Origin of the sequence: Celeribacter baekdonensis (assembly GCF_003047105.1) — a bacterium.
In the GTDB taxonomy this organism is placed as follows: domain Bacteria; phylum Pseudomonadota; class Alphaproteobacteria; order Rhodobacterales; family Rhodobacteraceae; genus Celeribacter; species Celeribacter baekdonensis_B.
Genome location: NZ_CP028475.1, coordinates 3074972 through 3536344 on the forward strand (window position 1 = coordinate 3074972; position 461373 = coordinate 3536344).

Below are 461373 nucleotides of genomic sequence, written 5' to 3' on the forward strand. Positions count from 1 at the left end.
GCACGAATTTTGAGCGCCGGGGCGTTGATTTCGACATCCAAAATCAGCGCGTCAAACACGGATTTACAGAGCAAATCCATGTCAAAGCTGGCTTCTAAACCAGCGGAAAAATCAATCACGACATGGGGCATGGGTTACAGTCCTGTTGCTTTGAGGGTCTCGGTTAAAATCGGGGCCAAAAGCCCCGCCCATAGGCGCTGATCCGCCTCAGTTTCGATCAGATCAGAACGCAGTTCAATCAACAGATTGAGCCGCCCGTGTTTGAGCGCATGGGTGTCAATTGCATCGCCGGGCAGGTGGCCATCATAAGGGTCGTTGTCGCCAATCACCAATCGTTCGCCACGCCGCTCAACTTCGGCTTTTAAGGCCGGTGCGGCCTCCAGCGCCTTGATGAACGGATCGGTGATGCGGCGATCATAGGCCGACAGAATGCCGACCTGCCACGGGCGGGGAGGGCGGTTTTTGAGTTGCGGCGTAAAGGAATGCACCGCACAGATCACCACGTCGTCACGCTGTGCGGCCAGCGCTTCGTAGGCGGCGTGATAGGGGTGATGATAGGCCGTGATCCGGCGTGTAACCTCTTTGGCGTTGGCATGGCGATTACCGGCAATGATCGTGCCATCATAGAGTTTCATCACCAAAGTCGGGTCGGTTTCGCCCCGATTTGGGTCGATCACAAGCCGCGAAAAATCGGTTTCGATGCTGGGGCTGTCCAACAGGCGCGCCAATTCCCGCGTGACCCCGCGCGCGCCAATGTCATAGGCAATATGACGCGCCATATCGGCCTCAGAGAGGCCAAGGTCGCCGCCCAATTCCTCAGGCACGCGGTTCGTCGCGTGGTCGCAGGTCACCAAAAAGCGACCCGGACGATCCACGCCAAAGATGTGAAATGGGGCTTTTGCGGTCATTTTAACGTCACCTTGCCATGTCATTGCCATGTCATTTCCCCAATACGCGCTTTGATGGGAAAGGGCCAGTTGTGCCGCAAGGCCATTTGCGGCATAGAGGGGGTGGCCCGCCGCGAACCTACAAAAACCGAGAGGATTTAAGGCAAAATGAGACGCCTTCGGAATGTGAAAATCGTGGCCACTTTGGGCCCCGCTTCCAATGACTATACAACCATCCGCGCGCTGTCAGAGGCCGGTGCGGATGTGTTCCGTTTGAATATGAGCCATGGCGACCACGAAGAAATCCGTGCCCGTCACGCGATCATTCGCAAGATCGAAACCGATCTTGGCCGCCCGATTGCCATTTTGGCCGACCTTCAGGGGCCGAAATTGCGGGTGGGTAAATTTGCCTCCGGCGCGCATGATTTGGAGGAGGGCGACAAGTTCCGCCTCGATCTGGACGCGGCGGATGGCGATGGCAAGCGCGTGCAACTGCCGCACCCCGAAATTTTCGCAGCGCTCAAACCCGGCGCTTCGTTGTTGGTCAATGACGGTAAAATTCGCCTCACCGTCGAAGACTGCGGTGAAGATTACGCCAATTGCGTTGTGATGGTTGGCGGGACGATTTCGAACCGCAAAGGCGTGAACGTCCCCGATGTGGTGCTGCCGCTGGCCGCGCTGTCGCCGAAAGACCTTAAAGATCTCGAATTCGTCTGCGAACTCGGCGTCGATTGGGTGGCGCTGTCGTTTGTGCAGCGTCCCGAAGATGTGCTTCAGGCTAAAGAACTGGTCAAAGGCCGCGCGTCGGTTTTGGCCAAGATCGAAAAGCCTTCTGCGGTCGAGAGTTTTGATGACATCCTGGCCGTTTCTGACGGGATTATGGTCGCGCGCGGTGATTTGGGCGTGGAATTGCCAGTTCAGGCCGTTCCGCCAATCCAAAAACGCCTGACGCGCAAATGTCGCGCCGCCGCCAAGCCGGTGATCGTTGCGACCCAGATGCTTGAGAGCATGATCGAAAGCCCGATGCCCACCCGCGCCGAAGTGTCTGACGTGGCGACCGCCATCTATGAGGGCGCCGACGCCATCATGTTGTCGGCGGAATCTGCGGCGGGCAATTACCCGGTCGAAGCCGTGACCACGATGAGCAATGTGGCCAAAGAGGTCGAAAACGATCCGGTTTACCGCGATGTTTTGGATGCGTCCCGGTCTGGCACCAAAAAGAAAACCGTGGCGGATGCGATTGTGTCTGCGGCGCGTGAAATCGCTGAGACCACTGAAATCAAAGCCATCGTGTGTTATTCCGAATCCGGCACCACGGCGGCGCTGACCGCGCGCGAACGGCCACATGTGCCGATTATTGCCATGACGTCGCGCCGGGGCACCGCGCGCAAGCTGTGCCTCTATTGGGGTATGCATTGCGTCATGACCGGCGAAGTCGAACGGTTCAAAATGGCCGTGGTCAATGCGGCGCGCGCGGCGCGGACATCGGGCTTTGCCACAGAGGCCGATAAAATCGTCGTCATTGCGGGCATTCCGTTCAATCAACCGGGTTCGACCAACATCTTACGCGTCGCGCCTTGCGAGGAACGCTTGATTTTCAACACCGATCCCGAATAATGGCCACAACTTAAGGTCTTTAAGGAACGGCATCATGGATACGGATCTTTTTCTTGTTCTGGGCACCGCGATTTGTGTGCTTGCCGTTCCGGCCTTTGTCAGTGCCTTTTCCGACAGTCGTCCCCCACGGGGGGCGGCGATTATGGTGATGATTGGTGGGGGGCTTTTGGTCGCCGCCGTCACCAAGCACCCCGGCGGATATGCCATCAATGACATCCCGGATGCTGTGATGCGGGTGATAGGGCATTATTTCTAGGCCCTGAGGACACTCAAGGCTTGCAAACTCCCAAAATGGTCTGTAGTTGCACGCGCTCATGGTGCGCGTCCGGCGAAATGGCATGCCGAGTCGCGCGTATAACCATCCGATCACTCGAATAAGGAGATGGAAATGCCAAAGATGAAGACAAAGTCGAGCGCTAAAAAGCGCTTTAAAATGACCGCCACTGGCAAGGTCAAAGCGGGTCAAGCCGGCAAACGCCACGGCATGATCAAGCGTACAACGAAATTTATCCGTGACGCACGTGGGACAACCACGCTCTCCGCACCTGATGCGAAGATCGTGAAATCCTATATGCCGTACAACCGTTAATAGGGAGACTAAGATATGTCCCGCACCAAAGGTGGTACCGTCACCCACGCCCGTCACCGCAAAGTCATCAAAGCCGCAAAAGGCTATTATGGCGCGCGTTCGCGTAACTTCCGCACAGCCACACAGGCTGTCGACAAGGCCAACCAATACGCCACACGCGACCGTAAGGTCCGTAAGCGTAACTTCCGCGCCTTGTGGATTCAGCGGATCAACGCCGCTGTGCGTAGCCACGACGAATCCCTGACATATTCCAAATTCATCAACGGCCTGTCCTTGGCTGGCATCGAAGTGGACCGCAAAGTCCTCGCCGATCTCGCCATCCACGAGCCGGATGCATTTGGCGCCATCGTCAATCAGGCGAAGGCTGCTTTGGCGTAAGCCTTCGCATCTTTGATACGATTTGAGGCCGCCTTTCGGGGCGGCCTTTTCTTTTGGGGGTGGGCCAAGGGTCGTGCGCGCGGTCAAAGACGGGTCGCGCCCTCGGCCTCAGCGATTTTGTAGATGCTGTCATCCGCAAAGCGGTCGCTTTCGGCATTTTGCAGCACCACATGAATGTTCGCGTCGGACAGTTGATCGGGTGTGACCCCAAGCAGTACGGCGTGACCGACACTGGCCCCCTCAAGAGACGCGGCCTCTTCTTCGCTCAATGCAGCGGGTTGCACCAAGGTGCCAGGTCCCAATTCCGTGTCAATCTCTGTCAATGTGTAGGCCATATCGACCGAACTGGCTCCATCAGGCAGGACCGCATCGGCATCATAGACCCCCAGCAAAAGCATGTCTTCGGCGGGGTCAAAGTCGGTGATCACCGCATTCGGATTGTCACCAGATTCGGTATAGACCATCACATGATCTGCTCCCTGCCCAAGAGAGATCAGGTTCACACCATCTTCGATGACAATCCCATCATCGCCATCACCCGCGACGATCACATCGGCGCGGTTGTCATCGGCATAGCTGCGGTCATAACGGCTATCATAGATATTATCATTGCCAGCACCGCCATAGATCACGTCCGATCCATCGCCGCCGACGATAAGATCGTCCCCATCGCCGCCAGACAAAATATCATTGCCCTCTTCGCCGAAAATTTGGTCGTACCCGCCGCGACCAAAGATGGTGTCATCGCCTTCATCGCCAAAGAAGACGTCCCAATTGTCGCCATCAGAGCCCAAAAGCACGTCATCGCCCGCGCCCGCAAAAATCGGATCGCTGCCGCCTGTGATATCATCTGGAATGGCGATAAAGTCGTTATCAGGCGTGCCTTGGTTGTTCGACCAATCGGTGTCCGTGTAGATTTGTAAGAGATCGTCTTCGTTCTCGACCTCACCCTGCGCCAAAATCGGGTCTTCCAAAAACGCGGTTTCCAGATCGTTGATTGCGCTCTCATCCAAAAGCGCCAGATCTTGATCTAAATCGGCCTCTTCAATGTCTTCAGACGGGGATGAATCGAACCAATCAATCAGCCCCGTCATGGAAGCAAGCGCGACCGTTCCCAACGCCGACAAAAGAAATAACTCGAGCATGTCTGAAACCCCCTAACACATGACTCATTCACCTGACTGCCATAGGTTATCTGGCTTTGCGTGGAAATCATCCTTTTTCTCAGGGGTGGCATTGGGCGCAATGCTTGTGTCGCGCGCCCTGTCGCGGTAAGTGCCAGACAAGCAAGTTTCGCACGGGGCCGGACCATGGACGATCTGAAAAACAAATACCTCACCGCCATTCTGACGGCGGGGGACGAGTCGACGCTTGAGGACATTCGTCTTCAGGCCGTCGGCAAAAAAGGCGAAGTCGCTCTCAAGATGCGTGAACTGGGTAAAATGACCCCGGAAGAGCGCCAAGAGATGGGACCGAAACTCAACGCTTTGAAAGACGAGATCAACTCTGCGCTGGCCGCCAAAAAGGTCGCGTTGGAAGATGCCGCTTTGGATGCGCGTTTGGCCGAGGAGTGGTTGGACGTGACTTTGCCGTCGCGCGCCCGTCCGCAGGGCACCATTCACCCGATTTCGCGCGTCTCCGAGGAAATCTACGCCATCTTTGCCGATCTTGGCTTTGCCGTCGCAGAAGGCCCGCAGATCGAAGACGATTGGCACAATTTCGACGCGCTCAACATCGCGCCACATCACCCCGCGCGCCAGGAGCACGACACATTTTACATGCACCGTGCCGAGGGGGATGACCGCCCGAACCACGTTTTGCGCACCCACACCTCGCCGGTGCAAATCCGTTCGATGATCGACCAGGGCGCGCCGATCCGCATCATCGCGCCGGGTCGGGTGTATCGTTCGGATTATGACCAAACCCACACGCCGATGTTCCACCAAGTCGAAGGCATGGCCATCGACAAGGACATCTCCATGGCGAACCTGAAATGGGTGTTGGAGGAATTCTACACCGCGTTTTTCGGCACCAAGGTCAAAACCCGCTTCCGCGCCTCGCATTTCCCTTTCACGGAACCCTCCGCCGAAGTCGATGTGCAATGCCGTTGGGAAAACGGGTCTGTGACCGTGGGCGAAGGCGACGATTGGCTCGAAGTCCTTGGCTCCGGCATGATGCATCCGAACGTGTTGAAATCCGGTGGGATCGACCCCGCACAGTGGCAAGGCTTTGCCTTTGGCATGGGCATCGACCGCTTGGCGATGCTGAAATACGGCATCCCCGATCTGCGGGCGTTCTTTGACAGTGACCTGCGCTGGTTGCGCCACTATGGGTTCAGCCCGCTGGGGGTTCCGACCTTGGCTGGGGGATTCACGGGTAATGGCAAGACCTTCTCTGACTTTTCGGGTCCACCAGAAGCAAGACCCTGAATTTTGGCATGAGTTTTGGTCGCAGTTGTTCAGAGAAGGTGTTTCAAACGCTTTTAAATGGGTTGGCTGGGCACTGCTGCTTGGTGGGCTTGGATATGTTCAAAGTGTAACCGAGAGCAGTTTGCTTGTATTCGTATGGCTGATGTTAAGTCTGGGATTATGGATGAATATCGCTTCAGCGTTTAACTCGTGCATTACTATCATTGTTGGGCGAGGGGAGGCGCAGCGGAAATGGCGCTCTTCTGAAATAGTCATTAATTTGCTATTTCCCCTAGGGTTAACGCTGTGCTTTGGAGAGATCGCAATGCAAACTAGTTTTGCAATCACTGAGTTTCAGAAAGAGCTCTCGGGGCAAGCAGTGAGTGAACTTGGGAAAGAACAATGAAATTCACACACATACCTGACCCAAAGAGCATCTGGAAACTGAGACCAACCTCGACGACATACTGTCCGCGGCAACCGATTTGACTTTCTGAAACGAAAGAATCTACAAAATGACCAACCCAAACGACAACATGGAAGACCTCCAAGTCACCTATCCGGGGGCGGGGACGTTTAAATTGGCCGACACCAAAGCCCGGGTGGAACATCTCAACAGGTTGGTCGCGGCCAAACAAAAAACCGCCACCTGCCTGCCGTGGTCCGAGTTTGAAAACGATCAAGATGCCCTGCCGCAAAAGGGCCGGTGCGACATCATCGCCAACTGGGACGGCACCCCCGCCATGGTCGTGCGCACGGTGAGCGTCGACAAGATCAAGTTCCGCCATGTGACGCCGCAACTGGCGATGGCCGAGGGCGAGGACAAAGACATAGAAGCATGGCGCAAACGCACCGCCAAGGCGTTTGGCACGAAAGGCGTGTTGGATCGCGACACGGTATTGGTGTTTGAAACATTTGAACTGGTTGAGGATTTGAGCGTCCGCTGACGCCCCTCCCATCGCATGATCTAGGCCCGCGCGGGCAAAGGAGAACACGACATGAAATTCACTCTCTCTTGGCTCAAAGAGCATCTGGAAACGGACGCCTCCCTTGATGACATTCTCTATGCGCTCACCGATCTTGGGCTTGAGGTCGAAGGCGTTGAAAACCCCCGCGATGCGCTTAAGGGGTTTAAATTGGTCAAGGTCCAAGAGGCCGAGCCACATCCGGACGCTGACAAATTGCGTGTATGCAAAGTTGAAACCGACGAGGGCATGACCCAGATCGTGTGCGGCGCACCGAACGCGCGGGCGGGCATCACCGCCGTTTTGGCCAAGCCCGGCATGTATATCCCAGGTTTGGATATCACCATTTCGGTCGGCAAAATCCGCGGCGTCGAAAGCCACGGTATGATGGCGTCGATGCGCGAACTGAACCTTGGCGAAGATCACGATGGGATCATCGAGCTTGAGGGCGGCGAGATCGGCATGGAATTCGCCGATTATCTGGCCCAGACTGACCCGTCGAAAGTCGATCCGGTGATCGAGATTGCGATCACGCCGAACCGCCCCGACGCGCTTGGTGTGCATGGCATTGCCCGTGATCTGGCGGCGCGGGGTCTTGGCACGTTGAAGCCGCTCAAGGTTGAGACCGTCGCGGGCACATTCGCCAATCCGATCTCGGTTGAAATCACAGAGGCGGCCAAGGATGGCTGTTACCTCTTTGGCGGGCGCTATATCCGCGGCGTGAAAAACGGCCCCTCGCCGATGTGGTTGCAGGACCGTTTGACCGCCATCGGCCTGCGTCCGATTTCCATTTTGGTCGATGTCACCAACTTCTTCACCTATGATCGCAACCGCCCGCTGCACGTGTTTGACGCGGCAACGGTCAAAGGCGGTTTGGTGATTGATCGCGCGACAGGCGGCGAGGAATTGTTGGCCTTGGATGAGAAGACCTACACAATGCCCGAGGGCGCGCTGTGTATTTTCTCAGGCGGCAAGGTCGAGAGCATCGGCGGCATCATGGGCGGCGAAGAGACCGGATGTTCCGATGATACCGTCGATGTGTTCGTCGAGGCCGCCGTGTGGAACACGCTCGACATCGCCAAGGCCGGGCGCGCGTTGAAAGTCAATTCGGACGCGCGCTATCGCAACGAGCGCGGCATTGATCCGGCCTATAATATGCAGGCCTTGGATGATGCCACCGCGATGATCCTTGCGCTTTGTGGTGGTGAGGCCTCTGAGGTGGTGATGGCGGGGGCCGTGCCTGATGTGTCGCGCGCCTATCGCCTTGATACCGACCGGGTGCAAAGCCTTGTTGGCATGGACATCGCGCCTGCGCGTCAGGTCGCCATTTTGGAAAGCCTCGGCTTTGTCATGGACGGCGATATGGCCGAGGTGCCAAGCTGGCGTCCCGACGTGTTGGGCGAGGCCGATTTGGTTGAAGAGGTCGCCCGCGTTGAAAGCCTCACGCACCTCGCGCCAAAGGCCATGACCCGCCCCGCAGGCGTGGCCAAAGCAATCCTGACGCCGATGCAGGTGCGTGAAAGTTCCGCGCGCCATCAAGCGGCGGCCTTGGGCTATAACGAATGCGTCACCTATTCTTTCGTGGACGAAAAATCCGCCAAACTCTTTGGTGGCGGCACCGACGCGGTGCGCCTTGAGAACCCGATTTCGTCCGAGATGAGCCATATGCGCCCCGATCTTTTGATCGGTCTGTTGCAAGCCGCCGCACGCAATCAGGCGCGCGGGTTTGCCGATCTGTCGCTGTTTGAATGCGGCCCGGCGTTTCATGGTGGAGAGCCGGGTGAGCAACACCTGCAAGTGGCGGGTGTTTTGGTCGGGGCCTCTGGTCCAAAAGACGTCCATGGCGCGCGCCGGGTGATGGATCTGTATGACGCAAAAGCCGATGCAGAGGCGGTTTTGGCCGCCATCGGTGCCCCCGCCAAGGCGCAAATCCTGCGCAACACCTCGCCGTGGTTCCACCCCGGTCGGTCGGGCAAAATCTGTCTCGGTCCGAAAAAGGTCTTGGCGCAGTTCGGTGAATTGCACCCGAAAGTGCTCAAGGAAATGGGCGTCAAAGGCACGGCAATGGCCTTTACCGTTTATCTCGAAGAGACGCCTTTGCCGCGTGGCACCAAAGTGGCGCGCTCGGCGTTTTTCACCAATGATTTGCAAGCGGTCGAACGCGATTTCGCCTTTGTCGTCGACAAATCCGTCAACGCGTTGGATTTGGTCAATGCGGCGGCAGGTGTCGACAAGGTGCTGATTGAAGAAGTCCGTGTGTTTGACGAATTCATCGGCGGCTCGTTGGGCGAAGATAAAAAATCACTCGCGATCACTGTGCGTCTTCAACCCGCGGATGCGACCTTGAAAGACAAAGATCTCGAAGAGATTTCGGCCAAGATTGTCGCCAAAGTCGAAAAGGCCACCGGCGGCACGTTGCGCGGCTGATCGGTCTTAAAATGTGAGGAAAGCGGCGTCTATTCGGCGCCGTTTTTCAATTCGACAATCGCGTAGGGCACGTCGATTGTTTTCACGTCTTCGAACCGATAGGGCAGGGTGGCGCTGTGGTGCGTGAGCTTGGCGACAGTTTCCGGTTTGATGCCGTGCTCGGCCAAAATCGCCTCAGACCGCGCGATCATATCGCCCCCAACCAGCACCACCGAAACCGTGTCCGGCGCGGGAGAACGGTTGGGCAGCGGGGCGAGGGCTTGCCAGTCTGGGCGATGATATTTCAGGTTGCCGACGAAGTAATAATTGCCGCTGATCACTGCGACCGGACCCTCGGGCAGGTCTGCGGCAATGGCATCCGCCAAGACATCCACCCGCATCGAATCTGATCCCGCGCCGCGCAGCCTTGTGTCGGCCATGGCAACCAAGATCAAGGCGGCCAAGGCGGCGCAAACGGCCAAAAGTGCGCGTCCCGTGCGCGGGCCGAGGCTTTGCGTAGCCCAGATCATCAGGCCGCTGGAAAGCGGCACCAACATCGGCAACAGCCAACGCGGTTGAACATCCGTCACGCCAAATCCAACAACAGCCAGTGCACCCAATCCCAATCCGATCATCCCGGCGCGCATCAGCCAAAGCGCCAGCGGCATCGCGGCGCCAAAGCGCAAAGCGGCGCGGCCTTGTGCCAAGCGCGCCACGATGAGGACCAAGAGCAACAGCGCCAGCGCCGCAAGCGTTTGAACACCGTATTCGGCCAAACCCGCCAGCCATGTGGGCAGGGCTTCGTATTTCGGCGGATAGTAGAATTTATAGGCCGAGGCCATGGTTTGGTCCGAGTGCAGGACCATCCACGCCATCGGTGCGATGAGGATCAGGGCGGCGGCAATCCCCGATTGCCACAGGGTGCGCCACATCAATCGAGCCCTGATCTCTGGCACGGTGAGGGCGGAGAGGAACAGCGTCAGCGGGAAGAGCCAAAAGTTAAACTTGGCGAGCCCGCCCAGCCCAAGGGCCAGACCAAGTGCGATAGGGTGCCACCGCTTCGGCGCTTCTATCTGACGCGCCATCACCCAAAAGGTTGCGGCCATCGTGGCCAGCATGGCGATGCTGTGTGATCCGGCGCGTTGTCCTTCCCACGACACATTGGGCAAAAGCAGCAGCGCAAGCGTGCCAAGCATCGCCGCTTGACGCGGAACACTCCGCCGCAAGCCGTCAAAAAGCAGCGCATAGGTGACAAAGAGCAAGAGGTTTTTGGTCGCTGCGACTGCGAATGTATTGGCCCCAAACAGAGCAAACGCCCCGGCTTGGACCCAATTATAAAGTGGCGCTTGTGGCCCATAGCCCAAGTGGACCTCTTGCGCCATGACGAACATTTCGGCCTCATCGACCTCGAACGACCCGCCCAGGGCCGTTCGAAGCACAGCGTGGGCCGCGAAATAGGCGGCGATGATCCAGATGAATAGCCGGTCCTGCTTCATGATCCCTCTGTCTCAGCGCCTGACACTGCGCCGTTTATTCCGGCCGCGCCGGGATGTTTTTGGCGCGCGCCACCGCAGGTCGGGCATAAAAGCGGGCGACATAGGCGGGCACATTTTTCAAATCGTTATAGCCTGTCACCTCCTTTGCGCCATAGAAATCAAGCGCATTGAGCCAAGGAGCAATGGCCATATCGGCAATCGAATATTCCCCCACAATCCAATCACGTCCCTCAAGCTGCGCGTCCACAACGGCCAAAAGGCGCTTGGCCTCACCGATGTAACGATCGCGTGCGGTTGGGTCCTCCATTTTGGCGCCAGCGAATTTGTAAAAGAACCCAAGTTGACCGAACATCGGGCCAAGACCGCCCATTTGGAACATCAGCCACTGGATCGTCTGATAGCGCGTCTTTGGGTCTTTAGAGAGGAATTTTCCAGACTTTTCCGCGAGATAAATCAGGATTGCGCCGGATTCAAACATCTCGATTTGCGCCCCATCCGGGCCGTTCGGGTCAATGATGGCGGGGATTTTGTTGTTTGGGTTGAGTGCCAAAAAATCAGGGCTTTTGACATCCGCATCGGCCAAGGTGACCAGATGCGGCTCATAGGCCAGCCCCATTTCCTCAAGCGCGATGGAGACTTTGACCCCATTTGGCGTGGGATAAGAGTAGAGCTGAATTTTTTCAGGCTCGGTTGCGGGCCAACGGGCGGAAATCGGGTGTTTGACGGTCTGGGTCATCGGAGCTCCTAGCGTGGGAGGATTGCGGTGAAGGTCTTGTTCAATTTCCCCTAAGGTATTGCTGGAATGCCGAAAGAAAACCATTAAAGGATGTGCGTCAATGTGTTACGCAATGTGCGTCACTGCGTCGTTTGGATGCGGCGGGATATGGAAGAACGGGGACAGAGAATGTTCAAAGAATTTAAAGATTTCATCGCCAAAGGCAATGTCATGGACATGGCGGTTGGTATCATCGTTGGTGCCGCCTTTACTGCGATCGTCAGCTCGATGGTTGCTGATATGATCAACCCGCTCATCGGTCTGTTCACCGGCGGTTTGGATTTCACCAACAACTATTTGGTTCTCTCTGGCGATGTGCCTGCGGGGGCGTCTTTGGACGCGGCACGCGAAGCCGGCGCGGCGGTGTTTGCCTATGGCTCCTTTATCATGGCGGTCATCAATTTCCTGATCATCGCATTTGTGGTGTTCATGTTGGTGCGCTACGTCAACAAACTCAAAGCCGCAGCCATGCCTCCGAAAGAGGTAACCCCTGCCGCACCAGCAGGTCCGTCCGAACTCGATATCCTGATCGAAATTCGCGACGCGTTGAAAAAGTAACAAGCCCAGCGCTCGAAAATCATCAAAACACATCAAAAAGGCCCGTTGGATTGTTCCAACGGGCCTTTTCTCGTGATGCTGTGGGCATCACGTCTCGGGGACACATCTTTCATACGCAACAAGCGGGCAGATCCGTCGCCGCTTGCTGAAAAAAATATATTGTGGGAGATTGGGGCGAATTATCGGGAAAAACCGGGAGAGGCTGCCAAGATGATCAAAATTGACGAAACGGATCGGCGGATTTTGCGAATTTTACAGCGGAAGGGCCGCATATCGAACGCCGATCTCGCACAAGAGGCCAATGTGTCGAGCTCGGCCTGTCATCGCCGGGTGCAGCGGCTTGAGGCCGAAGGGTTGATCCGTGATTACGTCGCGCTTTTGGACCCGCGCCATTTGGACCGCCGCTCCACCGTCTTTGTCGAGGTCACGCTCACCAGTCAAGCGGATGATATTTTGCACGCCTTTGAAAAAGCGGTGCGCAATGTGCCCGACGTGTTGGAATGTCACCTGATGGCGGGCAAGGCGGATTATATCCTCAAAGTTGTCGCCGCCGACACCGATCACTTTGCCCAAATCCACCGTCGCCTTGTCGCCTTGCCCGGGGTGCAAACCATGCAATCGTCCTTTGCCATGCGCACCGTGTTCAAAACCACGGCATTACCTGTCTAAAGGTCTGGGTTTGGCGAATTGCCTTGCCTATGATAAGTCTACGACCTGTCGCATTTGGGAGGAGGCGGCATCATGGCACGCATAAACCACGCAGAACACGTCATTTCTACTGTCGAATCGGGGTCCGTTGGCACACGTTTGACGGCCAGTTGGCGACGGTCTTTGAAAAAGCACGGGCTTGATCCCGAACGTCCGGTGACACCGCGGCGGTTTTCTGAGGCGGAAATTTCTGAGCGTCGTGAACGGCTTGGAGGCTTTATGGATCTCGCTTCGCCGAAACTCGATCAATTGTTTCAAATGGTTGGCAACACCGGTTGTTCGGTGATGATGACGGATCGGGACGGGGTGGTGTTGGATCAACGCTCCAAAGATGCCGATTCTGACACGTTTCAATCCTGGGGGCTGTGGACCGGCGCCGATTGGTCGGAGGAATCCGAGGGCACCAATGGCATCGGCACCTGTATCGCCGAGGCGCGTCAGATCACGATCCACCGCGACGAACATTTCCTGAGCCGCAACACATTGATGTCCTGTATGGATGCGCCGATTTTTGGCCCTGATGGCGAATTGATCGCAGCCCTTGATGTGTCGTCCTGTCGTGCCGATCAAACCGAAGCCTATGCGCGGTTGATTTCCAATGTTGTGGCCCAAACAGCGAAGCAAATAGAAACAGATGCCTTCCGCGCCGCTTTCCCAAAGGCCCGGATCATCACCGCCCCGGAAGATCGCCCGGATGGGGCGGTTCTTTTGGCGGTGGATCATGACGATTTGATCATCGGTGCCACCCGTGCGGCGCGCCGTGCGTTTGGACTGGGGCAGGGGGCGCATATCGTGCCCACACCGGCCTCGGATATTCTGGGCCGGGATAGCACGGTTTCCGCCTTGGAGCGGGCCGAGCGGGCGGCGTTGAAACGGGCGATTGCGCGGGCTGGTGGCAATGTGTCTGCGGCGGCGCGTGAACTTGGAATCGGCCGTGCGACGCTCTATCGCCGGATGAAACGGCTCGGGATTGGGGAGAATGGTGAAAACTGATCCGCACCTGTCTCACCCCTGAGACATTGCCGCGCTGCGGCGTTTGAAAGAGGGGGTGACCGCAGCTTAAGCTAGCGTTCACACTCTCTTCATATGTTGGCGTGGGAGACGTCAACACCTTGAGGAGGAAAACAATGAACGTTCAAGCTGACGCGAGCGCACAGTACGCATCGCCTTTCAAAGCCCGTTATGACAACTTTATCGGTGGTAAATTTACCCCGCCTGTCCACGGCAAATATTTCGACAACACCACGCCGATCACCGGCCAGAAAGTGTGTGAAGTGGCCCGTTCTGACGCGGCCGATGTCGAGCTGGCCTTGGATGCCGCTCATGCTGCCAAAGCTGCATGGGGCACAACCAGCGCCACAGAGCGTGCCAACATCCTGTTGAAAGTTGCAGACCGGATCGAAGAGCACCTCGAAACCATCGCAACGGCAGAAACCTGGGACAACGGCAAGCCGATCCGTGAAACCATGGCTGCTGATATTCCGCTTTCCGCCGACCACTTCCGCTATTTCGCGGGTGTTCTGCGTGGCCAAGAAGGCTCCATGTCGGAAATCGACGCGGACACTATCGCCTATCACTTCCATGAGCCTCTGGGCGTTGTCGGTCAGATCATCCCGTGGAACTTCTCCATCCTGATGGCTGCTTGGAAAATCGCGCCTGCTCTGGCCGCAGGTAACTGTATCGTGCTGAAACCGGCAGAACAGACTCCGGCTGCGATCATGGTGTTCATGGAAATCATCGCCGACCTGCTGCCGGCTGGTACGCTCAACATCGTCAACGGCTATGGCGCCGAAGTCGGTGCACCGCTTGCTCGCTCGCCGCGCATTGCGAAAATCGCCTTCACCGGCTCGACCGCAACTGGTCGGATGATCATGCAATACGCCACCGAGAACCTGATCCCGGTGACGTTGGAGTTGGGTGGCAAATCGCCGAACATCTTCTTCTCCGACGTGATGCGCGAAGATGACGCTTTCCTCGACAAAGCTGTCGAAGGCTTCGTTCTCTTTGCTTTCAACCAAGGCGAAGTGTGTACCTGCCCGTCGCGTGCTTTGATCCAGGAAGACATCTACGAAGAGTTCATGGAGCGTTGCATTGCGCGTGTGAAAGCCATCAAACAAGGCGATCCGCGCGACATCAACACCATGGTTGGCGCTCAGGCCTCTGCCGAGCAGCAGGAAAAAATCCTGTCCTACCTGACCATCGGTCGCGAAGAAGGCGCCGAAGTTCTTGTGGGTGGCGATGCTGCGCGCTTTGGTGGCGATCTCAAAGACGGCTATTACATCCAGCCGACCATCCTCAAAGGCCACAACAAAATGCGTGTGTTCCAAGAGGAAATCTTTGGCCCAGTTGTCTCCGTGACCACCTTTAAAACCGAAGAAGAAGCGCTCGAAATCGCCAACGACACGATGTATGGCCTCGGGGCTGGCGTTTGGTCGCGTGACATGAACACTTGCTACCGCTTCGGCCGCCACATTCAGGCCGGTCGTGTTTGGGTGAACAACTACCACGCTTACCCGGCTCACGCTGCATTTGGTGGCTACAAACAGTCCGGCGTTGGACGTGAAAACCACAAAATGATGCTCGATCATTACCAGCAAACCAAAAACATGCTGGTGTCTTACAACCCGAACAAACTCGGGTTCTTCTAAGCTCCTCCCCGTGGGGACGCGCGGTTTGCGTGTCCCCTCACTCTACAGGGCGTGGCTTCGGCTGCGCCCTGTCCCCTTTTTGGTGTCTTGCTGTGGAGGCTTCTATGATTCCTGACCGCGTGGTCGCGACCCCTGCCGCACGGGCGTTGCTGGCCGATATTATCACGGACCATGGTCCAGTGATGTTTGTGCAATCGGGCGGATGTTGCGATGGCTCATCACCGATGTGCTACAAAAAGGGCGACTATTTGATCGGCGCACGTGATGTGAAGCTGGGCGAGATTGAGGGGGTTGAGGTTTGGATCTCAGGATCACTCTTTGAGATTTGGCGCTACAGTCAGATGGTTTTGGATGCCGGCCCCGGCCATGGTGCGGGATTTTCGCTCGACACGGGGCGCGGCCAATGTTTCCTGTCGCGATCGCGGCTTTTCTCTGACGACGAAGCGGCGGCTTTGTCGCTCTGATCTTCGGCTGTCTTGGGTGCCAAGTCACAAAAACAAACCCCCGGAGCTTGCGCCACGGGGGTCGTATTTTTATGTCCCATCATCCTTGCGGACAAGGGCCGCTCGAAACGTCGAGCCTCTCGGGGCCTGACGGCTTAAAGAGACATACCTTCGCGCTGAGCTTTTTTACGAGCCAGCTTACGGGCACGGCGAATGGCCTCGGCCTTCTCGCGCGCTTTCTTCACGGACGGCTTTTCGAAATGTTGCTTCAGCTTCATTTCACGAAAAACGCCTTCACGTTGAAGTTTTTTCTTCAGAGCCCGGAGGGCCTGATCGACGTTGTTATCACGAACGCTAACCTGCATGTGGTGTCACCACCTTCCTAGTTAGATTTGCATGAATTGCAGGAAGTGGCCATATAGCAAAGTCACCCTAGCTTGTCTACTATGCTCGTAAGCCGCAAAAGGACGTATCAGATGACAACCACCGCTTATCCCGATCCGACTCGTGAAAAACTGCTCGATGCCGCGCTTGTTCATGTGGTGTTTGATGGCTGGGGGCCTGAGACCTTTAAAGCGGCTATTGCTGATTCGGGGGTCTCCGAAGGCTTGGCGCGTGTTGCCGCCCCGCGTGGCTCCGTCGATCTGGCCAGTGCCTATCACAAACGCGGCGACCGAGAGATGGTCAAGGCGCTCGCAGACGCCGATCTCTCAACCATGCGCTTTACCGACCGCGTCACCCATGCCGTATGGCTGCGGTTGCAAACGGTGGATCGCGAATTGGTCCGCCGTGGCATGTCGCTTTTCTCTTTGCCGCTTCATGCCCCTGAGGGCACGAAATTGGTCTGGGAAACAGCGGATGCCATTTGGACTGCGCTGGGGGACACGTCGAGTGATGTGAATTGGTACACCAAACGCGCGACGCTGTCGGGTGTGTATGCCTCGACCGTGCTGTTTTGGCTCGGCGATGACAGCGAAGGCTTCACCGACACCCGCGCCTTTCTTGACCGGCGCATTGAGGATGTGATGAAGATTGAAAAAGCCAAAGCCACGGTGCGCGACAACAAAGCGCTGTCGGCGCTGTTCGCCGTGCCAAATGCGCTGTTCGGGAGGATCAAAGCCCCTGCGGGGGCAGGTCGGACAGATGTCCCCGGAACCCAGCAGAGCACGCAAGGAGCGACGGAATGACCATGGCAAACACCTTGCCGACAACCATGCGCGCGATTGAGATTTCCACGCCGGGTGGCCCCGAAGGTCTGACGCTGTGCGAACGCCCGGTGCCCACGCCCAAAGCCGATGAGATCGTGATCAAACTGGCCTATGCCGGGGTCAACCGTCCCGACGCCTTGCAGCGCGCGGGGCTTTACAATCCGCCGCCCGGTGCGTCTGATTTACCCGGTCTCGAGGGCGCGGGCGAGGTTGTGGCTGTGGGCGCGGCGGTGTCTGAGTGGCGGATTGGCGATCTGGTCTGTGCGCTTTTACCCGGCGGTGGCTATGCCGATTATGTGGCTACCCCTGCCGCCCATGTGCTTCCAGTGCCCAAGGGTCTGTCATTGAAAGAAGCCGCCTGTTTGCCGGAGACGTTTTTCACCGTCTGGAGCAATGTGTTCATGCGCGGCGGATTGCAGGCGGGGGAGCGGTTTTTGGTCCATGGCGGCTCATCCGGGATTGGCACAACCGCAATCCAACTCGCGCGCGCGTTCGGGGCGCGAGTCTTTGCCACGGCAGGCTCTGCTGAGAAATGCAAAGCCTGTGAGGGATTGGGGGCCGAACGTGCGATCAACTACCACGATGAGGATTTCGTCGAGGTTATGAAAGCCGAGGGTGGGGCCAATTTGATCCTCGACATGGTTGGCGGCGATTACATCCCGCGCAATGTGCGTGCGCTCGCGATGGAGGGCCGCTTGGTCAACATCGCCTTCCTGCAAGGTTCAAAGGCCGAGTTGAATTTTGCTCAGGTGATGATGCGGCGGCTGACGCTGACCGGATCAACGCTGCGACCACAATCGGACGCGGCCAAGGCCAAAATCGCTGAGGCTCTGATGGCGAAAGTCTGGCCGTTGGTTGAGGCGGGGCAGGTCGGTCCTGTGATGTATTCGGAGTTCGCGCTTGCGCAGGCAAGCCAAGCCCACGCGTTGATGGAAACCAACGCCCATATTGGCAAGATCGTTTTGAAACTCTGAGTATTTTGACCTGCAATGAAGGGATGTGCGCCTTCATTGCAGGTCAAATACTCATTCTATCGCCTCAAATAACGCATCATCCAAGGTGCAATCGAGGATCACATCCGCGCCGCATTTACGGGGTTCCAAATCTTTGGTCAGGCAAATGCGCACCTCCTGGATACGGCTGGCTTTGCACGTCACAGTGATCTCGTTTTTGTCCAATCCCGCGTTCTCTTTCATGAATGCCTCTTCGATCAAAGCGGCAGGAAGTTTCACGTCTTTGGTCAGTTTGCGAAACACCTCTGGGCGGGTGATTTTCGCGTAGGCTGCGCGCGCGGTGGCCAGATAATCAGACGCCGAAAGCCCTGCGCAGCGCCCGTGTTTCTTCCACTGATACCACGCCGCACCATCTGTCCCCATGATGTCTTCCATCGCGGCAGTTTCGCGTTTTGACGGGTCGCGCGCGGTGGTGTTGCAATAGGACGGATAGCCCCGTTCATACTGCGGCCAAAGCCCGTGCATCACCCAGCCCAGTGCGCGATCACATTGCGGCGAATTGCGCGCCTCGCCCTCAAGCGCACACCATGTTGGGGACCAAGACAGAGACAACACATAATAGTCGAAATTTCCGGCCCGCTCGCCCTCGGCCATTGCAGGTGGTGCGATGAGCAAAACCAAGCCCAGCAGGGCACTCACGATCCGTTTACGCATTTTCTCTTCCCTCTTTTCTCGATCCGCAGTATACAGCGGCCAAGTTCCCCGACAACGTGAACCGTCCCGACCCCGGGAAAGCCCTTTCAGGCGACGGAGAAGTTGTATTCGGGCAAGACCTATTTATGGAGTGTGTCCTATGGCAAAACCGATCATGGCGAAAGCCACCGCTGTCTGGCTGGTCGATAACACCACGCTGAGCTTTAAACAAATCGCCGATTTTTGCGGCCTGCATGAGCTTGAAGTTCAGGGCATCGCCGATGGTGATGTGGCGGCCGGCGTGCGCGGCTTTGACCCGGTGGCCAACAATCAGTTGACCGCAGAGGAAATCAAAGCGGCGGAAGAAAATCCGATGGCGCGCCTGTCGTTGAAATACAATGCTGCCGCTCAGGGCGAAGAAAAACGCCGTGGCCCGCGCTACACGCCGCTGTCCAAGCGTCAGGACCGTCCGAATTCGATTCTGTGGCTGGTGAAATTCCACCCGGAATTGGCCGATATTCAGATCGCCAAACTGGTCGGCACCACCAAACCGACGATCCAATCTATCCGCGAGCGCACCCATTGGAACATCGCCAATATGCAGCCAATCGACCCGGTTGCTTTGGGTCTGTGTAAACAATCCGAGCTGGACACAGCCGTGCAAAAAGCCGCCCAGAAACGCGCCGCAAATGGCGAGGCGATGACCGATGACGAGCGTCGCAAACTGCTGTCCACGGAGCAATCCTTGGGCATGGATGCAGAGCCGAAAATGCCATCTTCGATCTCCGGGCTTGAGACCTTTTCCTTTGGTCGCGACCATGAAGAGGAAAAAGAAGAGGCCGTGCCAGATGCGGACAGCTTCTTTAACCTGCCCGATCACGGCGATGATGACGAAGACGACGACAAATAAGCGTCTGACATCCTGTCAAAAAGAAAACCCAGGCCGATCGGTCTGGGTTTTTTCTTGCGCGCATTGAAGGCAGAGATCAGACGGATTTACGCGCCTTGAGAGCCGCGCTGATCGTCCCATCATCAAGATAATCCAACTCACCGCCAATCGGCACACCCTGCGCCAAAGACGTTACAGCGCATCGTCCCGCCAGCTCATCACTGATGTAATGCACCGTGGTTTGGCCATCAACCGTGGCATTGAGCGCGAGGATCACCTCATGCACCTGTTCGTCGATCACTCGTTGGATCAGTGCTGGAATGCGCAGGTCTTCTGGACCGACGGCGTCGAGCGCCGACAATGTCCCGCCCAGCACATGATAGCGGCCTTTAAATCCGCCCGCGCGCTCCATCGCCCATAGGTCCGACACGTCTTCGACCACGCAAATCTCGCCGATCGCGCGTTTTTCCGAAGCACAAATGCCACAAAGGTCACCCGTGCCGATATTGCCGCATTTCACGCATTCGCGCGCCGTGTCGGCCACCAATTGCATCTGCGTCGCGAGTGGGGCCATCAGGCGCCCGCGTTTTTTGATCAGGTGCAACACCGCACGCCGGGCCGAACGCGGTCCAAGCCCCGGCAAGCGCGCCATGAGGTCAATCAGCGCCTCAATATCTTGACGGTCCTCGTTCACAAGGGGCTCAGAACGGCAGTTTAAAATCAGCCGGAAGCCCAAGGCCCTCGGTCAGTTTCTGCATCTCTGTTTCGGCGCGCAGCGAGGCCTTTGCTTGCGCATCTTTGATGGCCGCAAGGATCAAATCCTCGACCACTTCCTTCTCATCGGGGTGGAAAATCGACGGATCAATGTCGAGCCCGATCAACTGACCTTTGGCGGTTGCGGTGGCTTTCACAAGCCCCGCACCGCTCTCGCCCATGACGGTCATCTCCGACAATTTCTCCTGAAGCTCCGCCATGTCGCTTTGCATTTTTTGGGCTTTTTTCATCATCCCGGCCATATCGCCGAGCCCACCTAGGCCTTTGAGCATGTTGTTCTCCTGATCTCTGACTTGGTCTGATTTGGGGGTGTTGGGCGCGATATTCAATCGCTTTCAAACGGGTCCCATTCATCCTCAACCTCAGGCAGGGCCTCAAGCTGGGCGGCCTGCGCTTTGGTTTCGGGCGTGCGCACCTCGGCGATTTTCGCGTCGGGGAAAAGTTCAAACACTTTGGCGACAATTGGGTGGGCTTTGGCCTCATTTTCCAAAGCGATGCGTGTGGCATCTTTGATTTCGCGGATCGTGCGCACGTCGTGTGACGCCTCCGCAATGGTCACGACCCAGCGGTGGCCGGTAAAGGCAAACAAGCGGCTTTGCAGGCGCGGGGCCAGATCGGCGGGGGCGTCATCATGGGGCTGAAATTCGATCCGACCGGGTGCGTATTTCGCCAAACGCACATGGTTTTCCACGTCGATCAAAAGTTTCGCGTCGCGGTGCAGGCGGATCAAGTCGACCACATCGTCAAACCGCGGATATTTCGCCAAAGCGGTGTCCGGGGCCTGCGCCAATGCGGTGGCTGCGCCTGACATGCCAGAGCTTGCCCCGGCCATCATCGTCGGCCCGTGAGTGGCGTGACCGCCGCCGATGGAGCCGCCTTGCGCCGACACAGAGCCGCCGCCAGAGGGCGCGGCTCCACCGCCACTTGGGCCAGAAGGCGGGCGTGGCGGCGGGTTTTGTTCGTTCAGTTTACGCACCAAATCTTCGGGCATCGGGAGGTCAGCGACATGGGTCAGCCGGATGATCGCCATCTCAGAGGCCATCATCGCATTCGGCGCGGCGGAGACTTCTTCAAGCGCTTTCAACAACATCTGCCACATCCTCGACAGAACCCGCATCGGCAATTTCTCCGCCATCGCCAGCCCGCGCATCCGTTCGTCTGGGCCGATGGTGGGATCATCTGCGGCATTTGGTGTGATCTTGATCACCGAAATCCAATGGGTGATCTCAGCCAGATCGCGCAGCACCGCCAAAGGGTCGGCCCCGTCAGCATATTGCCCGCCGATCTCGCCCAAAGCGCCTGCCGCGTCGCCAGCCATGATCATGTCGAACAGATCCAACACTCGACCGCGATCGGCCAGGCCCAACATGGCGCGGACCTGTTCGACCGTGGTTTCGCCCGCGCCGTGAGACAGGGCTTGGTCCAAAAGCGAGGTCGCATCCCGCGCCGAGCCTTCGGCAGCTCGGGTGATCAACGCCAGTGCTTCGTCGGTGATCTGACCGTTTTCGCCGCCAGCAATTTTGCGCAACAGCGCGATCATCACTTCGGGTTCGATCCGGCGCAAATCAAAGCGCTGACAGCGCGACAGCACCGTCACTGGCACCTTGCGAATTTCGGTGGTGGCAAAAATGAATTTGACGTGGGCGGGCGGTTCTTCGAGCGTCTTGAGCAGCGCGTTGAACGCACTGGTCGAGAGCATGTGAACCTCATCAATGATATAGATTTTATAGCGCGCGGAGGCGGCCCGGTAATGCACTGAGTCGATGATTTCGCGGATGTCGCCCACGCCTGTGCGCGAGGCGGCGTCCATTTCCATCACATCGACATGACGGCCCTCGGTGATGGCGACGCAATGTTCGCATTGGCCACAGGGTTCGGTCGTCGGCCCACCGTTTCCGTCCAACCCGATACAGTTCATGCCTTTGGCGATGATCCGTGCGGTGGTGGTTTTGCCGGTGCCACGAATGCCGGTCATGATAAAGGCTTGGGCGATGCGATCCGCCGCAAAGGCGTTTTTGAGCGTGCGCACCATGGCGTCCTGACCGACGAGGTCGGCGAAGGTTTCCGGGCGGTATTTGCGTGCCAGAACCTTATAGCCTGCGTCGGTGTCAGACATGCGTTTTCTCCCAAGTGATCCGTTGCGGCTAAGGTAAGGCTGCGGGGCAGACCCCGCAACCTTGTTTCATGCGATCTTTGCGATCGGGCTCACTCGCCGCGTTTGACGCTTTTGACTTTTTTGGCTTGTTTCACCATTTTTGAGAACTTTCGCCCGCGCCCGCGCGCCTCGGAAATGCTTTCCGAATTGCGGCTGTCCTCTTCCATCAGCTTGCGCCAACGCTCGACCCGAGGCTCATCCAATTCACCCGTTTCAATCGCCGCACGGATGGCACAGCCCGGTTCGGTGCGGTGTTGGCAATCCGAAAATTTGCAGGTCATCGCCAGATCGGTGATGTCCTCAAACAGGGTGCCAATCCCCTCCATCGCATCATGCAACGCCAATTCGCGCATTCCGGGCGTGTCGATCAACCAGCCCCCGGCGTGCATCCGGTGCATGGAACGTGCGGTGGTGGTGTGGCGGCCTTTGGCGTCGTCTTCGCGAATGTCGCCGACGTCCAAATCCTCGCCGGTCAGCCCGCGTGCGATGGTGGATTTGCCAACGCCAGAAGACCCAACGAGCGCAAGGGTTTGCCCTGTGCCGCAGTAATGCTCAAGGCGGGCGATGTCGGCCGGATCTTTGGCATTGATCGCCAAAATCTCCGCCCGATCATAAATTGCCTTGGCGCGGTCCACATAGGCCTCAATCGGGATATCTTCGGGCTTGTCTGCCTTGGTGATGACGATCACGGGTGTGGCCTCGGCTTCGATGGCGATCGCGAGATAGCGTTCGAGGCGCGCCTCATTAAAATCGGTGTTGCAGGACGTGGTGATGAACAGCGTGTCGATATTGGCCGCGATCAGTTGCGCGGCGGCGGCGACACCCGCGGCGCGGCGTGAGATCAACGTGCGTCGGTCCAGCCGCCGGATGATGCGTTCGCCGTCCGAGAGGACGAAATCGCCCACCGCCATATCGGTGGCGACATGATCCCCGGTCAGAGAAATGTTGAGCCGCTCAAGCCCTGCAGAAAGCGCCACAACGGAGCGACGACGCACTTCGCAGAGGCGCATGGGGGTGAGGGTTTCGAGGTCTTCGATACTGAGTTGGCTGGTGAAAAACTGGCTCCAGCCGAGGGTTTTCAGGTCGTTAGATGTGGTGTCTTTGGTCATTGGTCTGCCTTGCGTGACGCAAAAAAGGGCCTCGCGCCGGATGGGCGGCGAGGGCATTCGGTCTCGGGCAGTCCGAAAATGGGAAGCGCCTTAAGCGGCAACAGCCCGAGGGGTGCAAGACAAGACAATCATCAAATTCCTCCTCGGTTGGCGGTTGCGGGCCACGCTTTGAAAGCTGCGACCCGGTGGGCGTAGGGTGAGAGGCTGGACAACGACCCAAGCTGGACTCGTTACGGCTGCTTCCTTCCGGATCTGACCGGGTTGGCGAGGCGCTCGCCCGCGCCAACCTCTCAAGGGGTTACATAAGCGTCACAGGGCGGATTCGCAAGAGGGCGGATGCACCCCGTCCTCTTGATGATGTTTTTACCCCTGTGGGCGTTCCGCCCAACCCGCAAAGATTTTTTCCAGCGCGACGACGATGTAATAAAGAACGATCCCCAAAAACGCCAAAGCGATCAAAACTGCGAACATCAGGGGGTAATCGGCGTTGATTTTGCCGCTATCAAACAGGTGGCCAAGGCCGCGCCCATGCGGTTCGACGATCTCCATCAGGTTGGTGCCGATAAAGGCCAGTGTGACCGACACTTTCAATGCGCCAAAAAATTCCGGTAGGGTTTTTGGGAGCGCAATCTTCCAGAAAATCGTCCATTTCGAGGCCCCGAGCGAGCGCAAGATGTCGCGGTATTCTGGCTCCAAGGTCGAAAGGCCAATGGAGACCGCGACAGAAATCGGAAAGAACGAAATCATGAAAGCGATCAGAATGGTGTTGAAATCATGCTGTCCGATGAAAATCAGTGCGATCACGGGGACAACAGTGGCTTTGGGGATGGCATTGAAGCCGACCAAAAGCGGGTAAAGCGCATCACGCATGGTGCGTGAAAAGCCCATGATCATGCCGATCAAGGTGCCAAAAATCACCGCAACGATCAGCCCCACAACAGTGCGCCAGAGCGTTTGCCAGCCGTAAATGAGGAACAGGTTCCAATATTTCGCATAGGCCGGGATCAGGTCCGAGGGCGAGGCCATTTTGTAATTTGGCCACTGGTTGAACCAAACGATGAATTCCCAAAACGCCAGAAAAGCGATGATGGCCAAAAGCGGCGTGGCGACTTTTTTCCAATGTTTCATTGTGCCGCCCCCTCTGCGCGACCTTGCGCAACTTCGATCTGATGGCGCAGGCGATGTAGAATGTCGGTGGCCTCTTGTGTGTAAATCACTTCCAAATCGGTGCGCCCCGAAAGTTTCACATTTTCAATATGTTGGGTCGTTGCTGGTCGGCCAGAGAGCACAATCACCTCATCGGCCAGATAGACGCTTTCGCGCAAATCATGGGTGATCAACACGCCGGTAAACGGTTCTTCGGCGCGCAGACGGTGCATGGTTTGCCACAGGTCTTCGCGGGTAAAGGCATCGAGCGCACCAAAGGGTTCGTCCATGATCAACACGTCGGGTTTGTGCACAATCGAGCGACAAAGCGAGGCGCGTTGACGCATCCCGCCGGAGAGTTCAGAGGGGCGTTTGTCCTCAAACCCCTCAAGACCAACGAGCGCCAAAAGATCGCGGGCGCGGTCCTGTTTTTGGCGTTTGCTCATGCTGTTGGGGACGATTTCGAGCGGCAGCAACACGTTGTCCAAAATCGTGCGCCATTCCAAAAGCACCGGGTTTTGAAACGCCATGCCCACGGTCGAGCGCGGCGATGTGACCCGTTCGCCATGCAGCCAAACTTCGCCCTCATCGGGCTTCATCAGCCCGGCGATCAATCGCGTCAGTGTGGATTTGCCACAGCCAGACGGACCAACCACGGCGCAAAAATCGCCTTCGGGCACCGAAATGTTGAGGTTTTCGAGAACCGGCAGGGGGCCGTTTTCGGTTTTGTAGGCGTGGGTGACGCCTTTGATGTCTATGAGGTTTGTCATCTAACTCTCTGCCGTCTCTGAGCCGCGCCATAAAAAGCGGGCGCGGCCTTTGGAAAGGTCCCGCGCCCGCATCAATTTTCGGGGTGCTTATTTCAGCATCCGGTCCGCAGCGGCGGGCAGGTAGGCGTCGGTAAAATAGAGACTCGCATCCGGTGCGGCTTTGAACTCATAGACCATGCCGAGTTGTTCCAAAGAGCCTTCAAACCGGGCCGCATCAATGCCGCCAAAGCCGTTTGCCACAACGTAATCGGTCAACACGTTGCCTTCGAGCGCAAGCTCCAGGCGGCGGGTTTCGAGGTCAACATCAGAGGCCGGGTTGTATTTCACCATGTTTTCGACGGCGGCTTTCGGATCGACAACCGCATCTTTCCAACCGGCGACAACGGCGGTCAAAAAGCCTTTGATCGCATCAGGGTGCTCGGCGGCAAAGTCGGTGTTGACCAAAAGCACGTTGCCATAAAGGCTCACGCCAAAATCGCTCATCATAATGGTCGAAATGTCATCCTCGGGCACGCCAAGACGCACGAGGTTGAGATAGGACGAGAAGTTAAAGCCCGTGACAGCATCGACTTTACCCTCGGCCAGCATCGGCTCGCGGGTCGGAAAACCGACCGGCTCGACGGTGATCTTTGACATGTCGAGATCGTTTTCGGCGGCAAAGATCGGGAACTGTGCCCATGCGCCATCGGGCGGCGGCGCGCCCAAAACGTGACCTTCAAGGTCTTTCGGCGCTTCAATCCCCAAGGATTTGCGGCCCACTACGGAAAACGCCGGAGCATCATAGATCATCATGATCGCAGTGACCGGCGCGCCGGGGTTTTGGTCGAGAAATTTCACCAGACTGTTGATGTCGGCCATGCCAACAGGGTAGGCGCCGGTGGCCACTTTCGGGATCGCATCAAGCGAGCCTTGGCCGGCGGAGATTTCCACGGATAGGTCCTGATCGGCAAAATATCCGGCTTCGATCGCGGTGAAAAACGGGGCGGCGGGGCCTTCGAATTTCCAGTCGAGCGCAAATGGCAATGCGGTTTCGGCATAGGCGGTGGTTGCGGTCAGCGCGAAGGCTGCCAAAGTTGTAAAGGATTTATAGAACATGGATTTCCCTCGTGTCGTTCCGGCCCAGTGTGGCGCAGGGGCGTTTTCGCCGCGAGGGCAAGGTTCACAATCATGTATACAACCTTTGTATTCGCACACAAATACATCACATAAACTCATGTGTGATTAAATATAGTGCAGGTATGGCGAATCTCGATTTCTACATGACGCAGGGGCAACCTGAGGCATGCGACTCAAGGGGCGGGTTTAGGTGACCAAGCCCACCCCTATGAATGTTAAAGCGTGATGCGGAATTGCGCGAAACCATCATGGCCTTCGCCCGCGTCTTCGATGGTGAGACCGTCGAGATCGGCCAGATGTTGGTGCGCGGCAGGGCCGGTTTCAAACAACACTGTGGTGTCGCCCAAGGGAGCAAGCGACCAATTGTTGTCGGCGGTTGGATTGATTGTGCCTTGGTCCACGATATAGCGCACGATGATGTCGCGGTTGGTGTCCGGTCCTTCGAAAATCACGGTCGTGCCATCAGCGCCGGGGAAGGTGCCGCCGCCGCCCGCACGGTAGTTATTGGTGGCGACGATGAATTCCATCTCGTCGGTCACCGGCGCGCCATTGTAGGTCAGATTGACGATGCGCGAGGCGTTCGGGTTCAAAACCTCGCCACTGGTGTCAAACCGCGACGGTTGCGAAATGTCGATTTGGTAGCTCACGCCATCAATGACATCGAAATTGTAGGAGGCAAAATCGGGGTTGAGCAAAAGCGCATCTTTCGCGCCTTTATCGACCTGATTGAACATGCCAGCGGAGCGTTCCAGCCAGCCTTTGAGTTGCGCGCCATTGATCCGTACCGCGCGGATTGTATTCGGATAAAGGTAGAGATCGGCGACGTTTTTGATCGCCACATCGCCCACGGCCACGTCAGTGTAATATTCCGGTCCGCCACGTCCACCGGCCTTAAACGGTGCTGCGGCAGATAAGATCGGCAGGCCGTCGTGTTCGGTGCCTTTCATCATCTCGCCAATGTACCAAAGTTGGGCGTTGGACACGATTTGCACCGACGGATCGTCGGCCACGAGGGCAAAATAGGAATGCAACGGCGCGTTGGTTTTGCCCACGGCGCGGCGCACATAGGCCAGCGTTTGCTCGTGAACATCCATGATCGAGTCCAGCACAGGATCGACACTTTCGACCAAGGGGGAGATCGAACGATCTTCGTTGCGCTGTGCGATCGGGCGGGTTTCAACGGCGTTTGTGACCACGCGCCACGCGTTGCCGTCTTTTTCCAACAGCAAATCCATCACACCAAGATGCGAGCCCCAATAGCCGCCCATGACCGCCGGTTTGCCGTGGATCAACCCCTTTTGCGCATCGACCGCCGCATAGCCATCATAGGTTGCAGACGGGAACACAAGGTGGGAATGCCCGGTCATCAGCGCGTCAATGCCGTCAATCTCGGCCAAGGGCACGGACGCGTTTTCCATTCTGTCGCTGTGCGCGGCTGCGCCAATGCCGGAGTGGTTGAGTGCGATGATAATATCGGCACCTTTTTCTTTCATTTCAGGAACATAGGCGCGGGCCGTCTCGACGATGTCGCGGGCCTCAACGGCACCTTCAAGGTTCTTGCGGTCCCACATCATGATCTGGGGCGGAACAAAGCCGATCAGGCCGATTTTGATGGTGTGGGTCTCGCCGGACCCATCGGTCAGCTCGCGGTCCAAAATCACATAGGGCGGTAAAAGTGTTTTATCGGCGCGCGGGTTGGCCCCCATTTCAGTGACGACATTGGCAGAAATCACCGGGTAATTGGCTCCGGCCAATGCCTTCATCAAAAAGGGAATGCCGTAGTTGAATTCGTGGTTGCCCAAGGTGGAGGCATCAAAGCCCACGGTGTTCATGGCGGTGATGACGGGGTGCATGTCGCCCTCTTTCATCCCGCGCTCATAGGCAATGAAATCGCCCATCGGATTGCCTTGAAGAAAGTCCCCATTATCAACCAACATCGTGTTGGTTGCCTCGGCGCGCACGGCGTTGATATGCGCCGCAGTACGCGCAAGCCCGACAGTGTCGATCAGTTTGTCCGAATAATAGTCATATGGAAAGACATGCACATGCAGGTCAGTTGTTTCCATAACCCGCAAATGCGCTTGGTTTACGGCCGCGCGCGCAGAAAAAGGGTGAAGAGCAATCAAGGCAGATCCTGCGATTGTGCCGGACATGAAGCCGCGGCGATTCATATTTGTTTTCAAACGGCTCATGATGCGCCTCCTTTTGACATACGTTGGCGCAAACATTTACACGTCACAAGACACTGGTGTGACGGCGGTAAAATTATCAGTCCTTTGACCTGAAACAAACCCTTTCGAGTTGCCTTTTTAGTCGCATGAACAACTTTAGGTTGTTTTTTTGATTATTGTCGCACAGAGACAACACAATCATGTGGTTTTTGCGCGAAATGCGTAGCTGGAACCGCTGGCCGTACACCCGAAATCGACATATGGCTGACCGTATGAGAAAAGAATCTGTGGTTTTTGCAGCCGGGGTGCTGCGTCGTGAGGCCCATTTGCGGCCAGATGCCAAGTCGCTTTGGGCCCAAAAAAATGCTTTGATCGTACCGTTTTGGCACAAAATGCCATTGATGCGGCAGGCGGGCGGACTTGCGTTTTGCACAACCGAAGATCCCGCGTTTGATCCCGACAAGCACCCCTGTCTGTTCTTAGGCCTCTCAGACGAGAATGCGCCGATTTTTGCGGTCGATGTTGACGATTGGAAGGGTGCCATACCGACAGATGAGGCCGTGATGCCATGGTCGGGGGTGCCGTTCCCTGTGCAGAAATCGAAGGGACGGAGTTTCATGATTTGAGGTCGCTGATGACCCAGTTGACCCCTTGGGAGGCTGAGGTCGCGGCAACGGCACGCGGTATTTTGGAATGGCACGGGCGGCATAGGTTTTGTGCCAATTGCGGTGCGCCCACAAAGATGTCCGATGGTGGTTGGCGGCGCGACTGTGCGGCCTGCTCGGCGCACCATTTTCCGCGTACGGATCCTGTGGTGATCATGTTGGTGACCCATGGAAATTCCGTACTTTTGGGCCGCAATGCAGCCTGGCCCGAAGGGATGTATTCGCTTTTGGCCGGGTTCATGGAACCGGGCGAGCCGATTGAGGCCGCCGTACGGCGCGAGGTTTTGGAAGAATCGGGGGTGGTCATTGGCGCGGTCGACTATGTCGCCAGTCAGCCATGGCCCTTTCCCGCCTCGTTGATGATTGGCTGTCGGGCTGAGGCGTTGACGCGCGAGATCACGCTGGATCCCAATGAGCTTGAGGATGCGCTTTGGGTGACCCGCGAGGAGCTATCTGTTGCGATGGCCGGGCTGTCCGATAAAATTCGCCCGGCCCGAAAAGGCGCATTGGCGCAATTTCTTCTGACCAAGTGGCTTGCAGACTGTTGGGAATAACGGGATAACATGGGCCGGGGCAGTGATCACAAGTGAGTTGGCATGAAATTTTCGACCCGTCAGGACATTGAAGCACCGGCAGAATTTGTCTTTGAACGCCTTGTTGATTTTGAGGGCTTGGAGCGTCAGGCGATGCGGCGTGGCATCAACGTCAACCGTAAATCGCCCAGCCAGCCGCGTGGGGTTGGTGCCGGTTGGACGTTGAAAGTTCCGTTTCGAGGGAAATTGCGCGATTTGGTCGCTGAAATCCGCGAATATGATGCGCCCAACGGTTTGATGGTCGACGCGAAATCAGGTGGGTTGGACATGATTTTGACCGCTGATCTTTTGGCACTTTCGCCGCAGCGCACGCGTATGACGCTTGGCTATGACGTGCGTCCGAACACATTGTCGGCGCGGATTCTGGTTCAGTCGGTGAAATTCGCAAAGGGCACATTGCAAAAGCGGTTTGAAACCCGCGTTTCAAAATTTTGCGACCATTTGGCGGATGAGTACCTAGGCGCGTCCAAAAGATAATTCGGAACGCGCCTAAGAGTTGTCCATGTTTAGGTCCGACGCGGGTCAGCCGGATAGACGCCTAAAATCTCAACCATTTCAGTGAAATACCCCAATTCATCTAGCGCGCGGCGCACGTTTTCGTCGTCGGGATGGCCTTCGATATCGGCATAAAACTGTGTTGCGGTGAAAACCCCGTCGACCATGTAGCTTTCCAGCTTGGTCATGTTGACGCCATTGGTGGCAAAGCCCCCCATCGCCTTATACAGCGCAGCCGGGAGGTTGCGGACGCGGAACATAAAGGCGGTGACCATTTTGTCGGCGCGGCGGGTATAATCGGCTTCGCGTGCCATGATGAGAAAACGAGTGGTGTTGAGTTTGTGGTCTTCAATATGGCGGGCCAGCACATCAAGTCCGAAAATTTCACCAGCCAATTCTGAGGCGAACGCCCCGATCTCCGGGTTGCCCTCTTCTTGAACGGATCGTGCGGCGGCGGCGTTGTCAGACCAATTGATCGTTGTCAGGCTATGGTCGCGCACAAAGCCACGGGCCTGCCCCAAAAGCACGGACATGGCACGCACCTGTTTGATGTCGGATGTTTTCGTGCCGGGAAGTCCCAAAAGGTTCACATGCACGCGCACGAAGGTCTCATCAATGATGTGCAGGCCTGATTCTGGCAAAAGGTGATAGACGTCTTGCACCCGTCCATAGGTCGAATTTTCGACCGCAATCATGCCAAGATCAGCCGCCCCGAGCGCACAGCCTCCATCGCATCCTCAAAGGTCGGGCAGGGCAGGGGCTCAAACGCGGGGCGCGCTTCACAGCATGCTTGATGGGAATATGACCCCAGTTCTCCCTGAAATGCGATGCGTCCGGTCATTTTCGACCCCTTTTGTCTCATAGTTTTGCGCTAACTTGCGTGGGTGACGGTCTTATACCTTGAAATGCACTAGGGGAAGCGGGTAGATAGCGCGCGACGAATGCATATAAACGGAACGCGACATGTTCAACACTATGACCATCACCAAGGTCGTCGGCGGCCTTTGCGGCACCTTCTTGATCTTCCTCTTTGCCAATTGGGCTGGGACCTCCATCTACTCGATGGGCGGCGCTGGTCATGATGGCGAACACGCCCAAGCCTATGTCATCGCGACAGGCGAAGAAGATGCCGCCCCGGCAGAAGAGGTGGTCCAAGTGAGCTTTGACGAGCTTTTGGCCTCTGCTGACGTTGCGAAAGGCGAAAAAGTCTTTTCCAAATGCAAGGCCTGCCACAAAGTGGACGGCACCAACGGCACCGGTCCGCACCTTGATGGCGTGTTCGAGCGTGTCGTCGCAAGCGTCGATGGGTTCACCTACTCCGACGGCATGATGGCCCACGGTGGCGCCTGGACACCCGATGCGCTCAACGAATTTCTGCTCAACCCGAAAGGCGTTGTTTCGGGCACCAAAATGTCTTTCGCAGGTCTGCCGAAGATCGAAGATCGCGCCAATCTCGTGGCCTATCTTCAGTCGATCTCTGGCTGATCTCAACAGATCGCGCCTGATTGCATCACAAACCCCCATTGGCCGTGTGCCAGTGGGGGTTTTCTTATGCAAACTCTTACGCGCTTGGGTGCGATCACGGTTTTTCGATGTGTTGTAACTTGCATGTGGGCGTGTCGACACATTACCGTCGCACAGAGCAAGACGCGCCGCCCAATGGCGCATCCACAACACTTTCGGAGGTTCCATATGTTCGCACGCCCCGCTTTTCGCACAGGTTTCCCGATCTTGGCCCTGTTGGCGCTTTTGGGGGGGCTGCGAAAGCTGAGGACACGATCACACGCACATGGTTCACCGATTGGGATACGGTGAAATATTCCGAACCCTTTGACCACCTCGATTACGTCAACCCAGATGCGCCCAAAGGTGGCGACATCGTTTTGGGCACGGTTGGCACCTTTGACAGTATGAACCCCTTCTCTACCCTGTCAGGGACGCCCGCAGCTTTGTCGTCGACCCCGTATGAGCGGTTGATGGACGGGACGGCGGATGAGTTCACCGGGGCTCAGTACTGTCTTTTGTGTGAAACCTTGGAGTATCCTGAGAGCCAGGAGTGGGTGATTTTCCACCTGCGCAAGGATGTGACCTTTTCTGACGGCACGCCGATGACCGCCGAGGATGTGGTGTTCACTCATAACAAATTCATCAACGAAGCCACGCCATCATGGCGCGCGGGCGTCAGTGCGATGATTGCGAAAGTCGAGGCGCTTGATCCCTATACCGTCAAATTCACCTTTCAACCGGACATCCCACGCAAAGGGTTGATCGGACAGGCCGGGTCGACTTTGGTGATGCAAAAAGCGTGGTTTGACGCCCATGACGCCAAGTTGGATGAGAAACGTTTCGATGTCTCTCCCGGCACAGGGGCCTATATGTTGGACAGCTACGACGCCGGCCAATGGGTGAAATACAAACGCAACCCGGATTATTGGGGCATCAAACATCCGCTCAAAGTCGGGCGCGAGAATTTCGACACCATCAAGGTGATCTATTTCGGCGATACGATTGCGGCGTTTGAGGCGTTTAAATCGGGTGAGATCACGTTCCGCCAAGAAACCTCGTCTTTGAATTGGGCCACCGGTTATGATTTTCCGGCTCTGGAAAAGGGCTGGGTGATCAAAGCCACACTTCATGATGGCTCACTGCCCGGCGCGGCCGGATTTTTGTTCAACCTGCGCCGGGACAAGTTTCAGGATCGCAATGTGCGTTTGGCGCTTGGGTTGATGTATAATTTCACATGGACCAATGACACGTTGCAATACGGGCTGTTCAAACAGCGCGAAAGCTTTTGGGAAACACCGCAGCTCAAGGCCACAGGCCTGCCTGAGGGCAAAGAATTGGCCTATCTTGATGAGGTCCGCGACATGGTCCCGCCTGAGATTTTCACCGAAGAGGCGTTTTTGCCTCATACGTCGGGCGAACGCTCTTTGGACCGTCGCAATTTGCGTAAAGCTTTGGCTTTGTTAGAGAAGGCCGGATATGTCCCCGGCGATGATGGCAAGTTGCGCAATGCCAAGGGCGAGACGCTGGATGTTGAATTCCTGCATTACAACCCGGCGTGGGATCGCATCATCAATCCCTATATCGAAAATCTTGTCGCGTTGGGCGTGAACGCCAGCTACAACCGCGTCGATGCGAACCAGTACCAAGCCCGAACCCAAAGCTTTGATTACGACATGATCTACAGCGGCTATGCGAACGGGTTTGAGGAAGGGTCAAGCTTTGATCAGAAATACGGATCTGACAATGTGAACGACGTGTTCAACCCGGCGGGTCTGTCTGATCCGGCGATTGATTATCTGGGCAAACGCTTGTTAGAGGTCGAAAGCTATGACGATATGGCCGCCGTTGTGCGTGCTGCCGACCGGATCATGCGCTACGACTATTTCATTGTTCCCGCGCATATGAACGACGCATTTTGGGTGGCCTATTACAACATGTATGAGCACCCGTCCGAGGATAAAATGCCACCGCTTGATCTGGGCTATCTGGATTTTTGGTGGGTCAATGCCGACAAAGAGCAGGCGCTCAAAGCCGCCGGCGCGTTGAAATAAGCAGTCAGGACAATCCCGATGGGAGCCTATATTTTAAGGCGCATTTTGTTGATCATTCCGACCCTTCTGGGCATCATGATCCTCAATTTCGCGCTCACCCAATTCGTGCCCGGTGGCCCTGTCGAACAGGTCCTGGCCAATATGCGTGGCGAAGGCGATGCCTTTGCCTCCTTTACCGGCGGTCAGGGCGATGCGGGCCAAAACATGGATGTGCTCGACGGCAATGGCTATGAAAGCGAATATGCCGGGGCACGCGGTCTTCCGCCCGAGTTCATTCAGGATCTGGAACGTCAATTCGGTCTTGATAAGCCGCCTTTGGAACGCTTCCTCTCGATGATGTGGAGCTACATGCGGTTTGATTTTGGTGAGAGCTATTTCAAATCCGAGAAGGTGCTTGATCTGGTCTGGGACAAGCTGCCTGTGTCGATCACCCTTGGGCTTTGGGCGACGTTGATTTCCTATTTGATCTCGATCCCTTTGGGCATTCGCAAGGCCGTGCGTGATGGATCAAGCTTTGACACATGGACCTCGGGCATCATCATCGCCGCCTATGCGATCCCCGGATTTCTCTTTGCGATCATGCTCTTGGTGCTGTTTGCGGGCGGGTCTTATTGGCAAATCTTCCCCCTGCGCGGTCTGACCTCGCCGAATTGGAGTGAGATGACGCTGGTTGGCAAGGCGTTGGACTACCTGTGGCACATTGCTCTGCCGGTGCTGGCCTCGGTGGTTTCGTCCTTTGCCACGCTTACGCTGTTGACCAAAAACTCCTTTCTCGATGAAATCCGTAAACAATATGTGGTCACCGCCAAGGCCAAGGGTCTGTCTGAGTCCCGCGTCCTCTACGGCCATGTGTTCCGCAATGCGATGTTGATCGTGATCGCGGGCTTTCCGGGGTTGTTTTTGGGCGTGTTCTTTGGCGGGTCGGTTATCATCGAAACGCTGTTCTCGCTCGATGGTTTGGGGCGTTTGGGCTACCAAGCTGCGCTTGAACGTGACTATCCGGTGATCTTTGGCACGTTGTTTTTCTTTGGCCTCATCGGCCTGTTGATCGGCATCCTCTCCGACCTGATGTATGTCTTTGTCGATCCGCGTATCGACTTTGAAAAGAGGGACACATGACACTTTCCCCCCTCAACCAACGCCGCTGGCGCAACTTCCGTGCCAACCGCCGCGCGTTTTGGTCGCTGATCCTGTTCTCGATCCTGTTCGGCCTGTCGCTCTTTGCCGAGTTTCTGGCCAATGACAAACCGATCCTCGTGCAATACCGCGGCAACTATTACATGCCGATTTTCAATTTCTACCCGGAAACCGAATTTGGCGGCGATTTCAGAACCGAGGCCGTCTATCGCTATGCCGAGGTGCAATGTTTGGTCAAAACTGGCGGTATGGTGGACTGTTTCGACGATCCTGACGCCCTGATCGAAGATGCCAAGGACGGCGTCATCAACGGGGACAAGATCGAGAAAGGCTGGATGCTCTGGCCGCCGATCCGCTATTCGTTCAACACCCAAGTTGAGGGGCCGGGGGCCGCGCCCTCGCCGCCGACCTCACAAAACTGGCTGGGCACGGATGACACCAAGCGCGATGTTGTCGCACGGGTGATTTACGGCTTCCGCCTGTCGGTGTTCTTCACCTTGATCGTCTCGGTGCTTTCGTCTTTCGTGGGTATCATCGCAGGCGCGCTTCAGGGGTTTTTTGGCGGCCGTACCGACCTGATTTTTCAACGGATTTTGGAGATTTGGGGTGCGATGCCGTCGCTCTATGTGATCATCATCCTGTTTGCTATTTTGGGGCGAAGTTTCTGGCTTTTGGTCATGGTCACCATCCTGTTTGGCTGGACCGCCTTGGTCGGCGTGGTGCGGGCCGAATTCCTGCGGGCGCGCAATTTCGAATATATCCGTGCCGCCCGCGCGCTCGGCGTCTCCAACGGCACCATCATGTTCCGCCACATGTTGCCCAACGCCATGGTTGCCACTTTGACAATGCTGCCCTTTATTGTGACGGGCAACATTGGCACGCTGGCGTCGCTCGATTTTCTCGGCTTCGGCTTGCCCTCGTCCTATCCCTCATTGGGCGAAATGACGCTTCAGGCCAAACAGAACCTTCAGGCGCCTTGGCTGGGCTTCACCGCCTTTTTCACCTACGCCATCATGCTTTCGCTGCTTGTCTTTATCTTTGAAGGCGTGCGCGATGCTTTTGACCCGAGAAAGACCTTTCGATGAGCCTTTTGCGCTACACAGATCTCCGCGTTGGCTTCCGTCAGGATGGCGGCACGGTCGAGGCCGTCAAGGGCGTGTCTTTTACCGTTGAAAAGGGCGAAACTGTCGCGCTTGTGGGGGAATCCGGTTCCGGCAAATCGGTCACAGCGCTCTCAAGCGTGAACCTTTTGCCCGACACGGCCGAGATCACGGGGTCGATTACCTATCAGGGTCAAGAGCTTGTCGGCACGCCCGAAAAGGAATTGCGCAAACTGCGTGGCAATGACATCAGCTTTATCTTCCAAGAGCCGATGACCTCGCTCAACCCGTTGCATACGCTGGAAAAACAGCTTTCTGAGGTGCTTTTGATCCATCACGGCATGACCGGCACTGCGGCACGCACTCGGGTGATTGAGCTGTTGGAACAGGTTGGCATCCACGACCCGGAAAGCCGTCTCAAAGATTATCCGCACCAACTGTCGGGCGGCCAACGTCAGCGCGTGATGATCGCAATGGCTCTGGCCAATGATCCTGAACTTTTGATCGCGGACGAGCCGACCACGGCGCTTGATGTGACCATTCAGGCGCAGATTTTGGAGCTGTTGCGCGAGCTCAAAGATCGACTTGGTATGTCGATGCTGTTCATCACCCATGATCTCAACATCGTGCGCAAAATCGCTGATCGGGTCTGTGTGATGAAAGACGGAGAGATTGTCGAAACCGGCCCGACGGCGGTGATTTTCGACAACCCGCAACACCCCTATACCCAAATGCTTTTGGCCGCTGCCGCCACGGGCCGCCCGGACCCGGTGCCCGAAGACTCCGACGTCGTGGCAGAGGCCGAAAACCTGCGCATCTGGTTCCCGGTACAGCGCGGTTTCCTGCGCAAAACGGCGGGCTATGTCAAAGCGGTCAATGCCGCGACATTCTCGGTGCGCGAAGGCGAAACCTTGGGCATCGTGGGCGAATCGGGTTCCGGCAAAACCACGCTGGCGCTGGCGCTGATGCGGCTGATTTCCTCACAGGGGACCGTGGTGATTTTGGGGCAGAACATTCAAGGTTGGTCCAACCGCCAGTTGCGGCCACTGCGCGCCGATATGCAGATCGTGTTCCAAGACCCGTTCGGGTCGCTCTCTCCGCGCATGACTGTGGCACAAATCATCGCCGAGGGGCTGAGCGTGCATAAGGTCGAGGGCTATGCCTCCAATGAGGCGGCGGTGATCGACATCATGCGTGAAGTTGGGCTCGATCCCGAGACCCGCCATCGCTATCCGCACGAGTTTTCCGGCGGTCAACGCCAACGTATTGCCATTGCCCGCGCGATGATTCTACGGCCACGGCTTTTGGTCTTGGACGAACCGACTTCGGCACTGGATATGACGGTTCAGGTGCAGATCGTTGAGCTTTTGCGCAAGCTGCAAGTCACGCATAAACTGGCCTATCTGTTCATCTCTCACGACCTGCGCGTTGTGCGGGCGCTGAGCCATAAAGTGATGGTGATGAAGCGCGGTGATGTGGTTGAGGCGGGCGATGCCGATGCGATTTTCGACGCGCCGAAAGAGGCCTACACCCGTGCCTTGGTGGCCGCGGCGTTTGACCTAAAAGTAGAAGAGGGCGCAGGGCTCTAACGCCCCACGCCCTCTCAATTTCAGTCTCTCTCACTGTTGATCAGGACGGGCCGATGGGGGCACAATCGGTGCCGCGCGCTTCCAACCGGCGACATGTCATCGCGGCCAAATCTTCGGTCAGTCCGAGGAAATTCGCGTCATAGCCACGTTTGGTTTTGACCACTTTGCGCAGCGCCCCATCAAGCATTTCGATCTCTGTCAGCGCGGTGCGCAAGAGCTCTTTGCGGGCTTCATATTCCGAGCCATACGTGCCGATATTGATGCCCCAATGGCGGCTGCCAGAGGTCGAGATCCGCGTCACCACTTCGGGCCCGGTCGGGATCGGATCGGCGGACACAGCGGATGTGGGTTCGATTGAGGCGAGTTGTAATTTTTCAGGTGTCTCGTAGCGTGCCGGGCGCAGGATCGGCGCGATAGCGGGTATCGTGGGCGCGGTTTGCGCGCGTGTGGCTTCTGCCGCTAAAATTGTGCTCGCTTCCACCGTGGCCTCGGTCGCTGCGGCCAAAAGCGCGGCCTCCTGATTGGCTTTTTCCAAGGCCGAGAACACATCAGCAGAGGCAGCCAGCAACATTTGCTCATCCTCGGGGCTAATTCGCGCATTGGTCGGGCTTTCGGGATCGGGCTTTTGGCCATATTGATGCTCACCCGCACGATTTTCGACGCCACTTTCGGGGCAGTTTCGCCCTTGGCCACCATGATAGCTGCGCCACCAACCTTACCCAAATAGGGTGGTTTTTTCGGTTTGATGACAGAGACATTTGTTGGCGCGCGTTTGAACCCAAGGTCCATCAATTCGGTCACTTTGGCGTTGCGCGCGGCTGTCGAGCGGCCGCCAAAGACGGTCGTGATGATCCGCTCATTGCCATGCTGTGCCGAGGCCACAAGGTTAAACCCTGCCGCCGCAGTGTAGCCGGTTTTGATGCCATCTGCGCCGGGATAGGCGCTTAGAAACCGCGAGTTGGTATGGGTGACGGTGGTCACACCCGCGTCGGCGGTTTTGCGCGAAAAGATGTTGTAATATTCCGGGTAATCATAAAACACATGGCGCCCCAAAACGGACATGTCGCGGGCGGTAGACAGGTGACCTTCTTCGGTCAGGCCATTGGCGTTTTTAAACGTGGTGCGCGACATGCCAAGCTCTTTGGCCGTGCGATTCATCCGGCGGGCAAATGCGGCCTCGGAGCCTTCGATGGCCTCGCCGATGGCGGTGGCAGCATCGTTGGCAGATTTCACGGCGGCGGCGCGGATGAGGTAGCGCAGTTTGATTTTTTGACCGGCCTTGAGGCCCAATTTCGAGGGCGGCTCTGAGGCGGCATTGCGCGACACGGTGACGAGGGTATCGAGGGTGATTTCACCATGTTCGACTGCCTCAAAAGCGATGTAGAGCGTCATCATCTTGGTCAGCGAGGCCGGGTGCAGTCGGGTGTCGGCATTGGTCGCGTGCAACACTTTGCCGTTGCGCGCATCCATCACCAGCGCGGCATATTCCGCCGCCATCATCTTTGCCGACATTGCGATTGTCATCGCAAAGGCGATCAAAATAAGAGGGAAAATACGTCTTGATACGGCACGCAGGACTCCCCGCGCTTGCACGTTGCTCATCATGATAAATCTGCCTCGTCCTGCCGGATCATTTCGCCCAGCTTATTTTGAAAACGTAGCACAGGCTTTCGTTTGAGAAAACCGCGAATTTTCAAAGACTTTGGGAGGATGCAGAGTTGCAACGCCACATGTGGTGGCTATGGCTACATCGCCCACCACATGGTGAAGTTCGCGGCATAAAAAAGAGAACTGCGGCGAGGGTGATCAGAGGCCGAGCGTTTCGATGAGTGTCGGCAGGGCCCCCAAATCACCCAGTTCACGGTAGCGTGGGTGATTATTGGGCGCCTCCGCATGTTCGATTTCCCAGGTCCAGTTGTGTGGAATGAACACGCCCCACGCCCCGGCTTCAAGCGGCGGCAGCACATCGGACTTCATCGAATTGCCCACCATCATCGCAGCTTCGGGGCGACATTGTGCCGTGCGAAAATGCTCGCATAGACCTCGGGCGTCTTGGCGGAGACGATTTCGACCCCATCAAACAGATCGCCCAAACCGGACTGTGCCAATTTGCGCTCCTGATCCAACAGATCGCCTTTGGTCACCAACAGGATTTCATGCTGTTCAGCGAGGGCGCGCACGGTCTCTTCGACGCCATCGAGCAGGTGGATCGGGTGCCGCAACATCTCCTGTCCGGCGGCGATCAAGTCGGCGATGACGGAGGCGGGGACCTTTTGATCCGTCACCTCTATCGCGGTTTCGATCATCGACAAGACAAAACCTTTGATGCCGAATCCATAGTGGCCAAGGTTGCGTCGCTCTGCGGCCAAAAGCCGGCGTGCCAAGTGATCCCGTTCGGTGTAATTGGCCAAAAGATCGGCGAATCGCTCTTGGGTCAGGCGAAAAAACGCCTCATTTTCCCAAAGCGTGTCATCCGCATCGAACGCGATTGTCGCGAGTTTGACAGACATATGCTAAGCTCCCTTTACCCGTTTTGGCATAACCCTCTTTATTCATGCGAAAAAGGGTCTATATAACGCCAATCAAGACCGTAAGTTTGTGCAAAATCCAAAATCGGAGACGCCAGAGTGACCCTCTCGCCTCACATGATGTCCGACAAAGACGACCGTTTCGACGACGGCGATGTCGATCTTGCGCTTAAAACCAAGCCAAAAACCAAACGCCCGCCTTTGTATAAGGTGATGCTTTTGAACGATGATTACACGCCGATGGAATTTGTCGTTCTGGTGCTGGAGCGCTTTTTTGGCATCGGTCATGGTCATGCGACCGAGATCATGCTGACCGTGCATAAAAAGGGCTTGGCCGTCGTCGGGGTCTTTCCGTTCGAGATTGCCGAAACCAAAGTGCAGCAGGTGATGGATTTCGCCCGCCGCCATCAACATCCGCTGCAATGCACGATGGAAAAGGAATAGGCGTTTCGCCGCTTCATGATATCTTCCCGCCTCCCTCTTCTGCTCGAAGGCCACGATCTGTCTGGTCACGATCTATCTGACACGGCGCCTGCACGCGTTGTGGTCTATCGCCCTACGCATGATGCCGACCTGTCCGATCTCGCGGGCACATCTCTTCAGATCGTTCAGGGGTTTAAGCCCGATTTCGATGCGTTCACAGCGCGCGGGTTTGAGGCCCGTGTTGAGGCTGAGGGTACATTTGATTTGGCTGTTGTGGCTGTGCCGCGGTCCAAAGCGGAGGCGCGGGCGTTGATTGCTGATGCCGCTGCGCGGTCGACGCGTGTGATCGTGGATGGGCAAAAGACCGATGGCATCGACAGCCTGTTGAAAGATGTGCGCAAACGGGTTGAGGTGGCGCAGATCGTCTCCAAAGCCCATGGCAAGGCTTTCGCCTTTTCCGGCGGCGATTTCAGCGATTGGGTTGACCCCGGTGCGCTGCGGCTGATCGACGGGTTCACCACGCGACTTGGCGTCTTTTCGGTGGATCGCATGGACAAAGCCTCGCAGGCCTTGCTGGCCGCGTTGCCTGACAAGTTGCCATCGAAAATCGCCGATCTCGGGGCTGGATGGGGCTATCTCTCCCGTCACATTTTAGACCATCCCGGAGTGAAACGTCTGCATGTGGTCGAGGCAGAGGCCGCCGCGCTGGCCTGTGCGCGCGAAAATGTCACCGATCCGCGTGCGGAGTTTCATTGGCAGGATGCGACCAAATTCACCCCGCCCACCAAACTCGATGCGGTGATCATGAACCCGCCGTTTCACACCTCACGTGCGGCAGATCCTGGGCTGGGTCAGGCCTTTATTCGGGCTGCCGCCGGGATGCTGTCGCCTCAGGGCCAGCTTTGGCTGGTGGCCAATCGGCAATTGCCCTATGAGGCGACGCTTGCCGAGATGTTTGGCACATGCCAACAGATTGCCGATACGGGCGGGTTTAAGGTGCTTCACGCCGCAAAACCGCTTCGCAGGGGCGGCAAAACCGCTTAAGATGGCGCTAACATATTGCGGAGACCACTGATGAGCTTTTCGATTGAAGGCAAGACCGCCATCGTGACCGGTGCGGCCAATGGCGTCGGTTTGGCGATTGTACGACATTTCGTATCCCAAGGTGCGCGGGTCATGTGCGCGGATATCGACGAATCCAGTCTGATTGAACAATACGGGGAGGCCGCCCATCAGGACGAGCCTCATATCGCCTATTTCGCCGGTGATCTGCGCGAAAAATTGACCATCGCCAACCTCTTGTCCGCCACGATTGATGCCTTTGAAGGTGTCGACATCCTGATCAACGCCTCGCGTCAGGTGGCGATGAGTGATCCTTTGTGTGTTGAAGAAGACAATGTCGCCCATTTGATTGAACAAAACCTGATGACCTCGCTGAGATTGACGCAGCAAGTGGCGAAATGGATGATCAAACGCTCCGAAAAAAGCAGCGAAGACGAGGGCATCGTCGGCTCGATCGTGAACCTCTCTTCAATTGCCGCGCGTCGTTCGCAACCGGAATTGTTGGCCTTTTCAGTCTCTTCCGCCGCCGTTGATCAACTCACGCGCTCTATGGCGGTGGCTTTGGCGCCGAACCGCATTCGGGTCAATGCCGTGGCGTTTGGCTCGGTGATGAGCGCAAGCCTCCAGGGGATGTTGGCGGAAAACCCCGATTACCGAAATGAGATCATCGCGAAGACGCCGCTGGGCCGGGTCGCACAGGCCGCAGAGATTGCCGAGACTGTGCAATATTTGGTGTCTGAGGCCTCCGGGTTTATGACCGGGCAAATCCTGACTTTGGATGGCGGGCGCACTCTGGTTGATCCGGTGCACGCGCCCACTCATTAAGTTTGAAAGGCTCTCATCGGTCTCAGCTCGGATATTGCTGCACACAGGCTTGGGTTGCGGCCTCTGCCTGTCTTGCCAATTGCGCTTCTTTCTTTTTCAGCGCTGCCAATTTTGCCGCTTCGGCATCAAGGTCGATGGCTTTCGGAACACGCCGGGTTTCGACGTCGGGCACGCGACAGTAAATGGCTTTGCCATCCGCATCTTCACCACAGCGCTGAATGTCATAGTCGATGTATTCTTTTTCGACCAAGGCATAGCCACGGGCGAGATTGCCTTCGGCCTCGGAAATAAAGCTTTGCACCTGACGCAAATCTTTTGTGGCACGGGAAATGCACATCTGTTGTTCGGAACAGGCGGCGACAAGCGGCAACAGCATAAGGGGAGCAAGCCAACGCATTTGAAAATCTCCTTTTCAACTCTGTCCATACAATAGGCTTTTTCTGGCGTGGGGGAAGGGATCTTGCCGCTCTTGGCGCATTGCTGCTACTTCTTGGCGCAACATGATGCGCCGGAAAGGACTGCCTGAATGAGCCAAGACGCCCGCCAAGAGATGAGCCCAGAGATGATTGACGAAAAATCCCGCGCCTCCCTTTGGTTTCGAGATTTGCGCAATCAGATTGTCACCGCGTTCGAGGCGCTCGAAGACAGCCAAACCACAGGCCCTTTTGCCGATTTGTCCGCCGGGCGCTTTGAGGTCACGGAGACCAAGCGCAGCTCGGATGACGGTTCTGACGCGGGCGGCGGGGTGATGTCCGTGATGCGCGGCGGTCGGGTGTTTGAAAAGGTCGGCGTCAATATTTCCACTGTTTACGGTGAGTTGGGCGAGCGGGCGCAAATGGCCATGGCCGCGCGTAAAGGCATTCCGGGGATGAAAGACGATCCGCGGTTTTGGGCGGCGGGGATTTCGCTTGTCGCGCATATGCAGAACCCGCACACGCCCGCCGTTCACATGAACACGCGGATGTTTTGGACGCCGCATGCGTGGTGGTTTGGCGGCGGATCGGATTTGAACCCCTGTATCGAATATGCCGAGGACACGGAGGCGTTTCACGCGGTGCAAAAGCATCACTGTGATCGCCATGACCCGAACTATTATCCGCGCTTCAAAGACTGGGCGGATGAGTATTTTTATGTCCCGCATCGCGGTCGGGCGCGTGGCGTAGGCGGTATCTTTTTTGACGATCACAACACGGGCGATTGGGAGGCAGATTTTGCCTTTACCCAAGATGTGGGTCGCGCGTTTTTGCCCGCCTTCTTAGGCGCGACAGAAAAGCGCCGCGATACGCCGTGGACCGAGGCCGACAAAGACACGCAACTGGTTCATCGCGGCCTCTATGCCGAATATAACCTCGTCTATGATCGTGGCACCAAGTTTGGTTTGGAAACCGGCCATGACGCCAATGCCGTGTTGATGTCCCTACCGCCGATGGCGAAATGGGTCTGACCTACAACGAAAAGCCCCGCATATTGCGGGGCTTTCTTTGACGGGGCTTTTGGTTTCAGACGTTTTCCCGAAGCGTCTCGATCATCAGGGACACGTTGTCAGGATCTGCATCCGGTGTGATGCCGTGACCGAGGTTGAAGATATGCGGGCCTTTGGAAAACGCATCGCGGACATGACGCACCTCGTCGATCAAGCCTTGGCCACCTGTGACCATATGGCTTGAGGCCAGATTGCCCTGAACGCAGCCGTCTTTTTGCACATGTTCTGCGCCCCATTCGGGTGTGACAGAATTGTCCAAGGCGACGCAATCGACCCCGGTTTTGGCATGAAAGCCGATGTAACCGTCGCCCGCTTCGCGCGGAAAACCGATGACCGGAATGCCCGGATGGCGCTTTTTCAACTCGGAGGTGATCCGGCGTGCGGGCTCGACGGCATATTTTTCAAACGCCTCGCCTTTGAGGCTCCCGGCCCAGCTGTCGAAAATCTTGACGACTTCGGCACCGGCTTGGATTTGCATGTCGAGATATTCGATCGTGCTGACGGTCAACAGGTCGATGATCTTTTCAAAGAGGTCGTTATTGCCCTCACGCAGGGCATGGGCCGGGCCTTGGTCCGGGGTGCCGCGCCCGGCAATCATATAGGTCGCAACCGTCCACGGCGCGCCAGCAAAGCCGATCAACGTGGTCTCTTTCGGCAGCTCACGCGAGAGGATTTTGACCGTCTCGTAGACCGGAGCAAGCACTTCGTGAATGTCATCCTTGCCCTTCATCGGCGTAAAATCCGCCTCTGAGGTGATGGTCGACAGGCGCGGGCCTTCGCCGGTGACAAACCAAAGATCGGCGCCCAAAGCCTGAGGCAAAAGCAAAATATCGGCAAACAGGATCGCTGCGTCAAAGCCAAACCGACGGATTGGTTGCAGCGTCACTTCGGCGGCCAGTTCCGGGTTGTAACACAGGCTGAGGAAATCTCCGGCCTGAGCGCGCGTGGCGCGGTATTCCGGCAGGTAGCGACCAGCTTGCCGCATCATCCAAATCGGCGGAACCTTTTGCGTCTCGCCTTTGAGCGCTTTGAGGATCGTTTTTTCGGACATCTGCGGCCTCCCGGTTGTGTGTCCCCGCGTTGGTCCCTTTCCTGCGTGCTTTTGTCAAGCGGCCATGACGTCGCCCTGACGTCGCCATGACTTGTCAGGATGATCCGCCGCAGGTATGGCTTGGCCATGACACGCACACTCCCGACCCCCGCTCAACCGCTGAAAATTGGCACCCGTGGTTCCCCGCTTGCGCTGGCGCAGGCCCATGAGACGCGCGCGCGTCTTATGGCCGCGTTTGATCTGCCGCTTGAGGCGTTTCAGATCGTGTCCATTTCGACCCGCGGTGATCGGGTCCAAGACCGCGCCCTGCGCGAGTTGGGTGGTAAAGGGTTATTTTCAAAAGAGATCGAAGATCGGCTTTTGAATGGCGAAGTCGATATTGCCGTACATTCGACCAAAGATATGTCGGTGGAACAGCCCGAAGGCCTGGTGCTTGATACCTATCTGCCGCGCGAAAACCCCTTTGACGCCTTCATCACGCTGGATGGGCGCGCGCTTGCGGATTTGCCTCAGGGCGCGACTGTCGGCTCGTCGTCGCTGCGTCGCAAAGCACAATTGTTGAACAAACGCCCTGATCTTCAGGTCATCGAATTTCGCGGCTCGGTGCAAACCCGGTTGCAAAAACTCAAAGACGGCGTGGCGGATGCGACGTTTTTGGCGCTCGCGGGGCTCAATCGTCTGGGCTTTGAGGATGTACCGCGCGTGCCCGTGACCGCCGAAGAGATGCTGCCCGCCGTTGCCCAAGGCGCGATTTCGATTGAGCGCCGTGCCGCGGATCATCATATCGCCGACATGCTTGCCGCCATTCATCACGCGCCCACAGGACAGGCTTTGGCCTGTGAACGGGCGTTTTTGGCCAAGCTTGACGGTTCCTGCCAAACGCCGATTGCCGGGCTGGCGCAGATTGACGGCGGTATCTTACGCCTACGCGGGGAAATCCTGCGTAGCGATGGTTCCGAATCTCTCAGCGATGATGTCTCTGGTGCGATTACGGACGGTCCAGAGATGGCCATTGAGATGGCCACCAAACTGCTTGAGCAAGCGGGTGAGGGGTTTTTCGACTGGAAATAAAGGACTTGGGCTAGGGCAGGGTCTTGCCGGGGTTCAAAATCCCTTTCGGATCAAACGCCGCTTTCACCGCTCGCATCATCTCCAAGGCCACCGGGTCTTTGCGCCGTTGCATTGAGCTCAGCTTGCCCAAACCGATGCCATGTTCGGCGGAAAAACTGCCGCGCATGTCTTGGACGATGTCCTCCACCGCCTCCATCAACGGGTCGCACAGCGCCTGAGCGGACGGGTAGATCGTATAATGGACATTGCCATCGCCCAGATGGCTGACCGTGCACGATGTCACACCGGGATCAATTGGTTTCAGGCGCGCCTCAGCACGGCTGAGGAAGGTTTCGATCTGATCGACCGGAAGGCAGAGATCATTGATCACCAAAGGCTTGGTGTTGACCGAGATCTCCGCCGCGGCTTCGCGAATCTCCCACATCAAACGGCGCTGTGCCACGGACCCGGCCAAAGCTGCGTCTAACACCAAGCCCGCCTCGAACATCTCGCCCAATATCTCTTCCAGCGCGCTTACAAGCGGCACTTGGCCGGTGTCATCCACGGTACAATCGCGCGGCACGGTGGAGGCGATTTCCAAGAAAATCGTGTGATCCACATCATGCCCCAAAGGCGGCATCAGATCGGCGCGAAACTGCGCCAGACGGGCCATATAATCGCGCGGCATATATTCAAACGCCTCGACCATGCCGCCGGTGTGTTCTTGCAACCGGTTCAAAAGCTGCAACGCATCCGGCAGTGAAGGGACGGTGACCATGGCGGTGGCATAGGCCTGCGGCAGGGGGGTGAGTTTCAACACGGCGGCAGTGATCACGCCCAATGTGCCCTCTGCGCCAATCATCAGATCGCGCAGGTCATAGCCGGAATTGTCCTTGTGCAGCTCGCTCATCAGATCAAGCACACGCCCATCGGCCAAGACCACCTCAAGCCCAAGGCAAAGATCGCGAGTGTTGCCATAGCGCAAAACATTGGAACCACCTGCGTTGGTTGCCAATGTGCCGCCGATCCGCGCCGATCCTTTGGCGCCAAATGTCATCGGGTAGCTCAGCCCCTGTGCCTCGGCGGCGATGTGCAACTCTTGCAGGATCACCCCGGCCTCAACCACGGCGATCCGGGCCTCTGGGCGAATATCGCGAATACGGTTCATCCGCTCCAGCGAGAGGACCAATGCGCCCTCGGCGGCGGTTGCGCCGGTCAACCCGGTGTTGCCGCCCATCGGCACAACGGGCGTGGCTGTGTCATGCGCCAGCGCCATGATGGCGGAAACCTCGGCGGTCGTGTTCGGACGCACCACGGCCAAAGGCGTGGTCACATATTTGCCAACCCAGTCGCGGCCATAGGGCAGGGCGTCAGGCCCGGTCAAAACATGCGGTGTGATCGCGCGCAGGCGCTCTATGAGGTCCATCGGTCGCTCCGGTATTTGGTCCTCGGGGTGTCGTGGAAAATGCGTGGTTTGGCAAGGGTGGGGCATCGACAAAGAGGGTGCCAAAAATCCGTCCCCGCCGAAGACGAGGGGACGGATTTGAAATCCATTCAGGGCCTGTTGCGATCAGACGGCGGAGGAATGTTTGGCCTGTGTCATGTCATAGGCGTCAAAATGGCGGGCGATCATCCGGGTGAGCGGGCGGGCCACGTCAAGGATGACAATGCGCTCCGACGAGGTCGCGAGCATGCCGGGAAACGCGTCACTGACGCCTTTGGCAAAGGCTTCAAATTCGGCCTGCGACAGGCCATGGTTTTGGATCAATTCCGCGACTTCGACCCGGAAATCGCACATCAAAGCCTCGATGATCCGCCCGCGCAAATGGTCTTCGGGGCTGAAGGTATGGCCCTTGGCGATCGGCAAACGCCCGGCGCGCACATCGGCCTGATATTTTGATGTGGCGGGATGGTTTTGGGCAAAGCCTTGTGGGTATTTCGCAATCGAAGAGGCTCCCACGCCGACCATGGTCGGGCATTTGTCGTCGGTGTAGCCTTGGAAGTTGCGGCGCAATGTTCCAGTGCGCAACGCGACCTCAAGACCGTCGCCTTTCTTGGCGAAATGGTCGATGCCAATCTCGACGTAATCATCCCAAACGAACAAGTCCCGCGCCACGTTGAACAGGTCCAGACGTTCTTCGGGCCGGGGCAATTCATCGGTTGGGATCATGTTTTGCCGCCGCGCCATCCAAGGCACATGGGCGTAGCCAAACAAGGCAACCCGGTCCGGCGAGAGGGTCAGGAGCTTTTGCACGCTTTCGGCGATTTTTTCCGGGGTCTGTCCGGGCAGGCCGTACAAAATATCGGCATTGAGCGAAGTGATCCCGCGGGCCCGAAGGCCATCAACGGCGGCTTTCGTGGTCTCATAGGACTGAATGCGGCCAATGGTTTCCTGAATGGCGGGATCGAAATCCTGTACTCCGATTGAGGCGCGATTCATCCCCGCCGCTGCCAGCGCGTCCAAACGCGCGTCATCGACCTCGTTGGGATCAACCTCGACAGAAAATTCGTACCGTTCGGCAAAAGGCGCCACATCACGGATCGCGGCTGACAAATCAGCGATCATACCGGCCTCAAGCAGCGTTGGCGTTCCACCGCCCCAATGCAAATGGCCGATTTTAATCCCATCTGGAAGGCGCGCTTTCAACAGGGCCAATTCGGCTTTCAGTGTCTCGACATAGGCGGCCACAGGGCCCGCCGTGGTTGTGCCTTGCGTGCGACAGGCGCAAAACCAACACAGGCGCCGACAAAACGGCACATGGACATAAAGCGAAATCGGCTGAGACGGGTCCAGAGCCTTAAGCCAGCCTTCCACATCCCCGGCGCTTGTGGCGTCAGAAAAATGAGGCGCGGTTGGGTAGCTTGTGTACCGGGGGACACGAGCGTCAAAAAGGCCGAGCTTGCGGAGTTGCGTGTGCGTGTTCATGGGGATACGATCTAGAGGAACCAAAATTGGGCGCATTGACCCAGATCAAAAACGCGAGCGCACCTATGAGTGACATTGTATTCGACAACAAAGAGTGCGGGTCCTGTCCGATCCGTCACCGGGCTGTCTGTGCTCGGTGCGAGACGGACGAGCTCGAAGAACTCGATTCCATCAAATATTATCGTTCCTATGAGGCGGGCCAACCGATTGTCTGGTCTGGGGATCGCATGGATTTTGTGGCCTCTGTGGTCACGGGCGTGGCCTCGTTGAGCCAAGCCATGGAAGACGGACGCACCCAGATGGTGGGGCTGTTGTTGCCCTCCGATTTTCTTGGGCGTCCGGGCCGAGATGTCGCCCCATATGATGTGGTTGCCGTCTCCAACCTCACGCTGTGTTGTTTCCGGCGCAAACCTTTTGAAGCGCTGATGACGCGCACGCCGCATATCGCGCAGCGGCTTTTGGAGATGACGCTGGACGAACTTGATGCGGCGCGCGAGTGGATGCTGATTCTTGGTCGCAAGACGGCGCGGGAGAAAATTGCCTCGCTGATGGCGATCATCGCTCGGCGCGAATCCTCGCTGGCGCTTAAAAGTACGGGCGACGGTATGATGTTTGAATTGCCGCTGACCCGCGAAGCGATGGCGGATTACCTTGGACTGACGCTTGAAACCGTGTCTCGGCAGATTTCGGCGCTTAAACGTGAGGGAATCATCACGCTGGAAGGCAAACGCAAAGTGATCATCCCGGATTTCGATCGGTTACAGATCGAAACGGGGGACGACACCGATGGCGGGATGATGGCCTAAGGCCAAATCACTGAACCTGCGCCACGCAACTCATATCCCTAAATGTTTTCCGGCCCACAGACTGTTCTGTCTGCGGGTCGGATTGCATTCTGGTCGTGGTGTTGGGCGTCAGTGCGACATCAACACCGGGATATCCGCCAATTCCAACATGTGGCGGGTTGCACCCCCCAAGATCGATTCGCGGAAGCGGGAATGGCCATAAGCCCCCATCACCAAGAGATCGGCGTCCTTGTCTCGCAGTTGACGGCAGAGCACGTCAGAGACACGCGGCATGGTTTTGGCCAAAACCGACACTTCGGCGCGCACGCCGTGACGCACCAACATTTGACACAGCGAGCCACCCGGATCAGAACGATCAGGACCGTGTTGTGGTGGGTCGATGATGGTGATGTCCACGATATCGGCTTTTTGCAGAATCGGCAGAGCGGAACGCACAGCGCCCAAGGCTTCGGCGCTCTCATTCCACGCGACGACGACGCGTTCGATGTTTTGCGGCACATCGGCGGTGTCGGGGACAACGAGAACCGGAACATGGCCTGAGAACAGCGCGGCTTCCAAGATTTCTTCGTGTTCGTGGCTGCGGCCCGGACCGTAAGGGCGGGGCAGAACGACAACATCAGAGAAACGCAGGAAATGTGCGAGCTGTGGAGTCAGACCGGCCATTTGCGCAGTCAGCGGGTTGGTCATCCAAGAAATCTCTTGGGTTTTCATGAAGTCCGTGACCTGAGCCTCAATCTCGCGGCTTTCCGTTTGGGCCTGTTGTAGATTGTCCTGCAAAGCCATCGCATTGGTGCCAGCATAGTAAAAGCCGGGTTGCGTGCGATCGAGGCCCAGACAAATCACGTCAAGATGCCCGTCTTCGCGGCGAGCCAGAGCGGTTGCAGCCTCAAGGGCATGACGATCCGCATCCATGTTGCAAATGATGGTTGTAATAGTTTTAAAAGGCATGGCGACCTCCGTTCGGGAATTGCGTCATTTCGACCTAAACAATGCGCCTGTGTGCGCAACGGGGCTTTGATTGAGATCAACAAATTTGAGAGCCGCGGCGATTTGCGCGGGGGTTCATTTAAATTTAACTATGTAAAAGGACTAAGGGAGCGCAAACTAAGGCGCGAACCGGGCTGTTTTTATAATATTCAGCCCTTTGAGGAACGAATGCGGACAACATACGAAATTTGGGCGAGAAATCCCTTTCTCACGATGCTTTGACTCAGATCAAGGAGGCTCGCCCCGATGTCGTTCAAACCGCAAACTGTCGAGACCTGTGCCAAACACGGGGCGACATGCCTAACGTAAATGGGCATCAGAACGAAGGGACGCAACATGTGGAACTACATTAAGTTGGCAGTGCTGGGGATCGCCGTGGTCCTATTCGGCCTTGCTGCAAACTACGGGCGCGATTTTGGCTATCAAGTCCACGCGCTTATTTTCATGGCCGCGGCGGCCATTACATTCATCTACACCCTGCGGACAACAGGCGACGTCAAAGCACAGCCCGAAGGCTACTTTGATGGCGTCGTGCGCTACGGTGTTATCGCAACTGCCGGCTGGGGCGTTGTGGGCTTCCTGGTGGGGACGTTTATTGCCTTCCAGCTCGCTTTTCCGAGCCTCAACTTCGAGTTCCTGCAAGGTCACGGCAACTTTGGACGCTTGCGTCCGCTGCACACCTCTGCGGTGATTTTCGCGTTTGGCGGCAACGCCTTGATCGCGTCGTCTTTCTACGTGGTACAACGCACCTCCGCGGCACGCCTGTTCGGTGGCGGTCTTGGGTGGTTTGTGTTCTGGGGCTACAACTTGTTCATCGTGCTGGCGGCGACGGGGTATGTCTTGGGTGTGACCCAATCCAAAGAATACGCTGAGCCGGAATGGTACATCGACCTGTGGCTGACCATCGTTTGGGTCGCTTATCTCGTCACCTTCATGGGCACGATCTTTAAGCGTAAAGAAAAGCACATCTACGTGGCGAACTGGTTCTACCTGTCGTTCATCGTGACCATCGCGATGCTGCACATCGTCAACAACCTGGTGATCCCTGTCTCCTTCCTGGGCTCGCGCTCTGTGATGGTGATGTCTGGCGTTCAGGATGCGATGACGCAGTGGTGGTACGGTCACAACGCTGTGGGCTTCTTCCTCACCGCAGGTTTCTTGGGCATGATGTACTACTTTGTGCCGAAACAAGCCGAGCGTCCGGTGTTCTCCTACAAACTGTCGATCATTCACTTCTGGGCTTTGATCTTTCTGTACATCTGGGCTGGTCCGCACCACTTGCACTACACCGCTCTGCCGGATTGGGCTTCGACCCTCGGTATGGTGTTCTCCATCGTGCTATGGATGCCGTCCTGGGGTGGTATGATCAACGGTCTGATGACGCTGTCTGGCGCATGGGACAAGCTGCGCACCGACCCGGTTATCCGGATGATGGTGATCTCCGTGGGCTTCTACGGCATGTCGACCTTTGAAGGTCCGATGATGTCAATCCGCGCCGTGAACTCTTTGTCTCACTATACCGACTGGACCATCGGCCACGTGCACTCCGGTGCTTTGGGCTGGAACGGTATGATCACCTTCGGTGCTCTCTACTTCCTCACCCCGCGCCTGTGGAACCGGGATCGTCTCTATTCGCTTGGCCTCGTGTCCTGGCACTTCTGGCTCGCCACCATTGGCATCGTGTTGTACGCGGCATCCATGTGGGTGACGGGTATCATGGAAGGCCTGATGTGGCGCGAAGTCGACAGCCAAGGTTTCCTCGTGAACGCCTTTGCCGACACCGTGTCCGCCAAACATCCGATGTATGTGGTTCGTGCGATGGGTGGGGTTCTCTATCTCACTGGTGCACTCATCATGTGCTACAACCTGATCATGACTGTGCGTCGTAGCCCTGCAAAAGCAGACGTTCCGGCCATGGCTCCGGCCGAATAAGGGAGGGTTTAAACAATGGCTCTCATTGACAAGCATAAGATCATTGAAACCAACGGCACCCTCCTTATGGTCGGCGCACTTTTGGTGGTCACCATTGGCGGGATCGTAGAGATCGCCCCCCTTTTCTACCTCGAAAACACCATCGAGGATGTCGAAGGCGTGCGTCCCTATTCCCCGCTTGAACTGACCGGTCGTGAAATCTACGTCCGCGAAGGCTGCTACGTCTGTCACTCTCAGATGATCCGCCCGATGCGCGACGAAGTAGAACGGTACGGCCACTACTCTCTGGCAGCGGAGTCGAAATACGACCACCCGTTCCAGTGGGGCTCCAAACGCACCGGCCCGGATTTGGCCCGTGTGGGCGGTCGCTATTCCGATGCGTGGCATGTCGATCACATGACCGATCCACAGTCGGTGGTGCCTGAGTCGGTTATGCCGAAATATGGCTTCCTCGCGGATCGTTATATCGACGCGGAATACATTCAGGACCTGATGTCGACTCATCGGATCGTGGGTGTGCCCTACACCGACGAAATGATCGAAGTGGCGCAAGCGGACTTTGCCGCGCAGGCCGATCCCGACAGTGACTATGACGGGTTGATGGCCCGTTATCCCAAAGCCGTTGTGTCCAACTTCGACGGTCAACCCGGTATCACTGAGATGGATGCTCTGATCGCCTACTTGCAGATGCTTGGCACATTGGTCGACTTCTCGACCTTTACGCCTGATGCATCGCGCTAAGGGGCATGTGATGGACTATCATATCCTTCGTGAATTTGCCGACAGCTGGGTGCTGCTTGCGATGTTCGTGTTCTTTGTCGCGGTGATTGTCTGGGCGTTCCGCCCGGGCTCGCGCAAAGAATATCAAGACGTCTCGACCAGCATCTTCCGCAACGAAGACACACCCGCCGAAAAGGAGGCGAGGACATGAGCAAAAAAGATGTGGAAACAACAGGCCACTCCTGGGATGGGATTGAAGAACTCAACAACCCCCTCCCACGCTGGTGGTTGATGGTCTTTTATGCCTGTATCATTTGGGCCATCGCTTACTCGATCGCGATGCCTGCATGGCCGGGGATCAAAAGTGCAACTGCTGGGATGCTTGGCTGGTCCACTCGGGCAGAAGTGGCCAAAGACATCGCCTCGTTTGAGGAGATGAACGCGGGCGTGAACGCCGAGTTGGCCTCTGCCGATGTCACGACAATCGATGTGAACTCGGATCTGCACAACTACGGCGTCAACATGGGTGCCGCTGTGTTCCGGGCCAATTGTTCTCAGTGCCACGGTTCCGGTGCTGCCGGCAACGTCGGCTATCCGAACCTTTTGGACAACGATTGGCTTTGGGGGGGGACGATTGATGAGGTCGCCTACACCATCCAACACGGTGTGCGAAACGAAACCGATGAGGCGCGCTACTCCGAGATGCCGCGTTTTGGCGCTGACGAGTTGCTTGAACCGGCTCAGATTGATCAAGTGGTTGAATATGTCCTGTCGCTGTCCGGTCAGGACAACGATGCGGCCATGGCCACCGAAGGCGCCGTTGTGTTCGCTGACAACTGTGCGGCGTGCCACCTTGAGGACGGCACGGGCGACATCTTCCAAGGTGCGCCGAATCTGACCGACGCGATTTGGCTCTATGGTGGCGATCGTGCCACCATCAAAGAAACCGTCACCAACGCCCGTTTTGGCGTGATGCCGGCTTGGGGTCAGCGTCTGTCTCAGGCTGAGGTCAACGCGGCCGCGCTTTACGTCCACCAACTGGGCGGCGGCCAATAAGCTATAGGAATCCGGGCGGCAACGCCCGGGTTGCGGCACTGACCCTTGATCCTGTTCGCGCGTTTCTTCAGGGTTGGTGCCAACAAACGACAACAAAGCCGCGCTCTTGAAGGGTCGCGGCTTTGTTTCCATTTGATGTCGCTTCGCTCCTCTATGAGGGGCGGCAGGATGTCACAGGAAAAAGAAACTTTTTTGATGCATCTTTAGGAGCGAGTCTAAAAATCTTGATCCACATCAAGGCTCCATAAAGGTCTCCCCCCCATTAAGGGGAAAACGCGAACTCTGCGAAAAGGCAATGCTCCATGAGCTCTACCGATACCCCCCCGAAGACAAACTTTACGCTGCCCGTGAGCCGATCTTTCCGCGTCGCGTGAAAGGCTATTTCCGGACCCTCAAATGGGTCATTATGGCGGTCACTTTGGGGATTTATTATCTCTCGCCTTGGATTCGTTGGGATCGTGGTCCGCAATTGCCGGATCAGGCGATTCTCATCGACCTCGCCGGTCGTCGCTTTTACTTCTTCTGGATCGAAATCTGGCCGCATGAATTTTACTTCATTGCAGGCCTGTTGATCATGGCCGGGCTTGGCCTGTTCCTGTTTACCTCGGCTGCGGGGCGCGTGTGGTGTGGCTATGCCTGCCCGCAAACCGTATGGACCGACCTGTTTATCCTCGTTGAGCGCTGGATCGAAGGGGATCGCAACGCGCGCCTGCGGTTGCACCGTCAGAAAAAATGGGACCTGCGTAAAGTTCGCCTGCGGATCGTCAAATATATTTCGTGGATTGTGATTGGTCTCGCGACCGGCGGGGCTTGGGTGTTTTATTTCACCGATGCCCCAACGTTGTTGGTTGACCTTGTGACGGGCCATGCCCATCCGGCGGCCTATTTGACCATGGGTGTTTTGACCGCCACCACAGTCTTTTTCGGCGCTATCGCCCGTGAACAAATCTGTATCTACGCTTGCCCATGGCCGCGGATTCAGGCCGCGATGATGGACGAAGACACGCTGACTGTGGCTTACCGCCATTGGCGCGGCGAACCGCGTGGCAAACACCGCAAGGGCGCAGGCGCGGACCAATTGGGGGATTGCATCGACTGTATGGCCTGTGTGAACGTCTGTCCAATGGGCATCGACATCCGCGATGGTCAGCAACTCGAATGCATCACCTGCGCGCTCTGCATTGATGCCTGCGATGACATGATGGACAAAATCGGCAAGCCGCGGGGCCTGATCGACTATATGGCGCTGACTGATGAGCCGCGCGAAATCTCCGGCGAGCCGACAAAACCGGTGTGGAAACACATCCTGCGCCCGCGTACGATCCTGTACACCGTGCTTTGGGCCGCTGTTGGATTTGGTCTGGTCTTTGCTCTCTTTATTCGCTCGGACATCGACATGACCGTCGCCCCCGTACGCAATCCGACCTATGTCATGCAATCCGATGGGGCGATCCGCAATATTTACGACCTGCGTTTGCGCAACAAACATGGCGAAACGCGTGAGTTCCGCGTGAGCGTCTCTGGCGACGCCAACTTGACGGTGACGTTGCAGGGCGGCGACACTACGGCGGGCGATACTATTGCAGTGAACGCCGATGAAATGCGCATCGTGCGGGCCTATGTTGAGGCACCCGCAGGGTCCGACGCCGCAAATTCCGAACGCGAAGAGTTTTCGTTCTGGGTCGAAGATGTGGCAAGCTCCGAACGGGTCTCCGTCGACTCGGTCTTCAACGGCAAAGGAAACTAAACCATGCGCGAAATCACTGGCAAACATGTTCTCATTGGGACCGTGTCCGCCTTTACCGTGATCATCGGGGTCAATATTTTCATGGCGGTTCAGGCCGTGCGGACCTTCCCCGGTCTCGAGGTCAAAAACTCCTATGTTGCCTCGCAGACCTTTGATCACGACAAGGCGTTGCAAGAGGCGCTGGGGTGGACCATCGAGGCCGATGATGAAGATGGCAAACTGTACATCTTTATCCGCGATGCGAATGGCAACCCGGTGGAAGCCGCCGAAATGGGCGGCACACTGGGCCGGGCCACCAATGTTGTCGAGGATCAAACGCCTGAATTTACGTTTAACGGGGAGGCGTATGTGGCCGAAACCGGGGTGCTGGCTGAGGGCAATTGGAACTACCGGATGGTCGCCACCGCACAGGATGGGACGCCGTTCAAACAGCGTGTTATCATTCACGTCAAACGCTAACCGAAAAGAGGCCCCGGATGTCTGAGGTTCAGATTTCGGCCTGTCCCGCCTGTGTGGCGGGACCAGCCGCAAAGGATGTTGCTCATGCACGTGATGTGCGCGACACCCGGTTTGTGCTCTCTTTGCCCGCGATTTATTGTGCGGCCTGTATTTCCGGCGTCGAACGCGAGTTGACCAAACAGCCCGGTGTGCGCGCAGCAAGGGTCAACTTGACGCTCAAACGCGCACATATTGAGGCGGACGAAGACGTCTCTGTCGACGATCTCGTGGGGGCGCTGACCCGCGCCGGATATGAGGCCTATGAACTCGACGCGGGCGCGATTTCGGCGACTGAAACCGACCGCCGAGGCCGCGCCATTCTGACCCGCATTGCCGTGTCCGGCTTTGCCATGATGAACGTCATGCTTCTGTCGGTCGCGGTCTGGTCCGGGGCCTCAGATGTCACGCGCGACATGTTCCATTGGATCTCTGCCGCCATCGCGCTCCCGACCATCGCCTATGCCGCTCAGCCGTTCTTTTTCTCAGCCCTCACCGCTCTTAAAGCCAAGCGCCTCAACATGGATGTGCCGATTTCCTTGGCCATCCTTTTGGCGGGCGGCATGTCTTTGTATGAGACCTTTGAATCCGGCGCGCATGCCTATTTCGACGCCGCTTTGTCACTGACCTTCTTTTTGCTTGCGGGCCGGTATCTGGACTACCGCACTCGCTCCGTCGCCCGCTCTGCCGCCGAAGAACTCGCCGCCCTCGAAGTCCCGCGCGTGACCTTGGCCGATGGTCGGGTGATCTCGATCACCGAGGTTGAAAAGGGCGCGTTGATCCGTGTTGTCCCCGGCGCTCGCGTGCCCGTGGACGGGATCGTCATGGACGGCGCCTCTGAGGTGGATCGCTCTTGGTTGACAGGGGAAAGTCTTCCCGCGCTGGCCGAGGTGGACACGATCGTGTCCGCCGGAGAAGTCAATCTGACCGGGCCTTTGGTGGTTAAAGTCACAGCGGCGGGCGAAGACAGCTCACTGCACCGCATGGCCGATTTGGTGGCGATGGCTGAAACCTCGCGCAATCGCTACACCTCTTTGGCGGACCGCGCCGCGCGGATTTATGCGCCTGCGGTTCACCTTTTGGCGCTTGGCGCGTTCATTGGCTGGATGATTGCCACGGGGGGGGACGTTCGTCATGCCCTGAACATCGCTGTGGCCGTGTTGATCATCACCTGTCCCTGTGCATTGGGCCTTGCCGTGCCTGCGGTCACCACCGCCGCCTCTGGCCGATTGTTCCGCGCCGGGATGTTGATCAAATCCTCCACGGCACTTGAACGTCTGGCCGAGGTTGATACCGTGGTTTTCGACAAAACGGGCACCTTGACCGAAGGTCGCCCCGAACTGTCAAATCTGTCCGACATCCCGCCGCGTGCCCGTGGCATCGCCATGGCTTTGGCATCTGGTTCGGCGCATCCTTTGTCCTTTGCGCTGTTTGCCGCGACGCGCGCCGCCGATGTCATTCCCGCCAAACTGACCGACATTCGCGAAGTGCCGGGGCAGGGGATTGAGGCGCGTTATGATGGTTCGTCGGTGCGACTGGGCCGTGCGGCATGGCTCAATGCCGTGGCCAAGCCCCAAACTGCCACCTATCTTAAAATCGGCGATGAGACCCCTTTGGCCTTTACCTTTGTTGACCATTTGCGTGATGGCGCGGCTGAGGCAGTGGCAGCGCTCAAACGCCAAGGCAAAGATGTTGTGTTGTTGTCGGGTGATACCGCTGCGGCTGTGGCCGACATTGCACATCGCGTCGGAATCGCCGCATGGGATGCCGATTGCTTGCCCGAAGGCAAAGCCCTGCGCGTTGCCGAACTCACCCGGTCTGGCCGCAAAGTGTTGATGGTCGGGGATGGTCTCAATGACACCGCCGCCTTGGCTGCCGCTCATGTGTCGATCTCTCCAGCCTCCGCCCTTGAGGCCACGCGGGTCGTCTCCGACATGGTGCTTTTGGGCAAATCGCTCGCACCGTTGGGCGAGGCGACGCGCGTTTCGATTTCTGCCACCCGCCGCATCAAAGAAAACTTTGCCATTGCGGCAGGCTACAACATGATCGCCATTCCGATTGCTTTGGCGGGCTTTGCCACCCCATTGGCCGCAGCCCTTGCGATGTCGGTCAGTTCCATCACGGTCTCGCTCAACGCGCTGCGCCTCAGAGGTAAATCATGAACGTCCTCGTCTATCTGATCCCAATCTCGCTTTTGCTCGGGGGATCGGACTTGTCGCGTTTTTCTGGTCGCTTCGGTCGCGTCAGTATGATGACCCTGAAGGGGACGCACGGCGCATCCTGACGGGCGATTACGACGATCATCCAAAAGAGTGATTAGTCGGGGGTGGCACCGCGCGCACGATGGACCAAGGCTTCGACCGTCGGTCCCATGGCTTCGACAATCACCGACACGCCCGTGGCATTGGGATGCACCCCATCTGCCTGCATATGGGTTTTAAGTATCTGTTCCCAAAGGCCTAAGTCGGTGAGGGGTTTGAGGAATCCGTCAAAATACAGCGTGCCATAAGTGTCAGCCAAATCCGGGTATATCGCATCGAAATGCGCTTTATACTCGGCACCATAATTGCCGGGCGCTTGCATCCCGACCAACAGGACAGGGACGCTTTTCGCCTGTGCCACTTCCAAAATGCCTTTCAGGTTGGCGCGGCTCAACTCTGGCGACAATCCACGCAATAAATCATTGCCGCCCAAGGCCACGATCATCGCGTCGATGTCCGGGGTCAGGGTCCAGTCCACACGCGACAGCCCGCCCGCCGTGGTGTCCCCCGACACGCCTGCATTGATGATCGTCGCGTCGACGTGATGCGCCGCCAGCCAATCTTGCAATTGCGCGGTGAACCCGTCTTGCTGCATCAAGCCGTAGCCTTGGGTCAAACTGTCACCGAGGGCTGCGATCCGCACAGGCTCGGCAGTGGCCGCCGCCGCCGCACAGATCATCCAAATCTGAAGCAAAACAAGGGTAAATCTCTGGGAAAACCGCTTGCCGATCCGTCGCAACACCCCATATCCAAAGGGTAAAGACACAAGGATGCCCCCGATGCCTGATCCGATCATTTCGCTGAACGATGCCCGCCTGACGCTTGATGGCAATGCCGGGCAGGTCGAGATTTTGCGCGGGATTTCCCTCGATGTCGCGCGTGGCGAAACGCTGGGGCTGGTCGGGCCTTCGGGGTCTGGCAAATCGTCTCTCCTGATGTTGCTCGGCGGGCTGGAACAGGCCACATCCGGGCGCATTTCGGTGCTCGGGCGCGATTTGACCGCGATGGACGAAGACCAACTCGCGCGCTTCCGTAGGGATCATATGGGGGTTGTGTTCCAATCCTTCCACCTTTTGCCGACTATGACCGCTTTGGAGAATGTCGCAATCCCACTTGAACTCGCGGGGGTGAGTGATGCGTTTGATCGGGCGCGCCAGGAGCTTGAGGCGGTGGGGCTTGGCGCGCGGATCGGGCATTATCCGGCACAACTCTCAGGTGGTGAACAACAACGTGTCGCACTGGCCCGCGCTGCCGCCCCACGTCCTGAAATCCTTTTGGCCGATGAACCCACGGGCAACCTCGATGGCACCACAGGCACGGCGATTATGGATCTTCTGATGGGGCTGCGGGATCGGCATGGCTCGACATTGGTGTTGGTCACGCACGCGCCGGAATTGGCGGCGCGGTGTGACCGGATCATTCGGCTGCGTGATGGTGTATTGGATCTCTCCGAGGTCCCCGCATGAAACTGCGTTTGGCATGGCGCATTGCCCGACGTGAATTGCGTGTAGGCCTTCGCGGGTTTCGCGTCCTCTTGATCTGTCTCATCCTTGGCGTGGCTGCGATTGCCGCCGTGACTTCAGTGCGCGAAAGCATCTCTGTGGGCCTCGCCCGCGAAGGGGCAGCTCTTCTGGGCGGGGATGCGGAGATGACATTCACCTATCGCTTTGCCACGCCAGAGGAACGCGATTGGATGTCAGCGCAATCTGTTACAGTGTCAGAGATTGCTGATTTCCGCTCCATGCTCAGTCGCGAGGATGAACGAGCGCTCACCCAAGTTAAAGCCGTTGATGCCGCCTATCCTCTTGTTGGCTCGGTCGGTTTGCGCCCCGACATGCCGCTGACGCAGGCCCTTGCGGGGCGGGATGGAACGCCTGGGATCGTCCTTGACCCAATGTTGCGCGAACGGCTCGGCCTTGCCCTTGGCGATCCTGTGCGTCTCGGCGATGTCGCCTTTGTTGTCATGGCCGAACTGACGCGCGAACCAGATGGGGCTTCTGCCGGGTTCACTCTCGGCCCGCGCAGCATCGTGGCGCGCGAGGCGCTTCGCAACACCGCGCTTTTATCGCCGGGCTCCCTGTTTGATGCGTCGTATCGGCTTAAACTTTCGCCGCAAACCGATCTTGACCCGCTCAAAGCCCGCGCCGAGGCGGAGGTTGCAGAGGGCGGATTTCGCTGGCGGGATTCCCGCAATGGCGCGCCGGGGGTGAATCGGTTCGTGGAGCGGCTCAGCTCCTTTTTGGTGCTTGTGGGGCTTGCTGGCCTTGCGGTTGGCGGCGTTGGCGTGTCCTCTGCAGTGCGCGCCTATCTCGATCGTAAAATCGCCAGCATCGCCACGCTCAAAACGCTTGGTGCGGACCGCGCCACAATCCTGATGATCTATCTGTTGCAGGTGGGTGTTTTGACCCTGTTGGCCATTGTTGGCGGGGTGATCCTTGGCGGTCTCATCCCGCTGATCGCGGCGCCGTTTTTGCAAAATGCCCTTCCCGTTCCGATGGACGCGAGCATTCATCCAGCTCCGCTATTTGAAGCGGCTCTCTATGGCGTCCTCTCCAGTGCCGTTTTCGTGCTTTGGCCCTTGGCCCTCACCGAAAAAATTCGCCCTGCGGCCCTGTACCGGGACGCGCAATTCGGCCTCAAAGGCCTGCCGCGCTGGCCCTATCTTTTGACCATTTTTGTCCTGATCGCAGCTCTTGTGAGTGCTGCAACTCTGTTTTCGGACAGTGCACGTCTTGTGCTTTGGGCGGGTGCCGGATTGGCGCTCTCCTTTGGCGCGTTGGTGCTGGCCGGGCGGGGTATGGCCGTGATCGCGCGCCGCTTGGCCCGGTTCAAAGCGCTGCGTGACTTCTTGCCCCTACGATTGGCATTGGGTTCGGTCGGCGGACCCGGCGGTGAAACCATTTCCGTTGTGCTCTCGCTTGGTTTAGGGCTCACCGTTTTGTCCGCCATCGGGCAAATCGACACCAATCTGCGCGGTGCCATTGGCCGTGATTTGCCCGATGCCGCGCCTTCTTATTATGTGGTCGACATTCAAAAAGATCAGATCGAAGGCGTGCTGAACCGCTTGGCCGAGGATACGGGTGTCACCCGATTTGAGACCGCGCCAATGTTGCGCGGCATCATCACCCGGATCAATGGCCAAGATGCTCAAACCGTGGCTGGGCCACATTGGGTCTTGCGCGGCGATCGGGGCATCACCTACGCCGCGCAAAAGCCCGACAATGCCGAGGTGACCGAAGGCGCATGGTGGTCAGAGGACTACGAGGGGCCGCCGCAAATCAGCTTTGCCGCCGAAGAAGCCGCCGAGATGGGGCTGAAGCTCGGCGATGAGATGACGGTGAACATCCTCGGACGCGACATCACCGGCACGATCACCTCCTTGCGCAATGTTGATTTTTCCAGCGCGGGAATGGGATTTGTCCTGACAATGAATCCGGCGGCTTTGTCCGGGGCACCGCACACCCATATTGCCACGATCTATGTCACGCCTGAGGCGGAGGCCCCGTTGATCCGCGATCTGGCGCGCACCTATCCCAACATCACGACGATCCGCGTGCGGGATGCGATTGATCGGGTCAGTTCCATCCTCAAAAGCATCGCTGCGGCTACAACTTTGGGGGCTATGGCCACTTTGGTGACGGGCGCTGTTGTGTTGGTCGGGGCTGCGGCAGCAGGCGAGGATCGTCGCAGGTTTGAGGCGGCCATTTTAAAAACACTTGGGGCGAGCCGGGGGCGGATTCTGGCCAGTTTTGCCCTGCGATCGCTGCTGTTGGGGGCGGCTGCGGGATGTGTTGCCTTTGGGGCCGGGGCCATTGCCGCTTGGGCCGTGATCCATTTTGTCATGGAGGCAGAGTTCACCCTGTCCACCCTCTCGGCGCTCTGGATCGTGGTCGGAGGGATCAGCGTTACGCTGATCACCTCCTTATTCTTTTCATGGCGTGCCATGTTGGTTCGGCCTGCACGGGTGTTGCGCAGCGCAGACGGATAAAACCTAGTGGCGCGGTATCAAGGCCCGCGCGACCGCATCCGCGATGACTTGCTCTTCGTCCGTTGGAATGACCATCACGGGCGTTGAACCTTTGCCAATATCACGGGCATTTCGAGCATTGGCATCTTCATCAAGCTCGATGCCAAGGTAGCCGAGACGGTCGATGATTTGTGCGCGAATGCTGACTGAATTCTCCCCGATCCCACCGCAAAAAATAAGCGCGTCGATGCCGGATAGTGTCGCCGCCATTGCCCCAATTTCGCGCCGCACGCGATAGACAAAATACTCTATTGCATCCTTGGCCTCGGGGGCATCTGAAGCCTCCAAAACTTGCATATCCGCGCTGATCCCCGAGAGGCCCAACAGCCCGGAGTCGTGATAGAGCATATGCGTCAGCTCTTTCGCGCTCATGCCATCGGTTTCCATCAGGTACAGCAGAATGCCGGGGTCAAGCTGGCCGGAGCGTGTCGACATCGGCAGGCCATCAAGCGGTGAAAATCCCATGGTAGAGGAGATCGAGTGCCCGTTGTTCACCGCACAAATTGATGCACCACTGCCCAAATGGGCGATGATCAAGCGTTTGTCGCGCAACTCAGGATGTTCTTTGGCGATCTGATGGGAGACGTAGTCATAGCTCAGCCCGTGAAAGCCGTAGCGTTTGATCCCCTGTTTGTAAAACCGTCTTGGGATCGCATAAATATCGTTTTCCCAAGGATGGTTGCGGTGAAACGCCGTGTCGAAACAACCGATTTGCAAGGCATAGGGAAAGGCTTGTTTGGCGGCCTCAACCGCAGACAGATTGTGCGGTTGGTGCAAGGGCGCAAGGGGATTGAAGGTCGCAAGATCGGCCATCACTTCATCGGTGAGTTCGGTTGGCGTGGCGCGCAAAGGGCCGCCGTGAACAATCCGGTGCCCGACCCCCGTCACCTCTTTGCCAGCCAAAAGCGGGGTGACTTTTTCAAGGATCACGGCGAGGGCTTCGGTCTGGTTTGACGCTGTGATGGGGAATGTGCCGTTCGGCCCACCCTGTTTGAACTTGAAACTTGGATTTGATCCAATGCCCTGTACGAGGCCGCGCGCAATCATATTTGGGGTTTGTCCAGACCGATACAGAGCAAACTTGACCGAAGATGATCCGGCATTGATCGTCAAAATGCGCTGTCCCATTACCGAATGCCTTGCATCCGATGGGCATGCAGCGCGGCGACCGCACAAGAGGCGAGGCGGGATTTGTCACTGTCCGAACGCGAATTTAAAATGATCGGACAGCGCGCGCCCATGACGACGCCTGCGGCTTCTGCATGGGCGATAAAGGATAGCTCCTTGGCCAACATATTGCCGCTTTCCAAATTTGGCGCGACGAGGATTTCGGCACATCCGGCGACAAGGCTTTTTAGGCCTTTTGTCCGTGCCGCGGCCAGGCTCACTGCGTTGTCCATGGCCAGAGGGCCATCTACAATTCCGCCGGTGATTTGACCGCGTTCCGCCATTTTCGACAGTGCGGCTGCATCAAGCGTTGATGGAATTTTCGGATTCACGGTCTCTACGGCGGACAGAATGCCAACCTTCGGGATCTCGATCCCAAGGCTTTGCGCGAGGTCGATGGCATTTTGGACGATGTCCACTTTCGTGGGGAGATCTGGAGCAATATTGATTGCCGCGTCCGTTACCATCAATACATGGGGAAGGCCAGGAACATCCATCACAAAAATGTGGCTGATGCGCCGCCCCGTTTTCAACCCGCCGTTTGACCGCAAAATCGGCCGCAATAGGTCGTCTGTGTGCATGTGACCTTTCATCATCGCGGCGGCACGGTTTTCATGAATCATGTCGACCGCAATTTGGGAGGCATCAACGTGATTTGTGCTGTGGATGATTTCAAGGCCATCCAGAGAAAGATCATTTTCCTGAGCGGTTCTGAGTATTTTGTCTTGATCGCCGATCAAGATCGGAGTGATCAATGTGTGAGCGGCGGCCAATAAAGCGCCTCGTAGGGAATTGGCGTCTTCGGGTGCGACGACGGCAGTTCGTATCGCTGGCAGGGGTTCAGCCATATCAAGCAGCTTGTCAAAATGGCGATGGCTTTCGACGGTGAGACCTGGCACGTCATGTGCATCAAAACTGTCTTTTTGATCCGGCGCGATGACTTCAGCCTCGCCTTGGACCAAGAGCGTGCCATCTGCAAGGGACACCGTTGTGTGAAAAATCGCGACGCGATCGTTTTCTTTTCGGATCAGTTTGACGCGGGCAACCAGTTCGTCGCCAGCATGCGCGCGCCCGAGAAACCGAAGACTCTGAGATTTATAGAGTGTACCCGGACCCGGCAAACGGTTTCCAAGGACAGAGGAAATAAGAGAACCAACCCAAAAGGAAGGCGCAACGGCTTCAGGTTTTCCATCTTTATCGCCGTCCTCTCGCGGAAGATGCATTGGATTTAAATTGCCCGAAGCATGCGCAAAAACATAAAGATCATCTGCGACGCACAAACGTCGGGTCTCGGCTTCCATTCCGATTTCAAGCTGATCGAATGGAACATTTTGGAATACAGTCACGTGCAATCCTTGCTGTGCTGGAATTTCAGTTATGCCCTACTTGCGGTCTAAACTGGATACGGCTCTATGAGCCATATCAACCCAAGCCTGAAGTTTTATGAAACTTTCGTATTTACATCAGTGTTATGTCTTTAAGCGTAGTGCCTTATGTATCCTACTTTCGCAACTGTGTGCAGTGCCCGGCCTTCTTTTCATAGGGAAGAACGGCGAGGAGCATGCTTGATGGGCAAAGTTTCCATTAAGCATGCTGGACAGGTTTAAGACGCGAGGCTGAAATCATCGTCCCCTTTAGGGGATGATGCCGCTGTCGTAGAGGGGCGGGAATCGTCTTCCTTTAAAACAAACTGTGACACAATCTCGCTCAGAGTTGCGGCTTCGTTGGCCAATGAGAAGCTTGCGGCTGTTGTCTCTTCAAACATCGCTGCGTTTTGTTGAGTGGTTTGATCAAGATTGGCGACAGCTGTATTGATTTCGGAAATCCCCGCCGATTGTTCTTCAGCGGACGTTGCAATTTCGGACATGTGCGTCGCAATTTCCGAAACATCATGGACGATGGAGCGGAGAGCTTCTCCAGTTTGGTCGACAAGAGAAACGCCGCGTCCCACTTCTTGTCCAGATTCCGAAATCAAGTTGTTGATTTCGCGCGCAGCTTCTGAGGATCTTTGCGCCAGTGCACGCACCTCGGATGCGACCACGGCAAAGCCGCGTCCGGCCTCGCCTGCGCGTGCAGCCTCCACGCCAGCATTCAGTGCCAGCAAATTGGTCTGGAATGCAATATCATCAATAACACTGATAATTTTTGAAATTTTACCAGAGGAGTCTGAAATCGCGTCCATGGCAGAAATGGCTTCCTTCACCACAGAGCTTGCTGATTGGGCATTCATTTTTGCGCCACCAACTGTTTTGTTTGCCAGCGCTGCCCCATCTGCAGCTGATTTGACCGCAGCCGTCAGTTGCGTCAATGCTGATGCCGTTTCGCCGAGTGTCGATGCGGCCCGCTCTGTACGGCGAGACAAGTCATCGGCAGCATTTGAGATTTCACCCGAGTTTGAATGAATGGTTTGAGCTGTCTCGGAGAGGCGTTCGACCACTGAGCGCAAAGAACTGACTGCTGCGTTATAATCCATGCGAAGTTGTTCGTAGCTCGCTGGAAATTGTTGATCAATTGTTTGGCGGACGTCTCCTTGGGACAGGCGGCGAAGCCCCTCGGCAAGGGCTTCCACCACAGCGCTCTGTTCAGCGTGACGTGCTTTGCGTTCAGCTTCAGCGGCTTCTTCTAGAGCACGGCGTTCTTGTTCGGTCGCAAGTTCGCGTTCTCGGTCGCGAGTTTCCTGTTGTTTCTGCCGTTCAAGCTCTGCCGCTTCGCGTTCTGTTTTCTCGCGGGCCGCCTCTTCTTGCGCTTGGGTTGCGCGACGTGCATTTTCGGCGGCTTCGTTTTCCATACGGTCTTTTTCGACAAGGTTATTGCGGAACACTGTGAGTGCTGAGAACAGCCGTGCTATTTCACCGTATTGGCCGCCGACGCGTTTGATTTCTGTCATGTCGCCAATCGCAAGGCGTTCGGTGCTTGCTGTCACGGCGGACAACGGGCGCATAATCAGCAGAAAAGTCAAAACGGGTGCCCCAAGAACAATTGCCGCAGCAATCAGGGCAATTCCGTTCATTGTCATAGATGCTTGTTTTGCGGTTCCCATCAGAGTTTGGCTCGCATCCGAGATGCCAATGATGGAGTCTTTAGAAATGCTCATGACCATGTCGCTGATCCGTAACAGATCAGATGACACAGAGTCGGTTGCGACTTGACCCAAACCGCGTGCCTGCAGAGCTTCGATCCGCGTGGCTAAGAGGCCGCTTTCGGGATTGGTGGCTTCAAGGAGCAAGGCCACCTTTTCTGCAAGGTCTGGAGGGAGATCTTGTAAAGTGTCGCGGATGTGTGGTGCTTCGCTATCGATTTCGAATTGTAGGGCGTGGATATAGCCCGCGTTGATGGAGGCCGCGCCTTGCAGCGCTTTGATCAAGATGGATTTGAGCGAGGTGTCGAGGCGCGCGAGATCAGTGATGTTCTTTACGTCAGTGTTGAGAAGATCTGTCACGACTTTGGCATTTTGCGCGAGTGTATTTGTGCTTTCGGCATCTAGATCAGCAAGGACGCTTTCCACAGCTTGGGATGTGACTTCGTTGAGGGTCTCCTGAGAGGTACGCAAAAGATGGGCGCGTACTTTCATGTCGAAAGGCGACAAAGTTATGAACTCGGCCTGAAAAGCGGAGGCTTCGCGAATGGAGGGCACAAATTCAGCAGAAGAGGTGTTGTTTTCCATGTCCACGAGCAGGGCATCAATCTGTGCCTGTGCCTCGCTGGCCATCGCCTGAAGGTCTGAACGTGTCCCTAAATCGTTGGTTTCAAGAAGTGCCTGAGTTGCCCCAACAGTGAGATTTAATTCTGACTTGAGCAGCAATGTGAGTCTCAGAGCATCAACTTCGCGCTTGAGGAGGTGTTTGAGGCTCTGGTTAGATTTCGAACTGGCATTGTTCCCGGCCAGCAGCAGCGCGAAGGAGGCGCGGTCGATCCGGCCCTGTAGGGTTTCGCTCAATTCACGCGATTGTTGATTGAGTGTTGAGAGCGCTTTCATGTTGCGACTTTGGGCCGACAACTCCGCACTGCGGGCGGCCATCAACGCGTCAATATCGGCAGTGAGTGACGCCATTTCAGTTTCAATATTTGCGTATTGATCAAGATCCAAATCTTGGATTTGAGCCAGAAGACGTGACCGTGTTTCGCGCACGGTGTCTGAGTTGGAATCGATGGCGAGGTGCGAATTCGTTGTCAGCAATGTGTTGATCGCATCTTTGAGGCTAGATACGGAATTGGCGATACCAGAGGCAGTTTCAAGCGGTGGAATAGACTCTGCAACGAGTGTATCAACCTCGTCGTTGATGGTTGAAATGAGCGACCCAGACACGAGGATCGCAGCGGCCGTTGTGCCCGCCAATGCGAGCATGATCACCAAAATCTTGGCTGCCACTGATCCAAGGAGAGTCCTGATTTTCGTCTTCATACTGCGCTCCGTTCCGTCATTTCGGGCCCGAACTGATGCCTTTTCAGAAAAGGGTCCCGTGTCAATCGACCGTAAGGTTGCAGCAAGGTGCTAATATTCAGTTGATCTGAGCAGCATCCATAAATTTGTATATATTTGATGCTGTGCGATGAGCGAGATCGTGCCCCGCCCAATGACGGAATCACACGGCCAATGTGAGATCTGGGCAATGAAAGCGAGCGGGCAAACCTTTATCTTTCGCGCATCATTGTGACAGTTCTTTGAACAAACGCCCAAAAATTAGTCAAACATGCCGGATTTGATCCGAGAGCAATTGTGCATTTGTATACAGGCTTGTGTGCGCGATTTCCCAGAACACAGACTATTCCTGCGCGCCACTGCCGAGGGATATCCCGTCATCTGAGGCGCGCGAGGGGACATGCGGTGGCGACGAACTTGCCGGTAGCCACCACCGCATTCACAGCAACAGAATAACGCTGCAAAGGGGAATGTAGGCGTTTTGTCCAAAAATTCAATCAATTGAATGGACGCCTTTTAAAGGCAGACGTCGCAGTCCTTGCGGCTTCCAACAAGGGAACATGGAAGTGAAAACCAAACTTAAAGCCACTCTGGCGACCGCTCTTTTCGCAAGCACCGCGATGGCCACTGCGGCCTTTGCAGAGTGCCCGGTCAAAGTCGGCGTGTTGCACTCGCTTTCGGGGACGATGGCGATTTCTGAAACCACGCTCAAAGACACAATGTTGATGCTGATCGACGAACAAAACGCCAAAGGTGGTGTTCTGGGCTGTCAAATCGAAGCCGTCGTCGTCGATCCGGCCTCGGATTGGCCGCTCTTTGCCGAAAAAGCGCGCGAGCTTTTGACCGTGCACAATGTTGATGTGATGTTCGGCAACTGGACCTCGGTGTCGCGCAAATCGGTTCTGCCGGTGATCGAAGAGCTCAACGGCCTTCTGTTCTACCCGGTGCAATATGAGGGCGAAGAGAGCTCCAAAAACGTGTTCTACACAGGCGCTGCGCCGAACCAACAGGCGATCCCGGCGACAGACTATTTCCTAGACGAACTGGGTGTCGAGAAATTCGCGCTCTTGGGCACCGACTATGTCTACCCGCGCACCACGAACAACATCCTTGAGTCCTATCTCAAATCCAAAGGCATTGCAGCCGAAGACATCTTTGTGAACTACACGCCGTTTGGTCACTCCGATTGGTCGAAAATCGTCTCTGACGTTGTGGCGCTGGGCGCAGATGGCAAAAAAGTCGGCGTGATTTCGACCATCAACGGCGATGCCAACATCGGCTTCTACAAAGAACTCGCCGCGGCTGGCATTTCCGCAGATGACATCCCGGTTGTGGCCTTCTCGGTTGGTGAAGAAGAGCTCTCCGGTCTCGACACCTCCAACCTCGTCGGTCACTTGGCTGCCTGGAACTATTTCATGTCCGCCGACACCCCAGAAAATGCCGCCTTTATTGAGGCTTGGCATAAATTTATCGGCGATGACAAACGTGTCACCAATGACCCGATGGAAGCGCACTATATTGGGTTCAACATGTGGGTGAATGCCGTTGAAGCCGCTGGCACCACCGATGTCGACGCGGTGACTATGGCGATGTACGGCCAAGAGTTCCCGAATCTCACCGGCGGTACTGCTGTGATGAACGTCAATCACCACCTCTCGAAACCAGTCTTGATCGGTGAAATTCAGGCCGATGGTCAGTTCGACATCATCTCTCAAACCGCTGAGGTGCCGGGTGATGCATGGACCGATTTCTTGCCGGAATCTGCGGTGTTGATGTCGGATTGGAAAGACCTCGGCTGTGGCATGTACAACACCGAAACCAAGACCTGCGTTCAGTTGAAATCCAACTACTAAACATTTTGGGTTTGAGTTGAGACATGACTTAAATCCGAAACCTGTGAAACCCAACTGAGGCCGTGGGCGTTTCGGGACATCTCGATGACTTACTAGATCCCGAAACGCTTTCAGCCGCGATTTGACACATGAAGGGCGGTGCTCCTGCCGCCCTTCGTTTCCAGCCAAAAGAGATAGCTCATGATCCGCCGAATTCTCGCGGCTTGTCTGGTGTTTCTGACCCTTGCGCTCACCGCGCAGGCTCAGGACCGGACGATCCAAGACGTGCTGCAAGAGCACGCTGAGGCCATCGTAAAATCCTCGCGCACAACCATTGGACCGGCGATTGAGGCCGTGGCCAATTCCGGCCTGCCTTCGGCGCAAACCGTTTTGCAAAAATGGCAGAACAAGGACATGTGGCAGTGGTCAGAAAATGGTTTTTTCTACGCGGCAACTGTCGCAGGCGCTGAGGTCACGTTGACGGATTTCGACACCGGCGAGACCGTTGCAACCGTGGCAAAAGGTGACGTGAGCCAGCTCAAACCAAACTCAGGTATTCGGGCGATGATCGGTGCGGCTTTGGTGCAATTCCAACTCAACGATCCCAATCCTGACCGCCGCCGCGAGGCCCTTTTGGCGATTCAGCGCGATGGCGAAGCCTCACACCTCGCCCCTCTGCGCGCCTCAATTGAAAATGAGAACATCCCAGAGATCAAAGCGCTCAAAGAGGTCACAGAGCGGCTTTTGACCATTTCTTTCGACAAAGACGATGCCAAACGGATCACGGCGATCGAGGGCCTTGGCTCCTCCCTCTCGCTCGATGCCCGCGCCGCGCTCAACCCGGTTCTCAGCGCCAAATTGGTTTATGCCGAGGACTTGCCAGAGACGGCAAACATCAAACGTGAGATCAAGCCGGGCTCAGAGGCGCTGTCTGTATCGGATGCCTTTGCTCTGATGGTCTCTGCCGGGGTCGCAATCGCGCAACCCACGATTTCTGAACGTAAATCAGCCCTCGTAGAGCACATGGACAATGGCAAAGTCGGCGGCGTTCCTGTCTCCGATTTGACCAGTCAAGATGCCCGTGACCACGCCTATCAAGCCCTTGCGTCCGAGGGCCTCGTCCCGGCTTTTGACCCCGCATTTTCCATGGAGGCCGCCGTTAAAGGTGTGCGCTTTGCCGAGGTCTATGACGAACCTTCCGCTGCCGTTACCGAGGCCGCGCAAAAGACCCTTCACAGCATCAACCGCGCCGTTGGGATCAACCAATTCCTCGATCTGTCGCTTGACGGTCTGTCGCTTGCCTCGATCTACTTTCTCGCCGCCATTGGTCTTGCCATCACCTTTGGTGTCATGGGCGTGATCAACATGGCGCATGGCGAATTCATCATGATGGGCGCCTACACCGGCTATGTGGTGCAACAGATCATCCCGGATTACACCGTCTCGATCCTCGTTGCGATCCCAATGGCCTTTGCCGTCACATTCGCCGCCGGGGTGGCGATGGAGCGGCTAATCATCCGTTGGCTTTACAACCGTCCGCTTGAAACGCTGCTTGCGACCTTCGGCGTCTCCATCGCCCTGCAACAAATCGCCAAGAACATTTTTGGCACCCAAGCCCGCCCGCTCACCTCACCCGGTTGGCTCGATGGCGCGTTGGTGATCAACGATGTGTTGGCGATCTCTTACATTCGCATCGCGATTTTTGTCCTCGCGCTGATTTTCCTCGGCATTTTCCTCTTTATCATGAAGAAAACCCGCCTTGGCCTTGAGACCCGCGCGGTCACTCAAAATCCGCGTATGGCGGCCTCGATGGGCATCAACCCGGATCGGGTGAATATGCTCACCTTTGGGCTTGGCTCCGGCATCGCCGGTGTCGCAGGCGTGGCCATCGGGCTTTATGCCAAAGTGACCTCGGAGATGGGCACGGATTATATTGTGCAAAGCTTCATGACCGTAGTTGTTGGCGGTGTCGGCAATATCTGGGGCACGCTTTTGGGCGCTTTGGGCATCGGCTTCCTGCAAAAGGGCATCGAATGGTTCAACCCGTCCAACACGTTGGCGGCCCAGACCTACATGATCATCTTCATCATCATTTTCATTCAGTTCCGACCCAAGGGCATCATCGCCCTCAAGGGCCGCGCGGCGGGGGATTAACCCATGGATTTCTTGAAAAAATACCCTTCGCTTCCGGCCTTTATCGCCACTTTGCTGATCTTCACTCTTGCGGTCACGTTCCTGTCCGAGGCCTATGGCACGGGGGCGATGTCGACCTCTTTCGTCAAAACGCTGGGCAAGACACTCTGCCTTGCCTTGGTTGCGATTTCGATGGATTTGGTCTGGGGCTACACGGGTATTCTGTCGCTCGGCCATTTCGCGTTTTTCGGCCTTGGCGGCTATATGATCGGCATGTGGCTGATGTTCGCGCGCACGAAACTCATCGTGGTCGAAAGCATGGCCGCCGCAGACATTCCCGCCACGGCGATGGAGATCAAAGACGCCGTTGGCACGCAAATCTTTGGCGTTGTTGGTTCGTCCGATTTCCCGCTGGTCTGGATGTTCGCCCATAGTTTCTGGGCCCAGATCGCATTGGTTGTTTTGGTTCCGGGCGTTTTGGCGCTGGTCTTTGGCTGGCTTGCGTTCCGCTCGCGCGTCACGGGCGTCTACCTGTCGATCCTGACCCAGGCGATGACCCTCGCCCTCTCGCTCTATCTGTTCCAAAACGACAGCGGCTTGCGCGGGAACAACGGGCTTTCGGGCCTGCAAAACCTGCCCGGACTGGATGCGGTCTCCCAAGATGCGGTGTCGATCTGGTTCTTTTGGGCCTCCGCCTTTGCGCTTTTGGTCACCTACCTCATCGCCAATTTCGTCGTCTCCGGCAAATTCGGCTCGGTCATTCGCGGCATTCGCGATGATGAGGCGCGCGTGCGGTTTTTGGGCTATTCCGTAGAGGGGTTTAAACTCTTCGTCTTTGTCCTCACCGCGGTCATCGCGGGCATCGGTGGGGCGCTCTATTATCCGCAAGCCGGGATCATCAACCCGGCTGAAATCGCTCCCATCGCTTCGATCTATCTCGCGGTTTGGGTCGCCATCGGTGGTCGGGGGCGGATCTACGGCGCAGTGATCGGTGCGGGCGTGGTCTCGCTGGTCTCGACCTATTTCACCGGTGGCCAAGCCCCCAACATCAACCTCGGATTTTACACGATCAAATGGGTCGATTGGTGGCAGGTGCTCTTGGGCCTCTCCTTTGTTCTCGTCACATTGTTCGCGCCCAAAGGCATCGGTGGTTTGTTTGATCTGATCTCCGGGCGCTTGTCCCCCAACCGCAAAGGCGCGCCGCTTGGCCCTGACCAAGGCAGCTTGCGCGAAGAGGAGGCCGAGAAATGAGCCAGCTTTTAGAAGTGTCGGGCGTCTCCGTGTCTTTTGACGGGTTCAAAGCCATCAACAACCTGTCCTTCTCCATTGGTCCGGCCGAAATGCGCGCCATCATTGGGCCGAACGGGGCGGGCAAGACCACATTTATGGACATCGTGACAGGCAAAACCAAACCCGACGAAGGCTCTGTGCTTTGGGGCGATATGTCGAAAAACCTGATCGGCATGAATGAGGCCAAAATTGCCCGCATCGGCATAGGCCGTAAATTCCAACGCCCCACCGTGTTCGAAGATCAAACTGTGTTTGAAAACCTCCTCATGGCGGTCAAAAATGACCGCTCTCCGTGGTCCGTGTTGTTCTTCAAGCCTAAATTCAAGGATCTTGCCAAGGTTGAAGAGCTCGCCTCCGAAATCGGTCTGTCTGATCAGCTTGAGCGCAAATCCGGCGAGCTGTCTCACGGTCAAAAGCAATGGTTGGAGATTGGTATGCTCTTGGCCCAAGACCCGCAGCTTTTGCTGGTCGATGAACCCGCCGCAGGGATGACTTTGGGCGAGCGTGAACACACGACCGACATCCTCAAAGAGGCGGCGAAAACGCGTGCTGTCGTGGTGGTCGAACATGACATGGATTTCGTGCGTCGGCTTGAATGCAAAGTCACGGTTTTGCACGAAGGATCGGTTTTGGCCGAAGGCTCGCTGGATCATGTGACGCAAAATAAAGACGTCATAGACGTCTATCTTGGCCGCTAAAGGAGAGACGACCATGCTCGATGTGAAAAACCTCTCACTGCACTATGGCGGTTCTCAGATCCTCTATGATGTGGATATTTCTGCGCGTGCGGGCGAAGTCACCTGTGTCATGGGCACCAACGGCGTTGGCAAAACCTCTCTGTTGAAGGGCATCTGTGGCACTCATCCGCGTTCGGGCGGCACGATGACGCTTGATGGTGAAGATGTGGGCCGGGCACCGGCGCATGAACTGGCCAAAAAAGGCCTTGCCGTGGTGCCGCAAGGCCGGATGATCTTTCCGCTTTTGACGGTGAAGGAAAATTTGGAATCTGGCTTCACCTGCCTGCCAAAATCAGAACATTTTATTCCTGATGAGGTGTTCGAACTTTTCCCCATTCTCAAAGACTTCATGCACCGTCGCGGCGGCGATCTTTCAGGCGGGCAACAACAACAATTGGCCATTGCCCGCGCCCTGATCATCAAGCCGAAACTGTTGCTTTTGGATGAGCCGACCGAGGGCATTCAGCCCAATATCATCCAACAAATCGGCCGGGTCATTGCGCTTTTGCGTGACCGAGGCGACATGGCAATTGTCTTGGTCGAACAGTATTTTGAATTTGCCTACGACCTTGCGGATCAACTTGTGTTCATGGAACGCGGTCGCGTGACCTCTCGCCACTCAAAATCCGAAATTTCCAAAGAAGAGGCCGCAAAAACCTTCCGTATCGCCTGAGTTTTCCCACGCCTATCAAGGACTTCTGACTCTGCGGTGCAGCATTCATGCGGCACTGCAAAATCCGACTATTTGATAAAAAGCCGTTGCCGAAACCGGTTTCGGAGGCCCAGTGTGGGGCCGAGGAGGCGAATCAGGTGAGCTCAGACGTCAAATTAGATCGACGCTCCCGCGACAATGGGCGGGTGACGATCAGTGATCTTTCACAGGCACTGAGTCTGACGAAAGGCACCGTCTCCCGTGCCCTCAACGGCTATCCTGACATCGCCGAAACCACGCGTGTGCGCGTCATTCGCGCCGCAAATGCGATGGGATACCGCCCGCTCAGTCATGCCCAAGCCATCAAAACCGGACGCAGTTGTTCTTTGGGCCTGGTGATCCAATTGTCCGAACATGATGCGCACCGGCCCTTTTTGGCGGAGTTTTTGGCCGGATTGACCCAAGCCGCGTCAAAAGCGGGCTGGACCCTGACGGTTGCGACGGCGGAAAATGACGCCGACACGCTGCGGATTATGCGCGATCTGGTTGTGCATCAAAAAGCCGATGGGTTTATCTTGCCGCGCGTGCTTTGGGATGACCCGCGTATCGCAAGCCTCACACGCGAAAATACGCCCTTTATTTGTTATGGGCGGCCAAAAGATTCACGCGAAATGTCCTATTTTGATGTCGAGGGTGAGGTCGCGATGGCCGAAGCGGTCAGCTATCTTGCTGGCCTCGGCCATCGGCGCATCGCCTATATCGGCAGTGCCGAATACTATGCCTTTTCGCATATGCGCCGTGACGGATACAAAGCGGGCATTGATGCGATGGGGTTGGGGTTTGATCCCGATCTGATGCAAGAGGGCGCGCTGTCCCCGGAGCAGGCAAGCGTTGCCACACGCCGCCTTTTGGCGCTCGGCACCCCGCCCACCGCCATCATTTGTGCCACGGATAGTTTGGCGCGCGGGGTCTATGATGTTGCCAATGAACTGGGCTTGGCCATTGGCGCGGATCTGTCGGTCGTCGGTTACGATGGCTCGCCCGAAGCCTCCGCCATGTGGCCCAGATTGGCCAGTTTCGCCGTTGATACCCGCAAAGCTGGGGCGACTTTGGGCGAAATGTTCATCGCGCGTATCCGCGATCCCAATGCGCCTGTTGCCCAACACTTGATCCGGGCCGAATTTCGCCCCGGCGGCTCCACAGGACATCCAAAACTGACGCCAGAGCAACTGGTGCACGCATTGGCCCAACGACGGGCCACACAAAACATCTGACGCAACTCATCTAGGGAGAGAGACATGCGACTTACCAAACTGACACTTATGACAACGGCGGCCACCGCCTTGGCATTGTCCAGCCTCGGCGCATCCGCCGATACGCTGCGGTTTTGGACCACCGAAGAACAGCCCGAGCGTTTGGCCCGGCAAGAGGCGATGGCCGCAGATTTTGAGGCCAAAACCGGCCACACGGTCGAGGTGATCCCGGTCACCGAATCCGATCTCGGCACCCGTGCGACCGCGGCGTTTGCTGCGGGCGATTTGCCGGATGTGATTTACCACCCGTTGCAATACGCGCTGCCTTGGGCCGAGGCCGGCATTCTTGATACAGACGCGGCCGCCGACGTGATCGAAGAGTTGGGTGTCGATACATTTGCCCCCGGTGCGCTCGCAATGGCGGCGATTGACGATGGCTATGCCTCCGTTCCGGTCGATGGTTGGACCCAGATGATCATCTACCGCAAAGACCTGTTTGACGCGGCGGGACTTGCCGCGCCGACGTCTTATGCCGCAGTTGAGGCCGCTTTGGCCAAATTGCACAATCCGCCCGAAATGTATGGCTTTGTTGCCGCGACCAAGGTCGACGAAAACTTTATGTCTCAGGTGCTCGAACATGTGTTTTTGGCCAATGGCGTGAGCCCCGTTGGTCCCGATGGGTTCAAGCCGCTTGATGTCGCGAAAACCACAGAAGTGCTTGATTTTTATAAAGCCATTGCGGATGCATCGCCTCCGGGCGATCTCTATTGGGATCAATCGCGCACGCTGTATTTCTCGGGCAATGCCGCGATGATCATCTGGTCGCCGTTTATCCTTGATGAACTCGCAGGCCTGCGCGACAGCGCCCCGCCCACGATCAACGATGACCCAACATCGCCGGAATTGGCCTCTAAAACCGGTATCGTCACCACCTTTTCCGGCCCGTCCAATCCCGATGGCGCGGCATGGGGTGACATTCGGTATTTCGGCATCACCTCAGATGCGTCCACCGACGCGGCGGAAGAGTTCGTAAAATATTCGATGGACGAGGGCTACACCCAGACCCTGTCGATCGCGCCCGAAGGAAAATTCCCGGTGCGGCGCGGCAATGCCGAAGATCCGGAAGCGTTTTCCAAGGCCTGGGCGGAACTCCCGGTTGGCGTCGATCGCAAAGCCCCCTTGGGTGAGCTTTATGCGCAAGACATGATCGACGAAATCGTCGGCGGTTTGGATGTGGCGCAGCGGTGGGGCGTCAAAGACGGCCAGCTCGCATTGGCGTCCAAAATGATCAACTCTCAGGTCATCAACCGCGTTGTGCGCGAATATATCGACGGCAAAGTTGATGCAGCCACCGCCGTGGCGGAGATGAATAAAGAGCTTGGCGCAATCGAATAAGCGCCCTCTTTGCTCTCCTGCGGGGCGGTAGGATCGCCCCGCTTTTTCTTACACCGGACACGGGGTGACACCATGTCGGACATCGGACCTCCGCGCGGGGCCGGGCCATTGGCTCGGACCGAGGCGCGCCTTGCTTGGGGGCTTTTGGCTCCAACCATCACCGCCGTTTCTCTTGTGGTGATCCTGCCGCTTTTGGCGATTTTCTGGATTTCGGTCAAACCCGTCTCGCTCTCTGATTTGCGCGCGCCGGACCCCATTGTGCGCGAGGATTTGCGCGGCAAACCCAGTGTGGCGGGCGATGAGGCGACGCTGCGCTACCGTTTGCGCAACTCCTCTCCGAAATCTGAAATCACCGGGGTCACGCTGACCGATAGCTGGCCTGTGGGTCTGAGCCTTGCGGGTGATCTTGATCCGCGCTGCACGATTTCGGATGCGATGCTGCGCTGTGACTTGGGTGATTGGGAGGGCGGGTTTCGTGACACATTGACGATCCCCGTGGTGACCGATCAGGCATTTTTTGACCAAGCCACCGACGTCGAGGCCAGCGTCGTCAACGTCGATGGCAAGGCATCTTTTGTGCTCACCAATGGCAACTTCACGTTGAAGAACTTTGTATCCGTATTTGATGGTGGCGAGTTCTGGTCTGTGTTGGGTGTGACCCTATTTTACACCATCTTTGGCACATTGGGCGCGATGATTATGGGGCTGTTCGCCTCTCTCTTGCTCAATCATTCGTTTCGCGGACAAGGCATTTTGCGTGGCCTGTACCTGTTCCCCTATGTCGCGCCCGTCATCGCCGTGGCCTTTGCGTGGATCCTCTTGTTTGATCCGTTCTCTGGGTCCGCCAATGCGCTTTTGATCCAAATGGGAGTCACGGAGGGCGCGATCAACTTCTTTGGCGAGCGGCCTTTGGCGCTGATCATGGTCACTTTGTTTGAGATTTGGCGCTATTTCCCGCTGTCGTTCCTGTTCATTTTGGCGCGGATGCAATCCATTCCGACCGATATGTATGAGGCCGCTGACATGGACGGGGCCTCGCCGTTTCAACAATTTTGGTATCTGTCGATGCCGCAACTTTTGGGCATTCTATCGGTGCTGTTCCTGTTGCGCTTCATCTGGACCTTCAACAAATTCGACGACATTTTCCTTTTGACTGGCGGCAACGCCGGCACACGGGTTTTGACCGTCAATGTCTATGAACAGGCCTTTGCCGTGTCCAACATCGGTGCGGGGGCGGCGGTTGCCGTGGTGATTTTCGCCTGTCTTCTGTTGTTTTCCGTGTTCTTTTTTAAAGTCATGTCTCGGGAGGAAGGGCTATGAAGATGCTCCGGTTTGGCTATCTCACCGGCCCGATTTTGGGGGCACTATGGACCTTTATATTGGCCGTCACCGTCGCTGTGGCGATGAGTTTTGCCACGGGTGAGGCGTTTCGCCCATCATTGATGTGGTCGTTGCTCTTTGGTGGGCTGACCGGCTTTGCGTTGGTTGGGCGGGGTCACATGCGTGTTATCGTCCCGGTCCTCTGCATTATTTATTTTGCCGCACTGAGCCTTGGAATCGGCCCGGTTTTGACCGGAAATGTCTCTTTGATTGCGCGGTTGGCTGCGGCGCTATTCTTGGGCGTCGGGATCGGTTGGCCGATGGTGCGTTTTGTCGAAGACCTGCCCATGGGGACGCTCACGCGGCATGAATTCGAGGGTGCCGTCATCATGGCGCTCAAAGGGTTTGGCTATATTTTCTTCACCGCTATCGTCGTTATTCCCTTCTATGTGATGGTGATGACCAGCCTCAAAAACCAATCGCAGCTGATGCAAAACCCGCTCGATTTCTCGATTGACCTGTCACAAGGCTGGGGCCTGTTTCGCTCCTATTACGAGCTGATGACAGAGTTCAATTTCGGCTCCTATATGTGGACCTCGTTTTACATTTCTGTGCTCACGGTCCTGATCACCTTGGCCTTTGCCATCCCCGGTGCCTATGCCGTGGCGCGGCTCAGGTTTCGTGGTCAAGTGGCATTTTCGCGATCTATCTTATTGATTTATATGGTGCCAATGATCGTTTTGGCGCTGCCGATCTACATCGCCTTTTCGATGATGGGCCTGCGCAATTCGATCACGGGCATCGTGATGATCTATCCGGTCACGACCATCCCCGTGGCGCTTTATATGTTGCAAGGCTACTTTCGCGGCCTGCCCGCAGAAATCGAAGAGGCGGGGTTGATGGACGGTCTGTCACGGCTTCAAGTGATTTGGAAAATCACCCTACCGCTCTCGCTGCCCGCGCTCGCTTCGGTCTCGCTTTACGTCTTTATGATCGCGTGGAACGAATTTCTTTTGGCCTTCATGCTCTTGGATGATCCGTCAAAATTCACCCTGACACGCGGCATCGCCTCGCTCAACTCGTCTGAAATTCCGCGCCAACACTTGATGGCCGGGTCGGTCATCGCCACGGTGCCGATTATGGCGCTGTTTTTGGGCTTAGAGAAATTCATGACCAAAGGCCTGACGGCAGGGAGTGTCAAAGGATGACATCGGCAATCGAAAACCCCCTTGATCAAGCGGCGCGCGATGTCCTTTTGGGCAATGATCGCGGCGGCTACACCATCCCAACGGCGCGGCTTTACCCTTATCAATGGAATTGGGACAGCATGTTTTCCGCTTGGGGCTACGGCACGTTTGATATGGTGCGCGCGTGGCAAGAGGTCGATCTTTTGTTTGCCTCTCAATGGGATACCGGCATGGTCCCGCATATCATTTTCCACAACCCCGACCCGGATTACTTTCCGGGCCCTGGCGTGTGGGGCGCAACACATACGCCGCCCACCTCGGGCATTTCCCAGCCGCCGGTCGCCGCCACATTGATTTTGAAACTCTATGAAATGGACCCCGAGGCGGGCCTGCCGCATCTCAAAACCCTCTACCCAAAGCTGGTCGCGTGGCATGATTGGTGGATACGCGAGCGGTGCAAAGATGGCCCTGTGGCGATCATCCATCCGTGGGAATCCGGGCGCGACAATTGTCCGGATTGGGACATTGGCATGGAAGGGGTGCAGATCAATGAGGACGATCCTTACACTCGGCGCGACACGGGGCATGTGAACGCCGACGAGCGCCCGTTGAAATGGGATTATGACCGCTATCTCGCGATCTTGGCCTTTGGCCGTTCGGTCAACTGGGATGATCGCGCGATGTATGAAAATGGGCCGTTTTTGATGGCGGATCCCGGCATCAGTTTCGTGCTGTTGCGTGCCTTCATGGATTTGATCGAGATTGGCCGCATCTTGGGCGAAGACACCGCCGAATTGAGCGCTCAACAAGGCCAGCTTCGAGATGGGATCTCGAAACTTTGGAACGTGGAAAAAGGCTGGTTTGACGCCTATGATTTGCGTACGGGCGACTATGCCAATGTGCTCGGGTCGGGGGCGTTCTTGGCCTATTTTGCGGGGGTGTCTCGACCGGCCTTGGATGCGCATTTTGCGCGGATTTGGGACAAGGTGAGCTTTGGTGTGCCCTCCGCCGACCCGGAGTCCGAACGCTTTGATCCACGGCGCTATTGGCGGGGTCCGACATGGCCGGTGGTCAATTCCTTGATCGCCATGGGGCTAACAGACATGGGGCGCAATGAGGCCGAAACACGCCTGCGCAATGAGACCGCTGCTTTGATCGAGGCGGGCGGATTTTGGGAATATTATGACCCGCTCGACGGCACACCCTGTGGCGGCGCGTCCTTTGGCTGGACCGCCGCGATTTGGCTGACGTGGTGCGGTAAAGGCCGTACGGCGGCGCAAACGGCAGGCAAGGAGACAGAGTAATGGCAAGCATCGAACTTCAGGCCGTCGAAAAATGGTTCGGCAATGTTCAGGTGATCAAAGGCGTTGATCTAAAGATCGAGGAGGGTGAATTCATCATCTTCGTCGGCCCGTCGGGATGCGGAAAATCCACCCTGTTGCGGATGATCGCGGGATTGGAGGAAACGTCTCGCGGCAAGATCTTTGTTGGTGATCGCGATGCCACATCGGAGCCCCCCTCTAAACGCGGCCTGGCCATGGTGTTTCAATCTTACGCGCTGTATCCGCATATGTCGGTGCGTGACAACGTCGGCTTTGCACTCAAAGCGGCGGGTGAATCGAAAGAGGTGATTGCCCAAAAGGTCGATGAAGCGGCACATGTGCTCAAGCTCACCGATTATATGGATCGACGGCCCAAAGACCTCTCCGGCGGTCAACGTCAACGTGTTGCCATCGGGCGGTCCATCGTGCGCGACCCAACCGCATTTTTGTTTGATGAACCATTGTCAAATCTGGATGCCGCCCTTCGGGTTGAGATGCGCTACGAGCTTGCGAAATTGCACCGCTCACTGGCCTCAACGATGATTTATGTGACCCATGATCAGGTTGAAGCCATGACTTTGGCCGACCGCATCGTTGTCTTGGAGGCGGGTAAAATTGCGCAGGTTGGTTCACCCAAGGAACTTTATGAACGTCCCGGCAATCTGTTTGTGGCGCAATTCATCGGATCACCCAAAATGAACGTGATCCCGGCCACCGCCGTTGGTCGTGGCGATGCGGCCAAAGATTTCGGCGTGCGCCCTGAGCACATCACCGTTGTACCCGAAGGGCAGGGCGACCTCGACGGTGTGGTCGATGTGGTCGAATATCTGGGGGCCGATACCTATGTCATCATCGACGCAGAAAACGGCGCGGGCCAAATGACCATCCGCGATCTGGGCGATGCGGCGCATCAACCGGGCGAAAAGGTTGGCCTGAAATTCGCCGAAGGCCGCACCCATCTGTTTGACGCAGACGGGCTTGCCATTCGCTAAGGGGCCCGCGCCGGTGACGCCGCCCCTACTCGTCTCTGGCGAGAGGGGCGATCTCGGTGCGCGCTGCCGCCCAGCGATTGAGCCAGGCCAGACCCGCCAAGGCAAGTCCCAAGAACAGCAATGAGAAGATGCGGATAAGGCCCCCGAGGCCGCTGATGTCCAAGAAGAAAACCTTTGCCACGGCGAGACCGATGAACACCAATCCGATTTTGCGGAGCATGGCGTTGGGGCGGGCGAGGGATTGATAAAATACGCCCGCGCCGATCACCAGCAACGCAACAGTGTAGCTGTAGAGTTCTGGTTGATCCATTCCAGGCCATTCCATGCCCGTGGCACCGCGCCAGAAATGGCGGATCGTCAGAACCAACCACAGCCCGGTAAGGGCCAAAGCGGCACCAAGAAATGCCATCTTTTGTGGCTTTGAAATCGCGCGCAACCGCCATGCTCCGGCGCCGAGGGCGAGAGCTGGCAATAGGTAGGCCGGGATCAGCGTGTTGAAAATTTTCGGTCCCAAAATGAGGTTGGAATAGGAGCCGAACAGCGGGTTTGAAACGGTGATTGCCAGCAGGACAAGGAAGCCGCCGAGCAACACAAAGAGGCTCCCAAGGCCGAGACGAACCATGGCAAAAGCCCCGCCGATTTGCACCCGGTGCAGTTGCGCCATACCCAACACGATCCAAATCGTCGCGCCGATGCCAAAGGCCCAATGGCTGTCCACATCATTCACGCCGCTCAGGCTGACAATGGCGCGATAGAGCAGGATCGAGACAAGGATGCCGAGAGAGGAAAACACGGCGCTTTCCAACAGGATCATGGCGTTTTGACGCTGTGCGGCTTTCACCAAAACATAGGACACAGCAAAGGCCACAACCGCACCGCCATGGGACAACAGCATATCCGCAAGCGGGGCCTCAATTGCCCAGTCTTTGCCCGGATCAACCACCAGCCGATAGCCAACAAAGACAACGCCCGCGAGCATATAAAGGCTCATCAGCGGCAGGTTGAATTTCCGGTCCAGCCAGGCCGCCGCCACAATCGTCAGGGCGATGGCGGTGGTCAAGGCGCTGGAGCTGAACATAATGATCATCGCAAAGGCGATACAGGCCAAGGCGGAGAGGATGGCAAAGGACATGCGCTCGCGGTGCGCGGGGACGTCAGCGTGGGCAAACCGTTCCGCCATGCCGACCATAACCGCGCCAATGATCATCGCGTGAAGGGCCCAAGCATAGCTGCCCAGGTTGTCCGCGGGGTGCCAGAACACCTCCATTGCGATGGCCAAAGCGGGGGCCAAAGTTGCGGCCCCCAAAGCGACAAACATTTGCGCCGGACCGTTTTGCAGCGATCGCCACGCGCCAGCGATGGACAGCAAAAGCCCGATGGCCACGATGATACTGGCCATCAGGGACATTTGCGGCGCTTGGAAATCAGAGCCTAAGTCTTGCGACACTTGCCACAGCGGCGCGCCCGAGGCGACAATCGCAACCAACGCCCCTGCGGGCAGAATGGCCAAATCTACAAGTGCTGTGGCTTTGCGGGCCCACACCAGGATCGCGAGCGTGAGCAGGGACAGCATCGCCACAGCCGTCCAAAACAGATCGGCATGGGTTGTTTCAAATGTGGTAAAGAGAATGAGGCCGCTTGCCGCGAGGACCGAACCGCCCGCAAGCCGCACCGGAAATTCGGGCCATGCGATGTCGGCGTCTTTGGAGAACACGGTCAAGCTGAGCAGGGTTCCGGCGTGGTCTGGCATCCATTTGCGTACTGGGATCGCAATCGCGATCAACGCCAAGACTGTGCTGTACATCGTGAAGTAGAGCGGCGCTGGCCAACCGGCTGCGAGCATCAACATCGTGCCCGCGCCAAAGCCCGCAACCAGGGAGATGACCGAGACCCATGCCCAACGGCGCAGAGTGTCAATGGACAGTCCAACGGCGGTAATGATGAAGAAATACAGCAACAAGAAGGATGGCGTATCAGAGGCCCCGCCGATGATGAAGGGCGCGATCATCGCCCCAATCACACCGACAGCGGCCAAAAACGGCCCGTAGAACCACCCCAAAATCAGCGCCAAAGCCCCAACGATTGCCATGCCAATCAGCGCCATTTCTGGCCCGATAAAATTGTACAGCAGGCGGGCGGCAAGCACGCAGGCAAAGAGCGTAACAATCCCCGCGCCCGAGAATGTCGATGGCAAATAGGCGGTGCTACTGCTTTCATCATCGCCGTGACGTCGGCGAATATATTCACCGGCTGCGACCAAAGCGCCACCAAACACAAAGGCGGCGGTGATCCGCACGGCGGGCGGCAAAAGGCCCTGTTCCACACTGTAGATCACAAGGAAAATACCGGCCAAAGCCAAGGATAAGGCCGAGGCCACGTAGAACCAGTTCTTCGTCACCCATGTGACCAAAGCCTGAACGTTGTCCGCGTTAAAGACGACAGCTTGAGAGGGGGCTTCGGGTGTCGGTTCAGCCGGACCTTGGGCTGTGGTGGCCGCTGCGTGTGAAGGCATGTCGAGCGCTGCGGATTCCGGTTTGTGCTCGCCGGGTTTTTGGGCAACCTGTGGGATATTTGAGGCCGTGTACGCAAGGTCACGGGGAGCGGCTGTGGCCTGCACAGGGGTGGTTTGCTCGCCTGTGAGGACCCGTTTTTCGAGCGTTGCGAGGCGCTCTTTCAAATTGGCGTTCGAAATCAACAGATAAATAACGGCGATCGGCGTTGCGGCAACCAAAACAGCGAGAATAACAAACAGCGCTTCCAAAGACCCATTCCACATAATGAAAAATATCAGAGTGTTTGAGCAGAGCTTTTGATGAAAGTCTAGGCCAGAGGGTGGTCAAACTGACGGGGCGGGCTTTGCCCTGTGTCGCAATATGAGCACCAGCCCATATGCTCTTGGGCAGTTGATGTTGGTTTTGGCATGGGAGGGATGGTGGCGGTGCAGGGACTCGAACCCCGGACACGCGGATTATGATTCCGCTGCTCTAACCAACTGAGCTACACCGCCGAAGTGCCGCGTAGTTAGTCGGTCGGGCGCAGGGGGTCAAGAGGGAAATTGCGCCTGATCCCGAACAAATTGTGCATTCCAATCCCGATCTGATTTTTGCGGCCTGTGGGGGGCTGTTGCGCTGTCGGCTTGTTGCTTGGGAGATGATCCAATAGGTTCGCCCATAGGACGACAATCAGGGTGGGGTTTCTACGAATGGGCGCGGCACAGTGGGAATTTTGGATTGATCGCGGCGGCACGTTTACCGATGTGGTCGGACGCGCGCCAGATGGAACATTGCACACCCATAAGCTGCTGTCCAACAATCCCGAACGCTATGTCGATGCGGCGGAACAGGGCATTCGCGATCTGCTTGGGCTGAGTGCGCATGATGCGATCCCTCAGGGCTGCATTCGCGCCGTCAAAATGGGCACAACCGTTGCCACCAACGCGCTTTTGGAGCGCAAAGGCGAGCGGGTTTTGCTCCTTATGACCGAAGGGTTCCGTGACCTTCTGCGGATCGGCTATCAAACCCGGCCCGATCTCTTTGCCCTTCATATCAAGCGGCCCGATCTTTTGTATGAACAGGTGGCCGAGGTTCGCGAACGTCTGAATGCCGATGGCGGCGTGGTCATGCCGCTGGACGAAGAGGGGACGCGCGCCACGCTGCAAGCGGGCTATGACGCAGGTCTGCGTGCGGTCGCCATCGCCTTTTTGCACGCATATTTGAACCCTGATCACGAGGCCCGCGTGGCCGAAATCGCGCACGCCATCGGCTACACCCAAATCTCCACTTCTCACGATGTGTCCCGCCTCGCCAAACTGGTTTCGCGCGGCGACACCACTGTGGTTGATGCCTATCTCTCCCCCATCCTGCGCCGCTACGTCGATCAGGTCGCATCGGCACTTTCCTTGGGCCACGCCTGTGAACGGCTGTTGTTCATGCAATCCAACGGCGGCCTGACGGATGCTGCGCTGTTCCAAGGCCGTGATGCCATTTTGTCCGGTCCGGCAGGGGGGATTGTTGGCATGGTGCGCACGGGTGAGGCGGCGGGGTTTGACCGTCTTATCGGCTTTGATATGGGCGGCACCTCCACCGATGTGTCCCATTACGCGGGGCTGTATGAACGCTCGTTTGAGACCGAAGTTGCAGGCGTGCGGATGCGCGCGCCGATGATGGACATTCACACGGTTGCGGCGGGCGGTGGCTCGATCTGTACCTTCCGCGATGGGCGGTTTCAGGTCGGACCAGAGTCGGCGGGGGCCGATCCCGGTCCCGCCTCCTATCGTCGTGGCGGACCGCTTACGGTGACCGATTGCAATGTGTTTTTGGGCAAGCTGTCGCCCGATCATTTTCCGTCTGTCTTTGGCCCTGACGGCAACGAGCCGCTGGATCTGGCGGCCACTCAACGGGGCTTTGCGGCCCTGACCCAAGAAATCAACGCCGCCACCGGACAGTCGCTTGGCCCAGAACAGGTTGCCGAAGGGTTTCTCAAAATTGCGGTCGATAATATGGCCAACGCGATCAAGAAAATCTCGGTCGAGCGCGGCCATGATCTTAGCGATTATACCTTGCAATGTTTCGGCGGCGCAGGGGGGCAACACGCCTGTTTGGTCGCCGATGCTTTGGGCATGACGCGGGTGCTGATCCACCCGCTTGCGGGCGTGTTGTCCGCCTATGGCATGGGCTTGGCCGACATCCGCGCCCTGCGCGAGGCACAGGCCGATTGCCCGCTCTCGAACCTTGCTCCGGCAGAGGTTATAGCCGCGCGGTTGCAGGCCGAGGCAGAGGCCGAAGTTGCTGCCCAAGGTCTCGCGAATATCCGCATCCTCACCCGGGCGCATCTGCGCTACACGGGCTCGCATCAAACCCTTGATGTGCCGTTTGGCGCTGCATCGGATATGTCGCAAGCCTTTGAAGACGCGCATACATCCCGCTTTGGCTTTGCGCCTCCGGGGCGTGATCTGATCCTCGATATGATCGCGGTCGAAGCCATCGGTGGCACCGGGGAAGCGCCCACAGCCTGTCCCATGCCGACAGGCGAGGTCAGAGCCAAGGCCCGTGTGATGGTCCGCGCCGAAGGCTGGGGCGCGGTGCCGTTATATGATCGCCAGGCTTTGCCGCAAGACAGCGTCATCTTTGGCCCGGCCATCGTCGCGGAACCGACCGGCACCAATCTCGTCGAACCCGGTTGGTCGGCGCGTTTGGATCAGTTCGGCAACCTCATTTTGACCCGCGACACGGCCGCCGAACGCGTCGCGGCCATGGGCACGGATGCCGATCCGATCCTGCTTGAAGTCATGTCGAATTTGTTCATGTCTGTGGCCGATCAAATGGGCGCGACCTTGGCCAACACGGCGTGGTCGGTGAACATCAAAGAGCGCTTTGATTTCTCCTGCGCCATCTTTGACGCGCAGGGCCATTTGGTCGCCAATGCGCCACATGTTCCGGTGCATTTGGGGTCGATGTCCGACAGCATCCAAACCGTCATGCGGCTGAATCCGGATGTGGCAGAGGGCGATGCTTTCGTGCTCAACTCCCCCTATCGGGGCGGCACCCATTTGCCTGATATCACTGTGGTCACGCCGGTGTTCTTGGAGGGTAAACCCGCGTTTTGGCTCGGCTCGCGCGGGCACCATGCCGATGTCGGCGGGCGTACCCCCGGCTCAATGCCGCCCGACAGTCGCAGTCTCGAAGACGAGGGCGTCGTGATTGAAAACATGCGCCTGCTCAAAGACGGTGTGTTCCAGGAGGCGCATCTGCGCGAAATCTTGGCCTCTGGCCGCTATCCCGCGCGCAATATGGATCAAAACATCGCCGACCTTCAGGCCCAAGTCGCCGCCAATGAAACCGGGAAGCGTGCCTTGATCGGGGTGATCGCGCGCTACGGCGGGGCCACCGTCACCGCCTATATGCAGCATGTCCAAGACAATGCCGAAGCCTCGGTCCGCGCCGTGATTGACCGGCTTTCGGACTGCACATTCACCTACCCGATGGACAACGGCGCGCAGATCCAAGTGGCCATCACGGTCGATCGTGACACCCGCTCAGCCACCGTCGACTTCACCGGAACCTCGCCGCAACAAGACGGCAACTTCAACGCCCCCCTGTCGATTTCACGCGCCGTGGTGCTCTATGTCTTCCGCACGCTGGTGGGCAAAAATATCCCGCTCAATGAGGGCTGCTTGACGCCGCTGACGATCAAGGTGCCCGAAGGCTCCATGCTCAACCCGCGCCCCCCCGCCGCCGTGATTGCCGGCAATACCGAAGTGTCACAAGCCGCCTGCAACGCGCTGTTTGGGGCGCTTGGCGTGATCGCCGGATCACAAGGCACGATGAACAATTTCGTCTGGGGCAATGCGCGGTTTCAGAACTACGAAACCATCGCGGGCGGCACCGGCGCGGGCCCGAATTTTGATGGCTGCGACGCGGTGCAAAGCCATATGACCAACACGCGGATGACCGACCCCGAAGTGTTGGAATCGCGCTTTCCGGTCCGGCTTTTGGAATTTTCCATTCGTCAGGGATCAGGCGGCGCAGGTGCGCATCATGGCGGCAATGGCGCTGTGCGGCGGATGCAATTTTTAGAGCCGGTGACCGTGACAACGCTGTCCTCGCATCGGGTTATTCCGCCTTTTGGCGTGGCGGGTGGCGCACCGGGGCAGGTCGGCTGCAATTGGGCCGAACGGCCCGATGGCACGCGTGTCGCTTTGCAAGGCAATGATGAAATTGATCTGCCCACAGGCGGGATATTCGGAATGGAAACGCCGGGCGGCGGGGGCTTCGGAGAATAACCCTGCCCCTGTTTTCATTGCAGTGCAAATACTCTCGGTCGAGGCCCCCTGGGGGCATGGCTATTCGCCATGTGTCACCACCCAAGGCGTCTCAAACACATGTTCTTCCAAATTGGCTGTTTCACCGATGCGATCGACCACGGCGAACATTCCGCTGCCAGAAAGCGGCGTCAAAACCCCGTGCCATGTGCCTCGGTGAAAATTGATCGCCTGATGGCCATCCGTCAGAAACGCTTTGGGGGCGGCGCCCGGCCCGTCCGAGACGATCACCAAAAACGGATCATCGGACATCGGAATGAACGCTTGTGATCCTTCGGGATGCCTTTCAATCAAATCAAGCGTATAGGGCAGGGCGCGCAATTCGGCTTTGAAGATCGAAATGCCGACACGAGCTTCCATCACGTCGACCTTCGCGCGGTCATGGAATCGTCCACATTTGCCCGCATTGATCAGTTTGTCGGGCGTGCCGCGTGCCTCCAAGACATCGCCGTAGGGGGCAAAGGCTTTGGCCGTCAAAGGCGCGGTTGTGAGGGTGTAGCCCATCAGCGGCGGCCTGCGATTTCAAGAGAAACGTGGCGGTTCACATCCTTATAGAGCAGATAGCGAAACGGCTCATCGCCAGTGGCAATACAGGCCTGCGGGCAAAAAGCGCGCAGCCACATGAAATCACCTGGGCCGACCTCGACCCAATCTTTGTTCAGCAAATATTTAGCCGTGCCCGAGAGCACATAAAGCCCGTGTTCCATCACATGGGTTTCAGCAAACGGAATGCGGCCACCGGGCAGAATATTGACGATATTGACGTGGAAGTCATAGCGCAGATCGAACGGATCAAAAAACCGCTGTGTCGCCCAAACGCCATCGCAATCGGGCATCTCGCTTTTGGGGACATCGGTCTCATGTATGGTGAAGGCTTCGAGCGGATTGAGGCTTGCGATATGTTCAAACCGCTTGCGGAGCCAGTGAAAGCCAGCGGGGGCATCGGACGTGTTCCAAATCTCCCAAACAGCACCTGCCGGGATATAGGCGAAATGCCCGGACGTGAGGGTCGAACGCGCGCCGCCGATGGACAGGCGCAGCTCGCCAAAAGCCACAAAAATCACCGCTTGGGCAGAGCGATCCGGCTCGGGTTCAGAGGTGCCGCCACCGGGGGCCAATTCGACCGCATATTGCGCGAAAGTTTCGGCAAAACCCGTCATTGGCCGGGCCAGAACCCACATGCGCATGCCGTGCCAGCCGGGCAGAAAGCTGGTGACGATATCGCGTTGCACAGAGGCGGGGATGACCGCGTAGGCCGGTGTAAAAATCGCCGTGCTTTCGGGGTTTTCATTTTGAGAGGGCAGACCGCCGGGGGGAAGGCGTAGGTCATTCAGGGTGTTCCATGGTGTTAAACAGATCGGCCAGACGGTGCCAAGCGATGCGTTCGACTTGGGCGCAGGCCGTAGAGAATTCGGTGTCGCGTGAGTGCTCCAGACGGGTTTTGAACGCCGCAAGGATGCTGTCTTTGGTATTGTCTTTCACCGCGATGATAAAGGGGAAGCCGAATTTTTTGGTATAGTCCGCATTCAGGCGCTCAAAACCCGTGCGCTCATCATCTGTCAAAGCATCCAGCCCGGCGGAGGCTTGCTCTGCCGTGCTTTCCGCCGTGAGCCGTTTGGCGGTGGCGAGTTTGCCGGCGAGGTCTGGGTGTGCCGTCAAAACGCCGAGTTTCTCCGCCTCAGAGGCCGAGCGGAACATACGAAACAGCGCGGAATGGATGCCCACGGCGCTGTCGTGAGCAGGCCCGAGTTCCAGATCAAAAGCGCGTTCGGCAATCCATGGCGAATGCTCGTAGATGCTGCCAAATGTGTCGACGAACTTTTCGCGCGTCATCTGACTTGGGCGGGCTATGCGGGAGGGGGGATGAGTCTTGGCCCAGTGCCGCGCAATGTCGATGCGCTTCGGCGTCCAGACCCCGTCAAATCCTTGGATATATTCAATAAACTTCTTTAGTCCTGCGAGCTTTCCGGGGCGACCGATGAGGCGGCAATGCAACCCGATGTTCATCATTTTCGGCGTGCTCTCAGCGCCTTCGGCATAGAGCACGTCAAAGGCGTCTTTGAGATAGGTAAAGAATTGTTCGCCGGTGATATAGCCGGGGGCCGTGGCAAAGCGCATATCATTGGCCTCAAGCGTATAAGGGATGATCAACTGATCGCGCTCACCCGCTTCGATCCAATAAGGCAGATCGTCATCATAAGTGTCAGAGATATAGTCGAACCCACCTTCTTCGGCCACCAAACGCACGGTGTTTTCCGAACACCGCCCGGTGTACCAACCATAGGGCCGTTCGCCCGTGACCTCAGTGTGTAGCCGGATCGCCTCGGCAATCGCGGCGCGCTCTTCGGCTTCGGGCATGTCCTTGTGTTCGACCCATTTGAGGCCGTGCGAGGCAATTTCCCAACCGGCGTCTTGCATCGCTGCGACCTGTTCCGGGCTGCGGGCTAAAGCGGTGGCGACGCCGTAAATTGTCACCGGTATATTGGCGCCAGTGAACAGACGATGCAGCCGCCAAAACCCGGCGCGCGCCCCGTATTCATAGATGCTTTCCATGTTCCAATGGCGCTGACCCTGCCACATGGAGGCCCCGGCAATATCAGACAGAAAGGCCTCAGACGCAGCATCGCCATGTAAGACGCAATTCTCGCCGCCCTCTTCATAGTTCAGCACAAATTGCACAGCCACTTTCGCGCCGTCGGGCCACTGCGGATCGGGCGCGTTGGCCCCATAGCCCTGCATGTTTCGGACATAACGTGGCGGATTTTTTTGCATTTTGAGAGGCCTTCGTGGATTTTGACTAATTGGTAGGCTTTCGCTCGTTTTTTCTACGTTTGCCCTTAGGGAAGTGCAAAAGATTGATTGCCCTTTCCCACATCATAGGCCAGCCTTTGAGAGAAACGCATCGAAAATGAGCACAAAACACATGACTTCCGGGTTTTTGACCACCCATGTTCTGGACACGGCGCGCGGTGTTCCGGCCACGGGCCTGACGATCAGATTGTATGACTTGGGCGGTGGTGATCGCAAGCTTTTGGCGGAGATGGTCACCAATGCAGATGGTCGAACAGACAGTCCGATCCTGCCCAAAGAGTCGTTTTCAATCGGAACCTATGAGCTGATCTTTTATGCGGGGGATTATCTGCGGGCCTCAGGGCAGGGTGGGCAAGAACCATTGTTTCTGGACATCATCCCGATCGTTTTCGGCGTGAGTGACCCGACATCGCATTACCACGTGCCCTTGTTGCTATCACCTTTTGGCTATTCGACCTATCGGGGGAGTTGAGCACATGTTCATGGCGATTTTTTGGGAATGGGCCGAGTTCACTCTGCGTTGGGTTCATGTGATCACGGCGATCTCTTGGATCGGCTCGTCGTTTTATTTCATCGCACTGGATTTGGGGTTGCGCCCCTCTACTGACCGCCGTCAGGGCGTATCTGGCGAAGAATGGCAGGTCCACGGCGGTGGTTTTTACTTCATCCAAAAATACATGGTTGCGCCTGCGCGCATGCCCGCCGATCTGATTTGGTTCAAATGGGAAAGCTATGCGACATGGCTATCGGGCGTCGCCTTGATGTTCGTGGTCTATTATCTGGGCGCGGAACTGTATCTGGTGGACCCCAATGTGCTCGACATCGCGCTTTGGGCCGGGATCGGGTTGTCACTGGCCTCTTTGACGATTGGTTGGATCGCCTATGATTTTGTCTGCAAAAGCAAATTTGGCGACGACAACACGCGGTTGATGCTCTTTCTCTATGTCGTCTTGGTGATCATGGCGTGGGGCTATACCCAAGTGTTCTCAGGCCGTGCCGCTTTCCTGCACCTCGGGGCGTTTACCGCCACGGTGATGACCGCCAATGTGTTCTTTATTATCATCCCGAACCAGAAAATCGTGGTCAAAGATCTGGTCGAAGGCCGCACGCCGGACCCGAAATACGGTAAAATTGCCAAGCAACGGTCGACCCATAACAATTACCTGACCCTGCCAGTGTTGTTCATGATGCTGTCGAACCACTATCCACTGGCCTTCGCGTCGAAATACAATTGGATCATCGCGGCGCTGGTATTTTTGATGGGGGTCACGATCCGCCATTTCTTTAACACGATGCATAAACGCGGTGGCATGTTGTGGTGGACATGGGGGCTGACGGCGGGGTTGTTCGTGGCGATCATGTGGTTGTCGACGGCGGGGATTTTCCTTCAGGACAAAGAAGATGGCGACGAAGCTGCCGTGTTGGGGCCCGCGGCGCAACGGTTCGCCAGTGCCGAAGGTTTTGAGGATGTGCATGACATCGTGTTGGGCAACTGCTCCATGTGTCATGCCCGCGAACCTGCGTGGCAGGGCATGGCCTCGCCGCCCAAAGGGGTGCGGTTGGAGACGTCACAAGAGATCGCGACGATGGCGAAAGAGATTTGGCTTCAGGCTGGCGTCACCCACGCCATGCCGCCGAACAACCTGACCTATATGGATGACGAGAGCCGCGAGATGATCCGCAAATGGTATGAGGCGGGGCTTGAGGGCTAATCCCGCCTAGCCTTTCGAAAACCGCCAAAGAGTCTCTTGGGCATAGGTCTCACCGGGGCGTAAAACCACCGACGGAAACCCCGGCTGGTTCGGCGCATCGGGCCAGCGTTGCGCTTCCAAAGCCAGGCCACAAAACCCGACCTCAGGCACGCCGCGATGACCGGGGAAATTGCCGCTGCCAATCGGGGCCGCATCAAACACCTGTAGTCCCGGCTCGGTCGTTTCCATCACAAGGGTCACGCCGGTTTCACCTTTGAGAACAGCGGCTTGTTTTAGCTCGCCCGCCCGGTCCGAGAGGCAAAAATTGTGGTCATAGCGTTGGGCGTCCGAGGGCCGCAAAACCCGTCCCTCACTGAGGTCAAACCCAGTGCCCGCCACATCACACACCCCGGTTGGAATCATCCGGGCATCGACGGGCGTGTAGCGATCCGCGTTGAGTTTCAGCCAATGCCCCTCGGTGGTGGCGCGACCATCCAGCGACCAATAGGAGTGGTTGGCGATGTTCATAAAGGTCGGCGCATCGGTTGTGGCCGAAAGGCGCAGGCGCAGGGTCGCGGGGGCTTCAACCTCGTAACGAGCGGTGATCAGACGCGTGCCGGGAAAGCCACCTTTGCCGTCGGGCAGGGTGAGCGTCAGCGTGACTGAACGGTCCGTGTGATCGGCAATCTGCCAAATCTCGGTCTGTATCCCCTCGGCACCACCATGCAGCGTGGTTGCGCCCTCATTGGCGTCAAAGGTAAACACCTGCCCATCGAGCGTCGCAGAGGCCCCCGCAATCCGATTGGCCACAGGTCCGACCAAAGCGCCAAAATACCCCATTGGCCCGCCATCATAAGCGGCCAGATCATTGGACCCGAGCGTCAGCCCATAGGGCACGCCTTTGAGACGAACATCATTGAGGATCGCCCCAAAGGTCAGGATTTTGGCGGTTAAATCGCCGGCGTGGAGCGTGATGACATCCACCGGATGCCCCGCTTTCGTGGTGCCAAAGGGCGCAATCATTCAAATGCCGTCCGAAAAGCCGCGTATAGCCCCGCCTGCACCATGTCTGTGCGGTCATAGACGGTGTGCATGGCATATTGTGCATTCAAGGCCATCCCATAAGTTGCGCACAGGTCGGCATCGCCAATCAAAGCAATCGGTTGGCCCAGCCAATAGGGCCGCGTCGCCGCCAATTCCGCTCCGATCAACAGGCCAAGGGCCGTTGCGCGGGCACGGGCAGGGAGCAGAGTGCCCAAATACGCTTCGGCTTCAAGCGAGGCGATGCGGTAGCTGAACTGTTCTGGCCGCGACATTGCGTCCGATACGGCATCTGTAAAGACCGTGTCGTCCAAAGCCTCGCCGGACAAGAATGCCTCATAGCCCGATTGCTGTGCCAGCCCGGTCATCATCACCCCGGTTGCGACCGACCGAAACGACACCACCTCTTCGGCTGAGATATGCGCCCAGACCGTCATGCGCGCGCCGGGCAGGCACAGGACGCCATCGAATTTTGGGGTCAGGGCCACAAATCCCGCAATCGCCGCCTCCATGCCAAGGGTCACATGGCGTGGCTCCTCTTGCGACAAGGCCGGGAAATACAGCGGTGAGGTGGCGGAAAAATGCTCTGGCATCGCCAGACACGGCACTGCACGGGGCGCGTGGGCGAAGCGCCCAGCGGCCACAATCGGCGTGTTTGTTGGGGTGGCCCAGCCCTGCAAAACCGCCCCAAGGGCGGCGTCAAACCCGGCGGTGTCGGTCGGGGCCTCCGCTTTGGCCTCGGCCAAAACCGATCCCTTTGCGTCCATGCCCCAAACGGTCAAATCGCGCGCGGTCCAATCGACGGCAATCCAGTCTGGCGTGGTCATTGTCATCCCCATGGTCATCCCGATGCTTTTGCCCATTCCCTCAGCGTTAGCGCGCAGAGCGGCATGGTGCAATGGTGTGAGCGGCTGGGGGGATTAGCTTTTCAGTTCTGCCGGATAGCCTGCCGCTTTCAACGCGGTGAGAATGGCCTCGTCGCCCGCCTCGGAAAACACGTCAATTTCACGCGCATCCATGTCGGCGGAAATTTCAACCGTGTCATCCACAGCCTCAAGCGCTTCGGTGATCGCGGCTTTGCAATGGCCGCAGCTCATATCAGGAACGGAAAAGACAGACATTCATTTGACCTCATGCAAAAGGGAAAGGGGGATAGGGCGCTATGTCACGGCGTGGTGGCTTGCCCTAACGGTATCAGACTCCTACTTAACCTCTATGGACCAAAAAGCCAGAGCGACAAAAATGCACAGCACCCGTTTATCCGTCGAAGGCATGACTTGCGCCTCTTGTGTGGGCCGTGTGGAGCGCGCCTTAAATGGCACTGCGGGCGTGACCAGCGCCAATGTGAATTTGGCCACGGAGACGGCAGAGGTGACCTTTGACGCCCCGGCGGATGTTGCGGGCTTGGTCGCGGCCTTGGACAAGGCGGGTTATCCGGCACGGACCGAAGAGGTGACCTTTGACGTTCAAGGCATGACCTGCGCGTCCTGTGTCGGTCGGGTCGAACGCGCGCTTGCTGCGCTTGAGGGCGTGCGCGAGGCCTCTGTCAATCTGGCGGCTGAGACGGCGCAGGTGCACTATCTGGCGGGCGTTCAGAATGTCGAGAACCTGACCAAAGCCATTGCCAAATCCGGTTATGAGGCGCGGGCGCGGATGGATCGCGAAGCCGCTCCGGTCAATCGCAAAGCCGATGAAGCGCGCCTGTTGCGCAAACGGTTGATCTTGGCCGCCACGCTCACCCTGCCGATTTTTGTCATCGAGATGGGCGGGCATTTGATCCCGGCGCTGCATCATTGGTGGATGATGGCGGTGCCGGAATGGCTTTGGCGGATGGTGCAATTCGCGCTCACATTTGTGGTGCTCGCGGGGCCCGGTCGGGTGTTTTTTGCCAAAGGTATTCCGTCGCTGTTGCGCGGTGGCCCGGATATGAACGCGCTTGTGGCGCTGGGCTCGGGCGCTGCCTTTGTCTATTCCACCGTCGTGACCTTTTGGCCGCAAGCCGTGCCGATGGGCGCACAGAATGTGTATTTCGAAGCCGCCGCCGTCATCGTCACGCTGATCCTGCTGGGGCGCTGGTTGGAGGCGGGGGCCAAGGGGCGCACCGGAGAAGCGATCCGCAAACTGGCCGGGATGCGTGCCAAAGTGGCGCGGGTTGAGCGCGCGGAGACTGTGGTCGAACTTCCGATTGAAGAGATCAAGGTCGGTGACGTCTTACACCTGCGTCCGGGTGAAAAGATTGCCGTTGATGGCCGGGTGCTCACGGGGGAAAGCCATGTTGATGAGGCGATGATTTCCGGCGAACCGATTCCTGTGGCCAAGGCTGAGGGCGCGGCGGTGATTGCGGGCACGGTCAACGGCGAGGGTAGCATGACCTATGTCGCCGAAAAAGTCGGTGCCGATACGATGCTGGCCCAGATCATCCGTATGGTCGAAGAGGCGCAGGGCGCGAAACTGCCGATCCAGTCGCTGGTCGACAAGGTGACGATGTATTTTGTGCCCGCGGTGATGGCGCTGGCGCTGCTGACGGTTTTGATTTGGCTGATCTTTGGGCCGGAGCCCGCCTTGGCCCACGCGCTTGTCGCCGGGGTTGCGGTGCTGATCATCGCCTGTCCTTGCGCCATGGGGCTGGCGACGCCGACCTCGATCATGGTGGGCACCGGGCGGGCCGCCGAGCTGGGGGTTTTGTTCCGCAAAGGCGATGCGTTGCAGGCGCTTCAGGGCGTTAAAGTGATCGCCTTTGACAAAACCGGCACGCTCACGCAAGGCCGCCCGGATGTGACCGATGTGATTGTTGTGAACGGAGAAGAAGACGCCCTGCTTGCCATGGTCGCCGCCGCTGAGGCGCAGTCCGAACACCCGATTGCTCGCGCCATTGAACGCGCGGCTGAGGCGCGTGGGTTGCGTTTGCCAGAGGTGGCCAAAGCACGTGCCGTGGCTGGGCATGGCATGAAGGCCGAGGTCGGAGGCAAAGACGTCCTGATCGGCAATATGCGTCTGATGAGCCGGGAAAAGATTGCCGCAGAGGCGTTCGAAACGCCGTTGTCCAATTTGGCTGAGCAGGGCCGCACCCCGGTTTTGGTGGCGGTGGATGGCGTTCCCGCTTTGGTGATCGGGATTTCCGATCCGGTCCGCCCAACCTCGCGCCGCGCCATCGAGGCGCTGCATGCGCGCGGGATCAAGGTTGCGATGGTGTCCGGCGACACGCGCAAAGCCGCCGAAGCCATCGCGCGTGACCTTGGTATTGATCATGTCGAGGCCGAGGTTTTGCCCAAAGGCAAAGCCAAAATCGTTGCCGCGCTGCAAGAGAGTTTCGGGTCCGTCGCTTTTGTTGGGGATGGGATCAATGACGCCCCCGCTCTGGCCTCTGCCGATGTCGGCGTGGCGATTGGCACCGGGACCGACGTGGCGATTGAGGCGGCAGATGTGGTGTTGATGGGGGGCGATCCGGGGGCCGTGGTCACCGCTTTGGATGTCAGTCGCAAAACCATGGCCAATATCCGGCAAAACCTGTTTTGGGCGTTCGCCTATAACGCCGCCCTTATTCCGGTCGCGGCCGGTGCGCTCTACCCCGCTTTTGGGATTCAATTGTCGCCAATGTTGGGCGCGGGTGCGATGGCGATGTCTTCGGTTTTTGTGCTTTCAAACGCCTTGCGCCTGCGTGGACTGCGTGCCGCGTTTTAGGCTCATCGGTGCCTCCGGCCGCCTTCAATATATTGCAAAGGGCGCTACATTTACACGTATAGGGTGAGTTTGAGCGCCTATCTGGTGGAAAAGTGGGGCAAAATTGTGGCAGTGTGACATTTATCCTCTAGCGGGAGAATCCTCGATCATATAGTTTGCAGGGGAACTTAATGACAAGTTGCGACCGTTTTTTGGTACGTGATGGTAAATCGAGCAGAAGTGAATTGGTAAAATGTTGGGCATTCAGTATTCCGTCCGCGATATCGCGGGCAATGTAGACACGGGCACTCTCTCCCTCTCCGAAAATGTCGAAGCGATCTCGGTTCGTGGGGTCGAAGATATCTCTTTAAACATGTCGACTGCCGCAGTTTCGGGGTATTCTCGGGAAGGCGGAAACCTTGTGGTCGAGTTGATCGGTGGCAAGTCGATCGTGCTTGAGGGCTACTTTGAGGGCGGGGATCATGACCTCTTCTTGTCCGAGCGCGGCCTTATGACCAAGGTCGATTTCGTCGATGAAAACCAAGGCGATCTTGTGGCTTCCTATCAAGACATCGACTTGACCGGAAAATGGAGCGAATACGACCAGCTCGCATTCCTCGACCTCGAGCGGATCGAACCCGTTGTGGCTCCGTTGGCGCTTGCTGGTATGGGGCTTGGCGGCGCTGGGGCTGCTGCCGCAGCTGCGGCTGGGGTTATTTTGTTGGATGGTGGCAGCGGTGGTGACGGCGGCGGCAATGGCGGTGGCAATGGCGGTGGCGAAAGCGACACCACCGCACCTGACGTGGCGATCCTGACAGGTGTCGAAAGCGTTGGCGACTATGTCAACGGCGAGATTTACGACGGCGGAAGCTTTGAGATCACCGGCGATGGCGAACCCGGCGCGGTTGTGGATGTGACCATCAATGGCTCCACCGAAACCGTGACGATTGGCGAGGATGGCACGTGGACGGCGGTCTTTGACAGCGATGCGATTGAAACAGGCGAATACACCACCGATGTGACCGTCGTGGCCACCGATGAGGCGGGCAATTCGACAACGGTCACCGACACGCTTTTGGTCGACACTGCCCCCGAAGATCTCAGCTTTGATACGGTCGAAGGCGACGATATCGTCAATATTTCTGAGGCAAGCGATGGTATTCCGGTTTCGGGTCAATCCGAAGCCGGGGCCACGGTTGTGGTCGAGCTTGAAGGTCAGATGATCGAAACCGTGGTTGGGACCGATGGCACATGGTCGGTCACTTTTGATGGCGCTCAACTGCCTGCTGGCACCTATGACAGCACCGTCACCGCAACCGTGACAGACATTTACGGCAATGCCGCGACCTACACCCATGAGATCGCGATTGACCTTGAGGCGTCGCTGTCGGTGAATGCCGGGGCCGCGGGTGGCGATGGTATGGTCAACCTGTCCGAAATGAACGGCGGTGTCGTCTTGACGGGTCTGGGTGAAGCGGGTGCTTCGGTCACTGTCACCGTGGCAGGCGTCTCGCGCAGCGCGACTGTGAGCGAGGATGGCACATGGTCCGTGACCTATGAAAGCGGCTCCCTGCCGCAGGGTAGCTACAATGCAGAGGTCACAGCCGTCTCCACCGATGCGGCGGGCAATACGGCCTCCGCGACGGGCACCTTCTCGATCGACACCGAAACGGGTGTGGCGATCAATGCGGGTCATTCGGGCGGCGACGAAACCATCAACTTGGCTGAGAGCCAGCAATCCATGAGCTTTGCCGGGACAGCGGAGCCGGGCGCGACCGTTGTCGTCACGCTTTCGGGCGTTTCCGTGACCACCGTGGCGGATGGCTCGGGCCAATGGACCGCATCCTATGCTGCGGGCACTTTGGCGGGCGGTGAATATGACACCACGCTGACCGCCGTTGCCACAGATGCTGCGGGCAACACCGCGACCACCACAAGCACGGTTCATGTCGATACAGTTGCGGGCGACATTGCGCTCTCCACCAACCCGATCGAAGGTGATAACGTGATCAACGCGGTCGAGGCCTCAGATGGGGTCTGGGTCAGCGGCACAGCAACCCCGAACCACACGATCACCGTCACTTTGAGCGGCGTGACCCATACGGTCACATCGACCAATGCCGGGACCTTCGCGGCCTTTTTCCCCGCATCCGAAGTCACTCCGGGCGAATATGACACTGGCGCGTCGGCGACGATTTCCGACGCTGCAGGCAACACCAGAACGGTACAAACGGCTGTGGAAGTTGACACGTTTGTCAGCAACTTTGCCGAGACCGCCCAACAAGGTGGGGCCGACGGTGTGGTCAACGGTCTTGAGTCTCAATCTGGCGTTCAACTTGCCGGGACCGTCGAGGTGGGCTCCACGGTTGTGTTGTCCTTCCAAGGTCAAAACTACCTGGCCGCCGTTGATGGCTCTGGCAATTGGTCTGCGACCATTCCGGCCTCTGCGCTGCCCTCGGGCGAAGGCTCCGCCAATGTGATCATCAACGCGACAGACCCGGCAGGCAACACCGCGTCACTGTCTGAAACCATCACTTATGACACTTTGGTCACCTCTCTGGGCCTGAATGGTGATGCCAGCGGCGACATGTTCATCAACCTTGCTGAGGCGCACTCCGGGGCAACTTTGACGGGGTTTGTGGAGCCGGGCTCAACGGTTTACGTGACCCTCAACGGCATTCGCCATCTCGCCTCTGTCGATGTGGCTGGCAATTGGAGCGTCAGCTACACGGCCGGTGAGATTCCCGAAGGGACCTATGCCGCAAATGTGCAAATCGACGCCACAGATGCCGCGGGCAATACGCGCACCGAGATGGCGCAGGTCACCATCGACACTGAGATTTCGTCGCCTTCCGTCGAAACCGTAACGCGCGGCACGGATGGGGTGCATTCGATCTCCGTCAGTGAGATGGGGGACGATGTGTCGGTTTATTCTCTCGATGAGAACGGCTCCTCGACTGAGATTTCGCACACCGATTATGACCTTGGGTCGCAGACCTTGCTCAACTTTGGCAGCCATGTGTCCAATGGCGACCAGATTGTCATCAGCTCCGAAGATGTCGCGGGCAACCAGTCCGATACATTGCTTGTGCTTGACACCACCAACGAACGTCCCGATGGGGCCTATTTCGAGGTCGATATCGACAATTCCGGGCTTGACCAATTCGACCTCGGTGCGATTGATCTTCAATTCGTCAACGGCGGTGAAGTCACGCTGTCGACTGCGGATTTGGACCGGATCGTGGGCGAAGATGGCGTCTTGACCATCCATGGTGGCGAAGACGACCGTGTGGTGCTTGAGGGCGGTGCGTTGACGGGGGACAGCACCATGATTGATGGCGCGACGTATGACATCTACACGCTTGGCGATGATCAAGTGATGATTGATCACCATATCGAAGTGGTCCTGCCGTAACGGTGGAAAAACAATGGGATGCGGGTGCGTTTCGGTGCCCGCATCCCCAAAAGAAAGCGCGGAGGCGGGGAGCGCGACGGGTGTTATGAAGTGTTTGGTTAAATTGAGTGCGCTCTTGGGTGTGGCGGTGTTTTTGACCGGCTGCACCACTGGTTCGACGGGTCTTTCGGGCTTGTCTGACATCAAGCCTGTGGCCTTTTTCAAGGGCAACGCTGGTGCGAAATCCGGAGCGGTTGCCGAAGCCAAAGATCCTGCAACCCCAAGCCTCTCTGCCGCCAATTCCGGCGAAGCCTCTCTCCTGATTTCTGATTTGATTGCGCGCCGATCGGTGTTAACGCCCGGCTCCGCCTATGACACGGTGGCCAATGCGGTGCTTGCCACCTCTTCGGGTGTGGCCGAGGCCGAATTGCGCGCCTCCAAAATGCGCGCGATTGCCCGCTCGACGAATTGGATGCCCACCATCGGTCCGTCGATCACGCTCAATTCTTTGGGCGAAGTGGTTGCAGGCCTGTTGGTTGACGTCACCCTCTATGACAACGGCAAACATAAGGCCGAGCGCGAATTTGCCGCCGCCGATGTCGAAGTCTCTGCCGTGGCTCTGTCGCAAGACGTCAATGATCGGCTGTATGAAGGCCTCACCCTCTATATCACCGCAGCTGAAGCTCATGAAAAATCTGGCATGGCCGAACGTGGCTTGGGCCGGATGCAGGAATTCAATCGGGTCGTGACCGAGCGTGTCAAAGGCGGGGCATCGAGCCTGTCGGATCAACGTGTCGTGCGCTCGACCCTGTCGGAAATGCAACATGAAACCAGCACCCACCGCGAGGCTGAAGCCAGCGCATGGGCGGAGCTGGAGACGCTGACTGGCGGCGTCCCCCTTCCGGTTCTTGATCAGGCCATGGGGATTTCCTTGCCGTCTGGCTCTGTGACGATGCTTGAGGTTCTGCGCGCCGAAGCCGAGGCCAAACGCACCATCGCAGAGGCCAAAGCACAGCGCGCCGCCATGTTACCAACACTGTCCGCCTCCACTCTTTTAGGCCAGAAGAACAGCACAGGTGCGGCCTATGATGGCGCCGGTTTGGGACTTGGCACAGGCGCGGAAATGGAGGCCAGCCGTGCCCGCGAAGTGGCCGCCAGCGCGCAGATTGCTAAGGCGCGCGAAACCTCCGCGCGCAAACGTGCGCGGCTAGACAGTCAACTCTCGGCCCTGCGCCGCCAAGAACGCGATGCCGCTGATTTGGTCGAACAAACCCGCGCCAATTATCGCATTTTCCAAGATCAATTCGAAGCCGGGCAAAAAAGCGTCATGGACGTGCTGAACGTTTATGAACAAATGATCCGAGACGAGTTGAAACATATTGATTTGAAATACGAAATTGCCTTGACCGAGCTTGAAATTGCGCGTGTGTCAGGGACGCTGGCGGATGGGGTGAACATATGAGAAAAGCACCAAAACTTGCTTTTACGGTCACCTCGGCCAAGCCTGAGACCCCCGACGAGGTTTCCAATCGCCCGAAAGCACCCAAGGCTCCTTTGACCGTCCATTTGGGCTCCCAAGGTCGGGGTGCTCTGAAAACGAAAGTGGCACCTACTGCCAAGAAATCTACGCCGGTCCTTGACCCGATGGTGGAAAAGAAACGCGCCGCGACCGAAGCGGTGCGGCGCAAGGTGGCCGACACGGCGCGCGAGGCACGGCTGCGCGAAGAGGCAGCCGAAAAGCTGCGTGTCGAGGAGAACGATGCGCGGGAACGGGCCAAGGCGCAGCGCCTTGAAAAGGCCCGCCAAGCCGCAGAAGCCGCGTGCAAACCCAAACGCGATGCCGCGGAGGTGAAAGCCGAAGCCAAGGCGCGCCAAGCGGCCCGTGATCTACCGCCAGCGCAGCCCACGCAAGCGCCACCCGCGCCCCAAGCGACGCAGCCGGAACCGATTGCGCAGTCTGTAATGCCCAAGATCGCTGCGCCGGTCACACAGGCTGAGATTTTCCCGCAGTCGCCACAGCAACAGATCCAGATCACTCAGCCGGAACCGGCACCGCAACCACAGCAGGCGGTGTTTTCGCGCAAATTCCTTCAGCGTGCTGAATTGGTTGCGACTTTTGCCGCGCGTTTTGGTCAACGTGCGATGATCTCCGATCTGATCGAAAGCTTTGCGGATCAAACTGGCGAAGATGTCGCCCCCACAGCTATGGCGCGTGCGATTGGCCTGACGGGTCTGTCCGCCGAAGTCACTCATCTGGCCGCGATCACGCCCAAGGCTTGGCCCGCATTGGCCTATATGTCGTCCGGTCATATCGTCCTTGTGTGGTCGCAAAAAGGTGAGGTTCTGACCGTTTTTGATCACACCGGGGCCGATCAGGTGGCCGAAGTGCCGCTTTATGAATTCGCACCGTTCTTCACCGGAACCATTGTGCGCGCCGGGAAAAATTTGGACACATTGGCGGCCACTCATGTGCCGCTTTTGTCAAAACAGCATTGGTTTTGGGGGCAGTTCGGAGCGTTTAAACGGCAGATCGGCGAGATCGCATTGGGTTCGCTTGTGGCCAATATGTTGGCCGTCGCCGTCGCTCTGTTTTCGCTGCAAGTCTATGATCGGGTGATCCCGCACCAATCGCAAGCCACGCTTTGGGTACTGGCACTTGGCGCGGTTTTAGCCATCGCTTTGGAGGCGGTTTTGAAACTTGCCCGCTCGCGTCTGATGGATGGGGCGGGGCGTCAAATTGAAATGCGGGTTCAGTCGATCTTGATGGAGCGGCTCTTGGGAATGCGGTCCGATGCGCGGCCGACAACGCCGACGGGCCTGTTTTCCGCCATGCGTGAATTCGGGTCGGTGCGTGAGTTTTTCACCGCCTCGACCATCGGATCAGTTGCCGACATTCCGTTTATCTTTTTGTTCTTTGCGCTTGTGGCCTCGATCTCCGGCCCGATCGTTTGGATTTTGGTTGTGGGCGCGATCATCATGGTGGTGCCCGGCTATTTGTTCCAAAAACGGATGATGCGCCTGACCCAAGAGACCCAAGGGGCATCGGCCAAATCGACGCGGCTTTTGCATGAGGCGGTGTTTGAACTCGACACGATCAAAACCCAACGCGGCGAAGAGCGGGTACGCAGGATTTGGGATGAATTGAACCTGCTGTCTGCGGCGAAATCGTCGGAACAGCGCAAACTCTCCGGCATGTTGACCTTCTGGTCCCAAGGTGTGCAGCAATTGACCTATGTTTTGGCTGTGGTGGCCGGAACCTATTTGGTTTTCGCCGGTGAATTTACCGTTGGGACGATCATTGCAACCGGCATCTTGACCTCGCGCACGCTCGCGCCGTTGACTCAGCTTTCCGCAACGATGGCGCGGTGGGCCAATGTCAAAACCGCGCTGGACGGATTGGACGCGATCGCCGCCGCACCGCAGGACAACGGCGAGGATCGCAACTTCCTTCGTCGTCCGCAGATCAACGGCGCATTCGTGTTGCGGGAGGCACAGTTTCGCTACGACACCGAGGGCGCGCCGACGCTTGATCTGCCGGGACTTGATATCAAAGCGGGGCAAAAAATTGCGGTTCTGGGGGCCAATGGATCAGGTAAAAGCACATTCCTGAAACTCCTCGCCGGGCTTTATGCGCCGACCCAAGGGCGCATTTTGCTGGACGGTGCCGAGATGTCGCAAATTGATCCGCGCGATATTCGCCGCTCTGTTGGCTACCTTGGCCAAGATGTGCGGCTGTTTGCCGGGACATTGCGTGACAACCTGAATCTTGGCGGTATGGAACGCGATGATGATCGCCTGCTCGCCGCTTTGGATTTTGCCGGTTTGGGCGCGTTTGTGCGTGGGCATCACCGCGGGCTGGACCTTGAAATTCGTGATGGTGGCGAAGGCCTTTCTGTCGGTCAGCGTCAGTCGATTGGCTGGGCGCGGATGTGGTTGCAAAACCCGTCTGTTTGCCTGTTGGACGAACCGACTGCGGCGCTGGATCAGGCGCTTGAAACTGGGCTTGTGGCGCGGCTCACGGAGTGGCTTTCGGGGCGCACCGTTGTGGTCGCCACACATCGTTTGCCCATCGTCGCCCTCGCGGATCGGGCGATGGTGTTTAAGGACGGGCGATTGGTTGTAGACGGGCCACGTGCACAGGTCATGGCGCATCTCGAAAACGCGAGCACACGTTGATGGCCACGTTCGACGACATGCTCGACAAGGACATGGATCGTCCGGGGTGGATCATTCGAATTTCGGCCGTTGTGGTTGTGATCTTTTTGCTTTGGGCGGCCATTGCGCGGGTCGATGAGATTGTGCGTTCTGATGGTGAAATGATTTCCTCATCGCGACCGCAGATTGTGCAAAACCTTGAGGGCGGGATCTTGTCCGAACTGTTGGTGCATGAGGGGCAAGAGGTCGAACAGGGTCAGGTTCTGGCCAAATTGCAGGGCACGGAATTTCGCACCTCTGTGGATGATCTTCAGGAAAAAATCGACGCCTTAGAGGTGCGGCGTTTGCGGCTTGAGGCGGAGCTTGAGGGCGAGGACGAGTTCGTCGTTCCCGACGATCTCGCGGCACGGGCAACAACGGTTCTGGCCTCTGAAAAGGCACTGTTGAAGGCGCGGGTTGGTGACTATTTGGCGCGAAAAGATGGCGCGATGGCGGTTTTGAAACAAGCGGAAACGGAGCGGTCCTTGATGGAGGACATGCTGACGAAAAACGTGGTGTCGCTGATCGAAGTGACCCGTGCCCGCAAATCGCATTCTGACGCCCAACTCAAATACAATGAGATTGTCACGCAGGCAGAATTGCAGCGTGCCGAAGATTATTCCGATACGCTCAAAGAGCTGGCCTCGGTCAAACAGGCGCTGACCTTGGCCAATGATCAGCTCGGGCGTACAGTGATCGTCGCGCCGATGCGGGGTATCGTGAACAGCCTGATGGTGACGACGATTGGCGGCGTGATTCGGCCCGGAGAGGAGTTGGTTCAGATCATTCCTGTGGACGAAGAGTTGTTTGTCGAAGCGCGCGTGCGCCCCGAAGACATCGCCCATGTGCAACCCGGCCAAGACGCGACGATCAAACTATCTGCCTATGATTACACGATTTTCGGCTCCTTGAAGGGCAAGGTTCAGGTGGTGTCCGCCGACACGTTCAAAGATGAGCGCGATCCAAAAGCCGAGCCCTATTATCGGGTGACGGCAACGGTTGACCTGAGCAGTTTGACCGAGCGGCAGCAACAAATCGAGATCCGTCCCGGCATGCGCGCGCAGGTTGAGTTGCACACCGGGTCAAAGACGTTTTTGCAATATCTGCTGAAACCGCTCTACAAATCACGCGAGGCCTTTCGCGAACCATAGGGTTGCGCGTAGGGTGAACGCATGAGCCAAGATATCCCCATACGCGACGCCGCAACGGTGGTCCTGCTGCGCCAAGACGCCGGGGTGCCGCGTGTTTTGATGGGGCAGCGTGGCCATGGTGCGGTGTTCATGCCGGGCAAATTTGTCTTTCCCGGTGGTGCTGTTGATGCGGAGGATTATGATCGCGAGCCGCCCGGGCAATTGACGCCAATCTGTGCGCGCAGACTCGCCGCTGAGGCACCTGCTGAGATGACGCGCGCGCTCCCCAATGCGGCGTTGCGCGAGCTGCGCGAAGAGACCGGGTTGATTTTGCCGGACGTCACGGACCTGCATTTCGTGTTCCGAGCCATCACTCCGCCGGGACGTCCGCGTCGGTTTGATGCGCGGTTTTTTCTGGTCGATGCGGCGCGTCTGGCCAATGACCCGGATGATTTCTCAAGGGCCGAAGACGAGCTGTCGCATTTGCAATGGGTGACGCTTGCGGGCGCGCGCAGTTTTGATCTGCCCTTTGTCACGCGGGTGGTTTTGGCCGAGGTCGAAGCGGCGATGCACAAGGCGTTGCCGCCACAACAGGTGCCGTTTTATGACCACCGTGCAGCCGTGGGTCAGATCCGGTCTCTGCTGTAACCCATCACGCGGTTTGGGGCTGATTGGCATCCTGCAACAGGCGTTTGTGTTTGCGCATTTCCGTAAGAGCATCACCAAAGGTTACAATCCCGCGCTCCTCGGCCATACGTAGCATTTTGATAAACACTTGCGCGGTCGCAACCGTATCTCCCATGGCAGTATGGCGCGCTTCGGGCGGAATTTTAACGCCGAGGCGGGCGGAGATTGCATCCAGCGTATGCTCTTGTGACTGGCCAAACACGATGGCGGAGAGCAGCACCGTATCAAGCACTGGATTGTTGAATTTCGCGCCAATTCCGGCTTCGTGACGGCGCAGGAATTCCAAATCAAACGGTGCGTTATGGGCGACCAAAACCGCCCCACGCGCAAAGCTATGTAGCTGTCGCCCAACCACATCAATCGGGGGCGCATCTTTCACCATGGCGTTGGTGATGTGATGCACTTCTGTGGATGAGGCGGGGATGGGGCGGCCGGGGTTGACCAGCGCGTCGAGTGCCTCCGTGTCGCGGACCTTGCCATTGACCACGCGCAGCGCCGCGATTTGACAAATCTCATCACCTTGCGAGGGCAAAAGCCCAGTGGTTTCGGTATCAAACACCACATAGGTCAAGTGCGAGAGAGGGGTCTCCATCACCTCTTTTGACGGCCTGTGTGCCAAAAGATCAAAGTCATAGCTCACTGTCCGCGGCCCATCATTGGGGATGCGCCGTACTGGGCGGGCACTCCGGATCGGCAGTTTCAGGACGGCACGCGAGGCGCGACCAAATTCGGGCCAGATGTCGGTGCCATGGGCCGCAAGAATGTCGCGCCCGGTCATATCGGCCAAACCGACATCAAGCGGTTGGGTCAGCCATGTTTCAAGTCGATCGACGGACAAAGGCGCGCCCGACCACCCGAGCGCCAACATCGCGCCGCCGTCCTCTTCGCGGGAAATCAAAAACGAAAGGGCTCGTCCGCCGTCTTGGATCACCAATCGAGCGATATACGTGATGAGCGTGATGATCTGAACCGCGTCCAAAGTGAGCACGAGCGGTTCGACCACGTCGGCTGCCAGGGCGGTGTCGTCTTGGGCCAACTGTGCGCTCAAGGCGTCGCAAAGCTCAGAGCCACGCACTGAGGCCATCGGCCACCAATCGGCCTTTGTCGCCTCATATTCGGCGTCAAACGTGGCAATTTCGTCGGTCAACTGTTGCATCTCGCTGACCAAAGCGGTGTTCAGCCGGGGATCATTGCGCAATGTGTCATCCGTTTCACGTGCCGCCAAAGTGGTCTGCAAAGAAGCCATAGATGGGCGCAGGCGGTCAAACATCCGCGACAGAAGCTTTTCGCGTTTGGCATGGATCGCCAGATCGTCGGTCACATCCTCTAAACTCAACACATAGGGCGGCATCGCGTCGCCCTCATTGGGGGCATGCATCAACCGCATCCGCGCTGATAGGATTTGGCCTCCATGCCGCGTGGCCACGGTCAAAGGCAGGACATGGCCCTCGCCACCTTCGCCTGCACACAGCCGGGCATAGGCCGACCGGATTGGCGCAGGACGCAGGAAATCAAAGATTTCATGATCCAAACCGGGCGTATGATCGGCGGATAAAAGATCGGCGGCGGCACCGTTGTAAAAGGCAATTTTATGCAGGCCGGACAGTAAGACCACGCCATGTGGCATCTCGGCGGCGAGGGTGGAGAGCCGCTCTTTTTCATCGACCAAACGGGTGGTCTCCATCGCCACGGTCTCTGCCAACTTGTTACGCGTGCTCAGCAAGTTTTCGGTCAAAGCATGTGCGGCGGGGGCAAGATCGCCCAAGTAACGTGCGGTTTTCTCATTCAGCGCCTCATCGACATCGGCGTGGGCCCGCGCCAACATACCGCCGGCCAGTCGTTGGATTGGCTTGGCGACGTTTTCGTCAAACATCAGCCAAATCCAAACCACCATGGCAAGGATGGCAAAGCTGGCAATCGCACCGGCAAAGACAAACCCATCGCGGGCCTCAGGCACATGCAGGCGGGCAAATCCCAGATAAAGCCCCGCCAGAACCGCCAAAATTGCCCCTCCCGCGAGGCCGGCGAAAAATAGAAAAACCCGAAGCCGCAGCGACCAATGTTCAATTTTCATGTCGATCTCCCGTGATCAGCTCGGCCACACAGGACCGCAGATCATCCATCGCAAAGGGTTTGGTCAAAAACGCGTTGGCCCCCATGGCAAGCCCTTTGCGTTGTTCGGCCTGTGAAGCACGCGCGGACATCATCAACACTGGAACCGTGGTTAAATCTTGGGTCAGGCGCATGGATTGGCAGACTTCATAGCCGGATTTCCCTGGCAACGTGACATCCAATATTACCAAATCGGGGTGCTGTGCACGGATGTTGGGGATGGCTTGAGACCCATCCGCAACACGCAGAATGTCATAGCCCTCGCGCGACAGCAAAAGCTCAATGGCAATGGCGATATTATCTTCGTCTTCCACCAAAAGAATGCGCGGTTTGCCTTGCATCTTTTACGGCCTCCCCTCCGTGGTGTTATCTCAACGCATCGCAGGCCGTGCGCAGGATCGGATTGTCGCTTTGCATGGCGTACCAATCGGCCTGTGCCAACATCTCATCAATCGGGCCTTTTTCCAGACCCACCAAATCGGCGCGACGGCCCAGAATGCAATCAAAAGCGGTGGGGACAATGGCCGCATCACCACGCCGCGCCATCAGGTACATATCGGTCAAAACCGTGCCGTCCTCGATGGTGGCCCCGTCTTTGTCGAGGGCGATAAAGCGGGTGGTGACCGGAACGAGATAGGTCCAAGGCCGCCAGATCTGGCTTTTTTCAATCGTAGTGGCGACAACTTTACCTTCGCCGATGCCATCCAGCGCGCGGCTGTACCACGAATAATCGCTCCAGATCGCAAAGGCCAACATGGCCACACCTGCGGCGGCGGGCATGGCCCATTTCGGAAATTTGATCCGGGTGAGTTTTTGCAGGCCAAGGATGAAACCGGCGGCACCGACACCGGCGGTGATTGTGGCGATGAATTCGAGAAGCATGGGGATTGGTCCCTTCTTTAAGGTTTGGTTAGCTGCGCGCGGCGGACGAGCCGAGCGAGGATTGCATGGTGCGCACGATGACGAAAGCATCGCGCAAATGCGAGCGCTCAAAGGCCGGAAGGGCTGAGGGGCTCATGAAATTGTCGGGCGGGATGCCGTCACGTACCTGTGCGGCCTGATGTTCCAGTCGGGCGGTGGCGATTGTGTCATAGGCGGCGAGTAAATCCTTGCCACCGCTTTCGGAAATCACGTTGGCCTCAATCGCCGCCTCAATCCGGGCGCGGGTGTTGGCGGCGGTGAACTTGCCCTGAAGCGCATAGACCCGGCCAAGATCGACAATTGGCACAACGCCGTTGTGTTTCATGTCCAAAGCATTGCGATGTTCGCCGGATTTGATCGTGGCAAAGCCGCGCAGCAAGCCCAAGGGCGGGGTGTGTTTGAGCGAATTGGCAATCATATGGGCGACAAAGATCGAATTCTTCGCCGCGGCTTTCAGAGCGGTGTTTTGCAGCGGTGTGAACAGGCGGTGATTGCCAGAAATCGGCCGCAGATCATACATGACAGAGGCCAACATTTGCGCCTCAGTGTCGGGGGCGCTGATCCATTTGTTGAAATAGCCTTCCCAGACGGACAGTTTTTGACACCACCGATCCGCCATCGCCATCATATCACCGGGGCAATAGACATAGCCGCAGGCGTTCAATCCGTCGCAGGTAAATTTCGCCAGCTTGCGGAAATAGGCCATATCGGCCTCTGTCGCGGCATTGTCAATGATGAGGCAGTTGTCCTGATCCGACACGCCGGTTTGTTCGCGCCGCCCTTGCGAGCCACAGGCGGCCCACAGATATGGCACGGGGGCGGGGCCAAATTCATCTTCGGCCATTTTCAACAGGCGCCGTGTGACGATATCGGCGACATCGGTGACTTTGCGTGTCACCACGTCATGGGCCAAATGTGCGCCAACAAGCTGCATGAGAAATTCTGGCAAGCGGGCCGTGACCGCAGCCATGTCGGCGATGGTTTTGGCGTTTGAGAGATCAAACACCATTTGGGTTTGCGACGAGCCGAAAAAGCGCGTGATGTCGGTCTGCGTGACCATCCCGACCAATGTGCCACCTTCGACGATCGGCAGATGGCCGATGTGATTTTCCAACATGATATGAATGACATCAGTGCCAAGCGCGCTGGGTTCCAAAGAGATCGGATCGCGGGCCATGATGGTCGAGACGGGCAGGGTGGTCTCAAGGCCTTCGGCCAGAACCTTGTTGGTCATATCGCGCACGGTCACCAGTCCGCTCAGGCGCGTGCCGTCTATCACGGCCACGGAGGAGACTTTGTGATCGCGCATCATCCGCGCGCAGTCTGCGATCAATGTTGTCTCAGAACAGGTCACGGGCGCATGGGCCATCAGATCAGAGACATGTTGGGTCATCAGACCCGTGGCGACTTTGGGGCGGGCTTGGCCCCGGTTGAAATAGCGGGCAAAGGCCGGGTTTGCGGCCACTTCGGTCTTGAACGCCTCCGGCGTGAGCACCAAAAGCGTGCACTCAGACGCCGCCGTGGCCGTCGTCGCCGCATGCCCGTCGCGCAACAAGCCGCGTTCACCGAAATGGTTCGATTTTTGCAACAGCGAAACCTGTGCGCCATTGATGTCGGTGATCTCAACCGCACCTTCCTTGATCAGATACAGCCCCTCAAGCAACTCGCCATGGGCATAAATCACATCGCCTTCGTCGAATTTTTTGCGAGAAAAGGAGGTGGACAGATCCGCCAACTCGCCGTCTGGCAAAACGTCATAAGGGTGGGTGGTGTGGAGAAAGCTGATGATCTTTGCGGTGGTTTCCATCGCGACTGTCCAAAATAAAATTGAAAGAGGCGCGAAAGCCATTCGACCCCGCGCCCCTGTACTATGGCGACGGGCCAGCCCTGAGGCCAGCCCGAAACCCAAAGTTTAGTGATCGACCGCTTGGCCAGCACCGCGCGGGATGCGGATGCTTTCGACCAGGTCTTGAATCTCAACCGGCGGCTCGTCTGTTGCGTTCGAGACAACATAAGCAACCACAAAGTTGAGGATCGCGCCAACCGCCCCGAAGGAGGTCGATTTGATCGACAAGATCATCGGATCTGCATCAGAGAAGGATGCCGTGGAGGCCACGAAGAACCAGCCTTTGTGCAAGAAGATGTAGACGATGGTCACAACCAAACCGGTGATCATGCCCGCAACCGCACCCTTATTGTTGATGCGCTTGGAGAAGATGCCCATCATCAGCGCCGGGAAGATCGACGCCGCTGCCAAACCAAAGGCCAAAGCCACTGTTTGCGCGGCAAAGCCCGGAGGGTTCATGCCGAGGTAGGTTGCCACTGCGATTGCGACAGCCATTGCGACCCGAGCGGCCAAAAGTTCGCCCTTTTCGGAAATGCCGGGGTTGATCTGCGACTTGATGAGATCGTGCGACACAGCCGATGCGATGGCCATCAAAAGACCTGCGGCGGTGGACAGAGCGGCGGCAAGACCACCAGCGGCCACCAGAGCAATCACCCAACCCGGCAAGTTGGCGATTTCCGGGTTTGCAAGCGTGATGATGTCGCGGTTCACAGTGAACTCGTTGTCATCTGCGGAGGCCACATAGTTGACAAGACCGTCACCATTTTTGTCTTCAAAGCTCAAAAGACCCGTCAGTTCCCAGTTTTTGACCCAATCCGGACGCGCTTCATAGGCAATCGGCGCTTCGGTTGTGCCATTCGGATAGACTGTGTCGATCAAGTTGACGCGTGCCATCGCACCAACAGCCGGAGCGGTGAGATACAAAAGCGCGATGAACACCAATGCCCAACCGGCAGAGGAACGTGCATCAGACACTTTCGGTACGGTGAAGAAACGTACGATGACGTGCGGCAGACCCGCGGTCCCGATCATCAAAGACATGGTGAAGAGGAACATGTTGAGGGTCGTGTCGGTCTGTTTGGTGTATTCGGTAAAGCCCAAATCACCCAACATGCCGTTCAGTGTTTCGAGCAAAGGCAGACCGGAAGATTTTGCATCCGAGAACAGGCCCAGCGGCGGGATCGGGTTGCCGGTCAGTTGCAGCGAGATGAAGATCGCAGGGATGGTGTAGGCGATGATCAAAACGACATACTGTGCCACCTGAGTGTAGGTGATGCCCTTCATGCCGCCGATAACCGCGTAGAAGAACACGATGGCCGCACCAATCAACAGACCGGTGGTGTTGTCCACTTCGAGGAAGCGGGAGAAGGCCACGCCCACGCCGGTCATCTGACCGATCACATAGGTCAGCGATGCGGTGATCAAACAAATCACAGCCACGGTGCGGGCTGTTTGGCTATAGAAACGGTCGCCGATAAATTCCGGAACCGTGAATTTGCCGAACTTACGCAGGTAAGGGGCAAGCAACATGGCAAGCAACACATAGCCGCCGGTCCACCCCATCAGGTAAGCCGAGGTGTTGTAGCCGCCAAAAGAGATGATCCCGGCCATCGAAATGAACGATGCAGCAGACATCCAGTCCGCGCCGGTGGCCATGCCGTTGAGCACAGGGTGAACACCCCGGCCAGCCGCATAAAATTCAGATGTGGAACCCGCACGGGCCCAAATCGCGATGCCGATGTAGAGCGCAAAGGTCGCGCCCACAACGATCAGGTTGAGGGTAAACTGGTCCATTCCATGCGCTCCTTATTCGTCGACGCCGTGTTCTTTGTCGAGTTTGTTCATTTTTATCGCGTAGGTAAAAATGAGCACCAGGAACACGAGAATCGAGCCCTGTTGTGCAAACCAAAAGCCAAGATCCGTACCGCCGATTTTGATGCCCGCAAGCATCGGGCGCAGCAGGATGCCAAAGCCAAAGGAGCAGATGAACCAAATCACCAGCGAGATGCCAATGATCCGCTTATTTGCGGCCCAGTAGGCATTGTTTTCTGAGTTGTCCGCCATGTGCGGTCCTCCCTTTTGTCCCCGACCCACGCGCGCCCTGTTTCTGGCGGCGTCATGGGTCCTTTACGTTACGGGTCCCACCTCCTCGTGGGGCCCGTTTCCCTTCCCTGATGGATCGGCACGGTTGTGCGTGCGATCCGGGACCTGTGGCACCGCCCCTCATTTGGTGGGGGCGATGCGTTACTCTACCATATCTGCGTAAAGTTCACGCAGTTTTTTGATACAACGAATTTCTGATCAATTCCTCGACGACTTGAGGTTCAGCGAGTGTTGAGATGTCGCCCAAGCTTCCGGTGTCATTTTCTGCGATTTTGCGCAGGATGCGGCGCATGATTTTACCGGAGCGGGTTTTGGGCAGGCCGGGGCCCATTGAATGAAGTCCGGTTTGGCGATCGGGCCGATCTCTGTGCGGACCCATTTTTCCAACTCTTTGCGCAGCGCGTCGGTCGGTTCGACATCGTTCATGAGCGTGACATAGGCGTAGATGCCTTGGCCCTTGAGTTCGTGCGGATAGCCAACGACGGCGGCTTCGGCGACCTGGGCGTGGGCGACCAGCGCACTTTCGACCTCGGCGGTGCCCATGCGGTGACCTGACACGTTGATCACGTCATCGACGCGGCCGGTGATCCAGTAATAGCCATCTTCGTCGCGCCGACAGCCGTCGCCGGAGAAGTAATAGCCTTTGTATTGCTGGAAATAGGTCTCTTGGAACCGCTCGTGATCGCCCCAAACGGTGCGCATTTGGCCGGGCCAGCTGTCTTTGATGCAGAGCACGCCCTCGGTTGCGGTTTCGTGCAATTCTTCGCCTGTGGTCGGGTCCAAAATCACCGGTTGCACGCCAAAGAACGGCACGGTCGCGGAGCCCGGTTTGGTCGGGGTCGCACCCGGCAGCGGCGTCAAAAGATGGCCGCCAGTTTCGGTTTGCCACCAGGTGTCGACGATCGGGCAATTGCCGCCGCCGACCACGTCATTGTACCAATTCCACGCCTCCGGGTTGATCGGTTCGCCGACCGTGCCCAGCAGTTTGAGCGAGGAAAGGTCATATTTTTCAACCCATTCGTTGCCTTGCCCCATGAGCGAGCGCAGCGCGGTGGGGGCGGTGTAGAATTGGTTGACCTTGTGCTTTTCGCACACCGCCCAGAACCGGCCCGCGTCGGGGTAGGAGGGCACGCCCTCGAACATCACCGTGGTCGCGCCATTGGCGAGCGGTCCGTAGACGATGTAGCTGTGACCCGTGACCCAACCGACATCGGCGGTGCACCAGAACACGTCGCCGTCGTGGTAATCGAACACATATTTATGGGTCATCGCGGCATAGGCCAGATAGCCGCCGGAGCTGTGCACGACGCCTTTGGGTTTGCCGGTGGAGCCAGAGGTGTAGAGGATGAACAGCGGATCTTCGGCGTTCATCGGACGCGGCGGGCAATCGGGGGAGGCGTGTTCCATCAGATATTTGACGTCGACATCGCGGCCCTGAATCCATGTGATCTGATCACCGGTGTGTTTGACGACGAGGCAACGGACCTTGTCGGAACAGTGCAGCAGCGCGGCGTCGGTGTTGGCCTTGAGCGGCGTGCGCTTGCCACCACGCGGCGCAGTGTCGGAGGTGATGACGAGCTTGGCACCGCAATCGTTGATGCGGTTGGCCAGAGCATCCGGGGAAAACCCTGCGAAAACAATGGAATGGATCGCGCCGATGCGGGCACAAGCGAGCATGGCATAAGCCGCCTCGGGGATCATTGGCAAATAAATCACCACGCGGTCGCCGCGCATCACACCCTGAGAAAGCAACACATTGGCGAAGCGGTTCACCTTGTCTGACAGCTCTTTGTAGGTGATGTGCTGGGCCGCGGCTTCGGGATCGTCGGGCTCAAAAATAATCGCAGTTTGTAGGGATTTTTTCGGCAAATGGCGATCAATACAGTTGGCCGACACGTTCAAAACGCCGTCCGAGTACCATTTGATGTCAACGCGCCCGAAGTCAAAACAGGTCTTTTTCACCTGCGTGTAGGGCTCCATCCAATCCAGGATCTTCCCCTGCTCCGCCCAAAACGAAACCGGATCGCTCACCGAGCGCGCGTACATTTCGGTGTAGGTGTCTGCGGAAATATGCGCCTTCGAAGCAAATGCCTCAGAAGGAGCGGTCATCATGCTGGTGTCTTCGGACATGTCGCCTCCCAATTCTTGTATTCTTGACGTGACCCGGCGCACGGCTGGGTCCCTCCTCAGCTTCAGGTTTACAGAGTTTGAGGTGAAATTGCCCGTAACTTACTGCGCTGTATGAATTTATTTGTAAATCAATTCACGAAATTATCGGTAATGTTGTAAATTTACTTTACAATCCTGAAATATCATTACTTTACAATTCGTTAGTTTTTGGTGTCCCTATGTGTTGAAACTATAACTTCAAGTCGCGTGTGTCTGCGCGCGCTAACATTGGCTGCGGTTGCTGGGCGCGCGCGTGAATGTCTGCGTCGAGGGGATGTCAAGTGAGTGGTGGGGATCGACTCGCGACAATGAAAAGCCTCATCCAAGGAAGGCATGTTTGATCCTTAGGGTCTGACGTAGATGAGTCGAATGGCAGTTTGTCAGTCTCTCATACAGAAGGTGGCGCTGCAGGGGAGGCCGTCTCATACTGGGCGCGTCTATCAGAGTATGGGAAGTCAACTCGGTTCTTGACGGCATTGGTCTAAGGTTTCTGACGTCTCGCGCTTATATGGGAGCCGTTGGAAAGGATAGGCATCTTGAGTCAGATCTTTCCATACTTATTCGAAGTTGGGGTGCGGATGCCTCCGGCAGTTTGTTCGCAAAGTTGGAGCATGAGAGAGTGTGGGTTCGGGGCGACGCCTGCGTGTGGTTTAATAATCTGTATATGCAGAGCGGGGCTCAATAAAAGTCCAAGGCCAAACCCCGCGGTCTCATGTTGAAATCGCAGGGTTTGAGCATTCTTGTATGCGTCCCGTCTGACTGGCGTTGATTTATTCAGCCTTCTAGTTTCAGGGCAAAAGGCCATCAATGCGGTTCATTTTATGATCTGCGGCACGAGCGAGAACCCTAGCGGAGCCAAGCTTCAGGATCGACACTGTTCATGCGGCAGGTCTCAACAAGCGTGTAGGCGATTGCAGCGGCATTACCGCCGCCCTCTGATCCCATGAATGGATAATTTTTGCGCCCGAGAGTCATCGGTCTGATTGATCGCTCGCAGATATTGTTGTCCAGCTCCAGCTTGCCGGTTATCAAGATAGGCCCGCGTCTTTGGTATGCGGCTGCGCGCATAACGGGTTGCTGCTGCCAACGTCGATTTGCCGGAGCTCTTGGGTGATTGAAGTGGGAGTCATGCTTCCCAATCATCAAAGGCCGGCTTTGCCTTATCCTTTCGCAAGGCGACGCGCGTGTCAGCGGGTTTGTAGTGCAACTCTTTTTCCACAGCATAAAGGGCCGCGATCGGCTTGATCGTCTCCTCGGCGATGGCAGGGTCACGGGTATAGATTTCAGACTGGCGAGAGAGCGGAAGGTGATTACAATACTTCCCGACCAGCATATGGGCAAGAAGACCCGGCACCAGGCGTCTGAGTGTGCTCGGTCGCGAGGGCAGTTCGGCCTGAGCAAAAATCTCGCAACAAGTGCAGGTCATGCGCGACCGCACAAGCTGTTTCACCGCAAATGGCCGGGTACGTATTCGAGTTCTTCGGTCACGCCTTCCGCGAGCTGCTTGAGCGCGCCACCGCAATCGTTGCAGGCATCATCAGGCGACAGGATTTCTTCCTGTCGCTCAAGATGATCGGGCAACGGTGCGCGATTATGGGTGCGCTTGGCGGGAAGGTTTTGATCGGCGTCGGCTGTTGATGCTGCCTTTCCTGCCTCGGAGGCGGCAGCAATCTCGATGTCTTCCTGAAGATCAAATGCCAGCTGATCCATGGCCTCGAATTTTCTGCAAAACGCGCCTTGCGATGGTCGCCATGTTCGTTGGGGCATTCGTCAGTTAATTCCTTCAAGAAGCATCGACAGATAGGCTGCCGTGACACAGACTTTGCCGTCGTTGGCCGCAGGCTAGGCAAGCCGCCCTTTATCGAGGCGTTTCATGAATAGGCATGCGCCTTGCGTATCCCACAGATAATTTTCACCAAGGCACCCCGACGGCCACGGAGCACAAACTGATGCCCGGAATACGGATTTTCGGCCAGCATCTTCTCCGTCTACGCTGCCAGTGTGTTGAAGCCCCGCCGCATATCCGTCACGCCCGCCGCAAGCCACGCCCGCGTGTTGCTCGGCGCAGGGACTATGCCGTCAGGCCTTGCACCAACCCTACGACCGAGGCCAGCGAAGTCGGGCCTTCCATCAGAATACGGCGCCCGTCCGACAGCGTGATGCCCATACGCTGCGAAGACAGTAGGCCCACGGTCAGCCGCCACATCGTTCATTCGCGCTGGAGCGGAGGGGCTTTCCATCGCAGATGGCTCAATCTCGACGAAAGAAAATACCTTCAAAAGCAATACGTTCCTCTGGTGAATATCCGCCCTGTACCGGCGCAAACCGGGGATGCTTGAGCCATCTGAAAATCAGGTTCGCGTTCATCGAATGGCGCCGCGCAACCTGTGCAACCGAAACACCCGGCGTCAAAGTCTGCGCGCAAGTCATCCGCTTCTTTTGGCCCTTCTTCCCCGCCATAACCAACCTCAAGATGTACACTATCCATGGTGGACACTATCACCCTCTCTGTCAGGCAGGGCAGTCAGGCCGGACGGATTCGTATTTTTGGCTGCGGGTGTGATTTAAGATGCCAGTCTCACGCCTGTGTCTTCGTTTCTCGTTTTTAGGACAGAGCTGTCACGCTCTAGGGCTGTTGCTTGAGCTTTTAGCGACTGCAAGGCTGCTGTTGTTTCTTCGAACATGGCGGCATTATGCTGTGTGACTTGGTCCAATTGGCCAACTGCCGTAGAGATTTCAGAGAGACCAACAGCCTGCTCGGAGGCCGAGGTCGAGATGGTTTGGACGAGCTCGTCCAGGTTTGAAACAAGGGTTTCAATTTCTGCGAGGGCCTCGCCAGATGCATTCACCAACTGAACGCCTTCGTCGACTTGCCGTCCTGATGTTTCGATCAGTTTTGCAATTTCATTGGCCGCTTCAGAGCTGCGTTGTGCCAAAGCTCTGACTTCAGAGGCGACCACGGCAAACCCCCTGCCTGAATCACCCGCTCGTGCCGCTTCAACGCCGGCGTTCAGTGCCAAAAGGTTGGTTTGGAATGCGATATCATCAATGACGCTGGTGATTTTGGAAATCTGTGTCGAGCTTTCGGCGATGTCATTCATGGCTTTGACGGTCCGTTGGACAACATTGCGCCCTGCTGTAGAGCGGTCTTTGGTTTGGCCGACGGTGCCAGCCGCATCTTTCGCGCTGCGGGCGGAGCTGTCCACGGATGCGGCAAGCTCAGTGATCGCGGCGGCGGTTTCTTCCAATGAGGCGGCCTGAGTTTCTGTGCGACGGCTTAGATCAATCGCAGCGCTGTTGAGGTTATCTGTTTCACCAATGATGGTGGCGGCCCCTTCAACGATGGCGCTGGCCAGGCGGCTGATTTTTTCAACAGCGTTGTTGAAATCCGTACGCAGCTTGACATATTCGGGCGGGAACTCTTCGTTGATGCGAACTGTCAGGTCGCCCCGTGACATAGCGCCGAGGCCAGCCGCGAGGGTAGATACAACGCGCTGTTGGTCTCTGAGGTTGTGTTCGCGTTCCACTTCGGCGGCTGCACGTTCCGCCTCTTTTTCTTGGCGGGCCTTTTCTTGTTCTTTGCGACGATTTTCTTCGACGGCGACTTCGCGGAGTTTGGCCTGATGCTCTCGCTCGGCGGCTTCTTCTCGTTCGCGCGCCATGGTTGCGTCTTGGTCGATTTGAGCGCGTTCAAGCTCCGAACGCTCCACAAGGGCAACCCTAAAGATTTCAAGGACGCGGGCCATTTCGCCAATTTCGCTTTTGTTGTTGGTCATCGGCACTTCATTGTGGGTGTCGCCTTGAGACATGGCAGACATACGGGCCTTTAGGGCATCAAGAGGTCGTGTGACGCTGCGAACAAGGAGGGTGGATATGATCCCGAGTGCAATAAGTGCCGCTGCCAAGACGCCGTGACCGACAGTGCGCATGCTCGCAAGATCAGCATTGATATCAGAGAGGTATGATCCTGTGCCGACGATCCATCCCCATGGCTGGAATTCTCTGACGTAGCTGATTTTTTCATCATCGCCGCTCCCGTCAGGTTTGTCGAAGAAATACGTCAAGGCCCCGCCGCCTTTGTTGGCAACGATTTCGATCATTTCACGGAAAATATAGGTGCCATGAGTGTCCATGATGTCTGACTGATTGGTGCCAATCATTTCAGGTTTGGTCGGGTGAGCGATCATGACGTTTTCTGTGTTGAGGACGAAGAAATACCCGTTTTCGCCGTAACGCATTTTCATCATGGCCTCTTGGCCAAGGATTTGAGCTTGGTTTTGGGTGAGGTCACCCGCTTTCACCTGTCTTTCGATGTCAGCGAGGGTTGAAATGGCCGTATCAACAACGTCACTGAGATGTTGTTCGCGCATTGTGAGTGCAGAGTTGTAAGAAAGGTGCAGTAGGATTTGTGTTAAGACGGCGATCAAAACCACTGCGATCGCGACGATGGCGTAGATTCGGACGGATAGTTTTGACATCTGAGCGCGAATCATATCGATCCCCTTGAATTGCATAGCGTTTGGCCACACCATGGTGGAAGCACCTTAACAATCAGTGCATTCTTGCGCTTTTTGCGAACCGATCCCCGGCCTGTTGTCTTTGCGAGGGGTGTCGGGCGTGCAGAGGGTCTTCTAATATTATTATTTCATGCTGGCTGATTGGGCCCAGAAATCGGTGCCGAGTGTCAGAGGTGACTGGGGGCTCCCCTAAAATTTTATAGCTGCACGATTTTCAGAGTCGGGTTTTGTGTCGGAAACTTTACCCTTTCGTCTTCGGGTAACCCCTCATCTGTGATGATCGTGTCGATATTATCGAGGGTTGTTGTGCGATGGAGGGCGCGAGACATAAAGCGGCTGCTGTCCGCTAAGAGCACCACATCTTGGGCGGCCTCAATCATGCAGCGCTTGAGGTGAACAAGCTCTAGGTGGGTCTCGGACGCGCCGTTCATGTCGACGGCAGCGGCAGACATAAAGAAAATGTCGCAATGGATGTCGCGTAGAAAACTTTCACCCGGTTCGCCAAGGAGGCTGAAAGAGCCAAAACGACTGGCCCCGCCCGGAACGATCAGCGTGATATTCTCTTTATAGGTCAGGGCGTTTGCGACGTAGAGATCGTTTGAAATTACGGTCAAAGGCATGTCGAGCTGTGCGATTTCATCGGCGAGCAAATGGCAAATCACGGCGCCGGTATCAATCAAGAGCGACTGGTGGGGGTGAATCAGCCTGAGAGCTTCCTGAACAATGGCGCTTTTTTCCTCAATCGCAGTGCGGCGCGCAAGGTCGGTCGAGGGTTCATAAGTTGCACGGGACCGTATCGCGACCGCGCCGCCATGGGTTCGTCGCAACAGCCCTTCAGAGGCCAAAAGATCAAGGTCGCGCCGGATGGTCGACAGGGAGATGCCGAACATTCGAGCCAAGTCTTGGCTCGAGCCAGCTTTGTTGTTTTCAAACCATTCGATCAAATGCTGGCGCCGTTCTGCGGGCAGCATTTCATCGCTCAGCCCTTCCTCAAAGTCACCCACATGGCTCTCCTTAAATTGGCACCGCTTTTGATGCGGCCAAACACAAATCCCACTTTGTGCAAACTATACTGCGCCCCTCACCGACAAGACAATCAAGGGAGCCTGATTGGTTGGCTTAAGTGATGGGGGTAATCACTTCGGTTTGCGCAAAATAACTCATAAAGGGTCGTTAGTCCTTTGAGGAACGCCAAATTATACCATTTAAGTGCAAAAAATGGGCGATTACTCATATAAAATCGGCAAATCAGGAATTAATCATTCACAAAAGATCATAAATGATCACCTATGGGATAGGCCAAAGATTCGCGCTCATCTTGTTGCGTTGGAATAAAATGAGCATGTTGGTGGCAAAGGGTGTGAATTGCCGGCTCAAAACTATGATGTGAGACTGTCATGATCCTTGAAAATATTGAAAAAATCGTCGCAAACTCAGTGCTGCCTGAGGCCGCAGATGTGGTCATCGTTGGCGGTGGCATTGCCGGTGTCGCCACCGCGCTTTACCTCGCAGAAGCCGGGGTAAAAGTTGTGCTTTGCGAAAAAGGCCAAGTGGGTGCGGAGCAAAGCGCGCGCAATTGGGGTTGGGTGCGTCAAATGGGGCGCGATCCGATTGAGTTGCCACTGACGATGCGCTCGCTTGAGCTTTGGCGCGAAATTGATGCCCGGTTCGGGATCGACACCGGCTACCGTGAAACAGGCATCACATATGTCTGTCGCACCAAGGCGGAAATCAGAGAATTTGGCGCATGGGCGCAACACGCCGCGGCCGCAAAGATGACCTCGCGCCTGTTGGACCGTAAAGGCTTGCAAGAGGTGCTTCCGGGGCTTTCGGATCGGTATTCCATGGGGCTTTATACCCCGGATGATGGTCGGGCGGAGCCGTGGAAGGCGGTGCCCCAAATGGCCAAGGCGGCGCAACGCTTGGGCGCAGTGATCCTTGAAAACTGCGCCGTGCGCGGGATTGAAACCACGGCAGGTGCGCTCAGTTCGGTGGTCACGGAGAAGGGCGTCATCCGCACGGACCGTGCATTGGTCGCGGGTGGGGCATGGTCGCGATTGTTTTTGGGCAACCTCGGGATCAATTTTCCACAGCTTAAATTGCTCGGCACTGTTGCCCGAATTGAAAGCGCAGGACAGGTGCCTGAGATGCCTGTTGGTGGTGGGGATTTTGCCTTTCGCAAGCGATTGGATGGTGGCTATACCGTGGCGATGCGCAACGCCAATGTCGCGCCGATCACACCCGATAGCTTTCGATTGTTTGCCGAATTTCTGCCCACCTTATTGACCAGTTGGCGCGAGTTGAAACTTCGGGTTGGATCGCAGTTTTTGACCGAACTGAATATGCCGCGACGGTGGGCTCTGGACGCGAAAACGCCGTTTGAACTCATCCGCACACTTGATCCTCAGCCCTACGAACCGTTCAATCGAAAAGCCATCAAAACGCTTGCAAAAGTGTACTCTGGGTTTGCCGATGCGCGTCAAACGCACAGCTGGGCCGGGATGATCGACGCCACTCCAGATGCCATCCCCGTGATTGGAGAAATTCCAGCAATTTCGGGGCTTTATCTATCCTCCGGCTATTCCGGCCATGGCTTTGGCACGGGGCCGGGGGCGGGTGAAATGATGGCCGAAATTTTACAGGGTAAGCTGCCGCAGGTTTCAGCCGATCCGTTTCGGTTGGGCCGGTTTTGCACCACCAAATCCAAAGCCCCGTAACTGTGTCACCGCGCGGCGCAGGTGTTCAGGCCGATGATCTATCGAGACAGCTCTTCTGTGATCTTTTCGGCCAGTTGACGCATGGCCAGACCAGAGGCGGTGGCAATGCCCGTGGGGGAGGTGTCGCTCAGGGGAACGGCGATGTCAAACCGCACGATCCGTTCGCGCAGGATATGATCATAGGACGAAATCGCGAACTGGCCTTTGAGATCAAACTGACCCGAAGCCCGCGCCACCATTTCTGATACGCGCACCTCCACGGCCGCCTGCGCCGGGGTGGCCAAAGGCCAGGGTTCCGTCGCCACGGTGGCCGACCCAGCGCGACCAATGGTATCGGCCAGCAACAGCGTCACAGCGCGCACAGGTTCATCCGCCCATGCCGCGCCTTTGACCGGGGTCAGCGCGCCATCGCCACCTTCCAAGAGGATCTGCGACTCCTCGGCATAGGCCGGAAGCGACACTTCGCGGACCTCAAGCGTCGCAACCTGCAAGCGCACCGTCGCTGCGGTCTCTGCCGGGGCCGTGTCAATCAAATAGCGCGGGTCAGTGCCGCCACAGGCGGTCAACAGCACAAGGGCAAGCGGGAGAAAGCGAAACATATCGGTCACCGTCCAAACAAGAGGGAATTGGGGTTGCGTTCAATGGCGCGGGCGAGCTTGCTCAACGCTTGTGCCGCGGTGCGCACTTCGCGCAGAGACGAGAGCGTTTCGCGATTGAAGCTCGATTGGCTGCCATAGCCCGCGAGGGTCTTTTCGGCCTCGGCCACAAGGGTTTCAATCCGGGCGGACAGTTCTGGTAGGCTTTGCGCCGCCTGTTCAATCGCCGCGGCGGCGTCGCGGGCCGACGATAGCGTGGCGTTGGTGTTCTCGACCACACCACCGGCGCGCAATTCGGCCAAGGCACCGCGCGCTTCATCCAGCGCGGCGGTCAGGCTTGCGGGCAGGGCGCGGGCGTCCGGCGTGTCGATCAACCGATCCGCCCCGTCCAAAAATGCCCCCGCTGAGGCCAAGAATTGTTCGACCTCAAGCGAGTTGGCCTTGTCGGTCAGTTTTTGCAAATCGGCGACCAATTGCGGAAGCTCCGCCGTGGCGCCTTCGATGTCGGCGGCCACGTCGGTCACCGAGGTTGCGGCCTCTTCGGCGGCATCCAAAGCGGCGACGAGTTTGTCCACCGCATCGGCTTGGCGCAGCTCCTCGGAGACGGCACGCAGCTCGGATACAGCGGCTTTCAACTCGGCGGGGAGGGCTTGCGTGTCCGGGCTACCGATCAATCCGCGCGCATCATCCAGTAGCGCCACAAGCGCATCGGGCGCGGCGCGCAGGTTGTCGTCGCCAGCAAGGCTTTCAACGGCGGCAAGCGTGGCGATGGTTTGATCCAGCAGCTCCTCGACGGGCAGGTCGTTGACCCGTTTCAACAGCCCCTCTGCGGTCGCACCCACATCCGGCAAATCGGAGGGCACAGAGGGCAACTGTGGCGCAGATTCAGAGAAAATCCCAAGGATCGCAGGGCTTGCCTCCGGGATGTCCGCGAGTTCGATCACCAGCGAGGTGCTGAACAGGCTTTGCGACGCCAGCCGCGCGCGCAACCCGCCTTTGACAGCATTGGCGAAAAAGGCAATGACTTCGGAGGTCGGGGCATCGGCGGCCAAGCCTAAGCGTTGTGGGTCAATCGAGATCATCGCGCGCAATTTCACACTTGGGCCATCCGGCATATCTTCGATAAACGCCCCCAGATCGGAGACCGCACCAATGCGCACGCCGCGGTAGAGCACGGGCGAGCCTGCGGACAGGCCACTGACGGATTCATCGAACTCCACCGTCAGATCGACAGCATTGTCGATGGTTTCGCTAAACACACTGTCGCGCGCCTCTTCTTCGCCCTCGAACAAATCAAAAACCTGGCCGGGTCGGACCGGGCCACCACCAGAAAACACCGTGTCAAATGCCAGCCCGCCACGCACAAGGCTGGCGACCGATCCGACCGACAGATTAAGCCCTCCGGGACCAAAATTGACTGAAAAACCAGAGGTTTGCCAAAACCGTGTGGCGGAGGTCAGGCGTTTGTCGTAGGGCGCATTGATAAAGGCGTCGACCATCACGCCCGAGCCATTGTCGAGTAGACGGGGGCTTTCGATTTTGCCAACTTCGATGCCTTTGTGAAAAATTGGCGCGCCCGGGGTGAGTTGTGATCCAGATGCCGTGCGCAGGGTGATTTTGGTGCCCTTCATGCCGGGCAGAACCAAAGGCGTGTCGTCGAGGCCGACAAATTTGGTGACACCCGCGCCGGGTGCGGGATCGAAGGCGGCCTGAATATAGGCCCCGGAGAGCACGGTGGAGAGGCCGGAAATGCCGCTTGCGGAGACTTCCGGGCGCACGACCCAGAATTCGGCATCGGCGGGCAAGGACTCCGCCACGGTCCGGTCAATGCGCGCGCCGATCACAACAGAGGTCAGATCGGCGGAAAAGGCCACATCTTCGACCATGCCGATATTGACATCGCGGTAGCGCAGAGCGGTTTCATTTGCGGTGATCCCAGCCGCGTTTTCAAATCGAATTTCAATGCGTTGGCCGCGTTCCGCCCAGCTTTGCCAGGCGATGAAAAGCGTCACGGCCAAGGCCGCCAAAGGCACCAACCAGACATAAGACAGGTTGCGCCATGCCGAGCGCTTCGGACCTTCGACCACCATCTCTGTTGGCTGCACATCACTCACGGTGTTGTCCTCATTCTGCGTCATCGTTACGCGCGTCCCAGATCAGGCGCTCATCAAAACTCAAGGCGGCCATCATAGTGAAGGCGACAGAAAGTGCAAAGCTGACCGCCGCAATCCCCGGTGTGATCGTGGCGGCAAAATCCAACCGTACCAGCGACGACAGGATCGCAACCACAAACACATCAATCATCGACCAGCGTCCAATGAATTCGACGATTTCAAACAGGGTGTGACGACGATGCATCGGCATTTGCACTTTACGTGTCACCGACAGGCCAAGGTAAATGATCGCAATGAATTTTGCGATGGGGATCACGATGGAGGCGAAAAAGACGATGCCTGCCACGCCGTAGGAGCCGTGGTGCATCAGTTCGATCACCCCACCAAGGATGGTGTTCTCTGTGGTTTTTCCAAGGCTTGCGGTGGAGAGCATGGGGTAGAGATTGGCCGGAATATACATGACGATCCCGGCGATGAGCCAGGCCCAGACCTTTTGCAACCCCTCGGCATCGCGGGCACGCAGCGACGCACCACAGCGGGTGCATTGCGCCACGCCGGACATGTAAACTTTGCCGCAATGGGTGCAACCGATCAGCCCCGCATCGTGGGCCGTTAGGATCGGCGACGCGCTTCCAGGGTTTTCCAAACTGTCACTCTGCTCATAAAATTATCTTTCAGCACGGTCACGATGACCAGCGCCACAAAGGCCCAAAATGCCGGGCCCAGCGACACATGCGCCAGTCCCGCGACTTTCACCAAAGCCACTGCGACACCAACGATAAAGACCTCCGCCATCGCCCAAGGCCGCAGCGCTTCGGCCACACGGAACGCATGAATCGCATGACGTGCCGGGTGCCAGCCAAAGGCCATCGGTCCCAACACGTAAAGCAATGTCAAAAACCGGGTCACTGGCAACACCACGATCAAAGCCGCCATCGCCAGCGTCAGCGGCGCAGTCAGCCCGGTGGCATAGGCCATCACCGTGTCCAGCAATGAACTGCGTCGGACCATGCCCGCCGCACCCAATTCGAGAAAGGGGAAAAACACCGCCGCAATCATCAAGATCAGGGCCGCCAAGGCCAACATGATGATGCGCGTCATTGCCAAAGGGCGCGGTGCTTCGATCACCGTATGACAGCGCGGGCAAGAGGCCGTGTCCCCGACCGCAACAGGGCGATCCACCAGCAAGGCGTCACAGGCGGGACAAGCCATCATCCCGTCAAGGTCTGTGATATGAGGAAAGGCGGGTGCGGTCATTGGAGCACTCTACCCTGTCGTGCAGATGTTGAAAAGCGGCGCAGCGCAGGTCTGGGGCATCAGTCCCCTTGGTGTGTTATGCGGGGGTTCAGCGTCCGCCGCGTAGGGACAGAACGGCGGAAAAGGCGGCTTTTCAAGGCCACAAGATCGGTTTGCTGGAAAACCGGCGAAAAACCCCGATTTCTCACCTTGTAAACTCGCGAAAAATCGCCAGTTCTCAAACGGTTCTACAGATTTATGTGGCGGTGCAGCGAAACTAAACATATTTGACGGATGTCACGGAACTGTCATGCGAGTGAGTCGCATGCAGGGACGACGTGAGTCTGGGAAACCAAGGTCTAAAAACCAAGTCGGGAAGTCAGTTCGATTCCATGTCTGTAAAGTCACTCTCTTCTGATGCGGGCCTGACCCGTCGCTCCGTTCTTGTCACGTTGTCGGGGTCTGTGGCCTCTGTCGCTTTGGCGCGCACCGCTTGGGCACAAGATGTGATCCCAACGGTGAAAACGCCTGCTGTCATCGAACCTTCGTCAGATGTTTTGCCCGAACCTGTGGCCGAACCGATCGGGCCACAACCGTTTTCGTTTGACTGGCTCGATGCGCGTATGGCAGAGGCGGCACAGTCTGACTATCAGGCCCCTGTTGCCGCGCCCGAAGTGATCACGGATCTGGATTACGACGACTATCGCAAGATTCAGTTCAATCCCCTGCGTGCGCGTTGGCGTGACGAGGGCGTGTTGTTCCAAGTTCACGCGTTCCATCCCGGTTGGCTTTATAAAGACACGGTGGCGATCCATGAGGTCGTGGATGGAATGCAGATGCCGATGGCATTTTCCACCGACGATTTCCTGTATTATGAAGATTTGGCAGCGCGCGTGTCGCCCCATGTCGAGTTGCCAGGTGTGGCAGGCTTTCGGTTGAATACGCCGCTCAACCGCGCCGATAAGTTTGACGAATTGGTGGCCTTTGTCGGGGCCTCCTATTTCCGCGCTTTGGCCCGCGATAGCAGCTATGGCCTGTCGGCGCGGGGCCTTGCCATCAACACCGGATTGGGCGGCGAAGAAGAATTCCCGCGCTTCACCGAATTTTGGTTGGAACGCCCGGCCGCAGGGCAAGAGACGGTGGTGTTTTATGCGGCGCTCGAAAGCCCGTCTTGCACCGGCGCGTATCGCTTTGTCATTCGTCCGGGCGAGGAAACGGTGATTGATGTCACGGCCAAGCTGCATTTCCGCCGCGATGTGGAACAGTTGGGTGTGGCCGCACTGACCTCGATGTTCCTGTTTGATGAGAAAAACAGCGACAGCTTTGACGATTACCGGCCGCAAGTTCATGACAGCAACGCCTTGATGGTGGTGCGCCGCGATGGCGATGTGCTCTGGCGTCCGCTCAACAACCCACCGCGTCTGGCCAGCTCGTATTTGAGCGAACCGAACCTCAAATCGTTTGGCCTGATCCAACGTGACCGTGCGTTCGAGGATTACCAAGACGCCGGAGCGCATTATCAGGATCGTCCTTCGGTGTTGATTGAGCCGCAAGGCGATTGGGGGCCGGGCGCGATCCGTTTGGTCGAAATCCCGTCCGATCTGGAAGGCAACGACAATATCGTTAGTTTCTGGGTGCCGTCTGAAAAGCCGAAAGCCGGTGAGACGCGCGAATATGCATATCGTTTGCGTTGGGGTGCTTTGGGCACCGACCGGAACGGGGATCGCGCCTGGATCGTCAACACATTGGCGGGCCAAGGCGGCACGTCTGGCGTTTCTGGTGCGAAGGCCTCATTGCGCAAATTTGTGATTGATTTTGACGGCGGGCTGATGGCAGGCTTGCCTGCGGATGCTGAAATGGAACCGGTCGTGACCCTGTCGCGCGGCAAAATCCAACATGTCGCCCTCTCCAAGATCGAAAACACCACACGTTGGCGTTTGGTGATTGATGTCGATGGCGGCAATGAGCGGCTGGTTGAACTTGTCGCCCATGTCGCGGGCTTTGGACGGAAACTGACGGAAACATGGATTTATCAATGGGTACGCACATGATGATGCAAGAGTCTCTTTCTGATACAGTGGAACAAGCGCAGGCGCAGACCGTCAGCATGCGTCAGGCCGCAATTTTGCGTGCGGCGCGTTTGCCGGATGCACCTTTGGCGATGCCCCGGCAGTTGATCGAACGGCCCCTTGCCGAGGCCGTGGCACACACACCGCTTTTGTCGCGCCTTATCGGGAGCTTTGCCTCCGGTGTCGGTCGCGCGGCGCGTGGCAGATAACTGATGATCCAATCGACGTCCCCCAGCGGCGCGCGGTCTGCGCGGGCTCTGGCGTTGCTGATCAGTATTGGCCTTGGGATCGGCGCAGCGGCGTTGTTTTTGCAATTTGGCGCGGCGGACGGCTATCAAATGGTCGATGGCGTGCGGGCTGCGCTTGTGTTTATCACCACGTTTTGGTTGGCTTGGGGCGCGATGCAATCGGTGGAGGGGCTCATCTCGGCCCGAACCCCACCTGCGTATTTGAACACACCGCTCACGACCCGCACTGCGATTTTGATGCCTGTCTACAATGAAGACCCCGCAGTGGTTTTTGCCCGCGTGGCGGCAATGGACGTCTCGCTCTCCCGTCTTGGTGTGGCCGAACACTTTGATTTTGCCATCCTGTCCGATACGCAAAAGGACGAAGTCGGTACGGAGGAAGAGCGGTGGTTTGTGCATCTTTGGGCGGACCGTGGCCAAGACGCGCGGGTCGCATCGGGGAAAGCCCCCCGGTTTTTCTACCGCAGGCGCGCACGCAACATTGGCCGCAAAGCGGGTAACATTCAGGACTTTTTTGAGACCTCAGGCGCGCAGTATGATTTTGCGTTGATCTTGGATGCCGACAGTTTGATGGAAGGCGAAACCATTGTTGAAATGGTGCGCCGGATGCAGGCGGCCCCCGAACTTGGTCTGTTGCAAACCTTGCCGCGCATCACCGGCGCGCACTCCCGCTTTGGGCGCGCGATGCAATTTGCCGCTGGGTTCTATTCGCCGGTCTTTGCCCAAGGTCAGGCCGCGATGCAGGGTGTCACTGGCCCGTTTTGGGGGCACAACGCCATGGTCCGGGTCCGGGCCTTTGCCGAGAGCTGTGCGCTGCCCGAACTGTCCGGCCCACCGCCCTTTGGCGGTCATATCCTCAGCCATGATTATGTCGAAGCCGCGCTCTTGGCGCGTGCCGGATGGGCCGTGCGTCTTGATCCCGATCTGGCGGGTTCTTATGAGGAAGGCCCTGAAAACATGATTGATTTCGCCAAACGCGATCGGCGTTGGTGTCAGGGCAATCTGCAACATATCCGGGTGATTTCCGCACCGGGCCTCAAAGGCTGGTCGCGTTTTGTGTTTTTCCAAGGCATCCTCAGCTACATCGCACCGCTGTTTTGGGTGATGTTTCTGGCCTCAAACCTCTACGCCACCGCGACCGCGCCCGAACCGGATTTCTTTCCCGAACCGTTCCAACTCTTCCCGGTCTTCCCGTCGGATCAAACCTCGAAAGCGGTGGGTGTCGCGGTCGGGGTGTTTGGCCTTTTGGTCTTTCCCAAAGTTTTGATCTTGCTCGACGCCATCGCACGCGGACGGGTGACGCAATTTGGCGGCACGTTCATCGCGTTGCGCGGCATGATGACCGAACTCATCCAATCCTCGATCAACGCGCCGATCATGTTGATGTGGCAAACGCGCGCGGTGATGCAGGTGGTGATGGGGCGTGATGGCGGTTGGCCCGCGCAGACACGCGGTGACGGGCGACTGACATTTCCCGAGGCCTTGGCCGCAGCGTGGTGGATCCAATTGTGGGGCATCGTGGTGATTGCCCTCACCCATAGTTTCGCCCCCAATCTGATGCTTTGGGTTTTGCCGATTGGCGTGCCCTTGGTGGTGGCGCCGTTGGTGGTTTGGCTGACGTCAAAGCCCTCTCACCCACCGGTGTTTCTGACGCCGGAAGAAACGGCCTTGCCGCAGGTCATCACCGATCATCGCCGAATTGTCGCGCTTTGGGATGGCTCATTCCAAAATGCTCCCGTGCCCCATGCCCAAGTGGCTGAAATTCCTGCCTGATATGTCCCAACACACAATGTCCTCCCCCGCACCGATTGGCGTGCCTGCGCCCCCGCGCGACTCCAATTCCCGCGATCCTAGGCTCGACTTTTTCCGGGGCCTCGCCTTGGTGATGATTTTCATCAACCATGTGCCCGGCAACCCGCTTGAGGTGCTCACCAACCGCAATTTCGGCTTCTCGGATGCGGCCGAAGGTTTCGTGTTCATGTCCGGTATGGCGGCGGGGTTGGCCTATCCTTTGGCCTTTGTGAGGCTGCCACTGTGGCGGGCTGTGGCGAAATGTTGGGGCCGAGCGTGGACGCTCTATTCTGTGCATTTGGTGATTTCCGCGATCTCTTTGGCGATCATGCTGGGCGCGGCCTATTGGTTTGGTGCCGAAAAGATGTGGAAGGTCAACAACGTCGGCCCGTGGATGAAAGCCCCCGTCCAGGCGACGATTGGGATTGCTACATTGGGTCATCAGTTTGGCTATCTCAATATCTTGCCGATGTATGCGGCCTTGTTGGTGATGACGCCGGTGATGATTTTGGTCGCTCAGCGCAACATCTGGATCATGCTAGGCGGGTCTTTCGCGCTCTGGGTGTTCACCGGCGAAACCCGTTTGAATATACCCGCTTATCCCAATCCCGGCGGTTGGTTTTTCAATCCGTTCGCGTGGCAATTTCTCTTTGCCATCGGTTTGGCGTGCGGCATGCGATTGAAAGCGGGGCAGCGGTTGGTGCCAACTGTGGTCTGGGCCAAATGGTTGTCCTTGGCGATCTTGGTGCTCATTCTGGGCTGGATGAAAATCGACGCGATCCGTGAGATTGGCAGTGCGGGTTTGGGCGTTTTGCGCAGCCTTGGGGCACCGTTTTACATCACCAATTTTGACAAAACCTTCCTTGCCGCCCCGCGTCTGCTGCATGTGTTGGCGCTGGTTTATTTCCTGTCCACGCAAAGCTGGGTGACGCGCTTCTCCGCCAGCCGTTGGGTTTGGCCCGTTCAATTGATGGGTCGGTTTGGCTTAGCGTGTTTTGCGTTTGGTACGGTTTTGTCGATTCTCGGGCAGTCGATCAAAGCGGCGCTGATCTATGATCCATGGGTGTTTGATATGGCCTATGTGTTCGTTGGTTTGGCGCTGCAGATGGGCTTTGCCCGGATCAAATGGCAATTGGCAAAGCCGCCTGCGGCGCGCGCGCCTTAAGGCGACTGGCCAGATAACGGACGATCATTGCGCGATCCCATGCCGGATAACGGCGAGTCTGCGCCCGCGCAGGGTGTTGTTTTGCACTGTATTTACGTAGCGGCATTTTCAAAAAAATAAGATTGACTTTTTTGTTTTTGATTCGGGTAAGGTTTTCCGTAGTTTTAAAGAATTTCCGTTCGCGCTGTGCTTGAAAAATACGCGGAGCTTATTGTGCAAGTGCAGAAAAGGCTCACTTTTAAAGGATAAATTTCATATGCGAACAATTCGAGGAAAGTTTCACGGAAACGTCGTCCTTAATAAGGTATGAAGAAAAGGTCAGCCATTCGGGAGGGATTCGAGGCGGTAAGTTTCGCCATTCTTCGCCATTCAAGGGTCCGTAAATATTATGCTAGATACGTCACATAGTTCATTGAACACGCCCGCGATCGCAGCCACCGCTACGAGATCGGATCGCTTCATCTCTCTTGAAACCACAAAAACCAAAAGCGTATTTTACCGTAAATATGGGAAACGCGTGTTCGATTTGGTGCTGCTTTTGATCGCCGCTCCGATTGTCGTTCCGGCGGTGATGATTTTGGCCTTGTTGGTCAAACGCGATGGCGGTCCGGCGTTTTTTGCGCAAAAGCGCGTGGGTATGAATGGTAAAGTGTTTAAATGCTACAAACTGCGCAGCATGCGTGTGGACGCCGAAGAAGTGCTTGAGCGGTTGTGTCGCGAAGATCCAGCGGTGGCCGAAGAATGGACCACCTTTCAAAAGCTTACAAATGACCCGCGGATCACCCGGATCGGCCATATCATTCGTGCCACAAGCCTGGATGAGTTGCCCCAGCTTTTGAATGTGTTCCGGGGAGATATGAGCCTGATTGGTCCGCGCCCGTTCATGCCGTCGCAAATGTCGATCTATACCTCGGCAAAAGGCAAAGCCTATTTCAACATGCGTCCGGGTCTGTCTGGTCCGTGGCAAGTGTCGGGCCGTGGCGAAACCACCTTTGCCGACCGCGTTGCTTTTGACGAAGGCTATGAGCGCGATTTGAGCTTTGCGACCGACGTCAAGTTGACGATCAAAACTGTCACGGTGGTTCTCAAACGCACAGGCCACTAAGAGCGGTCCATCTGGCTGCGGTGAGAATGTAAAAAGCCGGGCGCTGATGCGTCCGGCCTTTGTGTTGGTCACGTTGCCTTGCGTCCTCACTTAAGGTTGGAAATCCAACGGCTTTGATAGGGCGCAAAACGGATATTTGGCACGGAGAGGTCAATCTTTTCGCCAGATAGCAAATCATACCAATCCTCGCCCTCGATCAGGTTGATCGAAATATGCGGAATTTCCGCATCTTGGCTTGTCAGGTTGTTGATTGCGAAAATGGATTGGTCGCGGGCCGGAGATTGCCGCCAGATGCCAAAGAACGCATCGCCTAGCTGCATGGTGAACTGCGTGGCATTTGGGTGAAACGCCTTTTGCGCAGTTCGAATGGCGATCCGATCCTTGAGCGCCGCCAGAACTTGGGCGTTGAGACTTTCGGGATCATCAAGCAGGGCACGCAGTTCCGGGTAATCCCAACGATGACGATTGATCGCCCGGTTCACGCCGGTTTTCTCGACGCCCGCATGATCATTGTGGGTCGCCAAAAGCGAATGAATGTAAAAGGCGGGCACGCCTTCAAGCGCCATCACGATGCTCTGCGAACAGATAAACCGTGCCACCTGAAGCCCGTCCTCGCCGCCCTCAATCGTACCTTTGAGCGCATCAAAATAGGTGATGTTCAACTCATATGGCTTTTGCGATCCGTCGGCCAATGCCCGCATCGACACCAAGCCACCCGCATCGCGCACGCATTGAATCATCTGATCCAACTCGTCGTTGGACAAAAGCCCCTCTGCCCCGCGCACACCGATCCCATCATGCGACGCCGAGAAGTTGAGATAGGCACAGCCCAATTGCGCCGGAGGCATCCGCATCAGCCATTGGTTGAGGTGTAAGGAGTTGCCCGACAACAGCGCGTGCAACAACAGAGGCGGCAACGAGAAGTTATAGATCATATGCGCTTCGTTGCGGTTGCCGAAATAGCTCAGGTTTTCCGCATTGGGCACATTGGTTTCGGTCATCAAAACCACGCGCTCTTCGGCGTAATCGCACAGCAGTCGCATCAATCGCACGATGGCGTGAGTTTGGGGCAGGTGGATACAATTGGTGCCCAGCTCTTTCCAAACAAAGGCCACCGCATCCAGTCGAACGATCCGCACCCCATTGTCGATGTGCAGCCGCATGATCCGCAAGAATTCCAACAGGACCTCGGGGTTATGGAAATCTACGTCGATTTGATCGTGGCTGAAGGTACACCAGACATGTTTGGGGCCATTGGCCGTCATCACTTCGCGCAACAATGGCGAGGTGCGCGGGCGCACCACTTCAGAGAGATCATCTTCTGGCGAGGCCTCAACAAAGAATTTGTCATAGGGGGCGTGGCCTTGGCGATATTCCGAGAACCAAGTTGAGAGCGACGACACATGGTTGAGCACCAGATCGGACATCAAACGAAACTCTTCGCCGATCCGTTGAATGTCGCTCCAATCGCCCAGTTGGCTGTTGACCAAACGGTAATCTGTGACGGCAAAACCATCGTCAGAGGTAAAGGGAAAGAACGGCAGGATATGCACGCCATTGATCACGCCGCGTAGATAGCGGTTTAGAAAATCACGCAACAAATCCAATGGCTTGTGCTGTCCATCGACAAGCGTATTGCCGTAGGTGATGACCAATGTGTCGGCCTCATTCCACAGATTGTGCCCCGGCGCACGGGCACGCGAGCGATAACCCGCCCCTTCGGGCCAAAAGGCGGACGTGATCTCTTTGCTCAACGCTTTCGCATCGAGATCGGGATAGATTTGTTCGATGAGACCGCACAGGCGGGTGCTGAATTGCGAAGACGGTTTGGCCATGGGCGTCCCCTTCTCTATTTGCTTTCTTCGGGGTAGATCAAACCACTTGCATAGGTTCAATGCAGCAGAGGGCAAAGCGACAGTTTCCTGTTCAAAAACGGAGGGCTTTGTGGGGAAATGTTGAAATTTCGCCTAAAAATGCAGCGAACGAAACGGTTTCGGTAAATTTCGACCCGTTTTGGGGATATTTTGCCTTAAACGCGGTCGCCGATGAGCGTGTCGATCAACCAGCCGCCCGGCCCCGCAATGCGGTCAGGCAATGCCACAATCATCACTTCTCGGATCGCGATGGTGGTCATAATGGCCAAAGCCAATTGGTCAAATGTGATGGCAGTGAGGTCCATGACACGGCTCCTTTATACGACAAGACACTTGCTGACAGGTGAATCGGGCCGAATTGGGGCAAGCTTGGGGCGGCTTTTCGACGCCGTTTAGGCCGGCGCTGTCGACGGGGCAAACGGATCATCCGCATATCCCACGCCCATCAGATACAGTCCCTGCGGCGGACAGACTGGCCCGCAGGCCGCGCGATCACAGGCCTCAAGCGCAGTTGTGACATCGTCTGGCGACCACGAGCCCGCGCCAACGCGTTCCAAGGTTCCGACAAAAGACCGCACCTGATTGTGCAAAAACGAGCGCGCCCGCAGGTAAAACCGATATTCGGTCCCATAGGGGATGGTGTGTTCTTCCACACGAAACTCATCCAACGTTTTCACCGGGCTGTCGGCTTGGCACATGGTCGAGCGAAAGGTGGTGAAATCATGCAGGCCAATCAGGCGATCCGCCCCCGCCTGCATCATATCGCGGTCGAGCGGGTGGTTGATATGCCACGCCTTGCCCGCCTCATGCACCAAGGGCGCGCGCCGTGACATCAGCCGAAACATATAGCGCCGCTCATGGGCCGAAAACCTTGCGTGCCAATCATCCGCCACCCGTGCCGCCTGTAAAATCGCCACAGGCGCGGGTTTGAGGTGATGATTGAGCGCCTCACTTAACCGAAACGGGTCCCACTCTTTGGTCATATCGCAATGCGCCACTTGACCCGAAGCATGAACCCCCGCATCCGTGCGCCCGGCCGCGCCGATCCCCGGACAGTCGGCTTCCAATTTGCGCAACGCCTCTTCCACCGCCTGCTGAACGGAGGGGTGTTCCTTTTGACGCTGCCAACCGGAAAAGGGCGCGCCGTTGTATTCGATCAAGAGGGCATATCTGGGCATAAGGCGCGTTTACCCCGGCACGGGGAAGGCGTCCAGTCTTTCTCCCTTTTAACCCCGCCCTCGCGTGCTTATCTTAAAGCCATAAACATATGAGAAGGGGCGGGATTTGATCCTGAATGACATTGCAGACCGGATTTTCCGCGGGGTTGAAACGGTCCAAGACGGCATGCATGAGGCGCTGTTTGAACCTGTGGTGCGACTGGGCGTCACGGGCCTGTCGCGGGCGGGTAAAACCGTGTTCATCACCTCGCTTGTCGCCAATTTATTGGACCGGGGCCGGATGCCGCAATTTGGTCCGGGCACTGCGATCACCGCCGCCTATCTGCAACCGCAACCCGATGATACCGTGCCACGGTTTGATTATGAAACCCACCTTGCCGCGTTGACAGCACCTGCGCCGCATTGGCCGGACAGCACCCGCGCCATTTCTGAGTTGCGCCTGTCATTCAAAGTACGTCCTGCCGGGCTTTTGGGGTCCCTGTCTGGCCCGCGCACCGTGCATCTCGACATTGTCGATTACCCCGGCGAGTGGCTTTTGGATTTGGGCCTGATGGAAAAATCCTATGCCGAATGGTCCGTCGAGGCGCTGACAGCGGCCTCCGCCCGGTCCGAGGGCGCGGGATTTGTCGAGGCTTTGGCGGCGTTTGATCCGACCGCCAAACACGCGGAACCGGAGGCCAAAAAACTGGCCCAAAGTTTCACCGCCTATCTGCAAGCGGCGCGAGCGGCGGGGTATTCCGATTGTACGCCGGGGCGGTTTTTATTGCCCGGCGAATTGGACGGTTCGCCGGTATTGACCTTTGCCCCACTGCCTGCGGGTGAGGCCCCGCGCGGGTCCATGGCGCGCGAATTTGAACGCCGCTATGAGGCCTATAAACGCGAGGTTGTGAAACCGTTTTTCCGTGACCATTTCGCCAAAATTGACCGCCAGATCGTTTTGGTCGATGCGTTGGGCGCGATCCATTCCGGCCCAAAAGCGGTCGAAGACCTGCGTCGCACGCTTGCGGATATTTTAGCCGCATTTCGCCCCGGAAGAGTTGGGCGTATCCTGTCGCTCTTGGGGCAAAAACGGGTCGGAAAAATCCTGTTTGCCGCGACCAAGGCCGATCACATCCACCATGCGCAACACCCGCGTCTGACCGCGATCATGGAAGCGCTTGTGCGCGATGCTCGTGACCGGGCGGATTATGCCGGGGCGGGCACGATGGCCATGTCCATCGCCGCTTTGCGCGCTACCGTTGAGGAAACCGTGACCCATGAGGGCAAGCCTTTGGATTGTGTGCGCGGCCTTACGGAAAGCGGCAAACAGGCGGCGTTTTATCCCGGCGAATTGCCCGAAGACCCAAGTCATATCCTCTCCCCCGCGCGCCAAGGGGCGCAAAATTGGTTGGATGGCGCGTATGAAATTATGCGGTTTCAGCCCGCGCGCCTGACGCTGCGCCCGGGCGAAGGCCCGCCGCATATCCGGCTTGATCGTGCCGCTGATTTCTTGATTGGAGACAAGCTATGACAGAGGCCCCCGCCCCGAAACCGCGTAAAGGCCCGGTCATGATCGAGATTGACGAGGCCCCCGCGTTCACGCCCTCCACTGCCGATCCCGTGCCGGACCTTGCGCCGCTTGCGCGCCCGGCCGCGATGGAGCGGATGGCCGTTTTGGCCACGCGCCGCCCCTCGGCGTTGGCACGATGGTTTTGGCGCTTGTTCGCGGCTTTGTTCACCTTTGTGATCTCATTCGCCGCCTATGATTTCATCCTGCGCCTGACCGAACGCAACGCGATTTTGGGCTATGTTGCCTTGGCGTTGACCGGGGCGTTTGTGGTCGTGCTGGCCGCGATTGCGGTGAAAGAACTCGCCGCCTTTGCCCGGCTCAAACGGATCGACACGCTGCACCGCGCTGCCGCAGAGGCCGCCACCCGTCATGATTTACAGGGGGCCAAGGCGGTCACGGATCGGCTTTTGACCCTCTATGCCCATCGGCCTGAGATCAATTGGGGCAAGGATCGGTTCAATGAACGCAAAGGCGAAGTCTTTGATGCGGATGGGCTTTTGGGATTAGCGGAGGTTGAACTGCTCGCGCCTTTGGACGCCGCCGCGCGTCGCGAGGTTGAAGCCGCCGCACGCCAAGTGGCGACCGTCACAGCGCTTGTGCCGCTCGCGCTGGCCGATGTCTTTGCCGCGCTGACCTCGAACCTGCGGATGATCCGGCGGATTGCGGAGATTTACGGCGGTCGCTCGGGCACATTGGGGTCGTGGCGGGTGACGAAGTCCGTTTTGACCCATTTGGTCGCGACCGGGGCGGTGGCCGTGGGCGATGATTTGATCGGAACAATGGCGGGCGGCGGTGTGTTGTCGAAAGTCTCGCGCCGCTTTGGTGAGGGCGTGGTCAACGGTGCACTGACAGCGCGAGTGGGTGTTGCTGCGATCGAGGTCTGTCGCCCGCTGCCGTTCACCAAGGGCACCAAACCCTCGGTCTCCGGCACAGTGAAACGGGCTTTGACCGGCTTGTTTGATAAGGGTCAGACGTCGGATTGAACTCAGTATGGGCCCAGACGGGCAATCTCCCCAAACGGGATGTTTGAGGCTGCTGGTGCAAATCCGACGGCGTATCCGGAAAAGTACTCGTCGCGGTCCAGCCGAACAACCAGCTCTCCGATGACCGGCATCTCATCGACGATATGAGAGCAGCGGTAAATGGCAGAGATCCAGGTGCCTTGGGGCAGGAGTTGCACAAGTTTGGCCTGCGGTAGGCAGTCGCCGCGTGCCTCATAGAGCGCGATGTCGCCGTTCAAAACGCCATCGCGTCCGACGCCATTCATCGCTTTGAGGTGGTCTCCCCAGGCAAAAAGTTGCTTTTGCGCTTTGATTTGCCATGGCGTTGCCACGTCATGTGCGACCCAGCCAAAAGCGGTGGCCGCAATCAAACAAAGTAAGAAACTCTTTGTGGTTTTAAACATGTGCGCTCTCTCGCCGTAAGGGCAAAATCCGAACGGAGGGCCGTCTCATTGTCCCGCCTGCTCGGGCGGTGTGAGATAGCCCAAGGGCGGTAGGATCGAGCCTTTGACCAGTGCGGTCAAAAGCTGTTTGGCGGGCGGGAGGATCGAAAGTGGGAACAAAATTCGGTCACGGACAAAGGGCAAGATCCGGCTGTCGGATTGATATTGTGGCGTGAAGGCCGCCGACATGGCTTGGTAGGCGAACACATGGGCGCGCCGCGCGCGGGCGTAGGCGGGCAGGGCGGTGTCCAGAGGGAAATACCGGATCGCTTGCGCCAAAGCCCATGCATCCAAAAGTGCCATATTGGCGCCTTGTCCCAGTTGCGGCGAGGCGCGGTGGGCGGCGTCGCCGATATGAACAATGCCGTCGCCAAAAGGTTTGCGCAGGGTGCCGTGGGTGTAGCGCGCCATGACCATTTGCTCGGGGGCGGTGATTTGGTCCATGAAGGGGGCGAGATCGGGCCAAAGCGACAAGGCCTCTGATCTCCACTGTGCAAGGCCGCCATTTTGCCAGTCTGCATAGCCCCCGCGTGGCAGTGACCAAAACAGCGCCGCTTTTGGGGTGGTTTGGCCGGGGAGCGTGCCGATTGGCATGACGCCGATCATTCGGTTGGCTCGACGGTAGCGTTGGGACAACTCTGAGGTCGGCAGACTCGTGTCGGGCCAATCCACGGTGGTCCAAATCGCGCCATAGGGCAGGGCGCGGGTTTTGATCGGGCTGAGCGTGGAATTTGCGCCGCTGGCATCAATAATGAGATCAAAGGGGCCGCTGCGCGCGCCGGACGCGAACGTGAGATGGGGCCCGTCGCGGCCGGTGGCCTTATGCGCGGGCATAAGCGTTACAGTGCGGGTCTGAACCGCTTCCATCAGGCTATGAAACAAAGCGGCGCGGTGGATCGCCAAACCGTAGCTTGAGCCATAGCTGACGTCCAAAACGCGTCTGCCACTTCGGGTTTCGCGTTCCAGCATGCGTTGAATTTTGTGGCCGAGAGTGCGTGCGGTGACACCCGCGCCCACCGCATCCAAAACGCGCCGTCCGACAGGTTGGATCACAAGGCCAGAGCCGACAGAGCAGGGCGTGTCGAATTGATCAAACAAAGTCACTTGATGGCCCTGATCGGCCAGCAAGGACGCGGCGGCCAGCCCGCCAATGCCGGCCCCCGCAATGGCGATGGTGAGGGGAATGGTTTGGGTCATGGTCACCATTGGGTCCGTCGCTTGGGTCCGTCGTTTTGCCTTGGTTCAGCGCGGTATGGCGGATATGGGCCCGTTTTCAAACGGTTTTATTAAAAAAGCTTGGGGGGCGCGTCTTTTGGTTGGTCGCGTTGCGCAATCCCCATGCGAAACGCCCGGCCGATGCGGTGAGCAATTTCGGACCATTTTGCCGCTGTTTCTGCGTCCAGTTCAGCGCTGAGTGCCTCGTCAAACAGGCCGAGCCAGAGGGCAAAATGATGCTCTTTCACCTCAGGAGCCATCAAATGCACCCGTTGGGGAAACCCGTCATATTGCCGTTCATGCAGGATCGCATTGCGCCAAAAGCGTCCGATTTTTTCTTCATGCGCGGGCCAGTCTTTGACATGCGCACCAAACACTGCGCCCAGCTCGGGGTGGCGACGCACATTGGCGTAAAATCGCGCCAAAACGCGATCCATATCGTCATGCGAGATGTCGAATTTCGGGGGCAAGGCGGAGCGTGTTTCGGACGTTGGAGCGGACATAGGGACCTCTGTATAAAAGCCCGCCAACCCTGCGCGACTTTGGCGCGAGCTGCAATGCGGCAAAGGCGCAGGCAAGTGTACTTGCCCAAGCGCCGCCCCCCGCCTATAAGGCGGATATGACATTCATGGCTGCTCTGATTATTCGAATTAGTAGCCCGGCGCTCTGATCCACTGAGCCGCCGGGACAAGGCGTATGGTGACCCGCGCCGCCCTTCGATCGCCCCTATGATCCATGCCATTCCCCCAAGGACTTTCAATATGTGTTCCGAGACGACCACGCCTGAGTATAAAGACACGCTCAACCTGCCCAAAACCGACTTTCCGATGCGCGCAGGATTGCCCAAACGCGAACCCGATTGGTTGGCGCGCTGGGAGGAGATGGGCCTCTATCAACGCCTGCGTGGAAAGGGCAAAGCCGAGGGTCGCCCCGCTTTTGTGCTCCACGATGGCCCTCCCTATGCCAACGGGCATTTGCACATTGGCCATGCGTTGAACAAAACCATCAAAGACATCATCACGCGCTCGCATCAAATGATGGGCTTTGACGCACGCTATGTGCCGGGTTGGGATTGTCACGGTCTGCCGATTGAGTGGAAGATCGAGGAAAAATACCGCCAAAAGGGCAAGAACAAGGATGACGTGCCTGTGGTGGATTTCCGCCAGGAATGCCGCGCCTTTGCCGACGAGTGGGTGAACATCCAGCGCGAAGAATTCAAACGTTTGGGCGTCTATGGCAACTGGGACGATCCCTATTTGACGATGAATTTTCATGCCGAGGCGGTGATTGCCGACGAATTCATGAAGTTCTTGATGAATGGCACGCTGTACCAAGGCTCGAAGCCCGTGATGTGGTCGCCGGTTGAAAAAACCGCGCTGGCCGAGGCCGAGATCGAGTATCACGATCATAAGTCGCATACGGTTTGGGTGCCGTTTAAGGTTGTAGCTATAGATGAGAATGCCGCGAACCATGGTAAGGTGATAGTCGGGCAAGAAAATTTGGAAAAGGGTTTGAAGCAATGGCAACAAACCCAAGATGATTGGCAATCGTTTAAAGGGGCCAAGGTTGTAATCTGGACTACGACGCCTTGGACTATCCCGTCGAACAAAGCTGTCGCGTACAGTAATAAAATTTCTTATGGTGAATACATAGCTACAGATACACCTGAAGAATGTTGGGTAAAGAAAGGTGATCGTTACATTGTAGCAGACAACCTTGCTCGCGACATGTTCGAGAAATCTCGTCTTCAAGAAGGTATGTACGAGCGGGTTCGCGATGTTCCACACAGAGTGCTGTTTAACGCGACCCTTGTCCACCCGTTTGCCGGTCTCGACGGTGCGGGTGGCTTCTGGGACTACGATGTGCCGATGATCGACGGCGATCACGTCACTGACGATGCCGGGACGGGCTTTGTCCACACCGCGCCGAGCCATGGGGCCGACGACTACGAGTGTTTCGTCAAACGCAACTGGATTGACCGGATGACCCATAACGTGGGTGAAGAATCCGAATTCCTACCGCATGTGCCGTTCTTTGCCGGGCTGACCGTGTTCGATCAAAAGGGCAAAGAGGGCAAAGCCAACGGGGCCGTGATTGCGAAACTCGTTGAGGCGGGCGGCATCATTGCGCGCGGGCGTGTGACCCACTCTTACCCACATTCGTGGCGCTCAAAGGCTCCGATCATCTTCCGCAACACGCCGCAATGGTTCGCCTCTGTCGATCGTAAGCTTGACGATGGCATGGGCGAATACGGCGATAGCATCCGCGAACGCGCGCTGCGCTCCATCGACGAGCTGGTCAAATGGACACCGCAAACGGGCCGCAATCGCCTCTATTCGATGATCGAAAGCCGCCCGGACTGGGTGCTCTCGCGTCAACGGGCTTGGGGTGTGCCGCTGACCTGTTTCACCAAAAAAGGGGCGCTGCCGACCGACGGTGATTTCCTGTTGAAAAACGCTGATCTGAACGCCCGGATCAAAGCCGCGTTTGATGCAAGCGGCGCGGATGTTTGGTATGAGGACGGGTTCAAGGACAAGATGTTTGAGGGCATCGTTGATCCTTCGACGCAAGACCCAATCGACCCCGATGCCTATGAGCAAGTGTTCGACGTCTTGGATGTGTGGTTCGACTCTGGCTCCACCCATGCGTTCGTGCTGCGCGACCGCGAAGATGGCACGCCCGATGGCATCGCTGATGTCTATATGGAAGGCACCGATCAACACCGCGGCTGGTTCCATTCGTCCTTGTTGCAGGCCTGTGGTACCAAAGGTCGCGCGCCCTATAAAAACGTTGTGACGCATGGGTTTACGCTTGATGAGAAGGGCATGAAAATGTCCAAATCCTTGGGCAACACCATTGTGCCTGAGACCATCGTCAAACAATACGGCGCCGATATTTTGCGCCTTTGGGTGGCGCAGGCGGATTACACCGCTGACCAACGGATCGGGCCGGAAATCCTCAAAGGGGTGGCCGACAGCTACCGCCGTTTGCGCAACACCATGCGCTATATGTTGGGCTCATTGGCTGATTTCACCGAGGCGGATCGCGTCGATGTGGCGGATATGCCGGAGCTTGAGCGTTGGGTGCTGCACCGTTTGGCGGAACTCGATCAAACCGTGCGCGAAGGCTACCGGACCTTTGATTTCTCCGGGGTTTGGACGGCCGTGTTCAACTTTGCCACCGTCGATCTCTCGGCCTTCTATTTCGACATCCGCAAAGATGCGCTGTATTGCGATGGCGATTCTGCGCGCCGTCGTGCCGCGCGCACCGTGTTGGACATCCTCTATCATCGCCTGACCACATGGCTTGCCCCAATCCTGACTTTCACCATGGAAGAGGTCTGGTTGGAGCGTTTCCCGGGTGCGGACAGTTCTGTGCATATGGTCGATTTTCCGGAAACCACCTCAGGCTGGTTGGATGGCGATTTGGCGGCGAAATGGGCCGACATCCGCAAAGCGCGCCGTGTCGTCACCGCCGCCTTGGAAATCCAACGCCAAGACAAGGTGATTGGCGCATCTCTGGAGGCGGCACCCACCGTGCATGTCGAGGATGCGAGCGTGCTTGCCGCACTCAAATCCATTGATTTTGCCGATCTGTGCATCACATCCGCGCTGACGCTGACCCAAGATGCTGCCCCGTCTGAGGCGTTCCGCCTTGGCGAGGTTGAAGGGGTTGGGGTTGTGTTTGAAAAGGCCGAGGGCGAGAAATGCCAGCGCTGTTGGAAAATTCTGCCCGACGTTGGCAGGCACAACCATGCTGGCGTTTGTGGCCGCTGTGATGAGGCGCTGGGCTAAAGCGTTTCTCTAAATCTTTTAAAAGGGCACTCGATTGGGTGCCCTTTTTGATTTGTATCGCTCGTGGCCTTGTTGGCAAAATGGCGCTCGCCCAAGACCTTTGCAGGGAAGTCTTTAAGGCCAGTTAGGCCTCAAGGGAAGAAAGTAGGTTTTTCATTGCGGCATACGCTTCATTGGAGACGTTGACGAAGGTGTTTACCCCGCGTCTTTCAAGCCGTCCTCAACCCATCGCCATTCTTCCTCGGTCAAAAGTCCATCTCCATCACCGTCATAATCGGCCAAAGCGCGGGACAGTTGGGCCAAGAAATCTTCTTGGGTGATACGACTGACCACGGCCACTTCGCGCAAATCTGGCCCGCTTTTTGTCAAAGGCGGCGTGCCTGATCCGGTGGGGCCCTTGGAGAAAAACGTCGGCACTTTGTCTGTCATGTACCCTCTCCTTTTGCTGTGACAGTCTGTGGTCTGAACTGTCATTCAGTCTAAGACGAAGGAGATGAACAAAAGGTGGAAGCGGGTCAAGACGATCCGATTTTTGCCCGCGGATGGGCGGCCTCGTACACTTGCAACAGACGCGCTGTGTCCACCGCCGTATACGCCTGAGTTGTGGATAGTGAGGCATGGCCCAATAGCTCTTGAATCGCCCGCAAATCCCCGCCTGCGGTCAGCAAATGGGTCGCAAAAGAGTGGCGCATCGCGTGGGGCGTGACACTTGAGGGCAGGCCAAGCTGCATCCGCGCGGCCTCAGTGACTTTTGAAATCAAACGCGGATTGAGCGCCCCGCCACGTTTACCGCGAAACAGAGGTGCTTTTGGCTCCAATTCATGGGGGCAAAGCCGGACATATTCCGCAACCGCACGCCGCGCGACAGGCAACACCGGCACAATGCGCTCTTTGTTGCCCTTGCCGATGATGCGGATCACCTCACCCACGGGCACATCTCCGCCGGTGAGCGACAGCGCCTCGGAAATCCGCAAGCCACAGCCGTACAGCAAGGTCACCACTGCCACATCACGCGCGGCGATCCATGGCTCATCGGATTGCACCTCGACCGTCGAGAGCAACGACTGCGCCGCCTCAACGGTCAAGGGGCGGGGCAGTTTGCGTTGGAATTTCGGGGAGCGGGTGGACAGGATCGCGGTGGCATCAAAGCCGTCGCGTTCGGCCAAAAAGCGGGTGAAGGTTTTCACCGCAGACAGCGCGCGCGCCAGTGAGCGAGGGGCCACGCCACGCCCGCGCTCATGCGCCATCCACGCGCGCATATCGGTTAATGTCAGTGTGCTGAGGCGGGCGGGACCAAAGCCCTCGCCCAGATGATTGGCCAAAAATGCCAGCCAGCCGGTGACATCATGGGCATAGGCCGTGATCGTGTGCTCAGAGGCGTTTTTGAGCGCGCGTTCACGGTCAAGCCAGTCGGAAAGCGTGGCCCGCATCCCCTCTGTGAGCGCGAGGCTCATCCCAGCCAGCGGCGCATCATGCGTTCAAACACGCCGGAGAAAAAATTCAGCAAATCCGTGCCCTGCGCCGGGCGGAACATATGCGGGTCTTCAGACCCGAAAATCAACAGGCCGGGCAGGCGGCCTGCGCCGAGGTCGAGTTTCATCAAGGCTTCGGAATGGATGTAACCCGCCGAGGCACCGTAAATTATGTCCGCCTCGGGCGACACTTGCCGTAGGGTGACGGGGCGCACCGGGATGTTGCGGCCAAAGGTGATGTAGGTGTCAATGAAGCCCGGTTCGGCGGTGATCAACACATTGCCCAGTTTCTTGACCGTGGGATCGGCGTCCTCGACCTTGGTCTCCAACAAAAGCCGCACGGCATCAAGCCGCAGTGTGTTGGACACATCCCCAGATAGAACGGAGAGAAATTCTTTGAAATCAGAAGGTTCCATCAGGCGAAGCACGGCGCGATGGATTTGATTGGTGCCGGCAAGGTTTTCATAGGCGGCGGCAATCACGCCGCGATGGGTGTCTTCCAAACGGTCCAGCCGATCTTCGAGCCGCTCCATGGCAATGCCACGCAAATCCACAATATTGTCACCTGAGGTGCGTTCGTTGGCGGCGATGAGCGCACGCATCACGTCCAGATCGTCCAAAATCATATCCGGGTCGGAAATGATTTTTTCGCGCAGGTCTTCTGCCATCGACGACATCGCCCGGGGGAGTTGGGTGCTCATACTGCCTCTTTCGTTACCGCCGGTTTTCCGGTCGTTGACGCCATTATGCCCAGCAAACCGTTTTGGTTCAAGTCGCATGCCGTGCGGATCTCTTTTGAGCGGCGGCTATTCTGCGGCCTCTTTCGAGGGATCACGATAGGCGTCGGGGATCTCTCCGCCCCAGGCTTCGCTGAAAATCCATTTCTTGCGCTCTTCAAATTCTTCGACGCCAGCCAGTGATGCGATCCGCGCCTCATGCGCAGCGCAGCAGGCTTCGTGAAGGTCTGCCAGTATCGGATCGGACAAAAGGCGGTCGTATTCCTTGCGGGCCAGCGCGCCGAACCGGGTGAGGTCAGAGGTGGTTTCGCCTTGGTTGTTGCGGGTGCGCCAATAGCGATTGGACACGCTCTTGTCGGCCACGACCACGTCTCCGCGATGCATTTTCACCAAGAAACATTCGAGCGAGCGCAGCGGGAAATGGTCCAGAGACACAAGATCATAGGCACCGCGACAATCCCACCCATTCATCTCCGGATCTTTGAGGAAGCCGGGGCGTGTGCGTCCCGATCCATCGCGCCAAATCGTCTGCCCAAAGTCTTGCGAAATATCCGGGCGATGGTTGCGGATCGCGTTGATGCGGGGGCTGAGGCGGGTGATACTTTTGACGCCCCGGTGCGCTTTCTGTTTGCCCGGTGTGGTGGACTGGTGACCCGGATAGGCTTCGGTCACCCATGTCCGTTCATAGGCCAGCTTGTTGTTGGACCCGTGATTGATTTCGGACATCGACAGAACGTCGAACTCCCCAGTGGCGGCAAACAGATCCTCGAGCCGACCCTCGCCGACGCGGATGTTGATAAACTCGTCCACATCCATGGAAATGACGTAATCGACCTCCCGCATTTCGCGAGTGTAGTGCAAATAGCGCAGAGCCACGGGTTGGAAATTCGTCGCATCCGATCCCAGCGCCGGATTGGCCATATGCCGCACAATCCCCATGTCATCAAGCCGATCGAGCAGCTTGTCGGTGCCGTCGGTGCAATCATTGGTGAACACTAAAAAGTCGGTGACCCCAATGGCACGATGCCACGCGATCCATTCGAGGATAAAGGGGCCTTCGTTTTTCATACAGGTTGGGATCAGGACGCGCGGGGCCTCAGCCCCCCAAGGCCGATATGGCCGCCGCGGCAGAATCGCGCCTTCGATCATTTGCCCCGCGACCAAGACACGATCAAAACGTTTGACCGACGAGTCCGGTTTGGTGTCAGGGGAGGGTAAAAACCCTTTTTCCCCAAGCATGTCGACGATCTTGCGCAGCCCCTCTTGGCCATAGACCTTTGGATGCACTTCCATCACGATATGGCGCAGGCCCGACAGATCCACCTCGTCCAAAAGCCCAAGCTCCCCGCCTTCGATGTCACAGGACAACACGGTGGGGCGGAACTCTTGGAACAGCGTGTCCATGCCCGCCGAGGGCACCTCTTCGATGCGTGCATAAGGACGCGAGTCCGGTTCCATTGAACTGGCCCAGTAATTGTCGCGGATGTAAAATTTCACCGGATCGCCGGTTTTTGCCATCGCCACGCCGTTGCGCAACTCCGTGGTTTCAATGCCATTGAGCCGCCATGTTTCTTTGATCATCGGGACAAGGTTTGGGTCGGCCTCGATCGACAAAACCGCCTCGACGCCCTCGACAGTGGCCGCGACGCTCGACACCACGCCGACACCGGCCCCAAGCTCCAAAAGTCGATCTCCGGGCTGCAAAATGGCCCGCATGATCTCGACCTCCCCCTTCTCGTATTTGCCCTTTCGCATGGGCTTTTCGATCGTTGGGGTGATGATATTGGGAACAAAGGCTACTTTTATGCCGTGAATCGTGAGTGTCTCGTCATACGCGTACATGTGGTGCCTGCCGGTGACTGTTTGGGGGAATTTCTTCTCAGACTCGTCTATTTGAAGCAGTGTTTCAATGGGGTTAACGCTGATCCAGCCGTGAAACATGTCTTTTTGCACGAAGTGGCAAGAAGACGCGCAGCGCGGCAGAGTGAGAGAGTTTCCGAATGTCACCCATACACTGTTCGTTTTATCTCTTTTGGAGATGTAAATGGTGCAGCACTGTCCTTTCCAAGCAAAGACCGCAGATACGCTCATGCATTTGACCCAGCAGGATTGCATTTGTCTTCAAATTTTAAATCGATAGTATATGGCGGCCGCGCGGGGAAAAATACGAACATTGTAACACATCGGCTTCTTGGCGATCCTTTGGGGGCTTTGAATGGCGCTTCGATCGTGTCGCCAAAATGGCCAGTTATGGTTTCCCCAGGCCGTCGTCTTTATTATGAAAGTGTGTCCGGCTGGAATCCACTTGCAAATCACAGCCTTGGGGCTTTTAGAGGGCAGATTGATGGGGTTGACTAGGATTTCTGGGGCGCTCTTTCTCTTCCTTTTAACTGGGTGCTTAGCGAGGTCTGATCTTCACTCACGGATCATGTTCGATAGTTCTGGGGAAGCAGATAAAATATATAGTTACGGGCGAACGTCTCTTCTTGAAGAAATGCCTGAAATTGGCGGCACTTGCATTGAACGGGAGAGCCATGTGGTTTGCCGTTTTCCTGAACAGAGAGGGAAAGCTTGCGCCACGGATGTTGGCATCTATGTCAGACCAAGCGGGCTAAGCAGTTTAACTGTCCATACAGCATGTACTCATGGCCTAGGGCCTACAGAAAACGGTCTAAGAGAAGGACAATATATCACCGATTTCCACAAAGAGATGGAGCAATGGGCGGTTAAGACGTTTGCACAATTCCAACCTCAAACGAGGGTGCGGAGCTGCTCGAACGATCAGCTTGGGGAAATCGGTGGTTTTTAATGCGGCTGGGGCGAAGGCGAAGCCATTCTCACCTACCAACACCCCAACGCGCGCCGGGTGAACGGGGCGGTGGAATACCTGCACAAAGACCAGCTCGGCTCGGTCAAACTGATCACCGCAGCAAATGGCAGCCTCGTCAAAACCTCCACCTACGCGCCGTTTGGTGAGGCTTTTGACGAGATGCTCAGCCTCACTGCGGCCGATGAGACCAAGGGCTTCATCGGCGAGCGTTTTGATGCCGACGCAGGGCTGCAATACCTCAACGCGCGGTACTACGACCCAAGGTTGGGGCTGTTCATTCAGCCAGATTGGCTCGATCCGACGCAGCTAGGCGTCGGGCTGAACAGGTACAGCTACTCCGCAAATGATCCGGTGAATTTGCGCGATCCGAAGGGGAACGAGGCGACAACATCCGGGGATTGCAGAGAACAGTGCAATGTATCTCGTGATAAAGCGCCTGATGGGAAGCTTGTGGTTGATATCAACGCAACGGCCCCGCCAGAAGGCGCATATTATGCGGGGAATGTTGCACTTGGACTGCTTCACTACATGAGTGGATCTGGCGAGCCCGGTTATGAATCTATTGCGGACAATGCAAACCTAGATCAAGGGCTGGCAAATACCATGTCATTGTCGACCATGCTAAACAGACCTAAGAAGGCTGACGGCTCTGTAGAGATAGGCACACTGGCAGCTCTTGCGATGAATGGCGGTGGGATGAAAGATATTACAGTGGGTCTGGCTTCCAGTTGGCGTGAGCTGACGGCAGGTGCTGTCTTACTTAAGGGCACCGTTTCCGTTACAGTGGACCCAAAGGGAAATGCTCTTGCCATAGGCAACCTTGCGGGAGTTTCAGAGCCCTTTGATTTTAATTCAAACCCGAATCGCGGGAAGAAGTTGAACGCAGCGGTTGCCGTTGCAAGAGCCGTTGTTGAGGCGACAGATACTGTTGCGGATATTGTCTCTCCGAATGGTCAAACGCCGATGGCGGCCTTTGAACAAAACTACACAGGTGAAGTCCTGTTTTCTTACAGCTGGAAGGTACCTCATTGATGAAGGCTTTATACGCAATCGGCGGCTTTCTTTTGGGATCGTTTTTGTCTGCTCTGGTCGTTTTCTCACTAAATGGAGATGTGATCAAAGGATATACTTTGGTGTGTTCTGGCTCTGAGCCAATGAGAGATGAAGCGGTTGAAGCGCTAACCACCTACAATATTTGGCAATTGTACGGCCCAGATGGGAAATATTCATCTCTAGTTGAAGTGCGTTCTGATGTTTTGAACAGAATAGAAATTTCTATACTGGCGGAGCCAAATGTCGAGAACTGGCAAGATCTGGGAACTCAAGTAACTGGCATTAGTCTGCTGCTCGATGGGGATGACGTGGGGAAATTTGATTTCGCAGTAACTAAGGATTGTGGTTACTATCTTGCAGGGGAGTATGAGGTGGTGAAATTATTGTCAGATATTTAGTGCGCCGCGCGAAGGAGTATTTGACCGCAACCGTCGCCCCTCCGCCGCACACCCGTCACAAGTCACAATCTTCAACTCCTAAGACAGCACCCCACGCAGCACGTCTTTCACAACGAAAAGCTCCACCCCGAGATCAATCAAACGCGGACGCGCGCCGGGTGAACGGGGCGGTGGAATACGCGCCGTTTGGTGAGGCTTTTGACGAGATGCTCAGCCTCACTGCGGCAGGTGAGACTAAGGGCTTCATCGGCGAGCGTTTTGACGCCGACGCAGGCCTGTTCAGCTGGGGAAACGCTCCCCCGGAGCCTTTCCTGATCCCGCTTCAACCTCAACGCGCGGTATTACGATCCGAGGTTGGGGCTGTTCATCCAACCCGACTGGCTCGATCCAACGCAGCCGGGTGTGGGGCTGAACAGGTTCGCCTATTCCGCTAATGATCCTGTGAATCTAAAGGATCCGGGCGGGAATGCGTCAGTATTCGGTGGGTTTGACTTAGATGCATCGTTAGCTGGCTATGGAGCAGGCATTTCTGTTGATGTTGCAGTTTCTCTCCACTTCAACGAAAACGGAAATCTGGAACTTCAAACTGGGTTTGTTGTCAGCCCCAAAGTGACTGCCCGTACAGCACTTCAAGCAGCAGATGAATCGCTAACGCCGTTAGAAGAAGTAATTGTGAGCGCTGATACAGGTGTAACTGCTTCCGTTACAATGGGAGTATCTGCGGGACTTGGCGATACTCCTTCTACCGTTGAAGCAATGGCTGGAACCTCTGCTGAAATAGGGCTTACTGTTCTGGGAATGACCGGGAATATATCGGCTTCAGATAACGATATCTATGGTGTTTCGTTAGGGGTTGCTGGAGGACATGGCCTGAACGCTGACGTCAAGGTTGATTCCACTGTATTGGGTCTTGAAAAACACGAGATACAGATGTCGGACACATCTCCAACAAGTTCAAAAGCGAAGCGACAAGAGCAGAAGCAAGATGATGAGAGAGAACGATAAATGAGAAGTCGTTTCTTGCGGGTTAAGTGCAAAGTAAATTGTATCTTGGGAAGGTATTCAATACCACTGAGGGATATTGATCCACGGTTGTTGGGGGTAGGTAACGTACAGCTCAATCATATGTTGCGCCAGCACATCCACTCAGTTTCATTTGAAATGTTCCTTCTCCGTTTGAGCCGTCACACTGCCTATATTACGGATGAGAAGACCCCTAAACTACGCGTACAGCCCGCTGCCTATTTTGCAGAGGCGATGCTATACTTTATCGTTGGTTGGACCTGTGCTGCAATTATGGTGAAGGTTGAAGGAGGTTTGTGGTCGGATAGCTTCCTTATGCTTGCTTGCTCCTGCCTTATGGCGATAACTTATGTCTGCATATTTATTTTTGCCTCTAAAAAACTGCTCAAAAATTGTGAAACTTTTCTCAAATTCAAGGCATCGGAACTGTGACGTTTCAATCGCGGACGTGCGCCGGGTGAACGGGGCGGTGGAATACCTGCACAAGGATCAACTCGGCTCGGTCAAACTGATCACCGCCGCAGACGGCAGCCTCGTCAAAACCTCCACCTACGCGCCCTTTGGTGAGGCTTTTGACGAGATGCTCAGCCTCACCCGTGCCGACGAGACCAAGGGCAACACCTGCGAACGCTATGACGCCGACGCGGGCCTGTTCAGCTGGGGAAACGCTCCCCCGGAGCCTTTCCTGATCCCGCTTCAACCTCAACGCGCGGTATTACGATCCGAGGTTGGGGCTGTTCATCCAACCCGATTGGCTCGATCCAACGCAGCCGGGGGTTGGGTTGAACAGGTATGCGTATTCCGCGAATGATCCGGTGAATTTGCGCGATCCGAAGGGGAATGCGTTCTGGTTCGCCGCGATTGCCGTCTACAAAGTGGCCAGTGTCGCAATCGCTGCCTATGACACTTACCAAACCGTGAAAGCGCTTGCGAACGGAGAAATGACCGCAGGCCAGTTGGCAAAGACTGTGGCAATTGATGCGGTTGTTGGTGCCACGGTTGGAAAAGGAGCCGCGAAGCTTCTCAAGCAATGCTCTTTCGACGGCGCGACGCTTGTGGCGACACAGGAGGGCTTGTTTCAAATCCAGAATATTCGTCCAGGCATGTCGGTTCTGTCTGGCGACCCCGTCTCGGGTGAGACCAGCTATCAGACCGTGTTGGACCAATATTCCAACAGCTATGACAAGACCGTGTACATCACCTACGCGGGTGAGGCCGGGAACGAGCAGATCACCTCCAACACGATCCACCCGTTCTTCGTGGTTTTTGCTGATGGCGAACTCCGTTTGACTCCGCAAGCGTCCGAGGGGCATGTATATGAAGGGCCGATCAAAGGGGGTGCTTGGGTTGATGCAGCCCACCTACGCCCCGGAAATCATCTGCGTGGACCGGATGGAACATTGCGAGAGGTTCTTGCCGTCGAGATCGTGGATAAACCGCTCACGGCTTACAACCTCTCCGTCACTCAAACTGAGACTTTCTTTGTCGGGCGAGATGGGGTCTGGGTCCACAATTGCCGCATACCCAAGAAGCCCGTAGAGACTTACGATGTTGGTGAATATAATGACCTCAAATCAAGCGCCCAAGTTGGAGACAATCTAGAACATCACCACGTAGGGCAACAGGCTAAGATGGGGGAGCTGGTTGAGGGGTACGATTATGGCTCTGCTCCGGCGATAGAATTGCCGAAGAGTGAGCATGCTGCGGTAACGGCGGCTCAACGTGCTCGAGGGAACGCGCCAGCAGCAACTGCTCGAGATCAATTGGCACAAGACGCGCGTGATCTTCGGAATGAAACGAACGCACCGAATTCATCTATTCAGGAGGTGATTGACAAAAGTAAAGATAAATATCCAGAGACGCGGCGAGACCAAAGGGATAGAGGGAGATGAAAATGCAATATACTAGAGAGCGCTTCGCTATGGACTTACGCCACGAAAGCGTTGATCGCTTAGTGGACACCTATGAGGAAACTCTTCGCAATCCGCCGGGTAGAAAGCCTGCGTCACAGCTTGTCAGGCTATCCAAATGGTACTCTTCACTAGATGAGGAACAACAACAGACTTGCCAGCTACTGATGGAGTATATTGCAGAGGCCTCTCTTTTCTCTACATTAGCTGCTCTCGATGGCGCATCTCTTCTTAGTGAAGACCTGCGCGGTGCAGATGTCCGCTTGACCATAGTTAAAGGTGATGATGAGCTCTTGATCTCAAGCAGTGAACATGGCGCAGATTTTGAATACGATCTACATGAATTGATGTTTCCTACACCAGATTAGCGGAACTCCGGAGATGCGCATATCACAAAGAGAGAGCTGCGTTGCTCATTAGATTAGCCCGCAACCGCCGCCCCTTCGCCCCACTCCCCTCACAGGCCACAATCTCCAACTCCTGTGCCAACACCCCGCGCAGCACGTCTTTCACAACAAACGGCTCCACCCCGAGGTCGATCAGCGCATAGGCCATATCCGCAGAGTCGGTGCACTACCTGCACAAGGACCAGTTCGGCTCGGTCAAACTGATCACCGCCGCAAATGGCAGCCTCGTCAAAACCTCCACCTACGCGCCCTTTGGTGAGGCTTTTGACGAGATGCTCAGCCTCACCCGTGCCGACGAGACCAAGGGCAACACCTGCGAACGCTATGACGCCGACGCGGGCCTGTTCAGCTGGGGAAACGCTCCCCCGGAGCCTTTCCTGATCCCGCTTCAACCTCAACGCGCGGTATTACGATCCGAGGTTGGGGCTGTTCATCCAGCCCGACTGGCTCGATCCAACTGAAGCGGTCCTGCATTTTAGGACAGTTTTGCGGCTTGGCTAAGATGCATCTGGTGTGTGTTCATGCCGCTTTTCGTGTTTCACTTTGGCCGAAGTATGCCGCGTCTGGCGAGCGTTTGTCGAGAGCGGTGTGAGGCCGTTCGCTGCTGTAGAACCCTATCCAGTTATCAATGATCCGTTTTGCTTGGAAACCGTCGGTAATTTCATGCAGGTAAACGGCCTCCTGCTTCAGTGACCGCCACAGCCGTTCGATGAATATGTTGTCCATGCATCGACCGCGCCCATCCATCGAGATGCACACCCCGGCCTCGGTCAGGGTTGTGATCCAGGCCGATCCGGTGAACTGGGAACCTTGATCTGTGTTCATGATCTCAGGCGGTCCGAACTTTCCGATGGCATCCTTCAGCGCTTCTACGCAGAAGTCGGCATGCATCGTATTCGATAGCCGCCAGGTCAAAACCTTACTGGTCGCCCAATCCATGATCGCCACCAGATACAGGAAGCCTGTTTTTGACGGGAATATAGGTTCTTTAATTGATTATCTGCGCTCGTTGGACGTGTCACGGTTTGATGCCGCTCCTTTGATAGCCTTTACTGGAACAAAGGAGACTGACTATGGGACTGAAACGGACGGACGAATTTCGCCAAGATGCGGTGCGTATTGCGCTGACCAGTGGGTTGACGCGCAAGCAGGTGGCTGATGATCTGGGCGTTGGCATGTCGACGCTGAACAAATGGATCACAGCACATCGAGACACGAAGGTGTTCGCACGACCGATATGCCGTTCTGACGCATCAAGCGGCCTACGCGGCGGTGCCCAACATCCAAGCCAATTTCCTTCAGCTCCTCCGTCATCCGTGGTCGACCGTAACTGCCCAGGCTGAGACGAGACTGTTCTTTGATATGCGCCAACGTCACCATATCAGATCGCTGCCTGAGGCTGGCTGGCCGACTGCGGAACGCACGCAAACCGCGCATGCTGACATCCATAACCTGACACAGGCGCGCTGCCGGAAACACATCCCGGTGTTCTTCGACGAACCTAAACCTCACGGCTTTTGGCTCGCGAAGAACTGCGTTGCTTTTTTTAGGATGTCCCGCTCCTCCTTGAGGATGCGAACCTCGCGCCGAAGCCGGTCATTCTCTTGTGCGAGGCTTAAATCCTCTTTCGACACCACATCTGTGTCTCTGTGCGCCGTGATCTTTCGCATGTTCGCTCGAACCAATGGCGCACACATGCTCAATGTTCAGCGTCGACATCCCAACGCCAAGGTCATCGGCCACCTGCTTACGCGTCAGCCCGCTGGTCAGCGCGATACGAACCGCATCTTGGCGGAATTCGTCCGTCCGTTTCAGTCCCATAGTCAGTCTCCTTTGTTGCAGTAAATGCTATCAAAGGGGCGGCATCAAACTGCGACAGGTCCAAGGGATAAGCTGCGTCAGCCCTGGCCTGATCACCCGTTTGCTACCCTTAGAAGGATCCGAGCCCAAATGTCTCGAGCCACCAAGAACTCAAGACGTACTGGTTGAAATGCTACCCCAATGATACCCATCCCCTTGCGTCGAAAGTCTTTGCTGTACGATCCTGCGTGCTCCCCCAAGCGGACGATATGCGTCCTGTTGCTCTCGTCTTAAATTCATTAGAAAACTGTTCGCAAGCAAGCACCGACCAAAAATTATGCAACGCCCTACTTATCGTTTAACCTACGTCAGCAGACTACATCTTGTGGCAACTGCGCGTGCGTGATACAATGAATAAGCACAAGCCTTTCATAGAAATGTAAGGGACAATAGTGAATTATCAGATACGGCAGAATGCTGGCCCCAAAGAAACGGTTTATCAATTTGGCAGGCTCAGCATTGAGGAACGGCAGTGCGTTGATCGCGCCCATCGATTGATTTGGAATTTCGTTACGCAAAATCCTCCACCGTTTAACTTAACTGGCCTCGTGGCTGACACTGGAATGATATTCGAAGACCCGATCCCGCCAACGGACTACCACGGATCCATTGATGGAGCGTGGATTTGGTCCAATAAGAAAGCCTATTTTCGATTCAGAATTATCATCTCAAAAGGCAAACTTGACACATGGGAATATGGTCGGGGACCTCATCCAAAAGATCTAAGTCTTTCTAGAATCGACCCTATTGGAAAGCTAGAGGCGGCTCGGGGCTAGACATGGCGAAGCGGACAAAAATTAGACTTGTACATAGCTCCGCTGGATCAAAGCCTTCACTCACTCCAAGCATCTTGCTCGATGCGCCCCCGAAAGTAAGATCAGGCGGCCTTTTCAGCGAGGCAACCATGCCAGATATCGAAGATGATGCCATTAGTGATCCTGACACTTTTTTTACACTTCCAGACGTTATTTCGCTGGCAAACGAACAAGTTCAAATTGGAAACTTACAGATATTGGCCAACAAAACCGGCCTTGAACCGAACGAAATACTAGGAATACTGAAAGTAATACGAAAAGCTGACATCAAACGCCTTCAGATACTTAGGCTAGCGTTTGGCGTTCATCGAGCGACCGCAGGCCCTGATTCTTAGCTACCTAACCAAACCAGCTAAAGTGCTTTTTATTCCTTGTAGCTCAGCGTCTGTAAGTTCGGCTTGTTTCACAAAGGGATTTGCGCGGATCTCGCCGCCTTTTTCCTGAGCTCTCTTTTTAGGAGCACCCTTTTGCGGGTTAAATCGCTGCTTTTTCTTAATCAAGCCTGCATCAGCCAAAATGCGGGCAACTCGGTCGGTTGGTTGCGCCCCGCACTCCAACCAAAATGATACACGGTCCAGATCCAACTCAACCCTATTCGAAGGTTTCAACATTGGATCATAGGTACCCAACTTTTCAATGAACTTTCCGTCGCGGGGACTTCTGCTATCAGCTGATACAATCCAATAGAACGGCCTTTTTTTCGCCCCTCTTCTTGCAAGTCGAAGTTTCACTGCCAATGTAACGCTCCCATAAATCCAAGCCTAATCATTTCTGACCACCCCGACGGCTGCTGTGGGCGGACCGGCATCGAGGCAACCTAGCGCCTTTAGTTGTGCCGCTCGTAGTTTAGAGCTGTTTGCTATGCTCTGCAAAGCTTCATCGACCACTTGCAGTATGACGGGATGATCACGGCCCATCTCTCGCAACACGCCAACAGCGGGCCTAAGCAGTCCGGACGGCAAGCATTCAAATATGCGCATGACCTCCTGAAGGCCAAGTTCACCAAAAAGCTCTGCATCTTCAGACTTCCATGTTCCCCCCTTAGCAGCGTCGACTACCGCCGACATGGGGTTTCTATTCTTCTGATACTCCCTAAATTGTTTATCGAGTGCATCTTTAAGCCCACTATCGAGGTCCTCTGGCAAGAAATGGTGGTTAGATAAGTTGAAAAACTCGGGGCCCTGATCATCGTTTTTCGAGATATAAAGCTCGATAAGTTCGTCGGATCCCTGCTCCACACCACAACCCCTCAGAAGCTTGACCGTATTGTTAATATCTTCCGAATTAATTGTATTGACCTCCGCCTTTGCTGCGGAAAGTAACTCATTCAAAAAAATCCCTTCATCTTCCACCAAAGGGCCGCTGTAAAATTTTTCCCATACCTGATCGAAACTGCTTGCATCCTGTTCAGTAGCTTCCTCAAATTTCTGAGCGGCGTGAAGGATATCTTCGCCTCGCCAGATCCCAGTCTCCACCGCATCGATAAGCTGTACATCCAAAGGGTTTGACCCGTAGAACGGGTAGCCGTCGAGCCGGTCGCGGAGTCTCAACTGCGGCGATTGGCGCATCCTACTAGACTCTGCCATTGCCGCTGTAATATGGCTGTAACCTTTAAGTGAGCTCAAACTCGGCGAGCTTTTCGGTTCGTGTACAGCCCATCCGGCGAGTGTTACAGTCGCGATTGCTCGATCCATTGTGTTGTCACGGCATCCACTAAGCACTTGAATTGTTTTGTCTGCAAGCTTCTCTATCTTCTTAATAACCCGGATGTTTGTAATCTTCAGCTGAACGACTCTGTTACGCAAGAATCTGAATGAAGCCGTTTCGGCTGACAGGGCAATGTCGGCAGCTTCAGCGGGCGTGAGTTCAAAGTCAATGCGATGATCAGCTACTTTCTCAAGCTGAAGCTCAAAATCGTCCTTATGTAAGTACTGCTCATCGTTCAGGAGCATCACCACCTTGCACTCCCGTTCCTCTTTTAGCAGAGAGACAAGACCCATTACCTCGTTCGCAGTAAGTCCCGAACCCGATCTCTCCAGGTCATCAAGGCAAATTATTTGCCGACGGACCAACATGAATGCAGACCGCGAAAGCATGGCGCCAATATCTGCTCTATTGAAGATTGTCGCAGCAAACTTCCCGAGTTTCTCCAGCACCTTTGCATTGCGAGAGCTCTTAATGAGCTTCTCCAATGATGCTTCATCAGGCTTGGCTTCAATATTTTCTACTGTGTTCTCGAATATGCAATACTTAACATCTTCGATAGAATTGGCTCCAAATAACGAGACATACGAGTATGGCTCCAACCCTACCCCGCCTTCACGGGCTGAAGACGCAAGAAACGTCCTCCACGCATGTGTCTTTCCGACACCCCACTTCCCAGTGATACACAACACCTCCGGAATGTCTGTCGAGAGAAAGCCTTCAATCTCTTGTTTAATAGCGTCAAGCGACAATGCAAATCACCTCAAGCAATCTTCTAGAATTTCGCAATGTTGCAGCTTCAAGACATCCCTCTACCTGTGGCATAAGAAAAAATGCCTTCGCAGATAATTTCAGTGACGAGCTAAACCCCGAAAACTGAAATCCGATTTTGTATCTCGGTCAAGTCAAAAGTCCACTCCCAGGCAGTTCAAGTCAAAAGTTCAGTGCTCTAGCCGACTACATCATTTCACCTGATTCACAGCAAGCGAAGCCCCCACGGTCTGCGCACCAATAGTGAATAGCTGCAAGACACACACACGGGTATGTCGCTGCAAATTGCCTTGACACGACACATGCCACCTAAATTTGTCCCTGACGCGGCTTGTCCGCCCATCTTATCATCGGCTTCCGTTGCGGCGCATGCCTTGTCATCTTACCTACTGAGTTCGGTAGGTAGACCTTTGGCGCTAATTGCTACCCCAATGATACCCAGCAAGGCACGGGCAAGAACGCACAACAGGAACCACTTCTCCAACTCATTGATATTTTTAGAATTAATGGTGCCCAGGGGCGGAATCGAACCACCGACACGAGGATTTTCAATCCACTGCTCTACCCCTGAGCTACCCGGGCACCGGAGAACGACGTGTCGTTCGGGTAGCGGGTTTCTAGTCGGAGGGGGCGGGACTGTCCAGAGGGAAAGTGAAGTTTCTAAAGCGTCTCTTTAAAAAACTATCTTTGGGATTTTGCTCTCTGTGCGCGCAAGGCGGAGCAGCGGCTCAGACCTCGCGATATCCCTGCCTCAGCGCGAAGATGGGAAGCATTATGAGTGATGCTTTTTGGCCTCATTCGCCTCAGAAGTCCGCAGCATCTCGTCCAAGGCTTCGGCAATTTCTTCGGGGTCTTCCTCGCGCCCTGAGGGGACGGTATAGGTGCCATTCATCCAGCGGCCAAGGTCGATGTCGGCGCAGCGTTTGGAGCAAAACGGGCGGTATTTGGTGACCGCCTCGCCTTTGCAGATCGGACAGCTCATGCGAGCACCTGTGTCAGCGGCACGCGGGTGCGTTTCTTTTGGATTTCGAAATGGCCCAGCGGGGTCCATCCGGCCAAAACCGTGTCATTGCCATCGGATTTGAATGCGGCTTTGAGGGCTTGCTCAAATGGCAGACGGTCTTTTTTAGGCATCGGGGCCAAATCAATGGTGATCTGCCCGGCCAATCCGCGCAGGCGAAGTTGCCGCGGCAAGTCGCGGGCAAGAGCGATATTGGCTTTGGTGCCCGCCGCAGGAGAGAAGTCGCCGCCGGTGTTCACGTCAATCGCGACCAGAGCGCGGGTCGGTTCGATATAGGCCGACGCGCCGGATTTGAGCGGGACGCGTGGGTCAAGTGCTGCGTCAATCAATTCATGTACGCCGTGATTGTCGAGCGCCTGTTCGCTGTCGTCCAACACGTCAGCCTCGGGCCAATCCCGCCAAGCGACCTCCCAGGCATCCGGCCCATCGACCAGCAATTCGGGCGCGCCGGGCAGGTCCGCCAGAACGGCCTCGGCCAGCGCGCGCATGGCAGAGATGTCTTCGGCAACGGCCTCGTCCACGGCACCTTCACAGGCAGAGCGCAGGATCAAGCCAAGCGTCTCATCCGCACCATCCATGCCCTCGGAGGCCAGTTCATGCAGCCGGATCAGCGCCTCGTCATCCGAGATTTGGCGCGAGATGTTCAGGCCGGGGGCCTCCGGCGTGATGATCGCATATTTCGATTTGAACAACAGCCGCGTCAGCACCGGCACGGCCTTGCCGGGTTCGGCAATATGGCTGACTTGGACCAACATCGGCGCGCCGGGTTTGAGGCCCTTGTTGCCCCGCAGATAGGCCTGTTCGCCATTCGGCAGGTCCAACAATGCACCGCCCATGCCTTTTAAAGACCGACCGCCTTTGGCGCGAAAAATCGCACCGGGAGCAGGAGGGGCGTCTTCGCCCGCATCGACGATCAGGTCTTCCAACCGACCGTCCACAATCCATGCGGCGGCCTTTTGTCCGTTGATCTCGCCAAGCGCAATCACACTGCCAATCATCGCGGGTCTCCATAAACGGGATAGCCCGCCGTCATCAAAAGGGTTGCGGTTTCTGCCACGGGCAGGCCCATCACGGCCGAATAGCTGCCCTGAATCCAAGGAATAAACGCGCCGGCGGGCCCCTGAATGCCATAGCCACCCGCTTTGCCGCGCCAATCATTGCTGTTGAGGTAGCTGTTCAATTCGACATCAGACAGGCGTTTCATTTTCACGGTGGTGACCACATCGGCCTCCCATACGCGATCGCCATAGGCCACCGCCACAGCGGTAATCACTTTGTGACGCCGCCCAGACATGGCCAAAAGAAATTCGGCACATTCTTTTTCATCCACGGGTTTGCCCATGATCCGCCGCCCAAGGGCCACAGTGGTGTCGGCGCACAGGACGATTTCGTCCTCGGCCCGTGGCACCGCCATCGCTTTTTCTCGGGCCATGCGCGCGCAATAGGGGCGCGGCAATTCGGCAGGATGCGGGTCTTCGTTGATGTCGGGGGAACGCACGTCAAAGGGGACAAGTCCCAGCTGCGCCAGAAGCTCTTTCCGGCGCGGGCTGGCTGAACCGAGGATCAGTTTCATAGGGGACCCGTTGAACCCGCGTTTAACGGAAACGGTAATTGATCCGACCCTTGGTCAGATCGTAGGGGGTCATTTCGACCTGAACTTTGTCGCCTGCGAGAACGCGGATGCGGTTCTTGCGCATTTTGCCTGCCGTGTGAGCGATGATCGTATGGCCGTTTTCCAGCTCGACCAGGAATGTCGCGTTCGGCAGGAGTTCCTTAACGACACCGGGAAATTCGAGCATTTCTTCCTTGGCCATGTTCACTCCATAGTTGTTTCACCCGTCAGTATACGGGCGACGCAGTAAATGCGCCTTTAACAGCCGCTTTTCAAGGTGGATTTCGCGTTATTTCAGCACAAGGGGGGTACAATCCCACGTCAAAGCGATGGATTCGCTCTCCGGCCAGTGGTCTGGGACACTGACATGCGTGTCTTTGCGCCCGGCACCGAGTCGGAGCTCAAGCCCATCCAAAATGGCAAAGCCCGGCACATTGCGCGGACCATGGGCCAAAACGCCATCATCGGGGCACCAAGGTCGGGAGCACAAAACACCCGTGCCTGACCCAGATTGACGTCGATCACCTCGCATCGCGTGACCTCGCCAACGAGGGGCGCCATCGCAACCAAAACCTGCCCCTCAAGCGCCCGCGCGCGACAGCCGATCTCAACCCGTCTCGCCCCCTGTTCGGTGTCGGTACAGGACGGGACCAAAAGGATCTCCGCGCCTGCCTCGACATATCGGCGCGCCAAGAGCGGAAATTCACTGTCATAACAGATCAACACGGCGATTTTGCCAAAGCGCGTGTCGATCACCGGGCCGGGGCGGCCCGCAGCCATCTTGAGGGCGCGCTCATAGGGGGTGGGCATGTGTTTTTCGACGAAGACTTCGCCTTCGGGGGCGCAAAACAGCGCGCGGTTCACGACTGTGTTGCCGGAGTCAGCAAAGCCCGATCCGCCCAAAATTGTCGCTCCGGTCTCTGCGACCAGCGTCCTGATGCCGTCGCAATAGCGTGCAAAATGATCCGCGCCCCGGCGCATCCAATCCTGTGCATCCAATGACACACCGCCATAAAACGCCGCTTCCAATGCGGCATATTCGGGGAAGATCACCAATGTGTCACGATCGGCTTTGACCTCAGCTAAGGCTGCGCGGTAGCGGTCCAGCCAAAGGTCCGGTGCGTCATGCCAGACGGGAGTCCATGTTGCGGCGATCAATCTCATAGGGCTTTCCCCCAAAATTGCAGGCGCTTTTGCGTCGACTGCGCCTGATCCACATCCTTCCAGTTAAATTCCGCCACAACTCCGGGCAAAGGCGCATAGCCGCGTCCGCGCCAAAACGTGTCATGGCTGCGCGTATCTTTGGGGCGCAGCGGGTGATTATCTGGGCGGATCACTGAACAAAAAGCCGAAGTGGCATAGCCCAGATCGCGGGCATGGGATTCGCGGGCGTCAAAGAACCTGTGCCCCGCGCCTTGGCCACGGTAGCCGTCCAAAAGCACAGATTCGGCGCAATAGAACACCTGATCAAAGGACAGTTCACTGGTGGCAAAGGCCTTTGCGAAATCATCGGCGTGATCCAACAAGGGCGATCCGGTGGAGGCCCCGACCAAACGATCACCGTCGAACGCCGCGACTAAAACCGCGCGGGGATTGTCCACATAGCTGGCCAGATAGCTGCGCTCGTAGGCCAGCGATCCGTCATAAAGATAGGGCCAGTCGCGAAACACCGTGATCCGCAGCTGCGCCAAATCATCCAAAGCGGTCGTCACATCCGGCCCGCGCAGGGTGCGGTAGGTCAGGCTCATGACACTTGTGCGACCCAATCGGCGGCATTGTAATAGACGGAAATCCGGGCGATTTTCCCATCTTTCAGGCTGAAAAACGCGCCCGCAGGTAAGTCGTAGGCCTGCCCATGTGCCTCTGGATAGCCCTCCGCGGTCTTGAGATATGTGCCCAAAACCCGGAACTCTGCTGCGGCGCGCGTGCCGTCCTCAGAGGCAAACAGCACCATATCTACAAGGCGTTCGGAATAGGCGGTGTCCATCACGTCAAGAAATGCCGCAAAGGCCGCTTTGCCGGTCTCGGCCTCGCCTTGGTTGATGTGATGCACCACATCGTCGGTCAGGCAATCAAGCATCGCGGCGTGATCCTGCGCGGCAAAGGCGGCGTAATAACGGGTCAAAAGCGCAAGTGTGGCGTCTTGTGCAGCAGACATTTGAAGTCCTTTAAGATGATTGGGACGGACCAAACCGGGCCAGCATTCTGGCCGAGATTTGATCGCGAGCTTGGCGGTAGGCGTCGAGTTTGGCCTCACGGGTTTCACCGATTCCAGTGGGGTCCATGATCGGCCAATATTCGACGTCCAGATGATAAAATCTTGTAAGTTCAAGTGCTTGCCTCTGAGAGGCCGGAGACAGTGCGATCACAAGGTCATAGGAGGAAATGTCATCGCCCCAGTCTTTAAGGTCATCGAAAGACCGGGCCCGGTGGCGGTGCAGTTCGACCCCGATTTCATCACAGACCGCAACGGAAAACCCATCGACCTCAAGATCGGAATGCACGCCTGCCGATTGGACATAGATCAATCCGGGGTAAAACTTCTTCATCAACCCCTCCGCCATAGGCGAGCGGACCGCGTTGTGATCGCAACAGAACAAAACCGAATGCGGGAGGTCTGTCGCCATGCTGCCTATCCCCAATGCAAAACACAAATCAGGGTGAAGAGCCGCCGGGCTGTGTCGATGTCGACCTCGGCCTTGCCCTCAAGCCGCTCTTGCAACACCCGCGCACCTTCGTTGTGAATGCCGCGCCGGGCCATGTCGATGGCCTCGATCTGGCTGGGGGGCATCTTTTTGACCGCGTCGAAATAGCTTTCACAGATTTGGAAATAATCTTTGACCACCTGCCGAAACGGGCCAAGTGAGAGGTGAAATTCCGCAGCTTTATCACCGCTCTCTGAGGTCAGATCAAACACCAGACGGCGTTCGCGAATGGCCAAAAGCAAGTTGAACGGACCTGCGGGCACTGTGCGATCATCGCGTGCGGGGAGGGCAAAGCTGTTGTCTTCCAACAGGTCGAAAATCGCAACTTTACGCTCTTGTTCGATCTCAGGCGTCGGTGGGGCAAGCCCAGCCTCGTCAATCTCAACAGATAAAAGTTTACTCATTGCCACCCTCATTCAACCGATCAAGCCGCGCTTGCACTGACAATCCGTGCGCCTCAAGGCTTTCAGATGTCGCCAATCGTACCGCCGCCGGGCCAATCGCCGCCAAAGCGGCTGGAGACATCTTGGCCAAGGTTGTCCGTTTGAGAAAGTCCAAAACCGACAATCCCGACGAAAACCGCGCCGAACGCGCCGTGGGCAGGACGTGATTTGGCCCGCCAACATAGTCGCCAATGGCTTCTGGAGTGAAAGCGCCTAGGAAAATTGCCCCGGCATGGGTGACTTTGGCGGACAGAGCATCCGGGTCTTCGACGCAAAGTTCGAGGTGTTCGGGGGCAAAGCGATCAGAGAGTTGAGCGGCCTCATCCAAATCGCGGGTGGTGATCACCACGCCGAAATCCTCCCATGACTTGCCCGCAATCTTACGCCGTTCCAAGGTTTCAAGCCGCTTTTCAACGGCTGCTGTGACGGATTGGGCGAATTTGGCGTCATCTGTGATCAGGATCGCCTGCGCGCTTTCGTCATGCTCGGCTTGCGATAGCAAATCGACCGCGATCCAGTCGGGATCGTTGTGCTTGTCTGCGATCACCAAGATTTCAGAGGGACCGGCGATCATGTCGATGCCAACCTTGCCGAACACCCGGCGTTTGGCGGCCGCGACAAAGGCATTGCCCGGCCCGGTGATTTTATCGACGGGGGGAATGGTTTTGGTCCCGTAAGCCAGCGCTGCAATCGCTTGCGCGCCGCCGATCCGGTAAATTTCGTCAACACCCGCAATACGCGCCGCCATCAGGACCAAGGGGTTCACAACGCCATCGGGGGTTGGCACGGTGATGCACAGACGCGGCACACCCGCAACTTTCGCGGGGATCGCATTCATCAAGACCGAAGACGGGTAAGAGGCCACGCCGCCGGGCACATAAAGCCCCGCCGCAGATACGGCCGACCAGCGCCAGCCTAAAGTGGCCCCGTCCGGGTCGGTCCAGAGCGCATTTTCCGGCATTTGACGGACGTGATAGGCGCGGATACGCTCGGCGGCGAGTTCCAAGGCGGCTTTGTCGGCTGGTGAGACCTGCGCGCAATACCCTGCGATCTCGTCATCCGAAAAACGCATCGTCTCGGGCGTGAGGTCCAGCCGATCAAACTTGGACGTCAGTTCCAACACCGCCAGATCGCCTCGCGCCCGCACGTCGGCAATGATCCCGGCCACGATGTCATCCACATCGGGGCTGTCTTCGCGCTTCATCGTCAAAATGGTGGCAAAGCGGGTCTCGAAGTCGGGGTCCGTGGTGGACAGAAACTGGGGCATGTCGGTCTCCTTCGGAACACGGCATACCCCGGCTTGCGCGGCGGCTCAAGCGCCTCCGGCATGCCTGTCCTGTCTGACTTAGTAGCGGAACGTATCCTTCGCGATATAGATATTGAATTTTGGCTTTTCGGTCTTTCCCGGTGTCGGGGTGTCGGTGATGTAACAATTGGCAGGTTCACCAACATGTTCGTTCTTTTGATTCGAGTTTTTGAGGATGGAGAAGAAGCTCAAATCTTTCACGATCACCTTATCATCCATGGAGATACGGCCGGCATGCAATGCCTTTTTTGACAGTCTGAATGGGATGCTGCCGCCAGAGCTTGAATACCCGCCGCAGACCACGAGAAAGCCGTTTGAATTGTAGATTTCCCAGCGGATAAGAGTCATCCCACGGGGCTCCCAATTCAACGTATACATGCCAAAATCTTTGTCGATGGCTTCGACGCCAGTGATGTCTTTGGCGAGGCTCGGCTGAGAGAGTGCGGCAAAGCCAAGAGCGCAGGCGAGCGCGAGTGTGATCCGTTTCATGAAGTGGCCTTTCAAAAGAATGAGCAAATTGTGCGTTGTGATATGCGTGCCGAAAAAGGTGTTTAAAAATCCAAAAGAGGATCATTTGTCGTGGGCCGGAACCTTATGTGAGGGCGCGATATAGGGACGCGTGACATCTTTGAGTGTCACGTCAATCGTTTCGATGTCCAGCGCGATTTGGCCGTCGCCGGCGAGTGTGACCTCAATGCAACCCGTGCCGTCCAGGCCGGGGACAAAGGCAATATGCAAGAGGGACAGCACCATGTCTTTGTCTGCCGCAGAAATACCCGAGGAACGCGCCGCCATGACATCGTCAAACACCAAAACCGCTTGGACACGCTCGACCGGACGCCCACGTTTGGCCGCCGTTTCGACGTCTTCCCAGCGAAAGCGGTTGATCAACATGGCAAAGCGGCGCTGAGTGGCGTCATAGGAAATCTCCCCCATCGGCACGATGGCATCCTGCGCCAGCGCCGAAATCACGGTCAGATCTTCTGCATCTAAGGCCTTGAGATAAATCGGCTCTTCGCCGCCGTCTTCAAACCGTGCGTCTTCGACCATGGGGTGTTCCTTTATGCTTTGATCCGCTCGATATGAGCGCCAATGCCGGATAGTTTTTTCTCGACGAATTCATAACCGCGGTCCAAGTGATAGACCCGGCTGACGACGGTTTCGCCCTCGGCGGCCAGACCCGCCAAGATCAGCGATACAGAGGCGCGCAGGTCGGTGGCCATCACTTGCGCACCTTTGAGGCGCTCAACGCCATGCACCGTGGCATGGCCGCCGTGGACCTCAATCTGTGCGCCCATGCGGATCAATTCGGGAGCATGCATAAAGCGGTTTTCAAAGATGGTTTCTTCCAACACAGACGTGCCCGTTGCGGTGCACAACAGGGCCATCATTTGCGCCTGAAGGTCGGTCGGAAAGCCGGGGAAGGGTTCGGTCGTCACATTGACGGCCTTGACCCGGTCGCCAGTGCGTTTGACGGTCAGGCCGCGCGCGGTTTCCGTTACCTCGATGCCTGCCTCGTTCAATTTGGTGACAAAGCTTTCGACCAAGGACAGTTTGCCGCCCAAACAGGTCACTTCGCCGCCACAGATCGCAGGCGCCAGCATGAATGTGCCCAATTCGATCCGGTCGGTCACCACCGGATGCGTTGCGCCGTGTAGGCGGTCTACGCCCTGAATTTCGATCCGATCCGTGCCTTCGCCCTCAATCTGTGCGCCCATCTTTTTCAAACAGGCGACAAGATCGACGATCTCCGGTTCGCGTGCGGCATTTTCCAACACGGATGTGCCCTTGGCCAAACTCGCGGCCATGACGAAATTCTCGGTCGCGCCCACAGAGGGAAAACGCATTTTATGCACGGCACCTTTAAGCCCGCCCCGTGTCGTGGCGTGAAGATAACCGTCTTTCAACTCAATCTCTGCGCCAAGGGCTTCAAGTGCTGTGGTGTGCAAATCCATCGGGCGCGCACCAATTGCGCAACCGCCGGGCAGCGACACAACCGCATGGCCCAGACGCGCCAAGAGCGGGCCGAGCACCAAATTGGAGGCGCGCATTTTGCGTACGATTTCGTAATCCGCCACCGGGTTGAGGTCTGCATGCGAGGACATGGTCAACACCTTACCCTCTTGCAGGCTGCTGATTTCAGCCCCCAGAGAGGCCAAAAGCGCAGTCATGGTTTTGATGTCCGAGAGGCGCGGCGCATTGGTCAGCGTCAGCGGCTCCTCAGACAAAAGTGTGGCGGGCATGAGCGTCAGACAGGCGTTTTTTGCCCCCGCAATCTCAATATCCCCAGTCACCGGCCCATTGCCGCGCACCAAAATCGAATCCATGCCGCCTCACTCGTCTTTATTGTCCGTGCCCTCGGAAGCACTGCGCGCGCGGCTTTGGGCCTTGCGCCGGGCAAGGTTCGCCTTCAACGCGGCCTTAAGGCGCTCTTCGCGGCCTTTTGGCGCGGGTTTGCCGCTTTTCCGGGTGGGATCGGATTTGTTTTCCATAGGGGTTCATGTAGCCAAAGCGGGCTGTCCCGTCCAGCCTTTGCACGGGCCTTGGCCCTCTAGCGGCGCGTTTCCCCTATACGCTGTTTCGCGTGCGGCGTGAGAAACTTCGCCCTCGGTCAAATTTTTCATGAAATTGCGCTTGCGCCGCCGCCCGATCACGTCTAATTAGCCGCCCACGGTGAGGGGCTTTTGCCCCACCCGATCCGGCGCTGCTGTAGCTCAGAGGTAGAGCACTCCCTTGGTAAGGGAGAGGTCGAGAGTTCAATTCTCTCCAGCAGCACCATTTTTCACAATATTAATATTATAGATCAAAGGCTTGCGTGCAGGTCTGACGATTTGATCCACCCTAATATCCCCCTAAGGTGTTTTGTACCCGTCTTTCAGGAATGAGTTTTCCAACATGTTAGGGCGGTCAGCCGCGCTCAGAAAAGCAAGCTGCTTATTCGATGTGACAGTGTGGTGTGATGTGCCTCTAGTCTGGTAGACTAAGGATGTCCTAGATTTAGGGATGACCACCTTCTTAATTTCACTCTGTACGTCCCAAATATTAGGAAAGCACATCCCAAAAATCAGGACGCGCTTTCTTTGTTCGTCCTATCTATTGGGACTATCAGTCACGATTTTTAGGATAGGGTTTTGTTTCCCGTTTCTGCCCTTTGGGTTGTTTGCGGGCATTTTATATACGGGAAAATCGTTGTGTTTTGACCATTCCAAATACAACTTGCGCCCTGTTGCATCACCAGAGTGTGGCATCGACAGCTCTGTGATTTCAAACGCCGTTGACCGTGCCGCCCCCGAAGTGCCGAGCCTAGCCATTTCTCGCACCACCAAGAACCCTTTGGCTTGCAGTTCATGGATGGCCTTCGCAGCCGTGTCATTGCTGCTTACGCCCAGCGCCTGCGCGGCCTGTCTCACGCTAAACCGAATTGCGCCGTTGTTGTTCATATTTGGGCCATGCCATTCGAGCTTAAACCATGGATAAAGCGCCTGTGCCTTGGGTGAGAGCGCCCGCCAAGCGGGCGTCTGCATCGTATTGCGCAGTAATTTGGTGAAATGCTCACTCGTTTCCTTGCGGCCCCGTGGGTTTTTCATCTTAGCCATGGGTCTGGATCCAATTTTCTATGCAAGGCACTCCATAGGCGCTTGGCTGTGGTTTCGCAGGTGACACTGCCAAGCGGCAGTGTCCCTTTGCTCGTGCTGTCCCATGCTTGGCCTGCGACAAGGTAAAAACGACCACCTTGAGCTATGAGTGCGATTGCGGGGTAATTGTCTTTGTCGTGTCTCATAGGGCGAGGCCTTTCATCGCATCTTTGAGGTGCTGTGCGCTGGGCGGTAGATCCAGCACCATCGGGTCTGCGCTTGGGTCCAGCCAATAGTGCTTGATGTTGTCCTTGCCGCGATAGCTGTCTTGGATCGGCCAATCGTGGTCTTTCTTGAGTTTGTGAATGACTGCCGCAAGTCGCCAACCTTTGACCTCACGGATTTCGGTTTTATGTGTCAGCGTGCGCCCTGCAATTAGGTTGCTGCACACCCAATAGATTTGGGTCGGGCTAGAGTGCCAATGTTGATTATGTCTCATTTTAAAAGTCCTATCGTTTGCCGAAAGGACGGAAGCTGTGTAGGGTGAATGTGTAGCAAACGACCTAACGGCCCCGTCCTCAAAGGCGGGGCTGTTTCTATGTGTCGATGCGTTTGGCTTTGGCAGCCTCAATAAATCCGAGGATTTCAGAGCGCGGCCAGCGTGAATTTGCGCCGAGCTTAACCGGTTTGGGCAAAGTGCCTTTCCCGACATGTCGCCAAAAGGTCGGTTCGGATATGCCGAGATGCGCAGCGGCTTCTCGGGCTTTTAATAGGGGGTCGGTGATAGTCATGTCTTAGCCTTCGTTTATATTGACGATGGCTGAGAGTGTGCATTTACAGGTTCAATCAGGAAAGCTGGGCAAGTGGGCCGAGGGTGGGCGACCTATTCTCGCCCACTTCGGTCTTTCCAATCAAGGCGGCCCAATGCCTCAAGTGCGCGCATGATTTGACGTCTAGAATGGCCCGTTCGCTTATCGACTAGCTCCCAACTATCTGTCTTTCCGTTAGGGTATACCTGCAATACTTCGTCCAAGACCTGCTCAAGGCGAGATTGCTTTGTAGTGTCGTGACTAAAAAACTCATCCCACTTCCAGTCAAATTCCCGAGACGGGAAAAGCCTATTTGCCCACTCGAGCGGGGTGGGTAGTTCATCATCGTTCCAGAAAAGGGACCAACCTTTAAACTCGCTAACAAGAGTTATTAGCTTGTTTCTGTCTCTGGGGCTGTCTCCGAAATCTTGACACAATGTCTCTGAATTATTCTTTATCTCTATCGTTCCGAACATTGGATTAATGAAACAAAACCGATCTGCCAGTGCTGCATGTGTAAGCCTATTTTTGGCAGCTAGCCGAAATAGGTTCTCCAACTCAGATTGCTCGTCCAAAGGAAACTGAAGTGCGACCCAATCCAATCCGTCTCCGTGATAGAAAAAATGTTCACTCACCTTCATTTTATTTCCAGTTGGAGAGTAAAGAGTTGCGGGGTAGGCCGCTAAGAGTTTTGCCAAAACACAAATGTGCATGAAGTCTCTTACGAAGAGGGCGGATTCTTCTCGCGCTACAATTCCGCTTGTTAGGCAGCGTTCCGACCAAGTTCTCGTGCTCGCCGTCAGTTGGCCTTCTATAGTCATTTTGCGAATTATGACATCGCGGCCGAAATTGCCCATAACCTCAGACACCATGTGGAATGGAATTATATTTTCATCATTGGCAGGCCAGAACACTTAGGTGCTCCTCATAATTTGTTCCGTTGCGACGGAAACGTGTTGCGCCCATTGCTCATGCAATTCACGCCGTTGTTCTAAAAAATCGGTGCGCTTGTAAGAGCGCTCAACTGTTCCGCCGCCTACATGACCAATGGCAATTTCCGCAATGTCGTTTGGTGTTTGTGTGGTCTCTGCGATCCAGTCACGAAATGACGATCTAAACCCATGCGGACGATACATCATTTGGCATCGCTCCATGTAGCGGCTCATGGTTGCGTCTGACAAAACACCCTTGCGCACATTTGGAAATAGAAAGCCTTCACGGGCATGGCGCTTGCTTTCCTTGATAACGGAAATGGCCTCGCGGGATAGGGGCACGCGAAAGTCCTGTGTTGCGCCCTTACGGCCCTTTAAAAGCGCAGCAGGCACGGTCCAGACATCACCGACAATTTGATCGACATGGGCAAAGCGGATCGGCTTTGAGCGCAGGCCAGTCAGGATAAGCAAGCGTAGTGCTAGATGCGTGACGGTGCCATCGCTGAGAGATGCGTAAAAATGGGGCACATCTTTCCACGGCATTGCGGGAATGTGTTGCGTTTCGTGGCGCTGATTGCCCAAAAGGGCACGGGCTTTTTCCGTTGCTTGCAAGTCCACATCAAGGCCAAGTGCCGCCGCGTGTCTTAGGCAAATGCTGAGACGGTTGAGCGCCTTTTTCGCGGTGTGTGCCTTTTCATGCCAGATCGGGCTAAGGGTGTCGCGAATGTCGATTTGATCCAATTCCGCCACAGGGACTTTGCCGAGCTTTGGTAGGACGTGTAATTCGAGCGGGCTAAACCACCTGCCTGCATTGCCATCGTCTTTCAGTTCGGCTTTGCGACTCTCATAGGCATCAACGGCAATATCACTGAGAATGTTTAGGTTGCGCTGGGCGGTCCGTTTGGATTTCTCACGCGCCTTGATGGGGTCTGTGCCATCTTTGGACTGTACGCGGGCGCTCTGAGCCAGTTTGCGGGCTTGAGCTAGGGATGTGTCAGGGAAGCCGCCAAGGCCCATCTCGCGGCGTCTACCGTGGACTGTGACGCGCAAAACCCATTGGGCTCCGCCACCATCACGTTTTACAAACCATAGGCCACCGCCATCGGCGTATTTACCTGCCGCAAACGAGTTTAGAGATTTAGCCGAAAGTCGATTTAAAGCCCGCATTTCTAAAATCACCTTGAGGGATGTAAATTCCTATCCACCCTAATATCCACCCTCTATATGTAGTATGAGATGATTTTAATTGATATGGCTTGATTGTAAAAAGCCTCAAAAAACCTTATTTTTATACGTATTGCGGCGAATTTGCATGCGCATGAGTTCTATATATAGGGGTATTCATTGCGCTCCAGCAGCACCATTTTTACTTGACCTACCGCCTACGGCTATTTGAGGCCGGATTGGTTCGAGAATTTCCTCTCACCTGCACCATTTTCAATATGATGCGTGTGGTGGATTAGAGGCTTGTTGAGGCTTGTGTGGCGATTTCTGCCAGATTGGGCAGGCCATTCGGACCAATCACAACGTAATCCCCACCATGCGTGCTCCAGGACACAAGATCAAAGCCGTTGATCGACTGGGTCTCAAACGATCGTGCATCGCCCGTCGCCTCGCCGCCTCGTTTGAAACACAGCGCGACCACGGTTCCGTCCGGCAGGCGGTACATCAATTGGGCAACCGGTTGCGCGCGCGCCACCAATAAGCGTCCACCCACGAATGTCAGATCAAACGCCGACAAATCGGGAATCGAGACAGGCATGCCAAGCGTTTTGCCGAGCCATGCGGTGATGTGCTCTGGTTCGCTGGCGTTGACTTCAACCAAATGCCGCTCTTGTTCTGAATAGATGGCATGATAGTCGGCAATTTCTCCCAGCCACCCTGTGGTCGGCTCAGGGGAGCGCATGCCCAACAAGAACCCACCTGTGCCGCCCAGCACCAACATCACAAGGCTGGCGGCCAAGAGCCCCCAGATCGGCCGCACCATAGGCCGTTTTGCTATAGGTTTTGGGGCGAGCGGGGTGTCTTTGATCTGGCGTATAAGCTCAAGGGGCACGGGCAGGGTGAGCTGTGCGTCAAAATCCGACATGGCCTGTGCTTCAGCGTCCATGAGTGCCTCAAAGGCGCGTTGGACGTCAGGGTCGTTCTCCAACAGTGTTTCGATGTCCGCATGTTCCGTTGGGCCCAGCTCACCGTCCAAATAGGCGCTTAATTTCAATGAAATATCTGTCATTGTACGGTGACCTCCGACGCGGAAAAATGGGCTGCAAGCGTTTTGCGAGCCCGATGAACACGGCTCATCACGGTCCCAATTGGAATGTCTAGTAAATCCGCAACCTCGCGGTAACTGTACCCTTCGGCGCAAACCAACATCAAAGGTTGTGCCAACTCGTCTGGAAGGTCGCTGACCTTTGCTTGGACCTGTATCGCATTGAGACGATCTTCGGACGTCTCATCCGTTCTGAGTTCCGTGCTGTCTTCAGCGGGGACAAGTCCCCGACCGTGCCGCACGTTTCGTTTGCGTATTTCGCTGATCCAGATGTTGCGAACAAGTCGAAAGAGCCAGCGGTCCATGGGCTGCATCGGGTCGTAGGACTGCCATTTTTGCAGCGCTGTGGCACAGGCCTCTTGCAAGAGATCATCCGCATCCGCGTTCGATCGCGTCAAACTTAACGCAAAACGCCGCAAGCGCGGCAGGAGGGGGATCATTTCTGCTTTGAACGCTTCAGGTGTCATACCGTGCTCAGGGCTACCGCGTTTTGCACGCATGTCATCTTTCATCAACACCGGCGCAAGGTCAAAACAAAAGACAGCTAAGGTGCAAGGCGCTCAGGGGGTCAATCCTGCGCCTTGCCGGGGGATGAGAGGGACGGTTAGGAGCCAGCGCGTGACACGGCCAGCCCCCGGCCGATCTCAATGCGCAAGATGCCAAACACCACCAATGCCGTCGCCATTGGTGTCACCCGGCGCGCTGTCGCCAACCCAATAATAGAGCGGAGCCCCGTCTTTGGCCCACTGAAGGCTGCCATCTTTGCGGCTGATGATGGAAAAGCCATCTTTGGCTTTGGCGTCGGCTTTGGCGGCGAACGGGGGCCAATTGTCGGCGCAGTCACCGTTGCAATTGGAGACGCCCTTTGCATCTTTGTCAAAGACGTAAAGTGTCATGCCATTTTTGTCTGTCAACACCTGAGATGACACGGCTGTCATCGCTGCGCCAGAGGTCGAGGTGTAGGATTTGCCGTACGCCCCGGCGAAGGCTTGGCCGCTGGTGGCGGTGAGAAAGGCGAGTGCGATAACGGCAGAAAGTTTCATGGTCATATTGATGTCCCTTGCGTGTTTCGAATGGCCTCTTGCCATTCCATATGAGAGTTACGCGCGGGCAGGGCGATCTATTCTCCCCATATGAAAATAAATTTAAAACGGCACCTGGTCTTGACGCATGGCAACGCGAGCCTGCAGGGCTAACAGGCTGTGCGTGACGGGCGGAGCGGTGAGTTACCTTTTGGTGGGGTGTCGTAGAATACACCCCCGGTTCTGTGATTTCAGTCGGCCAAGGCCATCACTATTGCTGGCTGCGACTCATAGGGGGAAAGGGCCGAGAGGGCGCCCCTGCCAGAAGGGAGACCCGCCCAGACGGGCCGCACACATAGCTGTTCAACTGAGGTCTGAAACATCTGCCGCTTTTAAACGGTGGCAAGGTCTTCGTGTTGGCTTTGATCATCGTGTTGTGCATGGGCTTCGCGGGAGTAAACCATGGCCGCAGAGGACAGCAAGGTGAGCGACCCAATGAACGGATATGCGACCAGCACTGCCCAAATGGGCATCCCAAGCGCAAGACCCAAGCCGGACACCAGAGCGGCGGCTACAGACGAGAAAAGGATAAGTCCAACAACCATGGGTTTTGCCTTTCGTGATGCCCTGTCGTCCAGAGCTTTGATCGCAATGAGACCACGCTAAACAGCGATCTGGGCACAATCATGGCGTATAGAGGGTTGAAATTCGGTTAACTTGATATGATTTAGCTCAAATTTTAAGATTTTTTAGTTCGCCCGCCCAATGTCTCTTTTGGGAAAGTTGAAAAGCCCGGAATCCACCGGGCTTTTCGTTTCAATCGCTCAGGGGTTACTCAGCCCATTCCCATGGGTTGGTGAAGCGCCCCAGGATTTGAGCCACAGCCGCGTCTTCGGATTTGGCTACCGGGTCAACCTGCGCCACAAGGCCCCGCTTTTTGTCGTCGACCACATGAATCACCCGCGCAGAGAGACCTTCTGTCTCAAGCGCGCCGTTGTAAATCCGGGTGATCGCGCGTTTGCGCAGGTCCGGTTTGAACACTTTGCCGACAGCGGTTTTCGGCAACTCGTCCAGAATCTCGATGTGTTTCGGGATCGCAGCGCGTTCGTGAATGTGGACTTTGGCATAGGCCATCAATTCCTCGGGCGTCACACGCGCGCCATCGACCAATTCGACATAGGCGCAGGGGATTTCACCCGCATGTGCGTCGGGTTGCCCAATCGCCCCGACAAAGCCGACCGCCTCATGCCCTGCCAAGGCTTCTTCGATCTCAGCAGGGTCAATGTTATGGCCCCCACGGATGATCAAATCCTTGGCGCGCCCGGTGATCCAAATGTAGCCATCGGCATCAATCCGACCCAAATCCCCGGTGCGCAGATAGACATCATGGTGGAACAGGTCGTGGTTTTTGTCTTTTTCCGTATAGGTCGAGCCGGGGAATACGCCCGGGCTGTCGATACAAATCTCGCCCACCTCATCGACATCGCATTCCACCGGGCCTTCGGGCGTATGGCGCAGGATTTTGACATCGGTGTGCGGGAAAGGAATGCCGACAGAGCCGATTTTCTTCATTCCGCCAATGGGGTTTACGGCCACAAGACAGGTCGCCTCGGTCAGGCCGTAGCCTTCGATGATCTCAACGCCTGCCGCCGCTTCGAACCGTTTGTACAGTTCAACCGGCAAGGGTGCAGACCCGGAAAAAGCGATTTTGACGGTGGAAATATCGGCATCGACTTTGCGCTGCATCATCGCCGAAATCGCGGTCGGCACGGTGATGATAAACGAAATTTTCCAGCGTTCGCAGAGTTTCCAGAAATTGTCGAACACGCCTTCGCCGCGATAGCCCGCAGGGGTTGGATAGACCCCATGCGCGCCCGACGTGATCTGAGACATCACGATCACCTGACAGGCGAAGACGTGAAACAGGGGCAGGGGGCACATGATGTTGTCTTGTTCGGTGAACAACAAGCGGCTGCCAAGCCAACCGTTGTAGATCATGCCCGAGTATTTATGTTGTGCGACTTTCGGCATCCCTGTGGTGCCGCCAGTGTGGAAATAGGCCGCCACGCGGTCGGCTTTGCTGTCCTCAAACATCAACCGATCGGAGGGGTATTTTGCCATCTCTGTCGAGAAATCCAAAAGATCGGCATGATGCGCCACGGCAGTTGGATTTTTGGGCCGAATAAAAGGGACGATCCATTTTTTCGGCGGCGAAAGATAGTGCAAAAGATCGACCTCAAGCACCGTGTTCACATTGGGCGCATGGCGCACCGCCTCGGCCACTTTTTGGGCCACGTCGGTCTTTGGAAAGGCCTTGAGTGTCACCACAATTTTGGCGTTGGTTTCGCGCAAAATCGCGGCGATCTGTTCTGGTTCCAACAGCGGGTTGATCGGGTTCACGATCCCGGCCACCATCCCACCCAAAAAGGTCACGACGGTTTCGTTGGCGTTGGGCAAAATGTAAGCGACAACATCGGTTTCGCCGATGCCAAGGGCGCGAAACATGTTTGCGGCCTGAACCATCTTTTGCTGAGTGTCCCGCCAGCTCATCGTCTCCGCCTTGTCTTTTGGGCCGGAGGTGATTTGATAGGAAAACGCGGGACGGTCGGCGAATTTCTTGGCCGTTTTCGTCACCCGCTCAAAGATGGTCACAGGCTCGCCACGCGCCTCCCAGTCCATCTCGGCCTCAATCGCATTGCGCGCCTCAAGCGAACTAAAGTCCTGCGGCATCGTCTCCTCCCCTTCTCCCCTGGGTCCAAGCCCAAGTCTGTTCCTCGACGACCATGATGCGGGCAAACAGAGGCGCGCGCAAGACGCCGCCCATGGCCCGCAACGCAGCGTCATCGTATATAAATCGGACCTTGGACGGGCTCGACGCAACGTCAGTTTATGGTCGTGCCCGGTGTGAACGCTGGACGGCAGGGATGTGCACGACTAGGTTGCCTGCACTCAAAGCGCCATAGGGGAGGGGTGTGATGCAACAGGTTGTGATCAGTGGGACCGGGGTGTTCACGCCGCCCTACGCCATTTCGAACGATGAACTCGTCGCCTCCTTTAACGCCTATGTCGCGCTTTATAATGCCGAAAACGCCGATGAAATCGCGGCGGGAACGGTGGAGGCCAAGGCGCCGTCTTCGTCGGCGTTCATCACCGCCGCGTCTGGCATTGAATCGCGCTACGTGATGGACAAAGAGGGGGTTTTGGACCCTACCCGGATGTGCCCGCGCTATGCGCCGCGCGCCGATGATACCCCCTCGATGATGGCAGAAATGGCATTGGATGCAGCGACCAAGGCGCTTGAGATGGCGGGTGTGGCCGCCGCTGACATCGACCTGATCATCTGTGCCGCCTCCAATATGGAACGTGCCTATCCGGCGATGGGGGTTGAAATCCAACAGGTTTTGGGCGCGGGTGGCTTTGCCTTTGATATGAATGTCGCATGTTCGTCGGCCACGTTCGGGATTCAGGCCGCGGCTGACATGATCCGCGCGGGCTCAGTCAAACGCGCTTTGGTAATCTGTCCGGAAATCACCTCTGGGCATTTGGAGTGGCGCGACCGCGATTGCCATTTCATCTTTGGCGATGTGGCCACCGCTGTGGTGCTTGAGGCGGAGGAGGTGGCACAAAAGCCGCTGTTCAAGCTACGCTCGACCCGTTGCGCGACGCAGTTCTCCAACAACATTCGCAACAATATGGGCTTTTTGCGCCGGGCGCATGATCAAATGGACGATCGCCGGGACATGCAGTTCATGCAAAACGGCCGCAAAGTGTTCAAAGAGGTGTTGCCCATGGTGTCGCACCATATTGCGCAGCACATGGCGGACGAGGGTCTTGATGCGACGGCGCTTAAGCGCCTTTGGTTGCATCAGGCCAATAAGGCGATGAACGATTACATCGGCAAAAAGGTTCTGGGCCGGGTGCCGGAGCCGGGCGAGCAACCGAATATTTTGCAAGACTACGCCAACACCTCCTCGGCGGGGTCGATCATTGCCTTTGCCAAACATTCGGATGGCATGGCGTCGGGTGATTTGGGCCTGATCTGTTCGTTTGGCGCGGGCTATTCGGTCGGGTCTGTGGTGGTGGAAAAGGTCTAAGCCTCTTCGCGGTTTTCCCCCGGCGTGGCGGTCTGGCTGTCGGCCTCTTTGGGTTTGGTAAGGCGAAACCCCTCGGCCCAAAGCTCGCAAATCATCAACGTGGCTTCTTCGAAACAACGCGATGACAGGTCTTGCAGGTCGGGTTCGTGCCAGCCCGACAGGTCGGCGGCAATGGTGGTCAGAGCAAAGACGGCTTGCAGCGGGTCAGGTGGGTTCGGACCAGACAAGAGCCCACGCACCACAGTGCCTGGGGTTTGGCGTTCAAACATCAGTTGCTGAATGATTGTTTCCTCCAGCTTGTCTTGCTCTTCACTCGCACCCACTACCCGCGCCTGATTCCTCGTAAATACCTGATAATATTAGACGCCGGGCATGAGTCGGACCAAGACATTGTTTCGATATTGGCGACAGTGTACGGTCAAAAAACAAAATTAGGCGGATTTGTCTCATGCGGCAGCGCCTGAGGTTGCGGGATGCCCGTTGACGTGGTGCGATGCGACATGAAAAAGGCGCCCATAGGACGCCTTTCACGATACACAGAATGGATCTCACCCTCGTGCAGCTTAGGCCTGCGGGATGATCAACATTTGGCCCGGGTAGATTTTGTCCGGGTGTGACAACATCGGTTTGTTGGCTTCAAAGATCTCAGTGTAGCGGCTGCCGTTGCCAAGGGTTTTGGCGGCGATGGCCCAAAGCGTGTCGCCCTTTTTCACTTCGTGAAACACCGGATCGGCACCTGCAATCGTGTCTTCAACCGAGGCGATGCCTTCGATGTTGCCGGCAGCCATGATGATTTTCTCTTTGGCTTCCTGAGACAGAGCGGTGCCGCCCAAGACAACCTTGTCGCCATCCACGGCCACGTCGATGCCATCGGCCTGAAGGCCAAGCGCTGCGATTTCGGCCAACAAATCATCCGCGTTCGGTTTGTCTTCTTCTTTCTTAAAGACCTTCTTGCCGGCGCCTTTTACAAAATTCCAGATCCCCATACCCAACTCCTATGTTTCAGGTGATTTCTACCAAGTATCAGCGGTTCGTGACAAAATGAAAACGGGAAATCCACGTGTTATTCCCCGTTGGTGAATTGCAACTTGGCCAAACGGGCATAGAGCCCACCTTCGGCCACAAGCGCCTCATGGGTGCCCATGGCAACGATTTGTCCATCTTCAAACACCAAAATACGGTCGGCCTTTTTCACGGTGGCCAGCCGGTGCGCCACGATCAATGTGGTGCGGGTGCGGGCCATGTCTTCGACCGCTTTTTGCACGGCTTGTTCGCTCTCTGAATCGAGGGCAGAGGTGGCTTCGTCCAACAGCAGGATCGGCGCATCGCGCAAGATCGCGCGTGCGATGGCGACCCGTTGCTTTTGCCCGCCCGACAACATGATGCCGCGCTCGCCCAGATAGCTGTCGTAGCCCTCGGGCAGTTTGGCGATGAAGTCGTCAGCGGCGGCGGCTTTGGCGGCGGCTATGACTTGCTCCATCGTGGCGTCAGGACGGCCAAAGCGGATGTTGTCAGCGGCAGAGGCAGCAAAAATCACCGGGTCTTGTGGCACAAGAGCGAGGTGCTGGCGGAAGTCAGAGCGCAGCATCTCGTGGATCGGCAGACCGTCGATGGAGATCACGCCTTGCTGCGGGTCATAAAACCGTTGAAGCAATTGAATAATCGTCGATTTCCCCGCACCGGACGGCCCCACAAGCGCCACGGTCTCCCCTGGTTTGACGTCAAAAGAGACACCATCCAAAGCGGGGCTGTTGGGCCGTGACGGGTAAAAGAACCGCACATTGTCAAAGGAAATCGCGCCTTTGGCCGGGGTTGGGAAAGGCTTGGGATCGACCGGGTCATGAACAGGATCGTCGGAGGAGAGCAGTTCGATCAACCGTTCGGTCGCACCCGCCGCGCGCTGCAATTCGCCCCAAATCTCGGACAAGGCCCCCGACGCGCCGGCAACCATGATGGCGTAGATCACGAATTGCACCAACTCACCGATGGACATCACATCGTTGCGCACATCGCGCGCGCCGATCCAAAGCACGCCAACCACGCCGGAAAAGATCAGCGCAATGACGATCACGGTCATCGCCGCGCGGGTTTTGATCCGGGTGTGAGCGGCGGCGAAGCTTTTCTCTGTGACCTCATCAAAATGGGCGGCTTGCGGACCTTCGGCGGTGAAGGATTGCACAGTTTGTGCCGACAAAAGCGCCTCGGAGGCGGTGCCCGATGAGGAGGCGATCCAGTCTTGGTTCTCGCGCGACAACACACGCAGGCGGCGGCCCAATACGATGATCGGGATGATCACCACGGGCACGATCAACAGGACGAGCCCGGTAAGTTTGGCCGAGGTGAACAGCATCAATGCCAAGCCGCCGATCATGATCAAGGCGTTGCGCAAGGCGACGGAGATCGACGATCCGATGACGGACAGGATCAACGTGGTGTCGGTGGTGATCCTTGAGAGCACTTCGCCGGTCATGATCTTTTCGTAGAAGGCAGGCGACATGCGGATCATCCGGTCAAACACGGATTTGCGGATGTCGGCGACCACGCGTTCGCCCAAACGGGTGACAAGGTAATAGCGCATCCCGGTGCCAAGGGCCAAAAGCCCGGCGATCATCAAGGCCGCGCCAAAATATTTGTCCAAAAGCAACCCGCCCGCTTCTTGGAAGCCATCGACCACACGGCGCACGGCGACGGGCAGGATCAGGGAAATACAGGCGGTGAGCACGAGGGCGGCAAAGGCCGCACCCATCAGGCGCTTATAGGGTTTGATAAAGGGCCAAAGCTCTGCGAGCGCGCCAACCCGTTTCGATTTTTCACGCTCTGCGGCGTCCGTAAGGGTGCGGTCAGCGGCCATGCTTTGTCCTTTTGTCCCGTGATTATCGTGGGGGTGGTTTGACAGATAGACCTCCGCGTCGGGCCACGCAACCGCTGCAACGCTTGGAAAAGACCGACGATGGTCTGACATGACGTGGGCTTGGCGGAGATATTGAGCAAGTAGACAGATCAGTCTTGCTACCGGGTTGCATCACAGGGTGTGATATGTTGACTTAGGGCCACGCTCCGCCGGCTCGTGCCTCGGGGCCTCTATATATGAGTGTGTCACGAGAGTGTTTTGTACACATTATATATAGGGGCGCGCTCTGGGTGCCTTCATTGGGCTACGAACGGCAAGCGCGGAGAAATCGCCCAATTCGGGGTGGTGGCCGGTCCGAAGGACGTGTGCGTTAACGTCTGGCCGGAGAACACACACGAAGTAAGCGGGGATTCCCCTTATGATGAAATCTAAATTTTTTGCGGCCAGCGTTTTGGCTCTTGGTACCATGGCTGGTGGCGCTTTCGCCGCTGACGAATGTGGTGATCTCAAAGTGGCAGAGTTCAACTGGGCGTCTGGTGAGTTGATGGCCAATGTCGATGCTATCATCCTTGAAGAAGGCTTTGGCTGTGACGTTGAGCTGGTCAACGGCGGCACCAACACTCTGTTTGCCTCGATGAACGAAAAGGGCGAACCACAGATTGCGCCCGAGCTTTGGACCAATGCGGTGCGCGAGCCTTTGGCCAAAGCGGTTGAAGACGGTCACATGATCAAATTGCTTGATGGTCCGATCACGGGTCTGGGCGAGGGCTGGTGGGTGACACCGTCTTTTGCCGCCGAGCACCCGGAACTCGATACGGTTGAAAAGCTGATCGAACACCCGGAACTGTTCCCTTACTCTGAGGACAAAAGCAAAGGCGCCTTTATGGGCTGTCCGGCGGGGTGGGGCTGTCAGCCCGCCAACGCCAATATGTTCCGTGCCTTTGATATGGAAGCAAAAGGCTGGGTTCTGGTCGATCCGGGCTCTGCCGCAGGTCTCGAAGGCTCCATCGCGAAAGCGGCCGAGCGGGAACAGCCGTGGTTTGGCTACTACTGGAACCCGACCGCTGTGATCGGCAAATACAAACTGGTGCCTTTGGCGTTTGAAACCGAATGGGCCGGGTCTGAGAACTGGGACGGGTGTATCGTAAAATCCGAATCCGAGTGTATGGACCCGAAACCGTCGAGCTGGACCAAATCCGAAGTGTCGACAGTTGTCACCACCGACGTGCCGGACATCGCACCCGCAGGCGTTCTTGATTACCTCAAAGCTCGCGTTTTTCCGGGTGAGGTGATGAACGAGATGTTGGTCTACATGACCGACAACCAAGCGATTGGTGAAGATGCTGCCTATGAGTTCCTCGCCAAGCATGAAGAGGTGTGGACCCAGTGGGTGACACCTGAGGTGGCCGAAAAGGTCAAGGACGCGCTCTAAGTCCGCGTTTGAAGAATCTCGAGGGCCTGCAACTTGGTTGCGGGCCCTTCTTCCATATATAAGGAACACACATATGCTGGAGTTTTTAACCGAATTCCCCTCTCTTGGCCGACAGGACTTGTCGTCGTTCAAGCAGGGGATTGATGAAGGGTTTCGCACCTTCTCGCGCGCCAATGGCGAAGCGATCGAGGCCTTCTTCAATCCCCTTCTTAAATTTCTCATCTGGTTTGAGGATGTTTTAACCGGCGCGCCATGGCCGCTGGTCATTTTGGTGATCGCGGCACTGACATGGTTTGGCGCGCGCAGTTGGAAAATCACCGTGGGGGCGGTCATTTCGCTTTTGCTGATCGGCATCTTTGGGATGTGGGAAGACACCATGTCCACTTTGGCGATGATCACGGTGGCCACATTCCTGTGTGTGGCGTTGGGTATCCCGATTGGCGTGTTGATGTCGCGCAGTGACCGGGCGCAATCGCTTGTCACCCCGATCCTCGATGTGATGCAGACGATTCCGTCTTTCGTCTATCTCATTCCGGTCGTCATGTTGTTGGGCATCGGTAAGGTGCCGGGCCTGATTGCCGTATGCATTTATGCCATTCCGCCGATCGTGCGTTTGACCAATCTGGGCATTCGTTTGGTGGACCGCGATGTGATGGAGGCGGCAGAGGCCTTTGGCGCATCGAGCCGCGAGAAACTCTTTGGCGTGCAAATCCCGTTGGCTTTGCCGAACATCTTTGCCGGTGTGAACCAAACAATCATGATGGCACTGTCGATGGTGGTGATCGCGTCGATGATTGGTGTGCGTGGCCTTGGCACACAGGTGCTGCGTGCCATTGGCAACCAATACCTCGCTTTGGGCCTGATGAATGGCCTCGCCATTGTCGCTTTGGCGATTATTTTTGACCGCGTCAGCCAGACCTACGGCAAGCGCTTGCAAGCATATCGGGAGACAGGGCATGGCTGAGGTTCAGGTGACAGAAACAGTGCCGAGCACAGATACGGGCGAAGACGCCCCGAAAGTGCGCATCAAAGGGCTCTATAAAATCTTTGGGGAAATGCCCGAAGCGGTGTTGGAGCATGTTTGCGCGGGGATGAGTAAGCCTGAGCTGATGGACCTTCACAACCATGCGTTGGGGCTTAATGACATCAACCTCGACATCCCGGCGCAGAAAATTCAGGTGATCATGGGGCTGTCAGGGTCGGGGAAATCCACCCTGATCCGCCACCTCAATCGCCTGATCGAACCGACCTCTGGCGAGATTTGGGTCGATGGCGAAAATGTTCTGACGATGGACGACAAACAGCTCCGCGATTTGCGGCGGTTCAAAATGTCGATGGTGTTTCAGAAATTCGGCCTCTTGCCGCACCGCACCGTGTTGGAAAATGCGATGTATGGGTTGGAGATCCAAGGCGTCGACGGCAAAGAAGCGGACGCGCGCGCGCGCAAATGGTTGGATCGGGTCGGTCTGGCCGGGTTTGAGGATCAATACCCTTCACAGCTCTCCGGGGGGCAACAACAGCGCGTGGGTCTGGCCCGCGCTTTGGCGACCGATGCGGACATCCTGCTGATGGACGAAGCCTTTTCAGCGCTCGATCCTTTGATCCGCACCGATATGCAGTCGATCCTGTTGGAGCTGCAAGAGGAGCTGCATAAGACCATCATCTTTATCACCCATGATTTGGACGAGGCGCTCAACATCGGCGACCGGATCGCGATTTTGCGGGATGGCGAGATCATTCAGTCCGGCGACCCACAGGCGATCATCATGAACCCGGCGGATGATTACATCACCGATTTCATCAAGGACGTGAACCGCGCCAAGGTCGTGCGCGTCCGGTCGATCATGAAAGCGCCTGCGAACTCGCAAGGCAAACCCGTGTTGACCACGGATTCGATTGAGGACGCGTTGCCGAAGCTGCACAAATCGCCAAGCAAATGCTGTCCGGTGCAGCGCCCTGATGGCACGGTGTGTGGCAATGTCACCATTGATGCGGCGATTGAGGCGCTCAAAGCCCCTGAGAGCGAAGGCGACGATGTGCGCTACGCCTGAGAGCGCACATATATGTCTATAGGGAAGCGGGCGGGGGAGACCTCGCCCGTTTTCGCGTCAAGATAGACCGTGGTCCTTGGAGTCACATCGTAAAGAGCCCATTAAAATATCCACGCTGCTTTGATGAAAATGCCGGGTGCTATTTTCTGGGGAAATAGGCGAGGCACCCTTAGGCTTTGTTCAATCATGAATTTGAGCGAGGTTTTGCATGAGACATATCACTCCCCCATTTTATCTCGCACCGCTTTGCAGGCGGCTGACCTTTGCTGTCCTGACATGCAGCGTTGCGCCGGCCCTTGCCTGCGCAACAGAGGCAGCCAGTCCGATGTCCGGCACCAGTCAGGAGGACGTGAGCAACAACAGCGGTGACGCCAATAATAGCGAGGTGGTGATCTTTCAAAAGAACGTCGTCGCCACCTGTGACACGAAGGCGGCGGAGGCGGGCCTCTGTTTGGAGACACGGTTAGAGGTATTCCCGACAGCAGTGAATGATCAGATCACTGACTGAACCGCCTGTCATTCTCGTTTTGACGACCTGGCGGCGCATATTTTGGGGCTTTGCGAGTCGGGTGACTCGCGCGATTCAGCCCTGATTCACAAAATCACTCGCCTTACGTCGGGGCATCTGGGGGCAACCTGCATCTATGAGGCGAGTGATTTGGCGATTCATCCGGCGAATGTCTGCAGAGAGCGCCGTGTTTCACCCGCTGATCCCTCCATAATGCTTAAAACGGCCTTCGCAGACGCAAAAAATTATGCTGCATCGCCTATAAAATAAGGGGTTTGTGAGAAAATGTTGATCTATCTGTCATAAAACTGAAAAAAGGGGTTGCGGGTTTGTCGCACTCGCCTTAGAACCCCCTTCACCGGCAGCGACGCAGTCACTGACGGGGCGCTGAACGGGGCGGACGGAACGGGGTCGCGAGAGTGACTTAGGGAAGTTCGGATTGGGACGCGGAAGAAAATTTTGAGGTTTGATCTGGGCGGGCGCGCTGAAGAGGTTTGGCGCACTGGTCTGGTTTTTGTCTCTGGCTCTTTGAAAATTTGGTTGAACGAAGAGATATGTGGGCGGTTTGGTCTTATCGACTGACGAAGCTCAGCATATCGCGCTCTTAGGGAATGGGTTTTACTCGCTACCGATTATAGAGTGTCAGCTTCACTGTTTGTCGGCTTTTTGTTAACTTTGTTAACTGAAGCACAACAAACAGAAGTCCCTACTTATTTGATAGGTAGGGCGATGTGCAGAGGTTCGAACGTCAAGGTTATGCAGTAATGCATTTCAACTTGAGAGTTTGATCCTGGCTCAGAACGAACGCTGGCGGCACGCCTAACACATGCAAGTCGAGCGGGATCTTCGGATCTAGCGGCGGACGGGTTAGTAACGCGTGGGAACGTACCCAGATCTACGGAATAGCCTCGGGAAACTGAGAGTAATACCGTATACGCCCTTCGGGGGAAAGATTTATCGGATTTGGATCGGCCCGCGTAAGATTAGATAGTTGGTGGGGTAATGGCCTACCAAGTCTACGATCTTTAGCTGGTTTGAGAGGATGATCAGCAACACTGGGACTGAGACACGGCCCAGACTCCTACGGGAGGCAGCAGTGGGGAATCTTAGACAATGGGCGCAAGCCTGATCTAGCGATGCCGCGTGAGTGATGAAGGCCTTAGGGTCGTAAAGCTCTTTCGCCTGTGAAGATAATGACGGTAGCAGGTAAAGAAACCCCGGCTAACTCCGTGCCAGCAGCCGCGGTAATACGGAGGGGGTTAGCGTTGTTCGGAATTACTGGGCGTAAAGCGCACGTAGGCGGACTAGTCAGTCAGAGGTGAAATCCCAGGGCTCAACCCTGGAACTGCCTTTGATACTGCTAGTCTTGAGTTCGAGAGAGGTAAGTGGAATTCCGAGTGTAGAGGTGAAATTCGTAGATATTCGGAGGAACACCAGTGGCGAAGGCGGCTTACTGGCTCGATACTGACGCTGAGGTGCGAAAGTGTGGGGAGCAAACAGGATTAGATACCCTGGTAGTCCACACCGTAAACGATGAATGCCAGACGTCGGGTAGCATGCTATTCGGTGTCACACCTAACGGATTAAGCATTCCGCCTGGGGAGTACGGTCGCAAGATTAAAACTCAAAGGAATTGACGGGGGCCCGCACAAGCGGTGGAGCATGTGGTTTAATTCGAAGCAACGCGCAGAACCTTACCAACCCTTGACATCCTGATCGCGGATCGTAGAGATACTTTCCTTCAGTTCGGCTGGATCAGTGACAGGTGCTGCATGGCTGTCGTCAGCTCGTGTCGTGAGATGTTCGGTTAAGTCCGGCAACGAGCGCAACCCACATCCTTAGTTACCAGCGGTTTGGCCGGGGACTCTAGGGAAACTGCCCGTGATAAGCGGGAGGAAGGTGTGGATGACGTCAAGTCCTCATGGCCCTTACGGGTTGGGCTACACACGTGCTACAATGGCAGTGACAATGGGTTAATCCCAAAAAGCTGTCTCAGTTCGGATTGGGGTCTGCAACTCGGCCCCATGAAGTCGGAATCGCTAGTAATCGCGTAACAGCATGACGCGGTGAATACGTTCCCGGGCCTTGTACACACCGCCCGTCACACCATGGGAGTTGGGTCTACCCGACGGCCGTGCGCCAACCTTTCGAGGAGGCAGCGGACCACGGTAGGCTCAGCGACTGGGGTGAAGTCGTAACAAGGTAGCCGTAGGGGAACCTGCGGCTGGATCACCTCCTTTCTAAGGATGTTCCTAGCAGCAAGAACTTGTTCTTACTCGTGGAACACTTAGCAGCTACAGTCCTCACTTAGCCGGATAGGCGGTAGGACATTCAATGTAGCATAAGATCAACGTAATAGTTGATCAAACTCGGACCAGGCCGTCCTCATATCTCTTCGTAACACTAGAATTTACAGGCCACTACCGGTCTGTCTTGGGTCGGTAGCTCAGGTGGTTAGAGCGCACGCCTGATAAGCGTGAGGTCGGAGGTTCAAGTCCTCCTCGACCCACCATCACTTTGTGATAACGGGGCCTTAGCTCAGCTGGGAGAGCACCTGCTTTGCAAGCAGGGGGTCATCGGTTCGATCCCGATAGGCTCCACCATCACTTTGCACTTTCTGCAAGAAAGTGTCAGTCGCGAGAATGGCCATAGTTCGACCTTAGCCGTCTGAATGTATCAGCAAACACTTTAGAGTGTTTTCTCGTCCATTTGGACAGCGGTGCCTCCGCAAGGAGGTGCCAATTGACATCGTATAGAGAGATTAAAATGCAACACTGTTGATCATCACGCGTAAGTGGTTGATCTCAGATGGACTTGCACCCACTGGGTGCGAGAGGCGTTTTAAAGATTGTTTCCTCGATCTTTAATGACGTATCCCTTCTGAAATCGCAGTGTTGTCCAAGTCAAAATACACTAACCGGTTCAAGATCGCACGGTCTTGAACCAAGACGCATCCGCTTCATACGGTGGATGTGATCTTATGTCAGACCTGAGAGGTCTGGCGGGAAAATGTATGCTTTTGGTTTGGAAAGCGCGCCGTCACATCTTACCAGCTTGTGTCGGCCTGCAAGATGGCGAGAACCTTTTGGTTCTCAGTTTTGCTCTTTCTGGATCAAATCAAGCGCGAAAAGGGCGTTTGGTGAATGCCTAGGCAGTAAGAGGCGATGAAGGACGTGATACTCTGCGATAAGTCATGGGGAGCTGAGAATAGGCTTTGATCCATGAATTTCCGAATGGGGGAACCCACCTGACAGTTTGATATAATTGCCTGACCACTTTCGAGTGAGATGGCACTTTATATCCGGCTGAACCAGGTACTTATAGACTGAATACATAGGTTTATAAGAGCAAACCCGGGGAACTGAAACATCTAAGTACCCGGAGGAAAGGACATCAATAGAGACTTCCCTAGTAGCGGCGAGCGAACGGGAACCAGCCGAGCCTGATAAGTGACTAGAACATGTTGGAAACCATGGCCATAGCGGGTGACAGCCCCGTATAGGAAGCTTTGAGGGACGTATTAAGTAGGGCGGAACACGTGAAATTCTGTCTGAAGATCGGGGGACCACCCCCGAAGGCTAAGTACTCCTTACTGACCGATAGTGAACCAGTACCGTGAGGGAAAGGTGAAAAGCACCCCGACGAGGGGAGTGAAACAGTTTCTGAAACCGGACGCCTACAAGCAGTCGGAGGGGCCTTGAGCCCTGACGGCGTACCTTTTGTATAATGGGTCATCGACTTGGTCTCACGAGCAAGCTTAAGCCGTTAGGTGTAGGCGCAGCGAAAGCGAGTCTTAATAGGGCGCATGAGTTCGTGGGATCAGACCCGAAACCGAGTGATCTAGGCATGACCAGGATGAAGGTAAGGTAACACTTACTGGAGGTCCGAACCCACACCTGTTGAAAAAGGTCGGGATGAGTTGTGCCTAGGGGTGAAAGGCCAATCAAACTCGGAGATAGCTGGTTCTCTGCGAAATCTATTTAGGTAGAGCGTCATCCGAATACCCCGGGGGGTAGAGCACTGGATGGGTAATGGGGCCCCACAGGCTTACTGATCCTAACCAAACTCCGAATACCCGGGAGTACTAGATGGCAGACACACAGCGGATGCTAACGTCCGTTGTGAAGAGGGAAACAACCCTGACCTCCAGCTAAGGCCCCTAATTCATGGCTAAGTGGGAAAGCAGGTGGGACGACCAAAACAACCAGGAGGTTGGCTTAGAAGCAGCCATCCTTTAAAGATAGCGTAACAGCTCACTGGTCTAGATAAGTTGTCCTGCGGCGAAGATGTAACGGGGCTCAAGCCATGAGCCGAAGCTGAGGATGCCGTAAGGCATGGTAGCAGAGCGTAGTGTGACATAGGACCTGTCTTTATTACCGCAGTCGAATATTTGGACACGCAAGTGCTCAAGTAGCCGAAGGCGGTAGCACAAGGCATGGTGCTTTCTGTGAAGCCGGCGCGTGAGCGATCCGGTGGAGAGATCACTAGTGAGAATGATGACATGAGTAGCGACAAACAGGGTGAGAGACCCTGTCGCCGAAAGTCCAAGGGTTCCTGCTTAAAGCTAATCTGAGCAGGGTGAGCCGACCCCTAAGGCGAGGCCGAAAGGCGTAGTCGATGGGAACCAGGTTAATATTCCTGGGCCAGTAAGAAGTGACGGATCTCGAGGGTAGTTCATCCTTATCGGATTGAATGGGCTGCTTAGAGGTTCCTGGAAATAGCTCTTACATAAGATCGTACCCTAAACCGACACAGGTGGACTGGTAGAGAATACCAAGGCGCTTGAGAGAACTATGTTGAAGGAACTCGGCAAAATACCTCCGTAAGTTCGCGAGAAGGAGGCCCGGTTCTAAGGCAACTTGGAGCTGGGGGCACAAACCAGGGGGTGGCGACTGTTTACTAAAAACACAGGGCTCTGCGAAGTCGTAAGACGACGTATAGGGTCTGACGCCTGCCCGGTGCCTGAAGGTTAAAAGGAGGAGTGCAAGCTCCGAATTGAAGCCCAGGTAAACGGCGGCCGTAACTATAACGGTCCTAAGGTAGCGAAATTCCTTGTCGGGTAAGTTCCGACCTGCACGAATGGCGTAACGACTTCCCCGCTGTCTCCAACATAGACTCAGCGAAATTGAATTGCCTGTCAAGATGCAGGCTTCCCGCGGTTAGACGGAAAGACCCCGTGCACCTTTACTACAGCTTCACACTGGCATTAGGCCGAACATGTGCAGGATAGGTGGTAGGCTTTGAAGCAGGGACGCTAGTCCCTGTGGAGCCTCCCTTGAGATACCACCCTTGTTCTGCTTGATGTCTAACCGCGGACCGTTATCCGGTTCCGGGACCCTGTGTGGCGGGTAGTTTGACTGGGGCGGTCGCCTCCTAAAGAGTAACGGAGGCGCGCGAAGGTTGGCTCAGAGCGGTCGGAAATCGCTCGTTGAGTGCAATGGCAGAAGCCAGCCTGACTGCAAGACTGACAAGTCGAGCAGAGACGAAAGTCGGCCATAGTGATCCGGTGGTCCCGAGTGGAAGGGCCATCGCTCAACGGATAAAAGGTACGCCGGGGATAACAGGCTGATACTGCCCAAGAGTCCATATCGACGGCAGTGTTTGGCACCTCGATGTCGGCTCATCTCATCCTGGGGCTGGAGCAGGTCCCAAGGGTACGGCTGTTCGCCGTTTAAAGAGGTACGTGAGCTGGGTTTAGAACGTCGTGAGACAGTTCGGTCCCTATCTGCCGTGGGTGTAGGATACTTGAGAGGAGTTGCCCCTAGTACGAGAGGACCGGGGTGAACGATCCACTGGTGGACCAGTTGTTATGCCAATAGCAGTGCTGGGTAGCTATGATCGGAAAGGATAACCGCTGAAGGCATCTAAGCGGGAAGCCCCCCTCAAAACAAGGTATCCCTGAGAGCCGAGGTAGACCACCTCGTCGATAGGCTGGAGATGTAAGTGCAGTAATGCATTCAGTTGACCAGTACTAATTGCTCGATAGGCTTGATTTGATCCAGTAAAAGCAAAACTGAAAAGTTTTACTCACTGTGACAAACAGAAGCATACATACCAACACACAGTATAATGTATCTGACTTGGACAAGGCCGGGCCTCAAACCCGGTCGTGGCTCTTTATTCGGTTTGGTGGTCACAGCGCTAGTGAAACACCCGATCCCATCCCGAACTCGGCCGTTAAGCACGGTTGCGCCGATGGTACTGCGACTTAAGTCGTGGGAGAGTAGGTCACCGCCAAACCTAATAAAGAGCCACATTTAATCTCTCTAACGATATCTAAATATCCCAGATCGATCCACACAGACATCGGGAAATATAAAGAACATATATGTTCTGTTAAAGATCGTGCTTTGACAAAAACACAAAGCACTGTGCAAGCCGAAAAAGGCCAACGCACAACAAAATGTCGCGGGGTGGAGCAGCCCGGTAGCTCGTCAGGCTCATAACCTGAAGGTCGTAGGTTCAAATCCTACTCCCGCAACCAAAATACCTATCAATATATCAAAGGCTTAGGCTGATGCAAGGCGCCCCGCGGGGCGCTTTTTGCGTTGCAACACCGCACAACACATTCCCCAAAGATTCCAAACCCTTACGTCGAGACCCGATTCCTCCGTGCAACACCCGTGCGACACGGAAATGGTCGGATGTTCGCGGGACGTTCCATGTCCGATTGAACTTGACCTCCGGGCAAGCCAGAGCCGTCATGTCCTCGCAACCAACTCGGGGACCATCATGCCCAAGACCAATGACGCCGCGCTGGACGCCTTCATCGCCGTCAAGACCGAGATCGACGCGATGCTCGCGCGCCTGGCAGCCCTCAGCGCCGACCATTTCGACTACTGCCCCGAGGACGTGAACTGGGGCCACGTCGGCACGCTGAACCACTATCACGCCCGCCTCTGCGAAATCACCGATATGGCGTGTTCCGCGAGGGCGATGACAGACAGCACTGAGGGCGTTGTGAAAGCATGACGGTAAGAGCGGAGCGTGATTGAATCCCCATTGACGCGGTAGCGGTGATGGCTGATCTTTCCGCTATGCTTCCTTTCTCAACCGAATTTCCTGTCCGAGCTAGTCCCAACCGTGCAGCCTTCGTTGCTGAGGTAGTGGGGTGGCTTCGGGGCATGAAGCATCAAACGGTTCTTTCAAGCGGGTCCACTGCGGAACTCGACGGGGCCAACGTCCACATTCGATCTGAAAGCGGTGAAGAACTCCGAATGCGAGAGCTTCAATCCGCCGATGGCTGGATGGCCATAGGGGCCCGTCATGACCTGCCGGATGACGTGGGGCGGGTGTGGCGCACTGAGTGCGTTTTGCGACGTGGAGCCGCAGACGGCGGCCAAGATCTTGTTCGTCTTCGGACCCAGTGCATCGCGACCACAGCCGGCGCGAAACTGGAAACCCCGAGAAAGCCTTACCTCATAAAGGCGCTCATCAAGAACGGATGGGGCGGTAAAGACCGTCAGCTTGAAGTGGCAGACCGGCCGATCTGGCTGGCGCACAACGACGAAGGTCTGTCCAGGGCCAGCGCGGTTACGCTGGGTGAAGCATCAAAATGGCTTCCGACAGTCTATGTTTCCGCAACTGGCAAGTCTACTTGGCTGCTTGGCCAGCGCGAAATTGAAAAGCTGGCCTACGACCTCGGTGGCATTGCGCATGTGATTGTAGAACCAGATCGTGCCTTTTCGTTCTCGCTCCGAACGCAGACTGAGGCGAAAAATGCCTACGGAGGCACCATCGCTTTGTCTGCCCCGGGCCAAGGCATTGTCAGGCGGTACTACGTCGGATGGCAGATCCAAGATGATATTGAACTGGCTGCAACGATCAGGGAGGCAGCATCAACCCTACGAAGCCAGATGCCATCATTTGGATGGGACTGGACGGAACTGCAAGAGCAGGCCCTTCGGGCACAGCGCGTAAGCGAAAAGACTCGCCTTACTGCGGCTGAAAGCGAGCAACTTTACCTCGACGAGATCGAGAACCTGCAAGATAGGATCAGGCAACTCGAGCAGCAGCTTGTCGCCTTGCCATCTGACAGTGTTGGAACGGACGAGGGCGAGTTTTCAGCCGACAACCTCGTTCGGCGTATCGGGCCGGAGATATACTCCGGAGAGGTATCAGATCGGCTGCGCCTTGCGGCCAAAACAACATTGTCGGTCGCGGAGCAGATAGGCCTCGACACGAGGTCGAGGGCCATCCTGCAGCGAGTGGTTGATCGGCTTCCTGTATCACCCGCTCTCTCCGAGCTTTTCCAAGACCTCGCAAGAGCAACGAAGGACCCCAAGCGCGTTGCCAGCGAACTGAGGTCCCTCCTTGCTCGACATGGCTATTCGGAAAAATCGGATAACAAGCACATCCGCCTAGAAGCCGACAAGCAGTTCGACGGCCTTGACACGATCACAGTCCCGAAGACGCCGAGCGATCATAGAGGACTGACAAATCTGCGAAAGCAGATCGAGCGGACACTTGGCATTGCCAAGCTCGATGATTGAAGGGCCTCAAGCTGCCACCGTCCCCACGCCATCCAGCCGAACAGCGACGCTGGTGATGCCGTTCCCTGCTGCCTCGGTCGCAATCCCGACAGGGAAGCGCCCGGTGCCCGGCAAGTTGATGTTCTTGGCCGTATTGTCCCATGCCACCCGCGCGCCGACCGTCAGCACGGCGGTGGTGGCCTTGGGCAGCTGATAGACCCCTGTGGTGCCCAGTTCGACCGGATCGCCATCTGCCGACGTGTAGGCAGCGATGCCAAAGATGTTTCCCACGATGATCGCGGTGCCTGAGGTGATCCCGCCCACCGGGGCCGTCACGCGGATGATGTGGCCGTTCTGGATGAAGTTCTTCATGGTCAAAGCCCTTTCGAGGATTGGATACGGACCACGGCGATGCGCGCCGTGGTGCCGGTGATCTGCCGGTTGAGGTCGCCCAGCGCGGCCGCCATTTCCGCGTCGCTGGCATAGGTCACCCGCTTGCCGTCGTATTCGACGGTGCGGATGCCCTGATAGCGGGCGGCCATTAGGGCGTCGCGCCAGGCGGTCAGTTGGGTGAGGTCGGCCATTACGCGCCCGCGTTCTGGAACCAGCCACGGTGGTCGATAAAGCCCGCGCCGAAGTCCAGGATCACCCGGATTTCCACGCCGTCGACATCCCAGCCGGAGCGGCTTTCGACCTGCGGCCCCTCGTTGCCCGAGAGGTATGCGAATTCGAGGCCGTCGATCTCACCCGGGTCTGCCGTGACATACCAGCGCGTGGCGCTGGACAGGCGGGGTTCCACCACCAGCGACATCGCCCCCGAGAACGGGTTCACGTCGGCGGCGGTTGCGGGTGCGATGGATGCCAGCCATTTCTCCGCCACGGTCTCCAGCGCGGGAGGGACCAGCAGGTTCTTCGGCGTTACGCGAATCGTGCGGTCCTCGATGCCCTTCTGGGTGCGCAGCGCCAGCCGCGCGGCAGAGAGAGTCGCATCGGAGATCACTGCGCCGCTGCCAGCCTTGTTGCCGTGGTCAGCGTGGAACAGCGCCTTGGTGTCCGACAAGGTCGGGCCGTTGCCGCTATTGGCCTCCAGCAGGGTGACGAGAATCCGCGCCTCGGTTTCTGCCGCCCCCTGGCCCATGCGGCGCGCAAGGTCCGAGAACGCGCCGATGTCGTCGTTGACCAGCACTTGCCGGGTGATGCCGATCTTCTTCGCCCAGGTCTCGATCTTGTAGGCTTCGCGCGCCTCGGCCATCGTCCCGGCCTTGATCTCTCCGTGCTCGTTCAGCTTTTCCAGCAGCGGGGCTTCGCCCAGCATTATCTTGTTCACCGACCTGAAGTCCCTAGCCGAGGTCTGGCGGCCGAGGCGGCGGATTCCGGAAGGGGCGGCCTGGTAGGCATCTCGCAGCACGCGGCCCACTGTATCCCCGAGGATGATCGGGAAATCCGAGGTGGTGTGCAGCGCCCGGGTCACGAGGCTCGCAGGCGACAGCGCCATCGTGGACTCGCCGCGCAGGGTCAGCAATTCCTTGGCCATGTCCACTGGCGTCGCATAGGCATAGCGCCGCGCCGGTTCGCTGAGGTCGTGGCGCGGGTTGATGCGAGCATACAGCGCCTCGCCCATCTGGCGGGCGCGCAAGCCCGGGTCGTCCTGGCTTTCGCCCATCTCGACGCGCACCTGTTCGGTGCGGATGGTCGGTGCGCTGCGAGTGGCCAGAGCGTCAAAGGCCGCGCGCCGTGCGGTGTCGGCATCTGCGGCAGCGTCGATCTGGCCGTCGATCCAGGACTGGTCCAGCCCGGCGATGCGGGCGATGGAGCGGATTTCGGTGTTGATTGCGGCGCGGGTCTGCATCTCGGGCGGGGCCGGGGTGATGGTGGTGTCGGTCATGTTGGTCTCCATGCGGATATGTGCGCCGGGGTCAGCCGGGGTGGGGACGAGGGAAATCTCGTGTGGGGTCCAGCGCACGGCGGTCAGCACCCGCGCACCGTTGTCTGTGCTCTCGACCCATTCCTCGACCGAATAGCCAACCGATACGTGCCGCAGGATCCCCGACAGGACATCCTGCCAGAGCGGTTCCACCTCGGGGCGCGAGGAAAAACGGATCAGCGCCGTGCCACGCTGACCATCGACATCGGCGGATTGCACGCTGCCCAGAACATCGCGGACGGCGGATTGCCGGTGGGCATCCAGCACGCTGGCCCCTTGCAGCCGCGACAGGTCCACCGCTTCCGGCGCAAGGCTGAGGCGTTCGACATACGGGCCAGCCATGTCGCGGCGGCGCACAGCCGCGCCGGTGGACCAGATCACCTCGACGGTGCGGTCATCGCGGTTGGCGCTGGCTGGGGCCAGGTCGGCGCGGCGCGTCAGCAGGGTGATGGTGTCATTCATCGGGGATGTCCTCCTTCTGGTCGGGCGGCGCACCGAAGCTCAGGCCCAGCGCATCAGTACGCGCCTTGCCGGCGGCAATCTCGGCATCGACCTGTTCGGCGTCGTAGCCCCGTTCGGAAATCGCCTGGCGGCGGCTTTTGAGACCAGCGTTGATGGCGAGGATCTCTGCCTCCACGTCCTTCTTGGGATCGACATAGTCGAACTTGGGCGGGAGCCATTCGCAGCCGAGATAGGCTGCGGGATCGCGGTCGAAATCCCGCGCGGGCAGATCGCCTGACAGCACAGCCAGCCGCACGAAGCGGTCCCAGACCGGGCGGCAGAACAGATGTACGACCACGTTGTGCTGCAGTTGCTCCACCCGCCGACGAAACTCAATCAGCCCGGCCCGGATCGAGGAATAGGTGACGCCCTCCAGATCGCCCGAAACCAGTTCGTAGGGCAGACCCATGCCAGCGGCCACGGCGCGGAGGTGGTTTTTCACGAAGGGGCCGTAGGCATCGCTTTCGGTCGGGTTGGAAAACCGGATGTCGGTGCCGGGCGGCAGAGGGATCAGACTGCCGGGCTCCATCCCCACAGTCAGCGCGCCATTGGTGTTCGTTCCGCTCAGGCCTCCGGCCGTGCCATCCGGATCAGTGATGAAGCCGGTGAACAAAGCCGCCACCTTGGCCTTCACCAGTGCAGCATCCTCGAATTGGTCCAACTCATGCAGCCGCAGCAGCACCGGAGCGAGCCAGGTGATCCCGCGCAACTGGCCAGCGGCGAGCGGCTTGAAAAGGTGCAGGCAATCCGTGGCAGGCAAGCGCAGCGGTTCCAGCCGCAGCGACGTCAGCGGATCGCCGGGCCGGTCGCGCATCACCCAATAGGCGGTGCGCTGCCCAGCGCCATTGAACTCGATCCCCGCCCGGATGCGCGCGCCGCCGCCAATATCGCGGTGCAGGTCCAGCGGCACCTGGTCCCGGTCCAACAGGTCGATGTGCAGGGGAACGGCAGGGGCGTCGGGCACGACGCGCAGCCGGGCGAAACTCTCGCCGCCCTCGACCATCGCGCGCACGGCCATGGCCTGCAGCCCATAGAAGTCGGCAAGCCCACCGGGATCGGCATGATCGGTCCAGCGCAACCAAAGAACCTGCAGCCGTTCGCGCACCGCCCGATCGGGATGGGTCGATTGTGGCTTGATCCCTGCGCCGACGACATTGCCCACCAGGCTGTCCACCGCCGCCGCCACCCACGGGTTGTTGCGGGCATACCATCCGGCCCGCCGCGCCGCCGTCGTCGCGCCCGCCAGGATCGCCGTGTTCAGCCCATCGACGGTGCGCTGGCCCTCCCAACGCCGACCGCCCCCCGCAGCGTCAAAGCCGCGCGTGCGCGTGAACCCGAAAAGGCGATTGAGTAGCGTCCGCATGTCGCGGATTGTCTCATTTCCAGCGCCTCCGGGGTATCAGAGCGGTTGGGAATGGTCGGGAATGTCTGTTGGCGATCTGATACGAGGCGGCTAGTCGATCCCTGAACCAACTGCTAGGCTTCTCAAAAAATTGGGAATGCTGAGGCACGATGGACAGGGATTACGTAAAATCAATCGCAGACAGTGGTCTCACGATTTACGATCATATTGAAATTGGAGACCCAGAATTGTGGGTTCCCACACCTGAACTCGAGGCAATCCTCGACGAGAGGTTGCGCGGGATCAGCCTTGCCGGTCTAGCGCTTCGGACGAGATCGAAAGTGGTAAAGGAAAGCGTCTGCCGCGCTCTGGGCTACCCCGTGCCCTCCAGCTTCAAGAAAACACAGCCGCGATTTGTGGGCCAAATGTTCGACACCTACGCTCAGAAGTCAAACAACCTGCAAGTCTGGAACGAGGAGCTCTCCCCGACGCGCCGCTATGTCATCCTGCGTGTCGACGAGGTCGACCAGATCGCAAGGGTCAAGGTCGTCAACGGCGAGGAACTGGCGCAACTCGATACCACCGGCACACTGACGCAAAAGTATCAGGCGCGGCTGGTCCCTGGGGTGGCACTTGAGGAGCTGGTTTCCCCGACCGACACCGACGCCCTCCTGCCCCATACCCGGGCCGGGGCAAACCTAGCTCAAACAGTCAGCCCGATAGACCACCCAGCGCACGGCATGGTCCTGCCCATTGGCGAGGTTTTCGAGCGGCTTCGCGGCGCAGTTGGCCGGTCCTTCCCTGATGCCGGTTGGGATCAGGAACGCAACAGGGGTGCCGCGCTGCACCGCATCGTCTGCGAGCTTCTGGGCTATGCCGACTACCGCGACGATGGGCGCTTTCCCGATGTTCGCAACCAGTTGCTGGAGGTCAAGTTACAGACGTCGCCAACCATCGACCTCGGATTGGTCAGGCCATCGAGCGAGGAGCCGCTGGACGTGCCACAGATCGCCGGAACGCAGGTCCGCCACTGCGATGTTCGTTATGCCCTGTTCTATGCCCAAACGGACGGAACCGAAGTTACGCTTACCCGCCTTTACCTGACGACAGGAGCGAGCTTCTTCTCCCGCTTCCCGCAGTTTGGCGGGAAGGTGCTAAACAAGAAGCTCCAGATACCGCTGCCGTCAGACTTCTTCTACAGGTAGGCCGAAAGCTGCCCAGACCATCCGGTCAATCCTCTGTTCAAGGACTGGGTCGGAGCCATCGGCCAGCCGGGTGTACAGTTCACGGCAGGCGGCCACAATCTCCCTTGCGCCGCCGCTCTCGGGATCAGGAAGGGGAAACTGCTCGACATACTGAGTGATGAACCGCCGCCGCCCCGCATAGAGTTTGTTGTTGAAGCGGAGGTCATAGAAGCGCTCGATGAAAGTGGAGTTGGCCACGCCCACCGCGAGCCACAACAGGTCCTCATCCCCGGTCAGCCAATAGCAGTCGCCGTTTACAACTGTCCCCTCAAGGTCCAACCAGAAGGTTGGCTGCTCGGAAATGTCCCGGAATACCAGTTTCGGCCCGGGCCAGTCTGTCGGGTTCTGCGGCACCCAGATTTCATACCACTGCCGCCCGGCCTCAATTACATAACTGCGGTCCTCTAGGGTCTGCCGGTGCTGCTCAAGGTAGGCGAGGCTGGCCGGATACTGCGACAGGTCCACAGCTTGCTTCTTGCCGTCAACTGCATGGTGCGGGTACAGGACCAGCCGGTTGTGTGGCTCGGGCCGAAAGCGCCGCGCAGTGTGGTGCGTCGTCAAGGGTCGGTGCAACTCTAGCGCGCAGTCCCAGCTCTTCGGCAGGAATACCTTGTCGGCGCACGTCTTGATCCCGACCCTGATCTTGCCAATGTCGCGGAAAGTGCCCCAGGCGTGCTGGTCCACGGTTGCCAGCCAGCTTTCTATACCTGCTGATGCCAGCCGCCACACCCCGGCAGGGTCTCCGCCCGTGTCCAGCGTCCCATGCTGAACAAGGAAGGTCCGGCCATCGGGAATAGACACCGCGCCATGTTTTCCGAGGGCTTCTATCGGGTCAGCGGCCGTGTGCGCGGGTTGGTCCTTCGTCTGATAGATTGTCAGGAAGGACGGTGTCGCAGGCTCCGCCCCTACGCCCCGTGCGATCAGTACGGCAGGCAGCACGGCAGCATCGAACAGTTTTGTGTCGCCCAAGTCATAGACTTCGCGCAGCCGGAGGCCAGTCATCATCCCAGCGCGGGCGGATGCGCCGCCCTTGGTCGTCATGAATCGGTTTGAGACGATGAAGCCCGCCGCGCCTTCTGGCGCCAAGACTGTTGCCATGCCGAGCAAGAAGGCGTGGTACAGGTCAACGCGCCCTGTCAGCCCGAACTGCTGGGCGAGTTTCTGCGCACGGTCGGCACCAATAATCTGTGTGCGCACATACGGCGGGTTGGCGATGATGACGTCATACGGTTCCGCTGTGCCGAACAGCCCACCCGTGAAGTCGTCAAGGACATGGTCCAGGAAGCTGCCGAGACGGAGGTTCAGGACAGCCTGCGGATGTTCGCGCGAAAGGCGGCCGCGAGCTTCTGCCAAAGCCAAATGGTCTGTTTCAAATCCGAAGACTTCGACAGGCCCATCAATTCGGTCAAGAAGTGCAAGGAGCAACTCGCCGTGCCCTATGGCAGGGTCAAGAACCTTGATGGCCCGTCCAGACGCAAGGTTGGCAGTTGCTAAGATGCGATCAGCCACGAAGTCAGCAAGCGCTCGGGTGTGTAGGTTGCCCCGTCAGATTTAGCCTCGCCAACGTCGCCATAGCGTTTCGTGAATCGCACCGCCTCTGTCACTGGATCACCTTGTTCTGTTATTGTTCTCGATCAAGTTACATCGGAACGCTAGAGAGTTCCACATCGAACAGGGTGCAGGCAAATCCATTTTCCGGCTTCACTCTGAATATGCGTGCTGGCTGCTTTATGAAGTCGTCGAGCAAGTTGTTGGCGTGCCAAAAGCCCTTTGCGCTCTCTGCTAGGCGACAAGAGTCATCCCATCCATGCAGAGCGGATCGCCGTACGCGCAGGCTGCAGCGGTGCGCAGACCCTCCCCTCAGCCTCCTCGTTCAACCGCATCCCCATGCTTATCAGCCCGTGCAAGGCGGCGTGGGCGTAGACGAAGGTGTCCAGCGCCTCGTTGCGTTCGCCGTCGCGCTTGGGTTGCCACGAACGGATGGGTCGGCCTTTCTCGAAGCGGGTGACGACGCGTTCAGCGGTCAACTGGCGGAAGTAGTCGGCGTCGAGGCGGCGGGGGAAGTGGATAGCGCCGGGGCCAGGTTCGGTCAGTTTCAGGCGAGCGAAGACGGCATCCTTCACAGCATCGACGCCGACGATGAAGAGCGGGATCTTTGCCTTGTTGCTGCGGGTGGGACGGCGCGGCCAGACCGGGATGCCGGGGCCGCCACGGCCCTTGATCGCCCAGACGCGGCGAGCGAGGCGGGTGCGGCAGAACTCGTAGGCCATCTTGGTGTGGTGGCCGCCGGTGTCCACCGCCACGGCGCGCACCGGCAGATCGCCATAGGTGCCGTTCAGCACGCCGTCGAGATCGGACCAGAGGCGCGGGCCGGAAGGGTCGCCCCACAGCACGCGATAGTCGATCACCCATGCTTCCTCGTCACGGCCCCAGCCGACAACCTGCACCTCGATCCGGTCGCCCTGCACATCGACGCCCGCCGTCAGCACGGCCACGCCGGGAGCGAGGTCGCTGCCCCACTCCTCGCGCCGCGCCATGAGGGGATCAGCAGGGACGGTGTCGCCCGCCTGGTCCTCCCAAGACTCGCCCAGCTTGGTGTTGACCCAGACCTGTAGACGCGCGGGATCCTTGGCGACGCGGGCGTGCTCCTGCGCGATCTCGGCCCATGTCTCCCACGGCGAATAGAGCGACGACAGGTGGAACCCCGCGGTGCGGCCATCGCCCGGCGCGGTCGGTCGCCATTCACCGGCAGACATCAGCCGCGGCTTTTCGTGCTCATGATGCACACCGCCGCAGGCATCGCAGACCAGATAGGCGGCGTCGCGCTGCCCTTCGGGCCAGCGGATGCGCGCCCAAGTGATCGGGGCCATGTCGCCGCAATGCTGGCAGGGGACATGGAAATACCGCTGATCGCTGTCAAGGTAGGCCGCCTCGATGCGGGAATGGCCTTTCAGCGTGGGGGTCGACACCATGTAGATCTTGCGCCGCCCCCGGAAGGTGGTGGTGCGCTGGATCGCGAGATCGACCGGATCACCCTCGCCATCGGCATCGCCGGGGTAGCCGTCAACCTCGTCCAGGAACAGATACCGCACCGGGGTGGACCGCAGTCCCACCGCGCTGTTCGCACCGGTCATCACCAACTGGCCGCCCGGGAAGGATTTGCGGAACAGGCTGTTCCCGGCGTCGCGTGACCTTGGGGCCGAGACCAGATCACGCAGGGCAGGGGTGGCCTCGATCAGCGGATCAATCCGCACGGTCGTGTTGCGCCGCACCATGTCGAGCGACGGCATGACCAGCATGGCGATGCCGGGTGCGTTCTGGATGATGTAGCCCAGCCAGTTCAGCCCAGCCTCGGACCCTCCCGTCTGCGCACCTTTCATCAGCACGACGCGTTCATAGGGGCTGGAGGTGGACAGCGCGTCCATCACCGCGCGCAGGTAAGGCGTGCGGTCGGTGCGCCAGCGCCCCGGTTCGGCCGAGGTGGGCGGCAGGATGCGATGGCGGTCGGCCCAGTCCGACACCGGGATCGGCGGTTCAGGGCGGATGCCACGCCGCCAGGCGAGGTCAATTTCAGGCACCATCGCCAAAACTCCCCAGCGGCATGTCGGCCAGGTATTCGAGATGTTCGCGCATCATCCGGTCAAGGGCGGCAAAGGTGGCGCGCGGATCGGCCCCGACCTCGGCGGCTAACAACGGCGCGGTGCGCTGCACCCACGCCATGTGCGCGTCGCGTTCGGCACGGGCGCGGGCGAACACCGTGCGGGTGGCCGCGACGGTTTCGATCAGTTGACCCTGTTCGCGTTCGAACGCCAGCTTGGCGCGCTGCACCTTGACGATTTCATGCAGGCGTTTGGCCTCGGCCAGCGTGGTGCTGACACGGGCAGGGGCCGCAGGAGCACCACCCTTGTTGCGGCGCGATGGATCAAGATTGTCCTCGATCCATGCCAACCCCTCGGCCACATCGATCTGACCATCGGGTCGCACGGGCAGACCATCGGCCACCAGTTGCGAGATGCGGCCCTTGGTCAGGCCGACCCGTGTGGCGAAGGCGGTCTTGGTTTCAGAGGCGTTGAGTTTAGTCATTTCCGCCCCCTGACGCTGGCGGGGTTATGCGCTGCGCTCCCCCGCATACAAATCAGCCCAAAAGGAACCGCTCGGTTGCTAACAACGGTTCTGATCTTGTCACGATCCATCCCGAGCCGTGCCGCCCGTTGCCGATCTGTCTGGTTAGGGTGGGTGGGTTGGGTGAGGTGATCCCGGCCCCTTCCCGTATGTGTCACGGCACATGCGATGTGTGTGGTGTCATGTCGGCACGCTGTATGTGCCACGTCACCGACAGTTTCTGTGACAAACATTGTTACCGGTGGGGAGCACCTAACCCAACCCACCCAACCTAACCGGGCAATCCGGGATTGGTCGTCACGCATTGGCAGCCCTGCGGAATAGATCAGAACCGTTGTTGACGGTGGCGGGATCGGCGTTCACGACGTCCAGTTGCCAGCGCGCCCGGTTGCCGGTGGTGCCTGCCGCGATGATGCGGTGGCCCGCGACCACCCGGTTCTGATGCTGCGACAGCCACTTGCCAAGCCGGGTGCCATTGATCGCCCCGCCGTCGCCCGCGACGCGCAGCAGGGCCTCGCGGAACTCGGGGTTCACGAACTCGGCCTTGCCGAACAACTGGGTCTGCTGCGCGGCGGCCCGCTCGATGATCTCGCGCACGGTCACGCGGTCGGTGCCAATCACCGATCGCCATTCCTCAAGTGCCGCTGTCAGCGCCTCCAGCTTCGGGTCCGCGCCACGCATGCCTTCCATCGTCTCACAAGGGTCGGCCTCGCCCAGCCAGATCAACGCGTCGCGCACCCAACCCGACCAGGCGGTGAAAGAGCCAAGCGGCACGGTCTGTGATGGGCGGCCTGCGATGTGGAAGGCACGCAGGATGGTCAGGCCCGCCGTGACATAGTCGCCGCGATGCGCCGCCGCCATGGCCAGCGGATCACGGTCGAAGGCGCGCAGTTCGGGGCGTTCGACCCCGGCATCCAGCGTGGCGCGGATGGCGCGGCGGGTCATGTCGCCGATCAGCGTGAGGTTGTTACCGGTGGCGAACACGATCGCGTTGCTCGGCACCTCGGCGTTTATGGAAGAGCCGAGGATGCGGACCTTCAGACTGGTCTGCGTCATCGTCTGGCAGAGCAACTCGCCGCCGAGCGGTTCCTCGCAGTTGTCGATGGCGATCATCACGTCGCCTGCGATCAGGGCCGAGCCCAGCCGCTTTTCCATTTCCTCCTCGGATTTGCCCTGCGCGATCACCGGGGCGGGGCGGCTGGTGGCGATGATGCTGGCCAGATCGACCAGCATGGATTTGCCTGTGCCCGCCGCGGGGGCGTTGAAGCCGTGCAGCGGGGCCGTGGGCAGCGAGCGGCGGAACAGCGTCGTCAGGATGGCCGACAGTGCCACGGATCGGTCGGCGGGTGTGACGAAGGGGAAACTGCCGATCAGGTCGCGCAGAAAGCCCAGCGCGCGCAGGGCAGTGCCGCGATCAGGCTCGCGCGGCAGCAGGGGGAAGCGTTCGCCTTGCGGGTCAAACAGCAGGCCGGTCTGCGCGTCATAGCCGGGCTGGTCGAGGATCGAGCCATCCTCGCGCAGGGTCGGGGCGTTGATGATCCCGGTCAGCACCGGCAGACGCCACTGGCCCTCGCGCGCCAGATAGGTTTCCGCCAGTCGCTGAGAGCAATCAGTGTTGACCCAATCCCCGGCGCGCATGTCGAAGCGTTCCCATTGGGCGGCCTTGGTGAAGGCCTCGGCCATGTGGTGCGCCTTGACGTGGACGAGGCGCGGGGCGTCGATCTGGCGGCCGCCCGAGATCGCGACCGGGACCATGGCCGGGCGCACGACGATGCTGCCGCGCTGATAAAAGCCAAGCCCAGCGCCGATCAAGGCCTCTTCTGCCTCGTCGATGGTCTCGGGCATCTGGCCTGCACGGACGCGGACCAGTGGGCGGTTGCCTTGGGTCGCGGTTTCGTCACCCGCGTCGCGGCTGGTGTGAACGGTGCGCACCCGACGCGGCCGGGCGGCACGCCAACCGTTCTGCTTGGCCAGCCAGAACAGTGTGCCGACAGTGACGTTGCGCACGGATGAGAAGCTGTCCCATTTCTCGGCGGTATGCGCCGGATCGTTTTTCGCGGCTTCGGCTGACCAGACATCCCACAGGTCGCGCCCCTCTGGGCCAAGAGCGGCGTAAAGGGCCAGCCCGACCTTGATCCACTCATCATAGGGCAGGTCGTTGTTCGAGATATGGGCGACGGCCTCGGCAATCAGCTCGTGCGACGGGGCTTCCTTTGGCTTCAGCCCGGCGAGCTTGCGCCCCTCGCGATCCATGACGCGCCGTTCGCTGGTGGTCTGGCCGCCCACCTTGCGCAGGTAATCCTCAGCGGCGGCGATGAATGCGGCGCAGCCGTCGCGGCTGACGATGGGCAGGTCTTGGAGGCGCACTTCCAGCGGCGAGCGTTCCGGCCAGTGATAGGGAACCTTGGTGTCAGGGTGGATGCCAAAACCCACGAACTGTTGCCCGGTGGCCAGCACCTCGACCCGCGCCACTGTGCCTTCCAGCATCTGGAACTCGCTGGTCTGCACCTTTTCGAAGGGAGTATCGGTGCGGAAGGCCAGCAGGATCTTCGGCGCGCGTCCGATGCGAGACAAGGGTGAAGGCCCTAGCATATCGGTGGCCATGCCGGTCAGTCGACTTGCATGGCCAGCGTCCAGCACATCGATGTCGATGCCGATCAGGGTGCCGCAGAGCAGACCGGTGTTGGTGCAATTGCGCTGGGCGTGGGTCCAGCGGGTGATTTCGGCCTCGTCAGCCGTCGCGCAGATGGCCTCCCAGGATTTCATGGCTGGACGCTTTCCGGCGGCCTTCGTGGCTACATGCGGACCGAGGACGGGGACGGGGTGATAGGCGTTGCGATGGAGGGTCAGGCGCAGGTCGGTGAGATCATCCGCAGGCGCGGCTGTCATGCACGACTCTCCTGTTCGGCAATCCAGTTCAGGATGGTGCTTTTTCGTGCGCAGATTAAAGATCCCATCTTGAAGTGCGGCATGCCCTTCGGTGCCTCACCGGTCAGGTAGTAGACCTTGCGGCGGTGCTTCGCGTCGCCGAACATGAACTTGGCGATTGCATCTGCGCCGTGCAGCAGATCATCGCACAGCGTCGCCTCGGTCGCGGTCTGCTTCAGGGTGTCAAGGGATCGAGGGTGGTGGGTCATTGGGGGTTCCTTTCTGGGGCAGGGCGTCTTGGAGGAAATGGACGTCAAGGCCGTGGAGGCGGCGCCATCCGGCGCGAACCTGCATGCTGATGTTGATGCTGGCCGTGCTCAGCGCGTTGGCGCGGGTTGCCATGGCCAGTTTGTAAGCTCGTTCGGCGTTCGTGGTCTGCGCCGGGGAGGTGATGGCCGCCAGCTTGGCGCGACCCTCGGGATGGCCGAGCAGCCAAGGCAGCATCTGGAACGTGTCCTTCGATGTCGCCTGCCCAAGAAGCAGGTTGGTCTCTCCGGGCGGTGCATCGTGGAAAAGCATGGTGAAAAGAGGTGGCACCCTCAGAAACAGGAGCTTCCGGTCTACCAGGTCGAGATACCAGTCGTCTGGCAATGATCGGATCAGCGGACCAGCTTCGGGTGAAATAGTCCCAGCAATCGAGGCTGTCAGCGCGGCCCATGTGCCCGGTCTTGTCTTGGCCATCGCCTCTGCCACGATCCGGATGTTCCAGGCGAAATGTTCGCTCATCGCGGCACCAATCGAGGCGATCAGCACATCTTCCTCGTGCCACATGCGTTTGAAGCCACCATGCTCCTTGGGCGTTTTCTGAGCCTGAATGGCCCGGGCAGTCTTCAAGACACGCAGGGATGGCACGGGCATGCCTGACGCTGCCACCGCTTCCGTGTCGCCATAAAGGAACGTTTCGGGGGCTTCCGCACCGCTCCGTTCGTTGGCTGTCATTGTTAAGGGCTCCGTTCATGAACAAGGGCTTTACACACGCAACAGTTCATTGCAAGTGTTTGTGAGGCGGTTTCTAACGCCATTCGCGCGCGTTGACAACCGTTCCTGTTGCTCACGCTCATGGAGGAAAATCATGGCCACGATCCGCAAACGCACGCTGCCCTCGGGCTTGGTCCGCTGGCAGGTGGATTTCACCGACCAGGCGGGCAAGCGACGGTCCAAGCTGTTCCCACGCCGCAAGGATGCGGATATCTATCTGGTCAAGGTTCGCTCGCTGGTCGCCAACCACACCTATCTGGCCGACAGCGACAGCACGACGGTGGCCGGGGCTGCGAAAAGCTGGCTCGATCATTGCGAGGTGCGCTGCAAGACCGGGCGACGGATGGAACGCTCCACCCTGCGCGGCTACAGCGACTATGTACGGCTGCACCTGACCGCGCCGGTGGTCGGGATCGGGGACAAGCTGATCGCCCAGCTGACCCGTCGCCATGTAAATGAACTGCGCGACCGGCTGCTGCTGAATGGCCGCTCCGAACATCTGACCCGCCGCGCCATTTCGGTGCTTAAGCTGATTCTCGACCACGCTATTGACAATGGCCAGCTGTTCACCAACGCCGCGCAGGGCGTTCGGGTGATCAAGTCCAGCCGGATCGAGCACAAGGCCCCAGTGCCGTCCAAGGAAGCGATCCGCGCCCTGATCGAGGCGGCGGACGAGGATTTCAAGCCGCACCTGATCGTCTCGGCGCTGGGCGGTCTGCGCGCGTCAGAACTGCGGGGCCTGCGCTGGCAGGACGTGGGTTTCGACAAGGGCTTCATCCACATCCGCCAGCGCGCCGACGCCTACAACCAGATGGGCGAGCCGAAATCGCGGGCAGGGTTCCGCGACATCCCGGCAGGTCCGATGGTGCTGAATGCCCTGCGCCGCTGGAAACTGCGTTGCCCGAAAAGCGAACTGGGGCTGGTATTCCCAGCGCCGCAGGGCGGGATTCTGCAGCACACCCGCACACAGGATCGGTTCCGCAAGCTGCAGGAAAAGGTCGAGGTGACGATGCGCTGGCACGACTTGCGCCACTTCGCCGTGTCGCTGTGGATCGAGCAGGGCTTCTCGATCAAGGAGATCATGACCTTCGCGGGCCATTCCTCCATCCAGATGACGATGGAACGCTACGGGCATCTGTTCCCGTCACCCGACCATCAGAAGGCTATGGCCATGGTCGAGGCGAAGCTGCTGGGCTAGCGATTATTCTCCACCTGACACAACCATACAAATGGTGAACAGATGTGCCCTGCTCATGACATGTCCGGCGAGGCCAAGTACCCGCACCTTGGCGAAGCGGCTATCTGCGCAAAGAGCCCTTTGCCTCTTGGTCCGATTTGTCCTAATTTGTTATGAGGTAATATATTTGGACGTAGCAATGGACACTTTTCCAGCCGGAGTTGGCGAAAAACTTCAATTTTACATCTACCGACTGATCGATCCTCGTAACGGCGAAACGTTCTATGTTGGCAAGGGCAAAGGAAATCGGATTTTCCAGCACATAAACGCCACTCTCGCCAGCGATGTAACCGCTAATGGCAGCGATGACGTTGATGGCGATCTCATGCTGGACGATGAAGAAAGCCTAAAGGTGAAGCGGATAAATGACATTCGACGATCCGGCCTGAATGTCATACATATCATTCATAGACATGGGATTGATAACGCCAAAACGGCGTATGAGGTGGAGGCATCTCTTATCGATGCCTATTCCGGATTGTCGAATAAATCTGCGGGCCATCACAGCAACGATCGCGGGCCCATGCATGCGCAGGAGATTGTTGACAAGTATGCGTTGCCTGAAGTTGATCTCGGGAACAAAAAACTCATACTGATCAACATAAACTCTTCTGATCACAATTCAGAGCAAGAACTACTTGACCGTGTCAGATATGCTTGGCGGATATCGGAGCATCGTGCAAAACAGGCTGACTTTATTCTTGCGGTGATCCACGGCATTGTGCGCGGTATCTTCGTGGCTGAGCGATGGTTGCCTGCCACTCTGGATAATTTTCCTGCAACCCGCTTTGCCGAAACGAGCTCTTCGCGGTTCGGATTTTATGGAAAGAAGGCTCCCGAGGAGGTTTGGAATCACTATGTGGGTGCGCGCGGAAAACGCTTGCCTGAGGGCGTTCGCCACAAAGGACAAAACCCGATACGATATTACAATTGCTGATGAATGAAATGAAAACCGGACGAAAATATGCGGATCGCCACTACGTTTGTTTAGGCGGCAAGTCGGAGGATAATTTGAATGGCCGCTTCGTGCGCATAGCTGATGCTTGCTAGGCATCCGCGCGCCCAGATCAGCGGCAAACTGGCCCGGTCTTGTGTCAGCGAATTGCGGGTCAAGTATTTGGACGAACGCATAGCCGTCAGTTCTCTGGTCATAAGTAAGCCATGGCCATGGTGGCGGCGAAGCTGTTAGGGTAACGCGATTACCGTTTATTCGCAGCGGTTTGCGGCTGCTCCATGCGACACGACACCGACGTTACGACATTGGAAGTTGGCTAAGGTCCGGAAATAACGCAGTTATTTCGGACGCAGGGCTGACCCTCATAACCTGAAGGTCACAGGTTCAAATCCTGTCCCCGCAACCAAAAATATAACATTATATCAATATGTTACGCGCCACCTTCGGGCGGCTTTCGGCGTTTGCAATCCGCCCGTGGAAGCAACGTGGAAGCAAATGGAGCGCATTCAACGGTGTGGCAAAAAAGGCAACGGTGCGCGAGAAGCGGAAAGTCGTGCTTTCGGTCCTGAGCGGACTTCCAGCTCTTGCGATGAATGCTGCGGTCGCAGCCCGCATGGCCCGTGGCGGTTTGGGACAGGACCACGGGGCTGGCAATTTCGATCTTTTCCGCCCCGATTTGGAAACTCTCGGACCATTCGACCTTCTCACCCGGGTGAGCTTTGACAGCCTCGGTGAGCGTGGGGAGTTTGAGGTCGTCGAGCTTGGCCTCGGTCTGGAAGGCGTTTTGACAGGTGGAGAGAAGGTCTGGGCGGAGGGCCTCAAGGTCTGTTTCCACGTGCAGAAGTTTATCGGACCATGGGAGAAGGCGGAGGTTGGCGACATAAATGTGACTGCGGTTCATATCAAGGAACGACATTCGACATGCTACAACGTAGTGATAGCGAACCAAGCGCGAGAGGAAAAACAAGTCGAATGGGAAGCTGGCGCCCCTAAAAGATCCAACCCGAGCAGGATTGGCGCTCAAAGACGGTTCTCTTCGAGGCGCAGAACCGAGGCGAGACAGCGCCGTCCGTGTCAGCCGCCAAAGCCGCTGGATCGGGAGCCAAATCCGCCGCGTGACATGGCTGTCGCGCGCGACATTGGCGGTTTGCCAACCGTTGTCGGCGGGCGATTGAATTGCGATGTGCTCAGTTTGGTCGCACCTGAATTGCCGGAAAAGGTGCTTGATCCCGTCGCATTGGTAAATTTCCCATTCGGGGTTTTATAAAGCGGCTGGCTTGCCTTTGATCCGCCAAGCATGTTGCCAATCAGGTAGCCCATCATCAACGGCATAAAGATGCTGCCCGATCCGCCTTGAGTTGCCGCTGCCTCAGTCCCACAGGCCCCTTGGCCATGTTGTTCTTCACACACGCTGAGGCTGTCATAGCGTGGCGCGGCTTCTACGTGCAACGCTTCTGCATCGGCAAAGGCGGCGTTACAATCTTGTGCCGAGAACATGCCGCCATTTTGGGCCGCATTGGTACAGCTTTTCAGATCGGGAAACGCCGCAGCATCCACCGTGTCTTCTTGGCAGCCTGCAAGAGTAAAGGCGGCGGCGCCGAGAATCGTGAGGGCGACAGTTTTGGAGCGTTTGATCATGACAAACCTATGTTGTGGTCGAGCTGAGGGCGCTTTTAGCGCACTTCATCCTGTAATAAAATGCGGTTTAAAGCGGGACAAATCCTGAGTGATCCGTGATTGATCTTCGCGCAGGCCAAGACCCGCACAGGTGTCGCCAACAATCCATGCGCCAATCACCGGGCGGAAGCCGTCAAACCGCGGCAGCGGGGTGTAGGCCTGAAGGATCTGCGGCTGATCCGCATAGGAGGTGTTTTGCGAGACCTCAATCACCTCCCCCTGTTTGACGATCGAAACCGACGCCCCTTCGCGCGACAAAATCGGTTTGCGCACATGCCCGGCGTGTAGTTGCGCTTCGGCTCGGCCAAAGGCGGCGGCCACCGCCGGTGCGACAGCTCCGTGACCAGTGATCGCGTCCTCGATGTCTTGTGCGAAAAACGCGGGCAAAAGGTTAGGGTGGCCCTCGAACATCTGCCACAGCACCGGCAAAAGCCCTTTGTTTGACAAAAGCGCCTTCCAGGCCGGTTCTAAAAACAAACAGCCGGAGCCCGCAATGTGGGCGGCATAGTCTTCGCGCAAAAGATCTTCCCACGGATAGAGCTTGAACAGCACGCCCATGACACGATCTTGGTCATCCAAAAACTGGCCATCCTCGCTCACCGCGATTTTATCAAGATCACAATAATGCGCGCCCAAATCAGCCTCACGGGCAGCCCATGCCATCGCCTCAACCGTGGCGTAATCTTCAGGGTTGTCCGCAACGGCGGTGAAATGCAGATCGGTCTCGGGCGCAAACACCTCAGCAAAGCGGGCGACAAGCGCCTCATGGATGCCATTGAACTGATCACTGCCCTCGACCAGTACACCCGCCGCAAGTTGATCTTCAAGCCACTGCCATTGAAAGGCGGCCGTCTCATAGAGGGACGTGGGGGTGTCGGCGTTATATTCCAACAGCTTGGCTGGTCCGTTGCCATCATAGGCAAGATCAAAGCGACCATATATTTCGGGATCACCCCGGTGCCAGCTCTCAGCAACCAGGTCGCGGTGCGCCTCGGGAATGGCAAGGCGATCCATAAGCTCTTCGCTGGCGATAATATGATCAACCGCCTGTCGGCACATTGCATGAAGCTCCGTTGCCGGGTCTTCAATATCCGTCTCGATCTGTTCCAGCGAAAAGGCGTAAGCCGAGCTTTCATCCCAATAGGGGGCACCATGCATGTCGGCAAAGGTAAAACCAACCTCACGTGCATGATCGCGCCAGTGCGGTCTTTCAGGCAAGGTTAACTTTTTCACACGGCATCTCCTTAGCGTTTCCAAATGCTTTAAGGGGTTCTTGGCGCAGAGGCCAGACGGGTTGCGCTCTGTTCAAAAGCTTGGTTGGGCTTGGTCTCAGCGTGACCATGCGCTGCTGGGCGTTTTGGTCACCACGTCAATCCGTTCCCAACGCTACCGCTCGGTGGATCACGCATGTTGCCGTAAGAACCGGCCTCACTCTTGCGACTCAATCGGCAGGCGCGTCGAGCCCTTCATCTCGCGCAACGATAGGTTCGATCGGATGCTGGTCACACCAGGCAGGCGGCGCAGTGTCGTGTCGACAAAGGCGCTGTAATCGTCGAGGTCGCGCGCCACCACAATCAACAGGAAATCATCCGCGCCGGTGGTGTTGTGACAGGCCAAGATATTGGGTGTGGTCTGGATGATGCGTTGAAACTCGGCGGTGGCGGAGGGGCTGGACGAGCTTGATCATATGCGCCAGCGTGTGATTGCCGTCAGGTCCGAAATCGTGCGCTGCGAAGAGCAAGAGTTCGGGCGCACTGATTTGAGTTACCTCGGGCGGCAATCGGGGATGTTCTCGCTGCTGCCGCTTTCGTCGGAACAGGAACTGGCCCTGACGCGCGATCATGCCATCCATGTCGTCAAAGGTGGTCGCATCAATGTCGCCAGATTAAGTGCCGCCGACATTCCCACACTGATTACGGCGGTCCACGCGGTGCTGGGCAAGGTCTCATTGCGCTGACCCACTGTCCGCCTTAGGGGGCAAAAAGAGACCCAGAAGGGTCTCTTTGCATATCTTCGCCGCTCTATATCGCAGTCAGGTCAGGGTTTTTTCTTCATCGCGTCCAGCAAAGCGGCTCCAAGGGCGCTGTTGCCACTTGGGTTTGGGGCGCGGTTCTGTGGCGCTGGGGCTTTTTTATGATCTTTTGAACCGCCCGGTTTTCCACCCGTTTTGCCCGATGGTGCGCCCTGCGGTTTGGCGGCGAATTTCCCGCGTGCGGGAGCTGCGTCGGTCCGACGGCCCTCGGTGGCCTCACCGCCGTCCTTGCGCATTGTCAGTCCGATCCGTTTGCGCGGAATGTCAACCTCCGTCACCCGTACACGCACCACATCTCCGGCTTTCACCACCTCATGCGGATCTTTCACAAACCGGTCGGCCAGTTGGCTCACATGGACCAACCCGTCTTGGTGCACGCCGATGTCAACGAAGGCACCAAAGGCGGCCACATTGGTCACCGTGCCCTCAAGGCTCATCCCCGGCTTCAGGTCCTTGATGTCCTCAACCCCATCGGTGAAGCTCGCGGTTTTGAATTCTGGCCGCGGATCACGACCGGGTTTTTCCAGCTCGGTGAAAATGTCTCGCACGGTCGGCAGCCCGAAATCTCCGGTGACAAATGCCTCGGCGCTCAGGCCTTTGAGTGCGGCGGTCTGACCCATAATGTCGCGAATATCACGACCACAGGCAGAGACAATTTTGCGCGCCACATCATAGGCTTCGGGGTGAACAGAGGAGGCGTCCAAAGGCTCCGCCCCGTCACGGATGCGCAGGAACCCGGCGCATTGTTCAAAGGCTTTTGGCCCCAAACCGGCAACCTTCAAAAGCGCTTTGCGCGATGGGAAGGCCCCATGTTGGTCGCGGTGCACGACGATGGCATGGGCCAAAGACGGTCCAAGCCCTGCAACCTGCGCCAACAGCGGTGCGGAGGCCATGTTGAGGTCCACACCGACCGCGTTCACCGCGTCTTCGACCACCGCGTCCAGTGCCTGCGACAACCGTCTTTGGTCGACGTCATGTTGATACTGGCCAACGCCGATGGATTGCGGTGTGATCTTGACCAATTCGGCCAGAGGGTCCTGAAGGCGGCGGGCAATCGAGACCGCGCCGCGCAGGCTGACATCGAGATCGGGGAACTCCTGTGCCGCCAATTCGGAGGCTGAATAGACCGAGGCACCGGCCTCGGATACGATCACTTTGGTCGGCGCTTTGACGCCCTGCGGCAGGCGTTTGAGCGTGTCCGAGACAAGTCGCTCGGTCTCCCGGCTGGCGGTGCCATTGCCGATGGCGATCAGGGCGATGTTGTGCCGTCCGATCAACTCGATGAGCTTGGCCTCTGCGCCGCGCACATCCATTTTGGGCTGAAATGGATAGATTGTTGCCGTGTCCAAAACCTTGCCTGTGGCGTCCACAACGGCGGCTTTCACGCCGGTGCGAATACCAGGGTCCAGGCCCAGCGTGGCTTTCGCGCCTGCCGGGGCGGCCAAGAGCAAGTCTTTGAGATTGCGGGAAAAGACGTTGATTGCCTCCTCGTGAGCGCGCTGGCGCAATTCGCCCAACAGGTCGATATAGAGCGAGATCGAAAATTTTACCCGCCAGGCCCAACGCGCCACACCGCGCAGCCATTCATCGCCGGGCAATTGTCCCTCTGTGCCCAAAGCCGCACCGATCATGGCGATGGCGCGCGGTTCGCCCTCCTCAGAATCGGGACCGATTTCCATCGTCACAACGTCTTCTTTCGCGGCCCGCAGAATCGCCAAGGCGCGGTGGGACGGAATATCCGACCAACGTTCGCGGTGATCAAAATAATCGGAAAACTTCGCGCCTTCCTGCTCTTTGCCCGCAATGAGTTTGGCGGTGATAAAGGCCTCGCGTCGCATGAAATCACGCAGCTTGCCCAAAAGATCGGCGCGCTCTGACAACTCCTCGGTGAGGATGTCGCGCGCGCCGTTGAGCGCATCTTTGACGGTAGGAACGGCCTCGGACACATAGGTTTCGGCCAAGGTTTCGGGCAGAGCCGCCCGGTCGGCATCAATCGCGCGCAGCAATGGCTCCAAACCGTTTTCACGCGCGATCATCGCCTTCGTGCGGCGCTTGGGTTTGTAGGGCAGATAAATGTCCTCAAGCGTTGATTTGCTGTCGGCCCCGGCAATGGATTTGGCCAGATCGGCAGTCAATTTGCCCTGTTCGGAAATGGATTTCAGGATCGTCGCACGGCGCGATTCGAGTTCGCGCAAATAGGTGAGCCGGTCTGAAAGCATCCGCAATTGCGTGTCATCCAAACCGCCGGTGACCTCTTTGCGGTAGCGCGCGACAAAGGGCACGGTCGCGCCGCCGTCCAACAGATCAACCGCCGCGCTGACTTGCGAGGGGGCGGCGGAGATTTCGGTGGCGATGGTGCGCGCGATGCGGGCGGCGATGGCGTCGGGTGAGGCGGCGGCGTGATCCAAAACAGGCTCCATGTCTAACAGAGCCGCAGTCATACCCGCCCTGTCGGACGAGGCCAAGTCAGAAGCCCGTGTGTGCACCAAAGCATGTGTGACAGCGGTCCAGCCGAGGTCTACCCGATTGGACCAGAGGCCGTGTCGCTCAAAGCCCTTAGGCGGGTTGATCAGCGTCCAGCAATTCATTGGCGCGGGCCAAAATTGCCGCGCCATCCAGACCGCGGTCATTGAGCTTGTCGACCCAAGCCTGATGCACCGGCTGTGCGATCTCGCGCCATGCCGAAATTTCCTCGGCCGAAATTTCACCGATGGTGTTGCCCTCTTTGACCACCACCTCTTTGCCCATCTGTTCAAACGTATCAAACTGGCGGCCAATACGTTGCGACAGGGCGATGCCGGAATGATCGTCGATCACTTTGCGCAGATCGTCCGAGAGGCCCTCATAGGCGCGTTGGTTCATCAACATCGAAAAGGTGTTGGCGTACAGGCCACGCGACGCAGGGGCAGGGGCCGAGGAGAATTTGGTCAGCTCTTGCAGCTTGAACGCAGGCACCACCTCATAGGGCAGGCAACAGCCGTCGATCACCCCGTTTGAGAGACCAACAACCATTTCGGTCACCGGGAAAAACACCGTCTCAGCCCCCATCAGTTCAAGCAGCTTGCCCGTCGCCTGATTGGGCGCGCGCAGTTTGAGACCTTTGAGATCATCAGCGGTGTGAATGAGCCCTTCGCGGGTGTGGAATTTGCCGCCGTCATGGGTGTGAAAGCCAAGCGTTTTCGTGCCCGGATATTCATCTTGGCCAAATTCATCCATCAGCTTGTGCATGACCACGGAGGTCTTTTCGGCATTGGTGACCATAAAGGGCAGCGCCAATGTTTCGGCGACCGGAAAGCGGTCCGGCGAATAGACCGGAAGGGTCCAGCTGATGTCACAAATACCTTGGCGGACCTGATCAGGCAACTGGCCGGGCTTGCCGCCAAGCTGCATCGAGGGGAACAGTTGAATGTCAATCGCGCCCTCGGAGGCGGTGCGGATTTCTTCGATCCACGGTTCAAAAAACTGCGTGTTCATCGTCGCCGGTGCGGGCAACATCGAATGCAGTTTCAGTGTCACTTCGGCGGCATTGGCGCGTTTCAAAAACGCTGGAGTGGCCAGCGCCACCCCCATGCTCGCCAAAACCGTGCGGCGGGTGAATGATGTGGTCATGTGGGTCTCCTCCCTGAGATCCGACGGCGTTGCGCCGGTTTGTGTGTTGGTGCGCTTATGTGCGGGAACCTCCGCTTTGCCGACCTCTCCCTCGACAAAATGAAGACACCTGCGTCCGTCACTCCACGGCCACGGGCAAATGCACCACAAGCCCGTCTAAATCCTCCGTCACCTTGATCTGACAGCTCAACCGCGAGCTGGGCCGCACCTCGTCTTCGGCACAGTCCAACAAATCCTCTTCGCCTTGGCTTGCCTCTCCGGTGCGTTCGTCCTCAACGTAACAATGGCAGGTGGCACACATCATTGCGCCGCCGCATTCGGCGAAAATACCGTCGATGCTATGGGCCAATGCCGTCTGCATCACGCTGTCTCCTGTGCGTGCGTTGACGGTCTGGCTGCGGCCATCAGGTTGGACGAATGTGATTTTCGTCATGATTTAGTCCTCATTTAGTGCGTTATTTTGATATTAAGCGAGGGTGATTGGCAAGTTGAGCGGGCCACGAAAGCCAAAGCCGCTCCAAATCACCTCTTTCGGATCGGGCAGCGTCATATTGGGAAAGCGCTCAAACAAAAGCGGCAACATGATCTGCCCCAGCGTGCGTCGCGCGACCTGAGCGCCCGCGCAATGATGCGGGCCGCTGCCAAAGGCCTGATGGGGATGCTTGTCGCGAAAGACGTTGAACGCCTCGCCATCGGCATAGACCGCCTCATCGCGATTGGCGGAGGCTTGGATGGTCATCACCGTCTCGTTTGGGCCGATCACATGATCGCCGATTTGCACCTCTCGTGTGGTGCGTCGGCCTGACACCTGAATGGGGGCGACCCAACGCACGCCTTCCTCAAATGCGTCAAGCCACGCCTCTTGGCGTTTGACCTCTTCGAGCTGTTCAGGGTTGGTTAACAGCCCGTAGAGAATGGTCGCCAAAGCATCGCGCGGTTCGTTGATGCCGCCGCCAATGGCGATTTTGATATTGGCGTACATCTGGCTGACCGGGATCGGCGTTTTCGCAGTCAACATAACGGAAAAGGCCGAATTGTTTGGCGTGGCGATGTGACGGGGCATGACCTGTTCGAACAGCGCGTTCATTTCGGCATTGGCCGCGTCGGAGAGGGCAAAAAGCTGAGGGTCATTGCCAAAATTGCCCGCCCCGTCGATCAGGCGCTGGGACCAGCGTTGCATCTGTGCGTCGGTGGCCTCTTCCAGCCCCAACATATGCGCCAGAATGCGCGCAGCGATCGGGCCACAGAGATCGGCAAACATGTCCACCGTCTCACCTTTGGGCAGGCGCGAGACATAGTCTTTGGCCAGTTTGGTATAAAGATCGGCCCAGTCCGTACGGATCACTTTCGGCGAAAAGGCGGGCTGCATCGCCATGCGTTCGGCCCGGTGTTCGTCACCATCTTTGCGCATCAATGTATGGGCCTGAAACGCCGGTTTCATTGGCGTCATTGGGTCATCCGAGCTAAAAATCTCGGGGTTTTCCTTGATCCACTTTGTGTGCTCAAACCGGGTGACGAAAATCCGATTGGTCTGCGCCACGCGCACCACAGGCGTCTGGGCCCGCATTTGGCGATAAATTGGGTATGGGTCTCGGGTGAGATCGGCCAATGTGACCGTCTCATTCACGGGAATGTCCAACATCAACAGATCTCCTCCCAAAGCTGTGATCCTGACAGGTAAACAGGGCGGAGTTCATCAATCAATGCGATCAATTTGATTTCACATATCTACAAAATAGATTTATAAATCTGCTCGACCATGGCCCCACATGACCCCAAGGAGCGTGACGTGAGCAAGACCATCGACATCCTCGCCACAGATTTTCGCGCCCTGGATGTGTTGATCCGGGTCTACCGCTTTGGCTCATTCACCCGCGCCGCCGAAGATCTTGAGATGAATCAATCGGTTGTGAGCTACACCATCGACAAGCTCAGGGGCGTGTTCGACGATCCACTGTTCGTGCGTGAGGCGCGTCGGTTGATCGCGACCCAGCGCTGCGAAGAGGTGGTGGCGGAGGCGGGTCAATTGTTAGAGCGGTTTTCCCAACTGACCGCCACCCGCGATTTCGACCCGAAAGAAAGCACCCAGACGGTGACCATCGCCTGCAACTACTATGAGCGCGAATTGATCATCCCGCATCTGGCCCATCTGATCCGCGCCGAAGCACCGAACCTCAAAATCGAGATCATCGATTCCTCCTATCTTGGCCATGATAAACTGTTGCGGATGGAGGCGGATTTGTTGATCGGCCCCTTCGTCCAACTTGGGGCCGCGTTTTATACGCGCACGCTCTATGAGGACCATTATGTTTGCATGATGGACCCGACCCATCCCAAAGCCAAAGCGGCGCTGACGATGGAGGACTACCTGCCCCTCGCTCATGTCTACATCACCTACGGCGGCAAATGGAAATCAGGCTATATGCAGACGCTGGAGCAAGAAGGCCACGAGATTTCGATTGCGATGCGCACCCCTAGCCCGGCGGGCATTCAAAGCCTGATCAAAGGCACCGAACTTGTCGCCACTGTGCCCGAGCGCCTGTCGCGCAAACTTGGGACGGGGCTTTTTATCGCGCGCTGTCCGGTGTCAACGCCGGTGCAAATTCAGATGGTTTGGACCGCGCGCACCCACGCCTCGCGGATGCACAAATGGCTGCGCGATCTGGTGGTGCAAAGCGCGCGCGGGATGTAATTACGCATAGTCAGACCGGGTTTTTGAGCCGGTAATCCAATTTCGGACGGCTCAGGCCCAATAGGCGCGCGGCGGCGGAGACATTGCCATCTGCCTCGGCCACCGCCCGCTGTTCGATCCGCGACACCAATGTGTCTACGCCGATCCCGGCCTCAAAGAGTGGCACAAGCTGATCCCAAAGCTCAGAAAAATTATCCCCGCCCTGCAACAGTGCCGGGGGCTGCGGATCAAGCCGCGCCATGTCGAGATCCTCACGGTCAATGACAGGCGGCGCGTCGGCACAGAGCGCGGCGCGTATCAGCGTCGCACGCAATTCAGGCAGGTTTCCGGGCCAGGCGGCGGTGCGGATGAAGGCCTTCGCCTCTTCGGTGAGCGACAGCACCTCAAGCCCCGGTTTGGGGCGCATCTGGGCCAGATAGCACGCAGCCAGATCGGCAAGGTCATCCGGTCGCGCGGACAGTGGCGGCATCGCGACGGGCAAGACAGAGAGCGCGTATATCAACTCAGATCGCAGCCCCGTATCGCGCCGCAACAGCCGCAGCGGCAGGTGCGATAGCCCGACAAGAAGAAGGGCTTCGGGGGGAACGCCATCGGTTTTGATCATGTCGATCAGCGCCACCTGAAGATCGTCCGTCAGCGCCTCGATCCCCTCAATGATCAGCGTCTGCCCGCGTGCGCCGGGGGCGGATATGGTTTGGCGCAGGCTGTCCAAAAGCGCGGGCAGCTGTGGCGATGTGGCGTGACAGCGGTGGGTCTTGCCGTGACCAGACCGCGCGACATGGAGCCAGGCGGCGGCAAGGCGGCAACCCGCCCCTTCTGGTCCTGTGATCAACGCGTTCAACCCAGCGTGCGCGATTTTTTCCAATGTGTGACGTACCGGCGCGACAACCCGATCTTCCAAGCCTGCGCTGTCCATCGGCGCGGTCTTGCCCGCAGTCTTGCGGAGGCGCGAGGGCATTTCGGCCCGGTTGACCAAGACCTCATCCAGGAACATCCGCACAAACGGGTCGTCTTTGCCCCATCCATCTACGGTCTTGCCCACCACGCGGCAGGATTTGTCGCCCATCGCCGCACAGCTCACCTCTTTGTAGAGCACGAGTTTGCGAAAAAAGACGCTGGCGTAACCTGCCGCATAGCCGGTTTGGGCCCAACACACCGGGGCAAGTGCGCGCCCGTGGCGGCGTTGGTATTCGAGGGCTTCGACAGATTGATGCCACAGGAAATCACCGGAAAAGCGATCCGTTTTGAAATCAAAGTCGTTGTGCAGGGTCTCCACCCGCACTGTGCCCGTCACCATATGCAGCCGAGTTCCGGCGGTGAACGCGTCGCCAATGTCCAGATTCGGCCAGCCTTGGCGAATGAATTCCGCATCCTCGCGGCCGTTGCGATAGCCCAGGCGCATCATCAACACCTTGGCCTCGTGTTCGCCAAACCGGCGGACCAATTCGTCCTGAAGGTCGGCGCCAAAGGTCGCGCGCGACAGCACCATCCGCGCACCATGCAGCTCAATCGCGCCTTTCGACGGGCTAAACTCAAGCGTGTCGATCAGGTCCGCTAAGGTCGGGCGGCCCCCGCGGTGGAGGAGTTGTTCTTCGTCATCTGATGTTTTCATGACGAGATATTACGCAAATAATGAAGTCATTTCACCATATAATTAATCTGCGCTACAGAAAGGCTGCGACATTCTGGCGCAAAACTAAGTTTTTATTGCGGGTAACCCTATGAGACAAATCGCAATTTCCACGCAATTTGCCCGTGCTGCAAAGCGGCGTAAATTATTTGCTTTGACGCAAATCCTCCCGACCGATCTGTTGAGTGCTGCCCTGAAAAACGGGCGAAAGGGAGGACCTATGACACAGCAAAACCTTATCACGAAACTGCCGCCAGAGCCGCATGAGGCGATGATCAATCGCTTTGGCAAAGAGGGGGCGTTCATCCCGGGAGATGACAAAAATAACCCTTGGGTGCCGTTTGGCGACAGTGCCGCGATCAAACACCTGGCCTTTGATGTGCGCAGCAATTCGGTGGCCAATATTCTTTGGGTAAAAGGCGGCGGACGGATCGGCACGCACAAACACCGCGGTGTCGTCTCGGCGGTCACGCTTGAGGGGTCTTGGGGCTACTACGAATACGACTGGATCTCTCGTCCGGGCGATTTTGTTTATGAATTGCCGGGCACGGCGCACACGCTTTATTCCGATGATCCCAACGGCATGAAAGCGCTGTTTTGGATCAACGGGGCCATCGAATTTTTTGATGATGAGGCCAAGTATGATTTCACAGCGGATGTGTTTTGGTTCATCGACCATTACGTCAATCACTGTGAGGCCAATGGCCTAGAGATCAACAAAGATATGTTCATCTGATCCTGCGGGACCGAAGGGAGGAGACCGCATGTCTTTGGAGAACATGTTCGATGTGGCGGGCAAATCCGTCCTTGTGACCGGGGCCGCCTTTGGTCTGGGCCGGGCCTATGCCGAAATCATGGTGGCGCAGGGTGCGCATGTGACTTTGCTTGATCTCAACGCAGATCAGCTTGCGCGTACCGTGGCGGAGATCGCTGCCTCGGACCCACGGGGCACAGTCCACGCCGAGAGGGGCGATGTCACGGATCGTGCGGCGATGGATGCGGTGTTTGATGCCGTCTCAGTGCGTCAGGGCGGCATCGACGTGGTGTTTGCCAATGCGGGTGTGGATGCCGGGCCGGGGTTCTTGACCCCCGAAGGCCACCGCAACCCGGACGGTGAGATCGACAATCTTGATGACGCCCATTGGGATAAGGTGATCGGGATCAATCTGACCTCGATCTACTACACGATGAAACTCGCCGCCCGGCATATGAAACGGCAAGGACGCGGCGGGTCGATCATCGCCACCTCGTCGATCGCGGCCTTTTATGTCGATGGCATCGTCGGCACGCCCTACATGCCCGCAAAGGCTGGGGTCAGCCATCTGGTCAAACAGTTGGCGATGGAACTTGGCCGCTATGGCATCCGCGTCAATGCGATCTGTCCGGGGCCATTCATCACCAATATCGCTGGTGGACGCATGGCGAATGTCGAGGATCGTCAGGCTTTCGTGCGCTGGTCCTGTCTGGGCCGCGTGGCCGAGACCGATGAGATCAAACCACTGGCGCTTTATCTGGCTTCGAATGCCTCAGGCTATGTCACCGGATCACAAATGGTGATCGACGGCGGGCTGATCCTGCGTCCCGCGCCAGAACTCGACTGACCAAGGCCCGCGGCCCGCAGGGGCCGCTCGCCACACAGCACGACACAGCACAGGCGTCACGACCACAGGCTTGGAGGAGCCTCGTGATGCATAAAAATTAAGGGAGGACCTAACATGACACTGAACATTCATCCGCACAGCCATCTTGACCGCCGCAGCCTGCTGAAAGGCCTCGGCGCCGTGACAGCCGCCACCATCGCATTGCCGCATGCGGCGCGGGCGAAGGGGGCAAAGACCATCAAGATCGGGGTGATCAGCCCGATGACCGGACCGCTGTCTCTGTTTGGCGACACTGATGATTACACCGTCACCAAGATCATGGATCTGGTCAAAGACGGGATCGAGATCGGCGGTGAGACCTATAATGTCGAAATCCTGTTGCGGGATGCGCAATCGAACCCCAACAAAGCCGCTGAACTTGCCGGTGATTTGATCCTCAATGACGAGGTGCATTTTATGTTGCCTGCCTCGGCCACGGACATCAACAACCCGACCGCAGATCAGTGCGAACTCTACGGCGTGCCCTGTATTTCGTCGAACTCGCCCTGGCAGGCTTTTGTCATGCCGCGTGGCGGGGCTGAACAGCCGTTTGATTGGACCTATCACTTCTTTTGGGGGCTTGAGGATGTGTTGGGCACGTTCACCGGCATGTGGAAATCCATCGACACCAACGGCAAGGTCGGGATGCTGTTCCCGCGCAACGCTGATGGTGAAACATGGGGGAGTGACGAATACGGTCTGCCGCCTGCCGTGCGTGCCGCAGGGTTTGAGGCCTTCGCGCCGTCGATGTTTGAACCGCGCACCAATGATTTTTCCGCCCAGATTGCAGAGTTCAAAAACAACAACTGCGAAATCGTCGGCGGCATCACCTATGTCGCGGATCTCAAAACCTTTATCACCCAGTGCAACCAACAAAACTACCACCCCAAAGTGGTGACTGTGGCCGCAGCCCTCTTGTTCCCCTCCGGGATCGAGGCGATGGGGGATTTGGGCGTGGGGATGTCCTCGGAAGTCTGGTGGACGCCTGCCTTCCCTTACATCTCTTCGCTGACCGGCCAAACCAGCCGCGATATTGCAGATGCTTGGGAGGCGGAGACCGGCAATCAATGGACCCAACCTTTGGGCTATGCGCATGCGCTCTGGGAGGTCGTCCTCGACACCCTCAAACGCTCTGAGGACCCGTTGGACCGGGCGGCCAACCGCGATGCGCTCAAATCCACCGATCTCGACACGCTTGTCGGCACCATCCGCTTTGGCGATGGCCCGCACCCGAACATCTGTAAAACGCCGATCTTTGGTGGCCAATGGGTCAAGGGGGAAACATGGCCGTTTGACCTTAAAATCGTCGACAGCTCCCTCAACCCGGATGTTCTGCACCCCGAGGCGGCGATGCTTCCGCTGGACTGGTCGTAAGGCGCAGCCATGACAGATCAGGCGATTTTGTCAGCGAAAGGGCTGACCAAGCGTTTCGGCGCGCTCACCGTGGTGGAAGACGTCAGTTTTGACGTCGGCCGCGGTGAGGTGCTGGGCATTCTTGGGCCAAATGGCGCAGGGAAAACCACGTTGTTCAACCTGATCAGTGGCGATTTGGCCGCGAATAGCGGGGAGCTGTCTCTGGATGGCTCTCCGCTACGGGCCGAACCACCGTTCAAGCGCTGCAAACGCGGGATCGGGCGCACCTATCAGGTGCCGCAACCCTTTGGTGCGATGACTGCGTTTGAAAACCTGTTGGTTCCGGCGATGATGAGCGCCCGGATGAGCGAAGCGGAGGCCAATGACCATTGCGCGGAGGTGCTGCGCGACTGTGGGCTGTTGCCCTATGCCAACACGGCGGCAGGCAGCCTGACGTTGTTGAACCGCAAACGGCTTGAACTGGCGCGCGCGCTTGCGGGGCGGCCCAAACTTTTGCTGCTTGACGAGATCGCGGGCGGTTTGACCGAAGCGGAAGGGGCCGAGCTGGTCGATTTGGTGCGCCGGGTGCGCGACCAAGGCGTGACCATCATTTGGATTGAACATGTGCTGCATGCGCTCATGGCGGTGGCAAACCGGGTCATGGTGCTCAACTTTGGCGTCAAAATCGCCGAAGGCACCCCGGACGCCGTCATGCAAGACGCCGAGGTGCAGCGCGTTTACATGGGGATCGAAGCATGAGTGACACAGCCATTTTATCGACGCATGGCCTCACAGGAGGCTATGGCGATTTTCAGGCATTGTTCGGCATAGACATGCATCTTGCACCGGGCGAGGTCGTTGCCCTGATCGGTGCGAACGGGGCCGGGAAATCGACGTTTCTGAAATCCATTTTCGGGCTTTTGCCCGTCGCGCGCGACATGGTGCGCTTTGAAGGTCAGCCGGTGGGGGCACACCCGCCCATATGATGGTCCGGCGTGGCATTGCCATGGTGCCCGAAGGTCGACGGCTTTTTGTTGGCATGACGGTCGAGGAAAACCTGCGCATCGCGATTGACAATGCGCGCCTGCCCGAAGGCGAGGGGCCATGGACCCGCGAGCACCTGTTCGATCTGTTCCCGATCCTGCGCGAAAAGCGGCGGCAGCCGATCGAGGATCTGTCCGGTGGACAACAGCAAATGGTAGCGATTTCGCGCGCGCTTTTGTGCCAGCCGAAGGTGCTGTTGTGCGATGAGATCAGTCTAGGCCTTGCGCCCAAAGTGATCCGTGAAATTTATGAAATCCTCCCCGAAATCAGCGCCTCTGGCACCGCCATCGTACTGGTCGAACAAGACGTTGGCCTCGCGCGGGAGGCCTCAAATCGCCTGTATTGTATGCTCGAAGGACGCATCACATTGACCGGCGTCTCACAGGACATCCCCCGCGACGCCATCGCCGCGGCTTATTTTGGAGCGTCTCATGCAGTGGCTTGATGCAGTGATCCAAGGCGTCCTTTTGGGCGGAATGTATGCGCAATATGCGCTGGGCATGGCGTTGATGTTTGGCGTGATGCGGATCGTCAATATCGCCCATGGCGATGTGATGATCCTCTTGTCACTCATCGCCGTCTCACTGGCTGGGGTGCTGCCTTTTGGCAACCTTGGGCTGATCGTTGTGATCGTGCCAATCGCGGTGGTGATCGGGTGGGTTTTACAAAAATTCATCCTCAACAAAGTGGTCGGTGCCGATCCTTTGCCGTCTCTCATCGCCACCTTCGGCCTGTCCATCGCTTTACAGAATTTCATGTTGGAACTCTGGTCGGCGGACACGCGCAGCCTGCCCAATTCCGACATCGCCAGCGCAAGTTTTCAGATCGGTTCGATCTATGTCGGGCTCTTGCCGGTGATCGTTTTGATCACGGCTCTCGTGCTGACCGGTGGTTTGGATGCGGTGCTGCGGTTTTCGCGCTTTGGTCGCGGCCTGCGCGCTGCCGCTGCCGATACTGAAGCCGCTGCGATGACCGGGGTCGACCCCAAACGGATTTATGCCATCGCCACGGCCATTGCCGTTGGCATTCTGGGGCTGGCCGCCGTGTTTGCCGCATTGCGCGCCACGGTGTCGCCGTCTGATGGCTCAGCCCAGTTGATCTACGCGTTTGAAGCGGTGATCATCGGCGGCATGGGCTCGGTCTGGGGCGCCTTCTTGGGCGCAATGGTGCTTGGCGTGGCGCAAGCCATCGGTCTTCGGATTGATCCGGGCTTGGGCATTCTTTTCGGACATCTCGTCTTTCTCGCGGTGCTGGCCACACGGCCCGAAGGCATCATGGCGCGCAAAAAATGAGGCAGGGACACATGACATCTAAACCACATCACACCGAGGTCGTCCGCGCGACCCGATCCAGCCGGATCGCCATGACGCTGTGCCTCGCCCTTCTTGTGGCGCTTGTTGCCATGCCGTGGTGGGCGAGTTCGGGCAACATCCGCTGGGCCATTGAACTGTCGTGCTACATCGCCATTGCGCAGATGTGGAACCTGCTGGCGGGCTATGCCGGGCTGGTCTCCGTCGGCCAACAGGCCTTTATCGGCGTCTCGGGCTATCTGCTTTTCGTTCTGGCGCAGAATTTTGGCGTAAACCCTTTTGTTGCTGTGCTGCTGTCGCTCATCGCGCCTGCGATCTTGGCGGTGCCGACCTATCTGTTGCTGCGGCGTCTGGACGGGCCTTATTTTGCCATCGGCACATGGGTCGTGGCCGAAGCGGTGCGACTGGCGACCTCGAACATTGATTATGTCAATGCGGGGGCGGGTCTGACCTTGCGGGTGATGACCCAATATAGCCAGCATGAGCGCGAGGTTGGTTTTGTCCTGCTCTGTGCGCTCCTGTTGCTCACCACCATTGGCGGCAGCTATTGGTTGTTACGCTCTCGCATTGGGCTTGCATTGACGGCGATGCGTGACAATCCGGTGGCCGCCGCCAGCCAAGGCGTCAATGTCGGTCGGCTGCGGTTCTATATCTTTATCGCGGCTGCGGTTGGCACAGGCTTTGCCGGGGCGATCTATTATATGGCGCAGCTCAGGATCACACCGTCGGCGGGTTTTGATCCGTTTTGGGGCTCGATGTCGATTTTCATCGTCATGGTGGGTGGCATTGGTGCGATTGAGGGCGTGTTGATCGGCGCGTTGATCTACTTTCTCGCCGACCGCCTGTTTGGCGAATTCGGCTCGGCCTATTTGATCGTGCTGGGCCTGCTCACCTTGGTGATTGCGCTCTACGCGCGGGGCGGGGTCTGGGGCCTCATACAAAAATGGGGAGATCACGCCTGGTTCCCGGTTCGGCGTAAATTGATCGTGGAGGAAAAGCCATGAAAGCCGCCGTTTTCAAGGCTCTGGGCCAACCGCTTTGCCTCAATGAAGTGGCAAAGCCTGAGGCAGGGCGTGGGCAAGTGCTGCTCAAAGTCTGCCGATGTGGCATCTGTGGCTCGGATTTGCACATGACCGAAGACGCCACCTTTGGCCTTCAGGGCGGCGAGGTGATTGGTCATGAGTTTTCGGGCGAAGTGATCGACGTGGGCGCGGGTGTGACCCACCTCAAACCCGGCGATCACGTCTCCGCCGCTCCGCTCAAAGGCTGCGGCACCTGTCCCGCGTGCCTGCGCGGCGAACCGGCGTGGTGTGCGCAATTCGCTCTCATCGGCGGCGGCTTTGCCGAATATGCGGCGTTGGATGAACTGCAGTGCCGCAAATTGCCTTGGGGTATTTCTGCTGCGGATGGCGCGTTGGCTGAACCTTTGGGGGTGGCGCTGCATGGGATCATGCGGGCCAAGATGAGGCCGGGTGCGACCGTGGCGATCGTTGGGGCCGGGGCCATTGGCCTTGCCGTGGCGTTTTGGGCGCGGCGCATGGGTGCGAGCCGCGTTGTTGTGGTCGACATGCACGATCACCAACGGGACCGGGCGATGCAGCTTGGCGCGACGGATTTCATTATCTCAGACCCCGATCTTGCGCACAAGTTGACCCAAGCCTGTGGCGGGTCGCCAGAGATGGTGTTTGAATGCGTTGGCAAACCGGGGCTGATTGACCATTGTGTCGACCTTGTCGCGCCTCGGGGCAAGGTCGTTGTGTTGGGGCTGTGCACGGCCCCCGATCACATGAACAGCTTTCGCGCCATCTCCAAAGAGGTCGAGATCGTGATGTCGGTGTTTTTCAACATGTCAGAGTTCGAAATGGCGATCCGCGCGTTGGATGCCGGAACCTATGCACCACAGCATTTGATTTCGGACACGGTGACGCTCGCCGAGATGCCTGCTGCCTTTGAGGCGCTGCGTCAACGTACGACCCAATGCAAGGTGATGGTTGATCCAAGCGCCACGCTTCAGCTGTCTTAGGGGCGGTTGATATGTCGTGTCGAGCGCGTCTAAAGAGAGGGGGCTCCCGCATTTGGGCGCCTCATTTCGCGTTTGAGCCAAGTGACGCAGTCCATGATCTGCGGGTGATGCGCGCGTTCTTCAGGTCGCAAAATCCAATAGCTCTCGGGAGAGGTCACCGCTGGCCCAAATGGCTCCCAAAGTCGCCCTTGGCGAAGGTCTTCTTCGACGTAAAATCGCGGCACCACGGCCAGACCAAGCCCAGCACAGGCCGCAGGGATCAGCAGGCCACTGTGGCCCAGCCGCACACCTCGGATCGCGCCGCTGTGTGCGGTGCCTGAGAGGCGCAGCCATGTCATCCAAAGACTCGGGCGGGTCGCGTTTTGCAGCGTGGGGAGGCGAGCGAAATCGAGGTGATCCAAAGACGCGCTGGGCGCGATCAGTTTGGGGGCGGCGACGACAGTCAGGGTTTCGGCGCAAAGCCAATCACTGCGCACATCTGCGGCCGCCCCAGTGCCACGTACAATGGCCAGATCGGCGGGGGATGTGGTGAAATCACTGGCCCCTTCCGCCTCGATCACCTCCAAAATAACCTCTGGATGGGCGGCGAGAAATCCACCGAGCCTGGGCAAAAGCCAACGCGCGGCAAACCCTGGGCTGGTCCGAAGGATCAAAGCCTCTTCACGCCTTTGCCCGCGCACGGCATCCAGCGCCGCCTTTTCTAACCTAGCCAAAAGCGGGTCAATCTCGCGCCAATACTGCACCCCGACCTCGGTCAGCACCAGCCGTGATCCAATCCGTTGAAACAGGCGCACCCCAAGAAACTGCTCCAGCGCGCTGATCTGTCGGCTCACCCCGCTTTGTGTGAGGCCAAGGTCTTCGGCAGCGCGGGTAAAGCTACGATGTCGCGCGGCCAGATCAAAGCATTCCAGCGCGGAGAGGGAGGGGATGAAACGGCGCAAAGGCGCGATCCTTTTGAAAAAAATGCGTTGAAGATCGTCATGAGTAAAAGTCATGCCAGAATGCATATTTCAACCATTTTCTTTTCTATATCCTGTGTCATTGTCATGTCAGGCTTTGAACCTTGCGACAGGCGAGCGGCCCCAATCACAGCATTTCTCATGTCAAACGGAGCTGTCATGATACAGCCGCAGGGCAAACATATCGCCGTCATCGGTGCCGGAATTGTTGGCATCAGTGTCGCCGCAGCACTTTTGCAAGAGGGGCATCGTGTGACGGTGATAGACCCGGCACCGCCCGGCGCGCCCCATGCCGCCAGCTACGGCAACGGCGCGTTTATCAGCCCGGCGTCGATCCTGCCGATGTCGCAGCCCGGCCTGTGGCGTAAGGTGCCGAGAATGCTGGCCGATCGACGCGGGGCGTTGACCATCCGCTGGCGTGATCTGCCCGCGTTGACGCCGTGGCTTGTGCGCTTTCTCAGGGCCGGGGCGACCGGCGACAAGGTTTCGCGCACGGCGCGCGCTCTTTCTGGCCTGCTCGCGGATGCGCCGCAGCGCCATATCGACCTTGCTGCGCGTGCGGGTCTGTCGGGTTTGATCGTGCAAAACGGGCTCCTTTACGCCTTTCGCGAGCGGGCAGCGTATGAGGCGGAGGCGTTCGGGTGGGAGCTTCGACGCGACAATGGCGTGGTGATGGTTGAGGTTGAGGGCGAGGCTTTGCGCCGCGCCGCCCCCGCGCTTGACCCTGCCTATCGGTTTGGCGTCCTGATCAAAGACGGGGCGCATTGCACCGATCCCGGCGGCTATGTCGCCGGGCTTGCCGACTGGTTGACCGGGCAGGGCGCGGTGCTTCGGCGGGACCGTGTGATTGGGTTTGATCTGCCCGCAGGGCAGTTGCGCGGGCTGCGCTGTGACGATGGCGATATGGCCTGTGATCTGGCGGTGATTGCGGCGGGTCTGGCCTCCGTCCCACTGGCCGCGTCGTTGGGAGACCCGGTGCCTTTGGCCGCCGAGCGCGGCTATCATGTCGAACTTCGTGAGGCTCCGTTCACACTCGACATTCCGATCATGCCACAGGATGGAAAAATGGCCAATGTCACCACGCGTGGTGGCCTGCGCGCCGCCGGGCAGGTGGAACTCGCCGCGCCAGATGCACCGCCAAATTGGGCGCGGGCCGAGATCCTTTTTGAGCATCTGACGCGGAGCTACCCGGCTCTGTCAGGGGTGACAGATTCACAGGTTACGCGTTGGCAGGGCAATCGTCCCTCGACGCCAGACGGCAAGCCCGTGATCGGTCGATCCACCCGGTCCAAAGACGTGGTTTACGCCTTTGGGCACGGCCATATCGGCCTTGCCTCCGCTCCGATGACCGCAGCATTGGTTGCGGATTTGGTCGCTGGACGTCCCCCGGCTTGCGACCTAACGTCTTTTTCACCGACCCGCTTTCCTTGAGACATTTCCATTGAGACAAAGAGAGACCCGATGACATCCTCCAAACCTCTGACCGCTTTTGGTCCTGATTTTACCTTTGCCTACGATGATTGGCTCGCCCATCCGGCGGGGTTGGGGGCCGTACCGCGCGACAGTCATGGTGCGCAGGTGGCCATCATCGGCGCTGGCGCGGCTGGCGTGATTGCGGCCTATGAATTGATGAAATTAGGGCTGCGTCCAGTGATTTATGAGGCCTCTCGATTTGGCGGGCGGCTCCGCTCTGAGGTGTTTGATGGCACCCAGGATGTGATTGCGGAGATGGGTGGGATGCGGTTTCCGATCTCGTCCGCGAGCTTCTATCACTACCTGAACCTCATGGGGTTACAAACAAAACCCTTTCCAAATCCGCTGACCAAGGCCGCAGGGTCCACCGTGATCGACCTTGAAGGAGAAACGCTTTTCGCGCGCGATCTCAATGATTTGCCCGATATGTATCGCGAAATTGCGGTGGCCTATAGCGATGCTTTGGAGCAAGGGGTTGGCTTTGGCGAGCTGCAAGCGGCCATTCGGGACAAGGATGCAGCGCGGGTCAAAGCCCTCTGGGACCCGATCGTCGAGGCCTGGGATGAGCGCACATTTTATGACTTTGTCACAAGCTCGCAGGCCTTTCAAAATCTGAGCTTTCGCCATCGCGAGGTCTTTGGCCAAGTGGGATTTGGGACTGGCGGTTGGGATTCAGATTTCCCCAATTCCATGCTTGAAATCCTGCGGGTTAATCTTTTGGGCTTTGACGACGATCAACGCTATGTGGTCGGCGGGGTTGAGAATGTTTTGCGCCGTCTATGGACCGCCACGCCGCCCTGCGCGCATTGGCCGGAGGGCACCTCTCTGGCCTCTCTGCATGGTGGTGCGACCCGGTCACGGGTGACGCATATTTCGCGTGCAGCGTCTGACACATCCTTCACGGTGCGCGACCAATGGGACAACGAAGTCGCCTATGAGGCGGTGCTCGCAACCTGCCAGAGCCACCTTTTGACCACGGCGATTGACGTCGAAGAAGACCTGTTTGCCCAACCGCTCTGGATGGCGCTCGACCGCACGCGCTACATGCAGGCGGCGAAGACATTCGTGATGGTGGATCGGCCGTTTTGGACCGACATGGACGCCGCGACAGGGCGGCCTGTGTTGTCGATGACGTTGACCGACCGGATCACACGGGGCACCTATTTCTTTGACAATGGGCCGGACGCGCCGGGGGTAATCTGCTTGTCGTATTCGTGGATGACGGATGCGTTGAAACTCTTGCCGTTGTCGGATGAAAAACGGGTTGATTTGGCGTTGAACGCCTTGGAAAAAATCTATCCCGGCGTGGATATTGCTTCTCATATCCGGGGTGTGCCGAAATGCATCAGTTGGGAGGCGGATGAGAATTTCCTTGGAGCGTTCAAAGGCGCATTGCCGGGGCATTATCGGTACAATCGTCGCGTCTATGGTCATTTCATGCAGGCGGGTCACCCCGCTGCGCATCGCGGAATGTTCCTTGCGGGCGACAGTGTGAGCTGGACCCCGGCATGGGTCGAAGGCGCGGTTCAGACCGCTTTGAACGCGGTTTGGGGCATCATGACCCACTTTGGCGGTGCTTCAAATGCGGCCAATCCGGGGCCGGGAGATGTCTATGAGGATCAGGGGCCAGTGGCCCTGTCTCAATAGCGAAGCAGGGCGTTTTGCCAGCCGTTTTGCCCCTAAGTCCGTGGTGGATTTAGGGGTGATAAATGTGATTTAAGGCATTGTTTTTTATTTACAAAAAATCATTTTAATGGTTGTTTTGGTGAGCTTTCCTCCTGACCAAAAGGCCCGCTTTCATGACCGAACATCACAGTGCTCCACAGCGTAAAATTGGCATCATTGGTGCGGGTAAAATCGGCTGTGCCATCTACGAGGCCTTGGCCGAGATGGCGGGGGTTGAGGTGTCCTATGTGCTGGCCGGGCGGCGTCAGCCAGAAGGGGTTCCTGAAGCGCTGATCCTGACGGATATGGCGCAGGCGCTGGCGCGCGATGTGGACTTGGTGATCGAAGCCGCCGTGCCAGAGGTGATCCATGATCACGGCGCGGCGATCTTGGCCAAAAGCGATCTGTGTGGCTTTAGCTGTACCGCGCTGTCCGTGCTGCAAACTGAGCAGGCGCTGCGCGCGGCCTGTGCCACACACGGCACGCGGTTTTTTGTTCCTCATGGTGCCGTTCTGGCGCTGGACGGCTTGGCCGATGGGCGCGATGTGATTGAGCGCGTCAGCATCACGACGGTCAAAAGCGGGCCGAGCCTTGGCCTGTCTGAGACGGCGGAGGGCGCGGTTTTTGAAGGCACGGCGCGTGAGGCCTGTCTCACATTCCCGCGCAATGTGAACGTGCATGCCGCCGTCGCACTGGCCGGGCTTGGCTTTGATCGCACGATCAGCCGGGTGGTGGCTGAGCCGGGTAAAAAGACAATGGAACATCATATTCACGTTGAGGGACAGGGGCTTGAATGGGACATCCGCGTCGCATCGCAGTCCCTGGGCGGGGTGAGCGGGGCCTATACGCCGCGCTCTGCCGTGGGCACGGTACGGCGCATTTTGGGTGGGATGGGCGTGACCATTGCGTGACGCCCGACCGCCATTGGTCACATCGAAAAGGCTTTCATCAACATCCGCCCCGCCGTGATCAACAGGAAGACGGCGAAAATGCGTTTGAGCTTTTTCGCTGGAAGCCGATGCGCCAAAGCCACGCCCATTGGAGCGGAGATCAGCGTCATCGAAATCGTGGCGGCAAAGGCCGGGAGGTTGATGAGGCCCAGCGAAAAGGGCGGCTTGCCCTCAAGCGCCCAGCCATGCAGTGCAAAACTCACCGAAGATGGCAGCGCGATCAACAGGCCAAAGCCCGCCGCCGTGCCGACCGCGCGGTGCATCGTGAGGCCCGAAAGGGTTAGGACTGGCACCCCAAAAGAGCCGCCGCCAATGCCCATGAGCACCGACAAAAATCCGATGGCCGAACTCAAAGCCGAGCGAAACGGTTCGCGCGGCAGGCGTTCGGTTCCGGTCTCTTTGGGGCCACCAAAGGCCATTTGGGCCGAAACGATCATGCCCAAAACACCGAAAATGCCCAACAGGATGTGCGAGGACAGCCGGGTGGCGACAAAAGCCCCGATCACCGCGCCGATCACGATGCCGGGGGCCCATGTTTTCAGGATATCCATATCAACCGTGCCGCGTTTGCGATGCGATTGAACCGAGCGCAAAGAGGTGACGACAATGGTGGCCAACGACGTGGCAACGCAGACCTGCATCAGATGCGCGCTCTCGTATCCCATTGAGGAAAAAAGAAAATAAAAGGCGGGGACAAGGACAATGCCGCCACCGAGACCCAAAAGCCCGGCGATAATGCCCGCAATGAAGCCGGTGGCGATGAGCACGGCGGCCAGTTCGAGGTAGAGGGGGATGTCGGTCATGGTCTGGATCAGCCTAGGGTTAAACCGCCATCGACATGCACGGTCGCGCCGGTGATCTGGCGGGCTTCTGGGGACAGCAAGAAAGCGACGGTTGCAGCGATGTCACTGGGTTCGGTGAGCCGCCCGGTGGGGGTGGCGGCCATGGCGGCAGACAGCGTGTCTGGTGACACCGCGAGATGGCCCCCGCCTTGTTTGCGGGTGAAGCCCGGCACCACCGCATTCACTGTGGTCCCCGTGGGCGCAAGTTGCAGCGCGAGCGCGCCAACCAAGGCTTCAATGGCGGCCTTTGCGGCGGAGGTGGTGGGAAAACTTGTACCCGCTTTGCCATGCACATGGGCGACGAACGAGCTGATAGCGATGACACGACCGCAGGGAGAGCGTTCAAGGTCGCTGAGGGCCTCTGATACCAAAAGAGCAAATGCGCCGGGCATCATTGCTAAGTCGCGCATCAAATCATCATGGGTGAAGCTGCCAAAAGGCGCTTTTGAGGCCTTGCCTGCGTTGCTGACGATCTGATCAATCTGTCCGAACGCGGATTTGGCGGCGGTGATCAGACGGGTGCATGTGGCGGGAATGGCGAGATCGCCGAGTTCCAAAACAACCTCCGAACCTGCCGTTCGACAGTCTTGGGCGACCGCCTCAAGGGCATCGGCGTTTTTACCGGTGTGTAAGAGGAGGGCGGTGTCAGGACCGGCAGACCGCCGGGCGATGGCCGCGCCGATGCCGCTTGCCGCGCCGGTGATAAGGAGGGTGCGTTTCATTGGATCAGTCATATCTTTCGTTGCGCAGGGCCGCTGTGTTTGTCCGGCTTGAAAGAACCGCCCGACGCGTTTGGCGGGGCGCGGTCATGCGGGATCTGTCATTCACTGTGCGGCGCTTTTGTGCGGCGTATCTTGGAGTTTGAGGGATGGGAATGCCTAAACTCGAATTTTTGTATATGGTATACTAAAATGACTGACAAGTGATTTTGTTAATTTTCCCGCTGCGGGCGGGTTTGATCGAAATATGCGCATTTCTCATCGCTGCGCTGCGCGATATTTCGTTATTTTCATAGAAATATGCCCCGATGCGTGTCTGGGGGCGCTCCGTGCGACGCTTGGTGAGACTCTGCCATCCGATTCTGCTGCACTGCAATATTGGATACAGATTTTCGATTTTCTCGCGTTCATGACTCGAGTTTCGTATTCTGTTGCGGGCGTTTGGGGCCTGAAGTGCAATAAATTTGCACAATATTTGTGCGAAAGTTGAAGCCGATGGTCCCAAGGCCTTTTTGTTGTCACGAAGTCGTTGACAGTTTTTTCGACTGCTTCCTAGGCTTGGTGAGGGAATGTCGGCACTCGTCAAAAAACACCTGAGCCAATCAGGCCATGACCTCCTTAGCCAACGGGAAAAAAGATGAACGCACTTACACGCACCGCTTTTCGGGCCACGCTTCCGCGCGCGCTCTTATCCGCGCTTTTTCTAGGCGCCGCCGCCCCGCTTTATGCCGCCGGACTGACCATTGCCATCGGGTCTGAGCCGACCACCCTTGATCCGCAACAACGCGACGACGGGGCGGAACGCGCCATCACTGACAATATTTTTGAAACGCTGCTGGAGCGCACCCCCGATGGCGTGCTGGTTCCCGGCCTTGCTCTCGAGATGCCGACACAGGTTGATCCGCTGACGTGGGAATTCAAACTGAAGCCCGATGTCAGCTTTACCAACGGCGAGCCGTTCAATGCCGACGCAGTTGTCACCTCTGTCCTGCGGATCATCAACCCGGACTATAATTCGGAACAAATGGCCTATCTGGGCACGATTGAAAGCGCCGCTAAGGTGGATGATCTGACCGTGCATATCACCACCAAATCCCCTGACCCGGTGCTGCCGGCGCGGATGTATTGGATGAAAATGGTTCCGGCGCGCTATTCCGCAGATCCCGAATTTGGCATGACGCCCATCGGCACCGGTCCATATGAAATCTCCCATTGGGAACGCGGTGAAAGCATCACGTTGGTGCGCAATGATGCCTATTGGGGCGATGCGCCGGAGATTGATGATGTCACCTACCGTTTTGTCAGCGAGCCGGGCACGCGCCTGTCGGGGTTGATGGCGGGGGAGTTGGATGTGATCCGCAACCTCTACCCGGAATTTGCCGCAGCCGTGCCAAAAGCGATCACCGCGCAGGGGCTTGAGACCTCTACGCTGGTGCTGTCCACCGCCAACCCGGTGATGCAAGACCCGAAAGTGCGCAAGGCGATGAACCTTGCAATCGACCGCGCGGCTTTGGCCGAGGCGCTGTTTGTCGGCAATGCACAGCCGGTCAAAGGCCAGCTTGTGAACCCGAAAAGCTTTGGCTTTAACACCAGCCTGCCCGCCTACACCTATGACCCAGAGCAAGCTAAGGCGCTGATCAAAGAGGCGGGGGCCACAGGCCAAAAGATCACCCTCGTGGGTGAATCTGGTCGGTGGCTGAAAGACCGCGAGTTGATCGAGGCCGTGGGGTCTTACTGGGCGGAAATCGGTTTGGATGTGGACATCCGCATCGAGGAATTCGGTGAATATCTCAATCAGCTCTTTGACAAAAACAGCCGTCCTGACGCGATTTTTGTGACCAATTCCGACGAGTTGCTTGATGCGGATCGTCCGCTGACCGCGGCTTTGGAGTTCGGTGCAAGCTATGCCTCCAATGTCGATGAAGAAATGGCCGCCGCCATTCAGGCCGCCCGCTCGGAAACCGATGTTGAGGCCCGCGCGGCACTTTATGATGAGATCACGCAAAAGGCGTATGATCTTGATTACTTGGCACCGCTGCTCAATCAAGAAGACGTTTATGGCCTTAGCGAGCGGTTGAATTGGACCCCCCGCATCGACGCCAAACTTTTGGTCAAGGAAATGTCTGTGACCGAGTGATCGGTCGGCATTTTTCAACCTCACAGGCAGAGCGGACCATGGGTTGGCTCTGCCCCTCGCAATTTTCAGGAATGGAGCGGACTCATGGGGACGTTCATATTAAGGCGATCTCTTCAGGGATTCCTTGTGGTGCTTGGCGTAACGATTGTGGTGTTTGTCGCGACCCGAATGATTGGCGATCCGGCGCAAGTGATGTTGCCGTTGTCGGCCACGGATGCGCAACGCGCCGCCTTTGAGCAACAATTCGGCTTGGATCGCCCGATGGACGCGCAGTTCATCAGTTTTGTGGGCGATCTGATGCGGTTCGATTTTGGCGAAAGTCTCTGGCAGCGCCGCTCAGCGCTTGAGGTGGTACTTGAAAAATTACCCAAAACTCTTGAGTTGATCGGGGTGGGGCTGTTGCTGGCAACGGTGGTTGGTATTCCACTTGGCGCTTTGGCTGCCGTGCGTCCCGATGGTCTGTTTGATCGCATCGTTGTCGGGTTGAGCCTGACGGGGCTGTCCGTGCCGCAATTCTGGCTTGGGCTTTTGCTCATCATGGTGTTTGCGGTGGGGCTTGGCTGGGTGCCGACCTTTGGCTCCGGCTCACTCGCGCATATGATCCTACCGGCGCTCACGCTGGCCGTGCCGTCTATGGCGCGGATCATGATGCTGGTGCGGTCCTCGGTGATCAACGAGTTGAACCAACAATATGTGCGCACCGCCAAGGCGCGCGGAATGCCGTTTGGCCGGGTGCTGTTTCAACACGCCATGCGCAACGCGCTTGTCCCGGTTTTGACGCTCGTTGGCTGGGAAGTGATCAGCGCATGGGCGGGGTACACAGTGGTGGTCGAGACGGTCTTTGCCTGGCCTGGCCTAGGATTTACCGCGATGAAGGCGATCAATCACAGCGATCTGTTCTTACTGCAAGCCATCGTCTTTGTCGTCGCGGTCGGCATCGTCTTGGTCAACATCGGGCTCGATGTGTTGTTTAAGCTGATCGACCCACGGATCAAGGAGGCTTGACCCATGACACTCACCTCACCCTCGATGTCTGACACCTCCACAACACAAAGGACTCTCATGTCATTCGCACCCGTTGGGCGCTTTCTCAAAGAGCTGTGGCGGGACAAAGCGGGCTTTGCTGGTTTTGCCTTTCTCGTCCTTTTGGTGCTCGCCGCCGTGTTTGCGCCTCTGCTTGCGCCCCATGACCCGGCCGCGCAATCGGTGATGGCGCGGCTCAAGCCGCCCATTTGGATGGAGGGCAGCGTCAGCGGCTATGTGCTTGGCACGGACATGCTGGGCCGCGACATTCTCTCTCGGCTCTTGTTTGGCGCGCGCTCGTCCTTGTTGGTCTCCGTGTCGGTTGTGGCGCTGGCCGGGTCTTTCGGCGTCATGGCCGGGCTTGTGGCAGGCTACAAAGGCGGGCTGACCGATGCGTTGATCATGCGGGTCGTGGATGTTCAGGTTGCCTTTCCGGGCCTGCTTTTGACCCTGCTTTTGGTTGCTGTGATTGGGCCATCGACCGCGACGATCATCATCGTTTTGGCCTTTTCCAACTGGATGATTTACACTCGTGTGGTGCGTGGGATCGTGATGTCGTTGCGCCAAACGCCCTTTGTCGAAGCGGCCGAGGTCGTCGGCTGCAAAAGCGCGCGGATCATCCTCAAACACATCCTGCCAAACTTGATTTCGCCACTGCTGACGCTGGCGATCCTTGAATTCACCAATATTATCTTGGCCGAAGCGGCGCTTTCATTTCTGGGTCTCGGGGTGCAACCCCCCGCGACGAGCTGGGGCCTCGATGTGGCGGGGGGCAAAAACTACATGATGATCGCGTGGTGGCCGATCACCTTCCCGGGGCTTTGCATCGCGATGACGGTGCTTTCAATCAACCTTTTCGCCAACTGGCTGCGGGTCACGACGGAACCTGCCGAACGTGAAAAACGCTACGCCCGTGGCCGTGCCGCCAAAATGCGGCGCGCAAAAAAGACCTGACCTCAGATCAGATCGGAAAGTGAAAAAATGGCATACGCACAACCCACACCCATCCTAGACGTCCGCGATCTTCACGTGGAATTCGATACAATGTCGGGCCTCGTTCAGGGCCTGCGCGGGGTTTCTTTTTCGGTCATGCCGGGGGAAACTTTGGCGCTGGTCGGGGAAAGTGGCTCCGGCAAAAGCGTGACCGCGCAGGCTATTATGGGGCTTATTGGTCTGCCGGGTTCTATTGTCTCGGGGGATATTCTTTGGAAAGGTCAGTCGCTTTTGACGCCGGAGGGGCAAAAGAAGGCAGCCACTTTGCGCGGCAAGTCCCTGTCCATGGTGTTCCAAGATCCGATGACTTCGCTCAACCCGCTGATGACCATCGGTGCGCATCTGATCGAGGTGTTGCGGCGGCATATGAAGCTCTCGAAACCCCAAGCCTTTGCGCGCGGTGTTGAGTTGCTTGAGGCCGTTGGCATCACCGAACCGCGCCGTCGTATGGCGCAATATCCGCATGAGTTTTCCGGCGGGATGCGCCAGCGCGTGATGATCGCTCTGGCCATCGCTTGTGAGCCGGACCTTTTGATTGCAGATGAACCCACCACAGCGCTTGATGTGACCATTCAGGCGCAAGTGCTTGATCTTTTGGCCGATTTGCAAAAGTCCATGGGCCTGTCCATCGTTTTGATCACCCATGATCTTGGCATCGTGGCCGGGCTATGTGAGCGGGTGGCGGTGATGTATGCGGGCTCGATTGTCGAGGCGGGCAGTGCGGCGACCGTGTTTGAACAGGCCGAACATCCTTATACCCAAGGCCTCATTCGCTCGACCCCGCGCTTGGATGATCGTCGTGATCGGCTCGTTTCCATTGAGGGCGCACCGCCAAGTCTATTACACCCGCCAAAGGGCTGCGCGTTTCAATCGCGTTGTCCGGTGGCGTCACGCCAATGCGATACCAAACCCGCACGGCAAGAGACGCCTGCGGGCGGATCGGTGTCCTGCTGGACGCCGTCGCTTCCGGCTTGGGCGGATGTGGCCAAAACCACGGAGGTGCATGCCCGATGACCGATCTGTCCAACCGGTTCAACCCCGCCCACCCTGTGCCATCCGAGTCGCCGATTTTGTCGGTGCGCGGGCTGTGCGTGACTTTCGATGGCCCACGCGAAGGGCTTTGGGGGCCGCCGAAAAAGGTCCAGGCGCTCGACAATATCACCTTTGATTTGGCGCGTGGAAAGACGCTTGGCCTTGTCGGCGAGTCCGGTTCCGGCAAGTCCACGCTGGGCCGCGCGATCATGCGCCGCTTGCCCCTGTCCAACGGGCGGGTGTTTTTCGAGGGTAAGGATATCACGGCTGTGAAAGGCGAGGCGCTGCGGCGTTTGACCCGCAATATTCAGCTCATTTTCCAAGATCCCTACACCAGCCTCAATCCACGGATGAAGGTGCTTGAACTCATTGCCGAGCCTTTACTGGTGCATGGTCTGGTGTCCTCTCTTGATGAGGCGCGTGATCAGGTGGTCGAACTGTTGCGTTTGGTAAACCTGCCCGTGGAGACCATCGACCGGTTTCCGCACAGCTTTTCCGGGGGCCAACGTCAACGCATCGGCATCGCGCGGGCGCTGGCGCTTAAACCGCAGCTCATCATCGCCGACGAACCTGTCTCGGCGCTTGACGTGTCGGTGCGCGCGCAGGTGGTGAACCTGATGCAGGATTTGCAACAGGAGTTGGGGCTGACCTATGTTTTCATCGCCCATGACCTGTCCGTGGTGCGCCATATTTCCCATGACATCGCAATCCTGCATCGCGGACATATGGTGGAAATGGCAGGTCGGGACATGATCTATGACGCTCCAGAACATCCCTACACCAAGGTGCTGTTGTCCGCTGTGCCGGAGCCCGATCCAAGTCATCGCCGCAATGGCGGGGCGAATGCGCCCAAGACCCTGCCGACCCAGACCTTAGCCTTTGATGGGGTCGGGTGTCGGTATCGGAAATGCTGTGACAAGGCCGGAGGGCATTGCCAACGCGAAGCGCCGCCTTTTGCCAAACATGAGGGCGGGCATTGGGCTGCCTGTTGGCATGTTGGGATGACGTAAGATTGGTCTGACGGATCATAACAGGGGCGCCCATCGGAGCGCCCCTGTTGGTTTTCTATGGTTTGGTTTCTTATGGTTTAGCGCCCCAATGCCGTGCCGTCTTTGCGCGGGTCCGACCCGGCGATCAGCCCGCCATCGGGCGCGCGCATCACGCATTGCGCCCCGCCAAAGTCACTGCGCCCGCCCAATTCACCCGCGCCGGTCGCATCCTCAAATCCGGCCATTTTGAGCGCTGCGGCAAAGGCCGGATCACTGCCCGGCTCAAGCGCGATGCGCGTGTCGCTTTCAAGTCGCCAGCGCGGCGCATTGATCGCCACTTGCACATCTTGCCCCCATGCCGCCACGCGCAGCATCATCTGAATATGGCCCTGCGGTTGCATCAACCCACCGACCACGCCAAAGACCGCGTGAAACACACCCTCTTTAAGCGCCGCCGCCGGGATGACGGTATGGTAGGGCCGCTTGCCACCCGCCACACCATTGATATGCCCCGGCGCGGAAAATCCATGGCCGCGGTTTTGCAGGCAGATGCCCAATTCCGGCACGCCAATGCCCGATCCAAACCGTTTGAACACGCTGCTCATCAGAGTGACGGCAAAGCCCTCACGATCGACAATCGCGGTGCACACGGTGTTGCCGGACGGGTCGGCGACGGTGTTGCGGGCATATTTCATGCCGTCGCGGGTGGCTTTGACCACCTCGATCATGCTCGTCGGGTCGTCCATCGGCAGGTCCAGAGCGTCGAGTGTTTCAAGCGCCTTGAGCACGCCGATACCATGGGTGTTGGGCGGGCATTCGAGCACCTCGATGCCTTTGAACATGCGCCGCACCGGAACATCAAAAAAGCCCTCATGCGCCGCAAGGTCTTCGACGGTCAAAAGCGCGCAGCGTGCTTTTGCGGCCCGTTCGATCGCCTCCGCGACCTCACCTTTATAAAACGCATCCGGGCCGTGGGCGGCGATGGCGTCTAAAAGATCCGCCAGTGCAGGATTGGCAAAACGGTCCCCAGCCTTTGGGATGTTCGCGCCACGATATATCAGGTTCGATGCGGGGTCGTTTTGGATGACATTGGCAAAAATCGCCCATTCACGGGCGCAAATCGGTGCGACGTCAAAGCCATCGCGTGCAAGTTCAATCGCGGGCGCGAGCAGGTCGGCAAAGGGCAGGCGGCCAAAACGGGCGTGCAAATCGGCCCAGCCGCGCGCCAGACCGGGCGTGGTGACCGAATAAGGATGGCGTTCTGGAATTTTTTGATCCGGGAAACCGGCGACATGAGCAGGGGTCAGCGCCATAGGTGCGCGCCCGGTGCCATTATACGTCAGCGGTGCCTCATTGGGCGGCAGCAGCATGGCAAGGCTGTCACCGCCAAGCCCGGTTGCCATCGGTTCCACGACACCAAGCACCGCATCCGCCGCAATCGCGGCATCCACGGCGGTGCCGCCGCGTGCGAGCATCTCCATGGCGGCTGCGGCGGCCCGCGGATGCCCGGTGGCGACGGCTTCGGTGGTGCTTTTGAGGGCGGTCGGGGTGGGGGCATTGGTCATGGTGCGGTGACGTCCTTGTGTCGGAGATTCTCTTTCGGTCAGTTTGGCATAGAAATCCAAAAAAGTATGTAATTTGTATTTCTAACTGTGATCGTTATTTTTGCATAAAATTAAAAAATACATTAAAAACATAATGATAATTCAATTTTAACTTTTTGAGCAGCCGAGAAATAAGCTGTAGACCTTAAATTTGGTATACAGTATGGTGACTGTAGGAGCCCAAAGACTCTTGCAGTCCGCTGGTGTCGTTCGGGTCCCGCACAGACAAAAACCAACACGGAGAGACGGAAATGGGCCAAGTCCTGAATCCCGATGAACTACGCACAGCCCTCGAAACAGCCATCAAGGGCAACACCGCCAACGCATCCCCGTTTAGCCTTGCTTGGGCGAGCGGAAAACTGTCGCGCGCGCATCTCGCGCGCTGGTGTGAAAACCATTATCACTATGTCGGCCCCTTCGCCGAATACCTCGCATATGTCTACGCGCGTCTGCCCGCAGAGTTCGAAGAAGCCAAAGATTTCATGCTTCAGAACATGTATGAGGAAGAGTTGGCGGCGGACCGTCACACCGATCTTTTGATCCGTTTTGGCGAAGCCTGCGGCACAGATCGCGCGCGCATTCTCAACCCGGACAACATGACCGCCACCACCCGTGCGCTTCAGGCGTGGTGCTACACTGTGGCGATGCGTGAAGATCCGATTGTTGCCATCGCGGGCCTTGTTGTGGGTCTCGAAAGCCAAGTGCCGTCGATCTACCGCAAGCAAACTCCGACATTGCGTGACAAATACGGGTTCACCGATGAAGAGGTCGAGTTCTTTGACCTGCACATCGTCTCTGACGAAATCCATGGCGAGCGCGGCTATCAGATCGTTCTGGAACATGCCCGCACCTACGAGCTTCAGCAGAAATGTCTGAAGATCTGTGAGATTGGGGCGCAGATGCGTCTGCTCTACACCACAGCACTCTATAACGAGTATGTGGGTTCAGAAATCCCGCTCTCCGACCTGGGCCTTGCTGCCTGATCTGACCCTTGAGAGGTGGGTTTCGGCCCACCTTTCCCAGCCGGAAAATCTCATGCCAAAAGTTATCTTGCACAAAGGCGGCGAGGTGTTTGAGGGCGACGTTGCGCCCAAAACCAACCTCGTGGTCAGCGCCGGGATCCGTAAGTTTCCGTTTCCCAATCTGGCCTATAAATGTGGCATGGGCAAATGCTCGACCTGTACCTGTCGCATTCTGGCAGGGGCGGAGCATTTGGAGCCGCCAAATTGGAAAGAGAAACGCCAACTAGGCGAACGATTGGACGAGGGCTACCGCCTCGCGTGTCAGCTCTGGGTCACCGAAGATATCGAACTCGCACAAGACCTCTAAGTCTTAGCATCGCCCCAAGGGGCGGCGCTCCCATCATCCTTGCCGAGGGCTGTCTCATGTATGTCATTCTGACCACCAAACCCGATGAATTCCACACAATCATGGGCGATGGCGTCGTGTCCATCGAATCCTATGACTACATTTTCTACGGGCGCAAGCGCGCGAATTTCACCATTGCCGAAATCGTCGACGCCGACCGCATCACCATCGTCGAAGACGAACCGCCGCATATCGTCAACAAGGTGCCGTGCAAAATGTTCGAGTCCTTTGACACGATCGAAGACGCGCGGGCGGAACTGAATGTTTTGACCCATTTCGGCAGCATGGACATCGAGCTGCGCGCCGTGTGAGGCCCGCCAAATCGTTGTTCCCCGGTCGCCTGACCAAATCATAAAACGCACAAAGACAGGCCATGGATAAGATCAACATCACCTTTATTCCCAACGATAATAAAACCATCTCGGTCGCTGCGGGCAGCAATCTTTTGCGCGCCTCGTTGCGCGAAAAGGGCGGTATTCCGTTCAAATGTGGTGGCGGATTTTGCGGCACTTGCCGATGCAAAGTGGTCGAAGGGTTGGAGCACACCGACGACGTGAAAGCCAAAGAACGCAAACATCTGACTGACGAGGATGTGGCCAATGGGTTTCGCATGGCCTGCCAGACCTTCGTGCAGGGCGATGTAAAAGTGTCTTGGGGCGAACCTCCTTCAAAAGAAACGCAAGAGCGCGGCTGAATGGGCCGCGCGACAAAAGGGGCAAACATGTCTTATCTCAATTTCATTGGCGGGGACTGGGTTCCGGCCCTTTCCGGCGAGACGTTTGAAAACCGCAATCCCGCCGATCAAACCGACCTCATCGGCCTGTTTCCGAATGGTGGCATGGCGGATGTGGCCGCAGCTGTTGAAACCGTCTCTGCCGCGTGGCCGGCATGGGCCGCCAAGGGCCCGGAGGCGCGAGCGGATGTGCTGTATAAAGCCGCCGATATTATTTCAACGCGCATTGATGCCATCGCCGCGGAACTGACCCGCGAGGAGGGCAAGACCCTCACCGAGGCGCGCAATGAAACCAGCCGGATCGCCGCCAATTTTCGCTTTTATGCGGGGGAGGCGTTGCGTCTGAAGGGCGAAAGTTTCCCGATGCCTGAGGGCCAAATCGCCTTGACGCTGCGCCAACCTGTGGGAGTTGTCGCTGTGATCACGCCTTGGAATTTCCCGCTTTCTATGGCGGCGCGCAAAATTGCGCCCGCGCTTGCGGCGGGCAATGGTGTGATCTTTAAACCGTCCGAAATGACCCCTTTGATGGGGCAGCGCCTTGTTGAGGTGCTGCTCGACGCGGGTCTGCCGAAAGGGCTCATCGCGCTTATCCATGGTCGCGGTGCCACCGTGGGCCAGGCCATCACCTCGACGCCGGGGATCGACGCGCTGACCTTTACTGGCTCCTATGGGGTGGGGATGCAAATCGCCTCAGCTCTAACCACCGACACACGGTGTCAGTTGGAAATGGGCGGCAAAAACGCCACTGTGGTGTTGGAGGATGCCGATCTGGATCGCGCGGTAGACATCATTCGACGCGGTGCTTTTGGTCTGACGGGGCAGGCCTGTACGGGCACGAGCCGGGTGTTGGTGGCGCGCACCCATTATGACGCGCTGGTCGAGAAACTTTCGGCCGCCGCCGCTGGGATCACCATCGGTGCAGGCACGCGCGAGGGCGTAAATATGGGGCCGCTGGCCACCAGTGCGCAGCTTGATAAGGTCAAAGCCTATCTTGGCATCGCCAAGCAGGAAGGCGGGCGGATCACCACCGGCGGTTTGCCTGAGGCCTCGTCCGATCTGGCCAATGGCTTCTTTATCCGGCCAACCGTGGTCGCCGATGTCCCTGCGGACAGCCGCTTGTTGCGTGACGAAATTTTCGCGCCGGTTGTGGCTGTGCGGGCTGTCGATAGTGTCGATGAGGCAATCGAAATCGCCGATGATACCGAATACGGACTGGCCATTTCCCTTGTGTCCAATGACATGGCGTCGATTTTGAAGATTGCGCAGAAAACCCAGCACGGTGTGGTCAAGGTCAACAGCCCGACCACTGGCGTGGCGCTCAACGCGCCTTTCGGTGGGTTCAAACATTCCTCCAACCAAAGCGCGAAAGAGCAAGGCGGAGCCAATGTGATGGACTTCTACAGCCGGATCAAAAGCGTCTATTTGGGGGGCTGAATGGAGTTTATCCACGACCTGATCGGCGGAAATCTATTGACCCCGCATTTCTTCGGCATGGTGGCGATGGTCTTTGTCGCCGCCATTCTTCAAGGGGTGGGGGGCTTGGGGTTTGCCATGTTCTCGGCACCGCTGTCGGCGCTGTTTTTCCCGGAAATGGCCCCCGGACCCCTGCTGGTATTGGGGGGATGCCTCTCGGTCATGGTGGTTCTGCGCGAACGCTCCGCGATTGATTACAAATCTGCGGGCATGATGATCACGGGCCGGGTGATTGGCAACTTCATCGCCGTGGCGGTGATGGCGATGCTGAGTGCGACGAGCTTTTACATTCTCTTCGCGGTGCTGATCTTATTGGGCGTGGCTCTGAGCTATAGCGGTCTGCGGATCGTTGCCAATTGGCGCACACTGGGGCGGCAGGGATCACGTCGGGCATTATGGGGACGATCACCTCTTCGGGCGCGCCGCCCTATGCGATCGTCATGCAAAACGCCGCTCCTGCAACCTTGCGTGCGACGCTCAATTTTACCTTTTTCTTTGGGGCAACGACCTCGTTGGTGTTGCTGGCGTCGGTAGGTCGCTTTGGTCTGCATCAACTGCTGCTGGGCCTGTTGTTGCTGCCTGCGCTGCTTTTGGGTTTCACCGTCTCAACACGCCTTGCACGGCATGTGCCAAAAGGCGCGATCCGTCATGTGCTTTTGGGGCTGTCCGCCCTCAGCGCCATCGGTCTTTTGCTGCGGGCGGCCTTTTGATGTGGGACAGAGGAGGGTCAGGCCTCGTCTGACGCCTCTGGGGCATCGACCGAATTGTACACATGGCGCGCCGCCAAAAGTGCGGCGAGCTCTCCGTCCCCGGCGATCACCGCGCGGAGAATGTCGGCATGTTCTTTCCAGCTCTTTGACACTTTCACCGGGTCATCTTGTTTGAACAACATGCCGGTCTGGTCGCGCAGGGTGCGGATCAGGTCCTGAAGGGTGGCGTTGCCAGAGATCTGCCCGAGTGCTGTGTGAAACGCGTCGTTATGGGCGCTGATCTGGCTGAAATCACCCTCTTCGATGGCGTTTTCGCCCGCCGCAAGAACGCGTTGTAATTCTGCGATCCGTTCGGGGTCTTTGCGTTTGGCTGCAAGTTTGGCGTTCAGCGATTCAAGGGTTGCGCGCACTTCGATCAATTCCATTTTTTGATCGGGCGCAGGCATCGAAACAGTCGCCCCGCGCCGTGGAATGATTTTGACCAAGCCTTCGGCGGCCAACTCGCGCAAGGCTTCGCGCACGGGCATGCGCGACACGCCCATTTCCTCAGAAATACGTCCTTCTACAAGGCGGGCGCCGGTTTCAAATTCGGCGTTTAAAATGCGCTGGCGCAGCGCATCCTTGACCATTTTCGTCAATGGTGTGTGCGCGTCTCCTAAGGCCACTGTCATCTTTTGTCCTGCTGTCTTATGTGGCGCGCGGCCTGTGTTGGCCGCCGCGCATTCCGTAAAATCCGCCCGCAGGCGCTAAATTTGTATACCAGAGAGGGGAGCAACTTGCCAAGTCGCGAGGCATCATTATCGGGGTCGCGGAGATTGCTTGGTTCTGGCGGTGAGAATCGCGCGTTTTATACGGGTTATTGCCGCCGCTAGTGATCGGGGTGCCCCCGGTTTTGAGGCTTTGAGGTGACTTTTTGTATACTAAAAATAAGGCAAACGGCACATTTTAGGGGTTTATTTGAGGTTTTTATGAAAAAATGGGTTGCGTAGTGCCATTTTTATGAGAAACAGTATACAAAATAAAAGTTACAATCGCACAACTCAAGAGATGATCCATTGAAAACTGTTCTCAGACTTCAGTCCGAAGAAGCGCGCGTGATGATCGCGGCCGCTGTTGAAAAATCCAAAGAAATTGGGGTGCTCGAAACAATTTGCATCGCGGATGACGGAGGATTCCCGATCCTGATCGAACGTATGGATGGCGCGCGTGTCACAGGGCCGCAAATCAGTTGGAATAAGGCCTTTACAGCAGCCACGCACAAACGTTCGACCCATCTGTTCAACAAAGCGCCCAACGGTCCGGCGCTGCCGGGCAATGAGGCGTTTGGTATTCAATTGTCCTTTGAGGGCAAGTTCGCGGTTTTCGTCGGCGGCTTTCCGATTGTCGTCGATGGCGAGGTCGTTGGTGGCGTTGGCCTGTCGGGCGGCAATGGCGAACAGGACACAGCCGCAGGCGTTGCGGCGCTGCAAGCCTTGTCAGACCTTTTGAGCCCGCAAGGACACGAGGTGCTTGTCGCCGCCGACATCAAAAAGTGAGGCCAACATGACCATCATTCGCGCAGTTCACAAAATGGAAGAGGGCAGATCAGAGAGCGAGGCTCTGCATGTGACCTTGGCCGAAACCGGCAAAATCTTTCCGGTTCAGCCACATGAATCCGTGCTCGCGGCGGCTTTGAATGCCGGGATTGAGTTGGCGCATGAGTGCAAGACCGGGTTTTGCGGCTCTTGTCGTGTGCGGATTTTGGAGGGCGCTATCGCCTATGCGGAAGATCCCATCGGGTTGAGTGATCAAGAGCGTGGCTGTGGTTTTGCGCTGGCCTGTCAGGCGCGGGCGCAAACCAACCTTGTGATCGAAGCGCCTTTGATGCCAACAGATCGCCCTGAGCCGACCGACATCACGGCTCAGGTTGTGTCTGTCGATCAGGTCTGCGGTAATATCACCCGGCTGCGGCTGTCGCCTGTTGGCGGCATGCCCGCGTTTCTTCCGGGTCAATATGTTGATGTGGTCACGCAGAGTGGCGCGACACGGTCGTTTTCGATTGCCTCAGCACCAGATGAGGCCGTGATTGAATTGCACATCCGCACCATCCCCGGCGGAATGTTCACCGCTGGCATCATTCCGGCGCTTAAATGCGGGGAGACCGTGGCGCTGCATGGGCCGCATGGGCTGTTCCGCCTGCGTCCTGATGATTTTCGCCCCCTCGTTTTGGTTGCGACGGGCACGGGCATCGCGCCTTTGCGTGCCATGCTTGCGGCGCTCAGGGCCGACCCGGACTGTCCGCCTGTCGCGCTCTATTGGGGGATGCGCGAGCAAAGCGAACTTTACCTTGCCGATGAGATCGCCACCTTGGGCGCTGGCTTGGAGGATTTCACCTTTGTCCCGGTCCTGTCGCGTGCCGCAGAGGGCTGGTCGGGCCGGCGAGGCTATGTCCAGGATGCAGTGATCGAAGATCTGCCCGACCTGTCAGAGCATGCGCTCTATCTCTGCGGCTCGCCGGCGATGATCGCCGCGGCGCGTGGGCGGTTTCTTGAAGTCGGGGCGAGCGTCAACCACATCTATGTGGATAGCTTTCACTTCGCTCATAATCTGTAACCAGAGCCGCCTTTGCGCGCTCGTAAGCACAGGGGGGCCGAGGCACCATGTCCTCGTCCATGTTCAAATATTTTCGTTGGAGCTTTGCCGTCACCGTGATCGGGCTTGGGCTCTGTGTCTGGCTCGGTTGGGCCTATACCGGGCGGATTTCCGGCATGATCGCCTTTGCCACGATTGGGGTCATCCTCTCAGTTCTGGAAATTTCGTTGAGCTTCGACAATGCCATCGTGAATGCCAATAAACTCAAAGACATGAGCGATGTCTGGCGGCAACGCTTTCTGACTTGGGGCATCCTGATCGCGGTGTTTGGCATGCGGATCATCTTTCCGCTGGCTGTTGTCTCTATCGCCGCCAAAATTGGTCCGATTGAGGCCATTCGGCTGGCTGCCACCGAGCCTTCCGAATATGCGCGCCTGATTGGGGCGGCGCATCTGTCGATCTCGGCCTTTGGCGGGACGTTTTTGATGATGGTGGCGCTGAGCTATTTTATCGACCCTGACAAAGAGGTCGATTGGTTGCGCCCGCTGGAAAATCTTTTGCGGACATGGGCCTCTGTGCGCGGTTTGGCGATTGGTTTGGTGTTGCTGATCGTGCTGCTGATTTCCGGGCTGCTGGACGAGGCTCTGCGCGGTCAGTTCTTGATCGCTGCCGTGACGGGATTGGTGGCTTTTATTGCCGTCGAAACGCTCGGGCATGTTCTCGATCGCGGCCCGATGAGGGCGGCAGGCGGGCTTGGCGCGTTCATGTATCTCGAAGTGCTGGATGCCTCCTTTAGCTTCGACGGGGTAATTGGGGCCTTTGCCCTGACACAAAACCTGTTTCTCATCGCCATCGGTTTGGGCATCGGCGCGATGTATGTGCGCTCGATGACGATCATGTTGGTGGAAAAGGAGACGCTGACCGAGTTTCGCTATCTCGAACATGGGGCGTTTTATTCGGTGTTGGTGCTGTCATGCGTGATGTTCGTGCAAAGCCTTGTGCATATTCCCGAGGTGATCACCGGGCTGATCGGCGCGGGGTTTATCCTGCTCTCACTGGTGTCCTCGGTGCGCTACAACAAACGCCATTCTCATCCGGCAGCGGCGGAATAGGCCGTATCCCTTGACGGTCTCTTTAAGGCGCTTTTTCGGGGTCCCCTTGCCCGAGGAAGCGCCTTATTTTATTGGAACAGGGCGATACTCTGTTGTCTGCATCGAGAGGGCTTCGGTCGGATAATCCGTGAGTTTCGGCAGATCCACGATCAAAAGCGTCTCATCCATGCCCGCCCGGGCCAGCGCACGCCCATCGGGTCCGGCGATCACCGATCCGCCGCCAAATTGTATCCCGTTTTCGACGCCGCAATAATTGGCATAGGCGACAAAGCCGCGACTTTCATGGGCACGGGCCGGGACCAGCACATCCTGAACATGCTCATAGCCTGCGGGATTGGCGGTGGGGACAAAAATGACCTCGGCCCCCCCGCGCGCCAGTGTCGCGGCGTGGCCCGGGAACTCAATGTCATAACAGATCAATATTCCACAGCGGCGTCCGGCAAGTTGGAAGGTCGGGGACAGGTGGTCGCTCGCGGTAAAACTCGCGCGCTCCATGTCGCCGAAAAGCTGAACTTTGCGGTAATGCGACAAAATCGTGCCATCTGCGCCGATACAGCTTGCCGCGTTATAGACCGTTGACCCGGACCGTTCGGCCCAGCCAAACACCAAGGCACATCCTGCGCCCGCCACCCGCGCACGCAGATCATCCATCCAAACACTCGCGATCGGTTGCGCCTCGGTTTGGTGCAGGTCAGGCCGATTGTATCCGGGAAAAAACAATTCGGGCAGCACAAGCACGTCGGCACCTTGGCTCGCAGCCTCATGTAAAAGCGCCTCTGTCCGCTCAAATGAATGGTCGGCTGGCGCGGATTGAAACAGCGCCAGTTTCATATTGGACCATTTGTGCAAGCTGTTGTGGTCAAAATGCCCCTCTCTTTCGTTCAGCTATAGCGCTCAATGAGCGTCGTCGTATCGGTCACATCACCAAAGAACAGCGCGAAATTGATCAAGGCAAAGGCGTGTTCGTCATCGCGCAAGGATGCACAGGCATCATGCACCATCGTGGTCCGAAAGTTGAGCATCATTGCGTCCCGCGCGGTGGAATCACAACAGGCATTGGTCATGGTTCCCCCCACCAAAATCGCCTCAATACCCGCCGCACGCAGCCTATGTTCCAAATCGCCGGCACCTTGGATCACCCCACTATAGCGGGTCTTTTCGACGATCATATCCTCTTCGCGCACGTCAAGATCGGGCCAAATTTGCGAGCCTTCGGCGTCGCGGTCCAAAGCGGCACAGCGGGTTTCAAACCGCGCAGGCGTCAGCAATGTGTGATGAAAATGTGGGATCTCGGCCCGCGCCTGTTCGGTGTAAAGTGTCCTGATCCAGACCACTGTCCCGCCCGCTTGGCGCAGGCTCTCGGCCAGCCGATTGATGTTGTCGACAATGGCGCGTGCATTGGGCACGCTGGCACCACTTTGGGGATCGAGAAAGTAGTTTTGCATGTCGACCACGACCAGAGCGGTCTGATGGGCGGGGAGGGAATCGTGGACATGCGAACGACCTTGGCGCGCCAGGATGCGCTCAACGGCCCATTCTGGCATCTCAAACGGGTGCACTTTGCTCATATTGTAATCTCCATCTTGGGTTTGTGCGTAAATTATATGCTCTTGTCGGGGTATTTTAGTGACCTCACTTCGGTATATTGTATACTATAATGCAAGCCGATAGGTCCAGATCACAACACTCTCGGTAAAAAATACAACACTCTCGTCAACAGGAGGTACTATGAAACTCGCACGCACACTTTCCTTTATCGCTGGTCTCACGGCGGCAACGCTGACGACTATGCCCGCACCGGCTGCGGCCGAAGATGTGACCAAAATCTCTTTCATGGAGGTCATTCATTCGCTGTTCTATTCGCCGCTCTATGTCGCAATCGGCAATGGCTATTTCGAAGAAGAGGGCCTTGCCTTTGATCTGATCGCCGGTCAGGGCAGCGACAAGGTGACGGCCGCTTTACTGTCAAAATCCGTGGACATCGCGCTCGCCGGGCCGGAAACCACGCTTTATGTTGAGACCGGAAAGTCGCCTGAGAAAATTCGCATCATTGCCGGGCTGACGGCCACGGATGGGTCCTTTCTGGTCGGTCATGACCCCGCGACAGGCGACTTTGATTGGGGCTCTTTGAAGGGCAAAAAAATCCTTGGTTGGCGCGAAGGTTCGTCCCCGGCGATGTTCTTGCGTGCGGCGCTTGAAAAGGCCGGATTGAACCCGGACGAAGATGTTGAAATCATCACCAACATCGCCATTCCGGCGCGGATGGGGGCCTTTATGTCGGGTGTTGCCGATTATGGCACTTTCTTTGAGCCGGATGTGACCACGCTTGAGGCCAACGGTCTTTATGCCCAAACCAATGTCGGCCAAGCGGTTGGCGACATCGACTATACGGTCTTCATCGCCCGCCAAGACTATATCGCCGAGCATCCAGAGGTGGTTGCGGGCTTTGTCAAAGCGATCGCCAAGGCCGAAGCCTGGATTGCCGAGGCCCCGGAGGCCGATGTGGCACAGGTTTTGCAGCCCTATTTCCCCGGCGTTGGTTTGGAGGAGCTGGCCCAAAGCGTGCTGCGTCACCGCACGGCGGGCGTTTGGAAAACCACGCCTGCGGTTGCGCCTGAGGCCATTGATGCGCTTCAAGACATGCTGATGCACAATGGCCTTCTGGCAATTGAGACAAAAGTGTCCTTTGAAAATGTCGTCGATCCCAGCTTCTTTGCGCAGAGTGTACAATAATGACCGGCGAAACCACAGGGCGGCACCTCGCGGTGCCGCCCAAAATTGAATTCCGCAACGTCGAGCTGCATTACTTTTCGACCAAGGGCGAAACCCATGCCGTGAGTGACATGAATTTCACCGTGAATAAGGGCGAATTCATCTCCATCGTTGGGCAATCCGGCTGTGGTAAATCGACGTTGCTGTCACTGCTGTGCGGGTTGATGCAAACGACTTCGGGGCAGGTGCTGATCGACGGAAAACCCGTCAAAGGTCCCTCGCCGCAGGTGGGGTTTATGCTGCAACACGACAGTTTGTTTGAATGGCGCACCATCTTGGAGAACGCGCTGCTCGGGCCGGAAATTCGTGGCATGGATATGCCCGCGGCACGGGCGCGGGCCGAGCGGATTTTGACGAATTACGGCCTTGGGCAGTTCTTACATCACCGTCCGACGCAATTGTCGGGCGGGATGCGTCAACGCGCGGCGTTGGGGCGGACCATGTGTATGGAACCGGATATCCTTTTGCTCGATGAACCGTTCTCGGCGCTGGATTTTCAGACCCGCATGTCAATTTCCGAAGAAATCGACGAGATCATCCGGCGCGAGGGCAAAACCGCGATCCTTGTCACGCATGACATCCCCGAAGCCATTGCCATGGCCGACCGGGTGATTGTTCTGAGCCCGCGCCCCGGGCGGCTCAAAAACATTCACGAGATCACCTTTCCAAGTTTGGGCGAGGTGCGTCCCGGTTGCATGGCGGTGCGCGATGCGGATGAGTTCAAAGACTATTTCCACACAATCTGGACGGAGATGGAATCCGATGGCTGACACGACCCCGAACGCGACACCCAGCGTCGCCTATCAAAACTGGGCCGCACGTCAGGGTCGCGCCCGCCGCAAAGTGATCATCGGGCGTCTCCTTTTGCTCTTGGGCTTTTTGGCGCTGTGGGAATATGCGCCGCGCAACGGCATGGTGAACCCTATGCTCACCAGTTACCCAAGTGCCGTTTGGGATGGGTTTTGGGACCTGATTGCGCAGGGCAAACTGGGGCTTCATGTCGGCGTCACGCTGATGGAGGTGGTGATCAGCTTTGCCATCGCGATGGTCTTGGGCACGGTGATTGCCATCTGCCTGTGGTTGTCGCCAATGTTGGAGCGGGTGCTCGACCCTTTCTTGGTAGTGCTCAACGCCTTGCCCAAAATCGCCTTGGTGCCGATCTTTTACATCTGGTTGGGTCCGACCGGGTCGATCTATGCCGTGGCCATTGCCGTGGCGTTGTTCATCACGATCCTGATGCTCTACACAGGATTTAACCAGAGCGATCCCAACAAGATCAAATTGGCCAAAACTCTTGGGGCCGGGAAGGTGCAAATCCTGACCAAGGTGATTTTGCCCGGCAATGTTCACACCTTCATGGCGACGTTGAAAGCCAATGTCGGTCTGAGTCTTGTGGGGGTGATTGTGGGGGAGTTTCAGGCGTCCAAAGCCGGTCTTGGCTATTTGATCGTCTATGGCAGCCAGATTTTCCGCATGGATATGGTGATGGCCGCCATTGTGATCCTCAGTCTGATTTCGGTTGGCATCTATCTGATCGTGCAAAAAGCCGAAGCCCTGCTGACCCGCTGACATGCATCATGGAAGGGGCGCGGGGGCATGTGTCATCCCCCGCGCTTTTTCACCGATTTAGGCCTTGTGGTCCTGTCCTAAACCCGTTTGCTCAAAATCTCGGCCAGAACAGACACAGCAAGCGAGGATGCATCGCGGGCGGGTCCAAAGAGGCCGATTGGGCCATGAAGCCGGTCGATTGTGCTGTGCTCAAGCCCCGCAGCGGTGAGGGCATACCGCCGCTTCTGTTGTGTCTGTCTGCCGCCGAGACAGCCAACATAAAACGCCTCACTCAACAGTGCTTGCGTCAGCAGCGGCTCCTCGTTTTCGGCACTATGATGCAGAAACGCGATGGCGGTGTGGGCGTCGATCTGGCCCAATCCGCGCCGCAGATCCGCTGTTGCGATGTCCACATCCGCAGCCTGCGCCACCCGGATCAGCACCTCCGCCTCAAGGCTCTCACCAAGGACGACGATCCGCACGGGCGGGGTGAAATGGGTCACAAACTTTGCGTCATGCCATCCGGTTTGGGCCAGACTCGGCTGGGCCATCACCTGTGCGCTGTCTGTGTCATAGATCAGCGTTGCGCAGTGACGGTCCGCCAGGAGCGCTAAGACATCACGGATCGGTGCCCCGTCGCGCAGCACATGCACGACAAGCTCAAGTGCGCCACCACAGGGCAGAGCGATGTCGAAAAACGGCGATCCCTTGCCAAAGCGTATCAGGCGGTCCTTGCCAATCTGAAGCGCGGCCAAGGCCTCCGTCGCAACCGCGGCTTCAACGCACCCGCCCGAGACGTAGCCGCAATACGCGCCGTCTTCGCGCACCGCCATGATCGTGCCTAAGCTGCGTGAGGCACTGCCCTCAATCCCAACCAAAAGCACCAAGGCCGCGGCCTGACCCGCCTCCATCGCCTGTCGAAGAAACTCCAACACATGCCTAGGGCGATCCGTTTTTTGCGGACAAAACGGCACCCGCTCCGCGACCGAGCCCGGTGTTGGCGCCCGCGAGGCGTCCTGTGGTTCGGGTGCGGATGCCGCCATGTATTGGACTCCTTGCGCTCGGTTCACTTTGAAAAGGCAATCGTATTCTCATGCCAATGGCGCGACAGATGCGACAGCTCTAGGCCTGAACTGAGACCGTCGGTCAGCCCCAATACGCGAGGCGCGGTCAAAGGCAGTGCGTTCACCGGGGTTCCGATGGCATTGGCCACAGCGCAGGCAATGGTTGCACCCACGTTCAAAATTGGCACTTCACCCGCGCCTTTCGTGCCCAAAGGCCCACAGGACGGTGCACCCTCATAGAGGTGATAGTCGATCGGCAGGGTGTCGAGCGCGGTCGGGATACGGTAGGAGGAAAAGCAGGTTTGATCAAAGGCACCCTCTGCATTGATCGTGATTTCCTCATGCAAGGCGTAGCCTATGCCCTGTGTGACCCCGCCCTGAATTTGACCATGGATCGCACGCGGGTTTAGTGCCCGACCGACGTCTTGGATGACGCGGTAGGCGAGGACCTCGACCTTGCCGGTGTCCGGGTCGACCGCCACGTCGCAATCATGCACGGCAAACACTGGAATATCTATCGCATCAATGAAATGCCCCGCCGCACAGCCCGGCATCGCCGGAATGCCCGGTGCGGTGAACGCTCCGCTGCCGGAAATAGGCCCGTGATCCAACTCAGCCTGTGCGATCACGGTTTGGATCGTGGTGCCAGAGCCGGGTCTGTCACGGATTTCCACCCGGCCTTGAGTGAGCACCAAATCATCTTGCGGTGTTTGCAACATTTGGCTGGCGACCGCCAAAAGTTTGGACCGGACCTCGGCGCAGGCCTCTTGACTGGCCGCGCCAATCGACACGGTGGTGCGCCCGCCGCCCACGCCCAGATCGCGCCCGGAAGCATCCGTATCTGCGGTTTTGACGATGACCGCATCCGGGTGAAGGCCCAGATTGGCCGCCACGATTTGCGGCAAGGATTGCACCATCGTGCCCGATCCGATTTCGACGCCGGAGGTGACCAAAGTGGCGCTGCCATCGGCGTTGAGATTGACCGTGGCACTTGAAGGTCCAACAAAAATGAACCATGTGCCAACCGTTGTGGCGCGCCCGTAAAGCCGCCCATCGGGGCCTTTTTTCGCGCGCTCATGCGGCCCATAGGTGGCGATGGCCAGATCCAGCATCGGGCCAAGCACATCGCCCTCAAACACCTGTCCCGTGGCACCGATGTCACCATCTCCCACCACGTTGCGCCGCCGAAAGGCGACAGGGTCCATGCCAATGGCTTTGCAGATTTCGTCGGTATGACATTCAAGCGCAAAGGTGTTGTACACGCCGTTGCAGGCACGAAAGGCCCCATTGGGCGGCGTGCTGGTGTAGACCGCTTGACTGGCGATTTTCACCGATCCCAACCGGTAATTGCCGCCCAACGTATGCGCGGTCATCGTGGTGAGGAACACTTGCTCGCCGCCATAAGCGCCGCAATCCATCAACACGGTGGCTTCGCGCCCAACGATGTCGCCCTCCGGGGTCACCGCGGACCGGATCAGGATATCGGCGTTTTCGCGGCTCAAACAGGTCATCTGTTCTTCGCGGCGCGAGTTCACCAACGACACTTTGCGCCCTGTTTTGCGCGCCAAAATCGCAGCAAACGGCTCCAGAGAGCAATCGAATTTCAACCCAAACCCGCCACCAACAGCGGGCACGGTGACATGCACCGCCGCCTCGGGCACACCCAAAACCTTGGCCGTCACATGGCGCACGGTCCATGGCACTTGGGTCGAAGTGTGAATGTGAAACCGCCCATCTTCATAGGAGGCGACCACGGCGCGGGGTTCAAACGGCACATGGCTTTGACGCCCGACCCGGTAGGTGCCTTCCACAAGGATGACATCGTCACGTGCAAAGGCCGCCTCTGTGTCGCCGCGCACCACCGTGGCTTCCCATGCGACGTTGCCGCCACGCGCCGCGCCGTCGCGCAAAATCTCGTAGCTGGCCCAATCCGGGTGGATCAATGGCGCGTCTTTGGCCAACGCCTCCGCCATGGTCAGAACGGGCGCTATCGGGTCGATCTCGACCAAAATGGCGGCGGCTGCGTCGCGTGCTTGAGCCAAGGTTGTCGCGGCCACCACGGCCAGAGGTTCACCATGATAGCGCACCACGTCTTTTGCAAACAGCGGATGGTCGGCGATGCCGATGCCGTGCAAACCGGGCGCGTCCTCACATGTTGCAATCGCTTTGACGCCCGGCATGGACAGCGCGGGGGTGACGTCGATTTTGACGATCCGTCCCGATGCGATCTCTGAACGGCGTGCAGCGGCGTGCAACATGCCGTGGCTGCCCTCGTCCACGGTATAGCGGGTGCGACCCAGAAGTTTGTCCTTTGCGTCCCGCCGAGGCAGGTTCATCACAGCAGTATTGGGAGGGTAGGGCAGTGTCATGGGCGCACCTCTTCCACGGGTCCAAGACCGTCTGATCCAAGCGACAGGAGCGCATCTATAATGCGTTCGTAGCCGGTGCAGCGGCAGATGTTTCCGGTCATGGCCGATTTGAGTTCATCGCGTGTGGGCGACGGATTTTCCGCCATGAAATGCGTCATCGACAGCACCATGCCGGGGAAACACATGCCGCATTGCACGACATCGTATTCCAAGAACGCCTTTTGAACCGCATTCAGGGTTTCACTGTTGGACACCCCTTCGATCGTGGTGATCTCAACCCCGGTAAGACATCCGACGGGCAGCAGGCAGGACACTTTCGGCACACCGTCGATGTAAACGGTACAGGCACCGCAAAAGCCTTCGCCACAGACATCCTTGGTCCCGGTGAGGTGCAAGTCGTCGCGCAGGACCTCAAGCAAAGATCGGCGCGGGTCGCCGTGATAGGGAAACGGGTCGCCATTGATCATCAAAGTCAGCACCATGGCTCGGCTCCTTGTTCTGTGCGTGACACGTCAGAAAAGGCTTGTGCCACCAACGCGGGTAACACCCGCAGGCGATACCAACCTTGGCTGTCCACCGCGTCACGGCCCACAAAGTCCTGTGACGCGCGCAAGGTGGCGTGGGCGCGGATGCTGTCCGATGTCATCTTTTGGCCTTCGCAAAGCGCTTCTAAAGCGTGCCAGCGCCGCGCGCGCTTTTCGACCGATCCCACAGCAATCCGCAGATCACGTAGCGCCCCATTGGGGTCGATCGCCGCTGAGAGGCTGACCACCGCAAGCGGATATTCCCCGGCCTGTCTTTGCATCAACCGCACATGCGCCGAGCGCCCTGCAACGCGCGGCACGGTGACGTGGTGCAGGATATGCGGCGGGATATCCAGGCTGTTGAGGTAGTCCTCAAGCGAGAGATTTTTAGGACCTGAAAGGGTTTCAAGCGTCACCTCTGCATTCAATGCCAGAAGGGCGGGGGCCAAGTCCGCAGAGTGAAACGCCCGCGTGCACAGGTTGCCGCCCAAAGTGGCCATGCGGCGGATCGCTGGGGTCGCGGATTTGCCTGCCGCTGTGGCGAGTGCGGCCAGATCGGGCGCGCCTGTTATGGCATCGCAGAGGTCCTGATGGGTTGCCATCGCCCCGACACTCAATGCCTGATCATCCAGTGAGATGTCTGTGAGCTCTGGGATGTCTGCCAGCGATACAAAGGTCCGCTCACGCGCCTCGCGCATGACCCATGTGCCCCCGGCCATTAAGGTTGCCGTGTCTCCCAAGTGGGTCAGGATGTCGAGGGCTTGCGACACGCGGGTCACTGAGATCAGGCTCTGCTGTGGTATCTCCATCATGTCCGTCACCTTTGTAAGAGGGGCTTATCAAGTGGCACGGGCCTGAGGTGGCCCGTGCAGAGTGCGGGGTCAGCGCCCGCGCATGATCATCCGGTACCGCATTTGGTCAAAGATTACCGCGAGGATCAAAAGCCCGCCCAAAAGCACCATTTGCATGTAGGAGCTGATCTGGGCGAGGTTCATGCCGTTTTGCACCATGACGATGAAGAAGGCGCCCAGGACCACGGTCTGGACCTTGCCGATCCCACCTCTGAGCGAGACGCCCGCGATGACACAGGCGGCGATGGATTCAAGCGCCATGGAGCCGCCCAAATTGGCCTCGCCGCTTTCCACTCGTGCGGTCAACAACAATCCGGTGAGTGACGCAATCAGTGAACAGAGGATGTAGGACACCATCAAGGTGCGCTTGGTGTTGATGGCCGACAGATGCGCGGCCTTGATATTGCCGCCGACGGCGTAAATCTGTGTGCCCAAAGGCGTGCGCGACATCACCAGCCACATCACCACGATACAGATCGCGGCAATAAACACCGGGACTGGCACACCGAACCACTTGCCAAAGCCAAACGTGTCGCCAAAGGCAAAGGGCAGGCCAGACACCGGTACGCCTCCGGTGAGAAACAGCGCAAGCCCGGCCCCAACAGAGGACACACCCAGCGTCATGATGAAGGGCGAAACCTCGAAATACGCCACACCGACGCCATTGACGAGACCCACCAGCAGGGCGGTGAACCCCCCCGCCGCGATCCCGATCAAAATCGCCAACCAAATCGCATCGGGCATCACGCCCGCCGCCCATGTCATCGACACGGCAGAGACCACAGAGGTCAGCGCAATCGCGGTGCCGACGGACAAATCAAACCCGCCAGAGACCAAAACCAACATCTGGCCCAAAGAGACCAAAACCAGATAAACCGATTGCCGCGCCACGTTGACAAGGTTCTGCCCGGTCAGGAATTTCGTGGACATCAGCGAGAAAACCACCAAAGCGATGGCCAAAAAGAATGGCAAGACGCCGACACGCAAAAACAGTTTGCGCAGAAAGCCGGAGGTGTCAGGTGAAGTGGGTGCGGGTGTCATAGGGTCGGTTCACTTTCAACAAAGAAGTGTTTCAAAACAGTGTCCTCGGTGGCATCAGTCCGCGCCAATTCGGCGGTGACATGACCATGTGCAAAGACGAGGAGACGGTGAGAGAGGTTGATCGCTTCGGGCAGATCGGAGGAGATCACGACCACGGCCTTGCCCGCCTCCGCCAGCGATTTGATCTTGAGGTAAAGCGCGGCGCGGGTGCCCATATCGACGCCGACTGTCGGCTCATCAAAGATGTAAACATCGGCGTCTTGGCCAAAGGCCTTGCCAAACAACACCTTCTGTTGGTTGCCGCCCGAAAGCTGCGAGACATATTTGGCGCGGTAATCATGGGGCAATTCGACCCGATCCGCGATCTCGCTGACCCGCTCGCGCACCATGCGCCAATTGATCCAGCCGCGCTTGGACGCGGTGCCCGAGGTCACCACATTGAGCCCAAGGTTGTCATTGGAGGTCTTGGCCAAATCAAGCCCTTCGGCTTTGCGATCTGGCGACAGATAATAGAGCCCACGGCGGATGATCTCGCGGGTCGAAAGATGGGTGATGTCCTGGCCTTTGAGGATGACGGTGCCGGTTTGATGCGGGGTCAACCCCATCATGGCGCGGAAAAACCGCGATTTGCCACAGCCAACCAGCCCCGCCACGCCCAAAACCTCACCGGCCCGCAGGCTCAGGCTGCTGGCGGCGACGCCAGGGGTCGACAGCCCGTTGACCTCAAGAACGACCGCGCCGGGTGTGGTGGCAATCACTGGGTAAATCTCCGCAATCGCGCGCCCGGTCATCATCTCGACCAAATGCGCCTCATCGGTATCCGTCATTGCAACCGTTCCGATTTTCGCGCCATCGCGCAGCACCGTGACCCGATCCGCAATGCGGGCGAATTCTTGCATCCGGTGGGAAATGTAAACGATGCCAACGCCTTTGGCCTTTTGCTGTTGAATAAAGGCAAACAGGTGATCGACCTCGCGATCGGTCAGTGAGGCAGTCGGTTCATCCAAGATCAAGACCTTGAGATCACCGTGAAAGGCCTTGGCGATTTCGACCATCTGTTGCTGTGCCCGCGACAGGGACGCGACCTGTGCCGTGGGCGAGAGGGCAAAGCCCAACGTGTCGAAAATCTCTTGTGCGCGTCGGCGCATTTCGCCGTGATCAATCAAAAATCCGGCGCGCGGCTCTTGGCCCAAAAACATGTTTTCGGCCACGGTCAGTGTCGGGATCAGGGAGAATTCCTGGAACACGGTATAGACGCCATGGGATTTGGCGCGTGCCACCGTGTCGAAATTCATCGCATGACCCTCAAGGTAGATCGTGCCGTCAGAGGGCGATGTGGCGCCCGCGAGCATGGAAATCAGTGTTGATTTCCCAGCGCCATTTTCGCCAAACAACACATGAACCTCGCCTGCATTCAGGTCAAAATCCACCGCATTGAGGGCGCGCACGCCGGGGTAGTCCTTGGTCAATCCGTGGGTGGAGAGTAGGGGACGGGGCATAGGTGGCCTCCAAATGGGACAGTGGACCGGGACACATCTGCCCCGGCCCGAGATCAAAGATCAGCCGTTAGTCGACGGAGAACACCGGGCGGAACCCGTCCGGCGGCAAGATCGCATCGCGCGCCACCGAGCCGATATTGTCGCCATCGACGACAAAGATTTTCGGCCCCACATGTTTGATGTACTCCTTGCCCTCGATGAGGCGCACCGCTTGGTCCACGGCGATCCGGCCCTGAATGACCATCGAGTCTGCCGGAGCGGCGGCGATCATGCCGCGTTGGATGCCGGTGTAGACGCCGGGGGTCATGTAAAACGCCAAAAGTCCGATCTCATCGGTGAGACCACGTTCGCGCAAAAGACCCTGTGCCGCTTCGGCGGTGACCGCCGTGCCCGCGAGATATTTCACGTCGGGGTTGGATTGCAAAACGTCTTCGACCAGCTTGAGCTGTGCCTCTTTGCCGGTGTCACCATAGCGCGGCTCCAACACCTCAACAGCGGAGCCTTCGACAGCGGTCATAAAGCCGGTGTTGGCGGCCTCAACCCAACCCGCACCCGCAGGTCCGGGGAACCAACCGACCTGAACCGGGTCCGTGCCAGCGGGGTGTTTGTCCGCCAGATATTTGCCGGTTTCAAAACCCATCGTGTAGAAAGACACCAAGGATTTGGCGGAAATGTCCGGCGAGGACACGCCGTTGATCACGTCGATCACCGGGATGCCTTTGGCGGCCACTTCGGAAATCACGCTGTTGAGGCCGTCATAGGAAATCGCACCGATGATGACCGCATCTGCGCCGGAGGCAACGCAATCTTCGATCTGGCTGACCTGTTTTGACAGCTCGGTATACCCGCCCGCCTCAACAAGGTTCATTTTGACGCCAAGGCGTTTGGCTTCTTCGGCCACGCCGTAATCCACGCCCAGCCAATAGGCGTCTTTCATATGCGGGAAAGACACGCAGATGTTGTAGGCCGCATCGGCTTTCTCAAGCGCTTCATAGGTCACCGGGGTAGAGGTGCCATCGGTGGAAAAGGCGGGGGTCACCTCTTCGGCCTCATAGGGATACCAGGCGTCGGCAAGCGCCGGGGTGGTGAGCATGGCGGCAAAGGCCACGCCGGTCAAAAGGGCATGTTTCATGGATCTGACTCCTTGTTGGGTCCATCAGTTGAAATGCGGTCATTGCCGCGTTTTTATTATGAAAGGGAGCGGGTGCTCCCGGTCGGCATCAGGCCCCTATGCGAGGGCCTGACGGATATCTGCGAGAATGGCTTTGCGCGCGGCGCGTGCCGCCAGCGCCTCGTCCATCTCGACACGTTTGAAGGTGACGGGGGTGTTGGGCTGCAATTGACCGATCAGGTCCATATCCGCCGAAATCACCGCACCAAGGGTGAAATAGCCACCCCCCGACACCGCATCACGGTGCAACACGATGGGTTCCAAGCCGCCGGGCACCTGAATCGAGCCATATGAATAGCACCCATCCACGATGTTTGACGGATCGGAGCCTGCGCCAAAGGGTTGTGGACGATCGACAAATTCCATCGGAGTGCCACCACGGAACCGATAGCCCATGCGGTCGGCCTCGGGCGCAACCACCCAAGCATCATCGAAAAACGCCTTTTGGCTTTTCTCGGTCAGACGGTGCCAATAGAGCCCGGTCAATACCCGCAACTCGGCGGGGGTGCCGGGGCGGCGGCGGAGCGCCAGGGGAACAGAGCGCCCCTCCGCCACCACCGCGCCAGGTCCAACCGGGATCACATCCCCGGCGGCCACGGCGCGCCCTTCGAAGCCACCCAAGGCCCCGATGGGATAGGTGGAGCGTGACCCAAGCGCAGGCTCAGTCGCGATGCCGCCAGAGACAGCGATGTAAATCCGCGCACCCGCTTTGAGAAAGCCAAAGGACAGAACCTGCCCGGGTTTGACTGTGAACGACGTCCATGTCTCGCGCGGGTCCCCGTCAAGCATCATCGGGATGTCCGCGCCGGTGACGGCGACGCTCATTTCGGCCGCAAATTTGATCTCCGGCCCCATGAACACGGCTTCCAATCCGGCTGCGCCCTCGTCATTGCCAACCAAAAGGTTGGCCGCCCGCAACGCCAAGCGATCCATCGCGCCGCCTTCGGGAATGCCAAGGTGAAAGTAGCCGGGGCGGCCAAGGTCCTGAACACTGGTTGCCAGTCCCGGTTTGATGATCTCAAGCGTCATTGAGGGCCTCCATCAGCTTGGCGTTGACGCCGGTCATGTCGGCGTTGAAAGCGTCGAGATCAAATTTGACCTCGGCAATGCGCGGCGCATAGGTGCCCGCCTCGACCTCTTTGACGATCCGGTCATAGTCCGCGCGATCAATCGGTTTCCATTTGACGATGTCGCCGGGGCGGAAAAACACCATGAACTCTTTGAGGTAGCTGATCTTTTGTTCTGGGTCATAGATCGGCATCGGGGTGATCCCGAACATCTGATAGCCACCGGCACCGCGCACCGAATAGATACAGGAAAAACAGCCGCCATAGCCCACGGTCAGTTTCGGCGTATCGGTTCGAGGCCGTAGGTATTTTGGCACCTCAAGCTGTTTGTCGCGCTCGACCAGTTGGTAGAGAAACGGCAGGCCCGACACGAAACCCACCATAGAGACGAACCAAGGTTGGGAATGATGCGCCTCGATAAAAGCGGCGACACTGTCATAGCCGTTGATCTTGGCGGCATATTCCAAATCCGACCCGCTCGGGTCTTGGTGGCGTTCGCGGAACCGCATCAGGGTTTCATGGGTCCACGGGTCTTCATAAAACACCGGAATTTCGATGATCCGGGTCTCAAGGCGTTTTTCTTGCGCCTTTGCCTCGTGTTCCAATTCCTTGATCTTGGCCATGATGTCGTCAGGGGCGATGACATCGGGGTCAAAGCGCACCTCAAAGGAGGCGTTCGCCGGGCAAATCTCGGTCACGCCGGGGATATTCGCGGCGCGCACCAGTTTGCTCAAGGACAGGCAGATAAAGAAGGCATCCAGAGACATTTCATCGTCGATTTCGACATAGATATGTTCGTCCCCGCCATAGCTGTAACGCGTTTTCATGCGGCGTCTCCTTTGGTTGCGTTCAAATGTCCAGCGGCCAGCCACGGTTCCAGCCATTGGGTGTGAAACGCGCCTTTGCGCACCTCCGGGTCAGCGGCCAGCGCAAGGTGCAGCGGCACCGTGGTTTTCGTTCCGCCGATCTCCAATTCGGTGAGGGCGATGACCAATTTATCAATCGCCTCATCGCGGGTCGGGGCATGGACAATCACCTTGCCCAACAGCGAGTCATAGAACGGCGGGATTTGGTAGCCTTCGGAGAGGAAGTGATCAAACCGCACGCCGTCGCCCTTGGGCTCGACCAGTTTCGACACCACGCCGGGCCATGGCATGAATTGCATGAACGGATCTTCGGCACAGATGCGCACCTCTATGGCATGACCTGAACGGGTGATCTGATCTTGGGTCATCGACAGTTTGGCTCCGCCGCACACATTGATCATTTCCGCCACAAGATCGACGCCGGTGAGCATTTCGGTGACCGGATGTTCGACCTGAATGCGGGTGTTCATTTCGATGAAGTAAAACGCGTTGGTGGCCTCATCATAAAGGTACTCAAGCGTCCCTGCGCCGCGATAGTTCACCGCTTTGGCCAGCGCCACGGCAGAGGCACAAAGCGCTGCACGGGTCGGTTCATCCAAACAGGCGGCCCCGGCTTCTTCCCAGACCTTTTGGCGGCGGCGTTGCAGCGAACATTCGCGTTCAAAACAATGCACAGCGGTGTCGCCATCGCCCAAGATTTGCACCTCGATATGGCGCGGCGACAGGATGGCGCGTTCGATATAGAGACCACCATCGCCAAAGGCGGCTTCGGCTTCGGCCTTGGCTTGTGGGGCGAGGGTTCTGAGTTCTGCCTCGTTCGACGCGATGCGAATGCCGCGCCCACCACCGCCGGCTGCGGCTTTGATCATCACCGGGTAGCCGATCTCATTGGCCACGTTCAGCGCGTCTTCGACGTCAATTCGCCCTTCGGAGCCGGGCACCACCGGCACACCAGCGGCCAAAGCGGCCTGACGTGCGGCGACCTTATCGCCCATGCGTTCAATCGTGTCCGCCGTCGGCCCGACGAAAATCAACCCGGCCTCTTCGACAGCGCGGGCAAAGCGCGGGCTTTCGGACAAAAAGCCGTAGCCCGGATGGATCGCATCCGCGCCCGTGTCCTTGGCGGCTTTCAGCACAGCCTCAATGTTTAGATAGCTGTCCTTTGAGGGCGCAGGGCCGATGCAAACAGCCTCGTCGGCCAGTTTCACCGCCAACATATCGGTGTCAGCTTCGGAATGGGCTTGGATCGCGTGGATGCCAAGGGCCTGTGCCGCGCGCACGATCCGCACGGCAATTTCGCCCCGGTTGGCAATGAAAAGACGTTCAATAGCCATCAGATCACTCAAGCTCCGCAAGCACAGCACCGGCGGTCACCGGGGCGGCGTCCTCGATCATGTATTTGACAAAAGTACCCTCAACTTCGGAGGTTACAGCGATAAAGGTTTTCATCACTTCGACCAGACCGATGGTGTCGCCAATGGCCACCGCATCGCCGGGGGATTTGAACACCGGCTCCTCGGGGGAGGGCTTGTGATAAAATGTGCCGGGGAGGGGGGATTGAATGTTGCTCATGGTCGTTTCCTGTTGGTTTAGCTCTGTTGGCTTAGGCGGTTTCAAGCACGGCGGAGGCCGGTGCAATATGGATGCCGTTTTCGGTCAGAGTGGCGCGGATCGCGCGTCCGATGTCCAGAGCGCCCGGCGTGTCGGAGTGAAAACAAATCGACTCGAACGCGATGTCGATGTCTTTGCCCTCAACCGTGCTCACTTTGCCCTCAAGACAGGCGCGCAGACATTTTTGCGCAATCGCGTCCGGGTCGGGTCGGCCGACGCGGCGGGTGAAAACAATCGCGCCATCAGTGCCATAGTCGCGGTCGGCATAGAATTCACGCACCACCGGATGACCCAACCGTTTGGCGACCTCATAGGTTTTGGACACGCCCATGCAATAGATCAAAAGATCGCCGCTGATCGCGCCAAGGCTTTCGATCATGTGCAGCGACAGCTCTTCGTTGCGGGCGGCCTCCATGTACAGCGCACCATGGGGTTTGACGTGCTGAAGGCGGATGCCGTGACGGCGGCCAAATTCGCGCACCGCGCCGACCTGATAGATGATGTCGTTGACCAATTCTTCGTGGGTGGTCTGGATGAAACGGCGGCCAAAGCCCTGAAGGTCGCGATAGCCGGGATGCGCGCCAAGCCCGACGCCGTAGACCTGGGCCAATTTGATCACCCGATCCATGGAGTTGGGATCACCGGCGTGAAACCCTGCGGCGATGTTGGCCGAAGAGATCAGCGCCATCAGATCTTCGTCAGGCGCTTCGCCCAAGACCCAATGGCCAAAGCCCTCACCCATGTCGCAATTTAAATCGATGATCTTCTGCATGACTGGTCCTTGTTCTCTGTGGAACCAGCATTTTCCAGATTGTGCCTGTTTGTAAAATTCAGAATTCAACTACTGTATTATCGAATTTTCCAAATATGAAATTTCAATCCAGATCAGATTTTACGCAAATTTGGGCAAAAATGGGCAATTTCAAAACGACTCAGACGCCAATCATTCTCTTTTTTAGATAATACTAAATTTGAAAATTGAATTTCCGAATTTACGGCACATCCTCTACACTGACATCAAAGCACCGCGCCAAGGTGTTCGGAAAATCCGAAGAGGTCGGTCCTGATGAATCTGCGCCAATTGAAATATTTCCTCGCCACCGCCGAATTGGGTCAGGTCAGCCGTGCCGCCAGCGAGTTGTCGATTTCACAATCCTCGATCACCACGGCGATTCGCGAGTTGGAACAGGAAATGGACACCATTCTGTTTGTGCGCACGGCACATGGGATGGAGCCGACCGGGTCGGGGCGTGAACTTGTTGGGGCGGCGCGTGACGTGTTGGAAAAGGTCGATATCGCCCGCAACATCGGCCAAGGGCGCTCCGAGATCGAAGGCACCATCAACATTGCCGCGACCTATACGGTGATCGGGTATTTCCTGCCGTTTCATCTGGACCGTCTGACCCACCGGTTTCCGAAACTCGACATTCGCATCAGTGAGCTGAACCGGGAGAGCATCGAAGAGGGGTTGATGACCAATCGCTTTGACATGGCGGTTTTGCTGACCTCGAACACCGCCAATCCTGAACTTGAGACCGAAACCCTGCTGCGCTCGCATCGCCGTCTTTGGGTGCCGCAAAACCATCCGTTGCACCAACAGGGCCGCGCCACATTCGAAGACATCGCGAAAGAGGATTACATCATGTTGACCGTCGATGAGGCGGCCAACACCTCGATGAAATATTGGGGGCCGACCGGGCTGACACCCAACATCAAACTGCGCACCTCATCGACCGAGGCGGTGCGTTCTATGGTGGCCAACGGTCAGGGCATCACCATTCTTTCGGATATGGTCTATCGGCCATGGTCTTTGGAGGGACGTCGGATCGGCACGGTCGCCACCGACCGCGAAATCCCGTCGATGGATGTGGGTTTGGCGTGGCGTCGCACGCAGGACATGAGCGAGCCTGTGCGGGTATTTTACGACTATTTTATGGATGCGTTCCTGTCACCGCAAATGTCGCAACTCGCCGGGCGTAGTTAAGCGCGGCGACCCGTCAGAGCCGCCGCACGTTGCGGTTAGGCGGACAGACGTTGCCGCACCAAAGTGACCCAATAAGAGCTGCCCCAGCCAATCACATCGTCGTTAAAATTATAGGCCGGGTGATGCAGGTTGGCCGAGGGTCCGTTGCCGATATTGATCATACAGCCCGGCACTTTGTTGAGCATAAAGGCGAAATCTTCGCCCCCCAATGTGGGCGTCATATCAAGTGACACATTCTCCGCACCAGCCACCGCGCGGGCGGCTTCGGCGGCAAACTCGGTCTCTTGCGCATGATTCACCAAGACCGGATAGCTGCGTTTATAGTCCAGTGTGCCGACACAGCCATGCCCGGCGGCGATATTGGACACGATCTCGTGCATGCGCTGTTCGACATGATCACGCAGCGTCTCATTCATCGTGCGCACCGTGCCTTTGATGGTGATCTCTTGCGGAATGACGTTATGCGCATGGCCCCCTCAATCGCACAGAGCGACACGACATGGGCGTCAAACGGATCGACCGAGCGCGCGCTCATGCCGTGAACCGCCTGAATGATCCCGGCGAGTGCGGGAAACGGATCAATGCCGGTGTGCGGCTCGGCGGCGTGCCCGCCTTTGCCGGTGATGGTGATGGTCAGGATGTCCACGGCGGCCATATTTGGCCCCGGAGCGGTGGTGAATTTTCCCACATCCAACCCCGGCATATTGTGCATGCCGTAGACCTCATCGCAGGGCCAGCGGTCAAACAACCCGTCCTCGATCATCGCCTGCGCGCCCGCGCCGCCCTCTTCGGCGGGTTGGAAAATCACGATCACCGTGCCATCAAATGCCCGTGTCTCGGCCAAATGTTTCGCCGCGCCCAGCAACATGGTTGAATGGCCATCATGACCGCAGGCGTGCATTTTCCCCGGCACTTTCGAGGCATAGGCCAGCCCGGTGTCCTCCAAAATCGGCAGCGCATCCATATCGGCGCGCAGACCGATCATCCGCCCGGAGATGTTGGTTTTGCCGTGGATCACACCGACCACGCCGGTCTGACCCAGACCCTCGACCACCTCATCCACGCCGGCCGCACGCAGGGCCTCGGCAACCTTTGCGGCGGTGCGATGAACCTCATACAAAAGCTCGGGGTTCTCATGCAGATCATGGCGAAATGCGATCAAATCCTCAATCTCACGCGCCACCCAATTTTCAATCGCCATGTTTTATCCTTTCGTCATTTTATATCGAAAATCACAATGGCTCGCGCCTTTCATGATCGTCTGTGTCCGTGTCAATTCGATCTCTGGATTGTAGCCGACGCAAAAATCGCCATCGCGATTGCAGGACAACAGATGCCCGATGTCGCCCACGCCCATCTCCTGATACATTTCCGCATAGCGACAGCGCGTGACGTTAAAGGCCATCTGGTCCGGCTCGGTCACCAGGACATCCATCTCAAGCGCGTCTTCTTTGGTCCAGTTTGGCAAAATATCGGCAAAATCCGACAGGTTCGGCGCATGGCCCAGATCTTCGGCCAAGGCTTTGCCCTGTTCAATCGCCGAACGCGAACAGGTTTCGCCAATCACGGCTTCCGCTTCGGCGCGGCCCGCGCGTTCGGTGATCACGTCGAGCACATGTTTGAGGATCATCGCCTCAATGCGGCGGCGGTCGAGGATGGGGAGGTCTTTCATAGCGTCACCTTTGCTCATAGTTTTGGCTCCTGACGGTCTTTGCGTTGCAACCATGTCAGATAAAGCGGCGCAACCCGGCGACCAATGGCATGAAACGGCAGAGGATGCGGTTCGGTGACGGGCAGGGCCAGCCCGCGCTCATCCTCGCCATCCACAGCGCGGGCAATTTCGCGCCCCAATGCATTGCCAAGCGCCACACCGCGCCCGTTGCACCCAATCCACGTCCACCCATTCGGACCCAGTTTGTGCACCCGTGGAAAGCGGTCCCAATTCATCGACAGATAACCGGACCAGACATGGGTCATTTTCGGCGGCGAAAGTTGCGGGAAACTGTCGGCCAGATTGGCCGCAACCTTTTGCGCGATCCGGGCCTGAACGTCGCCGCCGCCAAGGATTGCCCCGCCGGTGATCAACCGATTTCGGGCATCATAGCGGAAAAATCGCAAATCGCCACGCGTGTCAGACACCGCCTGACGCCCCGGCAAAAGCGTGGCGCGCAAATTGTCGGAGAGCGGTTCGGTGGACATTTGCCACGAATGCACCGGGACGATGGAGCGGGCCAATCGCCGCGCAAGGCCCGGGGTCAATGCGCCGGTGTAAGCATTGGTGGCAAGGATCAGAGCGCGGGCTTTGACCGTGCTTTTGACTGTGCCTTGGGTGGTTTTGACGACCCACTCCGACCCGGTATGAGCGTAGCTCTCCACGCGGGTTTGTTCAAAAATTTTACCACCATGGCGCTCAACCGCTCCGGCCAATCCGCGCGCCAAAGCCAACGGGTTGATATGCCCGCCCGAAGGCGCCAGCATCCCGCCATACCAATGATCCGTGCCCATCAATGCGCTGGTGGCAGCGTGGTCAAGGTATTCGACCTCAAGCCCAAACCGCGTCCAAGCCTCCACCCGTTTTTGGCTCAGCTTGGTGCGTCCGGGGGAGTGCGCCGGTTGGAACCAGCCGGTTTGCTCGGCCTCGGCGCTGATGCTTTCCGCGCGGATTTTGTCAAACAACATCCCCGCCGATGCGCCGATGAGTTCGGCAAATTTGCGCCCGGTCTCGCCAAAGCGTGCCACCCACATATCGGGTTCGGCGGCGGTCAGCGTCGGGATCACCTGGCCGTTGTTGCGCCCAGATGCGCCCCAGCCCACAGCCTGACCTTCGAGCACCACAACATCGCGCCCGGCCTTGGCCAGGTGCAGCGCGGCAGACAAGCCGGAAAAGCCGCCGCCGATCACGACCGTGTCGGTTTCGATTGGTCCCGTCAGGGGCGCATTGGGCGGACGTTTGGGGGCGGTGTCGGCCCAAAGCGAGGGCGGGAAGGAAACGGGGCTTTGCATTTCGGGTCTTTCGGTGGTGTGATGGGTAAATTCTACAGAATGGACGTTTTGGCGAATAGATTTCTATGGTTTACGGAAACATGGGTCTGTACTCAGAGGCAAAAGCAGCGAGGCGACATGAGCGACACAAGTTTTGATGAGATTGATCAACGCATTCTCGACATTTTGCAGGTGGACAGCGATCTGCCGATTGCTGAGGTGGCAGATCGGGTGGGGCTGAGCCCGACGCCGATTTGGCGGCGCATCAAACGCATGGAAGCGGCGGGGTTGATCCGGGGTCGCGTCGCTTTGGTTGATCAAAAACTGGCCAATGTGCCGATGACGATTTTCATCGGCGTGACCGCTCCGCGTCATGCGATGGAATGGTTCACGCAATTTCGCGCGCTGATCGAAGACATCCCGGAAGTGGTCGAGGCCTATCGTCTGACCGGGGCGACGGATTACATTATGAAGGTCGTGGTGCCCGATATTGCCACCTATGACGTGGTCTATCAGCGGATGATCGAAGAGGTGGAATTTTCGACGGTGAACTCGTCGATCTCGATGGAGGAGTTGAAATTCACCACCGCCGTTCCGACCAAATACCTGTGATCTGGACGGTTGGGGCAGGGGCAAAGGATGCCCCTGCCGATATGTCGGATGTTTAAGCGGTCTCATGGACGTGGCCGCCCAAATAGGCCTCCGCCACACGCGGATCATTGGCCAAAGCCGAGGCGTCGCCTTCGATCACGATCTTGCCGTGTTCGATCACCGAGGCCGTGTCCGAAATCCGCAACGCGGCTTTGACGTTTTGCTCGACCAACAGCACGGCATAGCCCTCAGCGCGGATTTTTGACACCAGCTCGCAGATGAACCCCACCAAACGCGGAGCGAGGCCCAGCGAGGGTTCGTCCAAGAGCAACACTTTGGGTTTGCGCATCAATGCCCGGCCGATGCAGAGCATTTGCTGTTCGCCACCCGACATCGACCCGGCCTGTTGTTTCAGCCGCTCTTCGAGACGCGGGAACAGGGCCAGGACATGGTCCAACTCCTGCCGCCCCAGTGGTCCAGCCCCGATCACGAGGTTTTCCAACACGGTCATGTTGGAAAAAATCTGACGGCCTTCCGGGGCCTGCATGATGCCGCGATCCACAATTTCATGGCTTTTGAGCTTGGAAATGTCTTCACCGTCCAAAAGGATTTCCCCGCCCGTGGCATGATAAATCCCGGAGATACAGCGCATCAGGGAGGTTTTGCCCACCCCGTTTGCGCCCAGCACAGACACGATGCCTTGCTCCGGCACATTGACCGAAATGTCGTGCAAAATGTCCTGAATGCCGATTTTGAGCGACAGGTTTTTGATCTCAAGAATGGTGCTCATTCCTCATCTCCCCCAAGGTAGGCCTCTAACACGCCGGGGTCTTGGCGGACCACGGCAGGCACGTCATCGGCGATTTTCTGACCTGAGGCGAGCACCACAAGCCGTTCGCAAATGCCCATGACCAGCCCCATGTCGTGTTCGACCAACATGATGGTCAGCCCCTCTTTGTTCAGCCCGGTGATGAATTGTGCCAGTTCCGTGGTCTCGGAATCGTTCATGCCTGCGGCCGGTTCGTCCAAGATCAACAGGTCCGGTTTCATCGCCAAGGCGCGCGCGATCTCGAGGTATTTGCGCTTGCCGTAGCTGAGGTTGGCGGCGAGGTCGTCGGCGTGATCGGCCAGGCCCACCCGTTCCAACATCTCATAGCTGCGCTCAGAGATCTCTTTTGCCCGCGCTTTGCCACCAAAGAGCGAAGAGAACGGCCCAACGCCAATCATCCCAAGCGCGCCGACGGAGATGTTGTCGAACACGGTCATGTTGGGAAACACGCGCAGGTTTTGAAAGGTCCGCGACATGCCTTTGTGGGCGATTTTATGCGCCGACAATCCGGTGATGACCTCGCCTTTGAACCGCACCTCGCCTGAGGAGGGCGGCGTAAAGCCGGAGATCAGGTTGAACAGCGTGGTTTTCCCCGCGCCATTCGGTCCGATCAGGCCAAACAATTCGCCTTGGTTGACCTGTGTGGTGACATCATCGACTGCTTTGAGACCGCCAAAGGCGCGGGTCAAATGATCCAGTTCAAGAATGGGGGTCATTTCCAACCGATGCCTTTCTCGCCTTTTTTGGCGGCCCAGCCTTGGCCAAGGACACGGCGGGCAAAGTTGAGGGCGGAGACTTCGCCAAACAGACCTTTGGGCAAAAACAGGATGGCGGAGAACATCAGCACACCGACGATGATGTTGCGAATATCCCCGACCGAGCGTAGCGCTTCAGGCAGAAGGATCAACAATAACGCGCCGATCAAAACCCCCGGAAGACTGCCCAAACCGCCAACGACAACCATGGTCAAGATCAGGATGGATTGCGAAAAGTGGAAGTCATTGGGCGAGATATAACCCGTGGTGTAGGCCCAGAGCGCACCCGCGATGCCAGCAAAAAAGGCAGAGATCACAAAGGCTTGGATTTTCATCACGGTGACATTGATGCCCATGGCCGAGGCGCATTGATCGTCTTCGCGCAAGGAACGCAACGCATTGCCGTAATAGGAATGGCTGAGACGATTGAGCACAAGGATAGAGATCGCAACCACCCCCGCGACGACATAGTAAATGCCCAGATCACTGTCGATCTCGAGACCAAACAGGTTGATGCCAGAGAACAACATCACACCATTCGGCCCGTTGGTCAGACCCACCCAGTTGAGGAACACCAGATAAAGCATCTGACCAATGCCCAGTGTGGCGACGGCGAAATAGATCGACATCAGGCGCATCGTGGGCAGGGCGACCAAAAACGCGATGGCGGCCGCAGAAAGGCCCGCAAGCGGCAGGCCAAGGGTGAAGCCAATGCCATGATTGGCCCCCAAAATCGCTGCCACATAGGCGCCCACACCGTACAGTGCGGCGTGACCCAAGTGCAGCAATCCAGCCACCCCGGTGACGAGGTGAAGCGAGGCCGCGAGCAACATGAAAATCGCGGCGATGGTGGCGATCTGATAGTAGTAGCCTTTGTCAAAACCGACGAGCAGCGCCGGGATCAGGGCAAAGGCCAAAACGAGCAGGCCGAGTTTGATGAGGAGCGATTTAGACACGTTCCCTCCTTGCGCCAAAAAGGCCTTGCGGGAAAAAGATCAGGGTCAGAAGCAGGAAGGCATAGGCCACCATGTCAGACCAAACGGAGGGCATGAAGCTTGTCGAAAGGCTCTCGGACAAGCCCAAAATGATCGCAGAGATCACCGCACCCGGCACGGAGGACAACCCGCCCATGACCATGGCGACAAAGGCCTTGATCCCTGGCGTAAAGCCCATTGAGGGGAAGATTGCGCCGTAATACAGGCCCACCAAAATGCCCGCGAGCGCACCCATGGCGGAGCCGATGACAAAGGTGATGATGATGGTGCGGTCGGTGTTGATGCCGCAATATTTTGCCCCCAGCGCGTTGTTGGATACGGCGCGGATCGACAGGCCGATGGGGCTTTTCTTCAGCAACCATTGCAAGCCGCCGAGCATCAACAAGGTGACGCCCAGGATGATCAGGTCGCCGTTGACGATGGTGATCGGGCCGATGTGGATCGGTTTGTTGATCAGATAGGCCAGATCAACGGTTTGGAATTGCGAGCCAAAGATCATCTCCATCGCTTCGCGGGCGATGATCGACATGGCGAGCGAAGACATCAGCGTGGCCTCCCGCATGGCGCGTGATTTCAACGAGGCCTCATCCGAGAAACGGCGGAACGGGCGAAACGCCAAACGTTCAAGGCCAAACCCGGCCAAAGCACCGGCGGCGAGCGCGATAAAGAGCACCACCAAAAGCGGCGGCCCAAAGGCCGAAATTGCCATAAGCCCGGCGAAAGCGCCAATGGTGTAGACTTCGCCATGGGCGAAGTTGACCACATTCAAAACGCCAAAGATCAGCGTAAATCCAATGGCCATGAGCGCGTAGATCATGCCCAAGGACAGACCGATGGCCAATTGTTGCAGGATATAAGGATCGAGCACGTCGTCCCCCTTTTTGGTATGGTCCCCGCCCGGTCAGCCCGTAGGCCGCGCGGACGGGGAGAAGGGATTATTCGACTTCGACAAACACGCCGTCCACCACAGAAGCCTTGGTCAGCTCCTTCAGCGGTTCGCCGTTTTCATCGAATGAGGTGTTGCCAGTGACGCCCGGGAAATCACTTGTTTCGGCCACAGCGTCACGCAGGCTGTCGCGGGTGAGGTCCGGGTAGGCTTTGACCACGGCGGCCAACATGATGTTCACCGCGTCATAGGCCTGTGCCGGGAACTGACCCGGGGCGTGATCATGGGTTTTGTCCCATTCGGTGACGAAGTCCTGAACATTCGCATCCATTCGCGTCGGCAAGAAGGTCGCAGTCAACAATAGCCCTTCGGCAGCGTCGCCAGCCAATTCGATCAGCTGGTCATTGTAGGCCGCCGAGGTCGAATAGACCGGGATTTCGGCGTCAAGCTGTGCCATTTGTTTGAGGAACTGCGCGCCATCTTCATAGAAGAACCCGGTGTAGACCGCATCAGGCGCTTGATCTTCGAGCTTGGTGATGATGGAGCGGAAATCGGCCAGACCGCGGTTGAAGAATTCGGTGTAAACCACTTCGCCACCGGCGGCTTCAAACGGCTCGACAAAGCCTTTGACCACGGATTGACCCCAATCGGTCTGCTCGGCGATCACCGCGACTTTTTTGATGCCTTTGTCCATCATCCACTGGGCGTTCACGGCGCCTTCTTGGTCTTGGGTGGTGATGTTGCGGAACTGCCATTTGGAGATTTTGGCAAAATCCGGGTGCGACGCGGTTTGCGACAATTGCACCATTCCGGCCTTTTTATAGACCTGAGCGGCGGCCATGGAGACGGTCGAGGTGAAATCGCCCAAAACGCCGACGATCTCGTCATCATCGACAAATTTGCGCGCGATGGTCACGCCTTCTTTGGCATCCGAGCGCGAGTCTTCGTAGATGATTTCGACCGGAACAGGCAATGCGCCCGAGGCGTTGAATTTGGTCAATGCGATCTCTGCCGCATCTTTGAAATCCTGGCCGTATTGGGCGGTGTTGCCGGTGAGTGGCAGTTGGTAGCCAAGTTTAACACTGTCTTGGGCAAAGGCTGCGACCGGGGTCAACGCGGTGGCAGCAGCAAGCAAAAGAGCCGTTCTGCGGGTGAGTTTCATGGTGAGTTCCTCTGTTGGTCGAAGGTGGTGTTTGAGTGTGGTAGAGCCCGGTTGATCCGGGTCTGAGGGGGTAAACTGAGTTGGCTTACTCTGCCGCGACAGGGCCGGGTTCTACGATCAGGCGGCAACAGCCGGTTTTGCCCGGCTTCCAGGTTTCGCCCTTAAATGTGAACCCTGCCGCGCCAAACATGCCTGCGTCAATCGCGCCCGCCGCACGGCAGAGCATTTCAAGCTCTTCGCCCTCGCGCCCGGCGGCTTCCCAGTTGTCCTTGAGGGGGCAGCGGTGAAACTGAATCTCCATGCCTTCCGCATCGCATTTGCGCAGCTCAGGCGCAAACAGGTGGTCGCGGCAGGGGATGCCAGCCAGAAACTGCTCGGTCAGCGCTTCGATATTGGCCGGACCATGCGATTTGAGCTTTTGCCCCATTTCGGCGCCAAGGCGGTAGGTGGCTTCGCCCATCAATTCGATGGTCTTTTCAGCCCCGTACGCGTCGCGCAGCACATCAAACATATGCATGTAGAATTTCGCGCGCATCGCGTAAGCGCCGGACAGTTGTTCCAGGGTGATTTCGGGGGCGTCGGTCATGTCGGTCTCCTGTTGTAAATTTATATCGGCGCGCCACACGGGCGTCTTTGGCGGTCAAACGGGCGGGTGAGGCATCACATCCTGTGGCATCCAAAACCCGCGCAGAGCTTCGCAATTCGGCTCAAAGAGGGGGCTGTGTTTCAATGCGGGACGCGCCCGCACAGCGGCAAGCTCGTCGGCAACCGTGAGAAACATATCCCGATGCGCAAAGGTTTTCTGTTTGGCTTGGCGTTCGATCCTCCAGAACTCTTTGAGTGTGGCAGGGGCGTCGGGTGCGCCGTTTTTGTGCCGCCACAGCCCGTGCGCCACATCCACATCATAGTCCGAAAGGAAGCGCAATCCATTGTTACATATAAACAAAATCGAAGATATGATGTAGTCAACCGTCTTGGCGTCAAAGAAGTAGTTGAACCCCAGTCGCACCCAGCCGGGCCGCATCAGGCTTTTGCCTTGCGAAATCGCGGCCTCATAGGCGGTGGCGGTCTCTTGCGGGATATGCAGCAATTCGTGACCATAAGGGCCAGCACAAGAGCAGCCCCCCGTGCCTGAATGCCAAACAGATCGTTGAGCAGAGCGACAACATAACCGTAGTGCAACATACGCCCTTCGCAGGAGATATTGAAGGACAACACCCCAAGCCGATCCGCATCCAACGGCCCAAGAAGGCTCAGACCGGGAGCGGCGGAGAGGCGGACAAACGCTTCGCTCATCATCGCGCGTTCACGCCGTTCGATCTCTGCCGACCCCACCGCTTCTTTCAACGCCATGACAGCGCCTGCGCGGATGTCGCCGACAATGCCGGGCGTGCCCGCCTCTTCGCGCCGTTCGATGTCGCGCACATAGGTGTGGTGATCCGAGGTGACATAGCTCACCGTGCCACCGCCGGTGACACCGGGTCGATCGGAGGTGAACAGCGCCTTCTCTGCCACCAACACGCCGGACGCGCCGGGGCCGCCGATGAATTTATGTGAGGAATAGAAAATCGCGTCGATCCGCGCATCCGGGTCCGTGGCGTCAAGGGTCAAAGACATCTCGACATAGGGGGCCGCAGCGGCGAAATCACAAACGAAACGCGCGCCATGTTGGTGGAGCAAGGTCGCGATGGCTTTGAGATCGGAGCGCACGCCGGTGACATTGGAGGCGGCGGAAAAGGCGCCGATTTTGAGCGTGTCTTCTGGGTGGGCTTTCAGGCGTTCGGCCAGATGGATGAGGTCAATTTGGCCCAAAGCATCAAGGCGGATCCGCTCCATCACTGCGCCGGTTTCGCGCCACGGCAGATCGTTTGAGTGGTGCTCATAGGGGCCGACAAAGACCACCGGAGCCTCGCCCGCGCGGACCTTGGCCTCAAGATCCATCCCGCGTACCAACCGATCCACCGCCGCAGTCGCGCCATTGCCGGTGAAAATCACCACGTGATCCTGGGTCGCGCCAAGCGCCTCGGCGATGATGCCGCGGGCCTCTTCGCGCAGGGCCGTGGTTTCGCGCCCGGTGTAGGAGGTCTCGGTGTGGGTGTTGCCGTAAACCGGCAGAGCGATGTCTGAGATGGCTGTTTCAATCATCTCAAGCGACCGCCCGGAGGCGATGAAATCGGCATAGACCAAGGGGCGCGGACCATAGGGGCCGGGGATGGATTGACCTTCGCCGATGACACTGTCGCGGATTTGAATGATCAAATCCTCTTTGGCATCGCGGTCAAAGGCGACCTGTGTCGCCGGATGTGTCGGAGTTGCCGCAGGGTGGGCCATCGTCAAAAGTTCCTCGCATGATCTTCACGGTTCACTGGGGCCGACGCTGATGCGGGGCGTAGCAGTGATTTGAGGAAAAAGTGACACCTGTTGCGCCTGTTGAGCAATAGATTTCTAGTAATTGATATAAAATAGCAAAATGAATCTATTAATTTGCGTTTTGTAAGTGTGGCGCAGCGGTGGATTTGCAAAAATAGCGATTTCGGAGAAAAATCTTCGACAGTTTCATCCTGCTGAATGGAACGCGGCAGCTCTGGTGCCTGTTTTTACGGCATAATTAAGACGGAAAGACGCGTGCCGCCCCGCCTTAATTGTTCTTAAATCGCATAAAAACCAGGCTAAATGGCGATACGGCACCAGGCACAGTCATGATCCGCCAGAGGCCGACCCGTGGCGTCGAGAGAACTCAGAATCCCCTTGTCCTGCGCCATCAGGTCTCGACCCGCCAACCAATCGAGCTTCATCACCCGCTCGGGGTGCGGCGTGATCAGGGAGGGGCGGGTGGTCATGCCCTCGGCGGTGAAGTCCCAGTTATAGCCATGATCGCGCCCCAGCGCGAACAGCGTCTCTTTGCGCCAATCAAACTCAGGCGGCATGTGATTGCCGGTGTTGAGATCGCCGCCGATGAGCACAGGTATATTGGGCGCAAAGCCATCCACCGCGTTGAGCAAAATCTCAAATTGTGCGTGCCGGTGCGCAGGGCCCGCGTTGCTTTCCAAATGGGTCGAGACCACGCAAATCGGCCCCCGCTCGGTCGGGACAATCGCGGCCAGTGCCATCCGCCCGCCAAGGCGCGGCTGATCCGGGTCGGCCCCACTGTCGGTGCTGAACCAATGGCCGTGATCATCGAGCCGGATCAACGTCACCGCCTCAAACGGCACAGAGGACAGGATCGCATTGCCATGCCAACCGAGTGCGTTGAAATCATCGGTGCAATAGGCCCGCTCGGTCGCGCCGCCCAAATCCAATTCGTGAAACTCGACACCAAAAGCGTAGGCCATGCCAAGCGCTTCGGCCATTTCCGCCGTGGTGTGGCGCTGCCCGGTGCGGGCCATGCCGTGATCGACCTCGGAGAGCAGGACGACATCGGGGGCGAGCACCCCCAGATGCGCGGCAGTGTCGGCGGGGAACAGGCAACGTTCGACATTCCATGCCGCAACCGTGATCTTGGCGGGCAGGGTGGTACGGTCCGTTTGACCGCCCAATTGCACCGCGTTCATCGCCATGACATCGGCCATCAGCGCGCGGTGCGCCTCGGCCGTGCGCGGCGCGGCCAAAAGCGCATCGCGTTGCTCAGATGTGACGGGCGGGAGGCGATCCAGAAGAGAGATCACGCCTCACTCTCCACCGTTTTATTGGATCGTGCCTGAGATGCCCCTTTGTGAGGAACATCCATCCGCTTGCCTGTGTCCGGGTGAAACAGGCACAGATGCGAGGGATCGCAAGACAGACGCAGCGGGCCGGATTTGGCGGCGATCTCTTTGGCCAGATGCACGGTCAGCTGTTGCCCGTCGACGCGCCCATGTAGCAAGCGATGCGCGCCCAATTCTTCGACCAGATCGACCTCCATCGCAATCGGACCTTTGGCGTCGATGAACAAATCCTCAGGCCGCAGGCCAAGCGTGACCGGGCCGCGATGATCCACCGCCATCGGCACGTCAAGCCCGGCAAAAGACAGGATGCCCTCTGACAATTCGCCCGCCACGAGGTTCATCGGCGGTGCGCCCATGAAAGAGGCGACAAAGGTCGAGGCCGGGTTATGATAAATCTCGGACGGCGTGCCGATCTGTTCGATCATGCCGTTGTTCAACACGATGATGCGGTCGGCCATGGTCATGGCTTCGACTTGATCATGGGTGACATAGACGGAGGTGACGCCAAGGCGACGTTGCAGGGCCTTGATTTCGATCCGCATCTGATTGCGCAGCTTCGCGTCAAGATTGGACAGCGGTTCGTCAAACAGGAACAGCGCCGGATCGCGCACGATGGCGCGGCCCATGGCGACACGTTGACGTTGCCCCCCCGACAGTTGGCTGGGTTTGCGATCAAGGTAGTCATTGAGGTTGAGCATCGCGGCGGCTTCGGCCACTTTTGCGTCAATCACGTCTTTCGGCGTTTTGCGGTTTTTCAGGCCATAGGCGATGTTTTTGCGCACGCTCATATGCGGGTAAAGCGCATAGTTTTGAAACACCATGGCGATGTCGCGGTCGGCCGGATCGACGTCGTTGACGATGCGCTCCCCGATAGAAAGCGTCCCTTCGGTGATGTCCTCAAGCCCGGCGATCATCCGCAACAATGTGGATTTGCCACAGCCCGACGGGCCAACGAGGACAACGAATTCGCCATCTTCAATATGGAAGGAGGAAGGGGTCACGGCCTCTGCGCCGTTTGGGTAGATTTTGCGGACAGAGTCCAAGCTAACCTGAGCCATTGTTGTAGTCCTTATTTATCGGATTCCGTGAGGCCCTTGACGAACCAGCTCTGGAAGAAAATGACGACGAGCACGGGCGGTAAAATGGCGATCAGTGCCAACATATTGGCCCGGCCATATTCGGGGATGTTATTGCCTTCGAGCGTCTGCACGATCTGTTTGATGCCGCGCACGAGGGTGTACATGTTCTCATCCGTGGTGATCATGGTGGGCCACAGATATTGGTTCCAGCCGTAGACAAACATGATGATGAACATCGCCGCGATCATGGTTTGCGACAGCGGCACAAGGATGTCGATGAAGAATTTGATCGGTCCCGCGCCATCAATTCGCGCCGCTTCGATCAACTCTTCGGGCACGGAGCGAAAGAACTGGCGAAAGAAAAACGTGGCCGTGGCGGAGGCAATCAGCGGGATGATCAGGCCTTGGTAGGTGTTCATCATGCCGAGCTGTTGCACGATCTCGTAGGACGGCAGGATGCGGACCTCCAAGGGCAACAAAAGCGTGGTGAAGATCAACCAAAACGCCAGCGTGGCAAAGCGCAGGCGGAAATAGACGATCGCATAGGCGGCCATCATGCCGATCACGATCTTGCCCAAGGCAAAGCCAAGACCGAGGATCATCGAGTTTTTCAGCATGTTCATCCCGGTGTTTTGACCGGAAAAGCCAGAGGCCTCGAACATCGCTTTGCGAAAGTTGTCATCAAGCTCGGTGCCGATGGTGAACGTGGGCCCAAGTTTCATCGTCTCAAGGTCCGGCGTCGTCACCGTTTGCAACATGATCAACAGCGGTGCGAGCATCAAGAGCGAGCCAAAGATCAAGATCGCGTGGTCAACCACGGTCTCAAGTTTGAACCAAGTGCGCTTGCGCGTCTGCGCAATGGCGTGGGCCGGATGAGGGGAAGGGGCGGAAATGTCAGTCATGTCAGGTCCTCAAGTGTAATGAATGCGCCGCTCAATCAGACGGAACTGAAAGACGGTGAGGGCAAGGACGAGGATCATCAGGATCACGGATTGCGCCGAGGAGCCGCCAAGATCATTGCCACGGAAACCATCGACAAAAACTTTGTACACCAGCGTCATCGGGTTGTTGCCCGGCTCCCCTTTGTTGAGCGTGTCGATCACGCCGAACGTGTCGAACAGCGAATAGGTGATGTTGGTGATCAGTAGGAAAAATCCGGTGGGCGCGAGCAGAGGAAAGGTGATGTCCCAAAATCGACGCGTGCCAGAGCGGTTGTCCAAAAGCGCGGCCTCGCGCACGGAGCGTGGGATGGATTGCAGGCCGGAGAGGAAAAAGATGAAATTGACCGGGACTTGTTTCCACACAGAGACCACGACCATGGCAAAGGCGGTGTCGAAATAGGTGACGCCAAGTGTGAAGTCCCAGCCAAAGAATTTGAACAAATCTGAGAGCGGCCCCCAGGTTTGGTTGAACATCAAAAGTCCGATGAACCCGGCCACAGGCGGGGCGACCGCATAGACCCACATCAACAACGTGCGATAGGTCTTGGCGCCGCGCAGAACCTTGTCGGCCTTGACCGCAAACAACAGCGCCAAAGCGAGCGAGAAAAACGTCACCAACACCGTGAAGAGGACAGTGAATTTTGCCACTTTGAGGTATTCGACGGAACTGGCGAGGTGGGTGTAATTCTCAAGCCCCACAAAGGTCTGACCAAAGCCAAACGGGTCTTGCAGGTAGAACGAAGAGGTCACGGCGTGCAACGCCGGCCAATAGAAAAAGATCGCGATGATCAACAATTGCGGCAAAAGCAACAGGATCGGCAACCATTTGGTGGAGAAACCAGCGCGTTTCATGGGGGAGGGCCTCTATGAGAAAGCCTGACGGCCGCAGCGGGTGCGGCCGTCAGTGTGGTGCCAAAGGATCGGCTTAGCCTTGGGTTTTTGCGAAACGGGCCAGAAGTTCGTTGCCTTCTTTTTCGATCGTCGCCAGAGCGTCATCGACCGTGGTCTCACCCGACAAGATGCGGCTGAATTCGCGGTTCTCAACGTCACGGATCTGAACGTAGAAGCCCATGCGGTAGCCTTTGGTGTTTTCACCGGAGGTCAGCATCAATTGTTTGATGCCAGTTTCAGCAGCCGGGAAACGGTCATAATGGCCGTCTTCTTTCGCCATTTCATACGCGGCGTTGGTGATCGGCACATAGCCGGTTTCACGGTGCCACATGTATTGAACTTCAGGCGAGGTCAGATACCGGAAGAACTCAGCCGTGGCTTTGTTTTCCTCTGCCGATTTGCCGGACATGGCAAAAAGCGATGCGCCGCCGATGAAGGTCTGGTAACCCTCTTCGGTGATGGAGGACCAGAACGGCAGGTTGGTGGCGGAGAAGTCAAACGGCAGGTCTTTTTTCATCAGACCACCGAAGGAGCCAGAAGAGCCGATCCAAAGGCCAACTTTGCCCTGTTCGAACTGCGCTTGGTTGTCGTTCCAGCCGGTGCCGTAAAAGCCAAAATAGCCATCGTCGAGCCACTGCTTGACATGAGTCCAATGCATTTTGAATTCGTCGGTGTTGACGAGGATTTTCGTGCCTTCGGCGCCATCGTAACCGTTGTCATTCGTGGCAAACGGCAGGTTGTGACGGCTAAAGAAGTTCTCGGCAAATTCCCAAGGCAGGTGCGATTGCACGAGCGGCACATAACCCGCGGCTTTCAGCGCGGGGGCGGTGACAGTTTCGAACTCTTCATAGGTTACGGGGGCGTCAACGCCAGCCGCTTCGAGCGCTTGTTCGTTGAAATACATGATCGGCGAGGAGGAGTTGAACGGCATGCCGATCATTTTGCCGGCATTATCAGCGTAGAAGTAACGCACACCAGAGATGTAGTCTTCGATGTTGAAGTCCACACCATTGTCAGACAACAGGTCTTGAACCGGAACAGTCGCGCCTTTGGCTCCGATCACGGTGGCGGACCCGGCATCAAACACCTGAAGGATGTTCGGCTGTTCGCCTGCGCGGAACGCGGCGATGCCCGAGGTCAGGGTCTCTTCGTAAGAGCCTTTGAACACGGGGGTGATTTTGTACTCATCTTGCGAGGCGTTAAAGCCAGCCGCAATTTCATTGACGGTTTCGCCAAGATCGCCACCCATCGCGTGCCACCACGTGATGTCGGTTTCGGCAAAAGCGGCAGAGCCCAAAAGGGTGAACGCGGTTGCGGCCCCCAGGAATTTCGACGTTGTCTTGATGTTCATGTCACATCTCCGGTGTCTGTTTGAAACGCACCGCACCCTGTCGGGTGCCCGCGCAGAAAAGGTCCGTCCTCCCTCACGGGAGAAACGCGCAAGACACGTTCAGGCCCCTGATGTTCATCACGAATGCCCATCAGGGCCTGCACGTCCTGTGCACACGTGTTCAGATACCCGGCGGATGTAATGGGAATGTGAAAGATTTTTATCATTCTTGACAAAATATGACCCAAAGCCCGAGACAAAGCGCGTGGAACAGGACAAGCGCATATCACCCAAGCGTCACCGCCGTGTGACAGCCCAAGACGTGGCCGAGGCGGCGGGCGTGTCGCGTTCTGCGGTCTCGCGTGCTTTTACCGAAGGCGCGTATCTGGACGAGGCAAAACGTGAGCGCGTGCGCGACGCCGCTCTCAAACTGGGCTACCGGCCAAATGCCTTGGCGGCGGGGCTTCAGGGCGGGCGCTCGCATCTGGTTGCGATTTTCGTTGGCGACATGCGCAACGCCTATGACACCGAAGTGGTCACCCGCCTTGTCGGCGCGCTGAACGCGATTCAAAAATGGCCGATCCTGATTGATGGCGGTGGGCTTTTGTCGGTCAAAGAGGCGATGGGCGAGGTGCTGCGCTATCCGTTGGATGCGCTGATCCTGCGCTCCGGCTCAATGGACCCCGCCATCGCCAGAGAATGCGCCAAGCTGCACATTCCGGTGATCTCGTCGGGGCGCATTCTCACTCATCCGCAAATCGACAATGTGTGCTGTCGCAATGCCGACGGCAGCCATGCCGCCGCCCAGCTTTTGTTGGACCGTGGTCGTGCGCGGTTTGGCTATATCGCCGGGCCTGCGGGCTATAGCTCTTCAAGCGCGCGCCAAGATGGCATGATGCGCGCTTTGGCCACCGTCGGGTTGGCACCTGTCGCCATTGAGGTCGGGGATTTCACTGTCGAGAGCGGGTTTGCCGCGGCTGAGCACCTGTTTGCGCATGCCCGCCTCGATGCGTTGCTCTGTGCCAATGATGCCATTGCCATCGGTGCGCTGGGCGCGGCACGGGCGCGTGGGATCGACGTTCCGAATGATCTGTCCATCGTCGGATTTGATGATATTTCCATGGCGCGCTGGCCGGGGATCAATCTGACAACGGTGTGCAATCCGATCGACATTTACGCCGATAAAGTGGTCGACTTGCTCACCGCACGTCTGGCCGACCCCGAAAAGCCAAGCGACGTGGCCTATATCGACACGCATCTGGTCTTGCGCGGGACTCATTAGGTCGCAGCCTCTGTTGCGGCCCTCTGGCCCGGATCACATCCGCCCGAATTTTGACCCGCTGACCCCAAAAACGCCCTTGGATTGACCAAAAGCCCTCGACGGCTGATTTCCTCTATAGGTTGTGGTCTTCGCCCGGCTCACCGCAGCCTATCTTGATCTCAACCGAAGCGATCCGCCTGTAGATCGTCCTGGGGAGGAGGATGCAGGCCTTATTTTGAAAGAGAGAGATATGTTTTCAGTCTTGGATTTCCGGGCATTTTCGTCGGGGCAAGATGCGGGCGAGTTTACGGCAAAACTGGGGAGGCCTGCCGCGACAGTGGCCTTTTTTTCCTCACGCATCACGGTATCCCACGCGGGCTTTTGAAGGATGTGGGGGAGGTGGCCGATACGTTTTTTGACCTGCCAACGCGGGACAAAGCGCCCCTCGATATCCGCCATTCCAACACCAATCGCGGCTGGGCGGGATATGGTGTCGAAGTCATGGCGGATCGCCCGGACATGCCGCTGTACAAAGAGAGCTTTAGCATCGGCCTGGACCTTCAACCCAATGATCCGCGCGTGCTGGCACATGAGCCGTTTCGCGCCCCAAACGCGTGGCCCGCAATTGATATGTTTCGCGATGTGGTGCTGGATTATTATAAGGAAATGTTGGCGCTTGGTCGGCTTTTGATGCGCGCGGTCGAACGTGATCTTGATCTGCACGCCGATTTTTTCCAACCACATTTCACCGAGCCGATGGCCACGTTGCGGCTGTCACATTACCCGGCCAATCCGTGGGACATCGCCGCCGAAGACGCCGTAGGTGGTCCGGCGCAGCATGATTACGGCGCGCTGACAATGGTGCTGACCGATGGTTCCGCCGGGATTCAGGTTCAGGATAAGGCGGGCAAATGGGTCGATGTGCCGGACGTGCCGGACAGTTTGTTGGTGTTGGTCGGGGATTGCCTGATGCGGTGGTCCAATGATCAATATCGCTCCGCGCCGCATCGGATTTTACCGCCCGCCGCGCCGCGCCGTCTGGCGGCCTTTTATCTTGATCCAAACCCCGACAGTTTGATCACCCCGCTGCCCGGCACAGGTGCTCCGCATTACGCGCCCATTCGCGCGGCGGAGTATTTGCGGGCGCGGCTGGATGAGATTTACCTTTCGGCGGCCGTGGCGCAGTAGCGATGCATTGAGACGTCTGGACAGGGGCACGAACGATCAGTAAGCCTCTCTTATGACCCATGCCATCAGCCAAGCCTTTGATCAAGACCTCGATGCCATTGACCTGTTGTGCCCGTTGCCCGTGCTCAAAGCCCGCAAGCGGCTTTTGGCGATGGCACCGGGTGACGTGTTGCGGCTGCGCGCCTCTGATCCGGCGGCGGTGATCGACGTACCGCATTTTTGCGCCGAGGCGGGGCATGAATTTGTGTCGATGTCGGATGAGGATGGCGTGCAGAGCTATCTGATCCGTCGCGGCAAAACCCCGCTTTAAGACGCCAGCATCACTTCGGCACGGGCGAGGTCTTCGGGCGTATTGATGTTGAAAAACACGTCCTGCGCCTCAGAGTTTTCAAACACCACCGGCACCACGTCTTTGCTCTCGGCAAACTGCCTCATCCGTCGTTGATTGTGTCGCAACGCCTCCCGAAGATCGTGCCGCAATGCCACCGGCCAAAGCGCGAAGGTGGGATGCCAAAACCGCCGCTCCTCCGCCTCGGTCACGGCCATGCCAAAGCCTTCGGGCGATGAGCCCGCGTGCAGACGCGCCACAAGGTCGGGGGGGAAAAACGGTGTGTCGGTGGCCACGGTGACAATCGCCTCAAAGCCCGTGCGCGCGGCCCAGTCCAACCCGGCCAAAACCCCCGCCAGAGGCCCCTGCGAGTCCTCAGTGCCATCGGAGAACACAGGATAGCCAAAATCGGCAAAGCGGCTCAGATCGCCATTGGCGCTGATCGCGAGCGTGGTGCATTGCGGTTTCAGCCGCGCGATCACCCGATCAATCAAAGGCACCCCTGCGAGTTGCATTATGCCCTTGTCTTGCCCGCCCATTCGGGTCGCTTGCCCCCCGGCAAGGATCACCCCGGCGATCTGCGTCATTGTTGGTGCCACTGTGTGCTTTCCTCTCTGGCGTTCCGTCTGTATGTCCAGATACCATCCAATCAAGGCTCGCGGACTGCAAGGGCCAGACAGATCAAGGACCGGCCGATGTTGGGATATGTGATGATGGCGGGGCGCGGCGAGACCGATGCGGTGTTATGTGCCTTGGCCGAGCGGCTGATCTCCGACGGTCGCCACCTTGCGGGCGCGGTGCAACTCAACCGCGAACGTCCCGGCGCGCGCAAATGCCATATGGAATTGAAACTGCTGCCCTCGGGCGAGTGCCGGTCGATCACGCAGGCCTTGGGCGAGATGTCGCAAGGCTGCCGTTTGGACGCAGAGGGGCTTGAATTGGCCGTGGCTCAGGCTGAACGGGCCTTGGAGGCGGGGGCGGAGCTGGTTGTGATCAACAAATTCGGCAAACAGGAAGTGGCGGGCCGGGGCTTTCGCGCGCTGATCGCTGAGGCGCTGCATCGTGGCGTTCCGGTGATCCTTGGGGTCAATGAGAAAAACCTCCATGGCTTTGACGCCTTTGCCGGGGAGATCGCCGAACCGCTTGCGCCCGATCTTTCGGTGCTGTTGGAGTGGTGCCATGCAAAGCTGCATGTCGATTAAAAAATGGGCGCATAAGCTTAATTTTTGATATATTGTCAGGGGGCGTTGCCTGCGCCGCGCGGGAATCGTTTACTTTATGGGCAGATCGCCGCGATCTGAGGCCATGAGCGCCCCCCTATCCATCATCGTCGTCGAAACCGACCGTACCCGCGCGCAGCTGATCGTGGACAGCCTGCGTCAAGCGGGCGACTTCGACATTTTCGTCATCGCCGAAGTCACCGGGCTGGCGCGCCAAATTCAGGCACGCAACCCGGATATCGTGCTGATCGACATCGAAAACCCGTCTCGTGACACGATGGAAGAGCTGACCTTGGCCTCCGGTCCTCTGGATCGCCCGGTGGCGATGTTTGTGGATCGCTCGGATGAGGGCCTGTCTGGTGCCGCGATTGAAGCGGGGGTCTCGGCTTATATCGTTGACGGGTTGCACGCGAACCGGGTCAAACCGATCATGGACGCCGCCATCGCCCGCTTTCGCATGTTTCAGCGGATGCGCACGGAATTGGCCGAAACCAAAAAGGCCCTCGAAGAACGCAAAGTCATTGACCGCGCCAAGGGCATGTTGATGCGCGCGAAAGGCATCGGCGAAGACGAAGCCTATGCGCTTTTGCGCAAAACCGCGATGGACCAAGGCCGCCGGGTGGCCGATGTGGCGCAGGCTTTGGTGACGGCGGCGGGGCTTTTGGCATGAGGGCGGTGACAGTTTCGGTCGGGTTCATTCCGCTGGTCGATGCAGCGCCCTTGATTGTGGCGCAGGAAATGGGATTTGCCGCCGAAGAGGGCATCAACCTTGCCCTCAAACCCGCGCCCTCATGGGCCTCTCTGCGTGATATGTTGTCTTTTGGCCAAGTCGAGGCGGCGCATATGTTGTCGCCCATTCCAGTGGCCACAGCGCTGGGGCTGGGTGGGGCAGGGGCGAAACTGTCGGCTGTCTCTGTGCTGTCGGTGAATGGCAATGTCATTGGCGTCTCGAATACCTTGGCCGCGCGTCTGCGTGATCAGGGTCATGATTTCGGCTTCACCGACGCCTATAAGGCGGGCAGTGCTTTGATCAAGGCGGCCAAGGGGCGGTTGCGGATTGGTGTGCCGTTCCCGTTTTCGATGCATGCTGAACTCTTATATTACTGGCTTTCGGCGCTGGGCCTGCCTGCGCCGCAATCGGTCGACATCCGCACTGTGCCGCCGCCTTTGATGGCGGATGCGATGGAGGCGGGCGACATTGACGCCTTTTGTGTCGGTGAACCGTGGGGGTCGCAAGCGGTGGAAAATGGCGTCGGGCAGCTTTTGTTGCCGGGGTCGGCGATCTGGTCCTGTGCGCCGGAAAAGGTTTTGGCAGTGCGCTCGGATTGGGCCGAACAGGAAAGCGCTTTGATGGGCCGGTTGATCCGGGCCGTGTGGCGTGCAGGTCGGTGGTTGGGTGAGCCGGACAGCCGGATGTTGACCTCCGAACTTTTGAGCCGTCCCGAATATCTGGATCTGCCCTCTGAGATGTTGGAGCGCGCCTTGAGCGGTCGTTTGGTGATCGGACCTGCGGGCGAAGAGCGTTTTGTCGACGGGTTTGTCGAGTTTTTCAAAGGGGCTGCGACTTTCCCATGGCGGTCGCAGGCCGAATGGATCGGCATGCAGTTGGCCGCCCGGATGGGGTTGGATCAGGTGATGGCGCGCAACGTGGCCGCCGGGGTGTTCCGCTCCGACCTTCACCGTCAGGCGCTTGCGGGGACGACGGCGGATTTGCCGGGGGCCTCCTCAAAGGTCGAGGGTGGATTGGATGCGCCCATGGCCGTGGCCTCCGGCGCGGGTCACTTGATCCTTGGTCAAAATCGGTTCTTTGATGGGCGTGTTTTTGATCCAAAGGCCGATTGATGCGCAAATAATGGGCAAAATCGTGCGGTTGCAGCATTTTTTGGTCCGCACAACCGAACGCCTTTTGCATCTGCAGCGTGATTCCACGCATAGATAAGACATCGAAGGCAACGATGCCACGATACGAAATTTCCATCCCGATGATTGGGATGACTGAGCAAAGCCGCTCGACAAACGCCCCCCTCCTCCCGGGCGATTTGTCGGCGGCTTTTTTCTTTTTTGCCTCCAACAGGGCATGCACTGACTAAGGGACACAAAAATGAAAAACCTACTCCTCGGCCTCGCGGCCACCACGGCGCTCGCCACTCCCGGCTGGGCTGAGATGCTCGATCTCGAAAAAGACCAACTGACCTTTGGCTTTATCAAGCTGACCGATATGGCTCCTTTGGCCGTGGCCTATGAACAGGGCTTTTTCGATGACGAAGGCCTGTTTGTGACGCTGGAAGCCCAAGCCAACTGGAAGGTGCTTTTGGACGGTGTGATCGACGGTACATTGGACGGCGCGCATATGTTGGCGGGGCAACCTTTGGCCGCGACCATCGGCTATGGCACCGAAGCGCATATCATCACACCCTTCTCGATGGACTTGAACGGCAACGGCATCACTGTGTCGAACGATGTGTGGGCCGAGATGAAGCCAAACATTCCGACCGGCGCAGATGGCAAGCCGGTTCACCCGATTTCGGCCACCGCTCTGGCCCCGGTTGTTGAGAAATACAAATCCGAAGGCAAGCCCTTCAACATGGGCATGGTGTTCCCGGTGTCCACCCACAACTACGAGCTGCGCTATTGGTTGGCGGCGGGCGGTTTGAACCCAGGATACTATTCGCCCGAGAACATCACCGGTCAAATCGGGGCCGATGTGTTCCTCTCCGTGACGCCACCGCCGCAGATGCCCTCCACCTTGGAAGCGGGCACCATCAACGGCTATTGCGTTGGTGAACCGTGGAACCAACAGGCCGTGTTCAAAGGCATCGGCGTGCCGGTTGTGACCGATTACGAGCTGTGGAAAAACAACCCGGAAAAGGTCTTTGGCATCACCGCAGAATTCGCCGAAGAGAACCCGAACACCACCAAAGCCGTTGTCAAAGCGCTGATCCGTGCAGCGATGTGGTTGGACGAAAACGACAACGCCAACCGTGAAGAGGCCGTGAAAATCTTGTCACGCCCAGATTATGTCGGCGCGGACGAAGAGGTGATTGCGGCGTCGATGACGGGCACATTTGAATATGAGAAGGGCGACAAGCGTTCGGTTCCTGATTTCAACGTGTTCTTCCGCTATAATGCGACATACCCGTTCTATTCGGACGCCGTGTGGTATCTGACCCAGATGCGTCGCTGGGGTCAAATCGCTGAACCCAAATCCGATAGCTGGTACGATGAGGTTGCCAAATCCGTCTACAAACCGGAAATCTATCTCGAAGCTGCAAAGCTTTTGGTCGAAGAAGGTTTAGCCGATGAAGCGGATTTCCCATGGGACAGCGATGGCTACAAAGCGCCGACCCCAGCCGACGATGTCATCGACGGTATCGGCTATGATGGCCGCGCGCCGAACGCCTATCTCGAAAGCCTGCCGATCGGTCTGAAAGGCGAGCAAATCGTCGTGGGCACCGACGTCAAAGGCTAACCCATACCTCCACTGGGGCGCGCTTACGGGTGCGCCCATTTTTCCGACCCTGATTTTCCCGCGAGGACCCTGCAATGACCGCCATAGATCCGCACGCTCTGGACGCACAGGCCAAAGCGGCCCGCCGTGCGAAACTGTTCACCCGCATCAACAAAGCCGACACGTGGTTTCAGGTCTTGGGCCTGAGTTGGATGACCCCGGTGTTGAAAGCCATTGCGGGCGACAACCCGAAGGCACAGGTCAAAGAGATTTGGAAACTCTTGGGGGTGCCGGTTTTGGCAATCCTGTGTTTCTTGATGCTCTGGGGCACATTGGCCCCGAAAGTGCAGACCTCCTTGGGCGCAATCCCCGGCCCCTCGGCCGTTTGGGAAGAGGCCGTGAACCTGCATAATGACGCGATGGCCAAGGCCGAAAAGAAGGCCGCGTTTGAAGAGCGCGTAGAAAAACGCAATGCGCGGTTGATCGAACAGGGCAAGGCCGACGAGGTCAAAGACATCGCCTACACCGGATCGCCGTCCTATTACACGCAAATCTGGACTTCGATCAAAACCGTATTTTTCGGCTTTCTGATCGGCTCGGCCATTGCCATTCCTTTGGGGATTTTCGCGGGCCTGTCGCCCTATGCCAATGCTGCGATCAACCCTTTGGTGCAGATTTTCAAACCTGTGTCGCCGCTCGCATGGCTGCCGATTGTGACTATGATCGTCTCGGCGCTCTACACCAACAATGACGGGATGTTCGCGAAATCCTTCCTCGTCTCCGCCATCACGGTGACGTTGTGCTCGCTTTGGCCGACGTTGATCAACACATCGTTGGGGGTCGCCTCCATCGACAAAGATCTGATTTCCGTCTCCAAAGTGCTCAAAATGAACACCTATTCAAAAGTCACCAAACTGGTGCTGCCCTCGGCTTTGCCGTTGATCTTCACGGGTCTGCGTCTCTCGCTCGGCGTCGGCTGGATGGTGTTGATCGCCGCTGAAATGCTGGCGCAGAACCCCGGTCTTGGCAAATTCGTCTGGGATGAGTTCCAAAACGGCTCCTCGCAATCTCTCGCCAAAATCATCGTCGCGGTGCTCACCATCGGCATCATCGGCTTTCTGTTGGATCGGGTGATGTTCGCGCTGCAATCCCTTTTCACCTTCTCGAACAACCGGTGACCAATATGAGCATTCTCACATTCGACAATGTCTCCAAGGGCTTCGGCCAGGGCCTGCACCGCGCCGAGGTGTTGAAACATATCAATCTCGAGGTGAAAGAGGGCGAGTTCCTTGTGCTCTTGGGCTTTTCCGGGTCGGGCAAGACCACGTTGATCAACCTGATGGCGGGGCTTGAGACGCCGTCTGAGGGCAGGGTGTCGTTTAAGGGCAAACCGATCACCGGGCCGGGGCCAGAGCGCGGGTTGATCTTTCAAAGCTACTCTTTGATGCCGTGGCTGACGGTTGCTGGCAATGTGCGCTTGGCGGTGGATACGATTTTTCCGGGTCTGTCCAATGCCGAAAAAGAGGCCAAGGTCGATCACTATGTCGGTATGGTGGGCCTGTCGCACGCCGCTGCGCGTCGCCCCGCCGAATTGTCGGGCGGTATGCGCCAACGCGTCAACGTTGCCCGCGCTTTGGCGATGAACCCCGAAGTTCTGTTGCTCGATGAGCCGCTGTCGGCGCTTGACGCCCTGACCCGCGCCAATCTGGCCGATGAGATCGAACACATCTGGGAGGCGGACAAAAAGACCTGTGTGCTGATCACCAATGATGTCGATGAGGCCATTCTTTTGGCCGACCGGATCATTGCGCTCAATCCCGATGGAACGCTGGGCGATGAGTTCCCGGTCACCATCCCGCGCCCGCGCGACCGCATCGCGATGAACAATGACGATGGCTTTAAAAAGCTGCGCGTCGATGTGACCAAATACCTGATGGATGTCGGGATCGAAAGCAAAGCCGAGGGCACCAAGGTTCTGCCCAATGTGACGCCGATCCATTCCGTGCCCGCCGCCGTCGCCAAGGCACAAGAAGGGATGATCGAAGACCGCTTTCTCGATTTCTCGCAAATCCACAAAATCTATCCGACCCCCAAAGGTCCGCTGACCGTGGTCGAAAACTTTGATCTGAAAGTGAACCGGGGCGAGTTTATTTCCATCATCGGCCATTCCGGCTGTGGCAAATCCACGGTTCTGACTATGGCGGCGGGGCTCAATGACATCTCCAAAGGCGTGATCAAACTCGACGGCTATGAGGTCCGCGGCGCAGACCCGGAACGCGCCGTGGTGTTTCAATCTCCGAACCTGTTCCCTTGGCTCACCGCCAAGGAAAACGTCGCCATCGGGGTGGATAAGGTCTATCCGAAAGCCTCGCAAGCCGAGCGTCAGGACGTGATCGAATATTACCTTGAACGGGTCGGTCTGGCCGATGCGATGGACAAAGAAGCGTCTTCGATGTCGAACGGCATGAAGCAACGCGTCGGTATCGCCCGCGCCTTTGCCCTCTCACCGAAACTTCTGTTGTTGGATGAACCCTTTGGCATGCTCGACAGCCTCACGCGCTGGGAATTGCAGGAGGTGTTGATGGAGGTTTGGGAGCGCACGAAAGTCACTGCGATCTGTGTCACTCATGACGTTGATGAGGCGATTTTGCTCTCCGACCGGGTGGTGATGATGACCAACGGCCCACAGGCGACCATCGGCAAAATCACGGACGTTAAACTGCCACGTCTGCGCACCCGCAAGGCGCTGTTGGAGCACCCGGATTACTACCATTACCGCCAAGAGGTGCTCGATTTCTTGGAAGAATATGAACATGGCGCCAAGCCAAAGCCTCAACCGACCTCAAAATCCGTCGCTGCGGAGTGAGCCGATGGATGATCTGAGCCTTTTTCTCGTTGGGGATGCGGACTGATGCCGGAGCGGCTTGTCATCATCGGGGCCGGGATGGCGTCTGGGCGGATGTTGGAGCATCTGTTCGAAGACGCCCCCGAGGCCTTCGAGGTCACCCTGTTCAATGCCGAGCCGCGCGGCACGTATAATCGCTTGATGCTCTCGCCCGTCTTGGCCGGAGAAATGAGCTATGCCGAAATCGTCACCCATGATGGGGCATGGTATGCTCGCCATAACGTGAGCTGTCGCTTTGGCGAACGGGTCACCGCGATTGACCGCGATCGCAAGCGGGTGATCGGTGTGCAGGGGGCTGTGCCCTATGATCGCTTGGTCATCGCCACCGGTTCGGCCCCCTATATCCCACCTTTGCCGGGGCGTGATCTTGCGGGGGTGATCGCTTATCGCGATGTCGAAGACACCGACCGGATGATCGGTTTGGGCGCGGGGTCCAAGGCCGTGGTGATCGGCGGCGGGCTTTTGGGGCTTGAGGCGGCGGCGGGGATGGCGGCGCGTGGGGTTGCGGTCACCGTGGTGCACCGGGCGGGGCACCTGATGAACCGCCAACTCGATGTGCCCGCTGCCGATCTGTTGCAACAGGCGCTTGAGGCGCGTGGCATCACCGTCCTATGCAATGCCCAGTCGCAAGAGATTCTGGCCGATGACAAAGGTCAGGCCTGCGCGTTGCGTTTGGCCGGTGGCACTGAATTGGCCTGTGATCTGGTGGTGATGGCCGTGGGGATTGTGCCCTCTGTGGGTCTTGCCCGCGCCGCCGGGCTGACGGTGGGGCAGGGGATTTGCGTTGACGATCACCTCCTCACCTCCGATCCGTCCATCTATGCGCTGGGCGAATGTGTCGAGCACCGTGGCGCGGTCTTTGGCCTTGTTGCGCCGTTGTTTGATCAGGCCAAAGTCCTGGCCCAAACCCTGCGCGATCTGCCCGGATGTTTCGTCAACAAAGACGTCTCCACCAAGTTGAAAGTCACCGGATGTGATCTGTTCTCTGCCGGGGATTTCAACGAGGGTGAGGGCCGCGACAGTATCACATTCTCTGATCCGAGAACGGGTGTTTACAAGCGTTTGGTGATTGAAAACAACCGCTTGATTGGCGCGGTGATTTACGGCGACACCCAGGATGGCGGCTGGTTTTTCAACCTGATCCGCGACGGTGCCGATGTGTCGGCGCTGCGCGACACATTGATTTTTGGCCCGGCCTATCAGGACGCGCCCGACCCCGACCCCGAACCTGTTGCCACAGCAGACGGTCACGCAGCCGTTTTGATGGAGATATCTGCATGAAACGCCCCAAATCCAGCTGTTCCCTGCGCTCAACCTGCCCCTATTGCGGGGTCGGGTGTGGCGTCCTTTTGGGCGTCGATGATCAAGGCGCGATGGAGGTCCGGGGCGACCCCGATCACCCGGCCAATTTCGGTCGACTTTGTTCCAAAGGCTCGGCATTGGGCGAAACCGTCTCACTCGACGACCGCCTTTTGGTCCCGCGCGTGCATGGTCATGACAGTGATTGGGACAACGCGCTGGATTTGGTCGCGACCACATTCCAAGACACCATTGCCAAACACGGCCCTGACGCCGTGGCGTTCTATGTCTCCGGTCAATTGCTGACCGAGGATTACTACGTCGCCAATAAATTGATGAAAGGATTCATCGGTTCGGCCAATATCGACACCAATTCGCGGCTCTGCATGGCCTCGACCGTGGCTGGGCACAAACGCGCCTTTGGCACCGACACCGTACCCGGAACCTATGAGGATTTGGACGAGGCCGATGTGATCGTGCTCACCGGATCGAACCTCGCGTGGTGTCACCCTGTGCTTTACCAACGCATTCTCGCCACCCGCAAAGCCCGCCCAGACCAAAAACTTGTGGTCATCGACCCGCGTCGCACCGCGTCTTGCGATCTGGCGGATTTGCACCTGCCGCTGGCGCTTGGTTCGGATGTGGCGCTGTTCAACGGGCTGTTGGCCGAGATCGAAAAGCGCGGTCTGATTGATCACGACTTTGCCAAACATGTCTCGGGTCTCGACACGTCTCTTGCGAGTGCGAGCGCCGATGATCTGTCCATCACCGGCCTCTCGGAGGAGGTTTTAACGGAGTTCTTCGATCTGTGGTGCGGCAGTGAAAAGGTCGTCACGATTTTTTCCCAGGGCGTCAATCAATCCTCGTCGGGCACCGATAAAGTCAATGCCATCACCAATTGTCACCTCGCCACCGGGCGGATCGGCAAGCCGGGGATGGGGCCGTTTTCTGTCACTGGCCAACCCAACGCCATGGGCGGGCGCGAGGTCGGCGGACTGGCCAATATGCTGGCCTGTCACCTCGATCTGGAAAATGCCGATCACCGCAATGCGGTCAAAGACTTTTGGTCCGCCCCTGCCATGCCTGAGGCGGCGGGGCTGAAAGCGGTTGATATGTTCAAGGCCGTGGGCAAGGGCAAGATCAAGGCGCTCTGGATCATTCACACCAACCCAGCCGTCTCCATGCCAGACGCGGATAAAGTGCGCGATGCCATTGCCGGCTGCGATTTTGTCGTCGTCTCTGATATCACCGATGCCACTGACACCGCGCGTTTGGCGCATGTGCTTTTGCCCGCCACAGGATGGGGCGAAAAAGACGGCACAGTGACCAATTCGGACCGGATGATGTCGCGCCAACGTGCGGTTTTGCCCGCGCCGGGATTGGCCCGCCCAGATTGGGAGCAACTCGCCGAGGTCGGACGACGCATGGGGTTCAAAGCCGCGTTTGAATACGAGAACCCGGCGGAGATTTTCCGTGAATACGCCGCACTGTCTGGCATTGCGGGCGGATTTGGTCGCGATTTTGACATCTCCGGCCTCTCGGACCTCTCAAATACCGAATATGCCGATCTTGCGCCCACCCGTTGGCCGGTTTCAAACGGCAAACAGGGCGGCCGTTTCTTTGCCGATGGTGCGTTTTTCACCCCGGATGGCAAGGGGCGGATGCTGCCCGTCACATGGAAGCCGCCGGTGGCCAAAACCGAAAAACGCTATCCGTTTCGCCTGAACACCGGGCGCATTCGCGACCAGTGGCACACGATGACCCGCACCGCGCGCTCCCCGCGCCTGTCGGCGCATTTAGCCGAACCTTTCGTGGAAATTCACCCGGAGGATGCGAGCGCCCAGGGCATTGGTCCGACCGCTTTGGTCGCGCTCAAAACCCCGAATGGCACCGCCGTTGTGCGCGCGATGATCACGGATCGCACGCCCAAAGGCGAGGTCTTTGTGCCGATGCACTGGACCGGGGAAAACGCCCCCTCGGCGCGGATTGACGCCTTGGTGCCTTCGGTCACCGACCCGATTTCCGGCCAACCCGAAAGCAAGGGCGCAGTGGTCTCGGTCACGCCCTTTGCCGCCAAATGGTACGGCTTTGCCATCTCTCAGATGCCGATCAAACCGAAATACGACTATTGGGCCTTGGCCAAAACCTATGCCGGATACCGGGTGGAATTGGCCGGGATGACCGCACCCGACGATTGGGTCGAAGAGGCGCGCGCACTCTTTGGTCTGCCGGATGCCGATGTCCAAACCATGTTGGACCCGGCCAAGGGCACGGCGCGGGTGGCGTTTCATGTCAACGGTGCCTTGGTCGCCGCCCTGTTCATCTCACGCACGCCGGTGGCGGTGATGCGGGACTATTTGGCGGCTCTACCGGGCCAAGAGGTGCCAGGTGTGTTGGCGGGCAAGTCGCCTGCCAATCAACCGGACCCCGGCCCTGTGCTCTGCTCTTGTTTTAATGTCGGGATCAACACTATCTTGGCGGCAATTGAAACGCGCGGGTTGATGAGCGTAGAGGCGATTGGCGCGGCATTGGATGCGGGCACGAACTGTGGCTCCTGTCGCCCGGAAATTTCCGCCCTCATCGCCAAGGCCCAAACCAAAGAAGCGGCTGAGTGACCCCCGATGAGCATTGCTGAATTTGTCCGAATTCTGGGCCGTGGCCCCGGCCGATCCCGATCTTTGACCTTTGAGGAGGCGCAAGAGGCGCTGTTGCGGGTGTTGCGTGGCGAGGCAGCGCCCGAAAGTGTCGGCGCGATGCTGATGTTGATGCGGATGAAAGGCGAGGTGCCTAGCGAGATCGCCGGGTTCACCGCCGCCTTGCGCGCCGGGTTGACCGCCGTGCCGACGCCGGATTTGGACTGGCCGTCCTATGCCGCCGGACGCACGCGCGGCCTGCCGTGGTTTTTGCTTTCGGCGCGGCTGGTCGCTTTGGGCGGGTATAAGGTTTTGATGCATGGCTGGAACGGGCTGGGCGAAAACGGCCATTTGATCCGCGAGGGCCTGCCGTTTGCCGGGATTGAGATATGCGACAGTCCGCGTGTTGCGCGCGACACGATGGAGCGCGCGGGTATCGCCTATCTGCCGTTGGAACATTTTTCGCCTGAGTTGTTGCGCCTGTTGCAATTGCGCGCCGATTTTGGCCTGCGGTCTTGTCTCAATACGGTGGCGCGGATGCTCAACCCGGGCGGTGCGCGGGCCTCGGTCCAAGGCGTGTTTCATCCGCCCTACCGCGAACTTCAGGCCGATGCTTCCGCCCTTTTGGGCCTGCCCGCGATGACGGTGATCAAAGGCGGTGGCGGCGAATTTGAACGCAACCCGTCAAAGGACATTCAGGCCTTTGGCTTGCGCAACGGGCAGAGTTGGGAGGCGCTTTTCCCGCCTGCCGGGGAAGAGGCGCGCCGGTTGAATGACGGTGAGACGGATGTGTCACGCCTGTCTGATTTGTGGCACGGGCGTCTCGATGATCCGTTTTCTGAGGCGATTGTTTTGTCCACTGCCGCTTTGGCGCTTGAGACATTGGGCGAGGCCACGCCGGAGGAGACGGCACACAGGCTGTGGGTCAATCGCTTGGGGTAAACCGCCGTAGAGCGATACGCCCTGTCATTACCTTAAATTCCCACTGCTTTCACCATGTCCTCGCCCGATTTTTGCCGTTTTGCGCCAGCACTGTGAGGGCATGACAGGCGATGGAGGCCCAGACCATGGACTATGCAGTCGACTATGCACTCAACTATGCACTGAAAGTAAAAGAGGCACTGACACGCTGGATGGCGGGGATGGATGCCGCTGACCAAGTGACGATGATGGCGATTGGTTTTGGCCTGATGATCTTTGCGGTCGCAGCCCTTATGATCCAACGCCACCGCGAGACCAAAGCCCAGCACCCAACTCGGAGCACGTTGGTTGAGGAGCGCGCGAGCTATGTGATCCCCGGCGAACGCCATATTGCGCCTGCGGGCAAGAAAAAAGGCGATGCGTTCCTGCGTCGTCTCGATCACATGGCCTAACATATTAATTTTATTCAGGTATTTTTCACGGGCGTTTTATGTATAAATTGGTTCTTCAAGCGGTTTTATTTTCGGCGCTGGCGATTGGCTTCATCGTCTTTAAATCAGACGGGTTGCGCCACGCGGCGCAGACCGGGGATATGTCACACCTGTCTTCAACCAGCGTGGCCGCCGCGTCTTATATGTCTTTGACCGATCAGCTTTCGGGTCAGTCGGGCCATGCCGCCGCAAGCGCCGCCGCAAGTAATGGTCGCTATGATGCCTATGGCAGCCGGAGCCAGCCTTGGTACGTCAAATATGATCCGCGTCAGCTATGGCACGCGCGCCCGAAACAGATCAAATTGAACCCCAAAACCATCCGTGTGCCGCAAAGCGATGGGGCGAGCCCCGACAGCCTTGCCGATCAACTGGCCCAAAAGGGCTTGAGTGTTGAGAATGTGAATGTGGTCAAGTTGAACTGAGCGTCGCTCTTCCGGTTCAAACCGGATCAAAAATCGACGTCAACATTGGGCAGCTTCAGTTCTTTCATCAAGTCGCGTAGCTCTTGACGGGCGGCGACATTTGAAATGTTGAGCGCCGATTTCACGCCGATGTCTTTCAAATCCAAAAGCGTCAGACCGCGTGGAAACAGCTCGCGGTAAATCACCCGCTCGGAGAAACCCGGTGCAACACGGAACCCGATCCGTTTGGCCAGTTCCTCCATCGCGTCACCGATCTTTTTCTTGTTGTGCATTTGTTGCGCGCCCAAACGGTTGCGCAAGACCACCCATTCGATCGGTTTCAACCCGGCCTGCGCCCGCAATTGCCGGGCGTTCCACACCATTTCGGAATAGACGGACGGGCCGAGAATTTTGTTGGTGTCGGGATCGACCCGCGCCAAAAGGTCAAAGTCGATGAAACTGTCATTCATCGGCGTGATCAACGTATCGGCCAGTGAATGCGCCACCTGCGACAGGCGGGTGTGCGAGCCGGGACAGTCGATCAGGATGAAATCACAGGTTTCCTCAAGCCCGGTCACGGCCATGGACAGGCGACGATCATAGATGTTCTCGCCCTCGGCCAAATCTGCGGCCTCGATTTGTGGCAGGTCGCGATATTCGGGCGTCGGCAGGTCAATCCCTTCGCGCAGGCAATAGGACAGGCGATTTTCCAAATATCGGGCGAAGGTTTTTTGGCGCAAGTCCAAATCCAGCGCCCCCACCTGTAGGCCCAGACGGGACAAAGCCGTTGCCACATGCATGGACACGGTCGATTTCCCGGCTCCCCCCTTTTCATTCCCGACGATGATAATATGTGCCACGTCCCGAATCCTCATTCCACTCCGGCGCGCTTTTTCGGCTGCGCGCTCACGATAAGTTCCTCTCGGTATGCCGTTCTTTGCCTGCCGCTTGCAAGCGCGATTTCGCCTATGAATTGAGAACACCCTTTATATGTTGCCGCTCTGCTCAAGCACGTTTCTTATGAAGAGGGCATGCTTTTTGAGCGATGCCATAGGTTTGAGCCACATGCGTGAGGGAGGACGTCAATGAGAAGATTTATTCTAGGGACGGCGGCGACAGGGGTGGCCCTGGCTGGATTGGGGATGACGCCGATGTCGGCCCAGGACATGCAAGCGCAGATAGATCTTGCCACACGGTTGGGGATTGAGATGTGCGGGGCCGAGCCGCCGGCTGAGGCGGCCTGTGTGACTGAAAACGGGCAGGTGATCTTGGCCGATGGTTCCGAAGTGAGCCTCGAAGAAGCGCTATCGCTTTTCAAGCCGCCGATGGGCAGCGCCGACCCGTTGACCGACGAGGCAGACCCGGTCGCGGAGGCTGCGCCGGAGGTGGCGGTTGACCCCGAACGCGCACCTGAGACCAGCGTCGGCGATGAGGCGGTGGCCGATGTGGTGCATCAGGACGTTGTCGAAGAAGAGGTGTTGCGCGAGGAATTGGCGAAAGAGATGCCTGCGGGTGACCCTCTGGCCGAAGTGATGCCCACGCAGGAGACCGCGCCTGCTGATATGGGGGAGGTCGCAGCGCCTGAGCCTGAGCAGATGCCTGAGCAGATGCCTGAGGCGATGACGGAAGGGATGACGACATCCGAAACCACACCGGATACGTCCACCGCCGACACACCTGCACCGGAGGCCAGCCCCACTCCGCGCCCCGAGGCCGCAATGGATGAGGGGGCCGCCCCAGAGGCGGTTGCCACAGAGGCGCCAACAGATGTGGCAACGGAAACCGGTGCCAATGAAGATGCGCCGATGGAAGCGGCCTCGGCAGAGACGGAATCCACGGCGGTTGAAATGACCGAAGAGGACCTGAAGGTCGAAGCCGAAGAGGAGGCCACAGCCGCCGCTGCGATGGAAGAGACCACGCCTGTTGCGGCGGGAACGGAGGAGGGCGCACAGCAAGAGGTGGAGGTCCAAACCGAAACACTGACCGAAGCGACCACGCGGGCCTCAAACGAAGAGTTCGCCAAACCTGACGTGAGCGCAAAAGACGGCGGTGGCTTGTCCAACCTCGAAAAGTTCCTTGTCGGTGCCGTGGGCGTCGCGGTCATCAGCCAAGTGTTGAAAGGGGACGACAAAGTGGTCGAATCGACCGGCGATCGCGTGGTGGTTGAACGGGATGGCGCGCTTCGCGTGTTGAAAAATGACGATGCGCTTTTGCGTCAACCCGGCTCAGAAGTGACCACAGAGCGGTTCTCTGACGGTTCAACGCGGAGCACCATGTCGCGCGCCGATGGCACGCAGGTCATCACGATCCGCGCCGCCGATGGTCGTGTGTTGCGACGTGATCGGGTGTTTGCCGATGGCACGCGGGTTGTGTTGTTTGATGACATGCAAGAGATCGACGCGGTGGATGTAACCGCCTTGCCTGATGCGCCAAAAGCCGGGGTGAATTACGCCGATGACGAGGCGGCCCTGCGCGCGGCCTTGGCCGCCAGCCAAGCTCAATCAGAGGCGATGACGCGTCGGTTCTCTCTCAACCAAATTCGCACAATCCGGGCGGTGCGCGAACTGGCACCAGAAATTGCGCTGACCAGCGTGAATTTTGAAACCGGATCTGCGGCGATTTCTGCATCAGAGGCGGAGGAACTGGCGGCTTTGGGACGGGCAATGAAGCGCGCGGTCACGGACAACCCGCAGGAGGTGTTTTTGGTCGAGGGACATACCGATGCCGTTGGCAAAGCGACACGTAATCTGGTGTTGTCAGATCAGCGGGCCGAAAGCCTTGCCTTGGCATTGACCGAGTATTTTGGTGTGCCGCCAGAAAATATGGTCGTTCAGGGCTATGGCGAACGCTACCTCAAAGTGCCGACCGTTTCAGCCGAGCGTGCGAACCGTCGTGCTGCCGTGCGGATCATCACGCCGCTTTTGGGGCAGTGATCCAAACAAGCCCTACATGACAAACAAAAAAGACCCGCCAAACAACTGGCGGGTCTTTCTATGTTCAACGGGCGTGAGTGGCTTAGAAGCCGAGGCCAGCGTATTTGTTTTTGAACTTCGACACGCGGCCGCCAGCATCCATGAGGCGCGAGTTGCCGCCGGTCCATGCCGGGTGCACGGTCGGGTCGATGTCGAGGGCGAGCTGATCGCCTTCGTTGCCCCAGGTGGAGCGCATCTGAAGGATCGTGCCGTCGGTCATTTTGACGTCGATGAAGTGGTATTCGGGGTGTGTATCTTTTTTCATCGGTCAGGTCCTTACGCGTCTGCGCCGGAGAGCGGCTTGTAATTGGTGACTTCGGCGATACGTGCGGATTTACCACGACGCTCACGGAGGTAGTACAGTTTGGCGCGACGCACACGGCCACGACGGACAACTTCGATGGAATCGATGTTGGTCGAGAACAGCGGGAACACACGTTCCACGCCTTCGCCAAAGGAAATTTTGCGAACGGTGAAAGAGCCAGCGATGCCCTTGCCGTTTTTGCGGGAGATGCAGACGCCTTCGTAGTTCTGCACACGGGTACGCGTACCCTCGGTCACTTTGTAACCGACGCGGATGGTGTCACCGGCTTTAAAATCCGGGATGGTCTTGCCGAGGGCAGCAATCTGCTCGGCTTCCAGTTGGGCGATAAGATTCATCGCTTTACTCCAATGATGCTCACGGTTTTGGCCCGTGAAGGTTTGCGCGTCCCCAGAGCTCCATGTCTTCTATCGGGTTCGCAGATGCGCCCGCTGGAGGGTTCAGGTCGTCTTTGCTTGTCACTTTGTACTCTGCCTCTGAGGATGCCGAAGAAGACATCGGGCAAATAGCACAAAGGTCCGCGCACCGATTCCGATGCCAGACGAGCGGTGTGTAGGCCAGTGCCGTATGTTTTGCAAGAGATCTGGTCTTGTCAGTATGAGAAAAGAGAGTTAGTTAGTTAGGCGAACCAAATCCATCATGCTCTGACGGGACTGACGATGAAAGCTCCAAAGGCGACCCTGCACATCCTGCACCGCATTGCCCATCGGGAATGGCAAAAGGCGGCGAAAGCTATGGAACTGACCCACAGTGAATTTGAATACCTGTCTGCGGTTCAGGAACAAGCGGATTTGCAGCGGTATGAGGATCATCATGGCCAGCATCTTCAAGACATTGTTGAAACACTGGGTGTGACCAAAGCCTCCGCCAGCGCTATGATCGGTAAATTAGAAGAGCGCGGGCTTTTGGAGCGGTTTCAATGCAAAATTGATGCGCGCGCCCAACACATCATCCTGACCGCAGAAGGACAGGTGAAGCTGGCCCGCGGCCTCACGCTTTATGACCATATTGCAGATCTCGTGAAAGACGAGCTGGGAGCTTTGGGCTTGGGGTGATCCGCTTCGGGTGCGGTGTGGAGGCTCGCGAACCGTCACGTCATGCTCCTTAAGGTAAGTTAGCCAAACTATCAAATGAAAGGAAATACATGTGACCTATCAAAACCTCATCCTCGGCCTGTCCATCCACCTGCTGATTTATGAGCATCTTCCGCATTGGGGGGCGTGGTTTAATCGCCTGCTGAAAGCTCTGCCTCTGGCTTTACAAACGCTCTATGAGCAATGGCGTTGTCCCTATTGTGCCGGGTTTTGGATTGGATTGGCGCTGCACGCGGTCACGGGGCAGTGGCTGTTTGACAGCTTTGTCCATCTGCCGACATGGCTCGGGGTCACAGCGCAGCCGTTGGGATGGATCATGGACGCGCTCGCCTTTGCTGTTCTGAACAAGGTCGGCATCTTGTTCGTCAATGCCATCGGTTATCCCGCCTTGCTGGGCTACCAGATGAAACAAGAGTTCATCGCCCGCAAAAGCGTTGCGCAAAAATGAGTGGAGCCTGTGAGGATGGGGTCAGCCTTTGGCCTTGTCCTCAGAGGCGTCCTCATAGGCCGCCCACATATCCGGTCTGCGCTCGCGGGTGATTTTTTCGGACATCTTTTGCCGCCATTCCGCGATCTTGCCGTGATGACCGGACATCAACACCTCTGGGATCGGCATGCCGCGCCACTCGGCGGGTTTGGTGAATTGTGGGTGTTCCAAAAGCCCGTTGGAATGGCTCTCTTCCTCGATGCTCTCGGCATTGCCCAAAACGCCGGGCAAAAGTCGCACCGTGGCGTCGATCATCGCTTGGGCGGCAATCTCGCCGCCAGTGAGGACGAAATCGCCAAGGGAGACCTCTTCGATGCCATAGTGGAACAGCACCCGGTCATCGACGCCCTCAAACCGGCCACAGATCATCGTGATCCCGCGTGCCTTGGACCATCGTTTCGCCGTCGCCTGATCAAACCGTTTGCCGCGTGGCGACAGATACACCAACGGCCACTCTTCACGGTTGGGCGGCGTGCCATTCATGGCAAAATCAATCGCCCGTCCCATCACATCGGCTCGGATCACCATCCCGGCACCGCCCCCCGCGGGTGTGTCATCGACATTGCGGTGCTTGCCCTCACCGAACTCGCGCAGGTGCACCTGTTCCAACTGCCACATGCCCTCTTGCAATGCCTTGCCGGTCAGACTCTCGCCTAAAACCCCCGGAAAGGCTTCGGGAAACAGCGTGATGATTTTCGCCTTCCAGACGCCCATCAAGTCCGGCGTGTTGGTCATCAACTCGCGCGGCGCCACGGTGGGACGCACGGCGAGGCGGCCATGGGATTTCATTGGCTTTGGGGCGGTGGGGTTGGATTCGTCAGACATACCGCCATATAGACGCGCCGAAAGCGAAAGGAAAAGTCAAAGCTGATCCGGCGTCTCCGTTGTGGTTGGATTGACGATCGCCTCACGGGCCTTTTGATAGGCTGCCCCCCATGTGTTAGAGCGGTTGAGCGCCAAAAGACGGTCGCGGGCGTCACCGCCGGGAAAGGTGTTGGCATTGCGGGGCAGGGTGAGCAAGGGCTTTAGATCACTCAGTCCCAGCAGCGCCAAAATCGGATCGACCGGATGGTCAATGTCTTCAATCGCGGCGGTAAAGACCGCTTCTGCGCCCAAACGCCCGCGAATGTCCTCAAGGATGCGGTCCAGATCGGCGGCCTCTGGATATTTCGCCTCAAATTCAGTGAGGCTCAACGTACAGCGATTGGCCTTGAGCCTCTGCCAATGGCAAGACGCCAACCAGCCAGTGCGGCGGGTGGAATAATAGACCTCGAACCCCGCCGCCGATCCCGTCACAGTGACCCAAGCGTCGCGGATCAATGCGATCGCGATCGGCGCGGGTCCGTATTTGGACACGCCGGACGAGCCGGGAAAATGCCCGGCAAGGCTTTCACTGCTGATCAAAACGGGGCGTGGATCGGAAAGGTCCAACAGCGAAAAAAAATCAATGGCGCGGGCGGTGATCTCGGCCTTGGTGGCCTTACACCGATTGCCCGAAAACCCAAGCACCGCGCGCCGCAGAGGCGTCAAAAGCACACCCTCTTGCAGGTAAACCTCGGCATGCGGCAGCAAGGTCGCCGCATTGCGAAACAAAGTGTCTTGGAGCGTCGTTGTGCCGGTTTTATGAAACCCGGCATGGATGAGAATCCGTCGACTCACTCAAACAGCCCCTCCGGCGGGTCCGCGATGATCCGGCCCGAAGCCAAATCCACCGTCGGCACAACCGCCATCGTGAACGGCATCAACACCGAGGCTTTCAACGCAGGCCCTGAGACTTCCAACAAATCACCCGCACCGTGGTTGAGCACGTTGGTCACCGTGCCCAATACCGCACCGCCGGTGTCGAGCACCGTCAACCCGATCAAATCGGCGTGGTAATATTCATCATCCGGCAGGGACGGCAAAACACTCCGCTCGGCATAAAGCACCACGCCCTTGAGCGCGTCGGCCTCTTCCTTGGTGCTCACACCTTCCAGCTCGGCGGCAAAGCCGTTTTTGATCGCGCGGGTGAGGGTGAGATTATAGGTGGTTTTGCCGTCCTCTGAGGTCAGGGGCGAGTAATCGCCAATCGCTTCGGGATCAGCGCAGAAACTTTTGATCCGCACTTCGCCAAACACGCCAAACGCGCCTGCAATAGCGCCAACGATGATTTTTGTATCCGTCATATCCAACTCTCGACAGGCCTTTCCGGTATTTAGATTAACGGTTCAGAATGTCCGGGCAAGGGTGACGTTGTTCCCACCCCAGGCGTTCCAATTCCGGTTGTTCCGTGTCTTCTTCGGGGTGCCCGATGCAAAGATAGCCGACCAGAGCCCAGGTGTCTGCCACTTCAAGGTCGCGGCAGAGCGCCTTTGGGTCAAGGATCGACACCCAGCCCAATCCAATGCCTTCGGCGCGCAGCATGAGCCAAAATTGCATGATCGCGGAGACCACCGAGTAGCGCAGCATTTCGGGCATGGTCGCCACGCCCAAGCCTTTGCCCTCCGTCGTCGCCTCGTCGCAAAACACCGCGATTTGCACCGGGGCTTCGCGCATTCCGGTCAGTTTCAGACCCGCGTAATGCTTGGCCGTTTCGCCATGGTACCCGGCCAAAGCCTCGGCATTCGCAGCCTCAAAATTTTCGAGTGCAACTTGGCGCGCGGTCTCTGAGTTCAGCCGCACAATCCGCCAAGGCTGCGACAACCCAACAGACGGTGCCAAGGAAAAGGCATCCAAACATTTGGCCAACACCGCCTCATCCACCGGATCGGTGCGAAACCGACGCACGTCCCGACGCCAGCGCAACAGCGCATGCAGATCGTTTCGAAATGCTTGTGAAAACTGGCCGATGTGAGATGTCGTCATGTGTCCGATCCTGTGTCGCATCCACCCGCCTTATACCGCGTGAGGCAGCAGCAAGGGCAGGTCTTTCGTGTCAGAAAATCCGCCAAAAGGGGAAACGCCGGGCCTACCAAACGGCAGACCCGGCGCAGAACAGCTGGGTTCAGGTCAAAAACCTGTGCCCCAACCCGATACCGATGCGGACAGGCCGCAGCGGTTCAGGGCTTATTCCTCAGCAGCAGCTTCGGCCGGAGCGGCAGCAGCTTCAGCGGCAGCAGCCACTTTTGCAGCTTTCTCTTCAGCGCGCTCAACGGCTTTTTTGCCCGGCTTGGCTTTGTTCGGGTTGGCGCGGACTTTTTTCTCAAGAACGCCAGCAGCTTCGAGCATACGAGCCAAACGGTCGGTCGGCTGTGCGCCTTGGCCGAGCCAATATTTCACGCGATCGAGGTCCATTTTGACGCGATCTTCGGAGTCTTTCGGCAAGAGCGGGTTGTAGGTGCCCAGCTTTTCGATAAAGCGGCCATCACGCGGCATACGCGCGTCGGATGCAACGATGGAATAGTGAGGGCGCTTTTTGGAACCGCCGCGGGCGAGACGAATTTTCATAGCCATGGTGTAATCTCCTGATTGAGCTATTGAGCTGAGACGTGTTTGAAAACGCTCAGCAATCTTGGTGTTTTTCGTGATGGTGAATGACTTCCTGAATGATGAATTTCAGGAATTCCTTTGCGAATTCCGGGTCAAGATCGGCACGTTTGGCCAAATCTTCGAGCCGGGCAATTTGTTTGGCCTCCCGATCGGGATCAGAAGGCGGCAGGTCGTGTGCGGCTTTGAGCCGCCCGACAGCCTGTGTGTGTTTGAACCGCTCGCCCAATGTGTAGACAAGGATCGCATCTAACCGGTCGATGCTTTCGCGATGCTCTTTGAGGAGCTCCTGAGCGCGGGTGACGTCATTGCTCATGCGTAGGCCTCCATTCCGCCGTCTTGCAACGCCTCAGGGGAGGGGTGGCGATAGACAAGGCAGTCCTCTTGATCGGGTGTGTCGGCAGAGGTGTCCAAGGTTGCGCCCAGCCGTTCGGCCAGCGCGATGGACCGCAGATTGCCCGCGTCGATATAGGACACCAACGTGTCGTGGCCCAATTCGACATAGGCATAGGAACGGGCCATTTCGGCGGCTTCAAAGGCGTAACCGTGGCCCTCAAACCCTTCCATCATGAACCAGCCGAGTTCAAGTTCGGGGAAATGCGGGGGTTTATTCAGCGCAACTTGGCCCACGAAAACGCCGTCCTTCAACCGCTCAATGCCCCATGCGCCGTGACCAAACAGATCCCATTGCGCGATGTCGCCACAAAACGCGAACCACGCCTGACGACGGGTCAGCGGCCCGTGCATAAACGTCGAGCGCTCGGAGGCGAACATGTCGGCGAAGTGATCGAAATCACGGGCAACATGGCCGCGCAACCGCAGGCGCTGGGTGTCTATGCTGGGGGCGAGCGTCATGATTATTTCTTTTTGCCCAAGCCTGAGAGATTGGAGGGCAGGCCCATGCCGCCGCCAAGCCCCGGTAGGCCACCCGGAAGACCAGACATGCCCTTTGGCATTGCGCCCGAAAGCGCCTTGGTGGCTTCGGCCATTTTCGCCGGATCCATATCTTCAAGACCCTCGGGGCCGCCCTTGCCAAACATGCCTTTAACCGCCTGTTTGAGCATGCCGCCCTTGCCCATTTTACCCATCTTTTTCATCATGTCCGCCATTTGACGGTGCATTTTCAAAAGTTTGTTCAGCTCAGACACTTCAAGACCCGCACCCTTGGCGATCCGCTTTTTGCGCGAGGCCTGCAAGAGCGCCGGGTTGGCGCGTTCTTTTTTGGTCATGGATTGCACAAGGGCGATCTGACGTTTGATGATACTGTCATCAAATCCGGCTTGTTGGACTTGCTTGGCCATTTTGCCCATGCCCGGCATCATTCCCATGATCCCTTCCATGCCGCCCATTTTTTGCATCTGTTCAAGCTGCATCTTTAGGTCGTTCATGTTGAACTGACCCTTTTGGAAGCGCTTCATCATCCGCTGGGCTTGGTCGGCCTCGATGGTTTCCTGTGCCTTTTCGACCAGAGCAACAATGTCGCCCATGCCAAGGATGCGCCCGGCCACACGGTCCGGGTGGAATTCCTCAATCGCGTCCATCTTTTCGCCAAGACCGACGAATTTGATCGGCTTGCCGGTGACCGCGCGCATGGAGAGCGCCGCACCACCGCGGCCGTCCCCATCCATACGGGTCAACACGACGCCAGAAATGCCGATGCGGCCATCAAAGTTCTCGGCAGTGTGGACCGCATCCTGACCGGTCAGACCGTCCACCACCAAAAGCGTTTCACGCGGGGCGGTGATGGCTTTGACCTCTTCGACCTCGGCCATCAACGCATCGTCGATGGACAAACGGCCAGCGGTGTCAAGCATGTAGACGTCATAGCCGCCCATCTGCGCCTGTTGTTTGGCGCGTTTGGCGATGTCGGCGGGCTTTTGTCCTGGCACGATCGGCAGCGTGTCGACGCCGATCTGATCGCCCAAGACTTTGAGCTGGTCCATAGCGGCGGGACGGTAGACGTCAAGCGAGGCCATCAACACGCGCTTGCCTTGTTTGTCTTTCAAACGCTTGGCAAGTTTCGCGGTTGTTGTGGTTTTACCACCGCCCTGCAAACCGACCATCAAGATCGCGGCAGGCGGGTTGTCGACTTTGAGCTGACCGATTTCGGCACCGTCGCCTGCCAGAACCGCGATCAATTCGTCATGGACGATTTTGACGACCTGTTGGCCGGGCGTGACGGATTTGGTGACCGCTTGGCCAGTGGCCTTGGCTTCCACCGCTTTGACGAAATCACGCGCGACGGGAAGCGAGACGTCAGCCTCAAGCAACGCGACGCGCACTTCGCGCAGGGCGGTTTTCACATCGTCTTCGGACAAAGCACCCTGTTTGGTGAGCTTGTCGAAGACGCCAGAGAGGCGTTCGGACAGATTTTCAAACATGGGCCGTTCTCCTTTGATGTGCCGAACGTGAAGAGCTGTGGCGCTTCACAGGGGCAGGGGCCGTTGGTGTCTGGCAAGAGCCATTGGTGTCTGGCAAGAGCCGTTGACGATATGCTCTATTTGGGAACAGAGCGGCGAATTGCAAAGCCCAAATGCGGTTCCGCCCCCGTGGGCGTATAACGCTGACGGGGGGCGATCCTGGCACTCGGCCTGAGGACCGGAAGACACAACTTCCGGGGAATTTGATCCGGCCAATACGCGCCTGCGTACACAGAGTCAAGACAATGAGGCGCCCGACCCACGCAAAACGCGCTGGTCGATTGGCAAGATCACTCTACTATCTAACTCAGGCTCAGGGGGAGAGACCAGATGAAGGACGCACAGATGACAGTCCGCGCGCAAGACGCCTGTGACACCGGCGTGCTTTATGTGGCGGGTGGGGCCGATTATGTCGATTTGGCGATCCAATCCGCGCGCTCCTTGCGCGCTCAGGACCCCGATGTGGCCATTGATCTGGTCACCGATCTGCCAGAAAATCTACCGCGGGACCTGTTTGATCGTGTCACCGCCTGTCCTGACATGCACCCGCGCGAGAAACTTCGCGCCATGTCCGCCACCCGGTTTCAACGCACGCTTTATGTCGATTGTGATACGCTTTTTCTCGCCCCCTTGGGCGATCTCTTTGCGGTGCTGGACCGGTTTGAATGCGCACTTGCCCATGATGTGCGCCGCGATTGGGCTTTGATCCAAGAGGGGCGCGATCACCACACGCCCTATGCCTTTCCTCAGCACAATTCGGGCGTGTTCCTCTATCGGCGCTCCGAACCGATGTGGGCCTTTCTGGCCGAATGGGCCGAACGGTTTTTCGCCGATGATGCGATTGAGCGCGATCAGATCATTCTCAAGGATCTGTTGTGGGAAAGCGATCTGCGGTTTTATGTGTTGCCGCCCGAATTCAACCTGCGCCGGGTGACGGTTTTGGATGCGTGGGAGCCGCTTGATGCCCGCCCAACCATCCTTCATTCGCATCGGTTTCAGGACCACATGCGCGCGAAAGACGATGAGCGTGTCGAGCGCATTTCGACGCTTGAAGCGCTTTTGTCGGTCGAGCGGCGGGCTCTGGCGCAGGAATGGCAGGCTGATTTGCCCGCTCAGGCGCAGCGTTGGGCGCATTTGCGTAAATAAAGGAATGCCCTTGCAATTTTGAACGGACAGCGTGAGTGTGGCAGGAAACGTTCCTTGCTGCACATGAGGTTGTTGATGTCTGTTGAAAACTGGGATGAATTTCGCACGGCCTTTCAAGTCGCCAAAATGGGCACCGTCTCAGGCGCAGCTCAGGCGCTTGGCGTGCATCATGCCACCGTCATCCGCCATATCGATTCTTTGGAATCGCGGCTTGGGGTCAAGCTGTTTCAACGCCACGCGCGCGGCTACACCTCGACCGAGGCCGGGCTTGATCTGTTGAAAATCGCTCAGACCACTGACGATCAGTTTTCACAACTCGTCTCGCGCATCAAGGGTCGGGGCGAAAAGGTCGAGGGGGAATTGGTGATCACCTCCTTGCCCGGTGTGGCACAACTTATGGCACCGGCCATTGCCGAATTTCAGTATCAACACCAAGATCTCTATGTGCGCTATGTGATGGATGAACGGGTGCTGCGGCTGGAATATGGCGAGGCACATGTCGCCATCCGCGCGGGCTTGCCGCCGCAAGAACCCGACAATGTGGTGCAGAAATTTTACAGCCAAGCCTTCGGCCTCTATGCCCATGAGACATATCTTGAGCGCTATGGCCGACCCGATGACGCCGATCTAACGACCAAGTTGCGCTTTGTTGCGCTTGACAACAAAGCCTCGCGGGCACCGTTCATGGTGTGGATGAATGCGCATGTCTCGGATGATCGGGTGGTGTTTCGCACCTCGGATGGCGAAGCCTTGGCCGAGGCCGTCATCGCGGGGGCGGGTGCCGGGTTTATGCCGACATGGCGGGCTGGGCGCACGCCTGGATTGGTGCAGTTGATGCCGCCTACGCCGGAATTGGAGAGCCAAGGCTGGCTGGTGACCCATGTTGATTTGCACCGTACCGCCAAAGTGCAGGCCTTTCTGACGTTTCTGAAAGCCTATGCGAAGGAGACGGAGGTTGCCTCCGCAAGCGGACTGCAAGGATGACGGCATAGGTCACGTCCCCTGTGCGCGCGCGGGCAATGGACGCGCGCGCGTCATTTCGATAAGGGGCGTGGGTCCGGTCGAGTTGCGACCGGCCTTATACGGAGACACGCGTGCCACACAAAGCCTCTGCCCATGATCGGCGCAACGGGCATCTTGCGATGCTCACCTTTTCGTTTCTGGTTGCCGGGTCCTTTTCGCTTGGCTCTATGTCCGCCAATGAAATCACCCCGCTTGCGATCAATGGGGTGCGTTTCGTTCTGGCCGCACTGATCGTGGGTGTTTTGGCGCTCGTGACCGGAGGCATTCCGCGCGCGTCTTTCAAACAGCCATGGCGCTACGCCATCCTCGGCGGGATTTTCGCGCTGTATTTCGTGATGATGTTTGTCGGGTTGCAAACGGCCACACCGGTCTCCGCCTCCGCCGTTTTTACCCTAACTCCGGTTTTGGCCGCGTTCTTTGGCTATTTGATCATGCGCCAAATCACCACGCGCCGTATTGCCGTGGCATTGGCCACTGGTGCGGCGGGCGCGCTTTGGGTGATTTTTCGGGCGGATATCAATGCGCTTTTGGCGTTTCAAATCGGCAAAGGGGAGGCGCTGTATTTCATCGGTGTTGTCGCTCATGCGATCTACACGCCCTTGGTGCCACGTTTGCATCGGGGGGAGCGCACCTTTGTCTTTACCTTCTTTATTCTTTCCGCCGCCTCCATCGTGATCTTGGCGTTCGGCTGGCGCGATATTTTGGCCACCGATTGGGCCGCCTTGCCCTCAATCGTCTGGATCACCTTGGCCTATCTCGCCGTTGTGGCCACCACCATCACCGCCTCGCTTTTGGCCTTTGCCTCTGTGCGTTTGGCCGCGGCGAAAGTCATGGCCTACACCTATCTCGTGCCCTCATGGGTGATCATTTGGGAGATTCTGTTGGGCCATGGTGTGCCGCCGATGTTGGTGTTCGGGGGCATCGGCTTGACGATTTTGGCGCTCTATTTGTTGCTCAAACACGAGGCGTAAACCTCTGACGTAGCGCCTCACTGTGGCGCTGAACGGCTTTGGCCGAAAGCGGGCCGCCGTGCCCCAGAAAAAACTCACGCCCGCCAAGAGACAAAAGACGTTGCAAGGATGCGACGACGCGCAGGGGCTCCTCTTCGAATGGCGGCGATTTCGGGCGAGCGCGGCAGGCGATGCCGCCCAGCAAAATCCCGGATGCCGCCAGATCCCCGGCGATGACGCGGCCGTCCTGCAAAACGACTGACACGGACCCCGGCGTATGGCCGGGCGTGTGGAGCACTTGCGCCGCAAACCCAAAGCCTGAAAGATCAAACCCGTCCGTGGTCATGATCACATCGGGCGTCACGGCCTCAAACGGCCGTTGGATCGCTCCTGTTCTGTAAAACACCCGGCCAAACGGGCCGGTGGGTTTGAGCAGCGGCGGTTGGCCCTGACAATAGGGCAGCTCTTCGTGATGCGCGAGCAGCGGCACGGCGCTGCGCATCTGTACACGGGCGGCGGAACCGGCATGATCAATATGCGCATGGGTGAGAAGGATGAGGGTGAGATTTGACCAATCCATGCCCCTTGCAGTCAAAGCCTTTTCGATTTTTCGCTCCGAATTGGGCAGACCCGTGTCCACCAAAATGGCGCGGTCCCCCGGCTGATCAGAAAGGCATTGAGCATGCCAAAGGGCAGCATGGGGATGGTGTCGACAAATGTTTGGGTCATGGCGCGTGTCTCGGATAGGATCAGGGTGTGATCGGTGATGACATCGCCGCCAGAGGGCCGCAATTGGGCACTTTTTTGTAACCGGAGGACCAGATGCAGCATATGAGGCCGCCCCAAAACCGTCCGTGGACTGTCCCAGAGACGGGCGCTTGCCCTGTGGGGGAGACGTTGCGGCTATTGGGCGGCAAGCACGGCCCAACTGTGCTACATTGTTTGCTGGGGGAGAGCTGCATTTCCTCGAACTGACCCGCGCCCTCGATGGCATCAGTCGGAAGGTTTTAAAGGCACAGTTGCGGGCGTTTGAAGACAATGGATTGGTGTTGCGGGTCGCCAAGCAAGATGCACGTCGGCGGGTCGGCTATTCTCTGACCGACAAAGGTCGCGCGTTGGCGGAGATTGTGGGACAGCTTTATGACTGGAGCCAAGAATGGGCATAGGGGGCCTAGTCTTGTGCCAGTTCCTGCGCCAAAAACCGTTCCAACCCATCAAGATCCAGTTCCACAAACTGCCCAAACCCCTGCATCCACACCGATGAGGCTCGGATGGCGGCCGGGTCGAGTTTGCACCATTTCACCCGTCCGCGCTTTTCCTGGACGATCAATCCGGCACGGGTGAGGATGCCAAGATGTTTGGAAATCGCCGCCAAAGACATCTCAAACGGTTCGGCCACATCGGTCACCGCCATATCGTCCTCAAGCAACATCTCAAGGATCGCCCGACGGGTCGGGTCAGACAGGGCGGCGAAAATGAGATCAAGATCATGCGACATGTCAAATCCGTTAGGGCCAAGCGGCGCTTTGGTCAACCATTTGGTTGAATAACGAAAACGCGAGCGGCGAGCGCTAACAGGGGCAAAGACATGCGGCGCCGGGTCTTTGGTTTTGATTGAATTATGAATAAAAACAGTAGATTAACCCATTTCAAAATGGGGTATTCCCGTGTTGACTCTGACTGCCCCCCGCATAGCTTGCCGCCAAGCAACCAAAGGGGCTTTTTGCCATGACCGACCCGCATGATCCTGAGCGCCTGCGCGCTTTGGAAGATCGGATCGAAAAGGCAAAAGGGGCGCTGACGCCCAAAGCCTCCCGCGGTGAAGAACACTTTTCTCAGGCCAATATGGCCTGGCGGATGGTGGTGGAATTGGTGGCCGGTCTTTTGATCGGCTTTGGTATGGGGTGGGGCTTGGATAAGCTCTTGGGCACAACGCCCTTGTTCCTCGTACTGTTCATAGGCTTCGGTCTTGCTGCGGGCGTCAAAACGATGATGCGAACCGCCAAGGAAATCGAAGCTGGGCAGGTGGCAGATGCCGCCAAGAATGATAACGCGGCTAACGCCGCACGTGATGAGAGGGATTGAACGTGGCAACTGAAGCGCATGGTTCCGAGAGCAGCTTGGCTTTCCACCCGATGGACCAGTTCGGGGTAACTCCGCTGTTTCCTCACTACGCTCCCGTGGAATCCTTTGACGCGGGTGCCGCAACTGGCATTGTCAACTATGCGAACGAAGCGCATGAAGTTGCTTTGAGCGCAGATCAGATTTCCTACCTTGAAGCCGGTAAAGAGGTGTCCTTGAACCTTTTTGACGCTGGCATCTCTTCTATCCATTGGTACACCATCACCAACGTGACGCTCTGGATGGCGATTACGGTTTTGGCCGTGGTGCTCCTTTTGGTTGTTGGCTCGCGTGGCCGCGCTATGGTGCCCTCCAAAGGTCAGTCTATTGCCGAGCTGATGTACGGTTTCGTCTATAAGATGGTCGAAGACGTGGCTGGCAAAGACGCCATCCGCTACTTCCCATATATCATGACGCTGTTCTCATTCATCGTCTTCGCCAATATCCTTGGTCTTTTGCCGCTCTCCTTCACCACCACGTCACATATCGCTGTGACCGGTGTTCTGGCGCTTCTGGTGTTCTCTTTCGTCACCATCTTGGGTTTCGTGAAGAACGGCTCCAAATTCCTCGCTTTGTTCTGGATCTCCTCTGCGCCGCTCGCCGTGCGCCCGCTTCTTGCAGTGATCGAGCTGATCTCCTACTTCGTGCGTCCCGTCAGCCACTCCATTCGTTTGGCTGGTAACATGATGGCCGGCCACGCCGTGATCAAAGTGTTCGCGGGCTTCGCCGCCATTGCCGCTATCTCGCCGGTTTCGATCCTTGCGATCACCGCGATGTACGGTCTCGAAATTCTCGTGGCCTTTATTCAGGCCTACGTGTTCACCATTCTGACCTGTGTGTATCTCAAAGACGCACTTCACCCGGTTCACTAAGTCCGGTCAGGTTTAGAACTCACTTTTTCAGCCAATTCCAACGTAAGGAGATACCCCCATGGAAGGCAATATCGCAGAACTCGGCAAATACATCGGTGTAGGCCTCACAGCAATCGGCATGGGTGGCGCAGCCATCGGTGTGGGTAACGTGGCTGGCAACTACCTGTCCGGCGCTCTTCGTAACCCGTCCGCAGCTGCATCGCAAACTGCGACCCTCTTCATCGGCATGGCCTTTGCAGAAGCTCTGGGGATCTTCTCGTTCCTCGTCGCTCTTCTGCTTATGTTCGCCGTCTGATCGAACACTCTATCCTTACGGCAGGGTGGGTCGGTTTTCCGATCCACCCTCGCGTAAACTAGGGGTCTCTCCGGCACAGGTTCGGAGATTTAGGTCAGAGCCAGGAGGATAAGATGGCAACAGAGACGCACGGGGCAGAGTTGGCGACCGCTGAGGCAGGCATGCCGCAGCTCGACTTCACGACATTCCCCAACCAAATTTTCTGGCTTCTGGTCACGCTCGTCGTGATCTATTTCGTGCTCTCGAAAATCGCCCTGCCGCGCATCTCTACGGTGCTTGCGGAACGGTCCGGCACGATCATGAATGATATTTCTGCCGCCGAAGAGCTTAAGCTCAAGGCCAAAGAGGCAGAAGCAGCCTATAACGCGGCTCTCGCTGAGGCGAAGTCTGAAGCGCAACGCATCTCCAACGAGACCCGCGCCGCCATTCAGGCCGAACTCGACACAGCGCTGGCCAAAGCCGATGCACAGATCGCGGCCAAAGCGGCCGAATCTGAGAAAGCCATCACCGAAATCCGCGATGGTGCGATGGACAGTGTCAAAGCTGTGGCCAAAGACACCGCCAAAGAAATCGTCGCCGCTCTCGGGTCAACCGCAGACGCGCGCAGCATCACCGCCGCTGTCACCGCGCGTATGAAAGGGTAAGGATATGAAAAAGCTTTCTCTTCTCATCGCATCGGTCACCGCGACCCCTGCCTTGGCTGCATCCCAAAACCCGTTTTCGGGTCATTTTTGGACGCTGACCAACACCAACTTGATCGTTCTTTTGGGCTTTCTGGTGTTTGTCGCCATCTTGGTTTGGAAAAAGGTTCCGGCACTGTTGGGCAAAATGCTTGACGACCGTGCGGCTGGCATCAAATCCGATCTGGATGAAGCCCGCGCCCTGCGTGACGAAGCGCAGTCGATTTTGGCCTCCTACGAGCGCAAACAGCGCGAAGTACAAGACCAAGCTGACGCCATCGTCGCTCAGGCTAAAAAAGACGCGGAATTGGCCGCTGACAAAGCGAAAGAGGACATCAAAGCCTCGATCCAACGTCGTCTTGCCGCCGCCGAAGAACAGATTGCAGCCGCCGAAGCTTCGGCCATCCGTGACGTCCGCAATTCGGCCATCACCGTGGCGATTGGCGCGGCCTCTGACATCATCACCAAACAGATGACGGCTGCGGATGCCAACGCGTTGATCGAAGCGTCGATCAATGATGTCGGCGAAAAACTGCACTGATCTTTTCCTGACCTGACCCGTCAGACCCCGATCAAAAAACCCCCGCTTTGGCGGGGGTTTTGTTTTGAGTATTTGGCTGCAATGAAAGCGGCTCACCCACGCGATTGTTCATGCTCAAAGCGGAGCCGGGCAATGTCTTCGTTGCGCTCGAATTTCTGCTGATCACTCAGGGCCGTTTCGACATAATCCAAATGCCGTGTCACTGCGGCGCGGGCGGCGTCCGGGTCGCGCGCCTGAAGCGCGTCATTGATGGCGCGGTGTTGATCCAATAACAGGGCACGGTTCGTGCGTTGTTTGAAGATCACCGAGCGGTTGTAAAACACGCCCTCGCGCAGAAGATCGAACATCGACCGCATCATATGCAGCATAATGACATTGTGGCTGGCCTCAATGATCGCGAGGTGAAACTCTGCATCAAGGCGTGCTTCATCGGTTGGATTGCGCTTCGGATGTGCCGCTTCCATTTTTTCAAAGATGGCGTTTATGACACTCAGATCGGTGTCCGAGGCAAAGCGCGTGGCGCGTTCGGCGGCCAAACCCTCCATGTCACGGCGAAAGGAGATATAGTCGAACACCGCCTCATCGTGGCTGGCAAAGAGTTTGACCAAGGCGGGGGAGAAGGCCGATCCCAAGACATCCGCAACAAACACGCCCGCGCCCGCTTTTGTGGTCAACAGCCCCTTGTCCGAAAGCTCCGCAAGGGCTTCGCGCACAGAGGGGCGGGACACGCCCAGACGCTCCGCCAAATCGCGCTCGGATGGCAACCGTTCGCCCGGCCGCAAAATGCCGCGTAGGATCAGCAGTTCAATTTGCTTCATCACCGAATGCGCCAGTTTTTCGGCGTTGATTTTTTGAAATGGCATGGGGCCCTCCCATTGGATTGGTCAAATCATATGACCAGACGGGCGGAGGTGCCATGAGAAACACAGACATGCAGGCGAGAAAAAAGGCCGGGATTGACCCCGGCCTCTCACATCTTTCACCTTTTGGTGCGATCAGGTCATCGGCGTGATGACGATTTCCACGCGACGGTTTTGCGCGCGACCTTCTGGTGTCAGGTTGGTGGTCACTGGCGCATCTTCGCCACGGCCATAGGCCTGAACCCGGCCCGGAGCCACACCATTGGCGGTCAGGATCGTCGCCACAGCAGAGGCGCGGCGGGTCGACAAAGCTTGGTTGTAGGTCGCTGAGCCCGTGTTGTCTGTGTGGCCGATCACCTGAACCGTGGTGTTCGGATAGTCCTGAAGGTTATAGGCCAGCTTGCTCAGATCGCTTTGCAGCGACGGCATCACAACCGAGCTGTCCGTGGCAAACAGAATGTCCTGCGGCATGGTCACAATCAACTGCGAGCCGGTGTTGACGATTTTTACGTCGTCATTGCCGAGGTCCTGACGCAAATCAGCGGCCTGTTTGTCCAGCTGCTGACCGATAGCGCCGCCAATGGCCCCACCGATCACCGCGCCGACAGCGGCTTTCACCAGTTTGTCGTCTTTGGATGTTGCGCCCAAAATACCGCCCATCGCGGCGCCGATGGCGGCCCCTTGGTTGGTTTTGGAATTTGTGGTCGGTGCGCCGTAAGTGTCCATACATGCAGTGAGGCCAAAGGTGGCGATCAACGGAATGGCAACGAAAAGAGGGGATTTCATATCGTATCCTCGTGTTAAAGACTGCTCTTGTGCTGGTTTTACCGCTCTATTGCGCCAGAAACACGGTGGATTTTCGCGTATCACGCAATTGTGGCGGGTTTCTGCTTAGGCGGGGGTGTTTCGCTGTCGGCTTGCAGGCTTTCATAGGCCAAAAGGGCGCGTTTGACCGGCAAACCCCAGTGATAGCCGCCCAAAGCCCCGGTTTTACGCAGAACGCGGTGGCAAGGGATCAGCCAGCTCACCGGATTGCGTCCGACGGCAGTGCCGACCGCCCGTACGGCTTTGGGCGCACCAATGGCCGCAGCGATGTCGGAATAGGTGGTGACCTGACCCGAAGGGATCGACAAAAGCGCCTCCCAGACTTTGATCTGAAATGGCGCACCGATGAGGTGCAGTTTTAAATCACCACCGCCGATGGCAGCGGTGATATAGGGGCGGACTGTGTCGGCGTCTTCATTATAGGTTGCGGCGGGCCAGCGCCCGGATAGATCGGCAAAGGCCGCCTCTCGCGTGGTCTCAGAGATAAAGGCGAGGGCGCAAAGGCCGCGTTCGGTGGCCATGGCCAAGGCCTCGCCAAAGGGCGTCGCGAACCATCCATAGGTGAGGGACAGCCCAGCACCTTTGCGGGCAAAATCTCCCGGCGTCATCGCGTCCCAGCGCATAAAGAGGTCATGCAGGCGGCCCGTGCTCGAAAGCCCGGCCCCATCGGCCACCTCAACCATCGTATGATTTTGCGCGATCATTGCCTTGGCATGGCCCAAGGTCAGATATTGCTGAAACCGTTTTGGCGACACACCGGCCCATTGTGAAAAGATTTTTTGCGCATGGTGCGGGCTCATGCCCAAATCCTGCGCCAGCGCGTCCAATGGCAAGGGCAAGGGGGCTTGATCCAACAGGTCAATGGCGCGACGGATCACGTTGTAGTGGTATTGATCCTCAAGGGGCGATGGTGCGTGGGTCACGGGCGGTATCCGGGGTCTGATGCAATCGCTCAGAGCCTAGTCGCTTTGTGGCCCCTTGCCGACCCGAAACTTGTCAAAACTGCACCGCATCCGATCCCTTAGGCGGCCATGCGTCGCGCGGCGATCACGGAGCGAGGTTCTAACACCAAAGCCTCCCCCCGATGTAACATCAGGCGGGCTGAGACGATGCTGTGATAATTTGGCCCAAGCATTGCCCGAACGTGATCGGCTGATTTGGGGGGGAGCATGGACAGGGTGTCCTCATCCGGGAACAGGCTTTCGATCCAAATTCCCTCGGCCAAAAGGACCTCGTGCTCTTTCATGAGAAGATGGCAATAGGCATATTGGGGATTGGGGATGGCAAACGCGATCTCCGCCTCGGTGGCGACGTCCGAAACGGGGACAAACACTTCGGATTCGGCAAAGTACACTTCGATCTGTGGTGCGCTCAATAAAATATGATGATCCGGGGACAGGATCAGATCGCGTTCCGGGGTGCGTTCACCTAGAGCGCCCGCAAAAATGCGCACAGGATTGGTGACATTGGTCTCGTTCAGGGCACTTCTCCCCGCCCAAAGCAGCGGTTGATAGCCGTGATCACGCGTCAACAGCAGGTCGCCGGAGCGCAGCCATTCGACGGGCTGCGGGCCTTCGGCGGTTTCAATCATCACACCGGGGCCAAAACCCGAAAGACATTTGCGGCTGCTCTGTGCTGTGTGATCTGGTATCTGGGCCTCATCGGACAAAAGCTCCGCGTCGGTCATCCCCATTCCCGCAAAAGGGCTCATATCCGCGAAAGCGTCCATATGTGTGATCCTGCAAATAGCCAAGTTAGGGCAAGTTTTTCAGCAAAGCTTGAAGGGGCGATTAATCCTGAGCCATGCCAAAGGCTCTAAATTGCGCAGATTTTTGTCTGATTTTAAGAAAATCGCACGGATGTCAGCTACGGCTTGCTCCGCGCGGCACGACAAGGCATTAGAATGCTCATGAAACAGCTTGATTATCACACGATCAAAGAGATCTTTACCCGCTTTCAGGCGGCCGAAGCCGAGCCGAAAGGCGAACTTGATCACGTCAATGCCTATACATTGGTGGTGGCCGTGGCGCTGTCGGCGCAGGCGACCGATAAGGGTGTCAACAAGGCCACGCATGCCTTGTTCCAAATTGCCGACACGCCGCAAAAGATGCTCGATTTGGGCGAAGAGGGGCTGATCGAGCATATCAAAACCATTGGACTTTATCGCAATAAGGCCAAAAACGTCATCAAATTGAGCCAAATCTTGGTCGATGAGTATGAGGGTGTCGTGCCCTCGTCGCGCGCCGCTCTTGAAAGCCTGCCGGGCGTGGGCCGCAAGACCGCCAATGTGGTGTTGAACATGTGGTGGCATGTGCCGACCCAAGCCGTCGACACCCATATTTTCCGGTTTGGCAATCGTTCAGGCGTGGCCGTTGGCAAAGATGTCGTCGCGGTCGAACGCGCCATCGAAGACCATGTCCCCGCCGAATTCCAACAACATGCGCATCACTGGATGATCCTGCACGGCCGCTACACCTGCAAAGCGCGTAAACCTTTGTGCAGCACTTGCTTGATACGAGATCTCTGTGCCTTCGAGGAGAAGAATTTTGACTAAAACCTATCAGGTTGTCGGCATCGGCAACGCCATCGTCGATGTGATCAGCCAGGCCGACGACAGTTTCCTTGAGCTTATGGGAATCGAAAAAGGCATCATGCAGCTTGTCGAACGTGAGCGCGGCGAGATGCTCTATGGCTCCATGGAAAACCGGGTCCAAACGCCGGGCGGCTCGGTCGCCAACACTCTGGCGGGGCTGGGGATGTTAGGTCTGAAAACCGGATTTATCGGGCGCGTGCATGATGACGCTTTGGGGCGGTTTTATGCCTCCGAAATGGTGGCCGATGGCACCGCCTTTGTGAATGCGCCTGTGCCGGGTGGCGAATTGCCGACCTCGCGGTCGATGATCTTCGTTTCCCCCGATGGCGAACGCTCGATGAACACTTATTTGGGGATTTCTTCTGAAATTTCTGAGGCCGATGTGACCGAAGCCGCCGCAGGCGATACAGATATCATGTTTCTTGAGGGCTACCTCTACGACAAACCCAAGGGCAAATACGCCTTTGACCAAGCCGCCAAACTGACCAAGGCGGCGGGCGGCAAGGTTGGGATTTCATTGTCTGACCCGTTCTGCGTTGACCGCCACCGTGCCGATTTCCGCACCTTTGTCAAAGAGATGGATTTCGTCATCGGCAACGAACACGAATGGGAAAGCCTGTACCAAACCGACCTGTCTGCGGCTTTGGAGCTGGCCGCCGCGGAATGTGGCCTTGTGGTTTGTTCGCGTGGCGGCTCTGACGTGGTGCTGGTGCGGGGCGATGAAGAGGCTGTGGTCCCGGTCAAACGCGTGCAACCCGTGGATACCACCGGGGCGGGTGACCAATTTGCGGCGGGCTTTCTTTATGGCTACGCCACCGGACAAAGCCTTGCAACCTGTGGCCGGATGGGCTGTGTGGCCGCCGCAGAAGTGATTTCGCACATTGGCCCGCGCCCGGAGGCGGACCTCAAGGCCTTGTTTCAAAACGAGGGGCTGATCTAAAGCGTCACTTCGTATCAAAACGGCGCGCGGGGAGCCTCGCGCGCCGTTTTTATGAGGATTTGAGCTGCAATGAAGATCAGTGCGCTTCGGCCCAATTGTTGCCAATACCGGCGTCCACCTCAATTGGGACATCGAGTTTGACGGCCGGTCCGGCGGCATTTTCCATCACGTCTTTGACCACCTCGACCACCTGATCACAGGCCTCTTCGTCGACCTCGAAAATCAATTCATCGTGGACTTGCAATAACATCGTGGCGGGCAGATTGCGGATCGCATCAGGCATCCGCACCATGGCACGGCGAATGATGTCGGCGGCGGCACCTTGGATCGGAGCGTTGATCGCGGCGCGTTTGGCAAACCCGGCTTGCGGTCCTTTGGTGGCAATTTCGGGCGTGTGGATTTTGCGCCCAAACAGGGTTTGGACATAGAGGAGGTCTTTGGCAAAGGCCACGGTATCGTCCATATAGGCGCGAATGCCGGGGAAGCGTTCGAAGTATCGGTCAATAAAGCCCTGTGCTTCACTGCGCGGAATGCGCAGGTTTCGTGCAAGTCCAAAGCCCGAAATGCCATAAATCACGCCGAAATTGATCGCTTTGGCTTGGCGGCGGACCATTGGGTCCATGCCCTCAATCGGCACGCCGAACATCTCGCTTGCGGTCATGGCGTGAATGTCCAACCCGTCGCGAAACGCCTGTTTCAAACTGTCGATCCCGGCAACATGGGCGAGAATGCGCAATTCAATCTGAGAGTAATCGAGCGAGATCAGTTTGCGGCCTTTTGGGGCAATAAAGGCCTCGCGGATACGGCGGCCTTCGTCAGATCGCACCGGGATGTTTTGCAGGTTCGGATCCGTCGAGGACAAGCGCCCGGTGACCGCGCCGGTTTGCACATAAGAGGTGTGAACACGGCCGGTTTCGGGGTTGATGAACCGTTGCAATGCGTCGGTGTAGGTTGATTTCAACTTGGACAATTGCCGCCAATCGAGCACGCGGGCGGGCAGGTCATGGCCTTCGGATGCGAGGTCTTCGAGGATGTCCACACCCGTGGCATAGGCTCCGGTTTTGCCCTTTTTCCCGCCCGGCAGGGACATTTTATCGAATAGGATTTCGCCCAACTGTTTGGGCGAACCGACGTTGAAATTTTCACCTGCCAGCTCGTGAATTTCGGCCTCAAGCCCGGCCATTTTTTGCGCGAACGCGTTGGACATGCGCGAGAGCACATCGCGATCGACCATCACTCCGGCCATTTCCATCTGCGCCAAAACCGGCGACAGCGGGCGCTCTAAGGTCTCGTAGACGGTGGTGACCTGTTCGGCGTGGAGCTTCGATTTGAACACCTGCCACAGGCGCAGGGTGACATCGGCATCTTCGGCGGCATAGGCGACGGCTTTGTTGATCTCGACCTTGTCAAAGGTGATCATGGATTTGCCGCTGCCCAAAAGCTCTTTGGTGGGGATCGGGACGTGGTTGAGATAGCGCTCGGAGAGGGCATCCATGCCGTGATTGTGCAGCCCGGCGTGCAGCGCATAGGACATCAACATGGTGTCATCATAGGGCGTGACGGTCACGCCGTTGCGCGCGAAAATCTTGGCATCATATTTCATGTTTTGGCCGATTTTGAGGATGCTGTCGTCCTCCAGAACCGGCTTTAATGCGTCCAGAACCATAGATTTGGACAATTGCCCATCGACAAGATTCGAGCCGCCAAACAGGTCATCTTCGCCAATCGTATGACCCAGGGGGATGTAACAGGCAGTGCCTGGTTCGACGCACAGTGAGATGCCGACAAGCTCGGCTTGCATTTCATCCAGGCTGGTGGTTTCCGTGTCGACCGCAACATAACCACGGGCATAAATCGCGTCGATCCAACGCTCAAGCGCCCCCATGCTTGAGACTTTTTCATAGGTTTCGGTGTCAAACGGCAGGGCTTTTGGCGTGGCTGGGGCCTCTGAACTGGCGCTGGAATTTGGGGCATCCGGGATCGCCGGGGCATCGACGCCAAAGCGTTCGGTCACGCGTTTGACAATGGTGCGGAACTCCATTTGGACGAGAAAGGCGACCAGATCGTCAAGCTTGGGCTCTTGGACTTCGAGACTGTCGAGGGAGAAATCCAACTCCATGTCGCAATCGAGTTTGACCAAGTCGCGCGAGACACGGATTTGGTCAACATTGTCGATCAAGGCCTGACGTCGTTTGGGTTGTTTGATCTCTTCCGCCCGCGCCAAAAGCGTTTCAAGGTCGCCATATTCATTGATCAAAAGGGCAGCCGTTTTGATCCCGATTCCCGGCGCGCCGGGCACGTTGTCGACCGAATCCCCGGCCAGTGCCTGCACATCGACAACCCGCTCGGGACCGACGCCGAATTTCTCTTCGACGCCTTCACGGTCAATGCGTTTGTTTTTCATCGGGTCGAGCATCTCAACCCCACCACCGACCAATTGCATCAGATCCTTATCTGACGAAATGATCGTGACTCGCGCGCCCGCCTCGCGCGCCTGACAGGACAGGGTGCCGATGATGTCGTCGGCTTCAAAGCCCTCGATTTCGATACAAGACACGTTAAACGCGCGGGTGGCCTCGCGGGTCAGCGGGAATTGCGGCACCAGTTCTTCGGGGGCAGGCGGGCGGTTGGCCTTATAGGCCGGGTACAGATCGTTGCGGAAGGTTTTTCCGGAATAGTCAAAGATAACAGCGGCATGGGTGGGCGCATCACTGCCAGTGTTGGCCTCGATATAGCGGTAAAGCATATTGCAGAACCCGGCGACGGCTCCGACGGGAAGCCCATCGGATTTGCGCGTCAGCGGTGGCAACGCGTGATAGGCTCTGAATATGAAGGCAGAGCCGTCAATGAGGTGAAGATGGCTGCCTTTACCGAATGTCATGACGCGTGTCCTCTGATCGCAAATCCCGCGCCTTGATAGCACGGAAAGCGTGAGGGGCTGCAACCCGGATACGTGTCTTTATGCCTTTGGGAGGCCGTTCTACGGAAGATCGCGCGCGGTTATGCCAAATCAGGCGGCTGCCCCGTTGGAGGTGACCCCTTCTTTCATGCCTTGGGCAATAAAGATCAGCACGCTATGCCATGCCAATTCAAGCTCCGCACCCCAGTCCTCGCCTCCGAATTCAGTGAACAATTCAACGAGCAACTCGACGACCAAGTCCGATTTTTTCTCCCAGATCCCAAAGCCGGAAAAATCCCGGCCCAAGGTGTGCAATGTGGCAAACATCGCCTGAGGATGATCAAGGGAGAGAAAGGCAATTTCGAGAAGACCATTCACACGAATGGCTTCCTCGGTCAGGTCCGCCGAATATCGATCGCGCGTGTCAGGCGCGATTTCGAAAAGCCGATCATAAAAGCGTTTGAACATCTCAGGCCGCACCGACGCGAGGCGCCGGAAGTCGTTACGGACCAAAGAGATTTGTTTCACAGTCAGCACCAGAAACGCCTTTCACATCAAAACTATGAAGAGGCTAGGTGCAAGACTTTAAGATATCGCAAACATTCAGAAGCTAAGACGCCCTTCAAGCGTCTTTGAGTTTGGCGCTCTCATGAATGAATTTTTTGTCGCAATAGCCGCATTCGACATAGCCGGTGTCATGGGGATTACCAGCCAGACGCGCGGATGACCCAAGGCACCTTCGCTGCCATCACAGGCCACTTTCCAGGTGGAGACCACTTCGGTTTCTGGGGCTTGGATCGCCATGTTTGTCTGTCCCTTTATGACTGCTTTGCTGTGTCTCATGCGACCTGTGCGGGGATGTGCGGCGTCAATCATGGGGTCTGCACCGCCTTGCTGTTGCCGAAGCGCGTCCAACCGCCTAAGTCAGGTCTGCATGATAACGATCCGTGCGGCACGGACAAGAGGCATCCGCCAAATCTGACATGCCAAAGAGGGAGAGAGACCATGACCGATGCGATTGAGATCGAGGCTCTGCGTAAGACCTATAAGGGCAGCAAGGGCCAAGCGCCAAAAGAGGCGCTCAAGGGCATTGATTTGACCATCCCGCGCGGCTCTATTTTTGGCCTTTTGGGGCCGAATGGTGCGGGCAAATCGACGATGATCAATATCCTCGCCGGGCTGGTGATCAAATCCTCGGGCAAGGTCAAAATCTGGGGCTTTGATCAGGATGTGAATCCACGGCAATCGCGCGCAGCCATCGGCGTGATGCCGCAGGAGTTGAACCTTGATCCGTTCTTCACTCCGCGCGGTGCATTGGAGGTTCAGGCCGGGTTATATGGCGTGCCGAAAAAAGACCGGCGTTCGGATGAAATCCTTGATTTAATTGGCTTAACAGACAAGGCGGACGCCTATGCGCGCACGCTGTCCGGGGGGATGCGTCGGCGGCTTTTGCTGGGCAAAGCTTTGGTGCACAATCCGCAAATTCTGGTGTTGGACGAACCGACCGCAGGTGTGGATATTGAGCTGCGTCAGATGCTTTGGACCAATGTGCGTCGCCTCAATGAGGAGCGTGGCATGACCATCATTTTAACCACGCATTACCTCGAAGAAGCACAGGAAATGTGTGACGAAATCGCTATCATCAACCACGGGGAATTGATCAAACGCGACACGACCAAAAACCTGTTGGGGCTGATGGATGCCAAGACGCTTTTGATCGAACCGAAAGGCGAGGCGCCAGCGCAGTTTGACCTGCCAGAAGGCGTGCGGATGGAGCGCAAAAAGGACGGCACGTTTGTGTTTGATTATTCACGCGGCAAAACCTCGGCCAATGCCATTTTGGATGCGGTGAAAGCGGCGGGGATTGTGATCGAAGATGTGCGCACGATGGAACCCGATCTTGAGGATGTGTTCGTGGAACTGACGTCTGGCAGATAAGTGAGATCACAATAAAATACAAAAAGCCCCGCAATTGCGAGGCTTTGTCGTTTTGGCACCAAGTGGGATCAGCGGCTGGTCAGTGGGCCGATGGGTTCGCCGCCCAAAAGGTGGATGTGAAAATGCGGCACTTCCTGATGCGAATCTGCGCCGGAGTTGGTGATCAACCGATAGCCATTGCCACCAAAAGCCTCTGACACACCAACCTGTTTGGCGATTTGCGCCACCGATTTGAAAAAATCGAGCTGCTCCGCGTCTGAGGCCGCCTGTACAAAATGATCAAAGCACCGATACGGCCCTTTGGGGATCACCAACACATGCGTCGCTTTTTGCGGTGAAATATCGGGGAACGCCAGCGTATGGTCGCTTTCAAAAATCGGGCTGACCGGGATTTCTTGGCGCAGGATTTTGGCGAAAATATTCTGGTCGTCATAAGCGTAGGGCATGGGGGTCTTCCTCAGTCGGAAAATAGATAATGCATCGAGACGATCTCGCGCGCATCATCTTCGGAGATGTCGAGGAAACGTGCAAGCGGCCGGGCGTTTTCCTCTGGGGGTTTGGATTGGGAAATCCGACCGTAATTCTCGAATTCCGCGTCGCGAATGCGGTCGCCTTCGTGGTTGATGTCGGCGCGGATCGTCGGCAACAGCCGCTCCAAAGCGTCCTCGGGCGTCTGATCGCCCGCAAGCCCGGTGCGTTTGGCATGGCCGGTCAGATATTCGTCACTAAACTCACATTCGATTTCCAACAGCCGCGTGCCAGATCGGTCGTTATAAAAATCGCGAATGAGGTCGAGACCGGCGGGATCAATACAGACGACCATACGGTCGGTTTCGAAATAATCCAAAAGCATCCGCACCCACGCGCGCCTGTGCCGGGTGCGTTTTTCCAAACTCTTCTCAATGCCACCCAAATCCGGCAGCGGCGTATTTTCTTCGCTGAACAGATATTCGAGGCAGGGAATATCCGTCTTTGCCTTGATCTGCGAGACGAGCCGTTTGGCGACGTGCCATTTTTTGCAAACAATCATCAAAAGTTCGCGGTCACGGCCCAGCGAGCTTTCGGTTTCCCAGAAACGTTGTGAAAAACGTCGCCCATCGCGACCGCGTCCAGTCAAAAATTCAAACAGGGACCGCCCTTCGTTTGAGATTTGAAACTGAACCCCTTTGGCTGCAAACAAATCACCCAATCGTTTCTTTAACTCTTTCGCCTCTGGCGAAATTTTGCGCGCGAACAGATAGTCCTGAGAAATCAGCAAATCATAGTGGTCATTATAGAACACCACCGGCATGCCGTAGTCGGTGAACATCAAAAAGGTCAGCGTGCGGGTTTGGATTTCGTTTTCCGGTACAAGATGCGGCACGAGGGTTTGGAAAAAGGTTTCGTCCGGGATCCAGGTCGTGCGGAAAAACCGCATGACATCTTTCCGCTTTTTGGTGAAATCCAAAATCCACTCAACCGTGCGACGACGCAAACACCACCACTGTGACCCGATCATAACCTGGAGATCGTCGGGGATTTTGCGTTCAAGGCCAAGCCGGCGTTGCCACCAGAAACTTTGATAAAACAATTTCTTCTGGGTGCGTTCATTGAAGAAATGGCGATAAATCAGCCGCTCTTCTTTGATGCCGGTCTTGATCCAATCGGAGCTAAAGAAATCGAAGCTTTCGATATAGTCCATATCATTGCGGTCAAGAAAATCATGCATGTATTCGGCGGTTTTGACCGACATGCAGTCTCCCGAAAGCATGTAAAAATGGGTTGCGCGCGGAAAGGACGCCTCCGCCGCTTCAAGGGCGTAAAGCGTGGCTTGCACAAGGCTCCATTCGCCCCAGCCGCATTTGATCCGCTTGGTCGCAAAGGCGACATTCGGATTGTCTTTCAGGCCGTCTTTGATCGCCTCAAAGGTCTCTTTTCCGCCGCGTGCATCGAAGTGAATGGAGATGTAATCTCCGGTGCGCGTCAGGCGACGCGCCTGATCAATGATGGCCTCAGGGTCCTTGTGGCACAGGAGAATGAATGCAATTCGTGCCATTTTGGAAACCGTAACCTCATTTTTGCCGCATTGTTCGCATATAAACGTAACCAATCATTGAATAATCAAGGTAAGTTTGCTTTTAAAGCGAAAAGGGTCACGGACGCGTGGCATATCAGGAGTTGTGGTAAAATATGGGCTTTCCCGGAACTTGGATGACAGAAAGCGAAAGTGTCGTATATCGCGTCGTCCCCAAATGCGCGTGTTCGACCATCGGACAGATTATGTTCTACTCCGATCATGGCGAGTTTTTTGATGGCGACATCCATGACAGCAAAGATCGGATGCACAAATGGGCCCAAGAGGGCAGCCAGCAGTTGATCGAAGCCAATGTGCAGGCTCACAAATCCTACGCCTTCACCTGTGTGCGCAATCCCTACACCCGCGTGCTGTCGTCATTTTTTGACAAGGTCTGCGGCATTCAGCGCAATGGAAAACGCTATCGTGGCAACCTTGTGCCGCAGCTGATCCAAAAATACGGCATCGAAGTTGGCGGCGACGATGGCAAAGACGAGTTCGATCAAATCGCCTCGTTTCGCCGGTTCCTTTTGTTTGTGCGCGATACCATCCGTTGGCGCCGCCCGATGGACCCGGACATTCACTGGTCCGCGATGGCGGGGCATGTGTCGACGTTCATCGTCAATGGCGGCAGCTATGATAAGATTTTCTTTACCGAGAAATTCAACGAAGGCATGCAGGATGTGCTTGATCACATCGAGACCCGGCATACGGTCGATTTGGCCTCGATCCCGCGGTTCAACGAATCTGAGGGCCATGGTCCAAAGCGGCTGCATCCGGTCGAGGATTATTTTGACGATCTCTCGATGCATTTGATGTGGGAAATCTACAAAAAAGATTTCCAGCTGTTCCAATACGACTTTGAAAACCCTGGCAATAAAATGCCGAAAGGTGAGGTCGATTTGGACGAGGTGCACGCCAAGCTCGGCGATTAAGCTCTATTTCATGGAGACATCAAAAAAACCCCCGCTGACTCACATCGGCGGGGGTTTGATTTTATCTAGGCCCTATATTGGGCGCGAGATTATTGAACGTTGTTCACATCGCGAACGTCAAGATCGGTGATGCCGTCGTTGGAAAGAACGGCAATCGCATCAGACGTGGCCGGACGGGACAATTGCACTTTCACGTTGGTGTTTGCACCTGCGTGCACAGCTTCGGACCCCAAAAGCGCACCGCGCTCACCGTTGTGGAAGTCGTAGATGTAAACCGTGCTGTTGGCATCGGCGCGCACCAGGTCGAGGTTGACGGTCGAGGTCAGCGACTGAGCTTGGCCGGGGATGATGTAGTTCGGGCCAGCGAAAGCGGCAGAACCAGCAACGGCAACAACAGCAGCGGCAACGAGAGTTTTGATAGAGTTGGTCATGATTAAAGTCCTTTATCAGCGTTTCATTTAGGGGGACGCGCTGTCTGTGTGTTTTTGCGCGTCTCGATGAAATTGATATAGGCCGTGACTTCGAATGTTTAAATGGGAACATTTATACAGGTTCTATCCATTGTGATGTGCGAAAATGCAGATCACAATTTAGCGACCTTATCGTTATTTCGCGTGAGGATTGGGCTAATTGGGGGAAAACTGCGTAAATTCGCACATATCAAGGAGATTTTGCAAAATTGCACACATCTTATGGCTTTGAATTAAGAATATGTCACATTCGCCCCTAAATACCCCAAAACCGCCGGATCAATCCGCCGTGCCAAGGCGTCAAACTCGGTCTCCCCGCCGTGAAGTGCTGGATGTGCTATGCCGATGATGAGGTGCAGAATATCTCCTGCTGCTTGGTCTGGCGTCGGCACGTCATGCTGAGCCAAAAACAGCGCCAAACGGGTGCGGGTTTGGCGCGCCATGGCCATACTGTCCGGGTCGGGTGGCAATTGCGCCTCTAAATGTTCAAGGGCGTCTGCCCGCAGTGCGCGATGCACATGATGGTGGATCACCGCCCGCACCAGTCGCGCCATGGCAAACTCAAGGCTCTTATCAGCCACAAAATCTATGGCCCGAAAGATGTCGTCGCGCATCTCTGAACGCATTTGCCGGATCAACTCGGCAAAAATCGCCTCTTTTGAGGGAAAGTATTGATAGAGCGACCCAACAGATACGCCCGCGCGATCTGCCACCGCATTTGTGGTCACCGCGTCCACCCCTTGGGTTTCCAAAATGCGAGCCGCCGCCTCAAGGATCGCGTGAACTGTCGCTTTGGAGCGTGCTTGTCGCGGTGTTTTGCGGGGCGAAAGCGGTGGTGTGGCGTCGGTCATCGGATGCGAGTTTCCAAAATGTGAGCAATGGCTCATATTCAGCGCAAAGCTCGCCGTTGACAAGCACGCCCTTGGGGGTGTCCGCTTGGCCCAAACAGACAGGACGCCCAATGCCCCATGATCATCACCGCCACGCCGCCCACGCTCATCACCACCACCACATCGACCCCGATGCAGGGGATGCGCGGATGGCGGCGGCCATCGGGGTCAATTTGTTGTTGACCGTGGCCCAGATCATCGGCGGGGTGATTTCCGGCTCGATGGCGCTGATTGCCGATGCGATTCACAATCTCTCAGACGCGGTGTCTTTGGTCATCGCCTTTGGCGCGCGTAAATTGGCGCGGCGTCCGCGCGACGGCGCTATGACCTTTGGCTATGGCCGCGCCGAAGTGGTTGCGGCGATGATCAATTACATCACGCTCATGGTCATCTCTATCTACCTCTTTTCGGAAGGCGTGGCGCGGTTTTGGAACCCGCCGGAGATCGAAGGCTGGATTGTCATCATCATCGCCGGGATCGCGCTGGTCATTGATCTGATCACTGCTGCGCTGACCTATTCCATGTCGAAAAACAGCCTCAACATTCGCGCCGCGTTTTTACACAATCTCGCCGATGCCGGCACCTCGGTGGCGGTGATTTTTGGCGGGACGGTGATCCTGATTTACGATTGGCGTTTGATTGACCCAATCCTGACCGTGGCCATTTCGCTTTATATTCTCTGGCATGCCTTTTTGGAAATCCGTCCGGTCATTCGCATTCTCATGCTCGGCGCGCCGGATGGCACGCGGGCAGGCGACGTGGCCGCCGCGATGAGCGAGGTCGACGGCGTTGAGGACGTCCATCATCTGCATCTGTGGCAGATCGACGAACATCGCAGCTCAGTTGAGGCGCATGTGGTGCTCAATGGTGAGAGCCATGTGGTGCTGACACAGGTGAAAACCCTGTTGAAGGAGCGGTTTTCCATCACCCATTCCACGCTTGAAGTCGAAGCTCCGGGGCAGGGCTGTGTGCCCGGATCAGAGGTCTCTTAGACCTATTTGGCCTGACGAAACCAATCCAAACCCTCTTCGGTGCGCTTTTTCGGGATATATTCGGCGGAGACCCAGCCCCGATAGCCACTCTCATCCACGGCGCGGAAAAACGCCGGATAATCGACCAGACCCTTGATGGGTTCGTGCCGATCGGGTGGTCCGGCGATTTGGATGTGGCGCACATAGGGGGCGTATTTGTCCCAGGCGAGCATGGCGTCGCCGGTGATGATTTGCGCATGATAGGCGTCAAATTGTAGCCCAAGGTTCAGTTCCGCGACGCTCTCCAAAATCTCAATCGCCAGATCGAAATCATCCAAGAAATACCCCGGCATGTCGCCCGGATTGATCGGTTCGATCGTCAGGCTCATGCTCGGAGCTTCGGCTGCCGCCCAGGCGAGGTTCTTTTTAAAGGTCTCAAGCGCGACCAAGCCTTTGGCCTTTCCGGCCATGATGTGCATGTGCTCGGCCCCTAAGAATTGTGCATATCTGAGCGCGCGTTTGAAATCTTTGCGGAACCGATCCTCAAGCCCCGGCACGGCGGCAAATCCGCGCTCGCCGCCGGTGTAATTCGGCGGCGGCGTGTTGATCAGCACCATCTTGAGGTTCAGATCGGCCATGCGTTTGGCCACCTCGGAGGCGGGTTCATCATAGGGAAACAACACCTCAACCGCCTCAAAGCCACAGGCCTTTGCCTCGGCAAACCGTTCCAAAAACGGATATTCCTTAAACAGAAATGACAGGTTGGCGGCAAATTTTGGCATCAGCTGAGATCATCCACAGGCGCGAGCGGGAAAAACACGCCCTTGGACCAGACCCCAAACATTGGCGTGCCGTCAATCTCCTGCGTGACAGCATGGTCAACGAGGCGAAAGAAGCTTTTGCGATCAATCAGCGCTTCAAGCCCCGCCCGGATTTCGACATAGGGCGCGGGCTCTCCGTCTCGGTCGGCAAAGCGCAAGGGGTGATCCGGGCCAGCCTCCGCCTCATCGCCAACCGAGGTCTGAAAGGTCAAAACCTGATCCGTCCCTTGACCCGAAGCCGTGAAATCCACCGCCAAAAACGGCACATCCTCAACGGTGATTCCCACCTTTTCCACCGGCGTCACCAAAAAATAGGCGTCACCTTCGCGTTTCAACACGGTTGAAAACAGTCGCACCAATCCAATCCGCCCAATCGGCGTTCCCAGATAGAACCATGTCCCATCCCGCGCGATCCGCATATCCAGATCGCCACAAAATGGCGGGTCCCATTTGTCCACGGGTGGCAAACCATGGGTTTTTGCGGCCTTGACGGCGGCGGCAATGCTTTCGGCTGAGACAGTCACGCGAAAATCCCCCTTCTGACCTCTTTGTCATTTGTGCTTTGCAGCATAGATCGCTCTAATGGCGAGCGTAAGAGTGACACAGAACGTCCTAAGAGGTGAAGCCCATGACCCAGACCGCCACCACCACGGGCCTTGCGCCCGAAAATCTTGTCACAGAAGATCTTGTCGCCGAGATCGAAGCGCTGGGGGCAAAGCTGTCGGAGGCGAAAACCTCGATCACCCGCCGTTTCATTGGTCAGGAAACCGTGGTCGATCTGGTGTTATCTGCCATGCTTTGTGGCGGTCACGCGCTGTTGTTGGGCCTGCCGGGGCTGGGCAAAACCCGCCTTGTCGACACGCTTTCGACCGTGATGGGCCTCAAAGGCGCGCGGGTGCAATTCACCCCGGACCTGATGCCCGCCGACATCCTTGGCTCCGAGGTCTTGGAAACCGCCACGGACGGCAGCCGCGCATTTCGGTTCATCGAAGGTCCGGTGTTTTGCCAACTCCTTTTGGCCGACGAAATCAACCGCGCCAGCCCCCGGACCCAATCGGCGCTGTTGCAAGCGATGCAGGAAAAATCCGTGACCATCGCCGGGCAGCCGCATGATTTGGAGGCCCCGTTTCACGTCCTCGCCACGCAAAACCCGCTGGAACAAGAGGGCACCTATCCGCTGCCTGAGGCACAGCTTGACCGGTTTTTGGTGCAAGTCGATGTGGCCTACCCGGACCGCGACACCGAGCGCGACATTTTGATCGCCACCACGGGCGCGACAGAGACGGAGGCCCACGCTGTTTTCACCGCTGAAGAATTGATCAAAGCGCAGGCGTTGTTGCGCAAGATGCCGGTGGGCGAACAGGTGGTCGAGATGATCCTTGATCTGGTCCGTGCCTGTCGTCCGCATGAAGCCGAGGCCACGCCTGCGATCAACGCCTCTGTCGCTTGGGGGCCGGGTCCACGCGCCGCTCAGGCCTTGATGTTGACCATTCGCGCCCGTGCGCTTTTGGACGGCCGTCTCGCGCCCAGCCCCGCCGATGTGATCGCCATGGCCAAGCCCGTGCTCAGTCACCGGATGGCATTGACCTTTGCCGCCCGTGCGCGGGGCGAAGATTTGGCCTCGCTGATTGATACGGTCGCCGCCACCCTTTTGGAAAATCGGTCCGCCGCGTGAGCCTTTCGCCTCCCTCCTCGCCATCGCTGCGTGCTCGCGCCGAAGCTTTGGCCGGTCCCCTGCCTCCGCTTCAGGCGCAGGCCGAACAGCTTGCGCGCACGCTCTTGTTGGGCGGGCATGGGCGGCGTCAGGCCGGGATGGGCGATGAGTTTTGGCAATACCGCCCGGCAGAACCCGGCGATTCGGGGCGCGCGATTGATTGGCGCCGCTCCGGGCGTTCGGACGGTCATTTTGTGCGTGAAAAAGAATGGCAATCGGCGCAGTCGGTGCATCTTTGGGCGGATCTGTCGGCCGCCATGGGCTTTTCCTCCGACAAAAACCACCCGAGCAAACAGGAGCGCGCCGGGCTTTTGACCATGGCGCTGGCGATCTTGTTGATGAAAGGCGGCGAACGTGTGGCTTTGGCCTCTTTGGGCACCCCGCCACGGATCGGTGCGTTGCAATTGCGGCGTATCGCGGAAGGCTTGCGCCCTGATCCAAAGGCTGAGGGCGCAGAGTACGGCGCGCCGGATGCCACATCGTTTTTGCCCAAATCCCGCGCGGTGTTTTTGTCTGACTTTTTAGGTCCGATCGCGCCGGTCGAACGCGCCATCGGGGCGGCGGCGGATCGCGGTATCACCGGGCTTATGTACCAAATCCTTGATCCCGCCGAAGAGGCTTTCCCCTTTCAGGGGCGCACGGTTTTTACCTCGATGGCGGGTGGGTTGCGCCACGAAACCCTGCGCGCCTCCGACCTTCGTGACCGTTATCTTGACCGTCTTGCCGAGCGCAAAGCCCAGCTTGCGCATCTGGCGCATCAGGCCGGGTGGCGTTTTGCCACCCATCACACCAACACCCCGGCACAGCCCGCGCTTTTGTGGCTGTATGAAGGTCTGGAGGGGCCGCGCTGATGTGGATTTTAGGCCCAATTGGCTTCACCGCCCCTTGGATTTTGCTTGGGCTTTTGGTCCTGCCGATCCTGTGGTTCGTGCTGCGCGCCGTGCCGCCTGCGCCAACCCGCCGTCGCTTTCCCGGCGTTGCGCTTTTACTCGGCCTTACCGATAACGAGACTGAGGCGGATCGCACGCCGTGGTGGCTTTTGCTGTTGCGGATGGTGGCGGTGGCAGCGTTGATTTTGGCCTTTGCCGGGCCGGTGTTGAACCCGCGTGTGGAACGTGGCGGCACCGGACCATTGCTGATTGTGATGGACGCAAGCTGGGCCTCAGCTCCCGATTGGAGCCTGCGGATTGGACGAGTGGAGCAAGCGCTCGAAGAGGCTGAGGCGGACAATCGCACTGTTTGCATTTTGCCCGCCACAGCCATATCCGCCCAGCCTTGCGATTTTCTCTCCGCCTCTGATTGGCGTGCGCGGTTGCCGGGCCTTGCGCCTGCGTCCTGCCCCCCGAGATGGCCGATCTTTTGACGGCACTCGGTACGATCCAGGGTGGCTATGAAACGCTTTGGCTCTCCGACGGGTTGGAACGGGCAGGGCGCGCCGAAGTGCTTGATCTCTTGGACGCTAAGGGGTCTGTGTCGGTGTTCGAAACCCCGCGCGCCCTCTATGGGTTGGGGCCGACCACAGTGGATGAAACCGGCGTGGACCTATTGGTTCAGCGGCGCGGGACGGTGGGCGAGGCCGCGGTGACCGTGTTGGTGCATGGGCCGGACCCGGCGGGCGTGCCGCGGGTTTTGGCGCGCCAAGAGGTGACATTTGGCAGCGGCGAGGACGCGGTGTCCGCCCTGTTTGATCTGCCGCCTGAACTGCGCAATCGCATCACCCGGTTTGAGATCGAAGGTCAGCGGTCCGCTGGCGCAATCCGTTTGGCTGACGACAGTCTCAAGCGCCGTGAAGTTGGCCTTGTGACCGTGCGCGACAGCCGCGAGGGGCTTCAGCTCTTGTCGCAACTGCATTACCTGCGCGCGGCGTTGAATGGCAAAGCCGATGTGATCGAAGGCGCCTTGTCCGATCTGATTCAAGCCAACCCGGATGTGATCATTCTGGCCGACATTGCTCATCTGTCCGACGGCGAGGCCGCGCCTTTGTTGGATTGGGTCAATGCGGGCGGGCTTTTGCTGCGCTTTGCCGGGCCAAATCTGGCCGCCTCTGATGTGGCGCGCGACGTGGAAGACCCGCTTTTGCCGGTGCGTTTGCGCGCGGGCGGACGCACGATTGGCGGCGCGATGTCATGGGGTGAACCGAAAACCCTGCGGCCCTTTGCCGAGACCTCGCCATTTTACGGCCTTCCCGTGCCCAAAGATGTCACAGTGTCCGCCCAAGTCATGGCGCAACCCGACCCCGATCTGGCGGCGCGGGTGATTGCGACTTTGGGCGATGGCACGCCTTTGGTGACGCGCAAGCCAGTGGGGCAGGGACAGGTGGTGTTGTTCCATGTCACCGCCAATGCCGAATGGTCCAGTTTGCCTTTGTCGGGTCTGTTTGTGTCGATGCTGGATCGGTTGGCCGTGACGTCGCGGGCGGCCAAGACCGAGGTCGATGATTTGACGGGACAAACGGTGCAGGTTTTGAAGCGGTTGGATGGGTTTGGGCAGTTGAGGGATGCGGCGGCGATGTTGCCGATTGAAGGGGCGGTGTTTGCCACGGCTGAGGCGTCGGCGGGCACCCCTGCGGGGCTGTACCAAGCCCGCGATAGCGTTTTGGCGCTGAATGTTTTGGCGGCTGAGGATCACCTCATTGCGGCGCAATGGCCCGCAAACATTCCCGTCACGGGCAGTCAGAGCCGAAACGAACGGCCGCTGAAGCCCGCGCTCCTTTTGGCGGCTCTGTTGCTTTTGGCTGCGGATATGATTGCCTCGCTTTGGCTCTCTGGCCGCTTGTTCGGGGCACGGGTGGTGCCGATTTTGCTCTTGGCGCTCGCGATGCCGCTCTCCGCACCCCGCGCCCAAGAGGCGTCTGACACCCTGTCCGATCCCTTTGCTTTGGCCGCCAGTTCTGAGGTGGCGCTGGCCTATGTTCGTACCGGAGACGCCCGTCTCGACAGCCTGTCTGAGGCGGGTCTTGCGGGTCTGTCTGCCGTGCTCAATGCCCGCACCTCGGTGGAGCCGTCGCCGCCGATGGGGGTCAACCTCGACACCGATCCGCTTGGGTTCTTTCCGATCCTCTACTGGCCGGTGACCGCCGATCAACCCGTCCCAACGGCCGCCGCCTATACCAAACTCAACGCCTATCTGCGCACGGGCGGCATGATCTTGTTTGACACGCGTGACGCCGATGTCGCGGGGTTTGGCGCGGCGACCCCGACGGGTCTGAAACTTCAGGCTCTGGCACGTCCGCTCGACATCCCCGCGCTGGAACAAATCCCCGAAGACCATGTCCTCACCCGCACCTTTTATCTGTTGCGCGAATTCCCCGGACGCTATGCTGAGGGCACGGTTTGGGTCGAAGCCTCTGCCAATGCCGAACAGGCCGAGGGCATGCCGTTTCGCAATCTCAACGACAATGTCACCCCAGTGGTGATTGGCGGCGGCGATTGGGCGGCGGCTTGGGCGGTGGATGACACAGGTGTGGCTTTGGTCCCCGTTGGGCGCGGGTTTAATGGCGAGCGTCAGCGCGAGTTGGCCTATCGCTTTGGCGTCAATCTGGTGATGTATGTGCTGACCGGCAATTACAAATCCGATCAGGTCCATGTCCCCGCCTTGTTAGACAGGTTGAGCCAATGATCCGCGATCTGATCTTTTCTCCGCATCTGCCGCTCTCCGTGCTGGTGATCCTTGCCGGGATTGCGCTGGTGCTTGTGGGCTTTGCTGCCCTGCGCGGGCTGCGCGGCTGGCCCCTGCGTGCAGGAGCTGCGGTTTTGATCCTGATCTATCTCGCCGGGCCGTCTGTGCAGCAAGAGGAGCGCGATCCGCTGTCGGACATCGTGCTTTTGCTGGTCGATGAAAGCGCCTCGCAAGACCTCGCGGATCGCACATCTCAGACCGCCCAAGCCGTCGAGACCCTCACCGCGCGCATCAGCGCCTTGCCCAACACTGAGCTGCGCATCGTGCCCTTAGGAGATGCCCCCGACAACCGGGGCACGCTGTTGATGACAGCTCTGTCTGAGGCCATGGCCGATGAGCCACGCGGGCGTTTGGCCGGGGCGATTATGGTCTCGGATGGGCAGTTGCATGATGTGGATCTGGCCCCGGACTTTCCCGCGCCATTGCACCTGTTGCTCACCGGCGCGCCAGAGGATTGGGATCGCCGCCTGGTCGTTGAAAACGCGCCGTCTTTTGCCATTTTGGACGAAGAGGTCATCCTGACCCTCAAAGTTGAGGACCAAGGTGCCGTGCCCGCCTCCATCGGTGTCACCACGCCGCTGATCGTGTCGATTGATGGCGGTGAAGCGCAGGAATTTACCATCCCCGTCGGTCGTGCCATTGATGTGCCGCTGACTTTGGCGCATGGCGGGATGAACGTGATCCAATTCACCCTGCCCGAAGCCCCCGGCGAACTGACCACACGCAACAATGCGGCGATGGTGCAAATCAACGGCGTGCGGGATCGTCTGCGCGTGCTTTTGGTTTCGGGCGAGCCGCATAATGGCGAACGCACATGGCGCAACCTGTTGAAATCGGACCCCTCCGTCGATCTTGTCCATTTCACCATTTTGCGCCCGCCATCCAAACAAGACGGGGTTCCGGTCACCGAACTGTCGCTCATTGCCTTTCCAACCCGCGAATTGTTCATGGAAAAGGTCGATGATTTCGATCTGATCATCTTTGATCGTTACAAATTGCGCGGTATCCTTCCGCCCTCCTATCTGGACAACATCGCGCGCTATGTCGAAGACGGCGGTGCGGTTCTATTTGCCGCCGGGCCCGATTTTGCCAGCGCAGACAGCCTTTATCGTTCGCCTCTTGCACGGATCATTCCGCTTGCGCCCTCGGGGCGGATTTATGAGCAGGGCTATCAACCGCGCCTGACCGATATGGGCGCGCGCCATCCGGTGACCGAGGGTCTTGGCGGGTTGCGCTTTGCCACGGACGCGCCCGAATGGGGACGCTGGTTTCGGCAAATCGACCTTGATCCCGGTACAGAAACCGGCCCGAATGCGCCCGAAGTGGTGATGTCTGGTGTCGAGGGTCGTCCGCTTTTGGTGCTGGATCGGGTCGGTGAGGGCCGGGTGGCGGTGCTGGCCTCCGATCATGCGTGGCTTTGGACGCGTGGGATCGAGGGCGGCGGGCCGCAACTCGAATTGCTGCGGCGTTTGGCGCATTGGATGATGAAAGAGCCCGAGCTTGAGGAAGAAGCGCTGACCGCCACCTCGGATGGCGCGAGTTTGACCATCACCCGGCGCAGCCTGACCGATCGCGACCATGAGGTCACAATCGAGGCCCCCGACGGCACCACCGTGACCGTGCCGATGGAAGAGGTCAGCCCGGGGCGGTTTATGGCCCAGCATCAAGGCGCCGAGATGGGGCTCTATCGCCTGTCCGAGGGGGATCAAGAGGCGGTGATGGTCTTGGGCCCTGCCGCGCCGCGTGAGTTTGAGGAAACCATCGCGACGGGGGACACATTGGCCCCGGTCATTGCCGCGACCAAAGGCGGCGTCATGGCGCTGTCTGAGGGTCTCCCGATGATCCGCACCGTGGCCGAGGGCCGGGTGGTGGCGGGACGTGGTTGGATCGGAGTGACCCCGCGCGCAGCCTTTGTCACCCAATCCACCCGCTTGATGCCACTGTTCCCCGGCTGGCTTTGGCTGGTGATCTTGGCTGGGCTGACCGTTTGGGCCTGGCTGCGCGAAGGGCGGCGGTGAGGCGGACATCGAAAGTCCCCTCCTTTTGACGCAACGCGGCGATTTGCGGGCACCAATTTGGGCGGCACCAGAGGCTCCAAAGCCACCACCATCCGCCGCGCAGGGGTGTGAAGGTCTGGTATGCGGACGGAGCGGGCATTCACTCCACAGCTAGCAATGACTGCTCCCAGCCCGAAGCGGACATAGCTATTGGATAAGTTGCGATATAGATTCCAGCAGAGACTAGGGTGTGGACTCAATTCAGCCAACATCTGATTGCAAAGATATGGACCATCGACAGGAAGTTGCGTTTCAACTTTTCGTATCTCGTTGTTAGCCTTCGCATGTCTTTCATGCGGCAGAAGAACCGCTCTACAAGGTTTCGCTGGGCGTAGATGTCGGGGTCATGTGGGATGTGGATGCGGGCGTTTGACTTGGATGGGATCACTGCCAATGCGCCTTCGTCAGCGATGGTTTGGCGGATGGCTTTTGAGCCATAGGCTTTGTCTGCGACGATAGCTGTCGGCTGTTTTTGCCAGCCGACAAATGAACCAAATACCTTGCTATCATGCCTTTGTGCGCCTGTAATCGCGAACCGTAGAGGCAGGCCGCGATGGTCTACGGCGACGTGAACCTTGCTGCCGCGACCGCCGCGTGAGCGTCCAATACCTTGCGCCAACTCCCCCCTTTTGAGCCTGCTGCCGCCCGGTGTGCCTTGACGATTGAACTATCAATGAAGATCAGCGCGTCCTCACATTCCGTCGCCAGCACATCAAATATCCCTTGCCAAATCCCGCGCTCACCCCAGCGGACATAGCGGTTGTAAACAGTCGTGCGCGGGCCATACCGGTCCGGCAGATCGCGCCACGGCGCCCCCGTGCGCAGAACATAGAAAATGCCATTCAAGACTGTTCTGTCATCCTTGCGCTGCGGACCGCGCCCTTGTTTGGGTAAATGAGGCCGGATTGCAGCCCATTCTTCGTCGCTCAGATCAAATCTCGCCATCATGCACCTGTTTTCCGCAGATGAATCATGAAGAGCCCATTTCAGCAAGACAAGGAATTGGGTTCACACCCTAGTCAGATAGTCTGGCGTGACTTTTTTTGATGCATCACTTTTGATCAATGCTGCGTCTTTGTCTTCACTTTGCTTCAAGAGATTTAAAAAGGTTCGGATCAGCCGCTCCTGTTTTTCTGGGTCATAGACAACACGGTCAAAATTTATTTCGCCCTTGAAGAAACCGAAGCCATTTGGGTTCGCTTCAAATCCCAGCGCTACGGGGCCATAGAGACGAAATTGGCTCAGACTGTCAGGATCCGACGAAAAGGAAGTCGTATATATGTTGTAGTGAGAGAAGGGCTCTATGTCAGCCAGATGCGCCTTCAGATCGGTTAACGCGGGCGAGCCAGCGACACGTGTCTCATCTTCCAGTACAAAGCGAACAACATCAAGGCCGTGGGTAATCTCTCGCGTATCGTTCAGATAGGAATAGTCCGTAAAACGCATGCGCCCGGACTGAAGGATAGCAAGAGCGCCATCCGGAGATGTATAGTGGAACATCTGATTAGGTCTTGCGCTCTCGTTGATCTTGTTTGCAAAATAGCTGTAAGCTCGGCCAATACTAAACCAATTTGGTAGCTTTCCGGTCTGCCAGTCATAGTATTCGTCTCTGTCCAGACCAATCCAAATGACCCTATGAAAAGTTTCGGTCGTCTCCCCCCTGGCTATATTGCGAACTTCTACGCTATGCCCATCGACGCCGTGCTTGCACTCCGGCCAAGGGCATCGGTTCAGGTTGCCAAATCCGCCATGAACCGGGCATTGCCATCCTGGTACTTGGAAAACGCTCTCGGACATAAACTAGAATTCCTTCATTCGAATAACCTCCGCAACATAGCGTGCGTTATGGTCTCTTTGCAAAGCCCCTCCCTGCGCATACCTGCCGCTCGACCACTGAGCAGCATTCGAAACATTGGCCGTAAAGCAGCCATGTGCCGCATCATTCACTCTTTATTGCATCGGGATCTGGTGCGCTCCGTGCACCCATTCGGCTTACCTCAGGTGACCACGCCTTTGAAAAGGCATCAACCTTCGTCGCGCAGTAAAATTTCGCGCGAGGTGGAGGCGAATTCGCGGCGCAACAGGATGAACAGGGTGAGCGTTGTGCTGATCAGCAATCCGACGGGGCCAAGCAGCCATCCAAGCGAGCCAAGCGCGAAATAAATGCCGCGCAAGCCACCGTTAAAGGCGCGCGCCGCTGTGATGTTCAAATCTCCGGCCTTTTGTGCGCGGTGCAGCGTCAAAGGGTCGTTTGGATCATTGGGCACTGAGGCCATGACCACGCCGCAATAGCCAAACAGCCGATTGGACCAGATGAATTTTAAAAAGGCGCTGGTGATGAACAGCAGGGCCAACAGAATTTTGACTTCCCAAATAATTTCAGGCGCATCGAGCGCCAGGTTTTGAGCCACGTCACTCAATTTTTTCGCGTTCGAGATCGCCGCCAAGCCGCCGCCGATGGCAATCAGGCAGGCGGAGGCAAAAAACGATGTGCCCTCACGCAGGGTGCCCAAAATCGTCGCATCAAAGATGCGCGGCTGGCGGGTGATCATCTGAATCATCCACTGTCTTCGGTAATTGGCCACCAAAACAGAGGTCGAGATACGCGATCCCAACGGGCGTTCGATGACATGGCCAATCACGAACCACGCCATCAGCAAATAGCCGACGGCGAGGGCATCGAGGGACGTGAAAAATTTGAGATGATCCATCAGTTCCATATCACAGCAATACGCAAAGCTTGTAGACTTGTCAGGTGGATAAATTGGTTATAAAAACTTACCAATGAAAGTGAGGAGACGACCATGGAGATGCCGACCCCGAATCCCGAACTCCTTGCGCAAAAGCCAAAGCTTGTGGCGCGCCTTCGCGCGGTTCTGCCGTCTGACGCGGTGATTGACGCGCCCGAGGAGGTGCGGGCCTATGAATGTGACGCGCTGACCGCCTATCGCTGCGCGCCTTTGGTGGCTGTGTTGCCCAGCACGACCGAAGAGGTCGCCGCCATCCTGCGCATTTGTCATGACATGGGCGTGCCGGTGGTGCCGCGGGGCGCAGGAACGTCGCTTGCGGGGGGGGCTTTGCCAACGGCGGATTGTGTGATCCTTGGGGTGGCGCGGCTGCGCGAGGTGATTGAGATCAACACCAGCGATCGCTATATCCGGGTGCAAACCGGGATGACCAATCTCTCGGTGACGGCGGCGGTCGAAAGCGACGGGTTTTTCTACGCGCCCGATCCCTCAAGCCAATTGGCCTGTGCCATTGCTGGCAATATCGCGATGAATTCCGGTGGCGCGCATTGCCTCAAATATGGCGTCACGACGAACAATCTTTTGGGCGTCACCCTGGTTTTGGCCGATGGTGAGGTGGTCGAGATCGGCGGCGCGCATATGGATGCGGGCGGGCTTGATCTTTTGGGGGTGATTTGCGGCTCTGAAGGACAACTTGGGATTGTCACCGAGGCGACCCTGCGCATTTTGCCCAAACCCGAAGGCGCGCGGCCTGTGTTGATCGGGTTTGACAGCAACGAGGTCGCGGGGGCCTGTGTCGCCGACATCATCAAATCGGGTCTGATCCCGGTGGCGATTGAGTTCATGGACCGGCCGATTATTCGCGCCACAGAAAGTTTTGCCAAGGCGGGATACCCCGATTGCGAGGCGCTTTTGATCATCGAAGTTGAAGGGTCGCCGCAAGAGATTTCAGACCAACTGGCCCGCATCACCACCATCGCCAAACGCCACAATCCGGTTGAGATTCGCGAAAGCCAAGACCCGGAGGAAAGCGCACGGATTTGGCTGGGGCGCAAATCCGCCTTTGGTGCGATGGGACAGATGGGCGATTACATTTGTCTAGATGGCACGATCCCGGTGGGCGCGCTGCCCTTGGTGCTCAAACGCATTGGCGAGCTGTCGGACGCCGCAGGTCACATGGTCGGCAATGTGTTTCATGCGGGCGATGGCAATATGCACCCGCTGATCCTGTTCAACGCCAATGAGCCCGGCCAATTGGAAAGCGCTGAGGCGTTGGGCGCGGAGATTTTGAAGCTCTGCGTCGATGTGGGCGGCTGTTTGACCGGTGAACATGGCGTGGGGGTTGAGAAGCGCGATCTGATGACGCATCAATTTGCGCTCGCCGATTTGGAGGCGCAAATGGCGGTAAAGGATGTGTTTGATCCGGCGTGGATTTTGAACCCGGCGAAGGTTTTTCCACTCGCGGCGAGTGCGGATCGGAGGGGTGGGCAATGAGTATTTTGACTACGGCACAAGACATATCCTGTGACAGTGAGGCGCAGCTTGCCGACGTGATCCGCACGGGAGGGCCGTTTGTGGTCGCGGGCGGCGGCACAAGCCGGATTGGATTGGCCGAGGGAGATCGCTTGCGCTGGACCGGCACACAGTTCGACTATGACCCGGGCGCACTGACGCTTGTGGTCTCCGCCGGGATGTCCGTTGATGCAGTGAGCGTACGGCTTGCAGAAGAGCATCAAAGAGTGGCGTTTGAGCCGTCTGATTTGGGGCCATTGCTCGGTCGCGAAGGCGCGCGCAGCATCGGCGGGATGGTCGCATCCAATGCCTCTGGTCCGCGTCGTGTCGCCGTTGGGGCCTGTCGGGATGCCTGTCTCGGCGTGCGCTTTGTCGATGGGCGGGGCGAGATCGTCAAGAACGGTGGGCGGGTGATGAAAAATGTCACTGGGCTTGATCTGGTAAAGCTGATGGCGGGGAGCCAAGGCACGCTTGGGGTTTTGACCGAAGTGAGCCTCAAGACCCAGCCAATCCCGGAAACCACCGCAACATTGATCTTTGAAGGTCAAACGGAGGCGGAGGCGGTCAACACGATGTCACGCGCTTTGGGCACGCCTTTTGACATTACGGGTGCCGCGCATCTCCGCCAAGCTGCGGATGGCACGCCTGCGCGCACGCTTTTACGGCTTGAAGGGATTGAGGGCGCGGTGCGATACCGGGTGGAGGCGTTGCAAACCCGGCTGTCTGATCTGGGTGAGGCTGCCGTAGAGTGGGAGGCCGCGCAGAGTGAAGCGACATGGGGCGCGATTCGCGATGTGACGCGGTTTGTGGGCGTGCCCGGCGATGTCTGGCGGCTGTCGGTGACGCCCTCGACAGCGCCCGCTTTGGTGGCCGCAATCGCGCCTTTGGATGTGATCTATGATTGGGGCGGCGGACGGCTATGGCTGTTGACGTTTGCGGGCACAGATGTGCGGGCCAAGATGGGCCAAGGTCACGCCAGTTTGGTGCGCGCCAGCGATGAGACCAAGCGCAGGCTTGGGGTGTTCCCGCCGGAGAACACCATCGTGGCGCGGCTGTCCCAAGGGTTGCGTCAAACATTCGATCCAGAGCAAAAATTTAACCCAAGGATGATGGGCTGATGCAGACGACTTTTACGCCCGAACAGCTCTCTGATCCCGGCATTGCGCGCGCCAATGAGATCTTGCGGTCCTGTGTGCATTGCGGATTTTGTACCGCAACCTGTCCGACCTATGCGGTCTTGGGCGATGAGTTGGATAGCCCGCGCGGGCGGATTTATCTGATCAAGGATATGTTGGAAAACGACCGGCCCGCCGATGCGCGCACGGTCAAACATTTGGATCGTTGCCTGTCCTGTCTGGCCTGTATGACGACCTGCCCGTCGGGGGTGCATTATATGCATCTGATTGATCATGCGCGGGTGCATGTGGAAAAAACCTACAAACGTCCGTTGATGGATCGGCTGCTGCGCTGGACTTTGGCGCGGATCATTCCCTATCCGAACCGGTTTCGTGTCGCGCTTTTGGGGGCCAAAATTGCCAAACCGTTGCGGCATCTATTGCCCGACCCGCGCCTGAAAGCGATGTTGGAGATGGCACCAAAGGTTATCCCGCCCGTGTCGCGCAATGATGATGCACAGGTGTTTCCCGCGAACGGTGCGCGCAAAATGCGGGTGGCTTTGATGACGGGCTGTGCGCAAAAGGCGCTCGATACCGATATCAACGATGCCACGATCCGGCTGTTGACCCGGTTCGGCTGTGAGGTCGTCGTGGCCAAAGGCGCGGGCTGTTGTGGGGCGCTGACCCATCACATGGGCAAAGAGGCCGAAAGCCACAGGGCGGCAGCCAAAAACATCCGCGCTTGGATGGCGGAAATCGCGAGCGAGGGGTTGGATGCGATTGTGATCAACACCTCGGGCTGTGGCACCACGGTGAAAGACTACGGCCATATGTTTCGCAGCTCAGACATGGCAGAAGATGCGGCCCAGATCGCCGCTTTGGCCAAAGATGTCTCTGAGGTCTTGATGCAACTCGACCTGCCTGCGGGCAAACAAGACCTGAAAGTCGCCTATCATGCCGCCTGTTCGTTGCAACACGGCCAACAGATCAAAGCCTACCCCAAGGACCTTTTGAAACGGGTGGGATTCGAGGTGGTCGAGCCGCGCGATGGCCATTTGTGTTGCGGATCGGCGGGCACCTACAACCTTTTGCAGCCTGAAATTTCAAAAAATTTGAAAGCCCGGAAAATCAAAACACTGTCGGAGAAGACACCAGATGTCGTGGCTGCGGGCAATATCGGCTGCATGATACAGTTGGGATCGGGCATGGATGTGCCTGTGGTGCACACGGTTGAATTGCTCGATTGGGCAACAGGCGGCCAAAAACCGCCCAAATTGTTCTCGAATCGGCCATAATCCCGCCCTGAAGTCCCATTACCGCTGGGGGCGAACAGGGAATGGGACCTACAATGAAATATTTACTGACAGTCGTCTTTCTGCTCCTCACGGTGGGGCAGGCACAGGCCGATAGCGCACTTAAGGCCTTTCGGACCGGGGATGACAGTCGCGGATGGGAAGCCGTCGGACGTCTCGATTTTGCCGGGCGCAGCTTTTGCACCGGCTCTTTGATCACCGAAACTCTGGTGCTGACGGCGGCGCATTGTATGTTCGACATCTATTCGCACAAACCCCATGCGCCCAGTGACGTGACCTTTAAGGCGGGTTGGCGCAATGGCTCGGCTCAGGCCTACCGCACGGCTCGTGCCATCTATGTTCATCCCAGCTTTTCCATCTCCACCGGAGACCGCCATGATCGGTTGGTCAATGACATTGCTCTGATCGAATTGGACCGCCCTGTGCGCGACGGTTCTGTGATACCTTTTCCGACCGCCGCCCGCCCTGAAAAAGGCCAGGCTGTGGGCGTGGTCTCCTACGCCCATGACCGCGCCGAAACCCCGTCTTTGCAGGCAAGCTGTCATGTGATGGCGCGTCAGGGTGGTGTTTTGGTCACGTCTTGTGACGTTGATTTTGGCTCCTCCGGGGCACCGATTTTCGACATGTCGGGCCCGCGTCCGCGCATCGTGTCGGTGATCTCCGCCAAGGCGCAATATCACGGCCAAAAGGTTTCGGTCGGCACCTCGCTTGATGGTGCTTTGGGCGACCTGTTGAAACTGGCCTCCAGCGGGCACAGCACGTTTAAAAAGGCCGATGCAGGCGATGCAGGCCCGGTGCCCGAGCTGACAGATACTGAATTTGTGGTCGGTGTCGTCGGGTACTGAGTGGGCATTGATCCGCCCCTTGAAACCTCTTTCCTTCATCCCCAAATTTGTTGGGTCGGACGCCTAAATAGGGTCCGGCCCTTCGCCTGTCCCGGCCTTTTGGCCTTAAGGAAGGCTTAACATTTGGATTCGCTCACTGGAGGATACCCATGCGTAACTTTGATCTTGCCCCCCTGTACCGGGCCACTGTTGGCTTTGACCAAATCGCGGATATGATGGACCGCGTTCTGACCCAAGAGGTCGCTCAGCCAAGCTACCCGCCTTATAATATTGAAAAAACCGCCGATGATGGTTGGCGTATTTCGCTGGCTGTTGCCGGGTTTTCAACCGAAGACATCACCATTGAACAGCGCCACAATGCGTTGATCATTGCCGCGCGCAAAGCCGATGGTGAGGACGAAAAGGCCAAAACCTATCTGCATCGCGGCATTGCCACCCGCGCCTTTGAGCGCCGGTTCCAACTTGCCGATCACGTCAAGGTGACGGGCGCGTCGCATGTGAATGGCATGTTGCACATCGAGCTTCAGCGCGAAGTGCCAGAGGCGCTGAAACCGCGCCAAATTGAAATCGCCGGGCCCAATACCGTGGAGACCAAGGTGATCGAAGATGCACAGGAGACCGTCGAGGTCTAATCGGCTTCTTGGTCTACATCCTCAAACAAAAACGCCCGCCATTTGGCGGGCGTTTCCGTATCTTACAGGCGATGATTTACATCTTGCCGATGGACCAGAAGAACGTCTCACCCGAGCTGTCATCCACACCGTCATTGTCGGTGGACACGAACATTTCGCCGTCTGTGGTGATGGCAAGGCCTTCGACCTTATCGACCACATAGCCGCCAAAGGATTTCAGATCCGGGATCAGGTCACGAACCTCTTCTTTCGACACGACAGGCAGTTCAGAGCCAAGCGGCGCGGGCACCATTTCGGCGGCCGGGATGCGGTAGATCTTTTTGATCTTGGCATCCGCGCCGATCTGATTGTCGCGTTCAATGACGTAGAAATAATCGCCATGCGCGACCAGCTCGGACAGGCCAACCCAACCTGTGTCCGGGGTTGCCAGCGGATAGGACACAGCGCCCCATTCCTCGGTCTCAAGATTATAGGCGACCAGTTTGACGCTGTGTTTCGCGTCATCTTTCCACTCGCGCTGAACCGGCATCCAAAGCGTGTCACCGACCTTGGTGATGCCTTCAAAGCCAAAACGGGTCTCATAGGTCAGCAATTCTGCTGGCAGGCCGATCTCTTTTTTGATCTCGCCCTTGGCGTTCACGTTGTAAATCGCATGCGGTGTCACGCGGTCGGTGCGGCCCTCGGACGCAACCCAAAAACCGCCTTTGCCATCCAGAGTGATGCCTTCCATGTCGAGTTTCTGTGCTGCATCGCCATTGCCACGGGTCACCCGGATCGCATCGACGATTTTCGCCGGTTTGGAAGAGGGGTCGATTTTGAAAATGGTCGGCTGATAGCTATAAAAGCTGTCGTTGACGGCGTAGATCATGCCGTCCTCATCCGCAACCATGCCGGAGATTGCGCCCCAGCCGATCAACTCATCGGCCCCCGCAGAGGTCAATGTCGGGTACTGGGCCGGTGCGTCTTGGTACTCATAGACCATGACATGCGACCGCACGCCGCCATCTTCGATCAGATCGGCTTCGTTGGCGGTCACAAACAGATTGCGCGCCGGGATAGCGATCACGCCTTCGGGCGCGATGCCGGAGGGCAGGAGCTGTTTGAACACCGGGTTGGCCGCATCGGTCACATCATAGACAGAGATCGTGGAGGCCCGTTCGGCCAGAATGAAAGCGTAGGTTTTATCACCGAATGTGGCGACTTCCATGCCCTCAGGTTCCGCGCCTTTGGCGTCGGAGCGTTTGTCCGGGTAATGGCCGGACTGAATGATCGGCGTTTCAAATTCGGAATTTGATTCCCACACCAATGTGCCGTCTTTTTTGAACACGGTAACAGAGCGTGATCCGCCGTCCATGTCGCCTTCGTTGGCGATCATAAAGTGATCGTCGTCGAGCCACTGGACCCCATCAGGTTCGCGCAAACGGCCCATTTGTTCGCCGGTGAAATCAAGCGAGGCGCGCTCGTCTTTGGTGTCAATGCGGACCAGATCCACGGCACCTGCCGAGAAGTGAGAGATCACGTCGCCATTGGCGTCGATCACAACCATTTCGTTGTTTTCTTGCATCGTAACGACGGTTTCGTTCAACCCGTTCACGTCTACAAATTCGGGCTCGGGATCGTCAGCGCCGATTTCGGCGAGGCCCGTCACATCAATGGTTTTCAGGGTTGCACACTCGGCCAGATCAGCCGCCACGGAGACTGTGGACACCCAACCTGCGGGCATTTGACCGATGCGGCCGTCGCCTGCGTCTTCGTCACGCTCGTTCTCGATTGCGATGACAACAAAGCTGCCAGCGGCATCATGCGCGGTTGAATCCGGCTGCCCGCCCAGATCACAAGTGCCGGTGATGGTGCCGTCAGCCATGTTCACGGAGACCAGTTTGCCAGACGGTTTGACATAGCTTTCAGAGGTGTTGACGGCGACAAAGGCGGTGTTGCCGATCACGGTCACGGAGGTCGGCTCGCCGCCCATGTCGACATTGCCTTTGGGCATCGGGTTCTTCGGATCGGTGATGTCGATCAATCCGATCACACCGAGCGGGCTATCGGTGTAGACAAGCGTCATGCCATCCTCGGAGGCGCCGATGATTTCGGCGGAAGTGGGGCGGGCGTGATCTTCGCCCTCAGCCATATTGTTCGGCGTCGCAAAAGACGCGATGCGGTTGAAATTCATCTCGGCATTGGCCGCAGTGGCGCAGAGCGCAAGGCCGGAGGCCGCCAGCAACAGGTGCTTTTTCATCATAGATCCCTCGGGGTTTTCAGTCCCACGCGGTGTGGCGCGCCTTGGTATCGTGTTCGTGACGTTTGTGTTTCAGTTTTGTGAAACGCGACTCTGATCGTGCTCTGTGCATGGATGCATCTCTGTCTTGTGCGCGAATGCGGATCACTATTCATGTCAGCGGTGTTGACTTAAATGCGACGGAGAGCGAGATACAGAGCAATGGAGGTCCCTCATGAGTCTGTCATCGCTTTTCGCCAGTCGCACATCCCGGATGAAAGCCTCGGAAATCCGCGAGCTTTTGAAGCTTTTGGATCAACCCGATATCATCTCTTTTGCCGGCGGCATCCCTGATCCGGCCTATTTCCCGCGCGAAGCCTTCGCGGCGGCGATGGCCAAGGCCACGGATGTCCATGCGGCGGGGGTGTCGCTGCAATACGCCACCTCTGAGGGCTACACACCGCTGCGCGATTGGATCGTGGGCTATATGGGGCGGCTTGGTGTGTCGTGCGAACGCGACAACATTCTGATCACCGCTGGATCGCAACAGGCGTTGGATTATCTGGGCAAAGTGTTCATCGACAAAGACGACACGGTGATGGTCGGCTGGCCGACCTATCTCGGCGCGCTTGGGGCGTTTAACGCGTATGAGCCGGTCTATGATCGACTTGACCCGGCGGACAATCGCACGCCGCAAGATGTGATTGCGACAGCTGAGCAAAACGGCGGCAAAGTCAAATTTTCCTATCTGTCGCCGGATTTTGCCAACCCCACCGGGGTGACGCTTTCGGTTGAAGACCGCCGGGCGATATTGGCACAGGCACAGGCGTTGGAATGTGCCATTGTCGAAGATGCCGCCTACCAATCGCTGCGCTATTGCGGCGACGACCTCCCGCCGATCTTGGCGCTTGAGATCCAGGAGACCGGCGACATCAACGCCTGTCGCACGATCTATCTTGGCTCTTTTTCCAAAACGCTAGCGCCCGGTTTGCGGGTCGGCTGGGCCGTGGCGGCCAAACCCGTCATTTCGCAATTGGTGCTGACCAAACAGGCGGCGGATCTGCAAACTGCGACGATCAACCAGATCGCCGTCGCCGAAGTGGCGCGCGCGGTGTTTGACACCCATGTTGACACCCTGCGCGGCGTTTACGGCGCACGGCTTCAGGCGATGTTGACGTCACTCAAGGCACATATGCCCGAGGGTGTGTCCTGGACCGAACCTGCGGGTGGGATGTTTGTGTGGGTCACCTTGCCCACAGGCATGGACGGGGCCGAGCTGTTGAAACAGGCGTTGAACTCCAATGTGGCTTTCGTGCCGGGGGCCGCGTTTTTTGCCGATGGCTCAAACACCAACACGCTGCGGCTGAATTTTTCGATGTCGCCTGCGGGGAAAATCGAAGAGGGCATCGCGCGTCTCGCTCAGGTCATTCGGGCGCAGATGTAAGGCAGAGTGAGGCGGTGTCTCCCGCCTCACCTCAATGTCTCGGGGGCCTCTGTGTTAGTAGCCGAACCGGCCAAGCTCGCGGAAATTGATCTGTTCGAGCATCGGAACGATCACATCTTGCGCGCCGCCTTCGACCTGAACCAAAACGCGACCCTCGATCAGCGCCGATAAGGTGCCATCCTGATCGACGAATTTTTCGCGCCCCACTCGGGTGGTTTTCAGGCCCATCGCCCCAGCGTTTTGCAACATCCCGCCCATCATCCCGATCATCGGGCTATCGACCACAATGGTCATGGTGAACCGCTCGCCCTCCGCATTGGAATACCGTTTCGCCGCGGCCGTTCCGCCGCCCATCATGGCATAGCCAGCGACCGTGTCAGCGTCATCCTCTACGGTCCAGCCGTCGGGCGCGGCGGGGAAAAAGTCGGACAGCGCGCCGGATTGCATTTCTTTGAGCAATTGTTTGGCGTAGTCGAGCTCTTCGAGCGCATAGGTGACATCGCCGTCGCCATAGGCCTTAAGCGCACTTTCAAGCGTGTCTGTGACCTCGTCGGCAAAAGCGCCGGTGGCCATGGTGGTGAGCAAGGCCGTGGTCGTGAGTATTCTCGTGAAACGGTACATGATTGGTCCCTCCTACAAACTATGTATAAAGCTAAGCGTCTCCATTGACTTCTGGCAAGGGGGAAGAATAAGGCGCAGGCGTCAGCTATGAGGTTCAGGCACCGCAGGCGTCCATTCTTTGTTTGGGACTGTCGGGTTAGGCTTATGGATTGGTCCATGGTGCAATGCGCGAGAGGATGCGCGAGAGGAGAAACAGATGGAGCATTTTGGCGAGAGTGGCGGTTTTTTTGTCGCTGTGGTGCTTCCTGTGGTGCTGATCGGTGCGGCGGCACTGGCGATTCCTTTTGTGGTGACGCCGAAAGGGACGCGCTCGCAACGGCGCTTGGTGCTGTCGGTTCTGCTCAGCGCTCTCTTTTTATTTGGGCTAAGTGGCGCGCTGTTTGCGGTGCTCTATCAGGCCGAGGGCAAACCGCTTTGGCAGGTTTTGTCAGAGCATCCGCAACAGGTGGTCGCCTTTTTGGCCCGCCGCGCCGGGCTTGCCATCCTTGTTTGGGGGCCTTTGATGCTTTTGGCTTGGCTCAGTCTCGCGCGCCGGATCGAACGGATTAAGGCCGAGGAGGGGATGCGTTTGCCCGCCCAGGACGACGTACCGTAACGGCACGCGCCTTGCCGGCAGAGGATCAAAGCCCCTCGCGCTTTTGCCCGAAGCCCGTTAAACAGAGCCTTGAATAGGGGCTGCACGGCACTGTGCCGGATTGGCGCGTTCTCGGACAGGAGAGACAAATATGGTTGGTTTCCTGCGTTTCTTGGTGATCGGTCTCGTGCTTTTGAGCCTGCTTTACGGCCTTTTGACCATCTATGTCCGCTCGCTGACCCGCGAAAGATTAGAGGACGAATGGGCGCAGGAGGGTTCCATTGGCGACAGGGACGCTTATGTGGAGGAGGGGATCAAAGAGTATGAACGCTCGTTCCGGCCAAAGCTTTTGTTGCTCGTCTATATCCTACCGCTGATTGCCTTTTGTGTGATCTTCTACGTGACCAATTTTATGTAAGGACGGCCCCGATGCGCTACGTCAAATGGACCCTGATCGCTCTGATCGTTTTGCTGGTGGGGGGCTTTCTACATTACACCCTGCCGCAGCATGACATCGTGCGGATTGTGAACACCTATGAGGAGCGTCAGGATATTTCCGGCTGGACCTCGATGTTCTGGCAAGCGCCGGACAATGGCTCGACCACGACGCAAAACCGCGATGTGCAATTCATTCAGGCGGTGCGCCCGAATGGCAAATCCATTGTGTATCGCAATGAGGACACCGGCTGGGGCTGGCCGCCCTATTTCAAATTCGACACGGCGAACCTTTACACCGAAGCCAATGACGCGATTTCCAATAAGGACAACCCGGAATGGGTCTCTGTGACCCATTATGGCTGGCGGTCCGAGGTCTTGTCGCTGTTCCCCAATGCGATGGGGATCAAGCCGGTGTCTGGCCCTGACGCAACCATCGTGCCATGGGTCAACATCATCATCCTGACGTTCCTTGCCGTGGTGCTGTTGTTGATCTGGCGGATGCTGGCGCAGTTCCGCGAGCGCACGATTGATCCGCTGGTCGAGGATGTCGAAGACGCGTGGGATGCAATGGATGAGAAAAAGGACAATGCCGTCGATAAGGTCAAAGGCTGGTTCAAGAAACGCTAAAGAAAAAGGGGCCATCTGGCCCCTTTTTCATGTCTCGTTTTCATGTTGCGTTATTCGCCGTAAGGCACCCAAATCGTTTTGATGTCAGTCGCCTGTGCCAACCAATCGCGTGCCGCATAGGTCCGTGTTTGACCAAAGTTGACCCACGTGCGTTTGAGGTTCCCGGCACTTTCCAATTCGATCGTTTTGGAAATATCCGCAGAGGAAAACGACCACACCGCCTCAATATCCATGTGACCCGCCATCGGTTTCGCCAACTCGCTATGCGATCCGGTGAGAATGTTGACCACGCCCGCAGGCACATCCGAAGTGTCGAGCACCTGATAAAAATCGGTCGCGGCCAGTGGATAGGCCTCTGACGCGACCGCGACCACACGGTTGCCCATGGCGATGGCCGGGGCGATGACGTCGATCAACCCGCCCAAAGGCCGGTCATCACAAAACGCCCCAATCACACCCACGGCCTCGTTCATCGCCAAGGCCACGCCGCGCATCGGCACGGGTTTGGCCGCCCCGTCGAGCTTATCGGCCCAAGCGGCAAAGGTGAACAATGTGTCGATGGCCTGCGCCACTTCTTCTTTGGCTTTTGTCTCAGGTGTGCTGGTCAACTCGCGAATGCGCTGGGCGAATTCATCCGCCCGTGCGGATAGGTTTTCCCCAATGAAATAGAGCACTTGGGCGCGGCTGTGCGCCGTGGCTTTGGTCCAGCCTTTCGCCCCCTGCGCCGCTTCCACCGCGTTGCGGATGTCTTTGCGCGAGGCCAGCGAGGCATGACCCAAAAGCGTGCCTTTGGGCGCATAGACCGCTTGCGAATAGCCACTGTCAGGCCGCGCCTGTTTGCCACCGATGTAGAGTTTTGCGGTGCGATCAAGGCCCAGAACCTCCACCGTGTCGGGTTTCATATGGGGCATCGCGGGCTTCACGGCACTGAGCTTGCCCTTGGGTTTGGTGTAGGCCATCAGGCCCTCCCAACCGCCCTCGCGGCCAAACCCGCTTTCGCGCACACCGCCAAATCCAGCGGCCGCATCGAACATGTTCGACCCGTTGACCCAGACCACGCCTGCAACCAGTTTAGGCGCAATATCAAGCGCCAGATTGATGTTCTCGGACCACACCGAGGCGGCCAGACCAAAGCGGGTGTTGTTGGCGACCTGCACCGCCTCTTCGGGCGTGCGGAAGGTCGTGGACACCAACACCGGACCAAAGATTTCCTCCTGCATCAGCTTGGCTGAGGGGTGCAATCCCGTGATCAAGGTCGGCGGGTAATAACAGCCCTCGGGCGCGGGGCAGGGTTGATGGACCGTGCCCTCCATGCCGCCCTGAGCGATCAGTGTTTCGATCCGCTCCAACTGTTTCGGATCGACAATGGCACCAACGTCGATGCATTTGTCCAACGGGTTGCCGATGCGCAGTTTTGACATCCGTGCGATCAGGCGGGCGTGGAAATCCTCGGCAATGCCCTCTTGCACCAAAAGCCGCGAACCTGCGCAACAGACCTGCCCTTGGTTAAAGAAAATCGCGTCGACCAGCCCTTCGATGGCGCTGTCGATGTCGGCATCTTCAAAGACGATATAGGGGGATTTTCCGCCCAGCTCCAAGGTCAGCGATTTGCCCGATCCGGCGGTGACTTGACGGATGCGACGTCCGACGGCGGTCGACCCGGTAAAAGCGATTTTGTCGATGCCGGGATGCGTGACGATCATTTCGCCCACGGCCCCGTCGCCGGTCACAATATTGACCACGCCTTTCGGCACACCGGCCTCTTGGCAGATCTGCGCAAACAAAAGCGCGGTGAGCGAGGTGTATTCAGCCGGTTTCAACACCACCGTGTTGCCCATGGCAATCGCGGGTGCGACTTTCCACGCCAGCATCAACAGCGGGAAGTTCCACGGGATGATCTGACCGCACACGCCAAGCGCTTCGCGTCCCGGCATTTCCTCATCCATCACCTGCGCCATGCCCGCATGATAATAGAAATGCCGCGCCACCAAAGCCACGTCGATGTCCCGGCTTTCGCGGATCGGTTTGCCGTTGTCCAGCGTTTCCAATACCGCAAAGAGCCGCGCGTGTTTTTGCACCAAACGCGCGAGGGCATAAAGCACCTTGGCGCGGGCTTTGCCGCCGCGCTTTTCCCATTTGGCTTGGGCTTTGCGCGCCGCCGTCACGGCCATGTCCACCTCGCCCAAAGAGGCTTGGCTCAGATGCGCAAGCACCTCGCCCGTCGCCGGGTTTTTCGCCAAAAACACCTCGCCGGGCGCGGTTGCAGGCGCGGTCATTTTGCCATCAATGAAATGGCCAAACCGATCGCCGCCATCCACCAGCCACGCCAAAGCCTCCGCCGCCGATTCCGGCGCTGCGCCATAGTCCATGGTCTCGAAAATCTCTTTTACGGTCATTTTTTTGATCCTTCTCGCGGGCGCTTAACCAATGGCATGGCGGTAGCCCGCCGAATAGTGACCCGTCACATGATGTTCCAACTGGCGCTCAATGTCGCCCAAAAGCGAGGAGGCGCCAAAGCGGAACAGATGCGGCGAGAGCCAATGATTGCCCAGCTCTTCTTTGATCAAGGACAGGTAGACCAAAGCGTCTTTGGCCTTGGAAATCCCGCCCGCCGGTTTGTAGCCGACGCGGTAGCCGGTGCGGGCGTGGTAATCGCGGATCGCGCGGATCATCACGAGGGAGACGGGCAGGGTGGCGTTGACGCTTTCCTTGCCGGTTGAGGTTTTGATGAAATCGGCCCCGGCCATCATGCAGACCTGAGATGCGCGCGCGACATTGCGCAGCGATCCCAACTCGCCAGTGGCCAAAATCGCTTTGACATGGGCCTCGCCACAGGTGGCGCGAAACTCGCGCATTTCATCATAGAGCGCCTGCCAATTCCCGGTCAAAACATGGCGACGCGAAATCACGATGTCGATCTCTTTTGCCCCGGCCTTGACGCTTTCCTCGATCTCTTTGACCCGCAAATGATAGGGCGATAGGCCCGCCGGAAAGCCGGTGGAGACGGCGGCGACCGGGATGCCGGTGCCGTCCAGGGCCTTGACCGCCGTGTCGACCATTTCGTGATACACGCAAACCGCGCCGGTGGTCACGGGGCCCATGCCAAGCGCGTCCAGAATATCCGCGCGCACCGGGTGGGCGGCCTTGGCGCAAAGCCGTTTGACCCGTCCGGGCGTGTCATCGCCCGCCAAGGTGGTCAGGTCGATCATGGTGATCGCTTTCAAAAGCCACGCCGCTTGGTGATCTTTTTTGACAGAGCGCCGCCCGGGCAGGGTGGCACACCGCCGTTCAATCGCCGACGTGTTGGCCTGAACGCCCCGGATCACATCCAGATCCAGTGCCATGCCCGGATTGCGCGGTTCATGAATTTGCGGCAGATGCGTGCCTGAGGTGGCCACATTGGTGTCAGCTTTGGTCATTTCGGGTGTGCCCATGGAAAGCTCCGTCCTTGCTTCCCCGCAAGCTGGCATGTGCGGAGGGATTTGGCAATCATTGACCAGTTGGTCAAATGGGCTGAGCAATGCCTTTTTGGTGTTTCACCCGATATTGCCGCGGCGTCATACCAAAACGCAGGCGAAACAGCCGATGAAAATGGCTCATGTTTTGGATGCCGATTTCCTCAGAAATCTCAGAGAGCGAATCCGGCGTGCCGCGCAATTGCCGAGCAGCATAATCCATGCGCAGCCCATTGACGAAGTCCGAAGGTGTCATCCCCAAAGAGGCCTGCATCGTGCGCGCGACATGGGCGTGGGCTTTGCCACATTGCGCCACCAGCCCGGAAGCGCCATCACGAAACACCTCTGGTTTCTCCGCCGCGATCATGGCCTCATTGAGCCAAACCGGCAGGGCGACGCTTTGGTCCCGCGCTTCACTGGCCAGTTCTGCGATCAAAGGCAAAAGAAAGGCTTCGAGGTAGAGCGTCGTGCGTGGGGCGGCGTCCAGCGCCTTGGCCGCAGCCGAAAGGCGCGACAAATGCCGCATGTCGCGGTGGATCACAATCGGGGCGGCACCGGGGCCGGGAAACACCTGTGCAACCTCTGGAAAGCGCTGCATGAGATCTTTGATCCGGCGCTTTCGCAAGATGACATTGACGATATGGCTTTCCTCGCCGACCCCTTGCAGCCCGTGCGGATGACCCGGCGCCAAAAATACGATGTCACCTTCGTTCAGCGCAAGACGGGACTCTTGGGTCACCACGCGGGCGCGACCGTTGTGCAACCAAAACAACTCGTAAAAATCTTGATTGTGGAGCGCTTTTGGGCGGGTGCGCGCGAGAACCGAGCGGGAAAAATGAAATTCCTCGCCCTTGGCTAAAATGTCCTTGGCCCAAATGTCTTTGGTCGCGGTTTCGATCGGGATCAGTTTCGCTGTCGTCATGTCCAAGATCTAACACAAGACCGTCTTTGAACCGCATGAAATTCAGCTACGTCATCAAAATTTCGCGATGCGATCGTGGTTTTGCTGCATTCGCGAGCATGGCGCTCTTCGGGTGACAGCGCGGCCTAAACCGGGTAAGGGCACGGTCAAGCATAGACCACCCTGAGGAATCGCCCTGATGACCGACACTGTTTTCGACCGTTCCGTGAAAATTGCCCCCTCCATTCTCGCCGCTGATTTCGCCAATTTTGGCCGTGAAATCGAAGCGGTTGAGGCCGAGGGTGCCGATTGGATTCATGTCGATGTGATGGATGGGCATTTCGTCCCGAACCTGACCTTTGGGCCGGCGATGTGCAAAGCGATCCGTCCGCATATCAAGACCGTGATGGACGTGCATTTGATGATCTCTCCGGTTGACCCCTATATCGACGCGTTCGCCGAGGCGGGCGCTGACATCATCACCGCCCATGTCGAGGCTGGTCCGCACATTCACCGCACGTTGCAAGCCATCCGGGGGGCAGGCGCAAAGGCTGGTCTGGCGCTCAATCCCGGTACGCCGGTTGAGGTGGTTGATTACCTTTTGGACATGGTCGATCTGGTGTGCGTGATGACGGTGAATCCGGGTTTTGGCGGACAGAAATTCATCCACTCTCAAGTTGAAAAAGTGCGCAAACTGCGCGCGATGATTGGCGATCGGCCGATCCACATCGAGATTGATGGCGGCATTGATCCGACCACCGCGCCTCTGATGGTTGCGGCGGGCGCAGATGCGCTTGTGGCCGGGTCTGCGGTGTTCAAAGGCGGCTCGGTGAGCAATCCCGCGCCCTACGGCGACAACATCCGCGCCATCCGCGCTGCTGCCGTCAAAGCGCTCTAAGCCCAGAGGCCGCCGCTACCCTGCCATAGATGCGGGCGCAATGAATGTGATGTCATCGCGGGCGGACAGCGCCGCGATGTCGTCTTCGTAGTGTTGTGTGACCGTGTCGATCACGTTTGCATCCCAGCCCGGCAAATCACAGGGTTCATCAAGCGCGTCTTCTTTGCCGTATTTGTCCAAGAACGCCAAAACCGTGCGCTCATATTGGGCGTCGGTTTCGGGCGGATGTCCGGCCAAAAACACCTGAAGCCGTTTGAGCCCCTCCGGTTGGATCAGATCGCGCAGGGCGGCGAAGCCGCCGCGCAATGTCGCGTCTTTTGGCAATCCTGCGATCTGACGCATCACCCGCGGCCAGATCAGCGGCGTGTCCTCTTCGCACCACAGCGTCAAGGGCACGTTGGGCAGGGCGCTGCGCAGCGCATCCACCGTGTCACACCAGCGCAGGGTTTCCGGCTGGACGTTGCGCAAAAACGCGTTCGTGGCCCCGCGTGCCTTGCCTGAATCCTGCGCGCTTTGCACGAAAGCCGCCGGGTTGCGCAGGGCCATGCTCAGGCGCAGATCGGAGCTTTCAAACAGCTCGGCAATCGGGGCAACCCGTGTGCCGATGTCCGGGTACAGCCGATCCGAATGAAGCGCCTCGGCCAGGGGCGAGGCCCAATTGGCATCGGCCATAATCACGGCCTTGGCCGTGTTGCCCTGAAGAATGTCGTCCAAAAGTTCGATTTCTTCGGTCTCAATCGGTGGCAAGCCGTCCAAGCGCTCCAAAAGCCCGGTCATCGCCTGCCGATAGAGACGCGCGGGCGGCGTGCGAATGCCGCGTTCGGCAAAGCCTTGCGAGTTCTGCCGCAGACTCTCCACGATCCGGGTGGTTCCGGCAAAATGGACGCCAATATGCAAATGAACCCGCCTGCGCGCGGCGGTTTGATCGGTCTCGGTCAATGCACCGTCTCCCCTTTGTCCACGGTGAAAAAGAAATCCTCACTGGGGTCTTTGGCGACGATCTCGTCGGGGACGGTTTGCGGCCCGTTGAGAAAGACATTCGCGCCAAAATGCCGATGCATCCGGGCCAGTTTTTCCATCCGCCAGCCGGTCAGCTCTTGGTAAAACGCCGCGTAGTTTTCGGTGGCGCGCAACGCGTCGATTTTCTCGCGGTGGGCTTTGACACAGGCCTCGTGCTGGGCGCGGATGTCAGGGTCGGCCATCAGGCGGTCAAACTCCGCCTGCACCCGCGGGATCATCCGCTGAATCGAGGTTTCTTGTTCGTAATTGTTGTTCATGCGGAACCAATAGGCCAGCCCTTGGTCGCGATCCACATGGTTCACCCGACCCCGATCGCGTTTGACCAAAAAGCTTTCGGCCGAGCGCACGGCATAGTGGTTGAGCTGCACCACGTCATAGCCATAGGTCGAGGCATTGGAACGCCACGCATTGCGAAACTCGTTTTTCGGCATCGGCTTGGCCGAGCCATTGTACCACCGGATTTTGTCCCAGATTTGCGGTTTAAGCCCCTTGGGCCGGTGCACGCCAAGTTTTTTGAACAGGCCGACGTTTTTAAACAGGGTTTTAAAGCCCCAAGCCTGATGCGGTTTGTTGGCAAATTCGGGTGCGCAGCGGTCAAACTGTGCCAATAAAAAGGCATCCTCATACTCATGCACATCGGCATTGCCAAACAGCCGCCAAGTGCAGGAAATCAGGTTGGCATCGGGCACCACGTCAAACAGCGCGCTCATCGTGCCATCCCCGACTTTGATGTTGATGAACTCATCCACATCCATCGAAATCGCCCAATCCGCGCCCATCACCACCTCTTCGCTTTCGGCACTTTGCAAGGCGTGGTGTTGTGGTTTCAGCCCGGTGTCGTGGAACTTATTGTCACGGTGTTGGACATATCCCTTGTCCTGTAACAGCTCTAAAAACGTGTCGGTGCCATCGGTGCAATCATTGGTGTAGACCAAAAATCCCTCGACCCCGATGGCGCGGTGATAGGCGATCCATTCCAAAATGAACGGGCCTTCGTTTTTCATACAGGTGACAATCGCCACCGAATTGTCGCCGCGCGGCGGTTTGGCGACTTTCTCTTCAGGCATCAAAATCGGCTTGTGCCCCCATTCCGAGGCGGCCATGTCGATGAGCGGTTGCGCATGAATGAGCGAGGCTTTGGGCACGATCCGCGATACGGTGGGCGCGAGGTGGCGCAGCGCCATGTAGCGGTAAAAGCCGTAGCGCGTCGTTGGCTCGACCCCGCCCACCCGGACCAGGCGAAACACCGCCCCCTCGGGCAGTTTGGCTGGGGCCACACACCACCGCCCCCGCCGCTTTTTCTCATCAAACTGGACGCAGACGTGATCGGCAAACTGCACGGTGTCATCGTCGCGCACGCGCCACGGATAACATTGCTGGCCGATCAGTTGCACGACACCATGTTCGGCCTCTTGCGCCAGATCGAACACTGACCCTTCAGGGGCGGGCGGGATCAGGTCATAGACCTCGATATTGGCCACGGCGCGGGCCTGATGCAAATACAGATGGCGCAGGATCTCATAGATCAGAACATCCGCCAACGGCGCGCTCCATGGATCGGCATCAGGCACCTCCATCCGGTCTTTGCCGGGCGCACCGGGGGTGACATAGGGGTGGGTCTCAGAAGGCAGGTCAGGATGACCCAGCGGCACATCACAATGCACCAAAACCACCGCCATATCGGCACTCAGCGTGGTCAGACCCTTGGCCAAGGCCTCGGCAAACCCATCCTCCGTGCCCGGAGCAGCACGGTCCAAAATCACCGCACCATTCATGCCCTGATGCACCGCGTGGTAGCGCAGCCATTCCAGAACCACATCCGCAGGCTCGCCATTGCGCGTGGCCAACGCCACGTTGCGCCCGGCCATATGGTCAGGCTCTGTGGCCATTGGGGTGATCTCGCACAGCGTCCCTTGGAAATAGGCACGAATGCCCTCGGGTGGCACGGTTCCGGTGATCCAAGGCGCATCGCCCACGGATTTCAGCTCGGCATCCAGCAACAGGTTCTGCGCCACCGCCTCGCTCATCTGAGTGCTGCGGCTGAAAAACAATTCCGCCTTGCCGCTCTCAAGCCCAATAGCGGCCAAAAGCGTGGCAGGGCCAAGCGTGCTATGCGTCAGGGTGCGTGTGATGAGGTGGGTCATGGGGGGGAGGGTGCTCATGCCTTGGATCAGGCCTCTGGTGTCAGGGCTTTGAGACGCGCCAAATGCGCGGCCAATTGCGTTGGGCCGGGCGGGTTGGAGCCGCCCATGAGGGTCAGTTGCCACATCAGTTCCACCACCTCGCGCTGCGACAGTAAGGCTTTGAGCCGCGCGCGGTGGGCGTCAACACAGGCCTGATGCAGCGGTTCAAAGTCGGCCATTTCGGCGCGCACAGCATGGGCCGCAGGCCGCATGGCGGCGATGCGTGTGTCTGAGGTGATGTTAAAATTCCGTTCCGCCCAATAGCCCGCGCCAATCGGCTTTTGCATATGGTTGGGCAGGCCGCGCGCGGATTTCAGCACGAATTCTTCGATCGAGCGCACGGAGTAATGATTGAGCCAAGCACGCTCTTTTTCATGCGCCACGCCGAACAGGTTGATCCGGGCTTGGGCGGCGGAAAACGAGGCGGGCAGGGCGGCACCACTGGCGGAGACCCAATTGGGAAGCGCGGCGTCTTTGCGGTTTTTCGGACGATGCACGCCCAAGTCACGAAAGGCTTTGGGGCGGTGCAGCGTCTTGAAAAAATGCGCGAGGGGCAAGGAGATACCATCGGGGGCGGCCATGGTGAAGCGCTCGGGCACCGGCACGTCATCCCATGTGCCAAAGCCGCTGTTGCCAAACAAATGCCAACGCAACGGCATTGCGTCGGCTGTCTCGGGCATCAATTCCGCGACAGCTCCCGCGTCTTGCATCACCAGATATTCATCGACATCAAAAAACAGTGCCAAATCGGCGTTTTGATAGCGTTTGTGTTTGGACAGGAGTTTCATCGCCTGCCATTGCACCGATTTCTCGCCCTTGGGCACAAAAGGCACATGGGTGATGAGACCCGCCGCGTCCAAGGCATCAAGCATCTGATCACTGCCATCGGTACAGTCATGTGAGGCGATGAGGAAATGAGTGAACCCGGCGGCTTTATGATGGGAAAGCCAGTCCAGAAGCCATGGCCCCTCGTCGCGCAGACATGTAATCGCGAGTGTGTTCAACCTTAACCTACCCGTACCTGCGGCGCATAGGCCGCGCGTGACTCATGTGCGCTCAGTCATTCGACACTGCGTCAATGTCACTGTGCCAGATGCCTGTCAAACGTCAGGCGTTTCTGCCCTGTTTTTCTTGCCTTTGTGGTCTCATATGGTCCCGGCCAAGTCAAGCGCGCCCCGCCAAAGGTCTTGGGTCCGTGTCGATCCGACCCCCTGTGTCGCGCTCAGATGAGGCATTTGTGTAGAAATGGGTTGCAGTGGTGCGGCGGTGCCGCAGTTGTTTCTCTATTCGAAACAATTCTGTTTTCAACTGTATTTTAGGATGCTTCTGCGATATGCACCACAGTCGATAGTCTTTTGCTCTGGAAGGGAAAAATGGCACAGTTACCAGTGATCGGTGCGTTGTGGATGGAAGGTCCGCTGAGTTACCTCGAACAGCTTTGTCTGAAATCCTTTGTCGATGCAGGGCATAAGGTCGTTCTGTATCATTATGGCCCGCTTGAAAATGTCCCCGAGGGGATCGAGCTTGGCGATGCCAACGAATTCCTGCCGCAGACGAATTTCCTGCAACATGAGCGCACCGGCTCGCCCGCGCTGCATTCCGATCTCTTCCGCTATAAAATGTTGGAAAAAAGCGACAATGTGATCTGGGCCGACACCGATGCCTATTGCATGCGCCCATTTGAGACCGAGACCGGACATTATTTTGGCTGGGAAAGCGAAAAACACATCAACGGCGGTGTGCTGGGTCTGCCGAAAGACAGCGATGCGTTGAAGGCGCTGTTGGAGTTCACCTCCGACGAGTTTTCGATCCCGAGCTATTATGGCGAGAAATACCAAGCCGAGTTGGAACAGAAAAAGGCCGAAGGCACGCCGGTCCACGCCTCGGAACAGCCGTGGGGCGTCTGGGGGCCACATGCGGTCAGCCATTTCTTGCACCAAACCGGTGAGGAAAAATACGCCTTCCCGCAGGAGGTGCTCTATCCGTTCACCTTCAAAGATCGCCGGATCATGTTGAAACGTGACGTCGATGTGTCGCCCTATGTCACTGACAAAACCACCTCCGTGCACCTTTATGGCCGCCGGATGCGGATGCGCTTGATCGAAAAGGAGGGCGGTGCACCGCACCCGAAATCTTTCCTCGCGTCGCTGTTGCGCAAACATGACATTGACCCGGCCAAAGCGCCGATCATGACCCGTCATAAACCGCAGGTCGATGAAAGTGCCGCCAAAGATGAAAAGGCGAAACCCGCCGAACCCGCACAGGGTTTGGTGATTGGTGATCCGGCCTTCATGGCGCGGATCGGGCTAGAGGCGCTCAAAGGCGACAAATCTTTTGGTCAAGTTGCCAAAGAGTTCAAAGTCGATAACAAACTGGTTCGCGCTTGCCGTGACCGCATTCGCGACCATGCCAGCGACCTGTTCGTTCCGGTCGACGTGGGCGGTGTTTCCGCCTCCGATCTGATGGCGAATTACATCCACCGCCGGCATTTCCTGCAAACTGCGAACCTATCGGCCTTTACCCCGCCGGGGTCGAAGTTTTTGTTCATGAAAACCTCAAAAGCGGCCTGTTCGACGGTGATGGCCACCTTGATCCGACAAATGGCACGGGCGCGGGGGGACGAGGAAAACGGCGTGATGGAAACGCTTAATTCGGTCCATTCCCCGCCCGCCAATCTGGTGATGAGCGGTTTGAAGGCCTTGAATGAACAGATGATTATGGACGCTTTGGCGGACCCGGATGTGTTCAAATTCACCGTGATCCGCGACCCGATCAGTCGCACGGTCTCAGCCTGGGCCGATAAGATCGACGGCAATGAGAAAGAAAAAGGTCGCCTGATGCGCTATCTTGGGCGCGATGAGGACAGCACGATCACCCTCAAACAATTCATCGCGCTTTTGGCCGAGGATGAGGGCGCACGGGATCTGGACCGTCATTGGCGGCTTCAACGCAAAGAAACCAGTTATGATTTGATCGACTATGATTACATCGGGCTGGTGGAAGAGATGGATGCGGCGATGGAGAAAATTGTGGGCACCTGTTTTGGTGCAGAAGCTGCGGGGGAGATCGTCGACACCCGTCGCACCCTTGGTCACAAAACCAAATCCTCTGAGCTGATTGAAACGCTGTCTGCGAAGGATTTGAAAAACCTCGAAAAGGCCTTTGGACCGGATTTTGAAATGTACGAAGAGGTCAAAGCCCGGCTGAGCCAATCCGCCGCCGCCTAAGCCGCACCTCGTGAAACCAACAAAACGGATCGGGGATCAATACCCGATCCGTTTTGCGATTTTGGTCAAGAGTGTTGGGGCCACAGCCACAATGATCACGATCCGCACAAGGTGATGGATCGAGATATAGGCGACCTCTGCGTGCATCGCCAAAGCCACCAAAGACATTTCGGTCAAGCCCCCCGGCGCATAGGCCAAAAGCACCTGTTCCACGGTTTGCCCAAATAGGTTGTGAAACACCATCGCCACGGCCAGCGACAGTGCCATCATCAAAAGCGTGCCACCGAAGGTGAGCAACAGCGTTTCGGCCACAAGCCGCCCGCCCGCGCCTTTGAACCGCGCGCCCATCGACGCGCCAAGGATCACCTGTGCTGCCACGATGATCAACGCTGGCGGCGAGGAATGGGTCAGCCCGGAGATATGCGCGGCCGCTGACAACAGAAGCGGCCCCAAAAGTCCGGGCGCAGGCAGGCGGAGTTTGCCGCCAATCCACGCGCCCAAAACGGCACAGCCGATCAGGATCAGCGCGCTCAGGACCGTCATCGAGGTGGCCGGGTCCGCAGCCAAGGACACGCCGCGCACCTCATAGCCTAAAATCACCCGGAACCACAGCGCGATGATCGAAATCGACACCACGATCCGTCCGGCATGGGCCAGAATAATCCGCTTTTCATCGCCCCCAAGCGCGCCGCCAATCACCGTCATTTCATTGAGGCCACCGGGCATGGCGGAGAAAAACGCGGTGATCGGATCAAGCCGACCGACCTTGATATAAAACGGCACCACAAGCGCCGCAGCCATGGCCAGATAGACCGCAAGCCCGGCCAAAGAGAGGCCCCAGCGCGCCAGATGGTGAAAGGTCTCGGGGGTGAAACTTGATCCCAACATGACGCCGATCACCGGGATCACGATCGGACGCAAGGCGTTTGGTGCCTCAAGTGGCGCGCCCGCCATCACGCAGGCAAAAATCACCAACATCGGTCCAAGCATCCACGGCAAAGGCAAATGCGCCAGATAAAATCCGGTGCCCCCCGCCGCACCAAGGCACAGCGTCAGCACGATCAGGGCAAGACGTTTGGGGGCGACGTGTGGGAGGGACGGACGTTGGGGCACGGGGTGATCTGATCTCTTTATTCGTTGGGTGCACAATACTGTGCTCATCGCATGGAGCAAGGCAGCCTGCGGGTTTTTTGCGCACATGGCGTCTGCGCGGGGTGCGAGGTTTAGCACGATGAGAGCAAAGGCGAAGACAATGCCGCTGTCACAAATCTTTTTCGAGAGCGTCACAAAGCGGTTTCAGACTCTGTGCTTTATCCCCGCAACGAGATGAGGGGATCAGAATGCTCGAAGTTAAAGGTCTGACAAAGCGGTTTGGGGGCAACCTTGCCGTGGACAACGTCAGCTTTCGCGTGGACCGTCCGATGATGATCGGCATCATTGGCCGTTCTGGTGCGGGCAAATCGACCTTTTTGCGGATGATCAATCGTTTGACCTCGGCTTCCGAGGGCGTGCTGTCCTTTGAGGGGCGCAATGTGTTGGAGCTTTCAGGCAAGGCCAAGCGGGACTGGCAATCGACCTGCGCGATGATCTTTCAACAATTCAACCTTGTGCCGCGCATGGATGTGGTTTCGAACGTGTTGCATGGCACGTTGGGTCGCCGCTCGACCTTGGCGACGATGTTCAACCTCTATCCCGCAAGCGACATCCACCAAGCCATCGACATTCTCGACCGCCTTGGCATCGCCCAACATGCCGAGAAACGTGCCGAGGCACTGTCTGGCGGGCAACAACAACGGGTCGCGATTGCACGGGCTTTGATGCAAGATCCGAAAGTGATCTTGGCTGATGAACCGATCGCATCGCTTGACCCGATGAATGCGCAAACCGTCATGGAAGCACTCAGACGCATCCACGACGAAGACGGCCGCATGGTCATCGCCAATCTGCACACGCTCGACACGGCGCGGCGCTATTGCGACCGCATCATCGGCATGCGCGACGGGCGTATGGTGTTTGACGGCACCCCTGCACAGCTCACAACCGGTGTGGCGCGCGACATTTATGGCGCGGGCGCGGATTTTTCCGAGGCCGCCACATCGACCGAAATTCGCGATCACCACGACATTGAAGCGGCTGAAATCCGCAATGCCGAAGTCGCGATCTAACCGCTTTCATCCCGGCGCGCCTTTCACCGAACCTTGGGCGGGCCATACAACCTGGAGAGACAGATGAAACACCTGCTTGCTGCTGTTCTTGCGACCACCGCCCTTGTTGGCGCGGCGCATGCCCAAGAGATCAAAGAATTCAACATTGGCCTTTTGGGTGGCGAAAATGCCCAAGACCGTTTGAATTCCAACGAGTGCCTGCGCGCCTATGCCGAAGAGGCTCTTGGCGTTCCGGTCAAACTTTTTGCTCCGGCTGACTACAACGGCGTGATGCAGGGCCTTTTGGGCGGCACGCTCGACATGGCTTGGCTCGGTGCGTCGTCCTATGCGGGCATTTACATCCAAGACCCTGAGGCTGTTGAGCCGGTGCTGATCAAAATCAACATGGATGGCACCTACGGCTACCACTCCATCGGTTTCGCACGCAAAGAGTCCGGCATCACCTCGTTGGCGGATATGAAGGGCAAAACCTTTGGCTTTGGTGATCCGAACTCCACCTCCGGCTACCTGATCCCGTCGATCGAAATCCCGCAAGCGGGCGACGGCATCACCATGGAGTCCGGCGACTATTTTGGTGAAGTTAAATTCACCGGCGGTCACGAGCAAACCATCGTTGCGGTCAACAATGGCGACATCGACGCTGGCGTGTCCTGGGCTGACGGCCAAGGCGCATGGGAAGACGGGTTCAACTCCGGTGCGTTCCGTAAAGCTGTGGACGCAGGTCTGATTGACATGAACAATCTGGTTGAAATCTGGCGCTCCAAACCGATCCCTGAGGGTCCGGTTGTGCTGCGCAAAACCCTGCCGGATGATGTCAAGGCGACCATGACCGCATTGGTCGAAAACATGATCAACACCGATGCAGATTGTACCTACGGCATGGCCGCAGGCGAAACTCTGGGTTTTCAGCCGATCACCCATGCGGCCTATGAATCCATCGTCGCCGCACGTCTGTCGAAAGCCAACTAAGATCATTTGATCTGACCAAGACCCCGCGCTTTGGTGCGGGGTCTTTTTACAAGGACCTCCCACATGGCCGATCTCTCCGCTGCGCCTTTGGACGCGACGCGCGCTCATTATCTTGCGCTGACCCGTCAACGCCGCCTCTATGGCGGGATCATGCTTTTGGTCTTTGTCCTACTGATGGCCTCCGGCTTTGGCATAGCCAATGACCGCAATGCCGGTGGGTTTTTGCCCGGTCTGCCACATATTTTCGATTTTCCTGCCGAGGTCATCTCTGAGGCCTGGACCAAACGCGCCAACCTGTCGGATCATTTGAAAAACGCCCTTCCGGCGCTGGTCGAGACCATCAACATTGCCGCTGTTGCGACGCTGTTTGGCGCATTCTTTGCCATCCTCTTGTCGATGCTGGCAACGCGGGGCCTTGCGCCTTGGCCGCGTCTGATCCCGGTGTTTCGTCGGATCATGGATCTGATGCGCGCCGTGCCGGAGATTGTCATCGCGCTTGTGCTGATTTTTGTTTTGGGGGGCGGGCCGGTGCCCGCAGCCATCGCGATTGCCTTTCACACCGTCGGGGCGCTGGGCAAGCTGTTCTCCGAGGTCAATGAAAACGCCGATCAAAAGCCGCTTGAAGGCCTTGCCTCCGTTGGAGCGATCTGGCCGCAGCGCATGCTTTTGGGGCTGATCCCGCAGGTTGCGCCGAACTGGTTTTCCTACGCCCTTCTGCGCTTTGAAATCAACATCCGCGCCTCCGCGATCCTTGGCTTTGTCGGCGCGGGCGGCATTGGTTACGAGCTTAAAAACGCGATTTCTTGGGGCAGGGCAAGTTTGACGAGGCCGCTGCCGTGTTTATCCTTTTGTTCCTGACCATCGTGTTTTTTGACCAACTCTCGTCTTATGTGCGCAACCGCCTGACCTACGGATCTGACAAAGGAGCTGGCAAATGAGCTTTGTGTCCCCCTCTGTTGATCCCAAACATATGCACAATCGCGCCGCCGCGATGATCGCTCGCAAACGGCTTTTGACCTTTGTTGCGCCGTTTTTTGTCTTGGGCTATTTCGTTTATATTTTCTTCGCCTTCGACATTATGGGACTGGCGGAACGCGCGCGTCTAGACAATGCCGTGACGCTTGTCTCGGACACCTACAGCTACAAAACCGTGGTCGAGCGCAACAATCGCACAGGCGTGATCGAGGTCGCGGTCGAGGGTGAGCGCAAAGGCACCTATGACGCCAGCAACTATCCCGGTTGGGTCAATGTCGGCGATGATACGGCTGTGATCAGCCTCGATGATGGCGGCACGATCGACATTCTCGGCGATGTTGTGCGCTATAACGTGCCGGGGTTTGGCCTCATTGAGGCGACGCAAAACCGCACAGATGGCGTGATGCTCAATCTCGACACCACGGATTTGCCGGACTGGATTTCCTATTCCAAAACCCGCGTGACCATCACCACCGACGCGGCGCGGCTGTCCTTGACCAAAGCCCGCACCGAGGTCTTTGTCTATGACTTTGGCTGGGAGCTGTTTTGGGTCACATTGGACAGCCCCTATTCGGGTCACTCGTTGATGGAGGTCCTCACCGGGCCGCAACTCGACCCGACCCGCCCGAACATCGCAGGCGCATGGCATGATTTTTGGAACAACGCCATTTGGCGTCATGGCGAGACCGCTTGGGCGCTGTTCGAAACCATCCTGATGGCCTTTCTCGGGACCTTTGGCGCGGCGATCATCGCACTGCCTCTGGCCTTCATGGCGGCCAATAACTTTGCGCCCTTCATCGCTGTTCGGCTATTGGCGCGACGGTTGTTTGACTTTCTGCGCGGGGTTGATGGGTTGATCTGGACCATCTTACTGTCGCGTGCTTTTGGCCCCGGACCGATGACCGGCGCTTTGGCGATGTTGTTCACCGACACCGGGTCTTTCGGCAAACTGTTTTCCGAAGCCTTGGAGAACGTCGACAGCAAACAGATCGAAGGCATCGCCTCCACAGGTGCCAAACCGATGCAGCGCTACCGTTTCGGCGTGATCCCGCAAATCGTCCCCGTGCTCTTGTCACAAGTGCTCTATTTCCTCGAATCGAACACCCGCTCGGCCACCATCATCGGTGCGATCACCGGCGGCGGCATCGGGCTTTTGCTGACACAGGCCATGATCACCCAAAAGGATTGGGAAGAGGTCACTTATTACATCATTCTCATTGTCTTGATGGTGATGGGGATGGACACGGTCTCAAGTTGGCTGCGCCGCAAATTGATCAAAGGTGACTGAGTATTTGATCTGCAATGAAGACAGGTCTTGCGCTGTATACTTTGATCTCAATACTTCCGCCGGAGGCATCCGCAGTTTCAAAGAGGGACATCATGCCAAAACTCAGCGCGACGGCCCCCTTTCTCCATGACGGAGCCGAGGTGACACGCTCGACCTTTGGTGCCTATTGCGAGGTCGGTAAAGGGGCGCGGGTGTTGAATTCCGAATTCATGGATTACGCCTATTGCGACCAATATGCCGACATTGCCAACACCACTTTGGGCAAATTTGCCAACATTGCCGCCTTCACCCGGATCGGGCCGACCGATCATCCGTATCAAAACGCATCGCTTCATCATTTCCTCTACCGCTCCTCCTATTATTGGGAGGATGCCGAGGATGATCCCGCGTTTTTCGCCGCGCGTTCTGCCCGCCGCTCCAGCATCGGCCACGACACGTGGATCGGTCACGGCGCGATCATCAAACCGGAGGTGACCATCGGCAATGGGGCCATCGTGGCCTCGGGCGCTGTGGTGACCAAAGATGTCGCGCCCTATATGATCGTCGCGGGCGTGCCCGCCGTGCCGTTGCGTGCACGCTACCCGGACGGGATTGCCGAGCGGATGGAGGCCTTGGCGTGGTGGGATTGGAGCCATTTGGTGTTGAAGCATGCCCTTGCCGATTTTCGGGCACTGCCTGCCGAGGCCTTTCTGGAGAAATACGAATAGGCAGTCGGGGGGAGGCGGACAGGCGTGCGGATCTATTCCGCCGCCATCCGCACATCCCGACCAGAGCGCGCCAAGCGTTCTCCGATCCGCCCTGACATATAGGCGATGCGACCGTTTGAGATCGTCGCCTCGATCTCGCGGGTGTCTTCATCGACAACCACCAAATCGGCGCGTTTTCCAAAGTCGAGAGCGCCGCGATCAGACAGCCCCATGATCTCGGCAGGTTTGGTTGAAATCATCGCCCAGGCGTCAGGCAATGTCTTCACATCCTTGTCCACCAAGGTCCAAGCCGCCGCCGCCAATGCGGGGTAGTGATAATCCGACACCAGCGCGTCACACAGGCCGCGTTCGATCAGGCGTTGCGCCGAAATATTGCCGGATTGCGACCCGCCACGTGCCACGTTAGGCGCCCCCATCAGCACCGGATCATTCATCGCCTTGGCCGCCGCCGCCGCCTTTTCCGAGGTTGGGAATTCGGCAACATGCGCCCCCAAAAGTCGAAACTCTTCGCGGGTTTCGGCGTCGGGGTCGTCGTGGCTACCATAGGTGACGCCGAGCACATCAAAGGCCTCGGCCAGCGCGCAGAGGTGACGCGGCACTTCGGATTTGCGATCCTTGGCCTCGCGCAGAACCTTGATAAACTCTTCCGAACTGCGGCCGCTGCGTTTGGCCCATGTCGCAAATTCCATTGGGTCTTTCTTGGCGACGTCAATCGCTTCGGGTAAGTGATTGTTGAAAATGACGTAATCGACGCCAAAACGGCGGATCGCGGCCAAAAGCCGATCACGGCTGTCGACCATATGGGTTTCACAGCGGATTTGCAGACGAATATCTATCAGTGCGCTGGGAGCAAAGGCTTGCAAGGCCCCCAACAAATCTTCGGCATAGTCTGGCCCGCGCAATCCGCCCTCCCAGCTCCAACATTGAGCAAACCACGCCGTCGTCACCCCATGCGCCGCCGCATCTCGCGCGGCAGAGGACAGACCAGAGCGGATTGGAAACGGCGCGCGCGGACGCGGTGCGATGTGGCGCTCAAACGCATCGCCATGCAAATCAATGATCCCCGGAAGAATCAGATAGCCCGACAAATCGACCTCGGGAAAAGCCCCGCGCGAAATTCGGCCCTGTTCGACACAGAGCGAGCGGCGTTGCAATGCGCCGTCACGAAGAAGGGTTGCGCCCGTAAAGCGCAGCGGGGGAAGGATCGCCATAATTCACACCTGCCACTTGAGACGTTTCTCATAATTTGGGAACGAATACAGGGGCAATGTATCGCCTGCGTGACGTTTAGATCAGTCCGGTGTGACAGTCAGTGTGACCCGGTCGCCGGCAAACCACGTCAAACCGCGCTCCACCGGCGTGCCGTCGAGCGTGGTGTTCAAACTGACCGTGTGCAACAGCGGATCACCCTCACGCAGGCCCAAATGCAGCGCTTGCGTGGTGGTGGTGCGTTCGGCGGTGACACGGGTTTCGGCCCGCAAATAATCTTCGATCCCAACGGCTCTGAGCCCCTCGGTCACCGAGGTGGTTTGGGTCAAGTGGGCGTCGAGGCCCGCAAGCCGGGTGATCGGGAAAATCGAAATGAAATGGGCGACGGGCGCGTCGCTTGATAGAGATAAGCCTTCGTAAATCAAAACGTTTTCACCGGGGGAGAGCGCCAAAATCCCGGCCTCTGTGACATCACAGGGGCGGGTTTCCAGACGCAGCACGCGGCGGTTGGGCAGTCGCCCCGTGGCGCGGATGTTTTGGTGGAATCGCACCCGTTTACCCAGCGGATAGTCGACCGGCGCGCTTTGCACAAACACCCCGGCACCACGTCTTGAGCGCACGATGCCGCGCTCGCCCAGATCGGATAGGGCGTGACGCACCGTATGGCGATTGACGCCAAACCGGGCGGACAATTCCGCCTCGGTCGGCAATTTGTCCCCCGGCTTATAGTGGCCCCGCGCGATCTCTACGCTCAGGGTTTCGGCGATGGATTTCCACACGGGCGTCCGAGGCATAGGGGGTCTCCGTCACAATAATTTCACGAATTAGGGCTTGCCGAATGGAGGCGGATCAGGGATGATTTGTCTAGTTGTATAGAAAAGCAGACAAATCCGCAAGGTGTCTAGATGAACAAAATGACCCCCAGCCCCAGCTTTGACGAGACGCCCGACCAGGCGGCGCGCAAGGCTTGGATGAGTGTATTGGCAAAGTCCAAATCCGAAGATCTGAATGCGGCTATCACGTCATACGGCGCGCTTCCGGGGTTTGACTGGTTGCGTCGTCCCGAAATCGGCGGCGTGATGGTGCGTGGTCGTATGGGCGGCACAGGCACGGCCTTTAATCTGGGCGAAATGACCGCCACGCGTTGCTCGCTGCGCCTTGAAAGTGGTGAGGTCGGCCATGCCTATGTGCAAGGTCGCGACACACGACATGCCGAACAGGCGGCCATTGTGGATGCGCTGATGCAGGGGCCGAATGCGGCTTTGGTGCAGGCGACGGTGTTGGGGCCACTCACCGAAATGCTTGCCGCGCGACAGATCACGCGGGCCGAAAAAGCAGCCGCCACAAAGGTGGATTTCTTTACGATGGTGCGGGGAGAAGATTGATGGATATGCAAAGCCTCTCTGGCGGATTTACCAACCCGCCACAGGACTCGTCACGCGCTTTTCGCGCTGCCCTTGAAACGCTGGCCCGGCCCGGAACTATCCATGACATTTCGGGTGCCAAAGCGCCCGCCCCGGTGTCCGAGGCGGCAGCGACGCTGATCCTCACGCTCTGTGACCCGGAAACGCCGCTCTATCTGGCCGGGGCGCATGACACGCCGGAGATGCGCGACTGGGTGGCCTTTCACATTGGCGCGCCGATTGTCGGCCCCGAGCGCGCGATGTTTGCGCTTGGCACGTGGGAGGCGCTTTCGCCGATCACAGTCTATCCCATTGGTACGCCGGAATATCCAGATCGTTCCACCACGGTGATCGTGGAGATGGAGGCGGTGACCCAAGACGGGATGCGTTTGAGCGGGCCGGGGATCAAAGACAGTGCGCTGTTGGGCCTGCCGGATCTTGCGCCGTTCCAAATGAATGCCGGATTATTTCCGCTGGGGCTTGATTTCTATTTCACCGCCGGAACCCGGCTTGCGGGTCTGCCGCGCACGACCAGAGTGTCCGACCTGATGGAGGCGAACTGATGTATGTGGCTGTCAAAGGCGGCGAGCGGGCGATTGACAATGCCCATGCTTGGCTGGCCGAGGAGCGCCGGGGTGACACCTCGGTTTCGGAGCTGTCGGTGGCGCAAATTCGCGAACAATTGGCGCTGGCGGTCAACCGGGTGATGACCGAAGGCTCGCTCTATGATCCCGATCTGGCCGCGCTTGCGATCAAACAATCTCGGGGTGATTTGATCGAGGCGATTTTCCTCATTCGCGCCTACCGCACCACCTTGCCGCGCATTGGTCATTCGCGTCCGGTCGAAACCGAAACCATGCTGTGTGATCGCCGGGTTTCCGCGACGTTCAAAGATGTGCCCGGCGGGCAGGTGCTTGGGCCGACCTTCGATTACACCCACCGTTTGTTGGATTTCAAACTGGCGGCGGATGGTGAAACGATGGCGGCACAGATGGCCGCGCCGCGACTGGAACCCACGCCACATGTGACCGAGTTTCTCAACAAAGAGGGGTTGATCCAGACCGAGACACGCACGGAGGATACGCCGCCGGATTTGACCCGCGAGCCGATGGAACTGCCCGCCAACCGCGCGCTGCGGCTTCAGGCCCTGGCGCGGGGCGACGAAGGGTTCGTGCTCTCCATGGCCTATTCGACCCAGCGCGGTTACGGCAACAGCCACGCTTTTGTTGGCGAATTGCGGATTGGCAAGGTTGCGGTCGAACTGGACATTCCCGAGCTTGGCTTTGCCATTGAGATCGGTGAGATCGAGTTGACAGAATGCGAAACGGTGAACAAATTCGCGGGCTCAAAGGTCGAGCCGCCGCAATTCACCCGCGGTTATGGCCTGACCTTTGGTCAAACCGAACGCAAAGCAATTTCCATGGCTCTGGTTGATCGCGCCCTGCGTTCGAAAGAGCTTGGCGTCGAGATGTCGAACTCCCCCGCGCATGACGAAGAATTCGTGCTGTATCATTGTGATAACATTCAGGCGACCGGATTCCTGGAGCATATCAAATTACCACACTATGTGGACTTCCAGTCCGAGATGGAACTGGTCCGAAAAATGCGCGCAGAAATCTTTGCGGCCCAGCATAAGGAGGCGGCAGAATGAGCGACTATAATTTCGCCTATTTGGATGAACAAACCAAACGGATGATCCGCCGCGCGATCCTCAAAGGCATTGCGATCCCTGGCTATCAGGTGCCGTTTGCCTCTCGCGAAATGCCGATGCCTTATGGCTGGGGCACCGGTGGGGTACAGGTCACGGCGGCCTGTTTGATCCCGGAGGATACGTTGAAAGTCATCGACCAAGGTGCCGACGACACCACCAACGCTGTGTCGATCCGCAAGTTCTTTGAAAAGACCGCCGAGATTGCTGTGACCGAGAAAACAGGCGAGGCCTCGGTGATCCAAACCCGTCACCGCATCCCCGAGGAGCCTTTGGGCGAGGGGCAGATTTTGGTTTACCAAGTGCCGATCCCGGAACCTTTGCGGTTCTTGGAGCCGCGCGAGACCGAAACGCGCAAAATGCACGCGCTTGAGGAATACGGCCTGATGCATGTGAAATTGTATGAAGATATTGCGCGCCACGGCCATATCGCCACCTCCTATGCCTATCCGGTCAAGGTTGAAGGGCGCTATGTGATGGACCCGTCGCCGATCCCGAAATTCGACAATCCGAAAATGGATATGGCGGCGATCCAACTGTTTGGGGCCGGACGCGAACAACGCATCTATGCCGTGCCGCCCTACACCAAAGTCGTCTCGCTGGATTTTGAAGATCACCCGTTTGACCCCTCCAAAGCCGATCACGCCTGTGATCTGTGCGGTGCGGAGCACACGTATTTGGATGAGGTGATCATTGATGATGACGGCGGGCGGATGTTTGTGTGTTCTGACACTGATTATTGCGCCGGACGGCAGGCGACAGGCCACCGTGGGCGTCTCAGCCCGACCGAGGAGGCCGCCCAATGAGCGCGCAAATCACCCCGCTATTGTCCGTCAAAGACATCCACAAAACCTATGGCGGGCGCATCGGCTGTACCGATGTGTCATTTGATCTTTATCCCGGCGAAGTCATGGGAATTGTCGGAGAATCCGGGTCCGGCAAATCGACACTGTTGAATTGTCTCGCCGGTCACATCCCGACCGACAGCGGTCAGGTTTTGTTTGACACCCGAGATCGCGGGCTGATCGACACGCTGACCATGTCCGAACCGGAACGCCGGATGCTGGCGCGCACCGATTGGGCTTTCGTGCATCAACATGCCCGTGATGGCTTACGCATGTCTGTGTCCGCAGGCGGCAATGTTGGCGAGCGGTTGATGGCCGTCGGTGCGCGTCACTACGGTGATATTCGGGCGCAGGCCGTCGATTGGTTGGGCCGGGTCGAAATTGATGAGGACCGGATGGATGACCGCCCCTCGGCCTTTTCCGGCGGGATGCAACAGCGGTTGCAAATCGCCCGCAATCTGGTCACGGGCCCGCGCCTTGTGTTTATGGACGAACCGACGGGGGGTTGGATGTCTCCGTCCAGGCGCGTCTGTTGGATTTGTTGCGCGGATTGGTGCGCGAAATGGGCCTGTCTGCGATTATCGTCACCCATGATCTTGCGGTGGTGCGGCTTTTGGCCGACCGTCTGATGGTGATGAAATCAGGACATGTGGTGGAAACCGGTTTGACGGATCAGGTTTTAGACGATCCGCAACACGCCTACACGCAACTGCTCGTGTCCTCCGTGCTTCAGGTTTGACACCATGCTTTATGCCTATCGCCTTGTGACCTCTGAATTGGAATTGATGCCGATTGAAAGCGACCTCAAAGAGGCGCTTTGGATCGACCTTCTGAACCCGTTGGAGACGCAGGTGGCGGCGCTCAAAGCTCTCGGTGTGACGGTGCCGACGCTGGCCGATATGGAGGAAATCGAAGTCTCCAATCGGCTCTACCGCGAAGGCGATACCGAAGTGTTGACCGTGGTTTTGCCGGGTCTCAATAAAATGAAGGAGCCGAGCTTTGGCCCGGTTGCCTTTTTGATCACGCCGGAACGTTTGGTCACCGTGCGCTATCACACGCCGCGTCCGTTCGAAACCTTTGCCGCCCACGCGGGCCAATCCAGCGCGGGCTGTTCCGGGCGCAGACGGGTGTTTTTAGGGCTGGTCGAAGAGATTGTGGCGCGTCTTGCAGATTTGCTCGAAGGCGTTGGCAAAGCCTTGGATGCACAATCGCATATCGCCTTTCGCGACCCGCCGCCGCGTGGTGATGAATTGGCCTCGGCGCTGCGTCTTTTGGGGCGACAAAGCGAACAGGTGGCAAAAGTCCGACATGCGCTTTTGACGGTTGAGCGGGCGCTGTCGAGTTTTGGTCTGGGTCTGGATGAGCGCGGCGACAAGGCACAGCGTGAGATTTTGAAAGCGCTGGTGCGCGATTGTCAGGCGCTTGCGGTGCATGGCGATTTCTTGTCGGCACGGGTGTCACAACTGACCGATGTGAACTTTGGCCTGATCAATCTGGAGCAAAGCAACACCAGCCGCATTTTCTCGGTGGTGGCGGTGTTGTTCATGCCGCCGACCTTGGTCGCCTCCGTTTATGGCATGAACTTTGCGAACCTGCCAGGGCTCGCCAACCCCTACGGGTATCACATCGCCACGGTGCTGATGATCGGCTCAGGGCTTGGCACTTATCTTTTATGTAAATGGAAAAAATGGCTGTAACCCTATGATCCATCTAGAAAACGTCTCAAAATCTTTCACGCTGCACAATCAGGGCGCGGCGGTGATCCCGGTCATGGCGGGGGCAACATTTGATGTCGCGCCCGGCGAATGCGTGGCGCTGATCGGCAATTCGGGCGCGGGCAAATCCACGCTGATGCGGATGATTTACGGCAATTATCTTAGCCAATCCGGGCGCATCATGGTGGGCGATGTCGATGTCGCAACCGCTGAGCCGCGCGAAATCATCGCGCTCAGGCGCGCCACTTTGGGCTATGTGTCGCAATTCCTGCGCGTCGTGCCGCGTGTGCCGACGGTTGAGGTCGTGGCCGAACCGCTGCTTTCGATCGGCACGCCGAAAGAGCTGGCATTTGCCCGCGCACGCGATCTTTTGGCCCGACTTAACATTCCCGAAACGCTGTGGTCGCTGTCGCCCACAACGTTTTCGGGCGGCGAGCAACAGCGCGTCAACATCGCGCGCGGCTTTGCCCACACCTATCCGGCGATGCTTTTGGACGAACCGACCGCCTCATTGGATGCGACCAACCGGGAAACCGTTTTGACCCTGATCGAAGAGGCCAAAGCGCGCGGTGCCGCGATCATCGGGATTTTCCACGACGCGCCCGCCCGCGACCGAGTGGCGGACCGTGAAATTGATGTCTCGGGCTTCACACCCGCGAAGGAGGTCTGAGATGGTCGGTCGCCTTCATGCCGTGGTCGGGCCCTCCGGGGCAGGCAAAGACACGTTGATCGACGCGGCGCGCGAGGTGCGACGTGATTTGGCGGTGGCCCGTCGTGTGATCACCCGCCCCACATCTGCGGGAGGCGAGGATTTCGAAGGCGTCAGCGTCGAGGAATTTGACCGCCGTCAGAAGGAGGGGGGCTTTGCGCTGCATTGGGAGGCGCATGGGTTGAAGTACGGCGTGCCGATCGAAATTGAGGCCGCGTTGAATGAGGGCAGGGACGTGCTGTTCAACGGCTCGCGTGCGATCCTGCCCGAGGCCTATGCACTTTATCCCAATATGGGCGTGTTGTTGATCACCGCCTCACCTGAGGTTTTGGCCGAACGCTTGGCCTCACGCGGGCGCGAAACCCGCGCCGAAATTGAAAAACGACTGGCGCGGGCCGAATATGACATCGCGCCGGGCCTGCCCGTGCGCCGGGTCAACAATGATGGTGCACTCGACGAGGCCGTCGCCGCCTTTCTCGCAGCGCTTCAGCCGGAAAGAGTGTAACGGTGGACCAGATGAAACCGGCCATCGTCTGCCTCGCCAAACAGGCACAGATCGCGGATCACAAAAGGCGTGGGCAAAAGCGGGGCGAGGATCGGGGCAAGGGCTGTTTTGGTGGCGGCGGCTTCATCTTCGGTCAATTTGCCCGACAGGGTGAGGTGGAATTTGAACTCCTCCATCACATAGGGATACCCCCACTCGGCCAACAACACCTCTTGCCGGGACGTCAGACCCGCAGCGCGGCGGCGCGCCAATTCGGCCTCGCCAGCGGGCGCGCGGTGGGCATCCAAGGCGCTCACGACATTCCCCGCCAGACGTTCCAAAGACGTGAGATCGCCCGTGGGCGTCAGCGCCAGAAATCGACCGATTTGGTTGAGGCGCAGCCCGTCCAAAACGACCGGCGGATGGGTGCGACCAAAGGCTTCAAGATCGGTGATCAACGCCCCCAAGGGGCCGGAGAGGCGAAACGGCGGCTTCAACGTGCCGTGAAACCCATATTTGCGCGGGGTCTCGGTGATCTGCGCCACAGGGAAGGGCAGGTCGGGGACATCGGGATGCCCGACCTCCACACCCAAAACCGGATCCCAACCCAGCCAAGCGGCGGCGAAATTGGCCAAGGCGCCCGGTTCGGGCGCGTAATAGACCGCGTATCTTTTGAAATTCTCCATGGCGCAGTCCTTAGATCCTTTGTGTCACACCTCTGTGACATTGATCGGGCAAACCCTGCGTCTCTCAATAGGACGACACGATGACTGATTTTACGCTGACCAATGCCCGACTTGTGCTTGAGACCGAGGTTATCCAAGGCACCCTGCGCGTGGAAGGGGGCAAAATCGCGGATCTGAGCGCTGGCGGCACCTCCGTGCCCGGTGCCATTGATGTGGCGGGGGATTTGATCATTCCGGGGTTGATCGAGTTGCACACCGACAATCTTGAACGCCATATCGAACCGCGCCCGAAAGTGGACTGGCCGCATAAGGCGGCGATCATCGCCCATGATGCCGAACTGGCCTCGGTCGGCATCACCACGGTGTTTGATGCGATGCGCGTGGGGTCCATCATGCGGGCCGGAGATGCGGGGGGCTATGCCAAATACGCACGCTCCCTGTCGCGGGAATTGATGACGTTGCGCGATCAAGGCGCGTTGAAAATCAGCCACTTTCTGCATCTGCGTGCCGAGGTGTGTTCGGAGACGCTTGAGGCGGAAATGGCCGAGTTTGGCCCCGAAGATCGCATCGGTCTTGTGTCTTTGATGGATCACACGCCGGGGCAACGGCAGTTTCGCGACATTTCCAAACTCAAAGACTATGTACAGAAAAAACGCGGCATGACTGACGCGCAATTCGAAGATCATGTCAGCCATCTTTTGGACTTGCGCGACAGGTTTGGCGCACGTCACGAAGAGGTCGCTGTCGCCGAGGCCAAGCGCTATGGCGCGGTTTTGGCCTCACATGACGACACCACCGCGGATCACGTCGACGTCTCGCGTCAGCATGGCGTGCGCGTGGCGGAATTTCCGACCACTGTGGAGGCGGCACAAGCCTGTAAATTGCACGGTATCGCGGTGATGATGGGTGCGCCGAACCTTATTCGCGGCGGCTCGCACTCCGGCAATGTCGCAGCCCATGATCTGGCCGAACGTGGTCTGTTGGATGTGGTGTCCTCGGACTATGTGCCCTCGGCGCTGATGTCTTCAGCAATCCTTTTGGCCGACCTGTGGGACGACATTCCGCGTGCGATTGCGACGGTGACGACCAATCCGGCGACTGCCGTGGGCCTGACTGATCGGGGCCGCATCGCGCCCGGCCTACACGCCGATCTGGTCCGCATCGCCCGCATCGAAGGCACGCCAGTCATTCGCGGTGTCTGGTCGCATGGGCGTCAGGTGGGATAATGTCGCCCCAATCTGGGGCGTGACCAATTTATGTGGTGTAAAGGGACGTGGCGGGGGATTTGGCATGTCTTGCCACATTCAATTTGTGTCGATGAGGGCGATCTTTTTGGCCCAAGAAAGCGTCGAAGAGATCGGGCGCAAGCCTTGCAAGGAAAGGCTTTGCGCACCGTCTCACATCCGCGCATGATCGGCATTCAGCCAGCATAGGCCATGTCAAAGTGGTGGGTCAGTGTGGCGTCATGTCCGGTGATCGCTGCCTATGACGTGGTAAGCGCCATGGATCAAGCAGGACATGAAAATGAGTCCGGCGCTTGGAATGACGACGTTGGCTTTTATGTTATCGACAATGAAGTCAGATGAAAACGCGCGCCCAGTCTCGGGGTCGAGGCGGGACAGGATGGCGAATATGACGGTTGAAAATACCACATGTCCGCTGGCGGCAACGACGCTTTTAAGCGGCTGAAACCAAAATCCGCCTAAAGCGTTTCGGGATAAACTTGAATAACGAGTTTGTTCTGAGGCGCCCACATCCTAAGTTAGGTTCCGCGCGTTTCGGGTTTAAGTCGTGTCTCAACTTAAATCCGAAACGCTTTAAACAAACCAGGCAGAGGCCTGACATAAAAACACCCGGTGAGACAGAGTGACTGAGGCCGTTATTGAGCAGCAGTCCGGCGACAACAGCGCAAAGCAAAACGACACTGTCGGTTTTAAGGGACAGCAGGAGAGGACGCCGGAACCGATCTGTGTGTTGGGACTGTCGCGGTCATGATTTTGGCCTTCTCATTCAGGCGCAGAACCTTTCGGTGTGAGGTCATGAGCACCCATACGCTTTTTGACACCAAGGCTGGGTCGCATTCGACAAGGCTTATCGGCCGCATGGCGCAGAAAGAGGGGCTGTCTGCGCATCAGATGCGAAAGCAGACAATCCATGTTCGCTACGTCCCCGTTGACGGCGGGTGAGATGGCGCAGGACATGATTGCCGTTATCTCGGCGCTGGGGCACAAGACCGTCGACCTTCTTGGCTTTTCGCTTGGCGGTTTCGTGGCGCAGGGTCTGGTGCTGAAGCAACCGGATCTGGTGCGTAAGTTGATTTTGACCGGCACCGGGCCTGCGGGCGGTGAGGGGATCGACCGGGGCGGCGCGGTGTCGTGGCCACTGATCATCCGGGGGATGCTGACCTTCCGCGAGCCCAAATTCTACCTGTTCTTCACTCGGACCGCGAACGGCAAGCGCGCGGCGAAAGCCTTTCTTGCTCGGCTAAAAGAGCGGGCGAAGGACCGCGACAAGGGGCTGAACCCGCGCGCTTTCCTGCGCCAGCTCAAGGCAATTCAGGCCTGGGGGCGTCAGATGCCGCAGGACCTGGGCCGCATCCGTATCCCGACGCTGGTCGCCAACGGCGACAACGACACCATGATGCCGACGCAGGGCAGCCACGACATGGCCCGCCGCATCCCGCTGGTCGATCTGGTGATCTATCCCGACGTCGGCCACGGTGGTATCTTTCAATACCACGAGACATTCGTTCCGAAGGCGCTGGATTTCCTCGCCGCCTGAGCTGACTATTGCAAATCGGAGAGTCACCATGAAAGCCTTTGTTGTCGACAAATACCAGCAGAAGGGTCCGCTGCGCCTGGCGGACATGCCCGAGCCGCAGGTCGGACTGGAGGAGGTGCTGGTTCGCATCCACGCCACCGCCATCAACCAGCTCGATTCCAAGATCCGTGATGGCGAGTTCAAGCTGTTCTTGCCCTACAAGCCGCCCTTCATCTTGGGCCACGATCTTGCCGGCACGGTGGAGCGGGTCGGCGCGAACGTCCGCGCCTTCACGCCGGGGGATGAGGTTTATGCCCGCCCCCGCGATCACCGCATCGGCGCCTTCGCCGAACGCATCGCGGTTCATCAGGCGGATCTTGCGCTGAAGCCCGCAAGCCTGAGCATGGCGGAGGCCGCGTCGATCCCGCTTGTCGGGCTGACGGCCTGGCAGGCGCTGGTCGAGGTGGGCAAGCTGAAGCCCGGTCAAAAGGTCTTTATCCAGGCAGGTTCCGGCGGCGTAGGGACCATCGCGATCCAGTTGGCCAAACATCTGGGCGCGACGATCGCCACGACCACCAGTGCTGCGAACGCAGGCTGGGTGCGCGATCTGGGGGCCGATGTCGTGATTGATTACCGGACCGAGGATGTCGAGAAGGTGCTGTCGGACTATGATCTCGTGCTGCACAGCCAGAACGCCGGCGCGCTGATGAAGTCGCTCAACGTGCTGCGCCGGGGTGGCAAGCTCATCTCCATCTCCGGCCCGCCGGACGTGGCCTTTGCGCGTGATCTGGGGCTGAACGTCCTCTTCCGCTTCGTGATGCGGATGCTCAGCCGCAAGGTGCGCAAGACGGCAAGGGCGCGGGGTGTCGATTACACGTTCCTCTTCATGCAGGCGAATGGCGCGCAACTGGCGGAGCTCGCGCGGCTGATCGACGAGGGGGTGATCCGGCCCGTGGTGGACGAGGTTTTCTCCTTTGCACAAACGCCAGATGCGCTGGCCTATGTCGAGACCGGGCGTGCGAAGGGCAAGGTCGTGGTCAGCCTTACCGACTGACCGCAGCGGGACAAAAAGACGGGGCCGAAGCGATGCGGTTCCGCCTTTTATGCGCCCGACAGCGCCGCATGGGCCTGCGCCCGGCTGGTGTAGAGGAGCCCTGATTGTTATGCCGGACTGAATTCAGTTTGCGCCACAGGTTTTAACCACCGTTCTGAAAAAATTTTGGCAGGCAAAGGCCGGTCAAAGAAAAAACCTTGCCCCGCGCCGCATCCCAAGCGCTGCAGGATGTCCGCCTGCGTCTGGGTTTCGATCCCTTCGGCGACGACAATACAGCCCAAACCCTTGGCCAAGGCGATCGTAGCCTCCACGATCTTAAACGATGGGCTGTCGGCAAAGAGATCAGTGATGAAGGAATTGTCGATCTTCAGCTTGTCAGCGGAGAACTGCATTAGCAGGGCGAGCGAAGAGTAGCCCGTTCCGAAGTCGTCGATAGCCACTTTTACGCCCAATTTCTGCAAGCCTAAGACAACCTGCCGCGCGTCCTCTGGTGCCTTCAGCATGATGCTTTCCGTCAGTTCGATCTCGATCTGTTCCGGGCGGACGCCATAGACTTCGCACATGTCGGTGATGTCGCGGAGGATCGAGCCGTCCTCAAGTTGCTCAGCTGCCACATTGATAGAAGTCGGAAAAGGAACGGCGAGACCCTTATCCTCCCATCCCATGATCGCCTTACAGGCCGCGGCCACTACCCACCGACCCAGCCTGCGCAGCAAGCGGTATTCCTGCGCGATGGAGATGATCTCCGCCGGTGGCACATTGCCGAGTTCGGCATCCACCCACCGAAGAAGTGCTTCAACGCCAATCAAACTGTCCGAGCTCAGGTCGATGAAGGGCTGGAATGCGAGCGAAAGGGCATCCTCATCCAGCGCCAGAGCGAGACGCTCAGATATCCTTTGCCGCGCCTCGATGCGGCTTTTCATGTCAGCATTATAGATAGAGAGCCCGGTTTCGCGGATCTTGGCGTCGTACATTGCGATATCGGCGGCCTGCAACAACTCCTCCGACGAAGTGCAATCTTCCGGGTAGCGGGCGAACCCGATGCTGCCGCCGATCAGATGGCGTCGGCCGTCAATCACGATCGGACAGCTAAGCACAGTCAGCAGTCGTTCGGCGTCGAGTACCACCCTGTCTGGGTTGATAGCGTCATGAAGAACGACGAATTCATCTCCTCCAAGCCGCGCAATAAGCCGGGCATCAGTCATTGACGCCGCGAGACGGTTGGAAACGACCCTGAGCACCTCGTCACCGGTGGCATGCCCAAATGTGTCATTGATCTGTTTGAATCGGTTGAGGTCGAGATAGAACAGGTGCAGCCGCCTGTCGGGATACTGAAAGGCCTTTGCCAGATGTTGCTGCAAGTGCGCGCGGTTGGCCAGCCCCGTCAGCGGATCGAATAGGGCCAGGCGGCGCATCTTTTCTTCGTTGGCTGATATCCTGCACAAACGCGAGGAAAATTGGCGGTTTTTCGGTGCCCGCATAGTGGAGGTCGATGTCGCACGGGTATTGGCTGCCATCTTTGCGTTGGTGAATGGTCTGAAACGATAGCATGTCCACCTCGCCGCAAATCAGCGGAGCGATCATGTTCCGGAAGGTGGCTTCATCAAGTTCGGGTTTGATATCTACCGGGGTAAGGTGCAACAGTTCGGCGGCTTCATAGCCAAGGTTGTCGCGCGCTCCACGATTAACCAACATAAATTTCAGGCTTTCGGCGTCGAAGACGAACACCTCATTGGCAGAATGTTCCACCACACGCCCCATACGAGATAGCGCGTTTTCCGCGCGTTTTTTATCGGTAATGTCGGTGCGGATAGAGACAAAGCGGTCGATTTGTCCGTCAAGGCCGCGCAGCGGCAGGATGACGCTATCGACCCAATAGAAAGAGCCGTTTTTGGTGCGATTGCAAATCTCGCCGTGCCAGGCCTGTCCGCTGCGGATGGTTTTCCAGAACGTGCTCCAGAATGCCGGATCGTGTGTGCCCGAATTCACGACATTATGAAAAGAACCGATCAACTCATCTTCATCAAAGCCGCTCAACGCGCAGAAAGCAGAATTGACACGCGTGATCCGGCCTCGTGCATCGGTTTCGCTGTAAATCATGTGCTCTTGGATCGCCGCGAGCACCGCGCCAAACCTTGTATCCTGCGCCTCCTTCGGCAAGGTCTCCGTCAAAACGCTCACAGCAACGTCGGCCGGTTCATGCTTTTTGAGTTGATTGGCCATAGGATCTTTACCTATATTTCTTTGATGATGCACTTTGGCGTGGGATGATTAATACTTCCTTAAGGTGCGGATTTGGGAAGACACTTGAGTTCGTGAAATGTTTCCTGCCGAGTGGAGTGCTTTGTCAGCTTTCTAACAAATGTTGTCCTTGGCCAAGAACTTCGACGCGGGACTGCGGCTTCCCCGATGCAGACCTGAATAAGCAACAAAGCATCTCCCCCCTTGCGGTGACCGGGGGGTGAACCCAATTCGGCGGCTTGCTGAGACGGCTTAGTCGTGATTGACGTGTTGAAAACAGCTGTGTCATGGCTCAGATTTGGTCTGAGTGACGAAGAATGGGCTGAGATCCGGCCTAAAGGGATTGAACTTTAGTGGTTTCCGCACCCAAGTAGCCGACGATCAGCCGATACAGCTCGACGCCAGCATTGTCACAATAGGGGCCTTTGATGGGGTGTATCGGGACCATCAACCTCTGGTCCGGCGTGCCGTGGCGGAGGCGCAGAGAAAGGTGTTGCCTCCGTCGTCTGGACCTTTGATCCTGCGCCGAAAGTGTATTTTGGCCGCGCCATGCCGCTGTCTACTTTGTCTGATAAAATCGCCAGATTGGCTCGGCTTGGGCCGGACTATATCGTTGCGGTCTTTTTCCTGACCGATGTTGTCCAGGAACCCGAGGCTGGAGATCACGTTATCCTGATCGGCAAAGTGACCCAGTTCGAACAGGACAGCGCGGCCAACCCCCTGTTGTTTCGGGCGGAAAATATTCTCAGATTCTGCCTGTGATCTGATCTCTGTGGCCCTCCCGATCAAAGAGGAAGTCCAAGCGATTAATCTAATTTGGTCGGTGAGGTGTGTCGTGCACGTTTCAAGTGCTGCCGACCTTCTGAGAGTGATTAGATGCCGTAAGCGATGTGGTGACAATCGCAGCGAAAAAAGGGTCGCGTATTCCAGAAATGGCTGAAATATTGGCCGCGGAGAACAGCGCCTATTTGCAACGTTGTATGCTCTTGACGGTGTCATTGAGGCTGAGCTGAATGTGGTCACTGCCTAGAGCTGCGATATCTCTCGATGCTCCTCTCTTCACATATGCCTGCAACTCTTGCAACGGTTTGCAGGGAGAGGACGGTTCATTGCGCTAGCTTACGTGTATTTGGGTGGCCCAAGTTGCACACTTGTTTTCCAAAGGTCGAGGGACCGATGCGTCGGTGAAAAAGTCATCGATTTCCGCGAGGGAGGCGATCCGGGCTGGGGCCGTCCGTTTGAGCTTGGTGTGGTCCGCAACCAGCATGGTGCGGCGGGACTGATGCAGGATCGTTTGGCTAACGCCGACTTCACGCAAGTCAAAGTCTAAAATGTCGCCGTCTTGATCAATCGCGGAACAGCCGATGACGCCGATGTCGAATTTGAATTGCCGGATTGCAGCCGTTGTGATGTCCCCGATCAATCCCCCATCGGATTGGCGCAGAGATCCGCCGGTTACAAGCACCTCACAATCAGGGTTTCGGGCCAAAATATTGGCCACATTCATGTTGTTGGTCACAACCATAAGATTGCGATGATGCAGCAATTCAGTTGCGACGGCTTCTGTGCTTGTTCCGATGTTTAGAAAAATCGCGCAGTTTTCGGGGATCATCGCAGCACAGGCCTGTGCCATGGCAATTTTTCCACTAGCATTCAGCCGTCGTCGCTCTTGATAGGCGATGTTGACGGTTCCAGATGGCAACACCGCCCCTCCGTGAACCCGCTCTAACCTTCCAGCGTCTGCCAATTCGCTCAGATCACGGCGGATCGTTTGTAATGTGACGCCAAGATGCTCCGCAAGATGGTCCACGGTCACTTTTCCGTCGCGCCGAGCAATTTCTAGGATCTCAGGGAAGCGAATATTTTGCGACATAAAGAGGCTTTCAGTTTGGGGCGGGGGCCTGCTTCGCAGCTTTCTTACACGGCGGAATCAGAGGGGATGAATGGTCATTGGGCTTAGATTTAGGCTTGGATTTGGCCGTGTTCGTTTCGGCGTTTTTTTTGCATTCATTGTTTATTTCTACGATAAAACGCGCATTTCTCAATCTTTTTCCTCTGAAAATTCAGAGTTTTTTCTCATTTTTACGTAAAACGAAAAAAAACGAAAATATTTGTTTTCTTTTTTGCGTGGCTTTGTCACAGTGCTGCCAACAGGGTTTGGGAGGATCCAACGTGAATGAGAAGGCGCAAATCTGCGATTTGCTGGTTATTGGCGGTGGCATCAATGGCTGTGGGATCGCTCGTGACGCTTCAGGGCGCGGATTAAGCGTGACATTGGCCGAAATGTCGGATCTGGCCTCTGCAACCTCATCTGCGTCGACAAAGCTCTTTCATGGCGGATTGCGGTATCTTGAGTATTTCGAATTTCGGCTGGTTCGCGAGGCGTTGATCGAACGAGAAACTCTTTTGCGAGCAATGCCGCATATCAGTTGGCCGATGCGCTTTGTGCTGCCCTACCAAAAAGACATGCGGTTTGAGAGCGACACCCCGACCTCAAAACTTCTGTCCCTGTTCATGCCGTGGATGAAGGGGCGTCGGCCTTCTTGGCTGATCCGGCTTGGCTTGTTGATGTATGACACGTTGGGCGGACGACAAATCCTTCCCGGCACTCAGACGCTTGATCTCAAGCAGGGGCCAGAAGGCGCGCCACTCAAACCACTTTTTGCCAAAGCCTATGAATATAGCGATTGCTGGGTCGAGGATTCACGTCTTGTGGTTTTAAACGCACGCGATGCGCAGGCACGGGGCGCAAAAATCTTGCTTCGGACCAAAGTTGTCTCCGCCAAGTCCGAGGATGGCATCTGGATTGTGACGCTGCAGGATGTTGAAACTGGTGACACCCACGATGTGCGCGCCCGCATGGTTGTCAACGCGGGCGGCCCGTGGGTCGGCCAAATCTTACGCCAACAGATCGGGTCCAACAGCAGCGACAATATCCGGCTTGTGCGCGGCAGCCATATCGTGATCAAGCGTTTGTTTGATCATGACAAATGCTATTTTTTCCAAGGCACCGACGGGCGGATCATGTTCGCGATCCCCTATGAAACGGATTTCACCCTGATCGGCACCACTGACAATGAACACGACGATCTGTCGCAAAAGCCGGTCTGCACCGCCGAAGAAAAGCGCTACATGATTGAGTTCGTGAATGCCTATCTGAAAAAGCCGATCAGCGAAGAGGACATCGTCTGGACGTATTCCGGCGTGCGTCCACTTTATGATGACGGCGCGAGTTCCGCGACGGCGGCGACGCGGGATTACACGCTGAAGATTGATGACAGTGCTGGTGCGCCTGCGCTGCATATCTTTGGTGGTAAGATCACGACCTATCGCCGCCTCGCCGAAAGCGCGCTTGAGAAAATCGGCACCCGTCTGGCCGTGGCGCAAGGCCCATGGACAGCAGGGGTGGCCATGCCCGGAGGGGATTTTCCCGTCGACGGGGTTGCGCGCCTCGTCGCCGATCTGCGCCAAACTTATCCCTTTCTGACCGATCGCTGGGCGCGGCGTCTTGTGCGTGCATATGGCACCGAGGTCGGCGATATCTATGGGGCTGCCAGAACGGCCGGGGATCTTGGACAGGATTTTGGCGCGACATTGACCGCCGTAGAGGTCGATTGGCTTATGGATCGCGAATTTGCCCGCACCGCAGAGGATGTTCTGTGGCGGCGCAGCAAACTGGGCTTGCGCACAGTAGAGGCCAGCGCCCTTGAAAGCTACATGGCCGAGCGGCGAGCACACGCAAAGGACATTGCATGACACTTGAACTTGATGACGTCAGCTATGTTGCTGGCGGCAAGACCTTTATCTATCCGACCAATCTGACGCTCGAAAACGGCACGATGAATGTGCTGTTGGGGCCAACCTCGTCGGGCAAAACGACCTTGATGCGCCTGATGGCGGGGCTTGATGTCCCGACCCAGGGGCGCATTCTCTGGAACGGTGAGGATGTCACCGGGAACCGCGTCCAAGATCGCAAAATCGCGATGGTTTATCAGCAATTCATCAATTATCCGGCGATGACGGTTTACGACAATATTGCTTCGCCGATGAAATTGATGGGGCTTGAGGCTGCGGAGATCGACAGCCGCGTGCGCAAGACGGCGGAGTTGATGCAGTTGACCCCGATGTTGGACCGCAAGCCGCTTGAACTGTCTGGCGGTCAGCAACAACGCTGCGCTTTGGCGCGCGCCTTGGTCAAAAATGCCGGTCTGGTATTGCTTGATGAGCCGCTGGCGAACTTGGATTACAAATTGCGCGAAGAGTTGCGCGCTGAAATTCCGCGCATCTTTGCAGAATCCGGGTCGATCTTTGTCTATGCGACCACGGAGCCAGAAGAAGCCCTGTTGTTGGGCGGCAATTGCGCAACCCTTTGGGAGGGCCGTGTGACACAATTCGGTCCGACGGCACAGGTCTATCGCAACCCGATGGATGCCACGACCGCACGCGTGTTCTCTGATCCGCCGATGAACTTTCTGCATGTCGAAAAGCGGGGCGACTTGATGCACTTTGGGCATCAAGAGAGCATGCCCGCAGTGGACAACACTGTCGCGGATGGCAAATATATGCTGGGGTTCCGGCCCAACCACCTTTCGTTGGAGCCGGGAGACGGCAAGCTTGGCTTTGATGCAACGCTTGGCGTGATGGAAATCACCGGCTCGGAAACCTTTGTGCACCTATCGCATTTTGACGCGAAATGGGTCGGTTTGATCCACGGCGTGCGCGACCTGAAACCGGGTCAAAAGCTGCCCGTCTATCTCGATACATCGCGGATTTATCTGTTTGCTGAGGACGGCGCGCTTGTCGCCTCTGCCCCTTATGCGGAGACGGTATAACATGGCCAAGATCACACTTGAGAACCTCGCGCATTCCTATTTGCCATATCCAAAATGTGAGGACGATTTTGCGCTTAAGGAACTGAACCACGATTGGGCCGATGGTGAGGCCTATGCGCTTTTGGGCTCGTCCGGCTGCGGTAAGTCCACACTTTTGAACATCATTTCCGGCTTGTTGATTCCCTCTCAGGGTCGCGTATTATTCGACGGCACCGATGTGACGACGTCCCCCACGGCAGACCGCAACATCGCGCAGGTGTTTCAGTTCCCCGTTGTCTATGACACGATGACGGTGCGGCAAAATCTTGCATTTCCCTTGAAAAACCGTGGCATGGACGCCGCCGAAATCAAACGTCGCGTGCAGCGCGTCGGTAAGATGATTGATATGGAGGCGGAGCTGGATCACAAAGCCCGCGGCCTGACAGCAGATGCAAAACAAAAGATTTCGCTTGGGCGCGGCATGGTGCGCGAAGACGTCAATGCGCTGTTGTTTGACGAACCCCTGACAGTGATTGACCCGCATATGAAATGGGAATTGCGCACGCAGCTCAAGCAACTGCATCAGGATTTCGGCCACACCATGATCTATGTGACCCACGACCAAACCGAGGCTCTGACCTTCGCCGATAAGGTCGTGGTTATGTATGATGGTCGCGTTGTTCAAATCGGAACGCCCCAAGACCTGTTTGAACGCCCAGCCCATACTTTTGTGGGTTATTTCATCGGATCGCCCGGTATGAATCTGTTTGAGGCGACGATTGAGGGGGCCATCGCCCGGGTGGGCAATACTGCCGTCGATCTGGGTGGCACCTATGTGGCAGATGGCAAAACACAGCTTGGCGTGCGCCCTGAATTCATCCGGCTGAACGCAGGCGGCGCGGGCATTCCCGCGCAGATCAACCGTGTCGAAGACGTCGGCCGCCACAAGATTGTCCGCCTGACCGTCGAGGGGCGCGAAACAAACGCGGTCCTCGGGGAGGGGATCGACATTCCCGCAGGGACAGACCGGATCAGTTTTGCGCCCGAAGGGATCAATGTTTACGCCAATGACTGGCGCATCAGCGCAAAAGGGGACGCCGCATGAATAAGACCGTCAATCAAAAAGCATGGTTCCTTGTCCTGCCCGTGCTGATCCTTGTCGCCTTTTCCGCCGTCATTCCGCTGATGACCGTGGTGAACTATTCCGTGCAAGACACGTTTGGGAACAACCAGTTTTTCTGGGCGGGCCTCGATTGGTTCGATGACATGCTGCATTCAGATCGGATGTGGAACGCGTTGGGGCGTCAGTTGATGTTCTCGGGCATCATTTTGGCCCTTGAGGTGCCGCTGGGGATTTATGTTGCGCTGCATATGCCGAAAAAGGGCTTTTGGTCCTCGTTCTGTCTTGTTTTGATGTCGCTGCCGTTGTTGATCCCATGGAACGTGGTTGGCACCATTTGGCAAATCTTTGGCCGCGTCGATATTGGGCTTTTGGGATACACGCTGGACGCGCTGGGGGTGGATTACAACTACACCCAAGATACGATGGACGCGTGGATCACTGTGATCGTGATGGATGTCTGGCACTGGACCTCTCTCGTGGCGCTTCTGGCCTATGCCGGTCTGCGGTCGATCCCTGATGCCTATTATCAAGCGGCGAAAATCGACCAAGCCAGCCGTTGGGCCGTGTTTCGCTACATTGAGTTGCCCAAGATGGCTGGCGTGTTGATGATCGCGATCCTGCTGCGCTTTATGGACAGTTTCATGATCTATACCGAGCCTTTCGTTTTGACGGGAGGCGGTCCGGGCAACGCGACCACCTTCCTCTCCATCGATCTTGTAAAAATGGCCTTGGGGCAATTCGATCTTGGACCCGCCGCCGCCTTTAGCCTGATGTATTTCCTGACAATTATGGCGATCAGTTGGGTGTTTTACACGGTGATGACAACGATTGATAAAAGGGATGGCAAATAAATGACCGGGACCGCAATTCCAGAAATCGTTACCCAGACGGGCAAGATGAAAATTGACACACCGCGCACCAGGTCCAAACGGATGCGCCCCTCAGGCGGGGCCTTGGTGATGGGGCTTTACCTGCTGTTTTTGATGCTGCCGATCTATTGGTTGCTCAACATGAGCCTCAAGACCAACTCTGAAATTCTCGGTGCCTTTAGCCTGTGGCCGCGCAATTTGACGTTCGAAAACTATGCGACCATTCTCACCGATCCGAGTTGGTACATGGGCTACGTCAACTCGCTGATCTATGTGGTGATGAACACGACCATCAGCCTCGCCGTCGCGCTACCGGCCGCTTATGCATTCAGCCGCTACAGCTTTATGGGCGACAAGCACCTGTTCTTTTGGCTTTTGACCAATCGCATGGCGCCGCCTGCCGTGTTTGCTCTGCCGTTCTTTCAACTTTATTCCAGCATCGGCCTCTTCGACACGCACATTGCGGTGGCTCTGGCGCATTGCCTGTTCAATGTGCCGCTCGCGGTCTGGATTTTGGAAGGCTTCATGCGGGGGGTGCCCAAGGAGATCGACGAGACCGCCTATATCGACGGCTATTCGTTCCCGGCGTTTTTCGTGAAAATCTTCACGCCGCTCATCGCAAGCGGCATCGGCGTCGCGGCGTTCTTTTGCTTCATGTTCTCTTGGGTCGAATTGCTGCTGAGCCGCACTCTGACCTCCGTGGACGCCAAGCCCATTGCCGCCACCATGACCCGCACCGTCGGGGCCGCGGGTGTCGACTGGGGCGTGCTGGCCGCCGCGGGTGTCCTAACCATCGTTCCCGGTGCTTTGGTCATCTATTTCGTGCGCAACTACATCGCCAAGGGCTTTGCCCTCGGACGGGTGTAAAGAATGCGCCGCTTGAAAGGAATTCGTTATGCTTGACTGGATGGCCTGGACATGGCCCACAGCCACTTTTTTTCTCATCATCGCAGCGCTTTTGGCCACGTTCACGGTGCTGGCGATCAAATTCCCTGAGATGCCTCGCAGGGGCATTCTACAGATCGAAACCACGCGGGGGATCGGTTGTTCATCACACTCTTGGGGTCCGCGTTTATCAATCTGGCATGGCTTGGTTTGGGCTTCGGCCCACAAGCCTACGCCTTGATTGCCTGTCTGGTCTATGCCGCAGCGGTATTCCGCTGGGTTTAGGTGCTGACAAACTCCGGCTTGAAAAGGGAAGAGGTTCAGGCTGGCTCTACGTCTACGTTCAACTAAAGGGAGGAAACCTATCATGAACGTCTTACTGAAATCATCGACGGCTCTGGGATTGGCGCTTGCGCTTACCCAACCCGCTTGGGCCGATATGGCCGCAGCGACTGATTTTTTGGACAACGAAATTGCGGGCATGTCGACCCTGTCTCGTGCCGATCAAGAAGCAGAAATGCAGTGGTTCATTGATGCCGCTCAACCGTTTCAGGGCATGTCGATCAACGTGGTCTCCGAAACCATCACCACCCATGAATACGAATCTCAAGTGCTTGCTCCTGCGTTCGCAGCCATCACAGGGATCAATGTCACGCATGACTTGATTGGCGAAGGCGATGTGGTCGAAAAGCTTCAGACCCAAATGCAGTCTGGCGAAAACATCTATGACGCTTATGTCAACGACTCTGATCTGATCGGCACCCACTGGCGCTATCAACAGGTGCGCAACCTGACCGACTGGATGGCGAATGAGGGCAAGGATGTGACCTCGCCGACGCTGAACCTCGCCGATTTTATCGGCACACAATTCACCACCGCCCCAGATGGTGACCTGTATCAGCTCCCGACCCAACAGTTCGCGAACCTCTATTGGTTCCGCTATGACTGGTTCAATGACCCTGACATAAAAGCGGCCTTTAAAGAGGCCTACGGCTATGATCTCGGTGTGCCGGTGAACTGGTCAGCCTATGAAGACATTGCCGAATTCTTTACCGGACGCACCATTGATGGCGTCGAAGTCTACGGCAACATGGATTACGGCAAGAAAGACCCCAGCCTTGGCTGGCGCTACACCGACGCGTGGATGTCCATGGCCGGGATGGGCGACAAGGGTGAACCGAACGGGCTTCCGGTCGACGAATGGGGCATCCGTGTGAATGACAAATCACAACCCGTTGGCGCCTGTGTCGATCGCGGCGGTGCGACGAACTCTCCTGCGGCTGTCTATGCCATCGACAAGGCGATCAAGTGGTTGCAAGATTACGCACCGCCCTCAGCAGCGGGCATGACCTTCTCGGAGGCGGGGCCGGTTCCGGCGCAGGGCAACATCGCGCAACAGATGTTCATGTACACCACCTTTGTCGCGCCTCTGGTCGCCTCTGATGCTGTGATGAACGAAGATGGTACACCAAAATGGCGCCTCGCCCCAAGCCCGCATGGCGTCTATTGGGAAGAGGGCATGAAAGTTGGCTACCAAGATGTGGGCAGCTGGACCTTGATGAAATCCACCCCGGTGGATCGGGCCCAGGCCGCATGGCTTTACGCACAATTCGTCACCTCTATGACGGTAGATGTGAAGAAATCTGATGTTGGTCTGACGTTTATCCGCGAGTCCACCATCAATTCCGATCACTTCACAGATCGCGCCAACAAACTTGGGGGTCTGGTTGAATTCTATCGCTCGCCCGACCGCGTCCGTTGGTCGCCCACGGGCACAAATGTGCCGGATTATCCGAAGCTTGCACAGCTGTGGTGGCAGAACATCGGCGACGCAATGTCTGGTGCGAAAACCTCGAAAGAGGCGCTCGATCAACTGTGTGACGATATGGAAAGCGTGATGGCGCGTCTGGAACGCGCTGGAATCCAAGGTGATCTTGGTCCGGTTCTCAACGACAAAGAGGATGACAGCTATTGGTTGGAACAGCCGGGCGCACCGAAGCCTATGTTGGCCGACGAGGATGAAACCCCGATGACCATCGGCTATGACGAACTGGTTTCCTCTTGGAACTAATAAACGCATGACCCTTGCTGGGGCGCAGCAGATTTGCTGCGCCCCGTTTTGTGCCCGACGTCTGAAGTCCGGCCATTTTGCCTGAACGGGGAGGACCCTCATGACACATATTCTTGCCATTGATCAGGGCACGACCTCCAGTCGGGCGATTTTGTTTGACGCTCAGTTGCAGATAACGGCTGTTGCCCAAGAAGAATTCCCGCAACATTTCCCACACTCCGGTTGGGTCGAACATGATGTGTCTGACCTCTGGTCCACGACCGCAGGCACCTGTCGTGAGGTCATCGAAAAGGCCAATGTAGACACGCGCGACATTGCCGCCATTGGCATCACCAACCAGCGCGAAACCACCGTGATTTGGAACCGCAAGACCGGCCAGCCCATCCATAATGCCATCGTCTGGCAAGACCGCCGCACCGCTGCGATCTGTGAACATTTGCGCGCTGAGGGTCATGAACAGATGTTCACCGACCGCACCGGATTGCTGATTGATCCGTATTTTTCGGGCACCAAAGTCAAATGGCTGCTCGACACAGTCGAGGGCGCGCGCGCTGCGGCCAAAGCCGGGGATCTTTTGTTCGGCACCGTCGATAGCTATTTGATCTGGAAGCTGACGGGTGGCAAAACCCATGCCACCGATGCCACCAATGCGGCCCGCACCCTGTTGTATGATATTCGCAAAGGACGTTGGAGCACGACGATCTGTGAGCTCTTGGGCATCCCTATGGATATGCTGCCCGAGGTCCGTGATTGTGCCGCCGATTTTGGTATGACGCGCCCCGACCTGTTCGGGCGTCCCATCCCCATTCTGGGTGTCGCAGGAGATCAACAGGCGGCCACAATCGGTCAGGCCTGCTTTCGGCCCGGCATGTTGAAATCCACCTATGGCACTGGCTGTTTTGCCTTGATGAACACTGGCGACACGCCCGTCACCTCGCAAAACCGTTTGTTGACCACCATCGCCTATCAACTGGACGGCAAACCCACCTATGCACTCGAAGGTTCGATTTTTATCGCCGGGGCTTCGGTTCAATGGCTGCGAGACGGGTTGAAAATGATCCGGGATGCGACAGAAACCCAACCCTTGGCAGCCGCCGCCGACGAGGAACAGCCCGTGATCATGGTGCCCGCCTTCACCGGACTTGGAGCGCCCTATTGGGATGCCGAGGCGCGTGGGGCAATTTTTGGCCTATCGCGCAATTCGGGGCCTGCCGAATTCGCCCGCGCGGCATTGCAATCTGTGGGGTATCAGACGCGCGATCTCTTAGAGGCGATGCACCGCGATTGGCGCGCGCCAGACGGGGATGCGATCCTGCGGGTTGATGGCGGTATGAGCGCGTCAGATTGGACCATGCAATTCCTGTCCGACATTATCGGCACACCCGTTGATCGTCCTGCGTGCCAAGAAACCACCGCCATGGGGGCGGCATGGCTCGCAGGCAGTCGCGCGGGCCTTTACCCGGATCAATCAGGTTTTGCCAACATGTGGTCTTGCGACCGGCAGTTTATCCCCACCATGACGGCAGAGGATCGTGACGCCAAATACGGCGCATGGCAACGGGCCGTTCGTGCGACGCGCATGTTCACGGCGCCCTCGCCAGACTAAGGATGAATATTGAAGTTTTGCGTATTGATCAGGGACAGGACATTTGCAGCCTTGGACACAGCGGTTGCGGCGTGTTTAGCAAATGCCTTTAGCGCATTATCTGCTGTGGTCATTGTTGCTGGGCCGAAGCCCTCGCCTCATTCTGAGATCTGAAGTTTGTGGGTATGATCACGCAGGCGCGCCTGTAGCGCTTACTTTGGAGTTGGAAGAGCAACCCGCCTCCTGATGGGGGAAGGGCAGGTATGTTTGCCCGGAAGGCGACCCCTTGAAACAGGTCCGTCGAAATTATTCCGATCCACCCTGTGGCCCGACCGGCAAAGGCGTCGCCAAGTCTCAGGCCCTAAAACACACCGGTCATGCCTGCCTATAAAAATGAAATGCTGCCCCAAAGCCGATGCGCGCAAGATTACCCGCGCAGACCACGAAGATGACCGACAGGTCGCCCGCGATATTGCCAAGACCAAGCAGTATGCGATCTCAATGAGGTTGCGAAAGGAGGTTGAGGTGCTCTTCGCACAACGCAAACGCCTCCTTGGGCTGGGACGATTGCGATTGCGCGGGCCATACGGTGCAAATGACGAATTTCTCCTCTCTGCAACCGACCAAAACCTCCGCAAGCTGGCCAAGACCTTTCCGGCACCGCAGCAAACGCGAAAAGCCTGACAGCAAAGGCGCTCGCGCCCTATTTAAGGGCTGAATTTCTGCACGCGCAACATGGTGCTTTTCAACAGAATCGGCTCGTTTCCGCCCTTCGCTGCGTTCTCAATGACCGGTAGCTTTGGCGGAACTCCCAATATGCGTGCTCAGTTCCTTTCAGATCACGCGGCCGATATTTTTCAGAATCAGGGTTGATCGCATGGGGATATGCAGCTCATGCCTTCGCGATAATCGTTGCCGTCTCAGTGCCGCCCCGCGGGACAACCTCGACTATTGCTAACACAGGCTATTGATATTGTAGCATCCGTTTGCATGTGCCGTACTTTTGGTGCTGCGATGTGGCCAGTGTCACGAGAGCGGTCCTTCGCGGTAAAGACACAGCGATCATACTTGACCGTCCATACGCGCGCAGCGTGTACCAGCCGGATCAATGCCGACCGGCTGCGCCTGTATTTCGAAAACTCGGGCTGGATTGGTCCCGTTGTCACCGCTGAAAAGCGCCTTGCCGCTTGATGATGGGGCGTCAATTTCCTTTTGCTATGACTTGGCCAAGATTGTACCGTTCCCCTTGGCGACCATCACGTCCAGTTCTTGCACGAGTAGAGCTTTTGTCCGAGATTCCCCCCTTTTTGTATTACCACAATGCACTTGCCGATTTTTTGCAGCGCGAGGAGGCTGATATCTGGGCTTGGTTTGCCTCTGATAAGCTGACAGAACAGGCCTTTGATGAGAACCGGCTGATGCTGCTGAAAAATGCAGTGCGATTGGATGCGGGGTCTCATGACACCTTGTTTGCCGCCGCCGCCGAGGTGAAAGAAGCGTTGGACATTGACGTGCCGCTTAGTCTTTATCAGGGCACTGGGCAGCACCGGAATGCTGCGTTGGTCTATACCCCCGACGAGGTCAACATCATGTTCGAGGGTGAGACGCTTGATATCCTCAGCGACGCCGAGCTGCGCTGCCTTTTAGGCCACGAGATGGCGCATTACCTGCACAAGACCCGCGAGGACGGGCGCTATTTCACAGCCGACCGGATGCTGGGTTGGATGTGCGGTGAAAACGGTGCGCATCCTGCGCATCTGCAGTCACTTTGGCTGTCGCAAATTTATCAGGAAATCTTTGCCGACCGGGTCGGATTTATGGTTTGTGGCGACCGGGATGCGGCGATTTCGCTGTTGATCAAAGTGGGGTCCGGGCTGAAAAAGTTTTCGGTCGAGACGTATCTGCGACAGGCGGCGGAGGCGCTTGATTTGAATAAGAAGGACGGCTCGAGCGGGGTGTCGCACCCTGAGACATACGTCCGCGCGATTGCATTGGCCGATTGGGCCAGGGACAAAGAGGCGGCTGATGTGCGTCTGCCGGAATTGGTGGAAGGAGAAGTCCGATTGGAGCGGCTGGACCTGCTTGCGCAGCGTAAACTGACCGATCTGACACGTGCGATGATCCAGCAATTTTTGGCCGCTGACTGGGTGGAATCCGAAGAGGTTGAGGCGCACGCCCGTGCGTTTTTCCCCGATTTAGACATCACATTGAGGCCGCCTGAAGATATGGCGCTGACCGCCCTTTCCGAGACGAGCGATGATGTGAGGGATTACTTGGCCTCGGTTCTGCTTGATTTTGCGGCGGCTGATCCTGACCTTGAAGATGAACCCCTGCTCAAGGCGATGGAATTTGCCCGCCAACATGGATTGGAGGATGCGATCACGCCGCGCATCACCCAGGACCTCGGTGTGCCCCCCAAAAAGCTGGCCGCATTGCAGAAAGCCATCAAGGAGGTAGCACATGATTGATGCGGCCGAACAAGGGTTCTTTGAGCTTCTGCATGCGTGGAATGAAGCGCATTCCATCGGGAATGAGGATTTGTTGGCTGCAATTCTGCCCTTGATGCAACAGGTCGCAGAGGCGCACGAGGCCGGGCAGGTGGCTCCGCTGTTTCCTTTGCGCAAGCTGAAAGTGGATCATGGCCATTTGTTCTTTGTTCAGACAGATGTAGAGGCACCGGCATCAATCCACGCGGTCAGCGGTCGCAGGGACGTGCTCGCCAAAAGTGGCATCAAGGTGGTCAGCGAGCTCACAGTGACCTCGGATGATGCGTCCGGAACCGAGGTGCATGACGCCCGGGTCGCAGATGATGCCGTAGCCACCCCGCGTTTTCTGACGGAATACCGATCATGGGAGGTCGAAGCGGGCCATCATGACCCGATCACTGATATCTATGGGCTGGGTATGATCCTTGGTTCGCTGGCAACCGGCCTTGATTTTCGGCAGAAGGATCAGCTGGAAACGTTTATCCGGTATCGCGGCGATCTGGCCAGTTTGAACAACCGGCTGAGCCCTGTGATCTGTCGCGCGATTGAGCGGATGACCGAACTGGAAAGGTTTGATCGTGCACAAGATGTACCCACACTGATCCGCGCGTTTGAAAACCACCGTATGATCGGATCGGTCTTTGAGAATGAACTGACGACCAGCGCCGCATTCGGGGCAGAGGCGGATTTGCCAAAGGGTGAGTTGCTGAAGCGGTTGCGCGCCCGCTTATATGATATGACCCGGCGCAACCGGTTGATTTATCACAAGCCGGTCTCGACGGAATTGAACCTGACGGAAACATCCGTGCCGTTGGTGATGAATTTTCAGGCCATCAAATCGGAAGATCTGTTCACCGCAGACGCCCTCGCTATGCAAAAGTTGTTGTCAGGCAGAGAGATCGCCTTGCGGGATTATATCCGGTTTGAAGACATGCAATTTGCACCAGCGGTGCTGTCCAAGCTCCGTTCGGAAAGTGCGAGGATCGCGCGGGAATATGGAGCAGCGCCTTTGCGATTGGTGCCTGTGTTTTTGCGGTGGTATGACCTCAAGAACGATCCCCACACGCCGATTTCGTCGCCCCTTTTGTTGCTGCGGACCGAGTTGAAGCGGCGCAAGGGTGTGAAGGATGTGTTCACCCTACAAGCTCTGGATACAGTGGCCGAGGTCAACCCGGCCTTATCCTTTGCGCTGGAAAAACTGTTCGGAATCAAGCTGCCAACAACGGTGGATATGTCCCAGCCGGATGCGCTGCGTGATCTTTATCGGCTGATTGAAACGCAGATCCTGTCCAGCGAACCCGGTGTGCACCTCGAATACGCCGACAAACCGCGCATCAAGGTGCTGCACCAAAAGGTGCGGCGGCGCCTGGACCAGTTCAACAAGCGCCGTGTTGGCATGGTCAAAGGCAAACGGGCGCGGTCCGGGATACGATATTCCTATGATCACCCGGGGTACAACCCGCTGGGGCTGCAACTTTTCAAGGAATACGTCACTCCGGCACAAGCCCCAAATCAGGCCGTGATGGGGCGACCGTTGCCGCGCATGTTCAATGCATCTCATATGGTTGAACCTGCTGTGACAGAGCGTGAGGCGACCACGTTTTCGGCCGCGCAGGAGACCGATGGGCGGTTTAACTGGAGCTTTGATCTTTGCTCGGTCACCCTCGCCAATTTCAACTATCGCAAGATGTCGCTGGTGCGCGACTATGATGCCATGCTGGCTGGTGAACTGTCGCCCAATGCGGCCTTTGATCTGCTATTTGATGACCGCAGCTATGATGTCGGCGGCATTCCCATGCTGCCCAAGCCGGAACATCGCTATCCCGTCATCGAAATGGACCCCAGTCAGGAAAAGTCTGTTTTGAATGCGCGCAGTGGCGAAAGCTATGTCATTCAGGGCCCGCCTGGCACTGGAAAATCTCAGACCATCACCAACCTGATTGCCGACTTTATCAGTCAGGGCAAACGTGTGCTCTTTGTGTGTGAAAAACGCGCGGCCTTGGATGTGGTGTTCAACCGCCTGACGGGGGTGGGTTTGGGCGCGCTGTGCAGTCTTGTCCACGACAGCAAGCAAAATAAACGTGAATTCATTGAGGAACTTGATGAGATTTACACCCGCTGGACAGAAGAAGACCGGCCAAAGACAATGGCCATTCTGACACAGGAACGGACTGCGCTGCTACGGCGTGTTTCGGAGGCGCTTGCCGATGTACGCGTGCATATCACGGCGATGTCGACCGCAGCGGTTGGTACTGATGAGGCGCTTTATGGGGTCATTGACCGTGCGCTGAACGCACATCCCCCCGATCTGGGCGATGATGATCGGGGGGCTTTGCCTGATCTGGCTGTTTGGCTGGAACATGAAGATGCGGTAGACCGCGCGCTGAACGGGACCAAAGGATTGGCGGGCGGGCAAAGCCTGTCAGAACGACCCGAACGTTTGTTGGTCCCTGCGCTTTGGGGCGATGACGATGCTCTGGATCAGGTGCCGCAACGGGCCGCAAACCTGGCGTCGCGTGCTACGCGTCTTAGCGGGGCAGAAGCTGATCTGTTTGGGGGTGTCACGACAGCCGGGGCCGCTTTCGCGCAAGTTCGCTTTGCCGCGCGTGTCGCACCGATGGCTGAGGTCGGTCAATTGGGCCTGTTGGACCCTGACAGCCGCGAAAGCCGCCTGTTCAAAGGCGATATGCGTCAGGTCGACGACAAAAGACGCCTATTGGCTGAAGCGGTGCAAAAGGCATCCGCCTGGACTGACAAGCTGACCCAAGAGGAAACCAAAACAGCACTGCGGCTGGCGCAGGACAAGGAAGGTAAGTTCCTGTCGTTCCTGTCTGGCCCTTGGCGGCAGCTGAAGAAAACAATTGCGGCGCGCACCCGGACGGCGGATGCAGCAATTGCGCCCACAGCCGTCGATTTGCTGTTGCTGCTTGATACTGAGCATGCGTCCAGAGAGGCCTTGGTTGAAACCGAACGGCAAACCGCTGGGCGTTACGGTTTTAACGATTTTGCAGCCCTGTCGGACCTTGTTGCAGAGCGCGCCGCAGGCCGGATGGTGGACGGCGCTGCTGCCGATCCGATCCTTGCCAGCGTGGTCAGCGACCCGGCGGGGACGGAACGTCAGGTACTGGCGTTGGCGCACCACGCCCCGGTTATAGAAGGGCTGTTGGAGGATGCGGCGGGACTGATTGATGGGTTGGATACATTGGCCTTGGCGGATCTGGCCCCGGCACTGGATGCGCTGGCACAAAGCGGGCCGCGTTTGCGCGACCTAAAGTTCATGTTGCAGCCGCTGGCGGATGCGCCTCTATCAATCTGGCGTTGTCTGCGCAGCTTTGATTTGCCGACAGACCAGCTGCACGCGGCCATCTTGTCAGAAACGGTTCGGCGCAGCGTGATCCAGACCCCCGGCCTATCGGCCATTGACCATGCCATGCTGGATCACGCCCGCGCCAAGATCGCGGACAGCCGCAAGGCATTGCAAAAGGTCAACGCCAGCCTGCTGGAGTTGCGTGCGATGGAAAATTTTGATGCCCATATCGCGCTCACCGCTGAAATGGATCGCAATCTGTCGATGGAGGATCGGGCGCGCAAATCATCCTATGCCAATGCGCGCCGGGCGTTGGAGCATGAATTCAAAAAGACCCGCGCTTTCCGGTCTCCGCGCGAAATGCTGGACGGCCCAGCCGGAGCGCTGATCCCTGATATGAAACCGATCTGGCTGATGAGCCCTCTTTCGGTGGCCGATGTGCTGCCGCTCGACTCCGATCTGTTTGATGTGGTGATCTTTGATGAGGCATCGCAAATCCCCGTTGAGGACGCGGTGCCGACAGTCATGCGCGCTCCGCAGATCATCGTTGTGGGAGATGAGATGCAACTGCCGCCGTCGAAGTTCTTCGGCAGCGGTGATGCGGCAGAGGAATTCGATGATGCTGACGAAGATCTGAATTTTGAACTGGATCAGGACAGTTTCCTGACCCTTTCGGCAGAGCGTTTGAAGTCCACAATGCTCAGTTGGCACTATCGGTCGCGCAGTGAAGAGCTGATCAGTTTCTCCAATCGCGCATTCTACGGCGGGCGTTTGTTGACAATTCCATCGGTGCGTAACCGGCAAGAGGACCCTGAAATCCATGTGGCGGATGCGGGCGTCCCCCCGTTGAGCGCATCCGAAGTTTTGGCCCGTCCGATTTCCTATCATATGGTCAAGGGCGGTGTTTATGCCCTGCGACGCAACGCCGAGGAGGCCCGCTATATCGCCCACGTCCTGCGCGACATCCTCGCACAGGACAGTGGCAAGACCATTGGCATCGTTGCCTTTTCGGAGGCTCAGCAATCCGAGGTTGAAACCGCGCTGAACGAATTGGCGCGCACTGACGAGGGCTTTGCCCGTCGACTTGATGCGGAATATGAACGCGAAAAGGATGGCGAATTCATCGGACTGTTCGTCAAGAACCTTGAGAATGTGCAGGGCGATGAGCGTGACATTATTTTGCTATCAATCTGTTACGCTCCGCCGGCAAGTGGCAAAATGCGGATGAACTTTGGCCCCATCAACAAAGTCGGAGGCGAAAAACGCCTGAATGTTATCTTTTCGCGTGCGAAGGAAAACATGATCGTTGTGTCTTCGATCACATCCGAGCAGGTCACCAACGATTACAACGCTGGGGCTAACGCGCTAAAGACGTTCCTGCGGTATGCGCAACTTGCCTCAACCGGGGACGGGCCTGGCGCAGATATGGCGCTTAAGGCGGTATCGGGCAGTACAGATCAACGCGAGAAGCCGGGGAACGTGGCCGCAGAGCAGATTGCCGCTGCCTTGCAGGCGCGCGGATGTTTTGCCGTGGTCAACCACGGCATGTCCCGCTTTTGCGTCGACGTGGCCGCCCGCCGCACGGATGAACCCGACTTTAAACTGGCTATCCTGATTGACAGCAAAGAGACATATGCCAGCAATGCCACCTTGGAAGTTCTGACCGAACGGGCCATTTTGCTGGAGGCTTTTGGGTGGACGACTGTGACTGTTACAATGCGGGAATGGAAAAGCGATCCGACCAAGATTGTCGAAGTGCTTGCTGCGCATTTGGGAGTCAATTTCGACTGAATGTAGAGCAACGCGTTTTTCTTTCGCGTTGATAGAATGTCAGCCCGTCATTACGCTGTCCATGACCCAGCAAGATGCCGACGACCCCATCCATCAGACGCGCGCAGCATTGTTCGCCGTCAAATGAAATGGGGCTTCAGAACGGTTTGAGCATTGGAGGCGCAGGTTCGTTTGTGTGAATGATTATATTCCGTTGCCCGGCAGATGAATGCATGCTCTCGCCGAGAGGGGGCGGTAATCCCCCCGAAAGTAAGGGGCTGCGGAAGTAGAATTTTCTCGGCAAGATGAACGAGGCGTTTCCGAATGAAGACCCGCAGAGACACTGAGGCGCAGATTCTTGCGATCCTGCGACAGGCCGAAGGCGGTGTGGCGGTGGCCGAGTTGTGCCGTGAGCATGGCATGAGCAGCGCGTCGTTTTACAAATGGCGGGCGAAGTATGGCGGCATGGATGCGTTTATGGTCAGCCAGATGAAGGCCATTGAGGAAGAGAACCGCAGGCTGAAGCGAATGTATGCGGACCTGAGCATGCAGGCCGATTTGTTGAAGGAAGCCCTCGGAAAAAAGTAGTTGGGCCATCTCAGCGACGAGAGATGGCCGCAACAGCGGTGGAGCGGCGCGGGGTCAGCGTTGCGCTGGCCTGCCGGGCTTTTGGTGTCAGCGAGACCTGCTATCGCTACAGCCACTTCTGAGGGATGAGAACGAGCAGATCGCTGATTTGCTGACCGGTCTGACGGATGCCCGCAAGACTTGGGGTTTCGGGCTATGTTTTCTGCATTTGCGCAACGTGAAGGGGCATCCATGGAACCACAAACGGGTTTACCGGATCTACTGCGAGCTTGAACTGAACCTTCGGATCAAGCCGCGTAAACGGCTGAAGAGGGACAAGCCCGATGCGCTGGCGGTGCCAGAAGCACCGAATGTCACCTGGTCGATGGATTTTATGGCCGACCGGCTCGGCGATGGTCGTGCCTTTCGGCTGCTGAACGTCTTGGATGATTTTAACCGTGAGGGCCTCGGCATCGAGGTCGACTTTTCCTTGCCCGCCGAGCGTGTGATCCGAAGCCTTGAGCGGATCATCGAGTGGCGCGGAAAACCCGGGACCATTCGGGTCGACAATGGCCCCGAATACATCAGTGAAAAGCTGATGAAATGGGCCGAGAAACATGGGGTCACCATCCAGCATATCCAACCCGGCCAGCCTCAGCAAAACGCTTACATCGAGCGCTACAACCGCACCGTCAGGCATGAGCGGCTCGACCAATCCATCATCGAAAGCATCGAGGAGGCCCAAGATCACGCCACTCAATGGTTATGGACTTACAACAACGACCGCCCCAACATGGGCATCGGCGGCATAACACCCGCCATGAAACTGAAAATGGCCGCATAAGTTCTACGACCGCACCCCGTTAAAAATGGGGGGATTACCGATGCCCCAGCCGTCCCGCGCCGCCGTGTTCAGGTCGTCAAACCGGATCGGCAGGCCGTTTTTACCCGCATAGCGCGCATAATGGCCGATCTCGGTCGAACAGACCGGGCATTCACCGTTGAAAAGGACTTTGGTCGATTCATCCATGTCTAAGAGTTAGTGCTTTTCGACCTCTTCAACAGGCCCGCCGTGCAATTTCCACGCCGTAAACCCGCCGCCGACATGGGCCACCGGCTCCAACCCCATCTCGACACAGGTTTTCGTCGCCAAGGCCGACCGCCACGCCGAGGCGCAGTAAAACACGTATGTCTTGCCCTCGGCAAAAATCGGTTTGTGATAAGGGCTTTCCGGGTCAATCCAGAATTCCAACATGCCCCGTGGGCAGTGGAAGGCACCGGGAATACGCCCCTCGCGCTCAAGCTCCCGGCGGTCCCTGAGATCGACAAACACGACGTTCTCGTCCTTGATAAGTTGGATCGCGTCCTCAGTCGGGATCGTCTCAATCATCGCCAGCGCCGCGCCGAGCAGGTCTTTGTAGTTTTTGAGCATGGGGTCCTCCGTTTGGGTGATTTAACCCTGTGGAGGTTTGGAGGGCAATGGGGTCATAGGACAGACGCTGGACTGCCGGATAAAACTGTGATCATTTCGAACTAGTTTTGGGGGATTTTAAATGGACTTTTTGAAGTCAATCTTCGACGCATGGGATGAGAGAATTAGAAGCCCTATTCTTGGGTCCATACTTTTCATATATTTGGCATGTAACTGGCGTGCGTTATTCTTTTTGTTTTTTGCAGATGACACTGCTGCTGAACGACTGGCATATTTTGATTCACATACATCACTCTGGAGCACGCTGATTTTTCCTTTGGTTGGCGGGCTAGTTTTGGCTTGGCTCGCGCCATGGGTAAAGTTTGGTGGTGCTTGGGTAGCGAAAAAAGCGAACTTGGCGCTTGCTAAACTTCAGGAGGGGGAAGCCAGCGATAAGCGTAAACGTCAGTATGAAAAAGAAGCACAAGAGCTTGAAGCTAAGACCGGTCGAGATGTTGCTATCGTTGAAAGCCAAGGGCGTATTCGTGCTGCAGAAGAAAGACTTCAGATTCAAGATGAGCAAGTTCTGCAAGAAGCAGCTCAGGTCAGCCTAGAAACTAAAGAAGAAATTGAAACGTCGAGAGGGCGTAAAAATAATGCAATTGCCGATTCTTTATCACCTATGGCACGAAAGCTTCTTATAGCTGCTGTCAACGATAAATCGGGCATAATCATGCAGCGTAGTTATATTGGCGGCACTGCGTTTTCAGTGGGTGGGGAAGAAATCATGCATGATGGAACTCGCCGTGGGCTGGCGGAAGTCGAAGCTGCTATAGAGGAACTTGTCCGACAAAGTTTGGTTCGATCACGTGGTAGTAAAGGTGAAATTTTTGAAGTGACAAAATTGGGCTTCGAAGTAGCTGAGGCTTTGGGACAATAGCGCTGCGCGCCACACTTCCAGTGTTCGGCGCGCAAACTCGTATAATCAGCCTCTGGACTGATTGTCAGACTCTTCCCGGCGCTCCGTGCCTTCAGCACTCCCGCGCGTTGCCTCCGAGAAATGATCCCCCGGACCATTTTTTAACGGAGGCAACCCCACAAATCATACTCTCCAGCCTCATCCACCTCGACAGTCACCAAATCCCCAACACTCAGCCCCTCAGTCCCCGCGTCAATAAACAGGTTGCCATCAATCTCGGGGGCATCGGCTTTGGTGCGGCAGGTGGCGATGCCGTCTTCGTCGATGTCGTCCACAATCACTTGCATGGTTTGCCCAACTTTGGCCGCCAATTTGGTCTCGGAAATCGCTTGTGCCCGTTCCATGAACCGGTCCCAACGCTCTTGTTTGATCTCAGAGGTCACATGATCGGGCAGGGCGTTCGAGCGTGCCCCCGCGACGTTTTCGTATTGAAAACATCCCACGCGGTCCAATTGCGCCTCGTCCAGCCAATCGAGCAGATATTCAAACTCCGCCTCGGTCTCACCGGGGTAGCCGACAATGAACGTCGAGCGCAGGGTGATGTCCGGGCACATGGCCCGCCAGGCGGCGATCTCGTCCAAAACCTTGGCCGAGGCCGCAGGCCGCGCCATGCGTTTCAAAACATCCGGGTGGCCGTGTTGGAACGGGATGTCGAGGTAGGGCAGTACCGCATTGCCCGCGTCCGCCATCAAAGGGATCAGTTCTCGCACATGCGGGTAGGGGTAGACGTAATGCAGCCGCACCCAAAGGTCGTCGGCAGAGGCCAATTGCCCCAACTCGCGTGCCAGATCGGTGATGTGGCTGCGCACCTCGCGGTCTTTCCACGGGTGGGTCGAATAGCGACGATCCAAACCATAGGCAGAGGTGTCCTGAGAGATCACCAAGAGTTCCTTGACGCCCGCCTCGACCAGTTTTTCCGCCTCGCGCAGCACCGCATGGACCGGGCGAGAGGCCAATTTGCCGCGCATGTCCGGGATGATGCAGAATTTACAGGCGTGGTTGCAGCCTTCGGAAATTTTCAGATAGCTGAAATGGCGCGGGGTCAGGCTGACACCGGAGGCGGGCAGTAGGTCAATGAACGGATCGGGGGAGGGCGGCACGGCACCGTGGACGGCATCCAGCACCTGTTCATATTGATGCGGGCCGGTGACCGCCAGGACCTTTGGGTGGACCCCGGTGATATACTCAGGCTCAGCCCCCAAACAGCCGGTGACGATGACTTTGCCGTTTTCCTGCAAGGCCTCACCGATGGCTTCCAAACTCTCGGCTTTCGCTGAATCCAAGAACCCACAGGTGTTCACGATCACCGCATCGGCCCCGGCATAATCGGCGCTGATCTGATAGCCCTCGGCGCGTAAGCGCGTCAGAATGCGTTCGCTGTCGACCAAGGCTTTGGGGCAGCCCAAAGAGACCATCCCAATTGTGGGCTGGCCGTCACGGGGCGCAGTGTCAAACTGCGCTTTGGGCGCAAGGTCGGGGCGGAGGTTTGGCGGGTTCTGAGTCATTCCCGCGATATACTCTGAACGCGGGGATCGGAAAAGCCCTGTTGCGTTGCGGCGTGTCGGACGCTGCCGTGCGGCGGAAAAATGCGTCGCATGATCTTAAATATTCGCATAAGTTGATGGAGATCACAGCGCTGTGATCCCATAACTGATTTGCACAGTGTCGCGGGATATTTTGCGTGACGCGGAGTCGGGCGCGATCTCACCGCAAGGAGGAGTGCGGTTGCACCCCCGACCAACAATGGAGGGAAAGGATGTTCGTCAAAGATCAAACCCGTTTTGCGGGACCTGTTGTGCTGTGCCTGATGGCTGGTGCTCTGCCTCAAACCGCCACTGCGACCGAAGGCTATTTTGCGCTGGGCTATGGCCCGGCCCAACGCGGTGTCGCGGGCGCAGGGGTTGCCTATTCCCAAGATGCCATGTCCGGCGCAATCAACCCGGCAAGTGTCGCCACTGTGGGGCGTGAAATGAGTTTCGGCCTTCAGGCGTTTTCCCCGAACCGTGGTTTCACAGGGGACAGCACGGGCTTTGTTCCCTCCGGTTCTGTGGAGAGCGGCAAATCGTTTTTCCCGGTCCCCAATGCGGCCTATAACCTGCCGCTGGCAAATGGCGCGGTGGTCAATTTTGCCGCCTATGGCAATGGCGGGATGAACACGACATATGATGCCGTGCCCAATGCCAATTGTGGCGGTGGCACGGGGGTGTTTTGTGGCGGGGCCTCAGGGGTGGATTTGACCCAGCTTTTCGTCTCGCTTACCTATGCGCAAAAGCTTGGGCGGCTGTCTTATGGCATCGCGCCGACTTTGGCGGTGCAGGCGTTTGAGGCCAAGGGGCTTGCGGCGTTTTCCGGCATATCCGTTGATCCAACGGCGCTCACCGACAATGGCTATGACTATTCCACCGGCCTCGGCCTTCGGGTTGGTTTGCAATATGAGATGAGCGATCAATGGACCCTCGGCCTTGCGGCGCAAACGAAATTCAACATGTCCGAGTTCGACAAATATGCCGGGCTGTTTGCGGGCGGCGGCGATTTCGACATTCCGGCCTCTGTGACCGTTGGTCTGGCCTATCAACCGACCTCTGATCTGGCTTTCCTGTTGGATTATCAGAAAATCTTTTACTCCGATGTGTCCGCGGTGGCCAATTCAATGTCTGCAGGCCCGCTTGGGGCCGATGGTGGCGCAGGTTTTGGTTGGGAAGATGTTGAGGTGATCCGTCTGGGGGCCGAATGGAAAGCCACGCCGGATATGACCTGGCGCGTGGGATATGCGCATGCAACGAACCCGGTGGGCGCGGATGATGTGACCTTTGGCATCTTGGCACCCGGCGTGGTCGAAGATCACTTTTCTTTCGGCGGATCGCGTCAGGTGAACGCGCGCGACCGGATTGATTTTTCGATCTCTTATGTGCCGGAAAACACCGTCTCCGGCCCGGAAATGACGCCGGGCGGCCCAACCGGCGGCACGGTAGATTTGAACATGAGCCAAATCTCGGCCTCAATCGGGTGGACGCGCACCTTTTGATCTTTGCCAGAGCTGAGAAAAGGGCGTCCGTTGTGGCGCCCTTCTTGCTGGGCCATAGGGAAATCGCGCGCGCCTTCGCACAAATCCTGTGCGGGCAAATCAGGTGTCTTGACGTGCCGCATGACGTTAGAGTGAGTCAAATACTTCCTCCCAACGTAAGGTTTCACAATGCTGGCCAACACCGACACCCGCTACGGTCTGATCGCCCGTTTGTTTCACTGGGTCATCGCGCTTTTGATCCTGACCGATCTGGCGCTTGGCCTGATCGGCGAAAATATTCCGCGCACGGCGGAGACCGTCGAGTCTCTTAAAATCCTCTACTCCGTGCATAAAACCATCGGCGTCAGCGTCCTGTTCCTCGCCATCTTGCGCATCCTTTGGGCACTGACCCAAACGCGCCCGGTACCGGTGCACCCCGAGCGCCGGGCTGAGACGCTTTTGGCCGAGATTATTCACTGGGCGCTTTATGGTGCGATCATCGTCATGCCACTCTCCGGTTGGGTGATCCATTCCGCAGAAAGTGGCTTTGCCCCGATCCTTTGGCCCTTTGGGCAAAACCTGCCGTTCGTGGTCAAATCCGAAGCCCTCGCTCATACCGCAGGCGCGGTGCATGGGCTGTCTGCCTTGGTGATTTATCTGAGCGTCGGCCTGCACATTGCCGGGGCGCTCAAACATGCGGTGATCGAACGCGATGGCGTTTTGGCGCGGATGATCAAGGGGCGCGATGCCGGAACATCGGGTCAGAAGGCCACTACACCCCATGCCGTGCCGCCGCTGGCAGCACTCGTGCTTTGGGCCGGGGTGATTGGTTTTGCGGTCTTTGGGCCGACGCCACCGATGCCAGAGGCCGAAGCCGCACAAATGCCGACCACTGCGCCCGTTGCAGCCGCCGCAGGTCCCGCTTCTGACCTGCCGGTTTGGACCGTACAAGATGGCAGTCTGGGGATCACCGTCACGCAAATGGGCGCGGGCGTTGAGGGCAGCTTTGCCAATTGGTCCGCCGCCATCGCCTATGACCCGGACACGGGCACAGGTGACGTCTCTGTGGCCATTGACACCACCTCGCTCACTCTCGGATCGGTCACGACACAGGCGCAGGGACCGGAGTTTTTCGACACCGCCACCTATGCGTCTGCCACCTTTACCGGGCCGATCAGCCGCATGGGCGACGGGCCGGACCATAAAGTTGTGGGCACGTTGAGCTTGGTTGGGCAAACCGCGCCTGTGACGCTTGAGTTCGCGCTGAATCTTGTGGATGACACCGCGACGATGAGTGGGCAGGCCGTTATGGATCGTCGCGATTTTGGCATGGGGGCCGCCTATGCGGACGAATCAACCGTTGGATATTCTGTCACCGTGGATGTCAGCCTGACTGCAACCCGCGCGCCCTAAGCGGGGCGTTTCGGCGCAACAGAAAAGGCCGCTGGAGTGATCCAGCGGCCTTTTTTGTACGATTTCGGAGGAGCGGCTTATTCGGCCTGCATCGCCTCGATGGAGATTTCGATCTGAACTTCGTCGGAGATATACGGCACATACATGCCCATGTCGAAATCAGAACGCAGCACGGTGGTTTCGGCGTCAAAGCCGACCCAAGGCTTGCCCGCCATCGGGTGGTCGCCCATCTGGGTCATTTCCGCATCCAAAACCACCGATTTGGTGATGCCGTTGATGGTCAGATCGCCGGTGATTTTGCCTTCGGTTTCTCCGGTCACTTCGATGCCGGTGGAGGTGAAGGAAATCGTCGGATTGGCTTCTGCGCCAAAGAAATCGTCGGTCAGAAAATGCGCGGTGCGCTCGGCCCAGCCTGTGTAAAGGCTATCGGTCGGGAAGGCGACGGTGACAGAGGAGGCGGCGGCGTCTGCGGCGTCAAACATGATTTCGCCGTCAAAACCCGAAAACACGCCCGTGGTGGTCGAAAAGCCCAAGTGTTCATAGCTGAACACGATCTGGCTGTGCGAAGCGTCGAGCACGTATTTCACCGGCTCTGCGGAGGCCGCAGCGGTGAGGCCAAGGATCAGGGCGGAAGACAACAGGATAGATTTCATACGAAACTCTCTTTGATAAGGGGGTGTTGGTGTTGCGATGGAACAAACCTAAGCGCCTGTGGAATTTACACAATTCCACAGGGTCAAACAGAATTTGTGCGCAGACGAACGATCATTGGCGGATACCTGCGGATAGCTGTGCAAATACCAAGCAACTGATCGCGCGATTTAGGATTTAAGCCGCCATCCGGTTTTGAAAATCCACCCGATGACCGCAAGGCAAAGCGTCAAAAACACCGTGATCGCCGCCAAGGAGAGGGTCACGGGCACATCTGCCACGTCGAAAAACGCCCAGCGGAAGCCGGAAATCAGGTAAAGCACCGGGTTGAATTTCACCACGACTTGCCAAATGCCCGGCAGCATCGAGGCGGAATAAAACGCCCCGCCGAGGAAGACCAAAGGCGTGACCACCAACATCGGGACGATGTTGAGCTGTTCAAAGCTTTTCGCCCAGATGCCCAAGATGAAGCCCAAAAGCGAGAAACTTAGCGCTGTGAGAATCAAAAACACCACGGCCCAAATTGGATGGACGATGTGTAAGTCGACAAAAACAAACGACGTGGCGATGATCAGCACGGCCACGAACAGGCTCTTGGTCGCCGCTGCGCCGACAAAGCCCATGACGATTTCGAAAAATGACACGGGGGCGGAGAAAAGTTCAAAGACCGTGCCGGTGAATTTCGGAAAATAAATGCCGAAAGAGGCGTTGGAAATCGACTGTTGTAGCACTGACAACATCACCAGACCGGGGACGATGAAAGCGCCGTAAGCGATGCCTTCGACCGTGTCAATGCGGCCGCCGATGGCCGCGCCAAACACCACGAAATACAGTACGGTGGAAAGAACCGGGCTGAGAATGGATTGATAGATGGTGCGGAAAAACCGCGTCATTTCAAAGCGGTAAATTGCAGCAATCGCGCGCCAGTTCATACCTTTTCCTCCACCAGATCGAGGAACACATCCTCAAGGCTGCTTTTCGTGCTGTCGAGATCGCGCACATGAATGCCTGCGGTGGCCAGGTCGGTGATCAGCCGGGTGATCCCGGTGCGCGCCTCCCGAGTGTCATAGGCATATGACAATTGTGTGCCGTCCTCGGAACGGGTCAAATCATAGGCAGCGAGGCTTTCGGGCAGGGAGGTAAGCGGCTCGCCCAAATCCAGCGTCAAAACCTTGCGGCCAAAGCTCTGCATCAATTGGGTTTTGTCTTCGACCAAAAGGATCGCGCCCTTGTTGATCACGGCCACGCGGTCGGCCATTTCTTCGGCTTCCTCAATATAATGCGTGGTCAAAATCACCGTCACGCCGGTGTCGCGCAGGTCTGCGACGACTTTCCACATGTCGCGGCGCAGATTGACATCAACGCCGGCGGTTGGTTCGTCCAGAAACAACACGTCCGGGTTGTGGCTGAGCGCCTTGGCGATCATCACCCGGCGTTTCATCCCGCCGGACAACTCTTTGCATTGATTGTCTTTTTTATCCCAAAGTGACAGGGATTTGAGCACCTTTTCGATATGGGCGTCGTCGCGGGGCAGGCCAAACAACCCGCGCGTAAATCGCACCGAATTCCACACGGTTTCAAACAGATCAAGCGCAATTTCTTGCGGCACCAATCCGATCAAACGACGGGCGCGGCGGGGCTCTTTGACCACGTCAAAGCCACCGACCGAGGCCTGCCCCGACGAGATCGTGACCAGCCCACAAATCGCGCCGATCAGCGTGGTTTTGCCGGCACCATTGGGACCAAGCAGGGCGATGATTTCGCCTTTTTCAATCTCCAAAGACACGCCTTTGAGCGCTTCAAAGCCGTTGTCATAGGATTTTGTCAGATCGCGAATGGAAATGATGGCTGTCATGTCGGCCCTCTTTTTATGGTGCCCTCTACATAGGGGGTGTTCGATGCGAGGCAACCTCGCAGAGTAGCAGGTCACTGTGGTCCAAAACGCACAGCCATTTGGGTTTGGGGATATTTGGCCGTTTGCAACGAGTCGCGCAAGCGGAGCGGATGTCCTCACAACTCTCATGTCGTTGAAAACAACAAACGAGGGTCAAACCAAAAGAGCCGTTCGTAAAACGGCTCTTTTGACGTCTTCTAAGATGGAAATTGGCGTTAGCGGCGACGGTCGCGGCGCGATGACATCGGCTGAAACGCCACGCCCACATGTGCCTCGCAATAGGGTTTCCCCGCCTGAGAGGGCAGGCCGCAGAACCAAAAATCCTCGGTCGCCGGATCGCCGATCGGCCATTTACAGGTCTTCTCGGTCAGTTCCATCACGGAAATCCGTTTGGCCTTTTTCTCGACTTCGCTGACTTTCGCCAGTGCTTCGGCCGGAATTTCATTGGCCGAGGGTTGCGGAGGCAAAGGCTGCCCCGCCGGAATGATTTGACGGCGCGCCGCACTCATCGGTTTGGGCGCAGGCTCGGGTGCAGCTTCGATCTCTTTTTCCACAGGCGCATCGGCCTTGGATTTGAGATCGGGTTTGGGCTTTGGTGCGGGGGCGGGCTTGGGCTTTTGCGCCGGGCTTGCCGCTGCCGGTTTGGCCGCAGCACCCGTGGTGCCGGCACGGTTTGAGAGGCCCAAACGATGGACCTTACCGATCACAGCGTTGCGCGTCACACCACCAAGCTCCTTGGCGATTTGTGAGGCGGATTGACCCTCTCCCCACATTTTTTTCAAAGTTTCGACGCGCTCATCGGTCCAGGACATGATGCTTCCTTCGGTTGTCTTGCGGCACATGGTGGCCCTTCGGCACAGCCAAACCGCGAAAAGCGCCCCTGCACAACCCGTTTGCAGGCAGGACCGCTTGAGAATTCGTGTTGACCCCTATTTTAAACACACCGCTTGCGGTTACAAGCGGGCGCGGGTGGAAATCGTAACAGTGTTTCCACACGCGGCGTCCTTTGGGGCACAACGGGTTATAGCAAGGGAGAGCGGCAATGGAAATGGCACATAATGAGGTGCAAATGGGTGTGCGGCGGTTTGGTCGGGTCAATTGGCTTGGCCTCTATACCTTGGCGATGCGCGAAGTGCGCCGCTTTGCCACCGTCTGGACCCAGACGCTTTTGGCGCCATTGATGACGGCAGCTTTGTTTTTGACGATTTTTTCGCTCGCGATTGGTCCTGCGCGTGGGGATGTCATGGGGGTGCCCTTCGTGCATTTCCTTGCTCCAGGCATCTTGACCATGACTGTGATCCAAAACGCCTTTGCCAATACGTCCTCCTCGATTGTGATCTCAAAGGTTCAGGGCAATATCGTCGACACTTTGATGCCGCCGCTTTCACCGATTGAGTTGGTTTTGGGGTATCTGGCCGGAGGCTTGGCGCGCGGGCTGTTCGTCGCCATCGCAATTTGGGTGGGCATGGCGTTGGTCGTCGGGCTTGGTCTGGCGCATCCGTTTTTTGCGCTCGCCTTTATCACGTTGGGGGCGCTGTTTTTGGGGGCTTTGGGCATTTTGGCCGGGGTTGTGTCGCAGAAATTCGACCAAATGGCCGCGATCACGAATTTCATCATCACGCCGCTGTCCTTCCTGTCCGGCACCTTCTATTCGGTCGAAAGCCTGCCGCAGTGGTTCCGCGTCATCACTCATCTCAACCCGGTGTTTTACCTGATTGATGGGGTGCGGTTTGGCATCATTGGCCGTTCGGACAGCTCGCCTTGGCTTGGCCTTGTGGTGATGAGTGTGGTGACGGCGGCGCTGATTTTCACCTGCTGGATCTTGTTCAAACGCGGCACGAAACTGAAATCCTAAGCGCCAAAATTTAGCCCGATTCATCACTCATAAACCATGGCATTGTCTTCTTAAGGTGTGCCATGGTCCGTTTCCTTTCTGCCGTTGTCTTATCCCTGCTGCCGCTCGCGGCCTTGGCCGCCGACAGCCTGCCCAGCGAGTTGGACAGCGCGGATCGCCGTGCCGAATTGATCGGCTGGGAGGGCGTTGGGCGGCTGGATGTGGCGCGTCATTCGACCTGTTCGGGCGCGTTGATTGCGCCGGACCTGGTGTTGACGGCGGCGCATTGTGTGGTGGATGGCAAAAATCACCCCTATGCGGCGGATCAAATCACCTTTCGCGCCGGGCTGCGCAATGGCGATTATGTCGCCGCCTCGCGCGGGATCGCCGTGGCCGTGACACCCGGCTATGACATCACCGACGATGTCACGGCGGGCAATATTCGCCGCGATGTAGCGCTGATCAAATTGGCCTCGCCGATTGTCCGTGCCCAAGCCGCCCCGTTTCCCATTCACCGGACCTCGAAACCCCGTGGGGAGCTCATGGTCGCGTCCTATGGGCAGGGTCGCAATGATGTGCTCTCGATTCAGCGTGAATGTCATGTGATTGATTTTTATCAAGATATTTACAGTTTCGATTGTGACATCACCTTTGGCTCCTCCGGGGCTCCGGTTTTTGCCTATGATGGGGTGCGGCCTGCGATTGTCTCTGTCGTCTCCTCTATGGGGGTGCGGGACGGTCGCAAAGTCGGTTTTGGGATGGCGTTGAGTGACCGGGTTGCGGCGCTCAAACGCCAAATTGCGCTGGGTGCGCCGCAAGTCGCGGCGAGACCGACAGTGGTCAAACGCATTTCAGTGGGCGAAGGTCGTACGCAAAGCTTGGGTAATTCCAAATTCCTGCCCGCGAAATAAACCTGCCAAATAAGAATTGCTTTGACTTGGCAGGCGTTTTGCCGGAAAACCCGCCGCATGAACACCGTGACCACATATATCTCCACGCCCCGACGTCGACGCTAACGCGTCTTTGACGTTCGTTCATCCGTGCCCAATCCGGCACATTTCCGCGCCAAACTGGCGCATTTGCTTCACAAATCACTCCGAAACCGTTGACAGCCCCAAGGCTTAGCGCCACCCATGGGACCTGTTCATTCAAAAGGGTAAACCCTATGATCTCTTCCGTTTTGCCGACCTATAACCGGGCTCCTCTGTCTTTCGTCAAAGGCGAAGGCTCTTGGCTGATTGAGGCGGATGGGCGACGCTTTTTGGACTTGGGCGCGGGGATCGCGGTCAACACGCTGGGCCATGCCAACCCGGAACTGGCGCAGACCCTCAAAGATCAGGCCGACACGCTTTGGCATGTCTCCAACCTGTATAAAATCCCGGCACAAGAAAAACTGGCGGATATGTTGGTCGATCTGACCTTTGCCGACACCTGTTTTTTCACCAATTCAGGCACCGAGGCCGCCGAACTGGCGATCAAAATGGCGCGCAAATATTGGTACACCAAGGGCCAGCCGGACAAGATCGAGATCATCACCTTTGAGGGCTGTTTCCATGGCCGCTCGACCGGGGCCATTGCCGCCTCGGGCGCGGAGAAAATGGTCAAGGGCTTTGGTCCGTTGATGCCGGGCTTTGTCCATCTGCCCTATGGCGATCACGATGCGTTGATGGCGGCTGTGTCGGATAAAACCGCCGCCATCATGATCGAGCCGATTCAGGGCGAGGGCGGCATTCGCGTGGTGCCCGATCAGTGTCTCAAAGGCCTGCGCGATCTGTGCGATGAAAAGGGCATCCTGTTGATTTTCGACGAGGTCCAATGTGGCGTCGCTCGGACGGGTAAATTGTTCGCGCATGAATACGCGGGCGTGACGCCGGACATCATGATGATCGCCAAGGGCATTGGCGGCGGCTTTCCTTTAGGCGCGGTTTTGGCGACTGAAGAGGCAGCCTCCGCCATGACTGCGGGCACCCATGGTTCGACCTATGGCGGCAACCCTCTGGGCTGTGCCATTGGGGCCAAAGTGCTTGAAATCGTGTCCAATCCGGTGTTCTTGGCCGAGGTGAACCGCAAGGCGAGCCTGATGCGTCAAAAGCTCGAAGGTCTTGTCGCCGCCCACCCGGACGTCTTTGAAGGCGTGCGCGGGCAGGGGCTTATGCTTGGGCTCAAATGCAAAATCGCGCCCGGCGATTTGGTTGCAAAGGGCTATGAGGCGGGCGTTTTGACCGTACCCGCCGCCGACAATGTGGTGCGGCTTTTGCCCGCGCTGAACATTTCTGACGAAGACATTTCCGACGCCGTGGCGCGGATTGATGCGGCCGCCAAGGCGCTCTGAGATAAGAAAAGATAACAAATGAACCACTTTCTAGACATTCACACCACATCCGCCGACGATCTTCATCAGATCATCGCAAGCGCAAAGGCCACCAAACAGGCGCGTTTGGGTCAACCCAAGGGCGCATTGGATGCGGAACTCCCGCTCAAAGACAAAATGGTTGCGCTGATTTTTGAAAAGCCCTCGACGCGGACCCGCGTGTCCTTTGATGTGGGGGTGCGGCAAATGGGCGGTCAAACCATGGTGCTGTCAGGCGCGGATATGCAGTTGGGCCATGGCGAAACCATTGCTGATACGGCGCGTGTTTTGTCGCGCTATGTCGATATGATCATGATCCGCACGTTTGAGGAACAGACCCTGTTGGAGATGGCCGAATACGCCACCGTTCCGGTGATCAACGGCCTGACCAACCGCACTCACCCCTGTCAAATCATGGCCGACATCCTGACGTTCGAGGAACATAACGGCCCGATCAAAGGCAAAAAGGTCGTGTGGTGTGGCGATGGCAACAATGTCTGCGCCTCCTTCATCCATGCCGCTGGTCAGTTCGGGTTTGATTTCACCTTTGCCGGGCCTGAGCCGCTTGATCCCGAAATGGGCTTTGTCAAAGAGGCGCGTGCGAAAGGATCGAACATCGAGATCGAGCGTGACGCTGAGAAGGCCGTTCGGGGGGCTGATCTTGTGGTCACCGACACATGGGTGTCGATGCATGATCCGCAATCGGCACGCGAGCGGCGGCACAATCAACTGCGCCCCTACCGGGTGGATCGCAAGCTGATGTCCCATGCCAATCCCGGAGCATTGTTTATGCACTGTCTGCCCGCGCACCGCGGCGATGAGGTCAGCAACAATGTCATGGACGGTCCGCAATCGGTGATTTTCGATGAGGCGGAAAACCGGCTCCATGCGCAAAAGGCGATCATGCGCTGGTGTGTTGAGGGCTAAATCGCCGTGAGGCTTTGCAAAAGAAAACGCGCCCGAGGACACTCTGGGCGCGTTTTGTATGTTGCGGTTTGGCCCGGTTCAGCTTGTGAAATGCGACAGGAGCCAAAACACCACGGCAGAGAGGACCGCCGAGGCAGGCACGGTGATGATCCAAGCCGCGACGATGGTCATGAAATGGCTGCGCCGCACCAGTTTGCGCCGTCGACGTTCTTCATCCGCCACGCGCACGGTCTTTTTGACCACGGTCTCGCGCAGGCGCTTTTCGTGATACCATTCGCGGAAAAATCCAACGCCAAACACCGCACCTACGGCAATATGGGTTGAGGACACCGGCAGGCCCAGCCAACTTGCGACAATCACCGTGATCGCGGCCGAGAGCGCGACGCAAAAGGCGCGCATCGGGTTGAGTTTGGTGATCTGGGAGCCAACCATTTTGATCAGTTTCGGCCCAAACAGGACCAAACCAAACGAAATCCCAAGTGCGCCGATCACCATCACCCAATGGGGAATATTGACCTTGCCCGCGAATTCGCCAAAGGCGTTGGCGTGCACGATCGCCGCCAGCGGGCCGACCGCATTGGCCACATCATTGGCGCCATGGGCAAAGGACAAAAGCGCGGCGGAGATCACCAAAGGCAGTGCAAACAGGGCTTTCAGAGATTTGTTGCGATTCTCAAGTCCTTGCGACTGACGACGCACCAAAGGCGCAGAAATTACATAGGACAGCGCGCCAATCGCCACGCCAATCAAGAGCGCAGTTATGAGGTCGAGATGGATCAGTTTCTTAAGGCCTTTGACCGCCAAATAGGTTGCAAACGACCCCATCATGATGCCGATCAACACCGGAACCCAACGACGGGCCGCGGCGATTTTGTCGTCTTGGTACATGATCTGCGCTTTGATGAACCACAAGAATCCAGCGGCAATCACGCCGCCCAACAGTGGTGAAATCACCCAAGAGGCGGCGATCAATCCCATTGAGGCCCAGTTGACCGAAGCAAAGCCCGCCGCTGTGATCCCCGCGCCCATGACCCCGCCGACAACGGCGTGGGTGGTGGAGACTGGCGCACCAATCCAAGTCGCCAAATTGACCCAAAGGGCCGAGGACAACAGCGCTGCGAGCATGGCCCAGATGAACACTTGGGTGTTTGCCATGGCAGAGGGGTCGATGATCCCCTTTGAGATTGTCGAAACCACATCGCCGCCAGCCAACAAAGCGCCCGCACTTTCACAGAGCGCGGCAATCACAATCGCACCGCCCATGGTCAGCGCGTTTGCCCCCACCGCAGGCCCCATGTTGTTGGCCACGTCATTGGCGCCAATATTGATCGCCATATAGGCGCCCAAAGCCGCCGCAGCGATCACCAAGGCCGACCCGGGTTGGCCGCCAAACACCACCGCCGCGCCAAGCCCGGCTACGATGATAAAGGCCAGCGCCACACCCAAGCCCACCATCGGTCGCCCGATGTACAGCGTCGCATGTTCAAGCTGGCTGATGCGGTTGAGGTCTTTGTCCAGTGTGGTCCATTGTTTGCCGTCTTGGTCACTCATGTTGATCCCTCATGGCTTTCCCTCCCCCTGAGGGCCGTCATAAAACTGTTACAAGCGGCGCAGCGCTACCGCGCCCGCCACCGTATTTCAAGGGTTTCATGACAAAGTGAGGTATGCAAATTCGGACCTGTGACCATGGGTTTGCCTTGGTCTTAGGGGCGCACGCTTATGTCGAGCTGATTCAAAACGCCCGCAACAAGTCCTGAAGTTCGGGTTCGTCCACCAACATGGCCGCCTGTTCGGGCGACATCCAGCTGCGTTTGCGTTCATGGCATTCGGGGAATTTATCCGCCAAACGCGCCACTTCGATCGGGTAGACCGAGGCCTCAATCGGGGCGGGGGCCCCGTTGGAGAGGCGTTTGACATAGTGGTAGAGGCCAAGCGGCTGACGCTTGATCTTGCCGGGTTTGACCCCGGCCTCTTCCCAGGCTTCTTGGGCTGCTGTGCCCGCGCCATCCAACCCCTCAATCGGCCAGCCTTTGGGAATGATCCAACGGCCGGTGTCACGTGAGGTGATCAAAAGCACTTCTTTGCCTTTCTTACCCTTGCGCCAACACAAAGCCGCCGCCTGTACCCGGTCCGGGCGGCGCAAAAGGGGGTCGAGCACCCCCGTCAGGGCGGATTTGAAAAGCATAACCATCGGTAAGAAACGTGCCTGTGTTTTTGTTTGTTGTATATACATAGAGCAAGGCGCAGCGGATTTCAAGTTTTCTTGAAAAATGTCTTGTTCCTGAATGATAGCGCTATATCTGAAAGAAGAACCGGGCGGCTTGAGGACCTGATATTTCCTCGCATCCGCACACTTGCCGCATTCTCGACCGTCAAAAGGACCCTCATCATGTCACACGCACGTATCGGCCTCGTCGGCCTTGGCGTCATGGGCGCAAACCTGTCGCTCAACATCGCCGATCACGGCTTTCCCATCGCTGTCTATAATCGCACGGGATCGGTCACCGACGCGTTTGTGGCCTCGGCGGGGGCTTTGACCGAGCGGCTTGTGCCAGCGCAGACCTATGAGGATTTCGTTGCCGCGCTGTCCAAACCCCGCGCGATTGTCATCATGGTCAAGGCGGGCGGGCCTGTGGATGCGGTGATCGAAGATCTGGTGCCGCTGCTTGATGAGGGCGATATGATCATTGATGCGGGCAATGCCAATTTTCACGACACCCGCCGCCGCGAGGCGGCTTTGCGCGAAAAAGGGCTGAACTTTATTGGCATGGGGGTGTCGGGCGGCGAAGAGGGCGCGCGCCACGGGCCGTCGATCATGGTTGGCGGTAACAAAGTCTCCTATGAGGTCATTCGCGACATCATCGAAGCGATTGCCGCCAAACATGACGGCCAACCCTGTGCGGCGCATTTCGGCCCGGATGGCGCCGGACATTTCGTCAAAACCGTCCACAACGGCATTGAATACGCCGATATGCAAATGATTGCCGAGGTCTACGGCCTGTTGCGCGATGGGGCAGGGCGCAGGCCGCCCGAGATCGGCGCGCTGTTTGAGGCGTGGGACAAAGGGCCGCTTAAATCTTACCTCGTGGAAATCTCCGGCAAGGTGCTTCAGACGGCGGACCCGAAAACCGGTCAGCCGATGGTCGATGTGATCGTTGATACAGCGGGCCAAAAGGGCACCGGGCGTTGGACCGCGATTGAGGCGATCACTCTGGGCCAATCGCCCTCCACCATTGAGGCCGCTGTGGCCGCGCGGTCGTGGTCGTCGGAGAAAGCCACGCGGGAGGCGGGGCAGGCGTTGTTTGGTTCAGATGTGGTTGAAACCATGCCGATGCCCTCCGATGCCGAGCTTGAAAAAGCGCTTTTGGCGGCCAAACTCATTGCCTATGATCAAGGCTTCAAAATCCTGATTGCCGCCTCCGCGACCTATGACTGGGGGATTGATCTTGCCGCCTCCGCCGAAGTGTGGCGCGAAGGCTGTATCATCCGCTCGGCCTTGCTTGATGACATGGCGCAAGCGATCCGCGAGGGCCTACCCCATGATCAACTGATCTTTGCCCCGACCTTTGCGGATATGATCCGCGAGGGCGCACCTGCGCTGCGGCGTGTGGTGGCCTATGCCGCGCTCAAAGGTCTGCCAATCCCGGCCTTTGCCAATGCGCTGGCTTATTTCGACACCATGCGTCAGGGCCGCGGCACCACCGATTTGGTCCAAGCTCAACGCGATTTCTTTGGTGCCCACGGGTTTGAGCGGACCGATGGCGGTACGGGGCAACACGGGCCATGGGCCGGCACCGTGTCCCACAGTTGAGGCGCATGGGGAGGATAGATGAGGGCGAAACACGCTTCCAAAGCGGCCTGTCCGACACAGGCTCAGGGCTAAATCCGCCGCTCATGATGCCAGCCCTTGCATGCGGCGGGGATTTCGTGATTTTCAGGATCTGATCCCGCAGGAGCATCCGATCCCGCCCCGGCGGCCCTCAACAAGGCAAGCGGCACATGAGTTTCGTCGTCTTCATCAACGGTCTGGTGATGGTGTTTTTCGCCGCTCTCATGGGCGTCGTGGCGCTGCTCTTTCCTGACACCTCAAGCCTGTTTGAAGAATCCGCGCTGTTGTTTGGCTTTCTCGGCGGGGCGCTGGCTTTGGCGTCGTCGCCCGACGCCACCGGCTTGCGCCCCCTGCACACGTTTTTGATGACCTCGTCGGTTTGGATGGTGGCCGCGCTATGTGGTGCGGGGCCGCTTTACCTGTTTGATCTGTCCTTTGTGGATGCGTTTTTCGAGGCGATGTCGGGCATCACCACCACCGGCTCCACCGTCATGTCGGGTCTCGATGACACGCCGCGCGGCATCATTTTGTGGCGCGCGATGCTTCAGGCTGTCGGCGGTGTCGGCTTTATCGTCACCGGCATCGCGCTTTTGCCGATCTTGAAAGTCGGCGGGATGCAGTTGTTTCGCTCTGAAAGTTCGGAAAAAGGCGGCAAAGAGCTGCGCAATGCCACGATGTTTGCCTCTGCGACGCTGCAAATCTATTTCGCTTTGATCTTCATCTGCGGTTTGCTCTATCTGATCGGAGGCATGTCGCCTTTTGATGCGGTGACCCATGCGTTGACCACGCTCTCAACGGGGGGATATTCCGGCTATGACGCGTCTTTTGGTCATTTCGACAGCGCGTTTTTACAATGGGTCTGCACCGCATTCATGCTTGCGGGGGCTTTGCCGTTTTCGTGGTATATCAGAGGGATGCGGCGTGGCGTTTGGCAGTCCGAACAGGTCTCTGCCATGCTGGTCACCCTCGCGTTGACCATTTCCGCCCTGTCGCTTTGGCTGATGATCGTGCGCGGCGAGCATCTGTTTGATGCCCTGCGTTTGGTGGCGTTCAACGTTGTCTCAGTCGTCACCACCACGGGCTATGCCACCACCGATTACACGCTTTGGGGACCCTTTGCGGTGGCCGCCTTTTTCGTTTTGACCGCTGTGGGCGGGGCCACCGGGTCCACCGCAGGCGGGGCCAAGGCGATGCGTTGGTTGGTGGCGGGGCGGGCGTTGATTGCGCAAATCCGCAAAAGCTACGCGCCGCACCGGGTCACCTTTGTCAAATACGAAGGCCGCCCTGTTGCCCCCGATGCGCTTTCGGGTGTCATCGCATTTTTTGTGCTCTATGCCGCCACATTTGGCGTTTTGGCCAGCCTGCTCAGTTTCTTCGGCCAAGACATGTCCACCGCCATTTCCGGCTCACTGACCGCTTTGGCCAATGTCGGGCCGGGGGTGGGGGACATCATTGGACCTGCGGGCAATTTCGCCACGCTTAACACGCCATCAAAACTGGTTTTGACCTTTGGCATGTATTTGGGGCGGCTCGAAATGGCCACGGTCTACGCCCTGTTCGCGCCGCTGTTTTGGCGCGAACTGGTGTCGTCTCGGTAAGGTGCGCCTGACCTAAAAGGTCACAGCGCCAAAAGCACGTTGCCGTCTTCGATTTTGATCTCGAAAGTGGCGGTCTGACCCTCATCTGCACCTTGTGCCGCGCCGGTCTCAAGCGAGATCACCCAATTGTGCAAAGGGCAGGTGACACAGCCGTCATGCACGATTCCTTGGCTCAGCGGGCCATTTTTGTGCGGGCATTTGTCTTCGAGGGCAAAGACCTGATCGTGAGAGGTGCGAAATACCGCGATGCTCATGTCGCCGTTTTTGACACAGCGTGCACCTTGGCGCGGAATCTCGGTCAACGGGCCGATGTTGACCCAAGTTTTGGTCTGGACGTTCATTCCGCCGCCTCCAGTTTGCTGATGTTGATCGGGTTAAATTCATGCGCGTCTTTGCCACTGACAAACTCGGCCCATGGGTCCACTTGCGCAAAGCTCTGAGCATAGGCAAAGCGCGCATTATAGGCTTTGCGCTGGTCCAGATCGTCCAAAATCACCTCGCGGATATGATCATATCCAAGCCGATCGGCCCATTTGTAAATCCGTTCCAAATAGAACCCGGTCTCGCGGTAATATTGCGTCAGTGCGCCGACCACTTCGATCACGTCTTCTTCGGTCGGAACGGTGCCGAGTTTGGTTGTGCCTTGGATATGAAGCCCGGCGGCCCCGCCATAGAGCACCTCATAGCCGCTATCGACACAGACAATGCCGATATCCTTACAGGTGCTTTCCGCACAGTTGCGCGGGCAACCTGACACGGCGAGTTTGAGTTTCGCCGGAGACCAGGCGCCCCAGAGATATTGCTCAAGTTTGATGCCCAAACCCGTCGAATCTTGGGTGCCAAAGCGACACCAATCAGAACCGACACAGGTTTTCACCGTGCGCAGGCCCTTGGCATAGGCCGCCCCGGAAATCATGCCCGCGGCATTGAGATCGGCCCACACAGGGATCAAATCCTCTTTTTTGACGCCCAAAAGGTCGATCCGCTGTCCGCCGGTGACTTTGACGGTTGGGATTTCATATTTGTCGGCCACATCGGCAATGGCGCGTAGCTCGTCCGGTGTGGTGATGCCGCCAAACATCCGGGGCACGACAGAATAGGTGCCGTCTTTTTGGATATTGGCGTGGACGCGTTCGTTGATGAAGCGCGATTGTTGATCGTCGACATACTCGCCCGGCCAATCCGCCACGAGGTAATAATTCAACGCCGGGCGGCATTTGGCACAGCCTTCTGGTGTGGTCCATTCCAGCGCTTGCATGATGGCCGGGATGGATTTCAATCCCTTGGCTTTGATCAAGCGGCGGACATGGCCGTGGCTGTGGGTGGTGCAAGGGCACATGCCTTCGGAGGCGGGCAATTGAAACGCATCGCCCAAGGTGAGCGCCATGACATTTTCGACCAGCCCGGTGCAAGTGCCGCAAGAGGCCGAGGCTTTGGTGTGGGCGCGCACATCGGCAAGCGAGGTTAGGCCTTTGGCTTGGATCGCGGCCACAATCGTGCCTTTGGTGATGCCATTACAGCCGCAAATCTCCGCATCATCCGACAGGTTCGCCACTGCGGCCAAAGGGTCAGCCCCCGCGCCGCCCTGATAGGCCTGACCAAAGATCAATGTCTCGCGCATCTCAGAGATGTCTTCGCCGGATTTCAACAGCTCGTTGTACCAGCCACCATCGGCCACATCGCCATAAAGCACCGCGCCGATGATCTTATTGTCCTTGAGGATCACGCGTTTATACGTCCCGCGCATCGCATCGCGCAGGACAATGTCCTCGCGCCCGTCACCTTCGGCAAAATCGCCCACGGAGTAGAGATCACAGCCGGTGACTTTCAGCTTTGTGGGGGTTTCAGCATGGGCAAAGGCCATCTCTGACGCGCCCGCCAAATGATCCGCCGCCACTTTCGCCATACGGTAAAGCGGTGCGACAAGACCATAGACCAAGCCGCCGACCTCAACACATTCCCCGACCGAATAGATGTTCGGATCGGAGGTTTTCATCGTTGCGTCTGTCACAATGCCCCGATTGACCTCAAGCCCGGCCTCTTGCGCCAGTTGCACATTCGGACGGATGCCCACGGCCATGACCACAAGCGAGGCGTCAATCACCCGCCCATCGGCCAGTTCCACACCCTCAACCCGGTCTTTGCCCAAAATCTGTTTGGTGTTGGCCTCGCACAGGACTTCGATCCCGCGACCTTCCAATTCCTTTTGCAACAGATAGCCCGCTGCTGTGTCGAGTTGGCGTTCCATCAACGTGGGCATCAGGTGAATGACCGTCACCTCCATGCCGCGCTGTTTCAAACCCGCCGCCGCTTCCAGCCCCAAAAGCCCGCCGCCAATCACAACCGCGCGCCCGCCTTTGTCGGAGGCTTCGATCATCGCGCCGGTGTCGTCCAGATCGCGGTAGGCCAAAACGCCGGTCAAATCATGCCCCGGCAAAGGGATGATAAACGGGTTCGACCCGGTGGCGATCACCAGCTTGTCATAGGCCACTTCGCGCCCGGTCTCAGAGACGACTTTGCGCTCGTTGCGGTGAATTTCGGTGATCTTTTCGCCCTGATGCAGCGTGATCCCGTGTTCCTCATACCAGCCTTCGCCATGGATGATGATATCGGCATAGGTTTTTTCGCCCGACAGAACCGGCGACAGCATGATCCGGTCATAGTTCACGCGCGGTTCGGCGTTGAAAATCGTCACGTCATAGGCGTCTGTCACCTCAAACAGATGTTCCAACATCCGCCCAGGCGCCATCCCATTTCCAACGATCACAAGGTGTTTCTTCGACATAATGGCACTCCATCTCAGAACGCGGGTCGCATCATGCGAGCCCAGTTTCGTTTCAGTGAGAATGCAGCGCCATTGCCGCGTGTCCCGGTCTTTGGAACAAAAGGTCGGATCGCCACTCTGCGATCGCCTGTGAATCAGCTTCACGCTTTGCTTTTGGGAGAGGCCCCTGAATTAAGCAATTCAGAACCCAAAGTTTTGCCTGAGTTTTGGGTCAAAATTATAGAGTGCCCGGATTTTCAGCGTCAAATGCGGGCGTAACTGTCGCTGCGCTTAGAAATGATGCAGTGCAGCAAGGCCGGACGTGCCTAAGTTCCGCGTCGTTTTGCCCGCAGAGTCGGGTCTGCTTCGGTCGGGTCTTCGGGCCAAGGGTGGCGCGGGTATTGTCCACGCATATCCTTGCGCACATCGGCGTAGGAGCGTTTCCAAAACCCCGGCAAATCCATCGTGACCTGTACCGGACGATGCGCCGGAGAGGTTAAAACCACCTTGAGTGGCACGCGGTTTGGCCCGACTGTCGGGTGGGTTGTGGTGCCAAAAAACTCTTGAATACGGCCCGTCACCTCAGGGTGTTCGCCGGCATAATCAATCGGCAATTTGCGCCCGACCGGGCTGACGAACTGTCCTGGCACCTCGACATCCAACCGCTGCATCTGACCCCAATCAAGCGTCATACGCAGGGCTTCGGTGATGTCGAGTGCGCGCAATTGCGCCTCCGTGCGCGCGCCTTTTAGATGCGGCAAAAGCCATGTCTCAAGGTTTTGCATCAACGCCGCCTCAGAGAGATCGGGGAACGTTTCGCCCATCAACCGCACCCGTGCGGCAAAGCGTTTGGCGGCGTCACCCCATGGCAGGCCAATTTGGCGCAGCCCGTCCAATGCGCCCCGCGCCATCGCCTCGGGCGGGGCCTCTTTCCACTGCCGATCCTCCAAAACCAGCGCGCCAAAACACTCCTGTTTGCGCGCCACCACCCGCTTTTCGCGCTTGTCCCATTGGCATATTTCGCGCCACGCGATTTGATCGCCGTAAAGCGCGCGCAGCTCCGCCTCAGTGAGTTCCACCGCTTGCCGGATTTTTGCCTCACGCGGCGCGCCGTCCGTGTCGGTGACGACGATCAACCGGAGGCCAGCCATCTGATCACCATCGTCCATCACAGCACCCTTGCCGCCTGATAGGATATAGCGCGCCTGATCGCCCTTGCGGCGCAGGCCGATCCGATCCGGGTAGGCCAATGCGGCCATTTCGCCCAGGCTCATTTTTGGGCCGTCATTCGCACCCGTGCGCAGCCGCTTGGCCTCTTGTTTCACCCGCTCGATCACGCCGCGATCCATCGTGCCAGGCGTGCCTTGGCCGGTCGCGCGCAGCGCGCGGATGCGCAGCGCCAAATCAACACCCGCACCGCGCAAAGGATCGCGTTCGTTCAACAAAGCCGCCAAATCCGCGGCCTGTACCCCCGCCAATTGCAGCATATGTGCAAGTCTTGGATGCAGCGGCTTGGTCGCCAGGGCCTTGCCATGTGCAGTGATCCGGCCTGTCGCGTCCAAAGCACCAAGCCCGTGCAACAGCGCGCGCGCTTCTGCCAAAGGCCCCGGTGGGGGCGGCGTCAAAAACGAAAGGTCGGATTCGGAGGCGCCCCAAAGTGCCAATTCCAAAGCCAATCCGGTGAGGTCCGCCGTTTCAATCTCGGCGGGGGCAAAGGCGGGCATCGCGCCTTCTTCGCCCTTGGTCCAGAACCGGAAGCAAACGCCCTCGGCAACCCTCCCGGCGCGGCCTCGGCGTTGTTCGGCCTCGGCCTTTGAGGCGCGTTCGGTGATCAACCGCGACATGCCTGAGGCCGGATCAAACCGTGCCCGCCGCGCCCGGCCCGCGTCCACCACGATGCGCACATCTTCGATGGTCAATGAGGTTTCGGCGATCGAGGTGGCCAACACGATCTTGCGGCCCGTTGCGCAAGGTGCAATCGCCGCACGTTGGTCGGCGAATTTCATCGCTCCAAACAGGGGACGCACCACGCAATCGGTCGGCACGCGCCCGGTAAGCCGGGCTTCAACCCGGCGGATCTCGCTTTCGCCGGGCAAAAAGACCAAGGCCGATCCGCTCTCCTGTGTGACCGCCTCGATCACCAAATCCGCCAATGCGTCTTCAAAGCGGCGCACTTTGGGCGTGGGAGTCTCAAGCCAGCGGGTGTCGACCGGAAAGGCCCGGCCTTCGGATCGGATCACCGGGGCATTGTCCAACAGCGCGGCCACAGGATCTGCGTCCAAGGTGGCCGACATGACGATCACCACAAGATCGTCGCGCAACACCTGACGCAATTCCCATGTGAGCGCCAAACCCAGATCGGCATTGAGCGAGCGTTCGTGATATTCGTCAAAAATCACCGCGCCGACGCCGGCCAATTCTGGGTCGCTTTGCAACATCCGGGTCAGAATGCCTTCGGTGACAACTTCAATCCGGGTGGATTTCGACAGTTTGGTATCGCCGCGCATCCGGTATCCGACCGTTTGCCCCACAGCCTCGCCCAGCGTTTGCGCCATGCGTTCGGCGGCAGAGCGGGCCGCCAATCGACGCGGTTCCAACATCACGATCCGGCCCGTGACATGCGGCAAAAGCGCCAAGGGCACGCGGGTGGTTTTGCCTGCACCGGGCGGGGCCATCAACACCGCCCGGCCGGTGTCTCGCACGGCACAGGTCAGCGCATCCAGCACATCATCAATCGGGAGCTTCGGTTCAAACATGGGCCCGTTATGAGCCAAAGCGGAGCGGGCGAAAAGGGGGTCTGTGGGCGAAGGCGCGCGTGATTTCAGGCCGGGCTGCGTGGACCTGTGTCCCTGTGCAGCGTGCGCAAATCCCGCGATAGGGCTGGACATCGCCCTGTCAGAGCGGGCAAAACGGGTCTGCAAAACCGAGCTGAGGCGACTTTTAAGCGCGCGCCACATCTTATGGCAGATCAAAGGTGAGTGACATGGATATCAAAGACCTCGCTCAAGGGGTGATTTCAGGCAACCGCCGGGCTTTGGCCCGTGCCATCACTTTGGTCGAATCTGCCCGTGCCGATCATCGGGCGCAGGCGATTTCATTGATGGAAGAGGTCGGGACATCCGGGCGTCAGGCGCTTCGGTTGGGATTGTCGGGCACGCCGGGGGTGGGCAAATCCACCTTTATCGAAAGTTTCGGCATGATGATGATCCGCGAGGGCAAAAAGGTTGCCGTTTTGGCTGTGGACCCGTCTTCGGCGCGCTCAGGCGGTTCTATTTTGGGCGACAAAACCCGGATGGAGGAACTGTCGCGCGAACCAAATGCCTTTATCCGTCCCTCGCCCTCGCAAACCGAATTGGGCGGCGTGGCTCGGCGCACCCGCGAGGCGGTCGCCCTGTGTGAGGCGGCGGGCTATGATTTGATCCTGATCGAAACGGTAGGGGTCGGCCAATCCGAGACCGTGGTCTCCGAGATGTCCGATCTGTTCTTACTCCTGCTGGCACCGGGCGGTGGGGATGAGCTTCAGGGCGTGAAGCGCGGCATTATGGAGATGGCCGACATTATATTGGTGAACAAAGCTGATGGCGATCTCAAGCCCGCCGCCAACCGCACCTGCGCCGACTATGCAGGCGCGCTGCGTTTGTTGCGTAAACGGGCGCAAGACCCCGAAGGCTTTCCCAAGGCGATGACCGTCTCGGCCCTTCAGGTCGATGGCCTGAAAGAGGCTTGGGTGGAGATGCAAAAACTGACACGGTGGCGGCGCGAGACCGGGCATTTTGACCAACGTCGCGCGGAGCAGGCCGAATATTGGTTTGGTCAGGAGATTCGTCAGGGGCTTTTGGGGCAGTTGCAAAAAGAGCCGCTCAAATCCATGATTTCCGATCTGGCCAAACAGGTTGCCGCCGGACGGTTGACGCCAGGCCATGCGGCGGCGGATGTTTTGACGGCGCTTCAGCACGGCTAAGGCGCATTCCTTGCGGCCCATCTCCGTTGTGGGGCTTGACGATTCCCCCATGATCGCCTATGCACCGCGAACTGAATTTTGGGCGCTTCCCTCGGGCGGTGCCTTTTTCTGTCTAGAAACGGATATCTGTGACAGTTTCATGTGATTTCGGGGTTGCACCTTGGGCACTTGAGCGTCAAAGAGAGCGCGAACAAGACAGAACTGAGTCTTAAGAAGTGCGGGGCGGGTGACGCTTTCGCCAGTGAAACGAGGATAAACCCATGTCGCGTCGTTGCGAACTGACCGGTAAAGGCCCGATGTCTGGCAACAATGTCAGCCACGCCAAAAACAGAACCCGCCGCCGTTTTCTTCCGAACCTCAACGAAATGTCGTTGATTTCGGAAACGCTCGGTCGCTCGTTCAAGCTGCGTATTTCCGCTGCTGCGTTGCGTACTGTTGACCACCGTGGTGGTTTGGACGCTTTCTTGGCGAAAGCCAAAGACGAAGAGCTGTCCGATAGCGCGCTGAAAATCAAAAAAGAAATCAAAAAAGCTCAAGCCACCGCTTAAGTTCTTTTTGATCGAAATGGTAAAACCCCCGAATGGCGTAATGCCTTCGGGGGTTTTCCTATGGGCGAATGGCACTGTGGGAGATTGACAAGGCGGCTCAAGCTCAGGCCTGATGCCTTATGGCTTGGGTTTTGAGACAAACGATCCGTTGGTGGGCCATGCCCCGCTGGGCTGGACGGTCTTTATGCGTCGCGGCCAGTTTTGTTGTGACAGTCACGTTTGGGATCGTGCGGGCTGCGCAAGCGGATGATCCGCTTTGTGCCTTTGCTCCGGGGGACGGCGATGACATTCATCTATGCGCCAATTACCCCTTTGATCTGACGTCATTTTCCTCAAGTCTGGAATATATGGTGGTGAACAAGGCGGTGCAGACGCCCTTTGATATGTTCGCCTGGCGCGCCTTCACGGCCCTGAATTGGCGCGATGTTGCGCCTTTGGAACCCGCACCGGATGCTTGGCAATCCATGCCGCGAAAAGACGCGGTGGTCGAACAAGACATGGCCGCCGCCTGTCGTAGGACAGATGGAGAGGCAGGCCCGTTGGTGTTGAGCGATCTGGTGCAAGCGGATGGGGCCACCGTGATCGACCAGAACGGCAATCCTTTGATCTATGAAACGCGGCTCAATGGCACTGCTGCCGCTTATGTTGCGGGGCTGGCCTCGGAGGACGCCAATTTTCCACAGGGGCAGAGCACAGAGGCCCCGCCCAGCGTTCATGTCAAAACCGCGTGGATGTGGCTGGAGTACGACGATCCCGGGTTTATCACCGAGCGCGGGGTGGCGCGGGTGCCTGCGGAACAGAGCCTTTCGGGTCAGCCTTTGTGCCTTGAAGGGCTGTTTGGTCTGGTTGGGATGCATATTGTCACCAAGGTTGGGTCCGGCAATGGCGACGAGTGGCTCTGGGCCACGTTTGAGCATCAAGACACGGCGCCGCTTTCGCCCGTCGCGCGCCGGATCAATTCGATTTATTCTAAGGACTTGTTTCCAAACGGTTGTCCCGCCCCGCAGGCGGCGTCATCGTACCTTTTGTTTGATCCGTCTTGCCCGAGCTGCGCCACCAATGCGCCACCGCCCAGGCCGCTTTGGTCACAGACCCCGCCCTTTGCCCGTGCCAGCGATGGCAGCCCCCTTGCGCCCAGTCGGATCACGCGATGTTGGCAAATCTTTGAGCCGACCCAAGACACCAATGCCCGCTGGCAGGCCCGGCTGGCCGACACCCCTTTGGCGCAGTACCGTTTGATCACCAATCAATGGCGCGGTGCCAATAAAAGCCCGTTGTTCGAGCATGGCGAAGTGCCGCGTTTCGTGTCCAATGTGACGATGGAAAGCTACCTGCAAGAGGCCTCAGAGGGGAGTTGTCTGGGCTGTCACGCCGAAGCCCGCACGCGGTCGGGGGGCTTTGCCGATTTTGCCTTTTACCTCTCCGAACTTGGCCGGTGATGGCCGGATCTGGGGGGAGTGGATGCGGTAAAGGCGTGTGGCGGCACGTCGCAGTGCTGGTCTTGCGATGTGTTGCGCTTGCCTTCCGGTGCGGTCCGGCTAAAGTGCCGTTCATGCGTTTGCCCCGTCCCATCGCGGCCTTTGTGCTCGCCTTTTTGCTGCTCGTCACGTCCCAATCCATGGCCGTGGCGCGGGGGACTATGGTTGATGCCACCGGGACGATGGTGCTGTGCACCGGCACCGGGCCGATCACCGTTTTGATGGACGAGACCGGCGAACCCATTGGGCCACGCCACATCTGTCCCGATTGCGCGCTGAGCGTCATCGCCGGTCTGGCCGAGGCTTTCGTGTTGTCTACCCCGGATCATGCCGTGTTGCGCTTTGCGCCTGTGCCTGCGGCACGTCATATGACCGCGATCTCCCTGCCAAACCGCAAGGCTCGCGACCCACCTTTGGTCTGATTTGTTTCGCTTTCAAACTCTTAGACCAAGGATAAAATCATGCTTTTCAAAACCACCCTTCTCGCGGGCGCAGCCGCCCTGTCTCTCGCCCTTCCGGCTATGGCCGACATCACGATCGAAGACGCCTATGCGCGCTCGTCGGGCATGATGGCCAAATCGGGCGCGGCGTTTTTCGTCATCCACAACACAGGGGACACCGATGATCGCCTGATCGCCGCGACCTCTGACATCGCCAAGCTCACTGAGCTGCACACCCACAAAGCCATGGGCGATGGCGTGATGAAAATGATGCGCGTGGACGAGGGCTTTGCGGTTCCGGCCCAAGGCACCCATGCATTGGCACGTGGAGGCGATCACGTCATGTTGATGGGGCTGCTCAAACCGATGGGGCAGGGTGATGTGGTCACCGTGACCCTGACCTTTGAACAGGCGGGCGACATCACCGTTGAGATCCCCGTCGATCTGGAGCGCCAAGATGCCCCTGCCGTCATGACCATGCCGATGGATGGCACCGGGATGCAGCAGGGCAAAATGGGCAATTGATCGCCCCTCAGGGCCTCCGTTTTGGCGGGGGCTCTGATCCCTCTTGATCTGGTTTCAAAAGAGGTTAAATGGCGCGTATGGACGCGGCAAATTTTGGGCCGCGCCGTCCCCCTTTTGAAAGTGAACCCCGGATCATGCTGAGCGCTTATGCGGTCCCGGAGGCCTTCTCGCCTGCCGAATGTGATGCGATCATTGCCCTGTCTCATGAAAAAGACCTCGCGGATGCGGGGCTGGTTGGCAATCGGTCTGACCATAACCTTCGGCGCGCTGAACTTGCCTGGCTGGATGACCGCGATGGCGGGGGCTGGGTGATGGATCGGATCATGGCGCTTGTGGCTGAGGCCAACCGCGCGCATTTTGATTTTGCCCTCACTGAGTTTGGCGAAAGCCCGCAGGTCGCCCGCTATGGGGCCGAGCGCGAGGGGCATTTTGTGTGGCATTCCGACATCGGGGAAGGCCCGCTTGCATCCCGGCGCAAACTGACGCTTGTGGTGCAACTGTCTGAGGGGGCGGAGTATCTGGGTGGCGTGCTTGAGCTGCAAGCGGACGCCAATCTACGGCCCTCAGATCGGGCGCGCGGCTCGGCTGTGCTGTTCCCGTCTTTCGTGCTGCATCGGGTCACTCCGGTCACCCAAGGCGAACGCTATTCCCTGACCACATGGGTGCATGGTCCGGCATTTCGGTAGGGTGGCTTTGAGTATTTCTCCAAGAAGAAACAAAGGCGCGCGCGCCGGTCGCCGATCCTCCGCTCTGTGACGGACCTTCGGAAGGGGGTGTCCCACGGACCGGCGCGTCTTCTTCTTGGGCGGTCATCGGCGCTCCCGCCTGTACCGCAACACAATCCTACTGGGCTGAAAGTTAACATGCGGTTATCATAGATGTGCCCGTTTCTTTTTGGCAAAAATACTCAAATTTCTTTGCCACTTAACACTCGTGATACCCAATCGGGCACCACTTGGGTGGCAGGGCCCTCGATCACCGCATCAAACATCGCGCCGGAGGCTTCGAGGTTCAATTCCAACGTCCTGAGCCCCAATTGCCGGGCCATTTGCGAAAATCCCGCCGCTGGGTAGACCAGACCCGAGGTGCCGATGGAGACGAACAGATCGCTGTTTTCCAAGGCATTTTGGATCGCGTCCATGTGATAGGGGATTTCTCCAAACCACACGATGTCAGGCCGGGTGTGGGCCATGCCGCAGGACGGGCAGGGATCAGAAACGCGCATCTCCATCGGTGCGGGCCAGCGATGGCCGCAGGTCGCGCAGAGCGCGCCCATGACTGAGCCGTGCATGTGGATCACCTCTTGCGCCCCACCGCGCTCCAACAGGTCATCGACATTTTGCGTCACCAAGGTGACTGGACTATCATAGTCGGACTGCAATTGCGCCAACGCCAGATGCGCCCTATTGGGCTGGGCTTCGGCGGCCTGCGTCCGGCGCATATTGTAAAACCGTTGCACCAATTCGGGATCGCGCTCAAAGGCCTCAAATGTGGCCACATCCTCAACCCGATGATCTTCCCAAAGCCCATCCGCAGCGCGAAAGGTGCGCAATCCGCTTTCTGCTGACAGGCCAGCGCCTGAGAGTATAAAAATTCCGCCTGCCATTCGAAGTCTCTCCTTTTTTTCCAAACCCTGCCTTGCTCCGCCCTGCCTGACAAGGGTAGCCTGAACGCGTAGGAGGCCCGCATGCAGAAAATCGTCTTTGTCTGTCTCGGCAATATCTGCCGTTCTCCCACCGCTGAGGCGGTCGTGGCCACTCAGGCGCGCGTGCGGGCGCAGGCGATCTTGGTCGATAGCGCCGGAACCGGCAATTGGCACGTCGGTGAGCCGCCCTATGGTCCGATGCAAGCCGCCGCCGCCCGGCGCGGCTATGATCTTTCGACTCTGCGCGCGCGTCAGGTCTGCGCCGGAGATTTCGAGGCCTTCGATGTGATCGTGGTGATGGATGAGGCCAACCAGCGCGATGTCGAGGCGCTCCGCCCCAAAGGCAACACAACGCCCGTGCACCTGATGATGTCCTATGCGCCCGACATCGGCGTCACCGCCGTGCCGGACCCCTATTATACCCGCAATTTTGATGAGGCTTTGGATCTGATCGAGGCCGCGGCCGAGGGGCTACTTGCCGTTCTCGATCCGTAGCCAGCGAAAGGCGCGTTTCAACTCCGCAGTGCCATTGTGATCATACCAACGCCCGTGGCTGAGAATCACCTTTTCGGGCGCCCAACTGATCACTTCGCGGATCACTTTGCGCGCTTTGGCCTTGGATTTGAATGTGCCGCGCATGTCTGCCGGGGCCTTGCCATCCGGGTCCAAAATCCCCGCCAGACGCATCAAAATAGCCTTAAATCGCCCGACTTTTTCGGCCTCGAAATTCTCGATCAAATCGGTGAGGATCAGGGTCTTGGACGGGATGTGATAAAACACCACCTCGTGCAAGAACCGATGCCCTTTCACAAGTCTTTGGCGCAGGACATCTTCGGTGCCCGTGGGCGCATCATCTCCCATAACGTCATGTTTTGGAAAGGGAATATTGTATTTCGCCGCGCGCTCTTTGACGCCGGGGGCGGCCAGAACCTGCGCTTGGGGAAAGCGTTCGTGCCACAGATGCACAGAGACATAATGGATCGGATTGGGCGCGATCAGCCAGCCGATCGGCCCCAAATCCGCCAGTTCATTCAATAGGCCCTCATCAAGGGCAATCGGGGAATGTACCCAAAGCCGCCCGTTGATGCGCACCACCGTCATCCGGGTTGGAAATCCGATGCCATAAAACGGTACAGGTGGCCCGTCGGCGATCCATATTTCGGGGCCGACAGGTTTGAGTGTGTTCAGCGGGTCGTAAAGAGTCTGTTCAGCCACAGTATTGTTCTGCCGCTGCGCCAAAGGCTTTGTAGCGCTGCCAGAAGCTCTCATGCGAGCTGTTGTCCGACTGGCGCACATCCTGCGCCTTTTGCGGGTTCTTAAAGAACTTTGCGGCTTGGCGCTGATCCCCGTTTGTCAGGGTCATATCGGCCACCTGTTGAATACAGCCGCAGAGATTGCGGTTGTTCGCCGCCCGATCCGATGACATGCACGCCCGCTCAATCACGCCCGCTTGCGCCGGGATCGGAGCAAGTGTTGCGCTGGTGAGTGTGGCGAAAGTTGCGACTGCGATTGCGGTTTTCTTGACGGTTTTTTTCATCTTACTGCCTCTCAATCCAAACCACGAGGCCCCGTCTTTTTGCGCTTTCATGGCACTGCCATACGCCCGCAGGGTCCGCCGTCTTGGTGAATAATGACATAAGACTATCCTGAGTCTGCCATTTCGCGCAATTGCAGAGTTGTCGCGGGGAAGAAGGAGGCGGAGGCTTGCCGAGAGGTGGTAGCATCTTGTCGAGCCGTTGAATACAATCAGGGCTTAGATCGAAAGGATATTCTAGATGCGGATGAATTGGGAAAATCTTTTGGCAATGTCATTGCTCAATGATGAAGAGCGCGAGATCAATCCGAACCGGCCCAATTACGCTCAGGATTACGACCGTCTTGTGTTTTCTTTGCCGTTTCGTCGGCTTGCAAACAAGACGCAGGTGCATCCGCTCTATGCACATGATCACATCCATCATCGGTTGATTCACAGTATAGAAACAAGCAGTGTTGGCCGTTCTCTCGGTATCGAAGTCGGGCATTGGCTTGAGACACAGGGCGAGATCGCAGACGGGCAGAAACATGTTCTGTCTGGTGTGGTTCAGGCCGCGTGCATTGCCCACGATATTGGCAATCCTCCTTTTGGGCATTCCGGTGAAGACGCGATGGGGGCTTGGTTCGCTGCGCGGTTTGCCGAGGGGCATTCATTTTTCGATGCCGTTCAAGTCGCGGATCGGACAGAATTTGAGAAATTTGAGGGCAACGCTCAGGGCTTTCGCGTGATTTCCAGATTGGAAATGTATCGAAACGAGGGCGGTATGCGATTAAGTCATGCCGTGCTTGGCGCTTTCACGAAATACCCTGCTCTGGCTGAGGTCAGCGAAAAGGTGAAGGCGCGTGACAAGGAGAAAACATATAAAGGCTTGACGAAATTCGGTCTGTTTCGCTCAGAATGTGATCTTTTTGAACGCGTTGCTGAACGGTGTGGTTTGCTCGTTGAGCAAGGCGAGGAGGGGCGGTGGTGGCGACGTCATCCGGCTGTGTTCCTTGTCGAAGCCGCCGATGATATTTGCTATAATGTTTTAGATCTTGAAGACGCTTATGTGACGGGCGATCTTTCTGAAACGCGGGTCAAAGAGTTGCTTGGGGCACTTTTTGCGGGCGACAATCAGGATTTGTCTGGCAAGGACGTCACCTATTACCGAGCCCGCGCGATTGGGGCAGCGATCCAAGCCTGTGTCGAGGCGTTTAAGAAAAACTATGATGCAATCATGACAGGGCATTTTTCGGCTTCGTTGATCTCGAAGTCCGATGTGTCCGATCAATTCGCAAAAATCGAAGCCACTGCGCACAGTCAGATTTTCACAGCACCACGCAAAACCAAACTCGAAGTGACGGGGCGCAATATTTTGCATGCTGTGCTGACCGGGCTGCTGCCCGTTTACGAAGAGCTGGGCGCGCAGAATTGGGATACCTCGGCGCTTTCAGCTTATCATCGTCAACTTGTCGCCGCCGCCGATATCGACCTGCGCGATGTGGTGGATGAGTACACTGCGCTCCACAGTTTGGCTGATTTCGTATCTGGGATGACGGATCGGTATGCTGTTCGGGTCCATGCGATGATTGCCGGGCAAATGGGGTAAGGCAGAAGGTCGTTCCCTATTGCCATTCCCCCCGTTTCCCCCCATAGAAACAGGCTCATTCTCAACCTGCGCAGGCCTTCCATGACCGAGCTGAAAAACATCCGTAACTTCTCCATCGTCGCTCATATCGACCACGGGAAATCGACCCTTGCTGACCGGCTGATCCAGTCCACTCACACCGTGGCGGACCGGGATATGAAGGCGCAGATGTTGGACAGTATGGACATCGAACGCGAACGTGGGATCACGATCAAGGCCAACTCGGTGCGGATCGAATACACGGCCAAAGATGGTGAGTTGTATATTCTCAACCTGATCGACACCCCCGGTCACGTCGATTTCGCCTACGAAGTGTCGCGCTCGATGCAGGCCGTTGAGGGGTCTTTGCTGGTCGTGGATGCCACCCAGGGCGTTGAGGCGCAAACCTTGGCCAATGTGTATCAAGCCATTGATGCGGATCACGAAATTGTCCCGGTGTTGAACAAAATCGACCTGCCCGCCGCCGAGCCTGAACGCGTGTGTGAACAGATTGAGGATGTGATCGGCATTGATGCCTCGCAAGCCATCGAGATTTCCGCCAAGACCGGCATCGGCATCCCCGACGTTTTGGAAGCCATCGTCACCCGTCTGCCCGCGCCCAAAGGCACCCGCGATGCGCCGCTCAAGGCGATGCTGGTGGACAGTTGGTATGACGCCTACCTCGGCGTTGTGGTTCTGATCCGCGTCATCGACGGCGTGATCAAAAAGGGCGACAAGATCAAGATGATGAAGACCGGTGCCGCGTATGGCGTCGATAAACTCTCGGTGCTCAAACCGCAGATGGTCGATATTGCCGAACTGGGGCCGGGCGAGATCGGCATTTTCACCGCCTCAATCAAACAGGTTCGCGACACCAAGGTCGGCGACACAATTACGCATGAGAAAAAACCCTGTGCCACCGCGCTTCCGGGCTTTAAACCCTCGATCCCCGTTGTGTTCTGTGGCCTGTTCCCGGTCGATGCCAATGACTTTGACGACCTGCGCAATGCGATTGAGAAACTGCAACTCAACGATGCGTCTTTCTCGTCCGAGATGGAAACCTCTGCCGCTTTGGGCTTTGGCTTCCGTTGTGGCTTCCTCGGCCTTTTGCACCTCGAAGTGATCCGTGACCGGCTTGAGCGCGAATATGACATCAACCTGATCACCACCGCGCCCTCGGTGATCTACAAATTGCACATGCGCGATGGCTCGATCCTTGAGCTGCACAACCCCGCCGATATGCCCGATCTGACCTATCTTGATCACATCGAAGAGCCGCGGATCAAAGCGACGATCATGGTGCCGGACGAGTATCTGGGCGATGTATTGAAACTCTGCCAAGACCGTCGTGGCATCCAAATGGACCTGACCTACGCGGGTTCGCGCGCCATGGTCGTCTATGACCTGCCGCTCAACGAGGTGGTGTTTGATTTCTATGACCGCCTGAAATCCATCACCAAAGGCTATGCGTCTTTTGACTATCAAATGATGGGCTACCGCGAGGACAACCTTGTCAAAATGTCGATCCTTGTGAACGACGAACCGGTGGATGCGCTGTCCACCATGGTCCACCGCGACCGCGCCGATGCCCGCGGCCGCGCCATGTGTGAGAAACTCAAAGACCTGATCCCGCGCCACATGTTCAAAATCCCGATCCAAGCGGCCATCGGCGGCAAAGTCATCGCCCGCGAAACCCTCTCCGCAATGCGCAAAGACGTGACCGCAAAATGTTACGGCGGCGACGCGACCCGGAAGAAGAAACTGTTGGAGAAGCAGAAGGCCGGTAAGAAGAAGATGCGTCAGTTTGGGAAAGTCGAGATTCCTCAGGAAGCGTTTATTAATGCGTTGAAGATGGACGACTAAGTCACGCTTTGTGCTTTTTGAGACCTGGGACAGCGCCGGACAGCGCCAGTGTGGCGGCAGTGATTGTAAAGCCAATCGCGTCCCCTCTCCGTGGAGCTTGGGCGTTGGGGGGCTCCCGCCGATGCCCATGTTGGGACGTTCGTTGGTGTAGGTCCATAGCCATTCGGGGGCGATCTACTGCAGCTCCTCGACGGTTTCAAAGATGTAGAGGTCCAGCCATTTGTGACTGGCCGTTCGGTTATCGCGCTCGATATAAGCGTTTTGCTGCGGCTTATCGGGCTGGATGTAGGTCAGGGCGATGCTCTGCTTTTCGGCCCAGGTCATCAGCGTCGCCCATCAGGGCCAGTGGTTAAAACCGCGCAAACAGGCCGGACCCATGACTGCTTCTGACAAATGCACAAATCAGATCAAAAATGTCTTGCTATGAAGGAGACATCCACACAGGACATCCGCTCGCGACTGCGGGATGGGTAACCTATGCAGATCATACGCGTCTTTGCACCGTCGCCGCTGCCACGCTGAGCTCCTCGGGCGCGGGGCGACAAATCAGTGATGGTCCCCTCAGAGATCAACTTAAGATGTCCGGCCTGTCTGAGGCGCTGCTGATTGGCGCAACGGTAAGTTTCAGCAAAGCGGTATTTCATTGACGCGTTCGCTGGCCAAGGAGCGACCAGGACGTCCGTGTCCTGCTGTTGAGGAAACAGGTGGCGCGCGCATTTGGCAGCCCGATGCTGTCTTTTCCTGGCGGGCGGGCCTTGGAACTGGCCCATGCGCCGGATGGAGAGAGCGTCACATTTGTGGCACATTGCAGGAGTGCCGCGCGAATGGGGTCGTACAGAACGGCGGGGACATCGCCCTGAATGATCGGTTCCAAACCGGCGATGGGCGCTCCCGCCTTTGACAGCAGCTGCGCAGAGGTTGGACGCCAAGGACTCACGGACTTGCCAATCATAGGGTATTTGCGCTTGATGGGTCGAAGCGATTTAAGTTGGACATGGGATACAAGGGTGATGACGCAATCCATTCGGCGGGATGATCTTCTTACGGGAGCGCGTATCCTTGTCGTGGATGACGAACCCGGCATGCGACATTTCCTAGTTAAGATGCTCTCGCCGCTTTGCCGGGCCGTGGATGAAGCACCCGACGCGGCTACGGCAGAGCGTCTGCTCTCCGTTCACCAATATGACATCATGGTGCTGGATAATATCATGCCCGGTCAAAAGGGCCTCGACTGGCTGCACGCGCGGCGCGAAAGCGGCGGCTTTACCGACACGATCATGATCACCGCCTATGCCGACCTTCATACCGCAATCGAGGCATTGCGCGCGGGCGTGTCCGATTTTCTGATCAAGCCCTTCCGCTCGACCCAGATCCTGAACGCGCTACAGCGCTGCCTTCAAATGGCGGCCTTACGGCGCGAAAACTTCCTGCTTCGACGCGAGCTTGAAACGACGGCGCAGGGCACACGACGACGGGAGTTGATCGGATCCTCGGTGATCATCACTGAGGCACGGCGCCTGCTGGAACGGGTTGCCCCCCTGTCGACTCCAGTTTTGATCACGGGGCCGTCTGGGTCCGGCAAGGAAGTTGCCGCGCGCCACATCCACGACCATTCAGGACGAGGAACCGCCCCCTTCGTCGCGATTCAGTGCGGCGCGATCCCCGAGGACATGATCGAGTTCGAGCTGTTCGGCCACACGGCGGGCGCCTTTCCGGGGGCGCAATCCGGGCGCGAGGGGCTGTTGGCCTCGGCCTCTGGCGGGACTGTGTTTCTGGATGATGTCAGTGAGTTGGCGTCCAATGCGCAGACGGCTCTCTTGCGGGTGCTCGAGGATGGGGTGATCCGCCCGGTTGGCACGGAGCGCGATGTGCAACTCGACCTGCGTTTTGTGATTGCCTCCAGCAAAGCGCTAGACGAGGCCGTACGTGAGGGCCGGTTCCGTGAGGACCTTCTGTTCCGTCTCAACGTGGTCGAAATTGAGATGCCTCCGCTCATGGATCGAGGAACCGACGTTCTTGATCTTGCAGACCTGTTTCAAGCAGAGATATCCGCCGCACTGAACCTGCCGCGGCTTGACATGCCGTCGGTCGTCCGGTCGGCCATGCTGCGCTACGACTGGCCCGGCAATATCCGTGAGTTGCACAATTTCGTGGAGCGGGCGCTGATCTTTGGCCGGTTCCCCGTTGAAACCTTGAGTGAAACCAGCCCGACCCAAGACATCACCCCGCTGGAGGTCACCGAGAAGCGCGAGATCCTGCGTGCACTGGAGGCCCTGAACGGCAACCGGACCGAGGCGGCCCGGCGGCTGTGTGTGTCGCGCAAGACAATTGACCGCAAATGCGCGGCTTGGGGTCTGTGACAGTGTCACGGCTGGGGGCCTTTCTCGGTTCGGTGCGTGTCCGGCTTCTGGTCATCGCGCTCATGCCGATGCTGGTCCTTCTGCCGGTATTCTTGGGTGGCACCATGTGGCGCTGGTCGAACAAGGTTGACGATATCCTTGTCAATAAGGTCACGGGTGACCTGACGATCGCTGACCAATATCTTGCCCGCCTGGCCGAATTGTCGGGCGAACGGATTGACGCTGTCGCACGCTCCGTCGCCCTGCAGGATGCGCTTGGTACCGGGGATTCCACGACCTTCCTCAGGGGTGAGCGGGAACTTCTGGGCCTCGATTTCCTGCGGATTGAGATGGCCACACCCGAGGCGCGGCGCTGGCCAGTCATCGCGACGGCGCTGACCGGACGCCTGCACAGCGCTGTGGATGTGCTTGCGGCCGACGATCTGGAGGCCCTTTCGCCGGGCTTGGCCGAACAGGCCGAGATCCCGCTTGTCCCCACCCGTGCCGCGGTGCCGACTGACCGCACCGTCGAAACGCGCGGCATGATCATCCATTCCGCCGCCCCGCTGACGTTACCCGATGGACGTTCCGCAGCGCTGGTTGGCGGGGTCCTGCTGAACCGCAATCTCGATTTTATCGACACGATCAATGCCCTTGTCTACCGCGAACAGAGCCTACCTGAGGGCAGTCAGGGGACTGCGACACTGTTTCTTGAGGATGTGCGCGTGTCGACCAACGTGCGCCTATTCGAGAATGTCCGCGCCTTGGGTACCCGCGTCTCCGCCGAGGTGCGGACTCAGGTGCTGGACGAGGGCAGTGTGTGGCACGACCGTGCCTTTGTCGTCAACGATTGGTACATCTCGGCCTATGAACCGATCCATGACAGCTTCGGCGAACGGGTAGGGATGCTTTATGTCGGTTTTCTCGAGACCCCGTTCCGCAATGCCAAGCGCAGCTCGGTTCTGATCCTTGGCGGGGCGTTCGTGCTGATCGCGCTGGCCTCGGTCCCGGTCTTCCTCCGATGGGCCGGGCATATCTTTCGCCCGCTTGAGGCGATGACACGGACGATTGCGCGGGTCGAAGCGGGGGATCTTGCCGCGCGCAACAACCCGCGCGATGACGGCGACGAGATCGCCCAGGTTGCGGGGCATCTGGACAATTTGCTGGACCGGCTTCAGGCCCGCGACCGGGAGTTGCGCGACTGGGCCGAAAGCCTTGAGGTCCGCGTCGCCGAGCGCACCAGTGATCTTCAGGCCGCCAACCAGCGGCTGGAACGCACGACCGAACGCCTGATCATTTCCGAGAAACTGGCTGCAGTGGGCGAGATCACCGCTTCCGTTGCCCATGAAATCAACAACCCCGTGGCGGTGATCCAGGGGAACCTCGATCTGGCCCGCAGCATGCTAGGCGCCGAGGTCGGCAAGGTCGAAGAGGAATTCCGCCTGATCGACGATCAGGTCTATCGCATCGGCGTCATCGTCTCGAAGCTGCTGCAATTCGCCCGGCCTGAGGAGTATTCAGGTGCACACAACCTGATCGCTCCCAGCGAGGTTGTCCGCGACTGCCTTGTGCTGACGCGCAACCAGATCGAGGTGGCGGGGATCACCTGCTTCCCCGCCTTTGACAGCACGGCGTCGGTCAGCATGTCACGCACCGAATTGCAGCAGGTCGTCGTCAACCTGATCCTCAATGCAGTTCACGCCATGCCCGACGGCGGCAGCCTGACCATTGCCACCGAAGACCGCGACGCCTGCGCCGTGATTGTCGTCGCCGATACCGGCACCGGCATTGCGCCCGAGGTCCTGCCACGCATCTTCGATCCGTTTTTCACCACCAAGCAAGCGCAGGGCACGGGGCTGGGTTTGTCGATCTCGCAACAGATCGTCACGCAGGCTCGCGGGCGGATCAGCGCCACTTCGATCCCCGGCAAGGGCAGCCGGTTCGAGGTTTTTCTGCCGATCGCCGAAAACGCCTGATCTGGACAATTTGACCCGGTTTGACCCCTGGAATAGCAATCGGTCGGACAAAATGTCCCATTTCGGCTCTGTCAACGGGGTGTTTGTGGTCAAAATGACAATCTAAGCCATTGTTTTATTTATATATTTTCTTGACTTTGTAAGTGTCTGTGCTCCTTTCTGCGCCATGGCATGTCGTCGCATGCCGCTCATCGGGTTCGCGGTAGGAGGCCGCCGCCCGGATCGAAAAGGGAGGTTACATCAATGAAAAACGCATCTGGTGGTGCGCTGGGGTTCCTGCATAAGAGCCACATCGTCGCCGAGCCCGGTTTCAACCGCTGGCGGGTCCCGCCTGCGTCCATCGCGATCCACCTGTGCATCGGGTCGGTCTATGCCTGGTCCGTCTTTAATCAACCGCTGACCCGCGAACTGGGCGTCGTTACGTCCAGCGCCGATGACTGGAGCCTCAGCTCGGTTGTCTGGATCTTCTCTGTTGCCATCGTTTTCCTTGGCCTCTCCGCGGCCTTCGCGGGCAAGTGGCTTGAGGACGTGGGTCCGCGCATGGTCGGCGTCGTCGCTGCATTTCTCTGGGGCGGCGGGTTCATCATCGGCTCCTTCGGAATATCAAGCCACCAGCTTTGGCTGATCTATCTTGGCTATGGGGTGCTGGGCGGCTGCGGGCTCGGCCTTGGCTATGTCTCGCCCGTATCGACGCTGCTCCGCTGGTTCCCGGACCGGCGTGGCATGGCGACCGGGATGGCCATCATGGGCTTCGGCGGTGGCGCGATGATCGCCGCTCCGGTCAAGGGCTGGCTGTTGAGCCTCTATGCTAAGGCGCCCGACTTTCTTGGGGGCAGGGCACCGTGACAACCGTGGTCGAGAACGGCCGCGTCTTCGCCGAGACTGCCACAGGCAAAGTTGAGGTCGTGATCGCGTCTGCTGCGCAGGCCGCAAGTTTTGGCGGAGAGGCAGGCGTCTATGTTGTGGGCACCGGTGTGACCGGCGCGGCGCAGACTTTCCTGACGCTCGGCGTGGTCTATTTTATCGTCATGATCCTGGCCTCGTTCCAGTATCGCGTTCCCGCTGAGGGATGGAAGCCCGCCGGATGGCAGCCCAAGCCCGCCGCCTCGGGCATGGTGTCGCAAAACAACGTCCATATCGACCAGGCGCTGAAGACGCCGCAATTCTGGCAAATGTGGATTATGCTCTGCTTCAACGTGACTGCCGGGATCGGCGTCATCGGGGTTGCCAAAACGATGATGTCGGAAATCTTCGGGTCGGTCCTGCCCTTGGTGGTCACCGCCGCCTTCGCTTCGACCTATGTGCTGATGATTTCGGTTTTCAACATGGTGGGGCGGTTCTTCTGGGCCTCGACCTCTGATTTCATCGGACGCAAGACGACCTACATGTGCTTCTTCGTGCTGGGCACAATCCTGTATCTGTCGATCCCCTATTTCGCCTCGGCCGTGGCGACGAACCCGTCGCTGATCTACCTGATCGGATTCTACGCCGCGACGATGATCATCTTTTCGATGTATGGCGGCGGCTTTGCCACGATCCCGGCCTACCTAGCCGACATGTTCGGCACCATGCATGTGGGCGGCATCCACGGGCGGATTCTGACGGCGTGGTCCACAGCAGGCGTGTTGGGCCCATTGGCGATCACTTCGCTGCGGCAAATGTCCGTGACCTCGGCCATCAACGACTTGGCGGTTAAGGCCGACCCCGCCGCCTTCGCCGAAAAGTTCGGTGCCCCGATCACGCAGCTTCAGGAACTGGTCGCGGCCAAAACTGTGACCATCGCGAAGCTGATGGAAATCGCGCCCGAGGGCACCATCGACCCGACCCCGTCACTTTACAACACCACCATGTATTGCATGGCGGCGTTGTTGGTCGTGGCCTTCTTCGCCAACCTGTTCATGCGCCCGGTGAAAGAACATCACCACCATGACGAACCTGAACTTCAGGCAATTCCGGTAGAGTAAGACAAACAAACGGGGCGCTATTCGGCGTCCCGTTTCAGATGGTTGCGACGGATTAGAGTGACGGGTGTCAAGCCCGCAGATTCGGAGGGAGACTAGGGTGTGAACCCAATTCCTTGTCTTGCTGAAATGGGCTCTTCATGATTCATCTGCGGAAAACAGGTGCATGATGGCGAGATTTGATCTGAGCGACGAAGAATGGGCTGCAATCCGGCCTCATTTACCCAAACAAGGGCGCGGTCCGCAGCGCAAGGATGACAGAACAGTCTTGAATGGCATTTTCTATGTTCTGCGCACGGGGGCGCCGTGGCGCGATCTGCCGGACCGGTATGGCCCGCGCACGACTGTTTACAACCGCTATGTCCGCTGGGGTGAGCGCGGGATTTGGCAAGGGATATTTGATGTGCTGGCGACGGAATGTGAGGACGCGCTGATCTTCATTGATAGTTCAATCGTCAAGGCACACCGGGCGGCAGCAGGCTCAAAAGGGGGGAGTTGGCGCAAGGTATTGGACGCTCACGCGGCGGTCGCGGCAGCAAGGTTCACGTCGCCGTAGACCATCGCGGCCTGCCTCTACGGTTCGCGATTACAGGCGCACAAAGGCATGATAGCAAGGTATTTGGTTCATTTGTCGGCTGGCAAAAACAGCCGACAGCTATCGTCGCAGACAAAGCCTATGGCTCAAAAGCCATCCGCCAAACCATCGCTGACGAAGGCGCATTGGCAGTGATCCCATCCAAGTCAAACGCCCGCATCCACATCCCACATGACCCCGACATCTACGCCCAGCGAAACCTTGTAGAGCGGTTCTTCTGCCGCATGAAAGACATGCGAAGGCTAACAACGAGATACGAAAAGTTGAAACGCAACTTCCTGTCGATGGTCCATATCTTTGCAATCAGATGTTGGCTGAATTGAGTCCACACCCTAATAGTCCTTTTCAAAATAAACCCCAACGCCGGTGTCGCCGGTCGAGGACACGGACCCTTTGACGGTCACCTTGTCGGTGGCGTCAAGGTTGAGGTTGATCACCGATTTGCCATCACTGTCGATGGTCACGTCGGTGTAGATTTTATCCGAAATATATTTGCCGAGCTTCAACGAGCTGCCGCCCTCTTCTGAGGTTTGAAGATCAAGATCGTCGAGGCCAAAACTGTTGCGGATTGAACCGACAAGCCCGCCACCGCCGCCGGTTAAGGTCGCCACAGCCGAGGCCATTTGTGCCGCTTGCAGAGCGGAAATTTGGCTCAGACCACGACCGAACAGCAGTTGAGAGAGGATTTCTTCTTGCGGCAAGGTGGGCGAGGAGCTGAGCGTCAAGGCCAGCGCACTCAACGGCCCTTCGGTGACCAGTTGCACGTTCAGATCAGGGGTTTGCGTTTCCGCCACAAGCCGCACCACGGGGTCCAATTCACCCTGTAAGGTCAGCGTGCCCTCTTTCATCACAATGCGTTTGCCCAAAAGCGACAAGCGCCCGCGGATCAGCGAAAACTGACCCACCGGGATCACATCTTGGGTCGTGCCGCGCAGGCGCAATTTTCCGCCCAGTTCCGCATCCAAGCCCCGACCGCGAATGAAAATCTGGTTTGGGGCGGCGATGGTGACATTGAGCCCATAGGACGCCCCCGGTCCGCCATTGCGATCCGTGACCACAAGTCCCGCGCGCTTGCGGGTGGTGAGCACAGCGCTGGTTTGGCCGGTGTGGGTGATCTCGGGGATGTCGCCGCTGCCGCCAAGGCCGGAGGCCGACACAGTGATGTCGGTGCGGCCCAATGTAAGATCCCCGGCAATGGCAGCCCCCCCAGCCAGTGGGCCGGTGATGGCCAGACTGCCATTCAAAGAGGTGCTATAGAGCGTTGGGTCCACCAAGGTTAGGCCATTGAACGCCATCGTTAAATCGGCGGGAACTGTGCCCGAGAGGCCCAATTGACCAGAGGCGGAGATGCCGCCGCCACTGTCGGCATTGGTCACCACGTCGATCTGGGCGCGTTCGCCCGAAAGCGTGACCGTGCCACGCTCCACCGTCAGAGCGAGCCCTGCGTTTGAGACCACCACACGGGCGCCGGGGGTGACTTGAATTTGTCCTGACAGCGACGAGAGCGCGAGCGGGCCGTTGAGTGAGAGGTCAAAGCCCGCGTTGCCTTGGGTCAGTGCGGCGGTGGTGAAACGGTTGGACAGGCCCAAAGGCGCGGTGCCTGTCAGCGCGAGGTTGGCTTGGCTCGCGTCTTGGGCGAGGGTGCCGGTGACGCGCGCGGTCGAACCGCCGGGACCGGTCATATTGGCCTCAGTTTGCCACGGCGCTGTTGCGCTTGAGCGGGACACATCGGCGGCAAGGGTCAGCGGACCGGAGAGGCCAACACCAAGGCGCGCCACGTCATCGAGACGGGCAGAAAGCGTCAGCGCCCCGGCCTCAGACGACAGCGTGCCTTTGGCGGAGGCGGTCACAGCCCCCGTCGTCATATCCGCTGCGCGCAGGGTCAGCCCAGTTTCGTCGCGTTTGGCAGAGAGGCTCACCGTGCTGGAGCCATTGGTCAGTGCGTCCACTTGCGCGATGCCAAAGCGCAGATTGCTGCCTTTGGCCTCAGCGGTCAGATCGAACATCCCACTCAGAGGCGCATAGCTGCCTGAGCCTGTGGCCTGAACGGCCCCTGCAAGATCAAGGCCAGAAATGCGGGCAAATCGAGCCAGACGCGGGGAGTCGAGGCGCATGTCGCCGGTGAATTCAAGCCCTGCGTCCAACCCGGCCAGCCGACCTTGGACCGTGACGGTGGTTGCATCGGTTTTAAGCTCGACTGTCTTAAAGACGATGTCCTGCCCCTCTTGCCATGTCAGTTGGGTCAAGAGGCTGGGGTTGGCGCCAATGGCGTCTTGCACAGCAGGGTCATCAGAGACGAGACCGGTCACGGCGGCTTCAATCTTGGCGCTCACGGCGCCCAAACTGGTCAGGCCACTGTCATCCGTCAGCCGCGCGATGGTGCCGTCCGCATTGATCGCCGCTTTGCCAAGGCGCAGCCCGTCTTGCGTATAGCCATCGACATCAATCAGCGCGGTCCAGCCGTCATCTGTGGCGGCATCATAATTGGCAATGATCAGGGCTTTATCGACCATGCTACGCGCCGAGCCAAAAGGCAGCAGCGTCGGGCGGCCATCAGGGCTTTTGAGCGACCCGGAGAGCGCGAAGGATTGCGGCAGGCCATCGGCGCCAATCTTGGCTGCACCGACCATCGACACCGCTTGGGTCGAGAGGTTGAATTGCTCAAGATCAAACCCGCCTTCAGGATAGGACAGGCCGCGCGCTTGCAGTGTTGAGGAGGGGCCAAAGAACCGCGCGTATTCGGCGCTGAACAGCGGGGTGAGATCGCCGGAGAGATCAGCCGTAAACGCACGTGGGGCAGGGGCATCCGGGGCGTTTGGATCGGGGTTAGCTTTGAGGGCCACTGTGCCGGTGAGACGATCTTTGCCCTGTGTTGCCAAGGCGATATCGGCGGTGAAATCATCCAAAGGGCCCGCGCCCTTGGCCGTGAGAGACAGCTCAGGCGCGCCCGGTAGATTGGCCAGTGTCGCGATCAGGCCACCCGCCCCTTCGGTCAGGGCCAGATCAAGATCCAACACCTCGGTCGGACCATCAAAAGACACATCAACGGTAAAGGCACCGTCTGCGGCATCCAGGCGCTGGATGTCCAAGGTCGCAGCCCCCGATCCATCGGCCAAATTGGCGCTGCCGGCGAGGCTCAGATCCACCGCTTTGCCCAGTTTCAACACCGGAGCTCCGAGGTGGACACGCTTGGCCTCAATCGCGCCGATGTCGATCGAAACCGGCAAGTCCGGCAATGAAAATGGCTTGGCCTCGGGCGAGGGAGCCGTGGTCGTGGCCTCTGCCACGGGCAGACGGTCAAATAGGATTTCACCCGCCGTGATGCGGTTGATTTCGACCCGACCGGAAAAAAGCGCAGCCCGGCTCCAGTCCAGTTCGACATCGCGCAGGGTGAACCACACGCCGGTGTCATCGGCGATGGTCAGTTCGTCGAGCGTGGCGTTGGAGGACAACAGACCTTTGAACCCTTCGATGCGAATGTCGCGGCCCGCGCCTGATAGGTTGTCTTCCAAAAAGCCAACGATCACCGACCTGTCTCGGGCGGTTTGTGTGGCGTCCGTTTGTGTCGAGTCGGTGCTGTCCTGCGCCATCAGCGCCAGAGGGATGCAGATGGCGGTTATGACCGGGAGAAATTTGTTCAAAACGCTTGCCCTATGCCGATGTAGATTTGGAGGCCGTCGCCGGTGTCGCCCGTCACCGGTCCGGCAAGGTCAAGGCGGATTGGGCCAAAGCCGGTGTCATAACGCAGCCCAAGGCCTGCGCCCGAATGCCATTCGGCGGCGTCGCCCGGCAACGCTGATGTGCCGATGCCCCCGAGGTCATAAAAACCCACCACGGAAATCTTGCCTTTGACAACGGCACGCAATTCGGTTGAGAGGCCAAGGAAACTTGAGCCACCTGTGGCATTGCCGCCGCCCAAATCGACGTCGAGCGATTGGTACGGTTGCCCGCGCACGGTGCCGCCGCCGCCGGAGTAAAACAGCAAATCGGGGGGCACTTCGGTATAGTCCGCCCCGGCGATGGATCCCAGTTGCAACCGCCCGGCCAGGGTGAACCGATCATCATCCCCAAAGGAGAGATAGCCACGCCCATCGGCCATGACCCGCACGCCAGAGGCCGATCCGCTCACGCCGACAAAGGGGAGGATGTCGGCGTTGAAATAGGTGCCGGATTTTGGATTTAGCGCAGTGTCACGCCCATCGCGACTGCCGTTGATCGGGAAAATCACATGCGAGAAGGAGCGCGAGCCAAGCGAGTCCTCGACCTCGGAATAGCGGTAGCCGAGGCCAAAGGAAAAGGTCGAGTTCTGAGAGGTTTCCACATCGGCGCTGATGGTGAATTCGCCCCGATCTGAAAGGAAATCCGGCTCGTCCAGATGTTCGATTTCAGCGCCGAGGACGAGGGTGGTTTTGCGGGTAACCGTGGCGGGGCGGCGGTAGGTCGCGCCGAGGGAGTAATCTATGCCCGTTGTGCCGCCGAGACCGCCGATTTCGGCATCAAAGCGCAATCTGTCGGCGCTTTTGGTGAGGTTGCGATGCATCCAATAGGCCGAAACTGTGCCGCCTTCGAGCGACGACAGCTCCGCACCAAAGCCAAGCCGACGCTTCTTTTCATCCACCAGCGTTGCGGTGATGTCGAGAGTTCCGTCGGGGTTGAGCGCATCGGCCTCGCGCAGGGTGATCGAGCGGAACGTGCCGGTTTTTTGCAGGCGCCGGGTCACCAGATCAAGCGTGTCGGGATCATAGGCGCTCCCCGTTGGCATGTTGGCGATGCGCCACAGCCGATCTTCGCGCACGCGGGTGTCGCCCGCGAATTTCAAGCGGCCAAAGGCAACGGCGGGGCCGGGGTCGATGGTGAGGGCGACGTCGAGTGTTTTGCTGTTGTGATCTGCGACAATCTGTTGGTCTGACAGGGCCGCTTTGGCGTGCGATGCCTGTCGCCATGCCGCGATGGCCACGTCTTTTGCCTCACCGACCAAACCGGATTTGGCCACTTCGCCTGATGCGAAATCTTCGGGCAACTGCGTGTCCGGGGCGAGCGGGGCGACGGTGGCGCTGCCAAAGCGAAACCTTGGGCCGGGGGTAACGTTGATCACCACTGTGTTGATCGTCGATGGCAATGAAATCAGGGACATATCGGCCCCCTCGCGCCCGTCTACGCGGATTGAAATACTGGGCCCATAATAGCCCTCTCGGTACAGTGCACCAATCAGGCCACGGTAATCGGACTGAACCGCAGCGATGATTTCTTCGGGGGCTGTGACCGCGTTCTTAGCGGCCTCTAAGATGGCAGAGGCGCCCTCCAGACGGGTTTTTACGTCCCCCTCTGCGGTGGTTTCAAGCTTGGCCTCAAAGGCGTTGGCCGTCCCCGCGCAAAGCAAGGCCGCCGCCACAAACATAGTCCTTCTAAGCACCGCTCGGCCTTCCTCTTTGACGCGTTCACTCGTCTTTTACATAGAGCAATTATGCGGTGTTCCCAGCTTTGATTCCAGTGGCCGCGTGGGTCTTTTCACAAGGCTGTGAAGAGGTGGCGGTTTGTCGCTTGTGCGCTATAGGGCCAAGGCTTTAGGGTCCGCGCGAACAATGGAGGGCAGTATGGCCGAATGTGAAATATGTAGCGCGGATGCGGCATTGGTGGATGTGACCGTTGCGCCGAAAACGGACGTGGCACATCTGTGCGAGACCTGTGCGGGCGGGATCAAAGGCGAGGCCGTGCCCGAGGGGCATTGGCAGGCGTTGACCACGTCAATGTGGTCGGAAAACGATGCGATCAAAGTGCTGTCTTGGCGGCTTCTTAATCGTTTTGGATCAGAGGCTTGGGCGGCAGATGCGCTTGAAATGCTCTACCTTGAACCCGAGGTTGAAGAGTGGGCCAAGGCCGCTGGTCCCGAGGTCATTCACCGCGACAGTTTGGGCGCGGTCTTGTCCTCTGGCGATACGGTTGTGTTGATCAAGGACCTTCCGGTCAAAGGCGGCGGCTTTACCGCCAAACGCGGCACGGCCGTGCGCGGGATTTCATTGGTGCAAGACAACGCCGGGCATATCGAAGGCCGGGTGGAAGGTCAGCGGATCGTGATCCTGACCGAGTTCGTGAAGAAACGTTAATTTAAAAATCAGGGCCTAAAATGAAAAACGCCCGCAGAACTTAATCTGCGGGCGTTTTAGAATTCTGTTCGAAACAGGCTTACGCCATTTCGATGTTGACTGCGCTTTCGCGGCCGTCACGACCAGCTTCGATGTCGAAAGTCACTTTCGCGCCATCGGCAAGACCGGACAGGCCAGAACGTTCGACAGCAGAGATGTGCACGAACACGTCTTTTTTGCCGCCTTCAGGCTCGATAAAGCCAAAACCTTTAGTAGAGTTGAACCATTTCACGGTGCCATTAGCCATCGTGTGTCTCCTAGTTTAGATGTTGCCCGCTTAAGTGCGGCAACCCGGCGTAGTCAGGGATCGATCGAAGACTGTAGCCGATGAAGGAGAACAGAAGGGTCGATAGAGGTAACG

General features: G+C 57.7%; 412 protein-coding genes, 6 tRNA genes, 3 rRNA genes, 1 other RNA gene and 23 pseudogenes (1 of these 445 running past the window's edge). 230 read left to right on the plus strand and 215 right to left on the minus strand.

What is annotated here, in order from left to right; translation table 11 throughout:
• Together DA792_RS18795 and DA792_RS18800 are read right to left on the minus strand one after the other, a co-directional pair.
• A protein-coding gene (locus DA792_RS18795) for a 5-carboxymethyl-2-hydroxymuconate Delta-isomerase (protein ID WP_107721998.1) crosses the window boundary here: on the minus strand, window positions 1-131 show its start. Its footprint begins 214 nt before the window's first position; the window shows 131 of its 345 coding nt (coding positions 1-131); its start codon is at window positions 129-131; the stop codon falls past the left edge of the window.
• Window positions 132-134: 3 nt separating this feature from the next.
• Entirely contained in the window at window positions 135-908 is a 774-nt protein-coding gene (locus DA792_RS18800) for an N-formylglutamate amidohydrolase (protein WP_107722777.1), read from the minus strand.
• Between the two features lie 147 nt (window positions 909-1055).
• On the opposite strand from DA792_RS18800, the gene pyk reads away from it, so the two are divergent.
• From pyk to rplT, 4 genes are all read left to right on the plus strand, one after another.
• Window positions 1056-2504: a pyruvate kinase gene (pyk, locus tag DA792_RS18805; RefSeq protein ID WP_107722000.1), complete on the plus strand. Its 1449-nt coding sequence runs from the start codon at window positions 1056-1058 to the stop codon at window positions 2502-2504.
• 34 nt (window positions 2505-2538) lie between these two features.
• Complete coding sequence (locus DA792_RS18810) at window positions 2539-2760, plus strand: hypothetical protein (RefSeq protein WP_009572393.1); 222 nt, start codon at window positions 2539-2541, stop codon at window positions 2758-2760.
• 132 nt (window positions 2761-2892) lie between these two features.
• The gene (rpmI, locus tag DA792_RS18815; RefSeq protein WP_009572394.1) at window positions 2893-3093 is read left to right on the plus strand and encodes a 50S ribosomal protein L35; all 201 of its coding nucleotides are present in this window, start codon (window positions 2893-2895) and stop codon (window positions 3091-3093) included.
• A gap of 15 nt (window positions 3094-3108) precedes the next feature.
• Window positions 3109-3471 (plus strand): 50S ribosomal protein L20, encoded by a 363-nt coding sequence (gene rplT, locus DA792_RS18820; protein ID WP_009572395.1) that lies wholly within the window; start codon window positions 3109-3111, stop codon window positions 3469-3471.
• Window positions 3472-3554: 83 nt separating this feature from the next.
• Here rplT and DA792_RS18825 read toward each other — a convergent pair whose 3' ends face one another.
• On the minus strand, window positions 3555-4616 hold the full coding sequence (locus DA792_RS18825) for a calcium-binding protein (RefSeq protein WP_107722002.1): 1062 nt from the start codon (window positions 4614-4616) through the stop codon (window positions 3555-3557).
• 165 nt (window positions 4617-4781) lie between these two features.
• On the opposite strand from DA792_RS18825, the gene pheS reads away from it, so the two are divergent.
• From pheS to pheT, 4 genes are all read left to right on the plus strand, one after another.
• Complete coding sequence (pheS, locus tag DA792_RS18830) at window positions 4782-5900, plus strand: phenylalanine--tRNA ligase subunit alpha (protein WP_107722004.1); 1119 nt, start codon at window positions 4782-4784, stop codon at window positions 5898-5900.
• A complete protein-coding gene (locus tag DA792_RS22310) occupies window positions 5851-6285 on the plus strand; it encodes a hypothetical protein (protein WP_159075322.1) in 435 nt (144 codons plus the stop codon). Before pheS ends, DA792_RS22310 begins: the two co-directional genes overlap by 50 nt.
• Before the next feature lie 109 nt (window positions 6286-6394).
• Window positions 6395-6826, plus strand: a complete 432-nt coding sequence (locus tag DA792_RS18840; protein WP_107722008.1) for an ASCH domain-containing protein — start codon at window positions 6395-6397, stop codon at window positions 6824-6826.
• Between the two features lie 51 nt (window positions 6827-6877).
• A complete protein-coding gene (gene pheT / locus DA792_RS18845; RefSeq protein ID WP_107722010.1) occupies window positions 6878-9271 on the plus strand; it encodes a phenylalanine--tRNA ligase subunit beta in 2394 nt (797 codons plus the stop codon).
• A gap of 29 nt (window positions 9272-9300) precedes the next feature.
• Here the strand turns inward: pheT and DA792_RS18850 are convergent, their stop codons facing one another.
• Together DA792_RS18850 and DA792_RS18855 are read right to left on the minus strand one after the other, a co-directional pair.
• Entirely contained in the window at window positions 9301-10746 is a 1446-nt protein-coding gene (locus DA792_RS18850) for an ArnT family glycosyltransferase (protein ID WP_107722012.1), read from the minus strand.
• 34 nt (window positions 10747-10780) lie between these two features.
• Window positions 10781-11482 carry a glutathione S-transferase N-terminal domain-containing protein gene (locus DA792_RS18855; RefSeq protein ID WP_107722014.1) on the minus strand — a complete coding sequence of 234 codons (702 nt, stop codon included), beginning with the start codon at window positions 11480-11482 and terminating at the stop codon, window positions 10781-10783.
• Window positions 11483-11650: 168 nt separating this feature from the next.
• Here DA792_RS18855 and mscL point away from each other — a divergent pair, with 168 nt between their 5' ends.
• From mscL to DA792_RS18880, 5 genes are all read left to right on the plus strand, one after another.
• A complete protein-coding gene (mscL, locus tag DA792_RS18860) occupies window positions 11651-12079 on the plus strand; it encodes a large conductance mechanosensitive channel protein MscL (protein ID WP_107722016.1) in 429 nt (142 codons plus the stop codon).
• 213 nt (window positions 12080-12292) lie between these two features.
• The gene (locus tag DA792_RS18865) at window positions 12293-12748 is read left to right on the plus strand and encodes an Lrp/AsnC family transcriptional regulator (protein WP_040402438.1); all 456 of its coding nucleotides are present in this window, start codon (window positions 12293-12295) and stop codon (window positions 12746-12748) included.
• 72 nt (window positions 12749-12820) lie between these two features.
• Window positions 12821-13780, plus strand: coding sequence for a GAF domain-containing protein (locus DA792_RS18870; protein ID WP_107722018.1), 960 nt, complete (start codon window positions 12821-12823; stop codon window positions 13778-13780).
• A gap of 134 nt (window positions 13781-13914) precedes the next feature.
• Entirely contained in the window at window positions 13915-15435 is a 1521-nt protein-coding gene (adh, locus tag DA792_RS18875) for an aldehyde dehydrogenase (RefSeq protein ID WP_107722020.1), read from the plus strand.
• 104 nt (window positions 15436-15539) lie between these two features.
• Window positions 15540-15899, plus strand: coding sequence for a DUF779 domain-containing protein (locus DA792_RS18880; protein ID WP_107722022.1), 360 nt, complete (start codon window positions 15540-15542; stop codon window positions 15897-15899).
• A 134-nt stretch (window positions 15900-16033) separates the two neighbouring features.
• Here the strand turns inward: DA792_RS18880 and rpsU are convergent, their stop codons facing one another.
• On the minus strand, window positions 16034-16243 hold the full coding sequence (rpsU, locus tag DA792_RS18885) for a 30S ribosomal protein S21 (RefSeq protein WP_009572408.1): 210 nt from the start codon (window positions 16241-16243) through the stop codon (window positions 16034-16036).
• A 111-nt stretch (window positions 16244-16354) separates the two neighbouring features.
• Between rpsU and DA792_RS18890 the strand changes: the two genes are divergently transcribed.
• Window positions 16355-17065, plus strand: coding sequence for a COQ9 family protein (locus DA792_RS18890; protein ID WP_107722024.1), 711 nt, complete (start codon window positions 16355-16357; stop codon window positions 17063-17065).
• Window positions 17062-18060, plus strand: a complete 999-nt coding sequence (locus DA792_RS18895; protein WP_439099370.1) for an NAD(P)H-quinone oxidoreductase — start codon at window positions 17062-17064, stop codon at window positions 18058-18060. Before DA792_RS18890 ends, DA792_RS18895 begins: the two co-directional genes overlap by 4 nt.
• 51 nt (window positions 18061-18111) lie before the next feature.
• Here DA792_RS18895 and DA792_RS18900 read toward each other — a convergent pair whose 3' ends face one another.
• Window positions 18112-18753: a ribonuclease T2 family protein gene (locus tag DA792_RS18900; RefSeq protein WP_107722027.1), complete on the minus strand. Its 642-nt coding sequence runs from the start codon at window positions 18751-18753 to the stop codon at window positions 18112-18114.
• A gap of 139 nt (window positions 18754-18892) precedes the next feature.
• Here DA792_RS18900 and DA792_RS18905 point away from each other — a divergent pair, with 139 nt between their 5' ends.
• Window positions 18893-19642, plus strand: a complete 750-nt coding sequence (locus DA792_RS18905; RefSeq protein WP_107722029.1) for a DUF1013 domain-containing protein — start codon at window positions 18893-18895, stop codon at window positions 19640-19642.
• 76 nt (window positions 19643-19718) lie between these two features.
• Here the strand turns inward: DA792_RS18905 and recR are convergent, their stop codons facing one another.
• From recR to DA792_RS18950, 9 genes are all read right to left on the minus strand, one after another.
• Window positions 19719-20315: a recombination mediator RecR gene (recR, locus tag DA792_RS18910; RefSeq protein ID WP_107722031.1), complete on the minus strand. Its 597-nt coding sequence runs from the start codon at window positions 20313-20315 to the stop codon at window positions 19719-19721.
• Window positions 20316-20322: 7 nt separating this feature from the next.
• Window positions 20323-20667: a YbaB/EbfC family nucleoid-associated protein gene (locus tag DA792_RS18915; protein ID WP_107722779.1), complete on the minus strand. Its 345-nt coding sequence runs from the start codon at window positions 20665-20667 to the stop codon at window positions 20323-20325.
• 53 nt (window positions 20668-20720) lie between these two features.
• A complete protein-coding gene (locus tag DA792_RS18920) occupies window positions 20721-22511 on the minus strand; it encodes a DNA polymerase III subunit gamma/tau (RefSeq protein ID WP_107722034.1) in 1791 nt (596 codons plus the stop codon).
• Between the two features lie 89 nt (window positions 22512-22600).
• A complete protein-coding gene (gene rsgA, locus DA792_RS18925; RefSeq protein ID WP_107722780.1) occupies window positions 22601-23659 on the minus strand; it encodes a ribosome small subunit-dependent GTPase A in 1059 nt (352 codons plus the stop codon).
• Between the two features lie 195 nt (window positions 23660-23854).
• Window positions 23855-23951, minus strand: an RNA gene (ffs, locus tag DA792_RS18930) — signal recognition particle sRNA small type.
• Window positions 23952-24022: 71 nt separating this feature from the next.
• A complete protein-coding gene (locus DA792_RS18935) occupies window positions 24023-24787 on the minus strand; it encodes an ABC transporter permease (RefSeq protein ID WP_107722035.1) in 765 nt (254 codons plus the stop codon).
• Window positions 24784-25575, minus strand: a complete 792-nt coding sequence (locus tag DA792_RS18940) for an ABC transporter ATP-binding protein (RefSeq protein ID WP_107722037.1) — start codon at window positions 25573-25575, stop codon at window positions 24784-24786. Before DA792_RS18940 ends, DA792_RS18935 begins: the two co-directional genes overlap by 4 nt.
• 87 nt (window positions 25576-25662) lie before the next feature.
• Window positions 25663-26670, minus strand: a complete 1008-nt coding sequence (locus DA792_RS18945; protein WP_107722039.1) for an ABC transporter substrate-binding protein — start codon at window positions 26668-26670, stop codon at window positions 25663-25665.
• Window positions 26671-26906: 236 nt separating this feature from the next.
• Window positions 26907-28883 (minus strand): bifunctional 2',3'-cyclic-nucleotide 2'-phosphodiesterase/3'-nucleotidase, encoded by a 1977-nt coding sequence (locus tag DA792_RS18950; RefSeq protein ID WP_107722041.1) that lies wholly within the window; start codon window positions 28881-28883, stop codon window positions 26907-26909.
• Window positions 28884-29134: 251 nt separating this feature from the next.
• Here DA792_RS18950 and DA792_RS23460 point away from each other — a divergent pair, with 251 nt between their 5' ends.
• From DA792_RS23460 to DA792_RS18965, 3 genes are read left to right on the plus strand one after another with little or no spacing between them, the layout of a single operon-like run.
• Window positions 29135-29488: an NUDIX-like domain-containing protein gene (locus tag DA792_RS23460; RefSeq protein ID WP_159075323.1), complete on the plus strand. Its 354-nt coding sequence runs from the start codon at window positions 29135-29137 to the stop codon at window positions 29486-29488.
• 8 nt (window positions 29489-29496) lie between these two features.
• Complete coding sequence (gene nudC / locus DA792_RS18960; protein WP_417267962.1) at window positions 29497-30081, plus strand: NAD(+) diphosphatase; 585 nt, start codon at window positions 29497-29499, stop codon at window positions 30079-30081.
• Between the two features lie 42 nt (window positions 30082-30123).
• Window positions 30124-30597 (plus strand): SRPBCC family protein, encoded by a 474-nt coding sequence (locus DA792_RS18965; RefSeq protein ID WP_107722049.1) that lies wholly within the window; start codon window positions 30124-30126, stop codon window positions 30595-30597.
• A 29-nt stretch (window positions 30598-30626) separates the two neighbouring features.
• On the opposite strand, the pseudogene DA792_RS18970 reads toward DA792_RS18965, so the two are convergent.
• Window positions 30627-31456: pseudogene (locus DA792_RS18970) on the minus strand (prephenate dehydratase).
• A gap of 122 nt (window positions 31457-31578) precedes the next feature.
• On the opposite strand from DA792_RS18970, the gene DA792_RS18975 reads away from it, so the two are divergent.
• From DA792_RS18975 to DA792_RS18995, 5 genes are all read left to right on the plus strand, one after another.
• Window positions 31579-32100 carry a c-type cytochrome gene (locus DA792_RS18975; RefSeq protein WP_107722051.1) on the plus strand — a complete coding sequence of 174 codons (522 nt, stop codon included), beginning with the start codon at window positions 31579-31581 and terminating at the stop codon, window positions 32098-32100.
• Between the two features lie 131 nt (window positions 32101-32231).
• A complete protein-coding gene (locus DA792_RS18980; protein WP_254679311.1) occupies window positions 32232-34172 on the plus strand; it encodes an extracellular solute-binding protein in 1941 nt (646 codons plus the stop codon).
• 18 nt (window positions 34173-34190) lie between these two features.
• Window positions 34191-35291 (plus strand): microcin C ABC transporter permease YejB, encoded by a 1101-nt coding sequence (locus tag DA792_RS18985; protein WP_107722053.1) that lies wholly within the window; start codon window positions 34191-34193, stop codon window positions 35289-35291.
• Window positions 35288-36394, plus strand: coding sequence for an ABC transporter permease (locus DA792_RS18990; protein ID WP_107722055.1), 1107 nt, complete (start codon window positions 35288-35290; stop codon window positions 36392-36394). Before DA792_RS18985 ends, DA792_RS18990 begins: the two co-directional genes overlap by 4 nt.
• Window positions 36391-37998 carry an ABC transporter ATP-binding protein gene (locus DA792_RS18995; RefSeq protein WP_107722057.1) on the plus strand — a complete coding sequence of 536 codons (1608 nt, stop codon included), beginning with the start codon at window positions 36391-36393 and terminating at the stop codon, window positions 37996-37998. Before DA792_RS18990 ends, DA792_RS18995 begins: the two co-directional genes overlap by 4 nt.
• A gap of 40 nt (window positions 37999-38038) precedes the next feature.
• Here DA792_RS18995 and DA792_RS19000 read toward each other — a convergent pair.
• Together DA792_RS19000 and DA792_RS19005 are read right to left on the minus strand one after the other, a co-directional pair.
• Window positions 38039-39522 (minus strand): annotated as a pseudogene (locus DA792_RS19000) (D-alanyl-D-alanine carboxypeptidase family protein).
• Between the two features lie 282 nt (window positions 39523-39804).
• Window positions 39805-40508, minus strand: a pseudogene (locus DA792_RS19005) (HAD family hydrolase).
• Between the two features lie 138 nt (window positions 40509-40646).
• Here DA792_RS19005 and clpS point away from each other — a divergent pair.
• Genes clpS through DA792_RS19020 form a run of 3 tightly spaced genes read left to right on the plus strand, consistent with a single transcriptional unit; the run spans window position 40647 to window position 42836 of the window.
• Complete coding sequence (clpS, locus tag DA792_RS19010; protein ID WP_009572437.1) at window positions 40647-40970, plus strand: ATP-dependent Clp protease adapter ClpS; 324 nt, start codon at window positions 40647-40649, stop codon at window positions 40968-40970.
• Window positions 40971-40985: 15 nt separating this feature from the next.
• Entirely contained in the window at window positions 40986-41993 is a 1008-nt protein-coding gene (locus DA792_RS19015; protein WP_107722059.1) for a class I SAM-dependent methyltransferase, read from the plus strand.
• Window positions 41994-42023: 30 nt separating this feature from the next.
• Window positions 42024-42836 (plus strand): SDR family NAD(P)-dependent oxidoreductase, encoded by an 813-nt coding sequence (locus DA792_RS19020; RefSeq protein WP_107722061.1) that lies wholly within the window; start codon window positions 42024-42026, stop codon window positions 42834-42836.
• A 22-nt stretch (window positions 42837-42858) separates the two neighbouring features.
• On the opposite strand, the gene DA792_RS19025 is transcribed toward DA792_RS19020, so the two are convergent.
• Window positions 42859-43233, minus strand: coding sequence for a hypothetical protein (locus DA792_RS19025; RefSeq protein WP_107722063.1), 375 nt, complete (start codon window positions 43231-43233; stop codon window positions 42859-42861).
• Between the two features lie 153 nt (window positions 43234-43386).
• Between DA792_RS19025 and hemF the strand changes: the two genes are divergently transcribed.
• Complete coding sequence (gene hemF / locus DA792_RS19030) at window positions 43387-44280, plus strand: oxygen-dependent coproporphyrinogen oxidase (RefSeq protein ID WP_107722782.1); 894 nt, start codon at window positions 43387-43389, stop codon at window positions 44278-44280.
• A gap of 55 nt (window positions 44281-44335) precedes the next feature.
• Here hemF and hemE read toward each other — a convergent pair whose 3' ends face one another.
• Window positions 44336-45370, minus strand: a complete 1035-nt coding sequence (hemE, locus tag DA792_RS19035; RefSeq protein WP_107722065.1) for a uroporphyrinogen decarboxylase — start codon at window positions 45368-45370, stop codon at window positions 44336-44338.
• Between the two features lie 126 nt (window positions 45371-45496).
• Here hemE and hemC point away from each other — a divergent pair, with 126 nt between their 5' ends.
• A complete protein-coding gene (hemC, locus tag DA792_RS19040; protein WP_107722783.1) occupies window positions 45497-46441 on the plus strand; it encodes a hydroxymethylbilane synthase in 945 nt (314 codons plus the stop codon).
• 10 nt (window positions 46442-46451) lie between these two features.
• On the opposite strand, the gene DA792_RS19045 is transcribed toward hemC, so the two are convergent.
• Together DA792_RS19045 and hemN are read right to left on the minus strand one after the other, a co-directional pair.
• Window positions 46452-47846, minus strand: a complete 1395-nt coding sequence (locus DA792_RS19045) for an FAD-binding oxidoreductase (protein WP_107722067.1) — start codon at window positions 47844-47846, stop codon at window positions 46452-46454.
• 144 nt (window positions 47847-47990) lie between these two features.
• Complete coding sequence (gene hemN / locus DA792_RS19050) at window positions 47991-49346, minus strand: oxygen-independent coproporphyrinogen III oxidase (RefSeq protein ID WP_107722069.1); 1356 nt, start codon at window positions 49344-49346, stop codon at window positions 47991-47993.
• A gap of 65 nt (window positions 49347-49411) precedes the next feature.
• On the opposite strand from hemN, the gene fnrL reads away from it, so the two are divergent.
• A complete protein-coding gene (gene fnrL, locus DA792_RS19055) occupies window positions 49412-50152 on the plus strand; it encodes a transcriptional regulator FnrL (RefSeq protein WP_107722784.1) in 741 nt (246 codons plus the stop codon).
• Between the two features lie 108 nt (window positions 50153-50260).
• Here the strand turns inward: fnrL and DA792_RS19060 are convergent, their stop codons facing one another.
• The gene (locus DA792_RS19060; protein ID WP_107722071.1) at window positions 50261-51100 is read right to left on the minus strand and encodes a universal stress protein; all 840 of its coding nucleotides are present in this window, start codon (window positions 51098-51100) and stop codon (window positions 50261-50263) included.
• Between the two features lie 375 nt (window positions 51101-51475).
• Between DA792_RS19060 and ccoN the strand changes: the two genes are divergently transcribed.
• The 8 genes and pseudogenes from ccoN (at window position 51476) to ccoS (ending at window position 59405) form a co-directional block, all read left to right on the plus strand.
• Window positions 51476-53071 (plus strand): cytochrome-c oxidase, cbb3-type subunit I, encoded by a 1596-nt coding sequence (ccoN, locus tag DA792_RS19065; protein WP_107722073.1) that lies wholly within the window; start codon window positions 51476-51478, stop codon window positions 53069-53071.
• A gap of 15 nt (window positions 53072-53086) precedes the next feature.
• Window positions 53087-53812, plus strand: a complete 726-nt coding sequence (gene ccoO / locus DA792_RS19070) for a cytochrome-c oxidase, cbb3-type subunit II (RefSeq protein WP_107722075.1) — start codon at window positions 53087-53089, stop codon at window positions 53810-53812.
• 10 nt (window positions 53813-53822) lie between these two features.
• Window positions 53823-54002 (plus strand): cbb3-type cytochrome oxidase subunit 3, encoded by a 180-nt coding sequence (locus tag DA792_RS19075; protein WP_107722077.1) that lies wholly within the window; start codon window positions 53823-53825, stop codon window positions 54000-54002.
• On the plus strand, window positions 53999-54847 hold the full coding sequence (gene ccoP, locus DA792_RS19080) for a cytochrome-c oxidase, cbb3-type subunit III (protein WP_107722079.1): 849 nt from the start codon (window positions 53999-54001) through the stop codon (window positions 54845-54847). The genes DA792_RS19075 and ccoP overlap by 4 nt, the downstream gene beginning before the upstream one ends.
• A 295-nt stretch (window positions 54848-55142) precedes the next feature.
• On the plus strand, window positions 55143-56594 hold the full coding sequence (gene ccoG / locus DA792_RS19085) for a cytochrome c oxidase accessory protein CcoG (RefSeq protein ID WP_107722081.1): 1452 nt from the start codon (window positions 55143-55145) through the stop codon (window positions 56592-56594).
• A gap of 3 nt (window positions 56595-56597) precedes the next feature.
• Window positions 56598-57053, plus strand: a complete 456-nt coding sequence (locus tag DA792_RS19090; protein ID WP_107722083.1) for a FixH family protein — start codon at window positions 56598-56600, stop codon at window positions 57051-57053.
• Window positions 57054-57070: 17 nt separating this feature from the next.
• Window positions 57071-59251, plus strand: coding sequence for a heavy metal translocating P-type ATPase (locus tag DA792_RS19095; RefSeq protein WP_107722085.1), 2181 nt, complete (start codon window positions 57071-57073; stop codon window positions 59249-59251).
• A pseudogene (ccoS, locus tag DA792_RS19100) lies at window positions 59248-59405 on the plus strand (cbb3-type cytochrome oxidase assembly protein CcoS). The gene DA792_RS19095 and the pseudogene ccoS overlap by 4 nt, the downstream one beginning before the upstream one ends.
• Here ccoS and DA792_RS19105 read toward each other — a convergent pair.
• Window positions 59406-60146, minus strand: coding sequence for an arylesterase (locus DA792_RS19105; RefSeq protein ID WP_439099371.1), 741 nt, complete (start codon window positions 60144-60146; stop codon window positions 59406-59408). It lies immediately after the preceding pseudogene.
• On the opposite strand from DA792_RS19105, the gene DA792_RS19110 reads away from it, so the two are divergent.
• Together DA792_RS19110 and DA792_RS19115 are read left to right on the plus strand one after the other, a co-directional pair.
• Window positions 60130-60816, plus strand: coding sequence for an ABC transporter ATP-binding protein (locus DA792_RS19110; RefSeq protein WP_107722087.1), 687 nt, complete (start codon window positions 60130-60132; stop codon window positions 60814-60816). The genes DA792_RS19105 and DA792_RS19110 overlap by 17 nt on opposite strands.
• A complete protein-coding gene (locus DA792_RS19115; RefSeq protein WP_107722089.1) occupies window positions 60813-63338 on the plus strand; it encodes an ABC transporter permease in 2526 nt (841 codons plus the stop codon). The genes DA792_RS19110 and DA792_RS19115 overlap by 4 nt, the downstream gene beginning before the upstream one ends.
• 3 nt (window positions 63339-63341) lie before the next feature.
• Here the strand turns inward: DA792_RS19115 and DA792_RS19120 are convergent, their stop codons facing one another.
• The 3 genes from DA792_RS19120 to DA792_RS22475 all read right to left on the minus strand — a co-directional run bounded on the left by DA792_RS19120 (window position 63342) and on the right by DA792_RS22475 (window position 68946).
• Window positions 63342-64505: an acetate/propionate family kinase gene (locus tag DA792_RS19120; RefSeq protein WP_107722091.1), complete on the minus strand. Its 1164-nt coding sequence runs from the start codon at window positions 64503-64505 to the stop codon at window positions 63342-63344.
• Window positions 64505-65845 carry a bifunctional enoyl-CoA hydratase/phosphate acetyltransferase gene (locus DA792_RS19125; protein ID WP_254679726.1) on the minus strand — a complete coding sequence of 447 codons (1341 nt, stop codon included), beginning with the start codon at window positions 65843-65845 and terminating at the stop codon, window positions 64505-64507. The genes DA792_RS19120 and DA792_RS19125 overlap by 1 nt, the downstream gene beginning before the upstream one ends.
• Window positions 65846-66147: 302 nt before the next feature.
• Window positions 66148-68946, minus strand: a complete 2799-nt coding sequence (locus DA792_RS22475; protein WP_254679312.1) for a methyl-accepting chemotaxis protein — start codon at window positions 68944-68946, stop codon at window positions 66148-66150.
• 578 nt (window positions 68947-69524) lie between these two features.
• Between DA792_RS22475 and urtA the strand changes: the two genes are divergently transcribed.
• The 11 genes from urtA to DA792_RS19185 all read left to right on the plus strand — a co-directional run bounded on the left by urtA (window position 69525) and on the right by DA792_RS19185 (window position 83077).
• A complete protein-coding gene (urtA, locus tag DA792_RS19135; protein WP_107722095.1) occupies window positions 69525-70817 on the plus strand; it encodes an urea ABC transporter substrate-binding protein in 1293 nt (430 codons plus the stop codon).
• Between the two features lie 180 nt (window positions 70818-70997).
• The gene (gene urtB, locus DA792_RS19140; RefSeq protein ID WP_107722097.1) at window positions 70998-72950 is read left to right on the plus strand and encodes an urea ABC transporter permease subunit UrtB; all 1953 of its coding nucleotides are present in this window, start codon (window positions 70998-71000) and stop codon (window positions 72948-72950) included.
• A gap of 3 nt (window positions 72951-72953) precedes the next feature.
• Window positions 72954-74180, plus strand: coding sequence for an urea ABC transporter permease subunit UrtC (gene urtC / locus DA792_RS19145; RefSeq protein ID WP_107722099.1), 1227 nt, complete (start codon window positions 72954-72956; stop codon window positions 74178-74180).
• Window positions 74177-74917 carry an urea ABC transporter ATP-binding protein UrtD gene (gene urtD, locus DA792_RS19150; RefSeq protein WP_107722101.1) on the plus strand — a complete coding sequence of 247 codons (741 nt, stop codon included), beginning with the start codon at window positions 74177-74179 and terminating at the stop codon, window positions 74915-74917. The genes urtC and urtD overlap by 4 nt, the downstream gene beginning before the upstream one ends.
• A 13-nt stretch (window positions 74918-74930) precedes the next feature.
• The gene (urtE, locus tag DA792_RS19155) at window positions 74931-75629 is read left to right on the plus strand and encodes an urea ABC transporter ATP-binding subunit UrtE (protein WP_107722103.1); all 699 of its coding nucleotides are present in this window, start codon (window positions 74931-74933) and stop codon (window positions 75627-75629) included.
• A 137-nt stretch (window positions 75630-75766) separates the two neighbouring features.
• Window positions 75767-76882 (plus strand): LacI family DNA-binding transcriptional regulator, encoded by a 1116-nt coding sequence (locus tag DA792_RS19160; RefSeq protein WP_254679313.1) that lies wholly within the window; start codon window positions 75767-75769, stop codon window positions 76880-76882.
• 24 nt (window positions 76883-76906) lie between these two features.
• A complete protein-coding gene (locus tag DA792_RS19165) occupies window positions 76907-78256 on the plus strand; it encodes an ABC transporter substrate-binding protein (protein WP_107722106.1) in 1350 nt (449 codons plus the stop codon).
• Between the two features lie 72 nt (window positions 78257-78328).
• On the plus strand, window positions 78329-79576 hold the full coding sequence (locus DA792_RS19170; RefSeq protein WP_107722108.1) for a carbohydrate ABC transporter permease: 1248 nt from the start codon (window positions 78329-78331) through the stop codon (window positions 79574-79576).
• The gene (locus DA792_RS19175; protein ID WP_107722110.1) at window positions 79573-80784 is read left to right on the plus strand and encodes a carbohydrate ABC transporter permease; all 1212 of its coding nucleotides are present in this window, start codon (window positions 79573-79575) and stop codon (window positions 80782-80784) included. Before DA792_RS19170 ends, DA792_RS19175 begins: the two co-directional genes overlap by 4 nt.
• The gene (locus DA792_RS19180) at window positions 80781-82067 is read left to right on the plus strand and encodes an MGH1-like glycoside hydrolase domain-containing protein (RefSeq protein ID WP_107722112.1); all 1287 of its coding nucleotides are present in this window, start codon (window positions 80781-80783) and stop codon (window positions 82065-82067) included. The genes DA792_RS19175 and DA792_RS19180 overlap by 4 nt, the downstream gene beginning before the upstream one ends.
• Entirely contained in the window at window positions 82067-83077 is a 1011-nt protein-coding gene (locus DA792_RS19185) for an ABC transporter ATP-binding protein (RefSeq protein WP_107722114.1), read from the plus strand. The genes DA792_RS19180 and DA792_RS19185 overlap by 1 nt, the downstream gene beginning before the upstream one ends.
• A 25-nt stretch (window positions 83078-83102) precedes the next feature.
• On the opposite strand, the gene DA792_RS19190 is transcribed toward DA792_RS19185, so the two are convergent.
• Both DA792_RS19190 and DA792_RS19195 read right to left on the minus strand, forming a co-directional pair.
• The gene (locus tag DA792_RS19190; protein ID WP_159075324.1) at window positions 83103-85838 is read right to left on the minus strand and encodes a DUF2339 domain-containing protein; all 2736 of its coding nucleotides are present in this window, start codon (window positions 85836-85838) and stop codon (window positions 83103-83105) included.
• A gap of 169 nt (window positions 85839-86007) precedes the next feature.
• Window positions 86008-86084: transfer RNA gene (locus DA792_RS19195), tRNA-Met, on the minus strand.
• A gap of 195 nt (window positions 86085-86279) precedes the next feature.
• Between DA792_RS19195 and DA792_RS19200 the strand changes: the two genes are divergently transcribed.
• Entirely contained in the window at window positions 86280-89858 is a 3579-nt protein-coding gene (locus tag DA792_RS19200) for a hydantoinase B/oxoprolinase family protein (protein ID WP_107722119.1), read from the plus strand.
• Between the two features lie 60 nt (window positions 89859-89918).
• Here the strand turns inward: DA792_RS19200 and DA792_RS19205 are convergent, their stop codons facing one another.
• Genes DA792_RS19205 through puuE form a run of 3 tightly spaced genes read right to left on the minus strand, consistent with a single transcriptional unit; the run spans window position 89919 to window position 92669 of the window.
• Window positions 89919-90401, minus strand: a complete 483-nt coding sequence (locus DA792_RS19205; protein WP_107722121.1) for an ureidoglycolate lyase — start codon at window positions 90399-90401, stop codon at window positions 89919-89921.
• Window positions 90401-91255 (minus strand): bifunctional allantoicase/(S)-ureidoglycine aminohydrolase, encoded by an 855-nt coding sequence (locus DA792_RS19210; RefSeq protein WP_439099399.1) that lies wholly within the window; start codon window positions 91253-91255, stop codon window positions 90401-90403. The genes DA792_RS19205 and DA792_RS19210 overlap by 1 nt, the downstream gene beginning before the upstream one ends.
• Window positions 91224-92669, minus strand: a complete 1446-nt coding sequence (gene puuE, locus DA792_RS19215) for an allantoinase PuuE (protein ID WP_107722123.1) — start codon at window positions 92667-92669, stop codon at window positions 91224-91226. Before puuE ends, DA792_RS19210 begins: the two co-directional genes overlap by 32 nt.
• Window positions 92670-92820: 151 nt before the next feature.
• On the opposite strand from puuE, the gene uraH reads away from it, so the two are divergent.
• Window positions 92821-93180: a hydroxyisourate hydrolase gene (gene uraH / locus DA792_RS19220; protein ID WP_107722125.1), complete on the plus strand. Its 360-nt coding sequence runs from the start codon at window positions 92821-92823 to the stop codon at window positions 93178-93180.
• 4 nt (window positions 93181-93184) lie between these two features.
• Window positions 93185-94420, plus strand: coding sequence for a urate hydroxylase PuuD (locus DA792_RS19225; RefSeq protein ID WP_107722127.1), 1236 nt, complete (start codon window positions 93185-93187; stop codon window positions 94418-94420).
• Window positions 94421-94426: 6 nt separating this feature from the next.
• On the opposite strand, the gene DA792_RS19230 is transcribed toward DA792_RS19225, so the two are convergent.
• The 3 genes from DA792_RS19230 to DA792_RS19240 form a co-directional block, all read right to left on the minus strand.
• A complete protein-coding gene (locus tag DA792_RS19230) occupies window positions 94427-95422 on the minus strand; it encodes an aldose epimerase family protein (protein WP_107722129.1) in 996 nt (331 codons plus the stop codon).
• Complete coding sequence (locus DA792_RS19235) at window positions 95419-96267, minus strand: 2-dehydro-3-deoxygalactonokinase (RefSeq protein ID WP_159075325.1); 849 nt, start codon at window positions 96265-96267, stop codon at window positions 95419-95421. The genes DA792_RS19230 and DA792_RS19235 overlap by 4 nt, the downstream gene beginning before the upstream one ends.
• 93 nt (window positions 96268-96360) lie before the next feature.
• Entirely contained in the window at window positions 96361-96561 is a 201-nt protein-coding gene (locus DA792_RS19240) for a heavy-metal-associated domain-containing protein (protein WP_107722134.1), read from the minus strand.
• Window positions 96562-96682: 121 nt separating this feature from the next.
• Between DA792_RS19240 and DA792_RS19245 the strand changes: the two genes are divergently transcribed.
• The 6 genes from DA792_RS19245 to DA792_RS19270 all read left to right on the plus strand — a co-directional run bounded on the left by DA792_RS19245 (window position 96683) and on the right by DA792_RS19270 (window position 108466).
• On the plus strand, window positions 96683-99121 hold the full coding sequence (locus DA792_RS19245) for a heavy metal translocating P-type ATPase (protein WP_107722135.1): 2439 nt from the start codon (window positions 96683-96685) through the stop codon (window positions 99119-99121).
• Between the two features lie 232 nt (window positions 99122-99353).
• A complete protein-coding gene (locus DA792_RS19250; RefSeq protein ID WP_107722137.1) occupies window positions 99354-102515 on the plus strand; it encodes an Ig-like domain-containing protein in 3162 nt (1053 codons plus the stop codon).
• A gap of 85 nt (window positions 102516-102600) precedes the next feature.
• The gene (locus DA792_RS19255; protein ID WP_159075326.1) at window positions 102601-103956 is read left to right on the plus strand and encodes a TolC family protein; all 1356 of its coding nucleotides are present in this window, start codon (window positions 102601-102603) and stop codon (window positions 103954-103956) included.
• Window positions 103953-106670: an ATP-binding cassette domain-containing protein gene (locus DA792_RS19260; RefSeq protein WP_254679314.1), complete on the plus strand. Its 2718-nt coding sequence runs from the start codon at window positions 103953-103955 to the stop codon at window positions 106668-106670. Before DA792_RS19255 ends, DA792_RS19260 begins: the two co-directional genes overlap by 4 nt.
• Window positions 106671-106687: 17 nt before the next feature.
• Window positions 106688-107839, plus strand: coding sequence for an HlyD family efflux transporter periplasmic adaptor subunit (locus DA792_RS19265; protein WP_439099400.1), 1152 nt, complete (start codon window positions 106688-106690; stop codon window positions 107837-107839).
• Window positions 107840-107860: 21 nt separating this feature from the next.
• Window positions 107861-108466, plus strand: a complete 606-nt coding sequence (locus tag DA792_RS19270; protein WP_107722144.1) for an NUDIX hydrolase — start codon at window positions 107861-107863, stop codon at window positions 108464-108466.
• A gap of 4 nt (window positions 108467-108470) precedes the next feature.
• Here the strand turns inward: DA792_RS19270 and DA792_RS19275 are convergent, their stop codons facing one another.
• The 14 genes and pseudogenes from DA792_RS19275 to DA792_RS19335 form a co-directional block, all read right to left on the minus strand.
• Window positions 108471-110579 carry a 3'-5' exonuclease gene (locus DA792_RS19275; RefSeq protein WP_107722146.1) on the minus strand — a complete coding sequence of 703 codons (2109 nt, stop codon included), beginning with the start codon at window positions 110577-110579 and terminating at the stop codon, window positions 108471-108473.
• Complete coding sequence (locus DA792_RS19280) at window positions 110569-110958, minus strand: response regulator transcription factor (RefSeq protein ID WP_107722148.1); 390 nt, start codon at window positions 110956-110958, stop codon at window positions 110569-110571. Before DA792_RS19280 ends, DA792_RS19275 begins: the two co-directional genes overlap by 11 nt.
• Window positions 110959-110983: 25 nt before the next feature.
• The gene (locus DA792_RS19285; protein ID WP_107722150.1) at window positions 110984-111499 is read right to left on the minus strand and encodes a hypothetical protein; all 516 of its coding nucleotides are present in this window, start codon (window positions 111497-111499) and stop codon (window positions 110984-110986) included.
• 28 nt (window positions 111500-111527) lie between these two features.
• Window positions 111528-113345: a putative nucleotidyltransferase substrate binding domain-containing protein gene (locus tag DA792_RS19290; protein WP_107722789.1), complete on the minus strand. Its 1818-nt coding sequence runs from the start codon at window positions 113343-113345 to the stop codon at window positions 111528-111530.
• Between the two features lie 105 nt (window positions 113346-113450).
• Window positions 113451-115178 (minus strand): sodium:solute symporter family protein, encoded by a 1728-nt coding sequence (locus tag DA792_RS19295; RefSeq protein ID WP_107722152.1) that lies wholly within the window; start codon window positions 115176-115178, stop codon window positions 113451-113453.
• A 12-nt stretch (window positions 115179-115190) separates the two neighbouring features.
• Window positions 115191-115448, minus strand: a complete 258-nt coding sequence (locus DA792_RS19300) for a DUF4212 domain-containing protein (protein ID WP_107722154.1) — start codon at window positions 115446-115448, stop codon at window positions 115191-115193.
• 205 nt (window positions 115449-115653) lie between these two features.
• Window positions 115654-117596: pseudogene (acs, locus tag DA792_RS19305) on the minus strand (acetate--CoA ligase).
• A 906-nt stretch (window positions 117597-118502) separates the two neighbouring features.
• On the minus strand, window positions 118503-118880 hold the full coding sequence (locus DA792_RS23340) for an IS66 family transposase (protein ID WP_368074485.1): 378 nt from the start codon (window positions 118878-118880) through the stop codon (window positions 118503-118505).
• Complete coding sequence (locus tag DA792_RS22325) at window positions 118783-119106, minus strand: IS66 family transposase (protein WP_159075328.1); 324 nt, start codon at window positions 119104-119106, stop codon at window positions 118783-118785. The genes DA792_RS23340 and DA792_RS22325 overlap by 98 nt, the downstream gene beginning before the upstream one ends.
• The gene (locus DA792_RS22330) at window positions 119103-119366 is read right to left on the minus strand and encodes an IS66 family transposase zinc-finger binding domain-containing protein (RefSeq protein ID WP_159075329.1); all 264 of its coding nucleotides are present in this window, start codon (window positions 119364-119366) and stop codon (window positions 119103-119105) included. Before DA792_RS22330 ends, DA792_RS22325 begins: the two co-directional genes overlap by 4 nt.
• Window positions 119367-119426: 60 nt before the next feature.
• Window positions 119427-119731 (minus strand): annotated as a pseudogene (gene tnpB, locus DA792_RS22905) (IS66 family insertion sequence element accessory protein TnpB).
• 175 nt (window positions 119732-119906) lie between these two features.
• Window positions 119907-120116, minus strand: coding sequence for a transposase (locus DA792_RS23100; RefSeq protein ID WP_368074486.1), 210 nt, complete (start codon window positions 120114-120116; stop codon window positions 119907-119909).
• A gap of 104 nt (window positions 120117-120220) precedes the next feature.
• Window positions 120221-122149 carry a methyl-accepting chemotaxis protein gene (locus DA792_RS19330; protein WP_254679316.1) on the minus strand — a complete coding sequence of 643 codons (1929 nt, stop codon included), beginning with the start codon at window positions 122147-122149 and terminating at the stop codon, window positions 120221-120223.
• 221 nt (window positions 122150-122370) lie between these two features.
• On the minus strand, window positions 122371-123177 hold the full coding sequence (locus DA792_RS19335; RefSeq protein ID WP_254679317.1) for a DeoR/GlpR family DNA-binding transcription regulator: 807 nt from the start codon (window positions 123175-123177) through the stop codon (window positions 122371-122373).
• Window positions 123178-123570: 393 nt separating this feature from the next.
• On the opposite strand from DA792_RS19335, the gene DA792_RS19340 reads away from it, so the two are divergent.
• Window positions 123571-124890, plus strand: a complete 1320-nt coding sequence (locus DA792_RS19340; RefSeq protein ID WP_107722160.1) for an NAD(P)/FAD-dependent oxidoreductase — start codon at window positions 123571-123573, stop codon at window positions 124888-124890.
• 38 nt (window positions 124891-124928) lie between these two features.
• Here DA792_RS19340 and DA792_RS19345 read toward each other — a convergent pair whose 3' ends face one another.
• Genes DA792_RS19345 through DA792_RS19360 form a run of 4 tightly spaced genes read right to left on the minus strand, consistent with a single transcriptional unit; the run spans window position 124929 to window position 128857 of the window.
• Window positions 124929-125489 (minus strand): PqiC family protein, encoded by a 561-nt coding sequence (locus DA792_RS19345; RefSeq protein ID WP_107722162.1) that lies wholly within the window; start codon window positions 125487-125489, stop codon window positions 124929-124931.
• A gap of 5 nt (window positions 125490-125494) precedes the next feature.
• The gene (locus DA792_RS19350; RefSeq protein WP_254679319.1) at window positions 125495-127624 is read right to left on the minus strand and encodes an MlaD family protein; all 2130 of its coding nucleotides are present in this window, start codon (window positions 127622-127624) and stop codon (window positions 125495-125497) included.
• Complete coding sequence (locus DA792_RS19355) at window positions 127611-128246, minus strand: paraquat-inducible protein A (protein ID WP_107722164.1); 636 nt, start codon at window positions 128244-128246, stop codon at window positions 127611-127613. The genes DA792_RS19350 and DA792_RS19355 overlap by 14 nt, the downstream gene beginning before the upstream one ends.
• Window positions 128213-128857 carry a paraquat-inducible protein A gene (locus DA792_RS19360; protein ID WP_107722166.1) on the minus strand — a complete coding sequence of 215 codons (645 nt, stop codon included), beginning with the start codon at window positions 128855-128857 and terminating at the stop codon, window positions 128213-128215. The genes DA792_RS19355 and DA792_RS19360 overlap by 34 nt, the downstream gene beginning before the upstream one ends.
• Window positions 128858-129228: 371 nt before the next feature.
• Between DA792_RS19360 and DA792_RS19365 the strand changes: the two genes are divergently transcribed.
• The 5 genes from DA792_RS19365 to DA792_RS19385 all read left to right on the plus strand — a co-directional run bounded on the left by DA792_RS19365 (window position 129229) and on the right by DA792_RS19385 (window position 135214).
• The gene (locus tag DA792_RS19365; RefSeq protein WP_107722168.1) at window positions 129229-130887 is read left to right on the plus strand and encodes a glucan biosynthesis protein; all 1659 of its coding nucleotides are present in this window, start codon (window positions 129229-129231) and stop codon (window positions 130885-130887) included.
• Window positions 130872-131114 carry a hypothetical protein gene (locus DA792_RS19370; RefSeq protein ID WP_159075330.1) on the plus strand — a complete coding sequence of 81 codons (243 nt, stop codon included), beginning with the start codon at window positions 130872-130874 and terminating at the stop codon, window positions 131112-131114. Before DA792_RS19365 ends, DA792_RS19370 begins: the two co-directional genes overlap by 16 nt.
• A gap of 3 nt (window positions 131115-131117) precedes the next feature.
• Window positions 131118-132926 (plus strand): glucans biosynthesis glucosyltransferase MdoH, encoded by a 1809-nt coding sequence (gene mdoH, locus DA792_RS19375; protein WP_107722172.1) that lies wholly within the window; start codon window positions 131118-131120, stop codon window positions 132924-132926.
• A gap of 1 nt (window position 132927) precedes the next feature.
• A complete protein-coding gene (locus DA792_RS19380) occupies window positions 132928-134109 on the plus strand; it encodes an OpgC family protein (protein WP_159075331.1) in 1182 nt (393 codons plus the stop codon).
• Window positions 134110-134497: 388 nt separating this feature from the next.
• Complete coding sequence (locus DA792_RS19385; RefSeq protein ID WP_107722174.1) at window positions 134498-135214, plus strand: sugar transferase; 717 nt, start codon at window positions 134498-134500, stop codon at window positions 135212-135214.
• 86 nt (window positions 135215-135300) lie between these two features.
• On the opposite strand, the gene DA792_RS19390 is transcribed toward DA792_RS19385, so the two are convergent.
• The 3 genes from DA792_RS19390 to truA all read right to left on the minus strand — a co-directional run bounded on the left by DA792_RS19390 (window position 135301) and on the right by truA (window position 138266).
• A complete protein-coding gene (locus tag DA792_RS19390) occupies window positions 135301-137049 on the minus strand; it encodes a sugar phosphorylase (RefSeq protein ID WP_107722176.1) in 1749 nt (582 codons plus the stop codon).
• Window positions 137050-137243: 194 nt separating this feature from the next.
• A complete protein-coding gene (locus DA792_RS22335) occupies window positions 137244-137393 on the minus strand; it encodes a hypothetical protein (protein WP_159075332.1) in 150 nt (49 codons plus the stop codon).
• An 87-nt stretch (window positions 137394-137480) separates the two neighbouring features.
• Window positions 137481-138266 (minus strand): tRNA pseudouridine(38-40) synthase TruA, encoded by a 786-nt coding sequence (gene truA / locus DA792_RS19395; protein WP_107722178.1) that lies wholly within the window; start codon window positions 138264-138266, stop codon window positions 137481-137483.
• A gap of 106 nt (window positions 138267-138372) precedes the next feature.
• Here truA and DA792_RS19400 point away from each other — a divergent pair, with 106 nt between their 5' ends.
• Both DA792_RS19400 and DA792_RS19405 read left to right on the plus strand, forming a co-directional pair.
• Entirely contained in the window at window positions 138373-139776 is a 1404-nt protein-coding gene (locus DA792_RS19400; RefSeq protein WP_107722181.1) for a YcjX family protein, read from the plus strand.
• On the plus strand, window positions 139773-140798 hold the full coding sequence (locus tag DA792_RS19405; protein ID WP_107722183.1) for a YcjF family protein: 1026 nt from the start codon (window positions 139773-139775) through the stop codon (window positions 140796-140798). The genes DA792_RS19400 and DA792_RS19405 overlap by 4 nt, the downstream gene beginning before the upstream one ends.
• 2 nt (window positions 140799-140800) lie before the next feature.
• On the opposite strand, the gene DA792_RS19410 is transcribed toward DA792_RS19405, so the two are convergent.
• The 3 genes from DA792_RS19410 to DA792_RS19420 all read right to left on the minus strand — a co-directional run bounded on the left by DA792_RS19410 (window position 140801) and on the right by DA792_RS19420 (window position 142977).
• Entirely contained in the window at window positions 140801-141220 is a 420-nt protein-coding gene (locus DA792_RS19410) for a hypothetical protein (RefSeq protein ID WP_107722185.1), read from the minus strand.
• 45 nt (window positions 141221-141265) lie between these two features.
• On the minus strand, window positions 141266-142465 hold the full coding sequence (locus tag DA792_RS19415; protein WP_302666216.1) for an FAD-dependent oxidoreductase: 1200 nt from the start codon (window positions 142463-142465) through the stop codon (window positions 141266-141268).
• Between the two features lie 80 nt (window positions 142466-142545).
• Window positions 142546-142977 carry a group III truncated hemoglobin gene (locus DA792_RS19420; RefSeq protein WP_107722187.1) on the minus strand — a complete coding sequence of 144 codons (432 nt, stop codon included), beginning with the start codon at window positions 142975-142977 and terminating at the stop codon, window positions 142546-142548.
• A gap of 258 nt (window positions 142978-143235) precedes the next feature.
• Between DA792_RS19420 and ileS the strand changes: the two genes are divergently transcribed.
• Entirely contained in the window at window positions 143236-146268 is a 3033-nt protein-coding gene (ileS, locus tag DA792_RS19425) for an isoleucine--tRNA ligase (protein WP_107722189.1), read from the plus strand.
• A gap of 195 nt (window positions 146269-146463) precedes the next feature.
• Here ileS and DA792_RS19430 read toward each other — a convergent pair whose 3' ends face one another.
• From DA792_RS19430 to DA792_RS19445, 4 genes are all read right to left on the minus strand, one after another.
• The gene (locus tag DA792_RS19430; protein ID WP_107722191.1) at window positions 146464-146697 is read right to left on the minus strand and encodes a hypothetical protein; all 234 of its coding nucleotides are present in this window, start codon (window positions 146695-146697) and stop codon (window positions 146464-146466) included.
• An 86-nt stretch (window positions 146698-146783) separates the two neighbouring features.
• Entirely contained in the window at window positions 146784-147722 is a 939-nt protein-coding gene (locus tag DA792_RS19435) for a tyrosine recombinase XerC (protein ID WP_107722194.1), read from the minus strand.
• Complete coding sequence (locus tag DA792_RS19440; protein ID WP_254679320.1) at window positions 147719-148441, minus strand: DUF484 family protein; 723 nt, start codon at window positions 148439-148441, stop codon at window positions 147719-147721. The genes DA792_RS19435 and DA792_RS19440 overlap by 4 nt, the downstream gene beginning before the upstream one ends.
• Window positions 148442-148546: 105 nt before the next feature.
• A complete protein-coding gene (locus DA792_RS19445; protein WP_159075333.1) occupies window positions 148547-150193 on the minus strand; it encodes an FkbM family methyltransferase in 1647 nt (548 codons plus the stop codon).
• A gap of 1162 nt (window positions 150194-151355) precedes the next feature.
• Between DA792_RS19445 and DA792_RS19450 the strand changes: the two genes are divergently transcribed.
• From DA792_RS19450 to DA792_RS19480, 7 genes and pseudogenes are all read left to right on the plus strand, one after another.
• The gene (locus DA792_RS19450) at window positions 151356-152339 is read left to right on the plus strand and encodes an RHS repeat domain-containing protein (RefSeq protein WP_107722198.1); all 984 of its coding nucleotides are present in this window, start codon (window positions 151356-151358) and stop codon (window positions 152337-152339) included.
• Window positions 152339-152758: a hypothetical protein gene (locus DA792_RS19455; protein ID WP_159075334.1), complete on the plus strand. Its 420-nt coding sequence runs from the start codon at window positions 152339-152341 to the stop codon at window positions 152756-152758. The genes DA792_RS19450 and DA792_RS19455 overlap by 1 nt, the downstream gene beginning before the upstream one ends.
• A gap of 336 nt (window positions 152759-153094) precedes the next feature.
• A pseudogene (locus DA792_RS19460) lies at window positions 153095-153763 on the plus strand (RHS repeat-associated core domain-containing protein); the annotation flags it as partial.
• Window positions 153764-154213: a hypothetical protein gene (locus tag DA792_RS19465; protein WP_107722202.1), complete on the plus strand. Its 450-nt coding sequence runs from the start codon at window positions 153764-153766 to the stop codon at window positions 154211-154213. It begins immediately after the preceding pseudogene.
• Between the two features lie 16 nt (window positions 154214-154229).
• A complete protein-coding gene (locus tag DA792_RS22340; RefSeq protein WP_159075335.1) occupies window positions 154230-154592 on the plus strand; it encodes a hypothetical protein in 363 nt (120 codons plus the stop codon).
• Window positions 154510-155673, plus strand: coding sequence for a polymorphic toxin-type HINT domain-containing protein (locus tag DA792_RS19475; protein ID WP_107722206.1), 1164 nt, complete (start codon window positions 154510-154512; stop codon window positions 155671-155673). Before DA792_RS22340 ends, DA792_RS19475 begins: the two co-directional genes overlap by 83 nt.
• A complete protein-coding gene (locus DA792_RS19480) occupies window positions 155670-156059 on the plus strand; it encodes a hypothetical protein (protein WP_107722209.1) in 390 nt (129 codons plus the stop codon). The genes DA792_RS19475 and DA792_RS19480 overlap by 4 nt, the downstream gene beginning before the upstream one ends.
• Window positions 156060-156081: 22 nt before the next feature.
• On the opposite strand, the gene DA792_RS22345 is transcribed toward DA792_RS19480, so the two are convergent.
• Window positions 156082-156246 (minus strand): hypothetical protein, encoded by a 165-nt coding sequence (locus DA792_RS22345; protein ID WP_159075336.1) that lies wholly within the window; start codon window positions 156244-156246, stop codon window positions 156082-156084.
• A 13-nt stretch (window positions 156247-156259) separates the two neighbouring features.
• Between DA792_RS22345 and DA792_RS19485 the strand changes: the two genes are divergently transcribed.
• A complete protein-coding gene (locus DA792_RS19485) occupies window positions 156260-156559 on the plus strand; it encodes a hypothetical protein (protein WP_107722211.1) in 300 nt (99 codons plus the stop codon).
• A gap of 58 nt (window positions 156560-156617) precedes the next feature.
• Here DA792_RS19485 and DA792_RS19490 read toward each other — a convergent pair.
• Window positions 156618-157073 (minus strand): annotated as a pseudogene (locus tag DA792_RS19490) (transposase); the annotation flags it as partial.
• A 98-nt stretch (window positions 157074-157171) separates the two neighbouring features.
• Here DA792_RS19490 and DA792_RS19495 point away from each other — a divergent pair.
• A pseudogene (locus DA792_RS19495) lies at window positions 157172-157321 on the plus strand (transposase); the annotation flags it as partial.
• Here DA792_RS19495 and DA792_RS19500 read toward each other — a convergent pair.
• Window positions 157320-157919, minus strand: a pseudogene (locus DA792_RS19500) (IS3 family transposase); the annotation flags it as partial. The pseudogenes DA792_RS19495 and DA792_RS19500 sit on opposite strands and share 2 nt — an antisense overlap.
• A 943-nt stretch (window positions 157920-158862) precedes the next feature.
• On the opposite strand from DA792_RS19500, the gene DA792_RS19505 reads away from it, so the two are divergent.
• Window positions 158863-159108 (plus strand): hypothetical protein, encoded by a 246-nt coding sequence (locus tag DA792_RS19505; RefSeq protein ID WP_107722215.1) that lies wholly within the window; start codon window positions 158863-158865, stop codon window positions 159106-159108.
• Here DA792_RS19505 and rpsP (DA792_RS19510) read toward each other — a convergent pair whose 3' ends face one another.
• The 17 genes from rpsP (DA792_RS19510) to DA792_RS22480 all read right to left on the minus strand — a co-directional run bounded on the left by rpsP (DA792_RS19510) (window position 159109) and on the right by DA792_RS22480 (window position 170827).
• Entirely contained in the window at window positions 159109-159510 is a 402-nt protein-coding gene (gene rpsP, locus DA792_RS19510) for a 30S ribosomal protein S16 (protein ID WP_107722217.1), read from the minus strand. It lies immediately after the preceding gene.
• A 24-nt stretch (window positions 159511-159534) separates the two neighbouring features.
• A complete protein-coding gene (locus tag DA792_RS19515) occupies window positions 159535-161229 on the minus strand; it encodes a hypothetical protein (RefSeq protein ID WP_107722219.1) in 1695 nt (564 codons plus the stop codon).
• Window positions 161230-161755: 526 nt separating this feature from the next.
• Window positions 161756-161830 (minus strand) — tRNA-Phe (locus tag DA792_RS19520).
• 190 nt (window positions 161831-162020) lie between these two features.
• Complete coding sequence (locus DA792_RS19525; RefSeq protein WP_107722221.1) at window positions 162021-162230, minus strand: DNA gyrase inhibitor YacG; 210 nt, start codon at window positions 162228-162230, stop codon at window positions 162021-162023.
• Window positions 162227-163267: a ribonuclease E/G gene (locus DA792_RS19530; protein ID WP_107722223.1), complete on the minus strand. Its 1041-nt coding sequence runs from the start codon at window positions 163265-163267 to the stop codon at window positions 162227-162229. Before DA792_RS19530 ends, DA792_RS19525 begins: the two co-directional genes overlap by 4 nt.
• Window positions 163264-163842: a Maf family protein gene (locus DA792_RS19535; RefSeq protein ID WP_107722225.1), complete on the minus strand. Its 579-nt coding sequence runs from the start codon at window positions 163840-163842 to the stop codon at window positions 163264-163266. Before DA792_RS19535 ends, DA792_RS19530 begins: the two co-directional genes overlap by 4 nt.
• Window positions 163843-163864: 22 nt before the next feature.
• Complete coding sequence (gene infA, locus DA792_RS19540; protein ID WP_009573923.1) at window positions 163865-164083, minus strand: translation initiation factor IF-1; 219 nt, start codon at window positions 164081-164083, stop codon at window positions 163865-163867.
• Between the two features lie 119 nt (window positions 164084-164202).
• Entirely contained in the window at window positions 164203-165045 is an 843-nt protein-coding gene (locus DA792_RS19545; protein ID WP_107722227.1) for a nitrilase-related carbon-nitrogen hydrolase, read from the minus strand.
• Entirely contained in the window at window positions 165042-165629 is a 588-nt protein-coding gene (locus tag DA792_RS19550; protein ID WP_107722229.1) for a GNAT family N-acetyltransferase, read from the minus strand. The genes DA792_RS19545 and DA792_RS19550 overlap by 4 nt, the downstream gene beginning before the upstream one ends.
• Entirely contained in the window at window positions 165626-166039 is a 414-nt protein-coding gene (locus tag DA792_RS19555; RefSeq protein WP_107722231.1) for a ketosteroid isomerase-related protein, read from the minus strand. The genes DA792_RS19550 and DA792_RS19555 overlap by 4 nt, the downstream gene beginning before the upstream one ends.
• Before the next feature lie 10 nt (window positions 166040-166049).
• Complete coding sequence (locus tag DA792_RS19560) at window positions 166050-166508, minus strand: arsenate-mycothiol transferase ArsC (RefSeq protein WP_107722233.1); 459 nt, start codon at window positions 166506-166508, stop codon at window positions 166050-166052.
• Window positions 166509-166513: 5 nt separating this feature from the next.
• Window positions 166514-166990 carry a UPF0262 family protein gene (locus DA792_RS19565; RefSeq protein ID WP_107722235.1) on the minus strand — a complete coding sequence of 159 codons (477 nt, stop codon included), beginning with the start codon at window positions 166988-166990 and terminating at the stop codon, window positions 166514-166516.
• Window positions 166983-168296: a histidinol dehydrogenase gene (gene hisD / locus DA792_RS19570; protein WP_107722237.1), complete on the minus strand. Its 1314-nt coding sequence runs from the start codon at window positions 168294-168296 to the stop codon at window positions 166983-166985. Before hisD ends, DA792_RS19565 begins: the two co-directional genes overlap by 8 nt.
• 78 nt (window positions 168297-168374) lie before the next feature.
• Window positions 168375-168824, minus strand: coding sequence for a hypothetical protein (locus DA792_RS19575; RefSeq protein ID WP_107722239.1), 450 nt, complete (start codon window positions 168822-168824; stop codon window positions 168375-168377).
• 81 nt (window positions 168825-168905) lie between these two features.
• On the minus strand, window positions 168906-169385 hold the full coding sequence (locus DA792_RS19580) for a DUF2948 family protein (protein WP_107722241.1): 480 nt from the start codon (window positions 169383-169385) through the stop codon (window positions 168906-168908).
• Between the two features lie 11 nt (window positions 169386-169396).
• Window positions 169397-170662, minus strand: a complete 1266-nt coding sequence (gene murA, locus DA792_RS19585; protein ID WP_107722242.1) for a UDP-N-acetylglucosamine 1-carboxyvinyltransferase — start codon at window positions 170660-170662, stop codon at window positions 169397-169399.
• Between the two features lie 6 nt (window positions 170663-170668).
• Window positions 170669-170827: a hypothetical protein gene (locus DA792_RS22480; RefSeq protein WP_199908094.1), complete on the minus strand. Its 159-nt coding sequence runs from the start codon at window positions 170825-170827 to the stop codon at window positions 170669-170671.
• Between the two features lie 211 nt (window positions 170828-171038).
• On the opposite strand from DA792_RS22480, the gene DA792_RS19590 reads away from it, so the two are divergent.
• Window positions 171039-171113: transfer RNA gene (locus tag DA792_RS19590), tRNA-Thr, on the plus strand.
• Between the two features lie 311 nt (window positions 171114-171424).
• On the opposite strand, the gene DA792_RS19595 is transcribed toward DA792_RS19590, so the two are convergent.
• The 10 genes from DA792_RS19595 to DA792_RS19640 form a co-directional block, all read right to left on the minus strand.
• Complete coding sequence (locus DA792_RS19595; RefSeq protein WP_254679322.1) at window positions 171425-171931, minus strand: helix-turn-helix domain-containing protein; 507 nt, start codon at window positions 171929-171931, stop codon at window positions 171425-171427.
• Between the two features lie 181 nt (window positions 171932-172112).
• Window positions 172113-172409: a hypothetical protein gene (locus DA792_RS19600; protein ID WP_107722244.1), complete on the minus strand. Its 297-nt coding sequence runs from the start codon at window positions 172407-172409 to the stop codon at window positions 172113-172115.
• Window positions 172410-172506: 97 nt separating this feature from the next.
• Window positions 172507-172701, minus strand: coding sequence for a helix-turn-helix transcriptional regulator (locus DA792_RS19605; protein ID WP_107722246.1), 195 nt, complete (start codon window positions 172699-172701; stop codon window positions 172507-172509).
• Window positions 172702-172793: 92 nt separating this feature from the next.
• Window positions 172794-173633: a hypothetical protein gene (locus DA792_RS19610; protein WP_107722248.1), complete on the minus strand. Its 840-nt coding sequence runs from the start codon at window positions 173631-173633 to the stop codon at window positions 172794-172796.
• Window positions 173634-174818, minus strand: coding sequence for a tyrosine-type recombinase/integrase (locus DA792_RS19615; protein WP_107722250.1), 1185 nt, complete (start codon window positions 174816-174818; stop codon window positions 173634-173636).
• 292 nt (window positions 174819-175110) lie between these two features.
• Window positions 175111-175884 carry an anti-sigma factor family protein gene (locus DA792_RS19620; RefSeq protein ID WP_107722251.1) on the minus strand — a complete coding sequence of 258 codons (774 nt, stop codon included), beginning with the start codon at window positions 175882-175884 and terminating at the stop codon, window positions 175111-175113.
• Window positions 175881-176432 (minus strand): RNA polymerase sigma factor, encoded by a 552-nt coding sequence (locus DA792_RS19625; RefSeq protein ID WP_254679323.1) that lies wholly within the window; start codon window positions 176430-176432, stop codon window positions 175881-175883. Before DA792_RS19625 ends, DA792_RS19620 begins: the two co-directional genes overlap by 4 nt.
• 132 nt (window positions 176433-176564) lie before the next feature.
• Window positions 176565-176969 carry a COG4315 family predicted lipoprotein gene (locus DA792_RS19630; protein ID WP_107722255.1) on the minus strand — a complete coding sequence of 135 codons (405 nt, stop codon included), beginning with the start codon at window positions 176967-176969 and terminating at the stop codon, window positions 176565-176567.
• A gap of 365 nt (window positions 176970-177334) precedes the next feature.
• Window positions 177335-177547, minus strand: a complete 213-nt coding sequence (locus tag DA792_RS19635; protein ID WP_107722257.1) for a hypothetical protein — start codon at window positions 177545-177547, stop codon at window positions 177335-177337.
• 226 nt (window positions 177548-177773) lie between these two features.
• On the minus strand, window positions 177774-179672 hold the full coding sequence (locus DA792_RS19640; protein WP_107722259.1) for an acyl-CoA synthetase: 1899 nt from the start codon (window positions 179670-179672) through the stop codon (window positions 177774-177776).
• Window positions 179673-179917: 245 nt separating this feature from the next.
• Between DA792_RS19640 and DA792_RS19645 the strand changes: the two genes are divergently transcribed.
• Complete coding sequence (locus DA792_RS19645; protein WP_107722261.1) at window positions 179918-181036, plus strand: beta-ketoacyl-ACP synthase III; 1119 nt, start codon at window positions 179918-179920, stop codon at window positions 181034-181036.
• On the opposite strand, the gene DA792_RS19650 is transcribed toward DA792_RS19645, so the two are convergent.
• The 3 genes from DA792_RS19650 to DA792_RS19660 all read right to left on the minus strand — a co-directional run bounded on the left by DA792_RS19650 (window position 181033) and on the right by DA792_RS19660 (window position 183887).
• On the minus strand, window positions 181033-181359 hold the full coding sequence (locus tag DA792_RS19650; RefSeq protein WP_107722263.1) for a hypothetical protein: 327 nt from the start codon (window positions 181357-181359) through the stop codon (window positions 181033-181035). The two genes, DA792_RS19645 and DA792_RS19650, sit on opposite strands and share 4 nt — an antisense overlap.
• A gap of 240 nt (window positions 181360-181599) precedes the next feature.
• On the minus strand, window positions 181600-182022 hold the full coding sequence (gene lysM, locus DA792_RS19655) for a peptidoglycan-binding protein LysM (protein WP_107722265.1): 423 nt from the start codon (window positions 182020-182022) through the stop codon (window positions 181600-181602).
• 77 nt (window positions 182023-182099) lie between these two features.
• Window positions 182100-183887: an ABC transporter transmembrane domain-containing protein gene (locus tag DA792_RS19660; protein ID WP_107722267.1), complete on the minus strand. Its 1788-nt coding sequence runs from the start codon at window positions 183885-183887 to the stop codon at window positions 182100-182102.
• Window positions 183888-184305: 418 nt separating this feature from the next.
• Here DA792_RS19660 and DA792_RS19665 point away from each other — a divergent pair, with 418 nt between their 5' ends.
• The 12 genes from DA792_RS19665 to DA792_RS19720 all read left to right on the plus strand — a co-directional run bounded on the left by DA792_RS19665 (window position 184306) and on the right by DA792_RS19720 (window position 196370).
• The gene (locus tag DA792_RS19665; protein ID WP_107722269.1) at window positions 184306-185319 is read left to right on the plus strand and encodes a glycine betaine ABC transporter substrate-binding protein; all 1014 of its coding nucleotides are present in this window, start codon (window positions 184306-184308) and stop codon (window positions 185317-185319) included.
• Between the two features lie 73 nt (window positions 185320-185392).
• Window positions 185393-186283: an ABC transporter permease gene (locus DA792_RS19670; protein ID WP_107722271.1), complete on the plus strand. Its 891-nt coding sequence runs from the start codon at window positions 185393-185395 to the stop codon at window positions 186281-186283.
• Window positions 186276-187370 (plus strand): quaternary amine ABC transporter ATP-binding protein, encoded by a 1095-nt coding sequence (locus DA792_RS19675; protein WP_107722273.1) that lies wholly within the window; start codon window positions 186276-186278, stop codon window positions 187368-187370. The genes DA792_RS19670 and DA792_RS19675 overlap by 8 nt, the downstream gene beginning before the upstream one ends.
• A gap of 208 nt (window positions 187371-187578) precedes the next feature.
• Window positions 187579-187878 carry a hypothetical protein gene (locus DA792_RS22350; RefSeq protein ID WP_159075337.1) on the plus strand — a complete coding sequence of 100 codons (300 nt, stop codon included), beginning with the start codon at window positions 187579-187581 and terminating at the stop codon, window positions 187876-187878.
• A 772-nt stretch (window positions 187879-188650) separates the two neighbouring features.
• Window positions 188651-190118 (plus strand): 16S ribosomal RNA (locus DA792_RS19685).
• A gap of 195 nt (window positions 190119-190313) precedes the next feature.
• Window positions 190314-190390 (plus strand) — tRNA-Ile (locus tag DA792_RS19690).
• A 15-nt stretch (window positions 190391-190405) separates the two neighbouring features.
• Window positions 190406-190481: transfer RNA gene (locus tag DA792_RS19695), tRNA-Ala, on the plus strand.
• 512 nt (window positions 190482-190993) lie between these two features.
• Window positions 190994-193874 (plus strand): 23S ribosomal RNA (locus tag DA792_RS19700).
• Between the two features lie 129 nt (window positions 193875-194003).
• Window positions 194004-194118 (plus strand): 5S ribosomal RNA (gene rrf / locus DA792_RS19705).
• Together the 16S, 23S and 5S rRNA genes with 3 tRNA genes alongside form the textbook arrangement of a ribosomal RNA operon.
• 167 nt (window positions 194119-194285) lie before the next feature.
• Window positions 194286-194362, plus strand: a tRNA-Met gene (locus tag DA792_RS19710).
• Window positions 194363-194610: 248 nt separating this feature from the next.
• Window positions 194611-194850, plus strand: a complete 240-nt coding sequence (locus tag DA792_RS19715; RefSeq protein WP_107722278.1) for a hypothetical protein — start codon at window positions 194611-194613, stop codon at window positions 194848-194850.
• Between the two features lie 152 nt (window positions 194851-195002).
• Window positions 195003-196370, plus strand: a complete 1368-nt coding sequence (locus tag DA792_RS19720) for a hypothetical protein (protein WP_159075338.1) — start codon at window positions 195003-195005, stop codon at window positions 196368-196370.
• 6 nt (window positions 196371-196376) lie between these two features.
• Here the strand turns inward: DA792_RS19720 and DA792_RS19725 are convergent, their stop codons facing one another.
• From DA792_RS19725 to DA792_RS19740, 4 genes are read right to left on the minus strand one after another with little or no spacing between them, the layout of a single operon-like run.
• On the minus strand, window positions 196377-196721 hold the full coding sequence (locus tag DA792_RS19725) for a DUF2190 family protein (RefSeq protein ID WP_107722282.1): 345 nt from the start codon (window positions 196719-196721) through the stop codon (window positions 196377-196379).
• Between the two features lie 2 nt (window positions 196722-196723).
• Entirely contained in the window at window positions 196724-196933 is a 210-nt protein-coding gene (locus DA792_RS19730) for a phage head-tail joining protein (RefSeq protein WP_107722285.1), read from the minus strand.
• Window positions 196933-198735 (minus strand): prohead protease/major capsid protein fusion protein, encoded by a 1803-nt coding sequence (locus DA792_RS19735; protein ID WP_107722287.1) that lies wholly within the window; start codon window positions 198733-198735, stop codon window positions 196933-196935. The genes DA792_RS19730 and DA792_RS19735 overlap by 1 nt, the downstream gene beginning before the upstream one ends.
• The gene (locus DA792_RS19740) at window positions 198728-200137 is read right to left on the minus strand and encodes a phage portal protein (RefSeq protein ID WP_107722289.1); all 1410 of its coding nucleotides are present in this window, start codon (window positions 200135-200137) and stop codon (window positions 198728-198730) included. The genes DA792_RS19735 and DA792_RS19740 overlap by 8 nt, the downstream gene beginning before the upstream one ends.
• A 149-nt stretch (window positions 200138-200286) precedes the next feature.
• Between DA792_RS19740 and DA792_RS19745 the strand changes: the two genes are divergently transcribed.
• A complete protein-coding gene (locus tag DA792_RS19745; protein WP_107722291.1) occupies window positions 200287-201321 on the plus strand; it encodes a restriction endonuclease in 1035 nt (344 codons plus the stop codon).
• On the opposite strand, the gene DA792_RS19750 is transcribed toward DA792_RS19745, so the two are convergent.
• From DA792_RS19750 to DA792_RS19775, 6 genes are all read right to left on the minus strand, one after another.
• A complete protein-coding gene (locus DA792_RS19750; RefSeq protein ID WP_302666253.1) occupies window positions 201301-202869 on the minus strand; it encodes an Eco57I restriction-modification methylase domain-containing protein in 1569 nt (522 codons plus the stop codon). The two genes, DA792_RS19745 and DA792_RS19750, sit on opposite strands and share 21 nt — an antisense overlap.
• Window positions 202870-203156: 287 nt before the next feature.
• Complete coding sequence (locus DA792_RS19755; protein ID WP_107722293.1) at window positions 203157-204941, minus strand: phage terminase large subunit family protein; 1785 nt, start codon at window positions 204939-204941, stop codon at window positions 203157-203159.
• A complete protein-coding gene (locus DA792_RS19760) occupies window positions 204931-205443 on the minus strand; it encodes a hypothetical protein (RefSeq protein WP_107722295.1) in 513 nt (170 codons plus the stop codon). Before DA792_RS19760 ends, DA792_RS19755 begins: the two co-directional genes overlap by 11 nt.
• Before the next feature lie 336 nt (window positions 205444-205779).
• Window positions 205780-208371, minus strand: a complete 2592-nt coding sequence (locus DA792_RS19765; protein WP_107722297.1) for a PriCT-2 domain-containing protein — start codon at window positions 208369-208371, stop codon at window positions 205780-205782.
• Entirely contained in the window at window positions 208368-208619 is a 252-nt protein-coding gene (locus tag DA792_RS19770) for a hypothetical protein (RefSeq protein WP_107722299.1), read from the minus strand. Before DA792_RS19770 ends, DA792_RS19765 begins: the two co-directional genes overlap by 4 nt.
• Window positions 208594-209349: a hypothetical protein gene (locus DA792_RS19775; protein WP_107722301.1), complete on the minus strand. Its 756-nt coding sequence runs from the start codon at window positions 209347-209349 to the stop codon at window positions 208594-208596. Before DA792_RS19775 ends, DA792_RS19770 begins: the two co-directional genes overlap by 26 nt.
• 133 nt (window positions 209350-209482) lie before the next feature.
• On the opposite strand from DA792_RS19775, the gene DA792_RS19780 reads away from it, so the two are divergent.
• A complete protein-coding gene (locus tag DA792_RS19780; protein ID WP_107722303.1) occupies window positions 209483-210586 on the plus strand; it encodes a site-specific integrase in 1104 nt (367 codons plus the stop codon).
• Between the two features lie 178 nt (window positions 210587-210764).
• Entirely contained in the window at window positions 210765-211562 is a 798-nt protein-coding gene (locus tag DA792_RS19785; RefSeq protein ID WP_107722305.1) for an LEM-3-like GIY-YIG domain-containing protein, read from the plus strand.
• Window positions 211563-212010: 448 nt separating this feature from the next.
• Here DA792_RS19785 and DA792_RS19790 read toward each other — a convergent pair whose 3' ends face one another.
• The 4 genes and pseudogenes from DA792_RS19790 to DA792_RS19805 all read right to left on the minus strand — a co-directional run.
• On the minus strand, window positions 212011-212415 hold the full coding sequence (locus tag DA792_RS19790; RefSeq protein ID WP_159075339.1) for a hypothetical protein: 405 nt from the start codon (window positions 212413-212415) through the stop codon (window positions 212011-212013).
• Window positions 212416-212654: 239 nt separating this feature from the next.
• Window positions 212655-213218 carry a DUF1190 domain-containing protein gene (locus DA792_RS19795; RefSeq protein WP_107722309.1) on the minus strand — a complete coding sequence of 188 codons (564 nt, stop codon included), beginning with the start codon at window positions 213216-213218 and terminating at the stop codon, window positions 212655-212657.
• Window positions 213219-213263: 45 nt separating this feature from the next.
• Window positions 213264-214490, minus strand: coding sequence for a glutathionylspermidine synthase family protein (locus tag DA792_RS19800; RefSeq protein WP_107722310.1), 1227 nt, complete (start codon window positions 214488-214490; stop codon window positions 213264-213266).
• Window positions 214491-214685: 195 nt separating this feature from the next.
• A pseudogene (locus DA792_RS19805) lies at window positions 214686-214907 on the minus strand (Lrp/AsnC ligand binding domain-containing protein); the annotation flags it as partial.
• Between the two features lie 7 nt (window positions 214908-214914).
• Here DA792_RS19805 and DA792_RS19810 point away from each other — a divergent pair.
• The gene (locus DA792_RS19810) at window positions 214915-215214 is read left to right on the plus strand and encodes an aminotransferase class I/II-fold pyridoxal phosphate-dependent enzyme (protein WP_302666260.1); all 300 of its coding nucleotides are present in this window, start codon (window positions 214915-214917) and stop codon (window positions 215212-215214) included.
• Window positions 215215-215294: 80 nt separating this feature from the next.
• Here the strand turns inward: DA792_RS19810 and DA792_RS19815 are convergent, their stop codons facing one another.
• The 4 genes from DA792_RS19815 to DA792_RS19830 all read right to left on the minus strand — a co-directional run bounded on the left by DA792_RS19815 (window position 215295) and on the right by DA792_RS19830 (window position 220540).
• Window positions 215295-217709: a Tex family protein gene (locus tag DA792_RS19815; RefSeq protein WP_107722311.1), complete on the minus strand. Its 2415-nt coding sequence runs from the start codon at window positions 217707-217709 to the stop codon at window positions 215295-215297.
• Between the two features lie 136 nt (window positions 217710-217845).
• Complete coding sequence (locus tag DA792_RS19820; protein WP_107722312.1) at window positions 217846-218898, minus strand: TRAP transporter substrate-binding protein; 1053 nt, start codon at window positions 218896-218898, stop codon at window positions 217846-217848.
• 118 nt (window positions 218899-219016) lie between these two features.
• Complete coding sequence (locus DA792_RS19825; RefSeq protein ID WP_107722313.1) at window positions 219017-219331, minus strand: 2Fe-2S iron-sulfur cluster-binding protein; 315 nt, start codon at window positions 219329-219331, stop codon at window positions 219017-219019.
• A 33-nt stretch (window positions 219332-219364) separates the two neighbouring features.
• On the minus strand, window positions 219365-220540 hold the full coding sequence (locus DA792_RS19830) for a cytochrome P450 (protein WP_107722314.1): 1176 nt from the start codon (window positions 220538-220540) through the stop codon (window positions 219365-219367).
• A 147-nt stretch (window positions 220541-220687) separates the two neighbouring features.
• Between DA792_RS19830 and DA792_RS19835 the strand changes: the two genes are divergently transcribed.
• A complete protein-coding gene (locus DA792_RS19835; RefSeq protein WP_107722315.1) occupies window positions 220688-221590 on the plus strand; it encodes a LysR family transcriptional regulator in 903 nt (300 codons plus the stop codon).
• Window positions 221591-221600: 10 nt separating this feature from the next.
• Here DA792_RS19835 and DA792_RS19840 read toward each other — a convergent pair whose 3' ends face one another.
• Entirely contained in the window at window positions 221601-223202 is a 1602-nt protein-coding gene (locus DA792_RS19840) for a XylR N-terminal domain-containing protein (RefSeq protein ID WP_107722316.1), read from the minus strand.
• A gap of 238 nt (window positions 223203-223440) precedes the next feature.
• On the opposite strand from DA792_RS19840, the gene DA792_RS19845 reads away from it, so the two are divergent.
• The 9 genes from DA792_RS19845 to DA792_RS19880 all read left to right on the plus strand — a co-directional run bounded on the left by DA792_RS19845 (window position 223441) and on the right by DA792_RS19880 (window position 230590).
• Window positions 223441-223956, plus strand: a complete 516-nt coding sequence (locus DA792_RS19845; protein ID WP_107722317.1) for a 2,4'-dihydroxyacetophenone dioxygenase family protein — start codon at window positions 223441-223443, stop codon at window positions 223954-223956.
• 28 nt (window positions 223957-223984) lie between these two features.
• Window positions 223985-224821 (plus strand): SDR family NAD(P)-dependent oxidoreductase, encoded by an 837-nt coding sequence (locus DA792_RS19850; protein ID WP_107722318.1) that lies wholly within the window; start codon window positions 223985-223987, stop codon window positions 224819-224821.
• 114 nt (window positions 224822-224935) lie between these two features.
• A complete protein-coding gene (locus DA792_RS19855) occupies window positions 224936-226234 on the plus strand; it encodes an ABC transporter substrate-binding protein (RefSeq protein ID WP_107722319.1) in 1299 nt (432 codons plus the stop codon).
• Window positions 226235-226243: 9 nt separating this feature from the next.
• Window positions 226244-226972: an ABC transporter ATP-binding protein gene (locus DA792_RS19860; RefSeq protein WP_107722320.1), complete on the plus strand. Its 729-nt coding sequence runs from the start codon at window positions 226244-226246 to the stop codon at window positions 226970-226972.
• Entirely contained in the window at window positions 226969-227199 is a 231-nt protein-coding gene (locus DA792_RS23345; RefSeq protein WP_368074487.1) for an ATP-binding cassette domain-containing protein, read from the plus strand. Before DA792_RS19860 ends, DA792_RS23345 begins: the two co-directional genes overlap by 4 nt.
• Complete coding sequence (locus tag DA792_RS19865; RefSeq protein WP_368074488.1) at window positions 227196-227702, plus strand: ABC transporter ATP-binding protein; 507 nt, start codon at window positions 227196-227198, stop codon at window positions 227700-227702. The genes DA792_RS23345 and DA792_RS19865 overlap by 4 nt, the downstream gene beginning before the upstream one ends.
• Window positions 227689-228549 carry a branched-chain amino acid ABC transporter permease gene (locus tag DA792_RS19870; protein WP_107722798.1) on the plus strand — a complete coding sequence of 287 codons (861 nt, stop codon included), beginning with the start codon at window positions 227689-227691 and terminating at the stop codon, window positions 228547-228549. The genes DA792_RS19865 and DA792_RS19870 overlap by 14 nt, the downstream gene beginning before the upstream one ends.
• An 11-nt stretch (window positions 228550-228560) precedes the next feature.
• Window positions 228561-229571 (plus strand): branched-chain amino acid ABC transporter permease, encoded by a 1011-nt coding sequence (locus DA792_RS19875; RefSeq protein ID WP_107722321.1) that lies wholly within the window; start codon window positions 228561-228563, stop codon window positions 229569-229571.
• Entirely contained in the window at window positions 229568-230590 is a 1023-nt protein-coding gene (locus DA792_RS19880) for a zinc-dependent alcohol dehydrogenase (RefSeq protein WP_107722322.1), read from the plus strand. Before DA792_RS19875 ends, DA792_RS19880 begins: the two co-directional genes overlap by 4 nt.
• A gap of 29 nt (window positions 230591-230619) precedes the next feature.
• Here the strand turns inward: DA792_RS19880 and DA792_RS19885 are convergent, their stop codons facing one another.
• Window positions 230620-231531: a LysR substrate-binding domain-containing protein gene (locus DA792_RS19885; protein WP_107722799.1), complete on the minus strand. Its 912-nt coding sequence runs from the start codon at window positions 231529-231531 to the stop codon at window positions 230620-230622.
• Window positions 231532-231708: 177 nt separating this feature from the next.
• On the opposite strand from DA792_RS19885, the gene DA792_RS19890 reads away from it, so the two are divergent.
• From DA792_RS19890 to DA792_RS19900, 3 genes are all read left to right on the plus strand, one after another.
• Window positions 231709-232980, plus strand: a complete 1272-nt coding sequence (locus tag DA792_RS19890; RefSeq protein WP_107722323.1) for an NAD(P)/FAD-dependent oxidoreductase — start codon at window positions 231709-231711, stop codon at window positions 232978-232980.
• A gap of 30 nt (window positions 232981-233010) precedes the next feature.
• Window positions 233011-234669 carry a flavin monoamine oxidase family protein gene (locus DA792_RS19895; RefSeq protein WP_107722324.1) on the plus strand — a complete coding sequence of 553 codons (1659 nt, stop codon included), beginning with the start codon at window positions 233011-233013 and terminating at the stop codon, window positions 234667-234669.
• Window positions 234670-234821: 152 nt separating this feature from the next.
• Complete coding sequence (locus DA792_RS19900) at window positions 234822-235598, plus strand: aspartate dehydrogenase domain-containing protein (protein WP_107722325.1); 777 nt, start codon at window positions 234822-234824, stop codon at window positions 235596-235598.
• A gap of 17 nt (window positions 235599-235615) precedes the next feature.
• Here DA792_RS19900 and DA792_RS19905 read toward each other — a convergent pair whose 3' ends face one another.
• Entirely contained in the window at window positions 235616-236440 is an 825-nt protein-coding gene (locus DA792_RS19905) for a sulfite exporter TauE/SafE family protein (RefSeq protein WP_107722326.1), read from the minus strand.
• A gap of 8 nt (window positions 236441-236448) precedes the next feature.
• Window positions 236449-237201: an SDR family NAD(P)-dependent oxidoreductase gene (locus tag DA792_RS19910; RefSeq protein ID WP_199908096.1), complete on the minus strand. Its 753-nt coding sequence runs from the start codon at window positions 237199-237201 to the stop codon at window positions 236449-236451.
• 634 nt (window positions 237202-237835) lie between these two features.
• Here DA792_RS19910 and DA792_RS19915 point away from each other — a divergent pair.
• From DA792_RS19915 to DA792_RS19935, 5 genes are all read left to right on the plus strand, one after another.
• On the plus strand, window positions 237836-239335 hold the full coding sequence (locus DA792_RS19915; protein WP_107722328.1) for an ABC transporter substrate-binding protein: 1500 nt from the start codon (window positions 237836-237838) through the stop codon (window positions 239333-239335).
• 84 nt (window positions 239336-239419) lie between these two features.
• Window positions 239420-240340, plus strand: a complete 921-nt coding sequence (locus tag DA792_RS19920) for an ABC transporter permease (protein ID WP_254679325.1) — start codon at window positions 239420-239422, stop codon at window positions 240338-240340.
• Between the two features lie 57 nt (window positions 240341-240397).
• On the plus strand, window positions 240398-241312 hold the full coding sequence (locus DA792_RS19925; protein WP_254679326.1) for an ABC transporter permease: 915 nt from the start codon (window positions 240398-240400) through the stop codon (window positions 241310-241312).
• Between the two features lie 27 nt (window positions 241313-241339).
• Entirely contained in the window at window positions 241340-242365 is a 1026-nt protein-coding gene (locus tag DA792_RS19930; RefSeq protein WP_107722331.1) for an ABC transporter ATP-binding protein, read from the plus strand.
• Entirely contained in the window at window positions 242362-243393 is a 1032-nt protein-coding gene (locus tag DA792_RS19935) for an ABC transporter ATP-binding protein (RefSeq protein WP_107722332.1), read from the plus strand. Before DA792_RS19930 ends, DA792_RS19935 begins: the two co-directional genes overlap by 4 nt.
• 77 nt (window positions 243394-243470) lie before the next feature.
• On the opposite strand, the gene DA792_RS19940 is transcribed toward DA792_RS19935, so the two are convergent.
• Entirely contained in the window at window positions 243471-244937 is a 1467-nt protein-coding gene (locus tag DA792_RS19940) for a gamma-glutamyltransferase family protein (protein WP_107722333.1), read from the minus strand.
• A gap of 290 nt (window positions 244938-245227) precedes the next feature.
• On the opposite strand from DA792_RS19940, the gene DA792_RS19945 reads away from it, so the two are divergent.
• The 7 genes and pseudogenes from DA792_RS19945 to DA792_RS22485 all read left to right on the plus strand — a co-directional run bounded on the left by DA792_RS19945 (window position 245228) and on the right by DA792_RS22485 (window position 249260).
• Window positions 245228-245959 carry a TenA family transcriptional regulator gene (locus tag DA792_RS19945; RefSeq protein WP_107722334.1) on the plus strand — a complete coding sequence of 244 codons (732 nt, stop codon included), beginning with the start codon at window positions 245228-245230 and terminating at the stop codon, window positions 245957-245959.
• A 52-nt stretch (window positions 245960-246011) separates the two neighbouring features.
• The gene (locus DA792_RS19950) at window positions 246012-246305 is read left to right on the plus strand and encodes a 2Fe-2S iron-sulfur cluster-binding protein (protein ID WP_107722335.1); all 294 of its coding nucleotides are present in this window, start codon (window positions 246012-246014) and stop codon (window positions 246303-246305) included.
• A gap of 56 nt (window positions 246306-246361) precedes the next feature.
• Window positions 246362-246655 (plus strand): ferredoxin, encoded by a 294-nt coding sequence (locus tag DA792_RS19955; RefSeq protein ID WP_107722336.1) that lies wholly within the window; start codon window positions 246362-246364, stop codon window positions 246653-246655.
• Window positions 246656-246717: 62 nt separating this feature from the next.
• Window positions 246718-247038 (plus strand): 2Fe-2S iron-sulfur cluster-binding protein, encoded by a 321-nt coding sequence (locus tag DA792_RS19960; protein WP_107722337.1) that lies wholly within the window; start codon window positions 246718-246720, stop codon window positions 247036-247038.
• Window positions 247039-247065: 27 nt separating this feature from the next.
• Window positions 247066-248511 carry an aldehyde dehydrogenase family protein gene (locus tag DA792_RS19965; protein WP_254679327.1) on the plus strand — a complete coding sequence of 482 codons (1446 nt, stop codon included), beginning with the start codon at window positions 247066-247068 and terminating at the stop codon, window positions 248509-248511.
• Window positions 248512-248628: 117 nt separating this feature from the next.
• Window positions 248629-248838: pseudogene (locus DA792_RS22910) on the plus strand (sulfite exporter TauE/SafE family protein); the annotation flags it as partial.
• Between the two features lie 107 nt (window positions 248839-248945).
• A complete protein-coding gene (locus tag DA792_RS22485) occupies window positions 248946-249260 on the plus strand; it encodes a TSUP family transporter (protein ID WP_254679328.1) in 315 nt (104 codons plus the stop codon).
• Between the two features lie 17 nt (window positions 249261-249277).
• Here DA792_RS22485 and DA792_RS19975 read toward each other — a convergent pair whose 3' ends face one another.
• Window positions 249278-249931 carry a GntR family transcriptional regulator gene (locus tag DA792_RS19975; RefSeq protein ID WP_107722339.1) on the minus strand — a complete coding sequence of 218 codons (654 nt, stop codon included), beginning with the start codon at window positions 249929-249931 and terminating at the stop codon, window positions 249278-249280.
• 384 nt (window positions 249932-250315) lie between these two features.
• On the opposite strand from DA792_RS19975, the gene DA792_RS19980 reads away from it, so the two are divergent.
• Genes DA792_RS19980 through DA792_RS19990 form a run of 3 tightly spaced genes read left to right on the plus strand, consistent with a single transcriptional unit; the run spans window position 250316 to window position 252943 of the window.
• Window positions 250316-250795, plus strand: a complete 480-nt coding sequence (locus DA792_RS19980) for a GlcG/HbpS family heme-binding protein (protein WP_107722340.1) — start codon at window positions 250316-250318, stop codon at window positions 250793-250795.
• A 7-nt stretch (window positions 250796-250802) separates the two neighbouring features.
• A complete protein-coding gene (locus DA792_RS19985; RefSeq protein ID WP_199908099.1) occupies window positions 250803-251852 on the plus strand; it encodes a 2Fe-2S iron-sulfur cluster-binding protein in 1050 nt (349 codons plus the stop codon).
• 59 nt (window positions 251853-251911) lie between these two features.
• Window positions 251912-252943, plus strand: coding sequence for a DUF475 domain-containing protein (locus DA792_RS19990; RefSeq protein ID WP_254679329.1), 1032 nt, complete (start codon window positions 251912-251914; stop codon window positions 252941-252943).
• A gap of 63 nt (window positions 252944-253006) precedes the next feature.
• Here DA792_RS19990 and DA792_RS19995 read toward each other — a convergent pair whose 3' ends face one another.
• Both DA792_RS19995 and DA792_RS20000 read right to left on the minus strand, forming a co-directional pair.
• Window positions 253007-253774: a carbon-nitrogen hydrolase family protein gene (locus DA792_RS19995; RefSeq protein WP_107722342.1), complete on the minus strand. Its 768-nt coding sequence runs from the start codon at window positions 253772-253774 to the stop codon at window positions 253007-253009.
• 50 nt (window positions 253775-253824) lie between these two features.
• Window positions 253825-254511 (minus strand): cysteine hydrolase family protein, encoded by a 687-nt coding sequence (locus DA792_RS20000; protein WP_107722343.1) that lies wholly within the window; start codon window positions 254509-254511, stop codon window positions 253825-253827.
• Window positions 254512-254671: 160 nt separating this feature from the next.
• Between DA792_RS20000 and DA792_RS20005 the strand changes: the two genes are divergently transcribed.
• The 3 genes from DA792_RS20005 to DA792_RS20015 are packed head-to-tail and all read left to right on the plus strand — an operon-like array spanning window position 254672 to window position 257284.
• On the plus strand, window positions 254672-255676 hold the full coding sequence (locus DA792_RS20005; protein WP_107722344.1) for an ABC transporter substrate-binding protein: 1005 nt from the start codon (window positions 254672-254674) through the stop codon (window positions 255674-255676).
• Window positions 255676-256485, plus strand: coding sequence for an ABC transporter ATP-binding protein (locus tag DA792_RS20010; RefSeq protein ID WP_107722345.1), 810 nt, complete (start codon window positions 255676-255678; stop codon window positions 256483-256485). The genes DA792_RS20005 and DA792_RS20010 overlap by 1 nt, the downstream gene beginning before the upstream one ends.
• Window positions 256478-257284, plus strand: coding sequence for an ABC transporter permease (locus DA792_RS20015; protein ID WP_107722346.1), 807 nt, complete (start codon window positions 256478-256480; stop codon window positions 257282-257284). The genes DA792_RS20010 and DA792_RS20015 overlap by 8 nt, the downstream gene beginning before the upstream one ends.
• A gap of 77 nt (window positions 257285-257361) precedes the next feature.
• On the opposite strand, the gene DA792_RS20020 is transcribed toward DA792_RS20015, so the two are convergent.
• From DA792_RS20020 to DA792_RS20075, 12 genes are all read right to left on the minus strand, one after another.
• A complete protein-coding gene (locus tag DA792_RS20020) occupies window positions 257362-258306 on the minus strand; it encodes an XdhC family protein (protein ID WP_107722347.1) in 945 nt (314 codons plus the stop codon).
• A 23-nt stretch (window positions 258307-258329) separates the two neighbouring features.
• The gene (locus DA792_RS20025) at window positions 258330-260696 is read right to left on the minus strand and encodes a xanthine dehydrogenase family protein molybdopterin-binding subunit (RefSeq protein ID WP_107722348.1); all 2367 of its coding nucleotides are present in this window, start codon (window positions 260694-260696) and stop codon (window positions 258330-258332) included.
• A complete protein-coding gene (locus tag DA792_RS20030; protein WP_107722349.1) occupies window positions 260693-261178 on the minus strand; it encodes a (2Fe-2S)-binding protein in 486 nt (161 codons plus the stop codon). Before DA792_RS20030 ends, DA792_RS20025 begins: the two co-directional genes overlap by 4 nt.
• Entirely contained in the window at window positions 261169-262032 is an 864-nt protein-coding gene (locus tag DA792_RS20035) for an FAD binding domain-containing protein (protein ID WP_107722350.1), read from the minus strand. Before DA792_RS20035 ends, DA792_RS20030 begins: the two co-directional genes overlap by 10 nt.
• A 69-nt stretch (window positions 262033-262101) precedes the next feature.
• Entirely contained in the window at window positions 262102-263112 is a 1011-nt protein-coding gene (locus DA792_RS20040) for an ABC transporter permease (protein WP_107722351.1), read from the minus strand.
• Complete coding sequence (locus DA792_RS20045) at window positions 263109-264611, minus strand: sugar ABC transporter ATP-binding protein (RefSeq protein WP_107722352.1); 1503 nt, start codon at window positions 264609-264611, stop codon at window positions 263109-263111. The genes DA792_RS20040 and DA792_RS20045 overlap by 4 nt, the downstream gene beginning before the upstream one ends.
• Before the next feature lie 67 nt (window positions 264612-264678).
• Entirely contained in the window at window positions 264679-265743 is a 1065-nt protein-coding gene (gene torT / locus DA792_RS20050) for a TMAO reductase system periplasmic protein TorT (RefSeq protein WP_107722353.1), read from the minus strand.
• Between the two features lie 96 nt (window positions 265744-265839).
• Entirely contained in the window at window positions 265840-266811 is a 972-nt protein-coding gene (locus tag DA792_RS20055; RefSeq protein WP_107722354.1) for a biotin-dependent carboxyltransferase family protein, read from the minus strand.
• Entirely contained in the window at window positions 266801-267676 is an 876-nt protein-coding gene (locus DA792_RS20060) for a 5-oxoprolinase subunit B family protein (RefSeq protein ID WP_107722355.1), read from the minus strand. Before DA792_RS20060 ends, DA792_RS20055 begins: the two co-directional genes overlap by 11 nt.
• The gene (locus tag DA792_RS20065) at window positions 267673-269049 is read right to left on the minus strand and encodes an acetyl-CoA carboxylase biotin carboxylase subunit (protein WP_107722356.1); all 1377 of its coding nucleotides are present in this window, start codon (window positions 269047-269049) and stop codon (window positions 267673-267675) included. Before DA792_RS20065 ends, DA792_RS20060 begins: the two co-directional genes overlap by 4 nt.
• 4 nt (window positions 269050-269053) lie before the next feature.
• The gene (locus DA792_RS20070) at window positions 269054-269287 is read right to left on the minus strand and encodes an acetyl-CoA carboxylase (RefSeq protein WP_107722357.1); all 234 of its coding nucleotides are present in this window, start codon (window positions 269285-269287) and stop codon (window positions 269054-269056) included.
• A 31-nt stretch (window positions 269288-269318) separates the two neighbouring features.
• Window positions 269319-270098, minus strand: a complete 780-nt coding sequence (locus DA792_RS20075; RefSeq protein WP_107722358.1) for a 5-oxoprolinase subunit PxpA — start codon at window positions 270096-270098, stop codon at window positions 269319-269321.
• Window positions 270099-270392: 294 nt separating this feature from the next.
• On the opposite strand from DA792_RS20075, the gene DA792_RS20080 reads away from it, so the two are divergent.
• Entirely contained in the window at window positions 270393-271310 is a 918-nt protein-coding gene (locus DA792_RS20080; protein WP_107722359.1) for a LysR family transcriptional regulator, read from the plus strand.
• 35 nt (window positions 271311-271345) lie between these two features.
• Here the strand turns inward: DA792_RS20080 and DA792_RS20085 are convergent.
• The 3 genes and pseudogenes from DA792_RS20085 to DA792_RS20095 all read right to left on the minus strand — a co-directional run bounded on the left by DA792_RS20085 (window position 271346) and on the right by DA792_RS20095 (window position 274313).
• Window positions 271346-272511 (minus strand): annotated as a pseudogene (locus DA792_RS20085) (M20 aminoacylase family protein).
• A gap of 3 nt (window positions 272512-272514) precedes the next feature.
• Window positions 272515-273000 carry an L-2-amino-thiazoline-4-carboxylic acid hydrolase gene (locus DA792_RS20090; RefSeq protein WP_199908100.1) on the minus strand — a complete coding sequence of 162 codons (486 nt, stop codon included), beginning with the start codon at window positions 272998-273000 and terminating at the stop codon, window positions 272515-272517.
• Window positions 272997-274313 carry an NAD(P)/FAD-dependent oxidoreductase gene (locus tag DA792_RS20095; protein ID WP_107722360.1) on the minus strand — a complete coding sequence of 439 codons (1317 nt, stop codon included), beginning with the start codon at window positions 274311-274313 and terminating at the stop codon, window positions 272997-272999. The genes DA792_RS20090 and DA792_RS20095 overlap by 4 nt, the downstream gene beginning before the upstream one ends.
• Before the next feature lie 117 nt (window positions 274314-274430).
• Here DA792_RS20095 and DA792_RS20100 point away from each other — a divergent pair, with 117 nt between their 5' ends.
• Window positions 274431-274904 carry an Lrp/AsnC family transcriptional regulator gene (locus DA792_RS20100; RefSeq protein ID WP_074643135.1) on the plus strand — a complete coding sequence of 158 codons (474 nt, stop codon included), beginning with the start codon at window positions 274431-274433 and terminating at the stop codon, window positions 274902-274904.
• A 52-nt stretch (window positions 274905-274956) separates the two neighbouring features.
• On the opposite strand, the gene DA792_RS20105 is transcribed toward DA792_RS20100, so the two are convergent.
• The 13 genes from DA792_RS20105 to DA792_RS20165 all read right to left on the minus strand — a co-directional run bounded on the left by DA792_RS20105 (window position 274957) and on the right by DA792_RS20165 (window position 287476).
• Window positions 274957-275673, minus strand: a complete 717-nt coding sequence (locus DA792_RS20105) for an ABC transporter ATP-binding protein (RefSeq protein WP_107722361.1) — start codon at window positions 275671-275673, stop codon at window positions 274957-274959.
• Window positions 275670-276428 (minus strand): ABC transporter ATP-binding protein, encoded by a 759-nt coding sequence (locus DA792_RS20110; protein WP_107722362.1) that lies wholly within the window; start codon window positions 276426-276428, stop codon window positions 275670-275672. Before DA792_RS20110 ends, DA792_RS20105 begins: the two co-directional genes overlap by 4 nt.
• Window positions 276425-277423 carry a branched-chain amino acid ABC transporter permease gene (locus DA792_RS20115; protein WP_107722363.1) on the minus strand — a complete coding sequence of 333 codons (999 nt, stop codon included), beginning with the start codon at window positions 277421-277423 and terminating at the stop codon, window positions 276425-276427. Before DA792_RS20115 ends, DA792_RS20110 begins: the two co-directional genes overlap by 4 nt.
• On the minus strand, window positions 277416-278330 hold the full coding sequence (locus DA792_RS20120) for a branched-chain amino acid ABC transporter permease (protein ID WP_107722364.1): 915 nt from the start codon (window positions 278328-278330) through the stop codon (window positions 277416-277418). The genes DA792_RS20115 and DA792_RS20120 overlap by 8 nt, the downstream gene beginning before the upstream one ends.
• Before the next feature lie 67 nt (window positions 278331-278397).
• Entirely contained in the window at window positions 278398-279510 is a 1113-nt protein-coding gene (locus DA792_RS20125) for an ABC transporter substrate-binding protein (RefSeq protein ID WP_107722365.1), read from the minus strand.
• Window positions 279511-279595: 85 nt separating this feature from the next.
• Window positions 279596-280096, minus strand: coding sequence for an L-2-amino-thiazoline-4-carboxylic acid hydrolase (locus DA792_RS20130; protein WP_107722366.1), 501 nt, complete (start codon window positions 280094-280096; stop codon window positions 279596-279598).
• A gap of 54 nt (window positions 280097-280150) precedes the next feature.
• Entirely contained in the window at window positions 280151-280600 is a 450-nt protein-coding gene (locus tag DA792_RS20135) for a hypothetical protein (RefSeq protein ID WP_159075340.1), read from the minus strand.
• Complete coding sequence (locus tag DA792_RS20140; protein WP_107722368.1) at window positions 280534-281841, minus strand: aminotransferase class V-fold PLP-dependent enzyme; 1308 nt, start codon at window positions 281839-281841, stop codon at window positions 280534-280536. The genes DA792_RS20135 and DA792_RS20140 overlap by 67 nt, the downstream gene beginning before the upstream one ends.
• Window positions 281842-282179: 338 nt before the next feature.
• Entirely contained in the window at window positions 282180-283175 is a 996-nt protein-coding gene (locus tag DA792_RS20145) for an endonuclease/exonuclease/phosphatase family protein (protein ID WP_107722369.1), read from the minus strand.
• Window positions 283172-284272 carry an ABC transporter ATP-binding protein gene (locus DA792_RS20150; protein ID WP_107722370.1) on the minus strand — a complete coding sequence of 367 codons (1101 nt, stop codon included), beginning with the start codon at window positions 284270-284272 and terminating at the stop codon, window positions 283172-283174. Before DA792_RS20150 ends, DA792_RS20145 begins: the two co-directional genes overlap by 4 nt.
• 11 nt (window positions 284273-284283) lie before the next feature.
• The gene (locus tag DA792_RS20155; RefSeq protein ID WP_439099372.1) at window positions 284284-285195 is read right to left on the minus strand and encodes an ABC transporter permease subunit; all 912 of its coding nucleotides are present in this window, start codon (window positions 285193-285195) and stop codon (window positions 284284-284286) included.
• Window positions 285196-285204: 9 nt separating this feature from the next.
• Entirely contained in the window at window positions 285205-286086 is an 882-nt protein-coding gene (locus DA792_RS20160; protein WP_107722371.1) for an ABC transporter permease subunit, read from the minus strand.
• 73 nt (window positions 286087-286159) lie between these two features.
• Window positions 286160-287476, minus strand: coding sequence for an extracellular solute-binding protein (locus DA792_RS20165; protein WP_107722372.1), 1317 nt, complete (start codon window positions 287474-287476; stop codon window positions 286160-286162).
• Between the two features lie 208 nt (window positions 287477-287684).
• Between DA792_RS20165 and DA792_RS20170 the strand changes: the two genes are divergently transcribed.
• From DA792_RS20170 to DA792_RS20180, 3 genes are all read left to right on the plus strand, one after another.
• Window positions 287685-288737: a LacI family DNA-binding transcriptional regulator gene (locus DA792_RS20170; protein WP_107722373.1), complete on the plus strand. Its 1053-nt coding sequence runs from the start codon at window positions 287685-287687 to the stop codon at window positions 288735-288737.
• Between the two features lie 345 nt (window positions 288738-289082).
• The gene (locus tag DA792_RS20175) at window positions 289083-289904 is read left to right on the plus strand and encodes an isopenicillin N synthase family dioxygenase (RefSeq protein ID WP_254679728.1); all 822 of its coding nucleotides are present in this window, start codon (window positions 289083-289085) and stop codon (window positions 289902-289904) included.
• A 52-nt stretch (window positions 289905-289956) separates the two neighbouring features.
• Window positions 289957-290214 carry a sulfurtransferase TusA family protein gene (locus DA792_RS20180; protein WP_107722374.1) on the plus strand — a complete coding sequence of 86 codons (258 nt, stop codon included), beginning with the start codon at window positions 289957-289959 and terminating at the stop codon, window positions 290212-290214.
• Here DA792_RS20180 and mobA read toward each other — a convergent pair.
• Window positions 290211-290819: a molybdenum cofactor guanylyltransferase MobA gene (gene mobA / locus DA792_RS20185; RefSeq protein WP_107722375.1), complete on the minus strand. Its 609-nt coding sequence runs from the start codon at window positions 290817-290819 to the stop codon at window positions 290211-290213. The genes DA792_RS20180 and mobA overlap by 4 nt on opposite strands.
• Window positions 290820-290927: 108 nt before the next feature.
• On the opposite strand from mobA, the gene DA792_RS20190 reads away from it, so the two are divergent.
• From DA792_RS20190 to DA792_RS20240, 11 genes are all read left to right on the plus strand, one after another.
• On the plus strand, window positions 290928-291434 hold the full coding sequence (locus DA792_RS20190; RefSeq protein ID WP_107722376.1) for a DUF2478 domain-containing protein: 507 nt from the start codon (window positions 290928-290930) through the stop codon (window positions 291432-291434).
• A 103-nt stretch (window positions 291435-291537) separates the two neighbouring features.
• Window positions 291538-292122 carry an ANTAR domain-containing response regulator gene (locus DA792_RS20195; protein ID WP_107722803.1) on the plus strand — a complete coding sequence of 195 codons (585 nt, stop codon included), beginning with the start codon at window positions 291538-291540 and terminating at the stop codon, window positions 292120-292122.
• Window positions 292119-293294, plus strand: a complete 1176-nt coding sequence (locus DA792_RS20200) for a CmpA/NrtA family ABC transporter substrate-binding protein (RefSeq protein WP_107722377.1) — start codon at window positions 292119-292121, stop codon at window positions 293292-293294. Before DA792_RS20195 ends, DA792_RS20200 begins: the two co-directional genes overlap by 4 nt.
• Before the next feature lie 259 nt (window positions 293295-293553).
• The gene (locus DA792_RS20205; protein ID WP_107722378.1) at window positions 293554-294921 is read left to right on the plus strand and encodes a CmpA/NrtA family ABC transporter substrate-binding protein; all 1368 of its coding nucleotides are present in this window, start codon (window positions 293554-293556) and stop codon (window positions 294919-294921) included.
• A gap of 74 nt (window positions 294922-294995) precedes the next feature.
• The gene (locus DA792_RS20210) at window positions 294996-296078 is read left to right on the plus strand and encodes an ABC transporter permease (protein ID WP_107722379.1); all 1083 of its coding nucleotides are present in this window, start codon (window positions 294996-294998) and stop codon (window positions 296076-296078) included.
• Window positions 296079-296083: 5 nt separating this feature from the next.
• A complete protein-coding gene (locus DA792_RS20215) occupies window positions 296084-297766 on the plus strand; it encodes an ABC transporter ATP-binding protein (protein ID WP_107722380.1) in 1683 nt (560 codons plus the stop codon).
• A gap of 45 nt (window positions 297767-297811) precedes the next feature.
• Window positions 297812-299086: an NAD(P)/FAD-dependent oxidoreductase gene (locus tag DA792_RS20220; protein ID WP_107722381.1), complete on the plus strand. Its 1275-nt coding sequence runs from the start codon at window positions 297812-297814 to the stop codon at window positions 299084-299086.
• A complete protein-coding gene (locus tag DA792_RS20225) occupies window positions 299083-301719 on the plus strand; it encodes a nitrate reductase (protein ID WP_107722382.1) in 2637 nt (878 codons plus the stop codon). The genes DA792_RS20220 and DA792_RS20225 overlap by 4 nt, the downstream gene beginning before the upstream one ends.
• 6 nt (window positions 301720-301725) lie before the next feature.
• Entirely contained in the window at window positions 301726-302679 is a 954-nt protein-coding gene (locus DA792_RS20230) for a glycosyl transferase family protein (protein ID WP_107722383.1), read from the plus strand.
• A gap of 125 nt (window positions 302680-302804) precedes the next feature.
• Entirely contained in the window at window positions 302805-303110 is a 306-nt protein-coding gene (locus DA792_RS20235) for a hypothetical protein (RefSeq protein ID WP_159075341.1), read from the plus strand.
• Between the two features lie 38 nt (window positions 303111-303148).
• A complete protein-coding gene (locus DA792_RS20240) occupies window positions 303149-303571 on the plus strand; it encodes a hypothetical protein (protein WP_107722385.1) in 423 nt (140 codons plus the stop codon).
• A gap of 26 nt (window positions 303572-303597) precedes the next feature.
• Here DA792_RS20240 and DA792_RS20245 read toward each other — a convergent pair whose 3' ends face one another.
• Window positions 303598-304410, minus strand: coding sequence for a division plane positioning ATPase MipZ (locus DA792_RS20245; protein WP_107722386.1), 813 nt, complete (start codon window positions 304408-304410; stop codon window positions 303598-303600).
• 225 nt (window positions 304411-304635) lie between these two features.
• Here DA792_RS20245 and DA792_RS20250 point away from each other — a divergent pair, with 225 nt between their 5' ends.
• Window positions 304636-306483 (plus strand): OmpA family protein, encoded by a 1848-nt coding sequence (locus DA792_RS20250; RefSeq protein WP_107722387.1) that lies wholly within the window; start codon window positions 304636-304638, stop codon window positions 306481-306483.
• Between the two features lie 82 nt (window positions 306484-306565).
• Here DA792_RS20250 and rpmE read toward each other — a convergent pair whose 3' ends face one another.
• Window positions 306566-306787, minus strand: a complete 222-nt coding sequence (gene rpmE / locus DA792_RS20255) for a 50S ribosomal protein L31 (protein WP_107722388.1) — start codon at window positions 306785-306787, stop codon at window positions 306566-306568.
• An 11-nt stretch (window positions 306788-306798) separates the two neighbouring features.
• On the minus strand, window positions 306799-307182 hold the full coding sequence (gene rplS, locus DA792_RS20260) for a 50S ribosomal protein L19 (protein ID WP_107722389.1): 384 nt from the start codon (window positions 307180-307182) through the stop codon (window positions 306799-306801).
• 321 nt (window positions 307183-307503) lie between these two features.
• On the opposite strand from rplS, the gene DA792_RS20265 reads away from it, so the two are divergent.
• Together DA792_RS20265 and DA792_RS20270 are read left to right on the plus strand one after the other, a co-directional pair.
• Window positions 307504-307899, plus strand: a complete 396-nt coding sequence (locus DA792_RS20265) for a MarR family winged helix-turn-helix transcriptional regulator (protein WP_107722390.1) — start codon at window positions 307504-307506, stop codon at window positions 307897-307899.
• Window positions 307900-307990: 91 nt separating this feature from the next.
• Window positions 307991-308386: a hypothetical protein gene (locus tag DA792_RS20270; protein WP_107722391.1), complete on the plus strand. Its 396-nt coding sequence runs from the start codon at window positions 307991-307993 to the stop codon at window positions 308384-308386.
• 21 nt (window positions 308387-308407) lie between these two features.
• On the opposite strand, the gene trmD is transcribed toward DA792_RS20270, so the two are convergent.
• The 8 genes from trmD to ffh form a co-directional block, all read right to left on the minus strand.
• On the minus strand, window positions 308408-309250 hold the full coding sequence (gene trmD / locus DA792_RS20275; RefSeq protein ID WP_107722392.1) for a tRNA (guanosine(37)-N1)-methyltransferase TrmD: 843 nt from the start codon (window positions 309248-309250) through the stop codon (window positions 308408-308410).
• A gap of 36 nt (window positions 309251-309286) precedes the next feature.
• On the minus strand, window positions 309287-310084 hold the full coding sequence (locus DA792_RS20280) for a hypothetical protein (RefSeq protein WP_107722393.1): 798 nt from the start codon (window positions 310082-310084) through the stop codon (window positions 309287-309289).
• Entirely contained in the window at window positions 310081-310590 is a 510-nt protein-coding gene (gene rimM, locus DA792_RS20285; protein ID WP_107722394.1) for a ribosome maturation factor RimM, read from the minus strand. The genes DA792_RS20280 and rimM overlap by 4 nt, the downstream gene beginning before the upstream one ends.
• Before the next feature lie 34 nt (window positions 310591-310624).
• Window positions 310625-311269 carry a 5,6-dimethylbenzimidazole synthase gene (gene bluB, locus DA792_RS20290; RefSeq protein WP_107722395.1) on the minus strand — a complete coding sequence of 215 codons (645 nt, stop codon included), beginning with the start codon at window positions 311267-311269 and terminating at the stop codon, window positions 310625-310627.
• 201 nt (window positions 311270-311470) lie between these two features.
• Entirely contained in the window at window positions 311471-311857 is a 387-nt protein-coding gene (rpsP, locus tag DA792_RS20295) for a 30S ribosomal protein S16 (protein ID WP_009572180.1), read from the minus strand.
• A gap of 49 nt (window positions 311858-311906) precedes the next feature.
• Complete coding sequence (locus DA792_RS20300; protein WP_107722396.1) at window positions 311907-312206, minus strand: chorismate mutase; 300 nt, start codon at window positions 312204-312206, stop codon at window positions 311907-311909.
• A complete protein-coding gene (locus tag DA792_RS20305) occupies window positions 312203-312745 on the minus strand; it encodes a GNAT family N-acetyltransferase (RefSeq protein WP_107722397.1) in 543 nt (180 codons plus the stop codon). The genes DA792_RS20300 and DA792_RS20305 overlap by 4 nt, the downstream gene beginning before the upstream one ends.
• A gap of 2 nt (window positions 312746-312747) precedes the next feature.
• On the minus strand, window positions 312748-314271 hold the full coding sequence (ffh, locus tag DA792_RS20310) for a signal recognition particle protein (RefSeq protein ID WP_107722398.1): 1524 nt from the start codon (window positions 314269-314271) through the stop codon (window positions 312748-312750).
• Between the two features lie 384 nt (window positions 314272-314655).
• Here ffh and DA792_RS20315 point away from each other — a divergent pair, with 384 nt between their 5' ends.
• From DA792_RS20315 to DA792_RS20325, 3 genes are all read left to right on the plus strand, one after another.
• Window positions 314656-315456 carry a hypothetical protein gene (locus DA792_RS20315; protein WP_107722399.1) on the plus strand — a complete coding sequence of 267 codons (801 nt, stop codon included), beginning with the start codon at window positions 314656-314658 and terminating at the stop codon, window positions 315454-315456.
• Window positions 315457-315531: 75 nt separating this feature from the next.
• Window positions 315532-316440, plus strand: a complete 909-nt coding sequence (locus DA792_RS20320) for a LysR family transcriptional regulator (protein ID WP_107722400.1) — start codon at window positions 315532-315534, stop codon at window positions 316438-316440.
• A gap of 110 nt (window positions 316441-316550) precedes the next feature.
• Window positions 316551-317450, plus strand: coding sequence for a DMT family transporter (locus DA792_RS20325; protein ID WP_254679330.1), 900 nt, complete (start codon window positions 316551-316553; stop codon window positions 317448-317450).
• Here DA792_RS20325 and DA792_RS22915 read toward each other — a convergent pair.
• Entirely contained in the window at window positions 317434-318423 is a 990-nt protein-coding gene (locus tag DA792_RS22915; RefSeq protein WP_254679331.1) for an MBL fold metallo-hydrolase, read from the minus strand. The two genes, DA792_RS20325 and DA792_RS22915, sit on opposite strands and share 17 nt — an antisense overlap.
• On the opposite strand from DA792_RS22915, the gene DA792_RS22355 reads away from it, so the two are divergent.
• Window positions 318368-318595: a winged helix-turn-helix transcriptional regulator gene (locus DA792_RS22355; RefSeq protein WP_159075342.1), complete on the plus strand. Its 228-nt coding sequence runs from the start codon at window positions 318368-318370 to the stop codon at window positions 318593-318595. The two genes, DA792_RS22915 and DA792_RS22355, sit on opposite strands and share 56 nt — an antisense overlap.
• A 5-nt stretch (window positions 318596-318600) precedes the next feature.
• Here the strand turns inward: DA792_RS22355 and DA792_RS20340 are convergent, their stop codons facing one another.
• The gene (locus tag DA792_RS20340; protein WP_107722402.1) at window positions 318601-318927 is read right to left on the minus strand and encodes an ArsR/SmtB family transcription factor; all 327 of its coding nucleotides are present in this window, start codon (window positions 318925-318927) and stop codon (window positions 318601-318603) included.
• 230 nt (window positions 318928-319157) lie between these two features.
• On the opposite strand from DA792_RS20340, the gene DA792_RS20345 reads away from it, so the two are divergent.
• The 5 genes from DA792_RS20345 to DA792_RS20365 all read left to right on the plus strand — a co-directional run bounded on the left by DA792_RS20345 (window position 319158) and on the right by DA792_RS20365 (window position 321938).
• Complete coding sequence (locus DA792_RS20345; protein WP_107722403.1) at window positions 319158-319514, plus strand: AtpZ/AtpI family protein; 357 nt, start codon at window positions 319158-319160, stop codon at window positions 319512-319514.
• A gap of 2 nt (window positions 319515-319516) precedes the next feature.
• Entirely contained in the window at window positions 319517-320422 is a 906-nt protein-coding gene (locus DA792_RS20350; protein WP_368074489.1) for a F0F1 ATP synthase subunit A, read from the plus strand.
• A gap of 58 nt (window positions 320423-320480) precedes the next feature.
• Window positions 320481-320717 carry a F0F1 ATP synthase subunit C gene (locus tag DA792_RS20355; protein ID WP_009572193.1) on the plus strand — a complete coding sequence of 79 codons (237 nt, stop codon included), beginning with the start codon at window positions 320481-320483 and terminating at the stop codon, window positions 320715-320717.
• 113 nt (window positions 320718-320830) lie between these two features.
• On the plus strand, window positions 320831-321361 hold the full coding sequence (locus DA792_RS20360) for a F0F1 ATP synthase subunit B' (protein WP_107722404.1): 531 nt from the start codon (window positions 320831-320833) through the stop codon (window positions 321359-321361).
• Between the two features lie 4 nt (window positions 321362-321365).
• On the plus strand, window positions 321366-321938 hold the full coding sequence (locus tag DA792_RS20365) for a F0F1 ATP synthase subunit B (protein ID WP_107722405.1): 573 nt from the start codon (window positions 321366-321368) through the stop codon (window positions 321936-321938).
• 92 nt (window positions 321939-322030) lie between these two features.
• Here the strand turns inward: DA792_RS20365 and DA792_RS20370 are convergent, their stop codons facing one another.
• The 4 genes from DA792_RS20370 to DA792_RS20385 all read right to left on the minus strand — a co-directional run bounded on the left by DA792_RS20370 (window position 322031) and on the right by DA792_RS20385 (window position 325352).
• Window positions 322031-322801 carry a FadR/GntR family transcriptional regulator gene (locus tag DA792_RS20370; RefSeq protein ID WP_107722406.1) on the minus strand — a complete coding sequence of 257 codons (771 nt, stop codon included), beginning with the start codon at window positions 322799-322801 and terminating at the stop codon, window positions 322031-322033.
• 132 nt (window positions 322802-322933) lie between these two features.
• Entirely contained in the window at window positions 322934-323584 is a 651-nt protein-coding gene (locus DA792_RS20375) for an OmpA family protein (RefSeq protein WP_107722407.1), read from the minus strand.
• A gap of 80 nt (window positions 323585-323664) precedes the next feature.
• Window positions 323665-324555 (minus strand): methylated-DNA--[protein]-cysteine S-methyltransferase, encoded by an 891-nt coding sequence (locus DA792_RS20380; protein WP_107722408.1) that lies wholly within the window; start codon window positions 324553-324555, stop codon window positions 323665-323667.
• A gap of 89 nt (window positions 324556-324644) precedes the next feature.
• Window positions 324645-325352 carry a Hint domain-containing protein gene (locus DA792_RS20385; protein ID WP_107722409.1) on the minus strand — a complete coding sequence of 236 codons (708 nt, stop codon included), beginning with the start codon at window positions 325350-325352 and terminating at the stop codon, window positions 324645-324647.
• Window positions 325353-325526: 174 nt separating this feature from the next.
• Between DA792_RS20385 and nth the strand changes: the two genes are divergently transcribed.
• Together nth and DA792_RS20395 are read left to right on the plus strand one after the other, a co-directional pair.
• Complete coding sequence (gene nth / locus DA792_RS20390) at window positions 325527-326177, plus strand: endonuclease III (RefSeq protein ID WP_107722410.1); 651 nt, start codon at window positions 325527-325529, stop codon at window positions 326175-326177.
• Window positions 326170-327156 carry an adenosine kinase gene (locus DA792_RS20395; RefSeq protein WP_107722411.1) on the plus strand — a complete coding sequence of 329 codons (987 nt, stop codon included), beginning with the start codon at window positions 326170-326172 and terminating at the stop codon, window positions 327154-327156. Before nth ends, DA792_RS20395 begins: the two co-directional genes overlap by 8 nt.
• A gap of 76 nt (window positions 327157-327232) precedes the next feature.
• On the opposite strand, the gene polA is transcribed toward DA792_RS20395, so the two are convergent.
• From polA to DA792_RS20410, 3 genes and pseudogenes are all read right to left on the minus strand, one after another.
• Window positions 327233-330037: a DNA polymerase I gene (gene polA / locus DA792_RS20400; protein WP_107722412.1), complete on the minus strand. Its 2805-nt coding sequence runs from the start codon at window positions 330035-330037 to the stop codon at window positions 327233-327235.
• A gap of 129 nt (window positions 330038-330166) precedes the next feature.
• A complete protein-coding gene (locus tag DA792_RS20405; protein WP_107722413.1) occupies window positions 330167-330592 on the minus strand; it encodes a globin domain-containing protein in 426 nt (141 codons plus the stop codon).
• A gap of 85 nt (window positions 330593-330677) precedes the next feature.
• Window positions 330678-330859, minus strand: a pseudogene (locus DA792_RS20410) (zinc-finger domain-containing protein).
• A 201-nt stretch (window positions 330860-331060) separates the two neighbouring features.
• Here DA792_RS20410 and DA792_RS20415 point away from each other — a divergent pair.
• Window positions 331061-331993: an ABC transporter ATP-binding protein gene (locus DA792_RS20415; protein WP_107722414.1), complete on the plus strand. Its 933-nt coding sequence runs from the start codon at window positions 331061-331063 to the stop codon at window positions 331991-331993.
• A gap of 68 nt (window positions 331994-332061) precedes the next feature.
• Here the strand turns inward: DA792_RS20415 and DA792_RS20420 are convergent, their stop codons facing one another.
• Together DA792_RS20420 and DA792_RS20425 are read right to left on the minus strand one after the other, a co-directional pair.
• Window positions 332062-332439, minus strand: coding sequence for an HIT domain-containing protein (locus tag DA792_RS20420; RefSeq protein WP_107722415.1), 378 nt, complete (start codon window positions 332437-332439; stop codon window positions 332062-332064).
• 11 nt (window positions 332440-332450) lie between these two features.
• Complete coding sequence (locus tag DA792_RS20425; RefSeq protein ID WP_107722416.1) at window positions 332451-334028, minus strand: DUF5928 domain-containing protein; 1578 nt, start codon at window positions 334026-334028, stop codon at window positions 332451-332453.
• Window positions 334029-334162: 134 nt separating this feature from the next.
• On the opposite strand from DA792_RS20425, the gene DA792_RS20430 reads away from it, so the two are divergent.
• Entirely contained in the window at window positions 334163-334981 is an 819-nt protein-coding gene (locus DA792_RS20430) for a sulfotransferase family protein (protein ID WP_107722417.1), read from the plus strand.
• Between the two features lie 89 nt (window positions 334982-335070).
• Here DA792_RS20430 and DA792_RS20435 read toward each other — a convergent pair whose 3' ends face one another.
• Both DA792_RS20435 and DA792_RS20440 read right to left on the minus strand, forming a co-directional pair.
• Window positions 335071-335412, minus strand: a complete 342-nt coding sequence (locus DA792_RS20435; RefSeq protein WP_107722418.1) for a hypothetical protein — start codon at window positions 335410-335412, stop codon at window positions 335071-335073.
• A 272-nt stretch (window positions 335413-335684) separates the two neighbouring features.
• Window positions 335685-336302, minus strand: coding sequence for a TetR/AcrR family transcriptional regulator (locus DA792_RS20440; RefSeq protein ID WP_159075343.1), 618 nt, complete (start codon window positions 336300-336302; stop codon window positions 335685-335687).
• A gap of 110 nt (window positions 336303-336412) precedes the next feature.
• Between DA792_RS20440 and DA792_RS20445 the strand changes: the two genes are divergently transcribed.
• Window positions 336413-337333, plus strand: a complete 921-nt coding sequence (locus tag DA792_RS20445) for a cation diffusion facilitator family transporter (protein ID WP_107722420.1) — start codon at window positions 336413-336415, stop codon at window positions 337331-337333.
• Between the two features lie 2 nt (window positions 337334-337335).
• On the opposite strand, the gene DA792_RS20450 is transcribed toward DA792_RS20445, so the two are convergent.
• A complete protein-coding gene (locus tag DA792_RS20450; RefSeq protein ID WP_107722421.1) occupies window positions 337336-338094 on the minus strand; it encodes a hydroxypyruvate isomerase family protein in 759 nt (252 codons plus the stop codon).
• Window positions 338094-338657, minus strand: coding sequence for a DUF1285 domain-containing protein (locus DA792_RS20455; protein ID WP_107722422.1), 564 nt, complete (start codon window positions 338655-338657; stop codon window positions 338094-338096). The genes DA792_RS20450 and DA792_RS20455 overlap by 1 nt, the downstream gene beginning before the upstream one ends.
• A gap of 104 nt (window positions 338658-338761) precedes the next feature.
• Between DA792_RS20455 and DA792_RS20460 the strand changes: the two genes are divergently transcribed.
• The 4 genes and pseudogenes from DA792_RS20460 (at window position 338762) to DA792_RS20475 (ending at window position 345543) form a co-directional block, all read left to right on the plus strand.
• Window positions 338762-339808: an AAA family ATPase gene (locus tag DA792_RS20460; RefSeq protein WP_107722423.1), complete on the plus strand. Its 1047-nt coding sequence runs from the start codon at window positions 338762-338764 to the stop codon at window positions 339806-339808.
• Window positions 339805-340698, plus strand: coding sequence for a DUF58 domain-containing protein (locus DA792_RS20465; RefSeq protein ID WP_107722424.1), 894 nt, complete (start codon window positions 339805-339807; stop codon window positions 340696-340698). The genes DA792_RS20460 and DA792_RS20465 overlap by 4 nt, the downstream gene beginning before the upstream one ends.
• Window positions 340698-343465, plus strand: a pseudogene (locus tag DA792_RS20470) (DUF4159 domain-containing protein). The gene DA792_RS20465 and the pseudogene DA792_RS20470 overlap by 1 nt, the downstream one beginning before the upstream one ends.
• Window positions 343462-345543, plus strand: coding sequence for a hypothetical protein (locus DA792_RS20475; RefSeq protein ID WP_107722425.1), 2082 nt, complete (start codon window positions 343462-343464; stop codon window positions 345541-345543). The pseudogene DA792_RS20470 and the gene DA792_RS20475 overlap by 4 nt, the downstream one beginning before the upstream one ends.
• A gap of 235 nt (window positions 345544-345778) precedes the next feature.
• On the opposite strand, the pseudogene DA792_RS23350 reads toward DA792_RS20475, so the two are convergent.
• The 3 genes and pseudogenes from DA792_RS23350 to DA792_RS20495 all read right to left on the minus strand — a co-directional run.
• A pseudogene (locus DA792_RS23350) lies at window positions 345779-346500 on the minus strand (IS5 family transposase); the annotation flags it as partial.
• A 90-nt stretch (window positions 346501-346590) separates the two neighbouring features.
• Window positions 346591-347379 carry a hypothetical protein gene (locus DA792_RS20490; RefSeq protein WP_107722426.1) on the minus strand — a complete coding sequence of 263 codons (789 nt, stop codon included), beginning with the start codon at window positions 347377-347379 and terminating at the stop codon, window positions 346591-346593.
• Between the two features lie 227 nt (window positions 347380-347606).
• Entirely contained in the window at window positions 347607-348293 is a 687-nt protein-coding gene (locus DA792_RS20495; RefSeq protein ID WP_107722806.1) for a DUF599 domain-containing protein, read from the minus strand.
• A 93-nt stretch (window positions 348294-348386) separates the two neighbouring features.
• Between DA792_RS20495 and DA792_RS20500 the strand changes: the two genes are divergently transcribed.
• The 5 genes from DA792_RS20500 (at window position 348387) to DA792_RS20520 (ending at window position 353746) form a co-directional block, all read left to right on the plus strand.
• Window positions 348387-349823 (plus strand): FAD-linked oxidase C-terminal domain-containing protein, encoded by a 1437-nt coding sequence (locus tag DA792_RS20500; protein WP_107722427.1) that lies wholly within the window; start codon window positions 348387-348389, stop codon window positions 349821-349823.
• The gene (locus DA792_RS20505; protein WP_107722428.1) at window positions 349820-350959 is read left to right on the plus strand and encodes an FAD-binding protein; all 1140 of its coding nucleotides are present in this window, start codon (window positions 349820-349822) and stop codon (window positions 350957-350959) included. Before DA792_RS20500 ends, DA792_RS20505 begins: the two co-directional genes overlap by 4 nt.
• Window positions 350959-352251: a glycolate oxidase subunit GlcF gene (gene glcF / locus DA792_RS20510; protein WP_107722429.1), complete on the plus strand. Its 1293-nt coding sequence runs from the start codon at window positions 350959-350961 to the stop codon at window positions 352249-352251. The genes DA792_RS20505 and glcF overlap by 1 nt, the downstream gene beginning before the upstream one ends.
• A 53-nt stretch (window positions 352252-352304) precedes the next feature.
• Complete coding sequence (locus tag DA792_RS20515; protein WP_107722430.1) at window positions 352305-353114, plus strand: trypsin-like serine peptidase; 810 nt, start codon at window positions 352305-352307, stop codon at window positions 353112-353114.
• Window positions 353115-353263: 149 nt separating this feature from the next.
• Window positions 353264-353746 (plus strand): Hsp20 family protein, encoded by a 483-nt coding sequence (locus DA792_RS20520; RefSeq protein WP_107722431.1) that lies wholly within the window; start codon window positions 353264-353266, stop codon window positions 353744-353746.
• Window positions 353747-353822: 76 nt separating this feature from the next.
• Here the strand turns inward: DA792_RS20520 and DA792_RS20525 are convergent, their stop codons facing one another.
• Window positions 353823-355985 (minus strand): esterase-like activity of phytase family protein, encoded by a 2163-nt coding sequence (locus DA792_RS20525; RefSeq protein WP_107722432.1) that lies wholly within the window; start codon window positions 355983-355985, stop codon window positions 353823-353825.
• Window positions 355986-356199: 214 nt separating this feature from the next.
• Here DA792_RS20525 and DA792_RS20530 point away from each other — a divergent pair, with 214 nt between their 5' ends.
• A complete protein-coding gene (locus DA792_RS20530) occupies window positions 356200-357408 on the plus strand; it encodes a PLP-dependent aminotransferase family protein (RefSeq protein WP_107722433.1) in 1209 nt (402 codons plus the stop codon).
• 54 nt (window positions 357409-357462) lie between these two features.
• Here the strand turns inward: DA792_RS20530 and DA792_RS20535 are convergent, their stop codons facing one another.
• On the minus strand, window positions 357463-358029 hold the full coding sequence (locus DA792_RS20535; RefSeq protein ID WP_107722434.1) for a hypothetical protein: 567 nt from the start codon (window positions 358027-358029) through the stop codon (window positions 357463-357465).
• Between the two features lie 196 nt (window positions 358030-358225).
• Between DA792_RS20535 and DA792_RS20540 the strand changes: the two genes are divergently transcribed.
• From DA792_RS20540 to DA792_RS20550, 3 genes are all read left to right on the plus strand, one after another.
• Complete coding sequence (locus DA792_RS20540; RefSeq protein WP_107722435.1) at window positions 358226-358624, plus strand: hypothetical protein; 399 nt, start codon at window positions 358226-358228, stop codon at window positions 358622-358624.
• A 130-nt stretch (window positions 358625-358754) separates the two neighbouring features.
• A complete protein-coding gene (locus DA792_RS20545) occupies window positions 358755-359021 on the plus strand; it encodes a hypothetical protein (RefSeq protein WP_107722436.1) in 267 nt (88 codons plus the stop codon).
• An 11-nt stretch (window positions 359022-359032) separates the two neighbouring features.
• Complete coding sequence (locus DA792_RS20550; protein ID WP_107722437.1) at window positions 359033-359668, plus strand: DUF1523 family protein; 636 nt, start codon at window positions 359033-359035, stop codon at window positions 359666-359668.
• 50 nt (window positions 359669-359718) lie between these two features.
• Here DA792_RS20550 and DA792_RS20555 read toward each other — a convergent pair whose 3' ends face one another.
• The 3 genes from DA792_RS20555 to DA792_RS20565 all read right to left on the minus strand — a co-directional run bounded on the left by DA792_RS20555 (window position 359719) and on the right by DA792_RS20565 (window position 364045).
• Window positions 359719-362064 carry an aldehyde dehydrogenase family protein gene (locus DA792_RS20555; RefSeq protein WP_107722438.1) on the minus strand — a complete coding sequence of 782 codons (2346 nt, stop codon included), beginning with the start codon at window positions 362062-362064 and terminating at the stop codon, window positions 359719-359721.
• A gap of 24 nt (window positions 362065-362088) precedes the next feature.
• Window positions 362089-363102, minus strand: coding sequence for a deoxyribose-phosphate aldolase (gene deoC / locus DA792_RS20560; protein WP_199908102.1), 1014 nt, complete (start codon window positions 363100-363102; stop codon window positions 362089-362091).
• 70 nt (window positions 363103-363172) lie between these two features.
• Window positions 363173-364045: a helix-turn-helix domain-containing protein gene (locus DA792_RS20565; protein WP_107722439.1), complete on the minus strand. Its 873-nt coding sequence runs from the start codon at window positions 364043-364045 to the stop codon at window positions 363173-363175.
• Window positions 364046-364223: 178 nt separating this feature from the next.
• On the opposite strand from DA792_RS20565, the gene rpe reads away from it, so the two are divergent.
• Window positions 364224-364922, plus strand: a complete 699-nt coding sequence (gene rpe / locus DA792_RS20570) for a ribulose-phosphate 3-epimerase (protein WP_107722440.1) — start codon at window positions 364224-364226, stop codon at window positions 364920-364922.
• 15 nt (window positions 364923-364937) lie between these two features.
• Here rpe and DA792_RS20575 read toward each other — a convergent pair whose 3' ends face one another.
• From DA792_RS20575 to DA792_RS20585, 3 genes are read right to left on the minus strand one after another with little or no spacing between them, the layout of a single operon-like run.
• On the minus strand, window positions 364938-365861 hold the full coding sequence (locus DA792_RS20575) for a hypothetical protein (protein WP_107722441.1): 924 nt from the start codon (window positions 365859-365861) through the stop codon (window positions 364938-364940).
• Window positions 365858-368086 carry a glycosyltransferase family 2 protein gene (locus DA792_RS20580; RefSeq protein WP_254679332.1) on the minus strand — a complete coding sequence of 743 codons (2229 nt, stop codon included), beginning with the start codon at window positions 368084-368086 and terminating at the stop codon, window positions 365858-365860. The genes DA792_RS20575 and DA792_RS20580 overlap by 4 nt, the downstream gene beginning before the upstream one ends.
• Before the next feature lie 26 nt (window positions 368087-368112).
• The gene (locus DA792_RS20585) at window positions 368113-369129 is read right to left on the minus strand and encodes a glycosyltransferase family 2 protein (protein ID WP_107722443.1); all 1017 of its coding nucleotides are present in this window, start codon (window positions 369127-369129) and stop codon (window positions 368113-368115) included.
• A 369-nt stretch (window positions 369130-369498) separates the two neighbouring features.
• Between DA792_RS20585 and DA792_RS20590 the strand changes: the two genes are divergently transcribed.
• The gene (locus DA792_RS20590) at window positions 369499-371352 is read left to right on the plus strand and encodes a sulfotransferase family 2 domain-containing protein (protein WP_107722444.1); all 1854 of its coding nucleotides are present in this window, start codon (window positions 369499-369501) and stop codon (window positions 371350-371352) included.
• A 36-nt stretch (window positions 371353-371388) separates the two neighbouring features.
• Here the strand turns inward: DA792_RS20590 and DA792_RS20595 are convergent, their stop codons facing one another.
• On the minus strand, window positions 371389-372465 hold the full coding sequence (locus DA792_RS20595; RefSeq protein ID WP_254679333.1) for an AbrB family transcriptional regulator: 1077 nt from the start codon (window positions 372463-372465) through the stop codon (window positions 371389-371391).
• Window positions 372466-372692: 227 nt separating this feature from the next.
• Here DA792_RS20595 and phnC point away from each other — a divergent pair, with 227 nt between their 5' ends.
• The 5 genes and pseudogenes from phnC to DA792_RS20620 all read left to right on the plus strand — a co-directional run bounded on the left by phnC (window position 372693) and on the right by DA792_RS20620 (window position 377456).
• A complete protein-coding gene (phnC, locus tag DA792_RS20600; protein ID WP_107722445.1) occupies window positions 372693-373517 on the plus strand; it encodes a phosphonate ABC transporter ATP-binding protein in 825 nt (274 codons plus the stop codon).
• A gap of 63 nt (window positions 373518-373580) precedes the next feature.
• Window positions 373581-374486, plus strand: a complete 906-nt coding sequence (phnD, locus tag DA792_RS20605) for a phosphonate ABC transporter substrate-binding protein (protein ID WP_107722446.1) — start codon at window positions 373581-373583, stop codon at window positions 374484-374486.
• Between the two features lie 63 nt (window positions 374487-374549).
• Window positions 374550-375424: pseudogene (gene phnE, locus DA792_RS20610) on the plus strand (phosphonate ABC transporter, permease protein PhnE).
• On the plus strand, window positions 375421-376749 hold the full coding sequence (gene phnE / locus DA792_RS20615; protein WP_107722447.1) for a phosphonate ABC transporter, permease protein PhnE: 1329 nt from the start codon (window positions 375421-375423) through the stop codon (window positions 376747-376749). The pseudogene phnE (DA792_RS20610) and the gene phnE (DA792_RS20615) overlap by 4 nt, the downstream one beginning before the upstream one ends.
• A gap of 92 nt (window positions 376750-376841) precedes the next feature.
• On the plus strand, window positions 376842-377456 hold the full coding sequence (locus DA792_RS20620; protein ID WP_107722448.1) for a chloramphenicol acetyltransferase: 615 nt from the start codon (window positions 376842-376844) through the stop codon (window positions 377454-377456).
• A gap of 32 nt (window positions 377457-377488) precedes the next feature.
• Here the strand turns inward: DA792_RS20620 and DA792_RS20625 are convergent, their stop codons facing one another.
• Entirely contained in the window at window positions 377489-378667 is a 1179-nt protein-coding gene (locus DA792_RS20625; protein WP_107722449.1) for an alpha-D-ribose 1-methylphosphonate 5-triphosphate diphosphatase, read from the minus strand.
• Between the two features lie 81 nt (window positions 378668-378748).
• Window positions 378749-379459: a phosphonate metabolism transcriptional regulator PhnF gene (gene phnF, locus DA792_RS20630; RefSeq protein WP_107722450.1), complete on the minus strand. Its 711-nt coding sequence runs from the start codon at window positions 379457-379459 to the stop codon at window positions 378749-378751.
• Between the two features lie 111 nt (window positions 379460-379570).
• On the opposite strand from phnF, the gene phnG reads away from it, so the two are divergent.
• The 8 genes and pseudogenes from phnG (at window position 379571) to phnN (ending at window position 385550) form a co-directional block, all read left to right on the plus strand.
• Window positions 379571-380050 (plus strand): phosphonate C-P lyase system protein PhnG, encoded by a 480-nt coding sequence (phnG, locus tag DA792_RS20635; RefSeq protein ID WP_107722451.1) that lies wholly within the window; start codon window positions 379571-379573, stop codon window positions 380048-380050.
• Entirely contained in the window at window positions 380050-380631 is a 582-nt protein-coding gene (gene phnH / locus DA792_RS20640; protein ID WP_107722452.1) for a phosphonate C-P lyase system protein PhnH, read from the plus strand. The genes phnG and phnH overlap by 1 nt, the downstream gene beginning before the upstream one ends.
• A complete protein-coding gene (locus DA792_RS20645; RefSeq protein WP_107722453.1) occupies window positions 380631-381719 on the plus strand; it encodes a carbon-phosphorus lyase complex subunit PhnI in 1089 nt (362 codons plus the stop codon). Before phnH ends, DA792_RS20645 begins: the two co-directional genes overlap by 1 nt.
• A complete protein-coding gene (locus DA792_RS20650; RefSeq protein ID WP_107722454.1) occupies window positions 381716-382582 on the plus strand; it encodes an alpha-D-ribose 1-methylphosphonate 5-phosphate C-P-lyase PhnJ in 867 nt (288 codons plus the stop codon). Before DA792_RS20645 ends, DA792_RS20650 begins: the two co-directional genes overlap by 4 nt.
• An 8-nt stretch (window positions 382583-382590) precedes the next feature.
• Window positions 382591-383360 (plus strand): annotated as a pseudogene (gene phnK / locus DA792_RS20655) (phosphonate C-P lyase system protein PhnK).
• 4 nt (window positions 383361-383364) lie between these two features.
• Window positions 383365-384318 carry a magnesium transporter CorA family protein gene (locus DA792_RS20660; RefSeq protein WP_107722455.1) on the plus strand — a complete coding sequence of 318 codons (954 nt, stop codon included), beginning with the start codon at window positions 383365-383367 and terminating at the stop codon, window positions 384316-384318.
• 4 nt (window positions 384319-384322) lie between these two features.
• Window positions 384323-385006 (plus strand): phosphonate C-P lyase system protein PhnL, encoded by a 684-nt coding sequence (phnL, locus tag DA792_RS20665; protein WP_107722456.1) that lies wholly within the window; start codon window positions 384323-384325, stop codon window positions 385004-385006.
• Between the two features lies 1 nt (window position 385007).
• Entirely contained in the window at window positions 385008-385550 is a 543-nt protein-coding gene (gene phnN, locus DA792_RS20670) for a phosphonate metabolism protein/1,5-bisphosphokinase (PRPP-forming) PhnN (RefSeq protein ID WP_107722457.1), read from the plus strand.
• On the opposite strand, the gene DA792_RS20675 is transcribed toward phnN, so the two are convergent.
• A complete protein-coding gene (locus DA792_RS20675; protein WP_107722458.1) occupies window positions 385532-386215 on the minus strand; it encodes a DUF1045 domain-containing protein in 684 nt (227 codons plus the stop codon). The genes phnN and DA792_RS20675 overlap by 19 nt on opposite strands.
• An 80-nt stretch (window positions 386216-386295) precedes the next feature.
• Between DA792_RS20675 and DA792_RS20680 the strand changes: the two genes are divergently transcribed.
• The 3 genes from DA792_RS20680 (at window position 386296) to DA792_RS20690 (ending at window position 390029) form a co-directional block, all read left to right on the plus strand.
• Window positions 386296-387441: an alpha-D-ribose 1-methylphosphonate 5-triphosphate diphosphatase gene (locus DA792_RS20680; protein WP_107722459.1), complete on the plus strand. Its 1146-nt coding sequence runs from the start codon at window positions 386296-386298 to the stop codon at window positions 387439-387441.
• A 928-nt stretch (window positions 387442-388369) separates the two neighbouring features.
• Entirely contained in the window at window positions 388370-388996 is a 627-nt protein-coding gene (locus DA792_RS20685) for an alpha/beta fold hydrolase (RefSeq protein WP_107722460.1), read from the plus strand.
• 28 nt (window positions 388997-389024) lie between these two features.
• On the plus strand, window positions 389025-390029 hold the full coding sequence (locus DA792_RS20690) for an NADP-dependent oxidoreductase (RefSeq protein WP_107722461.1): 1005 nt from the start codon (window positions 389025-389027) through the stop codon (window positions 390027-390029).
• 107 nt (window positions 390030-390136) lie between these two features.
• Here DA792_RS20690 and DA792_RS20695 read toward each other — a convergent pair whose 3' ends face one another.
• Both DA792_RS20695 and DA792_RS22920 read right to left on the minus strand, forming a co-directional pair.
• Window positions 390137-391390 carry a putative bifunctional diguanylate cyclase/phosphodiesterase gene (locus DA792_RS20695; protein ID WP_254679729.1) on the minus strand — a complete coding sequence of 418 codons (1254 nt, stop codon included), beginning with the start codon at window positions 391388-391390 and terminating at the stop codon, window positions 390137-390139.
• Entirely contained in the window at window positions 391299-392252 is a 954-nt protein-coding gene (locus DA792_RS22920; protein WP_107722463.1) for a PAS domain-containing protein, read from the minus strand. Before DA792_RS22920 ends, DA792_RS20695 begins: the two co-directional genes overlap by 92 nt.
• 567 nt (window positions 392253-392819) lie before the next feature.
• On the opposite strand from DA792_RS22920, the gene DA792_RS23355 reads away from it, so the two are divergent.
• Window positions 392820-393032 (plus strand): flavin reductase family protein, encoded by a 213-nt coding sequence (locus tag DA792_RS23355; protein ID WP_199908209.1) that lies wholly within the window; start codon window positions 392820-392822, stop codon window positions 393030-393032.
• A 352-nt stretch (window positions 393033-393384) separates the two neighbouring features.
• Here DA792_RS23355 and DA792_RS20710 read toward each other — a convergent pair whose 3' ends face one another.
• Window positions 393385-394143: a DeoR/GlpR family DNA-binding transcription regulator gene (locus DA792_RS20710; RefSeq protein WP_107722464.1), complete on the minus strand. Its 759-nt coding sequence runs from the start codon at window positions 394141-394143 to the stop codon at window positions 393385-393387.
• A gap of 299 nt (window positions 394144-394442) precedes the next feature.
• Here DA792_RS20710 and glpD point away from each other — a divergent pair, with 299 nt between their 5' ends.
• The 13 genes and pseudogenes from glpD (at window position 394443) to DA792_RS20770 (ending at window position 412588) form a co-directional block, all read left to right on the plus strand.
• Window positions 394443-396026, plus strand: a complete 1584-nt coding sequence (gene glpD / locus DA792_RS20715) for a glycerol-3-phosphate dehydrogenase (protein ID WP_107722809.1) — start codon at window positions 394443-394445, stop codon at window positions 396024-396026.
• Window positions 396023-397102, plus strand: coding sequence for an ABC transporter ATP-binding protein (locus DA792_RS20720; protein ID WP_107722465.1), 1080 nt, complete (start codon window positions 396023-396025; stop codon window positions 397100-397102). The genes glpD and DA792_RS20720 overlap by 4 nt, the downstream gene beginning before the upstream one ends.
• Window position 397103: 1 nt before the next feature.
• The gene (locus DA792_RS20725; protein WP_107722466.1) at window positions 397104-398186 is read left to right on the plus strand and encodes an ABC transporter ATP-binding protein; all 1083 of its coding nucleotides are present in this window, start codon (window positions 397104-397106) and stop codon (window positions 398184-398186) included.
• Window positions 398183-399055 carry a carbohydrate ABC transporter permease gene (locus tag DA792_RS20730; RefSeq protein ID WP_107722467.1) on the plus strand — a complete coding sequence of 291 codons (873 nt, stop codon included), beginning with the start codon at window positions 398183-398185 and terminating at the stop codon, window positions 399053-399055. The genes DA792_RS20725 and DA792_RS20730 overlap by 4 nt, the downstream gene beginning before the upstream one ends.
• Before the next feature lie 45 nt (window positions 399056-399100).
• A complete protein-coding gene (locus DA792_RS20735; protein WP_107722810.1) occupies window positions 399101-399940 on the plus strand; it encodes a carbohydrate ABC transporter permease in 840 nt (279 codons plus the stop codon).
• Window positions 399941-399968: 28 nt separating this feature from the next.
• Window positions 399969-400243 (plus strand): annotated as a pseudogene (locus DA792_RS20740) (DUF2160 domain-containing protein).
• Window positions 400244-400325: 82 nt separating this feature from the next.
• Window positions 400326-402029: an ABC transporter substrate-binding protein gene (locus DA792_RS20745; RefSeq protein WP_199908104.1), complete on the plus strand. Its 1704-nt coding sequence runs from the start codon at window positions 400326-400328 to the stop codon at window positions 402027-402029.
• A 100-nt stretch (window positions 402030-402129) separates the two neighbouring features.
• A complete protein-coding gene (gene glpK / locus DA792_RS20750; RefSeq protein ID WP_107722468.1) occupies window positions 402130-403635 on the plus strand; it encodes a glycerol kinase GlpK in 1506 nt (501 codons plus the stop codon).
• Window positions 403636-403873: 238 nt separating this feature from the next.
• Window positions 403874-404298 (plus strand): annotated as a pseudogene (locus DA792_RS20755) (transposase); the annotation flags it as partial.
• Window positions 404299-404682: 384 nt separating this feature from the next.
• A complete protein-coding gene (locus DA792_RS23105; RefSeq protein ID WP_302666354.1) occupies window positions 404683-404805 on the plus strand; it encodes a hypothetical protein in 123 nt (40 codons plus the stop codon).
• A 95-nt stretch (window positions 404806-404900) separates the two neighbouring features.
• Entirely contained in the window at window positions 404901-406082 is a 1182-nt protein-coding gene (locus DA792_RS20760; protein WP_107722469.1) for a M48 family metalloprotease, read from the plus strand.
• A complete protein-coding gene (locus DA792_RS20765) occupies window positions 406075-411198 on the plus strand; it encodes an AAA domain-containing protein (RefSeq protein WP_107722470.1) in 5124 nt (1707 codons plus the stop codon). The genes DA792_RS20760 and DA792_RS20765 overlap by 8 nt, the downstream gene beginning before the upstream one ends.
• 303 nt (window positions 411199-411501) lie before the next feature.
• Window positions 411502-412588: pseudogene (locus DA792_RS20770) on the plus strand (IS3 family transposase).
• Window positions 412589-412591: 3 nt separating this feature from the next.
• Here the strand turns inward: DA792_RS20770 and DA792_RS20775 are convergent.
• A complete protein-coding gene (locus DA792_RS20775) occupies window positions 412592-412774 on the minus strand; it encodes a DUF393 domain-containing protein (protein WP_254679335.1) in 183 nt (60 codons plus the stop codon).
• Between the two features lie 9 nt (window positions 412775-412783).
• Window positions 412784-413176, minus strand: coding sequence for a rhodanese-like domain-containing protein (locus DA792_RS20780; RefSeq protein WP_107722471.1), 393 nt, complete (start codon window positions 413174-413176; stop codon window positions 412784-412786).
• Window positions 413177-413297: 121 nt separating this feature from the next.
• Here DA792_RS20780 and DA792_RS20785 point away from each other — a divergent pair, with 121 nt between their 5' ends.
• The gene (locus DA792_RS20785) at window positions 413298-414095 is read left to right on the plus strand and encodes a hypothetical protein (RefSeq protein ID WP_107722472.1); all 798 of its coding nucleotides are present in this window, start codon (window positions 413298-413300) and stop codon (window positions 414093-414095) included.
• A gap of 140 nt (window positions 414096-414235) precedes the next feature.
• Here DA792_RS20785 and rimO read toward each other — a convergent pair whose 3' ends face one another.
• A complete protein-coding gene (gene rimO, locus DA792_RS20790) occupies window positions 414236-415639 on the minus strand; it encodes a 30S ribosomal protein S12 methylthiotransferase RimO (RefSeq protein ID WP_107722473.1) in 1404 nt (467 codons plus the stop codon).
• A gap of 251 nt (window positions 415640-415890) precedes the next feature.
• On the opposite strand from rimO, the gene DA792_RS20795 reads away from it, so the two are divergent.
• Both DA792_RS20795 and DA792_RS20800 read left to right on the plus strand, forming a co-directional pair.
• Entirely contained in the window at window positions 415891-417159 is a 1269-nt protein-coding gene (locus DA792_RS20795; RefSeq protein WP_107722474.1) for an OmpP1/FadL family transporter, read from the plus strand.
• Window positions 417160-417327: 168 nt separating this feature from the next.
• Window positions 417328-418551 (plus strand): cytochrome b/b6 domain-containing protein, encoded by a 1224-nt coding sequence (locus DA792_RS20800; RefSeq protein WP_107722475.1) that lies wholly within the window; start codon window positions 417328-417330, stop codon window positions 418549-418551.
• A 77-nt stretch (window positions 418552-418628) separates the two neighbouring features.
• On the opposite strand, the gene DA792_RS20805 is transcribed toward DA792_RS20800, so the two are convergent.
• The 4 genes from DA792_RS20805 to DA792_RS20820 all read right to left on the minus strand — a co-directional run bounded on the left by DA792_RS20805 (window position 418629) and on the right by DA792_RS20820 (window position 421908).
• On the minus strand, window positions 418629-419204 hold the full coding sequence (locus DA792_RS20805) for a YceI family protein (protein ID WP_107722476.1): 576 nt from the start codon (window positions 419202-419204) through the stop codon (window positions 418629-418631).
• Between the two features lie 168 nt (window positions 419205-419372).
• A complete protein-coding gene (locus DA792_RS20810) occupies window positions 419373-420134 on the minus strand; it encodes an ABC transporter permease (RefSeq protein ID WP_107722477.1) in 762 nt (253 codons plus the stop codon).
• Complete coding sequence (locus tag DA792_RS20815) at window positions 420131-421057, minus strand: ABC transporter ATP-binding protein (protein WP_107722478.1); 927 nt, start codon at window positions 421055-421057, stop codon at window positions 420131-420133. Before DA792_RS20815 ends, DA792_RS20810 begins: the two co-directional genes overlap by 4 nt.
• A 254-nt stretch (window positions 421058-421311) precedes the next feature.
• Window positions 421312-421908 (minus strand): GcrA family cell cycle regulator, encoded by a 597-nt coding sequence (locus tag DA792_RS20820; RefSeq protein ID WP_107722479.1) that lies wholly within the window; start codon window positions 421906-421908, stop codon window positions 421312-421314.
• A 230-nt stretch (window positions 421909-422138) separates the two neighbouring features.
• Between DA792_RS20820 and DA792_RS20825 the strand changes: the two genes are divergently transcribed.
• From DA792_RS20825 to argF, 4 genes are all read left to right on the plus strand, one after another.
• The gene (locus DA792_RS20825; protein WP_107722480.1) at window positions 422139-422951 is read left to right on the plus strand and encodes an ABC transporter permease; all 813 of its coding nucleotides are present in this window, start codon (window positions 422139-422141) and stop codon (window positions 422949-422951) included.
• Window positions 422952-423013: 62 nt separating this feature from the next.
• On the plus strand, window positions 423014-423841 hold the full coding sequence (locus DA792_RS20830) for a trypsin-like serine peptidase (protein WP_107722481.1): 828 nt from the start codon (window positions 423014-423016) through the stop codon (window positions 423839-423841).
• A 254-nt stretch (window positions 423842-424095) separates the two neighbouring features.
• Entirely contained in the window at window positions 424096-425262 is a 1167-nt protein-coding gene (locus tag DA792_RS20835; protein WP_107722482.1) for an aspartate aminotransferase family protein, read from the plus strand.
• Window positions 425263-425280: 18 nt separating this feature from the next.
• Complete coding sequence (gene argF, locus DA792_RS20840) at window positions 425281-426207, plus strand: ornithine carbamoyltransferase (protein WP_107722483.1); 927 nt, start codon at window positions 425281-425283, stop codon at window positions 426205-426207.
• Window positions 426208-426285: 78 nt separating this feature from the next.
• On the opposite strand, the gene DA792_RS20845 is transcribed toward argF, so the two are convergent.
• Window positions 426286-427758: an inorganic phosphate transporter gene (locus DA792_RS20845; protein WP_107722484.1), complete on the minus strand. Its 1473-nt coding sequence runs from the start codon at window positions 427756-427758 to the stop codon at window positions 426286-426288.
• Window positions 427759-427939: 181 nt separating this feature from the next.
• Window positions 427940-428398 (minus strand): NUDIX hydrolase, encoded by a 459-nt coding sequence (locus DA792_RS20850; RefSeq protein WP_107722485.1) that lies wholly within the window; start codon window positions 428396-428398, stop codon window positions 427940-427942.
• Between the two features lie 198 nt (window positions 428399-428596).
• On the opposite strand from DA792_RS20850, the gene gndA reads away from it, so the two are divergent.
• Entirely contained in the window at window positions 428597-430018 is a 1422-nt protein-coding gene (gndA, locus tag DA792_RS20855; protein ID WP_107722486.1) for an NADP-dependent phosphogluconate dehydrogenase, read from the plus strand.
• A gap of 188 nt (window positions 430019-430206) precedes the next feature.
• Window positions 430207-431634, plus strand: a complete 1428-nt coding sequence (locus DA792_RS20860; protein WP_107722487.1) for a TrkH family potassium uptake protein — start codon at window positions 430207-430209, stop codon at window positions 431632-431634.
• A gap of 20 nt (window positions 431635-431654) precedes the next feature.
• On the opposite strand, the gene nirD is transcribed toward DA792_RS20860, so the two are convergent.
• The 3 genes from nirD to hrpB form a co-directional block, all read right to left on the minus strand.
• Window positions 431655-431975: a nitrite reductase small subunit NirD gene (gene nirD, locus DA792_RS20865; RefSeq protein WP_107722488.1), complete on the minus strand. Its 321-nt coding sequence runs from the start codon at window positions 431973-431975 to the stop codon at window positions 431655-431657.
• Window positions 431972-434419: a nitrite reductase large subunit NirB gene (nirB, locus tag DA792_RS20870; protein ID WP_107722812.1), complete on the minus strand. Its 2448-nt coding sequence runs from the start codon at window positions 434417-434419 to the stop codon at window positions 431972-431974. Before nirB ends, nirD begins: the two co-directional genes overlap by 4 nt.
• A 305-nt stretch (window positions 434420-434724) precedes the next feature.
• Window positions 434725-437154 carry an ATP-dependent helicase HrpB gene (hrpB, locus tag DA792_RS20875; RefSeq protein ID WP_107722489.1) on the minus strand — a complete coding sequence of 810 codons (2430 nt, stop codon included), beginning with the start codon at window positions 437152-437154 and terminating at the stop codon, window positions 434725-434727.
• A gap of 227 nt (window positions 437155-437381) precedes the next feature.
• On the opposite strand from hrpB, the gene meaB reads away from it, so the two are divergent.
• The 6 genes from meaB to DA792_RS20905 all read left to right on the plus strand — a co-directional run bounded on the left by meaB (window position 437382) and on the right by DA792_RS20905 (window position 442036).
• Window positions 437382-438359 (plus strand): methylmalonyl Co-A mutase-associated GTPase MeaB, encoded by a 978-nt coding sequence (meaB, locus tag DA792_RS20880; protein WP_107722490.1) that lies wholly within the window; start codon window positions 437382-437384, stop codon window positions 438357-438359.
• Between the two features lie 260 nt (window positions 438360-438619).
• On the plus strand, window positions 438620-438907 hold the full coding sequence (rpmB, locus tag DA792_RS20885) for a 50S ribosomal protein L28 (protein WP_009573053.1): 288 nt from the start codon (window positions 438620-438622) through the stop codon (window positions 438905-438907).
• A 206-nt stretch (window positions 438908-439113) separates the two neighbouring features.
• Window positions 439114-440346 carry a hypothetical protein gene (locus DA792_RS20890; RefSeq protein WP_159075345.1) on the plus strand — a complete coding sequence of 411 codons (1233 nt, stop codon included), beginning with the start codon at window positions 439114-439116 and terminating at the stop codon, window positions 440344-440346.
• A gap of 113 nt (window positions 440347-440459) precedes the next feature.
• A complete protein-coding gene (locus DA792_RS20895; protein ID WP_107722492.1) occupies window positions 440460-440807 on the plus strand; it encodes a hypothetical protein in 348 nt (115 codons plus the stop codon).
• A gap of 39 nt (window positions 440808-440846) precedes the next feature.
• Window positions 440847-441350: a copper chaperone PCu(A)C gene (locus DA792_RS20900; RefSeq protein ID WP_107722493.1), complete on the plus strand. Its 504-nt coding sequence runs from the start codon at window positions 440847-440849 to the stop codon at window positions 441348-441350.
• 68 nt (window positions 441351-441418) lie between these two features.
• On the plus strand, window positions 441419-442036 hold the full coding sequence (locus DA792_RS20905; protein WP_107722494.1) for a 2OG-Fe(II) oxygenase: 618 nt from the start codon (window positions 441419-441421) through the stop codon (window positions 442034-442036).
• Between the two features lie 221 nt (window positions 442037-442257).
• Here DA792_RS20905 and DA792_RS20910 read toward each other — a convergent pair whose 3' ends face one another.
• Entirely contained in the window at window positions 442258-442956 is a 699-nt protein-coding gene (locus DA792_RS20910; RefSeq protein WP_107722495.1) for an NAD-dependent deacylase, read from the minus strand.
• 81 nt (window positions 442957-443037) lie between these two features.
• Here DA792_RS20910 and DA792_RS20915 point away from each other — a divergent pair, with 81 nt between their 5' ends.
• Window positions 443038-443490 (plus strand): low molecular weight protein-tyrosine-phosphatase, encoded by a 453-nt coding sequence (locus DA792_RS20915; RefSeq protein ID WP_107722496.1) that lies wholly within the window; start codon window positions 443038-443040, stop codon window positions 443488-443490.
• Here DA792_RS20915 and DA792_RS20920 read toward each other — a convergent pair.
• On the minus strand, window positions 443467-444210 hold the full coding sequence (locus tag DA792_RS20920; RefSeq protein ID WP_107722497.1) for a DUF4336 domain-containing protein: 744 nt from the start codon (window positions 444208-444210) through the stop codon (window positions 443467-443469). The genes DA792_RS20915 and DA792_RS20920 overlap by 24 nt on opposite strands.
• Complete coding sequence (locus DA792_RS20925; protein ID WP_107722498.1) at window positions 444203-444532, minus strand: hypothetical protein; 330 nt, start codon at window positions 444530-444532, stop codon at window positions 444203-444205. The genes DA792_RS20920 and DA792_RS20925 overlap by 8 nt, the downstream gene beginning before the upstream one ends.
• A 238-nt stretch (window positions 444533-444770) precedes the next feature.
• On the opposite strand from DA792_RS20925, the gene dgt reads away from it, so the two are divergent.
• Window positions 444771-446117: a dGTP triphosphohydrolase gene (dgt, locus tag DA792_RS20930; protein WP_199908105.1), complete on the plus strand. Its 1347-nt coding sequence runs from the start codon at window positions 444771-444773 to the stop codon at window positions 446115-446117.
• 81 nt (window positions 446118-446198) lie between these two features.
• Complete coding sequence (gene lepA, locus DA792_RS20935; protein ID WP_107722499.1) at window positions 446199-447998, plus strand: translation elongation factor 4; 1800 nt, start codon at window positions 446199-446201, stop codon at window positions 447996-447998.
• A gap of 93 nt (window positions 447999-448091) precedes the next feature.
• Here the strand turns inward: lepA and DA792_RS20940 are convergent.
• Window positions 448092-448325, minus strand: a pseudogene (locus tag DA792_RS20940) (integrase core domain-containing protein); the annotation flags it as partial.
• Window positions 448326-449008: 683 nt separating this feature from the next.
• Between DA792_RS20940 and DA792_RS20950 the strand changes: the two are divergent.
• The 5 genes and pseudogenes from DA792_RS20950 to DA792_RS22930 form a co-directional block, all read left to right on the plus strand.
• Entirely contained in the window at window positions 449009-450358 is a 1350-nt protein-coding gene (locus DA792_RS20950) for a sigma-54-dependent transcriptional regulator (protein ID WP_107722501.1), read from the plus strand.
• 62 nt (window positions 450359-450420) lie between these two features.
• The gene (locus DA792_RS20955) at window positions 450421-452313 is read left to right on the plus strand and encodes a sensor histidine kinase (protein WP_254679731.1); all 1893 of its coding nucleotides are present in this window, start codon (window positions 450421-450423) and stop codon (window positions 452311-452313) included.
• A 243-nt stretch (window positions 452314-452556) separates the two neighbouring features.
• A complete protein-coding gene (locus DA792_RS22925; RefSeq protein WP_254679336.1) occupies window positions 452557-453159 on the plus strand; it encodes an MFS transporter in 603 nt (200 codons plus the stop codon).
• Window positions 453156-454277, plus strand: coding sequence for an MFS transporter (locus tag DA792_RS20960; RefSeq protein ID WP_254679337.1), 1122 nt, complete (start codon window positions 453156-453158; stop codon window positions 454275-454277). The genes DA792_RS22925 and DA792_RS20960 overlap by 4 nt, the downstream gene beginning before the upstream one ends.
• Before the next feature lie 193 nt (window positions 454278-454470).
• A pseudogene (locus DA792_RS22930) lies at window positions 454471-455192 on the plus strand (IS5 family transposase); the annotation flags it as partial.
• 9 nt (window positions 455193-455201) lie between these two features.
• Here the strand turns inward: DA792_RS22930 and DA792_RS20975 are convergent.
• Window positions 455202-458510, minus strand: a complete 3309-nt coding sequence (locus DA792_RS20975) for a translocation/assembly module TamB domain-containing protein (RefSeq protein ID WP_107722503.1) — start codon at window positions 458508-458510, stop codon at window positions 455202-455204.
• Window positions 458507-460261, minus strand: a complete 1755-nt coding sequence (locus tag DA792_RS20980) for an autotransporter assembly complex protein TamA (protein ID WP_159075346.1) — start codon at window positions 460259-460261, stop codon at window positions 458507-458509. Before DA792_RS20980 ends, DA792_RS20975 begins: the two co-directional genes overlap by 4 nt.
• Before the next feature lie 202 nt (window positions 460262-460463).
• On the opposite strand from DA792_RS20980, the gene DA792_RS20985 reads away from it, so the two are divergent.
• Window positions 460464-460973: a PhnA domain-containing protein gene (locus tag DA792_RS20985; protein ID WP_107722505.1), complete on the plus strand. Its 510-nt coding sequence runs from the start codon at window positions 460464-460466 to the stop codon at window positions 460971-460973.
• 79 nt (window positions 460974-461052) lie between these two features.
• Here the strand turns inward: DA792_RS20985 and DA792_RS20990 are convergent, their stop codons facing one another.
• The gene (locus DA792_RS20990; RefSeq protein WP_009573514.1) at window positions 461053-461259 is read right to left on the minus strand and encodes a cold-shock protein; all 207 of its coding nucleotides are present in this window, start codon (window positions 461257-461259) and stop codon (window positions 461053-461055) included.
• Window positions 461260-461373 lie beyond the last annotated feature (114 nt).

What these genes read in the sequence shown, in the direction of transcription:
- DA792_RS18800 (WP_107722777.1), bottom strand. Translation starts at nt 908, where the DNA reads ATGACCGCAAAAGCCCCATTTCACATCTTTGGCGTGGATCGTCCGGGT.
- pyk (WP_107722000.1), top strand. Translation starts at nt 1,056, where the DNA reads ATGAGACGCCTTCGGAATGTGAAAATCGTGGCCACTTTGGGCCCCGCT.
- DA792_RS18810 (WP_009572393.1), top strand. Translation starts at nt 2,539, where the DNA reads ATGGATACGGATCTTTTTCTTGTTCTGGGCACCGCGATTTGTGTGCTT.
- rpmI (WP_009572394.1), top strand. Translation starts at nt 2,893, where the DNA reads ATGCCAAAGATGAAGACAAAGTCGAGCGCTAAAAAGCGCTTTAAAATG.
- rplT (WP_009572395.1), top strand. Translation starts at nt 3,109, where the DNA reads ATGTCCCGCACCAAAGGTGGTACCGTCACCCACGCCCGTCACCGCAAA.
- DA792_RS18825 (WP_107722002.1), bottom strand. Translation starts at nt 4,616, where the DNA reads ATGCTCGAGTTATTTCTTTTGTCGGCGTTGGGAACGGTCGCGCTTGCT.
- pheS (WP_107722004.1), top strand. Translation starts at nt 4,782, where the DNA reads ATGGACGATCTGAAAAACAAATACCTCACCGCCATTCTGACGGCGGGG.
- DA792_RS22310 (WP_159075322.1), top strand. Translation starts at nt 5,851, where the DNA reads ATGGCAAGACCTTCTCTGACTTTTCGGGTCCACCAGAAGCAAGACCCT.
- DA792_RS18840 (WP_107722008.1), top strand. Translation starts at nt 6,395, where the DNA reads ATGACCAACCCAAACGACAACATGGAAGACCTCCAAGTCACCTATCCG.
- pheT (WP_107722010.1), top strand. Translation starts at nt 6,878, where the DNA reads ATGAAATTCACTCTCTCTTGGCTCAAAGAGCATCTGGAAACGGACGCC.
- DA792_RS18850 (WP_107722012.1), bottom strand. Translation starts at nt 10,746, where the DNA reads ATGAAGCAGGACCGGCTATTCATCTGGATCATCGCCGCCTATTTCGCG.
- DA792_RS18855 (WP_107722014.1), bottom strand. Translation starts at nt 11,482, where the DNA reads ATGACCCAGACCGTCAAACACCCGATTTCCGCCCGTTGGCCCGCAACC.
- mscL (WP_107722016.1), top strand. Translation starts at nt 11,651, where the DNA reads ATGTTCAAAGAATTTAAAGATTTCATCGCCAAAGGCAATGTCATGGAC.
- DA792_RS18870 (WP_107722018.1), top strand. Translation starts at nt 12,821, where the DNA reads ATGGCACGCATAAACCACGCAGAACACGTCATTTCTACTGTCGAATCG.
- adh (WP_107722020.1), top strand. Translation starts at nt 13,915, where the DNA reads ATGAACGTTCAAGCTGACGCGAGCGCACAGTACGCATCGCCTTTCAAA.
- DA792_RS18880 (WP_107722022.1), top strand. Translation starts at nt 15,540, where the DNA reads ATGATTCCTGACCGCGTGGTCGCGACCCCTGCCGCACGGGCGTTGCTG.
- rpsU (WP_009572408.1), bottom strand. Translation starts at nt 16,243, where the DNA reads ATGCAGGTTAGCGTTCGTGATAACAACGTCGATCAGGCCCTCCGGGCT.
- DA792_RS18890 (WP_107722024.1), top strand. Translation starts at nt 16,355, where the DNA reads ATGACAACCACCGCTTATCCCGATCCGACTCGTGAAAAACTGCTCGAT.
- DA792_RS18895 (WP_439099370.1), top strand. Translation starts at nt 17,062, where the DNA reads ATGACCATGGCAAACACCTTGCCGACAACCATGCGCGCGATTGAGATT.
- DA792_RS18900 (WP_107722027.1), bottom strand. Translation starts at nt 18,753, where the DNA reads ATGCGTAAACGGATCGTGAGTGCCCTGCTGGGCTTGGTTTTGCTCATC.
- DA792_RS18905 (WP_107722029.1), top strand. Translation starts at nt 18,893, where the DNA reads ATGGCAAAACCGATCATGGCGAAAGCCACCGCTGTCTGGCTGGTCGAT.
- DA792_RS18915 (WP_107722779.1), bottom strand. Translation starts at nt 20,667, where the DNA reads ATGCTCAAAGGCCTAGGTGGGCTCGGCGATATGGCCGGGATGATGAAA.
- DA792_RS18920 (WP_107722034.1), bottom strand. Translation starts at nt 22,511, where the DNA reads ATGTCTGACACCGACGCAGGCTATAAGGTTCTGGCACGCAAATACCGC.
- rsgA (WP_107722780.1), bottom strand. Translation starts at nt 23,659, where the DNA reads ATGACCAAAGACACCACATCTAACGACCTGAAAACCCTCGGCTGGAGC.
- DA792_RS18935 (WP_107722035.1), bottom strand. Translation starts at nt 24,787, where the DNA reads ATGAAACATTGGAAAAAAGTCGCCACGCCGCTTTTGGCCATCATCGCT.
- DA792_RS18940 (WP_107722037.1), bottom strand. Translation starts at nt 25,575, where the DNA reads ATGACAAACCTCATAGACATCAAAGGCGTCACCCACGCCTACAAAACC.
- DA792_RS18945 (WP_107722039.1), bottom strand. Translation starts at nt 26,670, where the DNA reads ATGTTCTATAAATCCTTTACAACTTTGGCAGCCTTCGCGCTGACCGCA.
- DA792_RS18950 (WP_107722041.1), bottom strand. Translation starts at nt 28,883, where the DNA reads ATGAGCCGTTTGAAAACAAATATGAATCGCCGCGGCTTCATGTCCGGC.
- DA792_RS23460 (WP_159075323.1), top strand. Translation starts at nt 29,135, where the DNA reads ATGAGAAAAGAATCTGTGGTTTTTGCAGCCGGGGTGCTGCGTCGTGAG.
- nudC (WP_417267962.1), top strand. Translation starts at nt 29,497, where the DNA reads ATGACCCAGTTGACCCCTTGGGAGGCTGAGGTCGCGGCAACGGCACGC.
- DA792_RS18965 (WP_107722049.1), top strand. Translation starts at nt 30,124, where the DNA reads ATGAAATTTTCGACCCGTCAGGACATTGAAGCACCGGCAGAATTTGTC.
- DA792_RS18975 (WP_107722051.1), top strand. Translation starts at nt 31,579, where the DNA reads ATGTTCAACACTATGACCATCACCAAGGTCGTCGGCGGCCTTTGCGGC.
- DA792_RS18985 (WP_107722053.1), top strand. Translation starts at nt 34,191, where the DNA reads ATGGGAGCCTATATTTTAAGGCGCATTTTGTTGATCATTCCGACCCTT.
- DA792_RS18990 (WP_107722055.1), top strand. Translation starts at nt 35,288, where the DNA reads ATGACACTTTCCCCCCTCAACCAACGCCGCTGGCGCAACTTCCGTGCC.
- DA792_RS18995 (WP_107722057.1), top strand. Translation starts at nt 36,391, where the DNA reads ATGAGCCTTTTGCGCTACACAGATCTCCGCGTTGGCTTCCGTCAGGAT.
- clpS (WP_009572437.1), top strand. Translation starts at nt 40,647, where the DNA reads ATGTCCGACAAAGACGACCGTTTCGACGACGGCGATGTCGATCTTGCG.
- DA792_RS19015 (WP_107722059.1), top strand. Translation starts at nt 40,986, where the DNA reads ATGATATCTTCCCGCCTCCCTCTTCTGCTCGAAGGCCACGATCTGTCT.
- DA792_RS19020 (WP_107722061.1), top strand. Translation starts at nt 42,024, where the DNA reads ATGAGCTTTTCGATTGAAGGCAAGACCGCCATCGTGACCGGTGCGGCC.
- DA792_RS19025 (WP_107722063.1), bottom strand. Translation starts at nt 43,233, where the DNA reads ATGCGTTGGCTTGCTCCCCTTATGCTGTTGCCGCTTGTCGCCGCCTGT.
- hemF (WP_107722782.1), top strand. Translation starts at nt 43,387, where the DNA reads ATGAGCCCAGAGATGATTGACGAAAAATCCCGCGCCTCCCTTTGGTTT.
- hemE (WP_107722065.1), bottom strand. Translation starts at nt 45,370, where the DNA reads ATGTCCGAAAAAACGATCCTCAAAGCGCTCAAAGGCGAGACGCAAAAG.
- hemC (WP_107722783.1), top strand. Translation starts at nt 45,497, where the DNA reads ATGACACGCACACTCCCGACCCCCGCTCAACCGCTGAAAATTGGCACC.
- DA792_RS19045 (WP_107722067.1), bottom strand. Translation starts at nt 47,846, where the DNA reads ATGGACCTCATAGAGCGCCTGCGCGCGATCACACCGCATGTTTTGACC.
- hemN (WP_107722069.1), bottom strand. Translation starts at nt 49,346, where the DNA reads ATGAACACGCACACGCAACTCCGCAAGCTCGGCCTTTTTGACGCTCGT.
- fnrL (WP_107722784.1), top strand. Translation starts at nt 49,412, where the DNA reads ATGAGTGACATTGTATTCGACAACAAAGAGTGCGGGTCCTGTCCGATC.
- DA792_RS19060 (WP_107722071.1), bottom strand. Translation starts at nt 51,100, where the DNA reads ATGCCTTTTAAAACTATTACAACCATCATTTGCAACATGGATGCGGAT.
- ccoN (WP_107722073.1), top strand. Translation starts at nt 51,476, where the DNA reads ATGTGGAACTACATTAAGTTGGCAGTGCTGGGGATCGCCGTGGTCCTA.
- ccoO (WP_107722075.1), top strand. Translation starts at nt 53,087, where the DNA reads ATGGCTCTCATTGACAAGCATAAGATCATTGAAACCAACGGCACCCTC.
- DA792_RS19075 (WP_107722077.1), top strand. Translation starts at nt 53,823, where the DNA reads ATGGACTATCATATCCTTCGTGAATTTGCCGACAGCTGGGTGCTGCTT.
- ccoP (WP_107722079.1), top strand. Translation starts at nt 53,999, where the DNA reads ATGAGCAAAAAAGATGTGGAAACAACAGGCCACTCCTGGGATGGGATT.
- ccoG (WP_107722081.1), top strand. Translation starts at nt 55,143, where the DNA reads ATGCTCCATGAGCTCTACCGATACCCCCCCGAAGACAAACTTTACGCT.
- DA792_RS19090 (WP_107722083.1), top strand. Translation starts at nt 56,598, where the DNA reads ATGCGCGAAATCACTGGCAAACATGTTCTCATTGGGACCGTGTCCGCC.
- DA792_RS19095 (WP_107722085.1), top strand. Translation starts at nt 57,071, where the DNA reads ATGTCTGAGGTTCAGATTTCGGCCTGTCCCGCCTGTGTGGCGGGACCA.
- DA792_RS19110 (WP_107722087.1), top strand. Translation starts at nt 60,130, where the DNA reads ATGCCTGATCCGATCATTTCGCTGAACGATGCCCGCCTGACGCTTGAT.
- DA792_RS19105 (WP_439099371.1), bottom strand. Translation starts at nt 60,146, where the DNA reads ATGATCGGATCAGGCATCGGGGGCATCCTTGTGTCTTTACCCTTTGGA.
- DA792_RS19115 (WP_107722089.1), top strand. Translation starts at nt 60,813, where the DNA reads ATGAAACTGCGTTTGGCATGGCGCATTGCCCGACGTGAATTGCGTGTA.
- DA792_RS19120 (WP_107722091.1), bottom strand. Translation starts at nt 64,505, where the DNA reads ATGGGACAGCGCATTTTGACGATCAATGCCGGATCATCTTCGGTCAAG.
- DA792_RS19125 (WP_254679726.1), bottom strand. Translation starts at nt 65,845, where the DNA reads ATGGAAGCCGAGACCCGACGTTTGTGCGTCGCAGATGATCTTTATGTT.
- DA792_RS22475 (WP_254679312.1), bottom strand. Translation starts at nt 68,946, where the DNA reads ATGAAGACGAAAATCAGGACTCTCCTTGGATCAGTGGCAGCCAAGATT.
- urtA (WP_107722095.1), top strand. Translation starts at nt 69,525, where the DNA reads ATGGAAGTGAAAACCAAACTTAAAGCCACTCTGGCGACCGCTCTTTTC.
- urtB (WP_107722097.1), top strand. Translation starts at nt 70,998, where the DNA reads ATGATCCGCCGAATTCTCGCGGCTTGTCTGGTGTTTCTGACCCTTGCG.
- urtC (WP_107722099.1), top strand. Translation starts at nt 72,954, where the DNA reads ATGGATTTCTTGAAAAAATACCCTTCGCTTCCGGCCTTTATCGCCACT.
- urtD (WP_107722101.1), top strand. Translation starts at nt 74,177, where the DNA reads ATGAGCCAGCTTTTAGAAGTGTCGGGCGTCTCCGTGTCTTTTGACGGG.
- urtE (WP_107722103.1), top strand. Translation starts at nt 74,931, where the DNA reads ATGCTCGATGTGAAAAACCTCTCACTGCACTATGGCGGTTCTCAGATC.
- DA792_RS19165 (WP_107722106.1), top strand. Translation starts at nt 76,907, where the DNA reads ATGCGACTTACCAAACTGACACTTATGACAACGGCGGCCACCGCCTTG.
- DA792_RS19170 (WP_107722108.1), top strand. Translation starts at nt 78,329, where the DNA reads ATGTCGGACATCGGACCTCCGCGCGGGGCCGGGCCATTGGCTCGGACC.
- DA792_RS19175 (WP_107722110.1), top strand. Translation starts at nt 79,573, where the DNA reads ATGAAGATGCTCCGGTTTGGCTATCTCACCGGCCCGATTTTGGGGGCA.
- DA792_RS19180 (WP_107722112.1), top strand. Translation starts at nt 80,781, where the DNA reads ATGACATCGGCAATCGAAAACCCCCTTGATCAAGCGGCGCGCGATGTC.
- DA792_RS19185 (WP_107722114.1), top strand. Translation starts at nt 82,067, where the DNA reads ATGGCAAGCATCGAACTTCAGGCCGTCGAAAAATGGTTCGGCAATGTT.
- DA792_RS19200 (WP_107722119.1), top strand. Translation starts at nt 86,280, where the DNA reads ATGGGCGCGGCACAGTGGGAATTTTGGATTGATCGCGGCGGCACGTTT.
- DA792_RS19205 (WP_107722121.1), bottom strand. Translation starts at nt 90,401, where the DNA reads ATGGGCTACACCCTCACAACCGCGCCTTTGACGGCCAAAGCCTTTGCC.
- puuE (WP_107722123.1), bottom strand. Translation starts at nt 92,669, where the DNA reads ATGCAAAAAAATCCGCCACGTTATGTCCGAAACATGCAGGGCTATGGG.
- uraH (WP_107722125.1), top strand. Translation starts at nt 92,821, where the DNA reads ATGACTTCCGGGTTTTTGACCACCCATGTTCTGGACACGGCGCGCGGT.
- DA792_RS19225 (WP_107722127.1), top strand. Translation starts at nt 93,185, where the DNA reads ATGTTCATGGCGATTTTTTGGGAATGGGCCGAGTTCACTCTGCGTTGG.
- DA792_RS19230 (WP_107722129.1), bottom strand. Translation starts at nt 95,422, where the DNA reads ATGATTGCGCCCTTTGGCACCACGAAAGCGGGGCATCCGGTGGATGTC.
- DA792_RS19235 (WP_159075325.1), bottom strand. Translation starts at nt 96,267, where the DNA reads ATGACCACGCCAGACTGGATTGCCGTCGATTGGACCGCGCGCGATTTG.
- DA792_RS19240 (WP_107722134.1), bottom strand. Translation starts at nt 96,561, where the DNA reads ATGTCTGTCTTTTCCGTTCCTGATATGAGCTGCGGCCATTGCAAAGCC.
- DA792_RS19245 (WP_107722135.1), top strand. Translation starts at nt 96,683, where the DNA reads ATGCACAGCACCCGTTTATCCGTCGAAGGCATGACTTGCGCCTCTTGT.
- DA792_RS19250 (WP_107722137.1), top strand. Translation starts at nt 99,354, where the DNA reads ATGTTGGGCATTCAGTATTCCGTCCGCGATATCGCGGGCAATGTAGAC.
- DA792_RS19255 (WP_159075326.1), top strand. Translation starts at nt 102,601, where the DNA reads ATGAAGTGTTTGGTTAAATTGAGTGCGCTCTTGGGTGTGGCGGTGTTT.
- DA792_RS19260 (WP_254679314.1), top strand. Translation starts at nt 103,953, where the DNA reads ATGAGAAAAGCACCAAAACTTGCTTTTACGGTCACCTCGGCCAAGCCT.
- DA792_RS19265 (WP_439099400.1), top strand. Translation starts at nt 106,688, where the DNA reads ATGCTCGACAAGGACATGGATCGTCCGGGGTGGATCATTCGAATTTCG.
- DA792_RS19270 (WP_107722144.1), top strand. Translation starts at nt 107,861, where the DNA reads ATGAGCCAAGATATCCCCATACGCGACGCCGCAACGGTGGTCCTGCTG.
- DA792_RS19275 (WP_107722146.1), bottom strand. Translation starts at nt 110,579, where the DNA reads ATGAAAATTGAACATTGGTCGCTGCGGCTTCGGGTTTTTCTATTTTTC.
- DA792_RS19280 (WP_107722148.1), bottom strand. Translation starts at nt 110,958, where the DNA reads ATGCAAGGCAAACCGCGCATTCTTTTGGTGGAAGACGAAGATAATATC.
- DA792_RS19285 (WP_107722150.1), bottom strand. Translation starts at nt 111,499, where the DNA reads ATGCTTCTCGAATTCATCGCCACAATCACCGCCGGTGTCGGTGCCGCC.
- DA792_RS19290 (WP_107722789.1), bottom strand. Translation starts at nt 113,345, where the DNA reads ATGGAAACCACCGCAAAGATCATCAGCTTTCTCCACACCACCCACCCT.
- DA792_RS19295 (WP_107722152.1), bottom strand. Translation starts at nt 115,178, where the DNA reads ATGGACCAGTTTACCCTCAACCTGATCGTTGTGGGCGCGACCTTTGCG.
- DA792_RS19300 (WP_107722154.1), bottom strand. Translation starts at nt 115,448, where the DNA reads ATGGCGGACAACTCAGAAAACAATGCCTACTGGGCCGCAAATAAGCGG.
- DA792_RS23340 (WP_368074485.1), bottom strand. Translation starts at nt 118,880, where the DNA reads ATGCTGTGGAAAAAGAGTTGCACTACAAACCCGCTGACACGCGCGTCG.
- DA792_RS22330 (WP_159075329.1), bottom strand. Translation starts at nt 119,366, where the DNA reads ATGGATCAGCTGGCATTTGATCTTCAGGAAGACATCGAGATTGCTGCC.
- DA792_RS23100 (WP_368074486.1), bottom strand. Translation starts at nt 120,116, where the DNA reads ATGGCGGGGAAGAAGGGCCAAAAGAAGCGGATGACTTGCGCGCAGACT.
- DA792_RS19330 (WP_254679316.1), bottom strand. Translation starts at nt 122,149, where the DNA reads ATGATTCGCGCTCAGATGTCAAAACTATCCGTCCGAATCTACGCCATC.
- DA792_RS19340 (WP_107722160.1), top strand. Translation starts at nt 123,571, where the DNA reads ATGATCCTTGAAAATATTGAAAAAATCGTCGCAAACTCAGTGCTGCCT.
- DA792_RS19345 (WP_107722162.1), bottom strand. Translation starts at nt 125,489, where the DNA reads ATGTTTCGCTTTCTCCCGCTTGCCCTTGTGCTGTTGACCGCCTGTGGC.
- DA792_RS19350 (WP_254679319.1), bottom strand. Translation starts at nt 127,624, where the DNA reads ATGACGCAGAATGAGGACAACACCGTGAGTGATGTGCAGCCAACAGAG.
- DA792_RS19360 (WP_107722166.1), bottom strand. Translation starts at nt 128,857, where the DNA reads ATGACCGCACCCGCCTTTCCTCATATCACAGACCTTGACGGGATGATG.
- DA792_RS19365 (WP_107722168.1), top strand. Translation starts at nt 129,229, where the DNA reads ATGTCTGTAAAGTCACTCTCTTCTGATGCGGGCCTGACCCGTCGCTCC.
- DA792_RS19370 (WP_159075330.1), top strand. Translation starts at nt 130,872, where the DNA reads ATGGGTACGCACATGATGATGCAAGAGTCTCTTTCTGATACAGTGGAA.
- mdoH (WP_107722172.1), top strand. Translation starts at nt 131,118, where the DNA reads ATGATCCAATCGACGTCCCCCAGCGGCGCGCGGTCTGCGCGGGCTCTG.
- DA792_RS19380 (WP_159075331.1), top strand. Translation starts at nt 132,928, where the DNA reads ATGTCCCAACACACAATGTCCTCCCCCGCACCGATTGGCGTGCCTGCG.
- DA792_RS19385 (WP_107722174.1), top strand. Translation starts at nt 134,498, where the DNA reads ATGCTAGATACGTCACATAGTTCATTGAACACGCCCGCGATCGCAGCC.
- DA792_RS19390 (WP_107722176.1), bottom strand. Translation starts at nt 137,049, where the DNA reads ATGGCCAAACCGTCTTCGCAATTCAGCACCCGCCTGTGCGGTCTCATC.
- DA792_RS22335 (WP_159075332.1), bottom strand. Translation starts at nt 137,393, where the DNA reads ATGGACCTCACTGCCATCACATTTGACCAATTGGCTTTGGCCATTATG.
- truA (WP_107722178.1), bottom strand. Translation starts at nt 138,266, where the DNA reads ATGCCCAGATATGCCCTCTTGATCGAATACAACGGCGCGCCCTTTTCC.
- DA792_RS19405 (WP_107722183.1), top strand. Translation starts at nt 139,773, where the DNA reads ATGACAGAGGCCCCCGCCCCGAAACCGCGTAAAGGCCCGGTCATGATC.
- DA792_RS19410 (WP_107722185.1), bottom strand. Translation starts at nt 141,220, where the DNA reads ATGTTTAAAACCACAAAGAGTTTCTTACTTTGTTTGATTGCGGCCACC.
- DA792_RS19415 (WP_302666216.1), bottom strand. Translation starts at nt 142,465, where the DNA reads ATGGTGACCATGACCCAAACCATTCCCCTCACCATCGCCATTGCGGGG.
- DA792_RS19420 (WP_107722187.1), bottom strand. Translation starts at nt 142,977, where the DNA reads ATGTCCGCTCCAACGTCCGAAACACGCTCCGCCTTGCCCCCGAAATTC.
- ileS (WP_107722189.1), top strand. Translation starts at nt 143,236, where the DNA reads ATGTGTTCCGAGACGACCACGCCTGAGTATAAAGACACGCTCAACCTG.
- DA792_RS19430 (WP_107722191.1), bottom strand. Translation starts at nt 146,697, where the DNA reads ATGACAGACAAAGTGCCGACGTTTTTCTCCAAGGGCCCCACCGGATCA.
- DA792_RS19435 (WP_107722194.1), bottom strand. Translation starts at nt 147,722, where the DNA reads ATGAGCCTCGCGCTCACAGAGGGGATGCGGGCCACGCTTTCCGACTGG.
- DA792_RS19440 (WP_254679320.1), bottom strand. Translation starts at nt 148,441, where the DNA reads ATGAGCACCCAACTCCCCCGGGCGATGTCGTCGATGGCAGAAGACCTG.
- DA792_RS19445 (WP_159075333.1), bottom strand. Translation starts at nt 150,193, where the DNA reads ATGCGGGCCATTTTGCAGCCCGGAGATCGACTTTTGGAGCTTGGGGCC.
- DA792_RS19455 (WP_159075334.1), top strand. Translation starts at nt 152,339, where the DNA reads ATGAAGGCTTTATACGCAATCGGCGGCTTTCTTTTGGGATCGTTTTTG.
- DA792_RS19465 (WP_107722202.1), top strand. Translation starts at nt 153,764, where the DNA reads ATGAGAAGTCGTTTCTTGCGGGTTAAGTGCAAAGTAAATTGTATCTTG.
- DA792_RS19480 (WP_107722209.1), top strand. Translation starts at nt 155,670, where the DNA reads ATGAAAATGCAATATACTAGAGAGCGCTTCGCTATGGACTTACGCCAC.
- DA792_RS22345 (WP_159075336.1), bottom strand. Translation starts at nt 156,246, where the DNA reads ATGGCCTATGCGCTGATCGACCTCGGGGTGGAGCCGTTTGTTGTGAAA.
- DA792_RS19505 (WP_107722215.1), top strand. Translation starts at nt 158,863, where the DNA reads ATGCCAGATATCGAAGATGATGCCATTAGTGATCCTGACACTTTTTTT.
- DA792_RS19525 (WP_107722221.1), bottom strand. Translation starts at nt 162,230, where the DNA reads ATGAGCTGTCCGATCTGCAAAGGCGAGGCGGTCACCAAATACCGCCCG.
- DA792_RS19530 (WP_107722223.1), bottom strand. Translation starts at nt 163,267, where the DNA reads ATGATTGGCAGTGTGATTGCGCTTGGCGAGATCAACGGACAAAAGGCC.
- DA792_RS19535 (WP_107722225.1), bottom strand. Translation starts at nt 163,842, where the DNA reads ATGAAACTGATCCTCGGTTCAGCCAGCCCGCGCCGGAAAGAGCTTCTG.
- infA (WP_009573923.1), bottom strand. Translation starts at nt 164,083, where the DNA reads ATGGCCAAGGAAGAAATGCTCGAATTTCCCGGTGTCGTTAAGGAACTC.
- DA792_RS19545 (WP_107722227.1), bottom strand. Translation starts at nt 165,045, where the DNA reads ATGAGATTGATCGCCGCAACATGGACTCCCGTCTGGCATGACGCACCG.
- DA792_RS19550 (WP_107722229.1), bottom strand. Translation starts at nt 165,629, where the DNA reads ATGAGCCTGACCTACCGCACCCTGCGCGGGCCGGATGTGACGACCGCT.
- DA792_RS19555 (WP_107722231.1), bottom strand. Translation starts at nt 166,039, where the DNA reads ATGTCTGCTGCACAAGACGCCACACTTGCGCTTTTGACCCGTTATTAC.
- DA792_RS19560 (WP_107722233.1), bottom strand. Translation starts at nt 166,508, where the DNA reads ATGGCGACAGACCTCCCGCATTCGGTTTTGTTCTGTTGCGATCACAAC.
- DA792_RS19565 (WP_107722235.1), bottom strand. Translation starts at nt 166,990, where the DNA reads ATGAGTAAACTTTTATCTGTTGAGATTGACGAGGCTGGGCTTGCCCCA.
- hisD (WP_107722237.1), bottom strand. Translation starts at nt 168,296, where the DNA reads ATGCCCCAGTTTCTGTCCACCACGGACCCCGACTTCGAGACCCGCTTT.
- DA792_RS19575 (WP_107722239.1), bottom strand. Translation starts at nt 168,824, where the DNA reads ATGAAACGGATCACACTCGCGCTCGCCTGCGCTCTTGGCTTTGCCGCA.
- DA792_RS19580 (WP_107722241.1), bottom strand. Translation starts at nt 169,385, where the DNA reads ATGGTCGAAGACGCACGGTTTGAAGACGGCGGCGAAGAGCCGATTTAT.
- murA (WP_107722242.1), bottom strand. Translation starts at nt 170,662, where the DNA reads ATGGATTCGATTTTGGTGCGCGGCAATGGGCCGGTGACTGGGGATATT.
- DA792_RS22480 (WP_199908094.1), bottom strand. Translation starts at nt 170,827, where the DNA reads ATGGAAAACAAATCCGATCCCACCCGGAAAAGCGGCAAACCCGCGCCA.
- DA792_RS19595 (WP_254679322.1), bottom strand. Translation starts at nt 171,931, where the DNA reads ATGGCTAAGATGAAAAACCCACGGGGCCGCAAGGAAACGAGTGAGCAT.
- DA792_RS19600 (WP_107722244.1), bottom strand. Translation starts at nt 172,409, where the DNA reads ATGAGACATAATCAACATTGGCACTCTAGCCCGACCCAAATCTATTGG.
- DA792_RS19605 (WP_107722246.1), bottom strand. Translation starts at nt 172,701, where the DNA reads ATGACTATCACCGACCCCCTATTAAAAGCCCGAGAAGCCGCTGCGCAT.
- DA792_RS19615 (WP_107722250.1), bottom strand. Translation starts at nt 174,818, where the DNA reads ATGCGGGCTTTAAATCGACTTTCGGCTAAATCTCTAAACTCGTTTGCG.
- DA792_RS19620 (WP_107722251.1), bottom strand. Translation starts at nt 175,884, where the DNA reads ATGACAGATATTTCATTGAAATTAAGCGCCTATTTGGACGGTGAGCTG.
- DA792_RS19625 (WP_254679323.1), bottom strand. Translation starts at nt 176,432, where the DNA reads ATGAAAGATGACATGCGTGCAAAACGCGGTAGCCCTGAGCACGGTATG.
- DA792_RS19630 (WP_107722255.1), bottom strand. Translation starts at nt 176,969, where the DNA reads ATGACCATGAAACTTTCTGCCGTTATCGCACTCGCCTTTCTCACCGCC.
- DA792_RS19635 (WP_107722257.1), bottom strand. Translation starts at nt 177,547, where the DNA reads ATGGTTGTTGGACTTATCCTTTTCTCGTCTGTAGCCGCCGCTCTGGTG.
- DA792_RS19640 (WP_107722259.1), bottom strand. Translation starts at nt 179,672, where the DNA reads ATGCCGCAGGACTTTAGTTCGCTTGAGGCGCGCAATGCGATTGAGGCC.
- DA792_RS19645 (WP_107722261.1), top strand. Translation starts at nt 179,918, where the DNA reads ATGCAACAGGTTGTGATCAGTGGGACCGGGGTGTTCACGCCGCCCTAC.
- lysM (WP_107722265.1), bottom strand. Translation starts at nt 182,022, where the DNA reads ATGGGGATCTGGAATTTTGTAAAAGGCGCCGGCAAGAAGGTCTTTAAG.
- DA792_RS19660 (WP_107722267.1), bottom strand. Translation starts at nt 183,887, where the DNA reads ATGGCCGCTGACCGCACCCTTACGGACGCCGCAGAGCGTGAAAAATCG.
- DA792_RS19665 (WP_107722269.1), top strand. Translation starts at nt 184,306, where the DNA reads ATGATGAAATCTAAATTTTTTGCGGCCAGCGTTTTGGCTCTTGGTACC.
- DA792_RS19670 (WP_107722271.1), top strand. Translation starts at nt 185,393, where the DNA reads ATGCTGGAGTTTTTAACCGAATTCCCCTCTCTTGGCCGACAGGACTTG.
- DA792_RS19675 (WP_107722273.1), top strand. Translation starts at nt 186,276, where the DNA reads ATGGCTGAGGTTCAGGTGACAGAAACAGTGCCGAGCACAGATACGGGC.
- DA792_RS22350 (WP_159075337.1), top strand. Translation starts at nt 187,579, where the DNA reads ATGAGACATATCACTCCCCCATTTTATCTCGCACCGCTTTGCAGGCGG.
- DA792_RS19715 (WP_107722278.1), top strand. Translation starts at nt 194,611, where the DNA reads ATGCCCAAGACCAATGACGCCGCGCTGGACGCCTTCATCGCCGTCAAG.
- DA792_RS19720 (WP_159075338.1), top strand. Translation starts at nt 195,003, where the DNA reads ATGAAGCATCAAACGGTTCTTTCAAGCGGGTCCACTGCGGAACTCGAC.
- DA792_RS19725 (WP_107722282.1), bottom strand. Translation starts at nt 196,721, where the DNA reads ATGAAGAACTTCATCCAGAACGGCCACATCATCCGCGTGACGGCCCCG.
- DA792_RS19730 (WP_107722285.1), bottom strand. Translation starts at nt 196,933, where the DNA reads ATGGCCGACCTCACCCAACTGACCGCCTGGCGCGACGCCCTAATGGCC.
- DA792_RS19735 (WP_107722287.1), bottom strand. Translation starts at nt 198,735, where the DNA reads ATGAATGACACCATCACCCTGCTGACGCGCCGCGCCGACCTGGCCCCA.
- DA792_RS19740 (WP_107722289.1), bottom strand. Translation starts at nt 200,137, where the DNA reads ATGCGGACGCTACTCAATCGCCTTTTCGGGTTCACGCGCACGCGCGGC.
- DA792_RS19745 (WP_107722291.1), top strand. Translation starts at nt 200,287, where the DNA reads ATGGACAGGGATTACGTAAAATCAATCGCAGACAGTGGTCTCACGATT.
- DA792_RS19755 (WP_107722293.1), bottom strand. Translation starts at nt 204,941, where the DNA reads ATGGTGCCTGAAATTGACCTCGCCTGGCGGCGTGGCATCCGCCCTGAA.
- DA792_RS19760 (WP_107722295.1), bottom strand. Translation starts at nt 205,443, where the DNA reads ATGACTAAACTCAACGCCTCTGAAACCAAGACCGCCTTCGCCACACGG.
- DA792_RS19765 (WP_107722297.1), bottom strand. Translation starts at nt 208,371, where the DNA reads ATGACAGCCGCGCCTGCGGATGATCTCACCGACCTGCGCCTGACCCTC.
- DA792_RS19770 (WP_107722299.1), bottom strand. Translation starts at nt 208,619, where the DNA reads ATGACCCACCACCCTCGATCCCTTGACACCCTGAAGCAGACCGCGACC.
- DA792_RS19775 (WP_107722301.1), bottom strand. Translation starts at nt 209,349, where the DNA reads ATGACAGCCAACGAACGGAGCGGTGCGGAAGCCCCCGAAACGTTCCTT.
- DA792_RS19780 (WP_107722303.1), top strand. Translation starts at nt 209,483, where the DNA reads ATGGCCACGATCCGCAAACGCACGCTGCCCTCGGGCTTGGTCCGCTGG.
- DA792_RS19785 (WP_107722305.1), top strand. Translation starts at nt 210,765, where the DNA reads ATGGACACTTTTCCAGCCGGAGTTGGCGAAAAACTTCAATTTTACATC.
- DA792_RS19795 (WP_107722309.1), bottom strand. Translation starts at nt 213,218, where the DNA reads ATGATCAAACGCTCCAAAACTGTCGCCCTCACGATTCTCGGCGCCGCC.
- DA792_RS19815 (WP_107722311.1), bottom strand. Translation starts at nt 217,709, where the DNA reads ATGGAGCCTGTTTTGGATCACGCCGCCGCCTCACCCGACGCCATCGCC.
- DA792_RS19820 (WP_107722312.1), bottom strand. Translation starts at nt 218,898, where the DNA reads ATGACCACATCATTCACCCGCCGCACGGTTTTGGCGAGCATGGGGGTG.
- DA792_RS19825 (WP_107722313.1), bottom strand. Translation starts at nt 219,331, where the DNA reads ATGACGAAAATCACATTCGTCCAACCTGATGGCCGCAGCCAGACCGTC.
- DA792_RS19830 (WP_107722314.1), bottom strand. Translation starts at nt 220,540, where the DNA reads ATGTTGGACATTCCCGTGAATGAGACGGTCACATTGGCCGATCTCACC.
- DA792_RS19840 (WP_107722316.1), bottom strand. Translation starts at nt 223,202, where the DNA reads ATGAAAACATCAGATGACGAAGAACAACTCCTCCACCGCGGGGGCCGC.
- DA792_RS19845 (WP_107722317.1), top strand. Translation starts at nt 223,441, where the DNA reads ATGACACAGCAAAACCTTATCACGAAACTGCCGCCAGAGCCGCATGAG.
- DA792_RS19850 (WP_107722318.1), top strand. Translation starts at nt 223,985, where the DNA reads ATGTCTTTGGAGAACATGTTCGATGTGGCGGGCAAATCCGTCCTTGTG.
- DA792_RS19855 (WP_107722319.1), top strand. Translation starts at nt 224,936, where the DNA reads ATGACACTGAACATTCATCCGCACAGCCATCTTGACCGCCGCAGCCTG.
- DA792_RS19860 (WP_107722320.1), top strand. Translation starts at nt 226,244, where the DNA reads ATGACAGATCAGGCGATTTTGTCAGCGAAAGGGCTGACCAAGCGTTTC.
- DA792_RS23345 (WP_368074487.1), top strand. Translation starts at nt 226,969, where the DNA reads ATGAGTGACACAGCCATTTTATCGACGCATGGCCTCACAGGAGGCTAT.
- DA792_RS19865 (WP_368074488.1), top strand. Translation starts at nt 227,196, where the DNA reads ATGATGGTCCGGCGTGGCATTGCCATGGTGCCCGAAGGTCGACGGCTT.
- DA792_RS19870 (WP_107722798.1), top strand. Translation starts at nt 227,689, where the DNA reads ATGCAGTGGCTTGATGCAGTGATCCAAGGCGTCCTTTTGGGCGGAATG.
- DA792_RS19875 (WP_107722321.1), top strand. Translation starts at nt 228,561, where the DNA reads ATGACATCTAAACCACATCACACCGAGGTCGTCCGCGCGACCCGATCC.
- DA792_RS19880 (WP_107722322.1), top strand. Translation starts at nt 229,568, where the DNA reads ATGAAAGCCGCCGTTTTCAAGGCTCTGGGCCAACCGCTTTGCCTCAAT.
- DA792_RS19890 (WP_107722323.1), top strand. Translation starts at nt 231,709, where the DNA reads ATGATACAGCCGCAGGGCAAACATATCGCCGTCATCGGTGCCGGAATT.
- DA792_RS19895 (WP_107722324.1), top strand. Translation starts at nt 233,011, where the DNA reads ATGACATCCTCCAAACCTCTGACCGCTTTTGGTCCTGATTTTACCTTT.
- DA792_RS19900 (WP_107722325.1), top strand. Translation starts at nt 234,822, where the DNA reads ATGACCGAACATCACAGTGCTCCACAGCGTAAAATTGGCATCATTGGT.
- DA792_RS19905 (WP_107722326.1), bottom strand. Translation starts at nt 236,440, where the DNA reads ATGACCGACATCCCCCTCTACCTCGAACTGGCCGCCGTGCTCATCGCC.
- DA792_RS19910 (WP_199908096.1), bottom strand. Translation starts at nt 237,201, where the DNA reads ATGAAACGCACCCTCCTTATCACCGGCGCGGCAAGCGGCATCGGCGCG.
- DA792_RS19915 (WP_107722328.1), top strand. Translation starts at nt 237,836, where the DNA reads ATGAACGCACTTACACGCACCGCTTTTCGGGCCACGCTTCCGCGCGCG.
- DA792_RS19920 (WP_254679325.1), top strand. Translation starts at nt 239,420, where the DNA reads ATGGGGACGTTCATATTAAGGCGATCTCTTCAGGGATTCCTTGTGGTG.
- DA792_RS19925 (WP_254679326.1), top strand. Translation starts at nt 240,398, where the DNA reads ATGTCATTCGCACCCGTTGGGCGCTTTCTCAAAGAGCTGTGGCGGGAC.
- DA792_RS19930 (WP_107722331.1), top strand. Translation starts at nt 241,340, where the DNA reads ATGGCATACGCACAACCCACACCCATCCTAGACGTCCGCGATCTTCAC.
- DA792_RS19935 (WP_107722332.1), top strand. Translation starts at nt 242,362, where the DNA reads ATGACCGATCTGTCCAACCGGTTCAACCCCGCCCACCCTGTGCCATCC.
- DA792_RS19940 (WP_107722333.1), bottom strand. Translation starts at nt 244,937, where the DNA reads ATGACCAATGCCCCCACCCCGACCGCCCTCAAAAGCACCACCGAAGCC.
- DA792_RS19945 (WP_107722334.1), top strand. Translation starts at nt 245,228, where the DNA reads ATGGGCCAAGTCCTGAATCCCGATGAACTACGCACAGCCCTCGAAACA.
- DA792_RS19950 (WP_107722335.1), top strand. Translation starts at nt 246,012, where the DNA reads ATGCCAAAAGTTATCTTGCACAAAGGCGGCGAGGTGTTTGAGGGCGAC.
- DA792_RS19955 (WP_107722336.1), top strand. Translation starts at nt 246,362, where the DNA reads ATGTATGTCATTCTGACCACCAAACCCGATGAATTCCACACAATCATG.
- DA792_RS19960 (WP_107722337.1), top strand. Translation starts at nt 246,718, where the DNA reads ATGGATAAGATCAACATCACCTTTATTCCCAACGATAATAAAACCATC.
- DA792_RS19965 (WP_254679327.1), top strand. Translation starts at nt 247,066, where the DNA reads ATGTCTTATCTCAATTTCATTGGCGGGGACTGGGTTCCGGCCCTTTCC.
- DA792_RS22485 (WP_254679328.1), top strand. Translation starts at nt 248,946, where the DNA reads ATGGGGACGATCACCTCTTCGGGCGCGCCGCCCTATGCGATCGTCATG.
- DA792_RS19975 (WP_107722339.1), bottom strand. Translation starts at nt 249,931, where the DNA reads ATGACAGTGGCCTTAGGAGACGCGCACACACCATTGACGAAAATGGTC.
- DA792_RS19985 (WP_199908099.1), top strand. Translation starts at nt 250,803, where the DNA reads ATGACCATCATTCGCGCAGTTCACAAAATGGAAGAGGGCAGATCAGAG.
- DA792_RS19990 (WP_254679329.1), top strand. Translation starts at nt 251,912, where the DNA reads ATGTTCAAATATTTTCGTTGGAGCTTTGCCGTCACCGTGATCGGGCTT.
- DA792_RS19995 (WP_107722342.1), bottom strand. Translation starts at nt 253,774, where the DNA reads ATGAAACTGGCGCTGTTTCAATCCGCGCCAGCCGACCATTCATTTGAG.
- DA792_RS20000 (WP_107722343.1), bottom strand. Translation starts at nt 254,511, where the DNA reads ATGAGCAAAGTGCACCCGTTTGAGATGCCAGAATGGGCCGTTGAGCGC.
- DA792_RS20005 (WP_107722344.1), top strand. Translation starts at nt 254,672, where the DNA reads ATGAAACTCGCACGCACACTTTCCTTTATCGCTGGTCTCACGGCGGCA.
- DA792_RS20010 (WP_107722345.1), top strand. Translation starts at nt 255,676, where the DNA reads ATGACCGGCGAAACCACAGGGCGGCACCTCGCGGTGCCGCCCAAAATT.
- DA792_RS20015 (WP_107722346.1), top strand. Translation starts at nt 256,478, where the DNA reads ATGGCTGACACGACCCCGAACGCGACACCCAGCGTCGCCTATCAAAAC.
- DA792_RS20020 (WP_107722347.1), bottom strand. Translation starts at nt 258,306, where the DNA reads ATGGCGGCATCCGCACCCGAACCACAGGACGCCTCGCGGGCGCCAACA.
- DA792_RS20025 (WP_107722348.1), bottom strand. Translation starts at nt 260,696, where the DNA reads ATGACACTGCCCTACCCTCCCAATACTGCTGTGATGAACCTGCCTCGG.
- DA792_RS20030 (WP_107722349.1), bottom strand. Translation starts at nt 261,178, where the DNA reads ATGGTGCTGACTTTGATGATCAATGGCGACCCGTTTCCCTATCACGGC.
- DA792_RS20035 (WP_107722350.1), bottom strand. Translation starts at nt 262,032, where the DNA reads ATGATGGAGATACCACAGCAGAGCCTGATCTCAGTGACCCGCGTGTCG.
- DA792_RS20040 (WP_107722351.1), bottom strand. Translation starts at nt 263,112, where the DNA reads ATGACACCCGCACCCACTTCACCTGACACCTCCGGCTTTCTGCGCAAA.
- DA792_RS20045 (WP_107722352.1), bottom strand. Translation starts at nt 264,611, where the DNA reads ATGCCCCGTCCCCTACTCTCCACCCACGGATTGACCAAGGACTACCCC.
- torT (WP_107722353.1), bottom strand. Translation starts at nt 265,743, where the DNA reads ATGAAACATGCCCTTTTGACCGGCGTGGCCTTTGCCGCCATGCTCACC.
- DA792_RS20055 (WP_107722354.1), bottom strand. Translation starts at nt 266,811, where the DNA reads ATGACGCTTGAGATCATCAAACCGGGACTGGCAACCAGTGTTCAGGAC.
- DA792_RS20060 (WP_107722355.1), bottom strand. Translation starts at nt 267,676, where the DNA reads ATGAAAACGCGTTACAGCTATGGCGGGGACGAACATATCTATGTCGAA.
- DA792_RS20065 (WP_107722356.1), bottom strand. Translation starts at nt 269,049, where the DNA reads ATGGCTATTGAACGTCTTTTCATTGCCAACCGGGGCGAAATTGCCGTG.
- DA792_RS20070 (WP_107722357.1), bottom strand. Translation starts at nt 269,287, where the DNA reads ATGAGCAACATTCAATCCCCCCTCCCCGGCACATTTTATCACAAGCCC.
- DA792_RS20075 (WP_107722358.1), bottom strand. Translation starts at nt 270,098, where the DNA reads ATGCAGAAGATCATCGATTTAAATTGCGACATGGGTGAGGGCTTTGGC.
- DA792_RS20080 (WP_107722359.1), top strand. Translation starts at nt 270,393, where the DNA reads ATGAATCTGCGCCAATTGAAATATTTCCTCGCCACCGCCGAATTGGGT.
- DA792_RS20090 (WP_199908100.1), bottom strand. Translation starts at nt 273,000, where the DNA reads ATGAGCAAAGGTGACGCTATGAAAGACCTCCCCATCCTCGACCGCCGC.
- DA792_RS20095 (WP_107722360.1), bottom strand. Translation starts at nt 274,313, where the DNA reads ATGCAAAGCCCCGTTTCCTTCCCGCCCTCGCTTTGGGCCGACACCGCC.
- DA792_RS20100 (WP_074643135.1), top strand. Translation starts at nt 274,431, where the DNA reads ATGAGCGACACAAGTTTTGATGAGATTGATCAACGCATTCTCGACATT.
- DA792_RS20105 (WP_107722361.1), bottom strand. Translation starts at nt 275,673, where the DNA reads ATGAGCACCATTCTTGAGATCAAAAACCTGTCGCTCAAAATCGGCATT.
- DA792_RS20110 (WP_107722362.1), bottom strand. Translation starts at nt 276,428, where the DNA reads ATGACCCCCATTCTTGAACTGGATCATTTGACCCGCGCCTTTGGCGGT.
- DA792_RS20125 (WP_107722365.1), bottom strand. Translation starts at nt 279,510, where the DNA reads ATGAAACTCACCCGCAGAACGGCTCTTTTGCTTGCTGCTGCCACCGCG.
- DA792_RS20130 (WP_107722366.1), bottom strand. Translation starts at nt 280,096, where the DNA reads ATGACCGACGCCCCCGAAATCACCCTGGAACAACTGTCCGGCGCTTAC.
- DA792_RS20140 (WP_107722368.1), bottom strand. Translation starts at nt 281,841, where the DNA reads ATGGCCCACCCTGCGGCAACTCCGACACATCCGGCGACACAGGTCGCC.
- DA792_RS20150 (WP_107722370.1), bottom strand. Translation starts at nt 284,272, where the DNA reads ATGGCTCAGGTTAGCTTGGACTCTGTCCGCAAAATCTACCCAAACGGC.
- DA792_RS20155 (WP_439099372.1), bottom strand. Translation starts at nt 285,195, where the DNA reads ATGACTGACATTTCCGCCCCTTCCCCTCATCCGGCCCACGCCATTGCG.
- DA792_RS20160 (WP_107722371.1), bottom strand. Translation starts at nt 286,086, where the DNA reads ATGAAACGCGCTGGTTTCTCCACCAAATGGTTGCCGATCCTGTTGCTT.
- DA792_RS20165 (WP_107722372.1), bottom strand. Translation starts at nt 287,476, where the DNA reads ATGAACATCAAGACAACGTCGAAATTCCTGGGGGCCGCAACCGCGTTC.
- DA792_RS20180 (WP_107722374.1), top strand. Translation starts at nt 289,957, where the DNA reads ATGACCCATGCCATCAGCCAAGCCTTTGATCAAGACCTCGATGCCATT.
- mobA (WP_107722375.1), bottom strand. Translation starts at nt 290,819, where the DNA reads ATGACGCAGATCGCCGGGGTGATCCTTGCCGGGGGGCAAGCGACCCGA.
- DA792_RS20190 (WP_107722376.1), top strand. Translation starts at nt 290,928, where the DNA reads ATGTTGGGATATGTGATGATGGCGGGGCGCGGCGAGACCGATGCGGTG.
- DA792_RS20195 (WP_107722803.1), top strand. Translation starts at nt 291,538, where the DNA reads ATGAGCGCCCCCCTATCCATCATCGTCGTCGAAACCGACCGTACCCGC.
- DA792_RS20200 (WP_107722377.1), top strand. Translation starts at nt 292,119, where the DNA reads ATGAGGGCGGTGACAGTTTCGGTCGGGTTCATTCCGCTGGTCGATGCA.
- DA792_RS20205 (WP_107722378.1), top strand. Translation starts at nt 293,554, where the DNA reads ATGAAAAACCTACTCCTCGGCCTCGCGGCCACCACGGCGCTCGCCACT.
- DA792_RS20210 (WP_107722379.1), top strand. Translation starts at nt 294,996, where the DNA reads ATGACCGCCATAGATCCGCACGCTCTGGACGCACAGGCCAAAGCGGCC.
- DA792_RS20215 (WP_107722380.1), top strand. Translation starts at nt 296,084, where the DNA reads ATGAGCATTCTCACATTCGACAATGTCTCCAAGGGCTTCGGCCAGGGC.
- DA792_RS20220 (WP_107722381.1), top strand. Translation starts at nt 297,812, where the DNA reads ATGCCGGAGCGGCTTGTCATCATCGGGGCCGGGATGGCGTCTGGGCGG.
- DA792_RS20225 (WP_107722382.1), top strand. Translation starts at nt 299,083, where the DNA reads ATGAAACGCCCCAAATCCAGCTGTTCCCTGCGCTCAACCTGCCCCTAT.
- DA792_RS20230 (WP_107722383.1), top strand. Translation starts at nt 301,726, where the DNA reads ATGAGCATTGCTGAATTTGTCCGAATTCTGGGCCGTGGCCCCGGCCGA.
- DA792_RS20235 (WP_159075341.1), top strand. Translation starts at nt 302,805, where the DNA reads ATGGACTATGCAGTCGACTATGCACTCAACTATGCACTGAAAGTAAAA.
- DA792_RS20240 (WP_107722385.1), top strand. Translation starts at nt 303,149, where the DNA reads ATGTATAAATTGGTTCTTCAAGCGGTTTTATTTTCGGCGCTGGCGATT.
- DA792_RS20250 (WP_107722387.1), top strand. Translation starts at nt 304,636, where the DNA reads ATGAGAAGATTTATTCTAGGGACGGCGGCGACAGGGGTGGCCCTGGCT.
- rpmE (WP_107722388.1), bottom strand. Translation starts at nt 306,787, where the DNA reads ATGAAAAAAGATACACACCCCGAATACCACTTCATCGACGTCAAAATG.
- rplS (WP_107722389.1), bottom strand. Translation starts at nt 307,182, where the DNA reads ATGAATCTTATCGCCCAACTGGAAGCCGAGCAGATTGCTGCCCTCGGC.
- DA792_RS20265 (WP_107722390.1), top strand. Translation starts at nt 307,504, where the DNA reads ATGAAAGCTCCAAAGGCGACCCTGCACATCCTGCACCGCATTGCCCAT.
- trmD (WP_107722392.1), bottom strand. Translation starts at nt 309,250, where the DNA reads ATGTCTGACGAATCCAACCCCACCGCCCCAAAGCCAATGAAATCCCAT.
- rimM (WP_107722394.1), bottom strand. Translation starts at nt 310,590, where the DNA reads ATGACGGATACAAAAATCATCGTTGGCGCTATTGCAGGCGCGTTTGGC.
- bluB (WP_107722395.1), bottom strand. Translation starts at nt 311,269, where the DNA reads ATGACGACATCTCACATCGGCCAGTTTTCACAAGCATTTCGAAACGAT.
- rpsP (WP_009572180.1), bottom strand. Translation starts at nt 311,857, where the DNA reads ATGGCTATGAAAATTCGTCTCGCCCGCGGCGGTTCCAAAAAGCGCCCT.
- DA792_RS20300 (WP_107722396.1), bottom strand. Translation starts at nt 312,206, where the DNA reads ATGAGCAATGACGTCACCCGCGCTCAGGAGCTCCTCAAAGAGCATCGC.
- DA792_RS20305 (WP_107722397.1), bottom strand. Translation starts at nt 312,745, where the DNA reads ATGACGCTCGCCCCCAGCATAGACACCCAGCGCCTGCGGTTGCGCGGC.
- ffh (WP_107722398.1), bottom strand. Translation starts at nt 314,271, where the DNA reads ATGTTTGAAAATCTGTCCGAACGCCTCTCTGGCGTCTTCGACAAGCTC.
- DA792_RS20315 (WP_107722399.1), top strand. Translation starts at nt 314,656, where the DNA reads ATGACAGTCCGCGCGCAAGACGCCTGTGACACCGGCGTGCTTTATGTG.
- DA792_RS20320 (WP_107722400.1), top strand. Translation starts at nt 315,532, where the DNA reads ATGTCTGTTGAAAACTGGGATGAATTTCGCACGGCCTTTCAAGTCGCC.
- DA792_RS22915 (WP_254679331.1), bottom strand. Translation starts at nt 318,423, where the DNA reads ATGCCATCGAGGGCGCGGGTCAGTTCGAGGAAATGCAGCTCTCCCCCA.
- DA792_RS20340 (WP_107722402.1), bottom strand. Translation starts at nt 318,927, where the DNA reads ATGTCGCATGATCTTGATCTCATTTTCGCCGCCCTGTCTGACCCGACC.
- DA792_RS20345 (WP_107722403.1), top strand. Translation starts at nt 319,158, where the DNA reads ATGACCGACCCGCATGATCCTGAGCGCCTGCGCGCTTTGGAAGATCGG.
- DA792_RS20355 (WP_009572193.1), top strand. Translation starts at nt 320,481, where the DNA reads ATGGAAGGCAATATCGCAGAACTCGGCAAATACATCGGTGTAGGCCTC.
- DA792_RS20360 (WP_107722404.1), top strand. Translation starts at nt 320,831, where the DNA reads ATGGCAACAGAGACGCACGGGGCAGAGTTGGCGACCGCTGAGGCAGGC.
- DA792_RS20365 (WP_107722405.1), top strand. Translation starts at nt 321,366, where the DNA reads ATGAAAAAGCTTTCTCTTCTCATCGCATCGGTCACCGCGACCCCTGCC.
- DA792_RS20370 (WP_107722406.1), bottom strand. Translation starts at nt 322,801, where the DNA reads ATGCCATTTCAAAAAATCAACGCCGAAAAACTGGCGCATTCGGTGATG.
- DA792_RS20375 (WP_107722407.1), bottom strand. Translation starts at nt 323,584, where the DNA reads ATGAAATCCCCTCTTTTCGTTGCCATTCCGTTGATCGCCACCTTTGGC.
- DA792_RS20385 (WP_107722409.1), bottom strand. Translation starts at nt 325,352, where the DNA reads ATGGACGCTTTCGCGGATATGAGCCCTTTTGCGGGAATGGGGATGACC.
- nth (WP_107722410.1), top strand. Translation starts at nt 325,527, where the DNA reads ATGCTCATGAAACAGCTTGATTATCACACGATCAAAGAGATCTTTACC.
- polA (WP_107722412.1), bottom strand. Translation starts at nt 330,037, where the DNA reads ATGACATTCGGTAAAGGCAGCCATCTTCACCTCATTGACGGCTCTGCC.
- DA792_RS20415 (WP_107722414.1), top strand. Translation starts at nt 331,061, where the DNA reads ATGACCGATGCGATTGAGATCGAGGCTCTGCGTAAGACCTATAAGGGC.
- DA792_RS20420 (WP_107722415.1), bottom strand. Translation starts at nt 332,439, where the DNA reads ATGCCCTACGCTTATGACGACCAGAATATTTTCGCCAAAATCCTGCGC.
- DA792_RS20425 (WP_107722416.1), bottom strand. Translation starts at nt 334,028, where the DNA reads ATGGCACGAATTGCATTCATTCTCCTGTGCCACAAGGACCCTGAGGCC.
- DA792_RS20430 (WP_107722417.1), top strand. Translation starts at nt 334,163, where the DNA reads ATGGGCTTTCCCGGAACTTGGATGACAGAAAGCGAAAGTGTCGTATAT.
- DA792_RS20435 (WP_107722418.1), bottom strand. Translation starts at nt 335,412, where the DNA reads ATGACCAACTCTATCAAAACTCTCGTTGCCGCTGCTGTTGTTGCCGTT.
- DA792_RS20440 (WP_159075343.1), bottom strand. Translation starts at nt 336,302, where the DNA reads ATGACCGACGCCACACCACCGCTTTCGCCCCGCAAAACACCGCGACAA.
- DA792_RS20445 (WP_107722420.1), top strand. Translation starts at nt 336,413, where the DNA reads ATGCCCCATGATCATCACCGCCACGCCGCCCACGCTCATCACCACCAC.
- DA792_RS20450 (WP_107722421.1), bottom strand. Translation starts at nt 338,094, where the DNA reads ATGCCAAAATTTGCCGCCAACCTGTCATTTCTGTTTAAGGAATATCCG.
- DA792_RS20460 (WP_107722423.1), top strand. Translation starts at nt 338,762, where the DNA reads ATGACCCAGACCGCCACCACCACGGGCCTTGCGCCCGAAAATCTTGTC.
- DA792_RS20475 (WP_107722425.1), top strand. Translation starts at nt 343,462, where the DNA reads ATGATCCGCGATCTGATCTTTTCTCCGCATCTGCCGCTCTCCGTGCTG.
- DA792_RS20490 (WP_107722426.1), bottom strand. Translation starts at nt 347,379, where the DNA reads ATGTCCGAGAGCGTTTTCCAAGTACCAGGATGGCAATGCCCGGTTCAT.
- DA792_RS20495 (WP_107722806.1), bottom strand. Translation starts at nt 348,293, where the DNA reads ATGGATCATCTCAAATTTTTCACGTCCCTCGATGCCCTCGCCGTCGGC.
- DA792_RS20500 (WP_107722427.1), top strand. Translation starts at nt 348,387, where the DNA reads ATGGAGATGCCGACCCCGAATCCCGAACTCCTTGCGCAAAAGCCAAAG.
- DA792_RS20505 (WP_107722428.1), top strand. Translation starts at nt 349,820, where the DNA reads ATGAGTATTTTGACTACGGCACAAGACATATCCTGTGACAGTGAGGCG.
- glcF (WP_107722429.1), top strand. Translation starts at nt 350,959, where the DNA reads ATGCAGACGACTTTTACGCCCGAACAGCTCTCTGATCCCGGCATTGCG.
- DA792_RS20515 (WP_107722430.1), top strand. Translation starts at nt 352,305, where the DNA reads ATGAAATATTTACTGACAGTCGTCTTTCTGCTCCTCACGGTGGGGCAG.
- DA792_RS20520 (WP_107722431.1), top strand. Translation starts at nt 353,264, where the DNA reads ATGCGTAACTTTGATCTTGCCCCCCTGTACCGGGCCACTGTTGGCTTT.
- DA792_RS20525 (WP_107722432.1), bottom strand. Translation starts at nt 355,985, where the DNA reads ATGAAAAAGCACCTGTTGCTGGCGGCCTCCGGCCTTGCGCTCTGCGCC.
- DA792_RS20530 (WP_107722433.1), top strand. Translation starts at nt 356,200, where the DNA reads ATGAGTCTGTCATCGCTTTTCGCCAGTCGCACATCCCGGATGAAAGCC.
- DA792_RS20535 (WP_107722434.1), bottom strand. Translation starts at nt 358,029, where the DNA reads ATGTACCGTTTCACGAGAATACTCACGACCACGGCCTTGCTCACCACC.
- DA792_RS20540 (WP_107722435.1), top strand. Translation starts at nt 358,226, where the DNA reads ATGGAGCATTTTGGCGAGAGTGGCGGTTTTTTTGTCGCTGTGGTGCTT.
- DA792_RS20545 (WP_107722436.1), top strand. Translation starts at nt 358,755, where the DNA reads ATGGTTGGTTTCCTGCGTTTCTTGGTGATCGGTCTCGTGCTTTTGAGC.
- DA792_RS20550 (WP_107722437.1), top strand. Translation starts at nt 359,033, where the DNA reads ATGCGCTACGTCAAATGGACCCTGATCGCTCTGATCGTTTTGCTGGTG.
- DA792_RS20555 (WP_107722438.1), bottom strand. Translation starts at nt 362,064, where the DNA reads ATGACCGTAAAAGAGATTTTCGAGACCATGGACTATGGCGCAGCGCCG.
- deoC (WP_199908102.1), bottom strand. Translation starts at nt 363,102, where the DNA reads ATGGGCACACCCGAAATGACCAAAGCTGACACCAATGTGGCCACCTCA.
- DA792_RS20565 (WP_107722439.1), bottom strand. Translation starts at nt 364,045, where the DNA reads ATGACGACAGCGAAACTGATCCCGATCGAAACCGCGACCAAAGACATT.
- rpe (WP_107722440.1), top strand. Translation starts at nt 364,224, where the DNA reads ATGACCGACACTGTTTTCGACCGTTCCGTGAAAATTGCCCCCTCCATT.
- DA792_RS20580 (WP_254679332.1), bottom strand. Translation starts at nt 368,086, where the DNA reads ATGACCCACCTCATCACACGCACCCTGACGCATAGCACGCTTGGCCCT.
- DA792_RS20590 (WP_107722444.1), top strand. Translation starts at nt 369,499, where the DNA reads ATGGCACAGTTACCAGTGATCGGTGCGTTGTGGATGGAAGGTCCGCTG.
- phnC (WP_107722445.1), top strand. Translation starts at nt 372,693, where the DNA reads ATGCTCGAAGTTAAAGGTCTGACAAAGCGGTTTGGGGGCAACCTTGCC.
- phnD (WP_107722446.1), top strand. Translation starts at nt 373,581, where the DNA reads ATGAAACACCTGCTTGCTGCTGTTCTTGCGACCACCGCCCTTGTTGGC.
- phnE (WP_107722447.1), top strand. Translation starts at nt 375,421, where the DNA reads ATGAGCTTTGTGTCCCCCTCTGTTGATCCCAAACATATGCACAATCGC.
- DA792_RS20620 (WP_107722448.1), top strand. Translation starts at nt 376,842, where the DNA reads ATGCCAAAACTCAGCGCGACGGCCCCCTTTCTCCATGACGGAGCCGAG.
- DA792_RS20625 (WP_107722449.1), bottom strand. Translation starts at nt 378,667, where the DNA reads ATGGCGATCCTTCCCCCGCTGCGCTTTACGGGCGCAACCCTTCTTCGT.
- phnF (WP_107722450.1), bottom strand. Translation starts at nt 379,459, where the DNA reads ATGCCTCGGACGCCCGTGTGGAAATCCATCGCCGAAACCCTGAGCGTA.
- phnG (WP_107722451.1), top strand. Translation starts at nt 379,571, where the DNA reads ATGAACAAAATGACCCCCAGCCCCAGCTTTGACGAGACGCCCGACCAG.
- phnH (WP_107722452.1), top strand. Translation starts at nt 380,050, where the DNA reads ATGGATATGCAAAGCCTCTCTGGCGGATTTACCAACCCGCCACAGGAC.
- DA792_RS20645 (WP_107722453.1), top strand. Translation starts at nt 380,631, where the DNA reads ATGTATGTGGCTGTCAAAGGCGGCGAGCGGGCGATTGACAATGCCCAT.
- DA792_RS20650 (WP_107722454.1), top strand. Translation starts at nt 381,716, where the DNA reads ATGAGCGACTATAATTTCGCCTATTTGGATGAACAAACCAAACGGATG.
- DA792_RS20660 (WP_107722455.1), top strand. Translation starts at nt 383,365, where the DNA reads ATGCTTTATGCCTATCGCCTTGTGACCTCTGAATTGGAATTGATGCCG.
- phnL (WP_107722456.1), top strand. Translation starts at nt 384,323, where the DNA reads ATGATCCATCTAGAAAACGTCTCAAAATCTTTCACGCTGCACAATCAG.
- phnN (WP_107722457.1), top strand. Translation starts at nt 385,008, where the DNA reads ATGGTCGGTCGCCTTCATGCCGTGGTCGGGCCCTCCGGGGCAGGCAAA.
- DA792_RS20675 (WP_107722458.1), bottom strand. Translation starts at nt 386,215, where the DNA reads ATGGAGAATTTCAAAAGATACGCGGTCTATTACGCGCCCGAACCGGGC.
- DA792_RS20680 (WP_107722459.1), top strand. Translation starts at nt 386,296, where the DNA reads ATGACTGATTTTACGCTGACCAATGCCCGACTTGTGCTTGAGACCGAG.
- DA792_RS20685 (WP_107722460.1), top strand. Translation starts at nt 388,370, where the DNA reads ATGTTCGCTACGTCCCCGTTGACGGCGGGTGAGATGGCGCAGGACATG.
- DA792_RS20690 (WP_107722461.1), top strand. Translation starts at nt 389,025, where the DNA reads ATGAAAGCCTTTGTTGTCGACAAATACCAGCAGAAGGGTCCGCTGCGC.
- DA792_RS22920 (WP_107722463.1), bottom strand. Translation starts at nt 392,252, where the DNA reads ATGGCCAATCAACTCAAAAAGCATGAACCGGCCGACGTTGCTGTGAGC.
- DA792_RS23355 (WP_199908209.1), top strand. Translation starts at nt 392,820, where the DNA reads ATGCCGCTGTCTACTTTGTCTGATAAAATCGCCAGATTGGCTCGGCTT.
- DA792_RS20710 (WP_107722464.1), bottom strand. Translation starts at nt 394,143, where the DNA reads ATGTCGCAAAATATTCGCTTCCCTGAGATCCTAGAAATTGCTCGGCGC.
- DA792_RS20720 (WP_107722465.1), top strand. Translation starts at nt 396,023, where the DNA reads ATGACACTTGAACTTGATGACGTCAGCTATGTTGCTGGCGGCAAGACC.
- DA792_RS20725 (WP_107722466.1), top strand. Translation starts at nt 397,104, where the DNA reads ATGGCCAAGATCACACTTGAGAACCTCGCGCATTCCTATTTGCCATAT.
- DA792_RS20730 (WP_107722467.1), top strand. Translation starts at nt 398,183, where the DNA reads ATGAATAAGACCGTCAATCAAAAAGCATGGTTCCTTGTCCTGCCCGTG.
- DA792_RS20735 (WP_107722810.1), top strand. Translation starts at nt 399,101, where the DNA reads ATGAAAATTGACACACCGCGCACCAGGTCCAAACGGATGCGCCCCTCA.
- DA792_RS20745 (WP_199908104.1), top strand. Translation starts at nt 400,326, where the DNA reads ATGAACGTCTTACTGAAATCATCGACGGCTCTGGGATTGGCGCTTGCG.
- glpK (WP_107722468.1), top strand. Translation starts at nt 402,130, where the DNA reads ATGACACATATTCTTGCCATTGATCAGGGCACGACCTCCAGTCGGGCG.
- DA792_RS20765 (WP_107722470.1), top strand. Translation starts at nt 406,075, where the DNA reads ATGATTGATGCGGCCGAACAAGGGTTCTTTGAGCTTCTGCATGCGTGG.
- DA792_RS20775 (WP_254679335.1), bottom strand. Translation starts at nt 412,774, where the DNA reads ATGGATGAATCGACCAAAGTCCTTTTCAACGGTGAATGCCCGGTCTGT.
- DA792_RS20780 (WP_107722471.1), bottom strand. Translation starts at nt 413,176, where the DNA reads ATGCTCAAAAACTACAAAGACCTGCTCGGCGCGGCGCTGGCGATGATT.
- DA792_RS20785 (WP_107722472.1), top strand. Translation starts at nt 413,298, where the DNA reads ATGGACTTTTTGAAGTCAATCTTCGACGCATGGGATGAGAGAATTAGA.
- rimO (WP_107722473.1), bottom strand. Translation starts at nt 415,639, where the DNA reads ATGACTCAGAACCCGCCAAACCTCCGCCCCGACCTTGCGCCCAAAGCG.
- DA792_RS20795 (WP_107722474.1), top strand. Translation starts at nt 415,891, where the DNA reads ATGTTCGTCAAAGATCAAACCCGTTTTGCGGGACCTGTTGTGCTGTGC.
- DA792_RS20800 (WP_107722475.1), top strand. Translation starts at nt 417,328, where the DNA reads ATGCTGGCCAACACCGACACCCGCTACGGTCTGATCGCCCGTTTGTTT.
- DA792_RS20805 (WP_107722476.1), bottom strand. Translation starts at nt 419,204, where the DNA reads ATGAAATCTATCCTGTTGTCTTCCGCCCTGATCCTTGGCCTCACCGCT.
- DA792_RS20810 (WP_107722477.1), bottom strand. Translation starts at nt 420,134, where the DNA reads ATGAACTGGCGCGCGATTGCTGCAATTTACCGCTTTGAAATGACGCGG.
- DA792_RS20815 (WP_107722478.1), bottom strand. Translation starts at nt 421,057, where the DNA reads ATGACAGCCATCATTTCCATTCGCGATCTGACAAAATCCTATGACAAC.
- DA792_RS20820 (WP_107722479.1), bottom strand. Translation starts at nt 421,908, where the DNA reads ATGTCCTGGACCGATGAGCGCGTCGAAACTTTGAAAAAAATGTGGGGA.
- DA792_RS20825 (WP_107722480.1), top strand. Translation starts at nt 422,139, where the DNA reads ATGGAAATGGCACATAATGAGGTGCAAATGGGTGTGCGGCGGTTTGGT.
- DA792_RS20830 (WP_107722481.1), top strand. Translation starts at nt 423,014, where the DNA reads ATGGTCCGTTTCCTTTCTGCCGTTGTCTTATCCCTGCTGCCGCTCGCG.
- DA792_RS20835 (WP_107722482.1), top strand. Translation starts at nt 424,096, where the DNA reads ATGATCTCTTCCGTTTTGCCGACCTATAACCGGGCTCCTCTGTCTTTC.
- argF (WP_107722483.1), top strand. Translation starts at nt 425,281, where the DNA reads ATGAACCACTTTCTAGACATTCACACCACATCCGCCGACGATCTTCAT.
- DA792_RS20845 (WP_107722484.1), bottom strand. Translation starts at nt 427,758, where the DNA reads ATGAGTGACCAAGACGGCAAACAATGGACCACACTGGACAAAGACCTC.
- DA792_RS20850 (WP_107722485.1), bottom strand. Translation starts at nt 428,398, where the DNA reads ATGGTTATGCTTTTCAAATCCGCCCTGACGGGGGTGCTCGACCCCCTT.
- gndA (WP_107722486.1), top strand. Translation starts at nt 428,597, where the DNA reads ATGTCACACGCACGTATCGGCCTCGTCGGCCTTGGCGTCATGGGCGCA.
- DA792_RS20860 (WP_107722487.1), top strand. Translation starts at nt 430,207, where the DNA reads ATGAGTTTCGTCGTCTTCATCAACGGTCTGGTGATGGTGTTTTTCGCC.
- nirD (WP_107722488.1), bottom strand. Translation starts at nt 431,975, where the DNA reads ATGAACGTCCAGACCAAAACTTGGGTCAACATCGGCCCGTTGACCGAG.
- nirB (WP_107722812.1), bottom strand. Translation starts at nt 434,419, where the DNA reads ATGTCGAAGAAACACCTTGTGATCGTTGGAAATGGGATGGCGCCTGGG.
- hrpB (WP_107722489.1), bottom strand. Translation starts at nt 437,154, where the DNA reads ATGTTTGAACCGAAGCTCCCGATTGATGATGTGCTGGATGCGCTGACC.
- meaB (WP_107722490.1), top strand. Translation starts at nt 437,382, where the DNA reads ATGGATATCAAAGACCTCGCTCAAGGGGTGATTTCAGGCAACCGCCGG.
- rpmB (WP_009573053.1), top strand. Translation starts at nt 438,620, where the DNA reads ATGTCGCGTCGTTGCGAACTGACCGGTAAAGGCCCGATGTCTGGCAAC.
- DA792_RS20895 (WP_107722492.1), top strand. Translation starts at nt 440,460, where the DNA reads ATGCGTTTGCCCCGTCCCATCGCGGCCTTTGTGCTCGCCTTTTTGCTG.
- DA792_RS20900 (WP_107722493.1), top strand. Translation starts at nt 440,847, where the DNA reads ATGCTTTTCAAAACCACCCTTCTCGCGGGCGCAGCCGCCCTGTCTCTC.
- DA792_RS20905 (WP_107722494.1), top strand. Translation starts at nt 441,419, where the DNA reads ATGGCGCGTATGGACGCGGCAAATTTTGGGCCGCGCCGTCCCCCTTTT.
- DA792_RS20910 (WP_107722495.1), bottom strand. Translation starts at nt 442,956, where the DNA reads ATGGCAGGCGGAATTTTTATACTCTCAGGCGCTGGCCTGTCAGCAGAA.
- DA792_RS20915 (WP_107722496.1), top strand. Translation starts at nt 443,038, where the DNA reads ATGCAGAAAATCGTCTTTGTCTGTCTCGGCAATATCTGCCGTTCTCCC.
- DA792_RS20925 (WP_107722498.1), bottom strand. Translation starts at nt 444,532, where the DNA reads ATGAAAAAAACCGTCAAGAAAACCGCAATCGCAGTCGCAACTTTCGCC.
- dgt (WP_199908105.1), top strand. Translation starts at nt 444,771, where the DNA reads ATGCGGATGAATTGGGAAAATCTTTTGGCAATGTCATTGCTCAATGAT.
- lepA (WP_107722499.1), top strand. Translation starts at nt 446,199, where the DNA reads ATGACCGAGCTGAAAAACATCCGTAACTTCTCCATCGTCGCTCATATC.
- DA792_RS20950 (WP_107722501.1), top strand. Translation starts at nt 449,009, where the DNA reads ATGACGCAATCCATTCGGCGGGATGATCTTCTTACGGGAGCGCGTATC.
- DA792_RS20955 (WP_254679731.1), top strand. Translation starts at nt 450,421, where the DNA reads ATGCCGATGCTGGTCCTTCTGCCGGTATTCTTGGGTGGCACCATGTGG.
- DA792_RS22925 (WP_254679336.1), top strand. Translation starts at nt 452,557, where the DNA reads ATGAAAAACGCATCTGGTGGTGCGCTGGGGTTCCTGCATAAGAGCCAC.
- DA792_RS20985 (WP_107722505.1), top strand. Translation starts at nt 460,464, where the DNA reads ATGGCCGAATGTGAAATATGTAGCGCGGATGCGGCATTGGTGGATGTG.
- DA792_RS20990 (WP_009573514.1), bottom strand. Translation starts at nt 461,259, where the DNA reads ATGGCTAATGGCACCGTGAAATGGTTCAACTCTACTAAAGGTTTTGGC.